Annotated in this window: 411 protein-coding genes, 5 tRNA genes, 1 other RNA gene, 9 pseudogenes and 2 riboswitches (2 of these 428 only partly in view); of the genes and pseudogenes, 169 read left to right on the forward strand and 257 right to left on the reverse strand. The window is 60.2% G+C overall.

The genetic code is table 11. The annotated features are described in order from the left end of the window. From folC to leuC, 11 genes are all read right to left on the reverse strand, one after another. Positions 1-159, reverse strand: partial view of a bifunctional tetrahydrofolate synthase/dihydrofolate synthase gene (gene folC, locus V8689_RS18720; protein ID WP_434520580.1) — the 5' end (the start) only. It extends 1,149 nt beyond the left edge of the window; only the first 159 of its 1,308 coding nucleotides appear in the window; its start codon is at positions 157-159; its stop codon lies beyond the left edge, outside the window. After that, positions 156-1,076: an acetyl-CoA carboxylase, carboxyltransferase subunit beta gene (gene accD / locus V8689_RS18725; RefSeq protein WP_003192545.1), complete on the reverse strand. Its 921-nt coding sequence runs from the start codon at positions 1,074-1,076 to the stop codon at positions 156-158. Before accD ends, folC begins: the two co-directional genes overlap by 4 nt. A gap of 245 nt (positions 1,077-1,321) precedes the next feature. Beyond that, positions 1,322-1,954, reverse strand: a complete 633-nt coding sequence (locus V8689_RS18730; protein ID WP_056785810.1) for a phosphoribosylanthranilate isomerase — start codon at positions 1,952-1,954, stop codon at positions 1,322-1,324. 63 nt (positions 1,955-2,017) lie between these two features. Further along, positions 2,018-2,842: a tRNA pseudouridine(38-40) synthase TruA gene (gene truA / locus V8689_RS18735; protein WP_003192549.1), complete on the reverse strand. Its 825-nt coding sequence runs from the start codon at positions 2,840-2,842 to the stop codon at positions 2,018-2,020. A 206-nt stretch (positions 2,843-3,048) separates the two neighbouring features. Then, entirely contained in the window at positions 3,049-5,583 is a 2,535-nt protein-coding gene (locus V8689_RS18740; protein ID WP_056785813.1) for a FimV/HubP family polar landmark protein, read from the reverse strand. Positions 5,584-5,744: 161 nt separating this feature from the next. Then, positions 5,745-6,755 (reverse strand): aspartate-semialdehyde dehydrogenase, encoded by a 1,011-nt coding sequence (locus V8689_RS18745; RefSeq protein WP_056785816.1) that lies wholly within the window; start codon positions 6,753-6,755, stop codon positions 5,745-5,747. A 249-nt stretch (positions 6,756-7,004) separates the two neighbouring features. Beyond that, on the reverse strand, positions 7,005-8,117 hold the full coding sequence (gene asd / locus V8689_RS18750; RefSeq protein ID WP_003192554.1) for an aspartate-semialdehyde dehydrogenase: 1,113 nt from the start codon (positions 8,115-8,117) through the stop codon (positions 7,005-7,007). Positions 8,118-8,181: 64 nt separating this feature from the next. Continuing rightward, positions 8,182-9,264, reverse strand: a complete 1,083-nt coding sequence (gene leuB / locus V8689_RS18755; RefSeq protein ID WP_003192555.1) for a 3-isopropylmalate dehydrogenase — start codon at positions 9,262-9,264, stop codon at positions 8,182-8,184. A 53-nt stretch (positions 9,265-9,317) separates the two neighbouring features. Further along, positions 9,318-10,082: a class I SAM-dependent methyltransferase gene (locus V8689_RS18760; RefSeq protein ID WP_056785819.1), complete on the reverse strand. Its 765-nt coding sequence runs from the start codon at positions 10,080-10,082 to the stop codon at positions 9,318-9,320. Between the two features lie 129 nt (positions 10,083-10,211). Further along, positions 10,212-10,856, reverse strand: a complete 645-nt coding sequence (gene leuD, locus V8689_RS18765) for a 3-isopropylmalate dehydratase small subunit (RefSeq protein WP_003192559.1) — start codon at positions 10,854-10,856, stop codon at positions 10,212-10,214. 10 nt (positions 10,857-10,866) lie between these two features. After that, entirely contained in the window at positions 10,867-12,285 is a 1,419-nt protein-coding gene (gene leuC / locus V8689_RS18770; RefSeq protein WP_003192562.1) for a 3-isopropylmalate dehydratase large subunit, read from the reverse strand. A gap of 140 nt (positions 12,286-12,425) precedes the next feature. Here leuC and V8689_RS18775 point away from each other — a divergent pair, with 140 nt between their 5' ends. Next, positions 12,426-13,316, forward strand: a complete 891-nt coding sequence (locus tag V8689_RS18775) for a LysR family transcriptional regulator (protein WP_034134164.1) — start codon at positions 12,426-12,428, stop codon at positions 13,314-13,316. A gap of 66 nt (positions 13,317-13,382) precedes the next feature. Next, positions 13,383-16,682, forward strand: coding sequence for an EAL domain-containing protein (locus tag V8689_RS18780; protein ID WP_060765726.1), 3,300 nt, complete (start codon positions 13,383-13,385; stop codon positions 16,680-16,682). Here the strand turns inward: V8689_RS18780 and V8689_RS18785 are convergent. The 10 genes from V8689_RS18785 to uvrB all read right to left on the reverse strand — a co-directional run bounded on the left by V8689_RS18785 (position 16,642) and on the right by uvrB (position 24,047). Beyond that, positions 16,642-17,601, reverse strand: coding sequence for a tRNA dihydrouridine synthase (locus tag V8689_RS18785; protein WP_032896135.1), 960 nt, complete (start codon positions 17,599-17,601; stop codon positions 16,642-16,644). The two genes, V8689_RS18780 and V8689_RS18785, sit on opposite strands and share 41 nt — an antisense overlap. Before the next feature lie 55 nt (positions 17,602-17,656). Continuing rightward, the gene (locus V8689_RS18790) at positions 17,657-18,091 is read right to left on the reverse strand and encodes an acyl-CoA thioesterase (protein ID WP_003192568.1); all 435 of its coding nucleotides are present in this window, start codon (positions 18,089-18,091) and stop codon (positions 17,657-17,659) included. A 38-nt stretch (positions 18,092-18,129) separates the two neighbouring features. Further along, a complete protein-coding gene (locus V8689_RS18795; RefSeq protein WP_056785824.1) occupies positions 18,130-18,963 on the reverse strand; it encodes an alpha/beta hydrolase in 834 nt (277 codons plus the stop codon). A 15-nt stretch (positions 18,964-18,978) separates the two neighbouring features. Then, positions 18,979-19,518 (reverse strand): TetR/AcrR family transcriptional regulator, encoded by a 540-nt coding sequence (locus tag V8689_RS18800; RefSeq protein WP_003192571.1) that lies wholly within the window; start codon positions 19,516-19,518, stop codon positions 18,979-18,981. Positions 19,519-19,702: 184 nt separating this feature from the next. Continuing rightward, positions 19,703-19,778 (reverse strand) — tRNA-Glu (locus V8689_RS18805). A gap of 81 nt (positions 19,779-19,859) precedes the next feature. Then, positions 19,860-19,935: transfer RNA gene (locus tag V8689_RS18810), tRNA-Ala, on the reverse strand. Positions 19,936-19,985: 50 nt separating this feature from the next. Continuing rightward, a tRNA-Glu gene (locus V8689_RS18815) sits at positions 19,986-20,061 on the reverse strand. 79 nt (positions 20,062-20,140) lie between these two features. Beyond that, positions 20,141-20,216 (reverse strand) — tRNA-Ala (locus V8689_RS18820). 147 nt (positions 20,217-20,363) lie between these two features. Beyond that, a complete protein-coding gene (gene gltX / locus V8689_RS18825) occupies positions 20,364-21,845 on the reverse strand; it encodes a glutamate--tRNA ligase (RefSeq protein WP_434520581.1) in 1,482 nt (493 codons plus the stop codon). A gap of 186 nt (positions 21,846-22,031) precedes the next feature. Beyond that, positions 22,032-24,047 carry an excinuclease ABC subunit UvrB gene (gene uvrB, locus V8689_RS18830; protein WP_003192575.1) on the reverse strand — a complete coding sequence of 672 codons (2,016 nt, stop codon included), beginning with the start codon at positions 24,045-24,047 and terminating at the stop codon, positions 22,032-22,034. A gap of 343 nt (positions 24,048-24,390) precedes the next feature. Between uvrB and V8689_RS18835 the strand changes: the two genes are divergently transcribed. Together V8689_RS18835 and V8689_RS18840 are read left to right on the forward strand one after the other, a co-directional pair. Then, entirely contained in the window at positions 24,391-25,587 is a 1,197-nt protein-coding gene (locus V8689_RS18835) for an amino acid aminotransferase (protein WP_056785826.1), read from the forward strand. Positions 25,588-25,687: 100 nt separating this feature from the next. Beyond that, positions 25,688-25,897: a hypothetical protein gene (locus V8689_RS18840; RefSeq protein WP_056785829.1), complete on the forward strand. Its 210-nt coding sequence runs from the start codon at positions 25,688-25,690 to the stop codon at positions 25,895-25,897. 19 nt (positions 25,898-25,916) lie between these two features. On the opposite strand, the gene ptrR (V8689_RS18845) is transcribed toward V8689_RS18840, so the two are convergent. Next, entirely contained in the window at positions 25,917-26,789 is an 873-nt protein-coding gene (gene ptrR / locus V8689_RS18845; RefSeq protein ID WP_056785830.1) for a putrescine utilization regulator PtrR, read from the reverse strand. Between the two features lie 197 nt (positions 26,790-26,986). Between ptrR (V8689_RS18845) and V8689_RS18850 the strand changes: the two genes are divergently transcribed. Further along, on the forward strand, positions 26,987-28,381 hold the full coding sequence (locus V8689_RS18850) for an aldehyde dehydrogenase family protein (protein ID WP_056785832.1): 1,395 nt from the start codon (positions 26,987-26,989) through the stop codon (positions 28,379-28,381). 51 nt (positions 28,382-28,432) lie between these two features. Here V8689_RS18850 and V8689_RS18855 read toward each other — a convergent pair whose 3' ends face one another. After that, the gene (locus tag V8689_RS18855; RefSeq protein WP_056785834.1) at positions 28,433-28,738 is read right to left on the reverse strand and encodes a protealysin inhibitor emfourin; all 306 of its coding nucleotides are present in this window, start codon (positions 28,736-28,738) and stop codon (positions 28,433-28,435) included. A gap of 29 nt (positions 28,739-28,767) precedes the next feature. After that, positions 28,768-29,829, reverse strand: a complete 1,062-nt coding sequence (locus V8689_RS18860; RefSeq protein WP_056785837.1) for a M4 family metallopeptidase — start codon at positions 29,827-29,829, stop codon at positions 28,768-28,770. 136 nt (positions 29,830-29,965) lie between these two features. Here V8689_RS18860 and V8689_RS18865 point away from each other — a divergent pair, with 136 nt between their 5' ends. From V8689_RS18865 to V8689_RS18880, 4 genes are all read left to right on the forward strand, one after another. Beyond that, positions 29,966-30,895, forward strand: a complete 930-nt coding sequence (locus V8689_RS18865; protein ID WP_056785841.1) for a DNA/RNA non-specific endonuclease — start codon at positions 29,966-29,968, stop codon at positions 30,893-30,895. Positions 30,896-31,017: 122 nt separating this feature from the next. Next, a riboswitch (cobalamin riboswitch) is annotated at positions 31,018-31,210 on the forward strand. 115 nt (positions 31,211-31,325) lie between these two features. Continuing rightward, positions 31,326-32,336, forward strand: coding sequence for an ABC transporter substrate-binding protein (locus V8689_RS18870; protein WP_047711417.1), 1,011 nt, complete (start codon positions 31,326-31,328; stop codon positions 32,334-32,336). Further along, positions 32,333-33,337, forward strand: a complete 1,005-nt coding sequence (locus V8689_RS18875) for a FecCD family ABC transporter permease (RefSeq protein ID WP_056785844.1) — start codon at positions 32,333-32,335, stop codon at positions 33,335-33,337. Before V8689_RS18870 ends, V8689_RS18875 begins: the two co-directional genes overlap by 4 nt. Then, positions 33,334-34,098, forward strand: a complete 765-nt coding sequence (locus V8689_RS18880) for an ABC transporter ATP-binding protein (protein ID WP_032896123.1) — start codon at positions 33,334-33,336, stop codon at positions 34,096-34,098. Before V8689_RS18875 ends, V8689_RS18880 begins: the two co-directional genes overlap by 4 nt. Before the next feature lie 128 nt (positions 34,099-34,226). On the opposite strand, the gene V8689_RS18885 is transcribed toward V8689_RS18880, so the two are convergent. From V8689_RS18885 to tspO, 3 genes are read right to left on the reverse strand one after another with little or no spacing between them, the layout of a single operon-like run. Beyond that, positions 34,227-34,718, reverse strand: a complete 492-nt coding sequence (locus V8689_RS18885; RefSeq protein WP_056785847.1) for a GNAT family N-acetyltransferase — start codon at positions 34,716-34,718, stop codon at positions 34,227-34,229. Beyond that, positions 34,708-35,637 (reverse strand): alpha/beta hydrolase, encoded by a 930-nt coding sequence (locus tag V8689_RS18890; protein ID WP_056785849.1) that lies wholly within the window; start codon positions 35,635-35,637, stop codon positions 34,708-34,710. The genes V8689_RS18885 and V8689_RS18890 overlap by 11 nt, the downstream gene beginning before the upstream one ends. Beyond that, positions 35,637-36,077, reverse strand: coding sequence for a tryptophan-rich sensory protein TspO (gene tspO, locus V8689_RS18895; RefSeq protein WP_032896119.1), 441 nt, complete (start codon positions 36,075-36,077; stop codon positions 35,637-35,639). Before tspO ends, V8689_RS18890 begins: the two co-directional genes overlap by 1 nt. A 191-nt stretch (positions 36,078-36,268) precedes the next feature. Here tspO and chrA point away from each other — a divergent pair, with 191 nt between their 5' ends. Next, entirely contained in the window at positions 36,269-37,465 is a 1,197-nt protein-coding gene (chrA, locus tag V8689_RS18900; protein ID WP_056785852.1) for a chromate efflux transporter, read from the forward strand. A 90-nt stretch (positions 37,466-37,555) separates the two neighbouring features. On the opposite strand, the gene V8689_RS18905 is transcribed toward chrA, so the two are convergent. Beyond that, positions 37,556-38,122, reverse strand: a complete 567-nt coding sequence (locus V8689_RS18905; protein WP_056785855.1) for a nucleotidyltransferase family protein — start codon at positions 38,120-38,122, stop codon at positions 37,556-37,558. A gap of 427 nt (positions 38,123-38,549) precedes the next feature. Here V8689_RS18905 and V8689_RS18910 point away from each other — a divergent pair, with 427 nt between their 5' ends. Further along, positions 38,550-38,783 (forward strand): DUF6124 family protein, encoded by a 234-nt coding sequence (locus V8689_RS18910; protein WP_056785858.1) that lies wholly within the window; start codon positions 38,550-38,552, stop codon positions 38,781-38,783. Between the two features lie 146 nt (positions 38,784-38,929). Next, positions 38,930-39,337: a GFA family protein gene (locus V8689_RS18915; protein ID WP_081089314.1), complete on the forward strand. Its 408-nt coding sequence runs from the start codon at positions 38,930-38,932 to the stop codon at positions 39,335-39,337. Here the strand turns inward: V8689_RS18915 and V8689_RS18920 are convergent. Beyond that, positions 39,310-39,756 (reverse strand): GNAT family N-acetyltransferase, encoded by a 447-nt coding sequence (locus V8689_RS18920; RefSeq protein WP_056785859.1) that lies wholly within the window; start codon positions 39,754-39,756, stop codon positions 39,310-39,312. The genes V8689_RS18915 and V8689_RS18920 overlap by 28 nt on opposite strands. Before the next feature lie 443 nt (positions 39,757-40,199). On the opposite strand from V8689_RS18920, the gene V8689_RS18925 reads away from it, so the two are divergent. Continuing rightward, complete coding sequence (locus V8689_RS18925; RefSeq protein ID WP_056785863.1) at positions 40,200-40,430, forward strand: DUF6124 family protein; 231 nt, start codon at positions 40,200-40,202, stop codon at positions 40,428-40,430. A gap of 490 nt (positions 40,431-40,920) precedes the next feature. On the opposite strand, the gene V8689_RS18930 is transcribed toward V8689_RS18925, so the two are convergent. From V8689_RS18930 to V8689_RS18945, 4 genes are all read right to left on the reverse strand, one after another. Beyond that, positions 40,921-41,838, reverse strand: coding sequence for a hypothetical protein (locus V8689_RS18930; protein ID WP_223816950.1), 918 nt, complete (start codon positions 41,836-41,838; stop codon positions 40,921-40,923). A 221-nt stretch (positions 41,839-42,059) separates the two neighbouring features. Then, positions 42,060-45,101: an SIR2 family NAD-dependent protein deacylase gene (locus tag V8689_RS18935; protein WP_056785865.1), complete on the reverse strand. Its 3,042-nt coding sequence runs from the start codon at positions 45,099-45,101 to the stop codon at positions 42,060-42,062. A 523-nt stretch (positions 45,102-45,624) separates the two neighbouring features. After that, positions 45,625-45,981 (reverse strand): DUF3892 domain-containing protein, encoded by a 357-nt coding sequence (locus V8689_RS18940; RefSeq protein ID WP_196492830.1) that lies wholly within the window; start codon positions 45,979-45,981, stop codon positions 45,625-45,627. Positions 45,982-46,262: 281 nt separating this feature from the next. Then, positions 46,263-46,778 carry a GNAT family N-acetyltransferase gene (locus V8689_RS18945; protein ID WP_434520582.1) on the reverse strand — a complete coding sequence of 172 codons (516 nt, stop codon included), beginning with the start codon at positions 46,776-46,778 and terminating at the stop codon, positions 46,263-46,265. A gap of 118 nt (positions 46,779-46,896) precedes the next feature. Here V8689_RS18945 and V8689_RS18950 point away from each other — a divergent pair, with 118 nt between their 5' ends. Beyond that, positions 46,897-47,391, forward strand: coding sequence for a GNAT family N-acetyltransferase (locus V8689_RS18950; RefSeq protein ID WP_056785871.1), 495 nt, complete (start codon positions 46,897-46,899; stop codon positions 47,389-47,391). Between the two features lie 6 nt (positions 47,392-47,397). On the opposite strand, the gene V8689_RS18955 is transcribed toward V8689_RS18950, so the two are convergent. Next, the gene (locus V8689_RS18955; protein ID WP_003192651.1) at positions 47,398-47,631 is read right to left on the reverse strand and encodes a hypothetical protein; all 234 of its coding nucleotides are present in this window, start codon (positions 47,629-47,631) and stop codon (positions 47,398-47,400) included. 160 nt (positions 47,632-47,791) lie between these two features. Between V8689_RS18955 and V8689_RS18960 the strand changes: the two genes are divergently transcribed. The 3 genes from V8689_RS18960 to V8689_RS18970 all read left to right on the forward strand — a co-directional run bounded on the left by V8689_RS18960 (position 47,792) and on the right by V8689_RS18970 (position 49,760). Further along, positions 47,792-48,334, forward strand: coding sequence for a GNAT family N-acetyltransferase (locus tag V8689_RS18960; protein ID WP_056785874.1), 543 nt, complete (start codon positions 47,792-47,794; stop codon positions 48,332-48,334). A 33-nt stretch (positions 48,335-48,367) separates the two neighbouring features. Continuing rightward, complete coding sequence (locus V8689_RS18965) at positions 48,368-48,610, forward strand: hypothetical protein (RefSeq protein ID WP_056785876.1); 243 nt, start codon at positions 48,368-48,370, stop codon at positions 48,608-48,610. Positions 48,611-49,394: 784 nt separating this feature from the next. After that, positions 49,395-49,760, forward strand: coding sequence for a hypothetical protein (locus V8689_RS18970; RefSeq protein WP_056785879.1), 366 nt, complete (start codon positions 49,395-49,397; stop codon positions 49,758-49,760). Between the two features lie 16 nt (positions 49,761-49,776). Here V8689_RS18970 and V8689_RS18975 read toward each other — a convergent pair. Next, a pseudogene (locus V8689_RS18975) lies at positions 49,777-50,214 on the reverse strand (SAM-dependent methyltransferase); the annotation flags it as partial. 113 nt (positions 50,215-50,327) lie between these two features. On the opposite strand from V8689_RS18975, the gene V8689_RS18980 reads away from it, so the two are divergent. Then, positions 50,328-50,708 carry a cupin domain-containing protein gene (locus tag V8689_RS18980; RefSeq protein ID WP_056785882.1) on the forward strand — a complete coding sequence of 127 codons (381 nt, stop codon included), beginning with the start codon at positions 50,328-50,330 and terminating at the stop codon, positions 50,706-50,708. 151 nt (positions 50,709-50,859) lie between these two features. Here the strand turns inward: V8689_RS18980 and V8689_RS18985 are convergent, their stop codons facing one another. From V8689_RS18985 to V8689_RS18995, 3 genes are all read right to left on the reverse strand, one after another. Then, positions 50,860-51,945, reverse strand: a complete 1,086-nt coding sequence (locus V8689_RS18985) for a GlxA family transcriptional regulator (protein WP_056785885.1) — start codon at positions 51,943-51,945, stop codon at positions 50,860-50,862. A gap of 22 nt (positions 51,946-51,967) precedes the next feature. Next, complete coding sequence (locus V8689_RS18990) at positions 51,968-53,374, reverse strand: amino acid permease (protein ID WP_056785888.1); 1,407 nt, start codon at positions 53,372-53,374, stop codon at positions 51,968-51,970. Positions 53,375-53,511: 137 nt separating this feature from the next. Next, positions 53,512-54,243, reverse strand: coding sequence for a BPL-N domain-containing protein (locus V8689_RS18995; protein ID WP_056785890.1), 732 nt, complete (start codon positions 54,241-54,243; stop codon positions 53,512-53,514). Positions 54,244-54,454: 211 nt separating this feature from the next. On the opposite strand from V8689_RS18995, the gene V8689_RS19000 reads away from it, so the two are divergent. Further along, positions 54,455-55,081 carry a glutathione S-transferase family protein gene (locus tag V8689_RS19000; RefSeq protein WP_056785892.1) on the forward strand — a complete coding sequence of 209 codons (627 nt, stop codon included), beginning with the start codon at positions 54,455-54,457 and terminating at the stop codon, positions 55,079-55,081. 43 nt (positions 55,082-55,124) lie between these two features. Here the strand turns inward: V8689_RS19000 and V8689_RS19005 are convergent, their stop codons facing one another. The 11 genes from V8689_RS19005 to V8689_RS19055 all read right to left on the reverse strand — a co-directional run bounded on the left by V8689_RS19005 (position 55,125) and on the right by V8689_RS19055 (position 70,289). Then, positions 55,125-56,861, reverse strand: a complete 1,737-nt coding sequence (locus V8689_RS19005; RefSeq protein WP_056785895.1) for an OPT family oligopeptide transporter — start codon at positions 56,859-56,861, stop codon at positions 55,125-55,127. Between the two features lie 105 nt (positions 56,862-56,966). Beyond that, positions 56,967-58,028, reverse strand: a complete 1,062-nt coding sequence (locus V8689_RS19010) for a fimbrial protein (RefSeq protein WP_056785897.1) — start codon at positions 58,026-58,028, stop codon at positions 56,967-56,969. Between the two features lie 188 nt (positions 58,029-58,216). Further along, on the reverse strand, positions 58,217-59,416 hold the full coding sequence (locus V8689_RS19015) for an EAL domain-containing response regulator (RefSeq protein WP_056785900.1): 1,200 nt from the start codon (positions 59,414-59,416) through the stop codon (positions 58,217-58,219). A 99-nt stretch (positions 59,417-59,515) separates the two neighbouring features. Then, positions 59,516-63,154 carry a transporter substrate-binding domain-containing protein gene (locus tag V8689_RS19020; protein ID WP_056785903.1) on the reverse strand — a complete coding sequence of 1,213 codons (3,639 nt, stop codon included), beginning with the start codon at positions 63,152-63,154 and terminating at the stop codon, positions 59,516-59,518. Beyond that, a complete protein-coding gene (locus V8689_RS19025; RefSeq protein WP_056785906.1) occupies positions 63,155-63,781 on the reverse strand; it encodes a response regulator transcription factor in 627 nt (208 codons plus the stop codon). A gap of 112 nt (positions 63,782-63,893) precedes the next feature. Next, a complete protein-coding gene (locus V8689_RS19030) occupies positions 63,894-64,718 on the reverse strand; it encodes an EAL domain-containing protein (protein ID WP_056785909.1) in 825 nt (274 codons plus the stop codon). Continuing rightward, complete coding sequence (locus V8689_RS19035; protein WP_056785911.1) at positions 64,715-67,228, reverse strand: fimbria/pilus outer membrane usher protein; 2,514 nt, start codon at positions 67,226-67,228, stop codon at positions 64,715-64,717. The genes V8689_RS19030 and V8689_RS19035 overlap by 4 nt, the downstream gene beginning before the upstream one ends. A gap of 77 nt (positions 67,229-67,305) precedes the next feature. Next, positions 67,306-68,055: a fimbrial biogenesis chaperone gene (locus tag V8689_RS19040; protein WP_056785913.1), complete on the reverse strand. Its 750-nt coding sequence runs from the start codon at positions 68,053-68,055 to the stop codon at positions 67,306-67,308. 80 nt (positions 68,056-68,135) lie between these two features. Further along, complete coding sequence (locus V8689_RS19045) at positions 68,136-68,684, reverse strand: fimbrial protein (protein ID WP_056785916.1); 549 nt, start codon at positions 68,682-68,684, stop codon at positions 68,136-68,138. 185 nt (positions 68,685-68,869) lie between these two features. After that, positions 68,870-69,565, reverse strand: coding sequence for a tRNA (adenine(22)-N(1))-methyltransferase (locus V8689_RS19050; RefSeq protein WP_056785918.1), 696 nt, complete (start codon positions 69,563-69,565; stop codon positions 68,870-68,872). A gap of 10 nt (positions 69,566-69,575) precedes the next feature. Next, complete coding sequence (locus V8689_RS19055) at positions 69,576-70,289, reverse strand: FadR/GntR family transcriptional regulator (protein ID WP_056785921.1); 714 nt, start codon at positions 70,287-70,289, stop codon at positions 69,576-69,578. Between the two features lie 336 nt (positions 70,290-70,625). Between V8689_RS19055 and V8689_RS19060 the strand changes: the two genes are divergently transcribed. Together V8689_RS19060 and gudD are read left to right on the forward strand one after the other, a co-directional pair. Then, positions 70,626-71,975 carry an MFS transporter gene (locus tag V8689_RS19060; protein ID WP_056786949.1) on the forward strand — a complete coding sequence of 450 codons (1,350 nt, stop codon included), beginning with the start codon at positions 70,626-70,628 and terminating at the stop codon, positions 71,973-71,975. Positions 71,976-71,994: 19 nt separating this feature from the next. Continuing rightward, positions 71,995-73,320 (forward strand): glucarate dehydratase, encoded by a 1,326-nt coding sequence (gene gudD, locus V8689_RS19065; RefSeq protein ID WP_056785924.1) that lies wholly within the window; start codon positions 71,995-71,997, stop codon positions 73,318-73,320. A 196-nt stretch (positions 73,321-73,516) separates the two neighbouring features. On the opposite strand, the pseudogene V8689_RS19070 reads toward gudD, so the two are convergent. The 4 genes and pseudogenes from V8689_RS19070 to V8689_RS19085 form a co-directional block, all read right to left on the reverse strand. Beyond that, positions 73,517-74,518 (reverse strand): annotated as a pseudogene (locus V8689_RS19070) (chitinase); the annotation flags it as partial. Between the two features lie 40 nt (positions 74,519-74,558). Further along, positions 74,559-75,194 carry a lytic polysaccharide monooxygenase auxiliary activity family 9 protein gene (locus V8689_RS19075; RefSeq protein WP_056785932.1) on the reverse strand — a complete coding sequence of 212 codons (636 nt, stop codon included), beginning with the start codon at positions 75,192-75,194 and terminating at the stop codon, positions 74,559-74,561. A 209-nt stretch (positions 75,195-75,403) separates the two neighbouring features. Beyond that, complete coding sequence (locus V8689_RS19080) at positions 75,404-75,787, reverse strand: addiction module antidote protein (RefSeq protein WP_056785934.1); 384 nt, start codon at positions 75,785-75,787, stop codon at positions 75,404-75,406. A 1-nt stretch (position 75,788) separates the two neighbouring features. Then, complete coding sequence (locus V8689_RS19085; protein ID WP_056785941.1) at positions 75,789-76,091, reverse strand: type II toxin-antitoxin system RelE/ParE family toxin; 303 nt, start codon at positions 76,089-76,091, stop codon at positions 75,789-75,791. A gap of 627 nt (positions 76,092-76,718) precedes the next feature. Between V8689_RS19085 and V8689_RS19090 the strand changes: the two genes are divergently transcribed. From V8689_RS19090 to V8689_RS19100, 3 genes are all read left to right on the forward strand, one after another. Continuing rightward, on the forward strand, positions 76,719-77,054 hold the full coding sequence (locus tag V8689_RS19090; protein WP_032896083.1) for a DUF6124 family protein: 336 nt from the start codon (positions 76,719-76,721) through the stop codon (positions 77,052-77,054). Between the two features lie 188 nt (positions 77,055-77,242). Next, on the forward strand, positions 77,243-77,983 hold the full coding sequence (locus V8689_RS19095; protein WP_056785945.1) for a type 1 glutamine amidotransferase domain-containing protein: 741 nt from the start codon (positions 77,243-77,245) through the stop codon (positions 77,981-77,983). Positions 77,984-78,088: 105 nt separating this feature from the next. Next, on the forward strand, positions 78,089-79,015 hold the full coding sequence (locus V8689_RS19100) for an acetoacetate decarboxylase family protein (RefSeq protein ID WP_056786952.1): 927 nt from the start codon (positions 78,089-78,091) through the stop codon (positions 79,013-79,015). A gap of 14 nt (positions 79,016-79,029) precedes the next feature. Here V8689_RS19100 and V8689_RS19105 read toward each other — a convergent pair whose 3' ends face one another. Then, positions 79,030-79,488 carry a MerR family transcriptional regulator gene (locus V8689_RS19105; protein ID WP_034126375.1) on the reverse strand — a complete coding sequence of 153 codons (459 nt, stop codon included), beginning with the start codon at positions 79,486-79,488 and terminating at the stop codon, positions 79,030-79,032. Between the two features lie 176 nt (positions 79,489-79,664). Between V8689_RS19105 and V8689_RS19110 the strand changes: the two genes are divergently transcribed. Beyond that, on the forward strand, positions 79,665-80,495 hold the full coding sequence (locus V8689_RS19110; RefSeq protein ID WP_056785948.1) for an alpha/beta fold hydrolase: 831 nt from the start codon (positions 79,665-79,667) through the stop codon (positions 80,493-80,495). Positions 80,496-80,524: 29 nt separating this feature from the next. Here the strand turns inward: V8689_RS19110 and V8689_RS19115 are convergent, their stop codons facing one another. Continuing rightward, positions 80,525-81,886: a hypothetical protein gene (locus V8689_RS19115; RefSeq protein ID WP_150073349.1), complete on the reverse strand. Its 1,362-nt coding sequence runs from the start codon at positions 81,884-81,886 to the stop codon at positions 80,525-80,527. Positions 81,887-82,201: 315 nt separating this feature from the next. On the opposite strand from V8689_RS19115, the gene V8689_RS19120 reads away from it, so the two are divergent. Beyond that, a complete protein-coding gene (locus V8689_RS19120; RefSeq protein WP_056785954.1) occupies positions 82,202-83,230 on the forward strand; it encodes an alpha/beta hydrolase family protein in 1,029 nt (342 codons plus the stop codon). Positions 83,231-83,273: 43 nt separating this feature from the next. Continuing rightward, positions 83,274-83,444, forward strand: coding sequence for a DUF2986 domain-containing protein (locus V8689_RS19125; protein ID WP_014719217.1), 171 nt, complete (start codon positions 83,274-83,276; stop codon positions 83,442-83,444). On the opposite strand, the gene V8689_RS19130 is transcribed toward V8689_RS19125, so the two are convergent. The 5 genes from V8689_RS19130 to V8689_RS19150 all read right to left on the reverse strand — a co-directional run bounded on the left by V8689_RS19130 (position 83,416) and on the right by V8689_RS19150 (position 87,740). Further along, entirely contained in the window at positions 83,416-84,411 is a 996-nt protein-coding gene (locus V8689_RS19130) for a GlxA family transcriptional regulator (RefSeq protein WP_056785956.1), read from the reverse strand. The genes V8689_RS19125 and V8689_RS19130 overlap by 29 nt on opposite strands. 4 nt (positions 84,412-84,415) lie before the next feature. Next, entirely contained in the window at positions 84,416-84,958 is a 543-nt protein-coding gene (locus tag V8689_RS19135) for a cysteine hydrolase family protein (RefSeq protein ID WP_056785957.1), read from the reverse strand. Positions 84,959-85,048: 90 nt separating this feature from the next. Next, positions 85,049-85,582, reverse strand: coding sequence for a GNAT family N-acetyltransferase (locus tag V8689_RS19140; RefSeq protein ID WP_056785959.1), 534 nt, complete (start codon positions 85,580-85,582; stop codon positions 85,049-85,051). Beyond that, a complete protein-coding gene (locus tag V8689_RS19145; protein ID WP_056785970.1) occupies positions 85,572-86,783 on the reverse strand; it encodes a YeeE/YedE family protein in 1,212 nt (403 codons plus the stop codon). Before V8689_RS19145 ends, V8689_RS19140 begins: the two co-directional genes overlap by 11 nt. 339 nt (positions 86,784-87,122) lie before the next feature. Further along, complete coding sequence (locus tag V8689_RS19150; protein ID WP_060765730.1) at positions 87,123-87,740, reverse strand: TetR/AcrR family transcriptional regulator; 618 nt, start codon at positions 87,738-87,740, stop codon at positions 87,123-87,125. Positions 87,741-87,874: 134 nt separating this feature from the next. Between V8689_RS19150 and V8689_RS19155 the strand changes: the two genes are divergently transcribed. Next, a complete protein-coding gene (locus V8689_RS19155) occupies positions 87,875-88,315 on the forward strand; it encodes a hotdog fold domain-containing protein (protein ID WP_056785978.1) in 441 nt (146 codons plus the stop codon). A 75-nt stretch (positions 88,316-88,390) separates the two neighbouring features. Here V8689_RS19155 and V8689_RS19160 read toward each other — a convergent pair whose 3' ends face one another. Together V8689_RS19160 and V8689_RS19165 are read right to left on the reverse strand one after the other, a co-directional pair. Continuing rightward, positions 88,391-89,701: a sensor histidine kinase gene (locus tag V8689_RS19160; RefSeq protein ID WP_056785981.1), complete on the reverse strand. Its 1,311-nt coding sequence runs from the start codon at positions 89,699-89,701 to the stop codon at positions 88,391-88,393. Beyond that, complete coding sequence (locus V8689_RS19165; RefSeq protein ID WP_034136049.1) at positions 89,694-90,368, reverse strand: response regulator transcription factor; 675 nt, start codon at positions 90,366-90,368, stop codon at positions 89,694-89,696. The genes V8689_RS19160 and V8689_RS19165 overlap by 8 nt, the downstream gene beginning before the upstream one ends. A 137-nt stretch (positions 90,369-90,505) precedes the next feature. On the opposite strand from V8689_RS19165, the gene V8689_RS19170 reads away from it, so the two are divergent. After that, a complete protein-coding gene (locus V8689_RS19170; RefSeq protein ID WP_164692209.1) occupies positions 90,506-90,679 on the forward strand; it encodes a hypothetical protein in 174 nt (57 codons plus the stop codon). A 404-nt stretch (positions 90,680-91,083) separates the two neighbouring features. Here the strand turns inward: V8689_RS19170 and V8689_RS19175 are convergent. After that, positions 91,084-91,299, reverse strand: a pseudogene (locus tag V8689_RS19175) (PLP-dependent aminotransferase family protein); the annotation flags it as partial. A gap of 266 nt (positions 91,300-91,565) precedes the next feature. Between V8689_RS19175 and V8689_RS19180 the strand changes: the two are divergent. The 4 genes and pseudogenes from V8689_RS19180 to V8689_RS19195 form a co-directional block, all read left to right on the forward strand. Beyond that, positions 91,566-91,688, forward strand: a pseudogene (locus V8689_RS19180) (BrnT family toxin); the annotation flags it as partial. A gap of 9 nt (positions 91,689-91,697) precedes the next feature. Next, complete coding sequence (locus V8689_RS19185) at positions 91,698-92,063, forward strand: BrnA antitoxin family protein (RefSeq protein WP_056786956.1); 366 nt, start codon at positions 91,698-91,700, stop codon at positions 92,061-92,063. A 211-nt stretch (positions 92,064-92,274) separates the two neighbouring features. Next, positions 92,275-92,826, forward strand: a complete 552-nt coding sequence (locus V8689_RS19190) for a hypothetical protein (RefSeq protein WP_056785984.1) — start codon at positions 92,275-92,277, stop codon at positions 92,824-92,826. 80 nt (positions 92,827-92,906) lie between these two features. Next, positions 92,907-93,422 (forward strand): annotated as a pseudogene (locus V8689_RS19195) (zinc-dependent alcohol dehydrogenase family protein); the annotation flags it as partial. On the opposite strand, the pseudogene V8689_RS19200 reads toward V8689_RS19195, so the two are convergent. Then, positions 93,353-93,511 (reverse strand): annotated as a pseudogene (locus V8689_RS19200) (transposase domain-containing protein); the annotation flags it as partial. The pseudogenes V8689_RS19195 and V8689_RS19200 overlap by 70 nt on opposite strands. 374 nt (positions 93,512-93,885) lie before the next feature. Between V8689_RS19200 and V8689_RS19205 the strand changes: the two are divergent. From V8689_RS19205 to kefC, 5 genes and pseudogenes are all read left to right on the forward strand, one after another. Continuing rightward, positions 93,886-94,218 carry a carboxymuconolactone decarboxylase family protein gene (locus tag V8689_RS19205; protein WP_056785986.1) on the forward strand — a complete coding sequence of 111 codons (333 nt, stop codon included), beginning with the start codon at positions 93,886-93,888 and terminating at the stop codon, positions 94,216-94,218. A gap of 45 nt (positions 94,219-94,263) precedes the next feature. After that, positions 94,264-95,370 (forward strand): alkene reductase, encoded by a 1,107-nt coding sequence (locus tag V8689_RS19210; RefSeq protein WP_056785989.1) that lies wholly within the window; start codon positions 94,264-94,266, stop codon positions 95,368-95,370. Between the two features lie 30 nt (positions 95,371-95,400). Then, positions 95,401-95,618, forward strand: a pseudogene (locus V8689_RS19215) (tautomerase family protein). Between the two features lie 107 nt (positions 95,619-95,725). Beyond that, positions 95,726-96,247 carry a glutathione-regulated potassium-efflux system oxidoreductase KefF gene (gene kefF, locus V8689_RS19220; RefSeq protein ID WP_056785991.1) on the forward strand — a complete coding sequence of 174 codons (522 nt, stop codon included), beginning with the start codon at positions 95,726-95,728 and terminating at the stop codon, positions 96,245-96,247. Next, positions 96,248-98,074 (forward strand): glutathione-regulated potassium-efflux system protein KefC, encoded by a 1,827-nt coding sequence (gene kefC / locus V8689_RS19225; RefSeq protein WP_056785993.1) that lies wholly within the window; start codon positions 96,248-96,250, stop codon positions 98,072-98,074. It begins immediately after the preceding gene. A 30-nt stretch (positions 98,075-98,104) separates the two neighbouring features. Here kefC and V8689_RS19230 read toward each other — a convergent pair whose 3' ends face one another. The 11 genes from V8689_RS19230 to V8689_RS19280 form a co-directional block, all read right to left on the reverse strand. Continuing rightward, the gene (locus tag V8689_RS19230; RefSeq protein ID WP_056785996.1) at positions 98,105-98,434 is read right to left on the reverse strand and encodes a thioredoxin family protein; all 330 of its coding nucleotides are present in this window, start codon (positions 98,432-98,434) and stop codon (positions 98,105-98,107) included. A gap of 66 nt (positions 98,435-98,500) precedes the next feature. Next, positions 98,501-99,199 carry a DsbA family oxidoreductase gene (locus V8689_RS19235; protein ID WP_056785998.1) on the reverse strand — a complete coding sequence of 233 codons (699 nt, stop codon included), beginning with the start codon at positions 99,197-99,199 and terminating at the stop codon, positions 98,501-98,503. A gap of 3 nt (positions 99,200-99,202) precedes the next feature. Next, entirely contained in the window at positions 99,203-99,793 is a 591-nt protein-coding gene (locus tag V8689_RS19240; protein ID WP_056786001.1) for a TetR/AcrR family transcriptional regulator, read from the reverse strand. Positions 99,794-99,886: 93 nt separating this feature from the next. Then, positions 99,887-100,660 carry an SDR family NAD(P)-dependent oxidoreductase gene (locus tag V8689_RS19245; protein ID WP_056786003.1) on the reverse strand — a complete coding sequence of 258 codons (774 nt, stop codon included), beginning with the start codon at positions 100,658-100,660 and terminating at the stop codon, positions 99,887-99,889. A 72-nt stretch (positions 100,661-100,732) separates the two neighbouring features. Further along, positions 100,733-101,287: an OsmC family protein gene (locus V8689_RS19250; protein ID WP_029290780.1), complete on the reverse strand. Its 555-nt coding sequence runs from the start codon at positions 101,285-101,287 to the stop codon at positions 100,733-100,735. A gap of 704 nt (positions 101,288-101,991) precedes the next feature. Next, positions 101,992-102,552, reverse strand: coding sequence for a TetR/AcrR family transcriptional regulator (locus V8689_RS19255; RefSeq protein WP_056786009.1), 561 nt, complete (start codon positions 102,550-102,552; stop codon positions 101,992-101,994). Between the two features lie 48 nt (positions 102,553-102,600). Next, on the reverse strand, positions 102,601-103,053 hold the full coding sequence (locus V8689_RS19260) for a ParA family protein (RefSeq protein ID WP_236710113.1): 453 nt from the start codon (positions 103,051-103,053) through the stop codon (positions 102,601-102,603). Positions 103,054-103,381: 328 nt separating this feature from the next. Next, positions 103,382-104,287, reverse strand: coding sequence for a DMT family transporter (locus V8689_RS19265; protein ID WP_032896059.1), 906 nt, complete (start codon positions 104,285-104,287; stop codon positions 103,382-103,384). Further along, a complete protein-coding gene (gene ectB, locus V8689_RS19270; RefSeq protein ID WP_236710114.1) occupies positions 104,277-105,614 on the reverse strand; it encodes a diaminobutyrate--2-oxoglutarate transaminase in 1,338 nt (445 codons plus the stop codon). Before ectB ends, V8689_RS19265 begins: the two co-directional genes overlap by 11 nt. A gap of 49 nt (positions 105,615-105,663) precedes the next feature. Next, positions 105,664-107,007 (reverse strand): SidA/IucD/PvdA family monooxygenase, encoded by a 1,344-nt coding sequence (locus V8689_RS19275; RefSeq protein ID WP_056786015.1) that lies wholly within the window; start codon positions 107,005-107,007, stop codon positions 105,664-105,666. A 126-nt stretch (positions 107,008-107,133) separates the two neighbouring features. Continuing rightward, complete coding sequence (locus V8689_RS19280) at positions 107,134-107,757, reverse strand: glutathione S-transferase family protein (protein WP_056786018.1); 624 nt, start codon at positions 107,755-107,757, stop codon at positions 107,134-107,136. A gap of 83 nt (positions 107,758-107,840) precedes the next feature. On the opposite strand from V8689_RS19280, the gene V8689_RS19285 reads away from it, so the two are divergent. Then, positions 107,841-108,686, forward strand: a complete 846-nt coding sequence (locus V8689_RS19285) for a helix-turn-helix domain-containing protein (RefSeq protein ID WP_056786021.1) — start codon at positions 107,841-107,843, stop codon at positions 108,684-108,686. Between the two features lie 470 nt (positions 108,687-109,156). Then, on the forward strand, positions 109,157-109,552 hold the full coding sequence (locus tag V8689_RS19290; protein WP_056786026.1) for a hypothetical protein: 396 nt from the start codon (positions 109,157-109,159) through the stop codon (positions 109,550-109,552). Between the two features lie 292 nt (positions 109,553-109,844). On the opposite strand, the gene V8689_RS19295 is transcribed toward V8689_RS19290, so the two are convergent. The 3 genes from V8689_RS19295 to V8689_RS19305 form a co-directional block, all read right to left on the reverse strand. Further along, positions 109,845-110,186: a ParA family protein gene (locus V8689_RS19295; RefSeq protein WP_056786028.1), complete on the reverse strand. Its 342-nt coding sequence runs from the start codon at positions 110,184-110,186 to the stop codon at positions 109,845-109,847. A 120-nt stretch (positions 110,187-110,306) separates the two neighbouring features. Next, positions 110,307-110,382 (reverse strand) — tRNA-Asn (locus V8689_RS19300). Between the two features lie 33 nt (positions 110,383-110,415). Beyond that, positions 110,416-111,339 carry a LysR family transcriptional regulator gene (locus tag V8689_RS19305; RefSeq protein WP_056786031.1) on the reverse strand — a complete coding sequence of 308 codons (924 nt, stop codon included), beginning with the start codon at positions 111,337-111,339 and terminating at the stop codon, positions 110,416-110,418. Between the two features lie 100 nt (positions 111,340-111,439). Here V8689_RS19305 and lldD point away from each other — a divergent pair, with 100 nt between their 5' ends. Together lldD and V8689_RS19315 are read left to right on the forward strand one after the other, a co-directional pair. Beyond that, on the forward strand, positions 111,440-112,570 hold the full coding sequence (lldD, locus tag V8689_RS19310) for an FMN-dependent L-lactate dehydrogenase LldD (RefSeq protein WP_003192725.1): 1,131 nt from the start codon (positions 111,440-111,442) through the stop codon (positions 112,568-112,570). Between the two features lie 412 nt (positions 112,571-112,982). Next, positions 112,983-113,909, forward strand: a complete 927-nt coding sequence (locus V8689_RS19315; protein WP_056786038.1) for a GGDEF domain-containing protein — start codon at positions 112,983-112,985, stop codon at positions 113,907-113,909. Between the two features lie 44 nt (positions 113,910-113,953). Here the strand turns inward: V8689_RS19315 and V8689_RS19320 are convergent, their stop codons facing one another. The 7 genes from V8689_RS19320 to V8689_RS19350 form a co-directional block, all read right to left on the reverse strand. Further along, positions 113,954-114,727, reverse strand: a complete 774-nt coding sequence (locus V8689_RS19320; RefSeq protein ID WP_153474739.1) for a TenA family transcriptional regulator — start codon at positions 114,725-114,727, stop codon at positions 113,954-113,956. A 78-nt stretch (positions 114,728-114,805) separates the two neighbouring features. After that, on the reverse strand, positions 114,806-117,268 hold the full coding sequence (locus V8689_RS19325; protein WP_056786041.1) for an EAL domain-containing protein: 2,463 nt from the start codon (positions 117,266-117,268) through the stop codon (positions 114,806-114,808). Between the two features lie 71 nt (positions 117,269-117,339). Continuing rightward, the gene (locus V8689_RS19330; protein ID WP_032896047.1) at positions 117,340-119,142 is read right to left on the reverse strand and encodes an ABC transporter ATP-binding protein; all 1,803 of its coding nucleotides are present in this window, start codon (positions 119,140-119,142) and stop codon (positions 117,340-117,342) included. Next, positions 119,135-119,770, reverse strand: coding sequence for a DsbA family protein (locus V8689_RS19335; protein ID WP_003192732.1), 636 nt, complete (start codon positions 119,768-119,770; stop codon positions 119,135-119,137). Before V8689_RS19335 ends, V8689_RS19330 begins: the two co-directional genes overlap by 8 nt. Before the next feature lie 3 nt (positions 119,771-119,773). After that, positions 119,774-120,715, reverse strand: a complete 942-nt coding sequence (locus V8689_RS19340) for a rhodanese-related sulfurtransferase (protein ID WP_014719256.1) — start codon at positions 120,713-120,715, stop codon at positions 119,774-119,776. 101 nt (positions 120,716-120,816) lie between these two features. After that, positions 120,817-121,110, reverse strand: coding sequence for a BolA family protein (locus V8689_RS19345; protein WP_056786044.1), 294 nt, complete (start codon positions 121,108-121,110; stop codon positions 120,817-120,819). A 6-nt stretch (positions 121,111-121,116) separates the two neighbouring features. Continuing rightward, a complete protein-coding gene (locus V8689_RS19350; RefSeq protein WP_014719258.1) occupies positions 121,117-121,635 on the reverse strand; it encodes a DUF2059 domain-containing protein in 519 nt (172 codons plus the stop codon). Positions 121,636-121,831: 196 nt separating this feature from the next. Between V8689_RS19350 and V8689_RS19355 the strand changes: the two genes are divergently transcribed. Next, a complete protein-coding gene (locus tag V8689_RS19355) occupies positions 121,832-123,214 on the forward strand; it encodes a class II fumarate hydratase (RefSeq protein WP_032896037.1) in 1,383 nt (460 codons plus the stop codon). Here V8689_RS19355 and V8689_RS19360 read toward each other — a convergent pair whose 3' ends face one another. From V8689_RS19360 to pap, 3 genes are all read right to left on the reverse strand, one after another. Next, entirely contained in the window at positions 123,215-124,171 is a 957-nt protein-coding gene (locus tag V8689_RS19360) for a DMT family transporter (protein WP_056786047.1), read from the reverse strand. Positions 124,172-125,021: 850 nt separating this feature from the next. Further along, positions 125,022-126,206, reverse strand: coding sequence for a thiolase family protein (locus tag V8689_RS19365; RefSeq protein ID WP_056786052.1), 1,185 nt, complete (start codon positions 126,204-126,206; stop codon positions 125,022-125,024). Positions 126,207-126,415: 209 nt separating this feature from the next. After that, positions 126,416-127,930: a polyphosphate:AMP phosphotransferase gene (pap, locus tag V8689_RS19370; protein WP_003192747.1), complete on the reverse strand. Its 1,515-nt coding sequence runs from the start codon at positions 127,928-127,930 to the stop codon at positions 126,416-126,418. A 154-nt stretch (positions 127,931-128,084) separates the two neighbouring features. Here pap and mnmC point away from each other — a divergent pair, with 154 nt between their 5' ends. Then, a complete protein-coding gene (mnmC, locus tag V8689_RS19375; protein ID WP_056786054.1) occupies positions 128,085-130,064 on the forward strand; it encodes a bifunctional tRNA (5-methylaminomethyl-2-thiouridine)(34)-methyltransferase MnmD/FAD-dependent 5-carboxymethylaminomethyl-2-thiouridine(34) oxidoreductase MnmC in 1,980 nt (659 codons plus the stop codon). 42 nt (positions 130,065-130,106) lie between these two features. Here the strand turns inward: mnmC and V8689_RS19380 are convergent, their stop codons facing one another. Further along, positions 130,107-134,921 carry an NEL-type E3 ubiquitin ligase domain-containing protein gene (locus V8689_RS19380; RefSeq protein ID WP_056786056.1) on the reverse strand — a complete coding sequence of 1,605 codons (4,815 nt, stop codon included), beginning with the start codon at positions 134,919-134,921 and terminating at the stop codon, positions 130,107-130,109. Between the two features lie 366 nt (positions 134,922-135,287). Between V8689_RS19380 and V8689_RS19385 the strand changes: the two genes are divergently transcribed. The 4 genes from V8689_RS19385 to V8689_RS19400 all read left to right on the forward strand — a co-directional run bounded on the left by V8689_RS19385 (position 135,288) and on the right by V8689_RS19400 (position 140,448). Then, positions 135,288-137,060 (forward strand): N-acetylglutaminylglutamine amidotransferase, encoded by a 1,773-nt coding sequence (locus V8689_RS19385; RefSeq protein WP_434520583.1) that lies wholly within the window; start codon positions 135,288-135,290, stop codon positions 137,058-137,060. Positions 137,061-137,063: 3 nt separating this feature from the next. Then, a complete protein-coding gene (gene ngg, locus V8689_RS19390) occupies positions 137,064-138,809 on the forward strand; it encodes an N-acetylglutaminylglutamine synthetase (RefSeq protein WP_056786261.1) in 1,746 nt (581 codons plus the stop codon). Between the two features lie 154 nt (positions 138,810-138,963). After that, positions 138,964-140,148: an osmoprotectant NAGGN system M42 family peptidase gene (locus tag V8689_RS19395; protein ID WP_032896028.1), complete on the forward strand. Its 1,185-nt coding sequence runs from the start codon at positions 138,964-138,966 to the stop codon at positions 140,146-140,148. Between the two features lie 72 nt (positions 140,149-140,220). After that, positions 140,221-140,448, forward strand: a complete 228-nt coding sequence (locus V8689_RS19400; protein ID WP_003192759.1) for a YheU family protein — start codon at positions 140,221-140,223, stop codon at positions 140,446-140,448. A 10-nt stretch (positions 140,449-140,458) separates the two neighbouring features. Here the strand turns inward: V8689_RS19400 and csrA are convergent, their stop codons facing one another. Together csrA and V8689_RS19410 are read right to left on the reverse strand one after the other, a co-directional pair. Further along, complete coding sequence (gene csrA, locus V8689_RS19405) at positions 140,459-140,656, reverse strand: carbon storage regulator CsrA (RefSeq protein ID WP_056786264.1); 198 nt, start codon at positions 140,654-140,656, stop codon at positions 140,459-140,461. 127 nt (positions 140,657-140,783) lie between these two features. Then, a complete protein-coding gene (locus V8689_RS19410) occupies positions 140,784-141,599 on the reverse strand; it encodes an SDR family oxidoreductase (protein ID WP_047711466.1) in 816 nt (271 codons plus the stop codon). A 328-nt stretch (positions 141,600-141,927) separates the two neighbouring features. On the opposite strand from V8689_RS19410, the gene V8689_RS19415 reads away from it, so the two are divergent. Then, positions 141,928-142,080 carry a DUF3309 family protein gene (locus V8689_RS19415; RefSeq protein WP_003192767.1) on the forward strand — a complete coding sequence of 51 codons (153 nt, stop codon included), beginning with the start codon at positions 141,928-141,930 and terminating at the stop codon, positions 142,078-142,080. A 167-nt stretch (positions 142,081-142,247) separates the two neighbouring features. Here V8689_RS19415 and V8689_RS19420 read toward each other — a convergent pair whose 3' ends face one another. The 5 genes from V8689_RS19420 to V8689_RS19440 all read right to left on the reverse strand — a co-directional run bounded on the left by V8689_RS19420 (position 142,248) and on the right by V8689_RS19440 (position 148,024). Further along, on the reverse strand, positions 142,248-144,335 hold the full coding sequence (locus V8689_RS19420) for an LTA synthase family protein (RefSeq protein ID WP_056786267.1): 2,088 nt from the start codon (positions 144,333-144,335) through the stop codon (positions 142,248-142,250). Between the two features lie 409 nt (positions 144,336-144,744). Continuing rightward, positions 144,745-144,936 carry a PLDc N-terminal domain-containing protein gene (locus V8689_RS19425; RefSeq protein ID WP_003192770.1) on the reverse strand — a complete coding sequence of 64 codons (192 nt, stop codon included), beginning with the start codon at positions 144,934-144,936 and terminating at the stop codon, positions 144,745-144,747. Positions 144,937-145,003: 67 nt separating this feature from the next. Beyond that, on the reverse strand, positions 145,004-145,534 hold the full coding sequence (locus tag V8689_RS19430; RefSeq protein ID WP_003192772.1) for a hypothetical protein: 531 nt from the start codon (positions 145,532-145,534) through the stop codon (positions 145,004-145,006). Positions 145,535-145,575: 41 nt separating this feature from the next. After that, a complete protein-coding gene (locus V8689_RS19435) occupies positions 145,576-146,091 on the reverse strand; it encodes an ankyrin repeat domain-containing protein (protein WP_056786268.1) in 516 nt (171 codons plus the stop codon). A gap of 106 nt (positions 146,092-146,197) precedes the next feature. Continuing rightward, the gene (locus tag V8689_RS19440; protein ID WP_434520584.1) at positions 146,198-148,024 is read right to left on the reverse strand and encodes a long-chain-acyl-CoA synthetase; all 1,827 of its coding nucleotides are present in this window, start codon (positions 148,022-148,024) and stop codon (positions 146,198-146,200) included. 887 nt (positions 148,025-148,911) lie between these two features. Between V8689_RS19440 and V8689_RS19445 the strand changes: the two genes are divergently transcribed. Then, positions 148,912-149,190, forward strand: a complete 279-nt coding sequence (locus V8689_RS19445) for a DUF3509 domain-containing protein (protein WP_003172952.1) — start codon at positions 148,912-148,914, stop codon at positions 149,188-149,190. A gap of 59 nt (positions 149,191-149,249) precedes the next feature. Here V8689_RS19445 and V8689_RS19450 read toward each other — a convergent pair whose 3' ends face one another. From V8689_RS19450 to aroC, 4 genes are all read right to left on the reverse strand, one after another. Further along, entirely contained in the window at positions 149,250-149,519 is a 270-nt protein-coding gene (locus V8689_RS19450) for a response regulator transcription factor (protein WP_003192780.1), read from the reverse strand. Positions 149,520-149,729: 210 nt separating this feature from the next. Next, on the reverse strand, positions 149,730-150,260 hold the full coding sequence (locus V8689_RS19455; protein WP_056786273.1) for a 1,2-dihydroxy-3-keto-5-methylthiopentene dioxygenase: 531 nt from the start codon (positions 150,258-150,260) through the stop codon (positions 149,730-149,732). Further along, positions 150,257-151,420: an MFS transporter gene (locus tag V8689_RS19460; RefSeq protein WP_056786276.1), complete on the reverse strand. Its 1,164-nt coding sequence runs from the start codon at positions 151,418-151,420 to the stop codon at positions 150,257-150,259. Before V8689_RS19460 ends, V8689_RS19455 begins: the two co-directional genes overlap by 4 nt. Before the next feature lie 75 nt (positions 151,421-151,495). Next, positions 151,496-152,587 (reverse strand): chorismate synthase, encoded by a 1,092-nt coding sequence (aroC, locus tag V8689_RS19465; RefSeq protein WP_056786278.1) that lies wholly within the window; start codon positions 152,585-152,587, stop codon positions 151,496-151,498. Between the two features lie 143 nt (positions 152,588-152,730). On the opposite strand from aroC, the gene V8689_RS19470 reads away from it, so the two are divergent. Beyond that, the gene (locus V8689_RS19470; protein WP_003192787.1) at positions 152,731-153,693 is read left to right on the forward strand and encodes an alpha/beta hydrolase; all 963 of its coding nucleotides are present in this window, start codon (positions 152,731-152,733) and stop codon (positions 153,691-153,693) included. Between the two features lie 99 nt (positions 153,694-153,792). Continuing rightward, positions 153,793-154,596, forward strand: a complete 804-nt coding sequence (locus V8689_RS19475; RefSeq protein WP_032896017.1) for a hypothetical protein — start codon at positions 153,793-153,795, stop codon at positions 154,594-154,596. A 512-nt stretch (positions 154,597-155,108) separates the two neighbouring features. On the opposite strand, the gene prmB is transcribed toward V8689_RS19475, so the two are convergent. Continuing rightward, on the reverse strand, positions 155,109-156,017 hold the full coding sequence (gene prmB / locus V8689_RS19480) for a 50S ribosomal protein L3 N(5)-glutamine methyltransferase (RefSeq protein WP_047711471.1): 909 nt from the start codon (positions 156,015-156,017) through the stop codon (positions 155,109-155,111). A 239-nt stretch (positions 156,018-156,256) separates the two neighbouring features. On the opposite strand from prmB, the gene V8689_RS19485 reads away from it, so the two are divergent. The 5 genes and pseudogenes from V8689_RS19485 to V8689_RS19505 all read left to right on the forward strand — a co-directional run bounded on the left by V8689_RS19485 (position 156,257) and on the right by V8689_RS19505 (position 159,033). Further along, the gene (locus tag V8689_RS19485) at positions 156,257-156,847 is read left to right on the forward strand and encodes a cysteine hydrolase family protein (RefSeq protein ID WP_056786281.1); all 591 of its coding nucleotides are present in this window, start codon (positions 156,257-156,259) and stop codon (positions 156,845-156,847) included. A 136-nt stretch (positions 156,848-156,983) separates the two neighbouring features. Beyond that, the gene (locus V8689_RS19490) at positions 156,984-157,304 is read left to right on the forward strand and encodes a hypothetical protein (protein ID WP_003192794.1); all 321 of its coding nucleotides are present in this window, start codon (positions 156,984-156,986) and stop codon (positions 157,302-157,304) included. Positions 157,305-157,379: 75 nt separating this feature from the next. Further along, positions 157,380-157,936: pseudogene (locus V8689_RS19495) on the forward strand (Smr/MutS family protein). A gap of 78 nt (positions 157,937-158,014) precedes the next feature. Continuing rightward, positions 158,015-158,560 carry a GTP cyclohydrolase I FolE gene (folE, locus tag V8689_RS19500; protein WP_003192797.1) on the forward strand — a complete coding sequence of 182 codons (546 nt, stop codon included), beginning with the start codon at positions 158,015-158,017 and terminating at the stop codon, positions 158,558-158,560. Between the two features lie 101 nt (positions 158,561-158,661). After that, entirely contained in the window at positions 158,662-159,033 is a 372-nt protein-coding gene (locus tag V8689_RS19505; RefSeq protein WP_056786283.1) for a glutathione S-transferase N-terminal domain-containing protein, read from the forward strand. Positions 159,034-159,636: 603 nt separating this feature from the next. Here the strand turns inward: V8689_RS19505 and V8689_RS19510 are convergent. From V8689_RS19510 to V8689_RS19520, 3 genes are read right to left on the reverse strand one after another with little or no spacing between them, the layout of a single operon-like run. Next, positions 159,637-159,957, reverse strand: coding sequence for an AtuA-related protein (locus tag V8689_RS19510; RefSeq protein WP_056786285.1), 321 nt, complete (start codon positions 159,955-159,957; stop codon positions 159,637-159,639). After that, positions 159,954-161,279 carry an acyclic terpene utilization AtuA family protein gene (locus V8689_RS19515; RefSeq protein ID WP_056786289.1) on the reverse strand — a complete coding sequence of 442 codons (1,326 nt, stop codon included), beginning with the start codon at positions 161,277-161,279 and terminating at the stop codon, positions 159,954-159,956. Before V8689_RS19515 ends, V8689_RS19510 begins: the two co-directional genes overlap by 4 nt. Before the next feature lies 1 nt (position 161,280). Continuing rightward, a complete protein-coding gene (locus tag V8689_RS19520) occupies positions 161,281-162,573 on the reverse strand; it encodes a CitMHS family transporter (RefSeq protein ID WP_056786292.1) in 1,293 nt (430 codons plus the stop codon). Between the two features lie 125 nt (positions 162,574-162,698). Here V8689_RS19520 and V8689_RS19525 point away from each other — a divergent pair, with 125 nt between their 5' ends. Then, the gene (locus V8689_RS19525) at positions 162,699-163,595 is read left to right on the forward strand and encodes a LysR family transcriptional regulator (RefSeq protein WP_056786295.1); all 897 of its coding nucleotides are present in this window, start codon (positions 162,699-162,701) and stop codon (positions 163,593-163,595) included. Between the two features lie 102 nt (positions 163,596-163,697). Here the strand turns inward: V8689_RS19525 and V8689_RS19530 are convergent, their stop codons facing one another. After that, positions 163,698-164,300 (reverse strand): glutathione S-transferase family protein, encoded by a 603-nt coding sequence (locus V8689_RS19530; RefSeq protein ID WP_056786297.1) that lies wholly within the window; start codon positions 164,298-164,300, stop codon positions 163,698-163,700. Positions 164,301-164,590: 290 nt separating this feature from the next. Between V8689_RS19530 and V8689_RS19535 the strand changes: the two genes are divergently transcribed. After that, entirely contained in the window at positions 164,591-165,937 is a 1,347-nt protein-coding gene (locus V8689_RS19535; RefSeq protein WP_003192809.1) for an NCS2 family permease, read from the forward strand. Positions 165,938-166,002: 65 nt separating this feature from the next. Further along, complete coding sequence (locus tag V8689_RS19540) at positions 166,003-166,641, forward strand: LysE family translocator (RefSeq protein ID WP_003192811.1); 639 nt, start codon at positions 166,003-166,005, stop codon at positions 166,639-166,641. Here V8689_RS19540 and V8689_RS19545 read toward each other — a convergent pair. Both V8689_RS19545 and uraH read right to left on the reverse strand, forming a co-directional pair. Then, positions 166,625-171,820, reverse strand: a complete 5,196-nt coding sequence (locus tag V8689_RS19545) for a dermonecrotic toxin domain-containing protein (RefSeq protein WP_056786300.1) — start codon at positions 171,818-171,820, stop codon at positions 166,625-166,627. The genes V8689_RS19540 and V8689_RS19545 overlap by 17 nt on opposite strands. A 155-nt stretch (positions 171,821-171,975) precedes the next feature. After that, complete coding sequence (gene uraH / locus V8689_RS19550) at positions 171,976-172,329, reverse strand: hydroxyisourate hydrolase (protein WP_032896006.1); 354 nt, start codon at positions 172,327-172,329, stop codon at positions 171,976-171,978. A 439-nt stretch (positions 172,330-172,768) separates the two neighbouring features. On the opposite strand from uraH, the gene puuE reads away from it, so the two are divergent. From puuE to V8689_RS19590, 8 genes are all read left to right on the forward strand, one after another. Next, positions 172,769-173,695, forward strand: coding sequence for an allantoinase PuuE (gene puuE, locus V8689_RS19555; protein ID WP_014719292.1), 927 nt, complete (start codon positions 172,769-172,771; stop codon positions 173,693-173,695). Continuing rightward, on the forward strand, positions 173,692-174,207 hold the full coding sequence (gene uraD, locus V8689_RS19560) for a 2-oxo-4-hydroxy-4-carboxy-5-ureidoimidazoline decarboxylase (RefSeq protein WP_047711477.1): 516 nt from the start codon (positions 173,692-173,694) through the stop codon (positions 174,205-174,207). The genes puuE and uraD overlap by 4 nt, the downstream gene beginning before the upstream one ends. A 41-nt stretch (positions 174,208-174,248) precedes the next feature. Continuing rightward, the gene (alc, locus tag V8689_RS19565) at positions 174,249-175,244 is read left to right on the forward strand and encodes an allantoicase (protein WP_056786303.1); all 996 of its coding nucleotides are present in this window, start codon (positions 174,249-174,251) and stop codon (positions 175,242-175,244) included. A 135-nt stretch (positions 175,245-175,379) separates the two neighbouring features. Then, positions 175,380-175,883, forward strand: a complete 504-nt coding sequence (locus V8689_RS19570; protein WP_003192823.1) for an ureidoglycolate lyase — start codon at positions 175,380-175,382, stop codon at positions 175,881-175,883. Between the two features lie 51 nt (positions 175,884-175,934). After that, positions 175,935-177,218, forward strand: coding sequence for a urate hydroxylase PuuD (locus tag V8689_RS19575; protein ID WP_003192825.1), 1,284 nt, complete (start codon positions 175,935-175,937; stop codon positions 177,216-177,218). A 195-nt stretch (positions 177,219-177,413) separates the two neighbouring features. After that, entirely contained in the window at positions 177,414-178,757 is a 1,344-nt protein-coding gene (locus tag V8689_RS19580; protein ID WP_032896003.1) for a nucleobase:cation symporter-2 family protein, read from the forward strand. A 44-nt stretch (positions 178,758-178,801) separates the two neighbouring features. Further along, the gene (locus V8689_RS19585) at positions 178,802-179,170 is read left to right on the forward strand and encodes a hypothetical protein (protein ID WP_125970471.1); all 369 of its coding nucleotides are present in this window, start codon (positions 178,802-178,804) and stop codon (positions 179,168-179,170) included. Between the two features lie 23 nt (positions 179,171-179,193). Continuing rightward, on the forward strand, positions 179,194-179,979 hold the full coding sequence (locus tag V8689_RS19590) for an outer membrane protein OmpK (RefSeq protein ID WP_056786306.1): 786 nt from the start codon (positions 179,194-179,196) through the stop codon (positions 179,977-179,979). Between the two features lie 112 nt (positions 179,980-180,091). Here the strand turns inward: V8689_RS19590 and V8689_RS19595 are convergent, their stop codons facing one another. After that, positions 180,092-181,234 (reverse strand): patatin-like phospholipase family protein, encoded by a 1,143-nt coding sequence (locus V8689_RS19595; RefSeq protein WP_056786309.1) that lies wholly within the window; start codon positions 181,232-181,234, stop codon positions 180,092-180,094. Positions 181,235-181,265: 31 nt separating this feature from the next. Further along, positions 181,266-182,201, reverse strand: a complete 936-nt coding sequence (locus tag V8689_RS19600; RefSeq protein ID WP_056786312.1) for a lipid A biosynthesis lauroyl acyltransferase — start codon at positions 182,199-182,201, stop codon at positions 181,266-181,268. Between the two features lie 119 nt (positions 182,202-182,320). On the opposite strand from V8689_RS19600, the gene minC reads away from it, so the two are divergent. From minC to V8689_RS19640, 8 genes are all read left to right on the forward strand, one after another. Then, entirely contained in the window at positions 182,321-183,058 is a 738-nt protein-coding gene (minC, locus tag V8689_RS19605) for a septum site-determining protein MinC (RefSeq protein ID WP_056786315.1), read from the forward strand. Between the two features lie 199 nt (positions 183,059-183,257). Beyond that, positions 183,258-184,070: a septum site-determining protein MinD gene (gene minD, locus V8689_RS19610; RefSeq protein ID WP_056786318.1), complete on the forward strand. Its 813-nt coding sequence runs from the start codon at positions 183,258-183,260 to the stop codon at positions 184,068-184,070. A 3-nt stretch (positions 184,071-184,073) separates the two neighbouring features. Continuing rightward, positions 184,074-184,328 (forward strand): cell division topological specificity factor MinE, encoded by a 255-nt coding sequence (gene minE, locus V8689_RS19615; protein WP_003175252.1) that lies wholly within the window; start codon positions 184,074-184,076, stop codon positions 184,326-184,328. Positions 184,329-184,533: 205 nt separating this feature from the next. After that, a complete protein-coding gene (locus V8689_RS19620) occupies positions 184,534-185,169 on the forward strand; it encodes an RluA family pseudouridine synthase (protein ID WP_003192838.1) in 636 nt (211 codons plus the stop codon). A gap of 195 nt (positions 185,170-185,364) precedes the next feature. Continuing rightward, positions 185,365-186,654, forward strand: coding sequence for a M18 family aminopeptidase (locus tag V8689_RS19625; RefSeq protein WP_003192841.1), 1,290 nt, complete (start codon positions 185,365-185,367; stop codon positions 186,652-186,654). 190 nt (positions 186,655-186,844) lie between these two features. Further along, positions 186,845-187,021: a hypothetical protein gene (locus V8689_RS19630; RefSeq protein WP_190311684.1), complete on the forward strand. Its 177-nt coding sequence runs from the start codon at positions 186,845-186,847 to the stop codon at positions 187,019-187,021. Between the two features lie 72 nt (positions 187,022-187,093). After that, a complete protein-coding gene (locus V8689_RS19635; protein ID WP_056786321.1) occupies positions 187,094-189,259 on the forward strand; it encodes a mechanosensitive ion channel family protein in 2,166 nt (721 codons plus the stop codon). A 16-nt stretch (positions 189,260-189,275) separates the two neighbouring features. Then, positions 189,276-190,622, forward strand: coding sequence for an amidohydrolase (locus V8689_RS19640; RefSeq protein WP_056786329.1), 1,347 nt, complete (start codon positions 189,276-189,278; stop codon positions 190,620-190,622). Positions 190,623-190,731: 109 nt separating this feature from the next. Here V8689_RS19640 and V8689_RS19645 read toward each other — a convergent pair whose 3' ends face one another. From V8689_RS19645 to V8689_RS19665, 5 genes are all read right to left on the reverse strand, one after another. Then, the gene (locus tag V8689_RS19645) at positions 190,732-190,956 is read right to left on the reverse strand and encodes an MbtH family protein (RefSeq protein ID WP_003192847.1); all 225 of its coding nucleotides are present in this window, start codon (positions 190,954-190,956) and stop codon (positions 190,732-190,734) included. An 82-nt stretch (positions 190,957-191,038) separates the two neighbouring features. After that, positions 191,039-192,439 carry an aspartate aminotransferase family protein gene (locus V8689_RS19650; protein ID WP_056786332.1) on the reverse strand — a complete coding sequence of 467 codons (1,401 nt, stop codon included), beginning with the start codon at positions 192,437-192,439 and terminating at the stop codon, positions 191,039-191,041. 702 nt (positions 192,440-193,141) lie between these two features. Beyond that, positions 193,142-193,909, reverse strand: a complete 768-nt coding sequence (locus V8689_RS19655; protein ID WP_056786335.1) for an N-acetylmuramoyl-L-alanine amidase — start codon at positions 193,907-193,909, stop codon at positions 193,142-193,144. Between the two features lie 123 nt (positions 193,910-194,032). Next, a complete protein-coding gene (locus V8689_RS19660) occupies positions 194,033-195,352 on the reverse strand; it encodes an ATP-binding protein (RefSeq protein ID WP_014719306.1) in 1,320 nt (439 codons plus the stop codon). After that, the gene (locus tag V8689_RS19665; RefSeq protein ID WP_032895992.1) at positions 195,352-196,032 is read right to left on the reverse strand and encodes a response regulator; all 681 of its coding nucleotides are present in this window, start codon (positions 196,030-196,032) and stop codon (positions 195,352-195,354) included. Before V8689_RS19665 ends, V8689_RS19660 begins: the two co-directional genes overlap by 1 nt. Positions 196,033-196,207: 175 nt before the next feature. Here V8689_RS19665 and dsbD point away from each other — a divergent pair, with 175 nt between their 5' ends. Genes dsbD through dsbG form a run of 3 tightly spaced genes read left to right on the forward strand, consistent with a single transcriptional unit; the run spans position 196,208 to position 199,517 of the window. Next, a complete protein-coding gene (gene dsbD, locus V8689_RS19670) occupies positions 196,208-197,935 on the forward strand; it encodes a protein-disulfide reductase DsbD (RefSeq protein ID WP_056786338.1) in 1,728 nt (575 codons plus the stop codon). After that, positions 197,935-198,780: a TlpA family protein disulfide reductase gene (locus tag V8689_RS19675; RefSeq protein ID WP_150073317.1), complete on the forward strand. Its 846-nt coding sequence runs from the start codon at positions 197,935-197,937 to the stop codon at positions 198,778-198,780. The genes dsbD and V8689_RS19675 overlap by 1 nt, the downstream gene beginning before the upstream one ends. Further along, positions 198,756-199,517, forward strand: a complete 762-nt coding sequence (gene dsbG / locus V8689_RS19680) for a thiol:disulfide interchange protein DsbG (protein ID WP_056786342.1) — start codon at positions 198,756-198,758, stop codon at positions 199,515-199,517. The genes V8689_RS19675 and dsbG overlap by 25 nt, the downstream gene beginning before the upstream one ends. A gap of 636 nt (positions 199,518-200,153) precedes the next feature. Here the strand turns inward: dsbG and V8689_RS19685 are convergent. Both V8689_RS19685 and V8689_RS19690 read right to left on the reverse strand, forming a co-directional pair. Further along, the gene (locus V8689_RS19685) at positions 200,154-213,050 is read right to left on the reverse strand and encodes a non-ribosomal peptide synthetase (RefSeq protein ID WP_056786347.1); all 12,897 of its coding nucleotides are present in this window, start codon (positions 213,048-213,050) and stop codon (positions 200,154-200,156) included. A 51-nt stretch (positions 213,051-213,101) separates the two neighbouring features. Next, complete coding sequence (locus V8689_RS19690) at positions 213,102-213,854, reverse strand: thioesterase II family protein (protein WP_056786350.1); 753 nt, start codon at positions 213,852-213,854, stop codon at positions 213,102-213,104. Positions 213,855-214,155: 301 nt separating this feature from the next. On the opposite strand from V8689_RS19690, the gene V8689_RS19695 reads away from it, so the two are divergent. Continuing rightward, positions 214,156-214,707 (forward strand): RNA polymerase factor sigma-70, encoded by a 552-nt coding sequence (locus tag V8689_RS19695; RefSeq protein WP_005789991.1) that lies wholly within the window; start codon positions 214,156-214,158, stop codon positions 214,705-214,707. A 113-nt stretch (positions 214,708-214,820) separates the two neighbouring features. On the opposite strand, the gene V8689_RS19700 is transcribed toward V8689_RS19695, so the two are convergent. The 3 genes from V8689_RS19700 to V8689_RS19710 all read right to left on the reverse strand — a co-directional run bounded on the left by V8689_RS19700 (position 214,821) and on the right by V8689_RS19710 (position 217,650). After that, on the reverse strand, positions 214,821-215,999 hold the full coding sequence (locus V8689_RS19700) for a hypothetical protein (RefSeq protein WP_056786353.1): 1,179 nt from the start codon (positions 215,997-215,999) through the stop codon (positions 214,821-214,823). A 140-nt stretch (positions 216,000-216,139) separates the two neighbouring features. After that, positions 216,140-216,934 (reverse strand): substrate-binding periplasmic protein, encoded by a 795-nt coding sequence (locus V8689_RS19705; RefSeq protein WP_056786357.1) that lies wholly within the window; start codon positions 216,932-216,934, stop codon positions 216,140-216,142. Between the two features lie 92 nt (positions 216,935-217,026). Beyond that, complete coding sequence (locus V8689_RS19710) at positions 217,027-217,650, reverse strand: TetR/AcrR family transcriptional regulator (RefSeq protein ID WP_056786360.1); 624 nt, start codon at positions 217,648-217,650, stop codon at positions 217,027-217,029. A gap of 153 nt (positions 217,651-217,803) precedes the next feature. Here V8689_RS19710 and V8689_RS19715 point away from each other — a divergent pair, with 153 nt between their 5' ends. The 8 genes from V8689_RS19715 (at position 217,804) to V8689_RS19750 (ending at position 227,155) form a co-directional block, all read left to right on the forward strand. Continuing rightward, positions 217,804-219,582 carry an acyclic terpene utilization AtuA family protein gene (locus V8689_RS19715; RefSeq protein WP_056786364.1) on the forward strand — a complete coding sequence of 593 codons (1,779 nt, stop codon included), beginning with the start codon at positions 217,804-217,806 and terminating at the stop codon, positions 219,580-219,582. Positions 219,583-219,594: 12 nt separating this feature from the next. Continuing rightward, complete coding sequence (locus tag V8689_RS19720; protein ID WP_056786367.1) at positions 219,595-220,467, forward strand: SDR family oxidoreductase; 873 nt, start codon at positions 219,595-219,597, stop codon at positions 220,465-220,467. Positions 220,468-220,471: 4 nt separating this feature from the next. Beyond that, positions 220,472-222,085 (forward strand): geranyl-CoA carboxylase subunit beta, encoded by a 1,614-nt coding sequence (gene atuC, locus V8689_RS19725; protein ID WP_056786370.1) that lies wholly within the window; start codon positions 220,472-220,474, stop codon positions 222,083-222,085. Positions 222,086-222,153: 68 nt separating this feature from the next. Continuing rightward, positions 222,154-223,311 (forward strand): citronellyl-CoA dehydrogenase, encoded by a 1,158-nt coding sequence (gene atuD / locus V8689_RS19730; RefSeq protein WP_056786373.1) that lies wholly within the window; start codon positions 222,154-222,156, stop codon positions 223,309-223,311. Continuing rightward, positions 223,308-224,069 (forward strand): enoyl-CoA hydratase/isomerase family protein, encoded by a 762-nt coding sequence (locus V8689_RS19735; protein ID WP_056786376.1) that lies wholly within the window; start codon positions 223,308-223,310, stop codon positions 224,067-224,069. The genes atuD and V8689_RS19735 overlap by 4 nt, the downstream gene beginning before the upstream one ends. Before the next feature lie 109 nt (positions 224,070-224,178). After that, complete coding sequence (locus V8689_RS19740; RefSeq protein ID WP_056786378.1) at positions 224,179-226,062, forward strand: acetyl-CoA carboxylase biotin carboxylase subunit; 1,884 nt, start codon at positions 224,179-224,181, stop codon at positions 226,060-226,062. Between the two features lie 75 nt (positions 226,063-226,137). Next, on the forward strand, positions 226,138-226,680 hold the full coding sequence (locus tag V8689_RS19745; protein WP_019818536.1) for an exonuclease domain-containing protein: 543 nt from the start codon (positions 226,138-226,140) through the stop codon (positions 226,678-226,680). A gap of 190 nt (positions 226,681-226,870) precedes the next feature. After that, a complete protein-coding gene (locus V8689_RS19750; RefSeq protein WP_003192883.1) occupies positions 226,871-227,155 on the forward strand; it encodes a pyrimidine/purine nucleoside phosphorylase in 285 nt (94 codons plus the stop codon). A gap of 49 nt (positions 227,156-227,204) precedes the next feature. Here V8689_RS19750 and V8689_RS19755 read toward each other — a convergent pair whose 3' ends face one another. Both V8689_RS19755 and V8689_RS19760 read right to left on the reverse strand, forming a co-directional pair. Then, positions 227,205-228,011: an MOSC domain-containing protein gene (locus V8689_RS19755; protein ID WP_056786382.1), complete on the reverse strand. Its 807-nt coding sequence runs from the start codon at positions 228,009-228,011 to the stop codon at positions 227,205-227,207. Between the two features lie 38 nt (positions 228,012-228,049). Then, positions 228,050-228,985, reverse strand: a complete 936-nt coding sequence (locus V8689_RS19760) for a chemotaxis protein CheV (protein ID WP_003192887.1) — start codon at positions 228,983-228,985, stop codon at positions 228,050-228,052. A gap of 546 nt (positions 228,986-229,531) precedes the next feature. Between V8689_RS19760 and V8689_RS19765 the strand changes: the two genes are divergently transcribed. The 3 genes from V8689_RS19765 to V8689_RS19775 all read left to right on the forward strand — a co-directional run bounded on the left by V8689_RS19765 (position 229,532) and on the right by V8689_RS19775 (position 231,882). Next, positions 229,532-229,975, forward strand: a complete 444-nt coding sequence (locus tag V8689_RS19765; protein ID WP_177343005.1) for a hypothetical protein — start codon at positions 229,532-229,534, stop codon at positions 229,973-229,975. 357 nt (positions 229,976-230,332) lie between these two features. Further along, entirely contained in the window at positions 230,333-231,226 is an 894-nt protein-coding gene (locus V8689_RS19770) for a sensor histidine kinase (RefSeq protein ID WP_056786386.1), read from the forward strand. After that, entirely contained in the window at positions 231,223-231,882 is a 660-nt protein-coding gene (locus tag V8689_RS19775) for a response regulator (RefSeq protein WP_056786389.1), read from the forward strand. The genes V8689_RS19770 and V8689_RS19775 overlap by 4 nt, the downstream gene beginning before the upstream one ends. Here V8689_RS19775 and yegS read toward each other — a convergent pair. The 15 genes from yegS to flhA all read right to left on the reverse strand — a co-directional run bounded on the left by yegS (position 231,841) and on the right by flhA (position 247,702). After that, the gene (gene yegS / locus V8689_RS19780) at positions 231,841-232,761 is read right to left on the reverse strand and encodes a lipid kinase YegS (protein ID WP_056786392.1); all 921 of its coding nucleotides are present in this window, start codon (positions 232,759-232,761) and stop codon (positions 231,841-231,843) included. The genes V8689_RS19775 and yegS overlap by 42 nt on opposite strands. A gap of 710 nt (positions 232,762-233,471) precedes the next feature. Continuing rightward, positions 233,472-233,864 carry a DUF2802 domain-containing protein gene (locus tag V8689_RS19785; RefSeq protein WP_056786395.1) on the reverse strand — a complete coding sequence of 131 codons (393 nt, stop codon included), beginning with the start codon at positions 233,862-233,864 and terminating at the stop codon, positions 233,472-233,474. Further along, positions 233,865-234,347: a chemotaxis protein CheW gene (locus V8689_RS19790; protein WP_003192896.1), complete on the reverse strand. Its 483-nt coding sequence runs from the start codon at positions 234,345-234,347 to the stop codon at positions 233,865-233,867. A gap of 79 nt (positions 234,348-234,426) precedes the next feature. Beyond that, positions 234,427-235,218 (reverse strand): CheW domain-containing protein, encoded by a 792-nt coding sequence (locus V8689_RS19795; RefSeq protein WP_056786398.1) that lies wholly within the window; start codon positions 235,216-235,218, stop codon positions 234,427-234,429. Next, a complete protein-coding gene (locus tag V8689_RS19800) occupies positions 235,218-236,006 on the reverse strand; it encodes a ParA family protein (protein ID WP_014719332.1) in 789 nt (262 codons plus the stop codon). The genes V8689_RS19795 and V8689_RS19800 overlap by 1 nt, the downstream gene beginning before the upstream one ends. A 51-nt stretch (positions 236,007-236,057) precedes the next feature. Continuing rightward, a complete protein-coding gene (gene motD / locus V8689_RS19805) occupies positions 236,058-236,945 on the reverse strand; it encodes a flagellar motor protein MotD (RefSeq protein ID WP_056786401.1) in 888 nt (295 codons plus the stop codon). Positions 236,946-237,096: 151 nt separating this feature from the next. Continuing rightward, positions 237,097-237,837 carry a flagellar motor protein gene (locus V8689_RS19810; protein ID WP_003192902.1) on the reverse strand — a complete coding sequence of 247 codons (741 nt, stop codon included), beginning with the start codon at positions 237,835-237,837 and terminating at the stop codon, positions 237,097-237,099. Next, a complete protein-coding gene (locus V8689_RS19815) occupies positions 237,837-238,967 on the reverse strand; it encodes a protein-glutamate methylesterase/protein-glutamine glutaminase (RefSeq protein WP_056786405.1) in 1,131 nt (376 codons plus the stop codon). The genes V8689_RS19810 and V8689_RS19815 overlap by 1 nt, the downstream gene beginning before the upstream one ends. A gap of 48 nt (positions 238,968-239,015) precedes the next feature. Continuing rightward, positions 239,016-241,223 carry a chemotaxis protein CheA gene (locus tag V8689_RS19820; protein ID WP_056786407.1) on the reverse strand — a complete coding sequence of 736 codons (2,208 nt, stop codon included), beginning with the start codon at positions 241,221-241,223 and terminating at the stop codon, positions 239,016-239,018. 11 nt (positions 241,224-241,234) lie between these two features. After that, positions 241,235-242,023, reverse strand: coding sequence for a protein phosphatase CheZ (locus tag V8689_RS19825; protein ID WP_003192906.1), 789 nt, complete (start codon positions 242,021-242,023; stop codon positions 241,235-241,237). Between the two features lie 18 nt (positions 242,024-242,041). Further along, the gene (locus V8689_RS19830) at positions 242,042-242,416 is read right to left on the reverse strand and encodes a chemotaxis response regulator CheY (RefSeq protein ID WP_003192908.1); all 375 of its coding nucleotides are present in this window, start codon (positions 242,414-242,416) and stop codon (positions 242,042-242,044) included. A gap of 167 nt (positions 242,417-242,583) precedes the next feature. Continuing rightward, positions 242,584-243,324, reverse strand: a complete 741-nt coding sequence (gene fliA, locus V8689_RS19835) for an RNA polymerase sigma factor FliA (protein ID WP_003192909.1) — start codon at positions 243,322-243,324, stop codon at positions 242,584-242,586. Continuing rightward, a complete protein-coding gene (fleN, locus tag V8689_RS19840) occupies positions 243,321-244,154 on the reverse strand; it encodes a flagellar synthesis regulator FleN (RefSeq protein WP_003192912.1) in 834 nt (277 codons plus the stop codon). The genes fliA and fleN overlap by 4 nt, the downstream gene beginning before the upstream one ends. Positions 244,155-244,259: 105 nt before the next feature. Next, positions 244,260-245,576, reverse strand: coding sequence for a flagellar biosynthesis protein FlhF (gene flhF / locus V8689_RS19845; RefSeq protein WP_019818351.1), 1,317 nt, complete (start codon positions 245,574-245,576; stop codon positions 244,260-244,262). 11 nt (positions 245,577-245,587) lie between these two features. After that, positions 245,588-247,702: a flagellar biosynthesis protein FlhA gene (gene flhA, locus V8689_RS19850; RefSeq protein ID WP_044274967.1), complete on the reverse strand. Its 2,115-nt coding sequence runs from the start codon at positions 247,700-247,702 to the stop codon at positions 245,588-245,590. Positions 247,703-248,106: 404 nt separating this feature from the next. On the opposite strand from flhA, the gene V8689_RS19855 reads away from it, so the two are divergent. Then, positions 248,107-248,358 carry a DUF6124 family protein gene (locus V8689_RS19855; RefSeq protein WP_056786409.1) on the forward strand — a complete coding sequence of 84 codons (252 nt, stop codon included), beginning with the start codon at positions 248,107-248,109 and terminating at the stop codon, positions 248,356-248,358. Positions 248,359-248,442: 84 nt separating this feature from the next. Here V8689_RS19855 and V8689_RS19860 read toward each other — a convergent pair whose 3' ends face one another. From V8689_RS19860 to V8689_RS20045, 38 genes are all read right to left on the reverse strand, one after another. Further along, positions 248,443-248,652 carry a cold-shock protein gene (locus V8689_RS19860; protein ID WP_056786412.1) on the reverse strand — a complete coding sequence of 70 codons (210 nt, stop codon included), beginning with the start codon at positions 248,650-248,652 and terminating at the stop codon, positions 248,443-248,445. A gap of 246 nt (positions 248,653-248,898) precedes the next feature. After that, a complete protein-coding gene (locus V8689_RS19865; protein ID WP_056786413.1) occupies positions 248,899-249,102 on the reverse strand; it encodes a cold-shock protein in 204 nt (67 codons plus the stop codon). Between the two features lie 242 nt (positions 249,103-249,344). Continuing rightward, the gene (locus V8689_RS19870) at positions 249,345-249,548 is read right to left on the reverse strand and encodes a cold-shock protein (protein ID WP_056786413.1); all 204 of its coding nucleotides are present in this window, start codon (positions 249,546-249,548) and stop codon (positions 249,345-249,347) included. 751 nt (positions 249,549-250,299) lie between these two features. After that, positions 250,300-251,436, reverse strand: coding sequence for a flagellar biosynthesis protein FlhB (gene flhB / locus V8689_RS19875; RefSeq protein ID WP_044274975.1), 1,137 nt, complete (start codon positions 251,434-251,436; stop codon positions 250,300-250,302). Between the two features lie 3 nt (positions 251,437-251,439). Beyond that, the gene (gene fliR / locus V8689_RS19880) at positions 251,440-252,225 is read right to left on the reverse strand and encodes a flagellar biosynthetic protein FliR (protein ID WP_003192935.1); all 786 of its coding nucleotides are present in this window, start codon (positions 252,223-252,225) and stop codon (positions 251,440-251,442) included. Positions 252,226-252,229: 4 nt separating this feature from the next. Beyond that, positions 252,230-252,499, reverse strand: a complete 270-nt coding sequence (fliQ, locus tag V8689_RS19885; protein WP_003192936.1) for a flagellar biosynthesis protein FliQ — start codon at positions 252,497-252,499, stop codon at positions 252,230-252,232. 4 nt (positions 252,500-252,503) lie between these two features. After that, a complete protein-coding gene (fliP, locus tag V8689_RS19890) occupies positions 252,504-253,247 on the reverse strand; it encodes a flagellar type III secretion system pore protein FliP (RefSeq protein WP_003192937.1) in 744 nt (247 codons plus the stop codon). Continuing rightward, positions 253,247-253,681 carry a flagellar biosynthetic protein FliO gene (fliO, locus tag V8689_RS19895; RefSeq protein ID WP_032895952.1) on the reverse strand — a complete coding sequence of 145 codons (435 nt, stop codon included), beginning with the start codon at positions 253,679-253,681 and terminating at the stop codon, positions 253,247-253,249. Before fliO ends, fliP begins: the two co-directional genes overlap by 1 nt. 1 nt (position 253,682) lies before the next feature. After that, positions 253,683-254,150 carry a flagellar motor switch protein FliN gene (gene fliN / locus V8689_RS19900; protein WP_003192941.1) on the reverse strand — a complete coding sequence of 156 codons (468 nt, stop codon included), beginning with the start codon at positions 254,148-254,150 and terminating at the stop codon, positions 253,683-253,685. A 43-nt stretch (positions 254,151-254,193) separates the two neighbouring features. After that, a complete protein-coding gene (gene fliM, locus V8689_RS19905) occupies positions 254,194-255,162 on the reverse strand; it encodes a flagellar motor switch protein FliM (protein WP_014719344.1) in 969 nt (322 codons plus the stop codon). 9 nt (positions 255,163-255,171) lie between these two features. After that, a complete protein-coding gene (fliL, locus tag V8689_RS19910) occupies positions 255,172-255,672 on the reverse strand; it encodes a flagellar basal body-associated protein FliL (protein WP_056786417.1) in 501 nt (166 codons plus the stop codon). Positions 255,673-255,882: 210 nt separating this feature from the next. Then, positions 255,883-257,166, reverse strand: coding sequence for a flagellar hook-length control protein FliK (locus V8689_RS19915; RefSeq protein WP_056786419.1), 1,284 nt, complete (start codon positions 257,164-257,166; stop codon positions 255,883-255,885). Between the two features lie 160 nt (positions 257,167-257,326). After that, positions 257,327-257,683, reverse strand: coding sequence for an Hpt domain-containing protein (locus V8689_RS19920; protein ID WP_056786422.1), 357 nt, complete (start codon positions 257,681-257,683; stop codon positions 257,327-257,329). A gap of 30 nt (positions 257,684-257,713) precedes the next feature. Further along, a complete protein-coding gene (locus V8689_RS19925) occupies positions 257,714-259,432 on the reverse strand; it encodes a fused response regulator/phosphatase (RefSeq protein WP_056786425.1) in 1,719 nt (572 codons plus the stop codon). Continuing rightward, positions 259,429-259,734, reverse strand: coding sequence for an STAS domain-containing protein (locus tag V8689_RS19930; protein ID WP_056786428.1), 306 nt, complete (start codon positions 259,732-259,734; stop codon positions 259,429-259,431). The genes V8689_RS19925 and V8689_RS19930 overlap by 4 nt, the downstream gene beginning before the upstream one ends. 674 nt (positions 259,735-260,408) lie before the next feature. Beyond that, complete coding sequence (gene fliJ / locus V8689_RS19935) at positions 260,409-260,858, reverse strand: flagellar export protein FliJ (protein WP_032895946.1); 450 nt, start codon at positions 260,856-260,858, stop codon at positions 260,409-260,411. 3 nt (positions 260,859-260,861) lie between these two features. Continuing rightward, positions 260,862-262,220, reverse strand: coding sequence for a flagellar protein export ATPase FliI (gene fliI, locus V8689_RS19940; protein WP_003192955.1), 1,359 nt, complete (start codon positions 262,218-262,220; stop codon positions 260,862-260,864). Continuing rightward, the gene (gene fliH / locus V8689_RS19945; protein ID WP_003192956.1) at positions 262,210-262,974 is read right to left on the reverse strand and encodes a flagellar assembly protein FliH; all 765 of its coding nucleotides are present in this window, start codon (positions 262,972-262,974) and stop codon (positions 262,210-262,212) included. Before fliH ends, fliI begins: the two co-directional genes overlap by 11 nt. Positions 262,975-262,984: 10 nt before the next feature. Next, positions 262,985-264,001 (reverse strand): flagellar motor switch protein FliG, encoded by a 1,017-nt coding sequence (fliG, locus tag V8689_RS19950; protein ID WP_003192957.1) that lies wholly within the window; start codon positions 263,999-264,001, stop codon positions 262,985-262,987. After that, a complete protein-coding gene (gene fliF, locus V8689_RS19955) occupies positions 263,994-265,769 on the reverse strand; it encodes a flagellar basal-body MS-ring/collar protein FliF (protein ID WP_056786431.1) in 1,776 nt (591 codons plus the stop codon). Before fliF ends, fliG begins: the two co-directional genes overlap by 8 nt. 16 nt (positions 265,770-265,785) lie before the next feature. After that, the gene (gene fliE, locus V8689_RS19960; RefSeq protein WP_003192959.1) at positions 265,786-266,115 is read right to left on the reverse strand and encodes a flagellar hook-basal body complex protein FliE; all 330 of its coding nucleotides are present in this window, start codon (positions 266,113-266,115) and stop codon (positions 265,786-265,788) included. A 282-nt stretch (positions 266,116-266,397) separates the two neighbouring features. Further along, positions 266,398-267,774, reverse strand: a complete 1,377-nt coding sequence (locus V8689_RS19965; RefSeq protein WP_032897832.1) for a sigma-54-dependent transcriptional regulator — start codon at positions 267,772-267,774, stop codon at positions 266,398-266,400. Positions 267,775-267,781: 7 nt separating this feature from the next. Next, positions 267,782-268,993 carry a sensor histidine kinase gene (locus V8689_RS19970; RefSeq protein ID WP_056786966.1) on the reverse strand — a complete coding sequence of 404 codons (1,212 nt, stop codon included), beginning with the start codon at positions 268,991-268,993 and terminating at the stop codon, positions 267,782-267,784. Between the two features lie 110 nt (positions 268,994-269,103). Then, positions 269,104-270,576 carry a sigma-54 dependent transcriptional regulator gene (locus V8689_RS19975; RefSeq protein WP_003192966.1) on the reverse strand — a complete coding sequence of 491 codons (1,473 nt, stop codon included), beginning with the start codon at positions 270,574-270,576 and terminating at the stop codon, positions 269,104-269,106. 169 nt (positions 270,577-270,745) lie between these two features. Next, on the reverse strand, positions 270,746-271,042 hold the full coding sequence (locus tag V8689_RS19980) for a hypothetical protein (protein ID WP_003192968.1): 297 nt from the start codon (positions 271,040-271,042) through the stop codon (positions 270,746-270,748). A 25-nt stretch (positions 271,043-271,067) separates the two neighbouring features. Next, the gene (gene fliS / locus V8689_RS19985) at positions 271,068-271,457 is read right to left on the reverse strand and encodes a flagellar export chaperone FliS (RefSeq protein ID WP_056786433.1); all 390 of its coding nucleotides are present in this window, start codon (positions 271,455-271,457) and stop codon (positions 271,068-271,070) included. A 127-nt stretch (positions 271,458-271,584) separates the two neighbouring features. Next, positions 271,585-272,949, reverse strand: coding sequence for a flagellar filament capping protein FliD (gene fliD / locus V8689_RS19990; RefSeq protein ID WP_003192971.1), 1,365 nt, complete (start codon positions 272,947-272,949; stop codon positions 271,585-271,587). 82 nt (positions 272,950-273,031) lie between these two features. Continuing rightward, positions 273,032-273,376: a flagellar protein FlaG gene (locus V8689_RS19995; protein WP_056786437.1), complete on the reverse strand. Its 345-nt coding sequence runs from the start codon at positions 273,374-273,376 to the stop codon at positions 273,032-273,034. Positions 273,377-273,450: 74 nt separating this feature from the next. Further along, positions 273,451-275,205 (reverse strand): flagellin, encoded by a 1,755-nt coding sequence (locus V8689_RS20000; RefSeq protein WP_056786441.1) that lies wholly within the window; start codon positions 275,203-275,205, stop codon positions 273,451-273,453. Positions 275,206-275,469: 264 nt separating this feature from the next. After that, a complete protein-coding gene (locus V8689_RS20005) occupies positions 275,470-276,399 on the reverse strand; it encodes a ketoacyl-ACP synthase III (RefSeq protein WP_056786444.1) in 930 nt (309 codons plus the stop codon). Positions 276,400-276,675: 276 nt separating this feature from the next. Further along, positions 276,676-278,286 carry a flagellar hook-associated protein 3 gene (locus V8689_RS20010; RefSeq protein WP_056786447.1) on the reverse strand — a complete coding sequence of 537 codons (1,611 nt, stop codon included), beginning with the start codon at positions 278,284-278,286 and terminating at the stop codon, positions 276,676-276,678. Positions 278,287-278,300: 14 nt separating this feature from the next. Beyond that, positions 278,301-280,346 (reverse strand): flagellar hook-associated protein FlgK, encoded by a 2,046-nt coding sequence (gene flgK / locus V8689_RS20015; protein ID WP_056786450.1) that lies wholly within the window; start codon positions 280,344-280,346, stop codon positions 278,301-278,303. A 10-nt stretch (positions 280,347-280,356) separates the two neighbouring features. Further along, positions 280,357-281,616 (reverse strand): flagellar assembly peptidoglycan hydrolase FlgJ, encoded by a 1,260-nt coding sequence (gene flgJ / locus V8689_RS20020; protein ID WP_056786453.1) that lies wholly within the window; start codon positions 281,614-281,616, stop codon positions 280,357-280,359. A gap of 4 nt (positions 281,617-281,620) precedes the next feature. Then, a complete protein-coding gene (locus tag V8689_RS20025; RefSeq protein ID WP_161794338.1) occupies positions 281,621-282,730 on the reverse strand; it encodes a flagellar basal body P-ring protein FlgI in 1,110 nt (369 codons plus the stop codon). Between the two features lie 6 nt (positions 282,731-282,736). Continuing rightward, positions 282,737-283,432 (reverse strand): flagellar basal body L-ring protein FlgH, encoded by a 696-nt coding sequence (flgH, locus tag V8689_RS20030; RefSeq protein ID WP_032895934.1) that lies wholly within the window; start codon positions 283,430-283,432, stop codon positions 282,737-282,739. 52 nt (positions 283,433-283,484) lie between these two features. Continuing rightward, entirely contained in the window at positions 283,485-284,270 is a 786-nt protein-coding gene (gene flgG, locus V8689_RS20035) for a flagellar basal-body rod protein FlgG (protein ID WP_003192986.1), read from the reverse strand. 62 nt (positions 284,271-284,332) lie between these two features. Further along, entirely contained in the window at positions 284,333-285,073 is a 741-nt protein-coding gene (locus V8689_RS20040; RefSeq protein WP_003192988.1) for a flagellar basal body rod protein FlgF, read from the reverse strand. A gap of 712 nt (positions 285,074-285,785) precedes the next feature. Further along, positions 285,786-287,351 carry a sigma-54-dependent transcriptional regulator gene (locus tag V8689_RS20045; protein WP_056786456.1) on the reverse strand — a complete coding sequence of 522 codons (1,566 nt, stop codon included), beginning with the start codon at positions 287,349-287,351 and terminating at the stop codon, positions 285,786-285,788. 257 nt (positions 287,352-287,608) lie between these two features. On the opposite strand from V8689_RS20045, the gene phhA reads away from it, so the two are divergent. The 3 genes from phhA (at position 287,609) to V8689_RS20060 (ending at position 290,048) form a co-directional block, all read left to right on the forward strand. Next, entirely contained in the window at positions 287,609-288,400 is a 792-nt protein-coding gene (gene phhA, locus V8689_RS20050) for a phenylalanine 4-monooxygenase (RefSeq protein ID WP_032895932.1), read from the forward strand. Positions 288,401-288,498: 98 nt separating this feature from the next. After that, positions 288,499-288,855 (forward strand): 4a-hydroxytetrahydrobiopterin dehydratase, encoded by a 357-nt coding sequence (locus V8689_RS20055; protein ID WP_003192995.1) that lies wholly within the window; start codon positions 288,499-288,501, stop codon positions 288,853-288,855. Next, positions 288,855-290,048 (forward strand): amino acid aminotransferase, encoded by a 1,194-nt coding sequence (locus V8689_RS20060; protein WP_056786459.1) that lies wholly within the window; start codon positions 288,855-288,857, stop codon positions 290,046-290,048. Before V8689_RS20055 ends, V8689_RS20060 begins: the two co-directional genes overlap by 1 nt. Positions 290,049-290,500: 452 nt before the next feature. Here V8689_RS20060 and V8689_RS20065 read toward each other — a convergent pair whose 3' ends face one another. Then, entirely contained in the window at positions 290,501-291,310 is an 810-nt protein-coding gene (locus V8689_RS20065) for a UDP-2,3-diacylglucosamine diphosphatase (RefSeq protein ID WP_003192999.1), read from the reverse strand. A gap of 137 nt (positions 291,311-291,447) precedes the next feature. On the opposite strand from V8689_RS20065, the gene V8689_RS20070 reads away from it, so the two are divergent. Beyond that, positions 291,448-292,197: a helix-turn-helix transcriptional regulator gene (locus V8689_RS20070; protein ID WP_056786461.1), complete on the forward strand. Its 750-nt coding sequence runs from the start codon at positions 291,448-291,450 to the stop codon at positions 292,195-292,197. A gap of 100 nt (positions 292,198-292,297) precedes the next feature. Next, positions 292,298-293,179 (forward strand): DMT family transporter, encoded by an 882-nt coding sequence (locus tag V8689_RS20075; RefSeq protein ID WP_056786464.1) that lies wholly within the window; start codon positions 292,298-292,300, stop codon positions 293,177-293,179. 2 nt (positions 293,180-293,181) lie between these two features. On the opposite strand, the gene V8689_RS20080 is transcribed toward V8689_RS20075, so the two are convergent. Beyond that, positions 293,182-293,469 (reverse strand): SelT/SelW/SelH family protein, encoded by a 288-nt coding sequence (locus V8689_RS20080; protein WP_056786969.1) that lies wholly within the window; start codon positions 293,467-293,469, stop codon positions 293,182-293,184. A gap of 83 nt (positions 293,470-293,552) precedes the next feature. Here V8689_RS20080 and V8689_RS20085 point away from each other — a divergent pair, with 83 nt between their 5' ends. Beyond that, positions 293,553-295,742: a patatin-like phospholipase family protein gene (locus V8689_RS20085; RefSeq protein ID WP_434520585.1), complete on the forward strand. Its 2,190-nt coding sequence runs from the start codon at positions 293,553-293,555 to the stop codon at positions 295,740-295,742. Between the two features lie 130 nt (positions 295,743-295,872). On the opposite strand, the gene V8689_RS20090 is transcribed toward V8689_RS20085, so the two are convergent. Further along, positions 295,873-296,307 (reverse strand): MarR family transcriptional regulator, encoded by a 435-nt coding sequence (locus V8689_RS20090; protein WP_003193007.1) that lies wholly within the window; start codon positions 296,305-296,307, stop codon positions 295,873-295,875. A gap of 121 nt (positions 296,308-296,428) precedes the next feature. Then, positions 296,429-298,558, reverse strand: a complete 2,130-nt coding sequence (gene recQ, locus V8689_RS20095; protein WP_056786469.1) for a DNA helicase RecQ — start codon at positions 298,556-298,558, stop codon at positions 296,429-296,431. 276 nt (positions 298,559-298,834) lie between these two features. Here recQ and V8689_RS20100 point away from each other — a divergent pair, with 276 nt between their 5' ends. The 3 genes from V8689_RS20100 (at position 298,835) to V8689_RS20110 (ending at position 303,416) form a co-directional block, all read left to right on the forward strand. Further along, on the forward strand, positions 298,835-299,422 hold the full coding sequence (locus V8689_RS20100; protein ID WP_044268462.1) for a YecA family protein: 588 nt from the start codon (positions 298,835-298,837) through the stop codon (positions 299,420-299,422). 20 nt (positions 299,423-299,442) lie between these two features. Continuing rightward, entirely contained in the window at positions 299,443-299,826 is a 384-nt protein-coding gene (locus V8689_RS20105; protein ID WP_019818414.1) for a YbaN family protein, read from the forward strand. Positions 299,827-299,945: 119 nt separating this feature from the next. Continuing rightward, a complete protein-coding gene (locus V8689_RS20110; RefSeq protein WP_056786471.1) occupies positions 299,946-303,416 on the forward strand; it encodes a hybrid sensor histidine kinase/response regulator in 3,471 nt (1,156 codons plus the stop codon). A 641-nt stretch (positions 303,417-304,057) separates the two neighbouring features. Here V8689_RS20110 and rmuC read toward each other — a convergent pair. Together rmuC and V8689_RS20120 are read right to left on the reverse strand one after the other, a co-directional pair. Next, the gene (gene rmuC, locus V8689_RS20115; protein WP_169918249.1) at positions 304,058-305,422 is read right to left on the reverse strand and encodes a DNA recombination protein RmuC; all 1,365 of its coding nucleotides are present in this window, start codon (positions 305,420-305,422) and stop codon (positions 304,058-304,060) included. A gap of 175 nt (positions 305,423-305,597) precedes the next feature. Then, entirely contained in the window at positions 305,598-305,921 is a 324-nt protein-coding gene (locus V8689_RS20120; RefSeq protein WP_034128342.1) for a hypothetical protein, read from the reverse strand. A gap of 457 nt (positions 305,922-306,378) precedes the next feature. Between V8689_RS20120 and V8689_RS20125 the strand changes: the two genes are divergently transcribed. From V8689_RS20125 to V8689_RS20140, 4 genes are all read left to right on the forward strand, one after another. Then, positions 306,379-306,684: a hypothetical protein gene (locus V8689_RS20125; RefSeq protein WP_056786475.1), complete on the forward strand. Its 306-nt coding sequence runs from the start codon at positions 306,379-306,381 to the stop codon at positions 306,682-306,684. Positions 306,685-307,125: 441 nt separating this feature from the next. Then, entirely contained in the window at positions 307,126-307,350 is a 225-nt protein-coding gene (locus V8689_RS20130) for a hypothetical protein (protein ID WP_003193022.1), read from the forward strand. A 278-nt stretch (positions 307,351-307,628) separates the two neighbouring features. After that, entirely contained in the window at positions 307,629-308,111 is a 483-nt protein-coding gene (locus tag V8689_RS20135; RefSeq protein WP_044268450.1) for a hypothetical protein, read from the forward strand. Between the two features lie 145 nt (positions 308,112-308,256). Next, positions 308,257-309,534 (forward strand): OmpP1/FadL family transporter, encoded by a 1,278-nt coding sequence (locus tag V8689_RS20140; protein WP_056786479.1) that lies wholly within the window; start codon positions 308,257-308,259, stop codon positions 309,532-309,534. 65 nt (positions 309,535-309,599) lie between these two features. Here V8689_RS20140 and V8689_RS20145 read toward each other — a convergent pair whose 3' ends face one another. The 13 genes from V8689_RS20145 to cobO all read right to left on the reverse strand — a co-directional run bounded on the left by V8689_RS20145 (position 309,600) and on the right by cobO (position 321,405). Further along, positions 309,600-310,151 (reverse strand): glutathione peroxidase, encoded by a 552-nt coding sequence (locus tag V8689_RS20145; protein WP_032895915.1) that lies wholly within the window; start codon positions 310,149-310,151, stop codon positions 309,600-309,602. Positions 310,152-310,301: 150 nt separating this feature from the next. Further along, positions 310,302-311,510, reverse strand: coding sequence for an MFS transporter (locus V8689_RS20150; RefSeq protein ID WP_056786483.1), 1,209 nt, complete (start codon positions 311,508-311,510; stop codon positions 310,302-310,304). Positions 311,511-311,564: 54 nt separating this feature from the next. Then, the gene (locus V8689_RS20155) at positions 311,565-311,969 is read right to left on the reverse strand and encodes a MarR family winged helix-turn-helix transcriptional regulator (RefSeq protein WP_003193031.1); all 405 of its coding nucleotides are present in this window, start codon (positions 311,967-311,969) and stop codon (positions 311,565-311,567) included. Positions 311,970-312,011: 42 nt separating this feature from the next. After that, entirely contained in the window at positions 312,012-312,740 is a 729-nt protein-coding gene (locus V8689_RS20160) for an adenosylcobinamide-GDP ribazoletransferase (RefSeq protein ID WP_056786972.1), read from the reverse strand. A 2-nt stretch (positions 312,741-312,742) separates the two neighbouring features. Then, positions 312,743-313,318 carry an alpha-ribazole phosphatase family protein gene (cobC, locus tag V8689_RS20165; protein WP_056786486.1) on the reverse strand — a complete coding sequence of 192 codons (576 nt, stop codon included), beginning with the start codon at positions 313,316-313,318 and terminating at the stop codon, positions 312,743-312,745. After that, positions 313,315-314,370 (reverse strand): nicotinate-nucleotide--dimethylbenzimidazole phosphoribosyltransferase, encoded by a 1,056-nt coding sequence (gene cobT / locus V8689_RS20170; RefSeq protein WP_056786489.1) that lies wholly within the window; start codon positions 314,368-314,370, stop codon positions 313,315-313,317. Before cobT ends, cobC begins: the two co-directional genes overlap by 4 nt. Continuing rightward, entirely contained in the window at positions 314,367-314,888 is a 522-nt protein-coding gene (gene cobU, locus V8689_RS20175) for a bifunctional adenosylcobinamide kinase/adenosylcobinamide-phosphate guanylyltransferase (protein ID WP_056786492.1), read from the reverse strand. Before cobU ends, cobT begins: the two co-directional genes overlap by 4 nt. A 544-nt stretch (positions 314,889-315,432) precedes the next feature. Next, entirely contained in the window at positions 315,433-316,884 is a 1,452-nt protein-coding gene (locus tag V8689_RS20180; RefSeq protein WP_056786497.1) for a cobyric acid synthase, read from the reverse strand. After that, complete coding sequence (gene cobD, locus V8689_RS20185; RefSeq protein WP_032903127.1) at positions 316,881-317,870, reverse strand: threonine-phosphate decarboxylase CobD; 990 nt, start codon at positions 317,868-317,870, stop codon at positions 316,881-316,883. Before cobD ends, V8689_RS20180 begins: the two co-directional genes overlap by 4 nt. After that, positions 317,863-318,771 (reverse strand): adenosylcobinamide-phosphate synthase CbiB, encoded by a 909-nt coding sequence (gene cbiB / locus V8689_RS20190; RefSeq protein WP_056786500.1) that lies wholly within the window; start codon positions 318,769-318,771, stop codon positions 317,863-317,865. Before cbiB ends, cobD begins: the two co-directional genes overlap by 8 nt. After that, complete coding sequence (bluB, locus tag V8689_RS20195; protein ID WP_056786503.1) at positions 318,768-319,418, reverse strand: 5,6-dimethylbenzimidazole synthase; 651 nt, start codon at positions 319,416-319,418, stop codon at positions 318,768-318,770. The genes cbiB and bluB overlap by 4 nt, the downstream gene beginning before the upstream one ends. Then, positions 319,415-320,797, reverse strand: coding sequence for a cobyrinate a,c-diamide synthase (locus tag V8689_RS20200; RefSeq protein WP_056786506.1), 1,383 nt, complete (start codon positions 320,795-320,797; stop codon positions 319,415-319,417). The genes bluB and V8689_RS20200 overlap by 4 nt, the downstream gene beginning before the upstream one ends. Next, positions 320,794-321,405, reverse strand: a complete 612-nt coding sequence (gene cobO / locus V8689_RS20205) for a cob(I)yrinic acid a,c-diamide adenosyltransferase (RefSeq protein WP_056786509.1) — start codon at positions 321,403-321,405, stop codon at positions 320,794-320,796. The genes V8689_RS20200 and cobO overlap by 4 nt, the downstream gene beginning before the upstream one ends. A gap of 80 nt (positions 321,406-321,485) precedes the next feature. Beyond that, positions 321,486-321,732: riboswitch (cobalamin riboswitch) on the reverse strand. A 99-nt stretch (positions 321,733-321,831) separates the two neighbouring features. Here cobO and V8689_RS20210 point away from each other — a divergent pair. After that, complete coding sequence (locus tag V8689_RS20210) at positions 321,832-323,145, forward strand: PQQ-dependent sugar dehydrogenase (RefSeq protein ID WP_060765923.1); 1,314 nt, start codon at positions 321,832-321,834, stop codon at positions 323,143-323,145. A 123-nt stretch (positions 323,146-323,268) separates the two neighbouring features. On the opposite strand, the gene V8689_RS20215 is transcribed toward V8689_RS20210, so the two are convergent. The 5 genes from V8689_RS20215 to V8689_RS20235 all read right to left on the reverse strand — a co-directional run bounded on the left by V8689_RS20215 (position 323,269) and on the right by V8689_RS20235 (position 327,869). Next, the gene (locus V8689_RS20215; RefSeq protein ID WP_003193049.1) at positions 323,269-323,808 is read right to left on the reverse strand and encodes a C40 family peptidase; all 540 of its coding nucleotides are present in this window, start codon (positions 323,806-323,808) and stop codon (positions 323,269-323,271) included. A gap of 144 nt (positions 323,809-323,952) precedes the next feature. After that, positions 323,953-324,582 (reverse strand): C40 family peptidase, encoded by a 630-nt coding sequence (locus V8689_RS20220; RefSeq protein WP_003193051.1) that lies wholly within the window; start codon positions 324,580-324,582, stop codon positions 323,953-323,955. A 209-nt stretch (positions 324,583-324,791) separates the two neighbouring features. Beyond that, the gene (gene hda, locus V8689_RS20225; RefSeq protein ID WP_003193052.1) at positions 324,792-325,496 is read right to left on the reverse strand and encodes a DnaA regulatory inactivator Hda; all 705 of its coding nucleotides are present in this window, start codon (positions 325,494-325,496) and stop codon (positions 324,792-324,794) included. A gap of 203 nt (positions 325,497-325,699) precedes the next feature. Further along, the gene (locus tag V8689_RS20230) at positions 325,700-326,773 is read right to left on the reverse strand and encodes an AI-2E family transporter (protein WP_056786516.1); all 1,074 of its coding nucleotides are present in this window, start codon (positions 326,771-326,773) and stop codon (positions 325,700-325,702) included. Between the two features lie 55 nt (positions 326,774-326,828). Then, a complete protein-coding gene (locus tag V8689_RS20235; protein ID WP_056786519.1) occupies positions 326,829-327,869 on the reverse strand; it encodes a DUF2066 domain-containing protein in 1,041 nt (346 codons plus the stop codon). 327 nt (positions 327,870-328,196) lie between these two features. On the opposite strand from V8689_RS20235, the gene purM reads away from it, so the two are divergent. From purM to V8689_RS20270, 7 genes are all read left to right on the forward strand, one after another. Next, positions 328,197-329,255, forward strand: a complete 1,059-nt coding sequence (gene purM / locus V8689_RS20240) for a phosphoribosylformylglycinamidine cyclo-ligase (protein ID WP_056786521.1) — start codon at positions 328,197-328,199, stop codon at positions 329,253-329,255. Next, positions 329,255-329,905 (forward strand): phosphoribosylglycinamide formyltransferase, encoded by a 651-nt coding sequence (gene purN / locus V8689_RS20245; RefSeq protein ID WP_056786524.1) that lies wholly within the window; start codon positions 329,255-329,257, stop codon positions 329,903-329,905. The genes purM and purN overlap by 1 nt, the downstream gene beginning before the upstream one ends. Before the next feature lie 8 nt (positions 329,906-329,913). Then, positions 329,914-330,627 (forward strand): DUF3108 domain-containing protein, encoded by a 714-nt coding sequence (locus tag V8689_RS20250; protein WP_003193062.1) that lies wholly within the window; start codon positions 329,914-329,916, stop codon positions 330,625-330,627. Positions 330,628-331,066: 439 nt separating this feature from the next. After that, entirely contained in the window at positions 331,067-331,255 is a 189-nt protein-coding gene (locus tag V8689_RS20255) for a hypothetical protein (protein WP_003193064.1), read from the forward strand. Positions 331,256-331,441: 186 nt separating this feature from the next. Then, positions 331,442-333,367: an IucA/IucC family protein gene (locus V8689_RS20260; protein WP_056786529.1), complete on the forward strand. Its 1,926-nt coding sequence runs from the start codon at positions 331,442-331,444 to the stop codon at positions 333,365-333,367. Then, on the forward strand, positions 333,357-334,577 hold the full coding sequence (locus V8689_RS20265) for an MFS transporter (RefSeq protein WP_056786531.1): 1,221 nt from the start codon (positions 333,357-333,359) through the stop codon (positions 334,575-334,577). The genes V8689_RS20260 and V8689_RS20265 overlap by 11 nt, the downstream gene beginning before the upstream one ends. 2 nt (positions 334,578-334,579) lie before the next feature. Next, positions 334,580-336,700 carry a TonB-dependent receptor gene (locus V8689_RS20270; protein WP_056786534.1) on the forward strand — a complete coding sequence of 707 codons (2,121 nt, stop codon included), beginning with the start codon at positions 334,580-334,582 and terminating at the stop codon, positions 336,698-336,700. A 65-nt stretch (positions 336,701-336,765) separates the two neighbouring features. Here the strand turns inward: V8689_RS20270 and V8689_RS20275 are convergent, their stop codons facing one another. From V8689_RS20275 to V8689_RS20305, 7 genes are all read right to left on the reverse strand, one after another. After that, positions 336,766-337,311, reverse strand: coding sequence for a DUF2058 domain-containing protein (locus V8689_RS20275; protein ID WP_003193073.1), 546 nt, complete (start codon positions 337,309-337,311; stop codon positions 336,766-336,768). A 25-nt stretch (positions 337,312-337,336) separates the two neighbouring features. Continuing rightward, on the reverse strand, positions 337,337-338,170 hold the full coding sequence (gene mazG, locus V8689_RS20280; RefSeq protein ID WP_056786536.1) for a nucleoside triphosphate pyrophosphohydrolase: 834 nt from the start codon (positions 338,168-338,170) through the stop codon (positions 337,337-337,339). A 153-nt stretch (positions 338,171-338,323) separates the two neighbouring features. Next, a complete protein-coding gene (gene relA / locus V8689_RS20285) occupies positions 338,324-340,567 on the reverse strand; it encodes a GTP diphosphokinase (RefSeq protein WP_003193076.1) in 2,244 nt (747 codons plus the stop codon). 121 nt (positions 340,568-340,688) lie between these two features. After that, entirely contained in the window at positions 340,689-342,041 is a 1,353-nt protein-coding gene (gene rlmD / locus V8689_RS20290; RefSeq protein WP_056786538.1) for a 23S rRNA (uracil(1939)-C(5))-methyltransferase RlmD, read from the reverse strand. Continuing rightward, positions 342,041-342,943 (reverse strand): cysteine synthase CysM, encoded by a 903-nt coding sequence (gene cysM, locus V8689_RS20295; protein WP_003193080.1) that lies wholly within the window; start codon positions 342,941-342,943, stop codon positions 342,041-342,043. Before cysM ends, rlmD begins: the two co-directional genes overlap by 1 nt. A 105-nt stretch (positions 342,944-343,048) precedes the next feature. Beyond that, on the reverse strand, positions 343,049-343,648 hold the full coding sequence (locus V8689_RS20300; RefSeq protein WP_056786542.1) for a tRNA-uridine aminocarboxypropyltransferase: 600 nt from the start codon (positions 343,646-343,648) through the stop codon (positions 343,049-343,051). A gap of 7 nt (positions 343,649-343,655) precedes the next feature. Beyond that, on the reverse strand, positions 343,656-344,549 hold the full coding sequence (locus V8689_RS20305; RefSeq protein ID WP_017845303.1) for a LysR family transcriptional regulator: 894 nt from the start codon (positions 344,547-344,549) through the stop codon (positions 343,656-343,658). Positions 344,550-344,851: 302 nt separating this feature from the next. Here V8689_RS20305 and speB point away from each other — a divergent pair, with 302 nt between their 5' ends. Further along, a complete protein-coding gene (speB, locus tag V8689_RS20310) occupies positions 344,852-345,802 on the forward strand; it encodes an agmatinase (RefSeq protein WP_003193086.1) in 951 nt (316 codons plus the stop codon). A 162-nt stretch (positions 345,803-345,964) separates the two neighbouring features. After that, positions 345,965-347,347: a sodium:solute symporter gene (locus V8689_RS20315; RefSeq protein WP_056786547.1), complete on the forward strand. Its 1,383-nt coding sequence runs from the start codon at positions 345,965-345,967 to the stop codon at positions 347,345-347,347. 190 nt (positions 347,348-347,537) lie between these two features. Here V8689_RS20315 and V8689_RS20320 read toward each other — a convergent pair whose 3' ends face one another. After that, positions 347,538-347,660 carry a PA1414 family protein gene (locus tag V8689_RS20320; RefSeq protein WP_003193089.1) on the reverse strand — a complete coding sequence of 41 codons (123 nt, stop codon included), beginning with the start codon at positions 347,658-347,660 and terminating at the stop codon, positions 347,538-347,540. Positions 347,661-347,802: 142 nt separating this feature from the next. Further along, on the reverse strand, positions 347,803-348,696 hold the full coding sequence (gene ptrR / locus V8689_RS20325; protein ID WP_056786549.1) for a putrescine utilization regulator PtrR: 894 nt from the start codon (positions 348,694-348,696) through the stop codon (positions 347,803-347,805). Between the two features lie 104 nt (positions 348,697-348,800). On the opposite strand from ptrR (V8689_RS20325), the gene V8689_RS20330 reads away from it, so the two are divergent. After that, positions 348,801-349,979 (forward strand): MFS transporter, encoded by a 1,179-nt coding sequence (locus V8689_RS20330; RefSeq protein ID WP_056786552.1) that lies wholly within the window; start codon positions 348,801-348,803, stop codon positions 349,977-349,979. Here the strand turns inward: V8689_RS20330 and V8689_RS20335 are convergent. Further along, positions 349,923-350,321 (reverse strand): DUF2177 family protein, encoded by a 399-nt coding sequence (locus V8689_RS20335; RefSeq protein WP_057709760.1) that lies wholly within the window; start codon positions 350,319-350,321, stop codon positions 349,923-349,925. The two genes, V8689_RS20330 and V8689_RS20335, sit on opposite strands and share 57 nt — an antisense overlap. Before the next feature lie 111 nt (positions 350,322-350,432). Then, positions 350,433-351,269, reverse strand: a complete 837-nt coding sequence (locus V8689_RS20340; RefSeq protein WP_044275017.1) for a CvfB family protein — start codon at positions 351,267-351,269, stop codon at positions 350,433-350,435. A gap of 323 nt (positions 351,270-351,592) precedes the next feature. Between V8689_RS20340 and V8689_RS20345 the strand changes: the two genes are divergently transcribed. The 3 genes from V8689_RS20345 to V8689_RS20355 all read left to right on the forward strand — a co-directional run bounded on the left by V8689_RS20345 (position 351,593) and on the right by V8689_RS20355 (position 353,640). Continuing rightward, entirely contained in the window at positions 351,593-351,772 is a 180-nt protein-coding gene (locus V8689_RS20345; RefSeq protein WP_003193095.1) for a hypothetical protein, read from the forward strand. Between the two features lie 212 nt (positions 351,773-351,984). After that, entirely contained in the window at positions 351,985-352,707 is a 723-nt protein-coding gene (locus V8689_RS20350; protein ID WP_056786557.1) for a TorF family putative porin, read from the forward strand. A 66-nt stretch (positions 352,708-352,773) separates the two neighbouring features. Next, positions 352,774-353,640 (forward strand): DUF6279 family lipoprotein, encoded by an 867-nt coding sequence (locus V8689_RS20355; RefSeq protein WP_056786559.1) that lies wholly within the window; start codon positions 352,774-352,776, stop codon positions 353,638-353,640. On the opposite strand, the gene copD is transcribed toward V8689_RS20355, so the two are convergent. From copD to V8689_RS20380, 5 genes are all read right to left on the reverse strand, one after another. Next, positions 353,637-354,518, reverse strand: a complete 882-nt coding sequence (gene copD, locus V8689_RS20360; RefSeq protein WP_056786562.1) for a copper homeostasis membrane protein CopD — start codon at positions 354,516-354,518, stop codon at positions 353,637-353,639. The genes V8689_RS20355 and copD overlap by 4 nt on opposite strands. Then, entirely contained in the window at positions 354,515-354,901 is a 387-nt protein-coding gene (copC, locus tag V8689_RS20365) for a copper homeostasis periplasmic binding protein CopC (RefSeq protein WP_056786565.1), read from the reverse strand. The genes copD and copC overlap by 4 nt, the downstream gene beginning before the upstream one ends. Positions 354,902-354,950: 49 nt before the next feature. Then, positions 354,951-355,778, reverse strand: coding sequence for a copper resistance protein B (locus V8689_RS20370; RefSeq protein ID WP_056786568.1), 828 nt, complete (start codon positions 355,776-355,778; stop codon positions 354,951-354,953). A gap of 10 nt (positions 355,779-355,788) precedes the next feature. After that, complete coding sequence (locus tag V8689_RS20375) at positions 355,789-357,504, reverse strand: copper resistance system multicopper oxidase (RefSeq protein WP_056786571.1); 1,716 nt, start codon at positions 357,502-357,504, stop codon at positions 355,789-355,791. Between the two features lie 126 nt (positions 357,505-357,630). Next, a complete protein-coding gene (locus V8689_RS20380) occupies positions 357,631-358,020 on the reverse strand; it encodes a hypothetical protein (protein ID WP_056786574.1) in 390 nt (129 codons plus the stop codon). A 153-nt stretch (positions 358,021-358,173) separates the two neighbouring features. Here V8689_RS20380 and V8689_RS20385 point away from each other — a divergent pair, with 153 nt between their 5' ends. Next, positions 358,174-358,443: a hypothetical protein gene (locus tag V8689_RS20385; protein ID WP_056786576.1), complete on the forward strand. Its 270-nt coding sequence runs from the start codon at positions 358,174-358,176 to the stop codon at positions 358,441-358,443. A 64-nt stretch (positions 358,444-358,507) separates the two neighbouring features. On the opposite strand, the gene V8689_RS20390 is transcribed toward V8689_RS20385, so the two are convergent. Next, complete coding sequence (locus tag V8689_RS20390) at positions 358,508-359,854, reverse strand: DEAD/DEAH box helicase (RefSeq protein ID WP_003193110.1); 1,347 nt, start codon at positions 359,852-359,854, stop codon at positions 358,508-358,510. 192 nt (positions 359,855-360,046) lie between these two features. On the opposite strand from V8689_RS20390, the gene V8689_RS20395 reads away from it, so the two are divergent. Continuing rightward, positions 360,047-361,339, forward strand: coding sequence for a mechanosensitive ion channel family protein (locus V8689_RS20395; RefSeq protein ID WP_056786579.1), 1,293 nt, complete (start codon positions 360,047-360,049; stop codon positions 361,337-361,339). A gap of 16 nt (positions 361,340-361,355) precedes the next feature. Here V8689_RS20395 and V8689_RS20400 read toward each other — a convergent pair whose 3' ends face one another. Further along, positions 361,356-361,922, reverse strand: a complete 567-nt coding sequence (locus tag V8689_RS20400) for a TetR/AcrR family transcriptional regulator (protein WP_056786582.1) — start codon at positions 361,920-361,922, stop codon at positions 361,356-361,358. 125 nt (positions 361,923-362,047) lie between these two features. Here V8689_RS20400 and V8689_RS20405 point away from each other — a divergent pair, with 125 nt between their 5' ends. Further along, entirely contained in the window at positions 362,048-362,836 is a 789-nt protein-coding gene (locus V8689_RS20405) for an SDR family NAD(P)-dependent oxidoreductase (RefSeq protein WP_056786585.1), read from the forward strand. A gap of 60 nt (positions 362,837-362,896) precedes the next feature. Then, a complete protein-coding gene (locus V8689_RS20410; protein WP_056786588.1) occupies positions 362,897-363,925 on the forward strand; it encodes an NADP-dependent oxidoreductase in 1,029 nt (342 codons plus the stop codon). On the opposite strand, the gene V8689_RS20415 is transcribed toward V8689_RS20410, so the two are convergent. The 3 genes from V8689_RS20415 to V8689_RS20425 all read right to left on the reverse strand — a co-directional run bounded on the left by V8689_RS20415 (position 363,882) and on the right by V8689_RS20425 (position 366,019). Next, positions 363,882-364,751 carry a carboxylate/amino acid/amine transporter gene (locus tag V8689_RS20415; RefSeq protein WP_034136149.1) on the reverse strand — a complete coding sequence of 290 codons (870 nt, stop codon included), beginning with the start codon at positions 364,749-364,751 and terminating at the stop codon, positions 363,882-363,884. The two genes, V8689_RS20410 and V8689_RS20415, sit on opposite strands and share 44 nt — an antisense overlap. 202 nt (positions 364,752-364,953) lie before the next feature. Beyond that, on the reverse strand, positions 364,954-365,553 hold the full coding sequence (locus V8689_RS20420) for an FMN-dependent NADH-azoreductase (protein WP_056786594.1): 600 nt from the start codon (positions 365,551-365,553) through the stop codon (positions 364,954-364,956). 151 nt (positions 365,554-365,704) lie between these two features. Next, positions 365,705-366,019 (reverse strand): hypothetical protein, encoded by a 315-nt coding sequence (locus V8689_RS20425; RefSeq protein ID WP_056786596.1) that lies wholly within the window; start codon positions 366,017-366,019, stop codon positions 365,705-365,707. Between the two features lie 49 nt (positions 366,020-366,068). On the opposite strand from V8689_RS20425, the gene V8689_RS20430 reads away from it, so the two are divergent. From V8689_RS20430 to aqpZ, 5 genes are all read left to right on the forward strand, one after another. Further along, positions 366,069-366,992 (forward strand): LysR family transcriptional regulator, encoded by a 924-nt coding sequence (locus V8689_RS20430; protein ID WP_003193120.1) that lies wholly within the window; start codon positions 366,069-366,071, stop codon positions 366,990-366,992. Between the two features lie 14 nt (positions 366,993-367,006). Then, positions 367,007-367,810 (forward strand): alpha/beta fold hydrolase, encoded by an 804-nt coding sequence (locus tag V8689_RS20435; RefSeq protein ID WP_056786598.1) that lies wholly within the window; start codon positions 367,007-367,009, stop codon positions 367,808-367,810. A 3-nt stretch (positions 367,811-367,813) separates the two neighbouring features. Continuing rightward, on the forward strand, positions 367,814-368,377 hold the full coding sequence (locus V8689_RS20440) for a peptidylprolyl isomerase A (protein WP_017527526.1): 564 nt from the start codon (positions 367,814-367,816) through the stop codon (positions 368,375-368,377). An 82-nt stretch (positions 368,378-368,459) separates the two neighbouring features. After that, complete coding sequence (locus tag V8689_RS20445) at positions 368,460-370,292, forward strand: ABC transporter ATP-binding protein (protein ID WP_056786602.1); 1,833 nt, start codon at positions 368,460-368,462, stop codon at positions 370,290-370,292. 175 nt (positions 370,293-370,467) lie between these two features. Then, the gene (gene aqpZ / locus V8689_RS20450; protein WP_032895853.1) at positions 370,468-371,169 is read left to right on the forward strand and encodes an aquaporin Z; all 702 of its coding nucleotides are present in this window, start codon (positions 370,468-370,470) and stop codon (positions 371,167-371,169) included. A gap of 148 nt (positions 371,170-371,317) precedes the next feature. Here the strand turns inward: aqpZ and V8689_RS20455 are convergent, their stop codons facing one another. From V8689_RS20455 to V8689_RS20465, 3 genes are all read right to left on the reverse strand, one after another. After that, on the reverse strand, positions 371,318-371,566 hold the full coding sequence (locus tag V8689_RS20455; protein WP_032895852.1) for a BrnA antitoxin family protein: 249 nt from the start codon (positions 371,564-371,566) through the stop codon (positions 371,318-371,320). Next, complete coding sequence (locus V8689_RS20460; RefSeq protein ID WP_003193132.1) at positions 371,544-371,822, reverse strand: BrnT family toxin; 279 nt, start codon at positions 371,820-371,822, stop codon at positions 371,544-371,546. Before V8689_RS20460 ends, V8689_RS20455 begins: the two co-directional genes overlap by 23 nt. A 77-nt stretch (positions 371,823-371,899) precedes the next feature. Next, positions 371,900-373,024 carry a GNAT family N-acetyltransferase gene (locus V8689_RS20465; protein WP_003193134.1) on the reverse strand — a complete coding sequence of 375 codons (1,125 nt, stop codon included), beginning with the start codon at positions 373,022-373,024 and terminating at the stop codon, positions 371,900-371,902. A 284-nt stretch (positions 373,025-373,308) separates the two neighbouring features. Between V8689_RS20465 and V8689_RS20470 the strand changes: the two genes are divergently transcribed. Next, positions 373,309-374,631: a putative porin gene (locus V8689_RS20470; RefSeq protein WP_003193136.1), complete on the forward strand. Its 1,323-nt coding sequence runs from the start codon at positions 373,309-373,311 to the stop codon at positions 374,629-374,631. Positions 374,632-374,735: 104 nt separating this feature from the next. Here the strand turns inward: V8689_RS20470 and V8689_RS20475 are convergent, their stop codons facing one another. From V8689_RS20475 to aceK, 5 genes are all read right to left on the reverse strand, one after another. Beyond that, complete coding sequence (locus tag V8689_RS20475) at positions 374,736-374,969, reverse strand: anti-sigma factor family protein (RefSeq protein WP_056786605.1); 234 nt, start codon at positions 374,967-374,969, stop codon at positions 374,736-374,738. After that, entirely contained in the window at positions 374,963-375,577 is a 615-nt protein-coding gene (locus tag V8689_RS20480) for an RNA polymerase sigma factor (protein WP_056786613.1), read from the reverse strand. The genes V8689_RS20475 and V8689_RS20480 overlap by 7 nt, the downstream gene beginning before the upstream one ends. Before the next feature lie 145 nt (positions 375,578-375,722). After that, the gene (locus V8689_RS20485; RefSeq protein WP_003193141.1) at positions 375,723-376,844 is read right to left on the reverse strand and encodes a beta-ketoacyl-ACP synthase III; all 1,122 of its coding nucleotides are present in this window, start codon (positions 376,842-376,844) and stop codon (positions 375,723-375,725) included. Positions 376,845-377,149: 305 nt separating this feature from the next. Then, entirely contained in the window at positions 377,150-381,061 is a 3,912-nt protein-coding gene (gene hrpA / locus V8689_RS20490; protein ID WP_056786615.1) for an ATP-dependent RNA helicase HrpA, read from the reverse strand. A 208-nt stretch (positions 381,062-381,269) separates the two neighbouring features. Then, positions 381,270-382,979, reverse strand: a complete 1,710-nt coding sequence (aceK, locus tag V8689_RS20495; RefSeq protein ID WP_056786617.1) for a bifunctional isocitrate dehydrogenase kinase/phosphatase — start codon at positions 382,977-382,979, stop codon at positions 381,270-381,272. 161 nt (positions 382,980-383,140) lie between these two features. On the opposite strand from aceK, the gene V8689_RS20500 reads away from it, so the two are divergent. Beyond that, positions 383,141-384,022 (forward strand): DMT family transporter, encoded by an 882-nt coding sequence (locus V8689_RS20500; RefSeq protein ID WP_056786620.1) that lies wholly within the window; start codon positions 383,141-383,143, stop codon positions 384,020-384,022. Between the two features lie 111 nt (positions 384,023-384,133). Here V8689_RS20500 and V8689_RS20505 read toward each other — a convergent pair whose 3' ends face one another. After that, positions 384,134-384,994, reverse strand: coding sequence for a DMT family transporter (locus V8689_RS20505; protein WP_056786624.1), 861 nt, complete (start codon positions 384,992-384,994; stop codon positions 384,134-384,136). Positions 384,995-385,413: 419 nt separating this feature from the next. Between V8689_RS20505 and V8689_RS20510 the strand changes: the two genes are divergently transcribed. Together V8689_RS20510 and V8689_RS20515 are read left to right on the forward strand one after the other, a co-directional pair. After that, positions 385,414-386,205: a CPBP family intramembrane glutamic endopeptidase gene (locus V8689_RS20510; protein WP_056786626.1), complete on the forward strand. Its 792-nt coding sequence runs from the start codon at positions 385,414-385,416 to the stop codon at positions 386,203-386,205. Between the two features lie 206 nt (positions 386,206-386,411). Then, positions 386,412-387,977 (forward strand): methyl-accepting chemotaxis protein, encoded by a 1,566-nt coding sequence (locus V8689_RS20515; protein WP_056786629.1) that lies wholly within the window; start codon positions 386,412-386,414, stop codon positions 387,975-387,977. Between the two features lie 115 nt (positions 387,978-388,092). Here the strand turns inward: V8689_RS20515 and V8689_RS20520 are convergent, their stop codons facing one another. Then, on the reverse strand, positions 388,093-388,785 hold the full coding sequence (locus V8689_RS20520) for an alpha/beta family hydrolase (protein ID WP_056786631.1): 693 nt from the start codon (positions 388,783-388,785) through the stop codon (positions 388,093-388,095). 79 nt (positions 388,786-388,864) lie between these two features. On the opposite strand from V8689_RS20520, the gene ccoN (V8689_RS20525) reads away from it, so the two are divergent. The 16 genes from ccoN (V8689_RS20525) to hemN all read left to right on the forward strand — a co-directional run bounded on the left by ccoN (V8689_RS20525) (position 388,865) and on the right by hemN (position 403,704). Further along, positions 388,865-390,289: a cytochrome-c oxidase, cbb3-type subunit I gene (gene ccoN, locus V8689_RS20525; RefSeq protein WP_056786634.1), complete on the forward strand. Its 1,425-nt coding sequence runs from the start codon at positions 388,865-388,867 to the stop codon at positions 390,287-390,289. Between the two features lie 10 nt (positions 390,290-390,299). Then, positions 390,300-390,908 (forward strand): cytochrome-c oxidase, cbb3-type subunit II, encoded by a 609-nt coding sequence (gene ccoO / locus V8689_RS20530; protein ID WP_003193159.1) that lies wholly within the window; start codon positions 390,300-390,302, stop codon positions 390,906-390,908. Positions 390,909-390,911: 3 nt separating this feature from the next. Continuing rightward, a complete protein-coding gene (locus V8689_RS20535) occupies positions 390,912-391,112 on the forward strand; it encodes a cbb3-type cytochrome oxidase subunit 3 (RefSeq protein ID WP_003193161.1) in 201 nt (66 codons plus the stop codon). After that, a complete protein-coding gene (gene ccoP, locus V8689_RS20540; RefSeq protein WP_003193162.1) occupies positions 391,109-392,056 on the forward strand; it encodes a cytochrome-c oxidase, cbb3-type subunit III in 948 nt (315 codons plus the stop codon). The genes V8689_RS20535 and ccoP (V8689_RS20540) overlap by 4 nt, the downstream gene beginning before the upstream one ends. Before the next feature lie 462 nt (positions 392,057-392,518). Further along, the gene (ccoN, locus tag V8689_RS20545) at positions 392,519-393,961 is read left to right on the forward strand and encodes a cytochrome-c oxidase, cbb3-type subunit I (protein WP_003193164.1); all 1,443 of its coding nucleotides are present in this window, start codon (positions 392,519-392,521) and stop codon (positions 393,959-393,961) included. Further along, the gene (gene ccoO, locus V8689_RS20550) at positions 393,961-394,569 is read left to right on the forward strand and encodes a cytochrome-c oxidase, cbb3-type subunit II (RefSeq protein ID WP_003193167.1); all 609 of its coding nucleotides are present in this window, start codon (positions 393,961-393,963) and stop codon (positions 394,567-394,569) included. Before ccoN (V8689_RS20545) ends, ccoO (V8689_RS20550) begins: the two co-directional genes overlap by 1 nt. A gap of 5 nt (positions 394,570-394,574) precedes the next feature. Further along, complete coding sequence (locus V8689_RS20555; protein WP_003193169.1) at positions 394,575-394,760, forward strand: CcoQ/FixQ family Cbb3-type cytochrome c oxidase assembly chaperone; 186 nt, start codon at positions 394,575-394,577, stop codon at positions 394,758-394,760. Beyond that, complete coding sequence (gene ccoP, locus V8689_RS20560) at positions 394,757-395,734, forward strand: cytochrome-c oxidase, cbb3-type subunit III (protein WP_003193173.1); 978 nt, start codon at positions 394,757-394,759, stop codon at positions 395,732-395,734. Before V8689_RS20555 ends, ccoP (V8689_RS20560) begins: the two co-directional genes overlap by 4 nt. Before the next feature lie 167 nt (positions 395,735-395,901). Next, complete coding sequence (locus V8689_RS20565) at positions 395,902-396,156, forward strand: type II toxin-antitoxin system Phd/YefM family antitoxin (protein WP_003193175.1); 255 nt, start codon at positions 395,902-395,904, stop codon at positions 396,154-396,156. After that, positions 396,156-396,566 carry a type II toxin-antitoxin system VapC family toxin gene (locus tag V8689_RS20570; protein ID WP_032895837.1) on the forward strand — a complete coding sequence of 137 codons (411 nt, stop codon included), beginning with the start codon at positions 396,156-396,158 and terminating at the stop codon, positions 396,564-396,566. Before V8689_RS20565 ends, V8689_RS20570 begins: the two co-directional genes overlap by 1 nt. A gap of 207 nt (positions 396,567-396,773) precedes the next feature. Beyond that, complete coding sequence (ccoG, locus tag V8689_RS20575; RefSeq protein ID WP_032900812.1) at positions 396,774-398,177, forward strand: cytochrome c oxidase accessory protein CcoG; 1,404 nt, start codon at positions 396,774-396,776, stop codon at positions 398,175-398,177. A 14-nt stretch (positions 398,178-398,191) separates the two neighbouring features. Further along, entirely contained in the window at positions 398,192-398,731 is a 540-nt protein-coding gene (locus tag V8689_RS20580) for a FixH family protein (RefSeq protein WP_014719446.1), read from the forward strand. 125 nt (positions 398,732-398,856) lie between these two features. Next, entirely contained in the window at positions 398,857-401,307 is a 2,451-nt protein-coding gene (locus tag V8689_RS20585) for a heavy metal translocating P-type ATPase (RefSeq protein WP_056786639.1), read from the forward strand. A gap of 22 nt (positions 401,308-401,329) precedes the next feature. Continuing rightward, complete coding sequence (gene ccoS / locus V8689_RS20590; RefSeq protein WP_003193184.1) at positions 401,330-401,542, forward strand: cbb3-type cytochrome oxidase assembly protein CcoS; 213 nt, start codon at positions 401,330-401,332, stop codon at positions 401,540-401,542. Further along, on the forward strand, positions 401,535-402,218 hold the full coding sequence (locus tag V8689_RS20595) for a sulfite exporter TauE/SafE family protein (protein ID WP_032895833.1): 684 nt from the start codon (positions 401,535-401,537) through the stop codon (positions 402,216-402,218). The genes ccoS and V8689_RS20595 overlap by 8 nt, the downstream gene beginning before the upstream one ends. Positions 402,219-402,321: 103 nt before the next feature. Continuing rightward, the gene (hemN, locus tag V8689_RS20600; RefSeq protein ID WP_056786641.1) at positions 402,322-403,704 is read left to right on the forward strand and encodes an oxygen-independent coproporphyrinogen III oxidase; all 1,383 of its coding nucleotides are present in this window, start codon (positions 402,322-402,324) and stop codon (positions 403,702-403,704) included. Between the two features lie 6 nt (positions 403,705-403,710). On the opposite strand, the gene V8689_RS20605 is transcribed toward hemN, so the two are convergent. Continuing rightward, positions 403,711-404,172 carry a hypothetical protein gene (locus V8689_RS20605; protein WP_003193188.1) on the reverse strand — a complete coding sequence of 154 codons (462 nt, stop codon included), beginning with the start codon at positions 404,170-404,172 and terminating at the stop codon, positions 403,711-403,713. A gap of 154 nt (positions 404,173-404,326) precedes the next feature. On the opposite strand from V8689_RS20605, the gene fnr reads away from it, so the two are divergent. Together fnr and V8689_RS20615 are read left to right on the forward strand one after the other, a co-directional pair. Next, a complete protein-coding gene (gene fnr, locus V8689_RS20610; RefSeq protein WP_005790290.1) occupies positions 404,327-405,061 on the forward strand; it encodes a fumarate/nitrate reduction transcriptional regulator Fnr in 735 nt (244 codons plus the stop codon). Positions 405,062-405,137: 76 nt separating this feature from the next. Continuing rightward, on the forward strand, positions 405,138-405,686 hold the full coding sequence (locus V8689_RS20615) for an adenine phosphoribosyltransferase (protein WP_003193191.1): 549 nt from the start codon (positions 405,138-405,140) through the stop codon (positions 405,684-405,686). A gap of 111 nt (positions 405,687-405,797) precedes the next feature. Here the strand turns inward: V8689_RS20615 and V8689_RS20620 are convergent, their stop codons facing one another. The 6 genes from V8689_RS20620 to V8689_RS20645 all read right to left on the reverse strand — a co-directional run bounded on the left by V8689_RS20620 (position 405,798) and on the right by V8689_RS20645 (position 412,459). Further along, on the reverse strand, positions 405,798-406,946 hold the full coding sequence (locus V8689_RS20620; protein WP_056786643.1) for an acyl-CoA dehydrogenase family protein: 1,149 nt from the start codon (positions 406,944-406,946) through the stop codon (positions 405,798-405,800). A 207-nt stretch (positions 406,947-407,153) separates the two neighbouring features. After that, positions 407,154-407,756, reverse strand: coding sequence for a recombination mediator RecR (recR, locus tag V8689_RS20625; protein WP_032895829.1), 603 nt, complete (start codon positions 407,754-407,756; stop codon positions 407,154-407,156). A 66-nt stretch (positions 407,757-407,822) separates the two neighbouring features. After that, positions 407,823-408,857: an NADP-dependent oxidoreductase gene (locus V8689_RS20630; protein WP_056786975.1), complete on the reverse strand. Its 1,035-nt coding sequence runs from the start codon at positions 408,855-408,857 to the stop codon at positions 407,823-407,825. A 140-nt stretch (positions 408,858-408,997) separates the two neighbouring features. After that, positions 408,998-409,336 (reverse strand): YbaB/EbfC family nucleoid-associated protein, encoded by a 339-nt coding sequence (locus V8689_RS20635; RefSeq protein WP_003193199.1) that lies wholly within the window; start codon positions 409,334-409,336, stop codon positions 408,998-409,000. 43 nt (positions 409,337-409,379) lie between these two features. Then, entirely contained in the window at positions 409,380-411,440 is a 2,061-nt protein-coding gene (gene dnaX, locus V8689_RS20640) for a DNA polymerase III subunit gamma/tau (protein WP_056786646.1), read from the reverse strand. A gap of 77 nt (positions 411,441-411,517) precedes the next feature. Then, positions 411,518-412,459 carry a DMT family transporter gene (locus tag V8689_RS20645; protein WP_434520586.1) on the reverse strand — a complete coding sequence of 314 codons (942 nt, stop codon included), beginning with the start codon at positions 412,457-412,459 and terminating at the stop codon, positions 411,518-411,520. 98 nt (positions 412,460-412,557) lie between these two features. Between V8689_RS20645 and V8689_RS20650 the strand changes: the two genes are divergently transcribed. Then, positions 412,558-413,421: a LysR family transcriptional regulator gene (locus tag V8689_RS20650; RefSeq protein WP_056786664.1), complete on the forward strand. Its 864-nt coding sequence runs from the start codon at positions 412,558-412,560 to the stop codon at positions 413,419-413,421. 121 nt (positions 413,422-413,542) lie between these two features. Here V8689_RS20650 and V8689_RS20655 read toward each other — a convergent pair whose 3' ends face one another. The 5 genes from V8689_RS20655 to V8689_RS20675 form a co-directional block, all read right to left on the reverse strand. Beyond that, positions 413,543-414,133, reverse strand: coding sequence for a hypothetical protein (locus V8689_RS20655; RefSeq protein ID WP_056786667.1), 591 nt, complete (start codon positions 414,131-414,133; stop codon positions 413,543-413,545). Position 414,134: 1 nt separating this feature from the next. Beyond that, complete coding sequence (locus tag V8689_RS20660; RefSeq protein ID WP_047711554.1) at positions 414,135-415,181, reverse strand: N-acetylmuramidase family protein; 1,047 nt, start codon at positions 415,179-415,181, stop codon at positions 414,135-414,137. Positions 415,182-415,339: 158 nt separating this feature from the next. Continuing rightward, on the reverse strand, positions 415,340-417,301 hold the full coding sequence (locus tag V8689_RS20665) for a hypothetical protein (RefSeq protein ID WP_056786670.1): 1,962 nt from the start codon (positions 417,299-417,301) through the stop codon (positions 415,340-415,342). 151 nt (positions 417,302-417,452) lie between these two features. Continuing rightward, positions 417,453-417,549, reverse strand: an RNA gene (gene ffs, locus V8689_RS20670) — signal recognition particle sRNA small type. A gap of 98 nt (positions 417,550-417,647) precedes the next feature. Further along, a complete protein-coding gene (locus V8689_RS20675; RefSeq protein ID WP_056786672.1) occupies positions 417,648-418,814 on the reverse strand; it encodes a zinc-binding metallopeptidase family protein in 1,167 nt (388 codons plus the stop codon). Positions 418,815-418,862: 48 nt separating this feature from the next. Between V8689_RS20675 and V8689_RS20680 the strand changes: the two are divergent. Continuing rightward, positions 418,863-418,982: pseudogene (locus V8689_RS20680) on the forward strand (outer membrane lipoprotein carrier protein LolA); the annotation flags it as partial. A gap of 66 nt (positions 418,983-419,048) precedes the next feature. On the opposite strand, the gene ligA reads toward V8689_RS20680, so the two are convergent. From ligA to V8689_RS20700, 4 genes are all read right to left on the reverse strand, one after another. Next, positions 419,049-421,415: an NAD-dependent DNA ligase LigA gene (ligA, locus tag V8689_RS20685; protein ID WP_056786675.1), complete on the reverse strand. Its 2,367-nt coding sequence runs from the start codon at positions 421,413-421,415 to the stop codon at positions 419,049-419,051. Positions 421,416-421,502: 87 nt separating this feature from the next. Continuing rightward, entirely contained in the window at positions 421,503-422,366 is an 864-nt protein-coding gene (zipA, locus tag V8689_RS20690; RefSeq protein WP_032895820.1) for a cell division protein ZipA, read from the reverse strand. A 258-nt stretch (positions 422,367-422,624) separates the two neighbouring features. Then, entirely contained in the window at positions 422,625-426,113 is a 3,489-nt protein-coding gene (gene smc, locus V8689_RS20695; RefSeq protein WP_056786678.1) for a chromosome segregation protein SMC, read from the reverse strand. A gap of 2 nt (positions 426,114-426,115) precedes the next feature. Further along, positions 426,116-426,775: a GntR family transcriptional regulator gene (locus tag V8689_RS20700; protein WP_044275079.1), complete on the reverse strand. Its 660-nt coding sequence runs from the start codon at positions 426,773-426,775 to the stop codon at positions 426,116-426,118. A 280-nt stretch (positions 426,776-427,055) separates the two neighbouring features. On the opposite strand from V8689_RS20700, the gene xdhA reads away from it, so the two are divergent. From xdhA to guaD, 4 genes are all read left to right on the forward strand, one after another. Next, complete coding sequence (gene xdhA / locus V8689_RS20705) at positions 427,056-428,504, forward strand: xanthine dehydrogenase small subunit (RefSeq protein WP_056786681.1); 1,449 nt, start codon at positions 427,056-427,058, stop codon at positions 428,502-428,504. Continuing rightward, entirely contained in the window at positions 428,497-430,923 is a 2,427-nt protein-coding gene (xdhB, locus tag V8689_RS20710; protein ID WP_056786683.1) for a xanthine dehydrogenase molybdopterin binding subunit, read from the forward strand. The genes xdhA and xdhB overlap by 8 nt, the downstream gene beginning before the upstream one ends. 65 nt (positions 430,924-430,988) lie before the next feature. Then, on the forward strand, positions 430,989-431,828 hold the full coding sequence (xdhC, locus tag V8689_RS20715) for a xanthine dehydrogenase accessory protein XdhC (protein ID WP_056786686.1): 840 nt from the start codon (positions 430,989-430,991) through the stop codon (positions 431,826-431,828). Between the two features lie 12 nt (positions 431,829-431,840). Then, the gene (guaD, locus tag V8689_RS20720) at positions 431,841-433,145 is read left to right on the forward strand and encodes a guanine deaminase (protein ID WP_056786689.1); all 1,305 of its coding nucleotides are present in this window, start codon (positions 431,841-431,843) and stop codon (positions 433,143-433,145) included. 156 nt (positions 433,146-433,301) lie between these two features. Here the strand turns inward: guaD and V8689_RS20725 are convergent, their stop codons facing one another. After that, entirely contained in the window at positions 433,302-434,066 is a 765-nt protein-coding gene (locus V8689_RS20725; RefSeq protein WP_014719469.1) for a GntR family transcriptional regulator, read from the reverse strand. Positions 434,067-434,394: 328 nt separating this feature from the next. Here V8689_RS20725 and V8689_RS20730 point away from each other — a divergent pair, with 328 nt between their 5' ends. After that, positions 434,395-435,585: a benzoate/H(+) symporter BenE family transporter gene (locus V8689_RS20730; RefSeq protein WP_019820510.1), complete on the forward strand. Its 1,191-nt coding sequence runs from the start codon at positions 434,395-434,397 to the stop codon at positions 435,583-435,585. Positions 435,586-435,622: 37 nt separating this feature from the next. On the opposite strand, the gene V8689_RS20735 is transcribed toward V8689_RS20730, so the two are convergent. Beyond that, the gene (locus V8689_RS20735; protein ID WP_434520587.1) at positions 435,623-435,916 is read right to left on the reverse strand and encodes a 50S ribosome-binding protein YggL; all 294 of its coding nucleotides are present in this window, start codon (positions 435,914-435,916) and stop codon (positions 435,623-435,625) included. A gap of 83 nt (positions 435,917-435,999) precedes the next feature. On the opposite strand from V8689_RS20735, the gene V8689_RS20740 reads away from it, so the two are divergent. From V8689_RS20740 to V8689_RS20755, 4 genes are all read left to right on the forward strand, one after another. Continuing rightward, positions 436,000-438,321: a hypothetical protein gene (locus V8689_RS20740; RefSeq protein WP_434520588.1), complete on the forward strand. Its 2,322-nt coding sequence runs from the start codon at positions 436,000-436,002 to the stop codon at positions 438,319-438,321. Beyond that, on the forward strand, positions 438,299-440,488 hold the full coding sequence (locus V8689_RS20745) for an integrase (RefSeq protein WP_434520589.1): 2,190 nt from the start codon (positions 438,299-438,301) through the stop codon (positions 440,486-440,488). Before V8689_RS20740 ends, V8689_RS20745 begins: the two co-directional genes overlap by 23 nt. Before the next feature lie 160 nt (positions 440,489-440,648). Then, the gene (locus tag V8689_RS20750) at positions 440,649-441,263 is read left to right on the forward strand and encodes a hypothetical protein (protein WP_434520590.1); all 615 of its coding nucleotides are present in this window, start codon (positions 440,649-440,651) and stop codon (positions 441,261-441,263) included. After that, entirely contained in the window at positions 441,244-442,662 is a 1,419-nt protein-coding gene (locus V8689_RS20755) for a tyrosine-type recombinase/integrase (protein ID WP_434520591.1), read from the forward strand. Before V8689_RS20750 ends, V8689_RS20755 begins: the two co-directional genes overlap by 20 nt. A 205-nt stretch (positions 442,663-442,867) precedes the next feature. Here V8689_RS20755 and V8689_RS20760 read toward each other — a convergent pair whose 3' ends face one another. Both V8689_RS20760 and V8689_RS20765 read right to left on the reverse strand, forming a co-directional pair. Beyond that, positions 442,868-445,090, reverse strand: a complete 2,223-nt coding sequence (locus tag V8689_RS20760; protein WP_434520592.1) for a hypothetical protein — start codon at positions 445,088-445,090, stop codon at positions 442,868-442,870. A gap of 1 nt (position 445,091) precedes the next feature. Beyond that, positions 445,092-446,249, reverse strand: coding sequence for an ATP-binding protein (locus tag V8689_RS20765; RefSeq protein ID WP_330525215.1), 1,158 nt, complete (start codon positions 446,247-446,249; stop codon positions 445,092-445,094). Positions 446,250-446,482: 233 nt separating this feature from the next. Here V8689_RS20765 and V8689_RS20770 point away from each other — a divergent pair, with 233 nt between their 5' ends. Continuing rightward, complete coding sequence (locus V8689_RS20770; protein WP_317146859.1) at positions 446,483-447,058, forward strand: hypothetical protein; 576 nt, start codon at positions 446,483-446,485, stop codon at positions 447,056-447,058. 522 nt (positions 447,059-447,580) lie between these two features. Here the strand turns inward: V8689_RS20770 and V8689_RS20775 are convergent. Next, positions 447,581-448,627: a DUF4238 domain-containing protein gene (locus tag V8689_RS20775; RefSeq protein WP_434520593.1), complete on the reverse strand. Its 1,047-nt coding sequence runs from the start codon at positions 448,625-448,627 to the stop codon at positions 447,581-447,583. Between the two features lie 362 nt (positions 448,628-448,989). On the opposite strand from V8689_RS20775, the gene V8689_RS20780 reads away from it, so the two are divergent. Further along, complete coding sequence (locus tag V8689_RS20780; RefSeq protein WP_434520594.1) at positions 448,990-449,364, forward strand: helix-turn-helix domain-containing protein; 375 nt, start codon at positions 448,990-448,992, stop codon at positions 449,362-449,364. A 116-nt stretch (positions 449,365-449,480) separates the two neighbouring features. Next, the gene (locus V8689_RS20785; RefSeq protein ID WP_434520595.1) at positions 449,481-449,819 is read left to right on the forward strand and encodes a GrlR family regulatory protein; all 339 of its coding nucleotides are present in this window, start codon (positions 449,481-449,483) and stop codon (positions 449,817-449,819) included. A 62-nt stretch (positions 449,820-449,881) separates the two neighbouring features. Here V8689_RS20785 and V8689_RS20790 read toward each other — a convergent pair whose 3' ends face one another. From V8689_RS20790 to V8689_RS20810, 5 genes are all read right to left on the reverse strand, one after another. Continuing rightward, positions 449,882-450,508, reverse strand: a complete 627-nt coding sequence (locus V8689_RS20790) for a pentapeptide repeat-containing protein (protein WP_434520596.1) — start codon at positions 450,506-450,508, stop codon at positions 449,882-449,884. Positions 450,509-450,562: 54 nt separating this feature from the next. Then, complete coding sequence (gene istB / locus V8689_RS20795; protein WP_029241171.1) at positions 450,563-451,366, reverse strand: IS21-like element ISPsy20 family helper ATPase IstB; 804 nt, start codon at positions 451,364-451,366, stop codon at positions 450,563-450,565. Further along, complete coding sequence (gene istA, locus V8689_RS20800; protein ID WP_102619021.1) at positions 451,359-452,858, reverse strand: IS21 family transposase; 1,500 nt, start codon at positions 452,856-452,858, stop codon at positions 451,359-451,361. Before istA ends, istB begins: the two co-directional genes overlap by 8 nt. Positions 452,859-453,020: 162 nt before the next feature. Further along, positions 453,021-453,749 carry a metallophosphoesterase gene (locus V8689_RS20805; protein ID WP_434520597.1) on the reverse strand — a complete coding sequence of 243 codons (729 nt, stop codon included), beginning with the start codon at positions 453,747-453,749 and terminating at the stop codon, positions 453,021-453,023. 235 nt (positions 453,750-453,984) lie between these two features. After that, positions 453,985-454,497: a hypothetical protein gene (locus V8689_RS20810; RefSeq protein WP_434520598.1), complete on the reverse strand. Its 513-nt coding sequence runs from the start codon at positions 454,495-454,497 to the stop codon at positions 453,985-453,987. A 230-nt stretch (positions 454,498-454,727) separates the two neighbouring features. Between V8689_RS20810 and V8689_RS20815 the strand changes: the two genes are divergently transcribed. The 5 genes from V8689_RS20815 to V8689_RS20835 all read left to right on the forward strand — a co-directional run bounded on the left by V8689_RS20815 (position 454,728) and on the right by V8689_RS20835 (position 459,137). Further along, positions 454,728-455,180, forward strand: a complete 453-nt coding sequence (locus tag V8689_RS20815; protein ID WP_434520599.1) for a helix-turn-helix domain-containing protein — start codon at positions 454,728-454,730, stop codon at positions 455,178-455,180. Positions 455,181-455,727: 547 nt separating this feature from the next. Next, positions 455,728-456,384: a hypothetical protein gene (locus V8689_RS20820; protein ID WP_434520600.1), complete on the forward strand. Its 657-nt coding sequence runs from the start codon at positions 455,728-455,730 to the stop codon at positions 456,382-456,384. Beyond that, positions 456,381-457,586 (forward strand): XRE family transcriptional regulator, encoded by a 1,206-nt coding sequence (locus tag V8689_RS20825; protein ID WP_434520601.1) that lies wholly within the window; start codon positions 456,381-456,383, stop codon positions 457,584-457,586. Before V8689_RS20820 ends, V8689_RS20825 begins: the two co-directional genes overlap by 4 nt. Positions 457,587-457,801: 215 nt before the next feature. Next, a complete protein-coding gene (locus V8689_RS20830; protein WP_330525167.1) occupies positions 457,802-458,572 on the forward strand; it encodes a hypothetical protein in 771 nt (256 codons plus the stop codon). Positions 458,573-458,819: 247 nt separating this feature from the next. Further along, positions 458,820-459,137, forward strand: a complete 318-nt coding sequence (locus V8689_RS20835; RefSeq protein WP_330525165.1) for a hypothetical protein — start codon at positions 458,820-458,822, stop codon at positions 459,135-459,137. A 321-nt stretch (positions 459,138-459,458) separates the two neighbouring features. Here the strand turns inward: V8689_RS20835 and V8689_RS20840 are convergent, their stop codons facing one another. Next, positions 459,459-460,508 carry a toll/interleukin-1 receptor domain-containing protein gene (locus V8689_RS20840; protein WP_434520602.1) on the reverse strand — a complete coding sequence of 350 codons (1,050 nt, stop codon included), beginning with the start codon at positions 460,506-460,508 and terminating at the stop codon, positions 459,459-459,461. Positions 460,509-460,784: 276 nt separating this feature from the next. Further along, a protein-coding gene (locus V8689_RS20845; protein WP_434520603.1) for a DUF6602 domain-containing protein crosses the window boundary here: on the reverse strand, positions 460,785-461,373 show its 3' portion. 179 nt of this gene lie beyond the right edge of the window; the window shows 589 of its 768 coding nt (coding positions 180-768); its start codon lies off the right edge, out of view; the stop codon is at positions 460,785-460,787.

Raw genomic sequence — 461,373 nt, forward strand, 5'->3', positions numbered from 1 at the left:
TTTGCCGTTGGTGCCGGTCACCGTGATCACACGCGGTGCCGGCCTGCCCAACCCGAGGCGGGCCGCTACCTGTTGCGAGCGCTCCAGGCCCATGTCGATGGCGGACGGATGCAACTGCTCAAGGTAGGCGAGCCATTCGCCCAGGGTTCGTTGGGTCATAGGTTTGCAGGCACCGGCGGCACGACGATCGGCTCGACCTTAGGCGCGATGTACACAGGCGTCGGCAGGCCCATCATTTGCGCGAGCAGGCTGCCCAGGCGCGGGCGCAGCTCGCCACGCGGGATGATCAGGTCGATTGCACCGTGTTCCAGCAGGAACTCGCTGCGCTGGAAGCCTTCCGGCAGTTTTTCCCGCACGGTCTGCTCGATCACGCGTGGGCCGGCAAAGCCGATCAGCGCTTTAGGCTCGCCAACGATCACATCGCCCAACATTGCCAGGCTGGCGGATACGCCGCCGTAGACCGGGTCGGTCAGCACGGAGATGAACGGGATGCCTTCTTCACGCAGACGCGCCAGTACCGCCGAGGTCTTGGCCATTTGCATCAGGGAAATCAGGGCTTCCTGCATACGCGCACCACCGGAGGCGGCGAAGCAGATCATCGGGCAACGGTTTTCCAGGGCATAGTTGGCAGCGCGAACAAAGCGCTCACCGACGATGGCGCCCATGGAGCCGCCCATGAAGGAGAATTCGAAGGCCGAGACCACCACTGGCATGCCCAGCAGCTTGCCGCTGACCGAAATCAGCGCGTCTTTCTCGCCGGTCTGCTTCTGCGCGCCAACCAGACGGTCCTTGTACTTCTTGCTGTCGCGGAACTTGAGACGGTCAACCGGCTCCAGGTCGGCGCCCAGTTCATTACGGCCGTCGGCATCCAGGAAGATGTCGATACGGGCGCGTGCGCCAATACGCATGTGGTGGTTGCACTTGGGGCAAACGTCCAGGGTCTTTTCCAGCTCCGGGCGATACAGCACCGCGTCGCAGGATGGGCATTTGTGCCACAGACCTTCAGGAACCGAGCTTTTCTTCACCTCGGAACGCATGATCGAAGGGATCAGTTTGTCTACTAACCAGTTGCTCATGCTTTCTTTTCTCCAGTACCGGTGGCTTGAACACAGCCCCGCGTATGCCCTTGAGCTAAATTCATATGTGGCGATGACACAGGCGGGACGGGGTCAGACGTTGGACCTGCCATTTCCCGCCCGTATCCTCAGCCTTCCAGACAACCTGCCAGCGCAGGGTTGCCACTTCGTTTCCGGGCCACCCACAGGCGGCGCCGGGCTGTTTTACACAGTGGTAGTTATGGACGGCGGCAGACTGCCAGCCGTCACATCCCACCCCTGCTGTTGCGCACGGCCTGCATGAACGCGCGAATCTTGCTCGGGTCCTTGATCCCCTTGCCCTGCTCCACCCCGCCGCTGACGTCCACGGCATACGGCCGGACCTGCTCGATGGCCGCCTGGACATTCCCAGGGGTGAGCCCACCCGCGAGAATAACTGGCTTGCTCAACCCCTCCGGAATCAGCGACCAGTCGAACGCCTCGCCGGTACCACCGGGTACGCCTTCGACGTAGGTGTCCAGCAGAACCCCGCGAGCGCCGGTATAGGCGGCGCAGGCTGCGGCGATATCGTCCCCAGCCTTGACCCGCAACGCCTTAATGTACGGGCGCTGATAGCTTTCGCATTCCTCGGGCGACTCGTCGCCGTGAAACTGCAGCATATCCAGCGGCACCGCATCCAGGGTTTCGTTGAGCTCACAGCGGCTGGCGTTGACGAACAACCCTACGGTGGTCACGAAGGGCGGCAACGCAGCGATAATCGCCCGCGCCTGCAGCACATTCACCGCCCGTGGGCTCTTGGCATAAAACACCAGGCCGATGGCATCCGCCCCCGCTTCGACTGCCGCCAGCGCGTCTTCTATGCGGGTAATCCCGCAAATCTTGCTGCGAACGGCTGACATGTCGTAGGAACCTCAGGGTTGGACCGAGAAAGTCCCGGATGGTAACAAAAGCTTTTCCGGGCGTCAGCCGCCAAGTTCGCTGAAACCAGTGAGGAAGTGCGGCCCGATAAAGCGTTCCGGCAGTTCGAACTCGTCGCGGTACTCCACATCCACCAGATACAGGCCGAACGGATGTGCCGTAACCCCGCCAGTGCGGCGGATGCGGCTTTCCAGCACTTCCTTGGCCCACTCCACCGGGCGCTCACCGGTGCCGATGGTCATCAGCACCCCAGCGATGTTGCGCACCATGTGATGCAGGAAGGCCCCGGCGCGGATATCCAGCACAATCATCTTGCCGTGGCGCGTCACCCGCAGGTGGTGGACTTCCTTGATCGGCGACTTGGCCTGGCACTGCCCGGCACGGAAGGCGCTGAAGTCATGCACCCCCACCAGATGCTGCGCGGCTTCGGCCATGCGTTCGGCATCCAGCGGGCGGTGGTTCCAGGTGATCTCTTCATTGAGGTGCGCCGGGCGGATCTGATCGTTATAGATCACGTAGCGGTAACGCCGGGCGATAGCCTTGAAACGCGCGTGAAAATGCGCCGGCATGACCTTGGCCCAGCTGACGCTGACGTCATGGGGCAAATTGATATTAGCCCCCATCACCCACGCCTTCATTGAACGCTCGGCCTGGGTGTCGAAGTGCACCACTTGGCCACATGCGTGTACGCCAGCGTCGGTACGCCCGGCACACATCAGCGACACCGGCGAGTTGGCGACTTTGGACAGGGCATTTTCCAGGGTTTCCTGCACCGTCAGCACCCCGGAGGCCTGACGCTGCCAGCCGCGATAGCGCGAGCCTTTGTATTCCACGCCCAGGGCGATGCGGTAAAAGCCTGCGGCCGCCATTTCGGCAGCCGCGTTATCTATATTTGCCAAGAACTGTGAGCCTGATGAGTTGCGCAAAGGCGGGCATTATAGGGCGTCAGGGTGCATGAGTGGACTTTAAATGTGGGAGCGGGCTTGCTCGCGAATGCGCCGTATCATCCAGCACATCAGCAACTGAACCAGCGCATTCGCGAGCAAGCCCGCTCCCACATTTTCTGCGTCGGCCGTTAGATTCGGCCGAGCATTTCCTTGGCTTCGCCACGCTGACCTTCGTCGCCTTCGGTCAGCACTTCGGACAGGATGTCTTTCGCGCCATCGGTATCACCCATGTCGATGTAGGCCTGGGCCAGGTCGAGCTTGGTGGCCACTTCATCGGTGCCGGAGAGGAAGTCGAACTCCGGCTCATCCTCAGCACCCAGCGCGGCATCTTCAGCCGTGAAGGAAGGCTCGATCGGCGGATGTTCCAGGCTCTGAGACAAACGATCCAGTTCAGCATTGACGTCGTCCAGCTCCGAAGCGAAGGCATCGGGCTTGGCCGCAGGCGCGCTCGGCTCATCCGCCAGCGACAGGTCAAAATCTTCCGGCAGGTCGAATTCGTCCAGCGCAGCCGGCGTCAGGGTCGGCGGCTCTACCGGCGGGACATCCTTGATCTGCCCTTCCAGGCCCGACAGGAAGTCGTCATCGGATTGCGACGCGGGCGGGTCCAACTGCAGGTCCAGGTCAAAGTCCGACAGGTCTGGCGCATCGGCCTTGGACTCGGTCTGTTGTTTGAGCAGCGACTCAAAGGTTTGCTGGTCTTGCGCGATTTCGGCCGGTGAGGCGGCTTCCAGGTCATCCAGGCTCAGGTCGAAATCGGTGTCAAAGGTATCTGCCTGCGGGGCGGGGGCCGGCTTGTCGTCGAGCAGGTCCTTGACGTATTGCGCATCCAGGGCCGCAGCAGCCACTGCAGCACTGACACCCGCCGCCAACACGGCCATGGCCGGGAAGCGCGCCTTGAGCTGCTCGACCTGGGCATGGTTCTCACCGTTGGCCACCAACTGGCGCTCCTGAGTGACGAACCCGTCCTTGTTGTTCTGCAGGCCATAGACTTCCATCAGCTTCAAACGCAGGTCACTGCGCTTGGGCTCGCGCTTGATGGCTTGTTCAAGCACATCCGCCGCCTGGTTCAGGTGGCCACGGTCGATATGGGACTGGGCCTGGGCCAGGGCGTCGCTGGAGTTTTCCTGAGCCACGGCAACCGCCAACGGCGCCAGCACGGAGGCGACCGTCGGTGCCACAACCGTCTCAACCACCGGTGCAGGCGCGGGAGCTGGCGGCGTTGCGGTGTCGAGCTTGACGCTCGGCGGCGGTACTTCAAGGCCCTCGAAGCTATCAGGCGGCAGGTCTTGATCGATATTGGAAACGAACTCAGGCTCTTCGGCCAACGCCCGCGCCATGCGCAGATGTTTCTCTTCTTCACGGCGAGCATTGCGATGGCGAGCCCACAGCAGCAGAAGCAGCAACACCACCAACAGGGCCGCACCGCCAAGGATGCCGAGCACAATCGGATTGGTCAGCAGGTCGTTGAACTTGCCTTCAGTGCTGGCCGGCGCGGCAGCTGGCTTAACCGGTTCAGGCGCTGGCGCGGGTGTTGCAGCGGGAGCCGCCGGCTCGGCTGCAGGTTCACCCGGCAACTGCGCGGGCATCGCGGCGGTCTGTGGTTCACCCGTTTGCGCCTGCAAACGAGCCAACTGGTCATTCTTCAGTTGGATCAGCTTTTGCAGCTTGTCCAACTGGCTTTGCAAGTCGGCGGCACGGCTTTTCAGTTCTTCGTTGTCGCGCCGCGTGGTGTCGAGCTCTTCCTGGGTCATCGCCAGCTTGTCGCTCAGGGCGCGGCTGTCACCGACGGTACCCTTAGCGCCTTTTTTGGCGGCCTCTGCCGACACCAGGCTCAAGTTGTCCTTGGCCTGGGTGCTCGACGGCGCATTGCCGGTCTGGGTGCGCTTGGTCGCGTCCAACTGTGGCTTGCCGGCCACTTGGCTCTGAGGGCCACGGCGGCCCTGGCGCCAGGCGGCGTTCTGCGCGCTCACTTCGGCAATCGCTTGCGGCTGCGCCAGGGCGGTACTTTGCGTAGCGTCCGGCAGGCGCAGGACCTGGCCGGTTTTCAGGCGGTTGATATTGCCGTCAAGAAAGGCATCCGGGTTAAGCGCCTGGATGGCCAGCATCGTTTGCTGGACCGAGGCGCCATTGCGGTTCTTTGCGGCAATTTCCCACAAGGTGTCGCGGGACGTGGTGGTGTGCTGGGCAGGCGTGCTGGCGGCAGGTGCGGTACTGGCTGGCGCGGTACTGGCCGGCGCGCTCGCCGTCGGGGCCGGCTGGTCGAACTTGGCCGGATCGAGCAGCACGCTGTAGTCACGCATCAAACGGCCATTGGGCCATTGCACCTGCATGAGGAAGCGCACGTAGGAATCGGGCAGCGGCTTGCTGGAGGTCACGCGCACCACGCTGCGACCTTCGGGGTTGATCACCGGGGTGAACGTCAGGTCATCGAGGAACGCCTGGCGGTCGACACCCGCATCCACAAAGGCCTGGGCAGACGCCAGGCTTGGGGTGATCTCGGACGCCGTGAGGCCGCCCACATCGCGCAACTCGATTTCCACCGACAGCGGCTGGTTCAACTTCGACTTGAGGGTCATCTCCCCAAGTTGCAGCGCCTGCGCCATACCGGAGGACAGCGCCGAGGCGGCCGCTATTGCTAACACCAGTTTGCGAACTTGAACCATAGCCTCATCCTTTGTTTGAACACTTCCCGCTCTGCGAGAAGGTTGGTAACCGCTGCCATTAGGCATGGCGAGCCGATAGGTCACCGACGCGCTTGTGTTTCACTTGGGACCAAGCATAGCGCCTGGCTAGAATCAATCTACAAATTGCCGCCAAGTATCTTTTACACAAGGCCTTTTATCAACAACTGCGCCAGCTCCACGGCGTTCAGGGCCGAGCCTTTGCGTACGTTATCTGACGTCAGCCAAAGATTTAGTTCCGCCGGGTCGTCGATACCGGCGCGAACTCGCCCTACGTACACCACGTCCTGGCCAACGGCATCGCCTACGGCCGTGGGGTAATCACCCTCCTCCACCAGCTCGATACCCGGCGCAGCGTCGAGGGCGCGGTTCACCGCGGCCAAGTCGACCGGCGCGGCCAGTTGCAGCGACACAGTCAGGCTATCGCCGAAAAACACCGGGGCTTGAACGCAGGTGGCGGAAATCTTTAGTAAAGGTGTTTCCAGCACAGCACGCAGTTCGTGTACGAGACGTTTCTCCAGGGCGGTATGACCTTGGGCGTCCGGCGTGCCGACTTGCGCCAGCAGGTTGAACGCCACTTGCCGATCGAAGAACGCGGGCTCCAACGGGCGCACGTTCAACAGTTCGGCGGTCTGGCGCGCCAACTCGCTGACGGCCTCGCGGCCCTGGGCAGAGATTGCCAGGTTGGCGGTGACGCTCACGCGCTGGATGTCCACCACACCGCGCAACGGCGCCAGCACCACCGCAAGGTAGGTGGCACAGGGGCTCGGGCTGCCGAGCTGGAAAGGCTTTTTCAACCCGTCCAGCACATGGGCGTTGGCCTGGGGTACCACTTGGGGGGCCTGCTCGGCGGGCAATGCGCCAGACAAGTCGATCACAGCGCAGCCAGCGGCGGTGGCACGCGGGGCGAAACTCAGGGTCACCGCTGGGCCTGCGGCGAAGAACGCCAACTGCACCTTGCTGAAGTCAAACGTGTCGACTTCTTTGACCCGCACATTCTTGCCCCGAAACGGCACCGAAGCCCCCGCCGAGTTGCTGCCCGCCAGCAGGTACAAGGTGCCCACCGGGAACTCCAGCTCTTCGAGAATCTGCACCAGGGTTTCGCCAACGGTACCGGTGGCGCCGATCACGGCGATTTCAAAGGTCTGGGTCATGGGATTGCCTCGGGCATTACGGGGGAGCGGCACTTTACCGGGTGGTAGAGGGTGAGGCAATTACAGCCCCCCTGATCGTTCCCACGCTCTGCGTGGGAACGCCTCCTGTGACGCTCCGCGTCACGCCTCTAAAGCAGACGCAGAGCGTCCAGAGCTGCATTCCCACGCAGAGCGTGGGAATGATCACAAAGGCAACAAAAAACCCGCGCCTGTCACCAGAACGCGGGTTTCTGTTATTGCCTCAAGCGATCAACGCTCCAGCAAAATCCGCAACATGCGACGCAACGGCTCAGCCGCGCCCCACAGCAGTTGGTCGCCGACGGTGAACGCGCCGAGGAACTGACTGCCCATGTTCAGCTTGCGCAGACGGCCCACCGGTACATTCAGGGTGCCGGTGACCTTGGTCGGGCTCAGCTCCTGCATGCTGATATCGCGGTTGTTCGGCACCAGCTTGACCCAAGGGTTGTGCTGGCTGATCAGCCCTTCGATATCGGCGATCGGCACGTCTTTGTTCAGCTTGATGGTCAGCGCCTGGCTGTGGCAACGCATGGCGCCAATGCGCACGCAGATACCATCCACCGGGATTGGGTTCTTGAAGCGACCCAGGATCTTGTTGGTTTCGGCCTGGGCCTTCCACTCTTCACGGCTCTGGCCGTTAGGCAGTTCCTTGTCGATCCAGGGGATCAAGCTACCGGCCAATGGAACGCCAAAGTTCTCGGTCGGGTAAGCGTCGCTGCGCATGGCCTCGGCCACACGGCGGTCGATGTCGAGGATCGCGCTGGCCGGGTCAGCCAGTTGATCGGCGACAGCGGCGTGGGTCGCGCCCATCTGCTTGATCAGTTCACGCATGTTCTGCGCGCCGGCGCCGGAGGCCGCCTGATAGGTCATGGCGCTCATCCACTCCACCAGGCCGGCTTCGAACAGACCGCCCAGGCCCATCAGCATCAGGCTGACGGTGCAGTTGCCGCCTACGTAGTTCTTGGTGCCAGCGTCCAGTTGCTGGTCGATGACCTTGCGGTTGACCGGGTCGAGGATGATCACTGCGTCGTCCTGCATGCGCAGGCTCGAGGCGGCGTCGATCCAGTAACCCTGCCAGCCGGCTTCGCGCAGCTTGGGGAAGACTTCGCTGGTGTAGTCGCCACCCTGGCAGGTCAGGATCACGTCGAGGCTCTTCAACTCTTCAATGCTGTAGGCATCCTTGAGCGGGGCAATATCCTTGCCCACGGACGGCCCTTGGCCACCTACGTTCGAAGTGGTGAAAAACACCGGCTCAATAAGATCGAAATCCTGCTCTTCCAGCATCCGCTGCATGAGCACGGAACCGACCATACCGCGCCAACCGATCAGACCTACACGTTTCATCGCAACTACACCTTGTTAAAAAGTGGGCCGCCTTGCAGCAACAACTGCAAGCGGGCCCGAGAGATTACAGATTCCGCAGCGCGGCGACTACTGCGTCGCCCATTTCTTGCGTCCCGACCTTGGTGCAACCCTGGGACCAGATATCGCCAGTACGCAGGCCCTGATCCAGCACCAGGCTGACGGCCTTCTCGATGGCGTCCGCCGCGTCGCCCAGATTGAAGCTGTAACGCAGCATCATCGACACCGACAAAATGGTCGCCAACGGGTTGGCAATGCCCTGCCCCGCGATGTCTGGCGCCGAACCATGGCACGGCTCGTACATGCCTTTGTTGTTGGTATCCAGGGACGCCGACGGCAGCATGCCGATGGAACCGGTGAGCATCGACGCTTGGTCGGACAGGATGTCGCCGAACAGGTTGTCGGTGACGATCACGTCGAACTGCTTGGGCGCGCGCACCAGTTGCATGGCGGCATTGTCGACGTACATGTGGCTCAGTTCGACGTCCGGGTAATCCTTGGCGACTTCTTCGACGATTTCACGCCACAGTTGGCTTGAAGCCAGCACGTTGGCTTTATCCACCGAGCAGACTTTTTTACCGCGCACGCGCGCCATGTCGAAACCGACACGGGCGATACGGCGGATTTCGCTCTCACTGTACGGCAGCGTGTCGTAGGCCTGGCGTTCGCCATTTTCCAACTCGCGCACGCCCCGTGGCGAGCCGAAGTAGATACCGCCGGTCAGCTCGCGCACGATGAGGATATCCAGGCCCGCTACCACTTCCGGCTTGAGGCTCGACGCGTCGGCCAGTTGCGGGTAGAGAATGGCCGGGCGCAGGTTGCCGAACAGGCCCAGTTGCGCACGAATTTTCAGCAGGCCGCGCTCAGGGCGGATGTCACGCTCGATCTTGTCCCATTTCGGCCCACCCACGGCGCCGAGCAGTACCGCATCGGCAGCCCGGGCGCGGTCGAGGGTCTCGTCAGCCAGCGGCACGCCGTGCTTGTCGATGGCAGCGCCGCCGATCACGTCGTGGCTCAGCTCGAAGCCCAGGCTGTACTTGCTGTTGGCAAGCTCAAGGACCTTGACCGCTTCGGCCATGATTTCCGGACCAATACCGTCGCCAGGGAGAATCAGAATCTGCTTGCTCATGCGTTCCTCATTTCATCAAGCGACCCGCCCGTGGGCAGGTCGGGAAAAATCAATCAGCGTTCGGCGAAGACCACCAGCACATCGGTGCTGAAGGTGCCGTCGGCTTGAACTTCGTAATAATCGCGTACTTCCTGGCCCATCGCCTTTTGCAGCTCAAGGATTGCTGCCCGCAGTACCTCTGGCGTGCGCATGCGCTCAACCCACGAGGTGTACTCCAGGCGCAAGCGCTGGCGGCTGCTGTTGCGTACGTGCAGGCCGGCCTCACTCAACTGGCGCATCCACTCGGCGCCGGAATAGTCACGTACATGGCTGGTGTCGCGCAGCACTTCGACGGTTTGCAGGTAAGTGTCCAACAGCGGGCTGCCCGGTGACAAGACATCCACAAATGCCGCCACGCCACCCGGCTTGAGCACACGGCGCACTTCACGCAGGGCCAGGCCGAGGTCGCTCCAGTGATGGGCCGAATAACGGCTGAACACGAAGTCGAATTCGCCATCGGCGAACGGCAGGCGCTCGGCGGCGCCGTGCACGGTGCGGATGTTGTCCAGGTTGCGGTCTTTGGCGGCGGCAGCCACCACGTCGAGCATAGGCTGGGACAGGTCGTAGGCCACCACCTCTTTGACCAGAGGCGCCACGTGGAAGCTGACATGACCGGCACCGCAGCCTAAGTCCAGCAGTCGCGCAGCGCCCTGCCCGGCCAGCTCGGCCTGCAGCACAGCGAATTCGGTGCCTTGGGCGTGTACGGCGCTGCTCAGGTAGGCCGAGGCTTGCTCGCCGAATTGTTTTTGCACGACTTGGGTGTGGGCGGGGGTGGTCATGGTGGCTTTCCTTGGGTTTGTGGTGGTTGCACTGGCGCTATCGCAGGCAAGCCAGCTCCCACAGTTGGAATGCACTCCAATGTGGGAGTCGGGCTTGCCCGCGATGGGGCCCGCACGGTTTACCGCAAATCAGGCATCGCGAAACAACCAGGGCTGGCTCGCCCGGTGCTTGGCTTCAAACGCAGCAATCGCATCACCGTCCTGCAACGTCAGGCCGATGTCGTCCAGGCCATTGATCAGGCAGTGCTTACGGAAGGCATCCACCTCAAAGTGGTACACCTTGCCATCCGGGCGGGTCACGGTTTGTGCGGCCAGGTCGACGGTCAACTGGTAGCCGACATTGGCTTCCACTTGCTGGAACAACTCGTCCACTTCTGCGTCGCTCAAGATGATCGGCAACAGGCCGTTCTTGAAGCTGTTGTTGAAGAAGATATCGGCGTAGCTCGGCGCGATGATGCTGCGAAAGCCGTACTCTTCCAGGGCCCACGGCGCGTGCTCGCGGCTGGAGCCGCAGCCGAAGTTTTCCCGGGCCAGCAACACGCTGGCGCCTTGGTAACGCTCGGCGTTGAGCACAAAGTCCTTGTTCAGAGGGCGCTTGGAGTTGTCCTGGTAGGCGTAGCCCACGTCCAGATAGCGCCACTCATCGAACAGGTTGGGGCCGAAACCGGTGCGCTTGATCGACTTCAAGAATTGCTTTGGGATGATCTGGTCGGTGTCTACGTTGGCACGGTCCAACGGCGCTACAAGGCCTGTGTGTTGGGTAAAAGCTCTCATCGGGTTTTCCTCAGATCAATTCGCGAACGTCGATGAAACGACCGTTGACGGCAGCAGCGGCGGCCATGGCCGGGCTCACCAGGTGAGTACGCCCACCCGCGCCTTGGCGCCCTTCGAAGTTACGGTTGGAGGTCGACGCGCAATGCTCGCCTGACTCCAGGCGGTCCGGGTTCATCGCCAGGCACATCGAGCAGCCCGGCTCACGCCATTCAAAACCGGCTTCGAGGAAGATCTTGTCCAGGCCTTCGGCTTCCGCCTGGGCTTTAACCAGGCCGGAACCTGGCACCACAATGGCTTGTTTGATGGTCGAGGCCACCTTGCGGCCCTTGGCGATCACTGCCGCGGCGCGCAGGTCTTCGATCCGCGAGTTGGTGCAGGAGCCGATAAACACCCGGTCCAACTGGATATCGGTGATCGCCTGATTAGCGGTCAACCCCATGTATTTCAAGGCGCGCTCGATGGAGCCGCGCTTGACCAGGTCGGCCTCTTTGGCCGGGTCCGGCACGTTCTGGTCAACGGCCAAGACCATTTCCGGCGAAGTGCCCCAGCTGACTTGTGGCTTGATCTGCGCAGCGTCGAGTTCGACCACGGTGTCGAACACCGCGTCGGCGTCGGAGACCAGATCTTTCCAGGCTTCGACCGCGGCATCCCAATCGGCGCCTTGCGGCGCGAACGGGCGACCCTTGACGTATTCGACGGTCTTTTCGTCCGCCGCCACCATGCCCACGCGGGCACCGGCTTCGATGGACATGTTGCAGATGGTCATGCGGCCTTCAATGGACAGGTCGCGGATTGCACTGCCGGCGAACTCGATGGCATGGCCGTTACCACCGGCAGTGCCGATCTTGCCGATTACGGCGAGCACGATGTCCTTGGCGGTCACGCCAAACGGCAATTGGCCTTCGACGCGTACCAGCATGTTCTTCATTTTCTTGGCCACCAGGCACTGGGTGGCAAACACGTGCTCCACCTCGGAAGTACCGATGCCGTGGGCCAAAGCCCCGAACGCACCATGGGTGGAGGTATGGGAGTCACCGCAGACCACGGTCATGCCCGGCAAGGTGGCGCCCTGCTCCGGGCCGATGACGTGGACGATGCCTTGGCGCACGTCGTTCATCTTGAATTCGGTGATGCCGTACTCGTCGCAATAGTCGTCAAGGGTCTGCACCTGCAACCGCGAGACCTGGTCAGCAATGGCTTCGATGCCGCCCTTGCGCTCAGGGGTGGTCGGCACGTTGTGGTCCGGCGTGGCGATGATGGAGTCGACGCGCCAAGGCTTGCGCCCGGCCAGTCGCAGGCCTTCGAACGCTTGGGGCGAGGTCACTTCATGGATGATGTGACGGTCGATATAGATCAGCGACGATCCATCATCGCGACGTTTCACTTCATGGGAATCCCAAAGCTTGTCGTAAAGCGTTTTGCCGGCCATCAGTCGGTCCTCATCAGCGGTGCTTCTATACGCCGGGCTTTTCAATAACCCTTTGGCTTGTGAGGCTGATGGTATGGCGCTACATTAAATAACTCAAATTCATATTTTTTATGCTTTGGATTACCAACTGGAATAGCACCATGGACCTGGCCAACCTCAACGCCTTTATCGCCATCGCCGAGACCGGCAGCTTCTCCGGCGCCGGCGAACGCCTGCACCTCACCCAGCCAGCCATCAGCAAACGCATCGCCGGCCTGGAGCAACAACTGAAGGTACGGCTGTTCGACCGCCTGGGCCGTGAAGTCGGCTTGACCGAGGCTGGGCGGGCCTTGCTGCCACGCGCTTATCAAATCCTCAACGTGCTGGACGACACCCGCCGCGCCCTCACCAACCTCACCGGCGAGGTCAGCGGGCGCCTCACCCTGGCCACCAGCCACCACATAGGCCTGCACCGCCTGCCGCCGATCCTGCGCACTTTCACGCGGCAATATCCGAATGTGGCGCTGGATATTCAGTTTCTGGATTCAGAAGTGGCCTACGAAGAAATCCTCCACGGCCGTGCGGAAGTCGCGGTGATCACCCTGGCGCCAGAGCCCCACAACCTGGTGCAAGCTACCCGTGTGTGGGACGACCCGCTGGATTTTGTGGTGGCGCCCGAACACAGCCTGATCAGCAACGGCTCCGTCAGCCTGGCCGATATCGCCGGGCATCCGGCGGTATTTCCCGGCGGCAACACCTTTACCCACCATATTGTCAGCCGCCTGTTCGAGGCCCAGGGCCTCGCGCCCAATATCGCGATGAGCACTAACTACCTGGAAACCATCAAGATGATGGTCTCCATCGGCCTGGCCTGGAGCGTGTTACCGCGCACCATGCTCGATGATCAGGTGGCAAGTATCGCTTTGCCGGGCATACAGCTCAGTCGCCAGCTAGGCTATATCGTGCACACCGAAAGGACGCTGTCGAACGCTGCGCGGGCTTTCATGAGCCTGTTGGATGCACAGGTCGATCTGCCAGGGTTACCGGCATGACACTGTGTGGGCCAGGGGTTTAGGTCAAACCGCGCGGTTTTCTCAATGAGCCAAGGCCCTTTGATAATGCGCAACCCCGTTGACCCGGTTCCACCCCTGCCCCGCATCTACGCCCTGGACCCTCAAGCGGCGGAACAAAGCTGGGACAGCGCCCCGCAACTGCTGACGGCCCTCAATGCCGCGCGGCTGGGTGCCTGGTCCTGGGAAATCGACACGGGAAGAATCAGCTGGTCGCGGGGTACCCAGGCGTTATTCGGCTTTGACCCGCGCCAGCCTCTGCCCAAGGACCTCGACTACCTCGACCTGCTGGCCCCGCAAGACAGTGCGCGGGTGGTGCGCGGCTTTCATGCGGTGCTCGCCGGAGAGCCGCTCGACCGCGCCATGCACCACCGCATCCAATGGCCCGATGGCAGCCAGCACTGGCTGGAAATCAGCGGCAGCCTGGTTCCCGACAAAGCCGGACGGCGGCGCATGATCGGGGTGATCCGCGAGATCACCCACCAACGCGACCGTGAACACGCCCTCAGCCATTCGGAAAAGCGCTTTGCCACCCTGTTCCACCTGTGCCCGAACATGGTACTGCTGACGCGCCAGGCTGACGGTTTGATCAGCGAAGCCAACCAGTATTTCGAGATGCTGTTCGGTTGGCCGGTGGCCGATGCCATCGGCCGCACCACCCTGGAACTGGGCTTGTGGTGCCACCCGGAACAGCGTGCGCTGCTGGTCAAGGCCACGCAGCGCAAGGGTGAACCCATCACCATGGAAGTGCAGTTCTGCGCCAGCAACGGCCAGATCCATGACGGCACCCTCAGCGCGCAAAAGGTCGAACTGGACGGCGAGGCGTACCTGATCAGCACGTTCCTGGACACCACCGAACGTAAAAACGCCGAGCAAGCACTCAAGGACAGCCAGGAGCGCCTGGACCTGGCTCTGGATTCCGCGCAACTGGGCACCTGGGATTGGCACATCCCCAGCGGCATGCTTTACGGCTCAGCGCGTGCCGCCCAGCTGCATGGGCTGGAGCCCGCGCCGTTCCATGAGTCTTTCGAGGCATTTTTTGAAGGCATGTCCGATGAGGACCGCGAGGGCATGCGCCATGCGTACCGCAGTTTGCGCGAAGGCCCGGGCGGCAACTATCAGCTGACCTATCGCGTGCAAATGGAAGACGGCAGCCCGCGCTACCTGGAGAGCCGCGCACGCCTGTATCGCGATGAGTCAGGCAAGCCCCTGCGCATGGCCGGCACCTTGCTGGACATCACCGACCAGGTCGAGCGCGAGCAGCGGCTGACCGCCTCGGAAGAGAAGTTCGCCAGCCTGTTCCAGGCCAGCCCCGACCCGATCTGCGTCACCTGTTTGGAGAGCGGCGCCTTTATCGAGATCAACCCGGCGTTTACCCAGACGTTTGGCTTTACCGCCGCCGAAGTGCTCGACAAAAGCGCCGAACAAATCGGCCTGTGGGACGACTCCAGCAAGCGCCTGCAGCGCATCGAGCAGGTGATACGCGAACAGGCCCTGAGCAATGTGGCGATCGTGGTGCATCACAAGGACGGCCAAAGCCTGACCTGCATGATTTCCAGCCGCTTGATCAAGGTCAGCGACCAGCCATGCATCGTCACTACGCTGCGCGATATCACCCAACAGCAACGCTCGGAAGCCGCACTCAAGGCCAGTGAAGAGAAGTTCGCCAAAGCGTTCCACTCCAGCCCCGATGCGATATCCATCACCGAACGCGACACCGGCCGTTATGTAGAGGTCAACGACGGCTTTTGCCGCCTGACCGGTTACCGCACCGAAGAGGCCATCGGCCTGACCCTGTACCAGATCGGCATCTGGGCCGATGAAAACCAACGCGCCGCACTGTTGGCCGAGTTACAGATCAAGGGGCGCATTCACCACCTGGAAATGCTCTGGCGCAACAAGCGTGGCGAGGTGCTGGCGGTGGAGGTCTCGGTAGAGCCGATCACCCTGAATGAAACCCCCTGCCTGCTGCTGACCGCGCGGGATGTAAGCCTATTGAAGAACGCCCAGGCGCAGATCCGTCACCTGGCCTATCACGACCCGCTGACCAACCTGCCGAACCGCGCACTGCTGATGGACCGCCTGAGCCAGCAGATCGCCCTGCTCAAGCGCCACAACCTGCGCGGCGCCCTGCTGTTTCTGGACCTGGACCACTTCAAGCACATCAACGACTCCCTCGGCCACCCCGTTGGCGACACCGTGCTGAAAATCGTCACCGCCCGCCTGGAAGCCAGCGTGCGCATGGAGGACACCGTGGCGCGCCTGGGCGGCGACGAGTTTGTGGTATTGCTCAGCGGCCTGGAGGGCACCCGCCAGACGGTCAGCAGCCAGGTGCAAGCGCTGGCCGATACCCTGCGCGAATTGCTTTCGGAACCGATGTTTCTCGACGGCCATCGGCTGCAGGTCACGCCCAGCATCGGCGTGGCGCTGATCCCCGACCATGGCACCACACCCGCCGATCTGCTCAAGCGCGCCGACATCGCCCTGTACCGCGCCAAGGACTCCGGGCGCAACACCACGCAGATGTTTCACAACAGCATGCAAAAAACCGCCAGCGAACGCCTGCGCATGGAGACCGACTTGCGCCTGGCCTTGTCACGCGGCGAATTCAGCGTGCACTACCAGCCCCAGGTGGATGCGCGCGGCAACAGGATAATCGGCGCCGAGGCCCTGGTGCGCTGGCAGCATCCACAATTGGGCGCGCAGTCGCCGACGGAATTTATCAAGGTATTGGAAGACAGCGGCCTGATCCTGGAGGTGGGTACCTGGATTCTCGATGAAGCCTGCGGCGCCTTTGCCCAGTTGATTGCCGACGGCTTGGTGGACCCGCTCAACTTCAGCCTGTGCGTGAACATCAGCCCCCGGCAGTTTCGCCAGAACGACTTTGTAGAGCGAGTGGAGCACAGCCTCAAGCAACACGGCTTGCCGTTCAGCCTGCTGAAACTGGAAATTACCGAAGGCATCGTGATCCAGAACCTGGACGATACCGTGGTGAAGATGCGTCGCCTGAAAAAACTCGGCGTGAGCTTTGCGATGGATGATTTCGGCACCGGCTACTCATCCCTGACTTACCTCAAGCGCCTGCCGGTGGATGCGTTGAAAATCGATCAGTCGTTCGTGCGCGATGCGACCCACGATCCCAATGATGCGGAAATCATCCGCGCCATTGTGGCCATGGCCCGCAGCCTGAACCTGGAAGTCATTGCCGAGGGCGTGGAAACCCTGGAGCAGTTGGCGTTCCTGCAAAAGCTGGGCTGCCATTTATTCCAGGGGTATTTGCACAGCCGACCGTTGCCAATCGAGGGGTTCAGGCGGCTGCTGGATGAGGCATACCCAGCAGGCGACTGACTTGGTTCAAGTCCGTCTCGCGGCGCAAGGCGGTGAACAACTCCACGGCCTCCGGGTAGTTACGCGTGAGCATCGCCAGCCACTGCTTCAAGCGGCCGGGCGCCTGCTTTTCCGTGAGTTGCGCCACCGACTGGCGCCAGAACTCCTGAAGCATGGGCTGCATCTGCGCCCAAGTCATCTCGACCACCTCTTCGCCGGCCTTGGCCGCCACAATCTGCCGTGCCAGATCGGGCCGCGCTACCAGGCCACGGCCTAGCATGATGTCTTCGGCGCCGCTGATTTCGCGGCAGCGCTTCCAGTCTTCGACGCTCCAGATATCGCCATTGGCAAACACCGGCACCTTGACCACGTCCTGCACCCGCGGGATCCATTCCCAATGGGCCGGCGGCTTATAGCCATCGGCCTTGGTGCGTGCATGCACCACGATATGCGCCGCGCCGCCCTCGGCCAGGGCCGTGGCGCACACCAATGCGCCATCCGGGCTGTCGAAGCCCAGGCGCATCTTGGCGGTCACGGGAATATGCGCAGGTACGGCGCGGCGCACATGCTCGACGATCTGGTTGAGCAGCTCAGGCTCCTTGAGCAGCACCGCGCCACCTCGGGACTTATTCACGGTCTTGGCCGGGCACCCGAAGTTCAGATCGATCACCTCTGAGCCCAATTCACAGGCCAGGGCGGCATTTTCCGCCAGGCACACTGGATCGGAACCGAGCAACTGCACCCGCAGCGGTACACCCGCCGCCGTGTGGGCACCGTGCAGCAGTTCAGGCGCGAGCTTGTGGAAATAGGCAGGCGTGAGCAGGCGGTCGTTGACACGGATAAATTCGGTCACGCACCAGTCGATACCGCCCACGTGGGTCAACACGTCCCGCAGGATGTTGTCGACCAACCCCTCCATGGGCGCCAAAGCAATTTGCATGGAAAACACTCAACAAAAATCGTGGCGCAGTTTACTGGGTTTCCAGCGACAACCGTTAACCCCCTGTCAGGGCGGGGCCGTAACCGTCGATAAACTCGGCGGGCATGCGCTTGGGCTTGCCGCTGGACAACTCAATGCATACGAAGGTTGTTTGCGCACGCAGCAGGGTCGCGCCGTCGCGGGGGCGTACCAGCTGGAAACGACGGGTCATTTTCAGGCGTTGGTCCCAATCGACGATCCAGGTGGCCAGTTGTAATTCGTCGCCCTCATAGCCTGCCGCCAGGTAGTCGATTTCATGGCGCACCACGGCCATGGCGCGGTCCAGGCGGCGGTATTCGGTGAGGTCCAGCCCCAGGCGCTGGGAATGGCGCCAGGCGCAACGCTCCAGCCACGAGACATACACCGCATTATTGGCGTGCCCCAGGCCGTCGATGTCCTCAGCCGCAACCTGCAGATCGATGATGAACGGCGTTGCCAAATCCCAGCCCATGCCTTGCTCCAGTCGATTGATGTCGGCGGGGCAGTGTATCAGGCGCTCTGGCGCTCCTGTAGACGGCAGCCGGCCAATAGCGCGAGTACAGCGTCGATCACCTGCGGGTCGGCGAGCACTTTCTGATGGCCGCCCTGCTCCAGGCGCAGCAGGCGGCTGTCGAACCAGGCTTGGTGAATGGCTTGAGCCGCCCTGACCGGAACGAAGGTGTCGTCCTCGGCGTGCACGATCAGACCGGGAATGTTCAATTGGTAGTGGGCCACGTCCAAATGCTTGAGCGGCATGCCCATGCTCAACTCTACCTCCTGGATAAAGGCTGAGCGCGCCCGTGGCGGCAAGCCGACCATGCGGGTGAACCCACGCAACACATCCAGAAAGCGCGACGGTGCGGCAATACTCACCAGTGCCTGCGTACGCAACCCCAACTGCACCGCCAGCATCGCACTGGCGCCGCCCATGGAATGGCCGACCACCGCGTACAGCGGCGGCAACTCGGCCGCCGCCTCAAGCATGGCGCGGGCAAACAGCAGCACATGGGCTTCACGCCCTGGCGACCGGCCGTGGGCGGGACCGTCCAGGGCAATCACCGAATAGCCGTTGTCGACCAACGCTGTGATCAAACTGGCGAACTGAGTGGGCCGGCCTTCCCAGCCATGCATCAGCAGCACCGCCGGGCCATGCCCCCATCTCAACGCCGACAGGCCGAAACGCAGGGTGATGCGCTCCGACTGGGCCAACAGCGGCAACTCCCAGTCACGCGGCGGCAGATCGCGCGGGGTCATGAAGGTGCGACGCATCTTGCTGGCGACCGCATGCGGCGCAAGGCGCCCCACCGTGCCATTGAAACCACGAACCCAGGTCAATGCGCCCATCGTGCTTACCCTCTTTCAGCGTACCGCCGACTTGGCCGCACGTATCACCCGATCTGATAACTCGCCCGGCCCCAGCGCCCGCGCCAGGGTCAGCCCGCCCACCATCAAGGCCATGTCGGCCAGGGCCTTGTCGATCTCTTCAGGGCTGCCGGCCAGTTGCGCGGCCATCAACTCGACGTGCTCGTTCAAGACCTCGCGAAATGCGTCCGGCAAGCGCCCCATCTCCCCCACTGTCGCGGGCAACGGGCAGGCCTGGGTCGTGGAGTCGCGGTGCTTGCGTGACAGATAAAACGCGGCGACCAGCGTGCGGCGCTCTTCGCCGGTCAGCTGTTCGTCCAAGTCATCGATGGACGCGCGGCGCTGCGCCAGTAACTGGTTGAACGCTTCCAGCATCAGCGCGTCCTTGCTTTCAAAATGCGCGTAGAAGCCTCCGACCGTCAGCCCCGCCGCCCCCATCACTTCGCCCACACTGGGCTCAGCCGGGCCACGCTGGATCAATGCCGCGCTGGCAGCCTGCAAAATACGTTCGCGGGTTTGCGCTTTTTTATCGCTCATCGAAGCCTCCGTCTTTCATGGGTTGAATATTATTACCATAATAATATTTGGCAAGCGACAAGCACGACCGCCGGTCAGAACAGAAAAATGGGTAATAAAGGAGGGAATTGGCCAAACGCCAGACAAACAAAAGGGCCATTCAATAATTGAATGACCCTTAAAAATCCCGCAGAGCGGGTAATCGTGGCGTCCCCTAGGGGACTCGAACCCCTGTTACCGCCGTGAAAGGGCGGTGTCCTAGGCCACTAGACGAAGGGGACACAAACCTTCTATACAACTGATCAGCGCTGAGAACTGATCGATTCAAGGACGGTGTGGCCGGAACCTTGAACCTGTAAAATTGGTGGAGCTAAACGGGATCGAACCGTTGACCTCTTGCATGCCATGCAAGCGCTCTCCCAGCTGAGCTATAGCCCCGGATTTTTCGTCTCACGACGCAGCAGACCTTTCGAGCTGCTTGTTGAAACTGGCGTCCCCTAGGGGACTCGAACCCCTGTTACCGCCGTGAAAGGGCGGTGTCCTAGGCCACTAGACGAAGGGGACAAAACCTTCTGTACATCTGATCAGAGCTGAGACCTGATCAATTCAAGGACGGTGTGGCCGGAACCTTGAACCTGTAAATTGGTGGAGCTAAACGGGATCGAACCGTTGACCTCTTGCATGCCATGCAAGCGCTCTCCCAGCTGAGCTATAGCCCCTCATCGGTGAGGACGGGGCGAATCTTAATGGCGGTTTGGAAACGTGTCAAATTTATTTTCAACAATTTCCAAAATTTTTTGCCGGGATAACAATCACTTACCGACGAAACCCCGGAAAACCGGGGTTTCGTGCCGCAAGCGGCCTGCTTAAGCGATAGCGCCCAGCAGCTTTTCCCATTCCTTGTTTTCTTTCTTCGACACACCACCAAGCAAATCAAGGGCTTGGCGCAGGCGGAAACGGGTCAGGTCCGGGCCGAGAATTTCCATCGCATCGAGCACCGACACCGAACTGGCCTGCCCGGTGATTGCGGCAAACATCAGCGGCATGGCGTCACGCAGCTTGAGCTCCAGGGATTCGACCACCGCCTGGATGGTCGCGGTGATTGCATCCTTCTCCCACTGACGCAGGCTTTCAAGCTTCCACAGGATCAACTGCATCAGTTGGCGAACCTGGTCACCGGAGAGCTTTTTGGACTCGAACAGCTTGGGATCGGGATTCACGCCACCAGCAAAGAAGAAACTGGCCAGGGGTGCGACCTGGCTGAAAGTCTCTACCCTGCCCTGCACCAGCGGCGCGATCTTCATCATGTACTCGGGGTTCAACGCCCACTGCTGCACACGGCTGGCGAACTCTTGCACCGGCAGGTCACGCAGCCACTGGCCGTTGAGCCACGACAGTTTCTCGATATCGAAGATCGGTCCGCCGAGGGAGACGCGGGACAGGTCGAAGTTGTCGACCATTTCCTGCAGCGAGAACTTCTCGCGCTCGTCCGGCATCGACCAGCCCATGCGGCCCAGGTAGTTGAGCATCGCCTCGGGCATGAAGCCCATGCGCTCGTAGAACGTCACCGACGTGGGGTTCTTGCGCTTGGACAGCTTGCTCTTGTCCGGGTTACGCAGCAGCGGCATATAGCACAGCTGCGGTTGCTCCCAGCCGAAGTATTCGTAGAGCAGGATCAGCTTGGGCGCCGATGGCAGCCACTCTTCGCCGCGCAGCACATGGGTGATGCCCATCAGGTGGTCATCGACCACGTTGGCCAGGAAGTACGTCGGCAAGCCGTCGGTCTTCATCAGCACCTGCATGTCCATGCGGTCCCACGGGATCTCGACGTCACCGCGCAGCATGTCCGGCACCACGCACACGCCTTCGCTTGGCACCTTCATACGGATGACGTGAGGCTCACCGGCGGCCAGGCGCGCAGCCACTTCTTCCTTGGACAACAGCAGAGCACGGCCATCGTAGCGCGGGGTCTCGCCACGGGCCTGTTGCTCGGCGCGCATCTGGTCCAGCTCTTCGGCGGTGCAGAAGCACGGGAAGGCATGGCCCATATCGACCAGTTGCTGGGTGTACTGCTTGTAGATGTCGCTGCGCTCGCTCTGGCGATACGGGCCGTGAGGGCCGCCCACGTCCGGGCCTTCAGCCCAGGTGATGCCCAACCAGAGCAGGGCATCGAAAATCTGCTGTTCGGACTCACGGGTGGAGCGCAGTTGATCGGTGTCTTCGATCCGCAGGATGAACTCACCGCCATGCTGCTTGGCAAAGCAGTAGTTGAACAGGGCGATGTAAGCAGTACCGACGTGGGGATCCCCAGTAGGCGATGGCGCAATGCGCGTGCGGACGGTGGTCATGGCAGGTCTCGAATGGGCGATATAACTGAAAATTGAAACAAGGGGCGAATGGTAACAGCCTGGGTGATTTCTGGAAAACCGAGGCGCGGCCATCGCAGGCAAGCCAGCTCCCACATTTTGACCGTGTTCACAGATCCATGTGGGAGCCGGGCTTGCCCGCGATGAGGCCAGCCCAATCAACACAAATCAAACAGCCAACAGGCGCTCACGCAACTTGCCAATCTCATCCCGCGTCTGCGCCGCCGCCTCAAACTCCAGATCCCGCGCCAACTGGTACATCTTCTCTTCCAGCTGTCGAATCCGCTTGGTGATCTCACTCGGTGAGCGCAGTTCGTTCTCGTACTTGGCGCTCTCCTCGGCGGCCTTGGCCATGCCCTTGCGCTTCTTGCTGCGCGAGCCGGGCACGGTGGCGCCTTCCATGATGTCGGCAACGTCCTTGAACACACCTTTGGGGGTAATGCCGTGTTCCAGGTTGAACGCGATCTGCTTGTCGCGACGGCGCTGGGTCTCGCCAATCGCCCGCTCCATGGAGCCGGTGATACGGTCGGCATAGAGAATTGCACGGCCATTGAGGTTACGCGCCGCTCGGCCGATAGTCTGGATCAATGACCGCTCGGAGCGCAGGAAGCCCTCCTTGTCTGCATCCAGGATCGCCACCAGTGACACTTCTGGCATATCCAACCCTTCGCGCAGCAGGTTGATCCCCACCAGCACATCGAAGGTGCCCAGGCGCAGGTCGCGGATGATCTCCACGCGCTCCACGGTGTCGATGTCCGAGTGCAGGTAACGCACGCGCACGCCGTGGTCGGCCAGGTAGTCGGTCAAGTCTTCGGACATGCGCTTGGTCAGGGTGGTAACCAGCACCCGCTCTTCCAGAGCCACGCGTTTGTTGATCTCCGAGAGCAAGTCATCGACCTGGGTCAGCGCCGGGCGGATTTCGATTTCCGGGTCCACCAGGCCTGTGGGTCGCACCAGTTGCTCGATAACGCGGCCCGCATGCTCGGCTTCATAGTTGCCGGGCGTAGCAGAGACGAAGATGGTCTGCGGGCTGATGGCTTCCCATTCGTCAAAGCGCATCGGCCGGTTGTCCAGCGCCGACGGCAGGCGGAAACCGTATTCCACCAGGGTTTCTTTACGTGAACGGTCGCCCTTATACATGGCGCCCACCTGCGGCACGCTGACGTGGGACTCGTCGATCACCAGCAAGGCGTCCGGCGGCAGGTAGTCATAGAGCGTCGGCGGCGGCGCCCCGGAGTCACGGCCCGAGAGGTAACGCGAGTAGTTTTCGATGCCGTTGCAGTAGCCCAGCTCCAGGATCATCTCCAGGTCGAAGCGGGTGCGCTGCTCCAGACGCTGGGCTTCCACCAGCTTATTGTTGGAGCGCAGGTATTCCAGGCGCTCGGCCAGCTCGACCTTGATGCCCTCGATGGCGCCCATCAGGGTTTCGCGCGGGGTTACGTAGTGGCTTTTGGGGTAGAAGGTGAAGCGTGGCAGCTTGCGGATCACTTCACCGGTCAACGGGTCGAAGGCTGACAGGCTTTCGACTTCATCATCGAACAGTTCGATGCGGATGGCTTCCAGGTCGGATTCGGCCGGGTAGATGTCGATCACATCGCCGCGCACCCGGAAGGTGGCGCGGGCAAAGTCCATGTCGTTACGGGTGTACTGCAGGCTCGCCAGGCGGCGCAACAGTTCGCGCTGGTCGAGTTTGTCGCCCCGGTCGACGTGCAGCACCATCTTCAAATAGGTTTCCGGGCTGCCCAAGCCGTAGATGCACGACACCGTGGTAACGATGATCGCGTCCTTGCGCTCAAGCAACGCCTTGGTGGCCGACAGCCGCATCTGCTCGATGTGGTCGTTGATCGACGCATCCTTCTCGATAAAGGTATCGGAGGACGGCACATAGGCTTCGGGCTGGTAGTAGTCGTAGTAGGAAACGAAGTACTCCACCGCGTTGTTCGGGAAGAACGCCTTGAACTCGCCATAGAGCTGCGCCGCCAGGGTCTTGTTCGGCGCCAGCACCAGGGTCGGGCGGTTGGTCTGGGCGATCACGTTGGCGATGCTGAAGGTCTTGCCGGAACCGGTCACCCCAAGCAGCGTCTGGTGCGCGAGGCCGGCTTCGATGCCTTCGACCATCTGACGAATGGCTTCCGGTTGGTCGCCGGCGGGTTCAAAACGGGTAACGAGCTGGAAATCCGACATAACGTACCTCGTGAAGTCACCCCAGACTCGACACCGCCAGGGACGAAATAGCTCAGCAACCCGCGAATAATCATCGCAGGTTGCAGGAAAAAACCATGATAGCTGTAGAAGTGGTGTCGAATGTGACGGGTTTCAAGGCCGTCGTCCTACACGACCTTTCTCGCCAATGTTGCAATAAGACTAACGGTCAGCAAATAAACCGAAAAACATGGCCGAAAAGCCGTTTCCGTTGTCGCTCTCAGCCGTGATGGCCTCTATACTAGCTCCCCGTTTGTGCACCGCTCTAGTGCATTCGGCTGGAGCGCGACACGTCCCTCCTACCCCCCATAGAGCTGCCGCAAAAATGAGCCTGTTCTCCGCTGTCGAAATGGCACCACGCGATCCAATCCTGGGCCTCAACGAAGCATTCAACGCCGATACACGAACCACCAAGGTGAACCTTGGCGTGGGCGTTTACTGCAACGAGGAGGGGAAGATTCCACTCTTGCGTGCCGTTGCCGAAGCGGAAGCCATTCGTGTGGCGCAACACGCCGCCCGTGGCTACTTGCCGATCGACGGCATCGTGGCGTACGACCAGGCCGTGCAAAAGCTGCTGTTTGGCGCTGAGTCGCCGCTGTTGAGCGAAGGCCGTGTGATTACTGCCCAGGCCGTGGGCGGCACGGGCGCGCTGAAAATCGGCGCCGACTTCCTCAAGCAACTGCTGCCCAACGCCGTCGTCGCCATCAGCGACCCGAGCTGGGAAAACCACCAGGCGCTGTTTGAAAAAGCCGGTTTCCCGGTGCAGACCTACCGCTACTACGACGCCGCCACCCACGACGTGAACCGTGCCGGCCTGCTCGAAGACCTCAACGCCCTGCCGCCCCAGTCCATCGTGGTGCTGCACGCTTGCTGCCATAACCCGACTGGCGTCGACCTCAGCCCGGCCGACTGGCAAAACGTGCTGGACGTGGTCAAGGCCAAGAACCTGGTGCCGTTCCTCGACATGGCCTACCAGGGCTTCGGCGATGGCATCCACGAAGACGCCGCCGCAGTGCGCCTGTTCGCGGAATCGGGCCTGACCTTCTTCGTGTCCAGCTCGTTCTCCAAGTCGTTCTCGCTGTACGGCGAACGCGTGGGCGCGCTGTCGATCGTCAGCGAGTCCAAGGAAGAAAGCGCACGCATCCTGTCCCAGGTCAAGCGTGTGATCCGCACCAACTACTCCAACCCGCCCACCCACGGCGCAGCCATCGTTGCCGCCGTGTTGAACAGCCCTGAACTGCGCGCCCAGTGGGAAGCCGAACTGGCCGAAATGCGCCTGCGCATCCGCGGCATGCGCGAGCAGATGGTGGCCGAACTGGCCAAGGCTGCGCCAGGCCATGACTTCAGTTTCGTCGGTCGTCAGCGCGGGATGTTCTCCTACTCCGGTTTGAGCGTTGAGCAAGTCACCCGCCTGCGTACCGAGTTCGGGATCTATGCGCTGGATACCGGTCGCATCTGCGTAGCGGCGCTGAACCAGTCGAACATTGGTGCGGTGACCAAGGCGATTGTCCAGGTGCTGTAAGCCGGCAAGCGTTATACGAAGGGGGAAGCCAATGGCTTCCCCCTTTTTATTGGCGAACACACTAGACTGAACACCGACTGCCCCTTGCTGTGAGAGCTTTATGAGAAACGACGACCTGGACCTGCGCGCCGACCGCGACGAACTGCATGACTACGCCCCACGCGCACCGCAATCCAAGCGACAGAAGAGCCTTGTGCTGCAGGTAGCACTGGGAGTATTCCTCGGTGGGTTGGCGTTATGGCTGGTACAACTGGGTGCGACGGCAATCATGGCCAAACTAGCCATGGGCACCCTGCAATTTGGCGGCTGATGCAAGATACCTGTGGGAGCTAGGGTGCTGGCAGAGTGCGTTCTTCCAGTAGTTTTACGAAGCTGTTTAAACTCTGTGACACCGTGCCCCGGCGCCAGATCAGCCAGGTATTCAAGATACGGAACGTGTCGGACAGCGGCCACACACTCACCGCCGCACACCCGGGCATGCTTTCCAGCATGCTGCGTGGCATCAGCGCCAGCCCGGCCCCGGCGCTGACACAGGCCAACATGCCGTGGTACGACTCGATCTCGAAGATCCTGCCCGGCACCGCGCCATCCTGTGAGAACCAGCGTTCGAAGTGATGCCGGTACGAACAGTTGGAGCGGAACGTATAGATGTTCTCGCCATTCACATCCTGGCCACGGGTGATCGGCGCGTGATGCAGTGGCGCAATCACCACCATCTCCTCCTCGAACACTGCCACACCCTCTAGCGTGGAATGCAGCACTGGCCCATCGACAAAGGCCGCTGTCAGCCGGCCCGACAGTACCCCTTCGATCATGGTGCCCGAGGGGCCGGTGCTCAGGTCCAGCTCGACCTTGGTGTATTGCTGGTTATACGCCGCCAGTAACGCAGGGATACGTACGGCCGCCGTGCTCTCCAGCGAGCCCAGGGCAAAGGCGCCCTGGGGCTCCTCCCCCGCCACCGTCGCACGGGCTTCTTGCACCAGATCAAGAATGCGCCGTGTATAGCCGAGGAAATTCCACCCGGCCGGCGACAGGCGCAGGCGGCTTTTCTCGCGGATAAACAGCTCCACGCCCAGGTCCTGCTCCAGTTGCTTGATGCGCGTGGTGAGGTTCGATGGCACGCGATGAATCAACTGCGCGGCGGCGCTGATGCTGCCTTGCTCGGCAACGGCCTTGAAGATTTCCAGCTGCACCAGATCCAAATCATTCTCCAATCATCAACGTGGCTCACAGCTCTCTGACGCGGAGCGTCAGGGGATGCATCCCCACGCAGAGCGTGGGGACGAGCTTAGGCCAAACATTCTCGTAATGAGAATATATCGCTTAATATTATTCAGTTTCCAGAAAACATACAGCCCCGTACGCTGGCCCCATTCCACTCATTCAGCCGGACGGTGCCATGAACAACGCTATCTCCCAGCAGACCCACGCCCTGTCGATCAACCCTGCCAACGGTGAAACAGTCGGTAGCTACCCCTATGAAAGCGCAGAACAACTGGATGCCGCCCTCACCCGCGCGACCGATGCCTTCCACTCCTGGCGCCGCACGCCGGTAAGCCAGCGCGCCGAATACCTGCTGGCCCTGGCTGCCGCCCTGCGTGAGCAAGCTGAAGACATGGCGCAAATGATCACCCTGGAAATGGGCAAACCCATCGCCCAGGCCCGCGCCGAAATCGAAAAGTGCGCCCAACTGAGCGAGTGGTACGCCGCCCACGGCCCGGCCATGCTCGCCCCGGAACCCACCCTGGTGGACAACGGCAGCGCCCGGATCGAATACCGCCCGCTGGGCCCTATCCTCGCGGTGATGCCGTGGAACTTCCCAGTGTGGCAAGTGCTGCGTGGCGCCGTGCCGACCCTGCTTGCCGGCAACACCTACGTGCTCAAACACGCGCCAAACGTAATGGGCAGCGCCTACCTGATCCAGCAAGCGCTGCGTAAAGCCGGTTTCGCTGAAGGCGTGTTCGAAGTGATCAACGTGACCCAGGAGGGCGTGTCCACCGCCATCGCCGACCCGCGCATCGCCGCCGTAACGCTCACCGGCAGCGTGCGCGCCGGTATCGCCATCGGCTCCCAGGCCGGGGCCGCGTTGAAGAAATGCGTGCTGGAGCTCGGCGGCTCCGACCCCTTTATCGTGCTCAACGACGCCGACCTCGACGCCGCCGTACAAGCCGCCGTCATCGGCCGCTTCCAGAACAGCGGCCAAGTCTGCGCCGCCGCCAAGCGCCTGATCATCGAGGCCGGCGTGGTGGACGCCTTCACCGCCAAATTCGTTGAAGCCACCCGCGCCCTGGTGATGGGCGACCCAGCGTCAGCCAACACCTATGTGGGCCCGATGGCCCGCTTCGACCTGCGCGACGAGCTGCATGGCCAGGTGCAGGCCACGCTGGAAGAAGGCGCTACCCTGTTGCTGGGCGGCAACAAAGTCGCTGGCGCCGGCAATTACTACGAGCCGACGGTGTTAGCGAACGTCACCGACCAGATGACCTCGTTCAAACAGGAACTGTTCGGCCCCGTGGCCTCGATCATCACCGCCCGCGATGCCGAGCACGCCGTGGCCTTGGCCAATGACAGCGAGTTTGGCCTGACTGCGAGCATCTTCACCAGCGACGCGGCAAAGGCGCGGGCTATCGCCGATCAGTTGGAGACCGGTGGGGTCTTCGTCAATTCGTTCAGCGTCTCAGACCCGCGGGTGGCGTTTGGCGGCGTGAAGAAGAGCGGGTTCGGTCGCGAGCTGTCGCACTTCGGCGTACGCGAATTTTGCAATGCGCAGACGGTATGGCTGGATCGTAAGTAGCTTGCCAAGAGCCACAACAAGCTCCCTGGGCAAAAAATCAGCCTTGGCGCTTCAACAATTAATATGTCGCCGTACGCACTGCACCAACCCCTCCAGTGCCGGAGAATTCACCGGCGCGAGCACACAGACCGTGTGCTCGCGCTTGCCCTCCGCCACTGTCAGGGTGTAATGCACCCGGCCTGGGTTACCAGGCTCGGGATCGGTACTTTGTGGCAACTTGAAAAAATCGGCAGCTTTGATCAGTTGCCGCAACTCCTGCTGGTCGGGTTCGGGCAGCGAGTCCAGTTCCACCGTACGCGGCTTGGCCAGCCCCGGAAAATACGCCGCCCCGCCGCTTTCCTTAATTGAAATTCGCATGGCTGTTCCTCGCCGCACAGGCGGCTTCGTCAAACGTTTATGCCCACCGCTTTCCAGCCTGCCTTGACCGCCTTCTGCTCATCCTTGTTCACGCCATAAAGCTGGCCGGCAATGTCGTGGGTGATGCGCGCAAAACGCAAAAACCCGGAATTGGGCCGCAACCGCGAATCACGCAGTGCGTCGTACCATATACGCCCGGCACGCTCCCAGGCGAACCCGCCTATATTGATCGCCACCTGATAGAACGCATGGTTGGGAATGCCGGAATTGATATGCACCCCACCATTGTCCTCGTAAGTCTGTACAAAATCATCCATGTGCCCCGGCTGCGGGTCTTTGCCCAGCAGCTTGTCATCAAAGGCGGTGCCAGGCGCTTTCATCGAACGCAGGGCAGTGCCTTTGATCTTTTTGGTAAACAGCCCCTTGCCGATCAACCAGTCGGCGTCTTCGGCCTTTTGCTTTAACGCGTACTGCTTGATCAACGAGCCGAACACGTCCGACAACGACTCGTTCAGCGCGCCGGACTGGTTGAAGTACATGAGTTTGGCCTCATCCTCGGTGACGCCATGCGCCAACTCGTGGCCGATGACATCGAGCGCCACCGTGAAGCGGTTGAATAACTGCTGGTCGCCGTCGCCGAACACCATCTGGGTCGAATTCCAGAACGCATTGTTGTAGTCCTGGCCAAAATGCACGGTGGCATCCAGGGCCATGCCCGCTTCGTCGATGGAATTGCGGTCGAACACTTGGTCGAAAAAGTCGAAGGTTGCGCCCAGGCCGTCATAGGCTTCATCCACCGCCGCATCGCCACTGGCGGGCTGCCCTTCGCCACGGATCAGTTTTCCGGGCAGGCTGTCGGTGTTGTTGGCGCTGTAGATCGAGCGCTGTTTTTCGCTGCCCGCCGCCAAAGCCATCCGCGCGGGGCTTTTGGCGGGTTCGGCGACCATGCGCAACGAGCGGAACGTGCTGTCCTTGGCACGCGTGCGTAACGCGACCTCCCGCTGGGCTTTGTCGCCGTGGCGTGCGATCTGGTCGAGCATGTACGGCGGGATGAGGCAGAAAATCGGATTGCGCGGTTGGCGAACACACATGAGCTGGCTCCTTTTTGGCGTGTGATGAACGTCCGGGTAACGCTTTTCAGGATAGCCCTGGGATCGCCACCCGGGCCAAATTGTCATGAGTTTGTGTTTCAGTGGTGTTTATCCGAGGCCCATAAGGAACATGCCCATGCCCGCCCGCACAGTCAAAATCGATCTGTCGCACCGCCCCAGGCTTGCCGACCTGCGACCGTTGATCGCGCCCAGCCCCACCCTGCTGGAAGCCAGAGCCACGACGCCGCGTGTCACAGCGGCCAAGGACCTCAAAAACCGCGTTGGCTACGCCGACGATTTCCTCAGCGACTTCGTGGTGCCATGGCCCACGGTTGGCGAGCCACTGGCGGGCGACGTGCAACCCAAGCGTCTGGACTACACGCATTTCTCCATCACCATGTCGCGCTCTCGACGACTGGCGCTGTACGTGGGGGTAAATATCGACGGCGCCAAGCATGTGGACATCGTGCGCAGCAACGACACCTGGGCCTACGATGGCCGCCTGCCCACCGACGCCCAGGTCGGTGAAGACCTGTACGCCGGCAACGGCCTGGACCGCGGCCACCTGGTGCGCCGCCAGGACCCCAACTGGGGCGACGACGCGAACACGGCCAACCTCGACACCTTCCACTTCACCAACTGCTCGCCGCAGATGAGCGGCTTCAACCAGAAGACCTGGCTGGAACTCGAGGACTATATCCTCGACAACACCCAGCGCTGGAAAGCCCGGGCCACGGTGTTCAGCGGCCCGGTGTTCAGCGACAACGACCGCGTGTATCGCGGGGTAAAAATCCCCCAGGCATTCTGGAAAGTGGTGGCCTACCTCAGCGATGACGGCAAACCGTCTGCCAGCGCCTACATGATTGACCAGCGCCGCGAGCTGGACCAATTGGACCTGGTGTTCGGCCAGCTCAGAACCTACCAGCGCAGTGTGATCGCGATCGAGCAATTGACCGGCATTCGCTTCGGCCAACTGGCTGACTACGACGGCTTCAGCAACGAAGAGCGCGCCACCGGCACGCGCATCGAGGCCCTGATCCGCGGCCCCCAAGACATTCGACTCTAACCAGTGCCCCCTGTAGGAGCGAGCTTGCTCGCGAAGACCGTCAACGATAACGCAGGGGCGCCTGATGCCCCGCGGTGTTCTCAAGTTCTTCGCGAGCAAGCTCGCTCCTACAGGGCTTGATCGCTTACCATACCGGCGCCGGTTCCCACGTGGGACTAATAGGGAATTCGAAACGCCGCCCAGGCGCCAATCGAAACTGCCCCCGCAACTGTAGGTGCTGAGCCTGCCCCTGAATGCCACTGGACCTCGTCCGGGAAGGCTGGGGCTTGGCGATGACGCATCAGTCAGGAGACCTGCCGGCCCAGCAACATCACTAACCGGCGGGGTGTCCGGGAAGGACATCCTGGCCCTGCGCACCTGTAGCGCCCCAGGGCGTATTTCCGAGCCGTAACTCCCCAGCTGCACCCATGGCTCACTCGGAGATCGCCCCATGCTGCCACGTGTTACCGCCCTGCTCGCAGGCCTGAGTGCCTGCGCCCTGGCACACGCCGCGCCAAGCCACTACCCACTGACCGTGGAAAACTGCGGTAGCAGCCTGACCTTCCAACAAGCGCCCGCTCGCAGCGTGAGCATCGGCCAGGCCGCCACCGAGATGCTTTATGCCTTGGGCGTGGGCGATAAAGTGGTAGGCACGTCGCTGTGGTTCAACAACGTGTTGCCACAGTACAAAGCACAGAACGACCGCATCGAGCGGCTGGCCAACAACGAGCCGAGCTTTGAAGCAGTGATCGCCAAGCGCCCGCAACTGGTGGCCGCCGAACTGGAATGGGTGGTGGGCCCGCAAGGCGTGGTCGGCACCCGTGAGCAATTCCATGAGTTGAAGATCCCCACCTACGTGCTGCCGTCCGATTGCGAGGCCAAGGACAACCTGGTCGGCGCCGACGGCACGCGGTTGCAGCCGTTTCGCATCGAGACGATTTACCAGAGCATCCACCAACTGGCGCAGATTTTTGACGTGCAGGCGCGCGGCCAACAATTGAACGATCAGCTCAAGGCGCGCCTGGCCGCATCCATCGCCACCGCCCAGGGCAAAGGCTTGAAGCAGGCCAGCGCACTGGTGTGGTTCTCCAGTGCCGAGATGGCCAGCGACCCTTATGTGGCCGGCCATAAAGGCGTGCCGCAATTCATGCTGCACACCCTGGGCCTGCACAACGTGGTGCAGTCCGATGAAGAATGGCCCGCCGTTGGCTGGGAAACCATCGCCAAGGCCAACCCCACCTTCCTGGTGATTGCACGCATGGACCGTCGCCGCTACCCCGCCGACGACCACGAGAAGAAACTCGCCTTCCTGCGCAGCGACCCCGTCACCCGCAACATGGACGCGGTGAAACACAACCGCATCATCATCCTCGACGCCCTGGCACTGCAGGCCAGCCTGCGCACGTTCGACGGCCTGGAACAACTCGCTACGGCCATCGACGGCTACGACCTGGGCCAATGATGCGCACCCTCCTTGCCCTCGCCCTGCTGTTGCTCGCCCTGCTCGCTGGCGTGGCCATCGGCGAAACCGCCATCGAACCGCAGGTGGTGTTGCAGGTGCTGGCCAATAAACTCTGGGCCGCCGGCTATGCGCTGGACCCGATCGATGAAGGCGTGGTGTGGAACTACCGCCTGACCCGCACCCTGGTGGCAGCAGCCTGCGGTGCCGGGCTGGCGACCTGCGGGGTGATCCTGCAATCGTTGCTGCGCAACCCGCTGGCAGACCCGTACCTGTTGGGTATCAGCGCCGGCGCCTCCACCGGGGCCGTGCTCGTCGTGCTGATCGGTGTGGGCGGCGGGCTGGTGTCGTTGTCGGCAGGGGCGTTTGTCGGCGCCATGGCCGCGTTTGCGCTGGTGATTCTGCTCGCCCGCGCCAGCGGATCGTCCAGCGGCACCGGGCAGATCATCCTCGCGGGCATCGCCGGCTCGCAATTGTTCAATGCCCTGACTGCGTTCCTCATCACCAAGTCGGCCAGCTCCGAGCAAGCCCGCGGCATTATGTTCTGGCTGCTGGGCAACCTCAGCGGCGTGCGCTGGCCGTCGGTGTGGTTGGCGGTGCCGGTGGCGGCGCTAGGGCTGGCGGTGTGCCTGTGGCATCGTCGCGCACTGGATGCGTTCACCTTTGGCAGCGACTCGGCGGCCTCCCTGGGCATCCCGGTGCGCCGCGTGCAATTTGTGCTGATGGCCTGTGCGGCGTTGGTCACGGCGGTGATGGTGTCCATCGTCGGCTCCATTGGTTTTGTCGGGCTGGTGATTCCCCACGCTGCGCGCCTGTTGCTCGGCACTGGGCACTCGCGCCTGCTGCCCGCCAGTGCCTTGGGCGGCGCGCTGTTTCTGATCGCTGCGGACGTGCTGTCACGCACCCTGATCAAGGGCCAAGTGATTCCCGTTGGGGTGGTCACGGCGCTGGTAGGCGCGCCGGTATTTGCGTTGATTTTGATTGGCCGGAGGAACGCCCGATGAGCGTGCTCAGTTGCAGCGGCCTGGGTTTCAAGGTGCGTGAGGCCCAGTTGCTGCACGGTATCGACCTGGACGTGCAGGCGGGCGAAACCTTGGGCATCGTAGGGCCGAACGGTTCGGGCAAGTCCACCCTGCTCAAACTGCTCGCCGGCTTGCGCCCGCCGGCCAGCGGCGAAGTTCGCCTGGGTGGCAAGCGGCTCGGTGAGTTGTCGCGCCGCACCATCGCGCAACAGCTGGCGGTGGTGGAACAACAGGCCGATACCGATGACGCCATCCGCGTGTTCGACGCCGTGGCGCTGGGCCGCACGCCGTGGCTGTCGGCGCTGAGCCCGTGGTCGCGTGAAGACGACGCCATCGTGCACCAGGCGCTGCACGACGTAGACGCCACCCACCTGAGCCAACGCGCCTGGCGCAGCCTCTCCGGCGGCGAACGCCAACGCGTACACATCGCTCGCGCCCTGGCGCAACGGCCCCAGATTCTATTGCTGGACGAGCCGACCAATCACCTGGATATCCAGCATCAACTGGCGATTTTAAAAGGCGTGCAAGGCTTGCCGGTGACCACTTTGATTGCGCTGCACGACCTGAACCAGGCACTCACCTGTGACCGCCTGGCCGTGCTGGATCGCGGGCGGCTGGTGGCGCTGGGTACGCCACTGGAGGTGCTGACGCCACAGCGTTTACAGGAGACATTCGGGGTGCAGGGGCATTACCTGACGGACCCGTTCGACGGCGCACACATCCTGCGCCTGCGCTCCAACTGAACCCCCGAAATCAACCACCTACCCTGGCTCTTTTGTAGGAGCGAGCTTGCTCGCGAAAAACCCACAGGCGCCGCGTTCATCCAGGAAATACGCGTTATCGTTGACGTTTTTCGCGAGCGAGCTCGCTCCTACAGAAGTCGGTGCATATGGGTTGTGTGCCAGACAGGGTCTGCCTCGACATCTACCACCTCGAAGCCCTGCCGCCGCCAGAAATCAATCGCACCCGGCAGAAACGGATGGGTGTGCAGGTAAACCACTGCCACACCCGCCTCCCGCGCCAGCGCCTCCAATGAGCGGTATAACCGGCCCGCCAGGCCCAAGCGACGGAACGCCGGGCGCACATACAGGCGCACCACTTCCACTGTCTTGCTACCCTGATAGTCCAACTGGGGAAAGCGACCGTCATAAGGCCGATACCCCACCGCGGCTACGATTTGGCCGTCGGCGCGGGCAATCAAAAACTGCCCGCCACCCTGAAGGTAAACGGCTTCGAACTGCGCCAGATCATGGGGGGTTCCGGTTGTGCTGAGCGTTGGAAACAGCTCATCGCGAGCCTGCAAAGCGAAGCTCAGCACCTCGGGAATATCAGCGGCTTTTACCGCCCGAATGCTAACGCCCATTGCCAAGGATTCGACCTGTTATCCACTGGCGGCTGTACACCAACACCCTGTCGGCCATCGCCACCGGAAAATGAATAAAGCCATGGGCCGCCTCCGGCAGCAGATGCGCCTCAACGCCCGCCCATCGCTCGGCGATCAGCAGGGTGTCATCCTTGAGCGGGTCCAACTCGCCCACAAACATCAGCGCAGGTGGCAACCCTTCAAAGTCCCCATACAAGGGCGACAACAGCGGCTGCTGGCGCGCTTCGTCGCTGAGCCCCGGCGTCAGCAGGCGCAGCGCGTCGACCATGCCTGGCCCGTCCAGCAGCAAGGTGTCCGGCCCAGCCGTGCGCACGCTCGGTGTGCCGGTCAAGTCGTAGACGCCGTAATACAGCACCGCCCCGCTCACCCGTTGCAGCAACTCGGGCCATTGCTTGAGCGCCAACAAAGTGGCCGCCGCCAAATGCCCGCCGGCCGACTCACCGACAAAAATCACCGGCAAGCCGGCAAACTCCGGGCAGTCGGCCAACAGCCAACGCGCCGCCACCAGGCAATCATCCAGCAGCCCCTCAATCGGTGTATCGACCGCCAGCCGGTAATCCACCGACACCACCGCGACGTCACAGGCGTTGACCATGCCGAGGTTCAGGTCGTCATCCATTTGCGCATTGCCGATCACCCAGCCACCGCCGTGGATATCCAACACCACGCCTTTGGGCTTGCCGCTGGGGCGCAGGATGCGCACGGGCACCGTGCCTACCTTTTTCAGCTCCACCACAGGCGCCTTTTTGAACGTCTGGCTGGCGCGCAGCAGTGCCTGGATCAGGCGCGGCGTGACGCGGTTGCGGATCTTGAACCGCGGCGTCCACGCCAGTTTCTGATTGAAGCGGCGCATCTGTGCCAGTTCGGGCTCGCTGGCGGGCCAATGCTGGTAGGCCATCAGCGGTTATTACGCAGGATCGAGAAGTTCAACGCCGCGGCCACGCACAGCCACACCAGGTACGGGAACAGGATCAGGCCGGTAATCAGGTCCAGGCGCACGGCCAGCAGCACCATCGCTGCTACGGTCAGCCACAGCAGCACGATAATCACCATCCCTGCGAGCAACCGATGGGCACCGAAAAATACCGGCGTCCACAGCGTGTTCAACGCAATCTGCGCTGCCCACAGGGCCAACACCATTTCGCTGCCAGGGATCAGGGTCAAGCGGTAACCGGCCCAGGCCAGCAGCAGGTAGATGATCGTCCAGGCCACTGGGAACAGCCAATTGGGTGGCGTGAAACTGGGCTTGACCAGGGATTCGTACCAGGCGCCCGGTTTGAAGATCACCCCGGTACTGGCGGCAGCGGCGCAGGCGAGCAGGAAGATGAAGAAAGTCATGGTCGGTCCTTGAGGTCGAGTGGGTGGAAAACAACGCTCTGCTTTCAGTGACTCAAACTACCGCCCATAAATTCAATGTGGGGCGCAAAAATGACATGCGGGCAGCCTCTTCTACGCGTCATAAAAAATGGTTAAGGTTCTGAAAACCTATCGATCTGCGCTGGATTGAACAGCTCGCCCCGAGGCATCCCTTGCCCCCTATCGCCGATCACCGTAGCAGCCCCTGGTCAGTATTTCTGATCTTCCTGCGCCTGGGCCTCACCTCCTTTGGCGGCCCGATCGCGCACCTGGGTTATTTTCGCGAAGCGTTCGTCATTCGGCGCCAGTGGCTGAGCGAGCGCAGCTACGCCGAACTGGTTGCCCTGTGCCAATTCCTGCCCGGCCCGGCCAGCAGCCAGGTCGGCATCGCGCTGGGCCTTTCACGGGCGGGTTATGGCGGCGCCGTGGCGGCCTGGGCCGGGTTCACCTTGCCGTCGGCCATCGCCCTGATCCTGTTTGCCCTGGGGCTGGCCCACTACGGCAGCGCCCTGCCCAACGGCGCGCTGCATGGCCTCAAAGTTGTCGCCGTGGCCGTGGTGGCCCAAGCCGTGTGGGGCATGGCGCGCAACCTGTGCCGAGGCGCCTTGCGGGTGGCGTTGATGTTGATTGCCGCAGGCGTGGTGCTGCTGGCCCCCTCCGCCTGGGCTCAAGTCGGGGTCATGATCGCCGCAGGCGTGGCCGGCCTGCTGTTGTTCAAGCCCGAGACCCGTGCCGAACCCGACGCCCTGCCCATCGCCATCAGCCGCCGTGCTGGCGCCTTGTGGTTGATGCTGTTTGTGCTGTTGCTGATGGGCTTGCCGATCCTCGCCGGCTGGGTGTCCAACCCCACGTTGGCACTGGTAGACGCCTTCTACCGCACCGGCTCACTGGTATTCGGCGGCGGCCACGTGGTGTTGCCATTGCTGCAAGCCGAAGTAGTGCCCAGCCAATGGGTGAGCAACGACGTGTTCCTGGCCGGCTACGGCGCCACCCAAGCCGTGCCCGGCCCGCTGTTCACCTTCGCCGCGTTCCTTGGCGCCTCCATGAGCCACGCCCCGAGCGGTTGGCTTGGCGGCGTGATCGCCCTGCTGGCGATCTTCGCACCGTCGTTTCTGCTGATCTTTGGCGCGCTGCCCTTCTGGGCCAGCCTGCGCAAAAGCCCACGCACCCAGGCGGCGCTGGCCGGCGTCAATGCGGCGGTGGTCGGCCTGCTGTTGGCAGCGCTGTATCGGCCGGTCTGGACCAGCGCGATCTTCAACGGCTACGACCTCGCACTGGCGTTGCTGGCACTGGTGGCGTTGATGGTGTGGAAACTGCCGCCATGGCTGGTAGTAATAAGTTGCGGCCTACTCGGCACGGCACTTCTGTAGGAGCGAGCTTGCTCGCGAAAAACTTACAGGCGCCGCGTTTAATCTGAAGGCACGCGTTATCGTTGACGTTTTTCGCGAGCAAGCTCGCTCCTACAGTATTGGGGCTACAATCTTGAGCCACGGCCAGCGCGCCTGATAACTCCTGGCCTTGTGCAAAAACAGCTCCGGCTCCGGATGCAAAGGGTTGATCCGCAACACCCCCTGCTCCACATCCTCCAAGCCATAAGGCGCATACACCTCGCCCGAGGCAATCTCCAGCGCAATGCACGTGCCCGCCACCAGGTACCGATCAACGCCCTGCCTGGCCGTATGCAACTGCGGATAGGGCCGGCCAAACCGCTGCCCATACCAAAGGTGTACCCGCGCCTGATTCCTGACCTCCACGTTCACGCCCAGGTCCTGGAATAACGCCTGCGCCCGACGAATCACCGCATCCTCCGCCTCGTAGGACACATCTTCATTAAAGTAGAAAACGTCGTAGTCCTTCACGCCCTGAGCCGCCGGCAGATTCGCCTGATGATTCCACACCGCCTGGAACAGGCAGCCCGCCGTGAGCATGCACTGCTGCACGCCAAGCTCCGGCAGGCGCGCGGTGATTTGCGCATTGATAGGGTTGTCCATGGCCAATTCAAGCAAGGTGTCGACCGTCAATGTCATGTTCAATCCTCCATCGTCAGCGCCAACCATAACACCGGAATATGGCACTTCTGTAGGAGCGAGCTTGCTCGCGAAAACCCCAAACGATCACGCAGCGCCTGAAGGCAAAATCCGATTCCCCCGCCGCACCTTGCTCCATTGCCTACGCCTGCGTCAGAATCCGCCGGCTTGTGCGCTGGGGTGGCCGTCTCTAAGGTGGCTCGGTCGCTGAATTGTTCAGTGATTCGGGTTTAGTAGCCTGAATTTGGGTATCTATAAGTGCATGAGCGTCACCAATCAGACAGTGCGTCTGTGCTTGATGGTGGCTGTGCGTAGGGCGTCTTCGGGCGCGCCGGCTTTAGATATCCACCGGTCTACTAACCTGCGTACAGCTGCCACCCACTGTTTAGTAGCGGAAAGGTGGTGGCATCACTCAGGATGTCTACTCATGTCGAAAGCAGATTCAAGTGCCCTCTTCAACGTTACCCCCAACGCCAGCAACGAAAGCCTCATCACCAACAGCTACGAAACCTTCACCAGCGTCAGCACCCTCCTGCTCGACCTGTCCGAAGACCTCAACGGCAAACACCGCGACATCGCCCTCGCCATCCACCAACTGAGCGAACTGGGCGTACTCCTCACCGCCAGACTCCTGGACCGCGAAGCGCCCTGCCCTGGCTAATGATTAGCCCTTCAACTTGCTACCCCGATAAACCGCCGCGTCGTCGTGACCCACCTACAGCGACTCGGCGGTTGGGTTTGATGGGTAGGTCGACTGACTAGAGCGGGACGGTTACGCTGACGTTTTTCGCATGACGGGAAAAGCGAATGACAACGGTGTATCAGGGAAGCTGCTTATGCGCAGCCGTCACTTACGAGCTATCCGCCACGCCCAAGTCGGTGAGCCACTGCCATTGCCGCCAGTGCCGCAAAAGTCACGGGGCAGCATTCGCTTCTTACGGCAGTGTTCCCCGCAACGCACTACGCCTACTTTCCGGCGCCAACAGCATCAAAACCTATGCATCCTCAGAGGCGGTGTTGCGCGAATTTTGCACACACTGTGGCTCGACATTGTTCTGGTCACGGTCTCAATGGGAATTCGCCGACTGGGTGTCGATAGCGCTGGGCACGCTCGATACGCCCTTCATAGCTGCAAAGCAAAAACACGTTCATCTCGACTCCGCAGTCCACTGGTGCAGCTACCCGCCTCAGAAACCGCCAAGCTGCATAATATGAGTCGCCTGAGCCTCATCTGTTCGCGTGAAGCCACAGCGCTCATAAAAGGCGCTTCCTTCAGCCGTATCCGTAAAAAGACGCACGACCTGAAACCTGAGAGCGGCACGTTCAACAAGCGCCTTTACCAGCGCCTGCCCGACGTGTTGCCCCCTTGCCGAAGCTGCGACGTACACCCGTCGCAGTCTGGCCACATTATTGTCAGCATAGGGATCAACTGAAAGACCGCCGATGCCTATCAGTTGCTGATTCAAATAGGCCGCCATCAGACACTCGCCGGGTGCATCAAAGCGGTTTGCTCCAGATTGCCATTCGTTAATCAGACGCGTGAGGAACCTGAAACCCTCCCCAACGGCTTCCTTTTCCAGCGCCTGTATCTGGCGCGGAAGGTGTGTGATCCGTTGAACCTCATATCGTGTCATCCATCCCAGCCCCCAATATGAAACGCGTTCAATGCTAACAATTTCGTTTGAGGTGATGAACACTCCTGTAGGAGCGAGCTTGCTCGCGAAAACCCCAAACGATCACGCAGCGCCTGAAGGCAAAATCCGATTCCCCTGCCACACCTTGCTCCATTGCCTACGCCTGCGTCAGAATCCGCCGGCTTGTGCGCTGGAGTGGCCGTCTCTAAGGTGGCTTGGTCGCTGAATTGTTCAGTGATCGGGTTTAGTAGCCCACCTTAGACCTAACAAGTGCACACGCTTCATCCATCAGACGCTCCCGTCTGTGCTTGATGGTGGCTGTGCGTAGGGCGTCCTCGGACGCGCCGGTTTTGTTAGGTTCCACCGGTCTACTAACCTGCGTACAGCTACCGCCCTTATTGTTTAGTAGCGATGGGGAAGTGGCCCAAGCAAGGAACTTAACCATGGTTAACGATTCAACCACCCTCTTCACCGTCGCACCCAACACCAGCAACGAAACCCTCATCACCAACAGCTACGAAACCTTCACCAGCGTCAGCACCCTACTGCTCGACCTGTCTGAAGACCTCAACGGCAAACACCGCGACATCGCCCTCGCCATCCACCAACTGAGCGAACTGGGTGTACTCCTCACCGCCAGACTGCTGGACCGCGAAGCGCCCTGCCCTGGCTGATGATTAGCTCTTCAGCTCGTTAGGTCGATAACCCGTCGCGTCGTTGTAAGCCACATACAACGACTCGGCGATTTGGCTTGATGGGCGTGTGATGGGTGGGTTGGATGACGACAGCAACGTCTGCTCTCGATCAGAAGCGGCCCTTAAAAAGGGCCGAAATAGGCTAGGTGTGGGCGTTGGAAAATTCGAGAAAACCGAAACCGTCCCCTAATACGTTCACCCTCAAATGCTGGCCCGGTTAACTACACCTACATCAACCTGGCGCACGCTGACCTCTACCTATTCAGCAGGTCTTGAACGCCCGACCTAGCAAGGGCAGCACGCTCGGCGAAGGTACTTGGCATTTCCACCGAGTTGCGGGTTCTCCAGATGTATAGAAGGAAAACTACCGCCGACGATCTGCTACCTAATAACGCAAGCATGTAGTCCACGCGCGGCATTTCCAGTAGTCAGATGCCCAGATTCGAGTAGTGAGCACTGCGTGCAGCCGTTAGCTCCACACGCTAGGTAGCGAGAGAGGCTCTTTGTGTGGCGCGCTATACCTAGGGTCAAACACACATACTTGGTCACCGCTAAAATCAGGGTAAGCAATCGTGATGAGGTCAGCGACATTAACCGCTTCAGAGAGGGACTCTGCTAGATCAGATAGGTATACAGTACGTCTCTCCCGAACTTCATGCCAATGGGTCATACCGCCGCCAATATAAAGGTAGACCCCAGCTTCAGCTGCAATGTTTCTGAGGTCTCGCAGAGCTTCAGCATGATTTCGTGTGTCAGTGATCAGGTGATAGTTCTCAACCACCACACTAGTGCCGGCGACCTGTGTGTTGATCAGCTTCAGCAGTTCTCCAAGACCGATAGGTCCGTTCCGCCATTTCAGCCTGGCTTCAGAATCAGGAAAAAACGGTGGCTCGCCATCGATGACCTCATCTGCGATTCCTTCGTGACCTTCCAGGAGATTCACGGCACTCGTCAATCTTGGCCAATCATCGTCCTCAAAAGCTACTTGATCGACAGTGCTGAACTCTATTTTCCCAACCAACGCTAGCAGTTGCCTCAGTAGTACAGCTGGATTGTGGTTGGCCACAACAAGGACCGACATTCTTTCTTGAGACTGACTGAGGGAACTATTGCTCATGACCGTCCGAGCAATCAGCCAAGCAAGGATTTCGCGCCTTAAAGCGACGGCGCGAGATGCCACAATTGCAAGCCCAGGAAATTCGATTTCCGGATATTCAACTCTGCATCTTTTATTAGTAGAGGGATCATTGAAAAGTGCATCAACCCTTTCAATCTCTAATACCATTAAACATTCAAACTGCTTGCTTGGCATAAACAACCTTATATACATAAATTCATAATATTGCATAGCCAGACGATTGAGACTTACCCAAATCGCGCCAACCAAGTATCTACTCCGATAGCGATAACCGCTTTTGGTCAGAAGCGATGACTCATAAATATTTGCTCACACACCTATGATTTCGCTTAACCATACAGCAAGACCTATATACTTCTTAAATTAAAGGAAAAGGGGACAGTTTTATTTTCCTAGAAATAAATCCGTCCCCTTTTCCCGAGTACCCGCGACTACAGAGAGAGTTCGGCATCGCTAACTTCAGCACATACTTAGCGCACGATAGTCGCGAGTCTTCCATAGTAATAAGATACCGCCGGATCACGCTCGGGAATAGTATCGGGCATATTAAGATCTTTAAATTTATTCATCGCTTCAAGCTCTGGTTTTTGCTCGTCACGCAAACGCCAGTAGAGTGAGCTGTATTTGAAAAGCTGAAGCAGATTGACGTAGTCATTGTTTACTTCAAAGGCTGCCCAAAGGATCCGATGGCATTTTGAATGAAGGTAAGGCGAATTGTCATGATGTAGATGGTGGTAAATGCTGATGAGCGCAGAAACGTCCTTAGCATGGAGCGAACCATGAACAGTCAGATGCGAATCGGCGTACCTAAGAGTCGCACGGATTTGGTTGTACAGGTCTTTGTTCTGGTGACAGTATTCAACAAGCTCTTTGAGCATGTCGACTTTTGAGGGAGTTTCATCTAACTTATCAGCGCGATCTATCTCGATGTTGGAGTACAGCGTGTGAGCTTTAGTCTTCGCCTTCACCTGGATCTTCGAAATATCAGATTCCTTGGTGGCGAGTTTACTGTGTTTGAGCGCGAGGTGGGCCGCATGCATCGCGTGACTGCCCTTGGTTAGCTTTTGTGCCTGAGTGGCATACTCAAGCGCTTTGGCATGATCCTTCCTCGCTGAATAAATCATCGCGATCTCCAGCTTAATCGAGCCTACCTGCTTGGGTTGATCAATATGATCCAGGCAGTCCAGCAGCATCTGCAGGGCTTCGTCCTTAGTAGTCTTATCCCCGACCATCCGGATCGACTGCGCGCATAGGTAAATGAAGAACCAATACTGCTGATCCTTATCACGGCTATCCAACATCGACCTCAGTGCACTATATATGTCATGTACAACTTTGTGATACGATTTTTTGCTCACGGTTGCGCAGAATTGCGACGCCAGTTCCATACCAACAGTGCGCCACCTTTCAATCGTTTTGCCTTCAGCGAAGATTTCAACGATAAAATATTTAGCATTGTTGATCTCAGACGACTTTTCTGTGATGTCATTTGCCTTGAAGATGAGATGCAGTTTGGGATCCTGAGTCTCCCAGTTGTCACCAAAATAGAGCTTGTAGGCTTGATTTTTTATTTTCGATATTTCTTGGACTTTTGTCTCTTGGGCGAGCCATTGCCTCACGGGGCGCGTGACGATGAGTCGTTTTTTTGATCCCCGAGTGCCCGTATGGCCGAAGCTGTCTTGATCCTCAACATAAATGAAGCCTTCACGTTGCAGGATGACCACATGATCAATCGAATACTTCTTCGATTTATCGACCCGCTTGATATTATCTAAGTATTCGCCGTAGGGAAATGCGGACAAGTTTTTGAGAAGTGAGAACGCATAGCGTTTTTCGATTTCTTGCGCAGTTGACAGTGCCTTGATGGAGTCACCTAATCGTCCCGTCAGATTTATGCGCGAACTGCCTCGCTCATTAATAATCTCTTCCAAAGAAGCAACGACAAGTTTTTCCAAGGTTTCCTGAATAATTCGCGGAACGCCGTTGGTATGTTCGTAAAGTTGCGTAAAGTCGTCGTGGCCTAAGCCGCCTTGGTACATAGGGTGTGATTCGATGTATGCCCTAGTATCTGCACCATCTAAAGCGGTCAGTTCTACCGCCTCATTCCTCCACGTAGGCAGATTTCTACTTGTCAAAATAACCCGGAGACTCGGGCAAAAGGAAGTTAAAATATCCGTTAGACTTAACAGATCAGCTTGGAGTTTTTCCTTATCGTCGCAGGTATCGAGCGGAACGTCTCTTAACAACAAGTACGCCTCGTCTACCAGCGATAAAGTGCTACAAAATGCCTCGAACGAAGCACCTAAAAGCTCTCCAATTTGACTGTAGAAAGATGCTTTGTCGGAATAGTTACAGATGTTTACCGAATAGACTTTATTAGTCTTCGTTGATAGCCGCTTGATCAGTGCGGAAATAAATTCATCTTCTCCCATTCCCCAATCAGCTGCCAACCACAAACGCTTGTGAGTAGTCAGGATTTGCTCTGCCTGAAACGACTGGGCGTGCCTGACACTACGAGCCTGTGGGGCAGGAGGTAGCGGGCTGTGAATTCCATCTAGAGCGGTAGTCTTTTGCCCTTGCTCCACGCTTTGGATGGCGGTATTGCCTCGGAGGTCAGGGTACGCTTCCGAGGTCTGACTAGTTACCTGGTGGAACAGTCCATCAAGAAATGGGCCGAGAAGCGAATGATCTTTACCGAAACTAATTGGTTCTACGATATTCTTCCACGCCACGTCAGCTTTACGTGCGCCGATTTCGCAGTCCCTGACAAGTGCGTAAGTTGAATGCTTAGTCGTTTTTAGCTCTTCTCTAAGCCAAGTCAGTGTTTTGTCGAAGTTGGGGTCTTCAAACGTACCGCCACAACCTACGAATACTAGATTTTCAAATACTGTCAGGTGCTGCTGGAAGAAATTTCGCGTACTGCTTTGTATCGTGGTTTGATAGTCCTGGCTGCTCAGAATGCATGTATCGGGCTTCTTCCAGTGGCCATGCAGATGAAGTATGCCTCTACGCTCGCCTTTGAACCACTCGATGACCTCGTCTGGATCAGTCATATAGACGGGAGATAGATTAGTGGCGCTCTCTAGCAGTGAGTCATAGTTGAGGGTGCAAATTTTTACGCCGGCCTCCGACAAAGACTTGACAGTGTTAGCGAGCGCTTGGTTATGAATGTTAACTTCACTAAATTCTTTTTTCAGCCAAGTTGTGTAATCGAAACCATCATCGTCACTCAGGCGACTTGATAAGAAGCCCGCCACATGCAGGATTTCGCTGGTAGTCGGCGAACCGTCCAAATGAGCGAGCCAGGTTGTGACCTTATCCTCTGAGATTTTTCCGATCTCGATAGCGTAGCGGAACCCGGCACGAATCAGACCAATCCAGGCTAACTGAGGGTATCTACCTTCGGTCAACCCAAGGCTCATCCCTGTTCCTACGACCAAAATAGTGTCTTTGCTAGGTTTGATACGTTTTGTTGCGTATTCCAGAACTGTAGCCGCGTCGTTCAGGTCCATTGTATTAAGCTTCCAATCGAAGATGCTGAGGTGTTTGCCAATATCACAAAAAATGGCTCGTTTGAAGTCCTGGTAGCGGACAGTAATTAGCCAAAAGCGATCGTTCTACTCAAAAAAATCGGCGAAGGGTTTTATCTAACTAGATCGTGCGCTTTTTGCGTTGTATTCGCAGTTGTATACGAAAAAAGGAAAAAAGGAAAAAAGGGGACAGATTTATTTTCCCTAGATGAAATCCGTCCCCTTTCCCGCTCTAGGTGGAGGCCTCTCACAGCGCCTAGCAGCGGACTTTCTACGAGTCCCGATGGCGGCCTCTCAACGGGCGCTGGCAATAACTGGCGCCCTGTGTCCACGGACTCTGATGACTAAGCAGTCCGTAATCGTTTTACGATGACGGCTTCTGGCCGTTTTCTGTCCGTCGCCACCGGCAGCTTCTGGCTGATCTGTGCCGTTGGCGATCGTTGGCTTTCGGCCAAAAGCTCTCAATCAAAAATATCAAAAAATCCAGTGGAAACTCAGTGTTTAATTAGATGGGGCACTGATTGAGCGACAACAAGTTATTATTCCACTGCCTATCTGCATAAGTACGTAAATAGGGAGCACGACCAGATTCGCGTACGACACCAATATCTGCACGGGCACCACTCACCGGATCTATCACATAGAAGGTATTTGTACCAGCATCAATACTGGCAATTACTTGCTCCCGAGTCCAGCGCCATTGATTTGCAGGATTGCCTAAATGAGTGATGTGTTCATGGGAACTATTTACATTAGGTTTGTTAATGCACGTTACTTGAGCGTCGGCCATTTTGATTTCCTTTTCACGGTTGAATTTATAAAAAGAGCTGACTGCCACGCCTTTGTACTGGCTCAATGACATCCTAGTCAATACTCCTTTTGATCGCCGCTCGTTTCACAGACAAACGGAGTGTCAGCTTTTAGCCGATTCTGTTGAAAAAGTCGGTTCTCCCGGATTGCCCGGAATCTGATCGTTGTAGGAGCCTGTTTTTCGCGCGGCTGGGTGAAATCTCTGTCCAGAATACCTGTGCGACCATTTAAGATTTCAATCTCACGCGCTTACTTTTCTGCCCTGAGAACCGCGTCCGACTTTTTCAACAGAATCAGCCGAAAGCAGGCCTCCGACCAACCTGATCCCCAGAGTTAAACTCCTGGTATCTGATATACAACCGACTCATATTTCTCCGCCATCCGCCTCTCAATGACAACTCCCCCCAAAGCTTCCGCAATACGCCGACTCGCACGATTCTGCGCCGCAACAGGGTAGATAAAGTGCTTTGCCACCACCCACTGGCTAGCCCACTGAACAACCGCCAGCAACGCTTCACCACCAAACCCCAGCCCGTGTTTATCTTCACGGATCCAGATCCCCAGCTCCGGCGATTCACTGCCGGTATGGTGCAGCCCGACCAAGCCGATAAAACGAGCACCTACCCGCTCCCTGACCGTAAACACAATGTCGCTGCCATCCGCTATCGCAGGCAGCCACCGCCCCCAGACTTGCGCGTACTCTTCCAGCGAGGCAGGCGGTTCCCAGGACATGTAGCGAGTCAAAGACGGTGTGATACAAGCGAAAGACTCAACAGCGTCTTGCTCGCAGAAGGGCTCGATGCTCAGGCGTTGCGAGAGAATGCGGATTGGGTGGGTGTCCACTGGCATGGCAATTTCCTTCCTGGGTCCGTTACTCCATGTATGCCGTGAACATACCATGCGGGTCGCTTCATCAGTATCAGGCTCTCTATACTGAGCTCCCAGGATGGTAGCTAGAGCACCCAATATGCCCGTCACCCCCAATCAAAATTCCCCCTTCATTTTGGTCCCAGTTCAACAAAGCGATTTGGATAATCTTGTAGCCATTCGAATTGAGGCCATGCGCGAAAGTCTGGAGCGTGTCGGGCGATTTGATCCGGTCCGTGCGCGCGAGCGGTTTCTTAGCGGCTTTGAAGCTGGCAGCACACGCTACATCGAGGCAGCTGGAGAGAGGGTGGGTTTCGTCGTGGTCAAACATCACCACAATGAACTCGCGCTCGATCACTTGTATGTAAGGCCGAGCGCGCAAGGGTCAGGGGTTGGGTCTGCTGTTCTTACCCAGATTTTCAAAGAGGCGGATGCGGCTACGCTTCCCATTAGAGTGGGGGCTCTCAAAGAAAGCGCTTCGAATCGCTTTTATACCCGCCACGGCTTTCAGTTCATCGAAAGCAGTGAATTCGACAATTATTATGTTCGTCAGCCTATTCCAGCGATTGGCGCTCATTCCGGAACCATGGGCTGACTGGCACTAGCCCTTCAGTTCACCAGCTCGATTGCTCGCCGCGTCGTCATACGCCACATACAGCGACTCTGCAATTTGGCTCTTGATCGCCTTGGTGGCCTCCAGCCCCAACACAAAACCCTCGGCTTTACCGCCAGCACGGTTGAGTTCTTCATGGGTGGAGGCGCCAGTAATGGCGTCAAGCAGCTTGGCGGCGTGAGGGCCGACGCCTTTGGGGAGGGAGATCTGGTCGATGGACATTATCGCTACCTTGAAAAATGGAGTTCGGGAGCGCGTGGAACCACTGCCGGGGCTGGCATGGTAGACCTGTTTGCCTTGAAAGGGGTCGCTTTACGCGCAGCGGCGCTATTCTTTGCGGCTACGCAGTCAGATGGGGCCATTGGTAAATCTGGAGGGGTTTATGGAGTATTGCGTTGAGGGTTATTGCCTTCGGCCATTGTGGGGCGACGATTTCGAGAGGGTCAGCCGTTACGAACGGGTCAATCGCAGGCATCTGCAACCTTGCGAGCCGCTCAGGGATGAGGAATATTTCACCACTGGCAACGCCAAGGCCAGGGTGGAGCAGCAGGTCAACAATATGCAAGCTGGCAACGCTCTGTGTTTCCTCTTGCTTGAACCTGAGAGCGGAGAGGTTCTAGCGCGGTGTAACTACACGAACATTGTGAGGGGCGTTTTTCAGGCCTGTCATCTCGGCTTCTCGCTGGCGGAATCTGCCCAAGGCCGTGGCCTGATGAAAAGAACACTTCAGGTCACTAACCGTCACTGCTTTGAGCAGTTGGGTCTTCATCGGATCATGGCCAATCATTTACCCCGCAACGTGCGAAGTGAACGCCTTCTGGAGTCGCTGGGGTTTGAGAAGGAAGGATATGCGCGAGCCTATCTGAAGATTGCTGGCGTGTGGGAGGACCATACGTTGAGATCATTGATCAACCCTGGAGAATAAGCGCGCCATCCACTCCACTGAGGAAAAAAGCTGATGCCCACCGAGCCCCTCTGCCTGGTTTTCGTACCCTCCTTGGCAGCCTTGCTGACAGCCGCCGAATCGAAAAAAGGCGCCCCTCTCAGCGAAGTCGAAGTGTGCGATATCCGTAACCAGGCTACTTGCATTGCGGTAACCTTCTCCACCGCGCTGGCAATGGAACAAGAGCGGGGTTACCCGGATATCGTTGCCGAGGATTGCTGGAATGAGTGGCAACGGTTGCGTCCCTCGCTTCAATAGCGCCCGCTCTGATCAGCATAGGTATCTACACAACTCTGTAGCGCTCAACGGTAACCACGATGCGAAGCGAGCCGCTGTTGATCTTGATCTGCTTTTGATCTTAGGCGCCCCGTTAAACCACGCTGGCCGAACGCAGGCTTGAATTCGTGGGTAACCCGGCAGGACGCCGGGTTAGCCGCCCCGCGCCATGGATGGCGCGTGGCGGCGGCCCACGGATTCAAGCCTGTGTTCGGGCACACCGAGCCTAGGCGAGGTGCCGAGTGGTGGGGCAAGAGCGCTTTGCTTACTTTCGCGCTTTTCGAAAGTGAGCCGCCGTCAGGGCGGAACCCTAGGTGGCCGTTACCGCAGGAATGGATATGTACGCAACCCAACTGTGTCGACTGTCAGGCCGCCTTCGCGAGCAAGCCCGCTCCCACAGTTTGATTGCGGGGTGTCAGGTAGATTGGCGTCGGCTGGCAGGCCGTCATCGCAGGCAAGCCAGCTCCCACAGCTGGATCGTGGGGTGTCAGGTAGATTGGCGTCGGCTGGCAGGCCGTCATCGCAGGCAAGCCAGCTCCCACAGTTGGATCGTGGGGTGTCAGGTAGATTGGTGTCGGCTGGCAGGCCGCCATCGCAGGCAAGCTCCCACATTTGGATTTCGAGCGTCAGATGGATATGCATCGGCTGTCAGGCCGTCACGGGAGCAAGCGCCCTCGCCACAGATTTAGCGTGGTGCCGAAGTTGTGTAGATAGCTATGCTCTGATCAGCGCCCCAACCCACTCCCAGGATTCACGGACTTCCTTTATGCCCCCGGCCTCACGCGACCACGCCCGTATCGAACGCCGTCTCATCGCAGCCCTGACCGACGCCTGCGAGATCGCAAAAGCTGAAATCGCGGGCTTCGAATGGCTGACCCACACCGTCGACTACCGCGCCTTCCCCCAAAGCCTGCGGGTGATCTGGGTGTTCGACAACGTCGCGAGCAAGGCTCACGCCCTCGCGAGCGGCGCGGACGCCCGTATGCGCGAGCTGACTACTGCCGCGCTGGATGACGCTGACGTGCACGTCCCGAACATCGCCCGCTGCGTCAGTTTCGACTCCGAAGAGGAATGCCACCTTCGGCATGGGGGCGATTGGCGTCGGCGGCTGGCTACTCTCTCGGCTCACTGAGCAAGGCGAGACCTTGCTACCCCACCTTGCACGTCAACCAAGCCCCCCAGAACAGGCTGCTGAAAAAACGGGTCGCATCGCCAAACCCTGCGTCGTGCAGCAGTTTCTGAACCGCCGCCTCGGAATGTGGCGGGTCAGCGCCTTGAAGGATTTTCCCAAGCTTGGCCTTTACTTCGTCCGAGCTGGCGCCATGCTGACGCCACCGTTGCCCCCAGGCCGCCAGCAGTAACGGCTGGCTGGCATAAGCGTATTGATTGCCCGCGACAATCAGCGGCGCGCCCGGTTTAAGGCGCGCCCGAATCGAACGCACTATCTCGCCCTTGGCTTCATCACCTTCCAGGTGATGGATCACGCCGATCAAGGTGGCGGCGTCGTATGACGCGTCTGCTGGCAGGTCTTCGAGCTGCCCGAGATGCAGGGTCGTTCTGTCCAGCAAGTGGTTGGCTTTCAGCTGTGTATTCCCATGGGGAATGCGGGGGCCCACGAGTGGAGGGGTTGCAGGATCGTACAAGCCTCTGACCTGTCGGCCCGGATAGTCTGGCCTTCTCACCGACAGGAAGGCTCAGCATGACTCACCTACAGCACCCCGCCCAACCGATAAACCTCGCGCAAAAAGCCTCGCTCATCGACCAGCAATGGAGCCCGAGGGTGGTTGCCGAAATGAACGACTACCAATTCAAGGTGGTGCGCATTGAGGGCGAATTCATCTGGCATTCGCATCCGGAAACCGATGAGGCTTTTTTGGTGCTTGAGGGCACGTTGCGTATCGACCTGCCGGGCGGCCCGGTGTATGTGAAGCCGGGTGAGTTGTATGTGGTACCGCGTGGCATTGAGCACAGGACGGCGGCCGAGGGCGAAGCCAGGCTGATGATGATCGAGCCGCAAGGCATCCTCAATACTGGGCATGAAGGCGGTGAGCGTACCGCGTTGAATGACCAGTGGATTTGAGTAGGCCGCTGAACCCTGTAGGAGCGAGCTTGCTCGCGAAAAACGTCAACGAAAACGCGTGCTTCCTGAATGAACGCGGCGCCTGTAAATTTTTCGCGAGCAAGCTCGCTCCTACAGGGGGCAAGCGGGCAAGGGGGCAAGCGGGCAAGCCCTATCGCCTTTGAATCTGCACCGTGGCAAACGTCGGCTCGTCACGCGCCTGCTCCAGTGCATTCCTGGGCTGTTGCGGGGCCCGGGATTGCCCCTCTGGCCGTAACGCAGGCGGCGGATGCAGGCGCATGTCCGAGCGCTCATCGCTGGGCGCCACGCCGAAGAAATCCCGATAGCACTTGGAAAAATGCGGCGTGGACACAAAGCCGCAAATCACCGCCAGCTCGACAATCGAAATGGGCGTCTGCATCAGCAACTGGCGAGCACGGGTCAGGCGCAGTTTGAGGTAATAGCGCGATGGCGTGCAGTACAGGTGCTTCTGGAACATGCGCTCCAACTGGCGGCGGGACACGTGCACATAGGCGGCCAGTTCGTCGAGGTCGATGGGTTCTTCCAGGTTGGACTCCATCAGGGCCACCACTTCTTGCAGCTTGGGCTGTTGCGTGCCGAGCAGGTGCTTGAGCGGCACGCGTTGGTGGTCGCGCTCGTTGCGAATGCGCTCGTACACGAACATCTGGGAAATAGCCGCCGACAGCGTATGCCCGTGATCGCGGCCGATCAGGTGCAGCATCATGTCCAGCGGCGCAGTGCCGCCGGAGCTGGTGAAGCGGTTGCCATCGAGCGTGAACACGCTGGAGCTGACTTTGACGCGGGTAAACGCTTCCTGCATCGACGCCATCAGCTCCCAATGCACGCTGCACTGGAAGCCATCAAGCAACCCCGCCTGAGCCAGTGCCCAACTGCCGGTGCACACCGCGCCGAGCCGTTTGCAGTACAAGCGCGCCTGGCTGCGTAACCAGGCGATGAGCGCAGGGTTGATAGCCTGTTGAATGCCCACGCCGCCGCACACGATCACCGCATCGAAGCCGCGCTGGTCCTGCGCGCACGCATCCGGGGTCACCGACACGCCATCGCTGGCCCACACCGGCTGGCCGTCCAGGCTCAGGGTTTGCCAACGGTAGAGTTCTTCGCCCGCTAATTGGTTGGCCATGCGCAGCGGCTCGACCGCACACGACAGCGATATCAGGGTGAACTGGTCCAGCAGCAAAAAGCCGATGGTCTGGCAAACAGGTGCCTCGGTTTCCATCACCGCTACCCCACAGGCGTGATCAGGACTGTTCCAGCGCCACCGGCTTGGGTGCCCGGTTGTGCTGACGCGCCGTGACCAGGCCGATAAAGGAAATCACCAACGCCAGGCCAATGGTCGAGGACACTTCGGTGCGATGTTCCGGCGTCACCATCATCACCCCAAGCGCCAGGCAGATGAACACGATCACCAGGTAAGTCAGCCAGGGAAACAGCCACATGCGAAAGGTCAGCTCAACCTTTTGCCGCACCAGCAACCGACGCATGCGCAGTTGCGAGATAGCGATCACCAGGTACACCAACAACGCGATGGCGCCGGAGCTGGCGAGCAGGAACTGGAACAACCCGGCAGGCATGAAGTAGCTCAGCAGCGTGACGCCCGCGCCGATGACGGTGCTGGCGATCACCGCCGCCCGTGGCACGCCCGCCTTCGAGGTGATTTTAAGCGCCGCTGGCGCATCGCCGCGTTTGCCCAGGGAAAACAACATGCGCGAAGAAATGTAGATCGAGGAGTTCATGCAACTGGCTACCGCGATCAACACCACCACATCGACCATGAATTTGGCGTTGGGGATGTTCATAATTTCCAGTGCGCGCTGATAGGAGCCCACGGACGCCAGCAGCGGGTCGTTCCAGGGCACCACGGAAATCACGACGGAGATCGACAGCAGGTAGAACACGCCAATGCGCCAGATCACCGAGCGGGTGGCCTTGGCGATGTTCTGCGCCGGGTTGCTTGATTCCGCTGCGGCGATGGTCACCGCTTCGGTGCCGATGAAACTGAACATGATGGTGATAAACGCCCCCACCACCGCCGACAATCCGTTGGGGGCAAAGCCGCCGTGTTCCTCCATCAAGCGGCTCAAGCCGCTGGCTTCGCGATCCGGGATCCAGCCCATGAGTACGCTGAAACCCAGGCCGATAAAACCGACGATGGCAATCACCTTGGCCATGGCAAACCAGAATTCGAATTCGCCGTACTTGGCCACGCTGAACAGATTGGTGATCACCAGCAAAACGATTGAGATCAACGCAAACAGCCACGCATCCACATGAGGGAACCACTGGTTGAGCACATGCCCGGCAGCCAATGCCTCGATGGGAATAACCAGCACCCAAAACCACCAGTACAACCAGCCGATGGTAAAACCCGCCCAAGGGCCGATGGCCTGGTCGGCGTAGGTGGAGAACGAACCGGTGTCCGGGCGCGCCACCGCCATTTCCCCCAGCATGCGCATGACCAGCACCACCAGCAGGCCGGAGAACAGATAGGCCAATAAAACCGCCGGTCCCGCTGCGGCGATGGCGTGTCCGGAGCCGACAAACAGTCCCGCGCCGATAATGCCGGCGATGGACAACATGGTCACGTGGCGGGGCTTGAAGCCCTGCGCCAGCTGACCGTTGGAATCGTTGGGAGTCAGGCTAATCATTGTTTTTGTTGTGCTCAGGCGGCCAATAACCCTCACCTTAAGTGCCCGAGGCCAGGCACAAGTAGCCTGGTTACGCCACCATCGAGTCTGATATCGACATGGGGATGGTGGCACTCTGAGGTAACGCGCGGCGCGCCCTACTCTTGCGCGCTGCGTATCAACGACCCGAACAGCTCGCCACGCGGCATCTTGCTCAGCTCGATATCGGCATTTTCAAACCACTCCCGCCCAGCTTCCGGGTGCGGCCCGCTCAGCACCACCACGCCACGTTCGTAGGTGTACCGCGCCGCCGCCACATCGCCATTGTGGTAGGTAGCGATGACCTTGTAGGGCGCCGCAGCGTTGGCTTTGGGGAAGTACGGGCCGTCCTGATAGAACACAGAGTCAGGCTGCCCGTCCCACGTTACCCGCACGGCGGCGTCGTCAATGCCGGCCACTTCAAAACCGGGCCGGCCGGCTTCGGTGTCCAGCGCCTGGGGGATCAGGCCGAGGTTGTTGTCGTCGGCCAGGTAGGCGCCCATGCACAGGCCTAGGTAGCGGCCGCCCTTGGCGACATAGCCGCGAATTGCCTCGGCACGCGCATCGCCCAGGCTGTCGAGCGCGGCTGGGATGTCCTGGCCACCACCGGGCTGTACGTAGAGGTCGTAGCGCGCCAAGGTGTGAGGGGTGATGTCGATGGGTTCGTCGGCGCCGACGAAGTCGATCTGGTAATTGGGGTTGAGACGCTGCAAGGCGGTTTTCACGTTTTCCGCGCAGTCTGGGCAACCTGCCGGGCCTCGGTAGATGGCCACCTGGGTGATCGCCGTGGCGGCATGTGCCTGAAAGACGAAGAACGCCAACAATGTGCCGGCGATACGGTATAGGTTCATGCACATACGCTCTTGCAACCCGAGGTTCGACGCTGCAGCCTAAATCCAAAGAGTGGTTGAAGTCGTTAATAGTTGTAAACAACGCACTGCCCTTCTGCCAGCCCGTATGCAAAGGGCTAGGTAGATTGATTGCCATTAATAGGCTGTTCAATGGCACTCTGCAGGCACCCCATAGTCTGTTGCTGTACCCCTTTGCTCAGCGGAGCCGCCCATGATCATCGTCCATCACCTCAATAACTCACGCTCGCAGCGCATTCTCTGGCTGCTCGAAGAACTCGGTCTGCCTTACGAAATCAAGCGTTACCAACGCGACCCGAAAACCAACCTCGCGCCGCCTGAGCTCAAGGCGATCAATGCGTTGGGCAAGTCGCCGGTGATTGAAGACGGTGCCAATGTGGTGATCGAGTCCGGCGCCATCGTCGATTATCTGATTCGCCGTCACGGCGCAGGCCGCCTGCAGCCAGACCCGTCAACAGCCACCTACGACCAGTACGTGCAATGGCTGCATTTCGCCGAAGGCTCGGCCATGTTGCCCCTGATGCTCAACCTCTATGTAGGGCGGCTGGGTGAAGCCGGTGCGCCCTTGCATCCACGTATCGACTCCGAAGTTGCCAATTATCTGGGTTACCTGAACAACGCGCTGGGGCAAACCCCGTATCTGTTGGGTGACGAACTCAGTGGTGCGGATATCCAGATGAGTTTTATCGGCGAAATTGCCAAGGCCCAGGGCAAGTTGCCGGCTTACCCTAATCTGGCCGCGTGGGTGCAGCGGTTCCAGGCCAGGCCCGCGTATCGCAAGGCGGTGGAGCAAGGCGGCGAGTATGCGTTTGCCAAGTAAATAGGCCGCTGACACAGCGGCGCTGCCAGGCTTTTCGGCCTGCCTAACTGATCATCTGCCACAACGAAGCGCCAACGCCGGTGATGCTCTCACCGGCAATCAAACCGGCCGCCGCGGTAATCGCGAAGCGCTCCGTCACGCTTGGCCAGCGGCAGCTCACGCACCAGGTGAGCACCGCGCCCAGCGCCATCATCATCGAAACCGAAGCGGGCAATACAAACGCCAACCCCAAGGCTGCCGCACTTGGCAGGTAGCGACTGCGGCGCGCAGGCAGTGTGCTGTCGAGCACGCCCAAGACCACGCCGATCAAGCCTGCGATGCCGATGGCCCAACGAATACTCGGCGACAGTGAGTGCAGGCCATGGGTCAGGGTTTGCGCCACGGCTTTCCAGGTGGCAACGGCCGGGGCCGGCCACTCTTCGGTAAGCAGCATGGTCTGTGGGTCAGGAATCAGCGCCAGGTAGGCGAATACGCCGACAATGCTGCCGACCAAAATCCCCAGGACCTGGGCTATAACCTGCTTGTGCGGCGTGGCGCCAATCGCCTTGCCCACCTTGAAGTCGTTCATCAGGTCTGTACATTGCCCGGCCGACCCGCCGGCAGTGTTGGCGCTCATCAGGTTGATCGGCACCTGCCCCGGCGCGACGACGCCAAAGCTCAGTTGAGACAATTGCCCGATGGCCCCAATCGGCGGAATGCCAGTGGCGCCGACCACGCGTGCGGCCACGGCGGCCAGGCAGATTGCCAGTGGGATGGTAAGAAACGCCATCCACAGGTTGATCCCGAATAGCATCGCCTGAAGGCTCACCACCAGCACCACCGCCAAGGCAAAACCGGCGGCGGGCACAGGCTTTGGCCTGGTCCAGGGTGTGCCGCCGTCGGCCTGGATAGAGCGGTGCAATGCCCATAAACGAATCGCCAGGGATGCCAAGGTGGAACACACCATCAAGCTCACCCCGGGCCAGAGCAGCCACGCCACCAGTACCGCAAACTGCGGGCCACTGCTGTCAGCCGCCAGGTTGACCAGCCCCTGCGCCAATAACCAAGGCCCTAACCCGCCCCATGCCAACAGGGCGCCGAGCAAGAGGGTCAGGCCCACGCGAATACCGATAATGCCACCAAACCCCAGCAACAACAGCGAAGGGTCGGCAGTAAACGTCAGACGCTCCAAATGAGCGGTCGGCGACCAGCGCGGCAAGGCCCACGCAAAGGTATCCACCCACTTCATCAGCCCCGACAGCAACGCGGCGCTGAGCAGCACTTTCAGGCGGGTCGCAGCCTCGCGACCATGGTTGTAGATATGCAGCAACGTTTCCAGGGTGGCCATGCCTTCGGGAAACGTCAGCGCCTTGTCATTGAGCAATGAGGGGCGCAAATACCAGGCTATCCAGATGCCCAGAAAACTCACGGAAAACACCCAGGCGATCATCGGGATCGCCTCCAACTGGTTGCCGGTGAGCAGGGTGTAAGCCGGGATGGGTGCCACCAGCCCGCCGGAAATGATCGAAGCGGCGGCCGAGGCGACAGTCTGGTTGATATTGCTTTCGTGCAGCGTCCACGGTAACTGCGTGGCAGAGCGTTTAGCCACACCCTGCCAGATCGCATAGCCGATCAGCAGGGCAATGATCGACATATTGAACGACCAGCCGATCTTCAAGCCTGCGTACACATTGGACGGTGTCAGCAGGATACCGAGCAGGATCCCAGTGATGACAGCGCGCAGGCTGAGTTCGCGCTCTATAGGGCTACCAGGCGCGATCATAAGCGAGGTGGCGGGCATACGAGTTCCTTTCGACAAAGCGACAGTGCGACCTGATAAGTGAGCGCTGTAGTTGCCGAAGGTTCAGCTCAGGGTGCGAAGCTCTGTGTCAAAGCCGGCACCTTTTCACCGATAAGTCACGGAAAAACTCGCATACCCGTTCGCCGACCCCGGCTGTGGCGTCGGCCCCTCACCGGTCTGGATGTAACGCGCCTGCAACGGCACAGTGGTTGTTCCATTCACCACCCGGGTCAGGCGTAGCGATTGGCCCAAGTTCATCGGGGTGCCGTTCTCACGCAATATCTGGATGGCCAAGCCCTGGGCTGTGGAATCACTCGACAGACTGAGGATGCCGTTAGCCGCATCGATGACCGTCGAGCTTTTGTTGGCGTCGATCTGAATAGCGGCATAGTTGTTGAAAAAATAGCCGTTTGTGTTTACTGGATAGTTATTACCGGCGATGCAGGCGTTGAGGGTGATGGCGAATGATTGCGCGGGGCTAGTGGAGCCCTTGCCATTGAACACGCGTTTTTCCCAGGTCCCCATGGGAACGTTGATCTGATTGCCGGGAGCGGCCGGCATGGAGCAGCCTGCCACCGTGACCGTGGCGGTGAAGTTCAGGTCGAAAATCGCGCCGCGGTCGGTCGATGCCCTGGCGACCAACTGGTTGATACTGTGGGTACCGGCCGGAATATCACCGGTTTTCACCAACAAATAACGCATCATGGCCGAAGGCATGCCCACCGCAAACGAACCGTTGTAGTTCATGCTGAAGGGAATAAAGCGCTCCGGGTTGCCCACAGGGCTCTCCCAGCCTGCCGCGAAACCCGTCATGTAAATGGCCAGGCCGATGCCCGGGACGTTGGTTTGCAACAACGCGTTGGCAGGTACCCGCATGGTGTCCACGGGTATGTTCGTTGCCAATGGCCCCATCAGAGTGGTGCTGTAGGACGCCGGTGCACCACAGGCCAGCGCGTCCCCAAAGCTCAGCTCGCGCAGCGTGAGCGCGGTATTGAGCGTACTGCCGACAGGTATGTCCCGGGGCGCGTAGACCACACCACCGGTCAGCGTCAGTTGTTTGGGAGTCCAGTCACTGCCCGCCCATGTACAGGCGGCCATGACGGGTGCCGAAAGCGACGCCAGCCCCAGTACGCCAAGGCATCCCAATAATCGTGAAATGAAATTCATGAACGAAGTCCCGCGAATGGATGGAGGCCCGTTGCAGGGGCCGGTTGCGTGGGAATTATCCGAACCTTCCACCGTTCGACCTGTAGCTTCCGTCCCGCGAACTTGTAGGAAATTTCCTAGTACTTTTTGCACAGGCCGTGTTCCGTCTTGCCCGGCCGAGGTCGACGGGCTACGGCCGGATGCCGGGACTAACGCAATCCCTGCGGATGTTTAAGCCAACGCAACAGATCCATCCCGCTCATCGGCCGGGCGTACCAGTAGCCTTGGCCCAGGGTGCAGCCCAGTTCGAGCAGTTTGCGGTGCTGCGCGGTGGTCTCGATCCCCTCGATCACCACCGACATGCCCAGGGTGTGTCCAAGCGCCAAGGTGCTGGCAATCACCGCCAGGCACCGCGGTTCTTCTTCAAGGGTGCGGACAAACTCTGCATCCAGCTTTATTTCGTTGAACGGCAATTGACACAACCGCTGCATCGAAGAAAACCCCGCGCCAAAGTCGTCGATAGACAAACGGCAGCCCATCATGCGCAGGTGCACCAGGCTGTCCAGGCTGACAGTGGAGGTTTCAAGCAGGCCACTCTCGGTGATTTCGAAGGTCACGCCGCAGCCCGCGGCGCTGTGGCGGGCCAATAGTTGCTTGACGTTGGCAACCAGCGTCAGGCTGCTCAATTGCCCGGCATGAAGATTGAACGCCATGTTGACTGAGACGCCCTGGCCCCGTGCCTGCGCTTGCACAGCCAGGGCCTGGGCCATTTTCGTATACAGCCATTCGTCCAGCAGGCCGCAACGCTCCAGCGTCGGCATGAATACCGAGGGCGACAGCGTGAGTCCAGACGGATGCTGCCAGCGAGCGAGCACCTCGACGCCCTCCACGTCCCCCGTCACCAAGTTGAACTTAGGCTGGTAAAACGGCTGTAGCTGCCCCTCGGCAAGCGCACGCCGAACCTGCGCCTCGCTGGCAACTTCATGCTCTGTGTATGCCAGCGGGCGTGTCTGAGGCCGTGGCTGAAGGCGCTTTTCAAGCAATTTGCGCAACGTGGGTGCTTGCAGCGGTTTTTCCATGTCCCCCAGAAACTCCAGGCCTAGTAACGACACCATCTGGCGCACGGCCCGCCGGAGATCCGCAGGCAGGGCGCTGCTGATAATGACCGCCCCGACTTGACCGCCCGCGCCCACACGCTGGATGAACTCCACCCCGTCCATACCCTCCATCTGCAAATCACACAGGGCCACATCGACCGGGCCGACCGCCTCCAGCAATGCCAACGCCTGGGCGCCGTCAGCGGCTTCAAAAACAGCGGAGCACCCCAACTGCTCCAGCAGCTTGACCGCATAGGAGCGCTGAAACGCGTGGTCTTCAAGTACCAGGATACGAAGCGGAAGGCTGGGCATGGCGGTCAACTCGGCGGAAGGAGTCCAGCCATTGTTCCGCGCCTGTAGGAACCGCTAATTAGGAAACGTCTCTGCGCACGTAGGAAATTTCCCAAGGCCCTAAGCCACGTACACGTCCAACTGAGCAGCCAGTTGTTCCATCGACTGCTGCAAGGTGTCGACTGCCGCGATCAGAACGGTTGAATCCAACCCCTCGGTCGCAATTTCCAGGGCCTCACAGGCGTCGATCAGCGCCGTGCAATTGATGATGCGAGCACCACCTTTGACCCGATGCGCCAGGTCAGCCAACCCTTGCATGTCATGCTGGGTAAACAACTGCAGTAGCCGCGCCATGTCGCTGGCGTTGCTGGCGGCCAGGTCGCCCAGCAGGCGCCTGGTTGATGCCGGGTCGCCACCTGCCAACTGCTCCAGAGCGCTGAGGTCGATCAACATCGCAAGGGGTGGGAGCGACATCACCTCAGTAACGGGTGAGGACGTGTGTGCGGCGGCCACGGCTAACCGTGCGCTCAGGTCCTTGAGGCTGATGGGTTTGAATACACAATCGTCCATGCCGGCATCGGCGCAGCGCAGCTTTTCTTCCGCCAGCGCATTGGCTGTGAAGCCCAGCACAAAGCAACGCGGTAGCCCGCGGGCGTCCTCTTCGTTGCGGATTGCGCGTGCCAGCTCGTAGCCGTTCATGATGGGCATATTGCAGTCGGTGATGACCACGTCGAACGTCTCGTTGCGCCAGGCCCGCAGGCCGTGGGCACCGTCCTCGGCATCGGTGACGTGGTGCCCCAGGTAGCTCAATTGCTGGGTCAGCAGCATGCGGTTAGCCGGGTAATCATCGACCACCAGGATATTCAAGGTTTCACCCGTCGCCTCCAGCTCGCCCTGCCCTTGCGGGTCGAAGGCCTGCGGCTCCAGGACAGGCAGGTCCAGTTGCACCGCCACCTGAGTACCCTGCCCCAGTGCGCTGTGCAAGGTCAGCGTTCCGTCCATCATTTCGCACAAGGTACGGCTGATCACCAACCCCAGCCCGGAACCGCCACGCGGCGATTGGCCGTGGTTTTCAGCCTGTGTGAAGGGGCTGAACAAGCGGTGCTGGTCGTGGGGCGAAATGCCCCGCCCGCTGTCTTCGACACGCACGCATAATTGCAGCCGCTGTTGCTCTGGCGAGTAGTCGGCCTGCGCGCTGAGGCGAACCTGGCCGGCATCGGTAAACTTGATTGCATTGCTTAATAGATTGGACAGCACCTGCTTGAAACGCAGAGGGTCAATCAGCACGTCGACGTTGTTCAGCGCCTGCATATCCAGAATCAAGGCCAGGTTTTTCTGTCGAGCCAGCCCGTCGAAGATCCGAGCGACGGACTCAATCAGTTCACGCACATTCGCACGCTCTGGCGCCAGCGACAAACGGCCCGACTCGATGCGGGCGATATCGAGGATGTCGCCGATCAGATCGAGCAAACCACGCGCAGCGCCCGACGCGACTTCAATAGACGGACGGTCCAGCACACCTTTGTCAGCCTTTTTCATGACCAGCTCGAGCATGCCGATGACCGCGTTCATCGGGGTGCGGATTTCATGGCTCATGGTCGCCAGGAATGTTGACTTTGCGCGGTTGGCATCGTCAGCGTCATCCTTGGCCAGTTGCAGCGCCTGGACCAGTTGCTGGCGTTCGCTGATGTCGATCCAGCCGGCGATCATACCGTTGACCCGTCCATCGTTGCCCCGATACGGCAGCATCCAGTGATAAATCGTCAGCGTCTGCCCGGAGGCCATGGTGAGCTTACGGTCCTGAATACTCGGCTCACCGCTGTCCATCACTTGCAGGTAGGCCTCGTGGTAGGCACGCGCCTGCACCACATCGCTTAGCACGCCCTCGGTGGCCAGCTTGCCGAGTACGGTTTGCATCTGCACGCCGAACGCCTGCAGGTAACCTGCGTTGCACGTCACCAACTTGCCTTCACGGTCACGCACATAGATCGGGTGCGGGGTACCGTTGATCAGCACCCGCATAAATTCCAGTTGGTCGCTGAGCGCCAGTTCAGCCTGGCGGCGCTTGCCAATGAGCCTGCGCAGATAGCCAATCCATCCGAGCGCCAGCAGCAGCAGGACGCCAGCAATGCCAAAGCCCTGGAGGATCGCGCTGCGATTGCGCAACCAATAGCTGTCGTCGATTACCACCTCGTTGCGCCAACGATTGGTCAACTCGTCCATTTCTTCCGGGGGAATACTCAGCAGCGCCTTGTCGAGGATCGAATACAGCTCCAGCGAGCCACGACTGGTGGCCAGGGCGATACGGGCCGGAACGGTGCCGACCGTACTGGTGACTTGCAGTCGATTACGGTACTGGCGCGAGATCATGTAGCGCGCGCTGATCAAGGAGTTCACAGCACCGTCAACCTCGCCGCGAGCCAGCATGGCCATGGCGTCCACCGCATTGCGGGCCGGGACCATCTGGACCTGGGGAAATTGCTCGGCCAGATACTCCTGCAGCACATTGCCGCGCACCAGGGCCAGACGCTTTCCCGCCATTTGGTCGAGGGTCTGGTAATCGGCCCCTGAGGCCGTTATCAAGACAAAGGGGTTGGTGAGGTACGGCCGCGTGAAGCGCAAGGTGTTTTCGCGCTCGATACTGGGGGTAAACGCCGCCAGCATATCGGCCTTGCCGCTGGTAACCAGGCCAATCAGGTCATGCACCGAATCAGCCCGTTGAAAATCGAATTTCAGGCCCGTGCGCTGGCTGATCTTGGTCAGCACATCCGCGCTGACGCCGCGGACCTTACCGTCGCTGTCGATAAACGTCAGCGGCAGGTAATTCTCGTTGATGGCGACGCTTACCCGCGGATGCTCATTCATCCAGCGCTGCTCGCGGATACTGAAATGCAGGGTCGGCCGGCCCGGCATGCTGGCGCCACCGACGCCCCAGCGGCGCAGGATCGTCATGCGTTCTGAGGTGGGAATCGCCTCGAGCGCGCTATTGAGCACGCGCAACAACTGCGTATTGTCACGGTTGACGGCGAACGCGAACGCCTGCACTTCCATGCGTGAAAAATCGCTGAGCTGGACGTTGTTGAGGTAGTTTTTCTTGATCAGGTAGTTGGAGCTGATCGAGTCGCCCAGGTAGACATCGGCCTGCCCGAACGCGACGGCACCGAGGGCGCTCAAGGTCGAGGGGTAAAGCTGCACGGACGCCTTTGGATAAAATTGCTCAACGACCGTTTGCGGCAAATAGTGATACAGCATTGCCACACGCTTGCCCGCCAGGTCGATGGGCAATGACTGGCCTTCACCGATGCGCGTGACCAACACCGGCTGATCATCGGCATAGCTCGAGGTCAGGGCCAGTTGCGGATCGTTGGCCTCATAGCCATTGGCAGTGCCCAACAGATCGACCTCACCGCTTTTGAGTGCCGTGATCAGTTGGGCGCGCGAATCATAACGGCGCACCTGCACATCAACGTGTAACAGTTGCGCGATCAGTTGTGCATAGTCGGCGGTGAGGCCTTCGTAGTCGCCGCTGTTGCCGGTGATAGCAAAAGGCGAATAGTCAGGTGCCGAGGTACCCAGCACGACACTGCGCTTTTGCCGCAACCAATGCCAATCAGGTTCGTCGAGGGCTACCGAATAGTCGTTCGCCGCCGAACGCCCGACGAGCCTGAACGCTTCAGCTTCGGCATGGGCGAGTGGCACAGTGCCCAACGCCACCGTCAGCATCAGGGCTACAAGGCCGTATCTAAGGAACAGGATCATCTAGATCAGGTTGTTGCGCTTGGCGAAATCGGCGAGGTAAACCACCGATTTGACGTTGAGTTTCTCGATCAGGCGCGTTTTGTAGGTACTGATGGTTTTGTTGCTCAGCAACATCGAATCGCCAATTTCCTTATTGCTCAAGCCCATGGCTAACTGTTGCAGGATCGTCAGCTCGCGATCGGACAGCGTTTGAATAAGCTCCAGGTCGGTGGTCTCGACATCGCTACGGCGCACCGAGCTGGTCGCCAGGTTGGGGAAGAACGTATAGCCATCCATGATGGCCTTGATCGCCTTAACCAGCTCCTCAAGCCCATTGGTCTTGGAGATGAATCCGGCGGCCCCGGCCTTCATGCAGCGCATCGAATAAAACTGCGCCGACTGCGAGGTCAGCACCAGCACCTTGCACGGCACACCCAGGTTGACGATCCGCGAGATGACTTCCAGGCCGTCCAGTTTTGGCATCGTGATATCCAGCACGACCAGGGCCGGGGTATGTTCGCGTACCAGTTGCAACGCATCGGCGCCGTTGTCGGCTTCGCCTACCACGTCAAAACCTTCCTGTTGTAACAGCACCTTGACTGAAGAGCGAATGAACGGATGATCGTCCACAACTATCGCTTTAAACATACAGACCTCTGTAGGAACATCGGCATACGAACGCCAAACTCACGCCGAAAATACACGAGCGTGAGCCAAGTGTAGGAAATTTCGCAATAATTGCTCCGCCCACGAGCGAGCTTCATTTTGCAGGCTGGGCTGTACCCAACCATTGCAGCAGGTCCCGCCCGTTCATTGGCCGAGCCAGGAAAAAACCCTGGCCGGTCACGCAGCCCAGTTGCAGCACACTGTTACGCACGCGTAGGCTGCTGATGCCTTCGATCACCAGGCTCATGCTTAATGACTGAACCAGCGCCTGGGTGGCCGCAACCATCGCACGGTGATTAGGCCGAGCGAGGCGGCGCACAAACCGGCCATCCAGTTTGACCTGAGTGAATGGCATCTCGCACAGCGACTTGAGGGAGGTAAACCCCACACCAAAGTCGTCGATTGCCAGGCCACAACCCAGCAGCCGCAGGCGCAACAGGCTATGACGCAGGCTGGGTGCACAGAGCAGCAGGCCGTTTTCCGCCAGCTCGAAAGTCAGCGTCGATCCCTTGAAACCATGGCCATCCAGGGCGTACCGGATGTGGTCGACCAACCGCCCATCCACCAGCTGCGACGCATGCAGGTTGAACGCCAATGTCAGGTTCACGCCCTGCTGACGCAGCACGCCCAGCAGGCTCAAGCCCTGCTCGAGTAATTGCTTGAACATTTGATCGATCAAGTCATACGCCAGCACTGCGCCTAGAAAATCTACCGGCAACAGCACGCCCCGCGCCGGATGTTCCCAACGCACCAACGCTTCTACAGCCACCACCGCGCCGCTGCGCAGGTGCAACTGCGGCTGATACCAGGCGCGGAACTCCCCCAGGGCCAGGCCATGACGGACTTCGTTTTCACTCGGCAATGGGCGTATCACCTGGCTAAGTGCTGGGTCGTGATTCTCCGGTCCGCGGCTTTTCATGGCGCGCTACACGTCGTGCTCATTACCCGATAGCCGTCAACCACCGGGGCCTTGCTGATATCCAACACTATCGAGCAGCGTTGCGACGCCTTTTCGCCCCACTTCATGCTGTAAACCTTGCCATCATTGACCGACAACAAAACCTGGCCGGCCTGCCCCACCACCCCGGCGCCAATGCCTTTTTCATCCACCACCGTGGTACCAAATGGCAATAGCGAACCGTCCGTGAGGCGCACATTGAGCAATACCTTCTCCGAGCGACTGGCAGCGAAGCTTGCTTTGACTACGGCACCTCGGCGCGGCACTACATTCGTCACGCCTTCGTCAATATCCACGCGGGTATCCAGTTCGCTGGTGTCGAGTGCCACACGGTTTTTGCGATAAGGCGTCACATAGGGCACCAGTGCGTAGCCCTTGCTGTTAGTAAGGGTGCCAGGCGCATTGAGTACGCCAACGTCCGGCGTGTCCTTGACCTCCACCAGCGCCACTGTTTCACCGAGGATTTGACCGAATTCCACGCCGTCGGCATGCGCCAACACCGAGCCTGCTGCACTCACCGACGTCTGGCGGTAGTTACTGCCGACACTGACACCGGCACCCAGTTGTGCAAACGGCGCGCGGTAGCCTAGCAAGGCCGACCCATTATTGCCGGCGCTCTCTGCGCGGTTGGCGTTGACGTTGTAGGTGACTGCGCCATTGCTGCCGCTCACACCGGCGCGCTGGTCCAGGCTACCGTCGTTGTTTCGGGTGACCGAATAGGTGCCGGTGCTGCGCGTCTGGCCCAGGGGCATCGACACCGTGAACACCAACTGGTTGTTTTGCCCATAGTTGTCGGTCAGCGTCTTGCTGGCGTACACCCCATAAGACACGCTTTTGTACTGGGTGTTGAAACCCACTTGCAGCTGTTTGTCCTGGCGTGAAGAGCCCCAATAATTTTGCTGGCTCATGTTGAGGTAGAACGAGCCGTAGCGGTCCAGTGCCTGGTTGACACTGGCTTCAAGTTTGCTGCGCTTGGAAAAGCGGTTGTAGTCGTTATTCGGCTCCTGCAGGCGCACGGCCTCGTCGAAATCACGATAGCCTTCGGTCGAATAACGATACCCGGCGAAACGCACCGATGTGCCGGTCTCGAACGCCTTGCCGTAACGCACGCCAACGCTCTGGCCATTTTGCTGGGAACGCTGAGCGCCGGCCGCCTTCGGCACTTCAGTGCTGGCTTGGGTCACATCGATGGACACCGCACCCAGGCTACCCAGGCTCTTGCCGACGCCAGCCACGCCGGCGCGGTAGAAATCGGCACCCAACACGCCGCCATACACCGTCAAGTCAAATGGCAACCCATAAGCCAACGAAGCTTGCGCAAAGGCGGGCCGCTGGCCGCCATCAACGGCGTTGTATTGCCCGGCGGTCAGGCTGTAGCGCCAGGTATTTTCCCGCAGCATGTTGCCCAGCGTCGCGTAGGGCTGGGTGAAACGCCGTTCGCGGCCGTCGGCCTCGGTGATGATGATCTCCAGATCGCCACTGCCCGAGGCGGCGTTGAGGTCGTCAATCTCGAAGGCGCCTGGGGCGACATAGGTGGTATAGAGCGAATAACCGTTCTGCCGCACCTCCACCTTGGCCTGGGTTTCGGCAATACCGCGGATCACAGGTGCATACCCCTGCATCGAATCCGGCAACATGCCCATGTCGGACGCCACCTGCACGCCGCGAAAAGGAATACTGTCGAAGACATCGCCCGGCGTAAAACTTTCACCCGCCGTCAGGGTACCCTTGATCGCGGTGAGATCACGTTGTGCGTAGGTGTTACTGCGCTGCCATTCACGCTTGCCTTCCTCGTCCTGGCGAAACGATGAGCTGCTGCGAAAGCGCCAGTCCCCCAGGTTGAAGCCACCACTGGTGTACAGGCTGTATTGGGTGCCATTGCCCCTAGCATCGGACTGGGTCTGCGCCGCCGAAAACTGGTAGTTGAGCATCGCGGCGTTGATCCCTCGATCCCAATCCTGCGGGGCGACATAACCGGCCGCATCACGGCGCAACGCGATCTGCGGCACGCTGATGTCCAGAGCCAATCGGTTGGCGTCGAAGCTGACCGAAGCGCCCTCTACCATGCCCGCCAGGTCAATGCATGGCGGCAGTGCTTCACCAGGCACCTGGAACGCATCCAGTTTGACCCCAAGCTCCTTGAGAAACGCTGCCGACAAACAGGCGCGTACTTCGCCGCTTTTTGCATCCGGCGCGAAGGTCATATCGCGTCGGTCGAAAAAACTCTGGTTCAGGCGAACCACGACCGGGTAAGTACCAGGGCCGATACTGGCGCTGTTGGCAACCGCATCGAGGTCCAGGTTCGGCCCGGCACTGGCGCCGCCGAATGACTGCATGAAACTGGCATCAAACTTCGGCGTTTCATCGGCGTGAGCAATGCTGCCCATCAACGCGGCCAAAATCGCAGCGGACAGGCGCAACGGCGTAAACGGCACGGACGGGCAGTCCAGGGTCGAGGCATCGATTCGCATGACAATACTCAATACGCTGGCGTCACGTTGCATCGGCAACGTTAGGGCGTGTTCGCAAGGGAAAGGGTTGAAAGCGCTTAAGGAGCGCTGTTCAGGGGCACGGTCGAGGGTGCGCTGTAACCGCCGAAATCGTTGATGGCAGAGAACGTCACTTGACCGCTGCGGCTGTTGAAACCTGGCAACGGGTATTGCTGGCTGCTCATCGGGGCGACCATCTTCGGCTCGCTGACTTCCAGCGATTGCGCGCCGGCAGCGACTTTCACGCCGATGAACGAAACGTGAAACGACGAAGGGTTGTTCACCACCAGCATCGTCTTGCCCTGTTGCTGCACGAGGCTCCAGCGCAACTGCTCAAGCGCGTCCAGAGCACTGCCCTTGAGGCCGGCAGGGCGATAGAACAACTTGATGCGCGTACGCATGGCGATCTTCAGGGTGTTCTCGTCCGCCTTGCCCGCCACCGGGATTTCCTGGGCGTTGAAATAGAACACCGACTCACGATCCTTGGGCAATTGGCCCGGTACTTTCTGGATACGCACCATTTGCTCTTTGTGCGGGTCCAGGCGAAACAGCGGTGGCGTCGCCACGAAGGGGGTCGCAGTGGTGTTGTCGTCAGCCTCGGTATTGATCCAGGTCTGCACCGCGTAAGGTTGCGCAGTGGTGTTGCCAACGGTGATGGACGCGTCACGCTTGCTGCCATCGAACACAATTCGTGTGCCACCGAGCATTACGCCGGCCTGGCTGACGCTGCCCAGCAGCGCGCTGCTCAACAACACTGCCAGCATCGCTGCGGTTTTCAATGAAGTTTTGGTACGTTGCATTTCGATCATCCTCTTGGCGCGACGGTCACAAGACCGCCGAGCGGGGAAGCACAGCCGGGAATGATCCCCCGGCTGCCCATCGACAGGCGTTACTGGTAGTCGACAGTGAACGCCGCTTTCGCGTTGGCAGGGCCAGCGGTCGCCGTACCGGTCGCGATGTAGTTGGCGGTGAAGCGCAGCGGTTGGGTCAGATCCAGGTAAGGCGAGGACTCCAGGCCGACTTGCACGTCTTTGCCAGTTGCGTCCTTGATTTGCACAGCAACGTTATTGGCCACGCCCGCTTCGGGCGTGAGACCGATCCACTGTCCGCTGGCACCGGCATTTCCGCTCAGCGACAGGAACTTGACCACGGCTTTCTTACCAGTGACGCTGCAACCTGGAGCAGTGGTATCGATAGTCAGCGTGAACGCACCGCCGCCAGCTATCTGCCCAGCCGAAGCCAGGGACGTCACAGGAACGCTGCCCAGGCCCACATCACCGGCGCCTGCCGAACCGTTCAAGTCATCGACCACAACCGGGCAGGTGTTATCGGTCACGCTGCCGATGAAGTTGATTTCACCGTCCGCAGCCATTGCAGCTTGCGAAGCGCCCGCCAGAACCAGAGCCAGGGTCAAACCTTTGAGAGCAAACTTTTTCATGATCACATCCACAATAATGAAGAGGTGTCTGCAAGCCTTTCTGCAGGCCTTCAGACGGATCGACGTGGCAACCCGACTGCGGGATAGCGCGTTTCGTCTGGGTCCATTATCGGAATGCGGGGGGTACGTCTATGTAGGAAGCGTCGCTATGCTTGTAGGAAATTTCCTAGCACTTTCAACAGTGCTCAGCCGAGCATTTGAGTGATCCATCCAATCTGCCGGGCAATCTCCTGGCGTTTATCTTCGGGCACCTTGTGCCGAGCTTGTTGGAAGCTGGTCAGCGTTTTCTGCTTCTTGCCTAACAGGCGTTGCCACTTCGCCAAAAATACCGGGCTACGCGCTTGCAGATGTCGCGGCCCGAAATACAGTTGCTCTTGGGTGTAGATCACCGGCCCGGCACATTCGGCAACGATGATTTCGTAGTAAAAACGGTTCTCCCGCAACACCTCTTCGTGCAGGATCTGGTAGCCGTTGTCCATCAACCATTGGCGCAGCGGCTGCTCGCCGCCGTTGGGTTGCAGGACCAGGCGCTCGCGGCCATTGAGGTGTGCCTTGCCGCTGTCGAGGATGTCGCGGATGGTCTCGCCGCCCATGCCGCACAGGCTGATGGCGGTAATGTCATCGCCCGCTTCAATCGCCGCCAAGCCATCGGCTAGGCGCACGCTGATGCACTGTTCCAGGCCGTTATCGCCCACGGTACGGTTGGCCCCGTGAAACGGCGTGGCGGCCACCTCTCCCGCCACCGCTGCTGTGATAACGCCACGGCGCATCAACGCCACCGGCAGGTAGGCGTGGTCCGAGCCGATATCGGCCAGGCGGGCACCGGCCGGCACATGTGCGGCCACGCGCTCCAGGCGCTGGGACAAAGTGTGTTCGTTCAACGGTGGTTCCTTAGGATTGCCCGGAAAATCGATCCCGGCTGTTGGTCAAGTGCAGCACCATGGCCGCCCGTGCGGCGTCCGGGTCCTGGCGCTTGATAGCGTTGTAGATGGCCTCGTGTTCCAGGTTCGCCAACTGCCCCAATTGAGCAAAGTCCGCGCCGCCGCGCTCGACGGCATTCACCTGGGTACGCGGAATCATCGCCGTGCCCAGGTGCTGCATGATGTCGGTGAAAAACGTATTGCCGGTGGCCTCGGCGATCAGTTGGTGAAAGCGCTTGTCCTCCTCCACGCAGCTGTCGTTGTTGGCCAGGGAGGCTTGGTAGTCGTCCAGCGCCTGGCGCATGTGGGCCAGTTGCACTTCGCTCCTGCGTAGCGCGGCCAAGGCCACCGCTTGCACTTCCAGGCCCAGGCGCAGTTCGAGCATGTTGCGCACGCTGGCGACTGTGTCCACGTGCAAGCGCAAGCCTGGCTGGGTGTGCTGCGCCAGCACAAAGGTGCCGATGCCGTGACGCGTCTCCACCAGCCCCGACGCCTGCAGCTTGGACAAGGCTTCACGCACCACGGTACGGCTCACCCCATGCTCAAGCACGATGGTGGATTCGGACGGCAGTTTTTCACCCGGCTTGAGTTGCCCCAGCTGGATGCGCTGGGTCAGCGCCTCGACCACACCCTGGGCCAGGTTGGCGGAACGTTTACGCACAGGCGGTGTGCTTTTAATCGGCATCGAGACGGGTCCACGGGGTTGGGCTGGGGGGAGCTTATCACTCTGAGCGCACGGGGCGTCGGGTGGCGGCGAAAAACACTTAGCTTGTATGACAACATACTCATCTCACCTCGCCCGACCATGTCTTCGCTTTGAGAGAAGCGTACATGCCGAGCCGCCTCAAGCGGGTCAAAACCCAATAAAATCTGGCAAATAACCAAAATAGCCAATCTCAATACCGGCTTATAAGAACAAAATCACCCCTCACAGGATTGCGGCTTTCAAAAAACAACTTGTATGATGTCTGTCAACAAAACACCAAACCCGCATAAAAATAATCAGGGGGAGTTTTCATTCGTGAAGCATTCAAGCCCAGCCTCAGCCGCACCCGAAAGTGATTCAGCACTCAGCCGCGCCGTGAGCAAAGTGAAGGGCCATGTGCTCCCACTGTTCGTGGTCATGTTCATCCTCAACTACATCGACCGGGTCAATATCGGCTTCGTGCGCACGCACATGGAGCATGATCTGGGCATCGGCGCAGCCGCCTACGGCTTCGGCGCCGGGCTGTTCTTCATTGGCTATGCGTTGTTCGAAGTGCCGTCCAACATGCTGCTGCAAAAGGTCGGTGCGCGTATCTGGCTGACCCGCATCATGTTCACCTGGGGCATCGTTGCCACGCTGATGGCGTTTATCCAAAACGAAACCCACTTCTACATCCTGCGTTTCCTGCTGGGTGTGGCAGAGGCCGGTTTCTTCCCCGGCGTGATCTATTACTTCACCCGCTGGTTGCCCGGCGTGGAGCGCGGCAAGGCCATCGCGATCTTCCTCAGTGGCTCGGCGGTCGCGTCATTGATCTCCGGGCCGTTGTCGGGCGCGTTGTTGCAGATCGAAGGCTTTGGTCTGCATGGCTGGCAATGGATGTTCGGCATCGAGGGCCTGGCCTCGGTGGCGCTGGGCTTCTTCGTGTGGTTCTGGCTCGACTCCAAACCCCATGACGCCAAATGGTTGAGCCGCGAAGAACAGGATGCGCTGGTAGGCGCCATCGATCAGGAACAGCGTGATCGCGAAGCCCTGACCACGGTCAAACCCACCCTCGGCAAGCTGCTCAAGGACCGCCAGATCCTGCTGTTTTGCGCCCTGTATTTTTGCATCCAATTGACGATCTATGCCGCCACCTTCTGGCTGCCGAGCATCATCAAAAAGATGGGGGACCTGAGCGACGTGCAAGTGGGCTTCTTCAACTCGATCCCTTGGCTGATCTCGATCATTGCCATGTACGCCTTCGCGTCGCTGTCGGGCAAGTTCAAGTTCCAGCAGGCCTGGGTCGCTGCGGCGCTGTTGATCGCCGCGGTGGGGATGTTCATGTCCACCACGGGCGGGCCGATCTTCGCCTTCGTTGCGATTTGCTTTGCGGCCATCGGTTTCAAATCCGCGTCTTCGCTGTTCTGGCCGATCCCCCAGGGCTACCTGGATGTACGGATCGCCGCCGCCGTGATCGCGCTGATCAACTCCATCGGCAACCTGGGCGGCTTTGTCGCGCCGACCACCTTTGGCTTTCTGGAGCAGACCACCGGCTCGATCCAGGGCGGGCTGTATGGCCTGGCCTGCACCTCGGTGCTCGCGGCCATCCTGGTGTTCTTTGCCAAGACTTCACCCTCTGCCGTAACGGGCGTGCCCAGCAGCGCCGCCATCAGCAAACCTCTTTGAACTCAGCCAGGAACGCGCCATGAATACCCCTGTAGTCACCCACTTCCAAGTCGTCCCCGTCGCCGGCCACGACAGCATGTTGCTCAACCTCAGCGGCGCCCACGGCCCTTTCTTCACGCGCAATATCGTTATCCTCAAGGACAGCAGCGGCAACACCGGCGTGGGCGAAGTGCCCGGCGGCGAGCGCATTCGCCAAACCCTGGAAGATGCTCGCAGCCTGGTGATTGGCCAGCCGATTGGCCAATACCAGCGCGTGCTCAACCAGATGCGCAGCACCTTTGCCTCGCGGGACGCCGGCGGTCGCGGCCTGCAAACCTTCGACCTGCGCATCACCATTCACGCCGTCACCGCCATGGAGGCCGCACTGCTCGATTTGCTGGGCCAGTTCCTCGAAGTGCCGGTGGCCGCCTTGCTGGGCGAAGGCCAGCAACGCGACGCAGTGAAGATGCTCGGCTACCTCTTCTATGTGGGTGATCGCAACGCGACCGACCTGGCCTACCGCAACGAGGCCGACGCCGATGATGACTGGTTCCGCCTGCGCCATGAAACAGCCCTGACCAGCGATGCCGTGGTGCGCCTGGCCGAAGCGGCCCAGGCCAAATACGGCTTTAACGACTTCAAGCTCAAGGGCGGCGTTTTGAGTGGCGACGCAGAAATCGAAGCCGTCACTGCGCTGGCCGAACGCTTTCCCGATGCGCGCATCACCCTTGACCCCAACGGCGCCTGGTCGCTCAAGGAAGCCATCCGCCTGTGCCGCGACCAGCATCAGGTACTCGCCTATGCCGAAGACCCCTGCGGCGCAGAAAACGGTTATTCAGGCCGCGAAGTCATGGCCGAATTCCGCCGCGCCACGGGCCTTAAAACCGCCACCAACATGATCGCCACCGACTGGCGGGAAATGGGCCACGCCATCCAGCTGCAATCGGTGGACATTCCCCTCGCCGACCCGCACTTCTGGACCATGCAAGGCTCGGTGCGCGTCGCGCAAATGTGCAACGACTGGGGCCTGACCTGGGGCTCGCATTCCAACAACCACTTCGATATTTCCTTGGCGATGTTTACCCAAGTGGCGGCGGCCGCCCCCGGCGAGATCACCGCCATCGATACCCACTGGATCTGGCAGGACGGCCAACGCCTGACGCGCGAACCGTTGAAGATTGAAGGGGGTTACGTAAAGGTGCCTGCCAAGCCGGGCCTGGGTGTGGATATCGATATGGACGCGGTAGCCAAGGCTCATGAACTGTACAAAGGCATGGGCCTTGGGGCGCGGGATGACAGTGTGGCGATGCAGTTCCTGATTCCGGGTTGGGGCTTTGATAACAAGCGGCCTTGCTTGGTGCGGTAAATCGGCTTTACGAACGCTCAGCGCAATTTGAGCGTGACGCAAAAAATCCGATGCCCAAACAGGCATCGGATTTTAGTCAGATCAGAAGCTTAGCGGTTTGACCTCTGGCACGTCTGCCAGAGACCTCTTTGCGCTACTGCTGATTGGCGGCCTCGAGCTCCGCCGCCTCATGCTCCAGGCCAGAGAGAGCAGTGCCATTGATCATCGGGCCATAACGGCGGCTGAATTCCCAGTTGTAGGGCACGTGGTCTTTGCTGATGCCGTTGTCCCAATTCACCGACCAGGTCATCAGGCCCTTGATCGACAATCCTTTGTCGTGCAAACGCTTGAAGGTATTGGTCACGGCTGTTGGGTCGATCACGTAACCGGTGGCAGCTGCGTCGACGTTCGCAGGCAGGCCAATCACCAACTTGTCTGCCGGGATTCTGGTAAACCCGCGCGTTCCGCTCACCAGACTTTCGGTGAGGTAAAACAGGAAGTCCTCTTTCATCGCATCGTTGTTCTGAGCAATCCAGGCGCCGTTGCCCTGGTTGACCTCCTGCACCCAGATGCCGTCGCCCCCCTGGTTGTAATACTGCGGGGCAATGAAGTCGTAATAGCCTTCCAGCGCCTGGATGTAACCGACGTATTTGCCGGCAGTGGTGAGGTACGGAAACTCCGGCGCCATGCTGATGATGAAGTGTTTGCCTTGACCTGCGTAGTGGTCCTTGACCAGTTTCAACGCGGCGGGCAGGACAGTCTTGTTGTCGGCGAAATCAATCGCGCTCTGTTCAAGATCGATATCCAGGCCGTCAAAGCCATAGGTTTCCACCAGGCGGATAATCTCATTGGCCAGTGGCTGTTCGTTGCCTTTATGCAGTTCGATATGTGCATCGGCGCCGCCAAGGGAAATCAGCACCGCCCTGCCCTGGCTGTTCAGCACGCCCACCTGACGACGAAACTCGGCGTCCGACAGGTTGTACGGCTTGAAGGTTGGGATACCGTTGCCCTTCATGAAGGCCACGGCCACCACGTTGTAATCCTTGGGTACATCCGCCAGGCTGATAGTGGCGAACTGGCCACGTTGGTAGCCATCGCTCGGGCCGGCAGGCCAGTTGTGCCAGAAGCCCATGAGGATCTTTTTGCCGGCAATGCTCGGCATCAGCGAAGCGGCATCGTTAAGCGGCGATTGCAGTGAGGTAAAGTCAATCTTTGACATGTTCTAATCCTTCAGAACGTGTGGGTTTAACGGTGCGGGCTTATTTGAAGTCCACATCGAAGGCTTGATAGAAGGCGTTGCCGGTGTTGGCGACGATCCACATCAACACAATCACATGCTGGCCCTTTTTATTGGCCGGCAGTTTCACTTCATGATTGACCTTGGCCTTCAGTTCGCCTGCATGGCTGTAGTAAGGCACCTGGGCATAGAAGTCTTCAGCGAACGGCTGGGTTTCCAGTTGTGCGCGGGTGATGCGCTGTTTCGGGTCCCAACCATCCTTGGTGATCAGCCAGCGATAGCCACGGGTGGTGTGCGGCGCGGTGTATGCCCAGGTGACCTTGAAGGTCTGGCCCGGCTCGACATTGAGCAACGGCCAGGTGAAGGCGCGGCCAAGTTTCTTGGCCATTTCCTCGTGGGTGAAGTTGACGCAGTCACGGGCATCCGTCTTGCCACCGCTGAGGATAAAGCCGTCGGCGGGAGGGGTGACGCTGTCACTGTCGGTTTGATAAGGCGCCGGGAACGGACCGGCCGTCAGTGCCGGGAAGTTCTTGCCGCCTTCCATTTCATTGACCTGCCAGGTCTCCAGCAGGCCGAGATCCACGGCGACTGCGCCACGGCTGGAAGGGGATGTGACACGACCATGGCGAAGAGGTGTCTGGGTTTGTGGTTTGTTCATTTTGTAACTCCATTGGTTTGATTAAGAACTCTCCTTTCTTGAAGGAGAGGACCTCAACCTAACGGAGTGGCTTTTTTTTGCCACAGGCCCTTTTTTCACTCATTTTCGGTTCATGAGCGCGCAGACCTGCAAACACTGGATATATAAACAGTACTATAGGAAAACCCTTACGCTTCCAGAGGTCGATTTCCTACAAGACCATGCGCATTTCAATACAGCTTCTCTGTACCGATGGCAGCCGTTTTTTTAGGGGGGGTCGCAGTAATCGGTCGCACCGTCAGTTCCACCCCCAATGCCAACATCAGCTTCTGGACCGTCTCATAACGTGTCTTTGAGCCGCCTTTCAGGGTTTTATACAGGCTCTCCCGATTCACCCCCGCCGCTTCGGCAACCTTGTTCACACCCTGGGCCTTGGCAACCTCGGCCAGCGCCTTCATAAGGACTTGCGGGTCATGGCACGCCATGCTTTGCGCAAGATAAGCACTGATGGTTTGCGGGCTATCAAGGAAGCGCGAAGCCTCATAGGCGCTTGTGCCGGATGTATCCAGCTCGAGGATCGGCATGTCCTCTGGTTTGAATGTTGACTGACTCATGTCATTGACCTCTCAGGGCATCAAGAATCTCTTTTGCCCGCTTGATTCCTCGTTTCTGGTCGGTTTTATCGCTTCCCCACAGCATCAGGTAAGCGGTGATGCCCGTGCGCACAAAGTAAATCCTGTAGCCGGGCCCGACAAACACACGCATTTCACTCATGCCATCGCCTACAGGCTGGCAATCGCCAAAATTGTTTTCTTCGGCTCGATCCAGGCGGATCAGTACAGCCGTCTTACCCCACACACCCTTCATACCGTCGAGCCATGTATCGAACTCGGGCGTCCTGCCGATCGTATTGGTCACAGATTCAAATGTAGCCTACTGGCTACTCCTTGTAGATGCCAGTGAATTTTTAATGTCGGTGTGCACCGCCAGAAAAAATCCTAGTCCAGCCGCCGCGCAGGCAGCCGAGCAATACTATTAGCGCTTGTGTCCTCAAGACCGAAACGTTGCGTCGCGACTGAGGCATCCTCTCTGTAGGAGCGAGCTTGCTCGCGAAGAACGTAAAGATAATGTGTTCATCCAGAATGAACGCGGCGCCTATGGTTTTTCGCGAGCAAGCTCGCTCCTACAGGGAGGGAGTGAGTGGGCCGGCGTTGATGTAGACCCGTCCTACAGCAAGCTGCACCACCTTGCTCCATTGCCTACAGTTGCGTCAGAATCCGCCGGCTTGTGCGCTTGGATGGGCGCCTCTAAGGTGGCCCGGTCGCTGACAACTCAGTGATCGGGTTTAGTAGCCCGAGGGTCAATTACACTTAGTGCATGAGCTTCATCTATCAGACGTTCCTGTCTGTGCCTGATGGTGGCTGTGCGTAGGGCGCCTTCGGGCGCGCCGGCTTTGTGTAATTCCCCGGTCTACTAACCTGCGTACAGCTGCCACCCTTTCGTTTAGTAGCGAAACGGTGTCGGCCCCATTCAGGAATTACGCATATGTACAAAGTCACCCCAAACCCTCCAAACGATCCAAACCTGAAGCTTGATCAGGCAGTCCGTCGTGCGATCGATCACGCCCTCAACCCCAACGCCGAACCCTCTCCTCCACCCTCGACACCGCTATTCAGCGTTGCCGACGATGCCAGCAATGAAATGCTCGTCGCCAATAGCTATGAAACCTTTTCCTCAGTAACCGCCCTGCTGCTCGACCTGTCGGATGAACTGACCGGTAAACAGCGCGACGTCGCGTTGGCGATTCATCAGTTAAGTGAGCTGGGAATGTTGTTGGTCGATAAGTTGATGGAGCGCGAGGCGGCTGTAGCAGCTGGCTAAACGTTCAACACGCCCAAAAAAAGCCGAGCCGTCGCGCCCCAAGACGACTCGGTTTTTTTTGCCAAAGCAGGGGTTGACCTTAAAGCGAGGTTTAAGGTGAGCATGCACCAACCGACAGGATTACTGGACCCTGGATCATGCTCAAAACCCTTATTTCTTTTGCGTTGGTAGCGATAGGTGGCGCGCTTATGACATTTGCACAGGCTGAACCCGGCCCTTCCACGGCCGCTGCAAACAATCGCCAGATATTGGTGATCATGACCAACCACGCCAGCTACCCCTCAAGGCCCGATACCACGGGCCTGTGGCTGACAGAGCTGACGCATTTCACCGAGGTCGTGGAAGCGGCTGGCTACACGACGGTATTTGCCAGCCCCAAAGGAGGTGTTGCGCCCCTGGACGAGCGCAGCCTCGGTTGGCTGTACATGGATAAGGCGGCGCGTGAACAGTTGCAGTCCCCGGCCTTTCGCGCCCGGCTGCAAAACACGCTGCCCATCGCCAATGTCGATCCGTCGCAATTTCGCGCGATCTACTTCACCGGCGGCCACGGTGTCATGTGGGACTTCCCAGGTAACCTCGACCTGCAACGTGTCGCCCAAACCATTTACAACCAGGGCGGCATCGTCTCGGCCGTGTGCCACGGTGTGGCGGGCCTGCTGGATCTGAAGGATGAACAGGGCAACGCGATCATCAAGGGCAAAAACATCACCGGCTTCTCCAATCGCGAAGAACTGCTATCGGGCATGAAGCGTGAGGTGCCGTTCTTGCTTGAAGACCGGCTGCTGAGCCAAGGGGCGCGTTACCGCAAGGGCTGGGTGCCGTTCACCTCATTTGTCATCACCGATGGCCGCCTGATCACGGGCCAGAACCCGCAATCGCCCAAGGCCGTCGCACTCGCCGTAATAACCGAGCTGTCCCACGAACGATAGCGCCTAGCCCTCTCTGGAGAAAACCGATTGAACATTCCAAGCGCCATTTTAACCGGATTGCTGCTCACCCCTTTTGCCAACCTTGCGTTGGCCGGAACGCCCGAGATGCCCAGCCCCAACGACACAACCCACATCGATATCGCCGGCCAGCAGGTGCCCGTCGTCAAGGGTGGCATGTACGACCGCTTTCGCTCCAACCCGCCGTTGTCGGTGGTTGCAGCAGAATTACCCGGGGTTGATTTAAGCTGGTTCAAAGGGTTGCAAAAGCACAAGGTCGACATCGGTTTTGAATCCTACTCGCCCAATTTTTACTACCAGAACAGTCGGGTAACAGCAGTCTATACAGCCGACATCGATAAGCTTCGGGCGTTGATGCCACCGCAGGTACTGGCCGCCGTGCAGCCCTTGCAAGTCTGGCCGGGTCGCGGGCTGATCGCGTTTACTGCGTACACCTATGAGCATTGCGATAACGACGCCTATAACGAAGTCGCCGTGTCGATCATCACGAACAAACCTGGCAAAGCCAACCTGGGCCCCTTTACGCTGGTGGGCCAGTCGATGTCGCAGGACTTTTGGGGCTATGTGCTCAAGCTGCCGGTGAATACCGAGCTGGCGCGGGTGCGCGGGGTGGTCGGTTACAACCTGCCGAAATGGCTGACCGGCATTGATCGCAAAGAGGATGGGCACTCGGTGGTGTATGACATTACCGATAGCAAGACCGGCAAACTGGACGTGTCGTTCAAGGCTAAAAAGCTTGAGAAGCTGTCCCGTGATATGGACCTGGTCACCAGCAGTTTCACCAATCTCGATCACCACGGCCAACTGGCCTATGGGTATGCGGTTTCCCGCCAGCTCAGCCATGGCTCCAGCCGTGACGCAGACTCAGCCACCCTCACGCTAGGCGATGGCAGCCTGTCCGATTACCTGCGCGACCTCAAGCTGGGGAAAATGGTGAAGTACGAATACGTACCCGAGTTCCAGAGCGCACTCTATGCGCCAGAGCCGCTCGTCAACCTGATTGGCGGACGCTGAACCTCGTGCGCCGGTCAGGCCCTCGGGGCCCGGCGGGCGCTTTTTTTTGTGGATGAGGCTGGAGCGCCCCCTTCCTCGCGCAGACGGTTAATCAGCATCTGCGCATTCTCGGCACAGGCCATGCCCTCGGGCTTGCCTTCGATGCCCTTGATGACGTTCAGCAACTGCGCCTTGTTCTGGGCCAGCCGTTGTTGCAGCACCTCGATTTCCTCGACCTTGTGCTTGAGCCCGCTGAGCAGCTCGTCATGCTGCCAACCACCGGCACTGCGGGGCATTAACTGCCGGATTTCTTCCAGAGAGAAACCGGCTGCCTGGGCACCCTTGATGATCTCCAACACCGCCTCGGTGCCGGGCGTATAGTCCCGATAGCCGTTGGATTTACGCTCAACCGATTGGATCAGACCGCTCGCCTCGTAGAAGCGGATGCGTGAGGCCGCCAACCCGCTGATTTTTGCCAACTCGCCTATTCTCATGTACCACCCACAAAAAACCATTGACCTTAAAGTTGACTTTAAACCTAAAGTCATTGGGCGGCCAAGGCGGCAATTGTGGACGGCACACTTGCCAGACACGCATAGGCTGCAGTGGGTCAATCCAGCGCCATGATCGCGATTCGATCAGGCCATCATTTCATTTGGGAGAGGCGAACATGGGCTACGTCACCACGCGAGACGGTGTTGAAATTTTCTACAAGGACTGGGGCCCACGCGATGCCCAGGTCATTTTCTTCCATCATGGCTGGCCACTGAGCGCAGATGATTGGGACGCGCAGATGCTGTTTTTCCTGGGCGAAGGTTACCGGGTCGTTGCCCACGACCGGCGTGGCCATGGGCGTTCCAGCCAGGTCTGGGATGGGCACGATATGGATCATTATGCCGACGACGTCGCGGCCGTGGTCGAGCACCTGGGCGTACAAACTGCGGTGCATGTCGGTCACTCCACCGGCGGCGGTGAAGTGGTTCATTACATCGCCCGCCACGGCGAAGACCGCGTCTCGAAGGCCGCCATCATCAGCGCCGTGCCACCGCTGATGGTCCAGACCCCGAACAACCCCGGCGGCCTGCCCAAGTCAGTGTTCGACGACTTGCAGGCGCAACTGAAAGCCAACCGCGCGCAGTTCTATCATGACGTTCCGGCGGGCCCTTTCTACGGCTATAACCGCCCAGGCGCCAAGCCGTCCGAGGGCATCATCCTGAACTGGTGGCGGCAAGGCATGATGGGCTGTGCAAAGGCGCACTATGACGGGATTGTGGCGTTTTCCCAGACCGATTTCACCGAAGACCTGAAGAGCATCCAGATTCCCGTATTGGTCATGCATGGCGACGATGATCAGATCGTCCCTCATGAGAATGCCGGGGTGCTATCCGCCAAACTGCTGAAAAACAGCACGCTGAAAATCTACCCAGGCTTCCCGCACGGCATGCCTACCACCCATGCCGATACGATTAATGCGGATTTGCTGGCGTTTATAAGGAGCTGATTGATTGGGGGCGGGTAACCGCCCCTTCTTCAGGTTTTTAGATTCTTCATCCATTTGAGTAAATGCCCAGGCCAGACCCATTGCGCACTGGACTGGTCTTGGCTAACTGCAAGGGTGTCTATAAGAGAGCGCGTCGTCAGGGCGTCTGCTACAGGACCCGCAACGCCACTGTGCGGCTGTCGTTCGTCGACCGTCGGCGCAACGGCCCGACGCGGCTTGCCGGTCGCCGAGTCCATCGTGTAGCCAGCAGCCTTGCCTTTTTCGGTAATCGTCCATAGGCCATCCGTGTTGATAAGCACGGGGTCATCGAATGTGAGCGTCACCTCTTCGGCCACTGTGACTACCATGTTGTCCTTGATACTTGTCGGCACGTAAGTGGTGAACTCGCGGCCCAACGAAGCTTGCGCGGCGCCCTCGCTGGAGTATCTCAGCACCATCTGTTCAAGGAAGGCAATGCTCCCCATGTTGCTCAATGCGCCGAAGTCCGGGTTCAGAACATGCCGCAAAAAACCCTGATCGAGCCGGGTTGAGCTAATCGCCGAACCGCTCAGAATGCGTGAGGCTGTCGCTACATCGTGCGCCTTGAAATTGAATGTCACCCGGCGCCCCTCTTGGTCGTAGCCTTCATTGCCACTCAACAGTTGGCGACCGTTATCATGATGACGATAGTTGCCGAGGTCGTAAGCCAACATATCGACATACGCCAAGTCAGCACCTTGTTCCTGCGCGTAAGCGTACATATCAGACAGCAGGGTACGATCATCGCGAGTGAGAAAGTCGTAATTGCTTTGGGCCATATTGCTGCGGTTCAGGGTGCCTTCGGCCACCGCAGGTTCATGCCCCAGAAAGAGGCGAGAAATCATCAGTTCACGACCTATGGTAGAACCTGAAGAAGCGCTGGCCCTCTGCTCATTCAAGCGAGCCTCTTGCCAGGCAGCCCGCCGTTCGTTGACGGTGAACGCACCGCTGTCGTCGCGGGCAATCAGAGTCAATTGATCGACCGTAAGGCCTGTGAATGGGTTACTGGCAGAACCGTTGGCGAAGGCAGTGGCTTGCTTGGCGCGCTCATGCAATTCCAAGAACGGCGTATCGGGGACTTCGGCATCATGCTGAGCCTTGTTGGCGAAATATCGCTCGTCACTTATCCCATCGAGCGGATTGAGGGCGTTGTGCCTTGGGTCCAGTTGGCGAAGGCGGACGTCACGGCTAGCAGCATCACTTAATTGCCCCGCCAGGATCGAAACGGTACTGACGGTACTGGCTTGAACGTTATCGCTGGAGGAGCCGGTCTTGTCTTGAATAGACGACACAGAAACCGGGCTAGGGCGGGTGGGAACAGCACTGCCCAAGTGGTTATTAGTTAACGATGTATAAACACTGACGTTCATCATGATTACACCCTCCATCGACTAAGAATGTTTCCTGATCGACAAGTAAGCCCCGCAGGCGGACCTTACGTGAGCCTCGCAACTCAAGTTAAAAAGCATAAAACTCAGATCATCATCGATACGGCAGTAGGACTCACGCTCCGACAGTGCACGATTCATAGCGTCAAGTAAGCCGGCCACTTCCTAAAAACATGAAGTCCCCATCTGTAATACCCGAAAGTAGGAATTCGTAGGCCACTTCCTAGTCCCGCCTGCCCTCTACCTAAACCGCCCATTTCAGTTCATGCTGCGCACCTCATTTCAAGGACGATAAAAACAATGAAAGCCCCCTTTGCCGCCCTGCTCCTGATAAGCCTCACCGCGCCTGCACTCGCCAACGACAACCCCATCGGTTTCCAAACCACCACCCTGCCCGACACTCACAACATTCGCCCGTTGGAAATGGCCGTGTGGTACCCCGCCACCAGCACCGCCCAACCCAAGCTGATCGCCGACAACCTGGTGTTCATCGGTGTGCTTGCGGTGCCTGATGCCGCACCGACACCCGGCAAACATCCGGTGGTGGTGCTCTCCCACGGCTATGGTGGCAACTGGGGCAAGCAGGCGTGGCTGGCCAGTGCGCTGGCCCGGCAGGGGTATATCGTGGCGGCAGTGAATCACCCTGGCACCACCAGCCAGGATCGCAGCGCGCAAGCCGCCGCGCAGTTGTGGCAACGGCCCAAGGATTTGAGCCGGGCCATTGATGCGCTGCTGGCGCAGGCCACGCCATTTGGCGCGGCGGATAGTGGCCGGATCGCGGTGATCGGCCATTCCCTGGGGGGCTGGACGGTCATGGAGAGCGCGGGGGCGCGTTTCGACCCGGAGTTGTTTGCCCGGGACTGCAACGCCCATCCGACGTTGGTGGCGTGCACGGCCTATCGCGAGATGAACTCTGAAGGTACGCCGAACGGGAAGGCTCAACTGGCTGCGGACTTGAGCGATAAACGCGTGACCGCTGTGGTGTCTCTGGACTTGGGCCTGTCACGCGGTTTTACCGATGCGAGCCTCGCGGCGCTGCCAGTGCCGGCCCTGGTGATCGCCGCCGGTGTGCCATCAGCGGATTTGCCCGCGCAGATGGAATCGGCTGACATGGCCAAGCGGCTGCCAAAAACGTCGACTCAGTACGTGGAGATCCAGGACGCCAACCACTTCAGCTTTATGTCCCAGTGCAAACCGGGCGCGGCAGCGGTGCTTGACGCTGATGTGCCCGGCGATAGCATCATTTGCCAGGACGGCGAAGGCGCGCGGCCACGGCCCGTGATCCAGCAGCAGGTGATCACACTGATCAGTGAGTTCCTGGCGCGCTGAACCGGTAGTATCATCCGCGCCTTTCCCCTTCAGGCAACGAAACATGAACCGCCAGAAAAAACTTCAGCAGCTCTTCAAAGCCAAAGCGAAAAAGGCCAGCGCCAAGCTGGCACCTAAAAGCAAAGACAAATACATCAGCAAGGCGGACCGTTTGAAGCTGGCGACCGAGGCCGGCCAAGAGCCGGTTACGGCTGGCGAGACGCCTGCTGAGTAAGGCGCATGGCTGAAGGGGTTGCCGCTTCGTATTTGCCCCAGATACGCCGCAGATGCCGCGCCGAGCCAAAGCCTGCGCGCTCGGCGATGGCTTCAATGTCCAGGGCCGACTCGGCCAGCAGTTCCCGCGCCACCGCCAGGCGCAGGCGATGCAGGTAATCCAGTGGGCTGATCTGCACATGTTCCTGGAACAGGCGCGCCAGGTGCCGACTGCTGGTGCACGCCAGGCTTGCCATTCGGGTAAGTGTCCAGGCTTCGCAGGGGGCGGCGGCGATGGCGTCCTGCACACGATGGAGCGCTGGGTGCAGGTGATTGCGCCCGGTCACCCAAGGCGATAGCTGCGGGTCGCTACCGCTGCGGCGCAGGTACACCACCATGTCTCGCGCCACCGCGCACGCCAAGCGTGGCCCGGCCAGTTCGGCGACCAGGTGCAGCATCAGGTCGATACCCGCCGTGATACCGGCGCTGCAACTGACCGGGCCATCGGTGACGTACAGGCGGTTTTCCAAAACCCGGGCCTTGGGGGCGATGGCCTGCAAGGTGGCGCACAGCGAATGGTGCGTGGTGCATTGGCGCCCATCGAGCAGCCCGGCCCTGGCGGCGCTCAACGCGCCGGCACACACGCACACCAGGCGTTCGGCCGAGGGCGCGAACACGTTTTGCAACCACTGGGTGAGCTGATGGCTGGCCGATTCGAAAGCCTTTTGGTGGGCCTTTGATACGTTCATCGTGGAGCCCACCAATACCACCAGCGTGCCGGGCGCCAAGGTCGATGGCAGTGGCGCCAGCCCGGTCAGTGGCAAGCCGATGGAACTGTGCAGCGACTCCACCGGGCTGACGTACTGCAGATCGAAATCCACCGCCGCCGGGTCCTCGGCTTGCGCGGCCAGGCGCAACACTTCAGCAGGCCCCGCCAGGTCGAGCATCAGCACATTGGGCAACAGCACGAACAGCACCGGTACGCTCACCGCTTCACTCCGCCAGTGCCTGGGCGACCGTCACGATGCGGGCGAAGCGGTCATCGAGGACCAACTCCGTGCGTTCGCGAATCTCAGCCGGCGTATAGACCCGGCCGCTACGCGCGTGGGTCATCGGGAAGGTCAGGGTCGCCTCGCTGACAAAATCCACCTTGAAGCCGCTGTCCGCAGCCTGCCGCGTGGTGGTCTCGCAGCATTGCTCAGTGCGGATGCCGCTGATGATCAGCGTGGTGACGCCCATTTCCACCAACCGAGCGGCCAGTGGCGTACCGGCCAAAGCACTGTGGTAGCGCTTATGGATCACCAGTTGCGGATTAATCGACAGCTCGCTCAAGGCCCTGACGTTGCCCGATTGCATGGAGAAATGCCCTTGGTCTTCAACATGGAAGACTTGTACCACCGGGATGCCTTGCTGAACACAGCCATCAATGAGGGCCTGCTGTTTTTCCAGGTACTCGGGCAGGTCATTTTCGGACCAGTAGGTTGAATGACGGAAGGAATGTTGGGCGTCGATCACGATCAGGGCTTTTTGGCTCACGGGTTGGCCTTTTGGCTTGTGTCTATGGGGAGACGGTAGAGCCATGGTAAGGACAACGCTCGGAGGACGACAGGCAAGAGGCGGACCACTTCAGGACGGATTCGGACATACCACTTGGTACGCCATGGCACAGCGGCTGCCCGGGGCGAAACCTTGGGCGTATTCATCCGCCAGGGTATTTTCCAGGCGCTGATCGGTATGGGGCTCAAAGCCCAGGCGCCGATAGAACGGCGCATTCCAGGGCACATGTTTGAAGGTGGTCAAGGTCACCGCACGCAGTTGCTGGGTGCGTGCGTGGTGGATCGCCGTTTCCACCAGCCTGCGTCCCCAGCCCTGGCCCTGCAGCGGTTGGGCAACCGAGACTTCATGGATATGCAGGTCGTCGCCAAAACGTTCCGCGCTGAGGAAGCCTTGGAGCTGGCCGTGGGTGTCGACCACCACCCAGCAGCTCGATAGCGCGATCCACTGGCGATGGCACTCGACACTGATCGACGCAGCCTCCGCCAGCCAACCCAGGTCCTCAATGCTCCGGAATGCCTGGGCAGCGCAATGCTCGATGGCGGGTAATAAGCCGGCATCCTGCGCTCGCGCCAGGCGAATGTGAGCGCACGGCTCAGCAGCCACTCAAGGCCACCTTGGGCCGCTCACCCGCGAAGAAAAAGGGCCGCAAGCGCACGCCCACGCCGTTACCGATAAAGGCCGCCACCAGCCATACCCAGCCATGCAGGCTGCCCGAGGCGATGCCGCTGAAGTAGGCGCCGATATTGCAGCCATAGGCCAGGCGCGAACCGTAGCCGAGCATCAGGCCGCCGATCACAGCCGCGATCAACGAGCGCAGCGGGATGTTCAGGCTGGGAGCAAAACGCCCAGCCAGGCCTGCGGCCAACAACGCACCAAGAACAATGCCGATGTCCATGACGCTGGTGATGTCTTCCCACACCGGTGCAGCCAGCGCCTTGGCATTGCCCGGCATTTGCCAGAATGCCCAACTGGCGACGTCCACACCCAGCCCGCTCGCCACCTTGGCGCCCCACAGCGCGAACGCCGAGGTAATGCCCCACGGACGCCCGGCCAGGGCCAATGTGGCGTAGTTGAGCAGCGCCAGGCCAATCGCGCCCCACACCAGCGGCCATGGCCCGCGCAGGAAGCGGCGCAGCCCTGGGTGCTCGCTTTGTACGCCTTGTTCAAGTTGGCCGTGACGGCGTTTTTCCAGGCGCACGGTGACCATTGCAATTAGCGCGAACACCGCCAGGCTCAGGACCAAGGCCGGCAGCACACCGAAGGTTTTGACGATGGAAACCGCCGGGAACGATGGCAGTGCAAACCACCAGTCGACGTGGTGGGTGGCGATCAACGAGCCACAGATAAAGAACAGCAGTGTCACCAACATCCGCGCATTACCGCCACCGACGGTGAACAAGGTGCCCGACGCACACCCGCCGCCCAACTGCATGCCGATCCCGAAAATAAACGCCCCGAACACCACCGACACACCGGCCGGCGCCACCAGCCCGGCCACCGGCTGGCCAAACAAGGTGCCCGCGCCCAGCGCCGGGAAAAACAGCACCACCGCCACCGCCAGCATCACCATCTGCGCGCGCAAGCCGGCGCCACGCCGATCATTGATAAACACGCGCCAGGCTGAAGTAAAACCGAAGGCGGCGTGGTACAGGGTCAGCCCGAGCGCGGCGCCGACCACCAGCAACAACACCTGGCGCGCGCCCACAGTGTTTTGCAGGAACAGAGCGCCGGCCACCAGGATGACAAAAGCGATCAGTGGCGCGACGGGCTTGCGCACTGGCGACAGGGAAAGAGAGGTGCTCATGGGGATCTCGATTGGTTGGAAGGAGGCAAGTATAGCCTCAGAGGGAATTTGATCAGGTGTGGGCATTGCCCAAAGGCTCATTGTTTGACCCACCGCTTTCGCAGCCTCGCTGAAGCTCGACAGCTCCCACAGGGGATCGGCGGTGCATGTGGAATATCGCTTTGCAGGACCATCGCGCCAAGCACAATGCTCAACAACAACACCGCCCAAATGTGGGAGCTGTCGAGCCCCAGCGAGGCTGCGATGGCGGCGGCACAGGCAACCTCTTCATCGCCTGGATCACTGCTTTCGCAGCCTCGCTAAAGCTCGACAGCTCCCCCAGGAGATGAGCAGGCCTGACTAACTCAGGCTGATCGACTTCCACGCCGCTTCAGCCAGCAGTTCGCGGTATTCAAATGGACTCTTTTTGACCTTGGCCGACAACCACGCACGCGAGTAACTTTCCGCCGCGCCGATAATCAACGAGGGAATCAGTTCTGGCGGCAAGTGACTGAAATGCTCCTTGCGCCCTTCCCCGCTCATCCATTCCTTCAACTGCTGGTTGCGCTGTTTGTTGCGTGCAAGCAACTCTTCCTTGAACGGGCCGCTGGACACGGCAAAGCGGCTTTGGAACACAAACCGCGCCCAATCCGGCTGTTCAGTCACCCATTCAACATAGCTGTACACCAGCCCGACGACGCCCGCATGGGCGGTATCCGCCGTTTGCAGATAGTGGTCACGCAGGCTGGCCTGGTCCTCCAGCGCCGCAAAGAACAGCGCAGCGACCAGGCCCTCTTTATTGCCGAAGTGGTGATAGATAGCGCCCACGCTGGTGTCGCAGCGCGCGCGAATGGTTTCGATAGAGGTCGCCTCGATGCCCACCTCGTTAAAACACGCCAGTGCTTCGCGCAGGATGATGCGCTTGAGGTCGCTGCGCCTGCCGGGGAAGGTGCGCTCGATAAGATCGGTGGAGTGCATGGAAGAGGGCCAAATCAAAACAGTTTATAGGCTGAGCGCCCGGCAGAGAAAGCTCAGGTTGACAGGTATCGAATTTACAGAATATTGTTCCGTTACAGAATATTATTCTGCAACTGACCCTTGAGGATATTCCGATGAGCCAAGCCCTGAGCATGTTCAATAGCGTAGGCCCCGCCGCATTCAGCAACCTGGCCTGCCAGATGGCCCCCTACTTCAGCACCATCACGCCCGAGATCGCGGAACTGAAGCCCAACCATGCGGTGGTCACTGTGCCGTTTCGCAAGGAAATCACCAATCACCTGGCCTCCGTGCACGCCATCGCGCTGTGCAACGCTGCCGAACTCGCAGGCGGTATGATGACCGACGCCTCCATTCCCGCAGGTGCGCGCTGGATTCCCAAGGGCATGACCGTGGAATACCTGGCCAAGGCGAAAACCGATATCCGCGCCGTGGCCGATGGCAGCGCGATCGACTGGCAAACCGCCGGCGACAAGATCGTCCCGGTAGAGGTGTTCGATGCGAGCGGCATCAAGGTATTCACTGCCCACATCACCATGAATGTGAAACTCGCTTAGGCACTCAGTCGTTCAGTACCCCGCCACCGCGCAGGCAGGCCAGCTCACTCACCCGGTGAAATGCACAGCCTGCCTTTACCCTACCGACTCCACAGCCCGCAACTTCACCACATCAAGCATGACCGTAAACCGCTGCTGCTCACGAATCACCTCAATCTGCCAGCCCAGCTTTGCGCATAACTCGCGCATCAACTGCAACCCCAGCCCATAGCCAAAATCATCGGACTCCTGCTGTGGCCCCGTCTCCCTGATGTGATTGGCGATCATCAGCCGCGGGTATTTGAAGCGGATTTCCACGGTGCCTTCTTCGGCGTATTGCAGCGCATTGCGCAGGAAATTGCCGATCACGATGCGGCAGGCGGTAGGAGGCAATCGGCAAGGGCCGTCGTGGATGTCGATGCTCAGCTCAATATCCCGGTTACCGATCAGGTAGCGGTGTTTTTCAATCAGCTCGCCCACCAGTTCGCTCAGGTCAACGTCTTCTTCCGGCAGGGGCTCGGGACGTTCGCGGCTCATCCACAGCAATGTCTCGGCGATCAGTTGCATGTTCATCACCGAGCGTTCTATGCGCTGCAATGAGGCCGGCAGGGCTCCGCCCGATTGCAGGGCCAACAATTCGATTGTGGCCTTGAGCACCGCCAGGGGCGTTCGCAGTTCATGGCTGGTGTAGCGCAACAAGCGGCCTTCTCGCTCGCTGGCGGCCTGAACCTGCTCAACACTTTTGGCCAGGGCATCGGCCAGCATATTGAACTCCTTAAAGCTGAAACCCGGCCGTGTGCCGGCCAGTGCCTCAGGATCTTTGAGTGTGCCGGACCATTGCACCAGGCGCCCCAGCGGCCGAACCAGCCACCAGACCAGCAAGGCGATGATGATCAGCGCCGGCACGAATACCGCCAGGCTGATGAACTTGACACTCTCTATGACCTGATCGAAATAGGCGTCAGACAACGGCGTCTCCACCTCCCCGCCTGCTTCCTTATCGTGGTCGATGTCGTACATGTAGAGGGTTTTGCCGTCACCCAGGGGCTGTTCGAGGATGATCTGGAACGGCTCATCGTCGTCATCGGAATAGAGATCGCCGAAGATATTCACCGCGCCGAAGGACAGGCTCGGCGATGTCGTGAGCAACTCGCGCACGTCCTGCGGCAACGCCTCCTTGCCGATGACGCTGGTATAGAAGTAATTGTGCGGCGTCGGCGTGGTCGGGTCCTGTTTGTAGTGCCGGAGAAAATACTGGGCTTCCTCCTCCATCATCGCGCTGGCGGTGTAGAACAGGCCGCGTACAGTGAATTCAGGCAGCAGCTTGCTGTAGATCACCAACACCACCGCAATCAAACACAGGAAACTGCCACTGATCACCCACTTCAAGCTCAGGCCGTTACGCATGGGGTTTTACCTGAATGCCGACACCCGCCAGGGTATGGATCAATGGCCGGCCAAACGGTTTGTCTACCGCCTTGCGCAGCCGGTGCATATGCACTTTGAGGGTATTGCTGTCGGGCGGCTCATCGCCCCAGATTTTGCTTTCCAACCGCTCCCTGGGAACAGGCTCGGGGCTGGCGCGCATCAAGTGCTCCAGCAAGGCCCAGCAGATAGGTGACAGGTGCAGCTCCTGCCCTGCCCGGCTGACTTTGCGGGTGGTCAGCTCCATGACCAGGTCGTCCACTTGCAGGCGGCTGGTCTGGCCGCTGCGCCGCAGGCTCAAGGCGCGAATCCGCGCCACCAGCTCGGCGAGTTCGAACGGCTTGACCAGATAGTCGTCGGCGCCGGCGGCAAAACTGGCGAGCTTGTCCGGCAACGCATCCAGCGAGGTCAGCATCAGGATGGGGGTCTGGATGCCTTGCTGGCGCAACCCTGTGCACACCTGCTGGCCGTCCAGGCGCGGCAGCATGATGTCCAGCAAAATGACGTCGTAATGCTGGTTGAGCGCCAGGTTGAGCCCGGCCTGGCCATTACTGGCGTGATCGCAGACGATGCCGCTGATCTCCAGGTACTCGATGACGGTGGTGGCCAGGTCCAGGTTGTCCTCGACCAGCAGCAGATGAATATGCACGGAAAAAACCCCTCGGGCAGGCAGTGCGCAGCGGTGTGAAGGATAGCGGAAGTCGGGCGCTTTCCCGTGATGTTTACCTGACGTTAACCCCGTGCTGCTTAGGCTAAGGCTCTTCTTATCCAGAGCTCGTCACCGTCATGAACCTGTATTCGATGATCAAAGGGGTGCTGTTAGCCGTGATTTTCCTCGCGCTGATGGTGGGCATCCTTCCACAGCAAACGCAGTTGGTACGCATGGGAGGCAATGGCTGGTTTCTAGTGGGCCAGAACGTTGAGCAGACAGGGTCGTGTGATGTCGCCCGTGCGTCGTGATGAGGTTGCCGCCAGCTATACCGGCCAGTTGGTCGCCTGCGTGGTGCTGATTATTGGCGTGGCGGTTTCGATGGGTATCTATATCGCGCGCTTGAATGCGCATGTGGATGAGCAACGCGACCTGTCCTCGGTATACCTGCCCGACTGCCCTGACGGCCGCGGTGGTTTTATGGTGTATCCCGATGAAAGGCGAAGCGGTGACCAATGCTATACCGCCGGTGAGGATGAATCGATGGATGTCGATGAGGCGCAGCGGCTATCCGGCTCGAACCTGGCGCAAGGGTTCGACTACCTCCTGCCTGCGACCTCTGTAGGAGCGAGCTTGCTCGCGAAAAACGTCAACGATAACGCGTGCTTCCTGAATGAACGCGGCGCCTGTGAGTTTTTCGCGAGCAAGCTCGCTCCTACGAGCCTATTGCTCTGGCCAGCCGCCGCATGGCTGTTTCGATTTCATGGGCGGTCAAGGATGAATACCCCAACAGCCAACCTTGTCTCTCCTCCTCGCCTGCGTACAACCGACTGAGGCCGGGTAACTGCACGCCTGCGCTGGCAGCTTGGCGGATGGTGTTTGCCTCCGACCAGCCATCGGCCAACAGGCAGGGCATCTGCAGCCCGCCATGGATTGGGTTGGTGGCGTACGTCGCGCTTAACGGGCGGTTGCCGCGTCGGGTGCTTGCTGCTCGTGAAAACGCTGCAAACTGAGGCTCCACGACCTGGGCTCAAACCCAGCCCGCCTACCACTCAAACGCTTCGATATGACATTCGGTCATGTCTATACACGCCTTCCGACAAAGAAAACAGAACCTGGCTACGTAAACAGACGCCCGTTGCGCACGGAAATCCCCAGGCAATCTCTGCAAGATTAAGCTCCAACTGATCGGAGGGGATCACGGGCACTGACGCATACGGACGCGTGCTGGTAATGGCCTACACCTACGGCGATCCCAATTTCGTGCGCATCATCAGCGCCCGGCTTGCATCCAAAAATGAACGGCGCCAGTACCTGGAGGTTTGCGCCATGAAAGACGAATACGACTTCAGTAACGCCAAGCGCGGCGCCATCGCCAGCAACAAAGGCAAAACCTGTATCACGATCATGCTGGACGATGCTGTGATCGAAGCCGCCCGTGAACGTGCCCAGAGTGCAGGCACCGGCTATCAGACCGTGATCAACAATCTACTGCGACAGGCATTGGTTTCACAGGACACCTATAACCTAGCGCCAGCCTCGAAGAAACAAGCCAAAACCTTGCAAGTCCTCAACAATGGCATCAGCGTCTCAGAGGTCGAAGCGTTGGAACAGCAGTTGATAGCGCTCGCTGGAGAATTGAACCGAATGCTTGTTAATCCACTGCCTGCCAAATCAAAAAGCAAACCTGTCTGAATCGAAGGGCTAGAGTTGGCTTCTTGCGAATCGCGCCATGCAGGCCAAATCCTAGGCAAAAAAAGCCTGCACCTCTGCAGCGCGCCTTCCGAGCAAGAGTCTCTCCCCGGTATCCTAGCTGAGCCAGACGCTACCAAGGCGGCCAGGAAAAAATTCGGTTTTGTGGAAGTTGTTTCTATCAGGTCGATGTAATTCATAGGAAATGAAAGCCATGTACTTCAAGTTCATCACTCTGCTCGCACTCGCATTGCTCACTGGCTGCACGACAATCCCCTACGAAAAACCGCAAGACCGGTTGAACATCCAGAAAGATCTGTCTTTAAAACCTGAGGAAATCGTCACAATGACCCAGGTAAATTGGTGCGCCTACGCCTATGGAGAAGTGACGCCTTGCCACCCTCAGGAAGCGCTGGGGGTTCAGACTCGCACGAAATTGATATTGGCCAGTTACGACAAGCCCCACTACAAAACAATGGTTGAAGTACAAGCCAGCGACGTCGTGTGCGCGCACTTACAAACGCCGGTAGATACCGCTCCAAATCTGTTTTTGTTCGCCCAAAACTATGCCGTACAGATTTGGCCAGTAGAGCCGAATTTTAAGCCGGATATCGCGAAGAAAAAACTCATCGTCGATACCATGCTCCAATCAGGAAAGCGAACTTTGGTGGGCACTGAAAAGGATTATGTGAGCGACACGGGGCGAGGGAGAGCGGGGATGACGATGACCTCTATCGTAAACCTGGTTAATCCTTGTTCGCTTTGAAACTGTAAGGTGACCGTCCGGCCCACTCACCGTAAGCGTCTGCCGAACACATCTTGCACTCGCCCGTCTTGGTGCGGAGGCAAACCGTCTTGGTTCAGGGATCTGGAGGTGTTTCTGTTTTTGCAGCACAAATTGCTACAGCTTTGGGAGCCAAGGTTATCGTTACCTCCAGCCGTGATGAAAATCTGGAGGCTGTAAAAAAACTGGGCGCTGTTGCGGGTATAAATTATCACACTACCCCTGAGTGGGCAGAGGACGTTCTGAAGCTCACTGACGGCAAGGGAGTGGATCTCCTGCTGGACGTGGCATGCGGTGACGGCATCAATCAATCGATTGCTGCAACAAAGGCAGGTGGACGTATCGCACAGATCGGCTTTCTGACAGGCCAAACCTCTACCTTGAACCTGATGCCTATGATTTTCCGGCAAACAACGATTCGCGGCATAGCCGTTGCTCCACGCTCGGCATTTGACCGAATGAACGAGCACAAGATTCGCCCGGTAATCGACCACGTGTATCCATTTGATCAAGCACGCGAAGCGTACGAACATTTGGCCAGAGGCGCCTTTGGTAAGGTAGTAATCAAAATTGCGTAGGACCCAGCCGCTTCAATCCCACTCGCCCGCTGCGACGGCAGGCGCGTGAGCACGTCCTTCAAATAAGCATGCGGATCATGCCCGTTGATGGCGTCATGCTAAGCGTCTGAATTGCTGGGTCAAATCCCAAGCAAAAAAAGCCTGTATCTCTACAGGCTTTTTTCTATCTGGCTCCACGACCTGGACTCGAACCAGAGACCCAATGATTAACAGTCATTTGCTACCTGTTAGTCACACCGGTGCCACGAAAAACGTGGTGGAGACATAGAAACGCTGTGTAGCGCGAGCGCATGAACGCATCACGCCATGAAAGTTAGTCTCCTTCCAAAACAGCGTAAAGCCGCCTATTAAATTACATTGATATTAAAAATCGACATGGACTCGTTGAAACCCTACCAACTGGATGGTAGCTTTGTTTCAGATTTTAAACCCCTGCAACCCACGACATCCCTGTGAGAATCCCATGCAAGACTGGAAGCAAACCCGAAAAGACATCAACACTCGTTTGGTAGAGCTGAACGGCTTGTCACCTGAAACCATGAAGGGTATGGCCGCCCTCGGTGCCGCCGCAAGCAAAACCAATCATCTGGACGCCAAGACTCGCGAACTCATCTCCCTCGCAGTGGCCGTGACGACTCGCTGCGATGGCTGCATTGCATTTCACGCCGCTGAAGCAAAGAAGCTCGGTGTAACCAGTGAAGAGGTCGCCGAAGCACTGGGTGTAGCTATCAACATGAATGCCGGTGCCGCGCTGGTCTACAGCACCCACGTACTCGACGCGTTCGATAAGTCTTAATTCAAACGCCGATTTTCTTTCCCTTCAACGACGTCGAGATTAATCATGAATAAGCTGTTCACCCCTTACGATCTGGCCGGTACTCCGCTGAAAAACCGTGTTGTCATGCCCCCCATGACTCGCACCCGAACCTTGAACAACATAACGAATAAATCCAACGCGCTTTACTACGCGCAACGAGCCTCTGCGGGCTTGCTGATCACCGAAGGCCTGCCTATTTCCGATGAGGCTCGCGGCTATCTGTACACCCCTGGCATTTACGAAGATGTGCACTTACCAGGCTGGCGCAAAGTGACTGACGCGGTGCACGCCAAAGGCGGGAAGATTTTCGCGCAGCTCTGGCACGTAGGCCGTATGTCCCACACCTCGGTACACGGCATGGCGCCAGTCTCATCGGGCACGGTGCCTGCGGTAGATACCACGGTGTATGCCTGGATTGAGCCTGGCAAATCCGGCCCGGTACAGCCCAGCATTCCACGTGCGTTGGAAACTGAAGAAGTGAAACGCGTCATCGCGGACTTCGTGAAGTCCGCACGGATGGCCATGGACGCCGGCTTTGACGGTATCGAAATCATGGCAGCCAACGGCTTCCTGTTCGACCAATTCCTGAGCAGCGCCCTGAACACTCGTACTGATCAGTACGGTGGCTCTATTACGAACCGTCAACGCTTCCTGCTGGAAACGATTGATGCGATTGCTGCTGAAATCGGCGGATCGAAGATTGGTGTGCGCTTCTCTCCGTTTGGTCGATTGTATGACTTCGGTGTGTACGAAGGCGAAGAAGAAACCTGGATGAGCATGGCGGCCGCCCTCAACGAAAGAGAGCTGGCATTTGTGCACCTGAACTACCAACCGACCATCCTCGCCGCGCAAACGCCACCAGGTTTCGGCGCTGCATTCCGTGAAGCGTACAAGGGCACCTTGATGGCTGCGGGCGGCTTCACCAAAGAGATTGCAGAGTCTGAGTTGGCCAAAGGCGAGCTAGATCTGATTGCCTTTGGCACCGCCTACATTGCCAACCCTGATCTGGTAGAGCGTATGCAGAACGATTGGCCATTGGCCGAGGGTGATCGCGCGACCTACTACGGTGTAAGCGGTTCGATTGATAAGGGCTACACCGACTATCCGGAATACGAAGCGGCCAAAGCCTGAGATTCCTTCACAAACATTTAGGAGAACACCATGCCAATCGTAACTATCAAAGGGATTGAAGGCGTTTTTTCCGATGAGCAAAAAGCTGAAGTGATTCGCAAAGTAACTGACGCTATGGTGTCGGTTGAAGGCAAAACATGCGCGCCCTTACGTGGGTCATCTTCGAAGAGGTAAAAAGTGGAGACTGGGGTATTGGTGGCAAACCTGTGACCGCCCAGGAAGTATTGAAGCTGCAAGCCGGCGAGTAAGGCTTCACCTTCAGGTCATTAGCTCCCTGTTCTTTGAGTCCGGCCATGCTCGACGAACAGGGAGCTTTTCCGTTCTTAAAGAACGCCAGGTTTGTGGGGACTACTCCGTGATTCTGATCATTTACGCCCATCCTTACCCTGATAAATCCAATGTCAACATGTTGATGCTCAAGCTGGCAGCCAATAATCCCGATGTCGCAATCCGTTCGCTGTACGACCTCTACCCCGATTTCAATATCGACGTTGAAGCTGAGCAGAGGGCGGTGGAACAGGCAGACCTTCTGGTTCTGCAACATCCTATGTATTGGTACAGCTATCCGCCCCTTTTAAAGCTGTGGATCGATAAGGTCTTCACTCAGGGCTGGGCCTATGGCGCCGACGCTGGTGCTTTAAAAAACAAAAAACTGCTGTGGGCCGTAACCACTGGCGGAGAGCATGATCATTTTGAAGGCGGCGACCACCCAGGTTTTGCGGTGCTGTCCCAGCCCATTCAGGCGACGGCGAATTACTGCGGGATGCATTGGTTGAGTCCAGTCGCAGTCCATGGTGCTTACAGAGCAGATCAAAGCGCATTGCTTAAACAGATCCGCAATTATGGCGAGCGCCTGACGTCATGGAGGGAAGATTGAATGGACACTCACAGCCTGATTGAAATGCTCATCTACCTGGGCTCCGCAGCCTTGATAGTCCCAATTGCCGTTCGCTTAGGGCTGGGCCCGGTTCTAGGCTACCTGATAGCTGGCTGCCTGATCGGCCCCTGGGGTTTAAAGCTTGTGACCGATGTCGAATCCATCCTGCACTTTGCTGAGATTGGCGTGGTGTTGATGCTGTTCATCATTGGTCTCGAACTCGACCCCAAGCGTCTTTGGGCTATGCGCCGCATGGTCTTCGGCGGCGGCGCGTTGCAGATGCTGGCATGCGGTGCGGCCATCGCAGTTTTCTGCGCTGCACTTGGCTTGAATTGGACGGCTGCGTTGTTGGTAGGGCTGACGTTGAGCCTGTCGTCGACTGCCATCGCCATGCAGGCCATGAGCGAGAGAAACATGAACGCCACCGCAGTGGGTCGCAGCAGCTTCGCCGTGTTGCTTTTCCAGGACATCGCGGCGATTCCTCTAGTGGCCATGATCCCACTGCTGGCCGCAAACGGTGGTACGCCCTCAAATGCAGAGCTGGCCCTGTCCTCTGCCAAAATCGTGGGTGCAATTGTCGCAGTGGTTCTCTTGGGTCAGTACGTCTCTCGGCCCGTCCTTCGCTTTGTAGCGCGCTCAGGCCTGAGAGAAATCTTTAGCGCCGTCGCACTGTTCCTGGTATTCGGTTTCGGCCTCTTATTGGAAGAGGCCGGTTTATCCATGGCCATGGGCGCTTTCTTAGCCGGCGTTCTCTTGGCCAGCTCGGAGTATCGCCATGCTCTGGAAAGCGATATCGAACCCTTCAAAGGACTGTTGCTAGGTCTGTTTTTTATCGGTGTAGGGATGTCGATTGACTTCGGCACGCTGATCGATTCGCCACTGAAAGTCATCACTCTGACCTTGGGCTTCATCCTGATCAAACTGCTCGTGATTAAGCTCCTGGGTCGCTTTCTGAATGTCCCTAGTGACCAGCGTTCATGGCAGGCGGTGTTCCTTGGCCAAGGCAGTGAGTTTGCCTTTGTAGTCTTTGGCGCAGCGACCGTCGCCGGCATCCTGGTCGACCCTTGGGGTAAGAGCCTGACGCTAGCGGTAGCGTTGTCGATGTGCGTGACGCCTTTGTTGATCCTTTTGCTCAATCACCTGGAGTCGTCGAGCAAACAGGGCAGTAATGAAGCTGACACCATTGATCAGAGCAATCCTCGGGTCATCATTGCTGGTTTCGGTCGATTCGGTCAGATCGCTGGGCGTCTGTTGATGTCCTGTGGTTTTGAGGTAGTGGTCTTGGATCATGATCCAGACCACATCGAGACGCTGCGTAAGTTCGGGGTCAAGGTGTTCTACGGGGATGCCACCCGCCTCGATTTACTGCACGCTGCGGGTGCTGCCCAAGCGGTGGTGCTGATCAACGCCATCGACAATCAAGACGATAACCTTGCACTGACCAAGTTGGCCCAGGAGCATTTTCCATCCCTAAAACTGGTGGTGCGCGCTCGAGATATGGGGCACATCATTACCCTACGCCAGATGGGTGTGGAAGAAGTCGAGCGTGAAACCTTTGAAAGCGCGTTGTCCCTCGGGCGCAGGGCTTTGGAGCAACTTGGGATAGGACGCTACGAGGCTCGTGAGCGTGCAGATCGATTCCGCCGCCTGAATATGGATATGCTGGAGGAGATGGCCGCTCAGCCCGAGGATGATTCCGAATTCAAGTACGACGCTTACAAACGAGCCAACGCTTTACTAACGGAAATATTCAATGAAGACCGCGCTCATCCAATTGATGCCGGCCCAGGAAAAGTGAGCCTTGCGCATAGGGAGACAGGTAGCTGATTTGACTTATAGGTCGCGCAGGATGCTTGGTTAGCTAGCATCTTCCAGCTCAGTGATGATTGCTTTTTTCAAGGCCGAAACCGATTTAGACCCAGCGAAGACTTTCAGCAGTCGGCCTTCGTGGAACACTGCCAAGGACGGCACAGATCGAATGCCATACATCTGCGCAATCGTCGGCGATACCGCAATATCAATCTTTCCAAAGACTGCGAGAGCATGGAGCTTTTCCTCCAAGTCGATGAAGACTGGCTTCATCTCTTTACAAGGTTTGCACCAGGATGCTGAGAACAGTACGACACTGCTGCCTTTGGCAACAAAACGGGAAAATTGGGGAGCGCTCAATTCAACGATACGGCTCATTTGGATCTCACATGTTGTGTTAAGGAAAAGGGGGGCACGTTCTGAGGCCCCCCGTTCCGTTGTCCATCAAATTTCGCAGCCATCGATGCCGCAGACTTGGCCCATCAATGAGCTATCCTCGGTTCTCTCTTTAGCAACCATTTGATTCAGCGCTTCAAGAAAGGCCGCTTCTGGCTGAGCGCCTGACACAGAGAACGTGTTGTTGAAGACAAAAAGTGGCACGCCGGAACCCAGTTGGGCTGCGAAATGCTCGTCCTCCTCCATCTCCACGCGCAGCTCCACGGATGACCACGCCAACTGAATTGATTCATCGGGCACACCTGTCTCCTTCGCGATCGACTCCAAATTGGCGCGATCAAAAAGCGACTTGCCGTGACTGGTACTTTGCTCGTACAACGCCTCAACAAGGCGCTTCTTCACTGTCGTGTCTTCAACTGCTTTCACCAGGACATGAGCATCCGCTGTGTCACCAAACATCATGGTGTCGAAACGGTAATCCAGCCCATCAGCCTGGCCATATTTACTGACCGTACTCATCATCGCTTCTGCGGAGCCTGGGTTGCCGAGCTTACGTTTCAGTGCCGCTATCATCGGTTCAGGGGTGTGATTTGCAGTCAGTCGATAGGCCCGAATGTTGACCTGTACATCGTCCTTCTGCGGGAAGTTTTCGAGCGCTTTTTCAAAACGACGCTTGGCAATCCAGCACCAGGGACACACGTAATCAGACCAGATATCGACTACATATTTTTTCGAAGGGATTTGCATATTTTATCCTGCACGGAGAAGTGAAGATTGCATTGCGGCCATTTCAAGCAAATGGTTAAAGCCAGCCAACGGGTCGGCTGAGCAACCCAGTGTCCAATCAATGAGGCTTGCTCCCTCCAACATGCTCAGCAGCATGAAGGCGAAGCTCTCAGCAGTGGTTCCAAGTAACCAGTTGTGCTGCCGGACTGCGTCATTTAGGGTGCTTTGGAGCCAGGCGAGCTGGGAATTAAAGAAGTCCCTGGTAAGTCCTTGTAGCGACAAAGGCAACGCAGCCATTTCCGCCGCCAAGGCACCGCATAACGGCAGCAGCCCCTCATTCGCGCTGATCACGAAAAGTCGGGAAAAAGCCTGCAAGCGCTGCAGTGGCTCGGGATGCATGATCTCGATTGACAGCAATGTCTCGTTGAAGCGAGCGATGTAGTCGTTGATCAGCTCCGCGCCCAAGCACTCCTTAGTAGGAAAGTGATGGTGAATGCTGGCTTTTCTAATGCCGACTTTCGCTGCGAGATCCGCGTAACTGAACGCTGAGTAACCCTTTGAGCGCATCTGGGTTTCCGCGTAGCTAAGCAGCGCGGCTTTTGTCGTGATAGACATTTGAAACTCCTACAGCCAGCACCCTTGTCACCGAAGCAGCCTGCTGGAAAGCGCCACGTTGAGAGGCGCTACACAGGGCGCTTGCCTCGGTGTTTAGGCACGCACCGCCATCACCCCTGCATCAACGTCCCAGACAGCACCAGTCACCCAGGAGGTTTTATCGGAGAGTAAGAAGAGGATGGTGTTGGCAACGTCTTCAGGAACACCGACTCGCCCCAGTGGGTGGAAGTCGTTCAGCGACTTCATCGCATCCGGGATCGCGTCCTTATCCATGAAACCTTCATAAATCGAGGTGTGAACGATACCCGGCGAAACGGCATTGACTCGGATACCTGAGTGAGCCAATTCAATTGCCAGATTTCGAGTGACTGCGTGCAGGCCCGCCTTAGCCATCGAATAAGCGGTTGCTGGAGAGCCGGCCAGCGCAGCTTGCGCGCCAATCGAACCAACGTTGACAATGGAGCCTTCGCGCTTGGCAGCAAGCATATTTTTGACCACTGCCTGCGTGATAAAGAATGTGGCGCGGTTCAGATCCAGATACATGTCGTAGTCAGCCTCATCGTGCTCGATGAAAGGCTTCGGAATGAATATGCCTGCAGAGTTCACCATGAAGCCGATGTCACTGTGGTTGGCATTGATTTCGCTGCGTACATGATTCATCCCTTCCTCGGTCATGAGGTTGGCAACGATCACTGATACGCTCCCCAGCGGACTCAGCTCGGCGCGCACAGCATCGGCTTTATCCTGTTTACTGCCGGTGAGAACCACGCTGCCACCCGCCTTTAAAAACTGGCGCGCTGTTTCCAGCCCCATGCCGCTCGTGCCGCCGACGACCAACAGCTTTTTGCCTTTAAAAAAATCGTTCATTACAGACTCCGGTATCAGATAAGTGAGAGGTGGTCAGCGGCCAGGTGCCGTGCTGACCTGTGACCAGGACAGTTAGCCTTCAATGACTTCGAGCTTAGGGAGCATGCGGATGGCTTTAGAGAAGTTGGCGTAGTTGACCGAAGTCTTGAGCACCACGTTGTGCAGCTCCTCAACACGCTCACGCGAAGCATCTGTGTGCAGGCGAATCACGACACTCACCTCGTCGTAGCCTGGGTTAACGCTTTCGTCGATCCCCAGGAAGCCACGCAGGTCGAGAGTGCCGTCGGTCTCAATTTCCAAGCTGTGAATCTTGATGCCCATCATTGCGGCATTGGCGGCATAGCCGACAGACATACAGGCGTTTAGAGCAGCCATCAGCAGCTCCTGAGGATTGGGCGCGGTGTTCTCGCCCAGCAATTCATTCGGCTCATCGGCTGCAATTTCAAAATCGCGGGAATAGGTCTCACCGGCCAAGCTGTAACGGCTGACTTTGGCTACAGAACGGGTCTGACCCTTCCAAGCGGTTTTAACGTTGAAGCTTGCGTGGCGCTTGGTCGCATCACCAGCAACGCCTTCGGCGAAATTCTGCAGTGCGGCGACATCGATACCATTCAGGTTGCTGCTCATGTGGACGTTCCTCTTCAGATAAGCCGGACGATTAGACCGGAAGAGAAACAAGCCTACCAAGTAGTAGGTTGGCTTACAAGAGAGATGACGATACCAATAGCTTTGTAAATTTAGGCTTCATAGAGGAATTGGGAATATTGATGGCAAAGCAATGGGTGGTGTGATCAGTAGAATCACCGAGAGCGGCGCCATGGCAAGACATCGCACGGCTCTATGCATCGGGGTAGGTTTTATGCAATCGTGCAGGAGTGACGGCATGGTGCCATCATCACATGGATAGAAATCAGGGAGGCTTTATGACTGTTTATGTAACCCCAGGCAACGTGCTGGGACGAGACGGGGGGTCGTTTCAAGAGGTCACTTTAAACGCAGCTAAGAGCGCGGTTGACGCTCGTCATGGGCGGTATTGTACGATCCGCGACCACGAAAAGGCGCCTCCTACAAGCAAGCCTTCACGTCATTGGTTGCAAATCTATCGCACACCAGATAATACCGAGTGATCTATCCGGTGGGTTTCAGTCCGCGCTAATTGAAACAATCGTAGATCGGCTCGCGACCTTGAAACAAATGATTCAAGGTCGCTTGCTCTTGGCAGGCGGCCAAATCGAGAAGCTACTGGAAGATGTACCAAAAATACATCGATGAAAGATGCCACCTAGAAAGGGAGTGAGAGGTAGAGTCGATAAACTCGCTTGCTAGAGCGTTCAGCGACGAAGGGTAGATAAAATCAAATCAAACCCCGACGAGTTCTCGTAATCATCGCTCATCGCCCAAGAAACAAAGCTCGCACCCTCCAGAGTATTCAGTATGAATCTTGAAACCCTGGATACATCCAGGTCGGCTTTAAGCTCTCCTCGATCTTGACCCTGCTTAATATTTGCTTGAAGCCAACTGAGATGGATCTCAAAGAAATCCTTTGTCATTTCTTTGAGGCTTTCAGGCAGGGCCAGAAGCTCTGCGGCCAGGGCTCCACAGAGTGGAAGCATCCCGTTCAGGCTGCTGTGAGCGAACATCAAGGCGAAGGCATTCAGCCGGTCGACAACACTGACGTGTTCATCATTGATAGCGTCCAGCTGCTTTTGAAACCGGAACAGGTAGCTCTCGACGATGGCAATTGCCAAGCCTTCCTTGGTGGGGAAGTGATGGTGAATACTCGCCTTTTTAATGCCGATGTCGTCCGCAAGGTCGGCATAGCTGAAGGCCGCGTAGCCCTTCGTGCGCAGCAGAACCTCGGCGCTGGTCAAAAGGTCTGAACGTGTACTCATGATTCTGAATCCAAATTTATCATCTGGGCATCATAAATTAGTCACACATCATAAGACAGCGTCCGAACTCTGAACTGAGCTAGCTATGCGATTTGCCGATTTCGAACACAATGGAGCGTGCGCCCTGGGTGTCGACAGGATCAGATCGAAATCCTGAGCGAACGTCGTTATCAAATTCTTGAGGCGAAAGCGTCCATCAGCAGCATGAAACAACAAACTTCCAAGCTGATTTAACGGATCATTCTGATGGATCACTGAGAGATTAGGGATGCAGGTCTTGGAAATGACCTGATTGGCACGCGTCTCGTCATTGGCGATCAGTTGGTAGTTCCCGCGCCGCGTCTCATACGTTAGCGTATAGAACGAGGACATTGACGGCTGGGTATCGAGGTCGATGAGTAAGGTCCGAAGACCCGCGTCGGCACAGAACACGCCTAGATTGGCGCCAGCCGCGGTTTTCCCCGGCCCGCCTTTGGTTGAAACGACTGCTGCGACTTTCATTGGCCTTACCTCTAAATCGAAGGATTAGAGATGGCGTCATGCTAAGCGCGCTAAGCGTCTGAATTGCTGGGTCAAATCCCAAGCAAAAAAACCTGCATTTCTGCAGGCTTTTCTCTATCTGGCACGACCCGGACTCGAATAGAAAACAAGTAAAAGTTTTACAAAGACATTGTACAAAATATATAAAATTATATCCCTGAGGTTATCCTAATTAATCCGATACTTTATGGAAACTCCTGGATCACCATGAACACCGCAGTTGCGTGCATTCCGCTTACCGATTGGGGGCACGCAACCAGGTTCACAGATGCCGTGCCCCCCTCATCCGTCAGATAGCCTCGGGTAAGTTCTGAGCCTTTTCTGGCGGTTTGATTGAGCCGATGTACACCGCGAAGATAGTCAGTAGCGCGCCGGCGATCTGTAGCGAGGAGCTTGCCTTGCCGAGAAAAGCGACGTCGATGAAGTAAGTGATCACCGGTTCGAGCAGCAGGATCAGTCCGGCCAGCCCCAGGCTGAGGGCGCCGATCGAACGATTGACCAGCAGCCAACCGACGAATTGCACCAGTACCCCGTAAATCACCAGCATCACCAAGGTTTGCCCGTCCACGATGGCCAGGCTTTCCCCCGTCGCCAGCGCGTATACCAGCAATACCAGGGCTGCCCACAGACTCAAGTTGAGCATCTGCGCAATCTTGTCACCGCCACCATCAGGCAGCTGAGTATTGAGCTTCAGGAAGTACACGCAAATGGCATACGCCAGCCCCGACAGCACCCCATACACCACGCCTTTGATCCCGACTCCGCTGGTCATTTCTGGCAACAGCAACAGGTACAGCCCAACGAAGGCCAGCGAGATGGAAATCAGGAAGTAGATAGAGGGCTTTTCCTTCAACAGGTACAGCCCCAGCAAGGTCATGAAGAACACCTGGCAGTTGGTCAGGATCGATCCGATGCCCGGGCCAACGATGTAGATGCTCTGATGCCACAGCACCAGGTCGATCGCCAGAAATACTCCGGCCAATGCGGTATAGAGCTGGGCCTTGGCGCTTTTGAGTCGCACCGGCGTCTTGCGCACCTTGAGGAGCAGGAAGAACAGGATCGAGGCGATCAGCATCCGATAGAATCCGGCACCACCGGCGCCGATATGGGCGAAAGCTACCGCCAGTGCTGACAGGCTGAGCATCAGCCCGCCGATGGTCAGCTCGATGATTGCCCGGTTGTTATTAGTCGACATGGGAGACCTCATTGGTAAAGCGCAACGTATCTGTATCCGTGTCCGATTCGCTGGACGAGGGGTATTCCAGCACCTGCTGCATGGCCTCGAAAATGCTCGCCAGTCCGCTCTGCAGGGTTTCTGCGTCGATGGTCAGGGCCGGCATCAACTTGAGCACCTGATCTTGCGGGCCGCAGCGCTCGATGATCAATCGGCGCGTAAAGCACGCGCGCGTGACCGCGGCGGTCAAGGACGCATCGTGGAACTCGATGCCATAAAACAGCCCGCGCCCACGCACCTGCTTGATATGCACAGCGAAGCGCTCGGTGACCTTGGCGAACCAGGACTTCAGGAGCGTTTCATTGGCCTGGATGTGCTTGACCAGACGGTCGTCGCTCCAGAATTCCTGCAAGGTTTTGGTCGCTGCGACGAAGGCCAGGGTGTTGCCACGGAAGGTGCCGTTGTCTTCGCCGGGCGACCATTGATCCAGCTCTGGACGATGCAGCAGCAGGGCGAACGGCAGTCCGTAACCACTGAGGGATTTCGACAGGCAGACCATGTCTGGGGTGATACCGGACGGCTCGAAACTGAAGAAGGTCCCGGTGCGGCCGCAACCGGCCTGGATATCATCGATGATCAGCAGGATGTCGTGCTCAGCCGTCAGTTTGCGCAAGCGCACCAGCCAGTCGGAAGACGCTACGTTGATCCCGCCTTCGCCCTGAATGGTTTCCAGAATCACCGCCGCCGGAAGATCCATGCCGGAGCTATTGTCGTTCAGCAAACGTTCGAAATACTCGACGGAATCCAGACCTTTTAGGTAACCGTCGTAGGGCATGCGGAACACATAGGGATCGACGCCAGGTTGGCGATTATCGCGGTTGCCGGTCAGCCCCAGCGAGGTGTTCGACATCCCGTGAAAGCCATTGGTGAACGCGACGATGTGCTGCCGCCCAGTGACCTTGCGCGCCAGTTTGATGGCCGACTCCACCACGCTGGTGCCCGTGGGCGAGGTGAACTGCATTTTGTAAGACAGCGCCCGCGGCTCAAGAATGATCTTGCGCAAGTTGAAGAGAAACTCCTGCTTGGCCCGGCTGTGCATGTCCAGCGCCGCCTGGATCCCGTCACGCTGCAAGTAATCGATTACCGCTGCCTTGACCGGTTTAGGGTTGTGACCGTAGTTGACCGAGCCGGCGCAACTTAGAAAGTCGATGTAGGCCTGCCCTTTGAGGTCGTACAGATAGCTGCCCTGAGCCTGGTCGAAGACCACCGGGAAACTGCGGCAATAACTTCGCGCCTGGGACTCGACCTCGGCAAATATACCCAACTCATCCATTCCTGAAATTTCCATTTACGGCCTACTCATATAAGGGGTCGAGGTGCATGCGATCAAAGGCGACTCAGGCGATTTTTTCTGCGGCGTCTTCCAGCCCCAGTTGTTCGCTCAACGACGTGAAAATTTCCCGGGCCCGCAGCGACAACAGGCTGAAGGAGCCTGCATCGCCGTAGCCGTGGGACGACTCGCACAAACCGTTGAGGTAAAGCGCCGGTAAGTTGCAGCCTGCGCGCGCGGACAGGCGATAATCACGTCCGATGCGAATCACGCCCTGGGCATCACAGTCCAGGCTTTCGGCCAGGTCGCGCAGAATGGCGGGGAAACGTTCGTCTTGGGCGCCGGTGCCCAGGTTGCGGAATCCGGTAGCCAGCACGACAGCGTCCAACTCAGGCAGTTGTTCGGTGGTCCCGGCCTGGGTGTCCAGTAGCATCAGCGAGTAGCTGTGGCCGGTGGCTGTGCAAGCCTGGATGTCACTGAAACTCTTGATGGTGGTTCTGTTTTTACCCTGCAACTTGTCCTCATACATGCCTACATACAACTCCGAGATCACGTCGGCGTCGGCGGCGGAGTAGTTGGTGTAATGCAAGTGGCGGTTGATGTTCTTCTTCGCTTCGGCGGAACTGTTGTAGTACTGGTCAACAAAGGACGGGAAGTACACATGCTCGCTGAACTGGCTGGTGTCCTTGAGGCGGAAACCGTAGCCGCGCTGGATGTTGATGATCTCGAGGTGCGGGTAGCTATGGCGCAGGTGCAGCATGATCTCGATCGCACTCTGGCTGCCGCCCACTACCGCGACCCGCTTCAACTCGCGCTGTTGCGCTAGTTGCGCCAACCGCCCGAGGTACTGGGTCAAATGGAAAACCTGGTCGGCGGCGCAGTCGGTGAATGCCTGCGGGATCACGGGTGTCCGCCCGGGTGCGACGACCAGCGAGCGGGCAAAAAACTTGCTCCCGGTTTGCGTAGTCACGCAATACAGGTTGCTGACAGGGTCTGCCTGAATCGATGTCACGGCCTGGTTGTAAACCACGTCTTTGGCAAAGAAACCCGCGACCCAGCGCACGTACTCGGCGAATTCGCTGCGCAGCGGAAACTCCAAACCAAGATTGAGGTGCTCGAAAAGCCGATCATTTTCGAACAGGAAGTTGGTGAAGGTGTAGCGGCTGCGCGGGTTGCGTGGCGTCACCAGATCGCGGCTCGGATGATTCTGGATATCGCTGCCCGACAGCATCATCTGCGGTTGCCATTTGGTACTGCCCTGGCGCTCCAGGAACAGGCGTGTTCCGGCAAAGCCTAATTCTTCCAAGGCAATGGCCAAGGCGATGTTCGCGGGCCCAAAACCTATACCGATGACATCGTAGACTTGCCCGTCACGCCCTGAATCACTGGTATTAACGTTATGAACGCTCACGGCTTTATCCCCATTTATTACAAAAGTCAGACTCGGCAAAGCAGAAAAGCCCCTGAGGTCTTTCCTGCATGCGGTCAACAAAAGTTGTTTATCGTTATCTTTAATCGATATCGGTAGTGCTGTTCTTTAAACTTCTTGTGCCGCCAGCTTCAACCATTGTTGTACCGGTGCATACGCCAGGATGTTGTCGACATATCCCTGCAGTTGTGCCGGTATGGCAATGCCATAACGACGGAAACGAAATACCACCGGAACAAACATGGCATCGACAATGCCGAAGTCGCCGCAGAGGAACTGCTTCGAACCGCTCAGCGCGCGCAGGTTGTTCCAGATATCGAACACGCGCATGACTTCTTCACGCGTCTGGGCGGTAAGCGTTTCAGGGGTATCACCGGTGCTCAGGCCGAACGACATCTGTGTGCGCAGGTGCGTGAAGCCGGAGTGCATCTCCGCCGCTGCGGCGCGCGCGAGTGCTTTGACCTGCGGGTCCTGGGGCCAGAGGTTGGCGCCAGGATAGGCGTCGGCAACGTATTCGCTGATGGCCAGGCTGTCGTTGATCACTATGCCATTGAGTAACAGTGCCGGGACTCGGCCAGAAGGCGAGTGTTCGAGGATTTGCTGGCGGGTGTCGCTCTGTTCCAGTTTCAGCTGAAGGGTTTCAAACGAAACGTCGGCTGTCACAAGAACCAGCCACGCACGAAATGACCATGACGACTTATTAAAATCCCCAATTACCAGTTTTGTAGACATCGCATCCCCTAGCTTGTTTTATGAAATAGGTGCTAAATTTAGCGACCTTTTTTTCATACGTATTGCACAAAACTGGACAATGGATGGACGGGATTCGCAGTGAAAAAGCCCCTCAAAAAGATAAGGATTTTGTTCAATTCTGGCGTATACCCGAAGGCGACTGCGAGTTGCTATCTGCGCGTTATAGCACCCAATCTTTCGGCCGACATTCACATGACAGATACGCTATCGGCGTTATAAGTAGCGGTGTTGAAAAGCTATTTTATCGCGGCAGTTACTACATGGGTATCGCTGGCAGTGTGGTCACCATTACCCCAGGGGAGATCCACGACGGCTTGCCAGGCCACGATGAGGGCTGGATGTATCGAATGCTCTATATCGACCCCGAATGGGTCAATCGCGTGGTGTTTCAAGGGCGCTTTTCAGAGGATCATATTCATCTTTTTCAAACAGCTCTGAGCCAGGCCCCCGACTTCGCCCGGATCTTTTTGCATCAACATCAACTCATTGAAAAATCCCCACCTAGCCTTGAGCGGGAAACTATCCTTCTGGATCTGGTGACAGCGCTTTTCGAGCGCAGCGGAGCGCCCATCGAACCCGTCAGTGCGGCTGAGCAGCACGCAGTGCAAAAGATCAAGAAGAAGCTCGAAGACGAGTTCGACAAACACCTGTCGCTGGAAGAACTGGCGCAACTGGTGAACCTCGACCCTCTTTACCTGATCCGGGTGTTCAAAAAAAGCGTTGGCATCTCCCCCCACAGCTATCAAATCCAGAAAAGAATCGCCCAGGTCCAAAAACTGCTGCGCACCGGGTCCAGTCTCGCAGAAGCGTCATTCACTTGCGGCTTCTTCGATCAAAGCCACATGACCCGGGCCTTTAAAAAAGTAGTCGGCATTACGCCGGGCAGTTTCCGTAACAGCAGTGCCTGAGCCTGTAAGTGCCATCTTGGATGTTGACCTTGCCGTAGTGCTCGGTCTCACGTTTTAAGCGCGTTAAGCCGGCCAAAAAATGGCCTCGCGCACCAGTCATAAATCTAAGGCGTAGCCACAGGCAAATCGGATCAATTTGGCTGTCATTAGCTCCCTCAAACGTGTCCAGAACGCGCAGTTCACTAGATGCCGCACGTTTCCTGCAAGATTCCAAGAAACGTCTGACTGGATCGCCATAACGTTTAAGTCGATTATCTGGACTGGTTCGCTGTCGTAGACAGCACTTGCCGAGGTGACATGGATCTTGAAGGTCACCACGCTATCCGTGTTGATCAGCTGCAGTTCGCAAAGCATTCGGTAGCGCGGATAGTCGTCGACATTCTCGCCGACCGAATGCACCAACCCTCACTGTGACGGGAACCTGCCGTCAGGTGGGGTCTTTACGTCACTTGCCAATCGCAGGAGACATGATGAAAATATCGCTTAATCTATACGACGCTCTGACATCCATCAGCGTGCCAAATGATAAAGCTAAAGCTGTGGTAGATGCTTGGGAGGCCGATGTGCAACAACTAGCATCCAAATCTGACCTAAAACGAACCGAGTCCCGTCTCGAGGGTTCGATTTCTGAGCTACGTACGGATCTCACTGCCTTGATTAAAGAACAAGGTGCTGCCATCAAAACTCAAGGAATCGAGCTACGTGCTTTGATTGAACGTCAAAGCAGCCAATTCGAAGGGGCTGTCACTAAGCTGGAGTCAAGCATGACGCTTCTGCGTTGGCAGTTTTGGCTCCTGGTTCTCTGTTTTGGCTTCCCCATTTTGAAGAGCCTTTACGAGGTTTACGGGAAAGTCGTCACTTCTTGATCCATCGCGACACCCTCAGACATCAGTAACCAACCGATGGCCTATTAGCTTTAAGACGCCGGCCTTGTCCGTGTCCTGATTCATACCTATTCAGCCCATGCGGGGAATACTCCCCGTACGGGCGACATGTCTCTCCGTTTTGGGCTTTTTTCGCAGAGACACATGAAAACTCGAAAACCTCACCTCGCTGCAAACTCAACTGTTCAAACTGCCAGTCGTCTTCACAGAGTGCTCTTGGCATGAAGCCGCCTACCTAGAGCAACCTGCGAGCTTCGGAGACTTGGGCAGCCGCTTAGGCGACACCCTCGAGGCTGCCTATACACGCGTCTTCCCCCCGGTGTCGACAAGGATAAAATCGAAATCTTGAGCGAACGCCGGTATCAAATTCTTGAGGCGGAAGGATGCAGGTCTTGAAAATAACCTGATCGGCACGCGTCTCGTTATTGGCGATCAGTTGGTAGGTCCCGCCCGGCGCCTCATGCGTTAGCGTATAGAACGAGGACAGTGACGGCTGGGTATCGAGATCGATGAGTAAGGTCCGAAGACCCGCGTCGGCGCAGAACGCGCCTAGATTGGCGCCAACCGTGGTTTTCCCCGGCCCGCCTTTGGTTGAAACGACTGCAGCGACTTTCATTGGCCTTACCTCTGAATCGAAGGATTAGAGATGGCGTCATGGGAAGCGCGCTAAGCGTTTGGATTGCAGGGTCAAATCCCAAGAAAAAAAAGCCTGTATCTCTACAGGCTTTTCTCTATCTGGCTCCACGACCTGGACTCGAACCAGGGACCCAATGATTAACAGTCATTTGCTCTACCAACTGAGCTATCGCGGAATGCGCCGTATGTTACTGATTAAAAAGAAGAAGTCAAGCATCCTCTGACGCTTTCCGTAAATCGCGCCCCTGCTCGCTTGAATACGACGGTTCCCTGGCCAGCTCCAACCAGGCCCGTGCCGCCGGTGGCAGGTGGGCGCTGGCGCGCCAGGCCAGGGCGATGTGCCAATCGGTGTGGGGTTCGTCCAGGGGGATCAAGGCGATGCCGGGGTGTTGGTGTTTGTGCGCCAGCATCCGGGGCAGGAAGGCGACGCCCAGCCCAGCGGCGACCAGGTCGACGATAAAGTCTATTTGCCCACTGCGAGCGGTGACTTTGGGGGTCACGCCTTTGCGTTCGCAGGCGCTGAGGATCTTGGCATTGAGGGCAAAGCCGGCTTCGAACAGAATGAACGGCGAGTCGGCCAGGTCAGTGAAGTCGATGCGCTCGCGCTGACCCAGTGGGTGGCCCATGGGCAACACGGCGATCAATGGCTCGTTGCGCACCGGTTGGTAGTCGAAGCCTTCATCAACCGGCAGCAGCAAGGCGGCGAGGTCAACCTCCCCCGCTTCCAGGCATTCGCGCAGTCTTTTACTGCCGTACTCGGTCAGTTCGATGTCGATGCCCGGGTAGCGGCTGCGGTAGGTGGCAAACATGGCCGCGAACAGCACGCCGCACCCTACCGGCGGCAGGCCGATGCGCAGCACGCCGCGCTTGAGGCCGCGCAGGTCGTTGATTTCAGCCATCAGGTCGGCGCGTTCGGCGAGCATTACCAAGGCGCGGCGGTAGGCAATTTCGCCGGCGGCGGTGAGTTCGTTCTTGTGGCCCAGACGATTGAGCAGTGGCATGCCCAATTCGTCCTCCAGGGTCTTGACCGCTTTGCTGACGGTGGACTGGGTGAGGGCAACCACTTCGGCCGCCTGGGAGAACCCGCCCTGGCGCACCACTTCGACAAACGCACGCAAGGTTCGCAGGTTCATCAGTATTCCTTTGGCGACTGGATGGCAGTGATAAAAGTTGTTTTCATCATGGCATAACTTTGCTTAGGGTGTAGCACTTTGCCCTGTGGAGACACCGTCGATGATCATCTCGTCCGCTTCCGACTACCGCGCTGCGGCCAAGCGCAAGTTGCCGCGCTTTCTGTTCGATTACATCGACGGCGGCGCCTACGCCGAGCACACGCTGCGCGCTAACAGTTCGGACCTGGCCGAGATCAGCCTGCGCCAGCGCATCCTGCGCAATGTCGACGACTTGAGCCTTACCACCCAACTGTTCGGCACCGAACTGGCGATGCCGGTGATCCTCAGCCCGGTCGGCCTGACCGGCATGTACGCACGCCGCGGTGAAGTGCAAGCAGCCAAGGCAGCGGCCAACAAACACATCCCCTTTTGCCTGTCGACGGTGTCGGTATGTTCGATTGAGGAAGTGGCTTCGCAGAGCCCGCAGTCGATCTGGTTCCAGCTGTATGTGCTCAAGGATCGCGGCTTCATGCGCAACGCCCTGGAGCGGGCGCAGGCCGCCGGGGTGACCACGCTGGTGTTCACCGTTGACATGCCGACACCCGGCGCACGCTACCGCGACGCCCACTCAGGCATGTCCGGCCCCTACGCGGCGCAGCGGCGCATGTTACAGGCGGTGACCAAGCCGCAATGGGCCTTCGATGTGGGCTTGATGGGCCGCCCTCACGACCTGGGCAATATCTCCAAATACCTGGGCAAACCCACCCACCTGGAAGACTACATTGGTTGGCTGGCCAACAACTTCGACCCGTCCATCAGCTGGAAAGACCTGGAGTGGATCCGCGAGTTCTGGAAAGGCCCAATGATCATCAAGGGCATCCTCGACCCGCAGGATGCCAAGGACGCGGTGAGTTTCGGTGCCGACGGCATCGTGGTCTCCAACCATGGCGGCCGCCAGCTCGACGGGGTGCTCTCCACGGCCAAGGCGTTGCCGCCGATTGCCGAAGCGGTGGGCGATGACCTGACCGTGCTGGTGGATTCGGGCATTCGCTCCGGGCTCGACGTGGTGCGCATGCTCGCCCTGGGTGCCAAGGCGTGCCTGCTGGGGCGTGCCACCGCCTATGCGCTGGCCGCCGAGGGCCAGCATGGGGTGGAGAACCTGCTGGACATCTTTGCCAAGGAAATGCGCGTGGCCATGACCCTGACCGGGGTCACCTCCATCGCGCAAATCGACCGTACCACCCTGGTCTAGTGGTGATGGGTGCGGTGTACTTTGTTCACGAATAACCGAAGCGTTGTTTATTTGCGACAAGCAACTCGCCCCACCCAAACAGTTACGTCAACCGGGCCGGCGGCAACGCTGGCCCAAATCAGCCAAATAACTGGCGCCATGCTTTAACGGACTTTTCTTACTTAAAAATTAGTTAATTGATTTATAAGGATTTTTGCCAAGTAAATACACTTGGCATGAATCTCGCTCTAGTACTGTTCAAGCAGGTTCGGCGATGACAAGACGTGCGGCAGTGCCCCGGGGTTATAACCCAAGGAAAAGCGGTTTAAACTGTTTCCAATGTTTTACGGAACTGACGGATCAGTAAGACGCTTGGCACTCGCCACTCTCATCCCGCCTGTAAGACAGCCCAGTGCTTAGAGGCCACGCGCTTATGAAAACCCCCACCCAGACCAACGCAATTGACTTTGACAGTGCCAAATTGCAACGCCTGGGATTTGGCCAGCCATCCTTACGCCCACGCCGCCCCGCCACCCTCGCCGAACTTCGCCAGCAACTGAACCAGCAGTTGCAGACCAGCCTGGAGCCGGAGCGCATTCTGGGCCTGTTCTTTCGCGAGGTACAGCGCCTGGTGCCGCTGGACGCGCTGCAATACCGTCACGCCGCCAGCGACCTGCGCCTGGAGTTTGGCCACCGGGGTCATCACTCCGTCAGCTACACCCTGAGCCATGAAGGCGAGCACCTGGGGGAACTGGTCTTTCGTCGCAACCAGCGGTTGCTTGAAGAGGAACTGAGCCAGCTTGAACTGCTGCTGGTGACCTTGCTTTATCCGATGCGCAACGCCCTGCTCTACCGCGCCGCCACCCGCAGCGCCCTGCGCGACCCGTTGACCGAAACCGGCAACCGTGTGGCCATGGACCAGACCCTTCAGCGAGAAATCGACATGGCACGCCGGCACTTGCACCCGCTGTCGTTGTTGATGCTGGACATCGACCACTTCAAGAAAATCAACGACACCCATGGGCATGCCGCGGGCGATAGCGTGCTGCGCGCCGTAGCCGGGGCGATCAAACGCCAGCTGCGCAACGTGGACATGGTGTTCCGGTTTGGCGGGGAAGAGTTTTTGATCCTGCTGTCCAACACCGGTCGCGATGCTGCGGGGATGGTGGGAGAGCGCCTGCGCCAGGCGGCACAAGCCCAGGACTACTGGGTGGAGGGCACGCGAATAGAACTGACCGTGAGCCTCGGTTGCTCGACGTTGCTGGCGGCCGAGTCGGCTGACAGCCTGCTGCGTCGGGCCGACAATGCGTTGTATGTGGCCAAGCGCGAAGGTCGTAACCGCCTGGCGATGGCGGGGTAGAGTCAGTTGTGGCGAGGGAGCTTGGTCCCTCGCCACAGTTACCGCTACGCCTCGCTGGCGATGCGCACAGGGCGCTCGCGCACGGCTGGCGCCTTGTCTTTCTCCGCATTCTCTAGACGCATGCAGCTTTCCAGGAACAAGTGCATGTAGTCGTAGCTCTTGCACACCGCCTGGCGCAACTCTTCCTGCAGGGCCTTGCTTGGGTTGGTCCCGGCCAGCGTGCAGATGATTTCCAGGGCTTCCCAAGGGTGGGCATCGTCGTACTGGGCATGCATCTTCAGCCACTTCATCGCCCGCTTGCGATCTTCCTCCGGGAATGCCGCAGCATACACACCGGTAGAGCAGACCACGGCGGACCACTCCCCCGTCGCCCCTTCGATGGCGTAGTTGGTGGCGGCAATCGCGACGATCAACGCATCCGCTGAGCTGGTGTGCCAACACCAATGGCTCAGGGCGTGCAACTCGGGCGGCACCTCCTGCGCTTGCAGTTCTTCAAGGCTGACGCCGTGAGCCCGTGCCCAATTGACCCAGTAGTCGGCGTGGTTGAGCTCCACACGAATGTTGCGCATCAGCCAACGGCGCGCCATGTCCTCCCCAGGATGACGGGCAAACTTGGTCTTGGTCAGGTTCTGCGCCATGTACAAGGCAAACTGTTCCACCACCGGCCAACCACCAATGAGGTAGTGGCGCATGGTCTTGGCGCTGAGGGCGTTGTCACGCATGCGCTGATACAGTTCGTGCTCGACAACCCGACGCTTGCTCTCGCTACAGTCCTGGATCAGCTGTTGCGCCCAGGCAGGGTAACTCGAGGCTTCCATAAGCGGGCCGGTTCTGTTGAAGGTGTCGATCACTGTGGGGCTCCTTTTCAAGTGTGATTGTACAGACCAGCAAATGTTTCAGCGGAAAGTGCCGGGCGCCTTGAATAACAGTGGCTGCGGCCGCTCAGGGCGGCACTGCAGGCTATCAAAGGTAAACAATTGCGGGCGTTCAATCAGGTAGCCCTGAGCGTAATCCACACCTATCTCAAGTAAAGCCTGTTCGATCTGCGGTGTTTCAACAAACTCGGCAATTGTGCGCTTACCCATGACGTGGCCGATGTGGTTGATCACTTCGACCATGGCGCGGTTAATCGGGTCGTCCAGCATATCCTTTACGAAACTTCCATCGATCTTCAGGAAGTCTACAGGTAAATGTTTCAAATATGCGAATGAGGACATTCCGGCGCAAAAGTCATCGAGGGAAAAATGGCAGCCTAACGCTTTGAGTTCATTAATAAATCGAATCGCGCTGCCCAAATTGGCTATAGCGCTGGTTTCAGTTATTTCAAAACAAATCATTTCCGGTGGAATGTTGTAAGTATCGAATTTCTGACGTAAAAATCCTAAAAAGTCATCGTCGCCAATGGTTATTCCTGACAGATTAATCGCACACATGGCCATGGGACGGCCCGGACGCTCATGCATGCAACGGGCGATAATCTTGAATACGTTTTCCACTACCCAACGGTCCAGGGACGTCATCAAACCGTAACGTTCGGCGGCCGGAATAAAACTGTTGGGCAAAATGATCCGCCCCGCTTCGTCATGCAGGCGCAAGAGAATTTCAATGTGCCCATTGCCGGCGTCGGTAGTGCCCAACGGCGCAATTTCCTGGGCATAGAGGCAAAAGCGGTCTTCCTCAAGGGCAATATGCAGCCGCTGTACCCAGGCCATCTCGCCAAACCGCAGAGACAATTCCGAGTCATCGACGTGGTAGACCTGCACGCGGTTGCGCCCTTTTTCCTTGGCCATGTAGCACGCCATGTCGGCGGCGCGCAGGGAGGTTTCCAGGGTGGTCGGGGTTTGCGAGATATGCACCAGGCCGATGCTGACGGTGGTCATGAAGGGCCGCCCCTTCCACACGAAGTGCAAGCTCTGCACGGTATGGCGCAGGCTCTCGGCGATTTTTTCCGCCACCGACGCCGGGCAGTTTTCCAGCAGGATGCCAAACTCGTCGCCGCCCAACCGAGCCAGGGTATCGCCCTCGCGCAGGTCCGACTGCAGCAGCGCGCAGATGTGGCGCAGCAATTCATCGCCCGCCGCGTGGCCACAGGTGTCATTGACCAGCTTGAATTGGTCGAGATCAAGGAACATCAAGGCATGTCGCCCATTTTGCTGGCGCGCGACCTGCTGCAGCACCTGTTCAAGGCGGAACTCGAACTCGCGACGGTTGGCCAGGCCGGTCAAGGCGTCGTGGGTGGCCTGCCAGGAAAGGTTGGCGATGTACTGGCGTTCCTGGGTCATGTCGTGCAACACCAGCACCGCACCGCTGATCTTGCCGGCGCTGCGGATCGGCGCGCCCACCAGGGTCACCGAGACGGTGCTGCCGTCCAGGCGCTGGATCAACTTGGAATGCTCGCTGCCGCCGCTGAACTGGCCCTTGACGATGTGTTCAATCAGGGTGAAGCCATCGGGCTCGGCGTTTTCATCCAACAGCTTGAACAGCGCCGCCAGCGGCAGGCCCTGGGCCTGCTCCGAGCGCCAGTGGGTCAAAGCTTCGGCTGCAGGGTTCATGTAAGCAATGGCCCCGTCGACATCGGTGGTAATCACCCCGTCGCCAATCGACTCCAACGTGATCTGCGCCCGCTCCTTCTCCGCTTGCAGTGCATCGGCAAAGGCATGACGCTGGGCCAGCAGCTTGTGGGTGCGCAGCAACGCCAACACGATCAGGCCCAGGGCGGTCGCCAGGTTGGTGATCAACAACAGCCGCAGGATCATCCGCGAACCTTCGCCCAGGGCATCGCTGACCGCCTTGGCGGCGGGCGTCACCCCTTCATTGATGGCCGTGATGCGCGCCTTCCAACTATGGACATCGTCATCGCTGACGTAGCCGGAAGTAATGGCGCCGTGCATCTCCTGGGCCAGCTCATCCAACTGCACCAGGTAGCCGTCGCCCACCGTCCACAGTTCAATGGCTTTTTCCAGGTAGCTGAAATGACGAAAGTTGAGGTACAGCCAGATCAGGCTGGAAACGTCGTCCGGATGGTTGCCGCCCTTGAGAATCCCCAGGCGCGCGGCCTCCATGTCGGGGTTGGGACGGTCCAGGGCAATGCGCAATTCATGCCCGCCCTGGGGCACGGCAATGGCCTGTTGGTATTTGAGGTAGGTGGCGTCGTTGCGGTTATCGGCGTAGAGGGTCAGGTAGTAAATGGCATCTTTCTGGCCCTTGGACCATAGGCTTTCGCCCGCCACATAGCCCCGCACTGCCGAAAGCACGTAGAGACTGACGCAGCCTAACAATGCCTGGAACAACACGACGGCGATAAAGGGCCAGACAATACCCAACAGGCGTGGCGTTCCGAGAGTCCGCTTTTGCTTCATGAAGTCCCTTGCACATGCACAGCTTGATACGCACGCGAAAATCCGCTCCCGATAGCACAGCCTAAGCTAAATCAACGTACTTGTTGCAAGTGTCCATACAGTTTGGCGTACAACCCGCCATCGGCAATCAACTGCTGATGGTCGCCGTCCTCGGCAATGTGCCCGCCATCGAACACCAGCACTCGGTCAGCCTGCTTCACCGCAGACAGCCGGTGAGCGATGATCAGTGTAGTACGCCCACTGAGAAACCGCGCCAGTGCCTGGTGCAGGTTGTACTCGGTGGCCGCATCCAATGCAGACGTGGCCTCGTCCAGAATCACCACTTTAGGCTCGGCAAGCACCATGCGGGCAATGGCCAGGCGTTGGCGCTGGCCCCCGGAAAACCGCACGCCCGAACGCCCGACCACGCTGTCCAGGCCCAAGGGCAGTGCCTTGACAGTAGCATCCAGTTGGGCGATTTCCAGCGCCTGCCAGCAGGCTTGATCGGTGCGGGTACGGCCCATGGTCAGGTTGGCGCGCACGGTGTCGTTGAACAGCGCCGGGTGTTGCAGCACCACCGCGACGTTCTCGCGGATGGTTTCCAGGCCGATCTCCTGCTGGGTGGCAGCACCAAAACGAATACTGCCGGCCTGGGGCGTATAGAGCCCCAGCAACAGTTGCACCAGGGTGCTTTTACCGCCGCCGCTGGCGCCGACAATTGCCACCTTTTCACCCGGTGCGATGGCGAGGTTCAACTGGTTGAGCACCAGGTCTTCGCCGTAGCCAAAGTCGAGGCCACGCACTTCGATGCCGACCGTCTCGCGCCCGCTGAACGGGTCTGCGCCGCCTGGGTATTGCGGTTCATCGGCACGCGCCAGCAGCTCGTTGATCCGCGACAACGCGCCCCCCGCCGCGTAATAGGCGTATTGCAGGTTCAGCAGTTGCTCCACCGGACCGATCATGAACCACAGGTAACTGAATACCGCGAGCATCTGGCCGATGGACAGGTCGGAAAACAGCACGGTGAGCATGGCCGCGGCGCGGAAGATGTCGATACCGAACTGGAACAGCAAGCCACTGGCGCGGCTCGACGCATCGGTTTTCCACTGGGAATGAATGGCGTAGTCACGCACTTCCTGGGCACGCTGGCCCAGGCGCCCGAGGAAAAAGCCTTGGCGGTTGCCGGCGCGTACTTCCTGGATGGCATCCAGGGTTTCGGTCAGCGCCTGGGTAAAGCGTGAAGTACTGTCGTTTTCCAGCTTCTTGAGGTGCTTGACGCGCTTGCCCAACTGCACCGTGGCGTAGATCACCAACGGGTTGAACAACAGGATCAGCAACGCCAGTTGCCAATGCATCCACACCAGGATCGCCGAGGTGCCGACCAGGGTCAGCATCGCCACCAGGAAACGGCTGAGGGTTTCGCCGACGAATTTGTCTAGGGTGTCCAGGTCGGTCACCAGGTGGGTGGTGACCGTACCGCTGCCCAGGCTTTCGTACTCACCCAGTGAGATACGCTTGAGACGCTCGATCAGGCGCACGCGGATGCGGTACACGATGTCCTTGGCCAAGCGCGCAAACAGCCGCGCCTGCACCACGTTGAACACCAGCGCGCCGCAGCGCAGGGCCAGGGTGACCAAGAGCATCAGGCCGATATAGCCAGCGGCTTTTTGCCAACCCAGGGGCAGCGCGTGGTTCATCACCTTGAGAGCCGCATCGCCATGGCCCAGCAGCACTTCGTCCACCAGCAACGGCAACAGCAGCGGGATAGGCACGCTGCACAGGGTGGCGAGCACGGCAACGCCGTTGGCGACCCACAGGGATTTCTTGTGACGCAGGGCCAGGCGGCGAATTTCCGCCCAGGTCAGCCGGTCGGTGCGTGGAGGCTGTTCATACACAGGCAGCCCGCTCCAGCCATCGACCCAGTAACGGCGACAGCTCGGACAGCGGCTGGTAACCATTGGTCAGCAAGGCCAACTGGCCGTTGCGCTCGGCCAGCAGGGTCGGGAACCCGGCAATGCCCAGGTCCTGCACCCAGGTAAAATCGGCCGCCGTGGCCGCGTGCTGATCGGCACGGTCGAACTCGCCGGCAAACTCGATGCGTGGAATACCGGCCTGCTCGGCCAGTTCCACCAGCACCGGGGCCAGGGTCACGTCCCGGCCTTCGACATAGAACGCGCGCTGGATCAGCCCCAGCAGCGTCCAGGCGCAATCCGGCGCCAGGCTGCGTGCGGTAACGATAGCGCGGCACGCCGGCTCCGTGTCGTACACGAACCCGTCGGGCAACGCGCCCTCACGCTTGAACGGCTGGCCGGTGGCGTCGGTGACGGCCTGCCAGTGTTCAAGGATATATCGCCGGGTAGTCGGCTCCAGCGCCGCGCCGCTGCCAGTGCGCAAGCCGCCCACCACCAGGTGCACGTCCACGCCGGCCGCCTGGGCCTGCTCTACCAGCGCTTGTGCCACCGGGGCAAAGCCCCAGCACCAGGAACACATCGGGTCCATTACATAGAGCAGGCGCGCAGACATGGCTCAGGCCTCGGAAGGGGTTTGCTTGTAGTTGTAACCAATCGGGTGCGGCATGTTGCGGGCCTTGGCCAGTTCGATCTGCTTCTGGCGGTCGATCGCGCTGCGACGGGTCTTCTCCGGCAGCTTATCCCAGCAATGGGGGCAACTGATGCCAGCCACATAATGCTCGGAGGCGCGGTCTTCTACGCTCACGGGTGTGCGGCAGGCATGACATTGATCGTAGTCGCCTTCGCTCAAGTCGTGGCGCACGGTCACGCGATTATCGAACACAAAGCAGTCGCCCTGCCATTTGGTTTCTTCCTGGGGCACCTCTTCGAGGTACTTCAGGATACCGCCCTTGAGGTGGTAGACCTCATCGAAGCCTTCGCTGAGCATGTAGCTCGACGCCTTTTCACAGCGAATGCCGCCGGTGCAGAACATGGCGACCTTCTTGTGCTTGGCCGGGTCGAAGTTGGCTTTGATATAGTCGGGAAATTCGCGAAAACTGGTGGTTTTCGGGTCGATTGCGCCTTCAAAGGTGCCAATGGACACTTCGTAATCGTTACGAGTGTCGATCAACAGCACTTCCGGGTCGCTGATCAGCGCGTTCCAATCCTGCGGGTCGACGTAGGTACCGACCTTTTTGTTCGGGTCGACGCCTTCGACGCCCAGGGTCACGATCTCTTTCTTGAGCTTGACCTTGGTGCGATAGAACGGCTGGTCGTCGCAGTAGGATTCCTTGTGGTCGATGTCGACCATGCGCGGGTCTTTTTTCAGCCAAGCCATCAGGCCGTCAATGCCTTCGCGGCTGCCGGAAACGGTGCCGTTGATGCCTTCTTCGGCGATCAGCAAGGTGCCTTTGATGCCGTTATCGACCATCGCCTGCAGCAGGGGCTCGCGCAGGGCGACGTAATCTTCGAGGGTGACGAACTTATACAGTGCCGCCACGACAATCGGTTGAGTCATGGGTGTTCTCTCCAGGTGGCTACCCTCGTAAGGGGTGAACCGGATGCAAAAAAAACGCGCCGGCTAAGCGGCGCGTTGCGGATTCTATCAGGGTTACCCCGTCAATGTCCGCCGGCGCAGGTCGGCGAGGCCGGGGCTGCGTCGATTGTCGCCCATTCTTCGGGCGTATAGGTATGCAGCGCCAGCGCATGAAATTCGCTCATCAGGCTACCCAGGGTGGCGTAGACCTTCTGGTGGCGCTTGACGCGGTTGAGCCCCTCGAACTGCTGGCTGACCAGCACGGCCTTGAAGTGGGTCTGCAACCCACGGCTGTGCATGTGGCTTTCATCCAGCACGCTCAAATGTTCCGGCTCCAGGGCGGCAAGGGCCGTTTCGATACGCTGTTGCATGGTCATTCCTGCTTACTTCTTCTTGGCCGGTGCGGCGGCTTTGGGCGCCAGCTCGTTGGTCATGTCTTCCAACAGCTTGTTCACCACCGGTACGGCGCTTTCCAGTTTGGCCTGGGTCATCTGGGCCGATTGCTGGGTCAGCTGGGGCATTTTTTCCAGGACTTTCTTACCCAGTGGCGACTGGTAGAACGCTACCAGGTCCTTGAGTTCGGATTCGCTGAAGTTGGTGGTGTAGAGCTTGACCATGTCTGGCTTGAGCTTCGGCCAGCCGATGGCCTGGTCCAGAGCGGCATTGGCCTTGGCCTGGTAGCTGTCCAGTACGGACTGCTTGGCGGCAGGCGCCTTGGTCTGTTCGAAACGCTGGGCGAACATTTGCTGCACTTGCATGTACACCGGGGTCCCCAGCTTGTCAGCATGGGCCAGGGTAAGGAAGGCTTCGGCACTGGCGTTGTGGCTGGCGGTATCGGCAAGAACCTGGCCGCTGGCGCAAACCAGAGCAACCGCGGTACAGATGGCACGAAGACGAGTCATCGAGTTTCCTTTTCTAGCAGGCGAGGTAAGACCCCAAGGGCGACCATTCTGCGCCTAAAAAACCTCGCGGCTCAACCCCACCCCATGGCAAGCCCTGGTTTCACGGGGCGCGGTGACACAAAAGCGCTTTTAGGGAACCCACGCTGGCAGCCAGGGCCTAAACTGACCAATCACGACTGGATAAGGAGGGTGACCGATGAGCCGTATCGAAACCGACAGCCTGGGGGAAGTACAGGTCCCTGATGACGCCTATTGGGGCGCGCAAACCCAACGTTCGCTGGTCAATTTCGCGATTGGCGAGCAGCGCATGCCGCTGGCGGTATTGCATGCCCTGGCCTTGATCAAAAAGGCTGCGGCACGGGTCAACGACCGCAACGGCGACCTGCCCGCCGACATCGCTCGCCTGATCGAACAGGCTGCCGACGAGGTCCTGGACGGCCAGCATGACGACCAGTTCCCGCTGGTGGTCTGGCAGACCGGCAGTGGCACCCAAAGCAACATGAACGCCAACGAAGTGATCGCCGGCCGCGCCAACGAGTTGGCCGGCAACAACCGAGGCGGCAAGAGCCCGGTGCACCCTAACGATCACGTCAACCGTTCCCAGAGCTCCAACGACTGCTTCCCCACCGCCATGAGCATTGCCGCGGTGCAAGCGGTGAACAAGCAACTGCTGCCGGCGATCGCCACCTTGTCCGGCGGCCTGGCGGAATTGGCCGCGCGGCATATGAAGCTGGTCAAGACCGGCCGTACCCACATGATGGACGCTACGCCGATCACCTTCGGCCAGGAGCTGTCGGCGTTTATCGCCCAGCTCGATTACGCCGAGCGGGCGATCCGCAGCGCCCTGCCCGCGGTGTGCGAGCTGGCCCAGGGTGGCACCGCCGTCGGCACCGGCCTCAATGCACCCCATGGCTTTGGTGAGGCGATTGCCTCCGAACTGGCCGCGTTGTCGGGCTTGCCTTTTGTGACCGCGCCGAACAAATTCGCCGCCCTCTCCGGCCATGAGCCGCTGGTGACCCTGCACGGCGCGCTGAAAACTCTGGCCGTGGCGCTGATGAAAATCGCCAACGACCTGCGCCTGCTGGGTTCCGGCCCTCGCGCCGGGCTGGCCGAAGTCAAGTTGCCGGCCAACGAACCGGGCAGTTCGATCATGCCGGGCAAGGTCAACCCCACCCAATGCGAAGCGCTGTCGATGCTGGCCTGCCAGGTGCTGGGCAACGACGTGACCATCGGCATGGCCGCCAGCCAAGGGCACTTGCAGTTGAACGTGTACAAACCGGTGATCATCCACAACCTGCTGGAGTCGATCCGCCTGCTGGCTGATGGCTGCAACAACTTCCAGGAGCATTGCATTGCCGGCCTCGAACCCGACGCCGAGCAAATGGCCCAACATCTGGAACGCGGGCTGATGCTGGTCACCGCGCTGAACCCGCATATCGGCTACGACAAGTCGGCCGAGATCGCCAAGAAGGCCTACGCCGAGGGCCTGACACTGCGCGAGGCCGCGCTGGAGCTGGGCTACCTCACGGATGCCGAGTTTGACCAGTGGGTGCGCCCGGAAAACATGCTGGGTAGCTGACTACACCGCCGTACGCAGCCGCCGGGCCTTGAGCCCGGCGAGCAGCGAAGGCGCCAGCGCCACGGTCGCCGAACCCAGCACCACCACAAAGGCGCCGAAATACCCCAGGGCATTGATCTGCTCAGCCTGCACATAGTCCGGCCACAACCACGCCGCCACGGCCACCGCCACAAAAGTCACCAAGGGCGTCAACGCCAGGGTCGCACTGACCCGCGAGGCCTCCCAATGCGCCAAGGCTTCGGCAAATGCGCCGTAGGCCACCAGGGTATTCATGCAGCACGCCAATAACAGCCAACCTTGCAGCGGGCTCAACTGCAACGCTTCCAGCGGGTGCGCCCAAGGCGTGAGCAACAGCGCACACGACAGGTAAATCACCATCATCACCTGCAATGAATTCCACACCGTCAGCAACTGCTTCTGCCCCAGTGCATAAAAAACCCAAATGGTAGTGGCGAGCAGGATCGTCAGCACACCGGCGGTGTAGGTACCCATGGAGGTCAACAACTCCACCAGGCGTTGGTTGAAGAACAAGCCAAAGCCTGCGATCAACACCACCAGCCCGATCACTTGCCCCAGGCTGAAGCGCTCCTTGAACACAAACACACTGGCAACCATCAAAAAGATCGGCCCCATCTGCACCACCAACTGCGCCGTGCCTGGGCTGAGCATCTTCAGGCCCACCAGGTACAGCACATAGTTGCCCACCAGGCCACACACCGCCATGCCCACCAGCCACCCACCCTTGGGGCCAAGCACTTTGCGGCTGGGCAGGCGTTTGGTAGCGGCCAGGTAAACGAACAGGCAAGTGCCCGCTACCATGAGGCGAAACCAAGTCACGGTGATCGGGTCCATCACCTGCAATACTTGCTTGAGCTTGATCGGAAGAATGCCCCACAGAAACGCGGTCAGCAGGGTCAGGAAAAAACCGTAGACCCAGCGGCCGGAAGAGATGTGCATGAGAGCCCCAGATGCCAGAGGAAGTGGAGCGGGCATTCTAGGGGCAAGTCACTGAATTGGGATACGTCACAGTTTTGAATGTGGGAGCTGGCTTGCCTGCGATGGCCATAAGTCTCTACACAACACTACAGGCTGTAGCAGCCAACGCTAACCACGATGCGAAGCGAGCCGCTCTTGATCTTGCTCTTGATCTGCTTGTGATCTTGATCTCAGGCGCCCCGTTAAACCACGCTGGCCGAACGCAGGCTTGAATTCGTGGGTAACCCGGCAGGACGCCGGGTTAGCCGCCCCGCGCCATGGATGGCGCGTGGCGGCGGCCCACGGATTCAAGCCTGTGTTCGGGCACACCGAGCCCAAGCGAGGTGCCGAGTGGTGGGGCAAGAGCCCTTTGGTTACTTTGGGGCTCTTTTCCAAAGTGACCCGCCGTCAGGCGGAACCCCAAGTAGCCGTTACCGCAGCAATGGATATGTACACAATCCAGCGGTGTCGCCTGTCAGGCCGCCTTCGCGAGCAAGCCCGCTCCCACAATTGGATTGTGGGGTGTCAGGTAGAGAAGTGTCGGCTGGTAGGCCGTCATCGCAGGCAAGCCAGCTCCCACAGTTGGATCGTGGGGTGTCAGGTAGAGAAGTATCGGTTGGCAGGCCGTCATCGCAGGCAAGCCAGCTCCCACAGTTGGATCGTGTGGTGTCAGGTAGAGAAGTATCGGTTGGCAGGCCGTCATCGCAGGCAAGCCAGCTCCCACAATTGGATCGTGGGGTGTCAGGTAGAGAAGTGGCGGCTGGCAGGCCGTTATCGCAGGCAAGCCAGCTCCCACATTAGCCCTCCCACACTGGCGCTGTTCCAACCGCAGTCAGCGCACGGCTTCGAAGAGCCCGGTGGCACCCATCCCGCCCCCCACGCACATGGTGACTATCCCATAACGCAGATTGCGCCGTTGCAACTCCCGCACCAAATGCCCAACCTGCCGCGAACCGGTCATGCCAAACGGATGCCCGATGGAAATGGAGCCACCGTTAACGTTGTACTTGGCGTTATCAATCTCCAGACGATTACGCGCGTAGAGGCACTGAGAAGCAAAGGCCTCATTGAGCTCCCACAGGTCGATATCCGCCACCTGCAAGCCCTTGGCCTTGAGCAACTTGGGCACCGAGAACACCGGGCCAATGCCCATTTCATCCGGCTCGCAACCAGCCACGGTAAAACCACGGAAGAACGCCTTAGGCTTGAGCCCCAGTTCCAAGGCTTTCTCCAGGCTCATCACCAGGCTCATCGACGCACCGTCGGAAAGCTGCGAGGAGTTACCTGCCGTCACCGAGCCATCCTCGGCAAATACCGGCTTCAAGCCGCTGAGGCTGGCCAGGGTAGTGTCCGGGCGGTTGCAGTCATCCCGGTCGACCACGCCATCCAGGATCTGCACCGCGCCAGTGTTCTTGTCCTCGACCTTGTACTTGACCGCCATCGGCACGATTTCATCGTTGAACAAGCCATCCGCCTGGGCCTGGGCGGTGCGTTGCTGGCTTTGCAGCGCATAAAGGTCCTGGTCTTCGCGGCTGACGTGATAGCGCCGCGCAACGATTTCGGCGGTCTGCCCCATGGGGAAGTAAATGCCCGGCACCTGTTCTTTAAGCAGCGGGTTGATCAGGTTATCGGTGTTGACGCTCTTCATGGTCAGGCTGATGGACTCCACGCCACCGGCAACAATGATGTCGCTGCAACCCGAAGCGATCTGGTTGGCGGCAATGGCAATCGCCTGCAAGCCCGAGGAACAGAAACGATTGAGGGTCATGCCCGCCGTACCGGTACCCAGTTGCGAAAGCACCGCCACGTTACGCCCGATGTTATAGCCCTGGGCGCCTTCGTTGGAGCCGGCACCGACAATGCAATCTTCCACCGTCGCCGGGTCGATACCATTGCGGGCCAGCAGCGCATTGACACAATGGGCCGCCATGTCATCGGGACGGGTCTGGTTGAACTTGCCGCGAAAGGATTTGGCCAGGCCGGTTCGCACGCTGTCGACGATCACTACTTCACGCATGGGCTACCTCGATCTTGTGGTTGTGGATCGAGGATAGAGCCGGGCCGGGCGGACCGCGATGATCATTCACTGCGTGGATGCAAAAGCATGGGCCCTCTATGGGCCTCTGTAGGAGCGAGCTTGCTCGCGAAAAACTAATAGGCGCCGCGTTCACTCAGGAAGCACGCGTTATCGTTGACGTTTTTCGCGAGCAAGCTCGCTCCTACAGGCTATTTCTTTTTCTTCTTGTCGTGCTTGTCGGTTTTATCAAACGCCTCTTCCAGCGCACGGTTGATGGTGCGCAGCACCTTGACCCGCGCCCAGCGCTTGTCATTGGCTTCTACCAGGGTCCAGGGCGCCACCTCGGTGCTGGTGCGGTCAACCATGTCGCCCACCGCCGCACGGTAGTCGTCCCACTTGTCGCGGTTGCGCCAGTCGTCTTCGGTGATCTTGAAGCGTTTGAAGGGGATCTCCTCTCGGGCCTGGAAGCGCTCCAGCTGCGTCTCCTTGTCGATGGCCAGCCAGAACTTGACCACAATCACCCCCGCATCGCGCAGTTGCTCTTCAAAGTCATTGATCTCGCCATAGGCACGCATCCAGTCCGCCGGGGTGCAAAAGCCTTCGATGCGCTCCACCAGCACGCGGCCGTACCAGGAGCGATCAAACACGGTGAACATGCCGCGCGCCGGGATTTTCTGCCAGAACCGCCAGAGATACGGCTGGGCACGTTCGTCTTCGCTGGGCGCGGCAATCGGCACGATGTGGTACTGGCGCGGATCCAGCGCGGCTGCCACACGACGGATCGCCCCGCCCTTGCCCGCCGCGTCGTTGCCCTCAAACACGCTTACCAGCGCGTGCTTGCGCATGCGTTTGTCGCGCATCAGCCCAGAGAAGCGCGCCTGCTCGGTAATCAGTTGTTCTTCGTAATCGTCCTTGTCCAGACGCAGGGTCATGTCGAGGCTGTCGAGCAGGCTCTTTTGGTCCACCGAAGCTAGCAACGGCGCCGGGTTCATGCCGCTGGCCTTGACCTTGGCCTGCTTCAAGGCACTTTGCAGCCCATCCAGCAGGATCTTGCCCACCGTCAGCCCACGGTAATGCGGGTCGACGCCTTCGATCACATGCCACGGCGCGTAATCGCGGCTGGTGCGGCGCAGCACGCGCTCACCGAAATGCACGAACTTGTCGTAGGTCTTGGACTGCTGCCAGTCCAGGGGGCTGATACGCCAGCTGTGCAGCGGGTCGTCGGCCAGGGCCTTGAGGCGCGCCTTCATCTGTTTTTTGGACAGGTGGAACCAGAACTTGAAAATCAGCGCACCTTCATCGCAGAGCATCTTTTCCAAGCGTTCGGCACCGGCAATGGCCTGATCCAACCGCGCATCCTTGATCTGCCCATGCACCCGACCTTGCAGCATCTGGCTGTACCAGTTGCCGAAGAAAATGCCCATGCGGCCCTTGGCCGGCAGTTGCCGCCAGTAGCGCCAGGCCGGCGGGCGCGCCAGTTCTTCGTCGGTCTGCTGGTCGAAGGTGCGCACTTCGATCAGGCGCGGGTCCATCCATTCATTGAGCAGCTTGACGGTTTCGCCCTTGCCCGCGCCCTCGATGCCGTTGATCAGGATGATCACCGGGAAGCGCTTCTGCTGTTGCAACTCATACTGAACCTCCAGCAAGGCTTCCCGCAGGGCCGGCACTTCGGCGTCGTAGGTGTCTTTGTCGATGGCGTGACCGATTTCGGCGGATTCGAACATGGGCAGCTCCGTTTCAAGATGGCTCAAGACTAGCGGATTGGGCCCCGACACGCGCAAGGAAATACACGCCACTCTTGCCATGGGTCAATTCAACGCCCGTTGATCGGCTAGAATGGCCGCCTTGTCTTTGCCCGCTTTCATTTTATGAGCCGCCATGAACCCCATCACCCACGCCCAGCTCGACTGGGATGACCAAGGCCGCCCGCATTCGCGGGTGTTCGACGATGTGTATTTCTCCGACCAGTCGGGCCTGGAAGAAACCCGCTACGTGTTCCTGGAGCAGAACCGCTTGCAGGACCGCTTCGCCGCCTTGCCGGCGGGTGGGCGCCTGGTGATTGGTGAGACCGGCTTCGGCACCGGCTTGAATTTCCTCTGCGCCTGGCAGTTGTTCGAGCAGCACGCGGTGGCCAGTGCGCGGCTGCATTTTGTCAGCGTGGAAAAATACCCGCTCAGCCATGCCGACCTGCAACGCGCCCTCGCCCTCTGGCCCGAGCTGCAACCCTTGGCCGAGCAACTGCTGGGGCAATACATTGCCATCCACCAGGGCTTCCAGCGCCTGGTACTGGACAACGGCCGAGTGACCCTGACCCTGTTGATCGGCGACGCGCTGGAACAGTTGCCGCAACTGGACGCCCAAATCGACGCGTGGTTTCTCGACGGGTTCGCCCCGGCGAAAAACCCCGACATGTGGACCGCCGAGCTGTTCGCCGAACTGGCACGCCTGGCGGCTCCAGGCTCGACCATCAGCACCTTCACCAGCACCGGCTGGGTAAGGCGGTTGATCAATGCCGCCGGGTTCAAGATGAAACGCACGCCGGGCATCGGGCATAAGTGGGAGATCCTGCGTGGGGAGTTTGTCGGTTGGCCCGAGGACACGCCCAGGCCCGCCGCCACCGCGCCTTGGTTCGCACGCCCGGCACCGCACGCTGGCGAACGCCGCGCCCTGGTGATCGGCGGTGGGCTGGCCGGGTGTGGTACGGCGGCCAGCCTGGCGGAGCGGGGCTGGCAGGTGTGTTTACTGGAACGTCACACCGCCCTGGCGCAGGAAGCGTCAGGCAACCCCCAAGGCGTGCTGTACCTGAAGCTGTCAGCCCACGGCACGACGCTGTCGCAGTTGATCGTCAGCGGCTTCGGCTACACCCGTCGGCTGCTGGAACATTTGCAACGCGGCGTCGATTGGGATGCCTGCGGCGTGCTGCAACTGGCCTTCAATGCCAAGGAAGCCGAACGCCAGGCGCAACTGGCCAACGCTTTTGCGCCCGATTTGTTGCACAGCGTGGACGCGGCCCAGGCCCAGGTACACGCCGGCATCCCGCTGGAGCTGGGCGGGCTGTTTTTCCCCGAGGGCGGCTGGGTGCATCCGCCGGCCTTGTGCGAGTGGCAAGCTCGACATCCGAATATCGAGGTGCGTTTGCATCAAGAGGCACTGACGTTGCAACGCATCGATGGGCAATGGCAAGCCTGGGACGGTGACACCCAGGTGGCGGCTGCGCCCGTGGTGATACTGGCCGGCGCCGCCGAGATCAAGCGCTTTCCCTTCAGCGCCGCGCTGCCGCTCAAGCGCATTCGTGGGCAAATCACGCGCTTGGCGCAAACCGCCCAAAGCCAGCCGCTGAGCACCGTGGTGTGCGCCCAAGGCTACGTCGCGCCAGCACGGTTGGGCGAACATACCCTGGGCGCCAGCTTTGACTTCAACAGCGACGACCTTACGCCCACCCTCGCCGAACACGCCGACAACCTGGAGATGCTGCGGGAAATCTCCCCGACGCTGCTGCACGCTCTGCACCCCGACACTGCGGCGCTGCACGCTTTGGAAGGCCGCGCCGCCTTCCGCTGCACCAGCCCCGACTACCTGCCGATTGTCGGCCCGCTGGCCGATGCCGAAGCGTTCGCCCAGGCCTACGCGATACTGGCACGGGATGCCCGACAAGTCCCCCAAACGCCCTGCCCCTGGCTGGACGGCGTGTACATCAACAGCGGCCACGGCTCGCGCGGCCTGATCACCGCGCCGTTGTCAGCACAACTGCTGGCGGCATGGCTGGACAACGAACCGTTGCCCTTGCCCGTCAGCGTGGCCCAGGCCTGCCACCCAAACCGATTTGCCTTGCGCGAGTTGATTCGGCGTAAGACGTGATGCCCGCCAATTAAGAAGGTGCATTTCAATCCAGTGTGGGTGCTAGCGGATCTCACACACCCCCAGCTCGTCTGCGCGCATGGCAGCCAGAGTCAGGCACTGTAACTCGGCGTCTTCGGCCACTGTCTGTTCAGTCAGGATGCTGTCCATGCGCGAACGGTAGAGCGCATCACTGAGCGTTTCACGCTGGTCGAACACCGCCTGTATGCGTGTTTCGAATGGCGCATAAAGCTGCGAAAAACGCGTGGCGTAGGCGCGCTTGAGGTAGTCCGTCCAGAACGGCAACTCATTCAGAAACCGCAAGAGCGCCGGCGACACCTCGGCTGCCTTGACCTGAAGTTCGGCCTCGCTCAAGGCCGCCGGCGTTACGCCGCTCAACCGGGCATAGCGCATATGCCGCGGTTGCCCCGGCAGGTAGAACCGGCTGGCCAAGCCGGTACGCAAGGCCAGGCTGACCTCCAGTGGATCGGTGCCGGGATGGTTGAGGCTGTGATTGAGAGCAATGCGCTCCAGGCGATCGAGCCGAAACAAGCCCCGCCCCAGTGCCAACAAGGGCCGTGCGGAGAGCTGCCCACCCTCGATCTGTTTTCGCGCATCACTGATTTCCACCAATATTTCCAAGGCACTGAAACTTACCGCCGCGCCATCATCACAGTTGAATGGCGTAGCGGCGCGCTCAAACACTTCCTCGGCCAGGTCAGCACGCTGGCTGCTCGCCTCCAGCACACGCCATACCCGCTGCGCCATATCTTCACGTACGTGCTCGCTGTCTGCCGTGCCTCGCAGTTCGGCCAACAGTTTGAACAGCCCGTCACTGCGCGGCTCGTCCTTGAGCATTTGCCAGATCGTCTCCTTGCGCGGGGAGTCCGCCAAGCGTGAGTCGGGCATCCACAGCGCGCGCGCGGCTTGCTCGTTCAGACGCGCGATATCGTCCTCATAGACCCCCATGCCCACACCGCGCTGGCGCCGGTAGTCGAGGACTTTGCGGCGGGTTGCCGCCGACAGCGGGTTTTGGCGCAAATTGATGACCTGGGTTCTTTCCCGGCTGGCGTCGAACAGCCAGGCCGGCAGTTCGGTTATATCGTTCTGGCGCAGGTCGACATTTTCCAGGTAAGGCAAGCGCCAGAGGTTTTCGGGAAAGGTCTTGAGCTTGCACTCGCGCAACACCAATTGGCGCAAATCGAGCATCCGCTCAACCAGCGGCGGATCGATCAATGGGTTGCCCGCCAAGTTGAGTAACTTGAGCTGTCGCAAATCCGCCAGCTTGGTGCGCGTATAGGCCGTCAGCACCAGTTTATTGCCATCCAGGTACAAGGATTCGAGTTGCGGCATGTGCGAGAGGATTTCCGGCAGGCGCGTCAAACGGTTGCCCGACAGGTCCAGGGATTTGAGCCCGGTGAAATGCTTGAGGAAGTAAGCGACCCCGTCACCGGCGCCCATGTTTTTCAGGCCCAGGTGGCGCACATGTTCGAAGTTGATCTGGGCCGGCAAGGTTGGCAGCGGCCCGCCGAGCATGTCGTCGAGTGTCAAGCGCGACGCTTCACCCACACCACTCATGCGTCGCCAACATTCCTCGATCCGTTGCGCGATGATCTTGCGGCTCAGGCGTGCATCCGCCAATGGGCCGGTGACCTTGGCCAGCGCCGCCTCATCGCTGCGCCAGGCAGCGAGCACAGAGCGCAAGGTTTCATAGCTCTGCTGCAACGCCTTGAGCGCTTGCGCGCGGGCCAGATGATCCGCCCCCAGCGCCTCGATAAAGGTCGACGCCTGGGCGTTATCAAACAAGGGAAAGAGTTTTTTCGCCTTGCGCAGCAAGGCCGGTGGCTGGGGCGCAACCTCGGGCGCGGCGGCTTGTACGCATCCTTCGCGCCACGCCGGCAAGGGTTCAGAGGACGGCTGGCGCAGGTAGCGGGCGATCCCTGTGCGCTCATCGGTGACCCGCCAACGCAACTTCAATTGCAGCTTCATGGCGCCCCGCTCGCCCGTGTCATAGATGCCCAAGCCGGTGCGTTGTGCAGGCGACAACGTACTGAGCAGTGCCTGGTAAAAGCCGGACGGGCCAGGTACCGGATCGTGCAAGGCAACACCCTGCTCATCAAAGGCCTGATAGCCTTGCGCAGACTTGACCACTTTGCGTAAAACGCTTGCCGACGCACTTTCCTGCTTGCCCAGCAAGGCGCCGTCCAGGGCCTGCGCGTGCAGCTGCACACGCAAGGCTGCCGGCCACCCCGGCAACTTGCCAAGCAAGGCAATCGCCAGGCGCTCGGTCGGTGCGGTGGCCAGTTGCGGTAAATAAAACCCCGCCACCGCACGGTCCTCTTGCAGCGTTTCCAGCGCCTGCTGCGCACGGTGTGCCAGGCCCAGGGGCACTCGGCGGGCGTTGTGCAGGTATAGACGTTCCAGTGAGGAGGACTGGGCCACCAAGTGCTCTGCCATTGGAGTCGGCAGTTGCGGGAAGTGACTCTTGAGCAGCGCCGCGCTGCCCCGAGGGAGTGGGTCTGCGGCGGTGCAAAGCTGCTCGAACAACGCCCCGTAGTGCGCTTTGACCACGTTCAACAGGCGGGCCGACAAAACCTTTTGTGCTTCATCCGGCTTGAGGTTAGCCCCGAGCAACGCCTCGCGCTCTTCATGACTCAGGGCGTCGAGCAAGGTAGGCATCAACTGCCCGTTGTGAATTTGCTGTTCACTGACGTGAATGCTCAAGTCTTCATAATCAAACGGCGCCGTGTCCGGGAACCGGCGAAGCAAGTTGCCGTGCTCATCCAGCAGCTCAAAGAATCGCCCCTGGGGCCAGCCCTTTAACAGGGGCAAGGCCAGCATTTGCAGGGGGGCGGTGGCTGGATCGGTGTGGCTCTGAAACTGTAACTGCCAGATCAGGTCGCGAATCAGTTGTTCCTGACGCCAGCGCACCACACTGTCATGCAGACGTTGCGGCAAGGCCTGGTTGTACTCCACCAATTGCCGCAACCAGGGCAGTTGGCTGTCGGTGGTGCTGATGATTTCATCCAGCCGCCCCTCCGGCAGTGATTTGAGGCCAGGCGCCAGGCGCTCCAGTACATAGGCCGGACTGTGCCATTGATCGACCTGCTCGGACTGATGGCGCCACCCGCCGAAACCGTTGTATTCGAGCAGCGGGCTGTAAGCGGTTTCACGTAGCGGGTGAGCCACACGCCAGCGACCGAGCGCGGCATCAAAAAAAATGCGGTATAGCGCGCCGTCAATCTGAGCATAAGAGCGGCCCTTGTGTTGATAGATGCCTCGGTAACTGGGGGTGGCAAGCACTTCATCATCGATGGTTTGTTGATAGGGGCGCAGGTCACGCCTCCAAAGCCTGGGCTTACCGCCCGGCATTCGCACCGCGTCAAACTGCTCGAAGAAGGCCGCGGAAGACGCCGGCGTGTGCCTGAACAACGAGCCGACGACCTTGCTTCCCGCCGCCAACAGCACCATTGAGCCCACGCCTTCGGCTACGTTGAACACGTGCTCCAACGCCTCGGTCTTGCGTTGATGTCGCCAGTCTTCAACGCCTTCATATACCTCCCCCAGCAACTGCCCGACCCCCACGCCGAGCATCATCTGGCCCAGGATGGGAATGAACAAACCGGCGACATTGGCCAAGGTCAAACCCAGCTCCACATAACGCTGCAGCAACGCCGTGCGCGCCTCTTCGTCCACATCCGCCACCGGCACCGCCAGTACCCTGGCGTCCAGTTGCGCCTTGCCCACATACACGTCGAAGAAAAACCGCGACAGGCTGACGGCAACCGACACCGGCTCCAGGCTCTCCACGGCATTACGCGTATCGAACCGCAGGAAGAAATCCAAGCGTTCGGACTCATCCAGATAGCCCTTGAAAAACTCACGATACGCAGGCACCTGCAACTTGGAGGACAGGTAACCCTTGAAATCCTCCAGCGCGTCGTATTCGAACCACGGTCGTTCCGGCTCGCTGGGCATGTACACCACGCAATGCCCAGTAGGCAGGCTGCTTGTGGCCCCGCCGGAGAACACCAGCACGCTCCAGATGCAGGCCTCATCCACATTCAGCCCCTGCCAGGTCAACGCCTGCCCATCCATCAGCACATGCTTGATCGGCGGAGTATCGCCATTGCTTCTGAGTACCTTGGTCAACAGCTCACCTGTGTCTTTGCTCACATGCCCTTTGCCCAAGGCCATGTGCAGATCCAGGCGCATGTCACACAGCTTGAGTTCACCAACGTCCCGCGCCACCGGGTTGTACAGGTCGGCACTCGATACCTCGGTGGGTGCCGGCAAATCAAACACCTCACGCAGATGGCGTTGGTAGGTGCTGCCCACATCCAACTCACGGCAGTAGCGCACAAATTCAAGGGCGCTGAGGGAGTCGACCTCCAGGCCGGTGGCTGCACTGCGAATCAATGCACCCACCGCCAGGCCATTGGCCTGCGCACGTGCGGCGCTGAAGTTCTGCATGGCGGCCTGCAGCAGGGTGTGCTTGACCACAGTAACGGTCACCACCATTGGCCCGATCAGGTCGGGGTTGAGGTTCGTCATTTCGCGGTGTGGCAGTTCCAGCACATCGTGCTGCACATCCAGCGCGTGCCCCTTGGACAGCAGAAAGGCTTCGAGACGCTCCATGCAAAACTGATCGAGAGGTTCCAGGGCCGCCAGCCGCGCACTGACGCTGTCCTGCAACGGCCCTCTGAGTACATGGCCGCGCCAAATGTGCACGAGTGTTTCGGGTTCGGCCTTTACCACCCAGCCGGGCAGGGTTTCGAGGAGCGCTTGGGCAATATCCAGGTCCTGGGTCATTTGAAGTAACTTGCCCGGCAATTGGGCCTTCACTTGCGGGCTGACTGATTCGCTTATCTGCGGCATGCGCGCTCCCTGGGCTGGAGCCCGCCGCACCGGCCTTGTCCTTGATTTAAATGCATCGATGACCTTCCTTGATTGCACTGACTGAGAGCGTTCCACCATAAGCCCGGCGCGAAGGTCGAAGGGTTTGAATAGTCGTTGGGTTCGCGCGGTTAACGACCCGTAATTTGCATCGAATTCGCATGTATGTACCGCGCGTTGCGCGCAAGCCGCGCCGGTTGGCAAATTGGAGACAGGCCATTAGCCACATACGCCTTATAACTTATCGTTCTAAAACTCCCTGGTTTTGCCTGGGTCAGTTTCTGGGTACGCGCCTTCTTGGCGTATTGAGTGTTGCCCCTCCCCAACGGAAAAACCGGTAAGGAATTTATGTGTGGATTAGCTGGCGAGTTACGCTTTGATCATCAACCTGCCGACCTGGCAGCCGTAGAACGCATCACCCATCACCTCGCCCCCCGAGGCCCCGACGCCTGGGGTTTTCATGCCCAAGGGCCGATTGCCCTGGGCCACCGCCGCCTGAAAATCATGGACCTGTCGGACGGCTCCGCCCAGCCGATGGTCGACGCCCACCTGGGGCTGTCCCTGGCCTTCAATGGCGCCATCTATAATTTCCCGGAGCTGCGCCAAGAGCTGGAAGCCTTGGGTTACGCCTTCTATTCCGGTGGCGACACCGAAGTGTTGCTCAAGGGTTATCACGCCTGGGGCGAAGCGTTGCTGCCCAAGCTCAACGGCATGTTCGCTTTCGCCATCTGGGAGCGTGATGCCCAGCGTCTGTTCATCGCTCGTGACCGTCTGGGGGTCAAACCTCTGTACCTGTCGCGCACCGGCCAGCGCCTGCGCTTTGCCTCAGCGCTGCCCGCGTTGCTCAAGGGCGGTGACATCAACCCGATCCTCGATCCGGTCGCCCTCAACCACTACCTGAATTTCCACGCCGTGGTGCCCGCACCGCGCACGCTGTTGGCCGGCATCGAAAAGCTGCCGCCTGCCAGTTGGATGCGCATCGACGCCAGCGGCAAGACTGAACAGAAAACCTGGTGGACTCTGCCCTACGGCCCCCATGAGGACGAAAAACACCTGACCCTGGAAGACTGGACCGATCGCTTGCTCGACAGCACCCGCGAAGCCGTGGCCATTCGCCAACGTGCGGCGGTGGATGTGGGTGTGTTGCTGTCCGGCGGCGTCGACTCGAGCCTGCTCGTCGGCCTGCTGCGCGAAGTGGGCGTGGAGGATTTGTCGACCTTCTCCATCGGCTTTGAAGACGCCGGCGGCGAACGTGGCGATGAGTTCCAGTACTCAGACCTGATCGCCAAACACTACGGCACCCAGCACCACCAACTGCGCATCGCCGAAAGCGAGATCATCGAGCAACTGCCGGCAGCCTTCCGCGCCATGAGCGAGCCCATGGTCAGCCATGACTGCATCGCCTTCTACCCGCTGTCGCGGGAAGTGGCCAAGCATTGCAAAGTGGTGCAGAGCGGCCAGGGCGCCGATGAACTGTTCGCCGGTTACCACTGGTACCCGCAAGTGGACGGCGCCAGCGACCCGTATGCGGCCTATCGTGAGGCGTTTTTCGACCGCAGCTACGACGACTACGCGGCCACCGTCGCGCCCAAATGGCTGACCGCCAACGACGCTGCCGGCGACTTCGTGCGCGAGCATTTCGCGATGCCCGGCGCCGACGCGGCCGTGGACAAGGCCCTGCGCCTGGACAGCACGGTGATGCTGGTAGATGACCCGGTCAAACGCGTGGACAACATGACCATGGCCTGGGGCCTGGAGGCGCGCACACCGTTCCTCGACTACCGCCTGGTAGAACTGTCAGCACGGGTGCCGGCCAAATTCAAGCTGCCCGACGGTGGCAAACAGGTGCTCAAGGAAGCGGCGCGCCGAGTCATCCCCAGCGAAGTCATCGACCGCAAGAAAGGCTACTTCCCCGTGCCCGGCCTCAAGCATCTGCAGGGCGATACCTTGAACTGGGTGCGCGAGTTGCTGCTGGACCCGAGCCAGGACCGTGGGTTGTTCAACCCGGCCATGCTCGACCGCTTGCTCACCGACCCGCAAGGCCAACTGACCCCGCTGCGCGGCTCCAAGCTGTGGCAGCTGGCGGCGCTGAACCTGTGGCTGAGCGAACAAGGAATCTGATCCATGAAACCGAATGCCGCGGCTTACAGCCAACGCTTACTCAAAGGCCAGGCGCCGACCTACGAGCGCCTGCAAGCGCGCCTGGCCGAAGATGGCAGCGCGCTGGCCGCCGACCCGATTGCCGTGCATTGCGGCTGGGGCCGGTTGTTGATCGGCCACACCTTTCCCGACCCGGCAAGCCTGGCCCAGGAACTGCTCAACGAGCAGCCCGGCGAGCGCGATATCGCGCTGTACGTGGCCGCGCCCCAGCAGATCCTGGGCATTGACCCGCAGCAACTGTTCCTCGACCCGTCCGACACCCTGCGCCTGTGGTTCACCGACTACCGCCCGGCCACCCGCGTGTTTCGCGGTTTTCGCATTCGCCGGGTGCAGAGCGAGGCCGACTGGCAAGCGGTCAACCACCTGTACCAGGGGCGCGGAATGCTGCCGGTTGACCCGGAACGCCTCACCCCACGTCATCAAGGCGGCCCGGTGTATTGGCTGGCCGAAGATGAAGACAGCGGCGCGGTGATTGGCAGTGTGATGGGCCTCAACCATCACAAGGCCTTCCACGACCCGGAGAACGGTTGCAGCCTCTGGTGCCTGGCCGTCGACCCGCAATGCACACGCCCTGGCGTCGGTGAAGTGTTGGTGCGCCACTTGGTGGAGCACTTCATGAGCCGAGGCTTGAGCTACCTGGACTTGTCGGTGCTGCACGACAACCGCCAGGCCAAGAGCCTTTACGCCAAGCTCGGCTTTCGGGCGTTGACCACCTTTGCGATCAAGCGCAAGAACGGTATCAATCAACCGCTGTTCCTGGGCCCAGGGCCCCAGGCGGAGTTCAACCCTTACGCGCGCATCATCGTCGAAGAAGCCCATCGGCGCGGCATTGATGTGCAGGTCGACGATGCCGATGCGGGCCTGTTCACCCTCAGCCACGGCGGGCGTCGCGTGCGTTGCCGTGAGTCCCTGAGCGACCTGACCAGCGCCATCAGCATGACCCTGTGCCAGGACAAGAGCCTGACCCACAAGGTACTCAAGGCGGCGGGCCTGCATGTGCCGGTGCAACAGTTGGCGGGCAGTGCCGACGACAACCTGGAGTTTCTCGACGAACACCAGCGCATCGTGGTCAAGCCGCTGGATGGCGAGCAAGGCCATGGCGTCGCCGTGGATTTGCAGAGCATCGAGGAGGTGCAGCAGGCGATCGAAGCCGCGCGCCAGTTCGACAGCCGCGTGTTGCTGGAAAGCTTCCACGAAGGCTTGGACCTGCGCATCCTGGTGATCGGTTTTGAAGTGGTCGCGGCTGCGATTCGTCGCCCTGCCGAAGTGATCGGCGACGGTCAACATTCGATTCGCGCGTTGATCCAGGCGCAAAGCCGTCGTCGCCAGGCAGCCACCGACGGCGAGAGCAAAATCCCGCTGGATGCAGAAACCGAGCGCACCCTCAAAGCCGCAGGTTACGACTACAACAGCATCCTGCCCCGTGGCGTGCAACTGGCCGTGCGACGCACCGCCAACCTGCACACCGGGGGTTGCCTGGAAGATGTCACGGCGATCCTGCACCCCACGCTGGTGGACGCGGCCGTGCGTGCGGCCCGTGCCCTGGATATTCCCATGGTCGGCCTGGACCTGATGGTGCCTGCGGCCGACCAGCCGGAGTATGTGTTTATCGAAGCCAACGAACGGGCCGGCTTGGCCAACCATGAACCGCAACCCACGGCAGAGAAGTTTGTGGATTTGTTGTTTCCACACAGTCAGCCGGCTACCTGACTACCGATCATTCCCACGCTCCGCGTGGGAATGCAGCCTGTGACGCTCTGCGTCACCACAGCGGACGCAGAGCGTCCCTGAGGCGTTCCCACGCAGAGCGTGGGAACGATCACAGAGCGTGGGAACGATCGCCCTCAACTCATCAGGAGTTTCCATGACCCGAACCATTCCCGAACCCGATCTGGCGTACCTGCAAAAAGTGCTGCTGGAAATGCTCGCCATTCCCAGCCCCACCGGCTTTACCGACACCATCGTGCGCTACGTCGCCGAACGCCTGGAAGAACTCGGCATCCCGTTTGAAATGACCCGGCGCGGCACCATTCGCGCCACCCTCAAGGGCCAGAAAAACAGCCCTGACCGCGCCGTCTCCGCGCACCTGGACACCATCGGTGCCGCCGTGCGTGCGATCAAGGACAACGGGCGCCTGACCCTGGCGCCGGTGGGCTGCTGGTCGAGCCGCTTTGCCGAAGGCAGCCGTGTCAGCCTGTTCACCGACAACGGCGTGATTCGCGGCAGCGTGTTGCCGCTGATGGCTTCCGGTCACGCGTTCAACACCGCCGTGGATGAAATGCCGGTGAGCTGGGACCATGTGGAACTGCGCCTGGACGCCTACTGCGCCACGCGTGCTGACTGCGACTCCCTGGGAATCAGCGTCGGCGACTATGTGGCCTTCGACCCGCTGCCCGAGTTCACCGAAAGCGGGCATATCAGCGCCCGCCACCTGGACGACAAGGCCGGCGTCGCCGCCCTGCTCGCCGCGCTCAAGGCCATCGTCGACAGTGGCCAGCCCCTGCTGATCGACTGCCACCCGCTGTTCACCATCACCGAAGAAACCGGCAGTGGCGCAGCGGCCGCCCTGCCCTGGGATGTGAGTGAGTTTGTCGGCATCGATATCGCCCCGGTTGCCCCCGGCCAGCAGTCCAGCGAACATGCGGTGAGCGTGGCCATGCAGGACTCCGGCGGCCCCTATGACTATCACCTGTCCCGCCACTTGCTGCGCCTGGCGTCGGACAACGACCTGCCGGTGCGCCGCGATCTGTTCCGCTATTACTTCAGCGATGCGCACTCGGCGGTCACTGCCGGCCATGATATTCGCACCGCGCTGCTGGCCTTCGGTTGTGACGCCACCCATGGCTACGAGCGTACCCATATCGACAGCCTGGCCGCCCTGAGCCGCTTGCTGGGCGCCTACATCCTCAGCCCGCCGGTGTTTGCCAGCGATGCGCAACCGGCCCAGGGTTCACTGGACCGGTTCAGTCATCAGATCGAGCATGAAACGCAAATGGAGAGCGACACCCGCGTGCCGTCGGTGGACAGCCTGGTCGGCCAGAAGTCCTGACGCGGTGAGTTGATACTGGCAACAAAGGTCCCGGCACAGTAGCATCGCCGGGACCTGACACCTGAGGCTTGTATGCTGATTCCCTACGACGCACTTGAAGTCGACACCCTCACCCGCCTCATCGAAGACTTCGTCACCCGCGACGGCACCGACAATGGCGACGACACGCCACTGGAAACCCGCGTGCTGCGCGTGCGCCAGGCGCTGACAAAAGGCCAGGCGCTGATCGTCTTCGACCCCGAGAGCGAGCAATGCCAGTTGATGCTCAAGCACGATGTGCCCAAGCACCTGTTCGACTGAACAGCGGCGCCTAAGGGTTGGGCGCCGGCACGGGAGTCGAGCCCTGGCGTTTGAGAATTTTGCGGTATACCTCGGCGCGGTGCACGTTGACGCCCACCGGCGCCTCGATGCCAAATTTCACATGAGTACCGTTCACTTCGAGGATATGCACGGTGATGTCATCGCCAATGGCGATGGCTTCGCCTGTGGCACGGCTTAAGACCAGCATGGCGGTTGTCCTTTTCCAGTAGCAGGACCTCGACCATGCCCCCTTGGCGCTGGGCCGACAATGGCTTGCGGGAAAATCAGGCACTGCCTACGCAGGTAGGTAATTTGTCTGACAGACCCCAGCCGAATCAGCCCTTCACGGCCTGCGCCTTAGCGCGCATCTTGTCGGCCATCAGTGTCATTTCGTCATACAGCAGTTGCGGATTTTTCTGTTTCAACGCCCAAGCCATGCGGCCTTGCTCGTGGGGCAGGATCATGAACTCGCCTGCGGCCACGCGCTGGTAAATGTAGTCGGCGATATCCGCCGCCGAGATGGGCGAACTCTCCAGCAGCTTGCCCACCTGGGCCTTCATGGCTGGGGTTGGCCCACGGAAGGAGTCGAGCAGGTTGGTCTGGAAAAACGACGGGCACACCACATGCACGCCCACTTCCTGTTGCTTGAGCTCCACCAGCAGGCTCTCCGACAACGCCACCACGCCTGCCTTGGCCACGTTGTAGTTGCTCATGGCCGGGCCCTGCATCAGCGCGGCCATTGAGGCGATGTTGATGATGCGCCCCTTACTCTTTTCCAGCAGCGGCAGGAACGCCTTGCAGCCTTTGACGACGCCCATCAGGTTGATTGCGATCTGCCAGTCCCAATCCTCCAGGGACAATTCAGCGAAGAACCCGCCCGAGGCCACACCGGCGTTGTTGACGATCACATCGATGCCGCCGAGCTTCACTTCACAGGCCTGGGCAAAGGCCGTGAGCTGGCTGTAGTCACGCACGTCACACCGCTGGGTAAAACCATCACCGCCCGCCTCGCGAACCTGCTTGAGGGTTTCCTGCAAACCGGGCTCGCTGACATCGGACAACGCCAACTGCCAGCCTTCACGGGCCCAGCGCAGAGCGATTTCGCGACCCAGGCCAGACCCGGCGCCAGTGATCATCATGCGGTTTTGCATAGGAGGTAGCCTTGTGGTTCACGAAGAAGTGACCGGCAGTGTAGCGAAGGTTTTTGCTCCACCCACGCACCATCAGGGTGATGAATGCCCCAGGCAAACCGCGGGCTCGGTCACAGCTGCGCGCATAGACTAAGTTCAATTTTTTTCAACTAATTAGTTCAAGTTGCGTACGCGTTAAAAGAAATAAGCAACCCATCAAAATGTTTTATAAAAACAATGAATTTTCTACGAAGCGGCAGAGTCGGAATGGGTAAGGCGTCCCACTGTACATGGACGAACCAACGGTTAAACAGCCGGTTTTTGCAAAGAACCTATAAGGAATAAAACCATGAGCCTCATTCTGATTATTATCCTGATCCTCCTGCTGGTCGGTGGCCTACCGGTGTTCCCGCACTCGCGTAACTGGGGTTATGGACCGTCGGGTATCCTGGGTGTGGTACTGGTTGTTCTGCTGGTGTTGTTGTTGCTCGGCAAGATATAACGCCGCGGTTTTGTAGGAGCGAGCTTGCTCGCGAAACACTGACAGGCGCCGCGTTTATTCAGGACGCGCGCGTTATCGTTGAGGTTCTTCGCGAGCAAGCTCGCTCCTACAATTGGGAAGCAAAAAAAAGAGGCCTTCTAGAAGGCCTCTTTTTTATTGCCGGTCAGTTAGTCCGGCTTACCGTCCACCACACCTGCGGTGTTATCCAGCAGGCTCTTGGTTGCGGTTTGCAGGAACGACTCGAGTTTCTGCTTGAGTGCGGCTTCGTCCGGCGACTCAGGAATCACCTTGCCAGTCGGCTCGGCGCCCAGTGTGTATTCCCACAACTTGGGTGGCATTTCCTTGGGCAATACCAGTACGCGGTCGCCGGTGAGCAAGGCCACGGTCTGGTCGCTGCCCGATGGCTTGATCACGCCGAAACCTTTATCACCTTCCGGCAGGTTCAGCAGGTCACGGCCCCAGCACTGGTGCAAGGTGTCGCCGCCCAGGCGGCCCATGATGGTAGGCACGATGTCGATCTGGGTGCCCACGGTGTGGTCACGCTCACCGAACTTCTCGCGCATGCCCGGCGCGATCATCAGCATCGGCACGTTGAAGCGGCCCAGGTCCATCTCGGTGATCTGCTGCTCGTTGCCGAAACCGTGGTCACCGACGATCACGAACAGGGTTTCCTTGAAGTACGGCTCCTTGCGGGCCTTTTCAAAGAACTGGCCCAAGGCCCAGTCGGAGTAGCGCATGGCCGTCAAATGCTCGTTGAGGCTGCCACGGTCGGTGACTTTCTCGACCGGCAATGGGGTCGGCAACGCGTACGGCGTGTGGTTGGACAGGGTTTGCAGCAGTGCGTAGAACGGCTTGCCACCTTCGCGTGCTTTCAGCTCTTCCAGGCCACGGTTGAACATGTCCTGGTCGGACACGCCCCACGTCGGGTCGGAGAACACCGGGTTGACGAAGTCATTGCGGCCGATGAAGTTGGTCATGCCCTGGTTGCTGAAAAAGCCCGACTGGTTGTCCCAGGCGAAATCGCCGTTGTAGACATACACGTCGTCGAAATCACGCGCGCTGAGCAACTGCGGCAGGCCCGACAGCTTGTGGCTGCCTTCCGGGGTCTGCATCAGGTATTCGAAACCCGGCAGGTTCGGGAAGCAGGCCATGGTGGCGAACATACCCTGGTGGGTGTGGGTGCCGTTGGAGAAGAAGCGGTCGAACAGCAGGCCCTCTTGGGTCAGCTTGTCGAAGTACGGGGTGATATTGCCCGGACGTCCCAATGCGCCCACCGAGTGACCGGCGAAGCTTTCCATCAGGATGACCACGACGTTCTTGATCGGCAGGGTTTTCTCGGCCGGTGGCGTGAAGTCACGGCGTACAGCGGCGGTGTCGGTGTCTACCAGCTTCTCTTGCGGCAGCACCAGCATGTCGCGCACGGTCTGGGTGGCCAGCGGCTGTTCCAGAGTCGCCTTCCAGATGTTGGCGCGGTCTTCACCGAAGCGCGCCTTGGCCGCCGCGATCAGCGACAAGGTGCCATTGAGGCCCAACTGGTTGGCGAAGTTCGAATCGGTGGTGTAGACGTCACCCCAACGCAGCGGTGGCCCCTGGCGCAGGGTGCCACGGATGGCGACCACGGCAACCAGCAGGCAGACCATGAATACTGCGATGCGGCTGTACCACGGCGCCACCTGGCGGGTGCTGATCGTGCCGCCGCTGAAGGGGCCGCGTGGGCGCGTTGCGCGGTCAGCGCCCTTGAAGGCCATGCTCAGGATCAGCGTGCCCACGGCCCAGGCCAGCAGGTAGCGCACCACCGGGAAACCGTACCAGAGCATGCTCATCACGGTTTTCGGGTCTTCCTTCACATACTGGAAGACCAGGCCGTTGAGGCGCTGGTGGAACTCGCGATAGAAGTCCATCTCCATCAGGCCCAGGAACAAGGCGATGCTGGACGCGACGGTCAGCCACAAACGGAAGAACCCGCGCGCCGCCATGGCGCGCACGCTGAACAGCGCCAGCAGCAGCGGAATCAGCAGGTACGTCACCAGGCGAATGTCCAGGCGCAGGCCGTTGGCGAACGCTTCGAGGAACGTCGAGGCCGGCGTGTCCAGGATCATCTCGCGGTTGTAGACCAGCAACGCCAGGCGCAGCAGGGAAAACATCACCATCATGACCAGTGCGCAGAGCAGCGTGTACGCCAGATGGGATTTGACGGTCGGTTGCAGCAGACGATTTGAAGCTCGCTGCTGATTCAGGGCGTCCGGGTTTGCCATGTCGTTTTAGGACCCATTGGAAGTTTAAGTTGCGAAATAATGCAGTGGCGTCCGTCCCTCGCCCAGGCTGGCTGGGGTAGGCGGTTAACGCGGTGGCACAAATGGTGCCCGATCAAGGCCGGCAAGGCTATTAATTACTGAACGTAAGGCACGGCCCTGCCTTTAAGGGCACTGGAGATAGAGCCCTGGCAGCCGGTTAAAGCCGGCGAATTGTCTTGGATGGGATGTGAAAATTTCGTGCGGCGAATAGTTTCGACACACAAAGTTGCTTAATACCGTGAGCCCCCCTGTGGGAGCTGGCTTGCCTGCGATAGCGGTGGGTCAGCTTGCATTGTCTTGGTTGACACACCGCAATCGCAGGCAGGCCAGCTCCCACATTGACGGTGCCCACCGCAAATCGAGCAGGTCGTCAGATCCGCACGTTACCGCGCGGCCCGGCGATAGCCCAGATGATCAGGCCCAGCACGGGCAACAGCAGGATCAACAGGATCCACAGCACTTTGGCGCCGGTGCTGGCGCCGCTTTTGAACACGTTGATGATCGCCCAGATGTCCAGCGCGAGGATGATCAGGCCAATGAGGCTATTAAACGTGGAACCCATGGTGTCGCTCCTAAGTGAGGGCATGCCCTTGTAGGATAGTCAGCCTTGGCGCGGGTTCCGTTTTATTTCAGACGTGTACGGCAATCTTCAAGGCTTCAAGCGAGGGCTCGGCCTTGATGCCGACTTCGGCACACAGTTCCAGCACTCGTGGCAGGTCGTTGCCGAACACCAGCACCGCCTGGATCTCGTCGTCCAGCAACTGGCTGAAATTCACCAGCACATAACCGCCGTCTTCCGGGCTCAGAGCGCTCATCTGGATCTGGATGCGGTTGAGCGCGGTCAAGTCTTCGGTCTTGGCCAGTTGCTTGGGCTTGAGGTTGAACGCCACACCCGGACCGAACGACGCGACGATCTGGGCAAACAGGTCGCCGTAGGTATCGGCCTGGAACAACACCGTGTCCGGCAAGCTACCCACCACCACCCACTCCCCCAGCGGGATCGGGAAACTGTCGTCGTAGTTGATATCCGGGTTGGCCGCCAGGAACGCCGCCGGGTCCGCATAGGCCTGGGCCGCTTCGTCGGCGATACGCGCTACTTCGTCCTCCCCCATGACGCCGGCGCTGATTTTGCTGATGAGTTCGACGAGGGCGGTTTTCATGGGGCGATCCTGTAGCGGGCAAGTTTTGAAGGGCGCGTAGCCTACACCAGTTTCTGCAACTTCGCCGCCGTATCCACCGCACCCATGGTCTGGGCCGCAGCCAGCGCCGTCGCGCCTTGTGCATCAGTGGCCTTGGGGTTTGCGCCTTTACCGAGCAGGTAATCAACCATCTCAACGCGGTTGAACATCGCCGCCATCATCAACGCCGTACGCCCGTCCGAGGAGGCCGCCTCAACCGGCGTGCCGCCTTCGATCAACGCCTGGACCACCGGCAGGTTGCCTTTGAACGCCGCGCCGGCAATCGGCAATTGGTTCTTGTCGTTGGCGATCAGGGGATCGGCCTTGAACTCCAGCAGCACTTTGACCGCCTCGGCATGGCCGTGATACGCCGCAAGCATCAACAGGGTGTCGCCATTGTGATTACGAAAATTGGCCGGCAGGCCTTTGGCCAACAGGGCGGCAAGCATGGCGGCGTCGCCGCGACGGGCGACGTCAAAGACTTGCTCGGCAAACTCGGCGGCTTCGTCTTCGGTCATTTGTTTAGGCTGATCTGACATGGGGGCTCCTTGCTGAGGCGACTGATATAACTGTTTAAGGCGCCCAGTGTCGCGAGGGAGTTCCCCCATGTCATGGCTTTTTTGTCAAAAGCCACCATAGCCAGAATCAATAACGGAAGTGGCCGCCCTGGATCTGCGCCAGCAATTGCCCGGTCACCGGCACATAGCTGTCCGAACCCGGCAACCAGGCGTAGACCGGATCATTGCCGGCCTTGTCCGGGTCGAACCCTTGCTCCTTGAGCGTCACTTTCTGGTACTTGAAGGTGCCGGTGGTTTCCATCTTCACCTTGATCCGCAAAAACAACGGCACCGCATAAGGGGGCAACTGGCCGTGGGCGAATTGCAGCAGTTCGCGCATGTCCAGGCTGGCCAGGGATTCGCTGGGGGTGATGGCGACCATGCCGGCGCGGCCGTTGGTGTTGTCGATCTCGACGCCATAGGCCACCACTTCAGCGATCTGCGGGTGTTGCAGCAGGACATTTTCCACTTCGGTGGTCGAGACGTTTTCGCCCTTCCAGCGATAGGTATCGCCCAGGCGATCGACAAATTGCGCATGGCCGAAACCGATACTGCGCACCAGGTCGCCGGTGTTGAAATAGCGATCGCCTTTTTCGAACACGTCGGTCAGCACCACCTTGCGGTTCTTTTCCGCGTCGGTGTAACCGTCGAAGGGCGACTTTTCATCAATGCGCGCCAATAACAGGCCCTGCCCGCCGGTGGGCACCTTGACTATGAACCCATTGCTGCCGCGCAGTGGCTCACCGACGTCATGGGCGTAGTCCACCAGCGCCCAATGCTGCAGGCAAAAGCCGATGGTGTTGTCAAAATTCAGTATGTTGGTAAAACCGATATTACCGTCGCTGGCGGCATACAGCTCGCAGATATGCTCCACGCCATAACGCTGCTTGAACTGCGCCCACACACCGGGGCGTAAGCCGTTGCCGACCATCTTGGTCACGTGGTTATCGCGGTCCTGCGCACTGGCGGGCTGGTCGAGCAGATAGCGGCACAGCTCACCGACATAGCCCAGGGTGGTCGCCTTGAACTTGCGCGCGTCATCCCAGAACTGGCTGGCGCTGAATTTGCGCCGGATGGCAAAGCCCGATGCGCCGACAATCGCCGCCCCCCAGCACACGCACAGACCGGTGGCGTGGTACAGCGGCAAGGTGCAATAAAGAACGTCCTGCGGGCCCATGTCCAGGGCGATACTGCCGAAGCTCACGGCGGTTTTGGTCCAGCGCCCGTGTTTCATGATGCCGGCCTTGGGCAAGCCGGTGGTGCCGGAGGTGTAGATATAGAAGCAGGGGTCATTGAAGAACACCTGCGCGGAACTCACCGGGTTGTCCCCCGGGCTTTCGGCGCTGGCGGCCATCAGGTCGATATAGCCATCGGGCACCGCACTGCCGGGCTGATCGGCCACGAACCAGGTGCGCTCGGCCGGAATCTGGATTTGATCGCGCACTGCTGCGTAAGGGCTCAGCAATTCGGCACCGACCACGATGGCAACCGGGTTGACCAGGTTCAGGCTGTGTACCAGTGCCCCTTGAGTTTGCGCCGTGTTGAGCATGGCGCAGATGCCGCCCAGCTTGGCCACGGCCAGTACGTTGAGCAGCAACTCGGGGCGATTTTCGATGAACAGTGCCACCACGTCACCCTTGCCGATGCCTTGGGCTTGCAGGTGGTGGGCAAGACGGTTGGCGCGCTGATTGGCGTCGCGGTAGCTGATCACGTTGTCCCCATAAAGCAGGGCAGCACCCTCAGGGTTGCGTAAAGCGGCTTGTTCGAAATGCCAGCCCAGGCCACAGGGTTGCCTGGGGTCGGTGACGTTGGCCGCGCGCATGCCGCGCACCACGCGTGGGAGGGCCCGAACGATGGCAGGCACCTTTCGCAGCATCATGCGCCAGGTGATCATGTCGTTTTGCTGGTGAGTCATGGCGGGACGTCCTTTTTCTTATTCTTTGTCGGATCCAGGTACATCGGCTGGTGTAGCGGAAAGTACGTCAGCGGTTCTTTGGCTGTACATGCGGGATTTGAAAAGTTTTGTATCCCGTGGCGGCCGAACAGCTGATGCTTATCTCTCTGCCGTCCCGCGCTCCACTTGTGGGATCTGGCTTGCCTGCGATGACGGCCCGCCAGCCGCCCCATATCTACCTGACATCCCACGATCCAATTGTGCGGGCTTGCTCGCGAAGGCGGCCTGACAGGCGACACAGTTGGATTGTGTACATATCCATTGCTGCGGTAACGGCCACCTAGGGTTCCGCTCTGACAGCGGCTCACTTTTGAAAAGCGCAAAAGTAAGCAAAACGCTCTTGCCCCACCACTCGGCACCTCGCTCAGGCTCGGTGTGCCCGTAATCCGCCAGTGATTTGGGGGGCCGCCGCCACGCGCCATCCATGGCGCGGGGCGGCTAAACCGGCATCCCTGCCGGTTTACCCCCCAAATCACTGTCGAATTCCGGCCAGCGTGGTTTAACGGGGCGCCTGAGATCAAAAGCAGATCAAGAGCAAGATCAAGAGCGGCTCGCTTCGCATCGTGGTTAGCGGGGGCGGATACCAGCAATAACGTGTAGATGGATTTTTCCGAGCAAAAGGCGGTCAGTATCATTACAGCCCTCCCCCTCCTCCCGGAAAAATCGCCGCGCAGATAGCGCAAAATGCAGGATGCACGATGGCCCTTCATGCAAATTGCACGAAAATGAAAATCTTATAAATTTGTAAGATACTGATTTATAACGATTTTTTAGAATACCCAATACTGGCACAATCACTGCACCTATCACTCCATGCTTGCCAACTTGAGCCAATGGAGCTGATAGACATGAGCCTGATCCAAGATAAATTCGCTTCGGTATTCTCCAACTACGACGTCACCACCCAGCCACGTCCGGACGGCGGCATCCTGTTGACCCTGCGCAACAGCGAAGGTAAGCAGGTCAAGCGCTCGATCTCTTATCAGCAGCTGCACACTGCCGACCAACTGACTTGGGTGATCAGCGCCATTCGTCGTGACTTGGCCGAACAAGCCAGCGAATTGCCGCAGATTTCGATGTTGCAAAGCCAGAACCGCTTTGCGCTGCCAACTTATCATTCGGCCTAAGCTACACATCTGAAAAAGGGCCGCGACGCACCTCAGCGTCGCGGCCCTTTTTTATGTCGTTAACATAAGCCCTGGCGGGCGGCCTCATTCTTTGCCTGTACACGGTTGGTGACATCCAACTTGCCGTAGATGTTGCGCAGATGAAATTTCACCGTAGCTTCAGAGGTGGCGCGAATCTGGCTGATTTCCCAGACCGTCTTGCCCTCGGAGGCCCATCGCAGGATTTCCAGCTCTGTGGCAGTCAGGGGCTTGCCGCACAAGCTCAGGCGTTTTCTGATAGCCGTCGGTACAATAACCAACGGGCGATACGTCTCCTCGGGGCCACTCATTGTTCTCTCCTTTATGTCTGCTGATGCGCTGCCACCTTTCGGATTCCTCCTATTGACAGATGGCATAAACATTGGCGCTGAACAGAGAGTTACATAACGAGTGGATTCAAAGCGCACAGCACAGAACAAACAGCTTTGCCCTACAAATAATTAAGTTTCTTCCCACAGCAACTTCCAACTTGCCTGGGTTGAACATTCAACTATCTGTGCTTAGTCATCCAGCCCTGGAAAGCGTGTGGCAATCTCATTGCCCGTAAATGAGGGCACACTGCCTTGGGCTGTGTTGAACAAGCGCAGTGTCACACAGTGTGGGTTTTCGCCCATGTCGAACCAGTGCGGTACACCGGCCGGGATGATCAGCAAGTCATTCTTCTCACAGCGCAAGCTGTACACATAGTCGCCTATGTGCAGCGTAAACAGCGCCTGGCCTGCGATGAAGAAACGCACCTCGTCTTCACTGTAGGTACGTTCGGCCAGGAACTGTGCGCGTAACTCGTCCTTCTGTGGATGGTCTTGGGTCACGCGCACCACTTCCACAGCGGCGTAGCCAAGGGCTTTGATCTGAGCCTGGCAGGCGGCAATCATTTGAGTATCCGTGGCGCCCTTTTCTAGTGGGCTGGGCTGCCAGCGTTCGAACCGCACACCGTGTTCGGCCAGGGTCGACTGGATGTCGTCGGCATGGGTCAACACTTTGTTTGGGGTGTCCGGGGTGGCGATGGAGTAGACGGCTACATAGCTCATTGCACGGTTCCTTGGTTCGGCTCTTGCAATCGAAGGCCAATGATAATGGCGGCGGCCAGGGCCGCGAGGCTGGCGATACTGAACGTGAAGGTTGGCCCCAGCAGGTTCCAGCTGTATCCGGAATACAGGGCGCCAAGCGCGCCGCCGGTGCCGGCCAGCGCGGCATAAAGGGCCTGGCCCTGGCCTTGCTGGCGGTCGCCGAAGCTGCGTTGCACAAAGGCAATCGCCGCCGCATGGAAGCTGCCAAACGTGGCGGCGTGCATCAGTTGCGCCACCAGCAGCAGCCAGAAAACCTCGGCAAATGAACCCAGCAGCCACCAGCGCAGCGCGGCCAGCAGGAAACTGGCGAGCAGCACCCGGCGCACCGAAAAGCGCGTAAGAATACGGCTCATGGCCAGGAACATCAGCACTTCCGCCACCACCCCCAGCGCCCACAGCAGGCCGATCACACCACGGCTGTAGCCCAAGTGCTCCAGGTGCAGGGTGAGGAAGGTGTAATACGGGCCATGGCTCATTTGCATCAGCGCCACGCAGGCATAAAACGCCAGCACGCCGGGGCTGCGCAATTGCTTGAGAAAGCCATCGCCGGCCAGGCGGTTGCCGTGGCTGGCGGGCTGCGCATTCGGTACCCAGAGGCTGGCGCCGATGATGCCAGCCATGATCACCACGACCACCACCGGGTAAATATCCAGGCTCAGCCAATCGAACAGGCGCCCCATGACCACCACGGTGAGGATGAAACCGATGGAGCCCCACAGACGGATCTGGCTGTAGCGCGAGGTTTGCTTGTGCAGGTGGGCCAGGGTGATGACTTCAAACTGCGGCAGCACCGCGTGCCAGAAGAACGCATGCAGGGCCATGACCAGCGCCAGCCAGGCGTAGGTCTTACTGACAAAAATCAGGCAGAAGCTAGCCAGGGTGCACACCGCGCCGAACCGAACGATGGCCAGGCGCCGACCGGTGTAGTCGCCGATCCAGCCCCACAGGTTGGGGGCCACGCAGCGCATCAACATGGGGATGGCCACCAGCTCGCCGATGCGTGCGCTGGAAAAGCCCAGGTGATCGAAGTACAGCGCCAGGAAGGGCGCGGTCGCCCCCAGCAGGGCGAAGTAGAAGAGGTAGAAGCTGGAGAGGCGCCAGTATGGCAGTGGTTGGGGCATGCTATTGGGGCTGCTTCGCAGCCCAGCGCGAGCAAGCTCGCTCGCCACAGCAAGCGCGCTCATTGTCGCAGGTGATCACAGCTGGCCCAGTATCGGGGTACTCACGCGCACATCGGCATTTTGCCCACGGTTACGCAACAGGTGATCCATCAGCACGATGGCCATCATGGCTTCGGCAATCGGTGTGGCGCGGATGCCGACGCAGGGGTCGTGGCGGCCCTTGGTGATCACGTCTACCGGGTTGCCGTGCACATCGATCGAGCGGCCGGGTGTGGTGATGCTCGACGTGGCCTTGAGCGCCAGGTGCGCCACGATCGGCTGGCCAGAAGAAATGCCGCCGAGGATGCCGCCCGCGTTGTTGCTGAGGAAACCTTCAGGGGTCATCTCATCGCGATGCTCGGTACCGCGCTGGGAGACGCAGGCGAAACCAGCGCCGATTTCCACGCCTTTCACCGCGTTGATGCTCATCAGCGCATGGGCCAGTTCGGCGTCGAGGCGGTCGAAGATCGGCTCGCCCAGGCCCGGCTTTACGCCCTCGGCCACTACGGTGATCTTCGCGCCGACCGAGTCCTGGTCGCGGCGCAACTGGTCCATGTAGGCTTCCAGTTCCGGCACCTTGTCCGGGTCGGGGCAGAAGAAGGCGTTGTCTTCGACGCTGTCCCAGGTCTTGAACGGGATTTCAATCGGGCCCAACTGGCTCATGTAGCCACGGATGATGATGCCCTGGGTGGCCAGGTATTTCTTGGCGATGGCACCGGCCGCCACGCGCATGGCGGTTTCACGCGCCGAGCTGCGGCCACCGCCACGGTAGTCGCGTTCGCCGTATTTGTGGTGGTAGGTGTAGTCGGCATGGGCCGGGCGGAACAGGTCCTTGATCGCCGAGTAGTCCTTGGATTTCTGGTCGGTGTTGCGAATCAGCAGGCCAATGGCGCAGCCCGTGGTGCGGCCTTCGAACACGCCGGAGAGGATTTCGACTTCGTCCGGTTCCTGGCGCTGGGTGGTGTGGCGGCTGGTGCCGGGCTTGCGGCGGTCGAGGTCGCGCTGCAGGTCGTCCAGGCTCAGCTCCAGGCCTGGCGGGCAGCCGTCGACAATGGCGACCAACGCCGGGCCATGGCTTTCGCCCGCGGTGGTGACAGTGAACAGCTTGCCGAAGGTATTGCCGGACATGCAGGGCGCTCCGTGAAATCAGTTGAATCAAGTCAACCGTAATAACTTAAGGCGGCCAGTATACGCAGGCTAACCGACTAGTTCATCCTCGAAACCTTACCGGTAGACGTTGGTCCAACCGGCACCTCTCCAATGATGGCGCTATGATGCTGCGAGTTCTGCTGTTCACCCTCACCCTATTCACCGCCGTGGCCCAGGCCGCCTCCCCTGTGGTGCTGCAACGCCCGATCAGCCTGGACACCGGCAGCGGCCAACTCTTTGGCTCGTTGCTGTTGCCGCAATCGGATAAACCGGTGCCGGTGGTGCTGATCATCGCCGGCTCCGGCCCCACCGACCGCAACGGCAACAGCGCCGACGGCGCGCGCAATGACAGCCTCAAGCGCCTGGCCTGGGTACTGGCCCGGCATAACATCGCCAGCGTGCGCTACGACAAGCGCGGCGTGGCCGCGAGCCTGGCGGCCACGCCGGACGAGCGCAACCTGACCCTGGAGGCCTATGTGGCCGATGCCGTGGCCTGGGGCAAGTTGCTCAAGGCCGACAAGCGCATGGGCCCGCTGATTGTGCTGGGCCACAGTGAGGGCGCGCTGGTCGCCGCCCTCGCCGCGCCGCAACTTGAACCGGCCGGAGTCATTTCCTTGTCTGGCAGCGCCCGCCCGGTGGACCAGGTGATCCGTCAGCAACTGGCCGATCACTTGCCCCCTGCCCTGTTGCTGCGCAGTAATGAAATCCTCGATCACCTCAAGGCCGGCCAGGTGGACGCCGATGTGCCGCGCCCGCTGGAGGGCATTTTCCGACCCAGCGTGCAGCCGTATCTGATCAGCCTGTTCCGCGCCGATCCGTCGGCCGCTTTTGCCCGCCTGGATATGCCGGCGCTGATTATCCAGGGCACCAACGATATCCAGGTTGGCGTAGGCGATGCCCAACAACTGAAGAAGGCCAAGCCCGACGCGCAGTTGACGGTAATCGAAGGTATGAACCACGTGATGCGCATCGTGCCCAATAACGTGAAGCAGCAACTGGCCTCCTACAACGACCCGAAACTACCGCTGGCGGCGGAGCTGGGCCAACGTATCGTCAGCTTTATCGAAGGACTTCAACCCCGTTAAGCGGCAATTGGCCTCCAGTCCTGGAAAAAACGGCCGATAAGTCCAGAGTCGACAGTAAAAAGACTGTCGGCTCGCAGGGCTTGGACAGGATCGCGCCGCATGACAACCACCGAAACAACACCCGAATCTACCGCCGAGACCCCGGCCGCAACCGAGGCTAGCGCAGCAGCGGCACTGCCGTGGGCCGACGTTCACGCCGAACATTTCAAGATGCTGCGCCTGGCCCCACTGGCCACCGACCGCGCCACCGGCGCACGGCCATTGCGCTTTGTGCAGTTCGGTTATGCCGAGCGTCATGACAAACACCACAGCCTGTTGCGCATGGTCATCCAGTTACCGGGCCAGCGGGTACGGCGCGAGCAGAACCACCTGGATATCTGGGTCGATCACGATAAACACCGCGTGCACTTCGGCCCCGGCAACAGCCTGGAAATCGAGCCGGCCAACCGCGGTATCGGGCGCTTCCTGGTGGCCCAAGGCGCTGCCTGGGCGAAGAAGAAGTGGTCACACTACCGCGTCGACGGCGTGGACCTGGCCAACAAAGACGCCCTCAACGAAGCCACCCGCCTGCGCCGCGATCACTTCCTGCGTATCCAGGGTTTCGATGTGGCCTACGCCGATGTGCAGCACCTCAAAGGCAATGTGCAACCGGGCAAGGTCAGCGACGTGCTGGACAGTTGGAACACCGAGAAAGTGCAGTTCGTGGAGATCCTGGAAGCTGCGCAGATGCTGCAACAGGCCGAGCAGAACCTGGCGGAGCAGGAAGTGAAGCTGCGCAAGGAAGAGGAGAAAGTCACCAAGTTCAAGCGTGAGGACAGCGGGCTGCGCTTTACCATCACCTGCCTGGTGGCGTTTACGGTGTTCCAGGCGGGGTTGTTGATCTGGATTGCCACGCACCGTTAACAGGCTGAAATACGATCCAATGTGGGAGCTGGCTTGCCTGCGATAGCGGCCGGTCAGCTTGCACCTCTACTACTGACCCACCGCTATCGCAGGCAAGCCAGCTCCCACAGTTAACCGCGCACCGCCACACACTCCACGATGCGAAGCGAGTCGCTCTTGATCTTGCTTTTGATCTTAGGCGCCCCGTTAAACCACGCTGGCCGGAATTCGACAGGGATTTGGGGGGTAAACCGGCAGGGATGCCGGTTTAGCCGCCCCGCGCCATGGATGGCGCGTGGCGGCGGCCCCCCAAATCACTGGCGGATTACGGGCACACCGAGCCTAGGCGAGGTGCCGAGTGGTGGGGCAAGAGCGTTTTGCTTACTTTGCCGCTTTTGCAAAGTGAGCCGCCGTCAGGGCGGAACCCTAAGTGGCCGTTACCTAAATAACGGATATGTACCCGGTCCAACTGTGTTGACTGTTAGGCCGCCTTCGCGAGCAAGCCCGCTCCCACATTGACCACGTTTGTGCAGTTAGACCCGCGCGGCAAATACTGCCTGATGCGCACGGCACTGTTCAGCCGTGAGCATAAACACCCCATGCCCACCGCGCTTGAAGTCCAGCCAGGCAAAGTCCACTTCCGGGTACAGCGCCTCGACATGCACCTGGCTGTTGCCCACTTCGACAATCAGCAAGCCCTTCTCGGTCAGATGGTCCGCCGCTTCAGCCAGCATCCGGCGTACCAGGTTCAGGCCGTCGTCACCGCAGGCCAGGCCCAGTTCCGGTTCGTGCTGGTATTCGTCGGGCATGTCGGCGAAATCTTCGGCATCCACGTAGGGCGGGTTAGACACAATGAGGTCGAAACGCTGGCCGGGTAACCCGTCAAAACCATCGCCCTGCACGGTGTAGACCCGCTCGTCGACGCCATGACGCTCGATGTTCTGGTTCGCCACTTCCAGGGCTTCGAAGGACAGGTCTCCCAGCACCACTTCAGCCTCCGGGAACTCGTAGGCACAGGCGATGCCGATGCAGCCGGAGCCGGTGCACAGGTCGAGGATGCGTGCCGGCGGCTGGGCCAGCCAGGGTTCAAAGCGGTCTTCAATCAGCTCGCCTATCGGTGAACGCGGGATCAACACGCGCTCATCGACGATAAACGACATGCCGCAAAACCAGGCTTCGTTCAACAGGTAAGCCGTTGGCACTCGCTCATGGATACGGCGATGCAGCAAACGCTGCACGTGGGAGATTTCCTCTTCTTCCAGGTTGCAATCCAAATAGCTGTCGGCGATTTCCCACGGCAGGTGCAAGGCGCCCAGCACCAATTGCCGGGCTTCGTCCCAGGCATTGTCGGTGCCATGGCCAAAAAACAGGTCTTCCCCATGGAAACGGCTGACAGCCCAACGGATATGGTCGCGCAAGGTGCGCAGGCGGGAAGTGATCACGGGGCAAGCTCCTGGAAAAAACGACTGGCGATTCTAACAGCCTTCACCTGTACCGACGATGTACGAAACACCTGGCACCGTACGTCGGATTTCATCCAATTTGCCCGCATTGTGTTAAACAGACCTGCCTCTTGACATGGCTGCACGCCAGCAACGGCGTACCTTACGATAGTAGCGATTCACAGAAGCGCTCAGCCAGTGGACAATGTCGCAAAAGCCCCACTCACAGGAGCCCCAGAATGTCCGTTCCAAAGACGATGTTTCAACTCAGCGGTCGCGGTTACGCAGCAGCCAACCTCAATCATGCGACCCTGGTGATCATCGACGCCCAGAAAGAATACCTCAGCGGCCCGCTCGCCCTCTCGGGCATGGACGCGGCGGTGCAGAACATCAAGCAACTGGTGACCGCAGCGCGCAATGCCGGGCGCCCGATTGTGCATGTGCGCCACCTGGGCACCGTGGGCGGCCTGTTTGACCCCCAGGGCGAGCGCGGCGAATTCATTCCGGGCCTTGAGCCTGAAGGTGACGAAACCATCATCGGCAAACTGCTGCCCAGCGCCTTCCATGGCACCGGCCTGGAGAAACACCTGCAGGACCTGGGCTCCCTGGACCTGATCGTCTGCGGTTTCATGAGCCACTCCAGCGTCAGCACCACCGTGCGCGCGGCCAAGAACCTGGGCTTTCGCTGCACCCTGGTGGAAGACGCCTGCGCTACCCGCGACCTGCCGTACAAAGGCGGCATCCTGAGCGCCGAGCACGTGCAGCAAACCGAAATGGCCATCATGGCCGACAACTTCGCCACCCTGGCGCTGGCCAAAGATCTGATCTGATCCTACTGGCGGTGAGCGGGGTGTTTATTGCTCCGCTCATCCGCAAAGCCCTTTCATTTGGCGCATTTACCTCTCCCCCCGGAACAACCTGTGTATCTTCCGGTCGAAGGGCCGATACCCTGGAGGAAAGGTCGGAATGAAGATATCCGATGGTTTTGATGCTCGTCGCTTGCGCCCCAAGGGCCCGAGCAATTGGCGTCTGCGCCTGGTAGCGTGCATTGCCGCGTTGCTGGCGATAGTAGGCTTGTTGTTGGCGGGCGCTGGTGGCGCCGGCCTGTTTGGGCATTCGCCGGCACTCGGCGAACTGAATGCCAGCCCGGGCGGCTCGGCACTCCTGCTGGGCGTCGGCTTGCTGGTGCTGTGGTTGGGTGTGTGGCTGTGGCGTCGCAGCCGTCGGAAAATGCGCCAACCGTTGTCGTTGAATATCGCCTCTCACCTGATGAAAAAGCACGACTGATGGCGCTTGGATAGCGTTTCCTGCGCCCTGGCCGCCGCGATTTAGGTAAACTGCCCGCCCTTCGCGGAGGCTGACATGCAAGACGACGATTTTTCCCTGTTCAAAAACGAGCTGCGCGGCGTCAAGCCGATCAAGCACGACCGCGCCGACACCGGCAAACCCAAGACTGACCGGGCGCAGATCGCCAAGCTGCGCCAGGCTGCGACCGTGCGCACCGATGCCACCACCGTGGATGGCCTGTCGGACCAGTTCGTGATCGACGTCGGCCCCGAAGATGAGCTGATGTGGGCCCGCGACGGCGTGCAGGAAAGCCAGATGCGCAAGCTCAAGGCCGGCCAGATCCCATTCGAAGGCAGCCTCGACCTGCACGGCATGACCGTGAAAAAGCCCGGAAAACTCTCTGGGCCTTCCTGGCCGAAGCGACCAAATTCGAAATTCGCTGCGTGCGCGTTACCCATGGCAAGGCTGTGCGGCTGGACGGCAAGCGGCCAATGATCAAGAGTCACGTCAATACCTGGCTGCGCCAGCATGCGCAAGTGCTCGGCTTTACCTCCTGCCAGGCCCGCCACGGCGGTGCCGGCGCGGTGTATGTGATGCTCAAGCGCACCATGATGGAAGGGCGCGACGAGTAACAAGTGCCATCGTCAGGCTTGCAGCGATGTGTCCGCCACCGTAACCTTGCGCTTTGCGAAAATCCCACAGGTAGTTTCATGTCCCTGGAACAGAATTACACAGAGATTCTCGGCCAACTCGGCGAGGACGTGTCCCGCGAGGGCCTGCTCGACACGCCAAAGCGTGCCGCCAAGGCAATGCAGTACCTCTGCCGCGGCTATGAACAGACACTCGAAGAAGTCACCAACGGTGCCTTGTTCAGCTCTGACAACAGCGAAATGGTGCTGGTCAAGGACATCGAGTTGTATTCGTTGTGCGAGCACCACCTGTTGCCGTTTATCGGCAAGGCCCATGTAGCGTATATCCCGAGCGGCAAAGTGCTGGGCCTGTCGAAGGTCGCACGCATTGTCGACATGTATGCGCGCCGCCTGCAGATCCAGGAAAACCTCAGCCGCCAGATCGCCGACGCCGTGTTGGAAGTGACAGGCGCCCTGGGCGTGGCCGTGGTGATCGAGGCCAAGCACATGTGCATGATGATGCGCGGTGTCGAGAAACAGAATTCGTCGATGATCACCTCGGTGATGCTGGGCGAGTTCCGCGAAAACGCGGCTACCCGCAGCGAATTTCTCAGCCTGATCAAGTAACCGGCCAGGCAGGAAAAAACCGGCGTTCATCGCCGGTTTTTTTTCGCCTGTAGAAATCAGGTAAGCTGCGCCCCCTCAGTCATGGGCAAGAGGTTTCAGCCATGTTCGTCAAAGCACTTCGAGTGGGCCTCGGCCACGTCATCATCGCGGGCGACTTTCTTACCCGCCCACGCAAAAAACAACGCCCTGCCGAGCAACAGGCCAAGGTCAATGCTGCCGCCCAGGACCTGACCCTGTATCAGTTCCACGCCTGCCCGTTCTGCGTGAAGACCCGCCGCACCCTGCACCGCCTGAATGTGCCGGTGGCCTTGAAGGACGCGAAGAACAACGAACAGGACCGCCAGACCCTGCTGGAGCAAGGCGGCAAGATCAAAGTGCCGTGCCTGCGCATCGAAGAGGACGGCCAGACCACCTGGATGTATGACTCCAAGGTGATCATCGAGTACCTGGACAAGCGCTTCGCTGCGATCTGAAGCACACGCCGATCAATGTGGGAACTGGCTTGCCTGCGATTGCATCACCTCGGTACATCTGCTGCACCGCGGTGCCCGCATCGCAGTATCGGTATCTACACATTTTCGGCAAGACGCTGGACCTGTGGCGAGGGAGCTTGCTCCCGTGACGACCGGATAGCCGACGCTGTTCTAACTGACGCGCCGCGATCCAAATGTGGGAGCTGGCTTGCCTGCGATGGCGGCCTGGCAGTCAACACAGTTGGATGGTGTATATATCCATTGCTGCGGTAACGGCCACTTAGGGTTCCGCTCTGACAGCGGCTCACTTTTGAAAAGCGCAAAAGTAAGCAAAACGCTCTTGCCCCACCACTCGGCACCTCGCTTAGGCTCGGTGTGCCCGTAATCCGCCAGTGATTTGGGGGGCCGCCGCCACGCGCCATCCATGGCGCGGGGCGGCTAAACCGGCATCCCTGCCGGTTTACCCCCCAAATCCCTGTCGAATTCCGGCCAGCGTGGTTTAACGGGGCGCCTAAGATCAAGATCAAAAGCAGATCAAGAGCGGCTCGCTTCGCATCGTGGTTACCATCGCAGGCAAGCCCACACATTTGCGGCGCGGTGTTCTTAAGTCGGTATTGCCAGGTCGAGATCCAGCAGTGCCGAGCCCAGGCACTTGCCGTGGGCATCCAGTGCCAGCGAGCGGGTCACGCCGCCACGCAGGATGCCCGGCAGCACGAAGTTCAGCGCCTGCACGTTCGGCAATTCATAACGCCGAACCGGCTCAGCACCGGGTTCCAGTAAATCCGCGAAGAACGCTGCCACGCGCTCCGCCGTCAGCTGTTCGCACAGCAACGGGTAGTCCTGCGCACGATAGGCAATGATCGAGATGTTCGACGTGTCGCCTTTATCCCCGGTGCGGGAATGGGCCAGCGTATGCAGTTTCATTCTTCAATCCTCGGCTTGACCGCTTCACGGGGCAACAGCAACGACGCCACAGCCACCACCTGGCGTACGCTCTTGCTCGCCCCACCGCCGCCGGCCGGGCCGTTGGTGTAGAGGGTCTCCACTTCATTGCCGACCCGTACGGCGTCGCTGCGCTCGTCACACCGGGCGGCGACCCGCAGGCGCACCTCCCAAGGCTCGACACTGCTGCGAGGGCCGTGCAGTGAGTCCATGCCGATCAACTCGGCGCGCAGGTCCTGCGTCTTTACACCGATCAACGCAAGGCGCTTGAGCACCACTTCCCGCGCCAACTCGGCCCGTGCGACAGCACCGGGACCGCCGTAGGACATCTGCCCCTCACCGATCCAACCGTCCAGATAACCGACGCTGACCTTCAGTTGATCAGGCCGGGCACGCCCACTGGCTCCCTGGGCACGCACCCGGTCCACGCCCTCCTCGACAAACCCCACCTGGGAAAAGTCGGCCGTCACATCCGGGGTCAAGTAGGCTGCCGGGTCGTGAACTTCGTAAATCAGTTGTTCGGCGCAGGTCGCGCGGCTGACCCGCCCACCGGAACCTGCCACCTTGGTGATCACTGCATTGCCCTCGGCGTCGACCTCGGCCAGGGGAAAACCCAGGCGTGCCAGATCCTCCACATCCTTGAAGCCGGGATCGGCGAAGTAACCCCCACTGACCTGCCCCGCGCACTCCAGCAAATGCCCGACCAACGTGCCCCGGCCCAACCGCTGCCAATCATCGAAGGCCCAGCCGAACTCAAACATCTGCGGCGCCAGGAACAGCGAAGGGTCGGCCACACGCCCGGTGATCACCACATCGGCGTCGGCGCGCAGCGCCTCAACAATGCCCTCCACGCCCAGGTAGGCATTCGCGGAAATCAGCCGCTCGTCCAGCGCCCCCACGGTCTGGCCGTTATCCAGCAACTGCTCGGCAGGCAAGGCGTGCAGCACGTCGTCGCCGACCACGGCCACAACCTTGAGGCCCAGGCCCAGCTCACCCGCAATACGCCGTACTTCAGTGGCCGCCGCCAACGGGTTGGCCGCGCCCATATTGGTGATCACCCGTAGGCGTCGACGCCCCGCCCGCTGCCCCACACAGGGCAAGACACGGCGCATGCGCTCAGCGAGCAGCGGGTCATAACCGCCCTGGGGGTCGCTGATGCGCGCCTGTTGCGCCAGGGCGATGGTGCGTTCGGCCAGGCATTCGAAGACCAGGTAATCCAGGTCGCCGTGTTCGGCCAGTTCTACGGCAGGTTCTATACGGTCGCCGGAGTAGCCGGCGCCGGAGCCGATGCGCAAGGTGTTCATCTCAAATCACTCCCAGGAGCAACGCCGTCAGGGTCATCAACACCGAAGCGGCAAACAGGAAAGGAATGGTGAAGCGCTGATGATCGGCCAGTTCGATCTTGCACAGGCCCACCAGCAGGAAGGTCGCAGGCGTCAGCGGGCTGACCGGGAAACCGGTGGTGTGCACGCCCAGCAGCGAAGCCTGAGCCACTTGCAGCGGGTCGACGCCCAGGGCCTTGCCGACTTCGGCGATCACCGGCATCACACCGAAATAGTAGGAATCGGGGTCAAACAACATGCTCAGGGGCATGGACAAAAAACCCACGACGGCCGGGATCAACTTGCCGTGGCCCGCCGGAATCTGCGCCACCGCCACTTCGGCGATGGCCTTGAGCATGCCGGTGCCTTGCATGATGCCGGTAAATACCCCGGCGGCGAGCAGGATACTGGCCATGGTCAGCGCGGTTTTCGCATGGGCGTCGATGCGTGCACGCTGGGCGTCCACGTTGGGGTAGTTGATGCACAGCGCCACCACGGTGCCGAGCATGAACATCACCACCGGATCGACCCAGCCGGCGATCATCACCACCATCACCAGCACGGTCAGTATCAGGTTGACCCAGAACAACCGCGGGCGACGCAGCTTGATGTCGGCATCGCTGAGCACTCGTTGCGGCACCGCCTCCACGCTGGAACCCGCGCCCAGGCCCAGGCGCTTTTCTTCGCGATGGCCCAGCCACCAGGCGCAGGCGAAGACAAAGACCAGCCCGACGATCTGCACCGGAATCAGTGGCTGGAACAGGTCGGCCACCGGCACATGCAGCGCCGCCGACGAACGCAGCACCGGGCCAGTCCAGGGCAGGAAGTTGACCCCGGCGGCCATCGCACACACGCAGGCGAGGATGCGTTTATCAATGCCGAGGCGCGTATACAGCGGCAGCATCGCAGGCACAGTCACCAGAAAGGTCACCGCGCCAGAGCCGTCCAGGTGTACCAGCAACGCCAAGGTCGCAGTACCGACGACAATCCGTGTAGGACGCGTCCCAACCGTGCGCAGGATGCGATCAATAATGGGATCGAGCATGCCCGCATCGGTCATGATCCCGAAAAACAGGATCGCGAACACAAACATGCCCACCACGGGGGCGACGTTCTTGATACCGGTAATGATGAACGCGCTGGTCTGCAGGCCGAAGCCACCGAGTAGCGCAGCGATGATCGGCAAGGCGATCAGGGCCACCAGTGGCGAGAGGCGTTTGCTCATGACGGCAGCGAGCAGGCACAGGATGGTGATGACACCCAGGGTTGCGAGCATGGGTTACTCCAGGGCGGCCTGGTTGGCCGGTTATTGTTTTCCCTGGAGTATTGGAATCGCGCTAGGCTTTGTAAATTGCAATATTCAGCCACCAGCGTTCGGAAAAACAAAATGAAGCGACGCTTATGAAAAACAGCATCCAGCACATTCAAGCCTTCCTCGCTGTCGCCCGTACGGGCAGTTTCACCAAGGCGGCCAACGAGTTGCATCTGTCGCCGTCGGCCCTCACCGTGCAGGTGCAGCAACTGGAAGACTGGCTCGGCGTCGCCCTGCTCGACCGCAGCCCGCGCCACGTGAGCATTACCGCCGCAGGCCAGGACGCGCGCGGGCCCATGGAAAAACTGCTGTTGGATCTGGACAACATCGTCACCGGCTCCCGCGACCTCGCCGCCTTGCGCCGTGGCGTGGTAACTATCGCCGCGCTGCCCTCAGTCTGCGCTGGCGCCCTGCCCCCGGCCTTGCGCCTGTTTCGCGAACGCTTCGCCGGTATCGAAGTGCGCCTGCATGACCTGGTGGCCCAGCGCATTCACGCAAAGGTTCGCAACGGCGATGTGGATTTCGGCATCGGCGTGCGTGCGCGCCTGAGCCACGGCCTGGACTTCGTGCCGGTGCTCAATGATCGGCTGTGCGCGTTTGTGCCGTCGGGTCATGCGCTCGCCCACCATCGCCAACTGACCCTGGAGCAGCTGGCGGACCAACCGATCATCCTGACCGGGCGCGACAGCAGTGTGCGCGAGCAAGTGGATACGCTGTTCGATGAGACACGGCTGACGTTGAACGCCGGCATGGAGGCCAACTACATGTCGACCGTATTGGCCCTGGTGCGCCAGGGGTTGGGCATCAGTGTGCTGCCGGAGTCGGCGGCGGACAGCCTGGAGGGTTTGCAACGGATCAGCATCGATCATCCTGGGGTGAATCGGGAGATCGGCTTGATCAGCCGCAGCGGCATGGGCTTGAGCCCGGCGGCGCAGCGCTGCTTTGAACTGCTCAACAACGCATTACCTGACACGCCGTCGCGCTGAATGTGGGAGCTGGCTTGCCTGCGATAGCATCACCCCGGTGCCACGGATAAACCGAGGCGCCTGCATCGCAGGCAAGCCAGCTCCCACATTGGACCGAGTAAGTCAGTCGAGCATCGGCACATACCGAGGATGGCTGGCCACGCGCTGCAACCATGCCTGCACACCCGGATAAGCATCCAGATCAAAGCCGCCCTCTTGGGCCACATGGGTATAGGCATATAACGCCACATCGGCGATGGAGAATTGGTCGCCTACCAGATACGGGGTCAACTGCAGTTGGCGCTCCATGACCTTAAGGGCCTTGTAGCCGCCTTTGTGCAGTTTCTTGTATTCCTCCAGGCGATCTTCCGGCAGCCCCAGGTAGAACTGAATAAACCGCGCCACCGCAATGTAAGGCTCATGGCTGTACTGCTCGAAAAACTGCCACTGCAATACCTGGGTGCGCAGGCGCGGTTCGGTGGGCAAGAATTCGCTGCCATCGGCGAGGAAGTTGAGGATCGCGTTGGATTCCCACAGGCAGGTGCCGTCTTCAAGCTCCAATACCGGGACCTTGCCATTGGGGTTCTTGGCCAGGAACTCAGGGGTCTGGGTATCGCCCTTGAGGATATCGATATCGATCCATTCATACGGGATGCCCAACAGAGTGAGCATCAATTTGACCTTGTAGCAATTGCCCGACTTGTAATCGCCATAAACCTTGTACATGGGGCTCCCCTTTTCGCCGCGCTGACCGAATGCTTGCGCCCACAAGGTGCGGGTATCGAGAGCTTGTTTCAAGGCGTCGCGCAGAATAAATCCCCTGGCGTGGGCCTTTCATCCCTTTTCGCCCAGATAATCGAAAACATTATTTGCTTTATTTGTATACAAAAGCATAATTCGCTTCGTGCGAGTTCCTGACCTTTTGGTCAACAAACCCGCCAGTACCTCAAAGCGCCGTTGCCCACTCATGTAACCGGCGCTGGAAATAACAATAAAACGATTGAGGAGTACTCGCTGTGGATAGCCGCAAAACCGAAGCCCCTACGTTGGACCTGGCCGCGCCCCGAGGCGGTTGGCTGGAACGCCTGTTCAAACTGCGCTTGCATGGCACCACAGTGAAGACCGAGCTGATCGCCGGCCTCACCACCTTTATCACCATGGCCTACATCATCTTCGTCAACCCCAATATCATGGCCGATGCCGGTATCGATCACGGCGCGGCCTTCGTCGCCACCTGCATCGCAGCGGCGCTGGGTTGCCTGCTGATGGGCCTGTACGCCAACTGGCCCGTGGGCCTGGCGCCGGGCATGGGCTTGAACGCATTCTTCACCTACACCGTGGTCGGCACCATGGGCTACACCTGGGAGACCGCCCTCGGCGCGGTGTTTATTTCCGGCGTGCTGTTCATGATCCTGACGTTGTCGCGCATCCGCGAGTGGCTGCTCAACAGCATTCCGGTCAGCCTGCGCCATGCCATGGGCGCAGGCGTGGGCTTGTTCCTGGGGGTGATCGGCCTGAAAACCGCCGGCATCATCGTCGACAGCCCCGCCACACTGATCAAGCTCGGTTCCCTGCACGAGCCGGCACCGCTGCTGGCGGCCGTGTGTTTCCTGCTGATTGCCATCCTCAGCTATCACCGCGTCTTCGGCGCCATCCTGATCAGCATCATCGCCGTAACCCTGGCCGGCTGGGGCCTGGGCCTGGTGCACTACAACGGCATTCTCGCCACCCCACCGAGCCTGGCACCGACCTGGATGGCAATGGACGTGATGGGTGTGTTCAATGTGAGCATGATCAGCGTGGTATTTGCCTTTCTTTTTGTACACATGTTCGACACTGCCGGTACACTGATGGGCGTTGCGCAACGCGCAGGCCTGGTGAATGCCGATGGCAAGATCGACAACCTGTCGCGCGCATTGAAGGCTGACAGTGCGTCCAGCGTGTTCGGCGCCATGGTTGGTGTGCCGCCGGTGACCAGTTATGTAGAAAGTGCCGCGGGTGTGGCTGCCGGTGGCCGTACGGGTTTGACCGCGGTGACCGTGGGCGTATTGTTCGTGGCGGCGATGTTTTTTGCGCCGCTGGCCGGCATGATCCCTGCCTACGCAACGGCCGGCGCGCTGATTTATGTTGCGATGCTGATGATGGCGAGCATGGCCCATATCAATTGGGATGAGGCCACCGACAGCATTCCGGCGATCGTCACCGCGATCATGATGCCACTGACGTTTTCGGTCGCCGACGGCATCGCCCTGGGCTTTATCACGTATGTGGCGTTGAAGGCCGGCACCGGCAAGTACCGCGAGATTTCCATCAGCCTGTGGGTGCTGTGCGCGATCTTTATCGCCAAGTTCATCTTCCTGTAGTTCGGGAACGGCTGAAAAACCGCCTCACCTTCGGGTGGGGCTTTTGCATGAAGGGAGGACTGTAAATGACCTTGGAAACCTGGCTACTGTTCAGTGGCGCTGCGCTGGTGGTGATCCTGATACCTGGCCCGCTGTCGCTGTTGATGATCAGCAACAGCCTCAACTACGGCCTGCGCCGCTCGTACCCGGCGTTTCTCGGCGGCGTGTTCGCCTCGATCTGCCTGTTGAGCGCCTCGGCCCTGGGCCTGGGCGCGCTGTTGCTGGCCTCCGAGCAGTTGTTCAGCGCATTGAAGATCGTCGGCGCGCTGTACCTGTTCTACCTCGCCTGGCAGAGCTGGCAACAGTCGCGCCAGCCCAGCCAAGGGGCGCAAGTACCGCAGACGCCAGCCGTGCCGCGCTTTCGCGCCTTGTTTGGCCGTGCCTTTGTCCTGGGCGCCAGCAACCCCAAAGACATTCTGTTTTTCGCCGCCTTCCTGCCGCAATTTCTCAGTGCCCAGCAGGCCTTTTTACCGCAACTGCTGATCATGATCGCCACCTGGACGGTACTCGACCTGCTGTGCAAGCTGGCTTATGGCCTCGGCGCCCATGGTGCAGCGCGTTATTTGCGCAGCGGCGCCGGCCAGAGCTGGTTCAACCGCGTCAGTGCGGCCCTGTTCGGCTGCGCCGGCCTGGCCTCGCTGATGAAGGTCAGGGGTTCAGTTTGATGAAGTACACCGTGGGCGAGACATCGCTCCCGGTCGGCCACTGAATACCCGCCAGGATCCGTACCAGGCGCTGCTCACGCATGGCATTCCTGACTTCGTCAGCCAAGGCCACGTTGGTATAGTTCCTGAGCCCGTTCATAAGCCAGGTGTCGCTCAACGTCGAGAAAAGCCGCAAAGACGGCTTTTCCGACCACAGGTATGACACGAAATACAGCCGGGATGGGGAGTTGGGGTGGGTGGCCAGCGTCTCACGCCGGAGGGTCCCGTGACGTCGCACATGGACATGCCTGAGGGTGAAGCCCTGCTCCTCAAGCAACGTACTGACCGCCTCATATTGCACGATGTTTCTTTCGCTCGCGACAGCCTTGCCACCGCGACGCAGCCGGCGTGGCGGCCTGACAGGCGGCAGGAAGTCAATGCGTGTCATGCCCGGCGCAGCCCCCTGGAAGCTGATGAAGGTGGTACTGAGCGCCCTGTCGGTGGGTCGCAACAGCCGCAATAAATCATCGGTCCGGCCAGGCCGTGCAGGGGCCGGTGGTAACCACTCGTCCAGCGTTGCACGCAATCTGAGCAGATGCGTGGCGCTTGCCGGACGCGCCGAACCCGACACTTCGATCAAGCGGTTGACCACGTGATCTCGGGTCTTATTGGTGAGGCCGGGAAAGGCGATGGCCACGGACTGCTCCAACGGCCTGTCGAAAATCGGCGCATGCAAATGCCAGGCGCCCGTTGCCGTGCGGGATGCAGGTAACGGCTGTTCGTGAAGGTCGGTGCTTGTCCAACGCAGGATGTCAACGCTGGCCAATGACACCAGCGGTTCATTCTGGGTGATGAACACGATGCCATGGAGCCCGGCATCCTCACCTGGGGGCAGCAACCGGTAAAAACGGCTGTTGGGATCAGTCAGGCTGGAGCGTTCAGGCGCAACACGCAGCACATGGTGGGGATAGCCTTGAGGGTCCGCGACGTGAAATATCCCTGGCGCGGGCGAGCTCGATAGCTGGCTTGGATGAACCGGTGCATGCCAATCCAACCAGTGCGTGGTTGTGATGGAGGATTGGCGGATCCTGTCTTCGCTCACCACACGCACCGGCGGTTGCCAGTCCGACACGTCAGGCCTGGGTGGTTGCCAAGGCTGATGGATTCCAGAACTCGGCCCCGGTGCGGGTGCGTCCGCGCCCAACAACCATTCCTGGGGCTGATGGATGAGCACAATCAGCTCATCCTCCTCCGGGACCTGTTTGTTTTTCAGGCGCAGCGATTGCTCGCTCTGGCGCCGGTACACCGGATAACGGTGCGTGGCATCGGCCACGAATGCCTCGCCATTCTTGACGTACACCCCCTCCTCACCCACGCCTTTAAGCGCAACGGCATCTTGAGGCACACCCTTGAGCCGAAAAGGCTCCAAGGCTTTGAGCTGGGTGGTGGGCCGTGACAGGCCAACCACCGGTGTTCTGGGTGCACTCATGCGCAGATGCCGGATCCGACCCAAACCGCTTGCCAGCGAGCGCCGCGTGACTGCCCCCACCGCGCCCGCTCGCGGCTTGGTGCCGGGGACCGCACTCAACAACAGCTCAACCATCAAAAAGGCGCTCATGAACCCCACGTCCACCGCGTCCGAAGCCTGGCCAAAACGGTGGTAGCGCCGCGCCGCCAGCAATAACTCGTAAGCCTCATTGAGCATGCCGTACGGCGGCACGAAAAACCCCACCAGCGCGCGCAGGCGCGTCTCACTCTGCTCCTTGAGGCGCTGGGTTCGATAGTGGTCCAGCGCCTTGGCGGAATGACTGGCCGCTTGGGTCTTGCGATGCAAATCGAGCACCCTGGCCTGGTACAGCAAGGCGCTGGCATCGCTGTGGGTGGTGGGCACGATCGCCAGCGCGTTCAGCGGGTCAGTGGCGACCTGTTCCTGGAACTGCTTTTCGATGTCTTCCAGCACCGGCGTCGGCTCCAAGTGCGTGACCGCAAAGGAGCGAATAAACTCCACGCCCCGCCACACGCCGGAGAAGTAGGTCACCTGCAGCAGATCATCCAGCACGGTATCGTCAGCCCTGCGCTCGACGGCATGGCTGATGGCCTCGAATGCCCAGCCGGGTGCAACTTGCCGCGACAGCTGCTTGGCAGGCTCGGCCTGGGCCGCGATGCGATTGAGCGCCACATGCGCCTCTTGCACGTTGGCGTACTCGGTGACGGCCAATGCATGATCGGCGTTCGGCCAGTACACCACGCAGCGCCCACTGGCCTGATCCTGCATGACCACAATGCCAGCGATGTAACGATCATGCTGCAGCGTGTGCCCCACCAGATGCACCACCGACAGGCTCAGTCGATGGCCGTTTTTCAGCAAGTCCTGAGGCGTTCGTGCAGCCATCGCCGTGTTGAACAGACTTTTTGCCGGCGCACTCAACCCCTGGCGGGTGGCCGAGTACAGCCGCACCTTGGCGCAGTCGCGCAGCAGGCGCTGCATCAGTTCGGGAATACGGCCTTCGCTCACCCCTTGGGCCGCCGGCTTAAAGGTGCGCTCGATCTTCGCTGCGTATTGGCCACCGATATCCAGCGCGGAGATTGTCTTGATCAGGTAGTCCGCATCCAGCCGTTTGCGCCAGTCCGGCTGCAGGTAGGTGGCGTGGTTCAAGCGCTTGCGCGTCCAGGGCGCTTGCGGGTCGAGGTTATGCAACGCCAACTGCAGCAGGCTGAAGGTGGTGCGCTCAAGGCTGGGGGTCTGGATTTCCTTGCGATCGCCCGGTGCGCAGCGGCTTTCATACCCGCAGAAAGTGCTGACGACATCGTCCGGCATGTTCAGTAAGGGTTGGTCGATATCCAGCCCCGGATAGAAACCGTCCTTGGTTAAACGGGCGATCAGGGTCGTGCGGGCGAAGGTCTCCAGGTCTTCCAGGCGCTGCTCAAGCCGGTTTTCAGCGGCTAGAGCGCTGGCCAAGTATCGGCCCTGTCGTTTCTTGAAGGCCTTGCGCTGGGCGATCGAAGCGCCCGCCAGCCATGCCGGCAGCTTTTTCGCGTCGGCGGTGGCTTTGCGCAGTACATCAAGATGGGCCTGGCTCTGGTCAAGAAGATCATTGGCCGGCACTTTCAGATGCTCGCTCAGTTCTATCAGCAGCAGATCGCGGCTGAACGCAGGGCTCTTGACCTCACCGAAAAGCTGCGTCGCGTGCGCCGAGCTTTTGTACAAAGTCCCATAGTGCTTCATCAGCTTTCTGAACAAAGACTCCAGAGGGCCTTTTTCGATCAGCTCGTAGCGCACTGCCAGGGTGCCACGTGCGGCATGCCTGCGTAGATCCTCGCGCACCTTTCGCTCGATGCATTGCCAGAGCGCTGACTCATCGCTGCTCTCGAAACTGGCTTGCAGGCTTTGCGTCAGGGCTTGCAGGCTGGAAAAAGACAACACCCCGCCCGTTTGCCCGAACCCGCACAACACGACCGGAACCGAGCGGCCGGGCTTCTCAACGGCCTTCGCCTTGGTCACCACCAGCAGGTTATGCACGTGGTAGAACGCATCCGGCGCGCTGCCCACCGAAACCGACAAGACGCGCGCTTCACCGTACTCACGCTTGGTGGCCTGGTGCTGGTCCACCACGTTGATCACCAGGTCTCGATGTGCCGTGGGTATCAGCTTGAGCCGATGTTGCAATTGGACTTCGCAGCGCAAGGCCTCACCTTGAGCGTGCAAAAACAGGGTTCCGCGCTTTTCGGTCTGGGTAGGGCGTTCGATCCAGAACTCATACTCATACAACCGTTGCTGCGCGCCGCGACTCAGTGAGTCCATGGTTTGCGCATGCGCCTGGAGCTCGCGTGCAAGGGTCAGAACCTCCTTGAATTTAGCGGTATCGACGTTGGGGTCAGCCACATCGAGTAGCGCGAGCAAGCCCTTTTCGTAGCGTTTGAGCCGACCATAGGTCGCCAGCATGGGCTGGCCGGACAGCTGCGTGGCAAAGCAGATTTCGCGTCGCCGACGCCGCGCATCCCATTCAAGCAACGACTTGCCTGATACGCCAAGCCGCGCCTCACCGACCAATTGCTTTCTGGCACGTTCGATGAACGTCAGAAAAGGCGCAGCCGTCAACGGCTGAGGCGGCGGCCAACGTTTGGAATACACGTGGCTCTGATTGATCGCCAAGGCACAGGCCAATTCATTTTCCCACTGCCCGTCCAACAGCGCCTGTGCGCTCAGCGCCAACGCATCCCCGTCCAGCACTGAACCACGGGCGACACTGCTCGCCGGGGTGTAGTGCGTGGGCCGGCAGAGTTCATGGCGGCGCTTGAGCGGCAGGCACTGCCACAGCTCGTCGAACAACGCCTGGCTGGTCAGCTTCAGCAGGCCACACTGCAGGAAGAAGAAGCTCGGATACTCATAAAAATTGCGCGCTACACCCGGCAGGTAGATCACATGCGGCACACTACCTGGGTCATCCACACGATAAATATGCAAGGCGCCGGAGATCGCTACCGCGGGTGAGCCGGGCCACATCAATTGGCTGGCGCGCACGCTGGCCCAGTCACCCCCGGCCCGCTGGCGCGCTTCGGGGCTCGGCGCATCGATCAGTGCCTGGACCAGGCTTGACGCGCCACTCGACAACTCGCCCAACTGCCCCGCAATAAACGCCCGATCAGCGAACAACTCGGCCTGCAATTGGCACCAGTGTTCCTGACGCGTCTGCCAGGAGCCGGCCGCCAGTGTTTCCCAGTAGCGACTGAACGCGGCGCCCAGACGTTCGAACAGCTTCATCGCGATCACTTGCTGCAACACCTGTAAGGGCGTCAACGGCCAGACACGGGCCGGTTCATCCTTGACGCTCAGCGTGGTGAACTGGTTGAGGTTGATCGGCACGGCAGGCTGCGCCAGCAAGAGCAGCGCCCGTTCTGTCAGGGTGTCGACCCTGTGCGGTGCTGGCGGCGGCATGGCTTGGGTGAACAGTAGTTTGTCCGGGTCGATGTCGAACGCTTTGCGCAGTGCTGCGCGAATCACTTTCAAGACCTTGGGCGCACGCACCGCAAGGTACACCAGGGCTTTGGTTGCGTTGGCGCATCGTTGATCGGCAAGGCCGAGCTGGTTGATCAGGCGGCTGGGCTGCGGATGGCTGTTGATCCGTCGTGACAGTTGGCTGCGCATTTGCTGCAAGGACGCTTGCGCAGCGGGGTCGGTCGTGTCGATGGGTGGGGCCATGATGTTTTCTTAACCTGAGGAAAACACCCAGCCTAGGCACGGCAATGGCGCAACAGGCGTTAGATAGTTGAACAAACGCCAGGCAAAAAAAAGCCCGCAGTGTGCGCGGGCGAAACCAACGAAGAGCATTTGGGGGTGTGAAGCGAGGTGACGACTCAGCTACCGCGATAAGTGGAGTAGCTGTAAGGCGAAATCAGCAAAGGCACATGGTAATGGTCCTGTTCGGCACTGATGCCAAAGCGCAGTACCACCACGTCCAGAAAAGCCGGCTCGGGCAATTGCACGCCACGGGCACGGTAGTAATCACCGGCGCTGAACTGCAGTTGGTACACGCCGCTGCGGTAGTCGTCGCCTTGCAGCAGCGGCGCGTCGCAACGGCCATCGCTGTTGGTGGTGGCGGTGGCAACCAGTTCCAGCTGCGCGCCTTCGACGCGGTACAGCTCAACCTTGATGGCGCTGCCGGGGCAGCCGTGCGCGGCGTCCAAAACGTGTGTGGTCAAACGTCCCATGGCTTGTATGCGCCTCCCGAAGTCAGTAATAGGAAAACCCGCACTCTTTCAGGGCAGTGAAAAAGCCGGCGATGGCTGATTAAGACACTTTCAAAGAAAATTGTACACAATAAATTTCACAGCGCTTCAACCCCCTGTAGGAGCGAGCTTGCTCGCGAAAAACGCCAACGATAACGCGGACTCTCAGGATGAAAAGTGGCGCCCTCAGGTTATTCGCGAGCAAGCTCGCTCCTACAGTGGGCTTTTTGATCTTAACCTGACCACTTAGGCAAGTTTCTTGCAGAGACCCGTAGAGAGCCCGTTCAGAAAAAATGCAGAAATGCAGGCTTACAAAGTTCGCGATAAGTTGTATACAATCACTCATCGCTGTGACGCCACTCAGTCATTCCACTGCCCGGCCGCCACACATTTGCTACCACGAACAAGAAGGAAGACTGCAGTGAGCGCTGACTACCCACGCGACCTGATCGGTTACGGCAGTAACCCTCCTCACCCCCACTGGCCGGGCAAGGCACGCATTGCGCTGTCGTTCGTACTCAACTACGAAGAAGGCGGCGAGCGCAACATTCTGCACGGTGACAAAGAGTCAGAAGCCTTCCTCTCGGAAATGGTCTCGGCCCAGCCGCTGCAAGGCGAGCGCAACATGAGCATGGAGTCGCTGTACGAGTACGGCAGCCGTGCCGGCGTGTGGCGCATCCTCAAGCTGTTCAAAGAATTCGATATCCCGCTGACCATCTTCGCCGTGGCCATGGCCGCCCAGCGTCATCCGGATGTGATCCGCGCCATGGTCGCCGCCGGCCATGAGATCTGCAGCCACGGCTACCGCTGGATCGACTACCAGTACATGGACGAGGCCCAGGAGCGCGAGCACATGCTCGAAGCCATCCGCATCCTCACCGAACTCACCGGCGAACGCCCGCTGGGCTGGTACACCGGGCGCACCGGCCCCAACACCCGCCGTTTGGTGATGGAGGAAGGTGGCTTCCTGTACGACTGCGACACCTACGACGACGACCTGCCCTACTGGGAACCCAACACCCCTAACGGCAAGCCGCATTTGGTGATCCCCTACACCCTGGACACCAACGACATGCGCTTCACCCAGGTGCAGGGTTTCAACAAGGGCGACGATTTTTTCGAATACCTCAAGGACGCCTTCGACGTGCTGTATGCCGAAGGTGCCGAGGCGCCGAAGATGCTGTCCATCGGCTTGCATTGCCGCCTGATCGGCCGCCCGGCACGCCTGGCCTCGCTCAAGCGCTTCATTGAATACGTCAAAGGCCATGACCAGGTGTGGTTCACCCGCCGCGTGGACATCGCCCGTCACTGGCACCAAACCCACCCTTTCCCGGGAGCGGCGAAATGACTGCGTTCCAAACCCTGAAACCTTCGACCTTGAGCCGCGACGCCTTCGTCCAGGCCTTCGCCGATATCTACGAACACTCGCCATGGGTGGCCGAAAAGGCCTTCGACCTGGGCCAGGACGCGTCGATCGACCAGATCGAAACCCTGCACCAGCGCATGAGCGATATCCTGTTGAGCGCTGATCACGCCTCGCAACTGGCGCTGATCAATGCTCACCCGGACCTGGCCGGCAAAGCTGCCGTCCAGGGCCAACTGACCCAAGCCAGCACCGATGAACAAGCGGGCGCGGGTATTCACCAATGCACGGCCGAAGAGTTTTCTCGCTTCACCGAGCTGAATGAGGCCTACAAAGCCAAGTTCAAGTTTCCCTTCATCATGGCGGTAAAAGGCAGCAACCGGCACCAGATCCTCGCCGCGTTCGAAACGCGCATCCACAACTCGGCAGACGCTGAGTTCAAGTGCGCGCTGGACGAGATCAACAAGATCGCGTTGTTCCGTTTACTGACCCTCTAGCAGTCCATCCCCAGCCACTCTATCTAAGGCAGACAAGAAGAATGAAAGCTTACGCCGTACCTTTCGAAAAGTTCGTCAACCTGGCCGACGCCCGCCTGGGCACCAAGATCATCTCGGTGACCGATGACTGGTTCGCTGACGCCAACCGCCTGTTCCAGCCGACCCCGGCCGTGTGGAAGGAGGGCGTTTTCGATGACAACGGCAAGTGGATGGACGGCTGGGAATCACGCCGCAAGCGCTTCGAAGGCTACGACAGCGCGGTGATCCGCCTGGGCGTGCCGGGTTCGATCAAAGGCGTGGACATCGACACTTCATTCTTCACCGGCAACTTCCCGCCGTCGGCCTCCCTGGAAGCCTGCTTCCTGGCCTCGGGCGAGCCGGATGCCAACACCCAGTGGGTGGAAGTGCTGTCGGCCGTCGAGCTGCAAGGCAACAGCCACCACTACCACGAGATCAACAACGACCAGGCGTTCAGCCACCTGCGCTTCAACATCTACCCGGATGGCGGCGTGGCCCGTCTGCGTGTGTACGGCGTGCCGTTCCGCGACTGGTCTTCGGTAGGCGACAACGAACAGGTCGACCTGGCTGCCGCGCTCAATGGCGGCCGTGCCCTGGCCTGTTCCGACGAACACTTCGGCCGCATGAGCAACATCCTCAACCCGGGCCGCGGCATCAACATGGGCGACGGCTGGGAAACCGCGCGTCGTCGCACGCCAGGCAATGACTGGGTGATCGTCGCCCTGGGCCACCCGGGCGAGATCGAGAAAATCATCGTTGACACCCTGCACTTCAAGGGCAACTACCCGGACACCTGCTCGATCCAGGGCGCCTTTGTGAAAGGCGGCACCGACAGCCAGATCGAAACCCAATCGCTGTTCTGGCGCGAACTGCTGCCGGCACAGAAGCTGGAAATGCACGCCGAACACACCTTCGCCGAGCAGATCAAGGCGCTGGGGCCGATTACCCACATCCGCTTGAATGTGTTCCCGGATGGTGGTGTGAGTCGCCTGCGTGTCCTGGGCAAGGTCGCCAAGTAACACCCGATCGTCCCCACGCTCTGCGTGGGGATGCATCCCGTGACGCTCCGCGTCACACAGCGGACGCAGAGCGTCCAGGGCAGCGTTCCCACGCAGAGCGTGGGAACGATCTATAGACAAGACAAGAAGACAGCCATGCGCACACTGATGATCGAACCTTTGACCAAAGAAGCCTTCGCCCCCTTCGGAGACGTTATCGAAACCGACGGCAGCGACCACTTCATGATCAACAACGGGTCGACCATGCGCTTTCACAAACTGGCCACGGTCGAAACCGCGAAGCCGGAAGACCACGCCATCATCAGCATCTTCCGCGCCGACGCGCAGGACATGCCGCTGACTGTGTGCATGCTGGAGAGACACCCGCTGGGCAGCCAGGCTTTCATCCCGCTGCTCGGCAACCCCTTTCTGATCGTGGTCGCGCCACTTGGCGATGAACCTGTATCAGGCTTGGTCCGCGCCTTCGTCACCAACGGCAGGCAGGGCATTAATTACCATCGCGGCGTCTGGCACCATCCGGTGCTGACGATCGAAAAGCGGGATGACTTCCTGGTGGTTGATCGCAGTGGCACAGGCAATAACTGCGATGAGCATTTTTTCAAAGAGGATGAGCGGTTGATCCTCGCCCCCCACCAATAAGAGAAGGTCTGATCACCCGACAACAAGGGTGACAGGCGAGAGGTAAAGACTGTGGAAGCACATCTGTTGGAATGGCTGAACCTGAGCGTGCGCTGGGTTCACATGATCACTGGCGTCGCCTGGATCGGCGCTTCTTTCTACTTCGTCTGGCTGGAAAACAACCTTAATCGCGTCAACCCCAAGAACGGCCTGGCCGGTGACTTGTGGGCGATCCACGGTGGCGGTATCTACCACCTGGAAAAATACAAACTGGCCCCGCCGACCATGCCGGACAACCTGCACTGGTTCAAATGGGAAGCCTATTTCACCTGGATGTCGGGCGTCGCGCTGCTGTGCGTGGTGTTCTACCTCAACCCGACGCTGTACCTGCTCGCCCCCGGCAGCAGCCTCAGCGGCACCGAAGGCGTGTTGCTGGGTATCGGCTCACTGTTCGCCGGCTGGTTCATCTACTCCTTCCTGTGCGACTCGGCCCTGGGCAAACGCCCTGCCCTGCTCGGCTTGATCCTGTTCGTGCTGTTGATTGCGGCGGCCTACGGCTTCAGCAAGGTGTTCAGCGGCCGCGGTGCGTACCTGCACGTGGGTGCGGTGATCGGCACGATCATGGTGGGTAACGTGTTCCGCATCATCATGCCGGCCCAGCGCGCGCTGGTGGCGGCCATCGCCGAAAACCGCACACCCGACCCGGCGCTGCCGGCCAAAGGTCTGCTGCGTTCACGCCACAACAACTACTTCACCTTGCCGGTGCTGTTCATCATGATCAGCAACCACTTCCCGAGCACCTATGGCAGCCAATACAACTGGCTGATCCTGGCCGGGATCGCGGTGGCGGCGGTGTTGGTGCGCCATTACTTCAACACCCGGCATGACAGCCAGAAGTACGCGTGGACCTTGCCCGTAGGCGCCTTGGCGATGATCAGCCTGGCCTACGTGACCGGGCCAAAACCGGCTGAACCGATTGCCAAGGCACCGGCTGCCATCGAGTACCAACCCCTGCCGGAAACCGCCTTGGGCGGTGGCTTGAAACCGGCCGCGCCTGCCGCACCCGCCGCTGAACCGGCACCGGCCCAGGCCACCACGGACTTCGGCCAGGTGCACCACGTGATCGAGCAACGCTGCACCGTGTGCCACTCGGCCAAGCCCACCAGCCCGCTGTTCAGCACCGCTCCGGCTGGGGTGATGTTCGACACACCGGCGCAGATCCAGCAGCAGGCGGCGCGCATTCAAGCGCAGGCCGTGGCCAGCCAGATCATGCCACTGGGCAACATTACCCAGATGACCCAGCAGGAGCGGGATTTGATTGGCACCTGGATCAACCAGGGGGCGCGCACCAACTGACTGTTTCACACCGTTCCCATGTGGGAGCTGGCTTGCCTGCGATAGCGGCAGATCACCAACGCTTTCGGTGACTGACACACCGCCATCGCAGGCAAGCCAGCTCCCACAAGGGAGATCAGTGATGGCTTGAAGATTAAGTTTCATCCGGCAATTGAATGCCAAACAACACAAAAATAAAAAGATTCGAGGTGTTGCATGTCCCAGTTAGAAACGCAGACTCCTGCCGCGCCCGCCATGGTGCGGCTGCCCCTCTTGCAATTGATTCTGGTAGGCCTGCAACACGTCTTGCTGATGTACGGCGGTGCCGTCGCCGTGCCCCTGATCATCGGCCAGGCCGCCGGCTTGAGCCGTGAAGAAATCGCCTTTCTGATCAACGCCGACCTCCTCGTAGCCGGTATTGCCACCATGGTGCAGTCGTTCGGCATCGGCCCGATGGGGATCCGCATGCCGGTGATGATGGGCGCCAGTTTCGCCGCCGTGGGCAGCATGGTCGCCATGGCTGGCATGCCCGGTATCGGTTTGCAGGGCATCTTCGGCGCGACCATCGCCGCCGGGTTCTTCGGCATGCTGATCGCGCCGTTCATGTCCAAGGTGGTGCGCTTTTTCCCACCGCTGGTGACCGGTACGGTGATCACCGCCATTGGCCTTTCGCTGTTTCCCGTCGCGGTGAACTGGGCCGGCGGCGGCAGCGCCGCCGCTACGTTTGGCTCACCGGTCTACCTGGCGATTGCCGCCCTGGTACTGGCCACGATTTTGCTGATCAACCGCTTCATGCGCGGCTTCTGGGTGAACATCTCGGTGCTGATCGGCATGGGCCTGGGTTACGCGCTATGTGGCGTGATCGGCATGGTCGACCTCAGCGGCCTGGCCCAGGCGCCCTGGGTGCAGGTGGTGACGCCATTGCACTTTGGCATGCCCAAGTTCGAGTTGGCACCGATCCTGTCGATGTGCCTGGTGGTGGTGATCATTTTTGTCGAGTCCACCGGCATGTTCCTGGCCCTGGGCAAGATCACCGGCCAGGAGGTCACACCGAAGATGCTGCGGCGCGGCCTGCTGTGCGATGCCGGCGCGTCGTTCTTTGCCGGCTTCTTCAATACCTTTACCCACTCCTCCTTCGCCCAGAATATCGGCCTGGTGCAGATGACCGGCGTGCGCTGCCGCTCGGTCACGCTCATGGCCGGGGCGTTCTTGATCGTGCTCAGCCTGCTGCCCAAGGCGGCTTATCTGGTGGCGTCGATTCCACCTGCGGTACTCGGCGGCGCGGCGATTGCGATGTTCGGCATGGTGGCGGCGACCGGGATCAAGATCCTGCAGGAAGCCGACATCGCCGACCGCCGTAACCAGTTGCTGGTGGCAGTGAGTATCGGCATGGGCCTGATCCCCGTGGTGCGCCCGGAGTTCTTCGCACAGCTGCCGTTGTGGATGAGCCCGATTACCCATAGCGGCATCGCCATGGCGACCCTCAGCGCGCTGTCGCTGAACATTCTGTTCAACATCCTCGGCGGCGCTGAGCGCCCCGAAGTCGCCCATACGCATTGATTCCTTTGTTAGTACAAAAATAACAACAAACAGGGAACACCCACATGCACAGCCTTGACGTGGGGCCGGCCACACGCCGCGCCCCATTCTTGCCCCTCGCGCTCTGTTACAGCGCACTTGAGCCCAGGCCTGGGAGCCAGTATTCTCCGCGCCCGCTCGAATCGACTCAAAAAAAAACAGCGAATGTAAAAGCTGACCTCAAGGCCAACTTATCCCGGCCTGATGTTTGCTGCCAAAGTGCGCAAAAATCCCCTTTATTCGACTGCATCCGCTGCAGCCGACGGGGATTTTTTGGCTTTTTGAACACCTTGGCGCAGCTCTTGCTAAAAGCATCAAAGCTGACCGAACAGACGATTTTTGCAGCGAACCAAAAGGCGCCACACCAGAGCGCCTGTGTAGAAGAAAAACCATAAAACTTTAACTCGGGAGCAACCGAATGAAACCTATGTTCAAAGGCCTGATGCTGGCAGGGTCGCTGTTGGCCGGTGGCCAAGCCGTGGCCGGTGACTTGTTGCAGTGGCAAAACAACAGCCTGACTTATCTGTGGGGCAAGAGCTTTACCGTCAACCCGCAGATCCAGCAAACCGTCACCTTCGAACATGCCGACGCGTGGAAGTATGGCGACAACTTCTTCTTCCTCGACCGCATCTTTTACAACGGCAAGGAAGACGGCAACGTCGGGCCCAACACTTACTACGGCGAGTTCAGCCCGCGCTTGTCATTCGGCAAGATTTTCAACCAGGACCTGTCATTCGGCCCGATCAAGGATGTGTTGCTGGCCTTCACCTATGAGTTCAGCGAAGGCGATAACGAGTCCTACTTGCTGGGCCCGGCATTCGATTTGAACATTCCCGGTTTCGACTACTTCCAGTTGAACTTCTACCAGCGCCAGACCGAAGGCAATCGCCCGGGTGACGGGGTATGGCAGATCACCCCGGTATGGTCGTACACGATTCCGGTGGGCAACTCCGACGTGCTGATCGACGGTTTTATGGACTGGGTAGTGGACAACGACAAAAACGCCCGTGGCACTTACCACGCCAACCTGCACTTCAACCCACAGGTCAAATACGACCTGGGCAAGGCGCTGCATTGGGGCGACAAGCAGTTGTATGTGGGTTTTGAGTACGACTACTGGAAGAACAAATACGGCATTGAAGACAGCGGCGCCTTCAAGACGACTCAGGACACGGCAAGCTTCCTGGTCAAGTACCACTTCTGACGGCCCTGTGTAGGAGCGAGCTTGCTCGCGAAAAACTCAAGTTCACCGCGCCCATGCTGAATAAACGCGGTGATCTCAGGTTCTTCGCGAGCAAGCTCGCTCCTACAGAGGTTCACGTCAGGCCAAGGAACCGGGTGATTTCTTCGCGCTTGGCCAGCGCATCCTTGCGCCCCAGTTCGATCAATTCACTGCAATACCCCGCCTCGAACAACAGATAACTCAACACCCCCGCCCCGCTGGTCTTGGTCGCCCCAGGCCCGCGCAAAAACACACGCAGTGCCGCCGGCAATTCCTGGCGATGTCGCGCGGCGATTTCATCGATGGGCTGGCTGGGGGCAATCACCAGCACCTCTACTGGCGCCAGGCCCTGCACCGCCGCATCCACAGGCACGACGCGGCTGAACTGGTTCAAGCGCTCCAGCAGCTCGATATCGCTTTCCAGGCTGTCAATGAACGTGCTGTTGAGCATGTGCCCGCCGATTTGCGCCAGGGTCGGTTGCTGGCCGGTGTAAGTGCGTTGCACCGACGGTTCATTGCCCCGTGGATTGCCACTCACCCCCACCACCAACACGCGACTGGCGCCCAAGTGCAAGGCCGGGCTGATGGGCGCGGACTGGCGCACCGCGCCATCGCCGAAGTACTCCTGGCCGAGCTTGACCGGGGCAAACAGCAGCGGAATCGCCGAACTGGCCAGCAGGTGTTCCACGGTCAATTGGGTGGGCACGCCGATACGCCGATGGCGCAGCCAGGCATCGATGGTGCCGCCGCCCTGATAGAAGGTCACCGCTTGCCCGGACTCATAGCCAAACGCGGTCACCGCCACCGCCTGCAAATGCTGGCGACGGATCGCCTCGTCGATGCCGTCCAGGTTCAAGCGCTCCTGCAACAGCTCGCGCAGCGGTGAGCTGTTGAGCAACGCCACCGGCACCTGGGCGCCCAGGCCCAGCAGGCTGTGGATCAGGAAACGACTGGCCTGGCGCATTACCCCCGGCCAATCGCTGCGCAGCACCTGATGGCTACGAAAGCCCTGCCAGAAGGCCGTCAGCCGTTGGATGGCCGCGGAAAAATCGCTGGCGCCACTGGCCAGGCTCACCGCATTGATCGCGCCGGCCGAGGTGCCGACGATCACCGGAAAAGGATTGGCTGCCCCCGCAGGCAGCAACTCGGCAATCGCCGCCAACACCCCCACCTGATACGCCGCCCGCGCCCCGCCGCCGGAAAGAATCAAGCCTGTGACCGGTTCCGCTGGGCGCATTGCGTCATTCCATATGGCAAAAGGGTTGGGGTTATCGACGGCGCTTTTCGTACAACTTGGGCTCACCCGGTGGCCGGCTCTTGAAGCGGCGGTGCGTCCACAGGTATTGCTCGGGGCATTCGCGCACCGAGGCTTCGACCCACTGGTTGATGCGCAGGCAGTCGATCTCGTCGGTTTCACCCGGAAAGTCGGTCAGCGGCGCATGGATCACCAGGCGGTACCCGCTGCCGTCAGCCAGACGCTCCTGGGTGAACGGCACCACCAGCGCCTTGCCCAGGCGAGCAAACTTGCTGGTAGCCGTAACGGTCGCGGCCTGGATGCCGAACAGCGGCACGAAGATACTTTGCTTGGCGCCATAGTCCTGGTCTGGCGCGTACCAGATGGCGCGGCCGGCGCGCAGCAGCTTGAGCATGCCGCGCACGTCGTCACGCTCCACGGCCAGGGAATCGAGGTTGTGGCGTTCGCGGCCACGGCGCTGGATAAAGTCGAACAACGGATTGCCGTGTTCGCGGTACATGCCGTCAATGGTGTGCTTTTGCCCCAGCAGCGCCGCGCCGATTTCCAGGGTGGTGAAGTGCAGCGCCATGAGGATCACGCCCTTGCCGTCCAACTGCGCCTGCGTGAGGTGCTCCAGCCCTTCGACATGGGCCAGGCGCGCCAGGCGCGGCTTGGGCCACCACCAGCTCATGGCCATTTCAAAGAAGGCGATGCCGGTGGAAGCGAAGTTTTCCTTGAGCAGGCGTTTGCGTTCTTTGGCGGATTTTTCCGGGAAGCACAGCTCAAGGTTGCGTGCCGCGATACGGCGACGATCGCCCGCCACGCGGTACATGCCCGCGCCGAGCAGGCGACCAATGGTCAACAGCGCCCGATACGGCAATTGAGTGACCAGCCACAGCAGGCCGAGCCCCAGCCATAGCAGCCAAAAACGCGGGTGAAGAAATACAGCTCGAAAACGCGGGCGATCCATTACAGATTCCGGTAAAGACAAGGGCCGCGCATTCTACAACGGTTCGACTCGGCTTGCGGCGGGTGAGTGTTCTCGTTATAAGTCTCGACACTTTTCGTGACAAGCCGCTTTCGCCGACCATGAGCCAAACCGAACCGCTAGACCAAGATCCCGTGTTCCAGCTAAAAGGCAGCATGCTCGCCATTACCGTGCTGGAACTGGCCCGCAATGACCTCGATGCCCTGGACCGCCAACTGGCCGCCAAGGTCGCCCTGGCGCCGAATTTCTTCAACAACGCCCCGCTGGTGCTGGCGCTGGACAAGCTGCCAGCCGGCCAGGGCGTGATTGATTTGCCCAGCCTGATGCGCGTATGCCGCTCCCATGGCCTGCGCACACTGGCCATCCGCGCCAGCCGCATCGAAGACATTGCCGCCGCCATCGCCATTGAACTGCCAGTACTGCCACCGTCCGGCGCCCGCGAGCGTGCGCTGGAACCATCGGTCGGCGAAGAAAAGAAAAAACCGGAAAAACCGCCCGAGCCTACGATCAGGCCCACCAAGATCATCACCTCGCCGGTGCGCGGCGGGCAGCAGATTTACGCCCAGGGCGGCGACCTTGTGGTGGTCTCCTCGGTCAGCCCGGGGGCGGAACTTCTTGCCGATGGCAACATCCATGTATACGGCCCGATGCGCGGACGCGCCCTGGCCGGCATCAAGGGTGATACCAAAGCGCGTATTTTTTGCCAGCAGTTGACCGCTGAGCTGGTTTCCATCGCGGGTCAGTACAAGGTTTCCGAAGATTTGCGTCGCGATCCACTGTGGGGCGCTTCGGTACAGGTCAACCTGTCGGGCGATGTGTTGAACATCATCCGTCTTTAACGGATACTGCCGCATTTTCCAAGCATCTCTAGACTCTGATAGCAAAGCGAAACCGGCAAGACTTGTGTAGGACTTTTTGGAAGTTGGTGTTTCCCCATGGAAACCCCGGCTTTTTCCTGCAAAGGCTGTCCGCCTGCGGCGAGATTCAAGAGATGTTTTTCAGGGACCGAAAGTCCTTTTTCCTTAGGGGTGAAACACCTTGGCCAAGATTCTCGTGGTTACATCCGGCAAGGGTGGTGTGGGTAAGACCACCACCAGCGCCGCTATCGGTACCGGCCTCGCTCTGCGCGGCCACAAGACAGTCATCGTCGACTTCGACGTCGGCCTGCGTAACCTTGACCTGATCATGGGCTGCGAGCGCCGCGTGGTGTACGACTTCGTCAACGTGGTGAACGGCGAAGCCAACCTGCAACAGGCCCTGATCAAGGACAAGCGCCTTGAGAACCTGTACGTGCTGGCCGCCAGCCAGACCCGTGACAAAGACGCGCTGACCAAAGAAGGCGTGGGCAAAGTCCTGGCCGAGCTCAAGGAAACCTTCGAATACGTGGTATGCGATTCGCCGGCCGGTATCGAAACCGGTGCTCACCTGGCGATGTACTTCGCCGACGAAGCCATCGTGGTGACCAACCCGGAAGTCTCCTCGGTACGTGACTCGGACCGCATGCTCGGCCTGTTGGCCAGCAAGTCCCAGCGCGCCGAGAAAAATGAAGACCCGATCAAGGAGCACCTGCTGCTCACCCGCTACAACCCGGAGCGCGTCAACAACGGCGAAATGCTCGGTGTTGAAGACGTGAAGGAAATCCTCGCCGTGACCCTACTGGGCGTGATTCCAGAATCCCAGGCCGTGCTCAAGGCATCCAACCAGGGCGTACCGGTGATTCTCGACGACCAGAGCGACGCCGGCCAGGCGTACAGCGATGCCGTGGATCGCTTGCTGGGCAAGACCGTGGAACACCGCTTCCTCGATGTCAAGAAGAAGGGATTCTTCGAGCGTATCTTTGGAGGCAACTAAACAATGAAATTTCTCGACTTCTTTCGCGCCAACAAAAAACCCAGTACCGCATCGGTCGCGAAAGAGCGTCTACAGATCATCGTGGCGCACGAACGCGGCCAACGCAGCACCCCGGACTACCTGCCAGCCTTGCAGAAGGAACTGGTCGAGGTGATCCGCAAGTACGTCAATATCGGTAACGATGACGTGCACGTCGCCCTGGAAAATGACGGCAGCTGCTCGATTCTGGAACTCAATATCACCCTGCCCGATCGTTGATCGAACGGGCGGTCGCCACGGCGGCTCTGCTACCTGGCCCCTGTACTGCTGTTGTAGGAGCGAGCTTGCTCGCGAAGAACTCAACGGCACCGCGTTCATTCAGGTGAAACGCGGTGCTCTCAGGTTCTTCGCGAGCAAGCTCGCTCCTACAGGGTGAGGGGGCAGTGAGTGGAGCCGCCGTTGGCGTTTGTTACGAGGCTGTTTAATGCCGCTGTCCAATATCCACATCCTGCATCAGGACGACGCTGTCCTGGTGGTGAACAAGCCAACCCTGCTGCTCTCGGTGCCTGGCCGCGCCGACGACAACAAGGACTGCCTGATCACCCGTCTGCAGGAAAACGGCTACCCCGAAGCCCGTATCGTCCATCGCCTGGACTGGGAAACCTCAGGGATCATCCTGTTGGCCCGGGACGCTGATACCCACCGCGAACTGTCCCGCCAGTTTCACGACCGCGAAACAGAAAAGGCCTACACCGCCCTGGCCTGGGGCCAACCGGCACTGGACAGCGGCAGCATCGACCTGCCCCTGCGCTACGACCCACCGACCAAGCCTCGCCATGTGGTCGACCATGAGTTCGGCAAACATGCGCTGACCTTCTGGAAAGTGCTGGAGCGTTGCGGCGACTGGTGCCGCGTGGAGCTGACACCGATCACCGGGCGTTCGCACCAGTTGCGCGTGCATATGTTGTCCATCGGGCATCCGCTGCTGGGTGATGGCCTCTATGCCCATGAGCAAGCCCTGGCGGCCTGGCCACGCCTGTGCCTGCATGCAAGCATGCTCAGCTTCACCCATCCGCAAAGCGGCGAGCGTCTGCGCTTCGAGTGCCCTGCGCCTTTTTGAAGGGCTAATGCGGTCAAATGTGGGAGCTGGCTTGCCTGCGATAACGGTGTGCCAGCCAATACATCTGGCACAGAAAGACCGCTATCGCAGGCAAGCCAGCTCCCACAGGGTTTTGTGTAACTCCCGGCCATGCAGGCTCACTCCAAATATCTGGCCAATACGGTAAACTCTCGCCACTGCTGTCTGGAGCTATTTATGCGCGAAGCGTTGAATCAAGGCCTGATCGACTTCCTCAAGGCCTCCCCTACTCCTTTTCATGCCACTGCCGCCCTGGCCCAACGCCTGGAAGCGGCCGGTTACCAGCGTCTCGACGAGCGCGACACCTGGGCCACCGAGGCCAATGGGCGCTACTACGTGACCCGCAACGATTCCTCGATCATCGCCTTCAAGCTCGGCCGCCAATCGCCGCTGCAAGACGGTATCCGCATGGTCGGCGCCCACACCGACAGCCCCTGCCTGCGGGTCAAGCCCCAGCCGGAGCTGCAACGCCAGGGCTTCTGGCAACTGGGCGTGGAAGTCTACGGCGGCGCGCTGCTGGCGCCCTGGTTCGACCGCGACCTGTCCCTGGCCGGGCGTGTCACCTTCCGCCGCGATGGCAAGGTCGAGAGCCAACTGATCGACTTCAAGCTGCCGATCGCCATCATTCCCAACCTGGCTATTCACCTCAACCGTGAAGCCAACCAGGGCTGGGCGATCAATGCCCAGACCGAGCTGCCGCCGATCCTTGCGCAGTTTGCCGGTGACGAGCGCGTGGACTTTCGCGCCGTGCTCACCGAACAGTTGGCCCGCGAGCACGGGTTGAATGCCGATGTGGTGCTCGACTACGAGCTGAGTTTCTACGACACCCAGAGTGCCGCCGTGATCGGCCTCAATGGCGACTTCATCGCCGGCGCGCGCCTGGACAACCTGCTGTCGTGCTACGCCGGTTTGCAAGCCTTGCTCACCAGCGACACCGATGAAACCTGCGTGCTCGTGTGCAACGACCACGAAGAAGTCGGCTCCTGCTCGGCCTGCGGCGCCGATGGCCCGATGCTGGAACAGACCCTGCGTCGCCTGTTGCCCGAAGGTGAAGAGTTCGTACGCACCATCCAGAAATCCCTGCTGGTGTCGGCAGACAACGCTCACGGCGTGCATCCCAACTACGCCGAGAAACACGACGCCAACCACGGCCCGAAACTCAACGCCGGCCCGGTGATCAAGGTCAACAGCAACCAGCGCTACGCCACCAACAGCGAAACCGCCGGGTTCTTCCGCCACCTGTGCATGGCCCAGGAAGTGCCAGTGCAAAGCTTCGTGGTGCGCAGCGACATGGGCTGCGGCTCGACCATCGGCCCCATCACTGCCAGCCACCTGGGCGTGCGCACGGTGGACATCGGTTTGCCGACCTTTGCCATGCACTCCATCCGCGAGCTGTGCGGCAGCCATGACCTGGCGCATCTGGTCAAGGTGCTGGGGGCGTTCTACGCCAGTCGCGATTTGCCCTGAGACCGAGGCGCGCCCATCGCGGGCAAGCCCGCTCCCACACTTGAATGCATTCACAGATCAAATGTGGGAGCGGGCTTGCCCGCGATGGGCTTCCAAACAGACATAAATCTATCTGACTCACATCAACTGCACTTCTGCCAATCCGGCCTAGACTTGTCAGAACTTCCAGTCCGACAAGGCCACCCCCGCCATGATCTCCATGTCCTCATTCCACGCCATGCTGGTCCCCATACTGATCGGCATGATCATGCTCGCGGTCGGCTTCAACTTTCGCGACAAGCCTCTGGGCGTGTTTGGCATGTGGATCGGCATGCTATTGATCCTCGGCACCGTGCTCTACAAGATCCTCGCCAAACTGGCGCAGTGACAAATGCGCTCGCATTGGGCATAGCGGCCTCGTACACTCGGTCAATTCGTCGTTTTCAAGGTTGACCGCCTCGTGTTCTCCCGTCTGTTTGCCCTGCCCTGCTACCTGCTGATCGCCCTGCTCACGCTGCTGCCGCTAACGTCCGCCCAAGCCGTAGGCTTGCCGGGGATGCTGGGCGGTTCCAGCAAGACCCAACCCCAGGCCGAAGTGCCCCTGGGGCAGTCGCTGGACGAAGTGATCAAGACCCTCGAAAACGACCAGCAACGCACCCAGTTGCTCAGCGACCTGAAGAAGCTGCGCGCCGCCACGCAAAAGGCCCAGCCCGCCGCCGAACTCGGGGTACTCGGGTTGATCGGCAGTACGCTGTCGGGCTTTGAACAGCAGTTTTCCGGCGCCGACAGCCCGCTGGGGCGCTGGTCCAATGAAGTCGACCTGGCCAAGGATGAACTGGCCGCGCTGATGTTGCCGGCCAGCGAATGGCTGCCGATCATCTTCGGCTTTGCTGTGATCCTGGCCGTTTGGAGCCTGCTGGCCGCTGCGCTGATCTGGCTCAGCCACCGGGTGCGCGAGCGCTTCGGCCTGCCCGAAGAGCTGCCGCAGCACCCACGCACCTGGGACATGCTGCGCTTCGCCTTGCGCAAGCTGGGCCCCTGGCTGATCGCCCTGGTGATCACGGTGTACCTGAGCTACGCCCTGCCTTCATCCCTGGGTAAATCGTTGGCCATGGTGCTGGCCTATGCCTTGGTGGTCGGCACCTGCTTCTCGGCCATCTGTGTGATTGCCTTCTCGCTGCTCGACGGCCCGCACCGCCACCGCGCCCTGTATATCCTGCGTCACCAGGCGTTTCGCCCGTTGTGGTGGATCGGCAGTTTTGCCGCCTTCGGTGAAGCCCTGAGCGATCCGCGCCTGGTTGCAGCCCTAGGCCAGCACTTGGCCCACACTGCCGCGACCGTGGCCAATGTAATGGCGGCGTTGTCCACCGGGGTGTTTATCCTGCGGTTCCGCCGCCCGATTGCGCACCTGATCCGCAACCAGCCGCTGTCGCGCCGCCTCAACCGTCGTGCGCTCACCGATACCCTGTCGATCATCGGCACCTTCTGGTATCTGCCGGCGCTGTTGCTGGTGGGCATTTCGCTGTTCGCCACCTTCCTCTCCGCCGGCGACACCAGCACCGCCCTGCGCCAGTCGCTGCTGTGCACGGTGTTGCTGGTGCTGTGCATGGTGATCAATGGCCTGGTGCGCCGCCACGCCCTCAAGCCGCAACGCGGGCACAAGCGCCATGCGCTGTATTCCGAGCGCCTCAAAGGCTTCGTCTACACCCTGGTGCACCTGGCGGTGTGGCTTGTATTCATTGAGCTGGGGTTGCGCGTGTGGGGCCTGTCGATGATTCGCTTTGCCGAAGGCGACGGCCATGAAATCGCCGTCAAGCTGATCGGCCTTGGCGGGACCTTGCTGTTTGCCTGGCTGATCTGGATCCTCAGCGACACGGCGATTCACCACGCCCTGACACGTTCGCGCAAAGGCTTGGCCAACGCCCGTGCGCAGACCATGATGCCGTTGATCCGCAACGTGCTGTTCGTGACCATTTTCATCATCGCCGCCATCGTCGCCCTGGCCAACATGGGCATGAACGTCACGCCGCTGCTGGCCGGTGCGGGTGTGATCGGTATCGCCATCGGTTTTGGTGCGCAGTCGCTGGTGGCGGATTTGATCACCGGCCTGTTCATCATCATCGAAGACTCCCTGGCCATCGACGACTACGTGGATGTGGGCGGCCACCTCGGCACGGTGGAAGGCCTGACCATCCGTACCGTGCGCCTGCGCGATATCGACGGCATCGTGCACACCATCCCGTTCAGCGAAATCAAGAGCATCAAGAACTACTCCCGCGAGTTCGGCTACGCGATCTTTCGCGTGGCGATCCCCTACAACATGGAAATCGACGACGCGATCAAGCTGATGCGCGACGTCGGCCATGCCATGCGCAACGACCCACTGCAACGCCGCAATATCTGGTCGCCGCTGGAGATTCAGGGCGTGGAAAGTTTCGAGTCCGGCAGCGCGATCCTGCGCGCACGCTTCAAGACTGCGCCTATCAAGCAGTGGGAAGTGTCGCGGGCATTCAACCTGTCGCTCAAGCGGCATCTGGATGAAGCCGGGCTTGACCTGGCAACGCCGCGCTTGAGCGTGCAAGTGCTGACCGCCGGCAGCGTGCAGGAGAAAGATCCACAACAATAAGCAAGGAGAGGTTGGTATGCGTAATAACGGTCTGACACACCAATGGGTTTTGGGGTTGCTCGGCGCGGTTGCGAGCAGTGCCGTGATTGCCGCCAGCAGCGGCCAGGATAGTGCCCGGGAGGAAATTGCCGCCCAGGCAAAAATTCTCGAACCCAGCCTGTTGGAAACCCGCCGCGATATCCACGCCCACCCCGAATTGGGCAATACCGAAACCCGCACCGCCGAGTTGGTCGCCAAACAGTTGCGCGAACTCGGCCTTGAGGTGAAGACCGGGGTGGCCCGCACCGGCGTCGTCGCCATCTTGAAAGGCGCGTTGCCCGGCCCGACTGTGGCCCTGCGCGCCGACATGGATGCGCTGCCGGTCAAGGAAGTCGCCGACCTGCCCTTCGCCTCCAAAGCCAAGGGCACCTACCTGGGCAAGGAAGTCGACGTGATGCACGCCTGCGGCCACGACGCCCATACCGCTATCCTGCTGAGCACTGCGAAGATTCTTACCGGGATGCGCGAACGCCTGCCCGGTACCGTGGTGTTTTATTTCCAACCGGCCGAAGAAGGCCCCAGCGATTTTATCCCCGACGGCAAGAACACCTGGGGCGCGAAGATGATGGTGCAGGAAGGCGTGATGAAAGCGCCCAAGCCTGATGCGGTGTTCGGCCTGCATGTGTGGGCCGGTGTGCCTGCCGGGCAAATCGCTTACCGCCCGGGCCCGACCCTGGCCAGTTCCGATGACCTGCGCATCAGAATCCTCGGCAAACAGACCCACGCCGGCCGCCCTTGGGACGGTATCGACCCGATCACCGTCGGCGCGCAAACCATTGTCGGCTTGCAAACCGTGGTCAGCCGCCGTACCGATATTTCGTCATTCCCCTCTGTGGTGAGCATCGGCACCATCAACGGCGGCACCCGCTACAACATCATCCCCGAGTCGGTGGACATGAGCGGCACGATTCGCTCCTACGACTACGGCATTCGCCAGAAGCTGCATGCAGACGTGCGCCAGACCGTAGAGAAAATCGCCGAAAGCGGTGGCGCCAAGGCCGAAGTGACGATCATCGAGAAGTACGACCCCACCATCAACAACCCGGCGCTGACCGAGAAAATGCTGCCCAGCCTGCGTTGGGCGGCTCAGGATGATGTGGTGCAAGGCCCATTGGTAGGTGGCGCCGAAGACTTCTCGTTCTATGCCAAGGAGGCGCCGGGGCTGTTTGTGTTCCTGGGGGTGACCCCAAGGGATCAGGACATGAGCAAGGCGGCACCGAATCACAACCCAGGGTTCTTTGTGGATGAGTCGGCGTTGGTGGTGGGCGTGAGGACGCTGGCGTCGTTGGCGACGGATTACCTCTACACCCACACCTCCTTGTAGGAGCGAGCTTGCTCGCGAAAAACTTCAGAACGCCGCGTTTATTCAGGGTAAACGCGGCGTTCTTGCGTTCTTCGCGAGCAAGCTCGCTCCTACAGGGTATTGGGGTGAATCAGTTGGCGAGGGCCGCGCCATCCATTTTCTGGCGCAGGCTCAGCGGGCGCATGTCGGTCCACACTTCCTCGATGTAGGCCAGGCATTCTTTCTTCATGCCGCTCTTGCCCACGGTGCGCCAGCCTTCCGGCACGGCCTTGTAGTCGGGCCAGATCGAATACTGTTCTTCATGGTTGACCACTACCTGAAAGAGGATGTCGTCGCGGTCAAATACTGAGGTCATTGCTGTTCTCCGTCGCTCAAAGGCTGGCTGCGCACCACGCGCAGCACTGATATCTGTAGAAACGTACCAAGGGCCTGGAAAATTAGACGCTGGCCACGGCCGCCGCCAAGGCGCGCCCGAAAATCTCGGCCACTTGGTCGACTTCGCCGGCGGTGATCACCAGCGGTGGCAAAAAGCGCACCACACTGCCATGGCGCCCGCCCAGTTCCAGGATCAGCCCGCGCTTGAGGCATTCGCGCTGCACCAGCGGTGCCAACTGGCGATGCACCGGTGGGTGGCCCTGACTGTCAGGCGCGCCAGCTGGGTCGACCAGCTCCACGCCCAGCATCAGCCCACGCCCGCGGATATCCCCCAGGTGCGGGAAGTCGCGCTGCAGGATGCGCAGGTGTTCACCGAGGCGCTCGCCCATGGCCGCCGCATGGCCTGCCAGGTCGTGATCCTTGAGGTAGCGCATCACCGCCGAGCCCGCCGCCATCGCCATCTGGTTGCCACGGAAGGTCCCGGCATGGGCGCCCGGCAGCCAGGTGTCGAGCCAGTCGCGATACACCACCACCGCCAGCGGCAGGCTGCCGCCAATGGCTTTGGACATCACCACCACATCCGGAATGATGCCGGCATGTTCGAAGGCAAACATTTTGCCGGTCCGCCCAAAACCACTCTGGATTTCGTCGACGATCAACGCCACCCCCGCTTGCGCGGTGATACGGCGCAGGCCACGCAGCCAGTCGAGGTCCGCCGGGATCACACCGCCCTCACCCTGGACCACCTCGACAATCACCGCCGCTGGCAGCAACACGCCGGCCTCCGGATCGTTGAGCAGGTTTTCCAGGTAATGCAGGTTGACCCGCACACCTTCGGCGCCCCCCAGCCCAAACGGGCAACGGTAGTCATACGGGAAGGGCAGAAACTGCACGCCATTGCCGAGCAAGGCGCCCAAGGGTTTCTTCGGCCCCAGGCTGCCCATCAAACTCAGCGCGCCCTGGCTCATGCCGTGATAACCGCCCTGGAACGACAGAACGGTGCTGCGCCCGGTGGCGGTGCGCACCAGCTTCAACGCAGCTTCCACCGCATCGGTGCCGGTGGGGCCGCAGAACTGGATTTTCGCTTCCCCCGCCAGCTCCGAAGGCAGCAAACCGAACAGATCCTGCACGAATTGATCCTTGACCGGCGTAGTCAGGTCCAGGGTGTGCAGGGGCAGTTCGTCGCTCAACACTTGCTGGATGGCCTGGATCACCACCGGGTGGTTATGCCCCAGCGCCAGGGTGCCGGCACCGGCCAGGCAGTCGATGAACTGCCGCCCCTCCACGTCCTCCACATAAATGCCCTTGGCGCGCTTGAGCGCCAAGGGAATGCGCCGTGGGTAACTGCGGGCGTTGGATTCCTGCTGGCGCTGACGGGCCAGCAGCGGGCTTTCGTCAAACTGATAGAGCGTTTCCGCGGCCTGCACCGGGGCGTCTTCGATACGGCTGGTAGCGACTGACATCTCTGGATCCCTCAATACGCTGATGATGGTGACCAAACTGCCGATCCGTTGGCGTCTGGCCCAAGGGCATGCGCACGGATTTCCTGTTGTGGAGACGCTTCAGATGCATGGGGATTTAGGAGGTTGGTCGGATATTTACCGACTGTGCAGTTCGCCCCAGCCACCGGTAACCACGATGCGAAGCGAGTCGCTGTTGACCTTGATCTGCTTTTGATCTTGATCTTAGGCGCCCCGTTAAACCACGCTGGCCGAACGCAGGCTTGAATTCGTGGGTAACCCGGCAGGACGCCGGGTTAGCCGCCCCGCGCCATGGATGGCGCGTGGCGGCGGCCCACGGATTCAAGACTGTGTTCGGGCACACCGAGCCTAGGCGAGGTGCCGAGTGGTGGGGCAAGAGCCTTTTGCTTACTTTTGGGCTCTTTTCAAAAGTGAGCCGCCGTCAGGGCGGAACCCTAAGTGGCCGTTACCGCAGGAATGGATATGTACACAATTCAACTGTGTTGACTGTCAGGCCGTCTTCGCGAGCAAGCCCGCTCCCACAGTTTGATTGCGGGGTGTCAGAGAGATAGGCGTCGGCTGGCAGACCGTCATCGCAGGCAAGCCAGCTCCCACAGTTGGGTTGCGGGGTGTCAGAGAGATAGGCGTCGGCTCGCAGGCAAGCCCTCTCCCACGTGGGGCCCCACATTTGAACAGTGCGCGGCATCAAATCCCGCGGTACTTTTCGTTCAGCGCATACAAGATCGCGCAAGTCTCTGCATCCAGAAACCCACAATAATCCCGAGGCCGAAAGTGCATCTGGAACGCTCGGGTACGCTGCTCAAAGGCCCGGCGATTCTGCGCGGGCTTGTAGCCATACCGCTGAAACGCCCGCTCCACTTCCACCTCCGGCGGCAAGCCAACACAAAAGCGGCGCTGGTACATCGCCCGGGTCGACTCATCAAACCAGGCCCCGATGCCGGCTTCATGCAGCACCCGCCACGGCAGCCGAGGCCCTGGGTCGCTCTTGCGCCAGTAGGCCACATCCGAATGCCCGAGCCAGTCAGTAGGGCCGACCTGCGGATACCGTTCCAGCAGGTCGCGAAGCAATTCAATCAATACATCAACCTGCACCGGTGCATATTCAGGAAAGGTAAAGATGCCCGCGTCATCCCGCGCCAGGTTGACGATCTCAATGCCCATCGAGCGGCTGTTGAGATCGGCCTTCCCCGCCCAATAACTCACGCCTGCATGCCAGGCGCGCTGGCCCTCGTCCACCAGGCGAAACACGCGCAGCTCTTCATAACCGGCAGCGCGGTAGCTGGATTCATCGGGGTCGGGCAGCAGATAGTGGGCGCTGACGCCATCTTGGGTGAGGGTGCGTAGCGATGAAGCAAAGGGCAAAGCGGTGTAGTGCAAAACCACCTGTTGCACGGTTTCGCCGCGGCGGTCGTTGAAATCCCTGGCAGGAAAACTGGTATCGATCACCAACATAAGAACGGTCCTTTTCAATTCAGGCCGAGTCATTCGGCCCGTTCAAGCGCAAAAAAATTACCGCCATCCTGAAGCGTTGAAACTCAGGCGGGCGGTAATTATTTGCCACGTGAAAAGGTCAGTTCAGCGCCGCAACGGCATGCCCAGGTCGACCCGCATACCGTCGGGCTGGCTGTCAAAATGCAACGAGCAGGAGCAACGTTGCACAATCGCCTGGACAATCGCCAGGCCCAGGCCACAGCCTTCGCTGCTGCCATTGCGCCAGAAACGTTGGGTGAGGTATTGCAGGTCTTCGCTGGAGATCTGCTGGCCATGGTCACGTACGCGGAACACCACGTTATCCGGGGTGGAAAACACCTGCAGTTCCACGCGGGTATCGGCCGGGGTATGGCGCAAGGCGTTGTCCAGCAGGTTACGCAAGGCCGCGACGGCCAAGCCCACGGGCATTGCCACTGGAACAGGGGAAAGATCCGGCGCCAGGATCAGATCGATGCGTGAATTGTCACCGGCGTTGGCATCCTGGATCGCCAACCTGGCGACTTCCTCGGCACTCGATTGCAGGCCATCATCAAACGACAGGCTACCCTCCACCCGCGCCAGCAACAGCAGTTGCTCCAGGGTGCGATGCAAGCGGTCGGCGCCCTCCTCGGCGTGCGCCAGGGACTGGTCGCGGGCCGCCCCCTCGGTCATGCGTGCGACTTGCAGGTGGGTCTTGATCGCGGTCAACGGGCTGCGCAGTTCATGGGCGGCATCACCGGTCAGGCGACGTTCGCGCTCGATGGTCTTGGCGATGCGCTGCAGCAGTTGGTTCTGGGTGTCGAGCAACGGCTTGAGTTCGCTGGGCAACGGGTGAATCTGCAAGGGTTCGAGGGAATCGGCACTGCGCCGCATCAGCGCGTCACGCATCCGGTTGAGCGGCACCAGGCTCTGGCCGATGCCCAGCCACAGCAGGCACAGGCAGCCCAGCAACGCCACGCCGACCGGCACCGATGCCGCCAGCAGGATCGACAGGTTGAGGGCTTCACGCTCCACCTGGCGGTCGGCGGTGGTGATCAGCAAGTCGCCACGGGACAGGGTAAAACTGCGCCAGCCCACGCCGTCGATGATCTGGTCGCGAAAGCCGCTGCGGCGCGACTCCAGCCCTTCCTCCGGCGTGGTATGGCTGCGCGCCAGGATCTCGCCGCGCAAGGAACTGACCTGGCAGGCCATGCCGCCCGGCACATTCAGTTGTTCGGTGCGCAAATGCGCGCCACCGCTGACGCTGGCCAGGCCCGGCATCTGCTCGGTGAGCCCGGCCACCATGCGCGCCGAAGCCACCAGGCGCTGGTCGAGGGAAAACATCATCTGGTTGCGCAAATCGTTGAGCATCCAGGCGGCCGCCAGCACCCAGATCAGCACAAAAGCGGCGCCCAGCTTGAACGTCAGGCGCAGACGCAAGCTCATCACGGGGTGTTTTCTCCCCCATCAGCCGTGCCCAGGCGATAGCCCAGCCCTCTGACGGTTTCGACGATGCCGTTACCCAACTTGCGGCGCAGGTGGTGGATATGCACGTTGAGGGCGTTGCTTTCCAGTTCGTCGCTGAAGCCATAGACGCTGTCTTTGAGCTGTTCGCTGGACAGTACGCGGCCCTTGTTGTGCAACAGCGCCTGCAACAACGCCTGTTCACGCCGGGACAGGTCCACCGGCTGGCCGCCGAGGAAGGTCTCGCGGCTGCTGGGGTCGTAGGCCAGGCGGCCATGTTCGATCAGGTTGACGCTGCGCCCCGCCACCCGGCGCAGCAGGGTTTGCAGGCGCGCGGCGAGTTCACGCAGGTCGAAGGGCTTGAGCAGGTAGTCGTCGGCGCCGGCTTGCAGGCCGTCGACGCGGTTGGTCACCGAGTCCCGGGCGGTGAGGATCAGCACCGGAATCTCCAACCCCTGGCTGCGCTGTTGTTGCAGCAGCTTGAGGCCGTCCTCGTCGGGCAAGCCAAGGTCGAGCACCATGATGTCGAAGGCGGCGGCCTTGAGCATCGCCCGCGCAGCCGAGGCCGTGGCCACGCGTTCCACGGTAAAGCCCTGGGCGGTCAGGCCGGCCACGATGCCACTGGCGATCAGTTCGTCGTCTTCACAGACCAGTACGTGCATGGTTAACCCTTCATGAGTGATGGCGCGATTAGAAAAGCCACGGATTAAGCGCGCATTATGCCGCTAAAGTTCGCAACACCGGATAATCCCTACACTCTAGAATAGCGGCGGTTAATCATCGGTTAATCAACGCCACACATTGTGTGCCTCACTTGCATCGAACTAAGGCTTGACCATGCGGCATCTGTTTACCTTTCTGCTGGTGTTGTTCGCGGGATTCGCCCAGGCAGCGCCGGGCAGCCCCTTCGAAACCAAACCCGACTTCCTTCCGGTGGGCAAAGCCTTCGCCTTTACCTCCGAACGTCTTGAAAGCGGCGAAACCCAGCTGTTCTGGCAAATTGCCGACGGTTACTACCTGTACCAGCAGCGCATGAAGTTCGACGGCCTGGCCGAAAAACCCGTGCTGCCTGAGGGTGAAGCCCATAGCGACGAGTTCTTTGGCGAGCAGCAAGTGTATCGCCAGGGCCTGGAAGTGAAGATCCCCGCCGGCACCACCGGCCAGGTCAAGCTCGGCTGGCAGGGCTGCGCCGATGCGGGCCTGTGCTATCCGCCGCAGTCGATCACCGTGGACCTGGGCGGCAACCCGGCCGTCGCCGCCACCGCGCAAGCCCAGGATCAAAGCCTGGCCAGCGGCCTGCAGCAACGCAGCCTGGGGTGGAGCCTGCTGGTGTTCTTCGGCCTGGGCCTGCTGTTGGCGTTTGCGCCCTGCTCGTTGCCGATGCTGCCGATCCTCGCCGGCCTGGTGGTGGGCAGTGGCGCCAGCCCGCGCCGTGGCTTTGCCCTGGCCGGCAGCTACGTGGTGTGTATGGCGCTGGTGTATGCCGCCCTGGGGGTGATGGCCGCGTTGCTCGGCGCCAACCTCGCCGCGCTTTTGCAAACACCGTGGATCCTCGGCAGCTTTGCGGCGTTGTTCGTGCTGCTCGCCCTGCCGATGTTCGGCTTCTTTGAACTGCAACTGCCCGCCTTCCTGCGCGACCGCCTCGATAACGTCAGCCGCCAGCAAAGCGGTGGCAGCCTGGTGGGTGCCGGTGTGCTCGGCGCGTTGTCCGGCCTGCTGGTGGGCCCGTGCATGACCGCGCCCCTGGCTGGCGCCCTGCTGTATATCGCCCAGAGCGGCAATGCGCTGCACGGTGGGCTGATCCTGTTCGCCATGGGCATCGGTATCGGCATTCCGCTGTTGCTGCTAGTCACCGTGGGCAATCGCTTCCTGCCCAAGCCGGGCACCTGGATGAACGTGCTCAAGGGCATCTTCGGCTTCCTGTTCCTGGGCACCGCGGTGCTGATGATTCGCCCGGTGGTCGGCGACAGCCTGTGGATCGGCCTGTGGGGCGCCTTGGCGCTGGTGATGGCGTACTGTGGCTGGGCGCTGGCCCGTGAGTCCGGCCTGGCGGCCAATGTATTTGGCGCCGGTTCCCTGGTGCTGGGCCTGTGGGGCGCGGTGCTGGTGGTGGGTGCGGCCGGTGGCAGCGATGAGCTGTGGCAACCGTTGAAGGTCTACAGCGGCTCGCGGCTCGCCGCTGCACCGAGCGCTCACGATGCGTTCACCACCGTAAGCGACCCGGCTGTATTACAAAGCCAACTCGACAGCGCCAAGGCCCAGGGCCAATGGGTGCTGTTGGACTACTACGCCGACTGGTGCGTGTCGTGCAAGATCATGGAAAAACAGGTGTTCGGCAAACCCGAGGTGATGGACGCGCTTAAAGACGTGCGCCTGTTACGCCTGGACGTCACCGCTGACAACGCCGCCAGCCGCGAGCTGCTGGGCCGCTACAAAGTGCCAGGGCCACCGAGCTTCGTGTGGATCGGCCCGGACGGTGAAGAACGCCGCGCCCAACGCATCACCGGTGAAGTAGATGCCGCCGCGTTCCTGCAACGCTGGACCCAGACGCGGGACGCTCTCTGATGCTGACCCTCACCATCGGCACCTTCGCCATAGCCCTGAATCACCTGCTGCTGATCAGCGCGCTGATTCTCGCCACCCTGGTGGGCTGGCGCGTGGCCAAGCGCGGCGGCGAGAACCCGGAGTCGGTGCTGTTCAGCCTGTTCCTGCTGGGCCTGCTCGCCGCCCGGGTCAGTTTTGTGCTGATGTACTGGAGTTACTACAGCAACGACTGGGTGGAGATGGTCGACCTGCGTGACGGCGGCTTTCTCGCCTGGCCCGGGATCAACGCGCTGATCCTTGGCGCGCTGGCGTACGGCTGGCGTCGCCCGGCCCTGCGCAAGCCCCTCAGCGCCGGGGTGATCACCGGCCTGTTGTTCTGGGGCATGACCAGCCTGTCCCTGAGCCTGTATGAAAAAGGCACGCGCCTGCCGGACATCACCCTGCGCAATGCCAATGGCGAGGTGGTGCAACTGGCGGATTATCAGGGCGGCCCGCTGGTGATCAATCTGTGGGCCACCTGGTGCCCGCCGTGCCGACGCGAAATGCCGGTGCTGGAAAACGCCCAGCGCATGCGCCCCGACGTGACCTTCCTGTTCGTCAACCAGGCCGAAAGCATGCAAAGCGTCAGCACCTACCTGGCCACCCAGGGCCTGAACCTGGACAACGTGCTGTTCGACGCCAGCGGCCGCCTCGGCCAGGCCGTGGGTTCCATGGCGCTGCCGACTACGCTGTTCTACCAAGCCGATGGGCGCCTGATCAACAGCCACCTGGGCGAACTCTCCGAAGCCAGCCTGGCCCGCGCCATGGAACCCTTCGACAACGCCACGATAAGGAAACCGACATGCCTCGCCTCCGCCACCTGCTGACCCTGCTGCCTTTGACGCTAGCCGCTGCGCTGGCCCAGGCCGAAGACCTGCCGGCCCCGATCAAACAGATCGAAGCCAAGGGCGCCAAGATCATCGGCAAATTCGATGCGCCCAGCGGCCTCACCGGCTACGCCGCCCAGTACCAGAACCGCGGCATGGCCCTGTACCTGACCGCCGACGGCAAGCACGTGATCGCCGGCAACCTGTACGACGCCCAAGGCAATGACCTGAGCACCGCGCCCCTGGAAAAACTGGTGTACGCGCCGATGGCCAAGGAAGTCTGGGCCAAGATGGAAAACAGCAGTTGGATCCAGGACGGCGATAAAAACGCCCCGCGCACCGTCTACCTGTTCAGCGACCCCAACTGCCCCTACTGCAACATGTTCTGGGAACAGGCCCGCCCGTGGGTGAAGGCCGGCAAGGTGCAGTTGCGCCACATCATGGTCGGCATCATCCGCGAAGACAGCCCAGGCAAATCCGCCGCCCTGCTCGCCGCCAAAGACCCGCAAAAAGCCCTGCAAGAACACGAAGCCGCCGGCAAAGGCAGCAAACTCAAGGCGCTGGAAAAGATCCCGGCCGAGGTCGAGGCCAAGCTTGATGCCAATATGAAGCTGATGGATGAACTGGAGCTGTCGGCGACGCCGGCGATTTTCTATCTGGATGACAAGGGCGGGTTGCAGCAGCAGCAAGGGGCGCCGTCGCCGGATAAGTTGGTGAAGATTCTCGGGCCAAAATAAGCAGCGCCCTCGCGGGCGCCATCGCAGGCAAGCCAGCTCCCACATTTGAATGCATTCGCAACTCAAAATGTGGGAGCTGGCTTGCCTGCGATGAGCATAGGTATCTACACAACTTCGGGATGACGGCGAACCCGTGGCGAGGGAGCTTGCTCCCGTGACGGCCTGGCAGCCGACACAGATATAACTGATGCCCCGCGATCCAAGGTGGGAGCTGGCTTGCCTGCGAAGACGGCCTGACAGTCAACACAGTTGGACCGTGTACATATCCATTCCTGCGGTAACGGCCACTTAGGGTTCCGCTCTGACAGCGGCTCACTTTTGAAAAGCGCAAAAGTAAGCAAAACGCTCTTGCCCCACCACTCGGCACCTCGCTTAGGCTCGGTGTGCCCGTAATCCGCCAGTGATTTGGGGGGCCGCCGCCACGCGCCATCCATGGCGCGGGGCGGCTAAACCGGCATCCCTGCCGGTTTACCCCCCAAATCCCTGTCGAATTCCGGCCAGCGTGGTTTAACGGGGCGCCTAAGATCAAAAGCAGATCAAGATCAAGAGCGGCTCGCTTCGCATCGTGGTTACCGTTGAGCTTACAGAGTTATGTAAATACCTATGCTGCAATGAGGCCCTGACAGACAACGAAGATCAAAGCCCTTCCAACTCCGCCATCAAATCACTCAACCGATCCACCTTCTCGGCACTGATCTCATTGCCCGCCAACCCCTCGATATACCCGGCCAACTCCGCCACCGTGCTGCACTCGAACATCGCCCGCAGCGGCACGTCGCGCTGTAGCGTCTTCTGCACCCGCGAAGCGATCTGCGTAGCCAGCAGCGAGTGCCCGCCCAGTTCGAAGAAGTTGTCCTGCACCCCGACCCGCTCCACCTTCAACACCTCGGCCCAGATAGCCGCCAACGTGGTTTCCAGTTCAGTGCGCGGCGCCACATAGTCCTGATTGTGCAACTGGCCAATCTCCAGGGCCGGCAGGGCCTTGCGGTCGAGTTTGCCGTTGGCATTCAGGGGCAGGCGGTCAAGCCATAGCCAATGCAGCGGCACCATGTACTCGGGCAGCTCGGCACGCAGGCGTTGCTTGATGCGCTCCAAGTGTTCGCTCGGTTCCAGCGTGGCATCGGCGGCCACCAGGTAGCCGACCAGGTGCTTGCCGTTGGCCCCCTCTTGCACACCCACCGCCGCGTCACGCACGTGCGGTTGTTCGTGCAGGCGCGCTTCGATTTCACCCAGTTCGATGCGGTAGCCGCGAATCTTCACCTGGTGGTCGATACGCCCGACATACTCCAGCACCCCATCGCTGCGACGCCGTGCCAGGTCGCCAGTACGGTAGAGCCGCTCGCCAGGCGCGCCAAAGGGGTTGGGTACAAACACCGGGGCAGTGCGCAGCGGATCGCTGACGTAGCCGCGACCAACACCGGTGCCGGCGACGCACAACTCGCCCACCGCCCCTTGGGGCACCAACTCCAAGGCGCCATCGAGCAGGTACAAGCGGTTGTTGTCGGTCGGCGTGCCAATTGGCAGGTAAGTGCCACGGGTGGAGGCCAGATCGACGCGAAAGAACGCCACATCATCGGAGCATTCCGCCGGGCCGTAGGCATTCACCAAGCCGATCTGCGGGTAACGCAGCAGCCACTGATGGGCCAACTCCGGCGGCATGGCCTCCCCGGTCGGCAACATCCAGCGCAGGCCGTCGAGGCTGATGCGCTCCTGGGCCAGCAAGCCCTGAATCAGCGATGGCACACTCTCCAGCACGGTGATGCCCTGTGTTTGAACGTGGGCCAAAAGCCCTTGCGGATCATGGGCAATGGCAGGCGGCACGATGTCCACCCGCGCACCAAACAGCGGCGCGGCGAGGAACTGCCAGACGGAAATATCAAAGCTTTGCGACGCGGTCTGGGCGATCACATCGGCATCGCTCAAGCTCAGGTACGGCACCTTGCTCAGCTGGTTATTGAGCATGCCACGCTGTTCGACCATCACGCCCTTGGGCAAGCCGGTAGAACCCGAGGTGTAGATCACGTAGGCAAGGTTGTCCGGGCCGCTGTAGACACCGGGGTTTTCGCCACGGGCGGGGATTTCCTCCCACACCAGCAACTGGCAGTCGAAGCCTTCAAGCAGTTCGATGGCCTGTTCCCGGCATGCTTCGGTGCACACCAGCAACGGCGTGCGGCTCATGCCGATGATACGGCTCAGGCGCGGCCCAGGCAGCCCTGGGTCCAGCGGCAGGTAACCGGCACCGGCCTTGAAGCTGCCGATGATCATGCCGAGCAAGTCCAACCCACGTTCAGCCAGCAACGCCACCGGTTGGTCCAGGCCCACACCGGCCGCAATCAAGGCGTGGCCGAGGCCGTTACTACGACGGTTCAGTTCGTCGTAGCTCCATTGCTGGTCCAGGCAACTGGCGGCGATACGCTGCGGATGCTGCGCGACCTGCTCCTCGAACAACTCGATGTAGCTGCGTTCCAGCGGGTAGGCATGTGCGCTCTGGTTGCAGCCTTCCACAAGGAATTCACGTTCCTGCTCGCCGATCAGCGCCAGCTCGGCCATGTCGCCATGGAAGCCCTGCACCAGCGCCAGCAACAGGCGTTTGAACTCAGCGAGCATGCCTTGCACGGTGCTTTCGTCGAAATAACGCTGGTCGTAGGACAGGTGCAAACCGAGGTCATCGCCCGGATAACACACCGCCGTCAGCGGGAAGTTGGTGTGGGTGCGGCCAGAATCCGAGGTAGCGTTGAGGCTTTGCGCTCGGTCCAGCACAGAGACTTCCACTGGCGCGTTCTCGAACACGAACAGGCTGTCGAACAGCGGCTGGCCCTTGGGCAATTCGCTGTGTTCCTGGATCGTCACCAAGGGCAGGTATTCGTACTCGCGCAGTTGCATATTGCTGTCGAGCAAGGCGCTCAACCACTCGCGCACGCTGCACGTCTGGCCGTCCTCGGGCAGTTTTACCCGCAACGCGATGCTGTTGATAAACAGGCCGACGGTGCGTTGCATCTCGGGCATGTCCACCGGGCGCCCGGCCACGGTGACGCCGAACAGCACGTCGCGATCGCCACTCAAACGCCGCAGCACCAGGGTCCACGCCGCTTGGGCGAAGGTGTTGACGGTAAGCTGATGCGCCTGGGCCAGTTCGCGCAGTTGCGCACCGTCGCGGGCATCCAGGCGGGTGTAGCAGTCGCCCACCACCATGCCGCCGCTGCCACCGGCGTGTTCGCGCAGGAACGGGCGGTCGCTCGGGATCGGCGTGGCGCGCTCGAAGCCTTGCAAGTTTTGCTGCCACCACTGGCGCGCTTCGTTGAGGTCCTGGCGTTGCAGCCACGCGATGTAGTCGCGGTAGCGCGACGGCGTCGCCAATTGCGCATCGCGGCCTTCGCCCAGGGCTGTATAGATATCGAAGAAATCATTCATCAGCAGCGAACGGCACCAGGCATCGATCAGGATGTGGTGGTTGCTCATCATGAACCAGTAGCGCGCCTCGCCCACGCGGATCAGGCGCAAGTGGAAAGGCGCCTGGTTGAGCAAGTCAAAACCGGCTTCGCGCTCGGCCTTGAGCAAGGCTTGCAGACGCGGCTCCTGCTCGTCCTGCGGGTCGGCGCTCCAGTCCAGGTACTCAATCGGCGTGCTGCCGGGCTTGTGGATCACTTGCAGCATGTTTTCGCCGACGTTCCAGCAGAACGAGGCGCGCAAGGCTTCGTGGCGGGCGATCACCGCTTGCCAGGCCTGGGCAAAACGCTCCGGGTCCAGGGCGCTGTTGATGCGGTAGCGGTCCTGCATGTAATACAGGCCGGTGCCGGGCTCCAGCAGGGTATGCAGCAGCAGGCCCTCCTGCATCGGGGTCAGCGGGTAGACGTCTTCGATGGCGCTGGCCGGAACCGGCAAGGCGTCCAGTTGCACCTGGGTCAGGTGCGCCAGGGGGAAGTCGGACGGCGTGAGGCCGCCGGCATCGTCCTGCAGGCAATGGGCGATCAGGCTGTGCAATTCGGCCAGGTAAGCCTCGGCCAGATCGCGAATCACTTGTTGATCATGACGCTCACGACTGAAGGTCCAGCGCAGCACCAGCTCGCCGCCGTAGACCTGGCTGTCGATGCTCAGTTCATTGGGCAACGGCGCATCCGGGTCATGGGCCAGGCCGGCGGATTCCTCCAGTGGATGGAACAGCGCCTCAGTGCCAAAGCTCTGATCGAACTGGCCCAGGTAGTTGAAGGTGATCTGCGCGCTCGGCAACGCGGCCATGCTCTGCTTGCACAGGTCATCGGCCAGGTAACGCAGCACGCCATAGCCCAAGCCTTTATGGGGCACACCACGCAGTTGTTCCTTGATCGCCTTGATTGAGTCGCCCTGCTCGGCCTGGGGCGTCAGGCGCAGCGGATAGGCACTGGTGAACCAGCCTACGCTGCGGGTCAGGTCGATGTCATCGAACAAGGTTTCGCGGCCATGGCCTTCCAGTTGAATCAGCGCCGAGGCGTGCCCGCTCCAGCGGCACAGCACGCGGGCCAGGGCGGTCAGCAGCAGGTCGTTGACCTGGGTGCGATAGGCACTCGGCGCCTGTTGCAGCAACTGCCGGGTGCGCTCGGTATCCAGGCGCACGCTGACCGTCTCGGCATCACCGTTTCGCAATGTTCCTTGTGGGCGCTGAACCGGCAAGGCCAGGGCCGGGCCAGCCAATTGCGCTTGCCACAGGCTCAGCTCTTCGCGCAGGGATTCACTGTGGGCATAGGCTTGCAAGCGCGCGGCCCAATCGCGCAGCGCGCTGGTTTTGGCCGGTAGGCTGACGGACTGGCCTTCACTCAGTTGGCGATAAACGTTTTGCAGGTCTTCCAGCAACACGCGCCACGACACGCCGTCCACCACCAGGTGATGGATGGCGATCAGCAAGCGTTGCTGGCCTTGCGGCCCATCCACCAGCAAGGCGCGCAACAGCGGCCCCTGTGCCAGGTCGAGGCTGCGCTGGGTGTCGGTGAACAACGCCGTGCATGCCTGCATGTCGCGCACCTGCGCCTGCAGCAGCACGCCGCCTTCCGGTACGCCCAGGTGTTCGGCATGCCATTGCGCGTCGCGCGGGGTGAAGCTCAAGCGCAGCGCGTCGTGGTGTTCCAGCACGGCCAGCAGCGCTTGCTCCAGGCGGTGGGCATCGAGCAGTTGCAGCGGCTTGAGCACCAATGCCTGGTTCCAGTGCTGACGCGCCGGGATATCGGTGTCGAAGAACCAGTGCTGAATCGGCGTGAGGCCAGAGGGGCCGGTCAGCAGCCCCTGCTCGGCGATGACTCGCTCCGAGCGGGTCGCCACGGCAGCCAGGCTCTGTACCGTCTGGTGCTGGAACAGGTCACGGGGGCTGAAATGAATCCCGGCCTGGCGCGCACGGCTGACCACCTGGATCGACAGGATCGAGTCGCCGCCCAGTTCAAAGAAGTTATCGTCGAGGCCGACTTGCTCCACGTTCAGCACCGCGCACCAGATGGCAGCCAGGCTGTGTTCCAGCTCACTGCGGGGCGCCACGTAGGCTTGGCGATTGGCCTCTGGGTCCGGCTCCGGCAAGGCGCGGCGGTCGAGCTTGCCGTTGGCGGTGAGTGGCATGCTCTGCAGCACGATCAAATGCGCGGGCACCATGTAGTCCGGCAGTTGGGCCTTGAGGTGCGCCTTCAACGCATCGCGCAAGGCGGCGGGCTCGGCATCGCTGACCAGATACGCCACCAGCTGTTTGCCGCTCGGCGCATCCAGGGCCAGTACCACCGCTTCGCGCACAGCTTCATGTTCGAGCAAGCGCGTTTCGATTTCGCCCAGTTCGATGCGGAAACCACGGATCTTCACCTGATGGTCGATGCGCCCCAGGTACTCCACCAGGCCATCGGCACGTTGGCGCACCAGGTCGCCGGTGCGGTACAGGCGCCCGCCCTTGGCGGCAAAGGGATCTGCGACAAAACGCTCGGCGGTCATTCCCGGCCGCTGGTGATAACCCTGGGCCAGGCCGGCGCCACCGATGTGCAGCTCACCGCTGGCGCCCTGGGGCACCAGCGCCAGGTCGGCGTCGAGAATGTAGGCCACGCGCTCGCCGACGATGCTGCCGATCGGCACGCTGCCGGCGCCCTCCTCCAACTGCTCGGGAGCCAGGCTGGCCAAGGGCATCACCACGGTTTCGGTGGGGCCGTAGGCGTTGAAGAACAGCTGGGGCGTAAACGCCGCACGGATGCGTTGCAGGTGTTCGCCGGTCAAGGCTTCGCCACCGGTGATGCACATACGCACCGGCAGCGTCTGTTGTTGGGTCGCCAGCCACTGCGCCAGCTGGCTGCCGTAGCTGGGGGTAAAACCGAGCACATTGATGCGATGGGTACGGATCAGCGCGCAGATTTCTTCGGCATCCCACTGGCCCTGGGCGCGCAATACCACCCGCGCCCCGCACAGCAGCGGCACCAGCAAACGCTCAGTGGCGGCGTCGAAGTTGATCGAATAAAAGTGCAGCTCGCAGTCATCCGGGCGCATGTCAAAGCGCTCGATCACCGCTTGGCAATGCATGGCGATCTCACCGTGGGACACCAGCACGCCTTTGGGCTTGCCCGTGGAGCCCGAGGTGTAAATGAGGTACGCCTGGTGTTGCGCCAGACTCACGAACGGCAGCGCCTCGGCGGGGTAGTTGGCCAGCACCGGCGAGTCATCCTCCAGGCACCAGCACGCCACCGTCGCCGGCAACTCACCCAGGGCTTCGAACAGGGCCGCATCACTGAGCAGCAGGCCGATGCCACTGTCTTCGATCATGTAATGCAAGCGGTCCAGCGGGTATTCCGGGTCCAGCGGCACGTAGGCGCCGCCGGCCTTGAGGATCGCCAGCAAACCGATGACCATTTCCAGCGAACGCGGCAGTGCCAGGCCCACGCGCACGTGCGGGCCCACGCCACGCTCGCGCAGCATCCAGGCCAGGCGGTTGGCCCGCTCATCCAGTTGCGCATACGAGAGGGTCACACCGGCAAAGGTCAGCGCCGGGGCATCCGGCCGCAGGCTCGCCTGCTGGCTGAACAGCTGATGGATGCACTGGTCGAGGCGATGCTCGCCCTTCTCCACGCCCAGGCTGCCTTGCAAGGCGCGTTGCTCATCGGCGCTCAGCAACGGCAATTCGCTGAGGCGCTGGCCGGGATCGGCGATCAGCGCTTCGAGCAGGTTGCACCAATGCGCGGCCATGCGAGCAATGCGCGGCTCGTCGAACAGGTCGGTGCTGTAGGTCAGACAGCAACCCAGGCGATGGTCGAGGTCGGTGACTTCCAGGTTGAGGTCGAACTTGGTCGCCCGCGCATCGTTGGCCAGGTACTCCACGGTCATGCCAGCCAGTTGGCGGCTTTGCTGAAATTCCCAGCGCTGCACGTTGCACATCACCTGGAACAACGGGTTGTACGCCGCGCTGCGCGGTGGTTGCAGAGCTTCCACCAGGTGGTCGAACGGCAGGTCCTGATGGGACTGGCCCTCGATCACGGTGTGACGCACCTGCTCGAACAACTCGCTGACCTGCATCTGCCCAGTGAGCTGGCAACGCAGCACCTGGGTATTGAGGAACGCGCCAATCAAGCCTTCGCTCTCCGGGCGGATACGGTTGGCCACTGGCGCGCCGATGCGCAGGTCGGTCTGGCCGCTGTAGCGGTAGAGCAACACCGCCAGGGTCGCGGTCATGGTCATGAACAGCGTGAGGCCGTGTTGCGCGTTGAAGGCACGCACGCGAGCGGCCAGCTCATCACTCAAGTCAAAGCGGTACAGCTCGCCCCGGTGGCTTTGCACCGGTGGCCGTGGACGGTCGCCGGGCAGTTCCAGCAACGGGTGTTCGTTGCCCAGTTGCGCGGTCCAGTAGTCCAGCTGGCGCTGGCGCTCACCGGCTTCCATCCACTGGCGTTGCCACACGCTGTAGTCCAGGTACTGCACCGGCAACGCTGGCAGCGGTGAATCGCGCTCGTCGATAAAGGCTTCATACAGGGCGCTGAGTTCACGGGCAAAGATGTCCATGGCCCAGCCTTCCGTAACGATATGGTGCAGGGTCAGCACCAGGTAATGTTCCTGCTCGCCGGCCTTGACCAAACAGGCGCGCAACAGCGGCCCGGCTTCCAGGTTGAACGGCGTGTGCGCCTCGACATCGGCCAGTTGCTGCAAACGCTGCTGGCGCTGCGGCTCATCCAGCGCGGAGAAATCCTGCCAGTCCATGCGCACGCCGGTTTGCGCCGAGACCTTCTGGCAGGCCACGCCGTCAACGCTTGGGAAAGTGGTGCGCAGGGTTTCATGACGCATGATCAACGCCTGCAAGGCCGCCTCGAAACGCCCCACATCCAGCACCCCGCGCAGGCGCGCCATGCCGCCGACGTTGTAGGCCGGGCTGTCCGGCTCCATCTGCCAGAGGAACCACATGCGCTGCTGGGAATAGGACAAGGGGACCGGCAGGCTGCGGTCGACTTTGGCGATGGCAGTCTGTTGGTTGCGCTGGCCCGCCGCCTGGATCAGCCCGACCTGCTCGGCAAAATCGCCCAGCTCGCTGGCTTCGAACAGGGTACGCAGCGGCAGCTCGACGTCACAGGCCTGGCGGGTGCGGGAGATGATTTGCGTGGCCAGCAACGAGTGCCCGCCCAGTGCGAAAAAGTCATCGCGCAGGCCGATGCGTGGCAGGCCCAGCACCTCACGCCAGATCGCGGCGATTTGCAGCTGCAAGGCTGTGTGCGGTTCGACGTGTTCGCGGGTTTGCCATACCGGCTCCGGCAAGGCGCGCCGGTCGAGCTTGCCGCTGGGGCTCAGGGGCATGGCGTCCAGGCGCATGAGCAGCGCAGGCACCATGTACTCCGGCAACTCGGCGGCCAAGGCGATTTTGACCGTTTGCTCATCCAGTTCGGTGTCGGCGGTGTAGTAGCCGATCAACTGGGCATCACGCACCAGCACCACGGCCTGGGCGATGCCTGCGAGGGCCAGCAGGCGCGCTTCGATTTCTTCCGGTTCCACACGGAAACCGCGCAGTTTGACCTGCTGATCAAGGCGCCCGAGGTATTCGAGGACGCCATCGGCGTTCCAGCGCGCACGGTCACCGGTGCGATACAACCGAGTGCCCGCCGCGCCCAACGGGTCGGCGACAAAACGTTCGGCCGTCAGCCCGGCACGGCCCAGGTAACCCCGCGCCAGGCCGATGCCGCCGATGCACAATTCGCCCGGCACACCGGCCGGTAGCGGGTTGAGCTGCTCGTCCAGCACGCGGCAGATGACATTGCCCAGTGGCCGGCCAATCGGCGAGCGCTCGCCATCGGAGGCTGCGCATTGCCAATGGGTGACGTTGATCGCGGTCTCGGTCGGGCCATAGCGGTTATGCAATTGCACCGCTGGCAAGCGCGCCAATACGCGGTTACGCAACTCGGCGGGCAAGGCTTCGCCACCGGAGAACAGGCGACGCAGACTGGTGCATTCGGCCACCAGCGGCTCGTCGATAAACAGCTGCAACAGCGGCGGTACGAAGTGCAGCGTGGTCACCCCATGTTCCTGCACAAGCTGCGCGATACGGTGCGGGTCGCGATGTTCGCCCGGCCCGGCCAGTACCAGGCGGCAGCCGGTAATCAATGGCCAGAAGCACTCCCACACCGACACGTCGAAACTGATCGGCGCCTTTTGCATCAGCACATCGGTGTCGTTCAGTTGATAGGTGGCCTGCATCCACTGCAACCGCTCGGCCAGGGCGCCGTGGGTGTTGCCCACGCCTTTGGGTTGGCCGGTGGAACCGGAGGTGTAGATCACGTAGGCGAGGTTATCGCCATGCAGGTGCAAGCCGGGCGCCTGGGTCGGCCAGCTGTCGAGGTGCAGGCTGTCCATGGCGATCACGCACACGCCTTCGGCACTGGGCAGTTGGGGGAGCAAGGCGGTCTGGGTGAGCAGCAGTTGCACGCCGCTGTCCTTGAGCATGTAGGCCAGACGCTCGGCCGGGTAATCCGGGTCCAGCGGCACGTAGGCGCCACCGGCCTTGATGATGGCGAGCAGGCCGATCAGCAGTTGCGGCGAACGCTCGGCGGCGATGGCCACGCACACGTCCGGGCCAACGCCCTTGTCGCGCAGGTAATGGGCCAGGCGGTTGGCCTGGGTGTGCAGTTGGGCGAAGGTCAGGCTGCCGTCCTGCCAGACCAGCGCGGTGGCGTCGGACGTTTGTTGGCTGAGCAGCTCGGGCAGCCAGTGCCGGGCCGGCTCGCAGGGGGCTTCGCTCCAGGATTGCTGTTCGTCGGCCTGCATCAATGGCAGATCGCCGATGGCGTGTTGCGGTTGCGAACACACAGCTTGAAGAAGATGAATGAACTGCTCGGTCAGACGCTGGATGGTCGCGCAATCGAACAACTCGTCGGCGTAGTCGAACGACAGGCTCAAGCGCCCATTACGGTCTTCTTCGCTGTGCAGTTGCAGGTCAAACTTGGCTTCGCGGCTGTGCCAGGGCAACTCATCGGCCAGCAAGCCCGGCAGGCGGCGCAAGGCACTGAGGTCACGTTGCTGGTGGTTGAACATGACCTGGAACAGGCCCTGTTCGCGGGCCTGGGGGAAGGCTTCCAGCAGTTGTTCAAAGGGCAGGTCCTGATGGGCCTGAGCGGCCAATGTGGTCTCGCGAGTGGCGGCCAGCAACTGGTTGAACGGCAGGCGCCCGTCCAGCTCGGCGCGCAGCACCAGGGTGTTGATAAAGAAGCCGATCAGGCCCTGGGTTTCCTGGCGTGGGCGGTTGGCATTGGGCACGCCGATACGGATATCGCGCTGGCCACTGTAGCGATAGAGCAAGGTCTGGAACGTCGCCAGCAGCAGCATGAACGGCGTCGAGTCATGGGCCTGGGCGGTCTGGCGGATCGCCGCACTGAGGCGTGCATCCAGGCGCTGGCGATGACGCGCGGCGCTGTGCCGATGCTGGGCGGCACGCGGGTGATCGGTGGCCAGGTTCAGGGCCGGATGCTCGTCACCCAACTGCGCTTTCCAGTACGCAAGCTGTCGCTGGCCCTCGCCTTCGGCCAGCCATTGGCGCTGCCAGCTGCCATAGTCGGCGTATTGCAAGGCCAACGGCGGCAGCTCCAGGGGTTGGCCTTGGGCGGCAGCGGCGTACAGGCGCGAGAACTCGTCGATCAGGATATTCAGCGACCAACCGTCGGCAATGATGTGGTGCAAGGTCACCAGCAATTGGTGCTCTTCATCGTCCAGGCGCACCAGGGTCACCCGCAGCAATGGGCCTTTTTCCAGGTCGAACGGGCTGCGCGCCTGCTCTTCGCCAATCTGTTGCGCACGGGCTTCGCGCTCGGCGTCGGACAGGTCGCTGAGGTCGATGACCGGCAGTTCGAAATCCGCCGAAGCCTCGACACGCTGGAACGCCTGGCCGTCGCGTTCGTAGAAGCGCGTGCGCAGGGCTTCGTGGCGCTGGATCAGTTGCTGAAAGCTGTGGCGCAGTGCGTTTTCATCCAGCTCGCCGCGCAGGTGCAAGGCGCCGGGAATGGTGTAGGCGCTGCTGTGAGGGTCCAATTGCCAGGTAATCCACAGGCGGTTCTGTGCCAGGGATTGGGGCAGGTCTTCTTGGCGCGACAGGGCATGGATCGCGCCTTGGGCCACGCCGCCGTCCTGTTGCAGTTGCGCCACGGCCGTGGCGAAGGCCGCGAGGGTCGGCGCTTCGAACAGCAGGCGCAGGTTCAACTCCAGCCCGAGGGTTTCGCGCAGGCGGGCGACCACTTGGGTCGCGGTGATGGAGTTGCCGCCCAGCAGGAAAAAGTGATCGTCGCCCGCCACCTGGGCCAGTTGCAGTTGTTCGCACCAGATCGCCGCGATCTGCTGTTGCATGTCCGATTCCAGCGCCACTTCGCTCGCCGGCCCTTGCTGCCCGGGGAACTGCGCGTAGCTGTCGAGGCTGCCATCGGCCTGCCGAAGCGCACAGGCCGCACGCTGCACTTTGCCGCTGGAGGTCTTCGGCAAGGCGCCGGGGTTGAGCAGCACCACCACGCTCGGGGCTTGCTGGCAGGCCTCGGCCACGGCTTGGCGGATCGCCTTGATCAGCGCTTCGGGCGGCAGGATTTTCTGCACGCTGCGGCTGATTTCCGCGGCAATGCCGATGCCCTCCAGGCCCTGGTCATCGACCGCAAATGCGGCGACCCGGCCCTTGCGCACCGCTTCCACTTCGCGCTCGATGGTCTGTTCGATGTCTTGGGGGTAGAGGTTATGACCGCGCACGATCAGCAGGTCTTTCAGGCGCCCGGTGATATACACCTCGCCGTCGCGGATGAAGCCCAGGTCACCAGTGCGCAACCAGGTGCGGCCGGCGTGCTGGACGAAGGTCTTGGCGCTGGCTTCAGGGTTGCGCCAGTAGCCGTGGGCGATGCTCGGGCCGGCGGCCCAGAGTTCGCCGACGCACTGGTCGGGCAGCTCGGTGAGGGTGTGCGGGTCGGCGATCAACACGGCGTGGTCCGGCTGGCCGGTGCCGCAACTCATGATCGCAGGGCCCTGCCCCGGTTCGGCACGGTTGGCGGCCAGCGCCTGCTCGTCCACGCGCAGGGCGGGAATGCCACGGCCACGGGTGCCGCCGGCGACAAACAGGGTGGCTTCGGCGAGGCCGTAGGACGCGAAGAAATTATTCGGGGTGAAGCCACAGGCGGCGAATTTTTCCGCGAAGCGTTCCAGGGTGTCGAGACGGATCGGTTCGGAACCCGAATAAGCCACGCGCCAGCGGCTCAAGTCGAGGCGCTCCAGGGCCGACTCACTGACCCGTTCGCTGCACAGACGGTAGGCGAAATCCGGGCCACCGCTGATAGTGCCGCCGTATTCGCTGATCGCCTCCAGCCAGCGCAAGGGCCGGCCGAGGAAGTAGGCCGGCGACATCAACACGCAGGGCACGCCGCTGAAAATCGGTTGCAGCAGGCCGCCGATCAGGCCCATGTCGTGGTACAGCGGCAACCAGCTGACGATCACGTCGTCAGGGTTGAGGTCGATCCCGAAGCCGCGACGAATCAGCAGTTCGTTGGCGACCAGGTTGCCGTGGCTGACTTGCACGCCCTTGGGCAACGCGGTGGAGCCGGAGGTGTATTGCAGGAAGGCGATGTCGTCGGCCTTGAGGTCGGGCGCGACCCACTGGTTGGCCTGCTGCGCCTCCAGGGTGTCGACGCTCAACACCGTGGGCGCATTTTCAATCTGCGCCAGGCCTTCGCTGAGGCTGGCAATGGTCAACAGCAGCCGCGGCTCGGCATCGCTGATGATCGACAGCAGACGCTCCTGGTGATGACGGCGCGTGGACTCCGGCGGATACGCCGGCACCGCGATCACCCCGGCGTACAGGCAACCAAAGAACGCCGCCACATAGTCCGGGCCACTGGGGAACAGCAACACTGCGCGCTCGCCCAAGCCAGCATTGGCTTGCAAGGCAGCGGCGATGGTGCGGGCGCGTTGGTCGAGGTCGCGATAACTGAGCACCACACTGTGCTCGGCGCTCTCGGCGAGGAAGCGCAACGCCACCTGGTCCGGCGTCTGTGCAGCACGCTGCTGAAGGGACTGGACCAGGGTGCGGGGGAGTTCGAAGGCGTCCATCATGGGGTTCCTGCCTGAAATCGGCTTACGGGAAATTCGGGAAGTCGGTGGGGTTCAGCCGGCGGCGAGCTGCCGCGCCGCGCCAATGCGCCAGCGCGTCAGGTGCTCGTCGGCATAGCGACGCACACAGCGCAGCACGGCGCTTTCGTGCTGCACGAGGAAGAAGTGGTGGCCGTCAAACATGTCCAGGGAAAACCCACTGGCGGCATCGAGTTGCCAGTCGAGCAACTGGTCGGCACGTACGCTGTCCTGCTTGCCACCGAACACGTGGATCGGCAGCGCCAGGGGCTGGCGCTCGCCATAGGTGAAACTGCCGCACAGCAGAAAATCGGCGCGCAGGATCGGCAACATCAGTTGCATCAACTCAGGGTTGGCCAGGGCTTCTTCGGCGGTGCCCTGCAATTCGCGCAGGCGGGCAACAAGTTGGGCATCGGTCTTTTCGACGGCGTACTCGCTCACATCACGACGCGCCGGGCCCGCCGTGCCAGACGCGAACAACGCCAGCGGCGCAGGCAGATTGCGTGCGTTTAAAGCGTGGGCCAATTCAAACGCCAACAGCCCGCCAAGGCTGTGGCCGAACAAGGCATAAGGGCCATCGAGATCACGGCTGATCTCGTCGGCAAGCTGCGCGGCCAAGGCCTTGATATCGCGCTGCAACGGCTCGTCCATGCGCATGCCGCGCCCCGGCAATTCCAGCGGGCACACCTGCAGCCAGTCCGGCAGCACCCGGCGCCAGCGCGCATAGACCGAGGCGCTGGCGCCTGAATGGGGCAGGCAAAACAGGCGCAGCCGCAGGGGCGTACTCATCCGGCGAGGACTCCAAACTGAAACACGCTGAATGCACGATAAAAACCCATCTGGTCCTCCTGCGGGTGCTGATCCTTGGCCGTTGTACTAACGAACCTGTCACCCATGAGAACGGACAAAGGCGGCAAATAATTAGTCGCCGGGGGCGAGCGAGACGTGGTTCACACCTTCGCGCAAGGCATAAGATTAGTTCGCCTTCTCATTTGACAATCATTATCATTCAGCATAATTTGTTGCCCGATGTGTAGGAGGCCTCAGCAGGGAAGCCCTCCCCTAACCTATTAGCAACAAGGTGATTTCCATGACGGAACAAGTATCCACAGGCAGGTGCGATTCACCCCTTCTCCAGGCGTTCGTCGACAATCGGCTGATTCTGGTGAAGATCGCGGCCCGCATCACCGGGTGCCGCTCCCGCGCCGAAGACGTGGTGCAAGACGCCTATTTTCGGTTGCAGTCGGCGCCGACCATCACCTCATCGTTCAAGGCTCAACTAAGTTATCTGTTCCAGATCGTGCGCAACCTGGCGATCGATCACTACCGCAAGCAGGCCCTGGAGCTCAAATACTCCGGGACTGAAGAGGAAGGCTTGAATGTGGTTATTCACGGCGCTTCACCGGAAACCTCGCACATCAATTTCAACACCCTGGAAAACATCGCCGACGCCCTGACGGAGTTGCCACAGCGCACCCGCTACGCGTTCGAGATGTATCGCCTGCATGGCGTGCCGCAGAAGGACATCGCCAAGGAACTCGGGGTGTCGCCGACGCTGGTGAACTTCATGATTCGTGACGCGCTGGTGCATTGCCGCAAGGTGTCGGGTAGCCATAGCGATACGTTTGCGCGGCGGGTTTGAATCACGCCGCCGCACTTCCGGACAAGCGAACGATTCCTTGACGTGCTTTCAATAGGAACAGGCAGCACTGCACATACATGGCAGGCTGCCTGTTTTTTACCGACCGCGATATATCAAACCGACATCACCTCTATGTTCCGGAGGTTGAAATCATTTCCCCGTCCCGTCGCTACATGACTATGAATCTTAAGTGTCATGTCCCGCGACGAAGCCGTGAACGGAAACTTGAAATCTACTTGCGTTCTGTCAGGAAACGCTGTGACCGCAGACGTGAACTCGCCAGCACTCAGGGACAACTCTGGAACCGCATAAGAGCTATTGGCTCGCTGAACGGACACTTTGAATTCATACCGCTGCCCCACCACCAGTCGCGAAAAAGCTTTCTCAAGCAATACACCATCTGAGTTGTTGGTATAAGTGTAAAAGTGAGCATACCAATCATCGCCATGACGCTGGATGATCAAGTCTTCGGGCACTTTAATGGCCGAACCTTTTTTCCAACCATTCAAATTTTCAAATGCAAAATCAGTTCCATCAAAGAAAGCACAACACGTCGACTGCCTGATACCTTTCGTGACTACCCGCAACTCTTGAACCGGCTCAACGTTGAGCGAGGGGAACTTATCGTATTTAACCAGAACATGCATATCAAGGGATGACCAGTTGGCCAATTGATTTAAAAAATAACGTGAGATCTGGAATTGGAAGCCATTCGTGACTTCGTACGGTTTCACCTCATAAAGGTTCATCACCTCAAGTGAAACAGATTCTCTATTTTCGTCCGTACCCTCTGCCCGACAGGACACGCGCTGACCGGCTGCAATAAAGGGGTAAGGATCCAGCGTCGCATTTGCATTTCGCGAGAATGTCGCCAAATCCAGATTCTCTCCCATTCCTGCTTCAATCAGATAGACGCCCGGCACATCCACATCACTGGGGGACAACGGCATGATGGTCAAGTCAAGCTCCCTCGATTGACCTAAAAACACCCCACCCCGCTGTACGGTATAAAAAATGTGCACCGTATAACCAATACATAGGCCGATAACTTCCGGGGGAATGAAGAACTCCAAACGCCCCGAATGATTACCCTGTTGAGGAGCAATCACCGGATTGGCCTCCGCCAGGGGCCCCTTGAAATAAACCGTATACGTCTCACTCGGGAACATATCGTCCAATTCAATGACAGCTTTTGCTCCACCTCTTACCAGCAACGGATTCAAGGTCGGTCCTTGAGCATGCTCAACGGAGGGCACTGGATATTCGATTTGCGCGTTAGATGTATTGGCCATGGTAAAAATTCCTATATTGAAACTCGCGAGGTACGAACTTCAAGTCAAAGAGTGGACAACACATACAACCAGACGACCACTGTCAGAACTGACAGTTTTATTGATTAGTCGACAAATGGTATTCAAGCTAAAAACCGACTTTATTGTCCGGGCACCGCCGTCACATCAATTCGATACGGCTCGAAAATCTTCAACATCTGGCCATTATCACGCAGCCCCTTGAGCAACCCGGCAAACGCCGGCCCGGTGATCGGGGCCTTGGGCCGTAGAAGCGCGTAATGGTGATACACCTGGTCAATACGCTCCGACACCAAAAACTGCCCCGCCATGTCCGCGTTGCGCACCATGAAATCACTCAGGTACGAACGGGTAACCAATGCAATATCCGCACGCCCACGAGCAACCATCAGCAGATTACTGTCATGGGAATACGTCAACGTCGCATTGAAACGCTCGGCCATGTTCTTGGGATCAGGATTGAAGTCAGCAAAGGCATAGTGATACCCACTGAACACCGCCAGACGTTTACCGGTAAGGTCGGAAAAATAACTCTGGTCGCGCCCGGGCTGACGCTGAGCAACAAAAATCTCCGCATCTTCCAGCCCCATATCAACGCTGGTATGCGCAATATTCTGCCAACCCCAGGACGGGTTTTCGAAGATCGCCATGTCAACCCGGCCTTGCTCGAAGTCCCGAAAACGCCGGGGGATCGAGGTAGGCACCACCACAAACTGGTAGTCGGTTTGCGCAGCGTTCAACGCCTCGACCAACTGCGGCAGCAACCCGGTGTCGGCCCCTTGTTCGGGGCGTACGGTGTAGGGCGGAAAATGCGCCGCGCCGATTCTCACCAACTGCGCGGCACCGGCCTGCGTCCACGCGGCGGTGCCCAGTGCCCATAAAGTAAGTCCTGCAGCCAGCCGCCATGGCGAAAACATCGAGGCACACACCGTTGAAGAGTTCAATGCCGATAAGCTAGGCGTTTTTACCAGGGGAGACAACTTTCGCCAGAAAATTAATGGCTTGCGCCTCAGTCCGCCTTCAGCACCATCAACAGGGCCTCTTCGGCCAACTCCTCAAGGGTCATGCTGCCTTGGGCGCGAAACCAGGTGGTGGTCCAGGACAAGGCGCCGGTGAGGAAGCGCCGAGTGATAAACACATCGCCCCGGATGTAGCCAGCGGCCTTGGCCTCGCCCAGCACCTGCAACCAGATCTGCTCATACACGTCACGCAGGGCCAGCACATGCGCCTGGCCTTCGGCCGACAGCGAGCGCCATTCGTAGACCAGCACCGCCATGGCCTCGCCACTGCCGCCCATGATCGACTGCAACTCGCAGCGGATCAGCGCCAGCACGCGTTCGCGCACCGTGTTCGCCTCCTCCAGTGAAGCGCGCATCATCGCGGTGTTGTAGAGGATGGTTTCCTCCATCACAGCGCGCAAGATCTCATCCTTGCTCTTGAAGTGATGGAAGATGCTGCCGGACTGAATGCCCACGGCGCTGGCCAGATCTCGCACGGTGGTGCGCTCGAAACCCTTGTTACGAAAAAGATGAGCCGCGGTTTGCAGCAATTTGCCGCGGGCGCTCTCGGGGTCGGTCAATTGGCCACCATCGACCATGGTGCGCATCACCCCCAGGGCTTTGTGCTCATCCATGTTGCTCTCCTTCAGGTCTACTGTGGTCTTGGCCGGCAATTTAGGCCGTGACTGCCACCCAAGCAAGCGCTTGGGTAAAACTTGTGACTAGAGTTTACAAACCAAGCGCTTGCTTGGTAGTCTCGACGCCAGCCCTTGGAGGAAGGATTTCTCATGAGCAAGACGGTACGTATCGGCTGCGCCAGCGCCTTCTGGGGCGACACCTGCACCGCCGCCGCCCAATTGGTGCAGGGCGGCGCCTTGGATTATCTGGTGTTCGATTACCTGGCGGAGGTCACCATGTCGATCCTCGCCGGTGCCCGCCTGAAAGACCCCAAGGCCGGTTACGCCACGGATTTTGTCGAGGTGCTGACCCCCCTGCTGGCGGATATCCAGCGCCAAGGCATCCGGGTGATCAGCAATGCCGGCGGTATCAACCCCCAGGCCTGCGCCGCCGCCCTGCAAGCGGCCTGCGATAACGCGCACATCCCGCTGAAAATCGCCGTGTTGCTCGGCGACGACCTGCACCCTCAACTCAAACACCTGCCGCCTGTCACCGACATGTTCAACGGCGCCCCTCTGCCGCCGCTGTGCGTGTCCGCCAATGCCTACCTCGGCGCACCGGGCATTGCCCAGGCGTTGGAGCTCGGCGCCGACATTGTCATCACCGGCCGGGTGGTCGACAGCGCAGTGGTCAGCGCGGCACTGGTGCATGAGTTCAACTGGTCGTGGCAGGACTACGATCACCTCGCCCAAGCCGCCCTGGCCGGGCATATCATCGAGTGCGGCGCCCAGTGCACCGGCGGTAACTTCACCGACTGGCGTGACGTGCCCGACTACGAACACATCGGTTTCCCTATCGTCGAAGTCAGCGCCGACGGCCAGTTCACCGTCAACAAGGTCGAAGGCAGCGGCGGCCTGATCAGCGAACTCAGCGTGGCCGAACAACTGCTATATGAAATCGGTGACCCGCGCGCCTATGTGCTGCCGGACGTGATCTGCGATTTCAGCCAGGTCAAACTGCAGCAACAAGGCAAACATGCGGTGCGCCTGCACGGCGCCAAGGGCCTGCCACCCACCGATCAGTACAAGGTCAGCGCCACCTACCCCGATGGTTTTCGCTGCACTGCCAGCTGCCTGATCGCCGGCATCGACGCGGTGGCCAAGGCCGAGCGGGTCAGCCAGGCGCTTATCAACAAAACCTCGGAGCTGTTCAGCCAGCGCGGCTGGGCGCCCTACACCGACGTCAACATCGAACTGCTCGGCAGCGAAGCCACCTACGGCGCCCATGCCCGGCGTGCGGATTGCCGTGAAGTGGTGGTGAAGCTGGCGGTGCGGCACCCGAGCAAGCAGGCGCTGGTGCTGTTCGCCCGCGAGATCGCCCAGGCGGCCACCGGCATGGCCCCGGGGTTGACCGGCATTGTTGGCGGACGGCCGACGGTGTATCCGCTGATCCGGCTGTTTTCGTTCCTGGTCGACAAATCATTGTGTAGCGTCGCCATCGAGTACCAAGGCCAACGCCATGCCGTTGAGCTGCCCGCCTGCGCGCCCCTGCTCACGCCCGCTGCGCCCATCGAGCCGACCAAGCCTCAGGGCCGTGCCGACGCCAGCGTGCCGCTGGTCAAACTCGCCGTGGCGCGCTCCGGTGACAAGGGCAACCACAGCAATATCGGCGTGATCGCCCGCCACCCGGACTACCTGCCGTGGATCGCCGAAGCCCTGACGCCGGAGGTGATCGTCGACTGGATGGACCACGTGCTCGACCCGATCCATGGCCGCGTCGAACGCTGGTACTTGCCCGGCAGCCACAGCCTCAACTTCCTGCTGGAGAACGCCCTGGGCGGTGGCGGCATCGCCAGTCTGCGCATCGACCCTCAAGGCAAGGCCTTCGCCCAGCAACTGCTGGAAATCCCCATCGCCGTACCGCAGCACATTGCCGATCAACTCAGCTAAAGGACCGTCGCCGTGGCCTTCGATTCGATCTTCAAAGCCGACCTGTTCCAGGGGCACACCCTGATTGTCACCGGTGGCGGCAGTGGCATTGGCCGCTGCACCGCCCATGAACTGGCGGCCCTTGGCGCCCGCGTGATCCTGGTGGGGCGCAAGCCGGACAAGTTGCAGCAGGTAGCCCAGGAAATTACCGAAGACGGCGGCGTCGCCCATTGGCAGGCCTGTGATATCCGCGATGAAGAGGCGGTGAAGGCACTGGTCACGCACGTTCTGCACGACCACGGCCCCATCCATGGCCTGGTGAATAACGCCGGTGGCCAATACCCGTCGCCACTGGCCGCGATCAACCAGAAGGGCTTTGAAACCGTGCTGCGCACCAACCTGGTGGGCGGTTTCCTGATGGCGCGGGAAGTGTTCAACCAGTCGATGAGCAAGCACGGCGGCGCAATCGTCAACATGCTCGCCGACATGTGGGGCGGCATGCCCGGCATGGGCCACTCCGGCGCGGCGCGCTCCGGCATGGACAACTTCACCAAGACCGCCGCGTTTGAGTGGGGCTATGCCGGGGTGCGCGTCAACGCCGTGGCGCCTGGCTGGATCGCCTCCAGCGGCATGGACACCTACGAAGGCGCGTTCAAGGCGGTGATTCCCACCCTGCGTGAGCATGTACCGCTCAAGCGCATCGGCACCGAGTCGGAAGTCAGCGCGGCCATCGTCTTCCTGCTCAGCCCGGCTGCGGCCTTTATCAGCGGCAGCACCCTGCGCATCGACGGCGCCGCGAGCCTGGGCAGCCGCGCATGGCCGCTGCACAAGGCGCAGGCGCCGAGCGAGCCGTTCAATGGGTTCCACCGCGCCTACCTGCCTGATGTGCTCAAGGCGGAGCAATAACGCCATGCCAGTCATTGAAACCCTGATCGACCCCAACAGCCCAGCGTTCGCGCAAAACCGCGAAGCCATGCTGGCGTCCATCGCCCAGTTGCGCCAGCTGGAACACACCCTGCTGGCCAAAGCCCAGGAAGCCAAGCCCAAGTTCGACAAGCGCGGGCAATTGCTGCCCCGTGAGCGCCTCAACCTGCTGCTGGACCCCGGCGCGCCGTTCCTGGAGCTGGCCAGCCTGGCTGGCTACAAACTCCACGACGACAAAGACGGCAGCGCCGCCGGTGGCGGGCTGATCGCCGGCATCGGCTATGTCAGCGGCGTGCGCATGCTGGTGGTGGCCAATAACAGCGCGATCAAAGGCGGCACCATTTCCCCCTCCGGGCTGAAGAAATCCCTGCGCCTGCAACAGATCGCCATGGAGAACAAACTGCCGGTGGTGACCCTCGCCGAAAGCGGCGGCGCCAACCTCAACTACGCCGCCGAAATTTTCGTCGAAGGCGCGCGCAGCTTTGCCAACCAGGCGCGCATGTCGGCCATGGGCTTGCCGCAGATCACCGTGGTACACGGCTCGGCCACAGCCGGCGGTGCGTATCAGCCGGGCTTGTCGGATTACGTGGTGGTGGTGCGCGGCAAGGCCAAGCTGTTTCTCGCCGGACCACCGTTGCTCAAGGCCGCCACCGGCGAAATCGCCACCGATGAAGAACTGGGTGGCGCGCAGATGCACGCGCAAACCGCCGGCACCGCTGAGTACCTGGCACAAGACGATGCCGATGGCGTGCGCATTGTGCGTGAAATTGTAGGCCTGCTGCCCTGGAATGACCGCTTGCCGCACGCGCCACAACGCGCCTATCGCGAACCGCTGTACCCGATTGAAGAGCTGTTGGGGCTGATCCCCGAAGACCCGAAAAAACCCTACGACGTGCGCGAGATCCTGGCGCGCCTGGCCGACGGTTCCAACCTGCTGGAATTCAAGGGCGAGTTCGACCCCCACACCGTCTGCGCCCATCTGCATATCCAGGGGCGCGCCGTGGGAGTGATCGGCAATAACGGCCCCATCACCCCAAAGGGCGCGAGCAAGGCCGCGCAGTTTATCCAGCTGTGCGACCAAAGCCGCACGCCGCTGCTGTTTTTGCACAACACCACCGGTTTCATGGTGGGCACCGAGTCGGAACAGCAAGGGGTGATCAAGCACGGCGCGAAGATGATCCAGGCGGTGGCCAATGCCCGCGTGCCTAAACTCACCATCGTGGTCGGGGGTTCCTACGGTGCCGGCAACTACGCGATGTGCGGCCGCGGCCTGGACCCGCGCTTTATCTTCGCCTGGCCCAACAGCCGTACTGCGGTGATGGGCGGCGCACAGGCCGGCAAAGTGCTGCGGATTGTCACCGAGGCCAAGCAACTCAAGGACGGCCTGGTGCCCGACCCCAAGGTGCTCGACATGCTTGAACAGGTCACCGCGCAGAAACTCGACAGCCAGTCCACCGCCCTCTACGGCAGCGCCAACCTGTGGGACGACGGGCTGATTGATCCACGGGACACCCGCACCTTGCTCGGGTTTTTGCTGGATATCTGTCACGAAGCCGAACTGCGGCAACTGCAACCGAACACCTTCGGCGTAGCGCGCTGATCGTTCCCACGCTCCGCGTGGTAACGCCAACCAGGACGCTCCGCGTCCCAACCGGGAGAACAACAAAAATGATCTTCACCCAGGAACACCAGGAACTGCGCCGCACCGTGCGCGCCTTCGTCGACCGCGAGATCAACCCGCACGTGGATGAATGGGAAAAAGCCGGGCGCTTTCCCATTCACGAGATCTTCCGCAAGGCCGGCGACCTCGGCCTGCTGGGTATTTCCAAACCAGAAAAATTCGGCGGCATGGGCCTGGACTACAGCTATTCCATCGTCGCCGCCGAAGAGTTCGGCACCATCCGCTGCGGCGGCATCCCCATGTCCATCGGCGTACAGACCGACATGTGCACCCCGGCCCTGGCGCGCTTCGGCTCCGATGAGCTGCGCGAGGAGTTCCTGCGCCCAGCCATCAGCGGCGAACAGGTCGGCTGCATCGGCGTCTCGGAAACCGGTGCCGGCTCCGACGTGGCCGGGCTCAAGACACATGCGCGCAAGGATGGCGACGACTATGTGATCAACGGCAGCAAGATGTGGATCACCAATTCGCCCAGCGCCGACTTCATCTGCCTGCTGGCCAACACCTCGGACGACAAGCCGCATATCAACAAGTCGCTGATCATGGTGCCGATGAACAGCCCCGGCATCAGCATCAGCCCGCCCCTGGAAAAACTCGGCATGCACAGCTCCGAGACCGCCCAGGTGTTTTTCGACGGCGTGCGCGTGCCGCAACGCAACCGCATCGGCCACGAAGGCGCTGGCTTCATGATGCAGATGTTGCAGTTCCAGGAAGAACGCCTGTTCGGCGCGGCGAATATGATCAAGGGCCTGGAGTACTGCATCGACAGCACCATCGAGTACTGCAAGGAGCGCCAGACCTTCGGCAAGGCGCTGATCGACAACCAAGTGATCCACTTTCGCCTGGCGGAACTGGCCACCGAAATCGAATGCCTGCGCGCCTTGGTCTACCAGGCCACCGAGCAGTACATCAAGGGCCAGGACGTCACGCGGCTGGCCTCCATGGCCAAGCTCAAGGCCGGGCGGCTGGGCCGTGAGGTCAGCGACAGTTGCCTGCAATATTGGGGCGGCATGGGTTTCATGTGGGACAACCCAGTGGCCCGCGCCTATCGCGACGTGCGCCTGGTGTCGATTGGCGGCGGTGCCGACGAAATCATGCTGGGCATCATCTGCAAACTGATGGGCACCCTGCCCGGTAAAAAGCCATGAATACCTTGCTACTCGAAGCCCATAACGGCGTGCTGCACATCACCCTCAACCGCCCCGAATGCCGCAATGCGATGAGCCTTGAAATGGTCAATGAACTGCGTGCGGTACTGGCGCAGTTGGACAGCCAAGTGCGTGCCGTGGTGATCAGCGGCGCGGGCGGGCATTTTTGCGCGGGGGCCGATGTGAAGGATCTGGTTGGCGCCGGGGGTCAGTTGCAAGCATTGAACCGTGCGTTTGGCACCTTGTTACAAGAGGTGGAGGGGCTGGCGCAGGTGGTGATCGTGGTGCTGCAAGGCGCAGTGCTGGGCGGTGGGTTCGGGCTGGCGTGCGTGAGTGATATTGCGATTGCAGCGGGCCAGGCGCAGTTCGGCTTGCCCGAGACCCGCCTGGGGTTGCTGCCGGCGCAGATTGCGCCGTTTGTGGTCAAGCGTATTGGCCTTACCCACACGCGGCGCTTGGCGCTGACGGCGGCGCGGTTTGATGGGGTGGAGGCTGGGCGGCTGGGCGTGGTGCATTTTGTCGAGCACGACTCGCAGGCATTGGCGCAGCGGGTGGATGAGGTGTTGGGACAGGTGTTGCAGTGTGCGCCGGGGGCGAATGCGCGGACCAAGGCCTTGTTGTTGGCCAGTGTGGATGAGCCGCTTGAGACCGTGCTGGATCGCGGGGCGCAGTGGTTTGCCGAGGCGGTGAGAAGTGAGGAAGGGGTTGAGGGGACGCAGGCGTTTGTGCAGAAGCGAAAGCCGAGTTGGTCTGGATGACGCCATCGCAGGCAAGCCAGCTCCCACAGGGGAACACATTTCAAATGTGGGAGCTGGCTTGCCTGCGAAGAGGCCCCAACACACGCCACATTCATCAAGGGATAACCCAATGCCCGCATTCACCAAGATCCTGATCGCCAACCGCGGCGAAATCGCCTGCCGCATCCAGCGCACCGCCCAGGCCCTGGGCTACCGCACCGTGGCCGTCTACAGCGACGCGGATAGCGATGCCCTGCACGTGCAGATGGCCGACGAAGCCGTACATATCGGCCCGGCGCCCGTCCACCAGTCCTACCTGAACACACAGGCCATCCTCGCCGCCGCCCAACTGACCGGCGCCGACGCCATTCACCCCGGCTACGGCTTCCTCTCGGAAAACCCTGACTTCGCCCGCGCCTGCCAACAGGCCACTCTCACCTTCATCGGCCCCAGCGTCGAGGCGATCGAACTGATGGGCAGCAAACGCCTGTCCAAACTCGCCATGCTCGACGCCGGCGTACCTTGCATCGCCGGCTACCAAGGCAGTGCCCAGGACGATGCCACCCTGCAACAGGAAGCCGAACGCATCGGCTTCCCCCTGATGATCAAGGCCAGCGCCGGTGGCGGCGGGCGTGGCATGCGCCTGGTGCACCAGCGCGAACAGTTGCTGGAGCAATTGCGCACCGCACGCTCGGAAGCCATGAATGCGTTCGGCAGCGACGAACTGATCCTCGAACAGGCGCTGATCGACCCGCGCCACGTGGAAGTGCAACTGTTCGGCGACCGCCATGGCAACCTCATCTACCTCGGCGAGCGCGACTGTTCTATCCAGCGCCGTCATCAGAAAGTCATCGAAGAAGCGCCCTGCCCCGTGATGACGCCCGAACTGCGCCAGGCCATGGGCGAGGCCGCGCTCAAGGCCGGGCGGGCAGTGAATTATGTGGGCGCCGGCACCGTGGAGTTTCTGCTCGACCGCAACGGCCAGTTCTATTTCCTGGAAATGAACACGCGCCTGCAAGTGGAGCACCCCGTCACCGAGATGATCACCGGCCTCGACCTGGTGGACTGGCAGTTGCAGATCGCCGCCGGGCAAGCGCTGCCACTCACCCAATCACAGGTGACCCTGACCGGCCACGCCATGGAAGTGCGCCTGTACGCCGAAGACCCGGCCCAGGGCTTCCTGCCGCAAACCGGTGACGTGTTGCGCTGGGAACCCGCCCCCGGCGTGCGCATCGACCATGGCTTGCGTGAAGGCCAAACCATCAGCCCGTTCTACGATCCGATGCTGGGCAAGATCATCGCCCACGGCACCAGCCGCGAAGAAGCCCGGCGGAAATTGCTGCGAGCCGTAGAAGACACAGTGTTACTCGGCGTAGCGACCAACCAGCGCTTGCTCGTCGACCTGCTCAAGCACCCAGACTTTATCGCCGGCGACTTCAGCACGGGCTTGATCGCCGAACACTTCAGCGTCATCCCACAGCACACGGCGAGCGCTGAACAACTCTCGCTGGCCGCCGCGCTGTTTTATCAACACAGCGCCAACCAGCACTCACACGTCCTCGCGCGCTGGCGCAACACGGCGAGTGCCCCGGTGACGTACCGCCTGGAGATCAACGGCCAACTCCATAGCGTGACCATTGACGACCTTCCACTCACCACCGACGGTCGCCACGCCACCTTTGTCATCAAGGGGGTTCGCCGCCGCATCGCCTATCACCTGGACGGCAACCGGCTATGGCTACCAGGGCTGACCGTCACCGACCGCACCCAGCAAGTCGCCAGCCGCCCGGCCGACGCCAGCAGTGGCACGGTCCAGGCGCCCATGGACGGCGCCATCGTGGATTTACGGGTGTGCGTCGGTGAGAGCGTCAGCAAAGGCCAGCTTTTGCTGGTGCTCGAAGCGATGAAAATGGAGCACCCGTTGAAGGCCGGTATCGATGGCACGGTCAAGGAACTGCGCGTCGTGACGGGCGATCAGGTGCGCAACCGCCAGGTTTTGCTGGAGATCGAATAACGCCCCTAGGCGGAACTACAGGGCCGGGCTACGCTCTATCCCCATCAGGAAGGGACGAGTACGGGAACCTGCACCATGCCTCATTGGCTGATTATTGACCTTGAAGCCACAACGGATGACGGCGGCTGGCCCGTGACGGAGATGGAAGTCATCGAGATCGGCGCGAGCCTGGTCAACCGCCAGGGCCGTGAACTGGACCACTTCCAGCGCTTTGTGCGGCCACTGCGGCGGCCCTTGCTGACGCCCTTTTGCCGCAAACTCACCCATATCACCCAGGCCAATATCGACATGGCCGCGCCGATCACCGAGGTGTGGCCGCTGTTCGAGCGCTGGCTGGGCCAACATCAGCCACGCCTGGAAGGCTGGGCCAGCTGGGGGGATTATGACCGCGTGCAGCTTGAGCTGGAGTGGCAGCGCCACGGCCTCGCCAGCGCCCTGGGCGACACCCCGCATGTGAACCTCAAGCAACGCTTTGCCAAGGCCCGGCGCCTGGACAAACCGCTGGGGCTCAATGGGGCGCTGCAACTGGCCGGGATGCAGTTCAATGGCCAGCAGCATCGCGCCCTGGAGGATGCACGCAATACTGCGCGCCTGCTGCCCTTGATTTTGCCGGTCTAGGCAGCGCTTGCAGCCTTGGGCATACTGGCCAACCATTTTCCTGCTGCCCTGCAGGAGCGAGCTTGCTCGCGAAGATCGCCAACGATAACGCAGCGCTTCTGGTTAAACGCGGTGTTCTCAGGTTTTTCGCGAGCAAGCTCGCTCCTACAGTGGTTGGCGTAAGCCTTGATCTTTTTCCGAGGATTCACCCATGTTCAAAGTCAACGAGTACTTCGACGGCACCGTCAAGTCGATCGCTTTCGGCACCGCAGAAGGGCCGGCGACCATCGGCGTGATGGCTCCGGGTGAATACGAATTCGGCACCGCCCAACGCGAAATCATGCACGTGGTCTCCGGCGCCCTGACCGTGAAGCTGCCTGAGAGCAGCGACTGGGAAACCTTCGCCGCCGGCAGCCAGTTCCACGTCCCGGCCAACAGCAAGTTCCAGTTGAAGGTCGCGGTGGACACCGCTTACCTGTGCGAATACCGCGGCTAAGCGGTACCCGCCCCACAAAAAAGCCCGTCTCCCACGAGACGGGCTTTTTTTATTCCAGCACCGTTACCGGCATGCCGACTTCCAGGCGCCCAATGCCATCGTTGACCAGGTTCTGGCCGAACATCGCGCCCTTTTCGGTCTTGCGGTAAGTTTCCAGCGTGGCGAAGGGCTCGCGGTCGGGGCTGCGTTCGCCGGTCTGGGGGTCGATGGTGGTGAGGATGCACCGCGAGCACGGCTTGACCACCCGAAATTCCACGTCGCCGATGCGCACGCGCTTCCAGCCATCTTCGGCGAAGGCCTCGGCGCCTTCGATGACGAGGTTGGGACGAAAACGCAGCATCTCCATCGGGCGGCCGATCTTCGTACACAGGTCGTCGAGGGAGCCCTGGCCGATCAACAGCAAGGGGTAGCCGTCAGCGAAGCCGACCTTGTCGTCATCCTTGCCATACCCGGCTTCGGTGGTGCGCGCTCGTTCCAGGGGCAGTTGCACCAGGCGCGTCGGCTTGCCGATGAACTCGCTGACCCAGGCCGCAGCCTCATCGCCAGCATCCGGCACGCGCAGGGTGTCACGCCAGATGGTCACACCGCGCAGTTCGCTGGCGCTGCCCGGCAATGCCACGTCTAACGGCGCGTAGCCCGGCGAACTCAGGGTCAAGCCCCCGCTGCTGTTCCACAACGCGATGAGCTGGCTCATCTTCGCCACCGCCCGTTGCGTCAGAAACCGCCCGCTGGCTTCATCCACCAGCATCCAGCGTCGATCCCCGTTCAACCCGAGTTTATCCAGGCCAATCTGCTGCAAGGCTTCGGCCTTGCCGGACTTCAAGGGGTAACGGTACAACGCGCTGAGACGCAGCATGGGCCTGCCTTCCTAGGAAACAAAGTGTCATCCTAAAGTCAGGCGGGCATTTCGTCCAACATCAGACGCTGACGCACCACGTCCACCAGCTTGTCCGGCTGGAATTTGGAGAGGAAATTGTCGCAGCCGACCTTCTTGACCATCGAGTCGTTGAAGCTGCCCGACAACGAGGTGTGCATCACCACATAGAGGCCACGCAGGCGCGGGTCGTTGCGGATCTCGGTGGTGAGACGGTAGCCATCCATTTCGGGCATTTCGGCGTCGGTGAAGATCATCAATAGTTTGTCGGTCATCACCTGGCCGCTGTCGGCCCAGGCCTTGAGCATGTTCAGCGCCTTAAGGCCGTCGCTGGCAATGTGCATCTTCACGCCCAACTGGCCCAGGGTGTCACGCAACTGCGACAAGGCCACGTTGGAATCATCCACCAGCAGCACTTCGCGGCCACGGGCACGCTCCAGCACCGGGTCTTCAAGTTTGTCCCGGGAGACCTTGGCGTTGTAGGGCACGATCTCGGCGAGGACTTTTTCCACGTCGATGATTTCCACCAGTTGCTCATCGACCTTGCTGATGGCCGTGAGGTAGTGCTGGCGACCGGCGCTGGTCGGCGGCGGCAGGATGGCTTCCCAGTTCATGTTGACGATGCGGTCCACGCCACCCACCAGGAACGCCTGCACCGAGCGGTTGTACTCGGTGACGATAATGGTGCTGTTAGGGCCCGGCACCAAAGGCCGCATGCCGATGGCCTGGGACAGGTCGATCACCGGCAGGGTCTGGCCACGCAGGTTGACCACGCCGCACACAAAGGGATGGCGCTGGGGCATCAGGGTCAGCTTGGGCAGTTGCAGCACTTCCTGCACCTTGAACACGTTAATCGCGAACAACTGCCGCCCGAAGAGGCGGAACATGAGAATTTCCAGGCGATTCTCACCCACCAATTGCGTGCGTTGATCTACCGTGTCGAGAATGCCGGCCATTGAAAGCTCCTGGTGTACACGCAGGTGTGCGCTGAGGGGTGTGCGGTTCGTATAGGCGGTTATCGGCGGCAAGCGCCAAACCTTGACCCTGTTAAAATGCCACGCAAACACATTGATGTCACACTGACATCATGCTTTACTGCATTCACCCTTCAGAACGCTTACAACGACCCCGCACGACACTCGAATCGGCGCGCGGTTCCCCCTTGTAAGGGATTCCCCTATGCGCAATCGGGTCCAACCTGATATTCGCGATATCTAATAGCCATTAATGTGACGCCATTCTCATTGCATGAATGGAGTCAGGCTTTTGTTTGCCAACCCAAGCCCTTGGTCTACGGGCCTTTCAGGCACTCACGTATCGGCAACTGAAGTTGCGTCATCTCGCATAACAGCGGCTAAAGGCGGCATTCGTGAGCTTTTCAATAAACGTCCTACTGGATTATCGGAAGCAGCCTACACGCCCCAGTCGTATTTCAGCGCTAGTTTTAAGCCATTCACCCGGTGCGACATCTCATCACCCGACCTTAAGTTGTGGAGACTTGCATGATGAATAGCGCGAACGAATGGCAAACCGCACTTCCCGAGTTTTTGCTGGAAGCCGAAATGCTGCTGGCCAAGTCCGAGGAATGCCTGAACCACCTGCATTTGATCCGCAATGACAGCGACGCCATCGACTGCATGAAAACCAGCCTGGCCAAACTGGCTGAAAAGGCCGACGGCCTGGCCCTGCAGGCGATCAGCGAATTCTCCCGGCATATTCAATACCTGATCGCCAATGCCGTGAGCCCGGTGCAACTGCATGACCAAGCCCTGGATGCGTTGCACGACTGCCTGACATTGCTGGCCTGGCAACTGGAGCTGATTGATATCCGTACTGGGGAACTGGGCCTGGATGACAGCGAGCAAACTTCGCTGATTGCCACGGTGACCTCGCAGATTCCGCAGAAAGACTACGGCCACCAGCCGCGTTTACAGCAGAGGTCTTAAAGCAAAAAAGGTCGTATTTAATATCAGGGTTATCTAAAAACGACCGTTGACGTCAACTATGAAAGCTCTTTCAGAGCCTGAAGAATATCAATTAGCCAGCACCTTAAAAGTTGTACAAATCAGGCTAACTAATACAACTCAATAGCGCTGGCCGGGCTGCCAGGGCATTTACGTGGTTAATATATCGACCGAGGAATATGCCAGGCGACCAACGGTAACAGGGGTGGTACCATGCCCCGCTCGAAATGAAGCAACTTCATTATGGATAACCACGATCCGGCACCGCACGCTCGACAGAGCCCAGTCAACCGCCGTGACCGGTCTTCGCGCAGTGAACCCTCATTGGCTCCATCCGCTATGTACGTCAGCCTCAAGTCACTCATCGCAAGGTTCGTGTCCCGCCACCCTGCGCGCAGCCTCATCCTTGCCCTGTGCCTGTGCTCACTGCTGGTCAGCCTATGGGTTTACCTGCAAGGCGCGCCGTTGCCGTTAGTGATTGTGTTGCTCAACCTGGCCACGTTGGCGGTGGTAGCCCGGCACCAGTGGCGCTCGCGCAACGCCATCAAGTTTCAGCCCCAGGAACTGGCCGACCGCTTGCTGCAAGTCCAGGAAAACGAACGCCACCGCCTCAGCCGCGAACTGCACGATGACATCGGCCAACTGCTGACCGCCGCCAAGCTGCAAAGCGAATGGCTGCAGCGTCGCCTGCCCCAAGACCTGCAAAGCCATTGCTCGGTGCTGTGCAACACCCTCAATGAAACCCTGGCCAAGGTGCGCGACGTGTCCGCCATCCTCAACCCTCGCCAATTGGCAAGCCTGGGGCTGGAAGCGAGCCTGCGCGCGCACCTGCTCAAGACCCTGGAAAATACCCAGGTGTGCTGGAGCCTGGAGTGCCAGCAACGGCTCACCGGCATTCCCGAAGAAATGGCCGTGGCGGCCTTTCGCATCACCCAGGAAGCGGTCACCAACATGCTGCGCCATGCCAACGCGCACAACCTGCTGGTGCGCCTGCAACGCTTGCCTGAAGGGCTGTCGCTGATGATCTGCGATGACGGCCAAGGCTTCGAACCTGCCGCCGACCCCGCCAAGGTAGGCCAACGGGGCATGGCCGGCATGTGCGAACGGGCCCTTCAGTTGGGTGGCACCTTGTCCGTCAGCAGCCAGCCGGGCAAGGGCGCACGCATCCACGCACTTTTCCCCTGGGCACCCCGCGCCCTCGAACGGGCCAGTGCCCATAAGGTTCTGCAGTGATCTGCAATTTGCTTCTGGTCGATGACCATGCCTTGATTCGCGCCGGCGTGCGCGCACTGATCCTGGATATCCCCGGCTACGCCGTGGTGGGCGAGGCCAGCGATGGCGCGCAACTGCTTGAGGCATTCAGCGCCCTGCAGCCCGACATTGTGCTGCTGGACCTGTCGATGAAACACACCGGCGGCCTGGATGCCTTGCAGCAACTCAAGCGCGCCTACCCCAAGTGCAAGGTGCTGATCCTGTCGATGCACACCGACCCCGAGATGATCATGCGCGCCCTGGAGTCTGGCGCCCACGGCTACCTGCTCAAGGACACCACCGCCAACGAACTGGAACACGCCCTGCAAGCGCTGCGTAACAACGAACGCTACCTGAGCCCCGCCATTGCCCACACGGTGATCAATCAGGCGCTGGTCCGCAGCCAGGGCCCGAGCACGCCAGTCGCCCACAGCCACAACCTGACGGCGCGGCAACTGGAGATCCTGCGCTTGATCGTGCGCGGCAAATCCACCCGGGAAATTGCCCACGGCCTGGGCCTGAGCATCAAGACCGTCGAAGCCCACCGCTCGCAGATCATGAAGCGCTTGCAGATTTTTGACGTGGCGGGCCTGGTGTTATTTGCCGTGCGTGAGCAGATCATCAGCCTGGACGACTAACGGCGAACCCAGCGGCAAGTGCACGCGCAGGGCCTTGGGCAGCACCTCGAAATGCAAGTCGTCGCCCTCCAGCGGCTCACCGTCGAGGTTGATGTACAAGCCTTGCGCCACCTTGATCTTCACCCACGGCAGGCGTGCGCGCACAAACATGGTGTCCAGGCCCCAGCCGTTGTTCATCAACTCACGCAACGTGCCAACCACTTCCTGCGGCGCCGGCAGAATGCTGACATCCAGCAGCCCGTCATCAGCCAATGCACCAGGGCACAACACATGCCCACCACCGGCCTGGCGACCGTTGCCGATGCCCAGCGCGAGCAACTCGCCTTTCCAGTGGAAATCCGGACCTTCCAACTCACCGTAAGCGGCTTTCAATTCACTGAAGCGGGTTAAACCAGTAAACAGATAGGCGGCGCCGCCCAGGACCTTCTTCAGGTCTTCGGAGGTGTTGGCCGTGACCTGGCTGCCAAAACCACCGGTGGCCATGTTCAGAAAGATTTGCCCACCCACCTGGCCAAGGTCGATGGCCCTGGGCGGTACGTCCAGCAAGGCCAAGGCACCAGCCGGTTCCAACGGCACGCCGGCCGCCTTGGCGAAATCATTGGCGGTGCCCAAGGGCATCAGCACCAGGCTGGCATCAGTGTTGGCATGGGCCATGGCTTCAGCCACATCGCGCAGGGTGCCGTCGCCACCGCCGGCAATGATATGGGTGTAGCCCGCGGCCAAGGCTTCATTGACCAGGCGCTGAGCATCGCCGCCCTCCCACGTCACCCGCACGGCCAACTCCCCACCCTGCTCCCGCCGCGCCAGCACGGCAGCGCGCACATCCTCGTTGAGGGCTTGTTTGCCGTGGAGGATCAACAGGGCTTTGGGGGCGGTCATTTGAGGGAATCTCCTGGGTCAAGGTGCATGAAGGATGTTGACCCTTGGGGAACAGGAAAAGTCTGTGGGCTGAAGAAAATTGATTGAAGCACACAGATCAAACTGTGGGAGCTGGCTTGCCTGCGATGGCGGCGGCTCAATCGACAAACATCTCAAACCTGCCACCCAAAGGTAACCACGATGCGAAGCGAGCCGCTCTTGATCTGCTTTTGATCTTGATCTTAAGCGCCCCGTCAAACCACGCTGGCCGGAATTCGACAGGGATTTGGGGGGTAAACCGGCAGGGATGCCGGTTTAGCCGCCCCGCGCCATGGATGGCGCGTGGCGGCGCCCCCCCAAATCACTGGCGGATTACGGGCACACCGAGCCTGGGCGAGGTGCCGAGTGGTGGGGCAAGAGCCCTTTTGGTTACTTTTGGGGCTCTTTTCCAAAAGTGACCCGCTGTCAGAGCGGAACCCTAAGTGGCCGTTACCGCAGCAATGGATATGTACACAATCCAACTGTGTTGACTGTCAGGCCGCCTTCGCGAGCAAGCCCGCACAGTTGGATCGTGGGGTGTCAGGTAGAGAAGTGTCGGCTGGTAGGTCGTCATCGCAGGCAAGCCAGCTCCCACAGTTGGATTGTGGGGTGTCAGGTAGATATGGGGCGGCTGGCGGGCCGTCATCGCAGGCAAGCCAGCTCCCACATGAACCAAGCAAGCCCAGCCCCAATCAGCTCTTGTGCAACTTGCTCATCAACTGCGCCTCAGCCTGAGTCAACCCACACGACTGGGTCAACTCATCCACCGTCGCCCCCATGCCAACCAGCTTGGCCGCCTGGGCAAACGACAGGTTCGACGGATCACGCTGCTCCAACTGCACCAACCTGTCCGGCAACGGCGCAAGAATCGCACGCAGTTCATGCACCTCATCCCCCACCCGCACCGCACTTTGCTGGAAATGATCAACGCGCTTGACCAGTTCCAGAATGCGCCGGTCACGCACCGCATCGCGCTCGGCCTGTTGCAAGGCCAACTCCCGCTGCTGGCGCACATAGCGCAGCACAAACGCCAAGGTCCCGGCCCACAACAGGGCCAGGACAATCACCGCTGCCTCAAGGAACAATCAGATGCTCTCCAGTTCCGACCACTCTTCTTCGCTCATCATCTTGTCCAGCTCAACCAGAATCAGCAGTTCGCCGTTCTTGTTGCACACGCCCTGGATGAACTTGGCCGACTCTTCGTTACCGACGTTCGGTGCGGTTTCCACTTCCGATTGGCGCAGGTAAACCACCTCGGCCACGCTGTCGACCAGGATGCCGACCACTTGCTTGTCGGCCTCGATGATCACGATACGGGTGTTGTCGCTGACTTCAACCGTGTCCAGGCCGAACCGCTGACGGGTGTCGATCACCGTCACCACGTTGCCGCGCAGGTTGATGATGCCCAGCACATAGCTTGGCGCACCTGGAACCGGCGCGATCTCGGTGTAGCGCAGCACTTCCTGCACGCGCATCACGTTAATGCCGTAGGTTTCGTTGTCCAGCTTGAAGGTCACCCATTGCAGGATCGGATCATCCAAACCTTGTGCGGACGCTGACTTGTTCATTCATCTGACCCCTTCAAATGCCGCTATCGACGGCGTGTGTGCAAGTGGGCCGCGCAACCGCACGGCCCTTATTGTTCAATCAACTGCGTTTGTTCTGCGGCATTGCCTTCACCGCACCGCTGGCGATCAACTCGGCCAGCTCGGCGACATCCAGCAACGCGCACATGTGTTCGATCACAGTGCCCGCCAACCACGGCCGCTGGCCACGGTGGCTGCGCCATTTGATTTCATTGGGGTCCAGGCGCAACGAGCGGCTGACTTGATGCACTGCCAGCCCCCACTCGTAGCCCTGCACCGAGATCACGTATTGCAGGCCCTGGCGAAAATCATCGCGGTAGCGGTCGGGCATCACCCAGCGCGCCGTGTCCAGCACCTTGAGGTTGCCGGCCTGGCTGGGAAGGATGCCGAGGAACCACTCTGGCTGCCCGAACAACGGCGTCAGCTCCTGGCCTTCCAGGGAATAGATCGAGCCCAGGCACACCAGCGGCACCGCCAGGGTCAACCCGGCTACGTCGAACAGCAGGCACTCGAACGGCTCGGCAGCCCACGAAGGGCGACCGTCGCCCGTCACCGGCGGCGGCGTGATGCTGGGCGGCAGGTGCACATCCACCAGCGGTTCGACCACCGGCGGCGCCACCACGGCCGGGGCGCTCGGCACTACGACGGGCGCCTCCACCACCTGCGCGTCACGCGCCTGCTCTTCCATCACCGCCTGCTGGAATTCATCCAGCGGGCTGTCGGGCTCGACAGCAGGCTCAAGTACCAGAATCGGTTCTGGCATCTCTTCGGCCGTCGCATCCTGCAGCAAGGCATCCAGGTAGGATTCCAGTGCCAGTTGCGGCCGGGTCTTGAATTGGACAGGACGGTTCATCACGCCACCTGCGCCACAAGCTGTTGCGACAGCAGGTGCTTGAGCAACGCACGGTAGGCCAGCACGCCACGGCTCTTGCCGTCGAACTGCGACGGTGTGAGCCCGGCACGGCTGGCGTCACGCAGGCGCGTGTCCACCGGGATGTAGCCATTCCAGATGGTGTCCGGGTAGGCATCGCGCAACACGCGCAAGGTACCGAGGGACGCCTGGGTGCGACGGTCGAACAAGGTGGGCACGATGCTGAACGGCAGCGCTTGCTTGCGCGAGCGGTTGATCATCGCCAGGGTGCTGACCATGCGCTCAAGGCCCTTGACCGCCAGGTGCTCGGTCTGCACCGGGATCACCAATTGCTGGCTGGCCGCCAACGCGTTGACCATCAGCACGCCGAGCAACGGCGGGCTGTCGATGATCGCGTAGTCGAAGTCCTGCCACAGTTGCGCCAGGGTCTTGGCGATCACCAGGCCCAGGCCGCTCTGGCCCGGCGACTGGCGCTCCAGGGTGGCCAGGGCGGTGCTCGACGGCAGCAGGGAAATACTCTCGTTGCTGGTGGGCAACAGCAGTTGCCCAGGCAGATCCGCCGGCACACTGCCCTTGTGCAAAAACAAGTCATAGCAGCTGTGTTCCAGCGCATCCGGGTCGTAGCCGAAATAGCTGGTCATGGAACCGTGGGGGTCCAGGTCCACCACGACCACACGCTTGCCCGCTTCGGCCAGCAAGCCGGCCAAGGCGATGGAAGTGGTGGTCTTGCCGACTCCACCCTTTTGATTGGCAACTGCCCAGACTCTCATTCGGTTGGTTCCTCCCGGCGGGCACAGGCGCGACCGAGACATTGCATACGGTTATTGAGCCGGCGACGGAGAATTGACGTTACTCGGTCGGACCGGCGGCTTGACAACGGGCGGTGCAGTTTGTGTGCCAGCACGCTTCAACGCCGCATCCGGGGTGGCATTGGCGGTGCCGGTTCCGGTCAGGCTGCGACGCACATCCAGGTTGCGCGAGACCACCAGCACCACCCGGCGGTTACGGGCGCGGCCTTCCACCGTGGCGTTATTGGCCACCGGCTGGAATTCACCATAGCCCACCGATGCCAGGCGCTGGGGGTTCACACCCTGCATGGCCAACATGCGCACGATGCTCGACGCGCGGGCCGAGGACAGTTCCCAGTTGGTCGGGTACTGCGCAGTGCTGATGGGGAAATTGTCGGTGAAGCCTTCCACGTGGATCGGGTTTTCAAACGGCTTGAGGATCGCCGCCACCTTGTCGATGATCGTGAACGCCTGGTCACTGGGCAACGCATCGGCACTGGCGAACAACAGACTGGAGTTCAGCTCAATCTCCACCCACAACTCATTGCCGCGCACGGTCATCTGGTTGGAGCTGATCAGGTCGCCAAAGGCGGCACTGATATCGTCGGCGATGCTTTTGAGCGGGTCGCTGGTGCCGCCGATACCGGCGGCGGTTTCATCACTGTCGTTGACCAGGGGCTTGGCCGGGGTCACGGTCTTGGGCCGCTCTTCGCCGATGGGGATCGGCTTGAGCGCCCGCTCGGAATCGTTGAATACACCCACCAGCGCCTGGGAAATGATCTTGTACTTGCCTTCGTTGATCGACGAGATCGAGTACATCACCACGAAAAACGCGAACAGCAAGGTGATGAAGTCCGCGTAGGACACCAGCCAGCGCTCATGATTGACGTGTTCTTCAGGCTCGCGACGGCGACGGCTCACAGGCACTCCCCTCCACACACCCACCCCACTGTAGGAGCGAGCTTGCTCGCGAAAAACGTCAATACAGACGCGGGCATTCTGGATGCACGCGGCGCTCTCAGGTTCTTCGCGAGCAAGCTCGCTCCTACGGGGGGGCGGGTGCTCATGTGCATCAATCCATGAAGCCCTGAAGCTTCAATTCGATGGAGCGCGGGTTTTCGCCTTCGGCAATCGACAGAATGCCTTCAAGCAGCATTTCGCGATAACGCGACTGACGCATGGCAATCGACTTGAGCTTGCTGGCCACCGGCAGCAACACCAGGTTGGCACTGGCCACGCCGTAGATGGTGGCGACAAACGCCACGGCAATGCCGCTGCCCAGTTGCGAAGGGTCGGCCAGGTTGCCCATCACATGGATCAGGCCCATCACCGCACCGATAATGCCGATGGTCGGCGCGTAGCCGCCCATGCTTTCAAAGACTTTGGCCGCATTGATGTCACGGCTTTCCTGGGTGTAGAAATCCACTTCGAGGATGCTGCGGATCGCTTCCGGCTCGGCGCCATCGACCAACAGTTGCAGGCCCTTGCGCGCGTAGCTGTCAGGCTCGGCATCGGCCACGCCTTCCAGGCCCAGCAGGCCTTCCTTGCGGGCGGTGAGGCTCCAATTGACCACGCGGTCGATGCCGCCGGCCAGGTCGACCCGTGGCGGAAAAATGATCCACACCAGAATCTGCATGGCACGCTTGAACGAGCTCAGGGGCGACTGCAACAACGCCGCGCCCACGGTGCCGCCGATCACGATCAGCGCTGCCGGGCCGTTGGCCAAGGCGCCGAGGTGGCCGCCTTCCAGGTAGTTGCCACCAATGATGGCGACAAACGCCATGGTGATGCCGATCAGGCTCAACACATCCATCAGAGGCAGGCCTCCACCAAGTGCTTGCCGATGTCGTCCAGGCTGTAGACCGCATCGGCCAGGTCAGCCTTGACGATCGCCATGGGCATGCCATAGATCACGCAACTGGCTTCATCCTGGGCCCAGATGGCGCTGCCGCCCTGCTTGAGCAGGCGCGCACCTTCACGGCCATCGGCGCCCATGCCGGTGAGCACCACCGCCAGAACTTTGTCGCCGTAGGACTTGGCTGCAGAACCGAAGGTGATGTCCACGCACGGCTTGTAGTTCAGGCGCTCATCGCCCGGCAGGATTTTGATCGCGCCACGCCCATCCACCATCATCTGCTTGCCACCCGGCGCCAGCAGTGCCAGGCCAGGGCGCAGGATGTCGCCATCCTCGGCTTCCTTGACGGTGATGCGGCACAGCTTGTCCAGGCGCTCGGCGAACGCCTTGGTGAACGCAGCCGGCATGTGTTGCACCAGCACAATCGGCGCCGGGAAGTTGGCCGGCAGTTGGGTCAACACCCGCTGCAAGGCCACCGGGCCGCCAGTGGAGGTGCCGATGGCGACCAGCTTGTAAGCCTTGCGCTTGGGCGCCGGCGAATGGGCACTCGGCGTTGCGGCGGCACGTACCGGCGCTGCCGCAGGCCGGGCCACGGGCGCAGGCGCCGGGCGCGCAAACGAGGAGGTCGGCGCCGCTGCTACGGGCGCAGGCGTGGGGGCTGGCGCGGGTGTGCTGAACAGGCTGCGACGGTTACTGCGGGAAATGCTGTGCACCTTCTCGCACAGCATCTGCTTGACCTTGTCGGGGTTGCGCGAGATGTCTTCGAAATTCTTCGGCAAAAAATCCACCGCGCCGGCATCCAAGGCGTCGAGGGTCACCCGCGCGCCTTCGTGAGTCAGCGAGGAAAACATCAATACCGGTGTGGGGCAGCGTTGCATGATGTGGCGCACGGCCGTGATGCCATCCATCATCGGCATCTCGTAGTCCATGGTGATCACGTCTGGCTTCAAGGCAATGGCTTGATCGATCGCCTCTTTGCCGTTAGTGGCCGTACCGACCACCTGGATCGTTGGATCAGCGGAAAGAATTTCCGAGACGCGGCGGCGGAAGAAACCCGAATCGTCCACCACCAGGACCTTGACTGCCATAAACACTCCGTTAGGCGGGGCGGGCATGACCGCCCTGCCCCACCAGAATCAAATACGCCGTGCGGCGTAACGCTTGAGCATGCTCGGAACATCGAGAATCAGTGCGATGCGACCGTCACCGGTAATGGTTGCGCCCGACATGCCTGGGGTGCCCTGCAGCATCTTGCCCAAAGGCTTGATCACCACTTCTTCCTGGCCCACCAGTTGGTCAACCACAAAGCCGATGCGCTGGGTGCCCACGGACAGAATCACCACATGGCCTTCGCGCTGTTCTTCATGGGCAGCCGAGGCCACCAGCCAACGCTTGAGGTAGAACAGCGGCAACGCCTTGTCGCGCACGATCACCACTTCCTGGCCGTCCACCACGTTGGTGCGCGACAGGTCGAGGTGGAAGATCTCGTTGACGTTGACCAGCGGGAAGGCGAACGCCTGGTTGCCCAGCATCACCATCAGGGTCGGCATGATCGCCAGGGTCAACGGCACCTTGATGACGATCTTGGAGCCCTGGCCCTTGGTCGAGTAGATATTGATCGAGCCGTTGAGCTGGCTGATCTTGGTCTTCACCACGTCCATGCCCACGCCACGCCCGGACACGTCGGATATCTCGGTCTTGGTCGAAAAGCCCGGGGCGAAGATCAGGTTGTAGCACTCGGTGTCGGTCAGGCGGTCGGCGGCGTCCTTGTCCATCACGCCGCGCTTGACCGCGATATTGCGCAAGATGGTCGGGTCCATGCCTTTGCCGTCATCGGTGATCGACAGCAGGATGTGGTCGCCCTCTTGCTCCGCCGCCAAAATCACTTTGCCGTTGCGGGACTTACCGGCGGCTTCGCGTTCTTCCGGGGTTTCTACGCCGTGGTCGACCGCGTTGCGCACCAAGTGGACCAGCGGGTCGGCCAGGGCCTCGACAAGGTTTTTGTCGAGGTCGGTTTCTTCGCCCACCAGTTCCAGGTTGATTTCTTTCTTGAGCTGGCGTGCCAGGTCGCGAACCAGACGCGGGAAACGACCGAAGACTTTCTTGATCGGCTGCATCCGCGTTTTCATCACCGCGGTTTGCAGGTCGGCGGTGACCACGTCGAGGTTCGACACGGCCTTCTGCATGGCTTCGTCGCCGCTGTTCAGGCCCAGGCGCACCAGGCGGTTACGCACCAGCACCAGTTCGCCCACCATGTTCATGATGTCGTCCAGGCGCGCGGTATCTACGCGCACGGTGGTTTCGGCTTCGCTGGCGGGCTTTTCCGCTGCTGCCGGCGCCGCTGCACGCGCAGGGGCCGGGGCGGCGGCAGGTGCAGGCTTGGCAGCCGGCGCAGGTTTGGCAGCAACCGGTGCCGCAGTGGCAGCGGCTGGCGCTGCAACCGGGGCGGCAGCGGCCGGGGCCACTTCGCTGAACTTGCCTTTGCCGTGCAACTCGTCGAGCAGGGCTTCGAATTCGTGATCAGAGATCAGCCCGTCGCCGGCCGGTGCGGCACTGGCCGCTGGCGCAGCGGCGGCCGTGGCAGCAACCTCGGGCAGGGCTTCGGCCACAAAGGTGCCTTTGCCATGCAATTGGTCGAGCAGTGCCTCGAATTCGTCGTCGGTAATGTCGGTGCTGGCGTTGGCAGCGGGCGCTTCTGGCGCTGCGGCAGGCGGTGCCACGGCATCTGCTGCGAACTGGCCTTTGCCGTGCAACTGGTCGAGCAACGACTCGAACTCGGCGTCGGTAATGTCTTCACTGCTCGGCGTCGCGACAGGCTGCACCGGCGATTCCGCTTGGGCCTTGACCGCGCTGAGGGAGTTGAGCAGTTGTTCGAACTCGCTGTCGGTCACGTCCGGCTCGGCTTGCGCCACCGGCTCCGGCGCGGCCTCGACCACCGGCGCAGCCGCGGTGTCGGCAGGTTCGGCCAGGCGCGCCAGGGCGGCCAGCAGTTCCGGCGTGGCGGCAGTGATCGGTGCACGTTCACGCACCTGGCTGAACATGCCGTTGACCGCATCCAGTGCTTCGAGAATTACGTCCATCAGTTCCGAGTCGACGTGACGCTCACCCTTGCGCAGGATGTCGAAAACGTTCTCGGCGATGTGACAGCACTCCACCAGCTCATGGAGCTGGAGGAAGCCGGCGCCCCCTTTTACAGTGTGAAAACCGCGAAAAATTGCATTGAGCAGGTTCGCATCATCCGGTCGGCTTTCCAGCTCGACCAGTTGTTCGGACAGTTGCTCTAGAATTTCGCCGGCCTCTACAAGGAAATCCTGAAGGATTTCTTCATCGGCGCCGAAGCTCATGTGGGTGCTCCTTAGAAGCCTAAACTGGATAACAGGTCATCTACGTCATCCTGACCTGACACAACGTCTTCACGTTTATCGGCATGAATCTGCGGACCTTCACCCTTGGCGAGATGTTTTTGTGGATCTTTTTCCGAGAGGATCGCTTCGCGGTCATGTTCGATGCCGGCAAAACGATCGACCTGGCCGGCCATCAGCACCAATTTGAGCAAGTTGCTTTCCACTTCGGTGACCAACTGGGTCACGCGCTTGATCACCTGACCGGTAAGGTCCTGGTAATCCTGGGCCAGCAGAATGTCGTTGAGGTTGCTGGCCACCGTGCGGTTTTCCTGTTCGCTGCGCGACAGGAACCCGTCGACGCGACGCGCCAATTCACGAAACTCTTCAGCACCGACTTCGCGGCGCATGAAGCGGCCCCAGTCCTGGCTCAAGGCCTGGGCTTCGGTGGCCATGCCATTAACCAGAGGCGTGGCGTTTTCCACCAGGTCCATGGTGCGGTTGGCCGCCGCCTCGGTCAGCCTGACCACATAGGACAAGCGCTCGGTGGCATCGGTGATCTGGGAAATTTCTTCGGCCTGGGGCATGCGCGGGTCAATCTGGAAATTGACGATTGCGCTGTGCAGTTCGCGTGTGAGCTTGCCCACTTCCTGGTACAGGCCGCGGTCACGGGTCTGGTTAAGCTCATGGATCAACTGCACCGCATCGGCGAACTGGCCTTTTTCCAGGCTGTCGACCAACTGGTGAGCATGTTTTTTCAGGGTCGACTCAAAGTCGCCCTGTGACGTTTCGTTATGCTCCATAGCTCCCCCGCGATGGCATTAGCCGTGGATGCGTTCGAAGATTTTCTCGATCTTCTCTTTCAAGGCCAGTGCCGTGAATGGCTTGACCACGTAACCGTTGACCCCGGCTTGGGCGGCTTCGATGATCTGTTCACGCTTGGCTTCGGCGGTCACCATCAGCACAGGCAGGCTGCGCAGTTTTTCATCGGCGCGCACGTGGCGCAGCAGGTCGATACCAGTCATGCCCGGCATGTTCCAGTCGGTCACCAGAAAGTCGATGCTCCCGCTGTTGAGAATCGGAATGGCCGTCAGGCCGTCATCCGCCTCGACCGTGTTGGTGAACCCAAGGTCACGCAACAGGTTTTTAATGATCCGCCGCATCGTTGAGAAGTCATCAACGATGAGGATTTTCATGTTCTTGTCCAATTCGACCTCCAAGCAGTCTTAAACGCGCCCAGCACCTGGACGCGCCATTTCAATCAACAGGCGTTACACAAAAAGGACTGCCCAGGGCACCACGGTACTCACCCGCAAAACCCTGCGGTTTCACGGTAGCGTCTGCAGTGTCCCCACACTGCCTGTCAGCGCGCGCGCCACTCGGCCAATCGCCCCCGCAAGCGGGCTGCGCACTGGCTATGCAACTGGCTGACACGCGATTCGCTGACCCCCAGGACCTCACCGATTTCCTTGAGGTTCAGCTCTTCGTCGTAGTACAGCGCCAGCACCAGCCGCTCACGCTCCGGCAAGTTGGCGATTGCATCGGCCAACGCGCCCTGGAAACGTTCGTCTTCCAGGTCGCGTGACGGCTCCGTATGCGCGCTCGCGCCGTCCTCGTGCAGCCCTTCGTGTTCGCCGTCCTGTAAAAGGTCGTCGAAACTGAACAGGCGGCTGCCCAAGGTATCGTTCAAAATCCCGTAGTAATCGTCGAGACTCAATTGGAGTTCGGCCGCAACTTCATGATCTTTAGCGTCACGACCGGTTTTTGCTTCAATTGCACGAATTGCATCACTGACCATGCGCGTATTGCGGTGTACCGAACGCGGCGCCCAATCGCCTTTACGCACTTCATCGAGCATCGCGCCACGGATACGGATACCCGCATACGTTTCGAAACTGGCACCCTTGCTGGCGTCGTATTTGGTCGAGACTTCGAGCAGGCCGATCATGCCGGCCTGGATCAAGTCTTCAACCTGCACACTCGCGGGCAGGCGCGCCAACAGGTGATAGGCAATGCGTTTGACCAGCGGCGCGTAGCGCTCGATCAATTCGCCCTGGCTGTCACGTGCCGACTTTTTGTAAAGGTTGTAGCCGCTGGATGTCATAGCACCGGTCCTGCGCTCGTCTGATGCACCAAACGCTCGACGAAAAACTCCAGATGCCCCCGCGGGTTGGCGGGCAACGGCCAGGTATCGACCTTCTGGGCAATGGCCTTGAACGCCAGTGCGCATTTCGAACGAGGGAACGCTTCATAGACCGCACGCTGCTTTTGCACGGCCTTGCGCACACACTCGTCATAGGGAACTGCGCCGACGTATTGTAAAGCCACATCGAGGAAGCGATCCGTGACCTTGGTCAACTTGGCGAACAGGTTGCGCCCTTCCTGCGGGCTCTGGGCCATGTTGGCCAGCACGCGAAAGCGGTTCATGCCGTAGTCACGGTTAAGCAGTTTGATCAGTGCGTAGGCATCGGTGATCGAGGTGGGCTCGTCGCACACCACCAGCAGCACTTCTTGCGCGGCGCGCACAAAGCTGACCACGGATTCGCCGATGCCGGCGGCGGTGTCGATCACCAGCACGTCGAGGTTGTCGCCGATGTCGCTGAACGCCTGGATCAACCCGGCATGCTGCGCGGGGCTCAGGTGCACCATGCTCTGGGTGCCCGAGGCCGCCGGCACGATGCGAATGCCTCCGGGGCCCTGGAGCAGCACATCGCGCAGCTCACAGCGGCCCTCGATCACATCGGCCAGGGTATGTTTGGGTGTCAGCCCCAGCAGAACGTCCACGTTCGCCAAGCCCAGGTCAGCATCCAGCAGCATGACGCGACGGCCAAGCTCTGCCAGGGCCAGGGACAAATTCACTGACACGTTAGTTTTCCCGACGCCACCTTTGCCGCCGGTCACCGCGATCACCTGTACGGGATGCATGCTGCCCATTTTATTTCTTTACCTTGTCTTGCTTAGACGCAGGCTACATGGCTTGGCCGCGTGAATCGCTTGCAGACCATCGATGTAGGTACATTTCACGGTGTTCATCCTGCCTCAACCCACCCGTTTAGCCGGGTGGTGGTAAAGGTCGGCGAACATATCGGCCATCGCTTCCTCGCTAGGCTCGTCTTGCATTTGCACACTCACGGCACGGCTGACCAACTGATGACGGCGCGGCAGATGCAGATCATCCGGGATCCGCGGCCCGTCGGTGAGGTAGGCAACCGGTAATTCATGGCTGATGGCCAGGCTCAATACCTCGCCCAGGCTCGCGGTTTCGTCGAGCTTGGTGAGGATGCAGCCGGCCAGGCCGCAACGCTTGTAGCTGTGATAGGCAGCGGTAAGAACCTGTTTCTGGCTGGTGGTTGCAAGCACCAGGTAATTTTTCGACTTGATGCCACGCCCGGCCAGGCTTTCGAGCTGCATGCGCAGCGCCGGGTCGCTGGCTTGCAGGCCGGCGGTGTCGATCAGCACCACGCGCTTGCGCAGCAACGGCTCGAGGGCATTGGCCAGGGACTGGCCCGGGTCGACATGGGTCACCGGCACGTTGAGGATGCGGCCCAGGGTCTTGAGCTGCTCCTGGGCGCCGATGCGGTAGCTGTCCATGCTCACCAGCGCGATATTCTGCGCGCCATACTTCAGCACATAACGGGCGGCCAGCTTGGCCAGGGTGGTGGTCTTGCCCATGCCGGCGGGGCCGACCATGGCGATCACACCGCCCTCTTCCAGAGGTTCGATTTCCGGCGTGGCGATCATGCGCGCCAGATGCGCCAGCAACATGCGCCAGGCCTGGCGGGGCTCTTCGACTTCAGCGGTCAAGGCCAGCAGGTCGCGGGACAACGGGCCGGACAGGCCGATGCGTTGCAGGCGACGCCACAGGTTGGCTTGCTGCGGCTTGCTGCCTTGCAGTTGGGTCCAGGCCAGCGAGCCGAGCTGCACTTCGAGCAATTCACGCAGGCCGTTGAGTTCAAAACGCATCGAGTCGATCACGCGCTGGTCAACTGCGGCCGCCGGGGCAGGCGCTGCAGGACGCGGCGGTTCGACGAACGTGGGCTCAACCAGCGGCTCGGCGGCGGTCAGCGGCAGGCCGGCAAACAACTGGCGATTGGTGCTGGCATCGCTGTCGCCACGCATGCTCAGTTCAGCCTGGGCCGACACAATGCGCGAGGCGGTCTTGCGCAGCTCGTCTTCGAGTTCCATGTTCGGCACGCGCGGGGCCAGCGCCTGAGGCGTGTAATCCAGGGCAGCCGTCAGCTCAACACCGCCGGCAATCCGACGGTTACCGATAATCGCGGCATCGGCGCCCAGCTCATCGCGGACCAATTTCATGGCCTGACGCATATCGGCGGCGAAAAAACGCTTAACTTGCATAACCCACTACCTCAGCCATTGGGCCCAACTGTCGCGACGATAGTCACTTGCTTATTGTCAGGAATTTCCTGGTAAGCCAACACGTGCAAATTCGGTACAGCCAGGCGTCCAAACCGCGACAACATCGCGCGAACCGGGCCGGCCACCAGCAGGATCACCGGGTTGCCTTGCATTTCCTGGCGCTGTGCGGCGTCGATCAACGAACGCTGCAGCTTTTCAGCCATGCTTGGCTCCAGTAAAACGCCCTCTTCCTGGCCTTGCCCTGCCTTCTGAATACTATTGAGCAATATTTGTTCCAACCTGGGTTCCAGGGTGATCACAGGCAGCTCGGACTCAGTGCCTACAATGCTTTGCACGATTGCACGGGACACGCCGACACGCACCGCCGCCACCAGAGCGGCAGTATCTTGACTCTTGGCGGCATTGTTGGCGATGGCCTCGGCAATGCTGCGAATGTCGCGCACAGGCACCTGTTCGGCCAACAGCGCTTGCAACACCTTGAGCAACTGCGACAACGACAGCACACCCGGCACCAGTTCTTCGGCCAGCTTTGGCGACGATTTGGCCAGCAAGCCCATCAATTGCTGGACTTCCTCATGGCCGATCAGCTCGTGGGAGTGCTTGTAGAGAATCTGGTTGAGGTGCGTGGCGACCACGGTGCTGGCATCCACCACGGTGTAACCCAGGGACTGCGCCTGGCTGCGCTGGCTCACTTCGATCCACACCGCTTCCAGGCCGAAAGCCGGATCTTTGGCGGTAATGCCGTTGAGCGTACCGAACACTTGGCCCGGGTTGATCGCCAGTTCGCGATCCGGGTAGATCTCGGCTTCGGCCAGGATCACCCCCATCAGCGTCAGGCGATAGGCGCTGGGGGCCAGGTCGAGGTTGTCGCGAATATGCACGGTGGGCATCAGGAAGCCCAAGTCCTGGGACAGCTTCTTGCGCACGCCCTTGATCCGCGCCAGCAGTTGCCCACCCTGGTTGCGGTCGACCAGTGGGATCAGGCGGTAGCCGACTTCCAGGCCGATCATGTCGATGGGCGTGACGTCGTCCCAGCCCAGCTCCTTGGTTTCCTGGGCGCGGGCCGGGGATGGCAGCAGATCCTGCTGACGGGCAATCTCCTGCTCGGCCTGGACCTTGACCTGGTTCTGTTTTTTCCAGAACAGGTAGGCCGCGCCACCCGCCAGGGCCGCCATGCTCAAGAACGAGAAGTGCGGCATGCCCGGCACGATGCCCATGATCGCCATGATGCCCGCCGCCACGGCCAGTGCCTTGGGCGAAGCGAACATCTGCCGGCTGATCTGCTTGCCCATGTCTTCGGAGCCCGAAGCACGGGTGACCATGATGGCCGCCGCTGTAGATAACAACAGTGATGGCAATTGCGCCACTAAACCGTCACCGATGGTCAGCAAGGCGTACACCTTGCCGGCGTCGCCGAACGTCATGCCGTGCTGGAACATACCGACGGCCACGCCGCCGATCAGGTTGATGAACAGGATCAACAGGCCGGCGATGGCGTCGCCGCGCACAAACTTACTGGCACCGTCCATGGAACCGTAGAACTCGGCTTCCTGGGCGACTTCGGCCCGGCGGGCCTTGGCCTGGCCCTGGTCGATCAGGCCGGCGTTGAGGTCGGCGTCGATGGCCATCTGCTTGCCGGGCATGGCGTCGAGGGTAAACCGCGCGCTCACCTCGGAAATCCGCCCGGCGCCCTTGGTCACCACCACGAAGTTGATGATCATCAAGATCGCGAACACCACGATACCGACCACGTAGTTACCGCCGATCACCACCTCACCGAACGCCTGGATCACCTTACCGGCGGCGGCGTGGCCATCCTGGCCGTGGAGCATCACCACCCGCGTGGAGGCCACGTTAAGCGCCAGGCGCAATAGGGTTGCCACCAGCAGAATCGTCGGGAATACCGCAAAATCCAGCGGCCGCAGGGCGTACACGCACACCAGCAGCACGACGACGGACAGGGCAATGTTGAAGGTAAAGAACACGTCGAGCAGGAACGGCGGCATCGGCAACATCATCATTGCCAGCATCACTAGCAACAACAACGGCACACCCAGATTGCCCCGCGACAAGTCAGTCAGGGTGCCACGGGCCGTGTTGAGCATTTGAGAGCGATCTACCACCGGTATTCCTCGGGTCCTTGAAGCAAAGTTTTGACGCTGGAGGGCGACTTGGAGGCGGGGTTGCAAGAAGCCTTCCAACTTTGGTTTTGGGGTGATCGTCGGGTGGTAACCGATTCGAGTGTGGGAGCTGGCTTGCCTGCGATAGCTGACTCACAGCCAATATCCCGGTGACTGACACACCGCAATCGCAGGCAAGCCAGCTCCCACAGTTGGATTTGTGTGCAACCGGTATTACTGAGGAAATTTCTGACAAGGATTTGGGGTTGCCCCTAGGAAATCTGATCTCTAGTCTCCGTACACCGCTGCAAATGCAGCGGTCGGGCGTCGCGGCCCGGATTACCTAGGAGCAAAAGCACCCTCTCCCTTTCAGTAAAAGGAGCTTCACAGTGATCAAACTCGCCCCAAATGCCCCCATCCGGCTGTTTACCGTAGCCGACGGCATCAGCAGCGAAGACCTGCTGATCAACCTCAGTGAAACACTTGCTTCGGCCAACGCGCTGAGCTGCGACATGGCCTTTGACCTGGAAGGTTCCAAACGAGAGGAATTGCTCGGCGTTGCACAGTTGATCGAACTGGCGCAGTTACTGGCTGATCGCTTGCACGGCGGCGGAATGACGGACACCGCAAGCAGCGAATAACGCGGCCCAACTGCATCGATCATCCCCGCGCGCGAGCGTGGGAACGATCTGAATACCGATTGATTTTTTATTGGCAGATAATATTTACGTCAAGCTTTGAAGATTTTCCGCAGTGACCTTTCCATCCCTCCCAACTACGAGGTCGTATTGCACCTTTTGCCCTTCTGAAAGCTCTCGCAAACCCGAACGTTCAACTACTAAAACATGAACAAAAACGTCATTTCCACCGTCGTCCGGAGTAATAAATCCAAACCCTTTGGGTTTGTTGTAGAACTTGACCGTACCCGTTGCCATTGCCGCTCTCCTTACCCTCACTCAGAACCCAACCCACCTCGATGATGCCCTCTGACGGGCAACACATAGATGCCCTTGGGCCGATGGACCATCGATCGTTCCCACGCTCCGCGTGGGAATGCCGCCTGGGACGCTCCGCGTCCCGAGCCAGGCGCACGACTTAAGCACTGCGCCAGGGTGATGCAGAGCGTCACGCAATGCATTCCCACGCGGGAGCGTGGGAACGATCAAGCGGTTATTCCGTTTCTAAATTGGCCGTATATTCTCAGCCTGTGGGCCTTTTGGACCTTGTGTAAGGTCATACTCTACTTTTTGGTTTTCTTCCAAAGATCGAAACCCACTCGACGCAATTGCCGAGTGATGGGCGAACACGTCCGCCCCTCCACCCTCCGGGGTAATAAAACCAAACCCCTTCTCCGCGTTAAACCACTTCACAGTACCCGTTGGCATTGCCGCTCTCCTTACCCTTATTCAGAACCCAACCCACCTCGATGATGCACCCTGACGGGCAACGCATAGACGCCCTTGGGCCGACCATCGATCGTTCCCACGCTCCGCGTGGGAATGCCGCCTGGGACGCTCCGCGTCCCGAGCCAGGCGCACGACTTAAGCACTGCGCCAGGGTGATGCAGAGCGTCACGCAATGCATTCCCACGCGGGAGCGTGGGAACGATCAAGCGGTTATTCCGTTTCTAAATTGGCCGTATATTCTCAGCCTGTGGGCCTTTTGGACCTTGTGTAAGGTCATACTCTACTTTTTGGTTTTCTTCCAAAGATCGAAACCCACTCGACGCAATTGCCGAGTGATGGGCGAACACGTCCGCCCCTCCACCCTCCGGGGTAATAAAACCAAACCCCTTCTCCGCGTTAAACCACTTCACAGTACCCGTTGGCATTTCCGCTCTCCTTACCCTTATTCAGAACCCAACCCACCTCGATGATGCACCCTGACGGGCAACGCATAGACGCCCTTGGGCCGATGGACCATTTGAAACGTCATGCGCCTGCCCCGCCAAAGCGCCGTCCAACGCCAATCCTTGCGATTGATGAATACCTCTTCCGTCCCCTCATCCAATTCGACCAGCCAATCGTCCCTGATCCAGTCATAGGATTTGACAGTTCCTGTAGCCACCTTCAATCCCGCTCTCCCTGCCTCTCGTTGACTACATGCGTGCAGTGTTTGGTTCAGTCATAGAACAACGGGAAAGATCCTTTGGCTACTGTCAGAGTTGACAGGTAGACGCGAGCTGTCGATGGGTGCTAGCGATGGCGCAGCAGGCCAGTCATGCAGCGGGTGGCTTTTTGCGCTTGCGGGGTTTTCGCGGCTTGGGAGGGTCGGGTGGGGCTTCACTGCATTGAGTGCCCTGCGACTGAACGGCAACCGGGTTGCCATCGCGATCCCGGGCAATAAAGCCGATGCCTTTGACCGCATCAAACCACTTGACCGTACCCCTATCCATCACCGCCTCCCGAGCCGCGCACGGTTGCGCGCCTCATCGCTGTATCAAACAGTGAAGGCGGCGTAATGGCTACTGTCAAAGTTGACAGGTTGTAGGAGCGAGCTTGCTCGCGAAGGTGGTAAAGATAACGCGGGGAGTCAGGATGAACGCGGCGACGGTGAGTTTTTCGCGAGCAAGCTCGCTCCTACTAGGAATCGCGGCGCAGGTCTGGCGGGATCGGCAGGTCTTTGAGCGGATCAGGCCGCTTGCCCTTGCCGGCGCGGTATTGGCGGATCTGGTAAACGTAGGCCAACACCTGCGCAACGGCCAGGTACAAGCCGGCCGGGATTTCCTGGTCCAGGTCGGTGGAGTAGAAAATCGAACGCGCCAGCGCCGGCGACTCCAGCAGCAGGATGTCATTGGCCACCGCGATTTCGCGGATTTTCAACGCGGTAAAGTCGCTGCCCTTGGCCAGCAGCATCGGCGCGCCGCCCTTTTCGGGGTCGTACTTGAGGGCCACGGCGTAGTGGGTCGGGTTGGTGATGATCACGTCGGCGTCGGGCACCGAGGCCATCATCTTGCGCTGGGACATTTCCCGCTGCAGTTGGCGGATGCGTTGCTTGACCTCGGGGCGGCCTTCCTGGTCCTTGTGCTCGTCGCGCACTTCCTGCTTGGTCATCAGCAGTTTCTTGTGGCTTTCCCACAGTTGAATCGGCGCATCCACGGCGGCGATGAGGATCAGCCCGGCCGCCATCCACAACGCACTCCAGCCCACCACCTGCACGCTGTGGATAATCGCCGACTCCAGCGGCTCATGGGCGATGCGCAGCAAATCGTCGATGTCGGACGACAACACCGCCAAGGCCACGAACAGAATCAGGAAAAACTTGGCCAGGGCCTTGAGCAATTCCACCAGGGCCTTGACCGAAAACATGCGCTTGAGCCCTGCCCCGGGGTTCATGCGGCTGAACTTGGGCGCCATGCTGCCCGCAGCAAACAGCCAGCCGCCCAGGGCCACCGGGCCGATCAGCGCGGCGAGCAACAAGGTGATCAGGATCGGCTGCACCGCCAGCAGCGCGATTTTGCCCGAGTGCAGCAGGTACTGGGCCATGGCATCGGGGTTGAGCAACACTTCGCGCGGCAGGCTGAAGTTGTGTTTCATCATCTCCAGCAGGTCCAGCGCCAGGCCACCGCCGTAGATCAGCAAAGCGCCTGCGCCGGCGATCATGGTGGCGAAGGTGTTGAGCTCTTTGGAGCGCGCGATCTCGCCCTTTTCCCTGGAGTCCTTTTTACGTTTCTCCGTGGGGTCTTCTGTTTTGTCCTGACCACTCTCGCTCTCGGCCATGGCTCAGCGCGCCCGTGCCAGATCACGTAAGAACTGCAAGGCTTCGCTCGCCAGCGGTTGATACTGATTGAGAATGTCAGCCAGGCCGACCCAGAAAATCCCCATGCCCAGCACCAGGGTCAAGGGGAAACCAATCGAGAAGATGTTCAGTTGCGGCGCCGCACGGGTCATCACGCCAAACGCGATATTGACCACCAGCAGCGCCGTGATCGCCGGCAGCACCAGCAACAGCGCTGCGCCCAACACCCAACCGAGGCGCCCCACCAGTTCCCAGAAATGGTTGACCACCAACCCCGAGCCCACCGGCAAGGTGGTGAAGCTTTCGGTCAACACTTCAAACGCCACCAAGTGACCGTTCATGGCCAGAAACAGCAAGGTCACCAGCATGGTCAGAAACTGCCCGATCACCGCCGCCGACACCCCGTTGGTAGGGTCGACCATGGACGCAAAGCCCATGCCCATCTGGATCGAGATGATTTGCCCGGCGATCACAAACGCCTGGAAGAACAACGTGAGGGAAAACCCCAGCATGGCGCCGATCAGGATCTGCTCGGCGATCAGCAGCAACGCGCTCAGGTCGAGAGCATTCACCGGCGGCATCGGCGGTAGGCCCGGCACGATCACCACGGTGATCGCCACCGCAAAGTACAGGCGCACACGACGCGGTACCAGGGTGGTGCCGAACACCGGCATGGCCATCAGCATGGCCGTGACGCGAAACAGCGGCAGGATGAACGAGGCCACCCAGGTACTGATCTGGGTGTCGGTCAAGGCCAGCAAGGATTGCATCGGCTCAGCCGATCAACTGCGGAATACTGCCGTACAACTGCAGGATGTATTCCATGAAGGTTTGCACCAGCCACGGGCCGGCGACAATCAGGGTCACCAGCATTACCAGCAGGCGCGGCAGGAAGCTCAAGGTCTGTTCGTTGATCTGGGTGGCGGCCTGGAACATCGCCACCAGCAGGCCGACCAACAGGCTCGGCACCACCAGCACGGCGACCATCAGGGTGGTCAGCCACAGCGCTTCACGGAACAGGTCGACGGCGACTTCTGGGGTCATGGCGCTATACCCCTCCGAAACTGCCGGCCAGGGTGCCGATAATCAGCGCCCAGCCGTCCACCAGCACAAACAGCATGATCTTGAACGGCAACGAGATGATCAAAGGCGACAGCATCATCATACCCATGGCCATCAGCACGCTCGCCACCACCAGGTCGATGATCAGGAACGGGATGAAGATCATGAAGCCGATCTGGAACGCGGTCTTCAATTCAGAAGTGACGAACGCCGGCACCAGGATGGTCAGCGGTGCCTGGTCTGGGGTGGCGATGTCGGTGCGTTTGGACAGGCGCATGAACAGTTCAAGATCGCTGGAGCGGGTTTGCGACAGCATGAAGTCCTTGATCGGGCCCTGGGCCTTGTCGATCGCATCCTGGGCCGTGAGCTTTTCCGCCAGGTAAGGTTGCAGGGCTTGCTGGTTCACCTTGTCGAACACCGGCGCCATGATGAACAGCGTCAAAAACAACGCCATGCCGGTGAGGATCTGGTTCGACGGCGTCTGCTGCAGGCCCAGGGCCTGGCGCAGGATCGAGAAGACGATGATGATCCGCGTAAAGCTGGTCATCAGCATGACGAACGCCGGGATAAAACTCAGCGCCGTCATGATCAGCAGGATCTGCAGGCTGACCGAATATTCCTGCGCGCCGGCCGCGTTGGTGCCCAGGGTAATCGCCGGGATCGACAACGGGTCGGCGCCCAGGGCCATCGGCGCGGCCAACAACAGCATGAGCGTCAACAAAACGCGCATTACTTCTTATCCTTCTGATCCTTGCCCAGCAATTCCATCAGGCGCTGGGCGAATTCTGGCGTGGCGGCTTCGGTCTTGACCGCATCCACCGGGGTCTTGAGTACATGCAGCGGGGTGATGCGGCCAGGGGTAATGCCGAGCAGGATCTGTTCCTCGCCCACCTGCACCAACACCAGCCGATCACGCGGGCCGAGGGCGCGCGAGCCCACCAGTTCGATCACCTGGCCGTTGCCCGGGCCGATGCGCTGCACGCGGCGCATCAGCCAGGCCAGCACAAAGATCAGGCCGATCACCAGCAACAGGCCCAGCACCAGTTGCGTCAACTGCCCGCCGACGCTGCCGACCGCTGGCGCCGCAGCCACCTGCGCCACCGGCTCCGCCGCCAGGGCGCTCAATGGCAGCGCCAGCAGCAGTCCCGCCATCGCGTACTTCATCTCAGCGCAACTTCTTGATGCGTTCGCTCGGGCTGATCACGTCGGTCAGGCGGATGCCGAACTTCTCGTTGACCACCACCACCTCGCCATGGGCAATCAGGGTGCCGTTGACCAGCACGTCCAACGGCTCGCCGGCCAGGCGGTCCAGTTCGATCACCGAACCCTGGTTAAGCTGCAACAGGTTGCGGATGTTGATTTCGGTGCTGCCCACTTCCATGGAAATCGACACCGGGATGTCGAGGATCACATCCAGGTTCGGGCCGTCGAGGCTCACCGGGTCGTTGTTCTTCGGCACGCTGCCGAACTCTTCCATGGCCAGGCGGTTGCCGGCCGGCGCGGTGGCGGCGTCGGCGGCCAGCAGCGCGTCGATGTCGTCCTGGCCAACATCGCCGGTTTCTTCCAGGGCCGCAGCCCATTCGTCAGCCAGGGCCTGGTCTTCGGCGGAAGTGTTTTCGTGTTCGGTAGCCATTACATGTCCTCGGCGCAGCAAACAATCATGAATTAGGGTTGAATCAGCGGCGGTTGATCGGCTCAACCACTTGCAGCGCCAGGTTGCCCTTGTGGGAACCGAGCTTGACCTTGAATGACGGCACGCCGTTGGCGCGCATGATCAACTCTTCCGGCAAGTCGACGGGGATGATGTCCCCAGGCGCCATGTGCAAAATGTCCCGCAGGCGCAACTGGCGACGGGCCACGGTGGCGCTCAGCGGCACGTCGACGTCCAGCAGGTCTTCGCGCAGGGCCTTGACCCAGCGTTCGTCCTGGTCGTCGAGGTCGGACTGGAAACCGGCATCGAGCATCTCGCGCACCGGCTCGATCATCGAATACGGCATGGTCACGTGCAGGTCGCCGCCACCGCCATCGAGTTCGATGTGGAAGGTCGACACCACAATGGCTTCGCTGGGGCCGACGATGTTGGCCATGGCCGGGTTCACTTCCGAGTTGATGTACTCGAAATTGACTTCCATGATCGCCTGCCAGGCTTCCTTCAAGTCGATGAAGGCCTGCTCCAGCACCATGCGCACCACGCGCAGTTCGGTGGGGGTGAATTCACGCCCTTCGATCTTGGCGTGACGGCCGTCGCCACCGAAGAAATTGTCCACCAGCTTGAACACCAGTTTGGCGTCGAGGATGAACAGCGCAGTGCCGCGCAACGGCTTGATCTTGACCAGGTTGAGGCTGGTGGGCACGTACAGCGAGTGTACGTATTCACCGAACTTCATCACCTGCACACCGCCCACGGCCACGTCCGCCGAGCGGCGCAGCATGTTGAACATGCTGATGCGGGTGTAGCGGGCAAAACGTTCGTTGATCATCTCCAGGGTCGGCATGCGTCCCCGCACGATGCGATCCTGGCTGGTCAGGTCATAACTTTTGACGCTGCCGGGTTCGGCAGCCATTTCGGTCTGTACCAGACCATCGTCCACGCCATGCAACAGCGCGTCGATTTCATCCTGGGACAGCAGGTCTTGCACGGCCATGTCGTGATCCTACTGCAATACGAAGTTAGTGAAGAGCGCCTGCTCGACCACGACTTTGCCGAGTTCTTTCTGGGCCACCTCCTGCACGCTGGCAGTGACCTTCTGGCGCAGCATTTCCTGGCCGACCGGGGTGGCCAGGCTGTCGAAGCTCTGCCCGGAGAACAGCATCACCAGGTTGTTACGGATCACCGGCATATGCACCTTGAGGGCATCGAGGTCCGCCTGGTTGCGCGCCAGCAAGGTGATGCTCACCTGCAGGTAGCGTTGACGACCATTCTGGTTGTAGTTGGCGACAAAGGCCGGAAGCATCTGCTCGAAGATTGCCGGTTGCTTGACGTTAGTGGCGGTTTCGGCAACGGGCGCCGGTTTGCTCGCACTGCTGTGCATGATGTACCAGGTGCCGCCCACCGAGGCGCCGATGGCCAGGAGCAGGCCCAGCACAATCAACAGGATCAGCTTGAGCTTGCCTTTGCCTGCGGGGGGAGTTGCTGCGTCGTCGCTCTTCGCCATGCCAATAATCCGTCACTATTCGGGGATTCGTAGATCTATGGCAAGGCAAGAGCAAGTGTTATGCCAGAGTTGGCTGAGGCGAAGACAACCTAAATCAAATGTGGGAGCTGGCTTGCCTGCGATGACGGTGGGTCAGTGCACATCTGTGTCACTGATACACCGTCATCGCAGGCAAGCCAGCTCCCACACTGACCGGGTTTGGACAGGAGGTCAGGCGTAGTAGTCGACCGCGCTGGAGCCGATCACGCTCTGACTCACGGGCGTCGCTACTTCGGCCACATCCACAGGGCCACCGGCGTCGCCGCTGTCAGCACGCCTGCCGCTGCTACCGACGCCCCGCGCCTGGCCCTGCTGTTGCTGCTGGTCCTGCCCCCGTGATTGGTCGGAGACATTCACATCCACCTGCCCCATGCCCTGCTGGGCAAACATCTCTCGCAAACGGCCAGACTGGCTCTCCAGCGCTTCACGCACCACCGCATGGCCGCTCATGAAGTTGACCTGGGCTTGCTGGTCCGCCGTCATGTTGACCTTGATATCCAAACGCCCCAGCTCAGCGGGCTGCAACTGGATCTCGGCCGACTTGAGGTTGGCGCTGGACAGGTACATCACGCGGTTGACCACTTCTTCGGTCCAGCCGCTCTGGTGCATGGCCAGGGGCGCATTGGTGACGGGCGGCAAGGCATTCGCGGTTTTCGGCGTGGCCGCCTGGGTCAGCGCGGCCAGGCGGTTGGCGAAGTCATCCACACGGGTGTCGCTGCTGGCGCTCTTGAGGTCCTTGAGGCCGTCATCGATCAGCGCGCCGAAGGCCTTGTCGCCGCCTTCGTCGGTGCTGTCCTTGGTCGCTTGCTGGTCAACCATATTGGCCAGGCCAGCGGCAAAGTTCTGCGCGGCGGTCGGTTGGTCCTGGGTGGTGGGCGCGGCTTTCTGCGGCGCCTGGCTGCTGGCCGAGACGTGACCGCCCTGCTCCATCGCCAGGCGCACGGCCGGCATCGAATCCAGCGGGTCGGCTTCGGGATCGAAGGCCGGCTGCTTGGGCTCCTCGGTCACCGCGATGAGGGGCAGGGCCTGGTCATCTTCGGCAACGACGGCAGGCGCTTGTGCGGGCACAGGGACCGCCACCGGCGTCACGGCTGCGACCAGCGCCGGGTCGGCCACTGGTTGCTGCGCCAGGGACGGGTCGGCCGGTGGCTCGCCTTCACTGTCTGCGCTGTCGTCGCTCTTGGCCGGCTTGGCAGGCAAGGGATTGCCGCTATCGGCAACCGCTGGCGCGCTGGCGGCAGGTTTATCGCTGGCGTCAGCCGCTTTGTCGCGCACGGGTTTGGCTGGCGCGTCGTCGCTCTTGGCCTGCGGCTTGGCAGCTTGCTTGGCAAACACTTGAGCGAAGCCAGGGCCCTTTTCCCGCGGGGCCGCAGGCGCTACCGCAGGCGTGGCGGCCGGCGCTTGAGGCTTGGCCGCGGTGGCAGCCTGAAGGAGCGAATTGGGGGCGACTGGCATAAGTAAAGGTCTCCACTGCATGGGGTCGGGGATGCAGTCTGTGGAGGTAGAGCAAGAGTCGGGCCAGGTTTACAAAATGCCTGGACATATCCGATTCAATGTAGGAGCGAGCCTGCTCGCGAAAAACTCACAGGCGCCGCATTCATCCAGGAAGCACGCGTTATCGTTGACGTTTTTCGCGAGCAAGCTCGCTCCTACATTTATACAGTGGCTTGACCAGCGCGAACTCATGATCAATCTGATCAACCAGCGCGCCTAGATCCGAGGCCGCCTCGACGGCCTCGGCCTCCAGCAGCTCACACAATTGGGCCAAACGCACCGCCCCTAGATTGCCGCTGCTGCCTTTGAAACTGTGGGCAATCCGTCCCAACGTTTTGGCGTCGCCCCCAGCCTTGCGCAGTGCTGCGACGCGCTCTTGCGAGTCCTCGATAAAGGTGTCGAGCAACGTCGGGTACTCGCTCTCCATCACTTCCTGCAAGTCCGACAACACCTCGGGGTCCAAATGAATCTCAGCCACTTGCTCGCTCCTTGATCAAGAATCGGCGGATTATGCCAGAGCCTCCCAACAAAACTCCACGCAGACGCAGCGCCCGCCATCGGACCAGCCTACAGCGCTGCTCAGTTGACGCACCAGGCTAAGACCCCGACCAGACAGACGGTCGATGTCCACGGGGCGTGCCAGCTCCTGCTCTACATCAAAACCCTGCCCGCTGTCTTCGAGGCGCAAGGTCAGTTTGCCGCCCTTGTCGGTGGGTACCACCTGCACATGCACGCGCACGTAACCGCTGTCCAACTGTGCCAGCCGCTCATGGCGCTGGTGATAATACTGCGCAAACCCCTGGGCATCGCGCTTGAGCCGTGAGTCCAGGCCCAGCACGCCATGTTCCAGCGCGTTCGAATACAACTCGGCCATCACGCTGTAAAGCGCCCCGCTCTGCTCACGCAGGCCGTGGATCTCCAACAGCAGTTGCAGCAGGTACGGCAGCGGGTTGTAGGTTCTAAGGGTCTGGGCGCGAAATTCGAAACTCACCGACCAATCCAGTGGGCACGACTGGCCGCTGTCGGCATACATCGGTTCGGCCGCCCGCAAGGGCTGGCCCGCCTGCAAAGTGATCTCGACCATGCTAACGTCATCGCGCGCCTGGCCGCGAAAGGCCGCCAGGGCCTGCTCGATGTCCTCGAACAGGCGGTCGGGCTCGCGGTTGGCGGCGAACACCTGCTGCAAGCGCTCGGCGCCGAACAGTTGATCATTGGCGTCAGCAGTGTCCAGCACGCCGTCGGAGAGCAAAAATACCCGGTCGCCCAACGCCATGGGCCAGACCTCGGTGCTGTCATCGAACGCCTCTGCCGACAACACCCCCAGGGGCAGGTGCCGCGACATCAACGGCGTGCGCCTGCCGGTGGCGACTTCATGCACATAGCCTTCGGGCATGCCGCCGTTCCACACCTCCACCGCCCGCCGCTGGGCGCTCAGGCACAGCAAGGTGGCGCAGCAGAACATGTCCACCGGCAGGATGCGCTTGAGCTTGGCGTTCATCTCCCGCAGGGTCTGCGTGAGGCCGTAGCCCTTGGCGGTCATGCCGTAGAACACTTCGGCCAGGGGCATGGCACCGATGGCGGCCGGCAGGCCATGGCCAGTGAAATCCCCGAGCAGCACGTGCATATCGCCGGATGGCGTGTAGGCCGCCAGCAACAAGTCGCCGTTGAACAGCGCATAAGGCGATTGCAGGTAGCGAATATTTGGCGCGGCGTTGATACAACCGGAATGGGCGACCTTATCGAACACCGCCTTGGCCGCCCGCTGTTCATGCATCAGGTGTTCGTGGTGTTTGGCGATCAGGTCACGCTGTTGCAAAACCGTGGCCTGCAGGCGGCGCAGGCGGTCCATGGCGTTGATCTTCGCCGCCAGGATCAGGGGGTTATAGGGCTTGGGCAAAAAGTCATCGCCGCCGGCGTCCAGGCACTGGGCCAGGGCTTCGCTTTCGCGCAGCGAGGTGAGGAAGATGATCGGCACCAGCGCCTCGCCCGCCAGTTGCTTGATCTGCCGCGCGGCTTCAAAGCCATCCATCACCGGCATCAGCGCGTCCATCAACACCAGTTGCGGGCGCTCGCGGGCAAACACCTCAATCGCTTCGGCGCCATTGCTCACCGTCAGCACCTGATGGCCTTGGCGACGGATGATGCTCGCCAGCAACAGGCGGTCGGCGGCGCTGTCTTCGGCGATCAGGATGGTCAGCGCCTCCAGGACCGGGGCCAGGGCGCTCAACTGATGTCGAACAGCTTGTCGAAGTTGGAGATGGCGAGGATCTTGCGCACGTCGGTGCTGCTGTTGATCACACTGACTTCGGCACCATCACCGCCAGCATGATCACGTAGCAACAGCAGCATGCCGAGGGCTGAACTGTCCATGTAGGTGGCCTCCTTGAGATCGACGATATAGATCTCGGGGACCTTGTAGAAACGCTCGTACGCATCCCGAAACGCCTGGTGGCTGCCGAAATCGAACCGGCCCCTGATTGCGATCGTCAACTTCTTCCCATCCAGGGATACTTCTGACTCGACTGACATGTGACTGCTTCCTTGTCATTGCACTAGACACAAGGTGTAGCAGCTGAACAGCATCTGAGCAACACGGTGGATCAACTGTGGGAGCTGGCTTGCCTGCGATAGCGGTGGGTCTGCCGGCCTATAAGTGACTGATGCACCGCAATCAACTTCGGTACGACGCTGATCCTGTGGCGAGGGAGCTTGCTCCCGTGACGACCGGATAGCCGACGCCTATCTACCTGACACCCCCACGATCCAATTGTGGGAGCTGGCTTGCCTGCGAAGACGGCCTAACAGTCAACACAGTTGGACCGGGTACATATCCGTTATTTAGGTAACGGCCACTTAGGGTTCCGCCCTGACGGCGGCTCACTTTCGAAAAGCGCGAAAGTAAGCAAAGCGCTCTTGCCCCACCACTCGGCACCTCGCCTAGGCTCGGTGTGCCCGAACACAGGCTTGAATCCGTGGGCCGCCGCCACGCGCCATCCATGGCGCGGGGCGGCTAACCCGGCGTCCTGCCGGGTTACCCACGAATTCAAGCCTGCGTTCGGCCAGCGTGGTTTAACGGGGCGCCTGAGATCAAGATCAAAAGCAGATCAAGATCAAGAGCGGCTCGCTTCGCATCGTGGTTACCGTTGAGCGCTACAGAGTCGTGTAGATACCTATGCCCATCGCAGGCAAGCCAGCTCCCACACTTAGAACTGTTCTGGGCGGGGAAGGCGCTGGGAGAGTTCATCGAGCAGTTTTTGCTCGCGCTTGTCTTCGATGGCTCGCGCTTCGTCGATGTAGCGCTGCACCAGTTTGCGCAACCCCTCGACACGGGCAAACGCCGCCTGCCAGGCTTCGCGGGCTTTGTCGAGGTTGGCCTCGTGCCAGGCCAGGCTCTGGCGTTGTTGGCCGACGGCGGTTTCAAGCTGGTTGAGAAAGCCCTGGTACCCCATCAGCCACTGGCCGGACACACCCTGGCTGCCGCGCTCGATCCACTGTTGCTGATACTCACCACGAAAACGCTCCAGGTCGCCCAGCTTGCTTTGGGCCAAGCGCACCTGGCCCTGGAAGTAACCCAGGCGCTGCACGGCGGCTTTCTCGGCCTTTTCGGCCATGTCCACCACTGGGGCCAGGCGTGCGGCGCGACTGTTGGCCATGGCTTAGCCGCCCGGCGCCGGGGCGAAGATGGACTGCAAGTGCGACTGGCTTTCGCCCATGGTGATCTTGTCGTTGAGGCCCTGGCGCAGGTAGGTCACCAGTTGCGGCTGCAAGGCGATGGCCAGGTCGGTGTCGCGGTCGCCACCGGCCACATAGGCGCCGACGCTGATCAGGTCACGGCTTTGCTGGTAGCGCGACCACAGCTGCTTGAACTGCTGCGCACGGGCCATATGCTCCGGCGTGACCACCGCCGGCATCACCCGGCTGATGGACGCTTCGATATCGATGGCCGGGTAATGCCCCTCTTCGGCCAAACGCCGCGACAGCACGATGTGGCCGTCGAGCACGCCCCGCGCCGAGTCGGCAATCGGGTCCTGTTGGTCGTCGCCTTCGGACAACACGGTGTAGAACGCGGTGATCGAGCCACCGCCGGCTTCGGCATTACCGGCACGTTCCACCAGCTTGGGCAACTTGGCGAACACCGATGGCGGGTAACCCTTGGTCGCGGGCGGTTCACCGATGGCCAGGGCGATCTCGCGCTGGGCCTGGGCGAAACGCGTGAGCGAGTCCATCAGCAACAGGACGTTCTTGCCCTTGTCGCGAAAATATTCGGCGATGCGCGTGCAGTACATCGCCGCACGCAAGCGCATCAGCGGTGCATCGTCTGCCGGAGAAGCGACGACAACGGAACGCTTGAGCCCTTCCTCACCGAGGCTGTGCTCGATGAACTCCTTCACTTCGCGGCCCCGCTCGCCGATCAGCCCCACCACGATGATGTCGGCCTCGGTAAAGCGCGTCATCATGCCCAGCAACACCGACTTACCCACGCCGGTACCGGCGAACAGGCCCAGGCGCTGGCCGCGACCGACCGTCAATAAACCGTTGATGCTGCGAATGCCCACGTCCAGCGGCACGCTGATCGGGTTGCGCTTGAGTGGGTTGATGGTGGGGCCGTCCATCGGCACCCAGTCTTCGGCTTTCATGCCGCCCTTGCCGTCCAGCGCACGGCCGGCACCGTCGAGTACGCGGCCCAGCATGCTCATGCCCATAGGCAGGCGGCCAGTGTCGGCCAATGGCACCACGCGGGCGCCGGGGGCAATGCCGGCGAGGCTGCCCACCGGCATCAGGAAGATTTTGCTGCCCGAAAAGCCCATCACCTCAGCTTCGACCTGCACCGGGTGGTAGCTGTCATCGTTGATCACCAGGCAGCGGCTGCCCATGGCGGCGCGCAGGCCCTCGGCTTCGAGGGTCAGGCCGACCATGCGCAACAGGCGCCCTTCGAGGATCGGCTGGCCGGGCAACTCGGTGGCCTCGGCGTAGCTGCCCAGGCGCTTGGCGAAGCTGGTGCGATCAAGGCGCATCGGTGGCGTCCAGGTCAACGCTCAGGTCCGGCTCGGCGGGGTGCAGGGCTTGTTCATGCAGTTGATCGAACAACTTGGCCATGATCTGGCTGATGCGGGTTTCCACCGTTGCATCGATGCGGCTGTGCTCGGTTTCGACACGGCAACCACCGGGCTGCAACGAAGCGTCTTCGACGATGCGCCAGGTTTCTTCATGGCGCTCGCGCAGGGCTTTGACCTGTTCGAAATCCTGGGGGTTGATGTACAGCCGCACATTGCCGACGCCCAGGGGCAGCAGCTTGAGGGCTTCGCGCATCACCGCTTCGATCTGGCTGGAGTCGAGCACCAGTTCGCGCTGGATCACCTGGCGCGCAATGTGCTGCACCAGGCCGACCATGGATTTTTCCAGCTGCGAGTCCTGTTCGGCGATAGGGTCGAACAGGTTACCCATCAGGCGCTCCAGGCTACCCAGCTTGGTGGCCAGCGCCGCTTCGGCCTCCTGGCGAACCTTGAGGGTGGTGCTGCGAAAACCGTCTTTTTCCCCCGCCGCAAAGCCTTCGTTGTAGGCCTCCTGGCGGATGGTTTCCAACTCTTCGAGGGTCAGTGGCTGGACTTCATCCAGCGGCACTTCTTCCATTTCCGCCGGCGGCTCCTCCACCGGTTCAGGCTCGGGTTCCGGCACATGGGGGTCGAAGCTGGGCAGCGACCAGATGTCGAAGCCGCCGACATCCCGCGCGCGAATCAGATCGCTGGGCGCCTCATCTTTATTCGACATGCAAGGCGCCTTAGATCATTTCTTCGCCGCCCTTCCCGCCGAGAACGATTTCTCCGGCTTCGGCCATACGGCGGGCAATGGTGAGGATTTCCTTCTGGGCGGTTTCCACGTCGCTGACGCGCACCGGGCCCTTGGCTTCCAGGTCGTCGCGCAACAGTTCCGAGGCGCGCTTGGACATGTTCTTGAAGATCTTTTCTTTGACGTTTTCGTCCGAGCCCTTGAGCGCCAGCACCAGCACGTCCGAGGACACTTCGCGCAGCAACGCCTGGATGCCACGGTCGTCGACATCGGCCAGGTTGTTGAACACGAACATCAGGTCTTCGATCTGGCCGGACAGCGTGTCGTCGATCTCGCGGATCGAGTCCATCAACTGGCCTTCGACCGAGCTGTCGAGGAAGTTCATGATGTCGGCCGCGCGCTTGATGCCACCCAGGGTGGTGCGCGAAGCATTGGAATTGCCGGAGAACTGCTTCTCCAGAATGGTGTTGAGTTCTTTGAGCGCCGCCGGTTGCACAGTGTTGAGCGACGACACGCGCAGGATGATGTCCAGGCGCACTTTATGGTCAAAGTGGCCAAGCACTTCGCCGGCCTGGTCCGGGTCGAGGTAGGCCACCACGATCGCCTGGATCTGTGGGTGCTCGTAGCGGATCACGTCGGCCACCGCGCGCGGCTCCATCCACTTGAGGCTGTCCAGGCCGCTGGTGTTGCCACCCAGCAGGATGCGGTCGATCAGGCCGTTGGCCTTGTCTTCGCCCAGGGCCGAGGTGAGCATCTTGCGAATGTAGCTGTCGGAACCGACGCCCAGGCTGGTCTGGTCGCCGACGATCTCGACGAACTCGCTCATCACCTGCTCGACTTGCTCGCGGTGCACATTGCGCATCTGCGCCATGGCCACGCCCACTCGCTGGACCTCTTTAGGGCCCATGTGGCGCAGCACTTGGGCAGCGTCGGTTTCACCCAGGGACAGCAGCAGCACGGCGGCTTTGTCGACCCGGGACAGCTTGGCCACAGCGGCTCGATCATTCATCTGCGTTAATCCACTCTTTCACGACCTGGGCCACACGGCCCGGGTCTTCTGCCACCAGACTCTTGATTGCGTTCAACTGAGCGTCATAGCCTTCGCTCGGGCTTGGCAACAGAATACTTTGCGGGCCGCCGAGGCTGACGCGGTCGTTGGCCAGTTCGCCGTCCAGGCCGCCCATGCCACCCAACTCGACGTCGCCACCGGCCAGCGCCAGTTGCTTCTTGCTGCCACCGGTGATGTTGTTGAGCACCGGGCGCAATACACCAAACACCAGCACCAGGATGAACAACACCCCCAGCACTTGCTTGACGATGTCCCAGAACCACGGCTGGGTGTAGAACGCAGGGTCGCTGATCACTTCACCGCGCTCGGCGGAGAACGGCATGTTGATCACGCTGACACTGTCGCCACGGCTGGCGTCGAAGCCAACGGCGTCCTGTACCAGGCGGGTGAAACGGGCCAGTTCGTCAGCCGTCCACGGCGCACGGGTCACAGCGCCGTCCGCAGGGTTGACCTTGACTTGGTCATCGACCACCACCGACACCGACAGGCGATTGATCTTGCCCTGTTGCTGCTTGGTGTGGCTGATGGAACGGTCGAGCTCGAAGTTCTTGGTGGACTGGTTACGCTTGTCCGCAGGGTACGGCGCAAGCATCGGCTGGCCGGTGGCCGGGTCCATGATCTGTTGGCCGTTGGCGTCCAACAGCGGCTGGCCAGGCTGGATCGCCCCAGCGGTAGCGGCGGCGCCCCCGGTGGTTTGCGGTGCCGAGGCCGGCGCGGGTGGCTGGTTGCTCAGGGCGCCCGGCACACCTTGGGGGCCATTGCTGGCGGTGCGTTGTTCACTGGTGGACTGCTCGCTGCGCAAGGCCGGCTGGTCGGGGTTGAACTGCTCGGAGGTGGATTCGACGGCGCTGAAATCCACATCGGCGGAGACTTCAGCCTTGTAGCGGTCGTTGCCCAGTACCGGTTGCAGGATGTTATGCACGCGCTGGGTGAGCATGCTCTCCATGCGGCGGCTGTAGTCGAACTGCTTGCCGGCCTGGGTCAGCGCGGAGTTTTCGGCCATGTCGGACAGCAGGTTGCCCTTCTGGTCCACCACGGTGATTTGCGACTTGCTCAACTCGGGAACACTGGTGGCCACCAGGTTGACGATCGCCAGTACCTGGCCAGGCTCCAGGGAGCGACCAGCAAACAGCTCGACCAACACCGAGGCGCTAGGCTTGCGTTCGTCACGCACGAACACCGAGCTTTTCGGAATCGCCAGGTGCACACGGGCGGCCTTGACGTTATTCAGGCTGGAGATGGTGCGCGCCAGTTCGCCTTCCAGGCCACGACGGTAGCGGGTGGCTTCCATGAACTGGCTGGTGCCCAGGCCCTGGTCTTTGTCGAGGATTTCAAAACCGATATTGCTGTCGGACGGCGCCACGCCAGCGGCGGCCAGTTTCATCCGTGCGCGGGCCACGTCATCGGCCTTGACCAGCAAGGCGCCGGAGTTGGGCTCCACGGTATAGGCGATGTCGGCGGCGGCGAGGGTTTCCATGATCTGCTTGGAATCCATGCCCGACAGGCTGCCGTACAGGGGGCGGTAATCGGGTTGCTGCGACCACAGCACCACGGCAAAACCAATCGCCACGCTGGCTGCCAGGCCCACCATCAGGCCCACCTGACGCAGCATGGTCATTTCCGAGAGGTTTTCCAGGAACGACAGGCCAAACAACGGCGGTTTGCCGTCGGCCTTGGCGGGGAGATTGTCGGAGAGTGCTTCAGCCATGACTTAAATCTCGTCCTTAAACCGGCATCTGCATGATGTCTTGATACGCCTGAACCAGCTTGTTACGCACTTGGGTCAAGGCTTGGAAGGACACGCTGGCCTTTTGCGAGGCGACCATCACATCGGTGAGGTCCACGCCGCTTTTACCGATCTCGAAAGCCGTCGCCAACTGGCTGGACGCCTGCTGGGTATCGCTGACTTTATTGATTGCCTGACCGAGCATGTCGGCAAAATTGCTTTGGCCCAATTCCGGCGCTGGCGCGACGGATTTCGGTTGAGCCATGGCATCCATTTGCATGGCGCGCATATCCAACATCAACCGATTGAACTCAATACCCTGGCTCATGACCTTCTCTCTCCGACGACCCGCAATTTTTTGACACTACGCAGCGGTTACCAGGGGTGGTAGCAACAAGGGTGCCATCTCTGGAGCAACTCGTAAGAAAAGGCGACAAAGCTTGTCGAACTTGTTACCGCAGATTTTTTGGCCCTTCTTACCGCGCGTTTTTGTGTAGGAGCGAGCTTGCTCGCGAAAAACGTCAACGATAACGCGTGCTTCCAGGATGCCCGCGGCGCCTATGGGTTCTTCGCGAGCAAGCTCGCTCCTACACACCGGATTGGCGCGAGGTCAGGTGGCGAAAAGATAGGCTTCCACGTCCATCCCGGCGTCGCGCATCTGCGCCAGCTTGTAGCGCAAGGTGCGCGGGCTGATGCCCAGGCGCTCGGCCGCTTCTTTGCGGCGGCCGCGTTCGGCGCGCAGGGTGTCGATGATCATCTGGAATTCGCGGCGGCGCAGGTCATCGCCCAGGGCGCCGGCCGATTCCGCCTCGGCGACCACGGGAGCCGGGGCCAGGCTCGGCAGCGGCGCAGCGCCATTGCCCATGGCCAGGCAAAAGTCTTGCGGCTGGATCAAACCGCCCTGCTGCAAAATCAACGCACGCTGGATCGCGTTGTCCAGCTCGCGCACGTTGCCCGGCCATGGGTAACTGACCAGGCACGCTTGAGCCTCGGGCGATAAACGCGCCTGGGCATGCTTCATTTTTTTGACGTGGTTGTTCAGCAGGCGCTCGGCCAACGGAATGATGTCCGCCGGGCGCTCACGCAATGGGCGCCAGGCCAGGGGGAACACCGACAGCCGGTAGAACAGGTCTTCACGGAAGCGCCCCGCTGCCACTTCGCCCGCCAGGTCGCGGTTGGTGGTGGCGACCACGCGGATATCCAACTGGATCGGCTTGCGTGCGCCCACGCGCTCCACTTCCCGCTCCTGCAAAACGCGCAGCAACTTGGCTTGCAGGCCCAGGGGCATTTCCGAAATTTCGTCGAGCAGGATGGTGCCGCCGTCGGCCTGTTCGAACTTGCCGGCCTGGGCCGCGATGGCGCCGGTGAACGAGCCCTTTTCATGGCCGAACAAGGTGGCTTCAAGCATGTTGTCAGGGATCGCCGCGCAGTTGATCGCAATGAACGGCTGCTTGGCACGGCCCGATTGCTGGTGGATATACCGCGCCAACACTTCTTTACCGGTGCCGGACTCGCCGGAAATCAGCACGGTGGAATCACTGCGCGCTACCCGCGCCGCCAGCTCCAACAATTGCGCGCTGGCCGGCTCAAAGGCAATCGGGCCATCGCCGTCGGCTGCGGGCATCACGCCGAGGGCATGCCGGGCCACCAGCTCGATCAACGCCTTGGGTTCGAACGGCTTGACCAGGTAATCCGCCGCGCCTTGACGCATGGCATCCACCGCCCGCTCCACCGCGCCATGGGCGGTCATCAGCAGCACCGGCAGTTGCGGCTGGCGTACGCGCAGCAGTCCGAGCAACTGGTGGCCGTCCATGCCGGGCATGTTGACGTCGCTGACCACCAAGCTGAAGGTTTCCTGTTCGACCGCCTCCAAGGCTTCCTCGGCAGAGCCGACCGCACGGTAGTCATGGCCCGCCAACAACAGCGTGTCTGCCAATGCTTCACGCAGGGCGCGATCGTCTTCCACCAATAAAACCTTGATAGCCATCATCCTCTTACTCCGCGCTTGCCGCGCTGGAAAACAGCGGCAAGGTCATCAATGCACAGGTGCCACGCCCCACGCGGGAACGCAGCTGCAATTGTCCCTGATGGGCACGGGCCACTGCCTTGACCACGGTCAGGCCCAGGCCAGTGCCGTTGGTCTTGGTGGTAAAAAACGGTTCACCCAGGCGTTGCAGCACTTGCGGAGCGATACCGCTGCCGCTATCGCTGACACACAAGCGCAGGGTTTGCTCGCGGGTGTACAAGTGCACCTTCAATCGCGCACCTGGGCCACTGGCCTGGGTGGCGTTTTCGATCAGGTTGAGCAGCGCGCCCACCAGGGTGTCGCGGTTGCACAGCAATTCGCCCTGATGACTGTCGCACTGCCAGCGCAGGTTGGCCTCCTGCACATGGGTTGCCGCTGCCGCTTGCAGAGACTGCATCAAGCCGGCAGGGGTAACGCGATCGGTCAGCGGCAGTTCGCCGCGGGCAAACACCAGCATGTCGCGCACCTGGTGTTCCAACTCATGCAAGCGCTCCTTGAGGCGCCCGGCAAAGCGTTGGTGGGTGGCCGCCGGTAATTGCTCGTCAGTCAAATGGCTGGCGTAGATCAATGCCGCCGACAACGGCGTACGAATCTGATGCGCCAAGGAAGCGACCATCCGCCCCAACGACGACAGCCGCTCATGGCGAGCCAGTTGATCTTGCAGGTGCCGGGTTTCTGTCAGGTCATTGAGCAGCACAAGCTGGCCAGGCTCGGCGTCCAGGGAACGGGTGGCGATGGACAGCCGGCGCCCGTCCTTGAGGGAGACTTCGTGGCCGTCGTCTTCACGGGGGGCAAAACAGCGGGTGATGACTTCACGCCACAGCTCGCCTTCCAGCGGCAGGCCGAGCAGGTCGCAGGCTGCCGGGTTGGCTTCGCGCACGCGGCCCTGGTCGTCGATGACGATTACGCCACCGGGCAACAGGTCCAGCAGGTTTTGCAGGCGGTTGGCCAGGCGCTCTTTCTCGGCCAGCTCTTGCATTCGCTGGGCGCTGACCACCGCCAGCTCGCCTTTAAGCTCGGAAACCCGGGCCTCAAGCAGACTGTAGGAGTCGGTCAGCTGGCTCGACATCTGGTTGAACTGCGAGAACGCGTGCTCCAGGCCCTGGCGGGTCGGCGGTTCTACAGGCGAAACCAGCCCCTGGATGGCAGGGGCCGAAGATAGTTGGGCGGCGTGGGGCATCATGCTCTCTCGCTTGGCTGACCGTCAGTTAAACGGAACGTTGCGAGGGTTGTAGCAATACCCGTGCCGAAAAAAATCTACCTATAAATCAGGTAGTTGAAAAACAGGCGTCAATCATCCGCCTGTTCATCACCTTCTTTTCGGCTCATACCGTACTTGCGCATCTTCTCCACCAGGGTGGTGCGACGGATACGCAGGCGCTCGGCGGCGCGGGCCACGATGCCATGGGCATCGTCCAGGGCCTGCTGGATCAACCCTTGTTCCAGGTTGCCGAGGTAGTCCTTCAGATCCAGGCCTTCGGGCGGCAACATCGCAGTGGCACCGAAGTCCGGGGTATGACCGTTGATCGCTACGCGCTCTTCCATGTCGCTGCGCAGGCTGTCCATCTGCTCGTCTTCGTCGTCGACGTAGCGGAATTTCTTCGGCAACTCGACCACGCCGATCACCCCGTACGGATGCATGATCGCCATGCGCTCCACCAGGTTGGCCAGCTCGCGAACATTACCCGGCCAGCCGTGGCGGCACAGGGACATGATCGCCGCGGAGTTGAAGCGAATGGAGCCACGCTTTTCGTGCTCCATGCGCGAGATCAGTTCGTTCATCAGCAACGGGATGTCTTCGACGCGCTCGCGCAGCGGGGCCATCTCGATAGGGAATACGTTGAGGCGGTAGTACAGGTCTTCGCGGAAGCTGCCGACCTCGATCATGCTTTCGAGGTTCTTGTGGGTGGCGGCAATGATGCGCACGTCCACGCTCTGGGTCTTGTTGCTGCCCACGCGCTCGAAGGTGCGCTCCTGCAACACGCGCAGCAATTTGACCTGCATCGGTAGCGGCATGTCGCCGATTTCGTCGAGGAACAGGGTGCCGCCATTGGCCAGTTCAAAGCGCCCGGCACGGCTGGTGATCGCCCCGGTAAAGGCGCCCTTCTCGTGGCCGAACAATTCGCTTTCCAGCAGCTCTGCCGGGATCGCCCCGCAGTTGACCGGCACAAAGGGCCCGTCGCGGCGCTTGGAGTGATAGTGCAGGTTGCGCGCGACCACTTCCTTGCCGGTGCCCGACTCGCCGAGGATCAGCACGCTGGCGTCGGTGTCGGCCACTTGCTGCATCATCTGGCGCACGTGCTGGATGGCACGGCTGGTGCCGACGAGGCTGCGAAACAGGTTGGGTTCACGGTGACGGCCGCGCTCGCGGGCCTGGTCGTACATCTCGCGATAGACCTGGGCACGGTGCAGGGAATCGAGCAATTTGCTGTAGCTGGGCGGCATTTCCAGGTTGGACAGCACGCGGCGGCGCTGGTCTTCCGGCAGGTCCACGGAAGAAATATCGCCCATCAGCAACACCGGAAGGAACTCATCCCAGGTAGACAGTGTCTTTAACAAGCCCAGAACTGCGCCAGGAGCGTTTACCGTCCCGATCAATACGCAAATGACTTCACGGCTCGACGACAACGAGCTGACCGCCTGCTGCCAATCGTGGCTGCCGCAGGGTAAATTTTCTTCACCGAGAAAATTTAAAATCACCGCTAAATCGCGGCGGCGGACGCTATCGTCATCGATCAGCAGAATTTTGGTTTCACGCCACATGCAATAGCAACTTCCCTAGTAAAACTTCCTGCCCCGGAATGAGGGCAATCTAGACGTCTGTAAGATTTCTTACCTTCTAGACGTCTGAAATCTGAAAACAGCACTAGTTAAGTCAAAAATGCTGGCACAGTCAAATATATGACGCGCCGTTCGGATTAACTGCGCCCGTTCAACCGAACAGATGGTAAACCTTTGACGCATTTTTCGCTTGGTTGATCTGCGACATCTCTTCGAAAATCGCCTGGCGCTCGCCGGTCGTCACCTCAAGCAGTTGCCGATACACCACCAGCAGGCTTTCCAGCTTTTCGCGCAATGCATCCTCATCTACCGGCGCCTCGCTGAGCACCTCATCAATCACCGCCCGGCACCCCAGGTCCAACTCGCCGACAGCTTCCCAGTTGCGCTCGGCCAGCGCGCCGATCAGGGCTTCGCGGGTTTCGTCGATGCGTTGCAGTGCATGGCTCATGATGTGTACCTCAAGGCAATCGGCCTTATTGTGGAGCGATGGCATCCCAGCCGGTCTTGACGGTGATCAGCAGACGGGCGACTTCGTCGATAGCGTCTGCGTCATTTCTCGCATTGGCTTGCACCAGGCGCGTATTCATATATTCGTAAAGGCTGTCCAATTGCTGGATAGCCGCTGGATCTTCCGCCTTCTCTTCGTCCAGGCCTTGGCGCAACCCAGTGATGATGTCGATTGCCTTGGTAATCAGCACACACTTTTGCGCGGTGTCACCACGAGACATGGCACCCTTAGCCTGCGCCAAGCGATCAAGGCCACCCTCAAGCAGCATCTGGATCAGGCGATGAGGGCTGGCCTCAGATATCTGAGCATGGGAATTGACCTTCTGGTACTGACGAAGGGCTTTCATCGGATTCATGTTGCTACCTCGTTAAACGCCAGGAGCGAATAGGCTTTCTCTAACCAGCTTTTCGACCATGACGCCAAAAACTTTAATGACACGCCGACTATCGCAGATCGTTGTAGGGCGCGCGCGCCCCTCACGATCAGTTCGACTTCGGGTTGTTCAGCGAATTAAGGGTTGTCATGATGCTGGAGCTGCTGGCGTTGATCTTGGCGATCAGAGTGTCCATGGCCGTGTACTTGGCGCTAAGAGACAACTGCAGAGCTTCCATGCGCCGATCCAGGTCAGCTTGTTGGGTAGTTAGATCGGTGAACTTGGTATTGAGATCCTTGACCCGCGAGGCGAGCGTACCCGTCGTACCTACATAGCTGTCGGTAGCCTTGTTCATGCGCGCAATCAAGCCATCGGAACTGGTAAAAAGCTTGGCAATATCGGTCGGGTTCTTCGCCACCGCCGCGTCCCACTGCTTGTCATCCAGCGAAAGCAAGCCGGTTTTTTGGTCGGTGGTGATCCCCATTTGCGAGAGGCTGCTGATCGAGCCATTGCCCGAGCCATTGACCAACTCTCCGCGCAGACTGGAAACAAGGTCACGCATCGATGCGTCACCGGTCAGCGCACCGGCAGTGGTCGTCGCTTGGTCCCCTGTGGCCGTGACCTTGGTCTGAGCATTGATGGCAGTCATCAAGGCGTTATAGGAGGTGACGAACGACTGCACGGAGGTTTTCAAGGTGGCAGTATTGCTAGCCACGTTGATGGTAGTCGTCTTGTCTTTGTCGGTCGGCGCAACAAGCTCCAGGGTCACACCGCTGATCGCAGACTTCACCGTATTACTGGTGGACTCCATGGCAATGCCGTCAATGGAGTATTTGGCGTTTACTGCGGCCGGGCCTTTGTCGTAACCGACCGCCAGATCTGAGTCGCCGCTTAGAGTAATATCCGTGCCCACACCACTGTTGGTGGAACCGATGACTAGCCGTGCGCCGTTGGCGTCGCTCAGCACGTTGGCGCTTATGCCTTGGGCAGAAAGCTGGGTATTGATGGACTCACGCACTTGTTGCAGCGTCGAACCGCCAGTAATGACGACGTTGTAGCTCTTGCCTGACTGATTAATGGTCAGGGTCTGGTTTTCTTCACCTGGGTTAGCCACCGCAGCCGCGCCAGTGAACGCTTTACTGGTCACTTTTGAAGAGGTCGCCAAGTTGTCCACTTTCAAGACGTACTTACCACTCGAGGCGCCATCACCGAGGGTGGCCTTGACGGTCTTGTCATCGGAGGTGGTTGCAGCCAGACCGTTAAACGAAGCGGCGCTATTCAACTTGGTGATTGCCGCCCGGTAAGCTTCCAGAGCACTTTTAACCGAGCCCACAGCCGACAACTGAGTCGTCGTGACCGTTTGTTGCTTGGTGATCTGGGACTGCTTGGGTGCCTTTTCAGCGCCGACCAGTGCTTTCACGATACCTTGAGTATCGTAGCCCGAGCCCGGCCCGGTAATCGTTGAACTTGCCATGTCTGCTTCTCCTGTCCTGTGGCTGCCGCTTTCTTGGCGCACTATGGCCTAAGCAGCAATCAGAAACATGTTTCGTGCCAACTCAAGCCTTGCTATCGAACAACAGGCTGCTGGCATCGCTCAGATTCTGCGCCAGCTTCAACGCAGTCTCGGATGGAATTTGTCGGATCACTTCACCGCTGTCAGTGGCAATCACTTTGACAACTAGGCGACCGGTAGTGTCGTCGATGGAAAAGTCCAGATTTCGCTGGGAAGCCTGCACAAATTCACGAATATCAGTTACCGCTTTTTCCAGCGCTACGCGCTGCGGCTCAACGCCGGATGCCGAATCAGTCTCGGTTACAGGACGAGGCTGGGCCGCAATGGCGGCATTGGCCTGGGTCGTGCCAGCAGGGTAAGACGCGCTCAGCTTAATGCTCATGTCCATGTCATCACCTCAAAACTGAAAAAACGGAAGGGCACGTTAGACGCACCCTTCCGTTATCTAACCGCTAACCGATGTTACTGAAGCAGCTTCAGTACAGCGGAGCCCAGCTGGTTAGCCTGGGACAGGATCGCGGTGGATGCTTGTTGCAGAGTTTGCTGCTTGGTCAGTTCAGCGGCTTCGGAAGCGAAGTCGGCGTCCTGTACGCGGCTACGAGCTGCGGTGGAGTTTTCCGAGATGCTTTGCAGGTTGGCCACGGTGCTGTCGAAACGGTTCTGAACCGCACCGAGCTGGGAACGCTGGCTGTCTACCTGTTGGATCGCACCTTCCAGAGCCTGGATGGTTTGCTGAGCGCTGGCGGCATTCAGGATGCTCAGGTCAGCAACGGTGGTGTCCATTTTGACTGCAGCAGTAGGCGCTGCGGCGGCAGCAGTCAGACCCAGGGTCGACAGGCCAGTACCTGCGCTGCCGTCGGCAACGGTGATGTCTTTGGTGGAGAACAGGCTCAGGGTATTGTCAGCGTTTTTGCTGGCAGTCACACCGGTGCTGGCGCTGTTGATGGACGATACGATGTCGGCCATGGTCGAACCAGCAGTGAACTTCACTTCGGTACCGTTCAGGCTAACGGAGGTTGCAGCACCCAGCTTGGCTTCGGTAGTACCAGCAGACAGACCCAGCTTGGCCAGCGCGCCCGCACCGCCGTTGGCAGCGGCACCAGTGCCGTTACCCAGCTTGATGGCTTTGCCGTCAGCCGAAGTCAGCTCCAGGCGGCCCTCAGCCGATACAGCAGCCTTGACGCCAGTACCTGGAACAACAGGTGGACCTGCTACGTCTGCGGTTGCAGCGTTGATCTTAGTAGCAATCGCAGCCAGATCATCGCCAACAGCCAGAGCAATGTTCTTGCCGTTTACGTTGATTTCCGCTGCAGCGTCAAGCTTACCGCCTACAGCAGGAGTGATAGAGGTAACGCCACCAGAAGCGGTAGCCGTGTCCAAACCACCGACTGCGCCTGCACCAATGGTAATTGCAGAGCTGGATGTCAATACCAGCGCACCACCGGTAACGGTCGCCGAAACACCGGAAACAGCACTCAACTTAGTGGCGGCGGTAGCAGCTGTATCAGCAGTGGTAAATGTTACGTCTTGACCATTAACCTTGAAGGTAGTGTCGGCAGCGGGAGCTGCGAAAGCAGCACCTGTCTGCACGAATGGAGAAGTAGTGCTTTTCGCTGGAGTACCGCCAGGCAGATCAACAGCATTGGCAGTTACAGAAGCCGACAAAGTAGTAGTCAGGCCATCAACCTTGGCTTCGCTGAAAGTACCTTTCAGGCCGGCGGCGCTCAGGTCGCTCATACCAAACGAAATAGTCTGGTTGGCGTCAGAACCGATCTGGAAAGCAACGTTCTGGAACGAACCGTCCAGCAGGTTGCGACCACCGAAAGTGGTGGTTTGGGCGATACGGGTCAGTTCACCGGATTTGGCGGTGAATTCTTGCTGCAGGGAAGCACGGTCAGCGTCGCTTTTATCACCGTTCGCGGACTGCAGGGCCAGTTCACGCAGTCGTTGTAGAATGTTTGTCGATTCTTGCATCGCGCCTTCAGCAGTCTGGGCGATGGAAGTGCCGTTGTTGGCGTTGGCGATTGCGACGGTCATACCCTTGACCTGAGAGGTCAGACGGTTGGCGATCTGCATGCCGGCGGCGTCGTCTTTAGCGCTGTTGATTTTCAGGCCGGAAGACAGGCGGGTCATCGAGGTGCTCAGAGCATCACCGGCTTTGTTCAGGTTTTTCTGAACGGACAGGGAAGTGATGTTGGTGTTTACTGTTAAAGCCATGACGAAATCCTCGTGGGGTTGTTTACTGCGGCTTCCGGCCCTGGCAACCGCCGGGTTTGGCCTAGAGAACCTTCGTAATAGTTATCGTCGTGTGAGCCGGTTGCTTGAGGATTTTTTTGAGTTTTTTTAGTAGCCCTATGCCAGCCCTTTCATTTCAAGGACTTACACAAGTGAAAAATCCCGGTTTCATTGGCTTTTCTGGCGCCAATAAAAAACGCCGATGATCATTCGATCATCGGCGTTTTTTGTGCAGCCGCTAAAGCATCACGGGCGATAAAGAATCGCCGAGCCCCACGACAGGCCCACGCCAAAGCCGCTGATGGCCACGCGCTTCCAGGTCGCGTCCATCACGTGCTTCTCCAGCAGCAGCGGGATGCTCGACGACACGGTGTTACCGGTCTCGACCATGTCCTTGATGAACTTGTCCACCGGCGCTTCTTCAAAGCGGCGCGCCACGGCGTCGACGATGGCGGCGCTGCCCTGGTGAATGCAGAACGCGTCGATATCATCAGCCTTGAGGTCCGACTCATTGAGCAGCTCGTGCAAGTGCGCCGGCACCTTGAGCAAGGCAAAGTTGAACACTTGGCGGCCGTTCATGAAGAACACGCCGTCGCTGACCTTCAAGTGCGGCGCGCCGGAGCCGTCGGTGCCGAACTTGGATTTGCCCAGCAGCCACGGTGCGTCTTCGCCCATCCAGGTGGCGGTGGCGGCATCACCGAACAGCATGGTGGTGTTGCGGTCTTCCGGGTCGACGATCTTGGAATACGGGTCGGCGGTGATCAGCAGGCCGTTTTTCAGACCGGCGGCTTCCATGAAGCCTTTCATGGCGTAGATGCCGTAGACGTAGCCGGAGCAGCCCAGGGAAATATCGAAGGCGGCCACGTAAGTCGGCAGGCCCAGTTTGTCCTGCACGATGGCGGCGGTGTGGGGCAAGCCCTCTTCATCGCCATTCTGGGTGACGACGATCAGCGCGTCGATGGACTCGCGCTTCAAATCCGGGTTGTTGGCGAACAATGCGTTGACGGCTTCGACGCACAGGTCGGACGTCTCCTGTGCAGCTTCCTTGCGCGGCAGAAACGCCGAACCGATCTTGCCGATGATGAACTCTTCATCCTTGGCGAATTTGGCACCCTGGGCGTAGTTATCGATCCCGTCTGCCGGCACGTAACTGGCGATGCTTTTTATGCCAATCATTGTGGCTTCCCAATACTAAATAGCTGGAGAACACCCCTCGGGCTACGCCGGGAGTGCTGACAATAAAGGGGATAACCCCATGAAAAACTCGCTGAAAGCCGCCCGATGAAGGCCCTGTGACGACTTATCCTTTTCACACGATACAGTGAAGATGCGCTTTATGACTCACAGGTCACTCAATTTTGCGTGGTTTATGCAAAACGTTTCAACAATTACGCCCCAGAAACGACAACGGCCCGCCCTGTTTCCAGAGTGGGCCGCTTGACGAAACGCCGCTTACATCTTGTTGAACAGGCTCAACTGCGAGATTTTCACAAAAGCCAGTTGTGAAGCCTGCAACATGGTTTGCTGCAACGTCAGATTGATCGCTGCTTCCGCCATATCAACGTTGCCAAGGGAGCTCATGGTCGACGTGTTAGCGATGCCCAGGCTGGTGTTCTCCTGCGTCTGGATTTCCAGCGCATTTAAACGGGCAGCTCCAGCACCACGCACCTGCGCAATCTGACCTTTGGCGTTAGTCAAGTTACCGATGGACCTGGCCACAACATCCTTGAGTTCTTTTTGTGCTATCAGATTACCATCAGAAGGCGTTTCAAGCACTTTGCGCAGATGACTGAGGGTATCGAGGACGTTTTCGTTCTTGTTGCTGGTAGATCCAATCGAAAACTGATCGCCGCTTGCCGGTGCAGGCGCAGCAGTGACGTCGAACGTCACACCTGCGGCAGTGATCGAAGTTGCACCGGGAGCCAGCGTACCGTTGGCAATGGACTTACTCTCTGCCGTGTAAGGCTGCGCATAAACATCATAAGCACCGGCTACACCAAATTTAACGATAACGCCCGAGTTAGGAAACGTGCTGGCGTAAGCCGCCGAGTCACTTACTGTGCCGCCGCTCAGTTGCGCCGTGGTCGGGTTGCTCGGGGTACGCGAAACACTGAAAGTGTCCGGTTTGACCGATAGGCTGAACTCGCGGTCTTTGACGATAGCGTCCGACGGCGCGCCGGGCAGCACATCTTGGCCCAGCGTGTCTTTGCCCAGATTCAAGCTGATGTCGAACTTGACCCCGCGCAGGCTAATGCTTGAAGCGCCCTCTTTGGACGCGTCAAATACGCCGTTGCCTGGAATCTCCGAGGTGATGTCCTTGCCGGTGTTGTCGCTCACACTGTACTGGGTACTGCTGATAAACGTCAGCTTGTAAGGCTGTCCGTCTGAGAAACTACTGCTATAACTGGCTCCAGAAGCGATCAAGCCCGCTGAGACAGCGACTTTGCCATCATCCACCTCAGGCGGTACGAGGACACGTGTTGTCTGGGTACGCCCGGTGTTCGCCGACCCTTCAAGCATGGTCTTCGCAGTATCCCCCATCGATATCGACAGGTCCTGCGCCACTTTAAGGCTCAATGGCGTGTCATCACCCTGGTAGCTATAGGTCCCATCGTTGTTACGCGAGTAAGGCGCAGTATCGGCCTTGCTTCCCGAAAACAAATAGTTGCCACTAGCGTCTTTCGAGTTGAGCAGGCCCAGCACCTGATCTTGAATCGAACCGATGGAATCAGCAATCGCCTTGCGGTCAGCATCACTGATACCGACGTTGCCTGCTTTCAGCGCCAACTCACTGGCCGTCTGCAGAGCGACACCAATATTCTCCAACACGCTTTCCTGATTGTTCAGCGAGCTTTTCAACGTATCGATGTTGCCATTGAACTGCGCCAGCATGTCTTTCTGCTGCTGCAGCATCAACAACCGCGCCGCCGCCACCGGATCATCCGCTGCGGTTTGCACGCGCACGCCGGAGCTGGCCTGGTCCTGGGCCTTGACCACGCTGGAATAGTTGCTCTGGTACTTGGCAGAGCTGGTCTCAAAATACTGCTGTGTAGAAATACGCATCGTCCCAGCCTCCCTTAAAGAGCATTCATCAGTGTGGTGAAGGTTTCCTGCGCAGCCTTGATGATCTGCGACGACGCGGTGTAGTACTGCTGGAACTTGATCATGTCGCCCGCTTCATCATCCAGGTTGACCCCGGATACCGAGTTGCGTGCTTCCTTGTTGGCGCTGAGCAACGCGCCGGTGGCAGCGGTGTCGACCCCGGCCTGGCTGGCCTTGGCACCCACGGTCGAGACCAGCTTGCTGTTGGCACCCACCAGGCTGGTGCCCGCGTTGCCATCGCCCATGCCGACGGTGGCCTTGGTTTGCAGGTTCAGCAGTTCCTGGGCATTGCGGCCGTCGGACTTGCCGCCACTGTTGAAGGCAAAGGTGGTGCTGTCGCCGTCTGCCGGCGAGCCGTTGACGGTGGTGTCGAACTTGAAGCTCTTGCCAGGGATGGCGGCACCGCTGGCGTCGCGCATCGGTACGTCCACGGTGATCTTGTTGCCCTGCCCCGGAATGATCGAGCCAGTGCCAATCGGGTTGCCCTTGGAATCGTTGATGGTATAGGACTGCGTGCCGTCGGCGGCAGGCTTGCCGAACACCATCTTCACCGGCATCGAGTTTTCAATACCGGCGCGCAGCTGCGCGGTGTCGGTGCCGCCATGGATATCCAGAGGCACCGTCAAGGCCGGCTGGGTGAAGGTGCCCGTGCCGCTGTTGGTCGTGCTGCTGGTACCTGCCAACGGGCCGGCGAACGCCAGTTTGTTCGCATCGGTGAGCGCCACGCCAATACCGCTGGCGCCCGTGGCGGTGGGGCTGACTTTGAAGCTGTCGCCAAACGCCATGGAGCCCTTGCCGTCCAGCGCCAGGGTGAAGCCATCCAGGGTCGGCGGCGGTGTAGCGCTCATGTCGAAGGTGCCCATGGCCTTGCCATCCGAACGTAGCACCGTGATCTTGTTAGGATCGGTCTTGTCGCTGAAGGTCACGGTGTAGTCAAACGTGGACAACTGACTGCTGTCCTTGATCGTCACGTTCAGGTTGCCCGCGCCGGCGCTGTTGCCCGAGGCACCCTGGCTGCGCGAGGCAATGGCGGCGGCGCTGTTGATGTCTTTGAACAGCGAAACACCAAAGTCACCGTTGAGGTCCAGACCCTGGCCCAGTTGGTTGTTGAGCGTGTCTGCCGTGGCGATGGCGATACGGCCCAGCTCATTGATGGCCGGCATCAAGGCATCGCTGCGATAGCGCAACAGGCCGCCGATGCTGCCGCCGCTGATCACCGAGCCCAGGTCCAGGGTGGTGCCGTTCATGTCCAGCTGGATGGTGTATTGGCTGTTATCGGTTTTGCTTGGCGCGGCGGAAATCTTATTGGAGATCCCGCCCTCCACCAGGGACTGGCCGCTGCCGGTGGTCACGCTGAACTGGCCGTTTTTCTCGGTGGCCGTCACGCCAATCAACTCATTGAGCGAGCGTACTGCCTCGTTACGCGAGTCCAGCAGGTTGGCCGGGGCGCTGTTGGAGCTGCCCTGAGCCTGGGAGATCTGCTGGTTAAGCGAGGCAATCGAGGCGGTCAATTGATTGACCTGATCACTCATGCTGCTCAGTTGGTTGTTGATCGTCTCTTTCTGCTGGGTCAACTGCGTGGAGATCGCGTTGAAACGGCTGCTCAGGGTCTGGGCGTTGGTCACCAGCAGTTGGCGGGCCGACAGGTCGCTGGGGTTGGACGCGGCGGTTTGCAGGGTGGCAAAGAACGAACTGAGCACCGAGGACAGACCGGTGGTTTTGTCCGACAGCACTTTGTCGACGGCACCGACCTGATCCAGGTATGCCTTGGCATCGTTATTGAGCGCCGTGCTGTTCTGGTAAGCGGTGTCCAGGTACTCGTTGTACACCCGGCGCACATCGGCCAGGGTGGTGCCGCTGCCGATGTATACGCCGCCGAACGGGTTCGACGCGTTGGTATTTTGCGTGGTCTGCTGACGCGAGTACCCCGGGGTATTCACGTTGGCGATGTTATTACTCAAGACCGACAACGATCCTTGAGCGGCATTGAGCCCTGACATCCCGATACTGAGCAAACTCATGGTTCAGACCTTATAAATGTGTGGTTGCGCCAGCGGCAGCGTAGCTCTGGTAACTGTTCATGTTTTTTGCGATCTGCGAAATCTTGCTGGCGTAATCCGGGTCGGTTGCATAACCGGCTTTTTGCAACTCGCGTACAAACTGTTCCGGGTTGTCGGCTGATTTCACAACTTCTTTATAGCGATCATGGCTTTGCAGCAGGGTCACGAGGTCGTGGAAGCTGTCCTGGTAGGAGCTGTAGGAACGGAACTGCGCCGTTTCCTTGACCATCGCACCATCGCGAAACTCGCTGGTGATCGCCCGGGCCTGACCGCCCTGCCAGCTCTGGCCAGCCTTGATGCCGAACAGGTTGTGGCTGCTGCTGCCGTCCTCGGCGCGCATCACCGATTTGCCCCAGCCGGTTTCCAGTGCCGCCTGGGCCACCAGGTACTTGGGGTCGATACCAATACGCGCGGCGGCGGCCTTGGCCATCGGCAGCATGGTGGCGACAAATTCATCCTGGGAGCTGAAGGCTTTCTTGGCCGGCGCCAGCGGTGGCTGGGCAATGGCACGGCCATACACCTGCATGCGCCCGCTCGGCACGGCAAAGCTCCGCGCGCTGCTGTTGATGACCGTGTCGTCGGCAGCGCTGTTACGCAGGGGCGCGGCTTTGGCTTCGACCGGAGCGTTCGGCACGATGCCCGCCAGCAGGCGGTCGGCCAACTTGCTGGGCAAGGCGATACGGCGCTGGTTCATCAGCTCCATGTCGTTGGCATGGGTACTGGCCCCCTCAGGCACCGCCACGCGATATGCCCACAAAGGCCGCTGGCCATTGGAGCGGCCCAACGGGCCTTCAGCCTGGGTACCGGCGGCAATCTCGGTCGGCACATCGACTTTCTTCACCGGCCCATCCGCCGCCGGGCCTTGCAAGGTGGCGGCCTGGGCCTCCACCGGTTTGTTCTTCTGCATCTGGCGCATCAACACATCGGCCAGGCCGATACCGCCGCCTTCGCGGGACATCGATACCGCCAGTTGCTGGTCATACATTTCCTGGTACTGCTTGGCGGCCGGGGTGTTCAGCGGGTTGTCCTTGCCCAGGGCCTCGGTGGCCGAACGCATGGATTTGAGCATCTCGTTCAAAAACAGCGACTCGAATTCCTGCGCCACTTTGCGCAGGTTGCCTTCGCTGTTTTTATCGTCGCCCACCTTGAGCTGGTTAAGCCGGTTCAGGTCGGAGTAAGACCCCGAGTCCGCCGTGCTGCTGATGCCGCTCTTGCGCATATCCATGGCCATGGCCTCAGATCACGATCAGGTCGGCTTGCAACGCGCCGGCCTGCTTCAAAGCTTCGAGGATCGCCATCAAGTCGCCGGGCGCGGCGCCCACCTGGTTCACCGCACGGACAATCTCGTCCAGGGTGGTACCGGGGCCGAACTTGAACATCGGCTTGGCTTCTTGCTGGGCATTGACGCGCGAACGCGGGACCACGGCAGTCTGGCCACCGGACAACGGCCCAGGCTGGCTGACGATCGGGTCTTCGGTGATGGTCACCGTCAGGCTGCCGTGGGTCACCGCCGCCGGCGAGACCTTGACGTTCTGGCCGATTACGATGGTGCCGGTGCGCGAGTTGATGATGACTTTGGCCACGGCCTGGCCGGGGTCGACCTCAAGGTTTTCCAGGATCGACAGGTAGTCCACACGCTGGCTTGGGTCCAGCGGCGCAGTGACACGAATCGAGCCGCCATCGATGGCCTGGGCCACGCCAGGGCCGAGCATGTCGTTGATCTTGTCGACCACGCGCTTGGCGGTGGTGAAGTCGGAGCGGTTGAGGTTCAGCGTCAGGCTGTTGCCCTGGTTGAAGCCACTCGGTACGGTGCGCTCAACCGTGGCGCCACCAGGGATACGCCCGGCCGACGGTACATTGACAGTGATCTTCGAACCGTCGCGGCCTTCGGCATCAAAACCGCCGACCACCAAGTTGCCCTGGGCGATGGCGTAGACGTTGCCGTCGATACCTTTGAGCGGCGTCATCAGCAAGGTGCCGCCGCGCAGGCTCTTGGAGTTACCCATGGACGAAACAGTGATGTCCACCACCTGCCCCGGCTTGGCGAACGCAGGCAGATCGGCGCTGATCGACACTGCCGCGACGTTCTTCAACTGCACGTTGCCCGAGCCAGGCGGTACCTTGATGCCGAACTGCGAGAGCATGTTGTTGAAGGTTTGCAGGGTAAACGGCGTCTGGGTGGTCTGGTCACCCGTGCCGTTGAGCCCCACCACCAGGCCATAGCCGATCAACTGGTTGGAGCGCACGCCGGAAATACTGGCGATGTCCTTCAGGCGCTCGGCCTGGGCCACAGCGCTCAAGGCTAACAAGAGCGCCATCGCCATCAGCTGTTTGAACTTCAAAATGGCCACCTAGAAAGGGAACAGCGGGCTGAGGAAGAAGCGGTCGAACCAGCCGGGCTGGCTCGCATCGGCGAACGAACCGGTGCCCGAGTAGGTAATGCGGGCATCGGCAATGCGCGTCGACGGCACGGTGTTGTCGGTGGAGATGTCATCGGCGCGGACCATGCCGGCGATACGCACCAGCTCGTCGCCGGTGTTGAGGGTCATCCACTTTTCACCGCGCACGGCAATGATGCCGTTGGGTAATACATCGGCGACGGTCACGGTGATCGAACCGGTCAGGCTGTTGCCCTGCCCTGCCGCGCTTTTGCCGTTGGTGGCACGGTCGCCGCTGTAGCCGGCGTCCAGGCTCAGGTCACCACTGCCCAGCGGGTTATTGGTGTTCAGGCCGCCGCCGAACAGCGAGGTCAGGCCGATGCTGGTCTTGCTGTTTTTGCCGATCTGCGAGTTGGCGTTCTTGCTGGCCTGGGTCTTCTCGTTCAGGGTGATGGTGATGATGTCACCGACCCGGAACGCCTTGCGGTCGCTGTACAGGTTCTGCTCGAACCCGGCCTGGTAGATCGAGCCATTGTTGGCCGCCGCCGGCAGCGGCGTGCGTGGCAACACCGGCGCGTAGTACGGGTCATTAGGCTTTGGCGAGGGGGCGACACAGCCCGCAAGCACGGCGATCCCACTCAATGCCAACACACAAACATAGCGATTCATGACCCTAACCTCACGGTGTTGCAGGCACCCTCAAGGGCGCCCCATAGACTGATTACAGATTCTGCGTAACGAACGAAAGCATCTGGTCGGCGGTGGAAATCACCTTGGAGTTCATCTCGTAGGCGCGCTGGGTGGTGATCATGTTGACCATCTCCTCAACGGTGCTGACGTTGGAGGTTTCCAGGGTGCTTTGCAGCGTGGTGCCGAAACCGTTCAAGCCAGGGGTGCCGATTTGCGGCGCGCCACTGGAGGCGGTTTCCAGGAACAGGTTGTTGCCCATCGCCTGCAGGCCGGCCGGGTTGATGAAGTCGGCGGTTTGCAGGTTGCCGATCACTTGGGAGGCCGGGTTGCCAGCGACGGTGATGGACACGGTGCCGTCGTTGCCGACGGTGAAGGTCTTGGCGTCGGGCGGCACCACGACGGCAGGCTCCAGGGCGAAACCGTTGGCGGTCACGATCTGGCCGTTGGAATCCAGGTGGAAGGTGCCGTCACGGGTGTAAGAGGTGGTGCCATCTGGCTGCAGCACCTGGAAAAAGCCGCGGCCATTGATTGCCATGTCCAGGGGCTGGCCGGTTTGCTGCAGGTTACCGGCGCTGAAGTTTTTCTGGGTGCCGACGATCTGCACACCGGTACCCAGTTGCAGGCCCGACGGCAGTTCGCTGTCCTGGGTCGATTGGGCGCCCGGTTGCTTCTTGATCTGATAGAGCAAGTCCTGGAACTCCGCGCGGTCACGTTTGAAACCCGTGGTCGACACGTTTGCCAGGTTGTTGGAAATGGTCGTCAGGTTGGTGTCCTGGGCGGACAGGCCTGTCTTGGCAACCCATAGAGCCGGAAGCATGCTGTTCTCCTTCGTGCGCCGGATGGTTGGCGCTGCGTTGCAAATTAATTAGTGGGCTTGAATCAGCTCATCTGCATGACGCGCGTCATGGCCTGGTCGTCTTCTTTAGCGCTGTTCATCATCTTGATGTGCAGCTCGAACTGCTTGGCCAGCGCCAGCACCGCGGTCATTTCTTCCACGGCATTGACGTTGCTTGCCTGCAGGAAACCCGAGGTCAGCCGCACGTTCGCGTCGGCCTGGGCCGGCTGGCCATCCTTGGTGTGGATGGTGCCGTCCAGGCCTTTGGTCATGTTCTTGAGGTCAGGCTGGACCATTTTGATACGGTCCACTTCCGCCATCACCCGCGGGCCTTCGCCCATGGCACGGATGCTGATGGTGCCGTCCGAACCCACTTCGATTTTCTGCTGGGGCGGCACGGCAATCGGGCCACCGTTGCCCATGATCGGCATACCGTTGCCGGCACGCAGCACGCCCAGGGCATCCACGTTCATGCTGGCGCTGCGCACGTAGGCTTCGCCGCCATCGGGGGTTTGCACGGCCATCCAGCCGTCGCCGCTGACGGCTACGTCGAGGTCGCGACCGGTTTCGATCATCGCGCCCGGAGAAAAGTCAGTGGCCGGCCGCTCGGTCATGGCAAACGCCCGCGCCGGAAAGCTGTCACCGAACACCGGCATCGAACGCGCCTGCTCCAGGTCGCGCTGGAAACCGTTGGTGGAAATGTTCGCCAGATTGTTGGCATGGGCCTTCTGCGCCAGTGCATTCTGGCTGGCGCCGGTCATTGCCACATAAAGGTACTTGTCCACGCTCTATCCTCTTTCTGACGGACGCTTGCCGCCCACCGCTGTACTGAGGAGGCTTAAGCAATTTGCGAACCAACTTTTTAAAAGAGGCGCAAGTCCAGGCGGGGCGGGGGTTTGGTGGAGGTAGGTGAAAGCGGCGATGGGAGAAACAGTCGAAAAAACGGCGGACTACTGCCGCCTGCGGCAAACACCGGCCTTCAAACCTGTAGAGATCAAAGGTGGAGCTTGCCTGCGATAGCGGTGGTTCAGTTGCAGATTAATTGACTGACCCTCCGCCATCGCGGGCAAGCCCGCTCCCACAGGGGATTGATGCCGGGCGCTGATTCCGTGGGCAATACCAACCAATGTGGGAGCTGGCTTGCCTGCGATAGCGGTGGAACAGGCACCGATATGCCAGCTGACAGTCCGCTATCGCAGCATAGGTATCTACACAACTTTGTGGGCTGTAGCAGAAGACGGTACCCACGATGCGAAGCGAGCCGCTCTTGATCTGCTTTTGATCTTAGGCGCCCCGTTAAACCACGCTGGCCGGAATGACTGTCAGACCGCCATCGCAGGCAAGCCAGCTCCCACAGTTGGATCGCGGAGTTTCAGGTAAACATGTGTCGGCTGGCAGTCCGTCATTGCAGGCAGCCAGCCCCCACATTTGGATCGCGGTGCGTCAGGGAGATCAGCGCCAGCTGTCAGTCCGTCACGGGAGCAAGCTCCCACCGTTTTAACTGCGATCAGCCTTGAGCACTTCGTAATCACGCAGTTTGTTGGCAATGGTGGTGTGCGACACCCCCAGGCGCTTGCCCAACTGGCGACTGCTCGGGTGTTCGGCATACAGGCTTTCCAACACCGCCTTCTCAAAGCGCCCGACGATATCCTCCAGGCTGCCCTCCAGGGAAAAATCACCCAGCGGCTGACGCACGCCATAATCCGGCAAGCGAATATGCTCAACCTTGACCGTACCGCCCTCACACAACGACACCGCCTGGAACAGGACGTTTTCCAGCTGCCGCACATTGCCCGGCCAGTGGTAGTGGTTGAGCTTGTCCATGGCGGCGGGTGCCAACTTGGGCAGTGGGCAACCGATCTGCCGGCTGGCCTGGTCGAGAAAGTGCTCGACCAACGGCGCAAGGCCATCCAGGCATTCGCGCAACGGCGGGATATGCAGCGACAGCACATTCAGCCGGTGATAAAGGTCCTGGCGAAACTCACCCCGGGCGCAGAGTTCCGACAAATCCACCTGGGTCGCGCAGATCACCCGCACATCCAGGTACACCTCTTCATCACTGCCTACCCGGCGAAAACACCCGTCCTGCAGAAAGCGCAGCAGCTTGACCTGCAAGCGCGCGCTCATTTCTCCCACGCCATCCAGAAACAAGGTACCGCCCGCCGTCAGCTCAAGCAGGCCCAATTTACCTTCGGCCCGCGCCCCTTCAAATGCGCCGGGGCCGTAGCCAAACAGTTCGGTCTCGGCCATCGACTCGGGCAACCCCGCGCAGTTGAGCGCCATCAACGGCGACTGCCCGCGCGGGCTGGCCAAGTGGCAGGCCCGGGCCAACAGCTCCTTGCCGGTGCCGGTTTCGCCTTCTATTAATAGCGGCGCATCCAGCGGTGCCATGCGCCGCGCTTCGCGCACCACTGCGGCCATGACCTTGGAGCTTTGGAAGATGCTGTCGAAACCGCGCAGCTCTTGCTTGCGCACGTTATAGATACGCTCACCAACACGGTCGGCGCGGTGCAGGGTGAGCACGGCGCCGGCCATGGCTTCGCTGTCATCGTGCTCGGAGGATTGCAAGGGCGCGATGTCCGCCAGAAATACGTCGCCCTTGACCTTAACCCGCAGGCCATTGATTCGCGATTTGCTGGCGCGCACCAGTTCCGGCAGGTCGAAGTCCTCGGCGTAACGCGACAAGGGAATCCCCGGCACTTCATCCACCCGTACGCCCAGCAACTGCGCCGCCGCACGGTTGGCGGCCACGATGGAGCCGCCCATATCAATGGACAGCACCGGAAATTCCAGGGCGCCGAGCAATGCATTGAGTTCCATATGCCGACGCTCACTGGGCATCAGCCCTACCCGCTTGACGCCAAACACCCCGGCAATCGCCTCGAACTGCGGGCGCAACGCCTGGAATTGCATGTTCACCAGGTTAGGACAGAACAGGTAGATGGCGTTGCCATGCTCACCGCCGACTTCGCCCTTGGCGACGTTGACCCCGTACTCCACCAGCAGGTTGAGGATGTCCCGCAGGATGCCGATGCGGTTCTGGCAGTGCACTTTGATACGCATGGAAAAACTCGAAAAGGGAGTAGGCGCCGCGTCTTTTTGCCGCTGGGCGCAGATAGTCGTCAAGATTATGTGACAGTACGGCCGCTATTCCCAGCCCATAGCTGCGACAGGCGGGCCTATCGTAACGAATACTTTACGATTATCGGTAATTTTTCCTACACGCATCCTCTAATGGCTGATGGAATCCTGCGCCTATCCGGTTATCAATAGAGGCATCCCAGGACATAACAAGAACGAATGCCTAGCAGGAGAGCCGTATGAAGCAGACGCACTACGTGGCCCGCGAGCCCGATGCGCAAGGTTTTATCCACTACCCGCCCGAAGAACACGCGGTGTGGAATACCCTGATCACTCGCCAGTTGAAAGTGATCGAGGGCCGCGCCTGCCAGGAATACCTGGACGGTATCGACAAGCTCGGCCTGCCCCTGGACCGCATTCCCCAGTTGGGCGAAATCAACAAGGTGCTGGCCGACACCACCGGCTGGCAAGTCGCCCGCGTGCCGGCGCTGATTCCCTTCCAAACCTTTTTTGAATTGCTGGCCAGCAAGCAGTTTCCGGTGGCGACCTTTATTCGTACCCGTGAAGAACTGGACTACCTGCAAGAGCCAGATATTTTCCACGAGATCTTTGGCCACTGCCCGCTGCTGACCAACCCCTGGTTCGCTGAATTTACCCACACCTATGGCAAGCTCGGCCTGGCGGCCACCAAGGAGCAACGGGTGTACCTGGCGCGCCTGTACTGGATGACCATCGAGTTCGGCCTGGTGGACACGCCACAAGGGCGGCGCATCTACGGTGGCGGCATTCTGTCGTCGCCTAAAGAAAGTGTGTATTGCCTGTCGGACGAGCCCGAGCACCAGGCCTTCGACCCGCTGGAAGCGATGCGCACCCCCTATCGCATCGACATCCTGCAACCGTTGTACTTCGTCTTGCCCGAGCTCAAGCGCCTGTTCGACGTGGCGCAGGAAGACATCATGGGCATGGTCGAGCGCGGTATGGAGCTGGGTCTGCACGCGCCGAAATTTCCACCCAAGCCCAAAGCCGCGTGAACCTCACGTTTTAAGGCCAGGTGAGTCTGTTCCCTGGCCCCGCGTTGCTTTAGGGTAACGCCACTGACCTTCAATCATTCGAATTCAGGACACCTTCCATGACCACCTTGAACCAAGCCCACTGCGAAGCCTGCCGCGCCGATGCCCCGCAAGTCAGCGATGAAGAACTGCCGGTGCTGATCAAGCAGATCCCTGACTGGAACATCGAAGTGCGCGACGGCGTGATGCAGCTGGAAAAGGTTTTCCTGTTCAAGAACTTCAAATTCGCCCTGGCCTTCACCAACGCGATGGGTGAAATTTCCGAGGCCGAAGGCCACCACCCAGGCCTGCTCACCGAGTGGGGCAAAGTCACCGTGACCTGGTGGAGCCACTCCATCAAGGGCCTGCACCGCAACGACTTCATCATGGCCGCGCGCACCGACGAAGTGGCCAAGACTGCCGAGGGCCGCAAGTAATGCATTTCGATGCCATCGACCGCGTGCCCGGCGACCCGATCCTCGGGCTGATGGACCTGTATGCCCAGGACGCCAACCCGAACAAGTTTGACCTGGGCGTAGGTGTCTATAAGGACGACCAGGGCCGGACGCCAATTCCCCACTCGGTGAAGCTGGCGGAACAGCGCCTGGTCGAGACCCAAGTGACCAAGACCTATATCGGTGGCCACGGCGATGCAGCCTTCGGCAGCCTGATCAGCGAACTGGTACTCGGCGCCGACTCGGCCTTGCTGCGTGACCGCCGCGCTGGCGCCACGCAAACCCCCGGCGGCACCGGCGCCCTGCGCCTGAGTGCCGACTTTATCGCCCACAGCCTGCCGGGCCGTGGCGTGTGGCTGAGCAACCCGACCTGGCCGATCCACGAAACCATTTTTGCCAAGGCCGGGCTCAAGGTCAGTCATTACCCTTATGTGGGCAGCGACAACCGCCTGGATGTGGCGGCGATGCTGGCAACCCTGTCCAGCGTGCCCAAGGGCGACGTGGTGCTGCTGCACGCGTGCTGCCATAACCCGACCGGCTTTGACCTGTCCCAGGATGACTGGCGCCAGGTGTTGCAGATCGTGCGGGAACGCCAGTTGCTGCCGCTGATCGACTTTGCCTACCAGGGCTTTGGCGATGGCCTGGAGCAGGACGCCTGGGCGGTGCGCCTGTTTGCCGCCGAGCTGCCGGAAGTGTTGATTACCAGTTCCTGCTCGAAGAACTTCGGCCTGTACCGCGACCGCGTGGGTGCATTGATTGTATGTGCGGCGGATGCTGAAAAGCTCACCGATGTACGTAGCCAACTGGCGAATATCGCGCGCAACCTGTGGTCGACGCCGCCGGATCATGGCGCCGCCGTGGTGGCGACCATCCTCGGTGATGCACAGCTGAAAAAGCAGTGGAGCGAGGAAGTCGAGGCCATGCGTTCGCGGATCGCCCAGTTGCGTTCCGGGTTGGTGGAAGCGCTTGCGCCCCACGGCCTGGCCGAGCGCTTTGCGCATATCGGCGTGCAGCGGGGGATGTTTTCCTATACTGGCTTGAGTGCCGAGCAGGTCAAGCAACTGCGCGAGAAGCACAGTGTGTATATGGTCAGTTCGGGGCGGGCTAACGTGGCTGGGGTTGATGCGACGCGCTTGACGTTGCTGGCTCAAGCCATTGCTGACGTCTCCAACTGAAGAAACGCGGTGAAGTGTGGGAGCGGGCTTGCTCGCGAAGACGGCCTAACAGTCAACACAGTTGGACCGGGTACATATCCGTTATTTAGGTAACGGCCACCTAGGGTTCCGCCCTGACGGCGGCTCACTTTTGAAAAGCGCAAAAGTAAGCAAAACGCTCTTGCCCCACCACTCGGCACCTCGCCTAGGCTCGGTGTGCCCGTAATTCGCCAGTGATTTGGGGGGCCGCCGCCACGCGCCATCCATGGCGCGGGGCGGCTAAACCGGCATCCCTGCCGGTTTACCCCCCAAATCACTGGCGAATTCCGGCCAGCGTGGTTTAACGGGGCGCCTGAGATCAAAAGCAGATCAAGATCAAGAGCGGCTCGCTTCGCATCGTGGTTACCGTTGGCTGCTACGACCTACAAAGTTGTGTAGACCTATAGCCATCGCAGGCAAGCCAGCTCCCACCTTTAGCCAGCAACCATTTCAGCCTTGAGCAGTGCCTCTTTAGCCTGCGCATCCGCCAACCGATACAGCTCGATATGCCCATCCCAGTGCTCGATCAAGGCCGTGCACGACTCCACCCAATCCCCGCAGTTGAGGTAATCCACCTCGCCCACCTTGCGAATCTCGGCATGGTGAATATGCCCGCACACCACCCCGTGCAATTCGCGCTTGGTCACTTCGTGGGCAATCGCCTCTTCGAAATCACTGATAAAACTCACCGCTGTCTTGACCTTGTGCTTCAGGTACGCCGACAGCGACCAGTAACCGTAGCCGTACCGCGCGCGCCAGTGGTTCAGCCAGCGGTTCAGCGTCAGGGTGAATTCGTAGGCCGAATCGCCGAGGAAGGCGAGCCAGCGGTGATAGCGCGTGATCACATCAAACTGGTCGCCATGAATCACCAACAAGTGGCGGCCATCGGCGGTGACGTGCACAGCCTCATCCACCAACTGGATATTGCCCAGGATCAGCTTGGAATAGCGGCGCAGGAACTCGTCATGGTTTCCGGTGACGTAGATGACCTCGGTGCCACGCTTGGCCATGGTCAGCAGGCGGCGGATCACGTTGGTATGGGCTTGAGGCCAATACATGCCGCCGCGCATTTTCCAACCGTCGATGATGTCACCTACCAGGTAGACCTTGTCGGCGTGGTAGCCCTTGAGAAAGTGCGACAGGTGTTCGGCCTGGCAATCCCGGGTGCCCAGGTGCACGTCGGAAATCCACAGGGTTCGCACCCGTTGCTTGCGGCTGGGCTTGGTGAACTCGGCACGGGTCATGGGCATCCCTCGACGCTGTTTTGGCGAGCTTGCGCCTTGGCGATTAATAGCCCATGACAAGCGTGCGTCAGTCTGATGACAGCGCCCGTTGCCCGCCAAGCGTTGTAGACTGACGGCTTGCCGCCCTGGAGACCGCGATGAGCCCGACCCTCACGCTACGCCACTACCTCGAAGCGCCCATTGCCCACAGCCATGACCATGCGCAGTTGGTGTTCGGCCTGTCCGGGCACCTGGACCTGGAAGTCGATGGCCGTGGCAGCCAGGTGCGCGAAAGCAGCGTGATGGTGCTGCCCTTCTCCACCCACCACGCCTGCATCAGCCGCGACGGCAGCCGCTGCCTGGTGCTGGATGTGCCGACTGAGCACTGGATGGTGCAATCCTTGGGCGAACATGCCGACGCCAGCCGCCGCTTGCTCGACCAACCCGCGCGCCTGGCGCTGGATGCCCGGCAACACCAGTTGGTGCAGTGGCTGGCACAGAGCCCGGTGCAAGACCCACTGATCGTCCAGCAAGGCGCCGTGTTGTTATTGGCCAGCCTCAACCATCCCCTGGCCCAACCGCTGCCGGGCCGGCGCCTGCCTTACGCGGCGTTCAATGCCCATATCGAGCGCCATGCGGCGCGCCCGCTGCAGGTGGCCGATTTGGCGCGGATTGCCGATTTGTCCGTGCCGCGCCTGCATGCGCGGTTTATGGCTGAATGCGGGCAGACGCCGATGGACTATCTACGCAGTCGTCGCCTGCACATGGCCCTCACGCTTTTACGCGAAACATCCCTGCCCATCGGCGAGATTGCCGAGCGCGTCGGCTACGCTTCGCAAAGTGCATTTTGCGCGGCCATGCTACGGGCGTTTGGCGCCTCGCCCGGGGCGTTGCGTCGGGCGGGCTAGCAAGAGTCTTGCGCTAAAAATCACCCGGCCCGCGACAGACGCCCACCCGTCAACCCTCTAGACTGCGAGGCTGTCACCCCCTGTTGGATCAAGGATCGCAATGACTCCCCGCTCAGCCCTTGGCGCCCTGCATATCGGCGCATTGATGTTTGGCCTCACCGGTGTATTCGGCAAGCTGGCGGCGGCCTCCCCCGCCATCATCGTATTTGGCCGGGCGGCGTTTGCCGTGCTGGCGCTGGCGGTGTTTGCGCGCTTTGCCAGCAATGCTCCGTGGAAGCGGCTGGAGATGCGTGACTGGCGCCGGTTGCTGGTCAGCGGTGTGTTGTTGGCCGCCCATTGGGTGACGTTCTTTATTGCCGTCAAGGTCGCGGGCGTGGCTGTGGCGACCTTGGGGTTCACGGCCTTTCCGGCTTTTACCGTGATCCTTGAAGGATTGATCTTCCGCGAGCGTATTCGGGCCAACGAAGTGCTGCTGGTGGTGCTGGTCACCGTTGGCCTGGTGCTTGTGACCCCGGACTTCAATCTCGCCAGCGAGGCTACGGGCGGGCTGCTGTGGGGTATCGCCTCGGGCTTGTTGTTCTCGTTGTTGTCGCTGAACAATCGCGCGAGTTCCGGGCGCATTCCTGCGGTACAGGCCGCGCTGTGCCAGAACGTCGTGGTCGCCGCGCTCCTGCTGCCCGTGGCCGCGCCGGGGCTGGCGCAGGTGCGTGGGATAGATTGGCTGTGGATCGGGCTGCTGGGGGTGTTCTGTACCGGCCTGGCCCATAGCCTGTTTGTCGCCAGCCTCGCGGTGATCAAGGCGCGCACCGCGTCGGTGGTGTTTGCCATGGAGCCGGTCTACGGCATCACCGTGGCCTGGCTGCTGTTTGCCGAAACCCCGACCCTGCGCATGCTGCTGGGCGGCGCGTTGATCATCGTCGCCATCGTGCTTTCGGGCCTGATGGGCAGCGCTAGCCAGGCCAAGCAACCGGCGCCGGCCTGACTTCAGACGGTACGGTCGTTATGCCCGAGGTCGCGCTGCGGGTCGATCTGGTCGCGCACTCGCTGCTTGAGCACCTTGGCCTCGGGAAAACCGCCATCGGCCTTGCGCTCCCAAATCTGCACGTCATCACAGGTGATGCGAAACGCGCCGCCAGTGGCCGGTTCCAGCGCCACGCGCCCCAGGTCATCGGCAAAGGTGCTGAGTAGCTCCTGGGCCAGCCACGCGGCGCGCAGCAACCACTGGCACTGGGTGCAATAGGTGATAACGATCTCGGGTTTGCATGCAGACATCATTAAGCGGCTCCTGGCGTAACAGGCTCAGCGAATCGGGTGGCTATAATAGCGGCCTTTGTCGCCCAGCCACGAGATTGATGATGCGCCGCCTGCTGTCTTGCCTGTTCCTGTGCCTTGTCCCCCTACTTCCCGACTCTGTAGAAGCCCCCCGCCCAAAAATCGGCCTGGTGCTGTCTGGCGGTGCCGCCCGTGGCCTGGCGCATATCGGCGTGCTCAAAGCGCTTGAGGAGCAAGGTATTCATATCGACGCGATTGCCGGCACCAGCATGGGCGCGGTGATTGGCGGGTTGTACGCATCGGGCTACAAGATCGACGAACTGGAGAAGTTGGCGCTGGGGATCGACTGGCAGCAGGCCCTCTCCGACGCGCCCCCGCGTGAAGACGTACCGTTTCGGCGCAAGCAGGATGACCGGGATTTCCTGGTCAAACAAAAACTCAGTTTCCGCGACGATGGCAGCCTCGGCCTGCCGCTGGGTGTGATCCAGGGCCAGAACCTGGCGTTGCTGCTGGAAAGCATGTTCGCCCACAGCAGCAACACGCGTAACTTCGACAAGCTGCCGATCCCCTTCCGCGCCGTGGCCACCGACATCACCACCGGCGAAAAAGTGGTGTTCAGCAAAGGCCACCTGCCCCAGGTGATCCGCGCCAGCATGTCGATCCCCGCGGTGTTCGCCCCGGTAGAGCTGGATGGCCGCCTGCTGGTGGACGGAGGCATGACCGACAATATCCCGCTGGACGTGGCGCGGGAGATGGGCGTCGATATCGCTATCGTGGTCGACATCGGCACCCCGCTGCGCTCACGCAAACAACTGGCCACCGTGGTGGACGTGCTCAACCAGTCCATCACCCTGATGACTCGGCGCAACTCCGAGGAACAACTCAAGGCCCTGGCCCCCAAGGACGTGTTGATCCAACCGCCGCTGGCCGCTTATGGCGTCACCGATTTCGGCCGCGCCAAGGACATGATCGATGCCGGTTACCGCGCCACCCGCGCCCTCGACGTACGCCTGGCACACCTGCGCCCTGCCGAACCCATCGACGCCGACCTGATAGCCGCGCGCACGCCGGGGGAGCGCACCCCGGTGATCACCGCGATCCAGGTGGAGAACGACTCCAAGGTCAGCGACGACGTTATCCGCTACTACATCCGCCAGGGGCTGGGAGAACCGCTGAACCTGGGCCGGCTGCAATCGGACATGGGCACCCTGTACGGCTTGGATTACTTCGAGCAGGTGCAATACCGCGTGGTAAAAAAAGGCCAGGACAACACCCTGGTGATCAGTGCACGCGGCAAGCGCAGCGGCACCGACTACCTGCGCCTGGGCTTGAACCTCTCGGACGACATGCGCGGCGACAGCGCCTTCAACCTCGGCGCCAGTTACCGCGTGAACGGCATCAACCGCCTCGGCGCCGAATGGCTCACACGGGTGCAGATTGGCGATCGGCAGGAACTCTACAGCGAGTTCTACCAACCCATGGACACCGGCTCACGCTACTTTGTGGCCCCCTACATCAGGGCCGAGGCGCAGAACGTCGAGCTGATCCTGGACAACGACCCCATCTCCGAATACCGCCTGGAACGCTACGGCTTTGGTTTGAACGTGGGCCGGCAGATCGGCAACAGCGGCGAGATCCGCTTTGGCGTGGGCGAAGCCTGGGGCAAGGCGGACGTGCGCATTGGCGACCGCGACCTGCCGAGCGTGAGCTTCAGCGAAGGCTTCTATGAACTCAAATACTCCTTCGATTCCCTGGACAACGTGTACTTCCCCCACAGCGGCGAAGACATCGGCCTGGCCTTTCGCGAGTTCGAACCCGGCCTGGGCTCGGACCAGCGCTACCGCCAATGGGAGTTCAAACTGGACAAGGCCATGAGCCACGGCCCGGACACCCTGATACTGGGCGGCCGCTATGGGCGCACCCTGGATGATTCGGATGTGGTGATTTCCAGCTTCCTGCTGGGGGGCGCACGGCAATTATCGGGCTTTCGCCAGGATGCGATTTCGGGCCAGAACATCAGCCTGATGCGCGCGGTGTATTTCCGCAGGCTCACCCCGCGCTCTTACCTGCCACTGGACTTCCCGTTGTACCTGGGTGCATCCCTGGAACGAGGCCGGGCGTGGAACAACGATAACGAGTTCGACAGCGGTTATATCAACGCCGCGAGTATTTTCCTGGGGTTTGATACGCCCTTGGGGCCGCTGAATTTCAGCTATGGGTTCAATGATGATAATCAGAAGGCGGTGTACTTGAACCTGGGCCAGACGTTCTAGGAAAGGATTGCCAAGGACTTTTGTAGGAGCGAGCTTGCTCGCGAAAAATCCACAGACGCCGCGTTTATTCAGGAAGTCCGCGTTATCGTTGACGTTTTTCGCGAGCAAGCTCGCTCCTACATGCTGCAGATCAGGACTTTTCCAGGTTCGCCAGGATGTGTTCATGCACCCGCATGCACACCCGCAGGTCTTCCTCATTCACCCCCACGAACAACTCATGGCGCAACGCCGTGGCGATGGTTTCGATCTGGTCGATCAGCGGTTGGGCGGTGTCGCACAGCAGGATGCGTTTGGCACGACGGTCTTCCACCACGGCTTGGCGTTGCACCAGGCCCTGGCCTTCCAGGCTGTCGAGCAGGCGCGCCAGGGTGGGCCCTTCTACGCCGACACTTTGGGCCAATTCACGCTGGGTGGGCGCTTCGACAAAACGGGCCAGGTGCAGCAGCACCAACCAGCGCGCCTGGGACAAGCCCAGCCCCGCCAGGCGGCGGTCCAGTTCGGCGCGCCAACCTCGCGACATTTGCGCCAACTGCATGCCAAAACGGTGTTGATCGGTTAACGGCATAAAAAACTCGTGTTTAAGACTGAAAATAAAGTATGGCTAATTATTAGTCAGCTAAGCATGAGCCCTGCCCGTAGGCAAGGCCCGCTATGTACTGATTCGTTACATTGTCGTAATTGGCACACTAAATTTCGAATTCAGACTGCAAAGCGGCACGCACGCAGTACAAAACGCCTTCCGGAACACGCCCGGTAAACAACGACGCAATCTCCGTGACAGCTGGCAATTCGCCTTCTCCATCGAGAAAGGCGTCCTGGATTTCACCGAGCAAATCCTCAGGCAAATCAAGGGCCTGCTCCAGGGACAATTGCTGCTTGCCGATGGCTTCGGCGAGCAAGGTGTACACGTTTTTTTCCGAGCATTGCAGCTGGCCGGCGATCTGGATCGGGGTCATGCCGGCACGGGCCAGGCTGATCAGTTCGTGGCGAATATCGGCGATTTCCTTCGGCGCTTCGGCATGGCCGCCGAGCACTTCCAGGAAGGCCTGGCCGTAGCGCTCCAGTTTGCGCGCGCCCACACCGCTGACCCGGGCCATCTCGGCCATGGTGGTGGGCTGCTCGCGCAGCATCTCCAGCAAGGTGGAGTCGGGGAAGATGACGTAGGGTGGCACGCTGTGCTCCTGCGCCAGTTTGCGCCGCAGGGTGCGCAAGGCTTCCCATTGCTCGCGCTCCTCGCCCCGCACCAGTTGGCTGGCCTGGCTGGTGCTGCTGCTTTTGGCAGTGGTCTGCGGCTTGAGGTCACGGCGCAGTTCCAGGCTCACTTCGCCCTTGAGCAACGGCCGGCAACTGTCATTCAGGCGCAGCCCGCCGTAGCCTTCGATATCGATGTCGACCAGACCACGGGCAACCATCTGGCGAAACAGCGAACGCCACTCACCTTCGGCGCGGGCTTTGCCGACACCGTAGACCGAGAGTTTTTCATGGCCAAAGCTGCGGATTTTTTCGTTGTCCTTGCCCAGCAGAACATCCACCAGATGGCCCACGCCATAGCGCTGGCCGGTGCGATAGATCGTCGACAACGCCTGGCGCGCCGGTTCGGTGGCGTCCCAGGTTTGCACGCCATCGATGCAGTTATCGCAGTGGCCGCAGGGTTCAGGCATGTCTTCGTCGAAATACGCCAGCAGGGTCTGGCGGCGGCAGCGCGTCTCTTCGCACAACGAGAGCATGGCGTCGAGCTTGTGCTGTTCCAGGCGCTTGTGGCGCTCGTCGCCCTCGGAGTTCTGCAGCATCTGCTTGAGCATCACCACGTCTTGCAGGCCGTAGACCATCCAGGCATCCGCCGGCAGGCCATCGCGGCCGGCACGCCCGGTTTCCTGGTAATAAGCCTCAAGGGACTTGGGCAGGTCCATGTGCGCCACGAAACGCACGTTGGATTTGTCGATGCCCATGCCAAAGGCAATGGTCGCCACCATGATCAAGCCTTCCTCGTTGAGGAAGCGTTTTTGGTGCGCTGATCGCGTTTCATTGGGCAGGCCGGCGTGGTAAGGCAGCGCCGGGTAGCCTTGCTCACAGAGGAACGCGGCGACTTCGTCGACTTTCTTGCGCGACAGGCAGTACACGATGCCCGCATCACTGCGCCGCTCGGACAGGAACGCCAGCAACTGCTTGCGCGGCTGCTCCTTGGGCACAATGCGGTAGAAAATATTGGGCCGGTCAAAACTCGACAGGAAGCGCTCGGCGTTCTGCAAATGCAGGCGCTCGACGATCTCTTCGCGGGTCCGCTTGTCGGCGGTGGCGGTCAGGGCAATGCGCGGCACATCGGGAAACAGTTCGGCCAATTGGCCAAGCTGCAGGTATTCGCGACGGAAATCGTGACCCCATTGCGACACACAGTGGGCTTCATCGATAGCGAACAGGGCGATCTCAAGGCTCTGCAAAAAGGCCAGCATGCGTGGCTGCACCAGGCGCTCCGGCGCCAAGTAAAGCATTTTCACCTCGCCACGCTTGATACGGGCGGCCAGGTCGCGCTGCTGCTCGGCGCTGAGGGTGGAGTTCAACGACGCGGCGGCGACCCCGAGTTCTTCAAGGGTGGCGACCTGATCGTCCATCAGTGCAATCAGCGGCGACACCACCACGGCCAGGCCATTGCGCAACAGCGCCGGCACCTGGAAGCACAGCGACTTGCCACCACCGGTAGGCATCAGTACCAGGGCATCGCCGCCACTGGCCACGCGCTCAATGATCGCACCCTGGCGGCCACGAAAACTGTCGTAGCCGAAGATGTCCTTGAGGACGCGTTGAGCCTGCTCGAGCATGTAAAACTCCAAAATGGTGCCGAAATCCCTCTATACAGGCTGGCCGAAAAAATCCGCGTTCACGAAAAATAATCCGTAAGCGAAGTTTTCCCGGATTGGCGCTGGGCCTGCAGGGGCATCACAAAACGCGGCAGTATACCCGAGCGTTATCCACCAAAGGGCGCGACTGACGAATAGACGCACCAGGCTAAAACCGGGCAAATATGCCGTGCGGCTGGCCTGGGCGCTCAAGAAAGCCTAGAATTCAGCATCGTTTATTCCCAAGGTAGCCCTTCAATGTCCTTCGCTGAGCAACTAACCCGCCTGCAAGCCTTCCTCGACGCCGATGAGCTGCATGACGAGGCGCTGGACTACGTGGCCGCCCACGGCTACCTGACCGCCCTGTCGATCTGCTCCGACCCCGTCCCGGACCGTGAATGGATCGACGCGCTGTTCGCTGAAGAGCCTCACTACAGCGACGACGCCCAGCGCGAAGAAATCGAATCCACCCTGCTCGCCCTCAAAGCGCACATCGCCCGCCAACTGGCCTCCGACGAAGAGTTCGAGCTGCCGTGCGAGCTGGACCTGGGCGACGATCCGGATGACTCCGACCTGCGCGGCTGGTGCATCGGTTTCATGGAAGGCGTGTTCCTACGCGAAGCCGCCTGGTTCGAAACCGCCGAAGAAGAAGTCAGCGAAATGCTGCTGCCGATCATGGTCGGTTCGGGCCTGTTCGAAGAGGAAGCAGAATTCTCCGACATCGCCGCCGACGCCAACCTGATGGACGACATGATCGTGCAGATCCCGGAAGCCCTCACCGCGCTGTACCTGCTGTGCAACGCGCCTGACGAAAAACCGGCGATCCTCAAGCCACGTCACCACTGAGTCGCTTGCCCGTGGCACCCATGGGCAACCGTCCACTGCTCCTGCGCTACGCGCTGCTGGCCATCGGCTGGCTAAGCGTAGCGCTGGGCGTCATCGGCATTTTCCTACCTGTGCTGCCGACCACGCCCTTCCTGCTACTCGCCGCCGCCTGCTTCGCTCGCAGCTCCCCGCGCTTCTACCACTGGCTGGTGGAACACCCGCGCCTGGGGCCGTGGGTGCGCGACTACCTGGACGGCAATGGCATCCCGCTCAAAGGCAAGGTCTACGCCATTGGCTTGATGTGGTTAAGCATCTCGATCTCCTGCTACCTGGTGCCACTGCCGTGGGCACGGGGCTTTATGCTGACCAGTGCGGTGCTGGTGACGATCTACATCCTGCGCCAGAAAACCCTGCCGCCACGCTGAGCACCGCCTGCGACATTCGATCCCACACGACCTTGGTCGACACTGACTAACACCAGGCATCATGCGAGACTGTCCAACCGGGCCTGGAATGCCCGGGTGTTCTTATGCTCGGAGTTACCATGACGCTGTCCAGCGGGCTGATCGCCGCCGTTGCCCTGGCCTATATGGCCACTATGTTTGCCATCGCCTTTTACGGTGACCGCCGCCATGCGCCGCTGCCACCGCGCGTGCGTGCGTGGGTGTATAGCCTGTCGCTGGCGGTGTACTGCACCAGCTGGACCTTCTTCGGCGCCGTAGGCCAAGCGGCCGAACAACTCTGGGCATTCTTGCCGATCTACCTGGGCCCCGTGCTGTTGCTGGTGCTGGCACCCTGGGTGCTGCAGAAGATGATCCTGATCAGCAAACAGGAAAACATCACCTCCATCGCCGACTTTATCGCCGCCCGCTACGGCAAGTCCCAGTCCCTGGCGGTGGTGGTGGCGCTGATTTGCCTGGTCGGCGTGCTGCCCTATATCGCGCTGCAGCTCAAAGGCATTGTGCTGGGCGTGAACCTGCTGATCGGCGCCGGCCCCGACACCACCGGCACCCGCGCCCAGGACACGGCCTTGATCGTGTCGCTGGTGCTGGCGCTGTTTACCATCGTGTTCGGCACACGCAACCTCGACGCCACTGAACACCACCGCGGCATGGTGCTGGCGATTGCCTTTGAGTCGCTGGTCAAGCTGTTCGCTTTTCTCGCCGTCGGTGCGTTTGTCACCTACGGCTTGTACGACGGTTTCGGCGACCTGTTCAGCCAGGCCATGCTCGCCCCGCGCCTGGAGGAATACTGGAAAGAGACCATCAACTGGCCATCGATGGTGGTACAGACCGGCGTCGCCATGATGGCAATCATCTGCCTGCCACGACAATTTCATGTGACGGTGGTGGAGAACATCGACCCCCAGGATTTGCGCCTGGCCAAGTGGGTATTCCCGGCCTATTTGATCCTCGCGGCACTGTTCGTAGTGCCCATCGCCCTGGGCGGCAAGATGCTGTTGCCCAGCTCAGTGCTGCCGGACTCCTATGTGATCAGCCTGCCGATGGCCGAGGCCCACCCGGCCCTCGCGGTGCTGGCGTTTATTGGCGGTGCGTCGGCGGCCACTGGCATGGTGATCGTGGCGAGCATCGCCTTGTCGACCATGGTCTCCAACGACATGCTGCTGCCGTGGCTGTTGCGGCGTTCCAGCGCCGAGCGGCCATTCGAAGTCTTCCGCCACTGGATGCTGTCGGTACGCCGGGTGAGCATTGTGATCATCCTGCTGCTGGCGTACGTGAGCTACCGCCTGCTGGGTTCTACCGCCAGTCTGGCGACCATCGGCCAGATCGCCTTTGCCGCCGTGACTCAACTGGCCCCGGCGATGCTCGGCGCACTCTATTGGAAGCAGGCCAACCGGCGTGGTGTGTTTGCCGGTTTGGCCGCCGGTACCTTCCTGTGGTTCTACACCTTGGTGCTGCCGGTGACGGCGAAAAGTCTGGGCTGGTCGCTCAACCTTTTCCCCGGCCTGACCTGGATGCATTCCCACCCGTTCGGGCTGTCGGTGACGTCGCTGACCCTGGGCACCGTGTTCTCCCTGGCAGGTAACTTCACCCTCTTCGTGTGGGTGTCGATGCTGTCGCGCACACGGGTTTCCGAGCACTGGCAGGCAGGCCGTTTTATCGGCCAGGAAATCAGCCAGCGTGCGAGTGCGCGCTCCATGCTGTCGGTACAGATCAGCGACCTGCTCAGCCTGGCGGCACGCTTCGTCGGGGAAGAACGGGCCCAGCAGAGTTTTATTCGTTTCGCCTATCGCCAGGGCAAAGGCTTCAACCCCAACCAAAATGCCGATAACGATTGGATCGCCCACACCGAGCGCTTGTTGGCCGGCGTACTCGGCGCCTCCTCGACGCGGGCGGTGGTGAAAGCGGCGATTGAAGGGCGGGAAATGCAACTGGAGGACGTGGTCCGTATCGCCGACGAAGCCTCGGAAGTGCTGCAGTTCAACCGCGCTCTGTTGCAAGGTGCCATTGAGAACATCACCCAGGGCATCAGCGTGGTGGACCAGTCGCTCAAGCTGGTGGCCTGGAACCGGCGTTACTTGGAACTGTTCAACTACCCGGACGGCTTGATCAGCGTTGGCCGACCCATTGCAGACATCATTCGCTACAACGCCGAGCGCGGCCTGTGTGGCCCCGGTGAAGCGCAAGTGCACGTGGCGCGTCGCCTGCACTGGATGCGCCAGGGACGTGCGCACACCTCCGAGCGCCTGTTCCCCAATGGCCGGGTGATCGAGTTGATCGGCAACCCGATGCCCGGCGGCGGGTTTGTCATGAGCTTCACCGACATCACCGCGTTCCGCGAAGCCGAACAAGCGTTGACCGAGGCCAACGAGGGCCTGGAGCAGCGGGTGACCGAGCGCACCCATGAACTGTCACAACTGAACGTGGCCCTCACCGACGCCAAAGGCGTGGCCGAATCCGCCAGCCAGTCGAAGACGCGGTTCCTGGCGGCCGTGAGCCATGACCTGATGCAACCGCTGAACGCTGCGCGACTGTTTTCTGCCGCCCTCTCCCACCAGACCGATGGCCTGTCCGGCGAAGCACGGCAGCTGGTGCAACACCTGGACAGCTCGCTGCGCTCGGCTGAAGACTTGATCAGTGATTTGCTGGATATTTCGCGCCTGGAAAACGGCAAGATCAATCCACAACGCCAGCCCTTTGTCCTCAACGAGCTGTTCGACACCCTGGGCGCAGAATTCAAGGCGCTGGCCCAGGAGCAACACTTGCGCTTCCGCTGGCGCGGCAGCCGTTTGCGGGTGGACAGCGACATCAAGCTGTTGCGGCGGATTTTGCAGAACTTTCTGACCAATGCCTTCCGTTATGCCGACGGCCCGGTGCTGCTGGGCGTACGTCGTCGCAAGGGCGAACTCTGCCTGGAAGTCTGGGATCGCGGCCCTGGCATTGCGCCGGATAAACAAAAGGTGATCTTCGAAGAGTTCAAGCGCCTGGACAGCCACCAGACCCGTGCCGAAAAGGGCCTGGGCCTGGGCCTGGCGATCGCCGACGGCCTGTGCCGCGTACTGGGTCATCGCCTGAGCGTGCGCTCCTGGCCGGGCAAAGGCAGCGTCTTCAGCGTGTGCGTGCCGCTGGCCCGCAACCAGGCCAGCGTGCAACCCAAGCCGCCGGCAGAAACCGGCCTGCCCTTGAGTGGCGCACGGGTGCTGTGCGTGGATAACGAAGACAGCATCCTGATCGGCATGCGCAGCCTGCTCACGCGTTGGGGCTGTGAAGTCTGGACGGCCGCCAACCAGGCCGAATGCGCGGCGTTGCTGGCCGAGGGTATCCGCCCGCAACTGGCGTTGGTGGATTACCACCTGGACCACGGCGAAACCGGTACCGAGTTGATGGGCTGGCTGCGTGCGCAACTGGCCGAGCCGATTCCCGGTGTGGTGATCAGTGCCGATGGGCGACCGGAGATGGTGGCCGAGGTGCATGGGGCGGGGTTGGATTACTTGGCCAAACCGGTGAAGCCGGCGGCGTTGCGGGCGCTGTTGAGCAGGCATTTGCCCCTGTAACGGCATAAGCATCCGCACAACTTCGGTATGACGCCGAAACCGTGGCGAGGGAGCTTGCTCCCGCGACGACCTGTCAGCCGGTGCCTATCTCCCTGAGGCACTGCGATCCAAATGTGGGAGCTGGCTTGCCTGCGATGGCGGCCTAACAGTCAACACAGTTGGACCGGGTACATATCCGTTATTTAGGTAATGGCCACTTAGGGTTCCGCCCTGACGGCGGCTCACTTTGCAAGAGCGGCAAAGTAAGCAAAGCGCTCTTGCCCCACCACTCGGCACCTCGCTTAGGCTCGGTGTGCCCGTAATCCGCCAGTGATTTGGGGGGCCGCCGCCACGCGCCATCCATGGCGCGGGGCGGCTAAACCGGCATCCCTGCCGGTTTACCCCCCAAATCCCTGTCGAATTCCGGCCAGCGTGGTTTGACGGGGCGCCTAAGATCAAAAGCAGATCAAGAGCGGCTCGCTTCGCATCGTGGTTACCTTTGAGCGCTACAGAGTTGTGTAGATAGCTATGCTTATGACGGGGCTGAACTCGATCTATGCGTGGGAGCGGGCTTGCTCGCGAAAGCGTGATGTCAGTCAGCACATCTAATACTGAAACACCGCTTTCGCGAGCAAGCCCGCTCCCACAATTTCGACCCGTGTTTATTCTGGGAGATGCGCCACGCCATCCGAATCGGTCATTGCCCGCTCCAGCAGATCCGCCGGCAAGCTCTTACTTGCACGGGCGCCGAGCAACCTTAATTGCTCGGTACGGCTGACCAGGTTCCCACGCCCATCCGTCAGCTTGTTGCGCGCCGCGCTGTAGGCCTTGTCCAACTGTTGCAGTCGGTTGCCCACTTCGTCCAGGTCCTGGATAAACAGCACGAACTTGTCATACAGCCAACCGGCACGCTCGGCAATTTCCCGGGCGTTCTGGCTCTGGCGTTCCTGCTTCCAGAGGCTGTCGATCACGCGCAGGGTGGCGAGCAAGGTGGTGGGGCTGACAATCACGATATGGCGGTCGAAGGCTTCCTGGAACAGGTTGGGCTCGGCCTGCAATGCGGCAGAAAAGGCAGCCTCGATCGGTACGAACAGCAGCACGAAATCCAGGCTGTGCAAACCTTCAAGGCGCTTGTAATCCTTGCCGGCCAAGCCTTTGACATGATTGCGCAGGGACAGCACATGCTGCTTCAAGGCGGCCTGGCCAATCACCTCGTCATCCGCCGCGACGTACTGTTGATAGGCGGTCAAGCTGACTTTGGAGTCGACCACCACCTGCTTGTCGCCCGGCAACATGATCAGCACGTCAGGCTGGAAACGCTCGCCATCCGGGCCTTTGAGGCTGACCTGGGTCTGGTACTCACGGCCCTTCTCCAGGCCCGCGTGCTCCAGCACCCGCTCAAGAATCAGCTCACCCCAGTTGCCCTGGGTTTTCTGGCCCTTGAGGGCGCGAGTCAGGTTGGTGGCTTCGTCCGACAAACGCAGGTTCAATTGCTGCAGGCGCTCAAGCTCTTTGGCCAGGGAAAAGCGCTCACGGGCTTCGTTCTGATAGCTTTCTTCGACGCGCTTCTCGAAGGACTGGATACGTTCCTTGAGCGGGTCGAGCAGTTGACCGAGGCGTTCCTGGCTGGTCTCGGCAAAGCGTTGCTCACGTTCGTCGAAGATCTTGCCGGCCAGTTCGGCAAATTGCGCACGCAGCTCGTCTCGTGAGCCTTGCAGGTCTGTGAGGCGCTGCTGATGACTCTCTTGCTGCTCGCGCAATTCGGCGCTCAGGGCTGCGGCCAAGGCGTCGAGGCGCCGCAGTTCGGTCTCCTTGGCGCTGCGGTCGAGGTTCCAGGCGTGCGCGGCGTCGCGGGCGTTATCGCGGTCGATCTGCAACAGCTCGACTTCACGGCGCAGCGCCGCCAGGTCGGCTTGCTTGGCGGCATTGGCCTGGCTCAGGTCACTGATCTCATCGCGGCTGGCGTCCAGTTGGGCGGCGAGCCCTTCCTGGGCCAGTTGTGCGGTCGCCAGGCGTTCCTCCAGCAGCTCCCAGCCGGTGGTGCGTGCGGTCAGGCGCCGCTGGAGTTGCCAGCACAGCGCCAGTAGCGGCACGGCTGCGCCCACAAGACCCAAGGCGATACTGGTCCAGTCAAACACCATAGCCATTTCTGCCATCACCGAAAAAGATCAAGGGTAACCAAGCCTAAGGCCGGAGGACAGCTCAGTCTTCGACCTGGCCCAGTTCGCGCTGGGCGCGACGGTCGCCGGCGCGAGCAGCCGAACGCAACAAATCGTGGCCGATGCGCCGGTCACGGGCGTTTCCGCACTCGCGGCACATCAGTTGGCCGAGACGGCTCTGGGCAGCCACCACGCCTTCGCGGGCAGGCTGCTTGAGCAAGCGGCCGGCGAGATGCTTGATATTGGTACTCTGCCCCAGGCGCGGGCTGTCGAGCAGCCACAAAGCAACCTTCAAGGAAAAACGCTTGGGCGCGGTAACAGTTTGGGGCGTGTCGGTAACAGAAGGTGATACTGAGCGAAACTTCATAAAGCACTGTGGGGCAGAACGGAAGGCGCGCCACTCTACTCTTTTTTTCGTACAGGTAAAGCTGAAAAAACCGTGCACGCCCGTCCTAGAGCAAGCGCTCGGGACAATCCACAGAAGCTGTGGATAACTCAGTGGACAACCCCCCGTGAACAGGCGCAAAGCCCCATGGAACGGGGGCCGCGGTCAAACTGACGATTTTTTCACCAATAAAAAAAAGCGAGATTTTTCATTGACTTAAATTTTGATTACAGGCAAATGGGCGCACTTGCACACCAGTGACAGCTGGGTTACACCCTTGGCCACGAATGTGCACAAGTCCCGATCTGCTGGTTATATCGTCGGCGTTTTTTGATTCAACACCGGTTAAACATGTTACTGAGCGGGCAAACCCTAGGCCTTTTCAAATCTGCCTCGGCTCGCCACACTGCGCCACCGACAATACAAACCAGTAGGGCCGATGAAAGGAATTCTGTTATTCGCCGGGCTGCTGCTGGCCATCTGCGCGACCTCGCTTGGGATCAATGCCGCGCTCCCCTCGCCGGACGGCGCACTGTTTGCTATTGCTATCCTGCTATCGGCCGCCTTTACCGCCGTGATCCTGTGCATCGAACTCAGTGATGGCAGAATCAACGACATGGGCGATGTGATCCGCATGATCGAGACCGGTCAGTCCTTGCGACTGACACTCGCCGCCTACGGGCTGGGATGCGCCCTGGCTGCGGCCATCACCGTGCTGGTGTATCGCGAGTTGCTCGGCGGCTGAACAATTTTTTTGCAGTCGGCCTTCCCTTCCCCGTTTCAATCCGTTACTATCCGCGGCGTTAGTACCAAGCTGAAAGTCAATTCTGGTCGAACACGTCCCCTGAACCACATGGGATCGACCACCTCGATGGTTTCCAGGTATTCCTTGCGACGACACTGCCTTTGAACAAGCAAAGGGTGGCGCGAAGTTCCAATACTCTGACCGAACCAACCTGCAAATTGATCAGGATCTTCACCCCGGGCCCAGAACCTTTGCCCCTGTTGTGTTGCCTGCCCTCCTAAGTACCTACCTGCCAGCCCAAGCGCGCCTAATTTAATAGCGCTTCAAACTGGCTGCTTTGTTCCAGTCGGGTTCTTCGTTTGATCAATGGTGATCAGCGTTACTGGAACGTTTTAACGTTGCACGGTTCTTATCCGTGTCATTTGTAGGAACACCAATAATATGAACGCTCAAATCCACACTCAGGATGCCATTCGCACCCTCACCAACGCTTTTGCCCCAATGAACTGCCTGATCATGGCCGCTCGCAAAGGCTGCTTCAGCTTCACCCTGGTCAACGAACACGGCATCGCTCGTCACAGCGAACGCCTGTATCCCGATCAATACTCCAGCGCAGAACCGCTGCAGGCCGTGATCGATCGTACCCGTCAGGCACTGACTGCCTGATCGACCCGCGTCGCTGAAACTCAAAAAACCCTGTTTGAATAACAGGGTTTTTTATTGCCTGGAATTTGGCCTTGAGCCCGTGGCGCTAAGTACAGAACGATATAAACCTTATAACCGATTGCAGAAGATGTTTTAAAAACAGTCCTTTACATCGTGAATATGACACTACACTTCAACTCAAGCGGCATGATCCGCTTACGACGGGCCTGAGATCCGATTCACCGCTGCCAAGCTCCCCTTCTCAGGCTCGTCCACTCTTTGCAAGGACTGAGGCTCGTATGGGTATTGCCGCCAGTGAATTGTGTCGTTATGTGATCAGGCCGACGCTAATGTACCTCGGCCGTCACAGCCCAACAGCCGAATCCTTGCTGCTGGGCATTGCCGCCAGCCAGTCCGAACTGGGCTCGGCACTGCATGACCGGCGCGGCCATGGCCTCTACAGCATCACCGAACCACGCCACCGCGCCCTCTGGGATGGCTACCTGGCGCTGGACCCGGAACGCGCCAGCCTGGTGCGCGGGCTGGCCAGCCAACATGCGTTCCTCAGCGCGCCCCAGTTGGAGTTGACGGTAAACCTGCGCTACGCCACGGCGATCGCCTGGCTGCTGGTGGAACAACATCGTCCTGCCCTGCCCGCGCCCGGCGATGTATTGGCCATGGCGCGTATCTGGAAAGAAATATTCCACCCCCAGGGCCGCCTGCGAGATTTCACCCAAGCCTGGCAAACCTGTGTAAGCCCAATGAAACAGGCAACTTGTTGACCGGGCAAATTGCAAGATTCGCCAAAAAACAGCAATTTTGGTCGGATTGTCCTACAAAACCGCTCTATCTCCAGCATTACAGCCTATGGCGCGATCTGAAATTTATTGATACTTTCCGCAGCGGTGATCACACGGAGTTCTAATAATGAAAAAAGTAATGCTCAAGACCACACTTAGCCTCGCCGTTGCCATGGCATCCTCCCAACTGTTCGCTAGCGGCTTTGCCCTCAACGAACAGAGCGTGAGCGGGATGGGTACCGGTTTCGCAGGTCGCTCTTCTTCTGCCGATGATGCGAGCACTGTGTTCGGTAACCCTGCCGGTATGGCACGCCTGGAAGGTCAGCAGGTCACCGGCGGCGTTGCAGCCATTGATGCCTCCACCGATATCAGCAATGTCAGCGGCCGCTCCGCTGGCAGCAACAAAGGCGATATGGTGCCTTTTACTGCCGTGCCTTTCGGTTTCTACACCAATAAACTCAACGACCAGTGGGCTGTCGGCTTCGGCGTCTATGCGCCGTTCGGCCTGGTGACCGACTACGAAAGCGGCTTCCAGGGCCGTGGTTTTGGCAGCAAGAGCGAAGTGAAAGTCATCACTTTGCAACCGACCGTCAGCTACGCCTTCAACGATCGCGTTTCCGTGGGTTTTGGCCCGACGATCAACCGCATCGCCGGCACCCTGGAATCGGACCTGACGCTGAACCCTCGCGCGCCAGACACCAATATCAAGATCAAGGGTGACGACACCGCACTGGGCTTCAACATCGGCGTGCTGGTTCAAGCCACCGATACCACCCGTGTCGGCCTGACCTACCACTCCAAGGTGAGCTATAAGCTGGACGGCCACACCGAAGTCACCGCACCGACCGCGACCTCGCCGTTCCTGCGCAGCAACCGCTACGACGCCTCGCTGAAAATCGACACGCCTGAGTCCTACGACCTGTCCGTCACTCAAGACCTGACCGACGCGTGGAAACTCTACGCCGGTGCAACCTGGACGCGCTGGAGCCGCCTGAAAGACATCACCGTCAAGAACGAAGGCGTCAGCGGCGCTACTGGCGGCGCGCTTGCCCCAGGCCTGGTCAGCACGATCAAGGAAGACCAGAACTGGCACGACACCTGGGCTTACGCCGTGGGTACCTCGTACCAGCTCACCAAGCAGGTGGTGCTGCGTACCGGCCTGACGTTCGACCAGTCGCCTACCAACAACACGGATCGCTCGCCGCGCATCCCGACCGGCGACCGCACTATCTTCAGCCTGGGCCTGGGCTACCAGGTCATGGATAACATGACCATCGACCTGGCCTATTCCTACCTGAAGGAAGAGGACGTCAAGATTTCGCGCTCCAACCAATTGGCCAGCTACAACGCCAAGTATGAAAACAGCGCCAACGGTTTCGGCTTGGGCATGACCTACAAGTTCTAACCTGCAGCCGTATAAAAAAGCCCCGCTCTCCTGTGAAGGAGGCGGGGCTTTTCAGTGCTCGCCCATCAGGGTTTGGACGCTATCGCCTGCTCCACCGCCTTGATCAGCTCCGGACTGTCCGGCTTGGTCAGGCTGGAAAAACTGGCAACCACATTGCCTTGGCGATCCACCACATACTTGTAAAAGTTCCACTTGGGCGCCGCGTCGGCCTGCTGTGCAAGCACCTTGAACAGGTGCACTGCATCCGGCCCCTTGACCTTCTGCGGCTCGGTCATGGTGAAGGTCACGCCATAATTCACGTAGCAGACTTTGGCGGTTTCCTCACCGGTCTTGGCTTCCTGCTTGAAGTCATCGGACGGCACGCCAATCACTTCCAGGCCTTCGCCCTTGTAGCGCTGATACAACGCTTCCAGGCCTTTGAACTGCGGGGCAAAGCCGCAGAAGCTCGCCGTGTTGACGATCACCAAGGGCTTGCCAGCGAATTGCTGGCACAGGTCGATGGATTCCTTGGCCCGCAGCTTGGGCAATTGGCCCTCCAGCAACGGTGGGCAACTGGCGGCCATCGCCACGCTGCCAATAGCCATCAGGACGGGTACAGCGAGCCAGCGCATCTGCATGTCAAAAGTCCTTGAGTCGGTTCAGACCCACAACTTAACAGATCGCCATGCCCAGTTGCATCAACGCCAGGCCGCCCCGCTGCCAGCCCCACCAGGCCAGCAGCAACAACACCATCCCCACCGCCAACAGCATAAGACGCGCTGTCATGCTCATGCCGCCTCCATCTGCGCCTGTATACGAGCCACCGGCCGCTCCCGCACCGGCCAATTCAGCGCGGCGGCGAGCAGGCTGAGCAAAATTGCCACCTGCCAGATCAAATCGTAGCTGCCGGTTCGATCATAGACCACCCCGCCCAACCACCCGCCGAGGAACGAGCCAAGCTGGTGGAACAGAAACACAATCCCGCCGAGCATCGAGAGGTTGCGCACACCAAACAGGGTCGCGACGGTGCCGTTGGTCAGCGGCACCGTGGACAGCCACAAAAAGCCCATCGCCATGCCGAACAGATACGCTGTGACTTCAGTGACCGGTACCCAAAGGAACAACACAATCACCACCGCCCTTAACAGGTACAAGCCGGTGAGCAGGCGCGGCTTGGACATGCGCCCACCAAGCCAACCTGCCGTATAGGTGCCGAACACATTAAACAGGCCAATCAACGCCAGCACGGTGGTGCCCACCGTGGCCGGCAGGTGCTGGTCGACCAAGTACGCCGGCAAGTGCACACCGATGAACACCACTTGGAAACCGCAGACAAAAAAGCCGAAGGACAGCAGCCAGAAGCCGGAGTGAGAACAGGCTTCTTTGAGCGCCTCACCCAGGGTTTGCTGGGCCACTGTGACCGCCAGCGGCCGGTCCTTGAGCATGGCGACCAGCGGCAGGATCAGCGCCACCATCAAGCCCAGCGCGAGCAGCGCTGCCGACCAGCCGAGCCAGCCAATCAAACCGAGGGTGCCGGGCACCATGGCGAACTGGCCGAACGACCCTGCGGCACTGGCAATGCCCATGGCCATGCTGCGTTTTTCGGGCGCTACGGCGCGGCCGACCACGCCGAGAATCACCGAAAACGAGGTGCCGGACAGGCCAATGCCAATCAGCAAGCCTGCGCTCAACGACAATGACCAGGCAGAGTCGGACATGCCCATCAGCACCAGGCCGACGGCGTACAACACCCCGCCGACAAACACCGCCTTGGTCGCGCCGAAACGGTCGGCCAAGGCCCCGGTAAATGGCTGCGCCAAGCCCCAGATCAGGTTCTGCAAGGCGATGGCAAAGGCAAAGGTTTCACGCCCCCAACCGAATTCGCTGCTCATCGGCGCCAGAAACAGGCCAAAGCCATGCCGTACGCCCAAGGACAACGCCAGGATCAGCGCACTCCCTAAAAGGACCCAACCACTGGTGCGCCACATCGAGGTCATTTCTTATTCTCCGCTCGCGGGTATATACCCGCTTGTAGTCGAACAAACCGCCGTTCAGGCGAGTTCATCCAACAAGGCCAACAACATTTCGCGCTTTTCGGCGCCAAGCTTATCAATCAGTTTCTGTTGCGCTGCTTCCCACGCCGGCAATGCAGCGGCCAGCCGTTCATGGCCGGCGTCAGTCAACACCACCAGGCGGTTGCGCAAATCGTCGCCCTCCACCAACTGCACCAGCCCCTCGCCTTCCAGGACCCGCAGATTGCGCCCCAGGGTGCTGCGATCCAGGCCCATGGCGTCCGCCAGGCTGGAAATGCTCGGCTGGTCGAGACGCTGCAGGTTACACAGCAGAGAATACTGGGCAACATTGATCCCGAAGCCGTCGAGAGCGCCGTCGTAGTGCCTGCTGACGCCACGGGCGGCGCGTCGCAGGTTGGTGCATAAACATTGGGAGGCAAGCATAGAGCGTGTATATACCCGGAGTTAACCAATTGCAAGAAAGCGTTACAACGCCAGCCCGACCAACACCGCGACTTCAAGCAGCTCCAGCAGTGCACCAGCGGTGTCGCCCGTGGTACCGCCCAGACGCTTGACCATCAACTGGCGCAACCACACGAAACACAATGCCGCCAGCAACACCGCGATGCCGCCGCTGAAACCGCCGATCAGAATGCACGCCAACCCGCTGAGGATCAGCACCTGTTGGCCGACAATTCGCGGCAGATGGTCTGACAGTGCCTGGCCCAATCCGCCCGCACGCACGTAGCGCGTGGTGAGAAACAGCGCCAGCATTGAGGCGCGTCCGATCAGGGGCGCCAGGATCAACGCGGCGCCATTGTGTTGTTCGATCAACGCCACCAAGGCGCTGAACTTGAGCAGCAGCACCAGACCCAGGGTGACCACCGCAATCGGGCCGCTGCGCGGATCTTTCATGATGCTGAGGGTGCGCTCGCGGTCGCCAAAGCCACCCAGCCAGGCATCGGCGCTGTCGGCCAGGCCGTCCAGGTGCAAGCCACCGCTGAGCAACACCCAAGCCGTGAGAAGCAACGCGGCGTGCAACAGCAACGGCGCGCCCTGCAACATCTGGTTGAGGCCCCATAACAGCACGCCGAACAGCAACCCTACCAACGGATAAAATAGTAACGAACGGCCCAGCTCTTGAGGCTGCGGCATACCCGGCAAGCGAATGGGCAGGCTGCTGAGAAATTGCAGGGCGATCCAGAACGGCAGCATCATCAGCGCCCTTCCTTCAACACGCCATCGGCCTCAACCTGCAGGCCGAACAGGGCACCGTGACCCACTTCGACATTCAGCAGTTGCTCACGGGGCAACCCTCGCGCCTGGGCCAGCAGCAGGCGCATTACACCGCCATGGCTGATCAACAGCACGCGCTGGCCAGCATAGGCCTGATGCAGCCGCGTGACAGCGCCAAGCACGCGCGCGGAAAACTGGATGACCGGCTCGCCTTGCGGCGGCGTGAAGGCATAGGGGTTGGCCCAGAACAAGCCCAGCCCTTGGGCATCGGTGTCCATCAACGCGGCCGAACTCTGCCCTTCCCAGGCGCCGAAGTGCAGCTCCTGCAAGTCAGGCTCCAGACTCACCGGCACATCGAGCTGTGCGCCCAACTCCTGGGCGAACAGAGCGCAGCGTTGCAGCGGTGAGCTGATCAGCCGATCCCATGGCCCCTGCCCCACTACTGCGTCGCGCATCTGCTGCCAGCCGTTGGCGGTCAGCGCATCGTCCAGGCTGCCACGCAGGCCGCCGCCCAGTTCGGTTTCGCCGTGGCGCAGCAGGTCCAGGCGCAAGGTCATGCGGGGCGGTCCGCCACGGCGGCTTCGGCGAAGGTCGCCATCTGCCCGTGCAGCGCACACGCCAGGCGCAACAAGGGCACCGCCAACGCGGCGCCGCTGCCTTCGCCCAGGCGCAGGCCCAGTTCCAGCAACGGCTGCGCCTCGAGGCTGTGCAGCACATGGCGATGGCCCGGCTCGGCGCCGCGATGGCCGAACACCAGCCATTCGCGGCACGCCGGGTTCAAGCGCACCGCTACCAGCGCGGCCACGCTGCAGATGAACCCATCCACCAGCACCACGATGCCTTCCTGGGCGCAGGCCAGGTAGGCGCCGACCAGCGCGGCTATTTCAAAACCGCCGAGATTGAACAGGGTTTGCAGCGCATCACTGCGCTGGCCCGCGTGCAACGCCAAGGCCCGCTCGATGACCGCGACCTTATGGCTGACCCCTGCGGCGTTCAAACCGGTGCCAGGGCCTGTAAGGTCAGTGACCTGGCAATCCAGCAATGCGCAGGCCAATGCACTGGCCGCGGTGGTGTTGCCGATGCCCATCTCACCGCCGATAAACAGTTGCGCGCCGCTTTCCAGGGCGCGGCGTGCACTGTCTCGCCCGGCGTTCAGGGCCAGTTGCCCCTGGGCCTGGGTCATCGCCGGGCCATGGACGAAATTGGCCGTGCCGGCGCCGATATTCAGGTGACGAACGCCAGGCAAGTCCAGGGACGGCGTGACGGTGCCGAGGTCGACCACTTCCAATTGCGCTTGCAGTTGCCGCGCCAGCACGCTGATTGCCGCACCACCGCTGACGAAGTTTTGCAGCATCTGGCCAGTGACCGCCTGGGGAAACGCCGATACACCTTCAGCGACCACGCCGTGATCGCCGGCAAAAATCGCGATCCACAGGTGATCTACCGAGGGTTTGACCTGGCCCTGCAAACCTGCCAACTGTACCGCCAGCGCTTCCAACTGGCCGAGGGAGCCGGCGGGCTTGGTCAACTGCTGCTGGCGTGCCAGCGCCTGTTCGTGGGCCGTGGCATCAATGGTCTTGCAGGGGTTGAGCCACCAGGAATCGGTCATAACGCAGTACCTTTCAAAGTCAGGGGCAGGCCGGCAACCGTCAGCACAACGCGCTGACAGTGCTCGGCCAGGGCTTGATGCAGCCAACCGGCTTCATCCACATAACGGCGAGTCAATTCGCCCAGCGGCACGACACCCAGACCGGTTTCGTTGCTGACAAAAATGATTTCCCCCGGCAGCGCGGCCAGGGTTTGCAACAGTTGATCGCGCTCGAAGGCAAGACGCGCCGGGTCTTCGAGCATTAGAAGGTTGGTGAGCCATAAGGTCAGGCAATCCACCAGCAGGCAACGATCAGTGGCGGCGTTTTCGCGCAGCACGCGCGCGAGGTCGATGGGTTCTTCAATCAGGCCCCAATGGTCGGGGCGGCGCTGGCGGTGCAGCGCGACGCGCTCGTTCATCTCACCGTCGAGGGGTTGGCTGGTGGCGATATAAATGACGGCAAGCCCGCTCTGTGCGGCAAGCTTTTCGGCCAGGCGGCTCTTGCCCGAACGGGCGCCGCCGAGGATCAATTGATACATGCAAAGGCCTCTGGCGAACAATGTGGGAGTGGGTTTGCTCGCGAATAGGGTGTGTCAGTGAATGCACCTTTGGCTGGCCCACCGCGTTCGCGAGCAAGCCCGCTCCCACAGTTAGATTGTGGTGCGTCAGGTGGACATGAGGCGGCCGCCAGGACGCTATCGCAGGCAAGCCAGCTCCCACAGGGAACCTGATCGGCTTTGGCGCAGGCTTTTGATTTTGATCTCAGGCGCCCCGTTAAACCACGCTGGCCGAACGCAGGCTTGAATCCGTGGGTAACCCGGCAGGACGCCGGGTTAGCCGCACTGGGCCAGGGATGGCCCATTGCGGCGGCCCACGGATTCAAGCCGGAGAGAGGGCACACCGAGCCTAGGCGAGGTGCCGAGTGGTGGGGCGAGGGCCTTTTGGTTACTTTTGGGTCCTTCCAAAAGTGACCCGCTGTAAGAGCGGAACCATAAGTGGTCGTTGCCGCAGCAATGGATATGTACACCGCTCCACCGCTATCGCAGGCAAGCCAGCTCCCGCGATCGGGTCGTGTGATCACCGTCAGATCCCACATAGCTTGCGCAATAAATCGGTATCCAGGTGATGCTCCACCAAGTCCGCCAAGCGCTCGATATCGCGCTCGCGCAGGCCGTGATAATCCACCTCTTGCACATCCTGCAACCCGGCCCAACGCAGCAACGCACTGCACGCCGCCGGGGTCTCGAACACGCCGTGCAGGTAGGTGCCGAGAACCTGCCCATCGGCGCTCTGCGCGCCATCGCTGCGGCCATCGTCCAGCAGCACCGCAGCGCTTGCCAAGGCAGCGCCGCAGGTTACCCCCGCATGGATTTCATAACCGCTGACTTCGGCATCTTCCAATACCAGGCGTCCACGCACGTTGCGCAACTGCTTCTCTTGTTCCAGGGTGGTGCTGAACGCCAGTAACCCGAGGCCGTCGCTGGAGCCCGCAAGCCCTTCCAGGCCCAACGGGTCATGGACTTGCTCGCCGAGCATCTGCAAGCCGCCGCAGATCCCCAGCACCTTGCCGCCATAACGCAGGTGTCGCGCCACGGCGGTGTCCCAGCCATTGGCACGCAGGTAGGCCAGGTCACTGCGCACACTTTTCGAGCCCGGCAGGATGATCAGGTCAGCAGCCGGTATCGACTGGCCCGGCCCGACGAACTGCAAGTCCACCTGGGGATGCAAGCGCAGCGGGTCGAAGTCGGTATGGTTGCTGATGCGCGGCAGCACCGGCACCACCACCTTGAGCACTTGGGCGGCCTTGTCGATCTGGCGTTGGTCGATGCCGTCTTCTGCCTCCAGGTGCAGGTCCATCACGTAGGGCAGCACGCCGACCACCGGCTTGCCGGTGCGCGCTTCGAGCCAATCCAGCCCGGGTTGCAGCAACGCGATATCACCGCGAAAACGGTTGATGATGAAGCCCTTGACCCGCGCCTGCTCACTGGGTGACAGCAGTTCCAGGGTGCCGACCAGATGGGCGAACACGCCGCCACGATTGATGTCTGCGATCAACAGCACCGGGCAGTCCACCGCCTCGGCGAAGCCCATGTTGGCGATGTCATTGGCGCGCAGGTTGATCTCGGCCGGGGAGCCCGCGCCTTCGACCATTACCACCGGGTAGGCCTCACTCAAGCGCGTGTGGGAGGCCAGCACAGCTTGCATCGCAATGGCTTTGTAGTCGTGGTACGCCACGGCATTCATGCTGGTAACGGCACGGCCATGGATGATCACCTGGGAACCGGTGTCGCTGTTGGGTTTGAGCAACACCGGGTTCATGTCGGTGTGGGGCGCCAGGTTGGCAGCCTGGGCCTGCACCGCCTGGGCGCGGCCGATCTCGCCGCCTTCGGCGGTCACTGCGCTGTTGAGCGCCATGTTCTGCGGTTTGAACGGTGCCACTGCGATGCCCTGGCGTACCAGCCAGCGACACAGCGCGGTCACCAGGGTGCTTTTGCCGGCGTCAGAGGTGGTGCCCTGCACCATCAACGTGCTCATGTGGCGTCCTTGTAGGCGGCCAGGGCTTCGTCAAGGCGCAGCCAGTCGGCGTCGGTGTCGGGCAGGCCCAACCGCACGCTGCTGTTGTGCACAAACAGGCGCAGCAGGATGCCGCGCTGGGCCATGAATTCGTACAGCCGTTCAGCGTGGGGGGTAATCAACCACTGGAACAAGGCGCAGCCGCCGTGAGGTTGAAGGCCGCGGCGCTCAAGCAACTCGAACAGACGCTGACCGGCTGCGATGCAGCGACTGCGCTGGCGCGCATGCCCGTCGGTGTCGCGCAGGCACACTTGGCCCAGCACCCGCGTCGGCCCGCTGACGGCCCAGGGCCCGACCTGTTCGGCCAACAGCTTGAGCAACTTGCGCTCGGCCAACACGAAGCCCAAGCGTACGCCGGCCAGGCCGAAGAACTTGCCGAATGAGCGCAGCACGATCAAGCCGACCTGATCGGCATGGCTGGCCAGGCTCAAGTCCGGGGTTACGTCAATGAACGCCTCGTCCACCACCAGCCAGCCACCACGTTGGGCCAACCGCGCATGCCAATCCAGCAGGCGCTGCGGGCTCAGGCTCAAGCCCGTGGGGTTGTTGGGGTTGACCACGACTAGCACGTCGAGGCTGTCGAGAAAGAAGTCGACTTCCTGCTCCTGCACTTCGCGCACCACATAACCGGCGCGGCGCCAGGCTTCGGCGTGCTCGGCGTAACAGGGCGAAAGCACGCCGACCTTGCCAGAACGACGCAGGCGCGGCAGCAGTTGGATCGCCGCCTGGGAGCCCGGCACCGGCAGCAACGGGCCGGCGCCGTAATACTCGCTGGCGGCCTTCTCCAAGCCGTCATCGGTTTCCGGCAAACGCGCCCAGGCGCGCAAGGGAATCTCGGGAATCGGCCACGGCCAGGGCGCCAGGCCGCTGGACAGGTCAAGCCAATCCGCTTCGGCAATGCCGTACTCAATCGCGGCCTTACGCAGCCGACCACCATGTTCAAGCATAAATTTGCGCCCCCACGCACAGGACCAGCAGCCACAACCATACGCCGCGCTGCACCAGTTGCCAGCCGCGATCAATGGAATTGGCGTCGGCCGGCGGGCCTTCGCCCAATGGCGGGCGCTGATGCACCTCGCCGTGATAAATCGCCGCGCCGCCGAGCTCGACACCCAAGGCACCGGCCCCCGCCGCCATCACCGGGCCGGCGTTGGGGCTGTCCCAGGTCGGGCCCTGGGTGCGCCAGCATTTGAGCGCCAGGCGGGTTTTACCCAATAGCGCGTAGGTTAAGGCCACCAAACGCGCAGGAATATAGTTGAGCACATCATCGATCCTGGCGGCTGCCCAGCCGAAACGCTCAAAGCGCTCATTGCGATAGCCCCACATGGCGTCCAGGGTGTTGCTGAGGCGATAGAGCACCACGCCTGGCACACCGGCCACCACGAACCAGAACAACGCAGCGAAGATCGCATCGCTGCCGTTCTCCAGCACCGATTCGGTGGCAGCACGGGCGACTTCAGTGCGGTCCAGTTCGCTGGTCTGGCGGCTGACCAGGTAACTCACACGCGTGCGCGCTTCATCCAGGTCATCGCGGCGCAGGGCCTGGGCCACTGGGGTTACGTGCTCACCCAGGCTGCGCATGCCCAGGGCGCAGTACAACGCCATAATCTCCAGCAGCCAGCCGATATAGGGCGCCCACGACAACGCGGTGGCCAGTAGGGTCAGCGGCACCACTGCGATAAACCACGCGGTCACGCCATGGCTGCGCCAGCCACGCCCACCGCTATTGAAACGTTGCTCGATGCGCCCGGCGAAATTGCCGAACGCCACCAGCGGATGCCAGCGCCTGGGCTCACCCAGCAGCGCATCCAGCGCCACCGCAGCCACACACAGCAAGGCCACACTCATTGACTCACTCCCCACGTGTTTTCATACAGCATGTCACTTAGCGGTCGCGGCTCGGCCCAGCCTTCTAGCTGCAACATCGGTGCCGGGTAAAACTCGGCCACCGGCCCCAGGCACAACACGGCCAGGGGTTTTGCGCCGGGTGGCAAGCCCAGCAGCTCGGCCAGGGCTTGGGGGTCGAACAGCGAAACCCAGCCCATGCCCAACCCTTCCACGCGCGCCGCCAGCCACAAGTTCTGGATCGCGCAGGAGAGCGAGGCCATGTCCATTTCCGGCAAGGTGCGGCGCCCGAAAATGTGGCGCTCGCGATCGTCCATCAAGGCGGCGACCAATACCTCGGCGCAGTCGTTGATACCTTCGACCTTGAGCTTCATGAACGCATCGGAGCGTTCACCCAATGCTTCGGCGGTGCGCACGCGCTCTTCTTCCACCAACTGTTGAATCTGGCTGCGCAACGGGCGGTCGCTGATGCGGATAAAACGCCACGGCTGCATCAGGCCGACGCTGGGCGCCTGGTGCGCGGCGTGGAGCAGGCGTTGCAGCAGTTCAGGCGCGATGTTGCCGCCGCTGAAGTGGCGCATGTCGCGGCGTTCGGCGATGGCGCGGTAGACGGCTTCGCGGTCGGCTTGGGGGAATGCGTTGTCAGTCATGGCCTCTTCGCGAGCAAGCCCGCTCCCACATTTGAAATGCATTCCCCTGTGGGAGCTGGCTTGCCTGCGATAACGGTCTCAAGGTCTGGCGCAAACAACGCGGCCACCGCGCCAGGATTCGACGGAAAATAAAAGTGTACGTAGGAGGCGGTCAATCGACCTTGGCGATAGACCGCTTCAGCCCCGCGCCCACCGTTAGGGCTCAGGCCACGGGCAATCGGCGCCCATTCGGTACTGGTCAGGGAATGGTGATAGGTATGCCCACGCAACGTGCCCTCCGGCAGCTCAACGCTTTGCAACGCCAGGGCCGCGAGTTTCTTCTGCATCACCGCATCGCCTTGTAACAAGCCAACCAGTTCGGCGCGTGTACCCTCCACATCGGTCAACGAGTCGAGCAGATAGAGCATGCCACCACATTCGGCGAGCAGCGGCTTGCCAGCGGCGTGATGAGCACGAATAGCGTCCAGCATCGCGGTATTGGCCGACAATGCCTGGTGGTGCAGTTCTGGATACCCGCCGGGCAGATAGAGGCTGTCAGCTTCGGGCAGTTGGCGATCATGGATCGGTGAGAAGAACTTCAGCTCGGCGCCCATCGCCCGCAGCAAATCCAAACTGGCGCCGTAAGTAAAAGCGAAGGCTTCGTCACGGGCCACGGCAATACGCACACCGGCCAGCAAGGGTTCAGCTTCGATCACCTCGGGCGCGGCAAAGGTCACCGGCGGCGGCAAGGCCACTTCGCAACTGCTGCCCAACGCCTGGGCCGCGGCATCCAGGCGCACGTCAAGGTCATTCAGTTCGCTGGCTTGCACCAGGCCCAGATGGCGGCTAGGCAGTTCGATGCCGGTCTCGCGGGACAATGCACCGTACCAACGCACGCCCTCGGTGAGGCTGCCTTCGAGCAATTGCGCATGACGCAACGTGCCGACGCGGTTGGCCAGCACGCCGGCGAACGGCAGGTCGGGTTGATAGCGCGCCAACCCCAAAGCCAGGGCGCCGAATGTCTGGGCCATGGCGGTGCCATCGATCACACCCAGCACAGGTACACCGAAGTGCCGCGCCAGGTCAGCGCTGGAAGGCGTGCCGTCGAACAGGCCCATCACGCCTTCGATGAGAATCAGGTCAGCCTCCCCCGCTGCTTCCCAGAGCAGACGACGGCTTTCCTGCTCGCCCACCATCCACATGTCCAACTGGTAAACCGGCGCGCCACTGGCACGTTCGTGGATCATCGGGTCGAGAAAGTCCGGCCCGCATTTGAACACGCGCACCTTGCGTCCCAGGTTGCGGTGCAAACGCGCCAGCGCGGCGGTGACCGTGGTTTTGCCCTGGCCGGACGCCGGAGCGGCGATCAATACGGCCGGGCAATGACGGGGCTGATTCAAAGTTCGACGCCTTTTTGTGCCTTGATACCGGCCTGGAACGCGTGCTTGAGCATGCCCATTTCGGTGACGGTGTCGCCCATTTCGATCAGTTCAGGCTTGGCGCCACGGCCGGTGACTACCACATGCTGCATGGGCGGGCGCGCTTGCAGGTCGCTGAGTACCTGGTCCAAATCAAGATACCCGTGCTTGAGGGCGATGTTCAGTTCGTCCAGCACCACCAAGCCGATGGAGGGGTCATTCAACATGGCCCGAGATACCGCCCAAGCCGCTTCGGCGGCGGCGATATCGCGCTGGCGGTCCTGGGTTTCCCAGGTGAAGCCTTCGCCCATCACGTGAAAGCGCACCTGCTCGGGGAAGCGGCGGAAGAACGATTCTTCGCCGGTGCTGTTACGCCCCTTGATGAACTGCACCACACCGCATTGCATGCCATGGCCCATGGCGCGGGCCAACATGCCGAACGCCGAACTGCTCTTGCCTTTGCCGTTGCCGGTCAGCACCAGCAGCAGGCCGCACTCGTTGGGGGAATTGGCGATGCGCTCGTCAATCACGGCTTTTTTGCGCAGCATGCGCGCCAGGTGGCGTTCGTCGCGGTCGGGGGAATCAGTCATGGCAGCTCTCCGTTGGGGCTGGACAAAAACGGCGGGCAGGAAAAAGAAAAAATCAGACAGCCAAGCATCGCCCACCGTGATGCTGTTGGATGATCCAGGCCGGTCTCCGGGCTCATGAGTGGCGCTTTTTATAGAAAGCAGCCGAGGGTGCGCCTTCCCATATCGCACGCGATACAGTGGCAAACAGCACCGTCTTGACTCATTTACCGTTGCGGGGGCAGCGCCGGAATCGCGGCAGCACTGTGTACAAGTGCGCTCACTCACCGGCTTCCCTGTTTCACTCCGTCGACGCGTACGCCACAGAGCACCTGGAACAAGCCGCGAAGGTTAGTGGGTTGGGGGTGGAGCGTCAATTAAAGCTGGCCTTGTACTTGAACCATCCGCCGTTCGTGCTTCTCTACCCCTACAGGTATCAAGGAGAAAACCATGCCTAAAACCCGACTCGCCCTACTGATCATGTGCGCCGGCAGCCTCGCTGCGTGCGGCGAAAGCTCGACCCTGCAGGTCGCCGATGGCACCGGGCCCTCGCCCCGGCTGCCGGAGCCGAACAAGACGCTGATCCCCACCGTCAATATCGCCCCGGCCATCGGCTGGCCCGAAGGCGCCAAGCCCGTCGCCGCCGCCGGCACCCAAGTGGCCGCATTCGCCGAAGGGCTGGATCACCCGCGCTGGCTCTATGTGCTACCCAACGGCGACGTGCTGGTGGCCGAGACCAATGCACCGCCCAAGCCGGACGACGCCAAAGGCGTACGTGGCTGGGTGATGGAAAAAGTCATGGACCGCGCTGGCGCCGGCGTACCGAGCCCGAACCGCATTACCTTGCTGCGCGATGCCGACCATGACGGTGTGGCAGAAACACGCACGGTGTTCCTGGAGAATCTCAATTCCCCGTTTGGCATGGCCCTGGTGGGCAACGACCTCTATGTGGCCGATTCGGATAAATTGCTGCGCTTCCCCTATCAGCCGGGTGAAACCGCGATCACCTCCCCAGGCACCAAGGTGGTGGATTTACCCGGTGGCCCCTTGAACCACCACTGGACCAAAAACGTCGTGGCCAGCCAGGACGGCAGCAAGCTGTACGTAAGCGTCGGCTCCAACAGCAACGTCGGCGAAAACGGCCTGGAAGCCGAACAGGGCCGCGCCGCCATTTGGGAAGTCGACCGCGCCAGCGGCCAGCACCGCATTTTTGCTTCTGGCCTGCGCAACCCCAACGGCATGGCGTGGGAGCCACAGAGCGGCAAGTTGTGGGCGGCGGTCAACGAGCGCGATGAGATTGGCAGTGACCTGGTGCCCGACTACATCACCTCGGTCAAGGATGGCGGGTTCTACGGCTGGCCGTTCAGCTATTACGGCCAGCATGTGGATGTGCGTGTGACCCCGCAGAACCTGGACATGGTCGCCAAGGCCATCGCTCCCGACTATGCGGTAGGCCCTCACACTGCGTCGCTGGGGCTGACCTTCGCCGAAGGCAGCAAACTCCCCGCCCCCTTCGTAAACGGCGCATTTATCGGCCAGCATGGCTCCTGGAACCGCAAGCCGCACAGTGGCTACAAGGTGATTTTCGTGCCGTTCGAAGGGGGCCAGCCGAAAGGGCAACCGGTGGATGTGCTGACGGGGTTTCTTGATAGCGATGAGAAAGCCATGGGCCGGCCGGTTGGCGTGGTGATTGATCAGCAGGGGGATTTGCTGGTGGCCGATGATGTGGGCAATAAGGTTTGGCGGGTGTCGGCTGTTAAGTAAATCGCCACACACCAATGTGGGAGCGGGCTTGCCCGCGATTACGGTGGCCCAGCCAACTAATCCGTTGACTGACACACTGCATTCGCGGGCAAGCCCGCTCCCACATTTTGGAGTTTTATTGATTCAGGGATTACGCGCCAGATTCCCCGGCAACACGCGTTTGGCACTCAGGTAGGCATTCTGCCAATACGCTTTGGATAGCGTATCCAGCTTCACCGTACCGCCGGTTTGCGGCGCGTGTACGAAGCGACCCTCCCCCACATAAATGCCCGCATGACTGACCCGCGAACCACCACCGGTGGCGAAGAACAGCAGGTCGCCAGTTTGCAGGTTTTGTTCGCTGACGTCCTGGGCACGCATCACGATCAATTCACGGGTGGTGCGCGGCAATGAGATGCCGGCGGCATCGCGGAATACAAAGCCGATCAGGCCGCTGCAATCAAACCCCGAGTCCGGCGTGTTGCCACCCCAGCGATAAGGCGTGCCGACCAGGCCCAGCGCACGAAAGAGCACGTCTTCGGCAGCCGGCGAGAAATTCTGGGTGGCATAGTTGAACACCGGCTTAGGCTTGACCGCGACGGGCGCGGGCGGCGGTGTACGACTGGCGCAGGCGCTGAGCAGCGCGGCGCAAACAATAAGCATCAGGCGGGCCGAGGTCGACATGTGCAGAACAATCCTGGTCTGGATGCGGCTTTCGCTGCCGAACGTTGAAAACCAGAACGCGCAAGCAAAGCTCGCGCGAACGGATGACAACAATGTCCAGGGATTCTAGCGCTTACACGTCAAACTTCAAGTATCACTTTAACTTTACTTACTAGCGGTAACCGTCGTCGGGGCCATGGCGAGTGCGCGCTTGGCTTCGATGAAGGTTTTGCTCCAGTAGCTGTCACCCAGGTTATCGACCCGAACACCACCACTGCGGCGGCTGCTGGAGTGAATAAACTGGTTATCGCCCAGGTAGATACCGGCGTGGCTGACACGACCGCGGCCACTGGTACTAAAGAAAAGCAGATCACCGGGCTTGAGGTTGTTTCGTGCGACCAACGGTGCATTCACGTTGATCATTTCGCGCGTGGAGCGCGGCAGGTTCATACCGGCCTCTTCACGAAACAGGTAGCCAATGAAACCGCTGCAATCAAAACCGGCTTCCGAGGTGCCGCCGAAACGGTAACGGGTACCGATCAAGGACATGCCGCGCTCAAGGATGCTGTCGGCCAGAAGTGGCAGTTGGTAAGGCTTGCTGTCGGAGAACTCGGCGAGTTCTTTTTCGGTTGCCACCTCTTCTTCATAAACAGAAGCAGACTGTGCAGCAACGAACTTTGCCTGATTTTGAACCTGTGGTTTTTGCTGTTCTGCCACCTGCTGAGGGTGGGAGGCGCAACCAAACAACAGGGTAACGAGTGCGAGAGGCACGAGGGGTGCGAAGCGATTTAGCATGGGCACGACCGTGGCTGATGTGTAAAGAAGCCGAGACTATGCCCTCTATCACATCGATTTGCAAATTCAATCGTGATCTATGTGACTTCCCGTTTCGACCATGACATCTAAGCCGTGATTCCATTTTTTGCTTCAGTTGCGTAGCCCTTAAGGCTCAAACGCAGGTTTTCTGACGCCTTGAAAATGCCGACATATGGAAAATCAAGGCCTTACCAACCCAAGGTCTCTTTCAGAAAAGGGATCGTCAATTTTCTTTGCGCCTGCAAAGAAGCCTGGTCGAGCTGTTCAAGCAAATCGAACAGCGCACTCATGCTGCGGGTACCACGGGTGAGAATAAAGTGCCCGACTTCGTCGGTCAGGTGCAGGCCACGGCGGGAAGCACGCAGTTGCAGCGCACGCAGCTTGTCCTCGTCGGACAACGGGCGCATCTGGAAGATCAGCGCCAGGGTCAGGCGCGACTTGAGGTCGGCCAGCTTCACCGGCAGCTCGCGGGGCGAGGTAGAAGCTGCAATCAGCAGGCGTCGGCCGCTGTCGCGCAGGCGGTTGAACAAATGAAACAGCGCCTCTTCCCACTCCGCCTTGCCGGCCACTGCCTGCAAGTCGTCGAGACATACCAGCTCGTACTGCTCAAGGTTATCGAAGATGCCGATGCCGCGGTCCATCAACTCAGCCAGGGGCAGGTACACCGCCGGCTCGCCCATCTGCTCGAAACGCAGGCACGCGGCCTGCAGCAGGTGGGTGCGCCCCACACCATGCTTGCCCCACAGATAGATCAGGCTTTCCGTCCACCCGGCGTCGGCTTCGCAGAGCCGCTCGACATAGCCGAGTGCAGCGGCATTGGCGCCTGGGTAGTAGTTGATAAAGGTAGCGTCATCACGCAGACGCACACCTAGGGGCAGCTGAATCGGTTTCATGCTGACTGAACGGCTCCCATCGAACCGTTAGTGGCCTCTGTGTAAAGTTTGCAAAGTTTATACCCGTGACGCCGGGCGCACAATGCAGCAGACCACAAGCAAAATCAAAGGTTTGCGTTAACTCGCAGGTTTACGCGAATTGTTTGACGCACCCGGCGCCAATAACAACAAACCCGGCCAGGGCCGGGTTTGTGACATTGCGATTACAACTCGGGCTCATCCACCCCTGTGTACACGTCCGAATCCTTGTACAGGTCGTGCACATGGCGCACCAGCACCATGATCACCGCCGCCACTGGCAGCGCCAACAGGATGCCGGTAAAGCCGAACAGCTCACCACCCGCAAGGATCGCAAAGATCACCGCCACCGGGTGCAGCCCAATTCGATCGCCCACCAGCAGCGGCGTCAGCACCATACCTTCCAACGCCTGGCCTACCATGAATACCGCGACAATCCCGAGCATCGGGTACAGGTCGCCGCCAAACTGGAACAGCCCGGCCACCAGCGCCGCGCCGATGCCGATCACAAAGCCCATATACGGCACGATGGCCGCCAGGCCCGCGATCAAACCGATCAACAGCCCCAGCTCCAGGCCGATCGCCATCAGGCCGGCAGCGTAAATCACGCCCAGGGCCAGCATCACCAGCAACTGCCCGCGCACGAACGCGCCCAGCACCTCATGACACTCCGCCGCCAGGGAAACCACGCGCTCTTCGCGGTCACGGGGCAGCAGGCTGCGGATCTTGGCCATCATGATGTCCCAGTCCCGCAGCAGGTAGAACGCCACCACCGGGATCAGCACCAGGTTGGTCAACCAGCCGATCAGCGCCAGGCTCGACGCGGTTGCCTGGCTGAGCACCACCGTGACGATATCGGTGGTCTTGTCCATATGCTCGCTGATGGCCGCCTTGACCTTGTCGAACTTCCAGAAGCCATCCGCCAGCCCGAACTTGGACTGGGCCCACGGCATTGCCGTGTGCTGCAACCAGTCGAGCATCTGCGGCGCCAGTTCATAGAGGCGAAACAGCTGCTTGGCCAACATCGGCACCAATATCAACACCAGCGCCGTGATGATCAACGTGAACAGCGCAAACACCGTGATCACGCCGCAGGTGCGCGACATGCCGACTTTTTCCAGGCGATCCACCACCGGATCGAACAGATAGGCGAGCAGCAGCGCCACCAGGAACGGCGTCAGGATCGAATGCAGCAAGAACACAAAAACGCACAGCAGGACAATCCCGCCAAGCCACACCCAACGACGCGTATCCGCCATAAACCACTCCATCTGTTATCTACGCCCTTCTTCTATATAGAAGGAGGAACACCGTTTACCAACGAAAACGCAGTTGCGCCTGAGGCTCAGGTGCAGCAGCCGGTTGCATGCCTTCGACCACGGCAGGCTGTACCGGGGCTTCGCCAGCAGGAATTTCCTGCAGCTTGGCCAGGCTCAATTGGGTGCGCAGTTGTTCGGCGCTGCCATTGACGCGATACACGATCCGGTTGCCATCCACTAACTGCGGCTGGCCGCCAAAAGGCTCGAGCAAGCGACCCAGGGCGGCGTAGCGCTCCAGGTTCATGCCTTGCACTTCAAGCAGTTGCTCACTGCTCACCCCAGGTTTGACCGCAAAACGTGGCGCCAGCTTTTGGCTGACCGCCAGCAAGACAGCGTCGGCGAGCGCGGCAGTGTCAGCACCTTGGGCGGTGCCCTCCTCAGCCTTGTCGCCCAGCCACAGGCGCCACTTGGCCTGCCATTGACTGCCTTCCTGGCGCGCATGCACCGCGAGCAACGCATCGGCACCGTAGCGCTCGGACGCTGCTCGCAAAGGCGTGGCGTCCGGGCTTTCAAGATTCGGCGCGGTGGCGACTACCTGTTCGTCCAAATCACCCAGCGGCAAGCGCAGCGGCAGCCCCCGGTGTTGCGCGGCCCGGCGCAGGGCCTGGGCAACGGCCTGGCCATCGCCGACCAGGCTGCTGCCTTCGGTTGAATCGTTGAGCCACCAACCCAGGATCGACGGCCGGTTGCTGCCCCAGATCGACAGCCCCGCATCACGCAAGGCGCGGTCGGTGCTGACCGGGTCGAAGTCCACTTGCAGGCTTTCCGGCGGGCCGGCGTCGTAGCCGTACTGGCTGATGATTTGTTGCGGGTCTTTGCGGATCGCCGCCAGGCCCGGGCCATCGGCGGCCTTGGCGTCGCCGGTCAGGCGGATCACCAGGGTCTGCACAGCACGATGGGTGGCTTGGTCGCGCTCTTGGGGCGACTGGCTGCTGACCGGTTCGAGCACTTGATAGAGGCCATTGAGGGTTTCGGCATGACTCGCCAGGCTGACCAACGACAAGCAGCCTACAAAGAAGAATTTACACAGACGCATGGAAGATTCCCGAACGACAAATTTAGCGGTTGGAACAGACCGCGTGAGGCTGTGACACAGCGACCGGTAAAACATTCACAGGGTCCCGGTAAGTTTTCATACTGTCATAACGCTAGCGAGCTCAAGGCTATACCTTAATACGCACGATTACCGGCCCGATTTGCATTTTTTTGAGCTCATATGCCCTGCCCGTCGGCCCGAGGATGGCCGCTGCCCCTCAAGCCTGATAAAATCGCGCGCCTTCGCAGACCGTCAACGGCAGGGCCCTTTCCAAAAGCCCCCGCCCGCCCGGTCGTTACCCAGAAATCCCCCCTAAAGGCCTGGATCATGAGCAAGCAACCCTCCCTGAGCTACAAGGACGCCGGTGTAGACATCGACGCCGGTGAAGCATTGGTCGAACGCATCAAGAGCGTCGCCAAGCGCACTGCGCGCCCTGAAGTCATGGGTGGCCTGGGCGGTTTTGGCGCCCTCTGCGAAATCCCGGCCGGCTACAAGCAGCCTGTACTGGTGTCCGGCACCGACGGCGTGGGCACCAAGCTGCGCCTGGCGCTGAACCTGAACAAGCACGACAGCATCGGCATCGACCTGGTCGCCATGTGCGTCAACGACCTGGTGGTGTGCGGCGCCGAGCCGCTGTTCTTCCTCGACTACTACGCCACCGGCAAGCTCAATGTCGAGACCGCCACCCAGGTCGTGACCGGCATCGGCGCTGGCTGCGAACTGTCGGGTTGCTCCCTGGTAGGCGGTGAAACCGCTGAAATGCCAGGCATGTACGAAGGCGAAGACTACGACCTGGCTGGCTTCTGTGTTGGCGTGGTGGAAAAAGCCGAAATCATCGACGGCTCCAAAGTCACTGCTGGTGACGCCCTGCTCGCCTTGCCATCGTCCGGCCCGCACTCCAACGGTTACTCGCTGATCCGCAAGATCATCGAAGTGTCCGGCGCCGACATCAAGAACATCCAGCTCGACGGCAAGCCACTGACCGACCTGCTGATGGCGCCGACCCGCATCTACGTCAAGCCACTGCTCAAGCTGATCAAGGACACCGGTGCCGTCAAGGCCATGGCCCACATCACCGGTGGCGGCCTGCTGGACAACATCCCGCGCGTCCTGCCAAAAGGCGCCCAGGCGATTGTCGACGTGGCCAGCTGGCAGCGCCCGGCAGTCTTCGATTGGCTGCAAGAGAAAGGCAACGTCAACGAAACCGAAATGCACCGCGTGCTCAACTGCGGCGTGGGCATGGTGATCTGCGTTGCGCAGGAACACGTTGAAACCGCGCTGAACGTGCTGCGTGAAGCCGGCGAGCAGCCTTGGGTCATTGGCCAGATCGCCACTGCCGCCGAAGGCGCAGCCCAGGTTGAACTGAAGAACCTCAAGGCTCACTGATGCCCCAGACCTGTGATGTCGTGGTGCTGCTTTCCGGCACCGGCAGTAACTTGCAGGCCCTGATCGACAGCACGCGCACCGGCGACAGCCCGGTGCGCATCGCTGCGGTGATTTCCAACCGCAGCGACGCCTACGGTCTGCAACGCGCCCGTGACGCGGGTATCGATACTCGCTCTCTGGATCACAAGGCGTTCGACGGTCGCGAGGCCTTCGACAGCGCCTTGATCGAACTGATCGACGCCTTCAACCCCAAACTCGTGGTCCTTGCCGGTTTCATGCGCATCCTCAGCGCAGATTTCGTCCGGCACTACGAAGGGCGCCTGCTCAATATTCACCCTTCCCTGCTGCCCAAGTACAAAGGCATGCACACCCATCAGCGCGCCCTCGACGCCGACGACAGTGAGCATGGCTGCAGCGTGCACTTTGTGACCGAGGAACTCGATGGCGGGCCTCTGGTCGTACAGGCAGTGGTTCCGGTAGAGTCAGGCGACTCGGCGCAGACGCTTGCGCAACGGGTTCATACCCAGGAACACAGGATTTACCCGCTGGCTGTTCGCTGGTTTGCCGAAGGACGGTTGATTCTTGGCGATCAGGGTGCATTATTGGACGGCCAGTTACTCGCGGCCAGCGGCCACTTGATTCGAACCTAGGAGATTTTATGCGTCGCGCCCTGCTTTTCGCTTTTGCGCTGTTCGCTTTGCCTGCCGTACAAGCGGCAGACCTTCACCCCTTCTCCGTCAGCTACACCGCCGACTGGAAACAACTGCCCATGAGCGGTTCGGCTGAACGCAGCCTGGCCAAGAATGGCGACGGTACCTGGACCTTGAATTTCAAGGCCTCGATGATGATTGCCAGCCTGACCGAAACCAGTGTGATCCTGTTCGACAAGGACACCCTGCAACCCAAGAGCTACAGCTTCGAACGCGGCGGCCTGGGCAAGGCGAAGAAGATCAACCTGGACTTCGACCAGAGCGCCAAGAAAGTCACCGGCTTTGAAAACAAAGACCCGGTCAATGTCACTCTCGAAAGCGGCATGCTCGACAAGTCCACCTATCAGCTCGCCTTGCAACGCGATGTGGCTGCGGGCAAAAAGAGCATGAGCTACCGCGTGGTTGAGGGTACCGATACCGATACCTACGACTTCCGCGTGATCGGCTCGGAAAAGGTCCAGACCAAGGTCGGTTCGATCGACGCGATCAAGGTCGAGCGCGTGCGTGATCCGTCGCAGAGCAAGCGCATCACCCAGATGTGGTTTGCCAAGGACCAGGGCGGCATCCTGGTTGCCCTGCGTCAGGTTGAGACCGATGGCAAGGAATACAACATCATGCTGCAGGATGGCACCGTTGACGGTAAGGCCGTCAAAGGCAGCTGATTGCTGATGCACCGGAAAGGAGCCTCGCTGAATGCGGGGCTTTTTTTCGCCTGGCATTTTTAGGGGGAGCCACTACCGCTATCGCAGCATAGGTATCTACACAACTTCGGTACGACGCTAAACCTGTGGCGAGGGAGCTTGCTTCCGTGACGACCGGACACCCGACGCCCATCCACCTGGCACCCCGCGATCTAATTGTGGGAGCTGGCTTGCCTGCGATGGCGGTGCCGAGGTCAATCTGGCCTCCCTGAACATGAAACTTTTGTCATAAAGCCTCTGCCATGGCGACGCAATGCCCGGTTTACGCGGCCTCCAGCATTGTTGCGCTTCCTGCAACGAATTATTGCGCGCAAAATCAGTTTACTTAGCAAGCTAACAAATCATATAACAGAGGCCTGCGACGACTTGCCGCAGATCAACCAGAGATTGGAGCAAGCAGATGACTGTAAAAGTAACTGAACGCGACGATGAACATATGTCCCATGAAGCAGTAGGCCACGGGATTCACATCTGGGATGTCCATCAGCAAGACGTATTGGTCGGCATGTTTCACAACGAGAGCGACGCCCACAATTATAAAAACGAGCTCGAAACTCTCGAACTGCAACGCCAGGCAAAAAGCTCCTGAAGCTCTGAAATCATGTGGACGCCCGGCCCACGCAGCCGGGCCGTTTACGAGAAACCGCGCCTTTTGAGCGCGGTTTTTTTGTCAATAATCGCCATAAATTAATGTAACAAAAACACACACAAATAATGATTCTCGATATCATTCGTTCGCTTTTCATTCAGGCTCACGAATCAGGGAATCAATTAGATGCATGGAAATAGCAGCAAGCCAGAAAACGCGTTACTGGAACGCTGGAGCGAAGCACTTGCCACTGCGCAATTTCAGGCCAGCCACATCAGCCTCCAAACCCTGATCAATACGCTGGCACCCGCCGCCGAACGTAGCTTCCAACGCCTGATCCAAGCTTTGTTTCGTGAAAGCCTGCTGGACCCCAGCACCCTCATTTATGACGAACATGGGCATTGCTCACTGACACTGCCTTGCCAGGCCCGACTGCGTTTCGAACATTTGCGTCCTGGCCGCATGGCAAGCTGGGACCTGCGCGGCGAAGTCATCCTATTGCGTGAAGGCCAGCCCGAACAGAAAATCCAGTTCCCCTCACAGTTATTGACGTTGCTTAACGCCAGCCTTGAGTCGCCTGCCGACCAGGAAGTGCTCAACCGCCTCAACGTCGAGATCGACGACAGCTTCATCAACGACACCTTGTGCCTGGCCTTCCATGAGCAATGGACGCTCAAGCTGCATGCGTCCATGGGCCCGGAGCACCAAGACAATCTGCTGAATCATCTCAAAAACAGCCAGAGCGTTATCAACCCAACCTCCGTGCTTGAACAATGGGGAACACTGGGTCACCCATGGCACCCCAACTACAAGACCAAGCTGGGCCTGAATACCGAGCAAGTCATCGACTATTCGCCAGAGTTCGAAGCACGCTTCCCGGTGCTGCTGTGCGCGCTACATCGCCAATTTGCCCATGTCGAAAAGTTGGCCGGTACCGCCGATTACTGGCAGTGGTGGAGCGAGCACTTCCCGCGAGCGGCACAGCAATTGACCGAAGTCCTGCAAGCACAGGGCCTTCAGGCAGGCGATTATCTGCCATTGCCCGCCCACCCTTGGCAGGCACGCCAGGAACTGCCCCAACTGTTCGCCAACGAAATCGGCGACAAGCTGCTGGTGCTGACCGATATCGTCGCGTTCACCGCCCACCCCACCATGTCGTTCCGGACCGTCTTGCCTGAAGGCCGTTGCGATGCGCCCATGGTCAAACTCCCAGTGTCACTGCGACTGACCAGCGTACAGCGCACCGTATCGCCGCGCTCAGCGCGCATGGGCCCACGGATCAGCCATTTGCTACTGAGCATCCTGGAACGTGAGCCTGCGATCCAGAACATCCTCAGCATCATTCCCGAGCGGATCGGTGTGCATTTCCAGCCACAACCGACCAATGACGAGCACTCCCGCCACTTGGCAGTGCTCTATCGCGACAATCCCCATAGCCAGCTCCAGCCAGGGGAAATGGCCGTGCCAGTGGGCAGCCTGTTTGCCATTGATCAACACGGCCAGCCGCTGCTGAGGCAATGGGTGCGCCTGAGCCAAGGCAAGGATAACGCGGCGGCCATGCTCGCGTTCTTCCATGACTACGCAGCGATCACCGTGCCAGCACTGCTGGGCATGTACTTGCGTTATGGCATCGCTTTTGAGGCCCATCAGCAAAACTCCTTCATGGTGATGGCCGCAGACGGACAATTGAGCCGCCTGCTGTTGCGCGACTTCGGCGATATCCGAATCGACCGCAAGACCTTGCACGCCCACGGCCTGGACATTGAACTGCACGACCCGAAGATGACGCTGTACGACGACGCCGGTTTCGTACGGGACAAACTCCTGCACACCGTATTCATGTGCCATTTGGGCGAGCTCATCCTGCTTGCCGCGCGCCACTTCGACGTCCCCCAGGCGCTGCTCTGGAATGAACTGTCGGCTCAGGTCAGCCAGGGTTTTGACGACCTGCGCGCGCAGGTTGACCCGCAGCGCTGGGCCACCGAGCGTGAAGCACTGCTGGAGCACGCGTGGCCGGCCAAGTCGTTCATGCGCATGCGCCTGCTGGAGAGTCATGCCGATATCGTCGGGCGATTGCCTAACCCGTTGAGCGCGGCCGCCAATGCCGACTAACAACACAGCGCTGCGGCTGCTGGTGGTGATTCAGTTGGTGTCCATGGGGGCGATGGAAATGAGCGGCCCGTTCTGGCCGCTGCAAATCCAGAAGCTGCTGGGCGTTGCCAATGCCCAGTACACCGGTCTGCTGTCTTCGCTGGTGTATGCAGGGCCGATGATGGCGGCGATGATCCTCACGCCTATGTGGGGAAGACTGGGCGACCGCACCGGTCATAAGCTCATGATTATCCGCGCGCTGCTGGCGTTAGCGGTGTGCCAGGCCCTGGCTGCAATTACACCTGATCCATGGTGGCTGGTGGCTATCCGTGTAGTACAAGGCGCATTGGCTGGTTTCATCGCCGCTGCCCAAGCTTACGCGCTGGCCAGCTGCGGCGACGGCGGACGGGGGCACATTCTTGCCCGACTGCAATCAGCCACCGCCGTAGGCTCCCTGGCCGGGCCAGTGCTGGGCGGCTGGCTGATGGACATATCCGGTTTCGCATTGCTGTGCTACAGCGCCACCGCCGTCTGCCTGTTGTGCGCGATAATCAGCGCGTTTTTACCCAGCGACTCACCACGATCGAGACCTGCCCGTACACCCAAGCCTGCCGCACTCCCCAAAGGCTGGATTGGCGCGATGCTGGGGATCATCGTATTGATCCAGGCAGCCAGGATGATGCCGCAACCGTTTTACGCCCTGTACGTCGCCCAGGTTTTGCACGCACCCGCGTGGCTGATCGGCGCCAGCTATGGCGCCAGCGCCTTGACCCTGGCACTGTCCGCGCCGTTGTGGGGCCGCCTGTTCGATCGGCATCAGCCAGCCCATACGCTGCGCATCATCGAGTGGGTCACGTGGGCCTGCGCCTTCACGCTGGCCTGCACGGCACTGGCCAGTGAATGGTCGGGTTTTATCGCCAGCCGGCTGCTGTGGGGCGTGTGGCAGGGTGCTTTGTTGCCCGTGGCCTACACACTGATCGCCACTACCGTAGCGCACAACCAGCAGGGTTTTGCCCTGGGCATGGGCAATAGCGCCGCCAAAGCCGGTGCGCTGTGCGGCGCCTTGTTGGGCGGTATCGGCATGGGGTGGGTGGGCCTGGCGCACAGCTTCTGGCTGGTCGCACTCACCTATGCCCTGGCCGCCGTAAGTATCCGCGCCATCCGTGCATTCGCGCGAGCGCCTGAGACATCCGATTTTTCTGTCAATACTTCTAATAACTCTGAGACATGATCATGAACACATCGCAATGGGCAGTACTGCTGCCACTTCTTGGGTCGATAAGCGCCCCTGCATGGGCCGATCAGACCGAGCAGACACCGGCAACGCCGACCAGCTTGCAACTGCAGGCGACCGTGGTATCGGCCACGCGCAGCGAAACCAGCATTGCGCAGATTCCAGGCTCGGTGCAGGTGATCAATGAAGCGCAAATCCGCCAACAGACGGGTGCAGGACGTCGGGTCGCCGATATCCTCGGCCAACTGGTGCCTGGCATTGCGCCTTCCAGCGGCGGCATGAGCAACTTCGGCCAGACGCTTCGCGGGCGTAATACCCTGATCCTGATCGACGGGGTTTCGCAAAACGCCACGCGCGATAACTTCCGCCAGCTCAACAGCGTGGCACCAGAAAGCATCGAGCGTATCGAAGTGATCTCCGGCGCCAGCAGTGTCTACGGCGCAGGCGCATCGGGCGGCATCATCAACATCATCACCAAACGCAACCAAGGTGAAGACCTGGCGTTCAGCAGCAAGATCGGCATGACCGCCGGCAACAACTTCAGCCACAAGGGGTTCGCTTATCAGGCGTTCCAAAGCGCCACGGGCCGCAAGGGCCCGGTGGACTGGTATCTCTCAGGCAATACCGTACAGCGCAACGATCAGTTCGACGGTAATGGCAAGCGCATTCCCCAGGACACGTCCCAGGGCAGCAACATGGACACCGATACCTACGACCTGCAAGGTCGCTTCGGCTATGAGCTTGATGATGACAAGAAGATCAGCCTGTCGCTGCAAGACTATAAAGACGAACAAGACACTCGCTACACCAAGAACCCCCGCATCACCAGCGACGCAGTCGCGGTAAAAGGCCTGGACCTGGGCGACCAACCCTACACCCATAACCAGGCGGTCAACCTCAACTACGCCGACAAGGATTTTTACGGCCAGGGCTTGCAGGTGGAAAGTTACTGGCGGCGGGCGGATGCACTGTTCTTTCCAGACCTGTCCCGGGGCCGGGCAGGCGTGTCAGACAACAACAGCGTGCAGGACGTCTACGGTCTGCGGGCGGCAATCGACACACAAATGCCGGACATCGGCCCGGCAACGGGCAATCTGGTATGGGGCGCGGACTACGACCATGAAACCTCACGCCAGCGTGGCGACCAGTACCGGGTCAATGGCCTGACCTACACCAAAACCGGTACCACGTTCGAACTGGGCCCAGATATCGAGACCACCACCAAAGCCATCTTTGGCCAACTGTCCTACGACATCGACAACTGGACCTTGCGCGGTGGCGTACGTCGCGAGTGGATTGAGAGCAAGGTCTCCGACAGCATCGCATACGGCGAAATCGTCCAGACCGGCAACCGCGCGACACTGCCCGGTGGCACGCTCAAATATGATGACACGCTGTATAACCTCGGGGCGGTGTACCACCTGACCGACAACCAGGATGTGTTCGTCAACTTCAGCCAGGGCTTTTCCCTGCCGGATATCCAGCGCTTCCTGCGTGATGTGAACAGCAAATACGATATCCAGGACCTCAATGCCCAGGCCCTTAAAGTCGACAGCTACGAGCTGGGCTGGCGTGGCGATTGGGACAAGTGGCAGGCCAGTGTCACCGCGTATGAAAACACCTCGGATGTCACGCAGTTCTATGATGCCAATGATCGTGTGCTGCGCCTGATCAATCAGAAAGAGCGCGTACGTGGCGTCGAAACCGGCCTGACCTATAACATCACCGACCAATGGTCCGTCGGCGGTACTTACGCGTACGCCAAAGGCGAGACCCAGCAGAACGGCAAGTGGATCGACTTGCCTGCCACCCGTATCTCTCCCGCCAAGACCACAGCCTTTGTCGGCTATGAGCGTGACGACTACAGCCTGCGCTTGCAGGGTATGCGCCTGGCCAATTACGACGCGGCGGCCAAGGACAACAACGGTCGCGATATCCAGGGCTACACCCTGGTCGACCTGCTCGGCTCGGTAAGGTTGCCGGTAGGTCGCCTCGAAGGTGCGGTGTACAACCTCACCAATCGCAACTACCAGAACATGTTCGCCCAGGCCAACGCCCGCGCACCGTACCCGAATGCCGAGGGTCGTACCTTCAGCCTGAGTTACGCCGTGGATTGGTAACAGGCTGGTGCTGCACGTTTAAATACAAACCCCGCCTTTTGACGGGGTTTGTCATTTCTAGATGCTTACCACATCAGATCATCAGGGATCTGGTAAGCGGCGTACGGATCATCCTCATCCGGCACCTGGCTTTCGGTGAGGATGTTGAGCTGCACGATACGCTCCGGAGCACGCTCCTGGATCTTCAGCGCTGCCTCGCGCGGGATCACCTCGTAGCCGCCACCGTGGTGCACGATTGCCAGGGAGCCGTTGCTCAGCTTGTTGCGCATCAGCGTGTTGACCGACAGGCGCTTGACCTTCTTGTCATCCACGAAGTTGTAGTAGTCCTCGGTGGTCAGCTTGGGCAGGCGCGAGGTCTCGATCAGTTGCTTGACCTGGGCGGTACGCGCCTTGGCCTCGGCTTTTTCCTGCTGCTGACGGTTCAGCTCCTGGTCACGCTTGACCTTCTCGGCCTGGGCCTCGGCGGCCAGGCGGGCCTGGGTATCATCGACTTCGGCCTGGCCTTTGTGGACCAGGCGCTGCTGTTTCTGTTTCTCTTTGCCGACCTGCTTGGCCTGCTTTTGGTTGACCAGACCTGCTTTGAGCAACTGGTCGCGAAGGGAAAGGCTCATGGTGCTTACTCACTTAGGCAACTGCTCAACCGCAGCTGGACACATTCTTTTCCTGACGTTTGGCTTCACCCCAGAGGGCGTCCAACACTTCGAGGGTGCAATCTTCTATGGGTTGGTGTGTATCGCGCAATGCCTGTTCGATAAATCGGAAACGTCGTTCGAACTTGGCATTGGCGCCGCGCAAGGCGGTTTCCGGGTCGACCTTGAGGTGACGCGCCAGGTTGACCGCGGCAAACAGCAGGTCGCCGACTTCATCGGCGATGGCTGCCGAGTCGTTATCGGCCATGGCTTCGAGCACTTCGTCCAACTCTTCGCGCACGTTGTCCACCACCGGCAACGCGGACGGCCAGTCGAAACCGACCTGGCTGGCGCGCTTTTGCAATTTGGCCGCACGGGACAACGACGGTAAGGCGGTGGGCACATCGTCGAGCAGGGAGAGTTGCTCGGGAGCGTCGGACTTTTCTGCGCGCTCCTCAGCCTTGATCTGCTCCCAGCGCTGCTTGACCTGCTCTTCGCTCAACTGCGGGATATCCAGCGGCGCGTACAGGTCGCCGGTTGGGAACACGTGAGGATGCCGGCGAATCAACTTACGGGTAATGCTGTCGATCACGCCGGCAAATTCGAAGCGCCCTTCTTCCCGTGCCAGTTGGCTGTAATACACCACCTGAAACAGCAGGTCGCCCAACTCGCCTTGCAGGTGATCGAAATCGCCGCGCTCGATGGCGTCGGCCACTTCATAGGCTTCTTCCAGCGTGTGCGGGACGATGGTGGCGTAGGTTTGCTTGATGTCCCACGGGCAGCCGTATTGCGGGTCGCGCAGGCGGTTCATCAGGTGCAGCAGGTCTTCGAGTGAATACATCGTATCTCTTTCCGCTGAATATCTAATGTGGGAGCTGGCTTGCCTGCGATGCCGGCGACTCGGTGCTTCAATTGAACCGAGGTGATGCTATCGCAGGCAAGCCAGCTCCCACAGAAAACAGCTCCACATGTCAGTCAGCAATCATCCAGCTATTCATGGAGTGCGGTTGCGCCGGGTTTCGATGATGTTCGGCAACTGGGAAATCCGCCCCAGCAGCCGCCCGAGTGCGTCCAACCCCGGAATCTCGATGGTCAGCGACATCAACGCAGTGTTGTCTTCCTTGTTCGAGCGGGTGTTGACCGCCAGCACGTTGATCCGCTCGTTGAGCAGCACTTGCGAGACGTCACGCAGCAAGCCGGAACGGTCGTAGGCACGGATGATGATGTCCACCGGATACGTGAGCACCGGCACCGGACCCCAGCTGACCTGGATGATTCGCTCGGGTTCGCGCCCGCCCAGTTGCAGCACCGAGGCGCAGTCCTGGCGGTGAATGCTCACGCCACGGCCCTGGGTGATATAGCCGACAATCGCGTCGCCCGGCAGTGGCTGGCAGCAGCCGGCCATTTGCGTCATCAGGTTGCCCACGCCCTGGATCTGGATATCGCCACGCTTGCCCGGCTTGTAGCCAGTGGCTTTGCGCGGGATCAGCTCCAGCTGTTCGTTGCCGCGCTCCGGCTCGACCAGTTGCTGGGCCAGGTTGACCAGTTGCGCCAGGCGCAGGTCGCCCGCGCCGAGGGCGGCGAACATGTCTTCGGCGATCTTCATGTTGGCCTTTTCGGCCAGCTTGTCGAAGTCCACCTGAGGCAGGCCAAGGCGCGCCAGTTCGCGTTCAAGCAAGGTCTTGCCGGCGGCGACGTTCTGGTCACGCGCCTGCAGTTTGAACCAGTGGACGATCTTCGCCCGCGCCCGCGAGGTGGTGATGTAGCCCAGGTTCGGGTTCAGCCAGTCGCGGCTCGGCGTGCCGTGCTTGCTGGTGATGATCTCGACCTGTTCACCGGTTTGCAGGCTGTAGTTGAGCGGCACGATGCGCCCGTTGATCTTGGCGCCGCGGCAGTTATGGCCGATTTCGGTGTGCACGCGGTAGGCGAAGTCCAGCGGTGTGGCGCCCTTGGGCAAGTCGATGGCGTGGCCGTCAGGCGTGAAGATATAGACCCGGTCCGGCTCGATATCCACCCGCAGCTGTTCGGCCAGGCCGCCGATGTCGCCGAGTTCTTCGTGCCATTCCAGCACTTGACGCAGCCAGGAAATCTTCTCTTCGTACTGGTTGGACCCGGCCTTGACATCGGTGCCCTTGTAGCGCCAGTGCGCGCACACCCCCAGCTCGGCCTCTTCGTGCATGGCGTGGGTGCGGATCTGCACTTCCAGCACCTTGCCTTCAGGGCCGATTACCGCCGTGTGCAGCGAGCGGTAGCCGTTTTCCTTGGGGTTGGCGATATAGTCGTCGAATTCCTTGGGGATGTGCCGCCACAGCGTGTGGACGATACCCAGCGCGGTGTAGCAGTCGCGCATTTCCGGCACCAGCACGCGCACCGCACGCACGTCGTAGATCTGGCTGAAGGCCAGGCCCTTGCGCTGCATTTTGCGCCAGATGGAATAGATGTGCTTGGCGCGGCCGCTGATGTCGGCGTCCACGCCGGTAGCTTGCAACTCCGAACGCAACTGGCCCATCACGTCGCTGATAAAGCGCTCGCGGTCCAGGCGCCGCTCATGCAGCAGCGTGGCGATCTGTTTGTATTGGTCGGGTTCCAGGTAGCGGAAGGACAAATCCTCCAGCTCCCACTTGATATGGCCGATGCCCAGGCGATGAGCCAGCGGCGCGTAGATGTCGAAGACTTCGCGGGCCACGCGGTTGCGCTTTTCGTCATCGGCGGTCTTCACCGCCCGGATCGCGCAGGTGCGTTCGGCCAGCTTGATCAGGGCGACGCGTACGTCGTCGACCATCGCCACCAGCATTTTGCGCAGGTTCTCTACCTGGCCCTGGGTGCCCAGCACCATCGACTGGCGCGGGCTGAGGCTGGCGCTGATGGCCGCCATGCGCAGCACGCCGTCGATCAGCTTGGCCACCACCGCGCCGAAACGCTGGCTGACCAGCGGCAACGCAATATGCCCTTCGCGCACGCCGCGATAGAGCACGGCGGCGATCAGCGAATCCTGGTCCAGCTTGAGATCGGCGAGGATCTCGGCGATTTCCAGGCCGGTGCGAAAACTTGAAGTGCCTTCGGCCCACAGGTTCTTGGCCGCATTGTCTTGCTGTTCAGACTCACGAGCGAACTCGCAGGCTGCTTTCAAGGCTTCACGGTCCAGTGCCGGGTCGACACTGACGGCATGATCCAGCCATGCCTCGAGATTGATACTGCCGTCGGTGTTGATCGGCTGGTGTGCTCTCACCTGTACCATCTTGCTTACCTTCCCTACGACGCACCTTCGATGCGCCAAAATCATCGCCGACTTTTACTGCGAGCTCCGTGGCAGTGTTCAGGCCCTGGAGAACGCAGGCCAGTCGGATTAAACGGGCATCCTAGCCCGCTTCAAATAACGCCATGGCCTCGACATGCGCGGTCTGCGGAAACATGTCGAGGATCCCGGCACGCTTTAGCCGGTAGCCTTGCTTGACCAACTCAACCGTGTCCCGCGCCAGCGTGGCTGGGTTGCAGGACACATACACCAGGCGCTTGGCCCCCAAGGCTGCAAGTTTGCGCACAACCTCCAGGGCACCATCGCGGGGTGGGTCCAAGAGTACCGCAGAAAAGCCCTGTTTGGCCCATTCTGCGTCGGTCAAAGGCTGAGACAAATCGGCCTGAAAAAACTGTGCGTTATGCAAATGGTTGCTGACGGCATTGAGCGACGCACGCTCCACCATTGCCTGTACGCCCTCCACCGCCACCACTTCGCGCACATTGCGAGCCAGTGGCAGGGCAAAGTTGCCCAGGCCGCAAAACAGGTCCAGTACCCGTTCGTCGGCTTGTGGCGCCAGCCATTGCAGCGCTTGGGCGACCATCGCCTGGTTGACCCCGGCGTTGACCTGCACAAAGTCGCCCGGCCGGTACGCCAGCTCCAAGTCCCAGGCATCCAAACGAAAGCCCAGGGCCTGACCCGGCTCAACGGGCTCCGGCTGCCCTTCCCCGTGCAGCCACAATTGGGCGTCATGGAAGGCGCAGAATTCCTTGAGGATCTGCAGGTCAGTCTCGGACAACGGCGCCATATGCCGCAGCAACACGGCGATGGACGAACCGCTGAACAACTCCACATGCCCCAACGCCTGCGGTTTGCTCAGGCGACGCAGCATCGTTGGCAAACGCTGCATGATCGGTTGCAAGGCCTGTACCAGTACCGGGCAATCATTGATAGCAACGATGTCCTGGCTGGCCACGGCGCGAAAACCCACTTCAAGCTGTTTGGCCTTTGCATCCCAACGTACGGCCACGCGGGCGCGGCGCCGATAACCGAACTCCGGCCCGCTCAACGGCGCTGCCCACTCCTGCGGCTCGACGCCGGCCACCCGAGACAATTGCTCGGCGAGCATGCGCTGTTTCAGGGCAAGTTGTTCTTCATGGGGCAGGTGCTGCACGCTGCAACCGCCGCAGCGGCCAACATGGGCGCAGGGTGCCGGGCGACGCAACTCACTGGCCTGAAATACCCGCTCGGTGCGCGCCTCGACCACTTTGCCATGGGCGCCCAACACCCGTGCTTCCACCTCTTCACCGGCCAACGCACCATTCACAAACCAGGTGCGGCCTTCAAAGAACACGATGCCCCGGCCGTCATTGGCCAGGCGCTCGATGGTCAGGCGCTGTTTCTTGCCCACGGGTATCTGTGGGGCCCGGCTGCCGCCCGTCGGTTGGAAGCGCAGGCCTCTCTCGTGCTTGGCCATCAGTTGGGTTCGTCGAAAATGCCGGTCGACAGGTAACGGTCGCCTCGGTCACAGATGATCGCGACGATCACCGCGTTTTCCACTTCTTTGGACAAGCGCAACATACCGGCCACGGCGCCACCGGAGGACACGCCGCAGAAGATGCCTTCTTCACGGGCCAGGCGGCGCGTGGTGTCTTCGGCTTCGCGCTGGGCCATGTCGATGATGCGGTCTACTCGCGTGGCGTTGTAGATCTTCGGCAAATACTCTTCGGGCCAACGGCGAATACCGGGGATGGCCGCGCCTTCCATCGGTTGCAGGCCGACGATCTGGATCGCCGGGTTCTGCTCCTTGAGGTAGCGCGAGTTGCCCATGATGGTACCGGTGGTGCCCATGGAGCTGACGAAATGGGTGATGGTGCCCTGGGTCTGGCGCCAGATCTCCGGGCCGGTGCTGGTGTAGTGCGCCTCGGGGTTGTCGCCGTTGGCGAACTGATCGAGCACCACGCCACGGCCTTCGGCGGCCATGCGCTCGGCAAGATCGCGAGCGCCTTCCATGCCTTCTTCCTGGGTCACCAGGATGAGCTGGGCGCCATAGGCGGTCATCGCCGCCTTGCGCTCGGCGCTGCCGTTGTCGGGCATGATCAGCACCATCTTGTAGCCTTTGATCGCTGCGGCCATGGCCAGGGCGATCCCGGTGTTACCGGAGGTGGCTTCGATCAGGGTGTCGCCGGGCTTGATCTGCCCACGCAACTCGGCGCGGGCGATCATCGACAGCGCAGGGCGATCTTTGACCGAGCCGGCCGGGTTGTTGCCCTCGAGTTTGAGCAACAGGGTATTGCTGGTTTCACCCGCCATGCGTTGCAAGCGGACCAGGGGCGTGTTGCCGACGCAATCGGCGATTGTTGGGTACTGCAAGGTCATGGCGTATTCGCAATCCAGACTGCGGGGCGCACATCATACCGGGAAAGGCCGGCGGGCCATATCACGCAAAGTGTGGTGCTTATGGCTTAAAGGCATAAGCAGGGTTTATGTCGGGTCGCCATGGTTACGCTGGAAAACTTCCTCGCCCATCGCAGCAATCTGCCCTTCGATCAGCGCTTCAAAAGGTTTGAGCAATGGCTCGAACGACGTCGGCGCTTCCAGCACCTGCAAGGCTTGCGTGATCGCTTCGACCGTCGACAAGGCGCCAGGCCCCGGCGCCTTGCGCAAGCGATAGCGGGAAACGCCGCCGTCGGCCAATGTCACCCGGGGCAGCGCCGCCAGCAAAGGGTTGAGGTGCAACAGCTTGCGTGCCTTGCGCCAGGTGCCATCGGGAACCACCAACAGCAGTGGCTGATCGTCAGGGGCATAGGCGTGCAGCGGCTCGGCGTCATCCGCCGGGAACAACAGCCGTGCCCGATAGCCAGGCGGGTTCAATAGCGTCGCCAAGTCATCAAACACCTCCCCCACCACCAACTGCGCATTGTTCAGGCCCAACGCCGCCAACCGCGCCGTATTGAGCGCATGGCCGACCTCGCTCGGGTGCTGCAACAGCAACACGCGGGTGCGGCTGTCGAGGTGGGGGATCAGCGCACAGAGGCAGTGCGTGGTCGGGCGCAGGCAGCGCGGGCAGTGGGGTCGGGACATGGTGTTTTCAGGCCTGGTTGAGCTGGGTCTTGAGCAAATCGCGGAAGGTCTGGATCAGTGGCTCGCGGCTGCGGCCACGGCGCATGATCATCGAAAACGGCGCCTGGTAACCGAAGGTGGCCGGCAGCAATACGCGCAGGTCGCCCTTGTCTGCCCAGGCCTGGGCGTAATGCTCCGGCAGGTAGCCAATGTAAGCGCCCGACAGCACCAGAATCAGCTGCGCTTCCATACTTTCCACCGTCGCAGCGCTGTGCTTGAAGCCGTGGCGCGCCAGCTCGGCCTGGCTCCAGTAACCTCTCCCGACCATACGTTGCTGGGTGATCACTTGTTCCGGGATGCGCCGCTCGTTGAACAATGGGTGCCGGGTGCTGCAATACAACCAGTGCTGTTCGCGGTACAGCGGCATGTAGATCAGCCCGCTCATGCGGTTGGAAAACGCGCCGATGGCCAAGTCCAGGCGGTTGTCCTGCACCCCCAGTTGCAATTCGTAGGGGCTCAGCACCGACAGGTGCAAATGCACTGCCGGGTGCTCCAGGCTGTAGGCGCCAATCACTTCAGCGAACGGCAAGGCCTTGTCGCTGACGGTGGAGTCGAGCACCCCGAGTTTGAGGGTGCCGCGCAATTCGCCTTTCAACGCAGCGGCGTATTGCTCGAACCCTTCAAGTTCGCCCAACAGGCGCAGGGTTTCCTGATGAAACAGCTCGCCCTTGCTGGTCAGGCTGAAGCCGCCACGGCCACGATGGCACAGCACCAGGCCCAAGGCAGATTCGAGTTGGCTCATGTAGGTGCTGATGGCCGACGTCGACAGGTTGAGTTCGTGCTGGGCATTGGCGAACCCTTGATGGCGCACAACGCTGACGAAGATGCGCAGGAGTTTCAGGTCGGGCAAGGCGTTGGCCATGGGGGCTCCAGTGAAGCGTGACGCAGAGCATCACAGGATGCATCCCCACGCAGAGCGTGGGAATGATCAACTGTGGAGCGAGCTTGCTCGCGAAAAACCTGAGGCCGCCGCGTACATTCTGGACGTGCGCATCATCGTTGACGTTTTTCGCGAGCAAGCTCGCTCCTACAGGGATCAGGGAGTTTAACCCAGGCTTTAGTTTAGAAAAATCTGAACTAAGTATTTGCCTCTGCCGATTCTTCCCGCGCCAGGCTTTTCGCAGAATCGGCCCCTGACAACCAAAACAACGATGAGGCAATCCCGTGGACAAGATTCTCCACCAACCACTGGGCGGCAACGAAATGCCGCGCTTCGCCGGCATCGCCACCATGATGCGTCTTCCCCACCTGCAAACGGCCAAGGGCCTGGATGCTGCCTTTATCGGCGTACCCCTGGATATCGGCACCTCGCTGCGCGCCGGTACGCGCTTCGGCCCTCGGGAAATCCGCGCCGAGTCGGTGATGATCCGGCCCTATAACATGGCCACCGGCGCCGCCCCTTTCGACTCACTGTCGGTGGCCGATATCGGCGACGTGGCGATCAATACCTTCAACCTGCTCGACGCGGTGCGCATCATCGAAGAGGCCTACGATGAGATCCTCGAACACGACGTCATCCCCCTGACCCTGGGTGGCGACCACACCATCACCCTGCCGATCCTGCGGGCGATCCACAAGAAACATGGCAAGGTCGGGCTGGTGCACATCGATGCCCACGCCGACGTCAACGACCATATGTTCGGCGAGAAAATTGCCCACGGCACCACCTTCCGCCGCGCCGTGGAAGAAGGCTTGCTCGATTGCGACCGCGTGGTGCAGATCGGCTTGCGTGCCCAGGGGTATACCGCCGAAGACTTCAACTGGAGCCGCAAGCAAGGCTTTCGCGTGGTCCAGGCTGAAGAATGCTGGCATCACTCCCTGGCGCCGCTGATGGCCGAAGTGCGAGAAAAAGTCGGCGGCGGCCCGGTGTACCTGAGCTTCGACATCGACGGCATCGACCCCGCCTGGGCACCCGGCACCGGCACCCCGGAAATCGGCGGGCTGACCACCATCCAGGCCATCGAAATCATCCGTGGCTGCCAGGGCCTCGATCTGATTGGTTGCGACCTGGTAGAAGTGTCGCCGCCCTACGACACCACCGGCAACACCTCGCTGCTGGGCGCCAACTTGCTGTACGAGATGCTCTGCGTATTGCCTGGCGTCGCGCATCGCTGATAAGGCGAACGCGCTGAGAACAATAAAAACCGCGTCTTCACACTCACAACCAAGGGGGTCGCACAGATCCCCGACAACGATGTACCTGACTTTCGCTCGCGTGTTTACCGAGCCAGCTGCCGCCTGATCGCCCATAAAAAATATAATCGGAGAACCGCCGTCATGGCTTTGGATTTATTCGTCGTACTCATCTACGCCGCCGGCATGCTGGTGCTCGGCTACTACGGCATGCGTCGCGCCAAGACCCACGAAGACTACCTGGTCGCCGGCCGCAACCTCGGCCCATCGCTGTATATGGGCACCATGGCCGCCACGGTGCTGGGCGGTGCCTCCACCGTCGGCACCGTGCGCCTGGGGTATGTGCATGGCATTTCTGGTTTCTGGCTGTGCGCCGCGCTCGGCGCAGGCATCATTGCCCTGAACCTGTTCCTGGCCAAGCCTTTGTTGAAGCTGAAAATCTTCACCGTCACCCAGGTCCTGGAAAAACGCTACAACCCCATGGCCCGCCAGGCCAGCGCGGTGATCATGCTGGCCTACGCGCTGATGATCGGCGTGACCTCGATCCTGGCCATCGGCACGGTGCTGCAAGTACTGTTCGACCTGCCGTTCTGGATGTCAGTACTGGTGGGCGGCGGCGTGGTGGTGGTGTATTCGACCATCGGTGGCATGTGGTCGCTGACCCTCACCGACATCGTGCAATTCGTGATCAAGACCGTCGGCCTGATGTTCATCCTGCTGCCGATCTGCCTCTACCGCGTCGGAGGCTGGGATGAACTGGTGGCCAAGCTGCCAGCGTCGAACTTCAGCTTCACCACAATCGGCTGGGACACGATCATCACCTACTTCATGATCTACTTTTTCGGCATCCTGATCGGCCAGGATATCTGGCAACGGGTGTTCACTGCCCGTGACGAAAAGGTCGCCCAGTACGCAGGTACTTTCGCCGGCTTCTATTGCATCCTGTACGGCCTGGCCTGTGCGCTGATTGGCATGGCCGCCCATGTGCTGATCCCGGACCTGGACAACGTCAACAATGCCTTCGCCGCGATCGTCAAAGCTTCGCTGCCGGACGGCATTCGCGGCCTGGTCATCGCCGCCGCGCTGGCCGCCATGATGTCCACCGCCAGCGCCGGCCTGCTCGCCGCCTCCACCGTGTTGACCGAAGACCTGCTGCCCCGCCTGCGCGGGGGCAAGGCGTCGAGCCTGCGTATCAACCGCCTGTTCACCCTGTTGACTGGCATTGCCGTGCTGGGTATCGCCTTGGTGGTGAACGATGTGATCAGCGCCCTGACCCTGGCCTATAACCTGTTGGTGGGCGGTATGTTGGTGCCCTTGATCGGCGCGATCTTCTGGAAGCGCGCGACAACCTCGGGCGCAATCACGTCCATGAGCCTGGGCTTTGTGACCGCGCTGGTATTCATGTTCAAGGATGGGTTGGATGCAAACACGCCGATCTACTACAGCCTGGCGGTGGCGCTGGTGAGCTTTGTGCTGGTGAGCTTGCTGTCGCGTCGACCCGAGAAAGTGGCGGCTGCGGTGGTTTGAGCTATAACAAGGACGGGAATATTTTCTTCAGCGGGCGCGACGTCGGAGGTCGCGCCCGTTTTTTTCGCCTGGTGAAAGACAACTGTGGGAGCGGGCTTGCTCGCGAAAGTGGTGTGTCATTCAACCTTATTTTGGCTGATACACCCTATTCGCGAGCAAGACCGCTCCCACATTTTTTTAGACTGCGTAATTAGCGGCGACGTGGCCGACGCTGCTCGTCATCCGTGCGGATCGGCACCGGTTGCAGCGGAGGCTCGATCAAGCCCAATGCAACGCCAAGATCGTGGAGCCAGTTTTGGATTTTCTCTTTCATGATTGCCCCCTTTGAGGGTAGTGCTGGCCGGCGTGAGTTCTGTCGCCGTTTCCTACAGTGATAGTAGCCCTAAGTCCTAGGTAATGCTTGAAGGAAACCACAACGAACTATTACTGAATTGATCCGAATCCTGACGGTTCGTTCAAGCAATGGCACGTGTGTCCTGCACGCATCGCGGGTTGCCATCGTGCTGCAGGTCGATCCATGCATTGAGGTTAGCGCCGAGCATACCCTTTCGCCACATCAGCCAGGTGGTCGCAGTGGCAAAAGGCCCAGTCAGCGGATGAACGGACACGCTGTCTTTGCCGGGCAGGCTGTCGAGCATGGACTCAGACATCAACGCCACGCCGGAACCTGCGATCACGCAGGCGAGCATGCCTTGGTAGGACTCGATCTCGATCGCTCGCCCCATCGCCACACGCTCGTGGGAAAACCAGGTTTCCAGGCGCGTGCGGTAGGCGCAACTGCGCCGGAACGTGAACACCGCACGGCCCGCCACATCCTGGGGGCCGCGTACCGGCGGGTGATCGGCCTCGCAAATCAGCACCAGGCGCTCTTCGCACAGCGGTACACCATCCAGGGTGGCGATGGTCAGCGGGCCGTCGACAAAGGCTGCGTCCAGGCGCCCGGTAATCAGCCCTTCCAGCAACTCCCCACTGGGCGCGGACTGCACCTGCAGGTTCACCATGGGGTAAGTCTTGTGATAGCGCGCCAGCAGCTTGGGCAAATGCACCGCGGCGGTGCTGTACATGCTGCCCAAGACGAAATCCCCGGCCGGTTGCCCGCCTTGTACAGCGCCGTGGGCCTCGTCGTGCAACGCCAGCAGGCGGGTGCTGTAGTCCAGCAGTACCTTGCCCGCCGGAGAAAGCTGTAAACGCTGGCGCTCGCGCACGAACAGATCGACGCCCAGTTGCTCTTCCATTTGTTTAAGCCGGGTCGACAGATTTGAGGGCACGCGGTGCAGGCGCTCGGCGGCGCGGGTGATGGAGCCCTCTTCCGCCACGGCCTGGAAAATGCGTAATTGACTGAACTCCATTACTTTCTCCAAAACTGAACAAGTTACTCACTATTATTCAATTTTACAGAAAGTCAATCCGTCTTAGCCTGCAAGGCATTCGCTTCTTTGCAGGAAACCTGAATATGTCCCCGCTGATTCGTTTACTCGCCAGCTTCGTCGCCCTGATGATGGCTATGGGCATTGGCCGCTTCGCCCTGACCCCGCAAATGCCGCATTTGCTCAGTGAAGGCCAGATCGACCTGACCGGCGCCGGCCTGCTCGCTGCCGCCAATTACCTGGGTTATTTCGTCGGAGCGGTGGACTCGATCTTTGCCCGTAGCCATCAGCATGTGCGCGGGCGCCTCTACGGCGGGTTGTGGCTGTGCGTATTGCTGACCCTGGCGTCTTACTGGGCCCACGGCTTCTGGCCGCATTTTTTGCTGCGCTTCGGCACCGGGGTCGCCAGTGCCTGGGCCCTGGTGATGATTACCAGCCTGAGCCAGCCACTGGCGATTGCCGCCGGGCGCCCGCGCCTGGGTGCGTTGGTATTTGCAGGGCCGGGGTTGGGGATTGTGCTGACGGGGCTGCTGGCGCTGGCGTCGAACCTGTTGGGGCAAAGTTCTGCCACGCTGTGGTTGCTCTACGGGACGGTAGCGCTGGTGATGCTGCTGGCTATCCTGCCGTTTTTACCCAAGCCGGCCGTCACGGTTACGCAGGTCGCCAGCGCGGGGAGCAACGGCAGCATCGCGCACCTGTGCTGGATTTATTTCCTGTACGGCCTGGGCTACATCATCCCGGCGACCTTTCTGTCGCAGATGGCCAGCGCACAATTCCACGGGGCCTGGCAGGCCGATCTGTTCTGGCCCTGCTTTGGCCTGGCGGCCGCACTGGGAGTGGGGGTGGCAAGCCTGCGCCGCAAGCATCCGAACACTACTCGTCGCTGGTTGATGGCGACTTTATGGCTGCAAGCGGCCGGGGTGTTCGCCTGCCTGCTTGGCAATGGCTGGGGCTTGGCGTTGGGCGTGTTGCTGTGCGGTGCGCCATTTCTGGCGTGCATGCAACTGGTGATGGCGCGGCTCAGAGAAGTCGCGCCCCACGGCTACCAACGCAGCACGGGGTTGCTGACCGCCAGCTTCGCCATGGGCCAATTGAGCGGGCCCCTGTTGGCGTCGGTCAGCAGCCACCTCAGTGGCGGCCTGCAACCGGCGCTGGTCGTCGCCGCTACCGGCTTGCTATTAGCCGGTTCAGTGCTGATCAACCGTCCGCTACCGGCGCAGCCGGTTTGCACACAAGTGGCCAACGGTGCAGCAAATGGCGGTTAGGCACGTGCCCCACGCCATGTCCATCAGCGCCAACCCGGCAGACCAGCCTTGAAGCGTGGCCCAGTTGCTCAGGTCATAGGTGCCATAGGCCACCAGGCCAAGCAAGGCACCCAAACGCGCAGCGCGCTGCCAACTGGCGCTGGGCAAGACCACCAACACTACACAGCCGAGGACATACAGGAGATAGAACAATACCGCAGGCAACAGGCGTGGCTGATCAAGCATCAGCGCGCCGAGCAGGGATTTGTAGGTGGAACCCATGAGCACGCCGAGCCAGAGGCCGTCGAGGACCAGGAAGGCGAGCAAGGTGCCGAGGTAGGCAAAAACCGTTCTTTTCGACATGACACAACCCTGTAGGAGCGAGCATGCTCGCGAAAAACGTACATCCGACGCTACGCTGCGCCTGGAATATTTTCGCGAGCAAGCTCGCTCCTACAGGAGAGCGAAGCGTACTCAGCTTAGTTCAATGCGATCGGCGTGAATCACGATCTGGCCCTGCTTGTAGAGCGCGCCAATGGCCTTCTTGAAGTTGCCCTTGCTCACGCCGAACAAGTTGCTGATCACCGCCGGGTCGCTTTTGTCGCTGACCGGCAGGGTGCCGTTGTTGTCGCGCAACTTGGCGAGGATCTTCGAGTTCAGGCTGGAGGCCGCTTCCTGGCCCACCGGTTGCAGGCTCAGGCTGATGTTGCCATCGGCGCGGATCTCTTTGATGAAACCCTTCTCTTCCTTGCCCGGGCGCAGGAACTTGAACACTTCGTTCTTGTGGATCAGGCCCCAGTGCTTGTTGTTGATGATCGCCTTGAAGCCCATGTCGGTGGCTTCGGCCACCAGCAAGTCGACTTCCTGGCCCACCTGGTAGTTGGCCGGCGTCTTGTCCAGGTAACGGTCAAGGCGAGCGGTGGCGGTGATGCGCTTGGTGTGCTTGTCGAGGTAGACGTGCACCACGCAATATTCGCCTGCGGTCATCTGGCGTTTTTCTTCCGAGTACGGCAGCAGCAGGTCCTTGGGCAAACCCCAATCAAGGAACACGCCAATGCTGTTGACTTCCACAACTTTCAAACTGGCGAATTCACCGACTTGAACTTTGGGTTTTTCGGTGGTGGCGATAAGTTTGTCATCGCTGTCCAGATAAATGAAAACGTTGAGCCAGTCTTCATCTTCACTGGGAATATCTTTAGGGATATACCGATTAGGCAAGAGGATTTCCCCATCTTGCGCACCATCGAGGTACAAACCAAAGTTAGTGTGCTTGACCACTTGCAAGCTGTTGTAGCGCCCGACTAAAGCCATTTCCAATACCCTCATTGCGTGGGCGGCATTCTACCCGAGTTGGGCCCTGCACGCGCGCGCGCCTGAAAAATCGCGGGCTGGCATAGCGTTCCAATGGCAGCGTCCCACTCGTCTGATCGTTCGGTTCACTTTGAGCAGGCCACCAGCGGTCCACCCCGCCTGTGGTTTCCAGCTAAAACAGTAAGTTAGCGCGTTATTTCGGCGCTGAACTTCGGCTATTTCCAGCGCTGCGTATTAATTCTGAGGGATATTTGCCAAGCAATTGTCAAGTATTTCCTGTACGATGCCTGGCCAAGTTAATTTTCTACAGGTTAGTGGCCGCCATGCGTGTAAAAGCATCCAACAGCAAAGCAAAGCCAGCTCCCGCCGTTGAAACCAGCGAATCGATCAACAGCCAGATCGCTGCGTTCCTCAAGTCCGGCGGCGAAATCCAGCAAATTGCCAAGGGCGTGAGCGGCCAGACTTTCGGCCCGTCCAAGCAGATCAGCCTGGGCAAGAAGTAATAGTCTTACCCGCGCACTGCATCTGGTCCCTAAGCGTCTTGCCTTCAAGGCGCTAGGACTAGAGTTTCACCCCCCTCCCAACACCTTCAATACGCAGCTAATCGACGAACGGGCCTCAACGTCTGGCATTCGCCGGTATCCTTGCACACGTCTAGCACGGGCATCCGCCTGAACCTTTCCGTTACTGCTCCTCGCTTTTCATGGAGTGAAGCATGCTTAAACGCTGTATTTTCGTGGTCAGCATTCTGGTCGCCAGCCCTTTGACCCAAGCGCATATCTTCCAGCGCGAATTGGGTGACTTCGACCTGAAGTTAGGTACAACCCCCAGCCGTACCATGGCCCAGGGCCTGGTCAAGCCGACCACCCCTGGCAGCGACTCGTTCCACGGTGGCCTGGACCTTACCCACGATAGCGGCCTGTATTTCGGCCAGTTTTCCCCAAACATGGGCCTGTCGTCGGCCAATAACCTTGAAGTCGACTCCTACATGGGCTTCAAGCGTCCGTTCGACCAGACCCTGGGCTACGAAGTCGGCTTGATCCACTACAGCTACCCCAAGGTCAGCCCCCTCGACAGCCAGGAGTTCTACGGTGGGCTGAACCTGCTGGGCAACCGCTTTGGCGTGTCTTTCAGCAATGACCCCGACCGCCAGGACAGCACCCTGTTCGCCGACCTGGGCGGTACCCAGCCTTTTGGCATCGGCGTCAGCATGAAGTACACCACCCATCAACTGGGCACGCCGGTCTCGGTAGAGAACGGCGCCATCAGCAGTTTCAGCGATTGGTCGGTGCAATTTTCCCGGGCCTGGAAAGGCATTGACCTGGACCTGATCTACAGCGGCTCCAGCCTCAGCGGCAGTGACTGCTCGGCCTACTCCGGACACAATTCGCAATGTGATGGGCTGTTGACCTTGAAGGCTGCACGGTCGTTTTATTGATGGGCTGAACTGTCGCACCCCGCGCAGGTTCACATGCATTAACGCCCTCCATGCAAGGACCTGCCCATGTTGCGCCGGCTCAAACTCCTGATGGTACTGCTGACCCTGAGCCTGGTGCTTGCCGGCTGTAATCGCGTGGGCCTGGCCTACCGAAACCTCGACGTGATCATCCCCTGGACCCTCAACGACTACCTGGACATGAATGCCGGGCAAAAGAGCTGGTTCAACGACACCCTCAAGGACCACCTGGCCTGGCACTGCACCACGCAATTGCCTGGCTACCTGGACTGGCTCGACCGCCTGCAGCAGATGGTCGACAGCAACCAGGTCACCGACGCCGCATTGCAAACCCGTACTGTCGAAGCCAAACAGGCAATTGCCGAGATTGCGCGGGAAATCACGCCCTCAGCTGTGCAATTGCTGCAAGGCCTGGATGATCAGCAGGTCAAGGACATGAGCGACGCCCTGGCCAAGGACCTGCGCAAACGCCAGGACGAATACCTCAAGCCACCACTGGCTCAACAAATCAAGGAACGCGCCGAACGCATGAGCAAGCGCCTGGACGCCTGGATTGGCCCGTTGAACCCAGGCCAGCAAAACCGCGTGACGGCCTGGTCTGCCGAGTTGGGCGCACAAAACCAGGCATGGATCGGTAACCGCGCCCATTGGCAGGCGCAATTCATCGACGCACTGCAACAACGTCACAGTGCCGATTTCCCGCAGAAAATCCAGCAATTGCTGGTGGACCGCGAAAGCCTGTGGACCCCGCAATACCGCGCCGCCTATGCCCAGACCGAAGCCGCCGCGCGCAGCTTGCTCGTCGACGTGATGGCCCAAAGCTCTCCAGCGCAGCGCCTGAAACTCACCCAGAAAATCGATAAGGTCCGCAGCGACTTCCAGGCACTCAAATGCCTGAAAAGCGCACAGTCTTAGCCAGGCGCCAAGGTGCCCAGCCAGGCCACCAGGCCAAGGATGAGCACCACAGCGCCAAACTCCAGGGCTATGCTGCGCCGTAACGCACGGATCGCCACGTTATAGTCGCCCGCCGCGATGGATCGTTGCAGAAGCGGCGTCAGGTGAAAGCGATTGAGCGCCGCCAACGCCAGCATCAGGCCAAACAACCCCAGCTTCAGGCACAACAGCACCGCGTAGTCTCCACCGGTGATGCCCCCCAGATTCGGCCCGACAACAAACAGATAATTGGCAACGCCAGTGCCGATCAGCACCAGGACAAATCCCGCGCCAATGCGCTCAAAGCCTGCCAATGCTCTGGCCAGAACCTGGACCCGATCACCCTGTGGCAACGGCGCAGCCATCAACAACAAACCGAATGCCGCCAACGCCCCTACCCAACCCGCCGCCGCCAACAGGTGTGCACTGTCGCTGACGATATGCCACACACCTTGCGCACCTTCGTGCATCACGCCGTGCCCTGTCCACACCAGGGTGACCAACGCCACGCCAGCCGACAGCGTGGCCAGCGCCAGGTGCGGACTCAGTGCCGCAACGATCAACGCCGCGATACGCACCCACCACGTCAACCCCAGGTCGGTCTGCCACAGCATCATTTGCAGGTGCGGCCACAGCGCCTGCCAATCCGTGGCGCCGCTCATGGTCTGGGTCATGACCAGCAGCGACGCTACCGAAAACACCAGCCCCAAGCCGCCCGTCAATCTCATCAACGCCTTTAGATTGAGCAACCTGCGTTGCTCAGCGTAGAGGCCGTAAAGGCCAAACAGCCCCAGTCCAAATAGCACCATAAGGTCGAGATAGAGCGCGAAGCGCAATGCGATGGGGATCAGCTCACTCATGGCTGCACGCGGAACACCACATTACCCGTGATCGGATGCGTATCGGACGACACCGCACGCCAATCCACCCGATAGCTGCCGGCGGTGAGTGCGGAGGCCGGCTTGATCAACATCACCTTGGGGTCGCTGCTCGCCGACACGCTGGCTTTCACCGGCATCGGCGAATTGGGCATGCCCGGCATGTCGGTCATGATCAGCTTGGCCCCGGAAAACTGGGTCAGCAGGTTTTCTGAGAAATGCAATTCAATCACTGCGGGAGCGACGCCCTGTGCGCCTGCCGCCGGGATGGATGACAGCAGCTTGGGGTGCGCCGAAGCGGGCAAACCAAGAGTTAAACCTACCCACAACGCAGCACCCAGCAGCGTGGTTTTCAACATAGACATGCAAGACTCCAGGCCGCGCCAGGCGGCGAATAATAAAAAGGGAAACCCGTCAGAACCACAGGCGCACGCCGACGACCCAGCGCAGTTGATTGATGTCTTCGTCTTCGTCCCGTGCGTATTGCGCGGTCTGGCCATAAGCCCGGTTCCAGCTGACCCCAACGTAGGGCGCAAACTCCCGGCGAATTTCGTAGCGCAAGCGCAGGCCCAGTTCACTTTCTGACAAGCCCGAACCCATACCGCGTTGCGGATCGTTCTGCGCATAGAAATTGAGTTCTGCGGTGGGCTGCAGGATCAGACGGTTGGTGAGCAGAATGTCGTAGTCGCCTTCCAGGCGTGCGGCGGTATTCCCCGATTCGCCGACAAACAACGTGGCTTCGGCCTCGAAGTTGTAGAGCGCCATGCCTTGTACGCCAAGGGCCGCCCAGGTCTGGCTGTCACCGGGTTTGAAGTCCTGGCGCACGCCGCCGACCACGTCCCACCACGGACTGATGGCATGCCCCCACAAGGCTTGGGCTTCTGCGCTTTCAGTGCGGCCGGCGCTGCGTTCGCCTTCACTACGCAGCCAAAGGCGGTCGATGTCACCGCCGACCCAACCCTTGATGTCCCAACTCTGCGCGTTACCGTCGCCGCCCTGCCATTCCAACTGGTTGATCAGCAGCATCGAGTTGACGCCGCTGTCGTGCACTTGATGCCCTCCCGGCGCGTTGTAGACCGCCGCGCGGTCTGCGTCGGTCAGCGCCGGAATCGGCGTACGGCTTTCGGTCAGTGCTGGCGTTGCCGGGCTCATGCCCTGAAATTCATCCTCGGCCGCCAACGCCCATGGGGCGAAACCCAGCGTCGCGAAGGCGATGCACAGGGACGAGACGCAACGGTTCATGCTCGCTTCCTTATTCATGCACGCGCACCTCACGGAACATGCCCATTTCCATGTGGTACAGCAGGTGGCAGTGATAGGCCCAGCGCCCCAGGGCATCGGCGGTGACGCGGTAACTGCGACGGGAGCCCGGTGGCATGTCGATGGTGTGTTTGCGCACCTGGAACTGGCCGTTTTCGTCCTCCAGGTCGCTCCATAAACCATGCAGGTGAATCGGGTGGGCCATCATGGTGTCGTTGACCAACACCACCCGCACGCGCTCGCCGTAGGTCAGTTGCAGGGGTTCGGCATCGGAAAACTTCACGCCATTGAACGACCAGGCGAACTTCTCCATATGCCCGGTGAGGTGCAATTCGACGGTGCGCGAGGGGTCGCGGCCATCGGGGTCCGCGAAGGTACTGCGCAGGTCGGCATAGGTGAGCACACGACGGCCGTTGTTGCGCAGGCCAATCCCCGGGTCGTCCAGCTTGGGCACCGGGTTCATCGCCTGCATGTCCACTAGCGGGTTGTTCTGCTCGCTGGCGGGGTGCTTCTGCATCGCCATCGCGCCCATGGCGCTGTGATCCATCCCTTCCATGCCCGGCATATCGGCCATGGCACCGTGGTCCATGCCGCCCATGCCCATATCATCCATGGTCAGCCACGGGCGCGGATCAAGCGACGGTACCGGCGCAGTCGCGCCTGGCTGTCGGGCGAGGGTGCCACGGGCATAGCCGGTGCGGTCCATGGACTGGGCAAACAGCGTGTAGGCGTCTGCCAAGGGTTCGACCAGCACATCGTAGGTTTCAGCCACGGCAATACGGAACTCATCGACGCTCACCGGCTTCACCGGCTGCCCATCCGCGGCGATCACGGTCATCTTCAACCCGGGAATACGCACATCGAAATAGGTCATCGCCGAGCCATTGATAAAGCGCAGGCGAATCTTTTCTCCCGGTTTGAACACCCCGGTCCAGTTCTGCCCAGGCGACTGGCCGTTGAGCAAGTAGGTGTAGGTCTCGCCGCTGACGTCCGCAAGGTCGGTGGGGTTCATCTTCATTTGCGCCCACATCAGCCGGTCGGCAGCCGTGGCCGACCAGCCCTGCTCGCCCACATCCCGGATGAAATCGCCCAGGGTGGGTTTGTGCAGGTTGTAGTAATCGGACTGCTTTTTGAGGGTCTTCATCAGGGCGACGGGGTCTTCGTCGGTCCAGTCCGACAGCATCACCACGTAGTCGCGCTGGTAGGTATACGGCTCGGGCTCCTTGGGGTCGATGACCAGCGGGCCGTACACGCCCTGCTGTTCCTGAAGCCCGGAATGGCTGTGATACCAGTAAGTGCCGTGCTGTTTGACCTTGAACTGGTAGACGTAAAGGCCGCCCGGTTCGATGCCCTTGAAGCTCAGGCCGGGCACGCCGTCCATGGTCGATGGCAGCAGGATGCCGTGCCAGTGGATCGAGGTGGGCTCCCCGAGGCGGTTTTTCACGCGCAGGGTCACGGTGTCGCCCTCCCGCCAGCGTAACAGCGGGCCGGGCAGGCTACCGTTGACGGTCAACGCGGTGCGCGGTTGGCCTGTCAGGTTGACGGGGGTCTGGTCAATAAACAGGTCAAATTCGCTGCCGGCGGGTACCGTGGGCTGGCCGGGGCTGGTCAGCGCCCACACCGGCGGGCGCCAAAGCCCGAGCCCGCCGAGCAGGCCGCCTGCGGCCAGGCCTTTGACGAATGTGCGTCTGGAGGTTGTGGAGTGCATGCCGATTCAAGTCCGTGAGTTGAATGGCAGCAGATTAAGATTCGCCGGCTGTCAGCAACCTTAGCGGCAGATTACCGATTCGACAGGTTCACCCGGCACCCTCGGGGGCACCGGGGTATAAGAGGATCAGGCGATCTGGGCTTTGGAGGCCACCTCCGCGAACGTAGCCGGATCGAGCGCATCTGCCTGCTCATCCAACACTTGCCGCGGATGATCATTGCCCGGAATCGAGCTGTCGATCAGTGCCAGCAATTGCGCACCCAGGCCCGTGAGGATGAAGTTCTCGCCATTGCCGCCCTCTTCCTCCGGCCGCGACTCGATAAAGCCACGCTTGAACAGCAGCGCCTCGTAATCGGCAGCGGTCTTCTTCAGTGCGTCCAGGTTGCCAGTGTCCTCACCGGCCGTCGCCTTTTCGGCGGCTTCCTGTTCGGCGTATTTGCGCGGGGCAAAGCTGCCCTCGCCGTTCTGCACCTCATGCAGCAGACGTTCGATCAGATCCCAATTGTAAGTCGTCATCCTGATTCCTCCTGCAGGCCGATGGAGTTAGCCCGTCTAAGGGAGTGACACGTCCTGGCACTGGCCGTTCAACCGAACGGACGGGCGTCATTTCTCTGAACTTTCCAGAGGTTCGCCGCCTCAACTGCACATCACTGCCAAGGAAGTCCGACCATGAAAACCTTGCTGAAGCTGACCCTCGCCGCCACGCTGTTGAGCGCCCTGCCCGCCTGGGCCTGCACGCCCGAGGAGGCCACCGCCAAGCGCGAAGAACTCGCCCAGGAAGTGAGCAAACTCACAGAGCAGAACCCGAACAAGGCCAAGGAGATGAATGACGAGTTGCAGAAGATGGACCTGGATACCGAAAGCGCCGAGTTTCCCGACAAGTGCCAGTTGATCGATGCGCGGCTCAAGGAACTCAGAGAAGCTGCGGGGAAGCGTTGAGCACAGCGGGACGCTGATGGCGAAAAAAAACCGGACATCGTCCGGTTTTTTTAGGCCCGCCTGCTTATTCGGCAGCCGGAGCTTCTGGCTTGCGGCGCTTGAGCGGGGCCATGCCATCCTTGCTGACGAGCGACAGGTTGTCGGTCTTCGGCCGGTTGGCGATCTTGCGCTTGGTCGGCGACTTGGCGCCGGTTTTCTTCTTGTCGCCCTTGGCGTCGGTCTTTTTCTTCTTCACGCCAACAGCCTTGCCCGACGCCTTGACCTTCTTCGGCCCGGTGTACGTGCCTTTGACTTCCTTGATGGTGCGGCGCTCGAACGACTGCTTCAGGTAGCGTTCGATGCTCGACATCAGGTTCCAGTCGCCGTGGCAGATCAGCGAGATGGCCAGGCCATCGTTGCCGGCCCGCCCGGTACGGCCGATGCGGTGCACATATTCGTCGCCGCTGCGGGGCATGTCGAAGTTGATCACCAGGTCCAGGCCGTCCACGTCGAGGCCGCGTGCGGCAACGTCGGTGGCCACCAGGATCTTCACGCCGCCCGCCTTGAGACGGTCGATGGCCAGCTTGCGGTCCTTCTGGTCTTTCTCGCCGTGTAGCACGAACGCCTTGTATTCCTGCGCAACCAGGCGCCCGTAGATACGGTCGGCGGCGGCACGGGTGTTGGTGAACACGATGGCCTTCTGGTAGGTCTCGTTGGCCAGCAACCAGTTCAGGATCTGTTCTTTGTGCACGTTATGGTCAGCGGTAACGATCTGCTGGCGCGTGGTGGCGTTCAGGTCGCTGACGTTGTTGACCTGCAAGTGCTCAGGGTTGTTCAGCACCTTGGCGACCATGTCACGCAGGGTCGAACCACCGGTGGTGGCGGAGAACAACATGGTCTGCTGGCGGTTGACGCACTCGCCGACCAGACGCTGCACATCATCGGCAAAGCCCATGTCGAGCATGCGGTCGGCTTCGTCGAGCACCAGCACTTCGACTTCCTTGAGGTCAAGGTTGCCAGCGTTGAGCTGCTCGATCATGCGCCCTGGGGTGCCGATCAGAATATCCGGCACCTTGCGCAGCATCGCGGCCTGGACCTTGAAGTCTTCGCCACCGGTAATGATGCCGGACTTGATGAAGGTGAACTGCGAGAAACGCTCGACTTCCTTCAGGGTTTGCTGGGCCAGCTCGCGGGTCGGCAGCAGGATCAGGGTCTTGATGCTGACGCGCACCTTGGCCGGGCCGATCAGGCGGTTAAGCACCGGCAGGACAAAAGCGGCGGTCTTGCCGCTGCCGGTTTGCGCCGTCACCCGCAGGTCACGCCCTTGCAGCGCGAGCGGGATGGCCGCTGCTTGCACAGGCGTAGGCTCGACAAATTTAAGCTCGGCCACGGCTTTGAGCAGGCGTTCGTGCAGGGCGAATTGGGAAAACACGGGTGCTACCTCGAAGAAATACAAAATATCAGCTGCATAGGTTACCGGTTTCGCGCGCCCAAACCGAGTTTCTTTACGCGAACGGGGCTAATCAGCTGCTTTTTTGTCAGCGATTTTGTCCAGAGCGTCAACTTTGTTGCACTTAAATGCTCTAATCGCCCCGTGTTGTCTTACAGAAGAATCGGTTCACTCATGGATATCAAACAGCTCTGGCTCAACGTCCAAGACCTCTGGGGCGCCCTCGATGAACACCCGGTCCTGCATTCCAGCCTCGGCTTGCTGGTGTTGCTGGTGGTGGCATTGGTGGTGGGACGAGTCGCCCGTTACCTCATCCTGCACGCGGTCAAATTGCTCGGCCGGCAACCGGCGCTGCACTGGCTGAACGACCTGCGGCATAACAAAGTCTTCCATCGCCTGGCGCAAATGACGCCGTCGCTGGTGGTCCAGTTCGGCCTGTACCTGGTGCCAGACCTGAGCAAGACCGCCATCCTGTTCATCGGCAACGTGGCCCTGGCGATCAGCATTCTGTTCATGGTGCTGGCGATTAGCGCCCTGCTCAACGCGCTGCTGGATATCTACGCACGCACCGAACACGCACGCACCCGCTCGATCAAGGGCTATGTGCAACTGGCGAAAATGGTGCTGTTCGTGTTTGGCGCGATCATCATCGTCGCCACCCTGATCGACCGCTCGCCGCTGTTGCTGCTGTCAGGCCTGGGTGCGATGTCGGCGGTGATTCTGTTGGTGTACAAGGACACGTTGCTGTCGTTCGTCGCCAGTGTGCAATTGACCAGCAACGACATGCTGCGCGTGGGTGACTGGATCGAAATGCCCCAGGTCGGCGCCGATGGTGACGTGGTGGATATCACCCTGCACACGGTGAAGGTGCAGAACTTCGACAAGACCATCGTTTCCATCCCCACCTGGCGCTTGATGTCCGAGTCGTTCAAGAACTGGCGTGGCATGCAGGCCTCCGGTGGGCGTCGCATCAAGCGCAGCCTGTACATCGACGCCAGCGGCGTGCGTTTCCTGAACGATGAGGAGGAAGTGCGCATGACCCAGGTGCACTTGCTCAGCGGCTATATCAGCCGCAAGCAGGCCGAACTCAAGGCCTGGAACGAGGCCCAGGGCCACAGCGCGCAACTGTCGGCCAACCGTCGGCGCATGACCAACCTCGGCACCTTCCGCGCCTATGCCCTGGCGTACCTGCAAAGCCACCCGGACATCCAGCCGAACATGACCTGCATGGTGCGCCAGATGCAAACCACCGCCCAGGGCGTGCCGCTGGAGATCTACTGCTTTACCCGCACCACGGCATGGGGCGATTACGAGCGGATCCAGGGCGATATCTTCGATTACCTATTGGCCGTGTTGCCGGAGTTCGGGCTGAGTCTGTATCAGCAACCGAGCGGCAACGACCTGCGCGCCGGCGTGCTGCCGGCATTGGCAGGGGCCATGCCGGTGCCCGTCGCCGAAACGGCATGAGGTGATGCGAACGGGATTACGGCAGTGATGCCGTAATCTCCTTGCGGCACACCTCAAGCACTTCATCGGCCAGGGCGGAATCATCCGGGCACGCCCGCGACAGCATGATTGCGCCGATGGCATGGGCCATGCTGTCGAGCATTTTCGCGCGCACGCCTTCTTGTGGCGTCTCATGAGCCGCGTTGTATTTTGCTTCCAGGGCCTGCAGGGTGTTTTCCAAGCCGTTGGCAAAGGTCGCCTTCAGCGTGTCCGATTGACGGGCAGCATCGGCGCACAACGCCGCCAAGGTGCATCCGCCGCCGCGATGGTCGCGGTGCTGTCTGGACAGGTAAACCTCAAAAAACTGCTCCACCTCCATCTCTGCGCTGTCGGCCAATGACTGCGCCAGGCTGTTGGCGGCGGCTTCCGCCATCAGGTCCGCCTTGGAACCGAAGTGCTTGTAGAAGCCGCCCTGGGTAAACCCGGCCGCGGCCATCAGCTCGGCCACGCCTACGCCATCGAAACCCCGCTCGCGGAACAGCTCGGAAGCTGTCGCGACGATATGGGCCCGATTGTTCTGTGACTGCGCCTTGGTGATCTTCATGTGTGTGGTCCTGCCCGCTTGCGAGATAGGCATATTACTATGATGTCGATCATAATCAAAACCGTTGACAGCTTTGATTATGATCGACATCATAAAACCTCCTCGCACTCACAGAGCATCACACCATGAGCACTTCCAACACCGTTCTGATCACTGGCGCTTCGACCGGCATTGGCGCCGCCTACGCCGAACGCTTTGCCGCACGCGGCCACGACCTCGTACTGGTCGCCCGTGACGTCACGCGCCTGGAAGCGCTCGCCGCCCGACTGCGTGAACAGCATGCCGTCAGCATTGATATCCTCCCGGCCGACCTGACCCAGAGCGCGGACTTGGCAGTGGTTGAAGCGCGCCTGCGTGATGACGCCAGCATCGGCACCCTGGTCAACAATGCCGGCGCCGCGCAGTCCGGCGGTTTTATCGAACAGTCCACCGACAGCGTCGCGCAGTTGGTCGCCCTCAACACCACCGCGCTGGTACGCCTGGCCAGTGCCATCACCCCGCGCCTGGCGGCAGCGGGCAACGGCGCTATCATCAACATTGGCTCGGTAGTGGGCCTGGCCCCGGAATTCGGCATGACGGTCTACGGCGCGACCAAGGCGTTCGTGCTGTTCCTGTCCCAGGGCATGAGCCTGGAGCTGGCGCCCAAAGGCGTGTACGTGCAAGCCGTGCTGCCAGCCGCCACGCGTACCGAGATCTGGGAGCGTGCGGGCATTGACATCAACACCCTCACGGACGTGATGGAAGTGGGCGATTTGGTGGATGCGGCGCTGGTAGGTTTCGATCGTCGCGAGCCGGTGACCATTCCGCCGTTGCAGGACGGTGCACGTTGGGACGCGTTGCAGGCTGCGCGGCAGGGCTTGCTGGCGCAGATCAAGCAGTCCCAGGTTGCCGAGCGTTATCTGGTCAACGCCTGATCACCGGTAGCAGGCGTGCTTTGCGCCTGCCCTTCTCAGCCAAGTAACGAGCGTTGAACCATGAAGGCATTTTCCATCGAACGGTACGGCAAACAGCCCGGCCGCCTCATCGAGGCCCCCGCGCCTGTCGTAGGTGAGCACGACGTGCTGGTTCAGGTGCGGGCCAGCAGCGTCAATGTGCTGGATGCAAAGATCGCCAAGGGCGAATTCAAACTGATCCTGCCGTATGCGTTGCCGTTGACACTGGGCAACGACCTGGCCGGCGTGGTGCTCAGCGTCGGCGCTGCGGTGCGACGCTTCAAGCCGGGGGACGAAGTCTACGCTCGCCCGCCCCAGCAGCGTATCGGCACCTTCGCCGAGTTAATTGCCGTGCACGAAGACGCACTGGCGCGCAAACCCGCGAATATCAGCATGGAGCAAGCTGCCTCCCTGCCCCTGGTCGCGCTGACGGCGTGGCAGGTGCTGGTGGAAACCGCGAAGCTGAAGAAAGGCCAGAAGGTGTTCATTCATGCGGGCTCAGGGGGGGTGGGCAGTATCGCCATCCAGCTGGCCAAGCATTTGGGCGCCTTCGTTGCGACCACCACCAGCACCGCCAATGTGGAGTGGGTCAAGGCGTTGGGGGCGGATGTGGTGATCGACTATAAACAGCAAGCCTTCGAGGCCGTGCTGCGGGATTACGATGTGGTGCTGAACAGCCTGGGCGCGGATGCGCTGGCCAAGTCACTGAAGATTCTCAAGCCCGGCGGTCAGCTCATCTCCATCTCCGGGCCGCCGACGCCCGCCTTCGCTCGCGCACAGAAGCTGCCGTGGGTATTAGGCCTGGTCATGGGCCTGTTGAGCAGCGGTATCCGCAGGAAAGCGCGCAAGCAAGGCGTGAGCTATGACTTTGTGTTCATGCGTGCCAGTGGCGCACAACTGGATGAAATCACCGCGCTGGTCGAGTCCGGGATTATCCGGCCGGTCATCGACCGTACCTTTCCTTTCGAATCCACAGCTGCGGCCCTGAACTATGTCGAACAAGGCCGCGCCAAAGGCAAGGTGGTGATCACGATGGCGACGGCACCGCCCGACGCACACCCAGCCGGCTGATCCACACCGCCCCCAGAATCACCAGACCGCCCAGGGCCAAGCGGCCCAGCGGTTCGTGCTGGTTCCAGATCAGCAGGTTCAGCAGCAACCCGACCGGCACATGCAGGTTGTTCATCACCGCCAGGGTGCCGCCATTGACCAGGCAGGCGCCCTTGTTCCACCAGTACATGCCCAGCGCGGTGCTGACCAACCCGAGGAACACCAGCACACCCCATTGCAGCGGCGCTTGCGGCAGGAAGTCAGCTTTGCCGAACAGCAGGAACGCCGGCAACACCACCAACAAGGCGCCCAGGTAGAAATAACCGAAACGCCGAAAGTGCGGCTGGTCACTGGGATAACGCGCCACCAGGTGCTTGTACATGACTTGCCCGGCGGCGTAGGTGAAGTTGGCCAATTGCAGGAGCAAGAACCCCATCAAAAAGTGCGGGGTGATCTGATCGAAACGAATCACCGCCGCACCACCCACCGCCACCAGGGCCGCCACCAGTGCCCAGGGATTGAAGCGGCGATTAAGCGCGTCCTCGATCAGCGTCACATGCAGCGGTGTGAGGATGGTGAACAGCAGCACTTCCGGCACCGTGAGCACGCGAAAGCTCAGGTACAGGCAGACGTAGGTCACGCCAAACTGCAATGCGCCGATCACCAACATGCCGCGCATGAACGCGGGCTCCACCGAGCGCCAGCGCGTCAGCGGAATAAAGATCAGCCCGGCCAGCACCACCCGCACCAGCACGGCAAAGTAGCTGTCGACGTGACCGGCGAGGTATTCGCCGATCAAGCTGAAGGAAAATGCCTGAATCAGGGTGACAACCAGTAGATAGCCCATGCGCGCCTCGTTTCGAATGGGCGCGACATTAAAGCTTTTTGGGGTTTGAAGAAACTCGGCGCAAAAAAAACCCGACCTCGCTAAAGCGGCAGTCGGGCAGGAGCACTCAGGAGCAAAAAGTGCAAAGGGAGGTTCGATACGCGTACTTGAAGGGTTTGCGTGGGGCTATATAAGCAGCACGGGATTATCTGACGATTAACGCTTAGGCCACCTGGGCCAGCAGTGCCTTGGCGTGATTGACGCCCTTCTCCTGGAAGTCGCCGCCCAGGTTGACGCCTTCGGCGTGAATGAAGGTGACGTCATGAATGCCGATAAATGCCATGACCTGGCGCAGGTACGGTTCCTGATGATCCGAGGTAGCACCGGTGTGAATACCACCGCGTGCGGTGAGCACGATAGCGCGCTTGCCGGTCAACAAGCCCTGGGGCCCAGTGGCGGTGTACTTGAAGGTCACACCGGCCCGCAACACGTGATCCAGCCAGGCTTTGAGGGTGCTGGGAACGGCGAAGTTGTACATCGGCGCGGCCATCACCAACACGTCGGCGGCCAGCAGTTCGTCAGTCAACTCGTTGGAGCGGTCCAGGGACACCTGTTCGTCGTCGTTGCGCTGCTCCGCCGGCTTCATCCAGCCGCCCAGCAGGTTGGCATCCAGGTGGGGGACCGGATTGAGCGCAACGTCGCGCACGGTGATGGTGTCTGCCGGATGGGCGACTTGCCATTGGCTGATGAACTGTTGGGTGAGCTGGCGGGAAATCGAATCCTGCTGGCGCGCACTGCTTTCGATGATCAGAACATTGGACATGGCTTCGTAGGCTCCATCGGTAATTGCTGTAAGTCGATGGAGAGAAGGTTAACCAGGGCCCATTCGATAAAAAAGCGCAAAAAACTGCTACAACCCATCTAGAAATTTGTTTATATGCGGAGTATTCCTGTGGGCATGCTCCGCTGCTGCTTTATTTTGGCGCGCAGTCCAGGGTAATACGCATCTTGATGATGGCGCGGTTGAACTTGACCGTGGTGTTGGTGCTTTTGCCGGCTGGCACGGTCACGGTGCGGCGGCGTGGCGATTCCGGGCCGTTGGTGAAGATTACCGAACACACAGCATCCTGGGTGCCGTAGTTGCTTAGCTGGATGGAACTGATGTCTGCGTCCACGTCGGACGCGGTGTAATCAATGCTGACGCCATCGATCTTTTTCGTCACGTCGATAGGATAGGCAAACGCGCTCATCGGCAGCAGCGCCAGCAACACACAACACAATTTTCTCATTCGGCAGTCTCCAATAAGGACCGCCAGCTTAGGACAAGAGGAGCTCATCTTGAAAGCGCCCCGCGTTACCCTCGATCAATGGCGCACCTTGCAAGCCGTGGTCGACCATGGTGGCTTCGCCCAGGCCGCCGAAGCGCTGCACCGTTCGCAATCTTCGGTGAGCTACACCGTGGCGCGCATGCAGGACCAACTCGGTGTCCCCTTGCTGCGCATTGATGGACGCAAGGCGGTGCTGACCGAGGCCGGTGAGGTGCTGCTGCGCCGATCTCGCCAGTTGGTGAAAAACGCCAGCCAGTTGGAAGACCTCGCCCACCATATGGAACAGGGCTGGGAAGCCGAAGTGCGCCTGGTGGTGGATGCCGCTTACCCCAGCGCACGTCTGGTTCGCGCGTTAACTGCCTTTATGCCGCAAAGCCGTGGCTGCCGGGTGCGCCTGCGCGAGGAAGTGCTGTCCGGCGTCGAAGAGTTGCTGCTCGACGGCATGGCGGACCTGGCCATTTGCGGGTTTATTATCCCGGGCTACCTGGGCACGGAAATGAGCGATGTGGAGTTTGTCGCCGTGGCCCACCCCGATCACTCGCTGCATCGCCTCAACCGTGAGCTGAGTTTCCACGACCTGGAGAGCCAGATGCAGGTGGTGATCCGTGACTCAGGCCGCCAGCAACCGCGCGACGTCGGCTGGCTCGGCGCCGAACAGCGCTGGACCGTTGGCAGCCTGGCTACTGCGGCCACCTTCGTCGGCAGCGGCCTGGGCTTTGCCTGGCTGCCCCGGCACATGATCGAGCGCGAACTCAAGGAAGGCGTGCTCAAGCAGTTGCCCCTGGAAAAAGGCGGCAGTCGCAACCCGACGTTTTACCTGTACTCCAACAAAGACAAACCCCTGGGGCCCGCCACGCAGATCCTCGTGGAATTGCTGCGCACCTTTGACACCGCTCCCCTGGACGCGCCCTTTGCCGCCCCCCAACAAGCCTGAAACGGAGTTCATCCATGGCCTGGTTCGACCATGAAGGCTGCAGCCTGCATTACGAAGAGTATGGCCATGGCAACCCGCTGATCCTGATCCACGGCCTGGGCTCCAGCAGCCAGGATTGGGAACTGCAAGTGCCGGTACTCGCCCGGCACTACCGCCTGATCGTGGTTGACGTGCGCGGCCATGGTCGCTCGGACAAACCCCGTGAGCGCTACAGCATCAAGGGGTTTACCTTCGACCTGGTCGCGCTGATCGAGCACCTCAACCTGCCTGCGGCCCACGTGGTGGGTTTATCCATGGGCGGCATGATCGCCTTCCAACTGGCGGTGGATGAACCCCTACGGGTCAAGAGCCTGTGCATCGTCAACAGCGCGCCTGAGGTCAAGGTGCGCAGCGCCGATGACTATTGGCAGTGGGCCAAACGCTGGACCCTGGCCCGCGTGCTCAGCCTGGGCACCATCGGCAAGGCCTTGGGCGATCGGCTGTTCCCCAAACCTGAGCAGGCCGACCTGCGCCGCAAGATGGCCGAGCGCTGGGCAAGAAACGACAAACGTGCGTATCTCGCCAGCTTCGACGCCATTGTGGGCTGGGGCGTGCAGGAACAACTGTCGAGAATTGCCTGTCCAACCCTGGTCATCAGCGCCGACCATGACTACACCCCCGTGGCGCAGAAAGAAATCTATGTAAAACTGCTGCCCGATGCGCGACTGGTGGTCATCGAAGATTCCCGCCATGCCACGCCCTTGGACCAACCCGAGGTCTTTAACGCGACCTTGCTCGATTTTCTAAAGACCGTCGAAACCACTACCCAGGATCACTGACCCATGCTGAAAAAAATCGCCTTCTTTGCCGGTTCCGCCTTGTTCGCTGCCAACCTGATGGCGGCTGAGCCGGCCAAGGCGCCACACGTGTTGCTCGACACCACCAACGGCCAGATTGAAATCGAACTGGACCCGGTCAAGGCGCCGATCAGCACCAAGAACTTCCTGGCCTATGTCGACAAAGGCTTTTACACCAACACGATCTTTCACCGCGTGATCCCGGGCTTCATGGTCCAGGGCGGCGGGTTCACCCAGCAGATGTCGCAAAAGCCGACTGAAGCCCCGATCAAGAACGAAGCCAGCAATGGCCTGCATAACGTGCGTGGCACGCTGTCGATGGCTCGCACTTCGAACCCGGATTCGGCCACCAGCCAATTCTTCATCAACGTGGCTGACAATGCCTTCCTCGACCCGGGCCGCGATGCCGGTTATGCCGTGTTCGCCAAAGTGGTCAAGGGCATGGACGTGGTCGACATCATCGTCAACTCCCAGACCACCACCAAGCAAGGCATGCAGAACGTGCCTATCGATCCTGTGATCATCAAGTCGGCCAAGCGCATCGACTGAGGTCTGCAGGCAGCTTTGCGCGGTGCCCACACGGCACCGCGCACCTTTGAAAGGAGAGCCCGCCCGGCGGGCGTCAAACCTAATGCTCTATCGTCGTTTTGAACAGCTGATCGATATTTTCCGCGACGCCCCCAGCGCGGCACCTCCCGAAAAAGTCCTGCCCTTCTATCTCTATTACCTGCGCCAGGTGTGGCCGTGCTTCGCCGCGCTCTTGGTAGTGGGACTGGTCGGCGCCCTGATCGAAGTGGCGTTGTTCAGCTACTTGAGCCGCATCATCGACCTGGCCCAGGGCACGCCACCGGCGAACTTCTTCCAGATCCACAGCGCCGAGCTGATCTGGATGGCCGTGGTCGCCCTGTTGTTGCGCCCGCTCTTCAACGGCCTGCATGACTTGCTGGTGCACCAGACCATCAACCCTGGGATGACCAGCCTGATCCGCTGGCAGAACCACAGCTACGTGCTCAAGCAGAGCCTGAATTTCTTCCAGAACGATTTCGCCGGGCGCATCGCCCAGCGGATCATGCAAACCGGCAACTCTTTGCGTGACTCGGCGGTGGCGACCGCGGAGGCTATCTGGCACGTGTCGATCTACGCCATCAGTGCCCTGGTGTTGTTTGCCGAGGCCGACTGGCGGCTGATGATTCCGCTGATCACCTGGATCGTTTGCTACAGCCTGGCCCTGCGTTACTTCGTACCTCGTGTGAAAGAACGCTCGGTGGTCTCCTCGGAGGCGCGCTCCAAGTTGATGGGCCGAATTGTCGACGGCTATACCAACATCACCACCTTGAAGCTGTTCGCCCATACCCAAAATGAACAGGAATACGCCAAGCAAGCGATCATCGAGCAGACCGAAAAAACCCAACTGGCCGCCCGCGTGCTCACCAGCATGGACACCGTGATCTGTATTTTGAACGGCCTGCTGATCGTCACCACCACTGGCCTGGCCCTGTGGCTGTGGACACAATCGCTGATTTCCGTGGGCGCGATTGCCCTCGCCACCGGCCTGGTGATCCGCATCGTCAACATGTCCGGCTGGATCATGTGGGTGGTCAACGGCATCTTCGAAAACATCGGCATCGTGCAGGACGGCCTGAAGACCATCGCCCAGCCACTGGCCGTGGTCGACCGTGAAAACGCCCCGCGCCTGACGGTGCCCCACGGCCAGGTGCGCTTTGAGCAGGTGGACTTCCACTACGGCAAGACGAGCGGAATCATTGGCGGCCTCAACCTTGAGATCAAGGCCGGGGAAAAGATCGGTTTGATCGGCCCATCCGGCGCGGGCAAATCGACGCTGGTCAACCTGCTGCTGCGCCTTTACGACCTGCAGGGCGGGCGCATCCTCATCGACGGCCAGGACATCGCCGAGGTCGCCCAGGAAAGCCTGCGCGCACAGATCGGCATGATCACCCAAGACACCTCGTTGCTGCACCGCTCGATCCGCGACAACCTGTTGTATGGCAAGCCCGACGCGACTGACGAAGAACTCTGGGCGGCGGTGCACAAGGCCCGCGCCGATGAGTTCATCCCGCTGCTGTCGGACTCCGAGGGCCGCACCGGGCTGGATGCCCACGTGGGTGAACGCGGGGTGAAACTCTCCGGCGGGCAACGTCAGCGTATCGCTATCGCTCGCGTGCTGCTCAAGGACGCGCCGATCCTGATCATGGACGAAGCCACCTCTGCGCTGGACTCGGAAGTGGAAGCGGCGATCCAGGAGAGCCTGGAAACCTTAATGCAGGGCAAGACGGTGATTGCGATTGCACACCGCTTGTCGACCATCGCACGCATGGACCGCCTGGTGGTGCTGGAAAAAGGCCAGATCGCCGAAAGCGGCAGCCATTCCGAGTTGCTGGCATACGGCGGGCTTTATTCGCGGTTATGGCAGCATCAAACCGGAGGGTTTGTCGGTATAGACTGATTTTGTTGGGTAAAGCCCCGCTCAATTCCGAACAATTCTGACAGCTTTCTCTATCTGGCTGGTCTTGCGGCACAATCCTGCTGTACTGCAATCAGGCCCCAGGAGGGCCCTGATTTAAGGCGGCAGGGAAGCCACACAGACCGTTAATCAGATAGAGCAATCTAAGGAAGTGTTCATGTCACTGTTCAAACGTTCCGTAACGGAAGGACTGGGTACGTTTTGGCTGGTGTTGGGCGGCTGCGGGAGTGCAGTGTTGGCCGCAGCGTTCCCCAACGTGGGCATCGGCCTGCTCGGTGTGTCACTGGCTTTCGGGCTCACGGTACTGACCATGGCGTTTGCCATCGGGCATATCAGCGGCTGCCACCTAAACCCGGCCGTCTCGGTGGGGCTGGTGGTCGGGGGCAGATTCCCGGCCAGGGAGTTGCCGGCCTACGTCGTGTCGCAAGTGATCGGAGGCGCCATCGCCGCCGCACTGCTGTACTTCATCGCCAGCGGCAAGCCTGGGTTCGAACTGGCCTCCGGGCTGGCAAGCAATGGCTATGGCGAGCATTCACCCGGTGGTTATTCCATGGCGGCAGGCTTTGTCTGTGAGCTGGTGATGACAGCGATGTTCGTGCTGATCATCCTTGGCGCCACCGACCGTCGAGCCCCGGCAGGCTTCGCGCCCATCGCCATTGGCCTGGGATTGACGCTGATCCACCTGATCTCCATCCCGGTGACCAACACCTCAGTCAACCCGGCCCGCAGCACAGGGCCTGCGTTGATTGTCGGCGGCTGGGCGCTGCAGCAGTTGTGGCTGTTCTGGCTCGCGCCGATCCTCGGCGCGGTGATCGGCGGCATCACCTACCGATGGTTAGGTGCAGAGAAAACAGCTTGACCCAATCCCTGTAGGAGCGAGCTTGCTCGCGAAAAACGCCAACGATGACGCAGTGCTTACAGCTGTAAACCCGCGTCGTCTGTACGTTCTTCGCGAGCAAGCTCGCTCCTACAAGGTGTTTTACGGCTTGACCTCTATTGAATGCGCTTCAACCCTGGTGGGCTTGCATGTACTGACGCAACAATTGATTAATACGTGTCTGATATCCGGTGCCTTGACCTTTGAACCACTCCAGAACATCGGCATCCAGTCGAATGGTCACCGCCTGCTTCACAGGAACACGTAACTCGGCGCGTCGGAAAAATTCGGCGTCCAGCTCAGGAATATCGCTGGTGTCGATTTCTTTATCATTCATGTTGGCCAGGCGCTCCCAATCAGTTTTCGATGTTTGCGTCATAGTATTTGGCCTCCTTCTTGGTTGCTTTTCGCGCAGAGATGATACGGATCACATCACCACACCGCTCGGTATATACGACCACACCCATTAACAATTTGATCCAGCCAATACTGATCCAACGCTCTTCGCCATAATCTGCCCGATCATCGCGTAAGGCCAGCATTGGATGCCGAAAAATATCTGGGACGTCGTTAAAGTCGATGCCGTGCTTAGAAATATTGGCTTTGTTCTTAGATTCATCCCACTCAAAATGCATGGCACATCCTGTGTGTACGTTTGTACATACAGATTAGCGATTTTATTGTTAGTCAGCACGGTTGCCAGACCGATGGTTCAGACCTGCCGATAAGGTAGGGCCGCCCTCGCCTCTTCGGCATACGCCAGAACCCCAACGCGTTCTCGCTCAAGAAAATCCTCCACAGCGTTCTTCAACCCCGGGTGGCGCAAATAGTGCCATGAGCGCGTAATCACCGGTTCAAATCCGCGAATCAATTTGTGCTCCCCCTGGGCACCGGCATCGAAGCGTTGCAGGCCGTGGGCGATGGCGTAGTCCATGCCTTGGTAGAAGCAGGTTTCGAAATGCAGGCGGTCGAATTCCGCCAGGCAGCCCCAGTAGCGGCCATAGAAGCTGTCGCCACCGAGCAGGCTGAAGGCCATGGCCACCGGGCGCGTGCCTTGTTTGGCCAAGACTACGCGGATGGCTGCGGGCATGCGCTCAGCCAGCAGGCTGAAAAACGCACGGGTCAGGTAGGGCGATTGCCGGCGCACCGCGTAGGTGTTGGCGTAACAGGCGTAGACAAAATCCCATTGGGCTTCGCTTAGTTCGTGGCCTTGCAACCACTCGAACTCGATACCCTGCCCCGCCACTTGTTCGCGCTCTTTGCGCATCTGTTTGCGCTTGCGTGAACTCAGGGCGTCGAGGAAATCCTGGAAGTCGCGGTAGCCTCGGTTCTGCCAATGAAACTGACAACCCAGGCGTTGCAACCAGCCGGGGTGTTGGGCCATGGCTTCATCGGCGAGGGCATCGGTAAAGTTGATATGGGCGCTCGACAGGCCTTCGATCTCCAGATACCCCGGCAGGCTATTGAGCAACTCAAAAGCGTCTGCGGCACTGGCAGCCAACACGCGCGGCCCACCGACCGGGCTGAACGGCACGGCTGTCAGCAACTTAGGGTAATAGTCGATGCCGGCGCGCTCGCAGGCGTCGGCCCAGCCGTGATCGAACACGTACTCGCCATACGAATGCCATTTGCGATAACCCGGCAATGCCGCCATCAGCCGGTCGCCTTCCCAGTGCAGCAAGTGCTCCGTCTGCCAGCCCGAATGCGGGCCGACGCTGGCGCTGTCTTCCAGCGCACTCAGAAACCCATGCTGCATGAACGGCTGGGCCTGTGGCATCAGGGCATCCCACGTGTGCGCAGCGATATCGGACAGGCTGTCCAGGCGTTGCAGCGGCATCGGCATCCTCATTGTTTCTTGGCATGAAAACCTGGCGAGTATCGCTGATCACAGCCGCGCACACACCCAGAAAACACGCGGACAGACGTCAAAACCCTTAGTTCCGTCGCGTAACGATTTGTCATCTAGATGAAATCACTTAGCCACTACTCCGTCATAAACGGTCGCGATACTGACGCCAGTTTTTAGAGCGCCCGGGTCTACCGGGCGACATTTTTCCGTCCGTCATGGGTCGGTTGTGTCCTGGAGGGTGTTGCCCTCCCTCCTCACTTTCGGAGATTGATATGCGTCTTGCTTCCACTAAAACTGCGGCGGTCCTGTGTGGCGGCCTGTTGCTGGCACTGAGCGTTCCGGCCAGCGCTGCAGTCGACGCTAAATTGCTCGACATGCTCAAGGCCAACGGCCAGATCACCGCAGCGCAGTACACCGAACTGCAAATGGAACTGGCCAGGGATCAGAAAGAACAACAGATCGCCCGCCAGGCTCAACAAGAGACCAACGAGCAGATCGCGGCCACTGCGAAAAAAACCAACGAGCTGAGCAGCTTCGACCAGAAATTGGCTTGGGCAGCCAAGACCCAGTTCAAGGGTGATGTGCGCTTCCGTCAGGAAACCATCAAGATCGACGGCGAGCCCAACAACGGTGGGCGTGACAAGGACCGTCAACGTATCCGTGCACGCCTGGGTGCCTACACCGAAATCAACCCGCAAGTGGACACCGGTATCCGTATCGCCACCGGCGGCGGCGACGATGCGCGTTCCACCAACCAGGACCAGGATGGCTACTTCGATAAGAAGTCGATCTGGCTGGACCTCGGCTACATCGACTACCACCCGGACCAGATCAAGAACCTGCACGTGATCGGCGGCAAGATGCTGCAACCGTGGGTGAACATGGGCGACGTGATCTGGGATAGCGACATCAACCCCGAAGGCCTGGCCGTCACCTACAAATACCCACTGGGTAGCAGCGCTGAGCTGTTCGGTAGCCTCGGCAACTACAACCTCAAGGACAACGTAGACGGTGACGGCGTGCAATTTCGCCATGACCTGCGCCTGACGTCCGGCCAGTTGGGTACGCGTTTCTCGGTCACCGACAACCTGAAAATGACCTTGGGCGGCAGCATCTACGCCTACAAGAATGACGAAGACAGCCGCTGCACAACCACCACCACACCTTGCGCATTGGCGGTCAACGGCAACTCGGCCAACAACGAATTCCGCTTGTACGAAGGCTTTGCACAAGCAGACATCGGCGGCCTGGCTGTGCCGCTGTCGTTCTACGGCCAGTACGTGAAAAACAACGATGCGGTGACCGACCAGGACACCGCCTGGTTGCTGGGTGCCAAGTCCAAGGTGTTCGGTTTGAACCTGGACTACAACTACCGCGACGTTCAACGTAATGCCGTCGTAGGCGCCTTCACCGATTCGGACTTCGCCAACGGCACCACCGGCTCGCGCGGTCACAAGATGAAAGTCAGCTACGACATCGACAAGAACTTCGCCATCGGCGCCACCTACTTCCTGACCAAGGCTGACTTTGCCAGCCGGACCCAGCGGGATGCCGACACCAACACCTTGCAGCTGGATGCTGAAGCCAAGTTCTAACGTTTAACATGTAGGAGCGAGCTTGCTCGCGAAGAACGTCAACGATAACGCGGGTATCCTGGATAATCGCGTTGCCTGTGGGCTCTTCGCGAGCAAGCTCGCTCCTACATGTCTTTATGCCGTTCGGCGGCCAGTTGTTCGGCCAGCGCATCCACACCCTCCACCGGCTCCTGCGGCATACGCTTGAGCGTCGCCTGCATCAGGCGCATCTGACGGATAAAGCGCCGGCAGTTCGGGCAAAACATCAAGTGATGACGCACCATCAGACGCTCCCGAAAGGTCAATTGCCCATCGAGATAGTCACTGGAACGCGCTACTTGCTCTTTACAGGTCAACATTCGCCCGTTTCCTCAAAATGCTCCACCGTGGCGAAGACTTTAAGCCGTGCTCGATGCAACAGCACACGGACGTTGGAGAGTGAAAGGGTGAGAAGATTACAGATCTCTTCCAGCTCCAGGCCTTGGCGTTCACGCAACACCAGCACGCTGCTTTGTAATTCGGACAAACTCAGAATCGTATGCTCCAGGCATTGGCGCAATTCATCTTCGGTCAGCAGCGCTTCCGGGGTGTCCTGGTGCCAGGCATACGGGGCGACAGCCCAATGACCATCATCCGGGCTGAAGCGGTCATCACCGATAGTGCCGTGGGGTGAGGGCAAATCGTCGAGCAGCACTTCCCGACGATTTTGTTTGTAACGACTCTTTGCGGAGTTGGCAGTAATGGTCAATAACCACGTCTTGAGGCTGGATCGCCCTTCGAACTTGGCCAGGTTGCGCACCACGGAAAGCCAGGCGTCTTGCACGACTTCGTCGGCGTGGCGCTGGCCGACGATGGCATAGGCCACTGCCCGCATTGCACTCTGGTAGGTGTTGACCAAATCCTTATAAGCCCGCTGCTCACCCTTGAGCAGGCGTTGAAGCAGGTGCGTGTCGTCCGCTGCTGCCATCGTTTACCTCAATCTTGCCGTGGAAATACGGTCAATGTGGGAGCTGGCTTGCCTGCGATCCAGACAACTCGGTGAATCAGGCACACCGAGCCGATGCTTTCGCAGGCAAGCCAGCTCCCACAGTTGACCGTGTCCGGCCACACACTCAGCGTTTGCGCAGGATCACACTGCCAATCGAATACCCGGCGCCAAAGGAGCTGAGCACCGCAACCGCGCCCTTGGGCAGGTCATCTTGATAAGTGTGGAACGCAATCACCGAGCCGGCCGAGCTGGTATTGGCGTAAGTATCGAGGATCACCGGCGCTTCTTCCACCGACGCGTCGCGCCCCAGCAGCTTCTTCACGATCAGGTGGTTCATGCTCAGGTTGGCCTGGTGCAGCCAAAAACGCTTCACATCGGTGACACTCAACTGGTTTTCTGCCAAGTGCTCGCCGATCAATTCGGCCACCATCGGGCAGACATCACGGAATACCTTGCGGCCTTCCTGCACGAATAGCTTGTCGGGGGCGCCGATGCCCTCTTCCGCCGTGCGGTTGAGGAAGCCGAAGTTGTTACGGATGTTGTTGGAGAACTTGGTCAGCAGCTTGGTGCTCACCACGTCGAACTGATGCTCGGATGTCGCCAGGTCAGCACGCTCCAGGATCACCGCCGTGGCGGCATCGCCGAAGATGAAGTGGCTGTCACGGTCACGGAAGTTCAGGTGGCCGGTGCAGACTTCCGGGTTGACCATCAGGATCGCCCGGGCCTGGCCCAACTGGATGCTGTTGGCCGCGTTCTGAATGCCGAAGGTGGCCGAGGAACACGCCACGTTCATGTCGAAACCGAAACCCTGGATACCCAAGGCTTCCTGGACTTCGATGGCGATCGCCGGGTAGGCGCGTTGCAGGTTGGAGCAGGCGACGATCACGCCGTCGATGTCGGCGGCGGTCTTGCCGGCGCGCTGCAAGGCTTGTTCGGCGGCACCGATGGCCATCTGGCAAAGCACCGACCATTCGTCGTTGCTGCGCTCGGGCAGGCGCGGAGCCATGCGCTGCGGATCGAGGATGCCGTCCTTGTCCATCACAAAACGGCTCTTGATGCCGGATGCTTTTTCGATGAATGCCGCGCTCGACTCAGTCAGCGCCTGCACATCGCCACGTTCGATAGCAGCGGCGTTGTCGGCATTGAACTGTTGTACGTAGGCATTGAAAGACTGCACCAGCTCTTCGTTGGAAATGCTGTTGGCCGGGGTGTACAGGCCAGTGCCGCTGATGACGACGTTATGCACGGTCGTTCCTCTAAATCTGTCAGGCAGAAGATATTGGTACCGTCGTACCAAACTTAAAGTGGTTTGATGTCATCCAGCGGGCATCAAACTGGCAATGCTTTTATTCACTCTTGTAACCGCGAAGTTTGCCACAACCCTGGGGATTTGGCGCTATAGGCCAAACAAACATCCCATTGTGGGATGGGGCTTGCCCTGATGCCTGTAGGAGCGAGCTTGCTCGCGAAGAACCCACAGGCAACGCGTTTATCCAGGATACCCGCGTTATCGTTGAGGTTTTTCGCGAGCAAGCTCGCTCCTACTGGGGTTCAGGGCTCCACCTGGCTCCATTGCTTGCTCAAACGCTTGTCGGAAATCGGTACCTTGGTGCCCAACTGCTGGGCAAACAGCGACACCCGGTATTCCTCCAGCCACCAGCGGTACAGCTCCAACTGCGGGTCGCGCTTGCCTTCCTGGGTGTGTTTGTTCAGGCGGTTCTGGTACTGCGCCCACAAACCGCCCAGTTCGCTGCTCCACACCCGGTCCTTTTGCACCTGGCTCGGCAGTTTTTCCAGGCGCAGTTCGATGGCCTTGAGAAAACGCGGCAGCTCCTTGAACCACTGGGCCGGGGTTTCCCGCACAAAGCCTGGGTACACCAGGTTACTCAGTTGCTGCTTGATATCGTTCAAGGCCACGGCCTGGGCCAGGTCGATCTTGCCCTTGAAGCGTTTTTGCAGGCCGTGCCAGAGCTTCAGCACTTCCAGGGTCAGGCGCGCCAAGCGTTCGGCGTGCTCAGTCCAACTGCCGCGCTTGCGTTCAGCCAAGGCTGCCAGGCCAGCGCCGTCGCGTGGCAGGCTATCTTCGCCTTCAAGTACACAGGTATCGAGGCTGGCCAACAGGATGTCTTCCACCAGCGCGTCGATACGCCCCAGTTCACGGTACATCAGGCCCAGCTCGGTCAAGCCCGGCAATTTGCCACGCAGGAATTTCGCCGGTTCCGCCAATTGCTGCATCAGCAGGCGCTGCAAGGCGCGACGGTGTTGAAACTCGGCTTCGGCAGCGGTAGAGAAACGCCCCTCCTTGACCGTGCCGTTCTCTTCCACCAGGGCCGGGTACACCGTCATCGACAAGCCAGCGATGTTCTGCTGGGTTTTTTCCGCCACCGCCGCAAACACCTTGGCCTCCACCGGCTGCTGGCTTTTCGCGGTTTGCGGTACGGCCAAGGCAGCCTGGCTGGCTTGCGCGAACCGTGCGGTGAGCTCGGCCAGGTCGCGGCCTTCGCCAAGGAACTTGCCCTGGCCGTCGACCACTTCCAGGTTCATCTTCAGGTGGTTTTCCACCTGTTGCGCCGCCTCGGCCCACGCCTCATCGCTGACCCGCGCACCGGTCATGCGCAGTAATTCGCGCCCCAGCGCCTGGGGCAGCGAGCCCTGGCCGAATTCGATGCGTTGCAGCGCGGCCTTGACGAAGTCCGGCACCGGCACAAAGTTTTTGCGCAGCGCCTTGGGCAAGTTGCGCACCAGGGCGATGCACTTGGCCTCGATCAAGCCCGGCACCAGCCACTCCAGGCGCTCGGCTGGCAACGCTGGCAACAACGGCGCCGGTACCCGCAGGGTCACGCCATCGCGAGGGTGGTTGGGTTCGAAGTGGTAACTCAGGGCCAGGGCGAGGTCGCCCAGGTGCAAGGTGTCCGGGTAATGCGCGGCGGTGACTTCACTGGCCTCGCGGGCCAGTACGTCTTCTTCGCGCATGATCAGCAGTTGCGGGTCTTTCTGGCTGTTGACCTTGTACCAACTGTCAAAGGTGGCGGTCTGGTGAATCTCTGCGGGCAGGCGTGCATCATAGAAGGCGTAGAGGGTTTCTTCGTCGGCCAGGATGTCGCGACGGCGAGCCTTGGCTTCCAGCTCGTCGAGTTGCTCCAGCAGTTTCTGGTTGGCCGTCAGGCATTTGGCCCGGGACTGAATCTCGCCGCGCACCAGGCCTTCACGAATAAACAACTCACGGGACACCACCGGGTCAATCGGCCCGTAATGCACCGGCCGGCGCCCGACCACGATCAGCCCGAACAGAGTGATCTGCTCAAACGCCACCACCTGGCCGCGCTTCTTCTCCCAATGGGGTTCGAAGTGGTTTTTCTTGATCAAGTGCCCGGCCAGCGGTTCGATCCAATCCGCGTCGATTTTCGCCACCATGCGTGCATAGAGCTTGGTGGTTTCCACCAGCTCGGCGGTCATCAGCCATTGCGGGCGCTTCTTGCCGATGCCCGAAGACGGGTGAATCCAGAAGCGTCGCTGCCGCGCCCCGAGGTAGTCGCCGTCTTCGGTCTTCTGGCCGATCTGGCTAAGCAGGCCGGACAACACGGCTTTATGCAGCTTCGGATAATCGGCGGGCTCTTTGTTGAGGCTCAGCTGCATGTCGCGGCAGATCAGGCTCAATTGGCGATGGGAGTCGCGCCACTCGCGCAGGCGCAAGTAGTTGAGGAAGTTTTTGCGGCACCAGTTGCGCAACGGGCTGGCGGTCAGTTCCTGGCGCTGCTCCTCGAAACCGCGCCACAGGTTGACCAACCCGGCGAAGTCCGAATCCGGGTCTTTCCACTGTGCGTGGGCCTGGTCGGCCGCTTGTTGACGCTCTGGCGGCCGCTCGCGCGGGTCCTGGATCGACATGGCGCTGGCGACGATCAACACTTCCTGCAAACTGCCCAGCTTGGCCGCTTCCAGCAACATGCGGCCCATGCGCGGGTCCACCGGCAAGCGGGCAAGCTGGCGGCCCAACGGCGTGAGCTGGCTGTTGCGGTCTACCGCCGAGAGTTCTTGCAGCAGGTTGAAACCGTCGCTGATGGCCTTGCCATCCGGCGGTTCGATAAACGGGAAATCGGTGATCTCGCCCAGGCGCAGGTGCAGCATCTGCAGGATCACGGCAGCGAGGTTGGTGCGCAGGATCTCCGGGTCGGTAAATTCCGGGCGCCCGATAAAATCTTCTTCGCTGTACAAGCGCACGCAAATGCCCGGCTCAACCCGGCCGCAACGGCCTTTACGCTGGTTGGCGCTGGCCTGGGAAATCGCCTCGATGGGCAAACGCTGCACCTTGGCGCGGTAGCTGTAGCGGCTGATGCGCGCCGTGCCGCTGTCGATCACGTAACGAATGCCCGGCACGGTCAGCGAGGTTTCCGCGACGTTGGTCGCCAGTACCACGCGCCGGCCCGGATGGGACTGGAAAATGCGCTGCTGCTCGGCCGGCGACAACCGTGCGTACAACGGCAAAATCTCGGTGTGCTTGAGCTGGGCCTTGCGCAGCATGTCGGCCGCGTCACGAATCTCGCGCTCGCCGGGTAAAAACACCAACACGTCGCCAGGGCTGCGCCGCTCGCTGCGTTCATAAGCGGCGATTTCATCGAGGGTAGCGAGGATCGCCTGGTCAACGGTCAGGTCGTCCTCGACGCGGTTGCCCTCCTCGTCCTGTTCCAGGGTGAGTGGGCGGTACCAGGTATCCACCGGGAAGGTGCGGCCCGACACCTCGACAATCGGCGCATCGTCAAAATGCTTGGAAAAGCGCTCCAGGTCGATGGTGGCCGAGGTGATGATGACCTTCAGGTCGGGACGACGCGGCAACAGGGTCTTGAGGTAGCCGAGCAGGAAGTCGATGTTCAGACTGCGTTCGTGGGCTTCGTCGACGATGATCGTGTCGTAGCGTTCCAGGTAACGGTCGTTCTGGGTTTCGGCCAGCAGGATGCCGTCGGTCATCAGTTTGATCAGGGTGTTGGCATTGCTCTGGTCTTCAAAGCGCACTTGATAACCGACCAGAGCGCCCAGTGGCGTGGCCAGTTCTTCAGCGACGCGGCTGGCGACACTGCGCGCTGCGATTCGACGCGGCTGGGTATGGCCGATCAGGCCGAACTGGCCGCGGCCGATTTCCAGGCAGATTTTCGGCAACTGCGTGGTTTTACCCGAGCCGGTCTCACCGGCGATGATCAGCACCTGGTGCTTGTTCAGCGCGTCTTTGATCTCATCGCGCTTGGCGGCAATCGGCAGGCTGTCGTCGTAGCGAATCACCGGCAAGCTGGCGCGCCGCGCCGTAACCTGCGCGCAGGATGCCTGCATGCGCGCCACCCACTGCGCCATTTTGTCCTCGTCGGGCTTCTTGCGCAGCTCAAGCAACTGGCGCCGCAAGCGGTGGCGGTCGGCGAGCATGGCGTGATCGAGGGTTTTGAGCAGTTGGTCGAGGGTGGGTGCTTGGTCTGTCATCAGCTATTTCGACGGTCATCTATTTATGCACGGCCGGCAAGTGTGGCAGAAAAGCAGCCGAGCTGGCAGACGGTTGAGCTTCAACGGGAGTAAACCGAACCAGAATGTGGGAGCGGGCTTGCTCGCGAATGCGGTGTGTCAGTCACAGATGGATCAACTGAACCACCGCATTCGCGAGCAAGCCCGCTCCCACAAGGGGGGGAATGCGTTACAGGGGGTCTTTTCGGCGGTAGGGGAATACGTCGATCACCTTGCCGGCCCGAATCGCGTCCTGCAGGCCCTTCCAGTAGTCAGCGTTGTACAACTCGCCATGCAGTTCATCGAACAACCGGCGTTGCCCGGCGTCGGCAAACAGGAACGGCGGGAACTCTTCGGGGAACACGTCCAGCGGGCCGATGGAGTACCAAGGCTCGGAGGCCATTTCATCCTCGGGGGTGCGCGGCGCGGGGATATGGCGGAAGCTGGCCTCGGTGAGAAAGCAGATTTCGTCGTAGTCGTAGAACACCACGCGGCCGTGGCGGGTGACGCCAAAGTTTTTCAGCAGCATGTCGCCGGGGAAGATATTCGCCGCCGCCAGTTGCTTGATCGCCAGGCCGTAATCCTCCAGGGCTTCGCGCACCTGGGCGGGGTTGGCGTTGTCGAGGTAGAGGTTGAGCGGGGTCATGCGTCGCTCGGTCCAGCAGTGGCGGATAAGCACGGTATCGCCCTCCACTTCGACAGTACCGGCGGCGACTTCCAGCAGCTCGGCCAGGCACTCGGGCTCGAACTTGCTCAAGGGGAAGCGGAAGTCGGCGAACTCCTGGGTATCGGCCATGCGCCCTACCCGGTCGACGCTTTTCACCAGGCGGTACTTTTCAATCACCGTGGCGCGGTTGACGTTTTTCGACGGCGAGAAGCGGTCCTTGATGATCTTGAACACCGTATTGAAACCCGGCAGCGTGAACACGCTCATGACCATGCCGCGCACACCGGGGGCCATGATGAACTGGTCATCGGTGGTGGCCAGGTGGTTGATCAGCGCGCGGTAGAACTCGGATTTGCCGTGCTTGTAGAAACCGATGGAGGTGTACAGCTCGGCAATGTGCTTGCCCGGCAGGATGCGCTTGAGAAAGCCGATGAACTCGGCGGGCACCGGTACATCGACCATGAAGTAGGAGCGGGTGAACGAGAAGATGATCGACACGTCGGCTTCGTCGGTGATCAACGCGTCGATCTGGATGCCACGCCCTTCGCGGTGCAGCAGCGGGATCACCAGCGGCCATTGTTCGTCGCGGGTGTAAATGCGCCCCACGAGGTAGGCGCCTTTGTTGCGGTAGAGCACCGAGGAAAACAACTCGACCTTGAGGTCTGGGTCCTTGCACACCCAATCCGGCAGGTTTTCCCGCAACTGGGCTTCGAGGCGGCGCAGGTCGGCGGGCAGGTCGGCGTAGGGCTCACTGAAGCTGTAGTCAGAGAACACCTGCGCGAGCATGTCCGAAATTTTACCGGCCGGCGTATAGATGCGGGTTTGCGCCGCCCGAGCCCGGCGCAGGCTAGGCCGAGTGGTGTGGATGAACATGCAGCCGTCGCTGATCAGGTCATGGCTGAACAGGCCGCAGAAGATCGAGTTGTACCAGGTCTCGGACAACTCATCGTCAAAGCGCAGGTCGATCAAGCCGATATAGGCGCTTTTTACCAAGGGCCACTGGCCGATGTCCTGCAACGCCGCAGGGTCAAAACTGGCGCGCAGGCGGGTCGTCACCTCAGCGACTTTCTCCTCATAGAGGTTGATGCGCGCCGCCGACGCGGCCTGCCCCTGCTGCCACTGGGCCTTCTCGAAACGCTCACGGGCACCGTCGGTGATCTGGCGGAAGTGCTCACGGTAATCGTCGAAACCGTCGAGGATCATCCGGGCGATAGCGAGGGCGGACTGCGACATGCGGGAAACCTCGAACGGGTATCTGGAAGCCCAGAGCTTAGCCAGTGAACCAGTGCAGGAGAAGAATGATTTTGCACGGCGGTGAACGGACTGCAATTAGCCATTGTGCCGACCTGCCCGCTGGGCAACACTTCTGCGCCCGATTGGCGTAGGAGTTTTCCGTGAGACCTGTTGACACCCTGTATCTGCTGGGGCTGGCTGCCATTTGGGGCGCGAGTTTCCTGTTCATGCGCATGATCGCGCCGGAAATCGGCACGGTGCCCACCGCGTTCTTCCGCGTGTCGATTGCCGCCGCGGGTTTATTGGTGATCCTGGCGATGCTGCGCGTGAGCTGGGATTTCCAGGGCAAGTTCAAGACGGTCCTGCTGCTGGGGGTGATCAACTCGGGGATTCCCGCGACTATGTACTCGGTGGCGGCGCAGGTACTGCCGGCGGGTTATTCGGCGATTTTCAACGCCACCACACCACTGATGGGCGTGCTGATTGGCGGATTGTTTTTCAGCGAACGCCTGACGCCGTCGAAAATCGCGGGTGTCGCCTTGGGGCTGTTTGGCGTTGCCGTGCTCACACGTGCGGGGCCGGTGGCCTTTGATCTGGAATTATTGATGGGCGCCCTGGCGTGCCTGCTGGCAACCACCTGCTATGGCTTTGCTGGTTTCCTGGCGCGGCGTTGGCTGGACCAGCGCGGCGGGTTGGACAGCCGTCTCTCGGCCTTGGGCAGCATGTTGGGGGCGACGTTGTTTCTGTTGCCGTTCTTTGCCTACAGCGCCATCAGCCATCCACCGGCGAGCTGGGGCGGCTGGCAGGTGTGGTCGTCGCTGCTGGGATTGGGGCTGGTGTGTACGGCGTTTGCCTACATCCTGTATTTCCGCCTGTTGTCATCCATTGGCCCGGTCAAATCGATGACCGTGACCTTTATGATTCCGCCGTTCGGCGTGTTGTGGGGGGCGTTGCTGTTGGATGAGCCATTGTCCATGGCTCATCTGTATGGCGGGGTGTTGATCGCCGGGGCGTTGTGGTTGGTGCTGCGCCGGTCCAAGTAACTGTAGGAGCGAGCTTGCTCGCGAAAAACCCGAGAGCACCCTGTTCATTCAGGATGCCCTCGTTATCGTTGACGTTCTTCGCGAGCAAGCTCGCTCCTACAGGGGTGGGTTTCAATGCTTACGGAATACAAACACCAAGCCGACGATGATCAACGTCATCCCCAGCACGCTCAGCAGGGCCAGGCGATTGCCGAAGATCAGGTAGTCCATCACCGCCGTCACCGCTGGCACCAGATAAAACAAGCTGGTGACATTCACCAGGTTGCCCCGGGCGATCAGGCGGTACAGCAACAGCGTCGCCAGCACGGACACCACCAGCCCCATCCACAGCACCGGCAGGTAAAAGCGCGCACTGTGTTCAAAATGGAACGGCTGGAACGGCACGAACACCGCGCACAGCAGCAACCCGGCCAGGTATTGCAGTGGCAGCGTGCCCAAGGGGTTGTCAGTGATGCGCTTTTGCATGATCGAGCCAAACGTCATGCTCGCCAGCGCCAGCAGCCCGAACAGCATCCCCGCCAGGGACATGCCCGCCAGCCCGATGCCCTGGTACACCACCATGATCAGGCCCGCCAACCCCAACCCCAGGCCGAACAGCCGGCGCCAGGAGCGTTGACGCTCCATCAGCACCACAGTGAGGATCGGCTGCACGCCCATGATGGTCGCCATCACCCCGGGGGTGACGTTGAGGTCCAAGGCCAGCAGATAGAAAATCTGATAGGCCCCCAGCAATACCAGGCCGGTCGCCGCCGCATACAGCAGGGGCTTGCCGGGACGTGGCAGCTTCAACTTGAGGATCGGTACCAGCACTACCAACCCCATCAGGGCGATGGCAAACCGGATCAACAGAAAGGCAAAGGGTGAAGCATGGGCCAGGCCCAACTTGGAGAAGATTGCCCCGCTGCTCCACAGCAGGACAAACACGCTCGTCGAGGCCGCCGCGGCCACGGATTGTTTCGAAAGCACAGACATGGTTACCACCTGTTATCAGGCCAAAAAGCCGACTCAGTAGAAACTGAATTTCAGTAGTTTTTTTCAGGCAGGCACGGGGCAACAGCGGATTGCTGATCAGCCCGAAATGCCAACACCCGGCGGTGATACGACTGCGTACACCGGCGTGCTACTGACAGGTGGGGGGTAGTGACTGATCTGCGCAGGCTGCTTGCCACGGCACGGCACGACCACAGCGTTGACCGCTGAATCGACTACCGCTATGCACTGGGAAGCTGGCATGTGCTGATCTTTTTGAAGGGATAAAGACGCGACGACTATAACCAGCCGCAAACATACTTTGCAATCCTTTCCCCCTTGCCTTGTACGTGGAGGCGTTTTCATGCCCTAGAACCTGGCCACTCGCTATAATGCCGCCCGGATTTTTCGAAGGATTTCACATGATTGCTTTGCCCTGGCTGTACCTCACCCTACTTTCCATTGGCTATGTCGTGGCCTTGATCTACGGCCAACTGGGCGTACTGGCGGCGGTCTCCATCGCACTGCTGCTGGTGGCCGGGTATGCCGTACGCCAACAACGCAACCCTTGGGCACGCTACCTGGGCCACGGTTTGTTTATCGTCCTGGCCCTGGGCCTGGCGATGCACTGGCTGCCGGGGTTCTATAACGGTCGCGGTATTGCGCCCCAGCGTTTTACTCCGGACTCAGTGCCCTTCTCGATGTACCTGAACCAGGACAAACCGCTGATCGGCTTCTGGCTGTTACTGGCCTGCCCGTGGATTGTGGCGCGACGCTCATTGCGCCTGTCGATCTGCGTCACGGCCGTGGCCCTGACCCTGGCCGCCATCGCCGCCCTGGGTGGCGCAGCGCTGCTAGGGATGATCAGTTGGGCGCCCAAGTGGCCGGACGAAGCGTGGCTGTGGGTATTGAATAACCTGCTGCTGGTGACACTGGTCGAAGAAGCGCTGTTTCGCGGGTATATCCAGGGCGGCCTGAGCCGACGCTTCAAACACCTGCCCTATGGTGAGAACCTCGCGCTGCTGCTGGCCTCACTGTTATTCGGCCTGGTGCATTTTGCTGCGGGTTGGCAGTGGATGCTGCTGGCGGGTATTGCCGGCGTGGGTTACGGCCTGGCCTATCGCTTTGGTGGTTTGGGCGCGGCGATTGCCACGCATTTTGGCTTGAATCTGCTGCACTTCGGCCTTTTCACCTACCCGATGCTCGCCGGCTAAGCCTTCCTCACTGTAGGAGCGAGCTTGCTCGCGAAGGACTTCAACGCTAACGCGGGCATCCTGAATGAACGCGTTGCCCTTGAGTGCTTCGCGAGCAAGCTCGCTCCTACAGGGGGCAACGCCGTTCCCAGGATTGTTGCAAAAATAAGTTAAATAAATGCCCCGCATGGCCGATACCCCCTGAAAGCCTTGCGGATTGAACAATCATGCGTAATAACCAACCCGTTACCCAGCGCGAACGTACCTTCCCCGCTCAGCAACGGTTGATCTCCACCACAGATGCCAAGGGTGTGATTACCTACTGCAACGACGCCTTTGTCGAAATCAGTGGGTTCACCCGTGAAGAACTGATCCGCGCCCCACACAACCTGGTGCGTCACCCGGATGTGCCGCCGGCCGTGTTCGCGCATATGTGGTCCACGCTCAAACAAGGCTTGCCATGGATGGGCATTGTCAAGAATCGCTGCAAGACTGGTGACCACTATTGGGTGAACGCCTATGTGACGCCGGTCTTCGATGGCAACCAGGTGATCGGCTACGAATCGGTGCGTATCAAGCCCACCGCCGAGCAGATCCGCCGGGCCGAAGCGCTCTATCAACGCATCAACCAGGGCAAGTCGGCCGTTCCCCAGCGGGACAAGTGGCTGCCGGTGCTGCAGGACTGGCTGCCGTTTATCCTGGTCAGCCAGCTGAGCTTCATGATCGGCGCCACCCTCACCTCCCAATGGGGTTTTGCCCTGGCAGCGGCGCTGTCGGTGCCGCTGGGCCTGCTGGGCCTGAGCTGGCAGCAGCGCGGCCTCAAGCGTTTGCTGCGCCTGGCCGAACAGACCACGTCCGACCCGTTGATCGCGCAGATGTACACCGACAGCCGTGGCGCACAAGCGCGCCTGGAAATGTCGATCCTCAGCCAGGAAGCGCGTCTGAAGACCTGTCTTACCCGCCTGCAAGACACCGCCGAGCACCTCAACGACCAGGCCGCGCAGTCCAACACCCTGGCGCACAACAGCTCCAGCGGCCTGGAACGCCAGCGCGTGGAAACCGAACAGGTGGCCACTGCGGTGAACCAGATGGCGGCGACCACCCAGGAAGTGGCCAGCCACGTGCAACGCACCGCCGATGCCACCCAGGAAGCCAACCGCCTGACCGGGCGCGGCCGCGATATCGCCGGGGAAACCCGCGAGGCGATTCAGCGTCTTTCGGCAGCCGTTGGGGAGACTGGCGTGACCGTCACGCAACTGGCCAAGGACAGCGACGAAATCGGCGGCGTGGTTGATGTGATCAAAGGCATCGCTGACCAGACCAACCTGCTGGCACTCAACGCCGCCATCGAAGCCGCGCGGGCCGGTGAAATGGGCCGTGGTTTTGCGGTGGTCGCCGATGAAGTGCGCCAACTGGCACAGCGTACGGCCGAATCCACCGGGCAGATCCATACCCTGATCGCCAAGCTGCAACACACCGCGGCTGCGGCCGTGCAAACCATGGACGCCGGGCACCGCCAGGCTGAAGAAGGTGTCGCGCGGGTGATGGAAGCGGACCAGGCCTTGGTGGGCATCAGTGAGGCGGTGGCCAATATCACCGACATGACCACCCAGATTGCTGCTGCTACCGAAGAGCAAAGCGCGGTGGCCGAGGAGATCAGCCGCAACATCAGCACCATTGCGCTGTTGGCGGACCAGACCTCGGAGCAGGCGATGAACTCGGCGCAGTTGAGTGAAGAGCTGACGCATACCGCCAATACCCAGTATTCGCTGGTAGAGCGCTTCAACCGCTGAACGGGCTCGTTCCCACGCTCTGCGTGGGAATGCCTCCTGTGACGCTCTGCGTCACAACTTTAGAGGGGGACGCAGAGCGTCCTGGGCTGCATTCCCACGCGGAGCGCGGGAACGATCAACAGGTCCTGAGAAACTCAGCCACCTGCACCGCCGCCGCCTCCAAGTGCTGCTCATGACTGAACCCCGAAGCCTTCAACGGCTTCAGGTCATGATCCCCCGCCACGAGCCACATCACCTCGATACTCTCTGACAAGTCATAACCTTCTACCGCCGCCCGATTGCCCAAGGCATCGCGCTCGCCCTGCACTATCAACGTCGGCGTCTTCAGCGCAGCCAAATGCTCCACCCGGGGTTTCTCTGGCTTGCCCACCGCATAAAACGGATAGCCCAGGCACACCAACCCATCGGCGCCCAATTCATCGGCCAACAAACTGGCCATGCGCCCGCCCATGGACTTGCCGCTAATCGCCAGTTTCCCAGCGACATGACGTCGCACCTGGGCATACACCTCACGCCACGCCTCGAGCAGTTTCGGCGCCGGATTCGGTGGGCGCTTACCGCCGTCCACACGGCGCTGGGCCATGTACGGGAACTCGAAGCGCAACACGTTCACGCCATGCGCGGCAAGGCGTGCAGCCATGTCGTTCATGAACGCCGAGTCCATCGGAGCGCCAGCGCCGTGGGCCAGGATCAGCGTGACCGGCTCACCCGACGTCGTGCCCGTGGCGACATCCCACAACCAGCCATGTTCCCGTACACACTGCGCCCATTGATCCCCGTCAATACTGGCCTTGTGCTCTTTGCCCATGCTTGCCTCGCTTTTTAGTCTGCCTATAACTCCAGCCCAAGTGCCGCACTTGCTTGGGTTGAACCGTGGATGGGGAACCATGAACACTACTTTAAGTACCGCCTATAACTACAAGGTGGTCCGCCAATTCGCCATTATGACGGTGGTGTGGGGCATCGTCGGCATGGGGCTCGGGGTTTTTCTCGCCGCCCAATTGGTTTGGCCTGCGCTCAACTTCGATTTGCCTTGGACCAGCTTCGGCCGCCTGCGCCCTTTGCACACCAACGCGGTGATCTTCGCGTTCGGTGGCTGTGCGCTGTTCGCCAGCTCCTTTTACTCGGTGCAACGCACCTGCCAGACGCAGCTGTTCGCGCCGAAAGTCGCCGCGTTCTGCTTCTGGGGCTGGCAGCTTGTGATCCTGCTGGCCGCGATCAGCCTGCCACTGGGCTACACCAGCTCCAAGGAATACGCCGAACTGGAATGGCCGATCGACATCCTGATCACCATCGTCTGGGTCGCCTACGCCATTGTGTTCTTCGGCACGATCATGAAACGCAAGACCAAGCACATCTATGTGGGCAACTGGTTCTTCGGTGCGTTCATCATCACCGTGGCCATTTTGCATATCGTCAATAACCTGGAAATCCCGGTCAGCCTGACCAAGTCCTACTCGCTGTACGGCGGTGCGACGGATGCCATGGTGCAGTGGTGGTATGGGCATAACGCAGTAGGCTTTTTCCTCACTGCAGGCTTCCTCGGCATGATGTACTACTTCGTGCCCAAGCAGGCCGAACGCCCGGTGTATTCGTATCGCTTGTCGATCGTGCACTTCTGGGCGCTGATCACCCTGTACATCTGGGCCGGCCCGCACCACTTGCACTACACCGCCCTGCCGGACTGGGCACAGTCCCTGGGCATGGTGATGTCGCTGGTGCTGCTGGCACCGAGTTGGGGCGGCATGATCAACGGCATGATGACCCTCTCGGGCGCCTGGCATAAGCTGCGCAGCGACCCGATCCTGCGCTTTTTGGTGGTCTCCCTGGCGTTCTACGGCATGTCGACCTTCGAAGGCCCGATGATGGCGATCAAGACCGTCAACGCCCTCTCCCACTACACCGACTGGACCATCGGCCACGTACACGCCGGCGCGTTGGGCTGGGTGGCGATGATCTCCATCGGCGCGCTGTACCACATGATCCCGAAAATCTTCGGTCGCGAGCAGATGTACAGCCTCGGCCTGATCAATGCGCACTTCTGGCTGGCTACCATCGGCACCGTGCTCTACATCGCCTCGATGTGGGTCAACGGCATCGCCCAGGGCCTGATGTGGCGTGCGGTCAACGAAGACGGCACCCTCACCTACTCCTTCGTCGAAACCCTGGTGGCCAGCCACCCAGGCTTCATCGTGCGTCTGGTGGGCGGTGCGATCTTCCTCAGCGGCATGTTCCTGATGGCTTACAACACATGGCGCACCGTGCGTTCGGCGCAACCTGCCGACGTCACCGCTGCCGCGCAGATGGCCTGAGGAGTCGATGATGAAACACGAAACGATTGAAAAGAACGTCGGCCTGTTGATGCTGCTGATGGTGCTCGCCGTGAGCATCGGTGGCCTGACCCAGATCGTCCCGCTGTTCTTCCAGGACGTGACCAACAAGCCGGTCGAAGGCATGAAGCCCTACACCGCGCTGCAACTGGAAGGCCGCGACATCTACATCCGCGAAGGCTGCGTACAGTGCCACTCGCAGATGATCCGCCCGTTCCGCGCCGAGACCGAGCGCTACGGCCACTATTCGGTGGCTGGCGAAAGCGTGTGGGACCACCCGTTCCTGTGGGGCTCCAAACGTACCGGCCCGGACCTGGCCCGCGTCGGCGCACGCTACTCGGACGACTGGCACCGCGCGCACTTGTACAACCCGCGCAACGTGGTGCCGGAGTCGAAAATGCCAGCCTACCCCTGGCTGGTCACCGCCGCCGTCGACAGCAGCCACACCGAGACCAAGCTGAAGGTGATGCGCACCCTCGGCGTGCCATACACCGACGACGACATCAATGGCGCGGTCGCCAGCCTCAAGGGCAAGACCGAGATGGACGCGCTGGTTTCCTACCTGCAAGTGCTCGGCACTGCCATCAAGAGCAAGAGGTGAGCCATGGGATTTGAATTCGATGCGGGCACCATCCGCGGCCTGGGCACGCTGGTGGTCGCCATCGCCTTTATCGGCCTGTCGCTGTGGGTATTCAACAACCGCCGCAACGCGGAATTCGAGCAGGCGCGCCTGCTGCCGTTTGCCGATGAACCTTCCCCACCCGACGCTCAAGCAGAGCCAGCCACAAGGAGCACTCGGCCATGACTACGTTCTGGAGTACATGGATCTGCGTATTGACCCTGGGCAGCCTCATCGGCCTGACCTGGCTGTTGGTCGGCACCCGCAAGGGCGAGACCAAGGGCAGCGTCGACCAGACCATGGGCCACGCCTTCGACGGTATCGAGGAATACGACAACCCGCTGCCCCAGTGGTGGTTCATGCTGTTCGCCGGCACCCTGGTGTTTGCCGTCGGCTATCTGATCCTCTACCCGGGCCTGGGCAACTGGAAAGGCGTATTGCCGGGCTATGAAGACGGCTGGACCCAGACCAAGGAATGGGACAAGGAAATGGCCAAGGCCGACGCCAGGTTCGGGCCGATCTTCGCCAAGTTCGCGGCCATGCCGGTGGAAGAAGTCGCCAAGGACCCGCAAGCACTGAAGATGGGCGGTCGCCTGTTCGCCTCCAACTGTGCGGTGTGCCACGGCTCGGACGCCAAGGGCGCCTATGGTTTCCCCAACCTGGCGGACAACAACTGGCGCTGGGGCGGTTCGGCTGAGGCCATCAAAGCCACCATCCTGAACGGTCGCCACGCGGCGATGCCGGCCTGGGGTGAAGTGCTGGGAGAAGACGGGGTGAAAAACGTCGCCGCTTACGTGCGCCACGACCTGGCCAAGCTGCCATTGCCTGCTGACAACAGCGCAGACCTGGCAGCCGGGCAAGCCGCGTTCAACACCACCTGCGTGGCCTGCCACGGCCCGCAAGGCCACGGTGTGGAAGCCATGGGCGCGCCCAACCTGACCGAGCCAGCAGGCTTTATCTACGGCACCAGCCTGGCGCAGTTGCAGCAGACCATCCGCCATGGCCGCCAGGGCCAGATGCCGGCCCAGGACGTGCTGCAAGGCAATGACAAGGTGCACCTGCTGGCGGCTTACGTGTACAGCTTGTCCCATAACGCTGAAGGTGCAACGCCAGACAGCGCGACCGAGTAACCGCTGCCCCGGCCCGGGGCGGCAACCCGTCTCACTGTAGGAGCGAGCTTGCTCGCGAAGAACTTCAGAGCGCCGCGTTTATGCTGGATAAGCGTGGTGCCCTCAGGTTCTTCGCGAGCAAGCTCGCTCCTACAGGGATCGGGTGTTGTTTTCATTTGCGCGACCAAGTGTCGCACCTCTTCCAAGCCTACCTTTCCCCTCCTCCTATTCGGGTCTACGCTTGTTCCCACAGTGGACCATTTCTGGCCTACGCGACGGTAGCCGTTGCGCCCCTGAAATTTCCTGTCCACTCGATCAGCTTTCTATTTTTGATTTTGTCCCTACGCCAAACATGGAAAGGGCGCAGAATCTGGCGTGGAACGCATTGATCCAGGTCAGCCATTGCGTTGCAATGGCCCCTCGCTTTCTACATACTTGCGGCCGATTTTACCTATAAAAAAACCTAAACCGTGGAACCTTAGAATGAGCACAGCAATCAGTCCGACTGCTTATAACTATAAGGTAGTCCGCCAGTTCGCCATCATGACGGTGGTCTGGGGGATCCTTGGCATGGGGCTCGGGGTGTTCATCGCCTCGCAACTGGTTTGGCCGCAATTGAATTTCGACCTACCCTGGACGACTTTCGGCCGCCTGCGCCCGCTGCACACCAACCTGGTGATCTTCGCCTTCGGCGGATGTGCACTGTTTGCCACCTCCTACTATGTCGTGCAGCGCACCTGCCAGACGCGACTGATCTCCGATGGCCTTGCCGCCTTCACCTTCTGGGGCTGGCAGGCGGTCATCGTCGGCGCCATCATCAGCCTGCCCCTGGGCTACACCACCACCAAGGAATACGCCGAGCTGGAATGGCCGATCGCCATTTTGCTTGCCATCGTGTGGGTGACCTACGGCCTGGTGTTCTTCGGCACCATCGTCAAGCGCAAGACCAAGCACATCTACGTGGGCAACTGGTTCTACGGCGCCTTTATCGTGGTCACGGCGATGCTGCACATCGTCAACCACGCCTCCCTGCCGGTGAACCTGTTCAAGTCCTATTCGGCCTATTCCGGCGCAACGGACGCGATGATCCAGTGGTGGTACGGCCACAACGCCGTAGGCTTCTTCCTCACCACCGGTTTCCTGGGGATGATGTACTACTTCGTGCCCAAGCAGGCCGAGCGTCCGATCTACTCGTATCGCCTGTCCATCGTGCACTTCTGGGCGCTGATCACCTTGTACATCTGGGCCGGCCCTCACCACTTGCACTACACCGCCCTGCCGGATTGGGCACAGTCCCTGGGCATGGCGATGTCGATCATCCTGCTGGCGCCAAGCTGGGGCGGCATGATCAACGGCATGATGACCCTCTCGGGCGCCTGGCATAAGCTGCGCACCGATCCGATCCTGCGGTTTTTGGTGGTCTCCCTGGCGTTCTACGGCATGTCGACCTTCGAAGGGCCGATGATGGCGATCAAGACCGTCAACTCGCTGTCCCACTACACCGACTGGACCATCGGCCACGTACACGCCGGGGCGCTGGGCTGGGTAGCGATGATCTCCATTGGCGCGCTGTACCACATGATCCCCAAACTGTTCGGCCGCGCGCAGATGCACAGCGTCGGGCTGATCAACGCGCACTTCTGGCTGGCCACTATCGGCACCGTGCTCTACATCGCCTCGATGTGGGTCAACGGCATCACCCAGGGCCTGATGTGGCGTGCGATCAACGATGACGGCACCCTTACCTACTCCTTCGTCGAAGCGCTGCAAGCCAGCCACCCGGGCTTTATCGTACGTGCCCTGGGCGGTGCGTTCTTTGCCAGCGGCATGCTGTTGATGGCCTACAACGTCTGGCGCACCGTGCGTGCCAGTGACCCTGTTGAAGCCGAAGCCGCCACCAAGATCGCCGTTGTGGGAGCTCACTGATGAAGCATGAAGTAGTCGAGAAGAACATCGGCCTGCTGGCCTTCTTCATGGTCATCGCCGTGAGCATCGGCGGCCTGACCCAAATCGTCCCGCTGTTTTTCCAGGACGTGACCAACAAGCCGGTCGAAGGCATGAAGCCACGCACCGCCCTTGAACTGGAGGGCCGCGACGTCTACATCGCCAACGGTTGCGTGGGCTGCCACTCGCAGATGATCCGCCCCTTCCGCGCCGAAACCGAACGCTACGGCCACTACTCGGTTGCCGGTGAAAGCGTGTGGGACCACCCGTTCCTGTGGGGTTCCAAGCGTACCGGCCCGGACCTGGCCCGTGTGGGTGGGCGTTACTCCGATGACTGGCAGCGTGCGCACCTGTACAACCCGCGCAACGTGGTGCCGGAGTCGAAAATGCCGGCGTACCCGTTCCTCGTGGAAAACAAGCTCGACGGCAAGGACACCGCCAAGAAGATGGAAGTCTTGCGCACCCTGGGCGTGCCCTACACCGACGAAGACATCGCCGGTGCGGCCGCCGCCGTGAAGGGCAAGACCGAAATGGACGCATTGGTGGCCTACCTGCAAGGCCTTGGCACCATCATCAAAAGCAAACGGTGACCTTCATGGATATCGGGATGATTCGTGGCCTGGGCACCGTTGTGGTGATGGTGGCCTTTATCGGCCTGGCGTTGTGGGTGTTCAGCCCACGGCGCAAGTCGGAGTTTGACGACGCGACCATGCTGCCCTTCGCAGATGACCCCGAAGCCATCAAGCACGTCGAGCAAGCTTCTAGGAGTAACAAAGAATGACTACGTTCTGGAGTCTGTACGTCACAGTCCTCAGTCTGGGTACCATCTTCGCCCTGACCTGGCTGCTGCTGTCGACCCGCAAGGGCCAGCGCACCGAGCAGACGGACGAGACCGTCGGCCACTCGTTCGACGGCATTGAGGAGTACGACAACCCGCTGCCCAAGTGGTGGTTCATGCTGTTTGTCGGCACCATCGTCTTCGCCCTTGGCTACCTGGTGCTCTACCCTGGCCTGGGCAACTGGAAGGGCCTGCTGCCGGGCTACAACTACCTCGACAACGACAAGCAAACCCCTTTCGCCAACGGCCAGACCGGCTGGACCGGCGTGCACGAATGGGAAAAGGAAATGGCCAGGTCGGAGGCCAAGTTCGGGCCGATCTTCGCCAAGTTCGCGTCGATGCCGATTGAAGAAGTCGCCAAGGACCCGCAAGCCTTGAAGATGGGCGGCCGCTTGTTTGCCTCCAACTGCTCGGTGTGCCACGGCTCCGACGCCAAGGGCGCCTACGGCTTCCCCAACCTGACCGACGCCGACTGGCGCTGGGGTGGCGAACCCAACACCATCAAGGAAACCATCATGAAGGGCCGCCACGCGGTGATGCCAGGCTGGGCCGAAGTCATCGGCGAGCAGGGCGTGGCCGACGTAGCAGCCTTTGTGGTGACCAACCTCGACGGCCGCAAACTGCCGGAAGGCGCCAAGGCCGATGTGGCCAACGGTGAGAAACTCTTCGCCGCCAACTGCGTGGCCTGCCACGGCCCGGCCGGTAAAGGCACCCCAGCCATGGGCGCGCCCGACCTGACGCATCCGGGTGCGTTCATCTACGGTTCAAGCTTCGCGCAACTGCAGCAGACCATCCGCTATGGCCGCCAGGGCCAGATGCCGGCGCAAGAGCAGTTGCAAGGGAATGACAAGGTGCACCTGCTTGCGGCGTATGTGTATAGCTTGTCTCATGGGGATAAGAAGGCTGAGGAGCAGTAAGACCTCTGAAACAATGGAGCCCCGCGCAGCGAATGCTGGCGGGGCTTTTTTGTTCTGGCGCCGAACCTTTCAAAGCCAACTCTACCGTTCGTAACCTCAACCTTGCCGCGCGCACTCGTCAAGTAGTAACGTAACTACATTCAATCCAGCGAAGGGGGACCTACCCCATGACCATCACTACCATTTCCAGCCGCGAATTCAATCAAGACACAAGTGGTGCCAAAAAAGCCGCCCGCAAAGGGCCGGTTTTTATCACTGATCGCGGCAAGCCTGCCCATGTACTGCTAAGCATTGAGGAGTACCAGAAGCTGACAGGTCTGAACGCCGACATTGTCGACCTGTTGGTGATGCCGGAAGCGGCCGATATCGACTTCGAAACCGAACGTGCCGTGATCATTCATCGACCCGTGGACTTTTCTTGATGTATCTACTCGACACAAATGTGATCTCTGAACTGCGTAAACCTCAGGCTGATGCAAATGTCGTGGCTTGGGCAAAAAGCGTAGTAGCGCCGCGCATGTTTATTTCGGCGATCACGCTGAAGGAACTGGAAACCGGAGTCCTGCGAATTGAACGGCGAGACCCGGTTCAGGGGAAGGTGTTGAGAACCTGGCTCAAGCGTCATGTAATGCCCGCCTTCGATGCCAGAATCCTGCCCGTCGATGCAGCAGTCGCGTTGCGTTGCGCGCACTTGCATGTACCCGACCGGGCCAACGAAAGCGATGCATTGATTGCCGCAACCGCGCTGGTTCACGGACTCACCGTAGTCACGCGCAACGTCAGCGACTTCAAATCGAGTGGCGTGCCACTGCTCAATCCATGGGACGAATGACCGGCTTACCGGCAAAAACCGTCCATACTTGCCAAGTCAATTGATCCAGATCATGTACACCATCAATTGACTTCCCCCAACGCGACCAAAGGTCGCACCCTTTGCACACCATCGGGGGCGTATCATTAGGCCACTGCAACACCCTTAATTTGACCCCGGCTGGCACGTACTGGCCGAGGCAAATCTCCACCGCCGTGGGATGCAATGATGAGCGACCAGATACCGGTACATAACGTTACCCCGCCTGCCAAAACCGTCGACCTCTACGCTTCGAGAGAGAAGATCTACACCCGCGCCTTCACTGGCTTGTTCCGCAATTTGCGCATGGTCGGCGGTGCCGCTCTGTTCCTGTTGTACTTCGGCACCGTGTGGCTGAACTGGGGCGGTCACCAGGCGGTATGGTGGAATCTGCCGGAGCGTAAATTCTTTATTTTTGGTGCAACGTTCTGGCCCCAGGATTTCATCCTGCTGTCGGGCATTCTCATTGTGGCGGCATTTGGCCTGTTCTTTATCACCGTGTACGCCGGGCGCGTGTGGTGCGGCTATACCTGCCCGCAAAGCGTGTGGACGTGGATCTTTATGTGGTGTGAAAAGGTCACCGAAGGCGACCGCAACCAGCGCATCAAGCTCGACAAGGCGCCGATGAGCGCCAACAAGTTCCTGCGCAAGTTCAGCAAGCACAGCCTGTGGCTGCTGATTGGCTTTGCCACCGGCATTACCTTTGTCGGCTACTTCTCGCCGATCCGCGAACTGGTATTCGATTTCTTCACTGGCCAGGCCGATGGCTGGTCGTATTTCTGGGTGGGTTTCTTCACCCTCGCCACCTATGGGAACGCCGGCTGGCTGCGCGAACAGGTGTGCATCTACATGTGCCCCTACGCGCGCTTCCAGAGCGTGATGTTCGACAAGGACACCTTGATCGTGTCCTACGACCCGCGCCGTGGCGAAGTGCGTGGGCCGCGTAAAAAGGGTACCGACTACAAGGCCCAGGGCCTGGGCGACTGCATCGATTGCACGATGTGTGTGCAGGTGTGCCCTACCGGTATCGACATCCGCGACGGGCTGCAAATCGAATGCATCGGTTGCGCCGCCTGTATCGATGCCTGCGACAACATCATGGACAAGATGGAGTACCCACGCGGACTGATCAGCTACACCACCGAACACAACCTGTCGGGGCAGAAAACCCATAAGCTGCGCCCGCGCCTGATCGGTTACGCCCTAGTGTTGCTGGCGATGATCAGCCTGTTGGTGGCCGCCTTCTTCATGCGCTCGCTGGTGGGTTTCGACGTCAGCAAGGACCGCGTGCTGTACCGTGAAAACGCCGAAGGACGCATCGAAAACGTCTACAGCCTGAAGATCATGAACAAAGACCAGCGCGACCACACCTACGTGCTCGACGCCGCTGGCCTGCCAGACCTCAAGCTGCAAGGCCGTCGCGAAATCAAAGTGGCCGCGGGCGATATCGTCAGCATGCCAGTGGAGTTGTCGAGTGCGCCGGAGCAGTTGCCGTCGAGCACCAACGAGGTGACCTTCATCCTCGAAGACGCCGATGACACCAGCGTCCATATTGAAGCCAAGAGCCGATTCATCGGCCCACAAGTCCGTTAACAGGGAACACACGCATGCCTGCAACTACTGCCGCCAGCCCTTGGTACAAGCACCTCTGGCCCTGGATCATCATCGCGATTCTGGCCTGCTCGGTGACCCTGACCTTGTCCATGGTGACCATCGCGGTGAATAACCCGGACAACCTGGTCAACGACAACTACTACGAGGCCGGCAAAGGCATCAACCGGTCCCTGGACCGCGAACGCTTGGCCCAGACCCTGCAACTGCGCGGCAAGCTGCACCTGGACGAACTGACCGGCGAGGTCGAGCTGCAACTGACTGGCTACAGCAATCCAAACACCCTGGAGCTGAACCTGATCTCCCCGACCCAGCCAGAGAAGGATCGCAAGATCAACCTCACCCGCAGCGACAGCGAGCCCGGCCGCTATATCGGGCAGGTCACCGACAAGGTCGAAGGTCGCCGCTTCGTGGAATTGCTCGGGGTGGAAGGCGGCAACACCTGGCGCCTGTTCGAAGAAGAAGAGGTCAGCCACGACAAGGACCTGCTGCTGGGTGACGAACCGTTGCAGGGCGCCGAGGACCTGAAGAAGTAGACGATGATCGTTCCCACGCTCTGCGTGGTAACGCCTTGCTGGACGCTCTGCGTCTGCTTTGTGACGCAGAGCGTCACGGGCAACATTCCCACGCAAAGCGTGGGAACGATCTACGGAACTGAGCAATGACCCAACCCACCCCCTGCTACCACTGCGCCCTACCCGTCCCCTCCGGCAGCCGGTTCACCGCCCAGATCCTCGGCGAACGCCGCGAACTCTGCTGCCCGGGCTGCCAGGCCGTGGCCGAGGCGATAGTGGCCGGCGGGCTGGAAAGCTATTACCAACACCGCAGCGAAGCCTCGGCCAACCCCGAGGCGCTGCCCGTGCAGTTGGTGGACGAACTGGCGCTGTACGACCGCGCCGATGTGCAAAAACCCTTTGTGCGCCATCAAGGCGACCTGGCCGAAACCACCCTGCTGATGGAAGGCATCAGTTGCGCCGCCTGCGGCTGGTTGATCGAGAAACACCTGCGCAGCCTGCCCGCCGTGGCCGAAGCGCGACTGAACCTCTCCAACCACCGCCTGCACGTGCGCTGGGCCGATGGGCAATTGCCGTTGAGCCAACTGCTCAGCGAGCTGCGCCATATCGGTTACGCCGCCCACCCTTACCAGGCCGACCGCGCTGCCGAACAATTGGCCAGCGAGAATCGCCTGGCCCTGCGACAGCTGGGGGTCGCCGGCTTGCTGTGGTTCCAGGCCATGATGGCAACCATGGCCACCTGGCCGGAATTCAATATCGACCTGAGCCCGGAGCTGCACATCATCCTGCGCTGGGTGGCGATGTTTCTGACCACGCCCATCGTGTTCTACAGCTGCGCACCCTTCTTCAAAGGCGCCCTGCGTGACTTGCGCACGCGCCACTTGACCATGGACGTCTCGGTGTCCCTGGCGATTGGCGGCGCGTACCTGGCCGGCATCTGGACCGCGATCACGGGTGTAGGCGAGTTGTATTTCGATGCCGTGGGCATGTTTGCCCTGTTCCTGCTGGCCGGGCGCTACCTTGAGCGCCGCGCCCGGGAACGCACCGCCGCAGCCACCGCCCAACTGGTCAACCTGTTGCCTGCCTCCTGCCTGCGCCTCAAGGACGATGGCCAGAGCGAGCGCATCCTGCTTAGCGAATTGGCGCTGGGTGATCGGGTGCTGGTGCATCCCGGTGCGGTGCTGCCGGCGGATGGGGTGATTCTCGACGGCCAATCCAGCATTGATGAATCCCTGCTGACCGGCGAGTACCTGCCGCAACCTCGGCGCACGGGTGACAGCGTCACGGCCGGCACGCTGAATGTCGAGGGCGCGCTGACCGTCGAAGTGCGCGCATTGGGCCATGACACCCGCTTGTCCGCCATCGTACGCCTGCTGGAGCGCGCCCAGGCCGAGAAGCCGCGCCTGGCGCAAATCGCCGACCGCGCTGCGCAGTGGTTCTTGTTGTGCTCGCTGATCGCCGCCGCGCTGATCGGCCTGCTGTGGTGGGAGTTGGACCCATCCCGAGCGTTCTGGATTGTACTGGCGATGCTGGTGGCGACCTGCCCGTGCGCGCTGTCTCTGGCCACGCCCACCGCGCTCACCGCCGCCACCGGCACCTTGCACAGTCTTGGATTGCTGCTGACCCGCGGCCATGTGCTCGAGGGCTTGAACCAGATTGATACAGTGATTTTCGACAAGACCGGCACCCTCACCGAAGGGCGCCTGGCGTTGCGCGCCATCCGGCCCCTGGGCGCACTGGACAGCGACCAATGCCTGGGCCTGGCCGCCGCCCTGGAGAATCGCTCCGAACACCCGATTGCCCGTGCCTTCGGCCGTGCGCCGCTGGCCGCCGATGAGGTGCTGAGCACTCCAGGCCTGGGCCTGGAAGGTCGTGTGGGCGAACGTCTGCTGCGCATCGGCCAGCCGGGTTTTGTCTGTGAACTCAGTGGCAGCGCGATTCCCGCCTCACCGGACGAAGCCGGGCAATGGCTGCTGCTGGGCGACCGCAGCGGGGCGCTGGCCTGGTTTGTACTGGATGACCGCCTGCGCAGCGACGCACCCGCCTTGCTCGCCGCCTGCAAGGCGCGGGGCTGGCGCACGCTGCTGCTCTCCGGCGACAGTTCGCCGATGGTGGCCAGTGTCGCCTCTGAGCTGGGTATCGACGAAGCCCACGGCAGCCTGCGCCCTGACGACAAGCTGCAGGTGCTGCAAACCCTGCACAAGGAAGGTCGCAAAGTGCTGATGCTGGGCGATGGGGTCAATGATGTGCCGGTGCTGGCCGCCGCTGATATCAGCGTGGCGATGGGCTCGGCCACGGACCTGGCGAAAACCAGCGCCGATGCGGTGCTGTTGTCCAACCGCCTGGATGCGCTGGTGCAGGCCTTCAGCCTGGCGCGGCGTACTCGCCGAGTGATCATCGAGAACCTGTTGTGGGCCGGGTTGTACAATGGGCTTATGCTGCCGTTTGCCGCCCTGGGTTGGATCACTCCGATCTGGGCGGCGATCGGCATGTCCCTCAGTTCGTTGACCGTGGTGCTCAACGCGTTGCGCCTCACTCGCCTGCCGAGCGCGCAAGCCCCGGGCACCGCCCCAGTAACCCGCCCGCTGCCGGCCTGAGCCGCGCGGGCATGGAGTACAGATGCCAGCTCTCTATGTGATGATTCCGGCGGCACTGCTGTTAGTGGGCGTGGCCATCTACATCTTCTTCTGGGCCGTGGACAGCGGCCAATACGAAGACCTCGATGGCCCGGCCCACAGCGTGCTGTTCGACGACCAGGACCCGAACCACCTGGCCGCCATTGACGAAGCCAACAGCCCCGAGCAACCGCCCAAAGAGCCCCCCCATGCTTGAGCTGGCGCCTTTGCTGGTCTCGGCGCTGATCCTCGGCCTGCTCGGCGGCGGCCATTGCCTGGGCATGTGCGGCGGACTGATGGGCGCGCTGACCCTGGCGATCCCCAAGGAACAACGCAGCCGCCGCTTTCGCCTACTGCTGGCGTACAACCTGGGGCGCATCCTCAGCTATGCCACCGCCGGTTTGTTGATCGGCCTGGCCGGCTGGGCGGTGGCCAACAGCCCGGCGGCGATGTTCATGCGTGTGCTCGCCGGCTTGCTGCTGATCTGCATGGGCCTGTACCTGGCCGGCTGGTGGAGCGGCCTCACCCGTATCGAGAGCCTGGGGCGTGGCCTGTGGCGGCATCTGCAGCCGGTGGCCAACCGTTTGCTGCCGGTGTCCAGCCTGCCGCGAGCCTTGCTGCTGGGCGCGCTGTGGGGCTGGTTGCCGTGCGGGCTCGTCTACAGCACCCTGCTATGGGCCGCGAGCCAGGGCAATGCGCTGGACAGTGCCTTGCTGATGCTGGCGTTCGGGCTGGGCACCTGGCCGGTGCTGCTGGCCACCGGGCTGGCCGCCGAACGCGTGACCGCGTTGTTGCGCAAGCGCAGCGTGCGGGTGGCCGGCGGCGTGCTGGTGATGATCTTCGGTCTCTGGACCTTGCCCGGCCCCCATCAGCACTGGCTAATGGGGCATTAACAGGCCCTGTGGCATAGCGCCGCTCCCCGTTGATGCAAATCAAGATGCCCGCACCACCCTGCCCCTAGACTCGGCCCACTAGCCAATCCGGGGGACCGCCCGCATGCTCGACGCCATTCGTTGGGACACAGATCTGATTCACCGCTACGACTTGGCGGGGCCGCGCTACACGTCCTACCCCACCGCCGTACAATTTGACAGCCAGGTCGGCACCTTCGACCTGCTCCACGCCCTGCGTGACAGCCGCAAGGCCGTAAGGCCACTGTCGCTGTATGTGCATGTGCCGTTCTGCGCCAACATTTGTTACTACTGCGCCTGCAACAAGGTGATCACCAAGGATCGTGGCCGCGCCCAGGCCTACCTGCAGCGCCTGGAGCAGGAAATCCAATTGGTGGCCTGCCACCTCGACCCGCAGCAGCCCGTGGAGCAACTGCATTTCGGCGGCGGTACGCCAACCTTTCTCAGCCACGATGAACTGCGCCAGGTGATGAAATGCCTGCGCCAGCATTTCAATTTGCTGGAGGACGATTCGGGCGACTACGGCATCGAAATCGACCCGCGTGAAGCCGACTGGGCCACCATGGGCCTGCTGCGCGAACTGGGCTTCAACCGCGTGAGCATCGGCCTGCAAGACCTCGACCCCGAGGTGCAACGGGCGGTCAATCGCCTGCAAAGCCTGGAAGAAACCCGCGCCGTGATCGATGCAGCGCGCACCTTGCAATTTCGCTCGATCAATATCGACCTGATCTACGGCCTGCCCAAGCAGTCGCCGTTGAACTTTGCGCGCACCGTGGAAGAAGTCATCCGCTTGCAGCCTGACCGCCTGTCGGTGTTCAACTACGCGCACCTGCCGGAACGCTTCATGCCCCAACGGCGGATCAACACTGACGAGCTGCCCTCGCCGGCAGAAAAACTGCTGATGCTGCAAACCACCATCGAACAACTGACCCAGGCCGGTTACCGCTACATCGGCATGGACCACTTTGCCCTGCCGGACGACGAACTGGCGGTGGCCCAGGAAGAAGGCAAGCTGCAGCGCAATTTCCAGGGCTACACCACCCACGGGCACTGCGACCTGATTGGGCTGGGGGTGTCGGCGATCAGCCAGATCGGCGACCTGTATTGCCAGAACAGCAGTGACCTGAACCAGTATCAGAATGCCTTGGCGGGCGCGCAATTGGCGACCAGCCGCGGCCTGGTCTGCACCACGGATGATCGGTTGCGCCGGGACGTGATCCAGCAATTGATCTGCAATTTCAGCCTGGCATTCGAGGGGATCGAACAGACGTACAACATCGATTTTCGCGGCTACTTTGCCGAGTTATGGCCGCAGTTGCAGACCATGGCGGACGATGGCTTGATCGAACTGAACGCCCAAGGCATTCGCGTACTGCCAGCAGGGCGCTTGCTGGTGCGCTCGGTGTGCATGGTGTTCGATGTCTACCTGGAGCACCAGAACAGGCAGCGGTTTTCGCGGGTTATCTAAAAGCGTTTACTTCATGGCCAGGCTGGCGGCCTTGACTGCATCACCCGCACTCATGTCTTTCATCGCCTTGGTCAGGGACGCCTGGGCGCTGGTCAAGCTGGCTTGCAGTGCGCTCAACGCTGACTGCAGCCCGGAGAGTCGAGCACGGGCTTGTTCAGGGCTGAGATTTCTGTCGGCCATTACCGCAGCCATCTCGGCCTGTTTCTCGGCGATCTGTTTTTTGATCTCACGGATCATCTTCAGCAGGTTCTTGACGTTGTCCGCCAAGCCACTGTCGTCGATATCACTGTTTGAGGTTTTCTCAGCCGCCGCCGCTTTCATCGCAGCGCCGGAAATGGTCACTGACACCGCAGGCTTGGCTTCATCCGTCGGCGCAACCGCAGCAGCATCGGTCGCGGCAGCCTTCTTGGTTTCGGGCAGTGCCTGGATCTGGGTGCGTGAAGCCAGTTGTGTACTGAGGGATAACATGGTCTGAGCCACCGTGTTGGTATTCGATGGCAGTGCTATCGGCCGTTTCGGGCAAATCTTTACTTCGCGACAGGTTTTTGTACAGGCTGGCCTCCGTGCCCCCCAGTGCGTTACCCTTACGTCTTATGTGTGTTTTCCCACAAGGATTTAAGAAATGTCCGAGCCAGTCAAACTGCGCGCTCACAGCCAGGCCCATTGCAAGGATTGCAGCCTGGCCCCCCTCTGCCTGCCACTTTCATTGAATCTGGAAGACATGGATGCGCTGGACGACATCGTCAAACGCGGCCGCCCACTGAAAAAAGGCGAGTTTCTGTTTCGCCAGGGCGACAAGTTTGATTCCGTCTATGCAGTACGCTCGGGCGCATTGAAGACCTTCAGCCTCAGCGATGGCGGCGAAGAACAAATCACCGGTTTCCACCTGCCCAGCGAGTTGGTCGGGCTGTCGGGGATGGACACCGAGATTCACCCGGTGTCGGCCCAGGCCCTGGAGACGACGTCGGTGTGCGAAATTCCATTCGAGCGTCTGGATGAGTTGGCCCTGCAACTACCGCAATTGCGCCGCCAGTTGATGCGCGTGATGAGTCGCGAGATTCGTGACGACCAGCAAATGATGCTGCTGCTGTCGAAGAAAACCGCCGACGAGCGCATCGCCACGTTCCTGGTCAACCTGTCGGCGCGCTTCCGTGCCCGTGGGTTCTCGGCCAACCAGTTCCGCCTGAGCATGTCGCGCAATGAGATCGGTAATTACCTGGGCCTGGCAGTGGAGACCGTGTCCCGCGTGTTTACCCGTTTCCAGCAGAACCAGTTGATTGCCGCAGAAGGTAAAGAGGTGCATATCCTCGACCCGATCCAGCTGTGTGCATTGGCTGGCGGTTCCCTGGAGGTCTGATCCAGACTGCGGCCGCGCCAATCGGCGAGGCCGCAGGTATACTTCGAGTCCGTTTTCCGCTCTGGACTCCTCGACGATGACCTTTGATTCGTTCGACATCAAATCCCTGATTCGCCCCGTCATCGACTTCCCCAAGCCTGGGGTGATCTTCCGTGACATCACGCCGCTGTTCCAATCGCCCCGCGCCTTGCGCCTGGTAGCCGACAGCTTTGCCCAACGCTATGTCGAAGCCGACTTCACCCATATTGGTGCGATGGATGCCCGTGGCTTCCTGATCGGCTCGATCATCGCTTACCAGCTCAACAAGCCGCTGATCCTGTTTCGCAAGCAAGGCAAGCTGCCGGCGGACGTGCTGGCCGAGGGTTACCAGACCGAGTACGGTGAAGCCTTCCTGGAAGTGCACGCCGACAGCCTGTGCGAAGGCGATTCTGTGTTGATGTTCGATGACCTGATCGCCACCGGCGGCACCCTGATTGCGGCGGCGAACCTGGTGCGGCGCATGGGGGCAAAGATCTTTGAAGCGGCGGCGATTATCGATTTGCCGGAGCTGGGTGGCTCGCAGCGGTTGGCAGACATGGGGATTCCGACGTTTTGCCTGACGCAGTTTGGGCTGACCGAAAGGTAAGGGTCGTCAATACTGCCGCCATCGCGGGCAAGCCCGGCTCCCACCTAGGACTGCATTCCCCTGTGGGAGCCGGGCTTGCCCGCGATGAGGCCCGAAAGAACGCCCTGAACGTCAAAGCCCCATCTGCTTACTGATGATTTCATTCATCACTTCACGCGTCCCGCCACCAATCGACAGAATCCGGTTATCGCGATACAGCCGCTCCACCAGGCTGCCACGCATATACCCCTGCCCACCCAGGATCTGCACCGCGTCATACGTCACCCGATCAGCGGTATCGGTAGCCAGGTTCTTGGCCATGGAAATCTCTTTGATCACGCTCTTGCCGGCGGCCATCTTCGCGGCCTGGCGATAGGTGAACTCGCGGGAAACTTCCACGGCGGTAGCCATTTCCGCCAGGCGATGCTTGAGCACCTGGAATTTGCCGATGGGTTTGCCGAATGCTTCACGCTGGGCGGCCCACTGGAGGCTTTCTTCCAGGGCCAGTTGCGCGGTCATGTTGGCCATCAAGGCCAAGGCTAGACGCTCGCTCTGGAAGTTGCCCATGATGCAGGCAAAGCCCATGTTCTCGACGCCGATAAGGTTGCCCACCGGCACGCGGCAATCGTCGAAGAACAACTCGGCGGTGTCCGACGCCCACCAGCCCATCTTCTTCAGCGGCTGGCCGACGGTGAAACCCGGGGTGTCTTTTTCGATCAGCAGTAAGCTGATGCCGCTAAATCCTGGCCCGCCCGTGCGCACGGCCACGGTGTAGAAGTCCGCGCGAATGCCGCTGGTGATAAAGGTCTTGGCGCCGCTCACGCGGTAATGCTCGCCCTCACGTACGGCACGGGTTTGCAAGTTGGCCACATCAGAGCCGCCGCTGGGTTCGGTGACCGCCAGGGCGATGATCTTTTCGCCAGCCAGCACCAGAGGCGCTATGCGCTCACGCACGTCGGGCCGGGCCCATTTGACGATGGGCGGCAGGCCGATATCCAGCGAGCCGAGCCCTGCCACTACGCCACCAGAGCCGCAGCGCATCAGTTCTTCGCTGGCGGCGACCTTGGCGAACAGATCGCCTTCGTGGCTGCCACCCAGGGTTTCGGGGTAGCCAATGCCCAGAATGCCCGCCGCACCGGCCTTGAGATAGAGCTCGCGAGGAAAGCTCTCCGCTTCCTCCCACTGCTCGATGCCGGGCAACATCTCGCGCTCGACGAAGCGGCGCACGCTGTCGCGGACCAATTGGTGGCTGGGATCGAAGTATTCCTGATAGGCAGACATCGGCAAGCTCCATGGCGGGATGGAGAGAACTTACCAAGCGCTTGCTTGGTTATCAAGCCATGCGTCTGCGCTAACCCTGTAGGAGCGAGCTTGCTCGCGAAAAACGTCAACGATAACGCGTGCTTCCTGAGTGAACGCGGCGCCTATTGGTTTTTCGCGAGCAAGCTCGCTCCTACAGGGTTAGGAAGTCCCAGATTGCAGTGGGTTTTAGAGGGCGATGGGTTTGCGGCCTGCGAACGAGTGCGCCAAGGTACCGCCATCCACCAACTCCAACTCCCCTCCCAACGGCACGCCATGGGCGATCCGCGAAGTGATCAAGCCTTTGTTGGTCAGCAGTTGGGCGATGTAGTGCGCCGTGGCTTCACCTTCCACCGTCGGGTTGGTCGCCAGGATCACTTCAGTGAAGGTGCCCTGCTCTTGGATCCGCGCCACCAATTGTGGAATACCGATGGCTTCCGGCCCCAGGCCATCGAGCGGCGACAGGTGGCCCTTGAGCACAAAGTAACGCCCGCGATAACCGGTCTGCTCAACGGCGTATACATCCATCGGCCCTTCCACCACGCACAGCAACGTGTCGTCGCGACGCGGGTCGGCGCATTGTGGGCAGAGTTCTTCTTCGGTAAGGGTGCGGCACTGGCGGCAGTGGCCCACGCCTTCCATGGCCTGGCTCAGAGCCTGGGCAAGGCGAGTGCCGCCGCTGCGATCACGCTCCAGCAGTTGCAGCGCCATGCGCTGGGCAGTTTTCTGGCCGACACCGGGCAAAGTGCGCAAGGCGTCGATCAGTTGGCGAATCAGGGGGCTGAAGCTCATGGGCGAAGGGTCCGACAAAACAACGAGACGCGGTTTATACCCGCGCCCCGGATTAGCGTCAAATACTCAATCCTGCGCGACGCGCACCACCAACTTGCCGAAGTTGCGCCCTTCGAGCAGGCCGATAAAGGCTTCGGGCGCCTGCTCCAGGCCATCGACCACGTCCTCGCGGAACTTGATCTTGCCCTCGCGCACCCAAGGCGCCATGGCGCTGAGGAACTCCGGCTGGCGGTCGCCATAGTCGTCGAACACGATAAAGCCCTGGATGCGCACCCGCTTGGTCAGCAAGGTGCGTTGCAGCGCCGGCAAACGGTCAGGGCCGCTGGGCGCTTCATGGGCGTTATAGCCGGCGATCAACCCGCACAGCGGCACGCGCGCCTTGGGGTTGAGCAAAGGCAGCACGGCATCGAAGACTTTACCGCCGACGTTTTCGAAGTAGATGTCCACACCTTTGAAGCAGGCCAGGGCCAGCTCATGGGCGAAATCTTCGCGCTTGTGGTCGATACAGGCGTCAAAGCCCAACTCATCCACCACATAGCGGCACTTGTCTGCGCCACCGGCAATGCCCACCACGCGCAAGCCCTTGAGCTTGGCCACCTGGCCCACCACCGACCCCACCGCGCCAGACGCCGCTGCCACCACCAGGGTTTCCCCGGCCTTGGGCTGGCCGATATCCATCAAGCCCATATAGGCCGTCATGCCCGGCATACCCAGTACGCCCAAGGCCATCGACGGGCTCGGCAGGCCCTTGGGCAGCGGGATCAGGTTATGGCCTTCGCAAATGCAGTGGCTTTGCCAGCCAGTGGCGCCGACCACCAGGTCGCCCACTTCGAATTTCGGGTTACGCGATTGCTCGACACGGCTGACAGCGCCACCGGTCATCACCTCGCCGATTTCCACGGGTGCTGCGTAGGACGGCGCGTCACTCATGCGTCCACGCATGTAGGGGTCCAAAGACAGGTACAGGGTCTTGAGCAGCACCTGGCCGTCTGCCAGGTCCGGCAGGCTTACACGTTCCAGGCGAAAGTTTTCCGGCGTGGGGGCGCCTTGAGGCCGTGAGACCAGAACGATGCGTTGGTTGAGCGTCATTTCTTGAGGCATCAGCGGGGCTCCTTTATCGGTGAGGGGTTTCAACGGTATAGGGTGCAGACCATCGATGAAGGCTTGGGGTTCGATGTTTCGGCCGCGCAAAAAAATGCCAGGCGCGATGCCTGGCATTTGAGTCTAGCTAAAAGCGTGTGTCAGAACGGCAGTTTCATGCCCGGTGGCAGTTGCATGCCAGCGGTCACGCCGGACATTTTGTCCTGGCTGTTGGCTTCGATCTTGCGCACAGCGTCATTGACGGCTGCGGCGAACAGCGCTTCGAGCATTTCCAGGTCATCTTCACCCACGCCCGGCAATACGCTTGGGTCGATGCTGACACGCTTGATGTCGTGACGACCGGTCATCACCACGCTGACCATATCGCCACCGGCTTTACCGGTGACTTCGGCGTTGGCCAGTTCTTCCTGCATCTTGGCCATTTTTTCCTGCATCTGCTGCGCCTGCTTCATCAGGCCGGCCATGCCACCTTTCATCATGGGAATCACCTCAAAAGTACGTGGATCAATGAGTAGCCCGGTGTCATGACGCTTGGGACACCGGGGCTTCGACAGGTTCAATAGTATCGTGGCGGACGACCGCACCGAACTGTTGCATCATTTGTTGGATAAGCGGATCTGCGTGGATCGAATCCTCGGCCTCGCGCTGGCGGTTAAGGCGCCGACGGGTCGCTGCCTGGGCCGGTGTTTCCTGCTCGGGCTTGATCAGTTCGATGGCGATGGTCAGTGTGCGCCCATGGTACTGGTTGAGCGCATCGTTGAGCCGGCGCTGCTGGGTGGCGTTGAACAAGGCGCTATGGGCCGGGTCCAGGTGCAGCAGCCAGTGGTCGCCTTCGATGGAAATCAAGGTGCAGTTGGCGGCGATACTGCCGGTCATGCCGGAGATCGGCAATTTCGGAAACAATTCCAGCCATTGCAGGGCCAGGCCGGTAGCCGGGGCCGCGGCAGGTTCTGCCTCGGGCTCGGGCGCAGGTTCGGCGGTGTGCTCGCTGGCCAAGTCGTCCAGGTAGCTGTAGGCCGAATCCATATCCGGCTCGATGTAGTCTTCGTCCAGCGGCGGTTCGTCGTCCAAGTCAATGCCTGGGGTGGCCGCATCAACCTGGGCGACCGTCGGCTCAGGAACCGGGGCCGACACCCACTCAGGGGCATCCGGCACCACGCTGTCCGGAGTCGGCGCAGGCATCGGCGTCAGCTCGGGTTGCTCGCTGGTGGTTTCCAGCACGGGCTCCACTGCGGGCTGTTGCTCGGGCTCTACTTGCGCTTCGACCGGGTCATTCCAGGGCAGGTCGACCACGGGCGCGGGCTCGATGACCGGCTCGGGCTCGACCACCGGTGCGACGGCAACCGGCGCAGGTTCGGGCTCAGGTGCCGGCGCAACCGGCTCAGGCACAGCAACTACTGGCGCAACAACGGCCGCGCCAGCCACGGGTTTGGCGGAATCAACTGTGGCCTGGCTGATCCCCACTGGCTTTAGCGGCTGTCTCGGCGCGTCTGCCGAATCTGCTGGCCGGAACGCCAGCATGCGCAGCAGCACCATTTCAAAGCCACCCCGCGGGTCGGGTGCCAGGGGCAGGTCGCGGCGGCCGATCAGGCCCATCTGGTAGTAGAACTGCACGTCTTCGGCCGGCAAAGCCTGGGCCAGGGCCAATACGCGATCACGGTCGCCATGGCCGTTGTCCACGCCTTCCGGCAGGGCCTGGGCGATGGCAACGCGGTGCAATACGTTGAGGATTTCGGAGAGCACACCGTTCCAGTCCGGGCCTTGCTCCGACAGGTGGCGCACCGCTTCGAGCAACGCTTTGGCGTCACCCTCGATCAGCGCGTGCAGCACGTCGAACACCTGGCCGTGGTCCAGGGTACCGAGCATGGCGCGCACGTCGGCGGCCATGACCTTGCCTTCACCGAAGGCGATGGCCTGGTCGGTGAGGCTCATGGCATCGCGCATCGAACCATCGGCGGCGCGGCCCAGCAACCACAGTGCGTCGTCTTCGAACGGTACGTTCTCGACGCCCAGCACATGGGTCAAATGCTCGACCACACGCTCGGGGGTCATGTTTTTCAGGGAGAACTGCAGGCACCGCGACAAAATCGTTGCCGGAAGTTTCTGCGGGTCGGTGGTGGCCAGGATGAACTTGACGTAGGGCGGCGGCTCTTCCAGGGTTTTCAACAAGGCGTTGAAGGAGTGGCTGGACAGCATGTGCACTTCGTCGATCAGGTAGACCTTGAAGCGGCCACGGCTCGGCGCGTACTGCACGTTGTCCAGCAGCTCGCGGGTGTCTTCGACCTTGGTGCGGCTCGCGGCGTCGATCTCGATCAGGTCGACGAAACGCCCCTCGTCGATCTCACGGCACACCGAACAGGTGCCACAAGGCGTCGAGGTGATACCGGTTTCACAATTCAGGCACTTGGCGATGATGCGCGCAATCGTGGTCTTGCCCACCCCGCGTGTACCGGTGAACAGGTAGGCGTGGTGCAGCCGTTGGCTGTCCAAGGCATTGATCAGAGCCTTGAGCACATGGGTCTGGCCGACCATTTCGCGGAACGAGCGCGGGCGCCATTTACGTGCAAGAACCTGATAACTCATCGAAAACCGTCGCAACTGGGAAGCGGAAGCCGGTAATGCTAGCGGAGCAAGGGGGAAATTGCATCCGGCACGCTCGTCTAATCTGACGAAGCCTGTTCAATAGGCCTCCTAGAGGGCGTCTGCGGGCGCTCTGTGGGCACGCTTGAACACCAGCGCCTTTCCAGGCTGATAGCGGCGACGCTGGCCAGCATGATCACCGCGCCCAGCATCACCTGCAGGGTGACGTGTTCGCCAAGCAGCGTGGCGGCCATCAGCATGGCAACCGGGGGAATCAGGTACATCGCCACCGACGCGCGACTGACCTCGACGTGCTTCAACACGTAACCCCAGGCCAGATAGGCCAAGGCGCTGGGGAAAATGCCCAGCACCAGCACGGCAAGATTTTCCGCCATCGGCGCCTGCACGATGGCGGCGGGCAGGCCCGGCAGGTGCACGCACAGCATCAGGGTGCCGGACCACACCATGTAGCACGCCATGGTCAACGGGCTGTAGCGCTGGGCATGATGCCGCTGGATGGCGAAGTACACACTCCATGAGCAGGCCGCCAGCAAGATCAGCAAACCTCGCGGGTTGAGATCGCCCATGCCCTGGTCGCCCCAGATCACCACCAGTACGCCAGCCAACCCCAACAGCACGCAGCCCCAACGCCAGGCGCTGACCCGCTCCTTCAAGCAGAAAAACGCGATCAACACACTGAACAGCGGCGCCGACTGCGCCAACACACTCGACGCTGCCGCCGTCACCCATTGCTGACCATAATTGAGACTGGTGTGGTGCAGGAACACCCCGAAAAAGCCCAGCACCAGCAGCCACGGCACGTCGCGCAACGGTGGCCGTCTAATGCCCACCACCCAGGCCACGCCGCCCATGAACACCGAGGCGATCAAAAACCGCAGCAATGCCAATTGGCCGGGGCTGTAACTGTGCAGCCCCATGTGCACGCCGATGGGTGAATACGCCCAACAGAGGATGACGCTGGCAATGACTAGCGTAAGCTTTAGAGGTGACGGAGTATTCATCGACAGCATCCACGCAAAAGGAATGCTGCCAGTCTTGGCCCAGGCCAGGCATAGGACAATTAAGCGTTTCTGACTTCTGAAATCATTGGAACTGAGCAATGGAACTGGCCCAACTGAAAATGGTGCGAGCCGTGGCGCAAACCGGCAGCGTGTCCCAGGCTGCGCTGCAATTGCACTGCGTGCCGTCCAACATCACCACGCGCATCAAGCAGCTGGAAAGCGAGTTGGGCACGCCGTTGTTTATCCGTGCTGGCCGAGGGCTGGCGATCAGCGCTGCGGGAGAGATCTTCCTGGATTACTGCGAACGTATCCTGGCCTTGGTGGAAGAATCCAAACGCGCCGTGGATGCCAACGCCATTCCCCGTGGCACCTTGCGCATCGGCGCGGTGGAATCCAGTGCCAGCGGGCGCCTGCCGCCATTACTGGCGGAATACCACCGGCGTTATCCCGATGTCAGCCTGGAACTGGTCACCGGTGCCTGGGCGCAACTGCTGGACGACTTGCAGCACCACCGCCTGGATGTGGCGCTGGTGGCTGCCGGCGGCAAACGCACGAAGCTGGAACAGAGCGTGGTCTACAGCGAACGCCTGGTGCTGATCGCCAGCGCGTGCAGCGCACCTATCAACAGCGCCGAGGACTTGGCCGGCCGTACATTGCTGGTATGGCCGCCGGGCTGCCCTTATCGCGCCGCCCTGGAAAACTGGCTCAAGCCCCATGACGTCAAGCCAGCGATTGCCAGCTATGCCAGTTGGGGCACGATCATCGGATGCGTCAGCGCGGGGATAGGCGTGGCGTTGGCACCCGAGGGGATCCTGGCGCGCTATGAGCAGGCCAATCAGTTGGCGTCGTATCGCTTTGAAGCGCTGGCTCCGGTGGATAACCTGCTGTTCTGGCACACGGACACCCAGCGGCACCTGGCGCGAGATGCGTTTGCCGGGCTACTGCGCGAGACCTTCGGCTGACTCGCCCTAATAACCCTGATGTAGGAGCGAGCTTGCTCGCGAAAAACTCACAGGCGCCGCGTCTATTCAGAAAGCACGCGTTATCGTTGACGTTTTTCGCGAGCAAGCTCGCTCCTACAATTCAGGGCTTCGGGGCAGCCAACCGTGCGTACTGGGCCTGGCTGATCCAGCCTGTGAACGAACGGTCATCAGCGTTGATGAATTCCACCTGCGCCCAGCCGTCCTTGAACGCCAGTACGCCCACCACGTCATGCTTGACGATGTAGGGCCGCTTTGCCGCTTTGGCGCCCGGCGTTTTCAGCAGGTAAGCCTTGTCGGCAGACACCGTCACCAAACCGATCCATTGTTTGCTGGCGGTCTGGCTCAGCTCCAGGCCGGTGGCGATCTCCGGCATCAGCACATTGATGCAGCCAGGGTGTTGGCGGCCCTGCTCCACCGTCAGGGTCACCCCGTCGGGTGCCGCGGCCACACTGCCTGGGTAGGCAGCGTCCCGCCAGGTGGTGAGCGCCTCTGGCTTGCCTTGGAGGTAGAACGTGCAGCCACGGGCCACACCCTCGCCCATCGATTCCTGATAGAACCCCTCGACCTGATGCCCAGGCGTCACCGCCAGCATCAGCCCTTCATATTGACCTGAATGCAACGCCGCCGAGCCGGCCAACGCGGGCGCCACGGCGCACCACGACAACACTCCCATCGCCAGATAACGAATCATCTTATTTCTTCCCTTCAAAGGCTTCGTAGGCTTGTTTCATCAGGACGTCATAGTTGCCGTAATCATCGCCGTTATAGTTACGCGCCATGGCGGTAAAGTCCTTGTTTTTCATCGCGCTCAACAATGCCGAGTTGTGGCTGCAGAGGCTGAGATAGGCCTTGAGTTGGTTACCGGCATTGATCTTCAATGACGCCACGAACTCAAACACCGTCTTGAACCCGCACGCCGCAAAATTGAACCCCATGATCTGAAACATGCCCCAGGAGGCTGACATCAAGGCCGCTTCCTGGTCCAGCGCAAAGGCCGTGGCCATGGTCTCCCAGGCCTTGACCTGATCCTTGTTGTTCGTCTGCCATTGCGGGCCGGCTTTTTTCTTGTAGACATACGACAGCAGCGGCTGCGACTGGTCGTAGATGTGCTTGGTGTACTTGCGAAAGTGGTGCCCTTCAAAGGCGATGATCGGCAGCTTGGCCGGCCCAAACCCCACCTTCCCGCCCGACTCCACCGTGGCGAACGCCTTGACCACATTCACCGAAATACCGTTGCCCAATAGCTTGGCGGCATTCTGGAAATCCGTATCGCTCAAGGTTGTCCCGCCGTCGCAGGTGGACTGCATCATCAACTGCCGGTTACGCCGCTCAGCCTCGATCACCGCACGCACACGGTCCAGGTACACATTGACCGTGGCCTGCACCGCATCGACGTTGTTATTGCCGAAGATGTTGAGAAACGTCGGAATGCGCGTAGTGGGAAAAGCCCGCACCGGCACCTTCAGCGCCTCTTCGATCAGACTGTTGAACGTGCGCCCGGTGGGGTCGATCACGCCATCGGGATGGGCGTACTTGAGATGGCGAAACTGGTACTGGCTGATGCACTGCACCAACTGGCCGTCGCACTTGCCGTTTTCGAGCAAGGCAAAGCCCATCTTGGGAATGATCAAATTGAATAAATACTGGATGCACTGAACATCGGCGGGCAAGTTGCGGGCTTTGCCGGGCGTCCCTACCGGAGCACTGATAAGACGAGGCAACCCTTGCAGGCTTTTCATGACAGACATCCTTGTGAGTGAAAGAAGCGATAGCACTTCAATATCAAATCCATGCCCTTGTCATACTCTGAAACAAGTGGCCGGCGCAAGCTAACAAGGCGGTCTGCGGGTTGTCCAGAGGGCTTTATAAAAGTTGTGAAACAGCCGGATTAAATCCATCAGTAACCGTGGGATTCACGGGTCTTTTGATACTTGTGGTAGTCGAGCCACTCGACCACATCGTAGGGCAGATACAACTGCACCCTGGCCCGTGAAATCGCGATATACACCGCGCAGAGTCGTTGATCGAAGGCGTAGGCGTCCTGGAACTTCACATTGGTCAACAGTTCCGGGGTGAGCAGTACTCGGTCGAACTCCATGCCGCCCGCGTCCTGCGCCAGCATCAGCAGGACGCGCTCGTCCGGATGGCCGCTCAGCCGGTTCAACCGCGTGACATCCGCCACGTTGAAGCCTTTCTCCAGCTCGGCCTCGACCCACACAAACGCCTCATCGAACTGGCAGGCTTCGCGCACCTGCTGCCAATCGGCCATGTCGCTGAAAAACGGATGGGGGCCGAGGTCATTGAACTCATTGCTATAGAAATCGGGTTTGAACAACGCGATGACCGTGTCCATGAAGTGCTTGAGCGACTGCTGGGCCTCTTTGCTCGCCAGGCCGAACGCACAACGGGCGTGGCTCAGTTGGATCGCCCACTGCATGGTGTCCCAAGGGGATGCGGTCAACACCACGCAACCTTGCGGGGGCACAAAACCCTGGGGGTAAAACTCAATACCCACGTCGGCATCGCGGGCGCCTTCGAAAAGCGATTTGGTTTTTTCCGAGTGCAAGCTGATCAATGGGTTGACCAGGCGCTCGACATTGCGCCCGGAACGCACGGAGTAGCACACGTCGGTATGGCGAACCTCACGGGCGCGCTTGACCACGCCGCCGCTGGCCTGCTGATATTCATCCCCCAAGGTGATCAGCACCTGGCGGCCGCGCTCGATGATCTGCAGCAGCGGCGCCGGGATGTCCTGGCTCTCATCGATGAGCACGTGGGTATAGCGCTCGGGCACCACGCAGCCTGCCAGGCTGGCGCGCTTGATCATCAACAAGGCTTCAAACCCGGTATGGCGGCCCCAGGCCGGGTTCGCCTCAAGGTAGCCCCACAACCGGCTGGCATATTCGAGCAGCACCCTGGCATCGACGCCGGCGAGCGGTTGCTTGAAATGCGGCAAATGCTGGGCCGACAGGCTGTACTCCCAGGAGCGGCAGTAAGCCTCAAGCACCTTGAGGCACACCTCCACCACCGCTTGCCCTTCCAGGCGGCGGAAACCAAAGATATTCAGTTCTTGAGCGAGCGCCTGCTTGGTCGGCACCCTCACCGGCGTATTCAGCGGCTTTGGCCTCGGGCCATGCAATAGAGCATGGGCGAAGTCTTGGAAGGTATGCCCGGCCTTACGCTCCCGCGCTCCCACCATGCGGGCACGCAGGGTTTCGAGTTTTGCCGGGGTACGCGCCAGCAACAAGGTCTTTTCCGGGCGCAGGTGCTCCAGCAAGGCCACCAGCAGGTGGCTCTTGCCAATGCCGGCGTAACCTTGCACATGCAGGTCTTCGTTCAGGTTGGCGCGGAAGGTCCTGAGCAGCTTGTCCTGCTCGGCGCTCAACCAGCGCTCGCGGTGCCTGGGCGTGATCACCTGCTGGCTGAACGGGTCATTGGCCTTGAGGTGGCGGACTTTATACTCGACGTCCCATTTGCCACTGGGCAACAGATAGTCCCGCGCCTGTACTTCCTCCTCCAGCAGAAAGCGCAGTTTCAGGCTTTTGACCACATTGAGGCCGAAGTACAGCTTCCTCTGATCGAACAGCCGCTGCGCTTCAGAGAGCAGGGACACACTGGCCGAATGGCTGGCATCGACTGCCCAGTCAATCAGCTTGGCCAACACTTTTTCCGCACCGCTGGCGCTCAGGTCGCTTTCCGGCACCTGCGCCAGGTTCTGGATCACCAGCACCGCCGCCAACTCCGGCTCACTCAAGGCTACAAGCGCATCGCAACCCTTGCTGCCCAACAAACCCGCACAGGTGTGCTCCGTGATCGGCAAGAAAACAGGGCTGGATAAGTCGAAATGTTCCGAGTGCATAGAGCCTCGTAGCCAGGGGGAAGAGACGCTTGGGAGTATGCCACTAGATGCGAAATGACCGTCATGCACTGTGCAATAAGCATCACAGATGACTGGCTGAAAATAATGTGGGTTTTAGGAGGGACTGCAGAAGGGAGCGTTATGGAGGCAACCCCACCAGCCACACCCCGGCACACAATGTTCCCGCTGTGGCTGCTGCCTTCCGGCTCTGACCAGGTTCACGGGTAATCGTTGCGGGGGGACCGATGGGGTCACCATAACGACGCTGCCTCTCGGCAAGCCGCGCCATTGTACCCATCTCATCGGAAGTTACAACCGTTGGTTCCGGATTAAAAAATGAGAAGGCTCAAGCACTTGCCATAACCCCATCGGCCCTGCCGCCTTCTTCCTGGATGACCAGGTGAATAAAGTGCAGCTTGGCAATCACCGCGGGCGGCAGCACGAAGGGGTAGAAATCCGGCTGGCCCATGGCGCGGGACAGTTCGTTGAGCATGCCGGCCAGTTCGATCCAGGCATTGACGAAGGACAGGAATGCCGGGCCGCCAGGGTGTTGGGGGTCGTAGAGCGTGGTCAGGGGGAATGGCTGGTAATCCAGGTCCATCTCGCGGGCGCTCATGCCAAAGCCCAGGGCTGTGTCCACGGCGTCCATCATGTGCAGGTAGTGGGCCCAGGTTTCGGCCCAGTCTTCCCAGGGGTGCATGGTGGCGTAGGCGCTCACGCAGGTGAGTTGCCAGTCCGAGCGCGGGCCGTTCTGGTAGTGCTGGTCGAGTGCCTCGGCATAACTGGCGCGTTCGTCGCCGAACAGGTTGCGAAAAGGTGTGAGCCAGTGGCTGTTGGCGATCAGGCGGTCCCAGTAGTAATGACCGACTTCATGGCGGAAATGGCCGAGCAAGGTGCGGTAGGGCTCGCGCATCTGTACGCGGACTTTTTCGCGGTGGGCGTCGTCGGCTTCCTTGATGTCCAGGGTGATCAGCCCATTGGCGTGGCCGGTGGTGGGCGCGTTGCCTTCCAAGTCGATTCCGATGAAGTCGAAGGCCAGGCCAGTCTCTTCGTCAACGCTCTTGGGCACCACTTGCAGGCCCAGGCTGATCAGTTGCGCCACCAAGCGGCGCTTGGCGGTTTCGACTTTGCGCCAGCGTTCGGGGTTTTCCGCAATCGATAAATCAGGGATGGTGCGGTTCAGGCTACAGGCCACGCACAACGGCGCGGTGCTGTGGGCAGGTATCAGCCAGTTGCACGCGGCCGGTGAGTCGAGGTTGGCGCAGCGCCGGAAAGCGCCGGCATCGAGATTGTCGTCGGCCAGCCACGTACCGACCACCGGCCCAGGTTGGAGGGACGACAGGCGGCTTTGCTGCGGCTGGTAACCCAACGCCGCCTGGCAGGCTAGGCATTGGCTGTTGCGAAAGAACAGCGACTGGCCACACCGGCATTGCCACACCTTGCTGTTGCGCGAGGTTTCGGCCATGAACGGAGCGGCGATGCGCGTGCTGAGTTGCTCGAAGTAGCGGAACATGGCGATCTCTCCCTGGGGTGACAGAGACTAGATCATTTCTGGTGAGAGATCGTTCAACTGCTCCCTGTAGGAGCGAGCTTGCTCGCGAAGATCGTCAACGATAACGCGGGCTGCCTGGTTCACAGCGGCGCCCTCCGGATCTTTGCGAGCAAGCTCGCTCCTACAGTGTTGAGAGAAGGCCGTGACGCGGAGCGTCACAGGATGCGTTCCCACGCGGAGCGTGGGGACGATCAATCAGACGGTGATGTTGTGCTTGGCCAGGAAGGCGACGAAGGCCTCCTCGTCCAGTACTTTCAGGCCCAGCTCATTGGCCTTGGCCAATTTCGAACCGGCGCCCGGCCCGGCCACCACGCAGTGGGTTTTCGCCGAAACAGAACCGGCCACCTTGGCCCCCAGGCTTTCGAGCTTGTCCTTGGCCACATCGCGGCTCATCAGCTCCAGGGAGCCGGTGAGTACCCAGGTGCGCCCGGCTTCAGGCAAACCTTCGACGAGCTTTTTCTCGCTCTGCCAATGCATACCGAAGTCCTTGAGCTGTTGCTCGATAGCCAGGGCATGGTTGGCGTTGTCGGCATTGTCGAAAAACTCCCGTACAGCCTTGGCTTGCTTCTCGGGCAGCGCCTGGCGCATATCGAGCCAGTCAGCCTTGATGACGCCTTCCAGCGAGCCGAACTTGTCCGCGAGCTTCTGCGCCGCGCCTGGCCCCACCGAGGGTACGTGCAGCTTGTCGAGCAAACCGCCCAAGGTGGTGCTGGCGGCGAATTCCGCGCTGAGCTCGCCCTGCTCCTGCAATTGCAGGCCGCATTCGTCCGGCGACAACAGCGCGCCAATCACCTGCTGGTTGTGGCCGTCTTCAAAGAAGCTATGGATCTCATGGGCCACTTCCAGCCCGACATCCGGCAAGTACGTCAGCACCTCTGGCAATGCCTTTTGAACACGCTCCAGGGACGCCAGCGAGCGCGCCAGGACCTTGGCCGTCTCCTCGCCCACATCGGGAATGCCCAAGGCGTAGATGAAGCGTGCCAGGGTTGGGGTCTTGCTGTTTTCGATGGCGCTGATCAGCTTCTTGCTGGAGATATCGGCAAAGCCTTCCAGGTCGATGATCTGTTCGTACTTGAGCTTGTAGAGATCAGCCGGCGAGCCGATGAGTTTTTCATCCACCAGTTGCTCGATGGTCTTGTCGCCCAGGCCATCGATGTCCATGGCCCGGCGCGAGACAAAATGAATGATCGCCTGCTTGAGCTGCGCACCGCAGGCCAGGCGCCCGACGCAACGATACACCGCGCCTTCGCTGACGGTTTCCTTGCCCTTGCTGCGCTTGACCAGTTGCGTGCGCTCCACATGAGAACCGCACACCGGGCAATTTTGCGGGATCTGCACGGCGCGGGCGTTTTCCGGGCGGCGTTCGGTGACCACCGAGACCACCTGCGGAATCACATCACCGGCGCGGCGGATGATCACGGTGTCGCCGATCATCAGCCCCAGGCGTGCCACTTCGTCCATGTTGTGCAGGGTGGCATTGGACACGGTCACGCCGGCCACCTTGACCGGTTTGAGGCGCGCCACCGGCGTCACCGCACCGGTACGGCCGACCTGGAATTCCACGTCGAGCAGTTCGGTGAGTTCTTCCATGGCCGGGAATTTGTGCGCAATCGCCCAGCGCGGCTCGCGGGCACGGAAGCCCAGTTCACGCTGGTAGGCAATGCTGTTGACCTTGAACACCACGCCGTCGATTTCATAGCCCAGCGCATTGCGGCGCTCACCGATGTCGCGGTAGTAGTCCAGGCATTCCTGGATACCCTTGGCCAGCTTCAGTTCGTGGCTGATCGGCATGCCCCACTTCTGCAACTGCTTGAGGTTGCCGATATGGGTGTCGCTGATATCCGCAGTCACTTGGCCGATGCCATAGCAGCAGAATTCCAGCGGGCGACTGGCGGTGATCTTCGAATCCAGTTGGCGCAGGCTGCCCGCCGCGGCGTTACGCGGGTTGGCGAAGGTCTTGCCGCCCACTTCCAGTTGCGAGGCGTTCAATCGCTCGAAACCGGCCTTGGACATGAACACTTCACCGCGTACTTCCAGAGTGGCCGGCCAGCCCGTGCCGTGCAGTTTCAGAGGGATATTGCGCACGGTGCGCACATTGACGCTGATGTCCTCGCCGGTGGTGCCATCACCCCGGGTAGCACCGCGCACCAACTCGCCATCTTGGTACAGCAGGCTGACCGCCAGGCCGTCCAGCTTCGGCTCGCAGCTGTATTCCACCGCCGCGCCAGCGCCAAACAGATCGCCCACCGGCAGGTCAAGGCCCTCGGTGACCCGGCGATCAAACTCCAGCATGGTGGTTTCATCAAAGGCGTTGCCCAGGCTGAGCATCGGGATCTCGTGCTTGACCTGGGTGAACGCCGACAACGCCGCACTGCCGACCCGCTGCGTCGGCGAATCACGCGTCACCAGTTCCGGGTGCTCGGCCTCCAGGGCCTTGAGCTCGTGGAACAGGCGGTCGTACTCGGCGTCCGGAATGCTCGGCTCGTCGAGGACGTGGTAGCGGTAGTTGTGCTGATCCAGTTCAGCGCGCAGTTCGAGGATGCGGGTATGGGCGGCGGTCATGGGTGTTCTCTCATAAAGCAAAAGAGCAGCCGAAGCTGCTCAATATGTTAGTGCACGGATTCTACAGACAACGCTTAAGATCGATCCTCAGCGTTTCTGTGTCAGGGCGCGACGCTCGAACTCGACGATGCGCTGACGGTAGTGTTCGATGGTCTGGGCGGTAAGCACGCTGCGTTGGTCGTCCTTGAGCTCGCCGTTGAGTTCCTGGGACAGCTTGCGGGCGGCGGCCACCATCACGTCGAACGCTTGTTTGGGGTGACGCGGGCCTGGCAGGCCAAGGAAGAAACTCACTGCCGGGGTGCTGAACAGGTCGATATCGTCCAGATCGAAGGTGCCCGGCTTGACCGCGTTGGCCATGGAGAACAGCACTTCGCCGTTACCAGCCATGCTTTCGTGACGATGGAAGATATCCATCTCGCCGAAACGCAGGCCGCTTTCGAGGATGTTCTGCAAGAGTGCCGGGCCCTTGAAACCGCCGGCGTCGCGGCAGATCACGCTGATGACCAGGACTTCTTCGGCCGCCGGCTGATCGTTCACCGATTGGCGTGCCGCGCTCTTGCTGGACGTCTCGTCCGGGAAATCGTCATCGCGGCTGCTGAAGCTCGGGCCATCATCGACGTCGAGGTTCAAGTCGCCCTGATGCGGCTCGGCAACCGCCGCGCTACCGCGTTTGCCGCGCTTGGACGACGGCTCACGGGCTTCACGCAGCGGCGCGCTCATCGACGGCAGGTCGTGCTCGTCCAGTTGCGGCTCTTTATGGGTATCCAGCACACGGGGTGGCCCCAGCAGCTCGGCGGCGCCGTCGTCGTCAGGCAAGTTGGACAGGTTTCGGTCCAGACGGAACTTGAGCTTGCCCTTGCCACCGCGCATGCGGCGCCAGCCATCAAAAAGAATACCGGCAATGACAATAATGCCGATGACGATCAGCCACTCGCGCAGACCGATTTCCATGTAATCCCGTGCCTCTAATAAAAAATGCTGAAAAATAAGGGGTTTAGCACCGTGCAAACCGCTTTAAAACGTGGCGCCAACTCTATGTTCTGACTGACGTTTTGCCCACGCACACGAAAAATTGACATTAAACTAGCACGACCAAAGCTAACTTTACACCGTCTGTCAAAATGCCTTGAACAAATATGTCCATTTGCCACCTTCTCCAGACCGGTAAATCGCCCTACATCGTGCTGTAAATTCTCTCTCCGACGTGGCTCAGGATTCCACCATCGCCATCGCCTCTTCCACATCCACTGCTACCAATCGCGAACAGCCCGGCTCATGCATCGTCACGCCCATCAACTGGTCGGCCATTTCCATGGCGATCTTGTTGTGGGTGATATAGATGAACTGCACGGTCTGGGACATCTCTTTAACCAACCGAGCGTAGCGTCCAACGTTAGCGTCATCCAGCGGTGCGTCAACTTCGTCGAGCATGCAGAACGGCGCCGGGTTCAACTTGAAGATGGCAAATACCAGGGCCAGTGCGGTCAGGGCTTTTTCGCCGCCGGACAACAAATGGATGGTGCTGTTCTTCTTGCCCGGAGGCCGCGCCATGATCGTTACCCCTGTATCGAGTAGATCTTCGCCCGTCAGTTCCAAGTAGGCGCTGCCACCACCGAAAACTTTTGGGAATAACGCCTGTAAACCGCCATTAATCTGATCAAAGGTATCTTTGAAGCGGTTACGGGTTTCCTTGTCGATCTTGCGGATCACGTTTTCCAACGTGTCCAGGGCTTCAACCAGATCGGCGTCCTGGGCATCCAGATAACGTTTACGCTCGGACTGCTGCTGATACTCATCGATAGCGGCGAGGTTGATCGCGCCCAGGCGCTGAATACGCGCGGCAATCCGTTCAAGTTCTTCTTCGGCGTCTTTCTCGTTGGCCTGTGCGGTCAGGGTGTTGAGCACGCCGTGCAGGTCATAGCCGTCTTCCAGCAATTGGTCTTGCAAGGTCTTGCGGCGCACGCTGAGGGCTTGCCATTCCATGCGCTGCTGTTCGAGCTGGCCGCGGATCAACTGCGATTGCTGCTCGGCCATGGTGCGGCGCTTTTCGGCGTCGCGCAGCTCGCGGTCGGCGTCTTCCAGGGCGATCTGTGCGGTCTTGAGTTCGACGTCGACGGTCATGCGCTTGTCGAGCAATTCCTCAAGCTTGAGGCGCAGCTCTTCCAGTGGCGCCTCGCCCTCCTCCAGGTTGAGGCTCAGTTGCTCGCGCTTTTCGGTCAGGCGTTCGGACTGCATCTCCAGGCGCTCAAGGGCCTGGCGCGTGGAATCATGCTGGGCGCGTAACGAGCCCAGGCGTACGGCCAACTGGTGGGCGTGATCCTTGTGCTGCCGGGCTTCCTGACGCACGCGGTCAAGGCGCTCGCGCAGGCTGTCGCGCTGGGCCAACAGCAATTCGCGCTGTTCGGTGTCCAGGGCCATGCTGTCGAGGGCTTCCTGCAAGTGCAGGCGCGCTTCACCGATCTGTTCGTGTTCCAGGGCGCGCTGTTCGCCCATCTCGGCCACTTCTTCGTCAAGACGGGTGCGGCGCAGGGTCAGTTGTTCGACCTTGGCCCTGCTCGCAGACAGTTGGGCTTTCAACTCGCCTTGCTGGCGCGCTTCGTCCTGCAACAGCCGGCGCAGGTGTTCGCGGCCGGTTTCCTGCTGACGCTGGGTGGCGCGCAGGGTTTGCAGTTCGGTTTCCAGGCTTTCCAGGGTGGCTTCGCGTTCTTCACGCTCGGCGCTCAGGTTGACGATTTCCTGGCCGCGGGCCAATACGCCACTTTCCGCTTCACTGGCGCGGCGCACCCGCAGGAAGTGGCGGCCGACCCAATAGCCATCGCGGCTGATCAGGCTTTCACCGGCCGCCAACTGCCCGCGCTGGGCCAGGGCTTGCTCAAGGGACTCCACCGGCCTGACCTGGCCCAGCCAGGGCGACAGATCTATCGCCGCCTCGACCTTGTCCAGCAAGCTGCCCGGCACCCGCGTGCCGTCGGCCGCAGGGCTGAGCAGGCGCAAATCACCCTGGGCAAAACCGGCCAGGTCGAAACCGCCGAAATCATCCACCAGCACCGCTTGCAGATCGGCGCCCAGCACGGTTTCCACCGCCAGTTCCCAGCCGGCTTCGACTTTCAAGCCTTCGGCCAGGCGCGGGCGCTCGGCCAAATGCTGGTCGCGCAGCCATTCAGCGGTGCCGGTACCGGGGTCGAGCGCGGCTTGCTGCAAGGCCTCCAGCGAAGCCAACCGACCATTGAGGCGCTGCAAATCGCCTTGGGCCTGCTGCTGCGCCTGGGTCGCGGTGTGCAATTGCTGGCGCAGTTGCTCCAGGCGCTCCACTTGCTGTTCTTCGCTGGCCTCCAGCTCTTCCAGGGTCATTTCGCTTTCGGCCAGTTGCTCGCTCAACTGCATGATTGCCGCGTCTTCCGGGTCGGCGGCGAGCAGTACGCGCTCTTCCTGCAGCCGGCGCTGGCGTTCGGCCAGGCGTTCCATGCTGGTTTCCAACTGCTGGATGCGCGACTGCTGCACCTCGGCCTGGCGGCGTGGCTCGGCGGATCGCAGGTTGAAGGCGTCCCACTGTTCCTGCCAACCGTGCATGGTGGTTTCGGATTCTTCCAGGGCCGCGGCGGCTTCTTCGGCGGCGGCGCTGGTAATTTCCTGCTCGGGGGTGAGCATGTCCAGCTCTTCGCCCAGAGTCAGCAGCAAGGTGCGGTCATGACCCAGGTGCGATTCGGTTTCCAGGCGTGCGCGCTCGGCTTCCTTCAAGTCGTCCTGCAACTGGCGCAAACGCTGCTGGCCGTGCTGGATGCTCTGCTCGACCCGGGCAATATCACCGCCCACCGAATAGAAGCGGCCTTGCACCAGATTGAAGCGCTCGGACAACTCATGGTGGCCGTCACGCAGGCGTTCAATGCTGGCGTCGGCGTTACGCTGCTCGGCCACCAACGCTTCAAAGCTGACTTCCTGGGTGCCAATAATCGCTTCGCGCTGGCCCACCTGATCATTCAATGCCTGCCAGCGCAAAGCCGACAGTTGCGCCTTGAGCTGGCGCTCCTCGCCCTTGTATTCCTGATACTTCTCGGCGGCCTGGGCCTGGCGGTGCAGGCGTTCGAGCTGGCGCTCAAGCTCTTCGCGCAGGTCGGTGAGGCGGGCGAGGTTTTCATGGGTACGGCGGATACGGTTTTCGGTCTCGCGGCGGCGCTCTTTGTACTTGGAGATACCGGCCGCTTCTTCGATAAAGTTACGCAGGTCTTCGGGCTTGGCTTCGATCAGCTTGGAGATCATGCCCTGCTCGATGATCGAGTAGCTGCGCGGGCCCAGGCCAGTGCCAAGGAAGATATCGGTGATATCGCGACGGCGACACTTGGTGCCGTTGAGGAAGTAACTGTTCTGGCTGTCGCGGGTGACTTTACGACGGATGGAAATTTCCGCGTAGGCTGCGTATTCGCCAATCAGGGTGCCATCGGAATTATCGAATACCAGCTCGATACTGGCCTGGCTCACCGGCTTGCGGCTGGTGGAGCCATTGAAGATGACGTCGGTCATCGACTCGCCGCGCAGGTTTTTCGCCGAGCTCTCGCCCATCACCCAACGCACGGCGTCGATGATGTTCGACTTGCCGCAGCCATTGGGCCCCACCACCGCCGCCATGTTGCTGGGGAAGTTCACAGTGGTGGGGTCGACGAAGGATTTGAACCCCGCCAACTTGATGCACTTGAGCCGCACGCTTAGGCATCCGCCAAGGCTGCGATGACCAGCGAACTGCTGCGCTGGCAATAGGCTGTGAGCACCAGGCGAATCTGCACCAGGTCACGGGCCAGTACCGCGGCGAGCAATTGCGCGAACAGCGCCTGGAACTCGCTCATGGACGCCTTGCGCTGATCCAGGGCCAGATAATAAGCGCGGTTCATCGCCGGTTGCAGGTTTTCCACAGTTTCCTGCAAATACGGGTTGTTGGCGAAGGGGTACGCGGCGCGCATCACATTAAAGCTTTCTTCGACGAACGCGCGGATGTCCTCGCGCTCCAGGCTCAATTGAAGGCGTTGCTGGATCTGCAGAAACGGCGCCATGTCGGCCTGGGTCTGCCAGCCTTCGGCAACCGCATTGCCAAGCAGGATGTACATCTCGCCCATCAACGTACACAGGCTCTGCACCTTGTGCGCGGTGAGTTCGGTGACGTGGGCGCCACGGCGCGGCAGGATCGCGATCAGATGGCGGCGCTCAAGGATCAGCAAAGCTTCGCGCACGGAACCACGGCTGACGTTGAGCGCCAGCGTGACCTTCTGTTCCTGGATCCGCTCCCCAGGCTTGAGATCGCCGCGAATGATACGTTCGGCGAGGTGGTGAGCAATTTGCTCGGCGAGACTGTCCGGCGCCTTGAACGTCATGTTTTCCCTTCAAAATCTGCTATCGGTACAAGCGCGGCAGTGTAGCGCATTGGCCCGCTGATGGCGCTACGCCCACCGTGGCGAATTTGGCATGAAATAAGCAGCGTTGAAAGCCTGTACGCCGCCAAAAACGCCGGTTCCAGAAGACTGAACCATAATTGAACGTGTTGCGACCGCATTTTCTTGACCCTTAAGTCAGAAAACCATTGACCGAAAAGTCAGACATGACTAGATTCGGCGCAAAGCGGTTAACAACAATAATGAGTCTGCGAGGCCTTCCGTGATCCAGTTTTTACTTAACCAGGAACTCCGTAGCGAGCACGCCCTGGACCCCAACCTGACCGTGCTCAACTATCTGCGCGAGCATGTGGGCAAACCCGGTACCAAGGAAGGCTGCGCCAGCGGCGACTGTGGCGCGTGCACCGTGGTGGTCGGCGAGTTGCACACCGACGAGCAAGGCGCCGAGCAGATTCGTTATCGCAGCCTCAATTCCTGCCTGACGTTCGTGTCGTCGCTGCACGGCAAACAACTGATCAGCGTTGAAGACCTCAAGCACCAGGGCCAACTGCACAGCGTGCAACAGGCCATGGTCGAGTGCCACGGTTCGCAGTGCGGCTTTTGCACCCCAGGTTTTGTGATGTCGTTGTTTGCCCTGCAAAAAAACAGCGACGCCCCCGACAGCCAGAAAGCCCATGAAGCCCTGGCCGGCAACCTGTGTCGCTGCACCGGTTATCGCCCGATCCTCGCGGCTGCCGAACAGGCCTGCTGCAACAAACCCCAGGATCAATTCGACAGCCGCCAGGCTGAAACCATCGCACGCCTTAAAGCCATCGCGCCAACCCAGACCGGTGAACTCAACAGCGGTGACAAGCGCTGCCTGGTGCCGCTGACCGTCGCCGACCTGGCCGACCTCTACGACGCCTACCCGCAAGCCCGCCTGCTGGCCGGTGGCACTGACCTGGCGCTGGAAGTCACCCAGTTCCACCGCACCTTGCCGGTGATGATCTACGTGGGCAACATTGAAGCCATGAAGCGCATCGAGCAGTTCGACGACCGCCTGGAAATCGGCGCGGCCACCGCCCTCTCCGACTGCTACGCCGCGCTGCACCACGAATACCCGGACTTCGGCGAACTGCTGCACCGCTTCGCCTCCCTGCAAATTCGCAACCAGGGCACCCTGGGCGGCAATATCGGCAACGCTTCGCCCATTGGGGATTCGCCGCCGTTGCTGATAGCCCTGGGCGCGCAGATCGTCCTGTGCAAGGGCAACACCCGCCGTACCCTGGCATTGGAAGACTACTTCATCGATTACCGCGTCACCGCGCGCCAGGACAGCGAGTTCATCGAGACCATCATCGTGCCCAAGGGCCACACGCTGTTTCGGGCCTACAAGGTGTCCAAGCGTCTGGACGACGATATTTCCGCCGTGTGCGCGGCGTTCAACCTGAAGATCGACAACGGCGTGGTCAGCGAAGCGCGCATTGCATTCGGCGGCATGGCCGCTACGCCAAAACGCGCGTCACGCTGCGAGGCTGCATTGGTAGGTGCCACGTGGAATGCGGCCACGGTGGAAAAAGCCTGTACCGCCCTGGCCGGTGACTTCACCCCACTGTCGGACTTTCGCGCCAGCAAGGAATACCGCCTGCTCAGTGCGCAAAACCTGCTGCGCAAATACTTCATCGAACTGCAAACGCCGCACATCGAGACTCGGGTGACCGCTTATGTCTAACCATCACGCCGTGGTAAAAACCCAGGCCGAACTTGCCGCACTGTTTGCCCAGGACCTCACCACTGGGGTGGGTCGCAGCGTCAAGCACGACAGCGCCGCCAAGCACGTCAGCGGTGAAGCGCAGTACATCGATGACCGCCTGGAATTTCCCAACCAGTTGCACCTGTATGCGCGCATGTCCGACCGCGCCCACGCCCGCATCATCAGCATCGACACCGCGCCCTGCTATGCCTTCGACGGCGTACGCATCGTCATCACCCATGAAGACGTACCGGGCCTGAAAGACATCGGCCCGCTGATGCCCGGCGACCCGCTGCTGGCCATCGACACCGTGCAGTTCGTCGGCCAGGGGGTGCTGGCCGTGGCCGCCCGCGACCTGGAAACCGCACGCAAAGCGGCGATGGCAGCGGTGATTGAATATGAAGACCTGGAGCCGGTGCTGGACGTAGTCGAGGCGTTTCGCAACAAGCACTTCGTGCTCGACAGCCACACTCACCAGCGCGGCGATTCGGCCGCTGCGCTGGCAAGTGCCAAGCACCGCATCCAGGGCACATTGCATATCGGCGGCCAGGAACACTTTTACCTGGAAACCCAGATCTCTTCGGTGATGCCCACCGAAGACGGCGGCATGATCGTCTACTGCTCTACGCAAAACCCCACCGAAGTGCAGAAGCTGGTGGCCGAAGTGCTGGATGTGTCGATGAACAAGATTGTGGTGGACATGCGCCGCATGGGCGGTGGCTTTGGCGGCAAGGAAACCCAGGCCGCCAGCCCGGCGTGCCTGTGCGCCGTGGTGGCGCGCCTCACCGGCCAGCCGACCAAGATGCGCCTGCCACGGGTCGAAGACATGCTGATGACCGGCAAGCGCCACCCCTTCTATATCGAATACGACGTGGGGTTTGACGACAACGGCCGACTGCATGGCATCAACCTGGAACTGGCGGGTAACTGCGGTTGTTCGCCGGACCTGTCCAACTCGATTGTCGACCGCGCCATGTTCCACGCCGACAACTCGTATTACCTGGGCGACGCCACGGTCAACGGCCATCGCTGCAAGACCAATACCGCCTCCAACACCGCCTATCGCGGCTTTGGCGGCCCCCAGGGCATGGTTGCCATCGAAGAGGTGATGGACGCCATCGCACGCCATCTGGGCCAAGACCCGCTGGCCGTGCGCAAGGCAAACTACTACGGCAAGACCGAGCGCAACGTTACCCACTACTACCAGACCGTCGAGCACAACATGCTCGAAGAAATGACCGCCGAGCTGGAAGCCAGCAGCCAATATGCCGAGCGCCGCGAAGCAATCCGGCTGTACAACGCCCACAGCCCGATCCTGAAAAAGGGCTTGGCGCTGACCCCGGTGAAATTCGGTATTTCATTCACCGCCAGCTTCCTCAACCAAGCTGGCGCACTGATCCATATCTACACCGACGGCAGCATCCACCTGAACCACGGTGGCACCGAGATGGGCCAGGGCTTGAATACCAAGGTGGCGCAAGTCGTGGCCGAAGTGTTCCAGGTCGAGATCGACCGCGTACAGATCACCGCCACCAACACCGACAAGGTGCCCAACACCTCGCCCACGGCCGCCTCCAGCGGCGCCGACCTGAACGGCAAGGCCGCCCAGAATGCGGCCGAAACCATCAAGCAGCGCCTGGTGGAATTTGCAGCGCGCAAGTACGACGTGAGCGAGGCGGACGTGGAATTTCGCAACGGCCATGTGCGCGTGCGCGAGCAAATCCTCAGCTTCGAAGCGTTGATCCAGCAGGCGTATTTCGCCCAGGTGTCGCTCTCCAGCACGGGCTTCTACAAGACCCCGAAAATTTTCTACGACCGCAGCCAGTCACGCGGGCGGCCGTTCTACTACTACGCGTTCGGCGCGGCCTGCTGCGAAGTGATCGTCGACACCCTGACCGGCGAATACAAAATGCTGCGCACCGACATCCTGCATGACGTCGGCGCCTCGCTGAACCCAGCCATCGACATCGGCCAGGTGGAAGGCGGCTTCATCCAGGGCATGGGCTGGTTGACCATGGAAGAGCTGGTGTGGAACAACAAGGGCAAGCTGATGACCAACGGCCCGGCCAGCTACAAGATCCCGGCGGTGGCCGACATGCCGCTGGACCTGCGGGTGAAGCTGGTAGAGAACCGCAAGAACCCGGAAGACACGGTGTTCCATTCCAAGGCCGTGGGCGAGCCGCCGTTCATGCTGGGGATTGCGTCGTGGTGTGCGATCAAGGATGCGGTGGCGAGTTTGGCTGACTATCGCCAGCAGCCCAGGATCGATGCGCCGGCCACGCCCGAGCGGGTGTTGTGGGGGTGTGAACAGATGCGGCAGTTGCGGGAGCTAAAGGCTGTTGATCGTTCCCACGCTCCGCGTGGGAATGCCGCCCTGGACGCTGTGCGTCCGCTCTAGTGACGCTGAGCGTCACGGTATGCATTCCCACGCGGAGCGTGGGAACGATCTGACTGGAGGTAGACATGGACAACTGGATCAGCGCCCTCGCCACCCTGCAAAACCAGGGCGAACCTTGCGTGCTCGTCACCATCATCGAAGAACTCGGCTCCACCCCGCGCAACGCCGGTTCCAAAATGGTCATCAGCGCCGCGCACACCTTCGACACCATCGGCGGCGGGCACCTGGAATACAAGGCGATGCAGATCGCCCGGGACATGCTGGTGCGCGGCCAGCAGAACACCCACCTGGAGCGCTTCAGCCTCGGCGCCAGCCTGGGCCAGTGCTGCGGCGGCGTCACCGTGCTGCTGTTTGAGCCCATGGGCCAGGCGCAAGCGCACATCGCCGTATTTGGCGCCGGCCATGTCGGCCGTGCGTTGGTGCCATTGCTGGCAAGCCTGCCCTGCCGGGTGCGCTGGATCGATTCCCGCGAGCAGGAATTCCCGCAGCACATTCCCCAAGGCGTGCGTAAAATCGTCAGCGAAGAGCCGGTCGACGAAATTGCCGACTTGCCGGCAGGCAGTTACTGCATCGTCATGACCCACAACCACGCGCTGGACCTGGAACTGACCGCCGCCCTGCTCAAGCGTAACGACTTCGCCTACTTCGGCCTGATCGGCTCGAAAACCAAGCGAGTCAAATTTGAACACCGCCTGCGTGACCGTGGCTTTGATGCCACGCAGTTACAGCGCATGCGCTGCCCCATGGGCCTCCCCGAGGTCAAGGGCAAGCTACCGGTGGAGATCGCCATCTCCATAGCCGGCGAAATCATCGCCACCTATAACGCCAATTTCGGCCAGCAGCTTGCCGGCGCCGAACCTATTGCCAAACTGCTGCCGGCTTCGCGCCGCAGCCACGCTATCTAAATCGAGACGATCATGCCTTTGACTCGCAAAGCCTACCGTGCCGCCATCCTGCACAGCATTGCCGACCCTGCCATCGTGGGGATCGAAGCCTCCTACGAATATTTCGAGGACGGCCTGCTGGTGATCGACAACGGCCAGATCAGCGCCCTTGGTCACGCCAGCGACCTGCTGCCGAGCCTGCCCGCCGATATCGACATCACCCATTACCAGGACGCGCTGATCACCCCCGGCTTGATCGACACCCATATCCACCTGCCGCAAACCGGCATGGTCGGCGCCTATGGCGAACAGTTGCTGGACTGGCTCAACACCTACACCTTCCCCTGTGAAAGCCAGTTTGCCGACAAGGCTCACGCCGAAGAAGTCGCCGATATCTTCATCAAGGAACTGCTGCGCAACGGCACCACCACCGCGCTGGTATTCGGCAGCGTGCACCCACAATCGGTGAATGCATTCTTTGAAACGGCCGAGAAACTCGACCTGCGCATGATCGCCGGCAAGGTGATGATGGACCGCAACGCACCGGACTACCTGACCGACACCGCCGAATCCGGCTACCAGGAAAGCAAGGCGCTGATCGAGCGCTGGCACGGTAAGGGCCGCCTGCATTACGCGGTGACGCCACGCTTCGCCCCTACCAGCACGCCGGAGCAACTGACGCTGGCCGGGCAGTTGCTGGGCGAATACCCGGATTTGTACATGCAGACTCACATCAGCGAGAACAAGCAGGAAATCGAGTGGGTCAATGAGCTGTTCCCGGAGCGCAACGGCTACCTGGATGTCTACGACCACTATAAGTTGCTCGGCGAGCGCTCGGTGTTTGCCCACGGCGTACACCTGTGTGACGACGAATGTGCACGGCTGGCAGAGACCGGCTCGGCGGTCGCGTTCTGCCCGACGTCGAACCTCTTCCTCGGCAGTGGCCTGTTCAACCTGCCGATGGCCGAAAAACACCACCTAAACGTGGGCCTGGGCACCGACGTGGGCGGCGGCACCAGTTTCTCGCTGCTGCAAACCCTGAACGAAGCCTACAAGGTCATGCAACTGCAAGGTGCGCGGTTGAGCCCGTTCAAGTCGCTGTACCTGGCGACCCTGGGCGGCGCGCGGGCGTTGCGCCTGGAAGACAAGATCGGCACCTTGCAGCCGGGCACCGATGCAGACTTTCTGGTATTGGATTACAACGCCACGCCGCTGCTGAGCTATCGCCTGAAACAGGCCAATAACATTGCCGAGACGTTGTTTGTACTGATGACGCTGGGGGATGATCGGACGGTGTTGCAGACCTATGCAGCCGGGCAGCTCGTGCACCAGCGCTGATTTCGGGATACACCATCGAAACAAATGTGGGAGCGGGCTTGTGTGGGAGCTGGCTTGCCTGCGATAGCATCACCGCGGTGTAACTGATACACCGCGGCGCCTGCATCGCGGGCAAGCCCGGCTCCCACACAAACCAGCTCCCACATTTGATTAGGTTTACAACTTTACAGACGAGCGCCCAGGTTTTTTAGTCTGTAAAAGATGCGAAAACACCGCATGCAAATCATCCGACGCGCTCTCTTCATCGAGGTTGAGCTTGCTGTCGATGTGATCCATGTGATGCATCATCAAGTTCACCGCCAACGTCGCATCCCGTGCTTCGATCGCGTCGATCAACTGGGTGTGTTCATCGTAGGAGCAGTGCGAGCGGTTGCCGCTTTCGTACTGGGCGATGATCAATGACGTCTGGGACACCAGGCTGCGCTGGAAGCTGATCAGCGGCGCGTTCTTCGCAGCTTCCGCCAGCTTCAAGTGGAATTCGCCGGAGAGGCGGATACCGGCGCCACGGTCACCACGGGAGAAGCTGTCGCGCTCGTCGTTGACCATCTGGCGCAACTCGGCCAACTGCTCGGCCGTGGCGTGCTGCACCGCCAACTCCGTAATCGCCCGCTCCACCAGGCGCCGGGCCATGAACACCTGGCGCGCTTCCTCTACGCTTGGGCTGGCAACCACCGCACCGCGATTGGGCCGCAGCAGTACCACGCTTTCATGGGCCAGGCGCGACAGCGCGCGGCGAATGATGGTGCGGCTCACGCCGAAGATCTCGCCCAGTGCCTCTTCACTCAATTTGGTTCCGGGCGCCAGGCGTTGTTCAAGGATCGCCTCGAAGATATGCGCATAGACGATATCGTCCTGGGTTCCGCTGCGACCGGCCTTGCCGGCTCGCGGTTGTTTCTTGAGAGGTTGCAACTGTTCGTTCATGGGCACTCGGGTTTGAGAACGGCGAATTAACGGTAATACGGCAACAGCGTGTCGCTGGCAAGTATCACCTAAAAACAGCGCACATTGTACACAACCCATTGCGCCAACACACTGTACGGCTGTTTGCGGGCTCGGCTGTATTGCAATGACTAGTTACGTTTGAGTTTAGGCTTGATTCCACGATTTCCCACGCCCTCTTTGTAGGAGCGAGCTTGCTCGCGAAAAACTCACAGGCGCCGCGTTTATTCAGGAAGCACGCGTTATCGTTGACGTTTTTCGCGAGCAAGCTCGCTCCTACAAGAAAGCCTGACACAAGGATCATCGCTCCATGACCGACGCCACCCAAGCGCCCTTGCGCCCACTGGCCGACACTTCTGCGTCGGCCGTCGTCGCCGGCTTTATCGCCATGATGACCGGCTATACCAGCTCCCTGGTGCTGATGTTCCAGGCCGGCCAGGCCGCCGGCTTGACCACCGCGCAGATTTCTTCGTGGATCTGGGCGATTTCCATCGGCATGGCGGTGTGCAGCATCGGCCTGTCCCTGCGCTATCGCACCCCCATCACCATCGCCTGGTCCACCCCTGGCGCGGCGCTGTTGATCACAAGCCTGGGCGGCGTGAGTTATGGCGAGGCCATCGGTGCCTACATCACCTGCGCGGTACTGGTGACGCTCTGCGGGTTGACCGGCAGCTTTGAGAAACTGGTCAAGCGGATTCCGGCCTCACTGGCGGCGGCGCTGCTGGCGGGGATTCTGTTCAAGATCGGCAGCGAAATTTTCGTCGCCGCCCAGCACCGTACCGGGCTGGTGCTGGGGATGTTCTTCACCTACCTGATCATCAAGCGTCTGTCGCCGCGCTATGCCGTGCTGGCGGCCCTGCTCATCGGCACCGCCTTGTCAGGGCTGATGGGGCTGCTGGACTTCAGCGGCTTTCATCTGGAGGTAGCGACGCCCGTGTGGACCACGCCGCACTTCTCGCTGGCGGCGACCATCAGCATCGGCATCCCGCTGTTCGTGGTGGCCATGACCTCGCAGAACATGCCCGGCGTTGCGGTGCTGCGGGCCGACGGCTATACGGTACCGGCGTCACCATTGATCACCACCACCGGCCTGGCGTCGTTGGTGCTGGCACCGTTCGGCTCCCACGGCATCAACCTGGCGGCGATCAGCGCGGCGATCTGCACCGGCCCCCACGCCCACGAGGACCGCAACAAACGCTACACCGCGGCGGTGTGGTGCGGGGTGTTCTACGGCATTGCCGGGGTGTTCGGCGCCACGCTGGCGGCACTCTTTGCGGCGTTGCCCAAGGAGTTGGTGCTGTCGATTGCGGCGTTGGCGTTGTTTGGCTCGATCATCAATGGCTTGAGCATCGCCATGAATGAGCCGAAGGAACGGGAGGCGGCGCTGATCACCTTTATGGTCACCGCGTCAGGCTTGACGTTGTTTTCCATCGGGTCGGCGTTCTGGGGGATTGTGGCGGGGGTGTTGACGCTGCTGATTCTGAATTGGCGCAAGGCATAAAAAAACGGCGACCCTCAGGTCGCCGTTTTTTTCAGTATCACTTAGCCGCGTTGATCGGCTTTTCCGGATACCACACGTCCAGCAACGGGCTGACTTCAGCCTTGGTCAGCTCGGAACGGGTTTTCAGCCAGGCTTCGACCGCAGCACGCTGCTCTTCGGAGACCGAGCCACGCTTCTGCAGGCAAACCAGACCGAAGTCATCGCCGCCAACATAGCCCAGGCCGTTGGCTTCCATGGCTTCTTTGATGAATGCTTCGAGGAAAGCGTCGATAGCTTCTTCACTCAGGCCTTCGTTGAAGTCCAGGTTCAGTTCGAAACCCAGCTCCTTCATTTGACTACTTAGCCAGACATGTCATTATTGTCTTAACCGCTCTGCCATGGGCATTGAAAGCAGCTTTAGACTAATAATGCAAAATGACAATTATCAAAAATATCCTCGCCATCCGCCATCACCCTTTCAACGCCATCGATGCTGCCGTAGTCGAGGTAATCCTCGAAGGCCAAGAAATGGTACGCAGCACGGTGAAGAACCCTAAGAAGAGCTACACGATCTCCCTCGATCTGACCTTGCTGGAAGGCTACTGCGACCTGACTGACCAGCGGATTACGATGGAGACACTACGAAGCCCAGCGATCGAGACAATCATGCAGGGCTTCGCGAAAGCTGTTGCGGGGAAGGAGCTGATCGACCTGTCAATAAAAGCTGGGCGCAAGCCCTGCCGGAAAATCTACTACGCACTGAATGCTGCGAGAAAGAAGTACCCCGACTTTTATCCTGTCGAATGGGACTTCACTCAATACCATCCAGATCCTGCAATCTGTCATGCGATTGCAACAGCCAGTGATGATAAACGTTGGTACTGGGAGGGCTGGTACCTCAAAGGTAAACTAGACGGTAGGGACAACGTATACCCGCGCCTGGCTCCGCTAGTGATTCCATACGGCCACGAATTTATTAGATCGGTTGATGCCGAACTCCAGAATCACTATCTCGATCGCGCCAACTCATTCAGCGTCGAATGGAATCATATGTTTGACTATTTGAGCAAACATCATTCCAGCTGGCCGCTACATAAATTCCAGAATGAATCAGGCGTAAGAAGCTTTATGGCTGTGTTCACTCACGCTTATTTTACCGCTGCAAAAAAGGCAGCTAAAGACGGCAAGGCTCAAATTAAAAATTGGGGGAAATTCCTAAATTCGGTCGAAGAATGTCTCTGCAAGACTAATATTTGGAGCACTTTGACAGCACCAATCAAACGTCCGCCGCCGCTAAAAAAACATCCGTCAGAGACTAAAACCAAGCAACATGACAATGGAATGATCGTACAAGAAAAACTTCTTACAGACATCCCGCTACATGTTACTGATGCGGAAGCTGTAGAGATTTTGTTTTTCCACATCAAACGAGACGTAGCCACAGTCCGTGGGTGGGCAACTGCACAATATGAAGATTTGAAAGCCCGGTACACACGTCGAATCTCGCTTGCTCAGGAAGGCCAGCCTATTTTGCAGCCACACGCTAATTACGCCTATAAAAATTATAGCCTAGCCGATATTTGCACCACGCTGGAAGATACTGCCTCCACGGTACGTCAAGAATACCTTTGCAAAATTTACAACTACCAAACCGGCGAAAACTTCGGCGCTATTGAACTTGCCCATACTTTCGGTTTTCCCACCGCTCACAGCCTCCTTCCGCTACAGTGCTTACTTGTGCTTGAGCACCCGGAAATCACAACCGAGTTCCTGAAGAGCTTTGAGCTTTACAACGCTCACGGCCAGCTAACTGGTTTCGATAAGGAAAATCGCTTACTGATTGGCTATAAAGATCGAAAACAACCTGAAGTTCGAGAGCAAATCATTGAGCTCAGTGATTACACGTATACCATCGTGATGGATATCATTGACTTCACCGCCCTGCCTCGTCGCGGCCTCCGCGCAGATAACGACGACGCTTGGAGGTACCTGTTCCTCACAACCGGGAGAGCCTTCAAACCCTATAAGATTGCGGGCATTCCGGGCTGGAATGAGAGCGAGTTCGAGGGTGTTAGCGGGCTCCGAGAACGGTTGATCAAGGACTTTAGTCCTCACAGCGACCTACCAGAGGGGGAGTTGGTCGAATTCATCAAGAGGATTCGCCTCAAAAGTATCAGGGCGTCGCGAGCTGTGGAGGTGTTCCTTCAGACAAAGAGCACCGATAAAATGTCCAAAGCTCTGGGGCATGAGCGCTACTATCCAGACTTGCTGAGCCACTATCTTCCTGATGCCCTGCTCGCGTTTATCAAGGCGCGCTGGATCAGGGTCTTCCAGAAAGCGCTCGTATGCGAGGCGATGAAGGATAGCCCTTACTTATTCCGTGTTACTCAATTCGCGACGATGGACGAGCTCGACACCTTCCTGGAAAACCACCGAATCAAAGAAATCCCCTCCCAGGCCGCAGATCCGGAGCGCAAAGCACAGGTTGAACAGGTAGAGAAGAGCGAGGCCATACTCTCGATTGGGGTTCCGTTTCTCGCATCGCTGCTATCCCTGGAGGCCGCCGTCTCGGCGTCCCTTGATCGCGCCCGCGTGTGTGGTAAGGCCGAGTACTGGGCGTCCCTGGCAGACAAGATCAAAACTGAAATTCTCGGTGGCCGGAGAGCAGAACTCAAGAAATACCTGGAAGCAGCAATGAAGCTCGTTGACCCAAGAAAGATGGAGGCTTTGATCTATGTCCCTGCGCACTGGTCGTAAGACCTCCAACCAAGCTCAAATCTCTAAAGACCTGCAAATCTCCAAAGACCATCAACCGCCCAACCAGCATGCCAGTGCAGCAATCATGCTGCAAAGGACGGGATACGAATTTCTGGACGATTTGGATCATGAACACGATCCGGAAGGGACTGTCGCTCCTCATACCACCGCGCCCTGGCTGCACAGCGATTTCGATGAGCCTGTATGGAAGATTCAGGCCGCTTCTGAAAAGGCGATGGAGCTCGATTGGTCAGTCGTGCTGTGGAACGACAGTGTACTGACCGATCCTGAGAATGACGTGCTGCTACGGTCACTCAAGCATCTGTTGATTATCGGTGCCAATGGTGTCAACCAGGAGTTCTCCTCGTTGGCCCCGCAGAGTATGGCGGTGAAGATCTCGTACACCCTGAAGCTGATCGACTACCTGTTGATCAACGCGAAGGGTCTAGGTTTAGTGGATTTCGGCTTGGGCGACCTTGATCGCGATAGCCTCAAGGGCATCCTGAACAACCTATCCAAGTCTCCGTGGTCTGAGGAGTCCATCTACGCATGGCGCGAGCGCGCATCGGCGTATTGCGTGGCTGAGCTCAGCAAGCTCACCAAGTCGGTGGAGCATGCGCTGTATGCGAAGTATCCGAGCATGCTGGTGGCGAGCGACGACAGCTTGGAAGACATGCGAATCGGTGTTGCTGCGTCTGACATCCCACGCCTGCGTGCGGCGCTCATGCACCAGGGAATGTATTACGGCAACTCGAATCAAGGGTACAGGGTAAGTTCCAAAGCGATTTCGGGTCGTATCTATACGGATACGCTTCGAGGCCGCCAGACCCCGAAATCTGCGCTGGAGGTATTGGCCTTCTATCCCCACGAACAAGCGTATAAGCGTGAATTTCCGGGCGTTCGGGTGACGACCGGGGAGGCTGTATCGCTTAGCACCACCACTTACAACAACTACCGCTACACCTTGGTTGGCAGTGCCGTCCTCAGCACGTTGGGCCTGCCCTCCCCGACCGATATCGATCAAATCGCCGATTACGTGCCACAGCTGAGTACCCCCGCACGCTTCAGAAGTGTTCCCTCAGCAAACCTGCTGAAGCTTTTCCGCAAGAGCATGGAATTTCACGTGGAGCACGGCGGGAAGATCCTGAACGGCTTCATTCGCGTGGCGGCTCACTGCCAGCGAGAGAACAAGCCCATGTCGCATCTAACTGATGCGGAGCTACAGCAGATCGTCGGCCCGGAGCTCGTTGACCTAGGCGTGAGACGACTGGGCCTTTCGAGCAATCGTCTTTCCAAGTCAAGCCTGATACGCAAATCCAGCCGAGAGAAGTACTTCCAGAGCTTGCGGGCGAATCGAGGATTGCTTGAGCTGGTATACGTATACCTAGGCAGTATTCAGCTGACTGTAGGGACAATCATGGCTCGGCGTGTCGACGAACTGCTGACACTGGATGCCTCGAAATGCCTCGACGCGAGCAAATCCTGGCTCATGTTCAACCTTGCTAAATCGTCACGTCGTGCCCTGGGCATCCGGCAACGGGAGTCACGGCCCATCGATGCCATTGCGGTGGAGATGATCGAAGAGCTGCGTCGCTTCCAAAGACTCCTCAAGCGCTTTGGCGTTATCGATGACATGACTGATCTGTTCGCTACCCCTTCCTCGATGGGATTCTCGGGTCTGCAGGACTGCACGATTCACCTTTACAACCGCCATCTTGATTTTGCTTGCGATTACTTCGAAAGCGACCTCAACGCAGAGGGGCAACGCTACTACGTGCGCCAGCATCAACTGCGACGCTTTTTCGCGATCATGTTTTTCTACACGAACAGCTTCGGCGAGCTGGATACGCTGCGTTGGATGCTAGGCCATCGAGACATCGAGCATGTCTGGCACTATTTGACCGAATGCTTGGAGCCAGGCGACATACGGGCAGCGGGCGCACGTTATTTCACGGATTTGGCGAAAAACGACCGCCTGGAGAACTACCAAACGCTGCAGGAACTGCTGGCTGCCGAGTTTGGCACAACGTCGTTTAAGCTCGTGGATGAAAAGAGGATTGAGGACTATCTGCAGGCCATGCTCGAAGAGGGAAAAGCCCGAATCGAGCCTCACTTCTTCAACGACGAGAGCGGCCAGGCCATGAAGGTTCTTTTCATTGTCAGCTAAGTGGAGGGTCAGGAGTTGGGCGGATCACTTATTGAGACAATCAGTTATCCGCCCCACTGTTGACATAAACCAGCTAGCCAGCCAGCCAGCCAGAGACAAGACTGGCAGATAAGCAGATAACGGCACCGCTGTACCTAGTAGATGTGTCGGAGAGAAAGAAATGACCACATTGAGCAAACGCGAGCTGATCGACCGATCCATCGAAGGTATTTTTGCCCTTCTTTACGAAATAGCCCGCACGCCCGCCAGCTACGTTGGCAACGAGCAGATTATTGAAGCGCTCAAAAGCCAGGGCAACCTGTGCACCCTGAACATGGAGTCGGAGATTCAGGGTAAGCCGTTGCGTATCCAGCCTATCAGTTTGAATACCCTCAAAAAGAGGCTTTCCGACAATGGGCCTGATCGGGATTTTGCACTTTTGGACAAGCTGAGGGTGCATGCTCAACAGGCTATCCTCGGGATCAATGATAAACAGGCAGAACCAAAGAAGCGATCACTCAACGGCTTGGAGGATCAGATTGCTGATCTCGAAGCGTCTGTCGCTTCTCTTCACGCTGTCAATATGGTGTTGGTACAGGCGTTGGAGGTTAATCGCAGAGACCTGATTAGCCTCTTAAGTATGACCAACGCGGGCTTGCGCCAGTCTAAAACTCAGAAAGCCATCGATCGAATAATAAAGATTTTGAGCATTAATCCTGCCCCATTCGACGATGTGACAATTCTATCCATGCAGAAGCATTTGCAGGTGGTGCCTAATGGCAAACCGAATCGTTAACTATCCGGAATCGTCTCAGCTGTTCACGCCCATCCCTAAGCTGAGGCTTTATGACTATATGTCGAAGGACACGCTACAGACCGTGAACGGCAACATGATTCCGTTCATGTCCTGGCCCGACGGTTCGCCTTGCCTACAAGCCAATGCCTATATGATCCAGTTACGCATGCAGTCTGGCCGTGGGGGGCATGGCCCGTCGAGGTCAGGTACCAAAGGAGGCACGTTTGGACAGTACGCTGGCCAGCTGAGTCATTTAATCCGATTCTGCTACTACAATCGCTTGAATTTCATCGCGCTATCTGACGACGATTTTTGCCATTTCATATACGGCCTTCGCAAGGAAACTTGGAAAAACAATCCCGCCAAGCGCAAGCGGAATGAGCGAACTATCACAGATATCGGACGTAGGTGTTTGAGCTTCCTGGCCCATGCAGGAGAAATGCACGGCATTCACAATTTTGTGGGCATCGGAGGAACCATTGCGGTTGAAATGGTGGACTCGACAAGTTATCGAAATGGAAAAAGTTATAAACACTCAAGCGTTCACCATAGGTCATTCAGGACGCCGGGTGCGAGAAAGAGTCGTAGCCCCATCGGTGAAGCCACGGTCGAAAAGCTCAGAAACGCTATTGACGACATGTCCACATCAGAATTTCTCTGCCGCCGCCGACATCTGATGATCTCATTGTTTGAAGAGATGGGCGCCCGTCGGGCCGAAGTCCAGCCGATTACAGTGTCTCAGGTGATTGCAGCCAGCAAGACCAAGATGCCGACGGTTCATGTCCAGACCCTGAAGAAGGGAGGAACAGGTGTCACGCGGGAGCTTGAGCTCAGCCCGCTATTGATCGACGAGCTGATGGATTACATTCGTATCGATCGGCGCTCGATCATGAAACGCTTCAAAGGAATCCCGGATCACGACTTCCTGTTTGTCACTGAGCGAGGTGGTCGGCCTCTTGGGATCGACACCATCACGACGGAGTTCTCGAATATTCGCCGTGCAGCGGGTATTGAGGAGCAGGCATGCGCGCACCTCTTCAGACACGCCTATTGTACGCACATCGTCGCCCAGCTAATTGCCGAGACCGAGGCACTCAGCCCCAATTCGTTTAGGCAAACGCTGATGACCAACAAGATGTTGGCAGAACGTGCCATGGCCAAAACCGGACACGCGACATTGGAAAGCTTGCTGGATTACGTTGACGCAGCCTTCAGAAAGAAATCCAAATACGAGCAGATCATTCGAAATGTCGATATGGCAAGGGCATACGAGAGCTTCGAAAAGCGTAGGAAACGGCTTTTGGAGGACTTCAAGAAAGGGAAGCTCACCAAAGAGGACTACATTGAGCGTGAGGAGGCTTTGTCGAGCGCTATGGATCGCGCATTGGAGGCTGCATGACCGACCGCTAACCTGGGGCACAATGCTGTGGCCAATCCCGACTGGCTTTCAGGTGGACTTTTCATCTGTTGCAATCGCGGATCCACCTGCGTGTGAGCGCATGTGCCTCCTAAGCGAATGCTCAACACACCTTATGAAATCCATTGTTAAGGGCAATAGTGTCCGCCCATTTTTAGCGGACGCGATCACACTTACCTCAAGTTGATCACAACGGCGGTTCGTAATTTGGATCGAGCAGATACGGGATCTCTGGAAGGTGCGGCAAGAGAGTTTCGATCAAGCTAGCCCGCAGTCGGCCATCAATGTCTTTGTGCAGACGGATCTTTCCTATCGCCAACGCGATCACGAACTCCAATGCGGCTTCACCTCGCTCATGGCCATACCCTGCAGCGACACGCTTGATGATATCCCCCATCGACAAGCTGTGAGTTTCCTGAGCTCGGTAATCGAGCTCGGCAGGTAGCGCTGCGCGCAAGAACGCTGCCTGGATGACGCCATCATCAAACCGCGAGAACACATCTGGCGAGAGGAGCACTTGCTGAAGCTCGCCGGACTCCAGTCGCTTGGCGTTCTGCACCTTATCGCTATGCCGGGCATTCTGCAGAATCCAGAGGATAGTAAGGTAGATGTCAGTCGACGTCGCGATCCTCACATCTTCCGTACCGTCGACAAATGCAAAACCTCGGCTCAGAGTCATCGGTTCACTGGTGTGACTACTGGGCCAGAAAGGGTGCTGGCCAAGCCCACCTGTGCCTGCGTTATCAAACACCTCCATGCGCTGCGTTATTGGTGCTGAGAACGTGTCGACGACTGAGTGCAAAGAGTCGAGCAGACGCTGCTCTTCGGCCCAGTGATTCGTGCAGGCCAGCTCCGCCGCAGGGATTTCCATGAAGGTCTTGAAAACGTACCTGCTGTGATCCTTGGCGGGCTGGGTCAGGTTGCTCTGCAGATCCTTCATCAGCGCATAGCTGCGCCCGAAAAGTGCTCCAGTGATGTACAGCCGGGTGCCGGACTGCTGCGCGGTGCGCAGGCGACGGCTTACGCTCTGTAGGCGCGACCCACGCTCAGCAGCAGCTGCAATGACAATGACAGACCCGTCAAAATCCACACTGGCATCAAAGTTATCGAAGGACACCTTGCTCTCGACCGTCACACCACAGGACGCAAGGTACGCGATTGCCCGGTTGGCCAGAGCCTCGCTGGCCCTGTCGTCATCGTGAATGATCCAGCGGGTTGATGCGACCGCTTCCTCCAACAAGACGCGCTCAAACCACTCTACGAAGTCGTCGGCAGCTGCCAGATTGTCTTTATCGACGCACACCGTCCGAGGCCTCAGCCCTGGCCGATCATGGGCGTAGCAACTGAAAAGGTTCGCCCCCATGAAGGAGTGAAATAGTTTTTGCAGCAAAGCCGGTGCATGATCGGTTCCGATGTTCAGCGCCTTGGTTTCGCTGTGCTCTGCAACGAATCGCTCACCATGAATCCGAATCAGACGGGTACCGCCCGCTTCGCCCTCCCCCAGGATTTCGAAGTCGTCTGGCTGCTTGAGCGTGTACAGGACAGAACAGGAATCCGATGACCGCTCAAAGGAAAGGATGGTCGCTACACGCTCTGGAGGAGCGCTGTTCACTTTTACCCACTGTTGCGCGAGGCCGCACTGGGTCGAGGCAGAGATGAGGCACAAGGCGGATACCGCTTTGGGCAAAGGCCCGTCTTTGATCAGTCCCTCGTGCGAGTGGAAAGAACGAATGTTGGCGAAGCCTGGGAGCCCGAATTTCATGAGGTACATCTGCATGCACATCGCCAGGGGCAGCAAGGCAATCGTGTCCAGGTAGAGGGTATCAGGGCGAGCCGCGCCCTCGTCCGTGGCCTTCTCGATCAAGGGCAGGCATGCGAATGCCAGGTAATAAGCGTGCAACGTCTCGGACAGGAGGTCTTCAGCGCGGATGAAATAATTCGAGGCCCGAGAGGAAGGCTTTGAATAGAAGAAGCCCGCAGGCGCCTTCTTTAGGACGCTGGAGCGCTCGACGAGGTTCGTCAGACCGGCTTTGACGATGGCCCTGGACTTGTCCTTGATGAGCGTTGCCAAGCCCTCCTCGGGCCCTGAGATGTGGACATACTCAGTTATGGCGCCCTTTACGTCGTAGAACGCACACGCATAGGTGCGAGGCGACCCCGGGCCTTTGCGGCTTAGCTCCGCCATGAGCGGGGATGTTGTGTCTGCTTGCTGAGCGCGAAATTCCGCCAAGATGTAGCCTGGCATGAGAAACACCAGGAGATCGGGCATGACATAGCCGGCGAGCTGGTGCTGGAGGGCGTGCGCTGCTTGCGTCTCGGTCAGGAGATCTGGGCCGGTGAAAAACACCACCGCATGAACCGGCTTCCCGGCGTGACTTAGCTCGACTTCAAAATCCACGAGATCGAACATGTCAATTCACCGGAATGCAGATCGTGAAGACAGTGCCTTCGACAGCAGCCAGTACTCGGCCACCGAATCGAGTCGACGGTTCGAATTCCATAACCTCATCTCTTCCATGAAAGGCCTGGTGCAATGAAAGCCGCCCCGTCCGGACACGTACAAAGGCTTTCAGTTTGTTGAGTGCCTGAACAGCGTTGTGCAGGCCCATTCCCGAATTCGGAGACTGCGTCTTGGAAGTGACGTGCTTCTTGAAGCAGTCAAGCGTGGCCTCAAGTTCAGCCTCTAAGCTCAGTCCATCCAGCGATTCGACTGGTCGTTCCTCCTTGACCGTTAGCCATCGCCGGGCCAGGCCAGGCCCGCTGTCGATGACCGAGATCTCCAGGAATTCCAGTACTTCAGCTTTGACAAAACGCTTCAGAATGAATCGAGCAAGTTCTGGCTCAACGTCGGAGTACTCCAGCGCATCCTGACGACTCATCCTGTTGAGTTTGATCGAGGTGCCGCGCAACGCCTTCTTGTACTTGTTCCCATCAACGTCTGTGACCGCATGCTGGTCAGCGTTCGAGATGAGCTCCCAGAGTACGCTGCCCAGTGCAGGGAGGCCTGATCTGAGCAATGCACCTTGGTCACTGCGAGTAGTCATCAGCTTCGACGACGTCTCTACGAGCGTTGAGAACCACGTCCTGGGCTGGACTTTTGGGACGGAGTGATCGAAGTAGAACGGCTTGATGAATTCACGCTTTGCGTTGTTCACGCAGAAAAGGTTGATGGCAGTTGGTCGCGCGCCTCTCAGGTTCGAGGTGTTGCGCAGATCACCTGCAAACATTGCATCGACCAGGGGCCTGATCGCCATGAGGGCTTCTCGCCGATCAATCAGTTGATGATCCCGAGCGTGCACTTCACTGCACATGATCAAGGCAAAAAATCCAGCGGCGCTGTGAGCCAACTGCGTGATTTGGGCGATCGCTTCATCAGCAGGCGAGTACAGGTGAAGGACGGTCTTTTCGTAGGCACGGGCCCAAGTCACGATGAACTGAGCCAATGCTGCATCAACACCCAGCCCACCGCCGTGGCTCATGCTGCGGGGAAGCCTGAGGTTGGGATCAGTGCCTAGCGACTGATAAAGATCTTCAATCTCGTAAAGGTTGAGCTTTCGGCTGATTTGCATTCACGCCCTCACATTCCATCGATGACTTGGCTGCCTGGCATTTCCAGCTGCCAGCGTCGTGACCTGCCTTAGCCGCCTCAGGCCTCGCATCGGAAAGGGCGCAGGCGGAACATGCGCCGAACTCTACGCGAAGCAGCACATTTAGGCGATGATCTCAATAGCTTGCGCGCAAGGCAGCTTGTCCAGCCTGGCAAGCGTGCAACCTTACCAACGACTCAGCAAGGAGATGACAGATGACCAGTATCGAGAAAGATTTTGCAGATATCAGGCGGTTGACACCAATCGCGCTACCCGAGAGTGACCGCTATGTGTTTCGCCTGGGGGCAGCCGTCTATGGGTTCGCTTCGGTCAGCAGTTTTATGGCAGAGGTGATCTGCTATATGGATCCAGAGGCATCCCGCACCGAGCTTGAAGCCAAAATGGGCGGTCGCCTTGCAGACGCGTTTAACCAAGCGGTGACAAAGATCGAACAGTCAGCACCGGAGGCCTTCGCCGCCGGACAAGAGGCCTATGAGCTGTTCAGGACGCTCAACGATGAAAGATCGGACATCATCCATTCCTACCCGATCACCAGCTCGACCGGTAACCAAATTCTGCACCGACGCCAGAACGCTACTACACCCAAGGGGCAGGGTGAAACGCTAACACAGGCCAAACCAGCGAAGTACTTCGAGGTCACCGATGAGTTCATGGACACCTTCCTGGCTCGGCTGCACCAAGTGGACAACCACTTGTATCGCATACGCGACATCTTGTGCCCCACCGTTGAAGCCAATGCCTCGGTACCTGAGGAAAATCCAGTCTTCTGACCGGTCTGAGTCGCCTCTACGGTGACAGCGCCGATACGCATGAGCTTGGTGTTGGCTGCCAAAAGGCATGGCTTTTGTTTGGTTGATTCTTGAGCCTGATCCATCGCGACCCACACTTAATATCTGGGTGCTAGCGGCCTGAGATCGGCGCCGTTCTGCGGCAGCAAGTTCGGAGCTGACCTCGGGGTTGAGCCTGTTACCCCTAATGCAAGCGGGCTGGGCTGGGCTGCTGAAACTGCTGCGCACTGGACTGGATTGGTGCCGATGGGTATGACTAATGAGCTCAACCAGATGACCTTTGAAAGGCTTCGAAAAGGGTTCACTAGAGTGTTATGAATACCCTCCCTGCCAGTGGGGTTCACACTAGTTTGGCAATTGTTATCTGAACTCGATATCGTTGGGGCATCATAGTTGCTCTTCCCCTTTTGAGTCATTCAAGGCCCTAGGCCGCGCATGCCCCAGGGGCGCCAGCTCGGAGGATTACTGGCAGGACTCTTCCTGTCGCCCCAGGACGTACCGTTTTTAGCTCTCTCCTTGCATGAGTTTTTGAATGACCTCCTCCATGATGCCATCCACCTCGGCTTCAGAGACCCATTGAGAGTTCGAACCAATTTGATGTGTCAATTCGGTGAAGAGCGGCTTGTTTTCACTAGCGATGAAATAGTCCATGCAGCACCGAGCAATCTCTCTTGGCATGTCATAGGTGGGGGGGCCACGATAAACGCCAGTGGTACCCATGAGGAACAAGCTGGATGTCAGAGGAAGAACGACGTGTATCAAATCATCCTCCTTGTCGAGAAACGGACTGAATGCCCTCTCCCCCTTCACATGGAAGAGCACGATGGAATCACCCAGAGTTAGATCACCTGGGGCATAGCTCTCCAAGCTGTAGCTCAATGACCTGAAGCGATCAGCTCGCTTTTCGGGTGAAATTGATTCAGACATGACTCGAATATGGCTGTGTTTCACCGCGCGGGCGATCATTTGTTTATTGCTTGGCCCCAGTGCGGCAATCTGTGCTGCAGCCATTTGGATAAGCGGTTCGAAGAACTCACCCGTCAGTAGATCTGGCCGTTGTGCCAGTAGTTGCTTGAGCTGATCAGCATTTGCCACCTCTCCGATGGCTTGAGCGAAAGCTGGGGACTCCAAGTTAAGGTGGGGCCTGAGCAATTGAGAAAGAGCTTTCGGGTCAGCCATGCGCTGGAGGATGTAGCTGATGCACGCATCACCAGTAGACTCCATATTCTGTCGTACATGGCGGCTTCGAATTTCGAAGTGGGCTAGCAGATCTGCTATCTCGCTAACACCCTGCCCGTCCAACTCCCCTCGTCGAAGCCCGTCGATCAACGGGGTGAAAACCTTCTCTTCGGCCATCGTGATTTTGTCATCAAGGTCTGGCTCGGCCCCTACTGCATAGAAATGCCCTTCCATCCCGATCGCCTTGAGATTCGTTTTCCTAACCTCCCGGCGCCGGTCATACAACCAGCTGCGCACCTCACTACCGTTGCCTGGAATTCGAAATCCCTTTTGCAAAAAACGCGGTATGAAATGCTGGTAGACACCTGCCATGACCACTCCTTCGATCAATTTCGCGAAGCTACATAGGGGACAGCGTTGAAATCATGTGGCCCGTGCGGCTCATCTCGGGCGCTGAGAACAGTCTGCCAATATTACTCTTGCGGTCATCTCAATGGGGCTAAAGGGTGCTTGGCGCCAAGGAGTACAAATGTTCTCCTCCCAGCCATGGCAGGATATACTGGATGTATCGCCAGTAAATCAGCATGTCGCAAGGTACCGGAAGGCTGAAGCCACAGACGAGATTCAGCGAGAAAATGCAGTAGTAGAGCCTTTGGCCAACAAAGATCGCGCTCCTAAGCAGGAGGTTCAAGGCGCTGGTCACTGGCGGCAGGCAAAAACAAAGGAAGCTGCTCATGACACTGAAGACGTCGTTCGCCCAAGTGCTCAGGTCAATCAGGGCCGAGCGGAACATTTCGCAGCGAGATTTTATTGATACCAGTCGCACCTTTTTGTCGAAACTCGAAAGCGCGAAATCAAGCCCCACATTGGACAAACTTGAACGGATTAGCCAACGCCTGGAATTGAGCCCACTCACCTTGCTGACGCTCGCACTGAGCCTTGAACGCGGCCAGTCGGCAGCTGAGCTCATCGACCACCTTCGTGGCGAGATAGAAACGTTGGCTCGTGATGGCGTTGTACCGGGACTGAAATCCACGACCTGTGGGCATCCGACCCCATCTCAGAATTGCCAGGCTGCGCTGAGTGCGCCCGACCGAGAAGCCTTTTAGACGCTCAGGGAAGCGCTCCATGTGGCTAGAAACGCCTTGCAACAATAAGTCATTAGCCCATTTCGCATTGGATCCCATTATGCTGGGCGCTTAATTTCGCATCCGTGGAGACGCCCATGTCGCAAGGTGTGTTTGAGGTTCACTTCCGCTCCAACATCCAGGACTTCGGATCTGGTCTCGTGTTCATCAAAGATGGCAGCGTGAATGGCAGCGATGCCAATTTCCTGTATCAGGGAAAAATTCCCGCTGAATCAGGCGATTTCGAAACCCAGATTAACGTGCAGCAATGGCAAGCCGGCAACACCCATGTTTTCGGTGGTACTGGCGGATTCGTACTCGAAGCCAAGGGCACCGTCGATTACGAGAAAGGTGTCTTCTCCCTGCAGGGCTCCCCACAGGGCAATGGGCAGCTGACACTTCAGGCAAATGGTAAGCGCATCGGTGACGTAGCTTAAAGGGCATGGCGCAGCTGGTATCACGCCGGCTGCGCATGCTTCACGGTCTAAACGCTGCCCCCTCAGACCTCTTCTAGCAACCAGTGCGTCGAATCCACCTCACCAGCCATAAGGGTGCCCGTTACCTTTTGCATGCAGCTTTCGTAAAGGTTGGCATTGCGCAAATCTGTGCCTTCCAAATTCGCACCGCTGAAATCGGCCCCACGAAGGTAGGCCCACCTCAAGTCAGCGCCGGAAAGATTGGCCGCCATGAACTTGCCTTCATGCATCATCATGCCCGCCCTGCAATGACTCTCGTCGAAATAGCGAACGAATTTCGCATTGCTTAGATCAGCACCGGCGAACGACGTGCTGATCGATACCCAGGAGTCTGCGAGGACACTGCCGGCGGCAGAAACCCCCTCGAAACTCAAGAGCGAGACGCCTTTACGCTGAACCAGAAAATCGAGCAGCGGAGGGCTGAAGTCGAAATGCTCGAAAGAGACACGGTGCTTTTTGGCTGCCTCTGCCAGACCGAGATTCCCTTCCGCAGCTTCCAGCAGCGCCTGCAACTGCCGCTCGAAAACATCTGGCTTGTTGGCGCTGATTGAAAACTGACCCACCCTGCCGATTGAAAATTGACCCAGGACGGATTGCTGATTTCTGTCCCAGCAATTGTGGATAAGCTTAGCAGCAGTGGGCCGATTCAAGACGCATCAACCCCCACCGCATGTAGGCATGCAGCAGGGTATTTATGGTGCGGATCAAAATGGCTCATCGTCCTCGACATCATCTCCGTCCTTGCGCTTTCGTTCCCGTGACTTGATCTTTGTCTGGGCGGCCAAGGTGCTGTGTTGTAGGCGGTAGGACTCGTTGCCCGTTTCGACGATGTGGCAGTGATGTGTCAGCCGATCCAACAACGCGGTGGTCATCTTGGCGTCGCCAAACACACTCGACCATTCCGAGAAGCTGAGGTTGGTGGTGATGACCACGCTGGTGTGTTCGTACAGTTTGGACAGCAGGTGAAATAACAGGGCACCGCCGCTTTGGCTAAAGGGCAAATATCCCAGCTCATCCAGTATCACCAGGTCTGTGCGAAGCAGTCCCTGGGCGATTCGCCCTGCCTTGCCATCGTACTTCTCACGCTCCAGCAGATTCACCAGATCCACCGTGGAAAAGAAGCGCACGCGTTTGTTGTGGGCCGTGATTCCGGATACAGCCAAGGCACTGGCCAGGTGTGTTTTCCCGGTTCCAGGGCCGCCGATGAACACGACATTCTGCGCCGTTTCAGTGAACGCTAAGCTGGATAGATCGCTGACCAGCCGGGCATCAGCGCTGGAAGCGCTGAAGTCAAAGCCAGCTAAGTCACGGTGCATGGGGAGTTTTGCCATGTTCATCTGATGATTCACCGAGCGCACCGCGCGATCCGCATGTTCCTGCTGAAGCAGATGTTCCAGCAGCCATTTCGATGAAGCCGTCGACGCTGTTCCTTGAGAGACCAGTTCTTCCCAAGCACTGGCCATGCCGTGCAGGCGAAGTTCTTTGAGTTCAGTCATTAGGTCACGCATTGCGATTCTCCTCATCGGTCGCACGGAGCCGGTCGTAGCGTGCTGTATTGGCAACAGGCGCGACCTTGAGTTGCAGGCTGGTTTCTACACTGGGAGGTAGTGCGGTGGAGGTCAGGCGGGCAAGGACATTGAGGATGTGATCGGCGCTCAGACTTCCCGATTCAAGTACCAGCTCCACCGCCACCAGCACAGGTTCGAGCCCCGCAATTGGCACAGCAGCCAGTACCTGCATCATGATTCGATCACCGTTGGTGTGACGCCTCAGTCCTCGTTTGAGAAGCCGTAACGGTTTTGGCAGATCAGCAAATGGCGCACCGTTGCGCAATGCACCAGGCTTGCGTTCGATGAGTGGGATGTAGTGCTGCCAGTCAAAACTGACCTGATCTCGATCAAAGAGGCGCTCGTGACTGGCGATCACCGTTTCGTCGGCAATGACCACGATCCGCGAAGGGTACAAACGGCTACTGACCCACTGGCCGACGCGCTCACATGGCACTGAATAGCGATTTCGCGCCACGCTGATCAGGCAGGTGCTGGAGACCCGCACGGTACGCTCGACGTAGCCATCAAATGCCGTCGGCATTGGCATCATTTCGACCTGCTCCAGCTCTAAGACCTCGGCCACCGTCAGCCCGTTGTACTGCGGATGCACCAGTTCGCTCCAGAGCGACCGGCAACGTTGGCCGAGCCAGACATTCAGTTCCTCGAAGGTGTGAAACATGCAGTTTTGAGCATCGAGCCAGATTCGCCTCCGGCTGTCCTGAACGTTCTTTTCGACGATGCCTTTTTCCCAGCCAGAGGCCACGTTGCAGAAGTCCGGATCGAACAGATAGTGCGCGCACATCACGGAAAACCGGGCGTTGACCGTGCGCCCTTTGCCTTTGTTGACCTTGTCGACAGCCGTTTTCATGTTGTCGTAGATGCCGCGACGCGGCACACCACCCAACGCTCCAAACGAACGGGTGTGGGCATCAAACAGCATCTCGTGGCCTTGGCTGGGGTACGCAACCAACCAGAATGCGCGGCTGGCACACAGCTTCATGTGGGAGACCTGGATACGTCGAAAAAGACCACCGATCAGCAGGCCTTCTTCGCTCCAGTCAAATTGAAAGGCCTCACCGAGCGCAAACGTCAGCGGTACAAAAGCGCGTAAAGACTTGCCTTGCTCGCCTCGCCAAGAGCGCACAAACGCCGTGAGCTGGCTGTAACCGCCGTCATAACCCTCGGCTTTGATCTGCTCAAAAAGTGCTTTGGCGCTCCTGCGGTTGTGTTTTGGCCGGAACGAATCGGCCTTGAGCGCCTGCTCCAGGGTCTCGTGAAAAGGGCTGAGCTTATTGAAGGTTGCGCACCGTTGGTACGCTGGCTGAATGGCTTCGGGCGCTCTGACCCATTTTCGGATGGTGTTTCTCGACAGCCCGGTACGCTTGGCTATCTGATGCAGCGAGAGCTTGTCGCGGAAGTACATCCGCCGGATTTTCCCCAACATTTCCATGCTGATCACCCTGTGTTCTCCTGCTCGAAAAGTGAGCAGAAGCAGTTGAACACCTGGGTCAGTTTTCAGTCGGCAGAAGAGCCTCTACTGGGTCAGTTTTCGGTCAGCGGCAACAGTATTGGGGGCACATCACTCCTAAAGCACCTGGCTACTTTCGACACTTCAAATCTCCAAAATCTTGCATGAGTCAAAGCCGGTCTTTTCAGACGGGTATCCACGCGGGTTTGAGATTAGCCGGCATCGCCCGAAAGACCGATCAATCGTATGGTGGGTATGCCCGAAAATCCAGAAATCCGCCTGGTCAACCAATTGATGCCAACGATTGAAATAGGCAGCACTCAAATGCCCAGAATGCTCTGACCCAGATGCTTCAGGGATCGGGCAGTGATGGGTTACGACGACAGTCTGGCCGGCGAAGGGAATGGCGAGGTGGTCGCGGAGAAACTCGTACGACGCACGATTCAGCTCGATGAGATCTGCAGGCCGGATACGTCGGTACTCACTGCCTGTACGGATCATTCGAAAATCATTCATTTCCCGCACACACGCACTGGAGGCTGCCACCACATCCCCTGTGCCACTGAAATCTGTCCAACTCGTCGCGACAAGAAATCTGACGTTGTTCGACATCCAGACTTGGTTATCCAGGACGTGGACATGCGAGGCCGCTGCCGCCTCCATTTTCTCGCGAGTACGGATGAGATGGCCCCGGTAAAATTCGTGATTGCCACTGCAATAAATCACATCACTGCTGAACGTCTCATTTGACCACTTCACCCCTCGGTTCAGGAGGTCAATATCCCCTGCCAAAATCACGAGGTCGGTGTCGATGGCCGGAGGGATGAAGCGATCGAATTCATTATGCAAATCCGAATAAATCAGGATCTTCATTGGGAAACTCTTGCCTCCTAAGGAACGGGCCGGGGGGCATGCCTGGCACACCAAAGCACTTGCAGCGCGGCAACTATGCATGGCCTTCCTATTGACGGTTTATCGCTATATTGAATTCAGTGAAAGACCGACAGTCAGCGTTTAGCATCGGTGGCAATGGCCGCCCTGCATGGAGCAATTCCCCTGAGCGATGCTCGCTTCAGGGGTCTGTCGGCAGAAAAACCACACCAAACGTCTAGCGCGACCACCCCTCACTCACACTAATTCCTAACTGGGAAAAGTCCTCCAGCAGCCGCTTTCGACTCAAAATGGCCGGAATTTTGAAAACTTGTTTGTAAGCCTGATACAGACCAAATGGGATTAATAAAAGCCCCGCACCGAAAGTGGCAAACGAAATGACAATGCCAGCTGGGATCGAAGCGACACCGATCAAGACGCCGGCCCATAAACCGGAACGTGACAGCTCACGAACTTCATCAAGATCATATTCTACCGTGCCATTTTTGCTTTCAAACGCGACCAGCACTACGGCAGATTTATGAATGTTTTTAACAAACCATGTTCTCGGGGCATCCTGAACAAACGCACCTTTGCGCTCAAGGTATTTTGGAACGATCAGGTTTTTATAATAAAAAATCTTGCCCGACTCATCCAATAAGCGAATTTTTTTATAAAGTCGCGCGCAGTCTTGAGAAGAGTGAAAGTCATAATTTTTTACAGTAACGGTTACTTTCCTCAGCTCTGACATCCTAGCTTTCCTTAGTGCCTATCCTGTAGAGAAATAATGTACTCAGCCATAGCGCTCGCAGCACGATGGATGGAAGCACTGCCGGCACCAGGCTCCGTTGACCATTGACCCCAGACTGACAAGCTGGGAACGGAGCACTCGCAATAGCGGCGAAAACCCATACGACTCAATATATAGATTTGTCTGGTATCAGGCAAACGCGGCATACCGTCAGCTTTTGGGATGCCGCAATGTCGATCCAGGAAGGCTTCGCCGCAGCGCTGCGACTGATTCGAATGACCAAAGGGTTAAACCAGAAGGACTTAAGCGGCGCAGTCGCTGGATCGCATGTCAGTCAGCTAGAAAGCGGCAAGACATCTCCGACCGTCAAAGCAGCGGGCGACCTGGCCCTAGCCCTTGGCCTATCACCCTCAGCATTACTCGCCGTTGCTATGGCTGCTGATTCGCGAGCTACGCCAAGGGATGTGCTGCTCCAGGCCATCAGCGAACTGGAAACGCTCGGATTGGTTGATGAAATTCCCCCGGAGTCAGCGGATGCCATGGACAGCACCCACCCGACCAGCGTCCGTGCAGCAGCTATTCGCGCGCAAGTCCAAGAGCTGAAAAGCCAAGGGCTTAAGCAGATCGAGGTGGCCAAGCAGCTGGGGCTGCCTAGGACGACTGTTCAGCGGCACTGGCACTGAGCTCCGAATGGCTGATCATCTGCTTTAAGCTTGAGATGACCCACTGGTTACCTTGAGTTAGCTGCTTTGCGCTTAATCCCCTCCGAACGTGTTGCCGTTCGATGGCCTACGCCCCTCCGAACGGTCATCCGCGACGATATGACGCCTCGCTTTCTCAATCGTCGGTACTTCCTCATCCCTTGTGATGTTCCACTGGCAATATGTTGCTTTCCCGGGTGATCGCTCCAGACACCATGCGCAGTGCCTCGTGCTGCCAGCCTCCTTTCTGTGGCTCGCTTGCGGAAAAGCGCAAGGACGGAACGGCTCACATCGGAGTGCGGCTCAACAATCTCACAAGGTGCCCCCTTCAGAGCGCTCCTGATCTCCATCCAGAGCCGAGCTGGTCGTGCCTAAGTCTGTAAAAAACCTCGTTGATGCGTCCTCGATTTGCCTCGCTGGCCTAACCGACTCACCCAGGCGTCCGAAATCCGGAGAACGCCGAAAACCACTACCAACACGAAATTTTTTAGCGGTATAATCTCGCCAACCGAAACTTGAGCAACCTCATATGATCAAACCCCGCCAGTCCGCCATTCCCGAGTTGTTGATCCAGAATGTCCCTCGAAACGTCGTCATGGGTGTCGAGGATGCCTTTGAAGCGGGCGCGCTCCGCGCCTATTTGGCTACAAAAGACATGGATAAAAGTCATCGGAAGAATGCGCTCGGACAGATGCGGGCATTCCATATGAACGAGGCATTCGAGGAGACGCTGCGGGCCGCAGACGCTGTCCATACACCCCTTAAGGGAAATGGAGTCGTGCTGGGCCACGCAGGCATCTTCAAGTTCGGTCGAGTGAATATGTCTTCCACGCTCTGGAATAACATCCGGCGAGGTGCCATCCGCCGTCAGCTTGCAGAAGCGAACCTGGCCATGACTCAGCTGGTTCAACCATCGCTTTTTGCTCCGGAAGCTATCACCTCCGGTACGTTCTTTTTCGTTGCATGCTTCACCGGATCGCTCACCAATCAGCCGGAGCGCCCTGTGGAAATTCACATCGCGGTGCCGGACGCGGAAATGAAGGGTTGGCTTTTCCGCGAACCGTTGAGTAAGTTCCTGGCTCGCTACGACGAAGCGCCTAAGCAAGTCGACAAGGCGAAGCCGAAGCTCAAAACAGGTGTGCTCGAAACGGGCCTACTCGAAACAGGACAAGATACAAAATCATGAGTCGTGGAATTACAGGGTTTGAGTCGGGGCGTCTTGTACAGGCGCTTGCAGCTCGCGGCCTTTCTCAAGTCGCACTGGCAAGCATGGTAGGGGTGTCCCCCGCTACGATCAGCAAGTGGAAGAGCGGCCAGCAGTCGCCTGAGGCCGAAGCATTGGGTAAGCTCTCTCAAGTCATCAATGTGGCTCCAGAGTGGTTTACCCGCGCCATACCCGAGAAGTGCTCTCTTCCCTTGTTCCGAAGCAATGCTTCGGCGCATGCCAGCGCCCGTACGATGCTCGAAGCACGTCTCGAATGGGCTCAAGACATCGCGTTAGCCCTGGGTGAGTTCGTGGACTTCCCCGACGTAAACCTACCCACGCGCGCGTTCACGGATCCGGAGCAAATCACCAGTTCCGATATCGAGGACGCTGCGGATGAATGCCGCGAACTTTGGGGACTCGGTCGACGCGCGATACCTGATCTGGCCATGGCGGTTGAAGGCGCTGGCGTGATTTTGGTACGCGAAGAAACAGGCGTGGCGACCATTGAGGGACTATCTGCCTGGAGTCAGGTTTTGAATCGTCCGCTCGTGCTGCTTTCCGCTGATAAGCAAAACGGCTTTCGCAGCCGCTTCGACTTGGCTCACGAGCTTGGCCATTTGATCCTTCACAAGGGCATCGAGCGGTCGACTGACCCCGTTCGCCACAAAATGATGGAAGACCAAGCCCACCGTTTCGCAGGGGCCTTCTTGCTCCCAGCAGAAACGTTTGCCGCCGAAGTCAGGAGCCCAGTCACCCTGGATAGTCTCTTGCTGCTCAAGCAGCGCTGGGGCGTTTCTGTGGCTGCAATGGTCATGCGCCTTTGGGCTTTGAAGGTGATCGATGATGATGCAAAGGGCCTGCTGTTTAAACGTCGCTCAGCTCGCTGGGGAGTAAAAGCAGAGCCGGGCGATGAAGGGCGCACTCCTGAGCAACCTCGTCTTCTAAAGCGCACTATCGAGCTGCTAGCCTCTTCGGGCGTTTTGCCTGTGGACGGTGTCGCTGCCTACATCGGCCTTGCCGCAACGGATATCGAGATGCTGACGGGTTTGCCCAATGGATACCTAAGTGGCAATGCTGAAGTTGTGCATCTGGCCAAGCTTAAGGGTAACAGTGGCCCCGTCACTATTGAGCATAAGGCCCCAGAGTCAGGAGTGGTGCTCGCGTTCACTCGTCGCAGATGACTTGTCGGGAGGCCGCATGGTTTGGCCTCCACCGACAACTATATCCTCAGGGGCTGATCGAGAGGCAAGACTGTCGCCCTTCCGCTCCGGCAACTCCAATCCGAGCTTATACCTGCAGAGCCAGTGCTCTTCCGCTTCGTTTGAATCTTCAGAATAGGTTCGGATCGATCGAATTGAAGAAGGCTCAAGACCACCCCTTTCCCAAGGATGAATGCATGTCCACCGTACAGCGAATACTCCTACCCGACACCAGCCTCACTCATAGTCACATTCTGAACGCAGTAGGCGTTGCAGATCGTCTGTGTGAGGCGTCAGGAACGCGAGACGTCATTTTCCTTGTACCAGCCAAACCATCACTAACTTCTGGCTCTCTTCATCAAGCTCTAGGCGCGACCATCCACAATGCATTGGTCAAAGACAAGCCCGTGACGCTGCCCAGCGGCGCTCAGATGCGTTGCGAAACCATCAAGACGTTGCAATGGGTAACCAAGCCATCCGTGCTCATTGCCGTATTTGCCAACCAGGCCATGATGGATAAAGTCGATTCGCTGCAGGGACTGCTGGCCGTTTTGGCTGTTCCTTGGACACCGGATGCGATCGAAAACTGGGTAAAGACTTGGTCACCCAAAATGCTAGGAAAGGGTGCCAAGTCCGCCAAGCCAGTCGCAACGCTCATTGCTGACCCTATTGTTGAGCAAGCAATGAAGTCCCTGACCTCTGTGATCAATCGGGGCACCGCCGTCCTAAACGGCTCCGATGAAGATCATGCCAAACGCATCCTCAGAATTTTGCGTGCGCATGGCCATCAAGAGCCTGCAGAGAACATCAAGCTTTGGGCGATCAAGAATGGCTGGCTGCCCAAGGCAGCTGAGAGACTAGAGGTATTGGCTGAGAAGGCGTTCGCACTGCGATCGAAGCCGAAAATCGATAACCCAGATCATGCAGGGCAGAGCTATAAGCGTTGGGCTGAGGCCGCCAGATCATAACCACGAGAGATACTGATATGTGGCCTGGCTCAGCCACTCCGCCACAGAGCTTACGAGTGCCTTTACCACATCCCCGCTGGCCCGAATCTCAACGTGTTTATGAGGAAAGCTTGGCAAATTATTGTTCTATATGAAAAGGAATGAAAGTCCATAAGCTGCTGATAGTTTTCAATATTTGCTTAATCCTCAATCTGTGCTTGGCTTAAAAACGCAACATGTCCTAACCCGATTCGAGGTGCTACATCTGATGAAAAAACCACCACTGCGTCAAGGTATGGTTAACGGGCTGGTGCACGAGGTGGTTCAAACCCTTGTGGCAGTACAGACACATGCCGAAATCATCGCTGAGGTTACGCAGAGCGATCCCGCAAAGGCGTACGAAGCAGCCTTCAAAATTGCTATTGAAGGTGGCGGAGCGGAAGACCACATCCGCAGCCGGTACGAGGGCTTGAACTGCGCGGAGATTGCGGAAACGCTGGCCAGTCAGCCTTCTCGTCCAGAAACTCCAGCACCGGCATCACAGCCTAGTGCGCCGAAGCCGACTGAGTCTGTAGAAAAGGCTTAGAGATCGATTAAACACAGTAATGAGTTGCCCTCCTCCCGTCACGCCAGCCAGACTGCCAATGGGCAGTCTGGCTTCTCCATTGCATGGGTTGAGGTAAGCCTATGGAGCTCTGTACGCTTAGTGCTTACAGCCATTGGAACATAGCTGTGATCGATGCACAGGCACAAAGCTCACAGACAGGGCAGGAGCGCTGCCTCGTGTTTTTGACATGCGGGCAGATCTCCAGGTTTAGCGAGGGGATACAATTCAGCAGATAGCGCCTCCGGCGCTAGACTTCATGCCGACTTGTACCTCGGAAGGTCATTCCTTGAAGGTCATTCCTTAAAGACGGCCATCCAACTGCATCTGCCAATATTCGATGTTCCGCACCGAAAGGGTAATCTGGTGCTCTTGCTCGAAATCATGAATGAGCTCGCTGGAAGCAGACTCGATGAGTCCTCTTAATTCATGGAACGCCTGTACTACCGGTCTAATCTTCGGATGCCGCTCGTTTAGTGAGTAAACGCCAAAATCATCGCTTGTGATGAGTTCTTTGCCAGCAGCTGCAAGCAATTCTTCAGCCAAATCCCGATCATTAAAAAAATCCGCTTTAACGGGTTGTTCCAGACCTAGCTCTTTGCACACCACAAGCGAGACGCACTTAGGCAGTTTTTTGAGTAACGAGCCAACTGCCAACTCGAACTCTTCGAGCTGCTCTAACTCGCCCATTCGAGCATGCTTGATGGCAGCGACATCGCTTTTATCTTTAGCTTTTTCAAGTTGTTTAACCAACTCTTTCAGATGAGTCAGTTCACCTTCTTGATCCCGTATATAGGTTTTTGCATCAGCCAGCTCTTCCACTACCTTGGCATGAGTTGCTGGCAAAACCTGACCGGGTGCAGGCAGCTGTTCAAGGATCTGGGGCAAATTGTCCAGGAACACATCGCGCTTTACCTCCCAACGGGCAGTTCTGCCTGCTTGGAGCGTAAGCCTTGAGATAAGCTGATCTCTGAGCTCGCTTAGGCGCCCAGCATCGTCAATTGCTGTTAGCTGCGTCCCCACAAGCACACCTTTGACGTCTTCATACGTCAGTGGCTTTACCAGCAAGGGAAACAATTTGTGCGACATCGCCCAGGTGGCACCCAGCTCACAAAGACAAAACTGTGAGGCCAAGTAATTCGGAGTAATGAGCGCGATCACTGCCTGAGGGGACTGGATCTCCTGCTTGATATGATCGACAAAGTCGACACCGCTGGGAATGCCCATGCTCTCCAATGATGAGCAAAAGATAGTACTTGCGGACACGTCCAAACCTAATTGCAGCAGATCCACCACAGCATCTGCGAGCGCCTTGTCCTTGACGGCATGGCTAATGAAGATTTCGTGCGACAAAACGCTTCTCCCTAAGCTTGATGATGTAGCTATTCGGCCTGATGCTGAAGCCTCAGTCGCAAATCTATCAGAGTCGCTGCGGCGGATGAAACCAAAACAATGCCTGGCGTGAGCATCCCTGCAATGTGGTACACATACGGATCAATCCGCCACCTCACGCCGCATCCTGCGTGGTGATTCGGCAGACTAGCAACAACCCCAGTGCACTTGTTTCGCGCCACAATTTGACACCTACGGCCATGCAATCCTTTCTTAAAAACCGAAGGTTTCACATGGTCACATGGGAAACAGGTCTATGGCCGAGATGGTGGTCATAGCACGATGTGGGTGGTATCCGGCTCGTGGCACGATCGTCCCCGCACTGTGCGCTTTGAGATGTGCCTCTACGACTTCATTGACTGAGAGGAAAAATAACTCCAGGGCGCTGATCGCACTCCCCTCCTGATCCTTGAAAAAATATGACAGGTACCCCACGCCGTCCCGATCATGGACAACATAGTCTTTACGTAGCTGATAGGAGGAATCGAGGCCAATTATTTCATCTGGTAACCGTTGGTACGTGTCATGGTCAAACTCCTTGTGTCGGCCAGGATGCGGGTAACTATGGAACCAGGCATTTACTGCCTCCAACTTTGGCGCGTTAAACATGAAGAGATATGTGCGAAACTTCCAGCTGACACTTTTGAAAGATTCAAAATACTTTATCACATCATTAAACCTAGTCTTATTGATTGAGGTTTTTACTTCAATCACTGCAAGTATGGCGTCAGCAGGAACGACCACCATTCTTCCAGCTCGATAAAGGGGCGCATACCGGTGTGAATCATAAATAATTATGTCGCACTGCTTGGATAGCCAACCATCG

The organism is Pseudomonas sp. AK181 (genome assembly GCF_051122975.1).
GTDB lineage: Bacteria > Pseudomonadota > Gammaproteobacteria > Pseudomonadales > Pseudomonadaceae > Aquipseudomonas > Aquipseudomonas lactis.

Bases quoted from the DNA above. Each gene is read 5' to 3' on its own strand.
- bluB (WP_056786503.1), bottom strand. From the start codon at position 319,418: ATGACTGACAACGCATTCCCCCAAGCCGACCGCGAAGCCGTCTACCGC.
- V8689_RS20815 (WP_434520599.1), top strand. From the start codon at position 454,728: ATGTCGATCCAGGAAGGCTTCGCCGCAGCGCTGCGACTGATTCGAATG.
- purM (WP_056786521.1), top strand. From the start codon at position 328,197: ATGAGCAAGCAACCCTCCCTGAGCTACAAGGACGCCGGTGTAGACATC.
- V8689_RS20120 (WP_034128342.1), bottom strand. From the start codon at position 305,921: ATGAAGTTTCGCTCAGTATCACCTTCTGTTACCGACACGCCCCAAACT.
- V8689_RS19455 (WP_056786273.1), bottom strand. From the start codon at position 150,260: ATGAGCTATGTAGCCGTCTACTCCATCGCCACCCCGGACACCCCAAAC.
- V8689_RS20735 (WP_434520587.1), bottom strand. From the start codon at position 435,916: ATGAAGGAGCTGGGTTTCGAACTGAACCTGGACTTCAACGAAGGCCTG.
- V8689_RS20665 (WP_056786670.1), bottom strand. From the start codon at position 417,301: ATGCACTCGGAACATTTCGACTTATCCAGCCCTGTTTTCTTGCCGATC.
- V8689_RS20355 (WP_056786559.1), top strand. From the start codon at position 352,774: ATGTTGCGCCGGCTCAAACTCCTGATGGTACTGCTGACCCTGAGCCTG.
- mnmC (WP_056786054.1), top strand. From the start codon at position 128,085: ATGAACCCCATCACCCACGCCCAGCTCGACTGGGATGACCAAGGCCGC.
- V8689_RS19625 (WP_003192841.1), top strand. From the start codon at position 185,365: ATGCGCGAAGCGTTGAATCAAGGCCTGATCGACTTCCTCAAGGCCTCC.
- V8689_RS20315 (WP_056786547.1), top strand. From the start codon at position 345,965: ATGGCTTTGGATTTATTCGTCGTACTCATCTACGCCGCCGGCATGCTG.
- V8689_RS19965 (WP_032897832.1), bottom strand. From the start codon at position 267,774: ATGGCTATCAAGGTTTTATTGGTGGAAGACGATCGCGCCCTGCGTGAA.
- V8689_RS18965 (WP_056785876.1), top strand. From the start codon at position 48,368: ATGCCCACCGAGCCCCTCTGCCTGGTTTTCGTACCCTCCTTGGCAGCC.
- V8689_RS20055 (WP_003192995.1), top strand. From the start codon at position 288,499: ATGACCACCTTGAACCAAGCCCACTGCGAAGCCTGCCGCGCCGATGCC.
- fliE (WP_003192959.1), bottom strand. From the start codon at position 266,115: ATGAGCCAGGGTATTGAGTTCAATCGGTTGATGTTGGATATGCGCGCC.
- V8689_RS19530 (WP_056786297.1), bottom strand. From the start codon at position 164,300: ATGTACAAGGTTTATGGCGATTACAAGTCGGGCAATTGCTACAAGGTC.
- aceK (WP_056786617.1), bottom strand. From the start codon at position 382,979: ATGTCGCAGTCCGCCCTCGCTATCGCCCGGATGATCCTCGACGGTTTC.
- V8689_RS18740 (WP_056785813.1), bottom strand. From the start codon at position 5,583: ATGGTTCAAGTTCGCAAACTGGTGTTAGCAATAGCGGCCGCCTCGGCG.
- V8689_RS20770 (WP_317146859.1), top strand. From the start codon at position 446,483: ATGACCAGTATCGAGAAAGATTTTGCAGATATCAGGCGGTTGACACCA.
- V8689_RS19650 (WP_056786332.1), bottom strand. From the start codon at position 192,439: ATGTCAGTCGCTACCAGCCGTATCGAAGACGCCCCGGTGCAGGCCGCG.
- V8689_RS20580 (WP_014719446.1), top strand. From the start codon at position 398,192: ATGCCTGCAACTACTGCCGCCAGCCCTTGGTACAAGCACCTCTGGCCC.
- V8689_RS18915 (WP_081089314.1), top strand. From the start codon at position 38,930: ATGACAACGGTGTATCAGGGAAGCTGCTTATGCGCAGCCGTCACTTAC.
- V8689_RS19470 (WP_003192787.1), top strand. From the start codon at position 152,731: ATGATGCTGCGAGTTCTGCTGTTCACCCTCACCCTATTCACCGCCGTG.
- V8689_RS18950 (WP_056785871.1), top strand. From the start codon at position 46,897: ATGCCCGTCACCCCCAATCAAAATTCCCCCTTCATTTTGGTCCCAGTT.
- V8689_RS19540 (WP_003192811.1), top strand. From the start codon at position 166,003: ATGACCTTGGAAACCTGGCTACTGTTCAGTGGCGCTGCGCTGGTGGTG.
- V8689_RS20410 (WP_056786588.1), top strand. From the start codon at position 362,897: ATGAAGGCATTTTCCATCGAACGGTACGGCAAACAGCCCGGCCGCCTC.
- V8689_RS20385 (WP_056786576.1), top strand. From the start codon at position 358,174: ATGAAAACCTTGCTGAAGCTGACCCTCGCCGCCACGCTGTTGAGCGCC.
- V8689_RS19210 (WP_056785989.1), top strand. From the start codon at position 94,264: ATGAATAAGCTGTTCACCCCTTACGATCTGGCCGGTACTCCGCTGAAA.
- dsbG (WP_056786342.1), top strand. From the start codon at position 198,756: ATGCCTCGCCTCCGCCACCTGCTGACCCTGCTGCCTTTGACGCTAGCC.
- V8689_RS19800 (WP_014719332.1), bottom strand. From the start codon at position 236,006: ATGAGAGTCTGGGCAGTTGCCAATCAAAAGGGTGGAGTCGGCAAGACC.
- V8689_RS19285 (WP_056786021.1), top strand. From the start codon at position 107,841: ATGGACGGGATTCGCAGTGAAAAAGCCCCTCAAAAAGATAAGGATTTT.
- V8689_RS19335 (WP_003192732.1), bottom strand. From the start codon at position 119,770: ATGTCTGCGCGCCTGCTCTATGTAATGGACCCGATGTGTTCCTGGTGC.
- fliN (WP_003192941.1), bottom strand. From the start codon at position 254,150: ATGGCTACCGAACACGAAAACACTTCCGCCGAAGACCAGGCCCTGGCT.
- V8689_RS18885 (WP_056785847.1), bottom strand. From the start codon at position 34,718: ATGGGCGTTAGCATTCGGGCGGTAAAAGCCGCTGATATTCCCGAGGTG.
- V8689_RS19030 (WP_056785909.1), bottom strand. From the start codon at position 64,718: ATGAAAAGCCGCGGACCGGAGAATCACGACCCAGCACTTAGCCAGGTG.
- V8689_RS20230 (WP_056786516.1), bottom strand. From the start codon at position 326,773: ATGGCGGATACGCGTCGTTGGGTGTGGCTTGGCGGGATTGTCCTGCTG.
- V8689_RS20745 (WP_434520589.1), top strand. From the start codon at position 438,299: ATGTCCCTGCGCACTGGTCGTAAGACCTCCAACCAAGCTCAAATCTCT.
- gudD (WP_056785924.1), top strand. From the start codon at position 71,995: ATGAATACCCCTGTAGTCACCCACTTCCAAGTCGTCCCCGTCGCCGGC.
- ccoN (WP_056786634.1), top strand. From the start codon at position 388,865: ATGAACACTACTTTAAGTACCGCCTATAACTACAAGGTGGTCCGCCAA.
- V8689_RS18875 (WP_056785844.1), top strand. From the start codon at position 32,333: ATGATGCGCACCCTCCTTGCCCTCGCCCTGCTGTTGCTCGCCCTGCTC.
- V8689_RS19770 (WP_056786386.1), top strand. From the start codon at position 230,333: ATGTACGTCAGCCTCAAGTCACTCATCGCAAGGTTCGTGTCCCGCCAC.
- recQ (WP_056786469.1), bottom strand. From the start codon at position 298,558: ATGCTCGAGCAGGCTCAACGCGTCCTCAAGGACATCTTCGGCTACGAC.
- V8689_RS18780 (WP_060765726.1), top strand. From the start codon at position 13,383: ATGCGCAACCCCGTTGACCCGGTTCCACCCCTGCCCCGCATCTACGCC.
- flhB (WP_044274975.1), bottom strand. From the start codon at position 251,436: ATGGCCGAGAGCGAGAGTGGTCAGGACAAAACAGAAGACCCCACGGAG.
- V8689_RS20415 (WP_034136149.1), bottom strand. From the start codon at position 364,751: ATGGGCTATCTACTGGTTGTCACCCTGATTCAGGCATTTTCCTTCAGC.
- V8689_RS19995 (WP_056786437.1), bottom strand. From the start codon at position 273,376: ATGGACATGAGCATTAAGCTGAGCGCGTCTTACCCTGCTGGCACGACC.
- flhF (WP_019818351.1), bottom strand. From the start codon at position 245,576: ATGCAAGTTAAGCGTTTTTTCGCCGCCGATATGCGTCAGGCCATGAAA.
- V8689_RS20395 (WP_056786579.1), top strand. From the start codon at position 360,047: ATGGATATCAAACAGCTCTGGCTCAACGTCCAAGACCTCTGGGGCGCC.
- V8689_RS19705 (WP_056786357.1), bottom strand. From the start codon at position 216,934: ATGTTTTCGCCATGGCGGCTGGCTGCAGGACTTACTTTATGGGCACTG.
- V8689_RS19010 (WP_056785897.1), bottom strand. From the start codon at position 58,028: ATGAATTTCATTTCACGATTATTGGGATGCCTTGGCGTACTGGGGCTG.
- ptrR (WP_056786549.1), bottom strand. From the start codon at position 348,696: ATGGAGTTCAGTCAATTACGCATTTTCCAGGCCGTGGCGGAAGAGGGC.
- V8689_RS19265 (WP_032896059.1), bottom strand. From the start codon at position 104,287: ATGTCGACTAATAACAACCGGGCAATCATCGAGCTGACCATCGGCGGG.
- V8689_RS20555 (WP_003193169.1), top strand. From the start codon at position 394,575: ATGGATATCGGGATGATTCGTGGCCTGGGCACCGTTGTGGTGATGGTG.
- V8689_RS20565 (WP_003193175.1), top strand. From the start codon at position 395,902: ATGACCATCACTACCATTTCCAGCCGCGAATTCAATCAAGACACAAGT.
- V8689_RS19475 (WP_032896017.1), top strand. From the start codon at position 153,793: ATGACAACCACCGAAACAACACCCGAATCTACCGCCGAGACCCCGGCC.
- V8689_RS19865 (WP_056786413.1), bottom strand. From the start codon at position 249,102: ATGCCAACGGGTACTGTGAAGTGGTTTAACGCGGAGAAGGGGTTTGGT.
- uraD (WP_047711477.1), top strand. From the start codon at position 173,692: ATGACTGCGTTCCAAACCCTGAAACCTTCGACCTTGAGCCGCGACGCC.
- V8689_RS19105 (WP_034126375.1), bottom strand. From the start codon at position 79,488: ATGAGAATAGGCGAGTTGGCAAAAATCAGCGGGTTGGCGGCCTCACGC.
- V8689_RS19110 (WP_056785948.1), top strand. From the start codon at position 79,665: ATGGGCTACGTCACCACGCGAGACGGTGTTGAAATTTTCTACAAGGAC.
- V8689_RS19365 (WP_056786052.1), bottom strand. From the start codon at position 126,206: ATGCGTGAAGTAGTGATCGTCGACAGCGTGCGAACCGGCCTGGCCAAA.
- istB (WP_029241171.1), bottom strand. From the start codon at position 451,366: ATGCGTGACCTAATGACTGAACTCAAAGAACTTCGCCTGCACGGCATG.
- V8689_RS20645 (WP_434520586.1), bottom strand. From the start codon at position 412,459: ATGAATACTCCGTCACCTCTAAAGCTTACGCTAGTCATTGCCAGCGTC.
- V8689_RS19740 (WP_056786378.1), top strand. From the start codon at position 224,179: ATGCCCGCATTCACCAAGATCCTGATCGCCAACCGCGGCGAAATCGCC.
- V8689_RS20605 (WP_003193188.1), bottom strand. From the start codon at position 404,172: ATGTTATCCCTCAGTACACAACTGGCTTCACGCACCCAGATCCAGGCA.
- phhA (WP_032895932.1), top strand. From the start codon at position 287,609: ATGAAGCAGACGCACTACGTGGCCCGCGAGCCCGATGCGCAAGGTTTT.
- V8689_RS20520 (WP_056786631.1), bottom strand. From the start codon at position 388,785: ATGGGCAAAGAGCACAAGGCCAGTATTGACGGGGATCAATGGGCGCAG.
- V8689_RS20510 (WP_056786626.1), top strand. From the start codon at position 385,414: ATGATTGCTTTGCCCTGGCTGTACCTCACCCTACTTTCCATTGGCTAT.
- V8689_RS20110 (WP_056786471.1), top strand. From the start codon at position 299,946: ATGACGCTGTCCAGCGGGCTGATCGCCGCCGTTGCCCTGGCCTATATG.
- V8689_RS19240 (WP_056786001.1), bottom strand. From the start codon at position 99,793: ATGTCTATCACGACAAAAGCCGCGCTGCTTAGCTACGCGGAAACCCAG.
- V8689_RS19750 (WP_003192883.1), top strand. From the start codon at position 226,871: ATGTTCAAAGTCAACGAGTACTTCGACGGCACCGTCAAGTCGATCGCT.
- V8689_RS20270 (WP_056786534.1), top strand. From the start codon at position 334,580: ATGAACACATCGCAATGGGCAGTACTGCTGCCACTTCTTGGGTCGATA.
- V8689_RS18760 (WP_056785819.1), bottom strand. From the start codon at position 10,082: ATGACCACCCCCGCCCACACCCAAGTCGTGCAAAAACAATTCGGCGAG.
- folE (WP_003192797.1), top strand. From the start codon at position 158,015: ATGTCCCTGGAACAGAATTACACAGAGATTCTCGGCCAACTCGGCGAG.
- V8689_RS19315 (WP_056786038.1), top strand. From the start codon at position 112,983: ATGAAAACCCCCACCCAGACCAACGCAATTGACTTTGACAGTGCCAAA.
- V8689_RS19760 (WP_003192887.1), bottom strand. From the start codon at position 228,985: ATGGCCGGCATTCTCGACACGGTAGATCAACGCACGCAATTGGTGGGT.
- V8689_RS20100 (WP_044268462.1), top strand. From the start codon at position 298,835: ATGTCCTTCGCTGAGCAACTAACCCGCCTGCAAGCCTTCCTCGACGCC.
- V8689_RS20825 (WP_434520601.1), top strand. From the start codon at position 456,381: ATGAGTCGTGGAATTACAGGGTTTGAGTCGGGGCGTCTTGTACAGGCG.
- V8689_RS19435 (WP_056786268.1), bottom strand. From the start codon at position 146,091: ATGTCAGATCAGCCTAAACAAATGACCGAAGACGAAGCCGCCGAGTTT.
- V8689_RS19645 (WP_003192847.1), bottom strand. From the start codon at position 190,956: ATGACCTCAGTATTTGACCGCGACGACATCCTCTTTCAGGTAGTGGTC.
- V8689_RS19305 (WP_056786031.1), bottom strand. From the start codon at position 111,339: ATGAACCTGCGAACCTTGCGTGCGTTTGTCGAAGTGGTGCGCCAGGGC.
- V8689_RS19345 (WP_056786044.1), bottom strand. From the start codon at position 121,110: ATGACCATGCAACAGCGTATCGAAACGGCCCTTGCCGCCCTGGAGCCG.
- V8689_RS19235 (WP_056785998.1), bottom strand. From the start codon at position 99,199: ATGCAAATCCCTTCGAAAAAATATGTAGTCGATATCTGGTCTGATTAC.
- ngg (WP_056786261.1), top strand. From the start codon at position 137,064: ATGAAACCGAATGCCGCGGCTTACAGCCAACGCTTACTCAAAGGCCAG.
- V8689_RS20700 (WP_044275079.1), bottom strand. From the start codon at position 426,775: ATGACGTTCAAGGCGCCGGACAGTCTCGCCGAGCAAATTGCTCACCAC.
- fliS (WP_056786433.1), bottom strand. From the start codon at position 271,457: ATGAATCCGATGAAAGCCCTTCGTCAGTACCAGAAGGTCAATTCCCAT.
- V8689_RS20475 (WP_056786605.1), bottom strand. From the start codon at position 374,969: ATGTTGACCTGTAAAGAGCAAGTAGCGCGTTCCAGTGACTATCTCGAT.
- V8689_RS19710 (WP_056786360.1), bottom strand. From the start codon at position 217,650: ATGGATGAGCACAAAGCCCTGGGGGTGATGCGCACCATGGTCGATGGT.
- V8689_RS19620 (WP_003192838.1), top strand. From the start codon at position 184,534: ATGCCGCTGTCCAATATCCACATCCTGCATCAGGACGACGCTGTCCTG.
- V8689_RS20125 (WP_056786475.1), top strand. From the start codon at position 306,379: ATGAAAGGAATTCTGTTATTCGCCGGGCTGCTGCTGGCCATCTGCGCG.
- V8689_RS20780 (WP_434520594.1), top strand. From the start codon at position 448,990: ATGACACTGAAGACGTCGTTCGCCCAAGTGCTCAGGTCAATCAGGGCC.
- uraH (WP_032896006.1), bottom strand. From the start codon at position 172,329: ATGGGACGTTTGACCACACACGTTTTGGACGCCGCGCACGGCTGCCCC.
- V8689_RS18775 (WP_034134164.1), top strand. From the start codon at position 12,426: ATGGACCTGGCCAACCTCAACGCCTTTATCGCCATCGCCGAGACCGGC.
- V8689_RS20615 (WP_003193191.1), top strand. From the start codon at position 405,138: ATGACCTTTGATTCGTTCGACATCAAATCCCTGATTCGCCCCGTCATC.
- V8689_RS19000 (WP_056785892.1), top strand. From the start codon at position 54,455: ATGATCATCGTCCATCACCTCAATAACTCACGCTCGCAGCGCATTCTC.
- asd (WP_003192554.1), bottom strand. From the start codon at position 8,117: ATGAAACGTGTAGGTCTGATCGGTTGGCGCGGTATGGTCGGTTCCGTG.
- V8689_RS20445 (WP_056786602.1), top strand. From the start codon at position 368,460: ATGCTCTATCGTCGTTTTGAACAGCTGATCGATATTTTCCGCGACGCC.
- zipA (WP_032895820.1), bottom strand. From the start codon at position 422,366: ATGGAAATCGGTCTGCGCGAGTGGCTGATCGTCATCGGCATTATTGTC.
- V8689_RS20570 (WP_032895837.1), top strand. From the start codon at position 396,156: ATGTATCTACTCGACACAAATGTGATCTCTGAACTGCGTAAACCTCAG.
- aroC (WP_056786278.1), bottom strand. From the start codon at position 152,587: ATGTCCGGCAATACCTTCGGCAAGCTGTTCACTGTCACCACCGCGGGC.
- ccoG (WP_032900812.1), top strand. From the start codon at position 396,774: ATGAGCGACCAGATACCGGTACATAACGTTACCCCGCCTGCCAAAACC.
- uvrB (WP_003192575.1), bottom strand. From the start codon at position 24,047: ATGTCGGATTTCCAGCTCGTTACCCGTTTTGAACCCGCCGGCGACCAA.
- recR (WP_032895829.1), bottom strand. From the start codon at position 407,756: ATGAGCTTCAGCCCCCTGATTCGCCAACTGATCGACGCCTTGCGCACT.
- V8689_RS19260 (WP_236710113.1), bottom strand. From the start codon at position 103,053: ATGAAAGTCGCAGCAGTCGTTTCAACCAAAGGCGGGCCGGGGAAAACC.
- flhA (WP_044274967.1), bottom strand. From the start codon at position 247,702: ATGCTCAACACGGCCCGTGGCACCCTGACTGACTTGTCGCGGGGCAAT.
- copC (WP_056786565.1), bottom strand. From the start codon at position 354,901: ATGTCTATGTTGAAAACCACGCTGCTGGGTGCTGCGTTGTGGGTAGGT.
- V8689_RS19745 (WP_019818536.1), top strand. From the start codon at position 226,138: ATGCCTCATTGGCTGATTATTGACCTTGAAGCCACAACGGATGACGGC.
- leuD (WP_003192559.1), bottom strand. From the start codon at position 10,856: ATGAGAGCTTTTACCCAACACACAGGCCTTGTAGCGCCGTTGGACCGT.
- V8689_RS19400 (WP_003192759.1), top strand. From the start codon at position 140,221: ATGCTGATTCCCTACGACGCACTTGAAGTCGACACCCTCACCCGCCTC.
- V8689_RS19755 (WP_056786382.1), bottom strand. From the start codon at position 228,011: ATGCTGCGTCTCAGCGCGTTGTACCGTTACCCCTTGAAGTCCGGCAAG.
- V8689_RS19815 (WP_056786405.1), bottom strand. From the start codon at position 238,967: ATGGCAGTCAAGGTCCTGGTGGTGGACGATTCGGGTTTCTTCCGCCGC.
- V8689_RS20135 (WP_044268450.1), top strand. From the start codon at position 307,629: ATGGGTATTGCCGCCAGTGAATTGTGTCGTTATGTGATCAGGCCGACG.
- V8689_RS20375 (WP_056786571.1), bottom strand. From the start codon at position 357,504: ATGCACTCCACAACCTCCAGACGCACATTCGTCAAAGGCCTGGCCGCA.
- V8689_RS19460 (WP_056786276.1), bottom strand. From the start codon at position 151,420: ATGCCCCAACCACTGCCATACTGGCGCCTCTCCAGCTTCTACCTCTTC.
- cobC (WP_056786486.1), bottom strand. From the start codon at position 313,318: ATGACCTTGCGCCTGGACCTGCTGCGCCACGGCGAAACCGAACTGGGC.
- V8689_RS18935 (WP_056785865.1), bottom strand. From the start codon at position 45,101: ATGGACCTGAACGACGCGGCTACAGTTCTGGAATACGCAACAAAACGT.
- V8689_RS19675 (WP_150073317.1), top strand. From the start codon at position 197,935: ATGCTGACCCTCACCATCGGCACCTTCGCCATAGCCCTGAATCACCTG.
- V8689_RS19585 (WP_125970471.1), top strand. From the start codon at position 178,802: ATGCACAGCCTTGACGTGGGGCCGGCCACACGCCGCGCCCCATTCTTG.
- V8689_RS19860 (WP_056786412.1), bottom strand. From the start codon at position 248,652: ATGGCAACGGGTACGGTCAAGTTCTACAACAAACCCAAAGGGTTTGGA.
- flgK (WP_056786450.1), bottom strand. From the start codon at position 280,346: ATGAGTTTGCTCAGTATCGGGATGTCAGGGCTCAATGCCGCTCAAGGA.
- istA (WP_102619021.1), bottom strand. From the start codon at position 452,858: ATGGAAATGTTGGGGAAAATCCGGCGGATGTACTTCCGCGACAAGCTC.
- V8689_RS20585 (WP_056786639.1), top strand. From the start codon at position 398,857: ATGACCCAACCCACCCCCTGCTACCACTGCGCCCTACCCGTCCCCTCC.
- V8689_RS18730 (WP_056785810.1), bottom strand. From the start codon at position 1,954: ATGTCAGCCGTTCGCAGCAAGATTTGCGGGATTACCCGCATAGAAGAC.
- V8689_RS19790 (WP_003192896.1), bottom strand. From the start codon at position 234,347: ATGAACAAGTCAGCGTCCGCACAAGGTTTGGATGATCCGATCCTGCAA.
- V8689_RS20755 (WP_434520591.1), top strand. From the start codon at position 441,244: ATGGCAAACCGAATCGTTAACTATCCGGAATCGTCTCAGCTGTTCACG.
- V8689_RS19245 (WP_056786003.1), bottom strand. From the start codon at position 100,660: ATGAACGATTTTTTTAAAGGCAAAAAGCTGTTGGTCGTCGGCGGCACG.
- V8689_RS18835 (WP_056785826.1), top strand. From the start codon at position 24,391: ATGAGCCTGTTCTCCGCTGTCGAAATGGCACCACGCGATCCAATCCTG.
- V8689_RS19660 (WP_014719306.1), bottom strand. From the start codon at position 195,352: ATGAGCTTGCGTCTGCGCCTGACGTTCAAGCTGGGCGCCGCTTTTGTG.
- V8689_RS19205 (WP_056785986.1), top strand. From the start codon at position 93,886: ATGCAAGACTGGAAGCAAACCCGAAAAGACATCAACACTCGTTTGGTA.
- V8689_RS20830 (WP_330525167.1), top strand. From the start codon at position 457,802: ATGTCCACCGTACAGCGAATACTCCTACCCGACACCAGCCTCACTCAT.
- V8689_RS20765 (WP_330525215.1), bottom strand. From the start codon at position 446,249: ATGCAAATCAGCCGAAAGCTCAACCTTTACGAGATTGAAGATCTTTAT.
- V8689_RS20060 (WP_056786459.1), top strand. From the start codon at position 288,855: ATGCATTTCGATGCCATCGACCGCGTGCCCGGCGACCCGATCCTCGGG.
- V8689_RS19975 (WP_003192966.1), bottom strand. From the start codon at position 270,576: ATGTGGCGTGAAACCAAAATTCTGCTGATCGATGACGATAGCGTCCGC.
- V8689_RS19320 (WP_153474739.1), bottom strand. From the start codon at position 114,727: ATGGAAGCCTCGAGTTACCCTGCCTGGGCGCAACAGCTGATCCAGGAC.
- V8689_RS20730 (WP_019820510.1), top strand. From the start codon at position 434,395: ATGACCGACGCCACCCAAGCGCCCTTGCGCCCACTGGCCGACACTTCT.
- V8689_RS19090 (WP_032896083.1), top strand. From the start codon at position 76,719: ATGTACAAAGTCACCCCAAACCCTCCAAACGATCCAAACCTGAAGCTT.
- V8689_RS19525 (WP_056786295.1), top strand. From the start codon at position 162,699: ATGAAAAACAGCATCCAGCACATTCAAGCCTTCCTCGCTGTCGCCCGT.
- V8689_RS19820 (WP_056786407.1), bottom strand. From the start codon at position 241,223: ATGAGCTTCGGCGCCGATGAAGAAATCCTTCAGGATTTCCTTGTAGAG.
- V8689_RS19590 (WP_056786306.1), top strand. From the start codon at position 179,194: ATGAAACCTATGTTCAAAGGCCTGATGCTGGCAGGGTCGCTGTTGGCC.
- V8689_RS19005 (WP_056785895.1), bottom strand. From the start codon at position 56,861: ATGCCCGCCACCTCGCTTATGATCGCGCCTGGTAGCCCTATAGAGCGC.
- V8689_RS20725 (WP_014719469.1), bottom strand. From the start codon at position 434,066: ATGAACGAACAGTTGCAACCTCTCAAGAAACAACCGCGAGCCGGCAAG.
- V8689_RS20630 (WP_056786975.1), bottom strand. From the start codon at position 408,857: ATGCCTCAAGAAATGACGCTCAACCAACGCATCGTTCTGGTCTCACGG.
- relA (WP_003193076.1), bottom strand. From the start codon at position 340,567: ATGGTACAGGTGAGAGCACACCAGCCGATCAACACCGACGGCAGTATC.
- V8689_RS20775 (WP_434520593.1), bottom strand. From the start codon at position 448,627: ATGGCAGGTGTCTACCAGCATTTCATACCGCGTTTTTTGCAAAAGGGA.
- V8689_RS20460 (WP_003193132.1), bottom strand. From the start codon at position 371,822: ATGCATTTTGAGTGGGATGAATCTAAGAACAAAGCCAATATTTCTAAG.
- V8689_RS18910 (WP_056785858.1), top strand. From the start codon at position 38,550: ATGTCGAAAGCAGATTCAAGTGCCCTCTTCAACGTTACCCCCAACGCC.
- cobO (WP_056786509.1), bottom strand. From the start codon at position 321,405: ATGACTGATTCCCCCGACCGCGACGAACGCCACCTGGCGCGCATGCTG.
- V8689_RS19145 (WP_056785970.1), bottom strand. From the start codon at position 86,783: ATGAGCACCTCTCTTTCCCTGTCGCCAGTGCGCAAGCCCGTCGCGCCA.
- V8689_RS18960 (WP_056785874.1), top strand. From the start codon at position 47,792: ATGGAGTATTGCGTTGAGGGTTATTGCCTTCGGCCATTGTGGGGCGAC.
- V8689_RS19290 (WP_056786026.1), top strand. From the start codon at position 109,157: ATGAAAATATCGCTTAATCTATACGACGCTCTGACATCCATCAGCGTG.
- V8689_RS20480 (WP_056786613.1), bottom strand. From the start codon at position 375,577: ATGGCAGCAGCGGACGACACGCACCTGCTTCAACGCCTGCTCAAGGGT.
- V8689_RS18855 (WP_056785834.1), bottom strand. From the start codon at position 28,738: ATGCGAATTTCAATTAAGGAAAGCGGCGGGGCGGCGTATTTTCCGGGG.
- V8689_RS19580 (WP_032896003.1), top strand. From the start codon at position 177,414: ATGTCCCAGTTAGAAACGCAGACTCCTGCCGCGCCCGCCATGGTGCGG.
- fliP (WP_003192937.1), bottom strand. From the start codon at position 253,247: ATGCGCGTTTTGTTGACGCTCATGCTGTTGTTGGCCGCGCCGATGGCC.
- pap (WP_003192747.1), bottom strand. From the start codon at position 127,930: ATGTTCGAATCCGCCGAAATCGGTCACGCCATCGACAAAGACACCTAC.
- V8689_RS19230 (WP_056785996.1), bottom strand. From the start codon at position 98,434: ATGAGCCGTATCGTTGAATTGAGCGCTCCCCAATTTTCCCGTTTTGTT.
- V8689_RS18800 (WP_003192571.1), bottom strand. From the start codon at position 19,518: ATGAGCGATAAAAAAGCGCAAACCCGCGAACGTATTTTGCAGGCTGCC.
- aqpZ (WP_032895853.1), top strand. From the start codon at position 370,468: ATGTCACTGTTCAAACGTTCCGTAACGGAAGGACTGGGTACGTTTTGG.
- kefC (WP_056785993.1), top strand. From the start codon at position 96,248: ATGGACACTCACAGCCTGATTGAAATGCTCATCTACCTGGGCTCCGCA.
- V8689_RS20145 (WP_032895915.1), bottom strand. From the start codon at position 310,151: ATGCAGATGCGCTGGCTCGCTGTACCCGTCCTGATGGCTATTGGCAGC.
- V8689_RS19125 (WP_014719217.1), top strand. From the start codon at position 83,274: ATGAACCGCCAGAAAAAACTTCAGCAGCTCTTCAAAGCCAAAGCGAAA.
- V8689_RS19255 (WP_056786009.1), bottom strand. From the start codon at position 102,552: ATGAGTACACGTTCAGACCTTTTGACCAGCGCCGAGGTTCTGCTGCGC.
- V8689_RS20425 (WP_056786596.1), bottom strand. From the start codon at position 366,019: ATGAGAAAATTGTGTTGTGTGTTGCTGGCGCTGCTGCCGATGAGCGCG.
- ligA (WP_056786675.1), bottom strand. From the start codon at position 421,415: ATGACCGCCGCCCATACCCGCATCCTCGAACTGCGCGCTGAACTGGAT.
- ccoS (WP_003193184.1), top strand. From the start codon at position 401,330: ATGCCAGCTCTCTATGTGATGATTCCGGCGGCACTGCTGTTAGTGGGC.
- V8689_RS18860 (WP_056785837.1), bottom strand. From the start codon at position 29,829: ATGTGTGTTCGCCAACCGCGCAATCCGATTTTCTGCCTCATCCCGCCG.
- V8689_RS19035 (WP_056785911.1), bottom strand. From the start codon at position 67,228: ATGCGAATCGATGCCTCGACCCTGGACTGCCCGTCCGTGCCGTTTACG.
- V8689_RS20470 (WP_003193136.1), top strand. From the start codon at position 373,309: ATGCGTCTTGCTTCCACTAAAACTGCGGCGGTCCTGTGTGGCGGCCTG.
- V8689_RS19075 (WP_056785932.1), bottom strand. From the start codon at position 75,194: ATGAACAAACCACAAACCCAGACACCTCTTCGCCATGGTCGTGTCACA.
- V8689_RS20275 (WP_003193073.1), bottom strand. From the start codon at position 337,311: ATGAGCCTTTCCCTTCGCGACCAGTTGCTCAAAGCAGGTCTGGTCAAC.
- hda (WP_003193052.1), bottom strand. From the start codon at position 325,496: ATGAAACCGATTCAGCTGCCCCTAGGTGTGCGTCTGCGTGATGACGCT.
- V8689_RS20750 (WP_434520590.1), top strand. From the start codon at position 440,649: ATGACCACATTGAGCAAACGCGAGCTGATCGACCGATCCATCGAAGGT.
- minE (WP_003175252.1), top strand. From the start codon at position 184,074: ATGAAATTTCTCGACTTCTTTCGCGCCAACAAAAAACCCAGTACCGCA.
- V8689_RS19095 (WP_056785945.1), top strand. From the start codon at position 77,243: ATGACATTTGCACAGGCTGAACCCGGCCCTTCCACGGCCGCTGCAAAC.
- V8689_RS19700 (WP_056786353.1), bottom strand. From the start codon at position 215,999: ATGGCCAATACATCTAACGCGCAAATCGAATATCCAGTGCCCTCCGTT.
- V8689_RS19350 (WP_014719258.1), bottom strand. From the start codon at position 121,635: ATGACTCGTCTTCGTGCCATCTGTACCGCGGTTGCTCTGGTTTGCGCC.
- V8689_RS20005 (WP_056786444.1), bottom strand. From the start codon at position 276,399: ATGATTGGCATAAAAAGCATCGCCAGTTACGTGCCGGCAGACGGGATC.
- V8689_RS19160 (WP_056785981.1), bottom strand. From the start codon at position 89,701: ATGCGTAACGGCCTGAGCTTGAAGTGGGTGATCAGTGGCAGTTTCCTG.
- V8689_RS19655 (WP_056786335.1), bottom strand. From the start codon at position 193,909: ATGTTGGTGATCGATACCAGTTTTCCTGCCAGGGATTTCAACGACCGC.
- V8689_RS20440 (WP_017527526.1), top strand. From the start codon at position 367,814: ATGCTGAAAAAAATCGCCTTCTTTGCCGGTTCCGCCTTGTTCGCTGCC.
- leuC (WP_003192562.1), bottom strand. From the start codon at position 12,285: ATGGCCGGCAAAACGCTTTACGACAAGCTTTGGGATTCCCATGAAGTG.
- fliJ (WP_032895946.1), bottom strand. From the start codon at position 260,858: ATGGCCAACAGTCGCGCCGCACGCCTGGCCCCAGTGGTGGACATGGCC.
- V8689_RS19490 (WP_003192794.1), top strand. From the start codon at position 156,984: ATGAAGATATCCGATGGTTTTGATGCTCGTCGCTTGCGCCCCAAGGGC.
- fliQ (WP_003192936.1), bottom strand. From the start codon at position 252,499: ATGACCCCAGAAGTCGCCGTCGACCTGTTCCGTGAAGCGCTGTGGCTG.
- lldD (WP_003192725.1), top strand. From the start codon at position 111,440: ATGATCATCTCGTCCGCTTCCGACTACCGCGCTGCGGCCAAGCGCAAG.
- V8689_RS19415 (WP_003192767.1), top strand. From the start codon at position 141,928: ATGAGCCTCATTCTGATTATTATCCTGATCCTCCTGCTGGTCGGTGGC.
- minC (WP_056786315.1), top strand. From the start codon at position 182,321: ATGAGCCAAACCGAACCGCTAGACCAAGATCCCGTGTTCCAGCTAAAA.
- V8689_RS18870 (WP_047711417.1), top strand. From the start codon at position 31,326: ATGCTGCCACGTGTTACCGCCCTGCTCGCAGGCCTGAGTGCCTGCGCC.
- V8689_RS19250 (WP_029290780.1), bottom strand. From the start codon at position 101,287: ATGAGCAGCAACCTGAATGGTATCGATGTCGCCGCACTGCAGAATTTC.
- fliM (WP_014719344.1), bottom strand. From the start codon at position 255,162: ATGGCCGTGCAAGACCTGCTGTCCCAGGATGAAATCGACGCGCTGTTG.
- V8689_RS20350 (WP_056786557.1), top strand. From the start codon at position 351,985: ATGCTTAAACGCTGTATTTTCGTGGTCAGCATTCTGGTCGCCAGCCCT.
- V8689_RS20160 (WP_056786972.1), bottom strand. From the start codon at position 312,740: ATGCTGCCGTTCTGGATCGCCCTGCAATTTCTCAGCAGCCTGCCCATT.
- V8689_RS19870 (WP_056786413.1), bottom strand. From the start codon at position 249,548: ATGCCAACGGGTACTGTGAAGTGGTTTAACGCGGAGAAGGGGTTTGGT.
- V8689_RS20130 (WP_003193022.1), top strand. From the start codon at position 307,126: ATGAACGCTCAAATCCACACTCAGGATGCCATTCGCACCCTCACCAAC.
- truA (WP_003192549.1), bottom strand. From the start codon at position 2,842: ATGGCGGCCGCAGGCTTTTACCGCATCGCCCTGGGCGTGGAATACAAA.
- V8689_RS19810 (WP_003192902.1), bottom strand. From the start codon at position 237,837: ATGGATGTGTTGAGCCTGATCGGCATCACCATGGCGTTTGTCGCCATC.
- V8689_RS20805 (WP_434520597.1), bottom strand. From the start codon at position 453,749: ATGAAGATCCTGATTTATTCGGATTTGCATAATGAATTCGATCGCTTC.
- cobT (WP_056786489.1), bottom strand. From the start codon at position 314,370: ATGACCGATTCCTGGTGGCTCAACCCCTGCAAGACCATTGATGCCACG.
- V8689_RS18905 (WP_056785855.1), bottom strand. From the start codon at position 38,122: ATGACATTGACGGTCGACACCTTGCTTGAATTGGCCATGGACAACCCT.
- V8689_RS19340 (WP_014719256.1), bottom strand. From the start codon at position 120,715: ATGACTCAACCGATTGTCGTGGCGGCACTGTATAAGTTCGTCACCCTC.
- V8689_RS19545 (WP_056786300.1), bottom strand. From the start codon at position 171,820: ATGGCCCCACCCATCGACACGACCGACCCCGCTGCGCAAGCGTCCTTG.
- V8689_RS20740 (WP_434520588.1), top strand. From the start codon at position 436,000: ATGACAATTATCAAAAATATCCTCGCCATCCGCCATCACCCTTTCAAC.
- V8689_RS19980 (WP_003192968.1), bottom strand. From the start codon at position 271,042: ATGAGCCATGCACTGCAACGCATCGACGAAACCCGCGAAGCCCTGATC.
- V8689_RS18940 (WP_196492830.1), bottom strand. From the start codon at position 45,981: ATGTCATTGAGCCAGTACAAAGGCGTGGCAGTCAGCTCTTTTTATAAA.
- fliO (WP_032895952.1), bottom strand. From the start codon at position 253,681: ATGAAGTACGCGATGGCGGGACTGCTGCTGGCGCTGCCATTGAGCGCC.
- V8689_RS20065 (WP_003192999.1), bottom strand. From the start codon at position 291,310: ATGACCCGTGCCGAGTTCACCAAGCCCAGCCGCAAGCAACGGGTGCGA.
- fliR (WP_003192935.1), bottom strand. From the start codon at position 252,225: ATGCAATCCTTGCTGGCCTTGACCGACACCCAGATCAGTACCTGGGTG.
- V8689_RS19640 (WP_056786329.1), top strand. From the start codon at position 189,276: ATGCGTAATAACGGTCTGACACACCAATGGGTTTTGGGGTTGCTCGGC.
- V8689_RS20070 (WP_056786461.1), top strand. From the start codon at position 291,448: ATGAGCCCGACCCTCACGCTACGCCACTACCTCGAAGCGCCCATTGCC.
- V8689_RS19080 (WP_056785934.1), bottom strand. From the start codon at position 75,787: ATGAGTCAGTCAACATTCAAACCAGAGGACATGCCGATCCTCGAGCTG.
- V8689_RS19515 (WP_056786289.1), bottom strand. From the start codon at position 161,279: ATGAACACCTTGCGCATCGGCTCCGGCGCCGGCTACTCCGGCGACCGT.
- hemN (WP_056786641.1), top strand. From the start codon at position 402,322: ATGCTCGACGCCATTCGTTGGGACACAGATCTGATTCACCGCTACGAC.
- V8689_RS18990 (WP_056785888.1), bottom strand. From the start codon at position 53,374: ATGATTAGCCTGACTCCCAACGATTCCAACGGTCAGCTGGCGCAGGGC.
- V8689_RS20265 (WP_056786531.1), top strand. From the start codon at position 333,357: ATGCCGACTAACAACACAGCGCTGCGGCTGCTGGTGGTGATTCAGTTG.
- V8689_RS20810 (WP_434520598.1), bottom strand. From the start codon at position 454,497: ATGTCAGAGCTGAGGAAAGTAACCGTTACTGTAAAAAATTATGACTTT.
- V8689_RS20305 (WP_017845303.1), bottom strand. From the start codon at position 344,549: ATGGCCAACGCCTTGCCCGACCTGAAACTCCTGCGCATCTTCGTCAGC.
- V8689_RS20260 (WP_056786529.1), top strand. From the start codon at position 331,442: ATGCATGGAAATAGCAGCAAGCCAGAAAACGCGTTACTGGAACGCTGG.
- flgH (WP_032895934.1), bottom strand. From the start codon at position 283,432: ATGAATCGCTATGTTTGTGTGTTGGCATTGAGTGGGATCGCCGTGCTT.
- fliL (WP_056786417.1), bottom strand. From the start codon at position 255,672: ATGGCGAAGAGCGACGACGCAGCAACTCCCCCCGCAGGCAAAGGCAAG.
- V8689_RS18955 (WP_003192651.1), bottom strand. From the start codon at position 47,631: ATGTCCATCGACCAGATCTCCCTCCCCAAAGGCGTCGGCCCTCACGCC.
- xdhB (WP_056786683.1), top strand. From the start codon at position 428,497: ATGTCTAACCATCACGCCGTGGTAAAAACCCAGGCCGAACTTGCCGCA.
- V8689_RS20320 (WP_003193089.1), bottom strand. From the start codon at position 347,660: ATGAAAGAGAAAATCCAAAACTGGCTCCACGATCTTGGCGTTGCATTG.
- V8689_RS19395 (WP_032896028.1), top strand. From the start codon at position 138,964: ATGACCCGAACCATTCCCGAACCCGATCTGGCGTACCTGCAAAAAGTG.
- ccoO (WP_003193167.1), top strand. From the start codon at position 393,961: ATGAAGCATGAAGTAGTCGAGAAGAACATCGGCCTGCTGGCCTTCTTC.
- atuC (WP_056786370.1), top strand. From the start codon at position 220,472: ATGCCAGTCATTGAAACCCTGATCGACCCCAACAGCCCAGCGTTCGCG.
- V8689_RS20515 (WP_056786629.1), top strand. From the start codon at position 386,412: ATGCGTAATAACCAACCCGTTACCCAGCGCGAACGTACCTTCCCCGCT.
- ccoO (WP_003193159.1), top strand. From the start codon at position 390,300: ATGAAACACGAAACGATTGAAAAGAACGTCGGCCTGTTGATGCTGCTG.
- V8689_RS19420 (WP_056786267.1), bottom strand. From the start codon at position 144,335: ATGGCAAACCCGGACGCCCTGAATCAGCAGCGAGCTTCAAATCGTCTG.
- V8689_RS19115 (WP_150073349.1), bottom strand. From the start codon at position 81,886: ATGATGAACGTCAGTGTTTATACATCGTTAACTAATAACCACTTGGGC.
- V8689_RS18970 (WP_056785879.1), top strand. From the start codon at position 49,395: ATGCCCCCGGCCTCACGCGACCACGCCCGTATCGAACGCCGTCTCATC.
- V8689_RS20405 (WP_056786585.1), top strand. From the start codon at position 362,048: ATGAGCACTTCCAACACCGTTCTGATCACTGGCGCTTCGACCGGCATT.
- V8689_RS19735 (WP_056786376.1), top strand. From the start codon at position 223,308: ATGAATACCTTGCTACTCGAAGCCCATAACGGCGTGCTGCACATCACC.
- V8689_RS19830 (WP_003192908.1), bottom strand. From the start codon at position 242,416: ATGAAAATCCTCATCGTTGATGACTTCTCAACGATGCGGCGGATCATT.
- V8689_RS19695 (WP_005789991.1), top strand. From the start codon at position 214,156: ATGACGGAACAAGTATCCACAGGCAGGTGCGATTCACCCCTTCTCCAG.
- V8689_RS19280 (WP_056786018.1), bottom strand. From the start codon at position 107,757: ATGTCTACAAAACTGGTAATTGGGGATTTTAATAAGTCGTCATGGTCA.
- V8689_RS20140 (WP_056786479.1), top strand. From the start codon at position 308,257: ATGAAAAAAGTAATGCTCAAGACCACACTTAGCCTCGCCGTTGCCATG.
- V8689_RS20675 (WP_056786672.1), bottom strand. From the start codon at position 418,814: ATGTTCCGCTACTTCGAGCAACTCAGCACGCGCATCGCCGCTCCGTTC.
- V8689_RS19450 (WP_003192780.1), bottom strand. From the start codon at position 149,519: ATGAGTGGCCCCGAGGAGACGTATCGCCCGTTGGTTATTGTACCGACG.
- V8689_RS20535 (WP_003193161.1), top strand. From the start codon at position 390,912: ATGGGATTTGAATTCGATGCGGGCACCATCCGCGGCCTGGGCACGCTG.
- V8689_RS18980 (WP_056785882.1), top strand. From the start codon at position 50,328: ATGACTCACCTACAGCACCCCGCCCAACCGATAAACCTCGCGCAAAAA.
- V8689_RS19150 (WP_060765730.1), bottom strand. From the start codon at position 87,740: ATGCACTCCACCGATCTTATCGAGCGCACCTTCCCCGGCAGGCGCAGC.
- V8689_RS18985 (WP_056785885.1), bottom strand. From the start codon at position 51,945: ATGGAAACCGAGGCACCTGTTTGCCAGACCATCGGCTTTTTGCTGCTG.
- fliH (WP_003192956.1), bottom strand. From the start codon at position 262,974: ATGTCGAATAAAGATGAGGCGCCCAGCGATCTGATTCGCGCGCGGGAT.
- V8689_RS19190 (WP_056785984.1), top strand. From the start codon at position 92,275: ATGTACTTCAAGTTCATCACTCTGCTCGCACTCGCATTGCTCACTGGC.
- V8689_RS20455 (WP_032895852.1), bottom strand. From the start codon at position 371,566: ATGACGCAAACATCGAAAACTGATTGGGAGCGCCTGGCCAACATGAAT.
- V8689_RS19040 (WP_056785913.1), bottom strand. From the start codon at position 68,055: ATGATCGAAATGCAACGTACCAAAACTTCATTGAAAACCGCAGCGATG.
- V8689_RS20420 (WP_056786594.1), bottom strand. From the start codon at position 365,553: ATGTCCAATGTTCTGATCATCGAAAGCAGTGCGCGCCAGCAGGATTCG.
- V8689_RS20155 (WP_003193031.1), bottom strand. From the start codon at position 311,969: ATGCTTGCCTCCCAATGTTTATGCACCAACCTGCGACGCGCCGCCCGT.
- V8689_RS20090 (WP_003193007.1), bottom strand. From the start codon at position 296,307: ATGCCGTTAACCGATCAACACCGTTTTGGCATGCAGTTGGCGCAAATG.
- V8689_RS19295 (WP_056786028.1), bottom strand. From the start codon at position 110,186: ATGAAAGTCGCTGCAGTCGTTTCAACCAAAGGCGGGCCGGGGAAAACC.
- flgJ (WP_056786453.1), bottom strand. From the start codon at position 281,616: ATGGCCATGGATATGCGCAAGAGCGGCATCAGCAGCACGGCGGACTCG.
- V8689_RS18850 (WP_056785832.1), top strand. From the start codon at position 26,987: ATGAACAACGCTATCTCCCAGCAGACCCACGCCCTGTCGATCAACCCT.
- V8689_RS19430 (WP_003192772.1), bottom strand. From the start codon at position 145,534: ATGAAAACCGCCCTCGTCGAACTCATCAGCAAAATCAGCGCCGGCGTC.
- V8689_RS20045 (WP_056786456.1), bottom strand. From the start codon at position 287,351: ATGCGTATCAAAGTGCACTGCCAGAACCGCATCGGCATCCTGCGGGAC.
- V8689_RS19355 (WP_032896037.1), top strand. From the start codon at position 121,832: ATGAGCCGTATCGAAACCGACAGCCTGGGGGAAGTACAGGTCCCTGAT.
- V8689_RS18890 (WP_056785849.1), bottom strand. From the start codon at position 35,637: ATGGCCTACCAGCATTGGCCCGCCAGCGAGCCCGAACTGGCACAGATG.
- V8689_RS19665 (WP_032895992.1), bottom strand. From the start codon at position 196,032: ATGCACGTACTGGTCTGTGAAGACGACGAACTGATCGCCAGTGGCATC.
- V8689_RS19930 (WP_056786428.1), bottom strand. From the start codon at position 259,734: ATGTCAGTCGAGTCAGAAGTATCCCTGGATGGGAAGAAGTTGACGATC.
- V8689_RS19630 (WP_190311684.1), top strand. From the start codon at position 186,845: ATGATCTCCATGTCCTCATTCCACGCCATGCTGGTCCCCATACTGATC.
- V8689_RS20220 (WP_003193051.1), bottom strand. From the start codon at position 324,582: ATGCTAAATCGCTTCGCACCCCTCGTGCCTCTCGCACTCGTTACCCTG.
- ccoP (WP_003193173.1), top strand. From the start codon at position 394,757: ATGACTACGTTCTGGAGTCTGTACGTCACAGTCCTCAGTCTGGGTACC.
- V8689_RS19765 (WP_177343005.1), top strand. From the start codon at position 229,532: ATGATGAATAGCGCGAACGAATGGCAAACCGCACTTCCCGAGTTTTTG.
- V8689_RS20505 (WP_056786624.1), bottom strand. From the start codon at position 384,994: ATGTCTGTGCTTTCGAAACAATCCGTGGCCGCGGCGGCCTCGACGAGC.
- V8689_RS18790 (WP_003192568.1), bottom strand. From the start codon at position 18,091: ATGGGCTGGGATTTGGCAACGCCGTTCATCATCGATCTGCAGGTTGCG.
- csrA (WP_056786264.1), bottom strand. From the start codon at position 140,656: ATGCTGGTCTTAAGCCGTGCCACAGGCGAAGCCATCGCCATTGGCGAT.
- V8689_RS18865 (WP_056785841.1), top strand. From the start codon at position 29,966: ATGCCCGCCCGCACAGTCAAAATCGATCTGTCGCACCGCCCCAGGCTT.
- V8689_RS19825 (WP_003192906.1), bottom strand. From the start codon at position 242,023: ATGGAGCATAACGAAACGTCACAGGGCGACTTTGAGTCGACCCTGAAA.
- V8689_RS18840 (WP_056785829.1), top strand. From the start codon at position 25,688: ATGAGAAACGACGACCTGGACCTGCGCGCCGACCGCGACGAACTGCAT.
- V8689_RS20820 (WP_434520600.1), top strand. From the start codon at position 455,728: ATGATCAAACCCCGCCAGTCCGCCATTCCCGAGTTGTTGATCCAGAAT.
- V8689_RS18925 (WP_056785863.1), top strand. From the start codon at position 40,200: ATGGTTAACGATTCAACCACCCTCTTCACCGTCGCACCCAACACCAGC.
- accD (WP_003192545.1), bottom strand. From the start codon at position 1,076: ATGAGCAACTGGTTAGTAGACAAACTGATCCCTTCGATCATGCGTTCC.
- V8689_RS19170 (WP_164692209.1), top strand. From the start codon at position 90,506: ATGAACCTGTATTCGATGATCAAAGGGGTGCTGTTAGCCGTGATTTTC.
- cobD (WP_032903127.1), bottom strand. From the start codon at position 317,870: ATGCTTGAACATGGTGGTCGGCTGCGTAAGGCCGCGATTGAGTACGGC.
- V8689_RS18745 (WP_056785816.1), bottom strand. From the start codon at position 6,755: ATGACCCAGACCTTTGAAATCGCCGTGATCGGCGCCACCGGTACCGTT.
- cbiB (WP_056786500.1), bottom strand. From the start codon at position 318,771: ATGAGTGTGGCCTTGCTGTGTGTGGCTGCGGTGGCGCTGGATGCGCTG.
- V8689_RS20650 (WP_056786664.1), top strand. From the start codon at position 412,558: ATGGAACTGGCCCAACTGAAAATGGTGCGAGCCGTGGCGCAAACCGGC.
- cysM (WP_003193080.1), bottom strand. From the start codon at position 342,943: ATGACCTTGCAGTACCCAACAATCGCCGATTGCGTCGGCAACACGCCC.
- V8689_RS20785 (WP_434520595.1), top strand. From the start codon at position 449,481: ATGTCGCAAGGTGTGTTTGAGGTTCACTTCCGCTCCAACATCCAGGAC.
- V8689_RS20345 (WP_003193095.1), top strand. From the start codon at position 351,593: ATGCGTGTAAAAGCATCCAACAGCAAAGCAAAGCCAGCTCCCGCCGTT.
- V8689_RS20150 (WP_056786483.1), bottom strand. From the start codon at position 311,510: ATGACCTCGATGTGGCGCACCAGTGGTTGGGTCCTTTTAGGGAGTGCG.
- V8689_RS19600 (WP_056786312.1), bottom strand. From the start codon at position 182,201: ATGGATCGCCCGCGTTTTCGAGCTGTATTTCTTCACCCGCGTTTTTGG.
- V8689_RS19385 (WP_434520583.1), top strand. From the start codon at position 135,288: ATGTGTGGATTAGCTGGCGAGTTACGCTTTGATCATCAACCTGCCGAC.
- hrpA (WP_056786615.1), bottom strand. From the start codon at position 381,061: ATGACAGACCAAGCACCCACCCTCGACCAACTGCTCAAAACCCTCGAT.
- cobU (WP_056786492.1), bottom strand. From the start codon at position 314,888: ATGTATCAATTGATCCTCGGCGGCGCCCGTTCGGGCAAGAGCCGCCTG.
- fliA (WP_003192909.1), bottom strand. From the start codon at position 243,324: ATGACATCCAGCGGCTACAACCTTTACAAAAAGTCGGCACGTGACAGC.
- V8689_RS18920 (WP_056785859.1), bottom strand. From the start codon at position 39,756: ATGACACGATATGAGGTTCAACGGATCACACACCTTCCGCGCCAGATA.
- fliF (WP_056786431.1), bottom strand. From the start codon at position 265,769: ATGGCTGAAGCACTCTCCGACAATCTCCCCGCCAAGGCCGACGGCAAA.
- yegS (WP_056786392.1), bottom strand. From the start codon at position 232,761: ATGACCGCCCCCAAAGCCCTGTTGATCCTCCACGGCAAACAAGCCCTC.
- leuB (WP_003192555.1), bottom strand. From the start codon at position 9,264: ATGAGCAAGCAGATTCTGATTCTCCCTGGCGACGGTATTGGTCCGGAA.
- purN (WP_056786524.1), top strand. From the start codon at position 329,255: ATGCCCCAGACCTGTGATGTCGTGGTGCTGCTTTCCGGCACCGGCAGT.
- V8689_RS19445 (WP_003172952.1), top strand. From the start codon at position 148,912: ATGAGCCTGATCCAAGATAAATTCGCTTCGGTATTCTCCAACTACGAC.
- V8689_RS19915 (WP_056786419.1), bottom strand. From the start codon at position 257,166: ATGCCAGTCGCCCCCAATTCGCTCCTTCAGGCTGCCACCGCGGCCAAG.
- V8689_RS19425 (WP_003192770.1), bottom strand. From the start codon at position 144,936: ATGGGTTCCACGTTTAATAGCCTCATTGGCCTGATCATCCTCGCGCTG.
- V8689_RS20085 (WP_434520585.1), top strand. From the start codon at position 293,553: ATGCGCCGCCTGCTGTCTTGCCTGTTCCTGTGCCTTGTCCCCCTACTT.
- flgG (WP_003192986.1), bottom strand. From the start codon at position 284,270: ATGCTTCCGGCTCTATGGGTTGCCAAGACAGGCCTGTCCGCCCAGGAC.
- fliG (WP_003192957.1), bottom strand. From the start codon at position 264,001: ATGAATGATCGAGCCGCTGTGGCCAAGCTGTCCCGGGTCGACAAAGCC.
- V8689_RS20400 (WP_056786582.1), bottom strand. From the start codon at position 361,922: ATGAAGATCACCAAGGCGCAGTCACAGAACAATCGGGCCCATATCGTC.
- V8689_RS20660 (WP_047711554.1), bottom strand. From the start codon at position 415,181: ATGAAAAGCCTGCAAGGGTTGCCTCGTCTTATCAGTGCTCCGGTAGGG.
- fliD (WP_003192971.1), bottom strand. From the start codon at position 272,949: ATGGCAAGTTCAACGATTACCGGGCCGGGCTCGGGCTACGATACTCAA.
- V8689_RS19570 (WP_003192823.1), top strand. From the start codon at position 175,380: ATGCGCACACTGATGATCGAACCTTTGACCAAAGAAGCCTTCGCCCCC.
- V8689_RS20335 (WP_057709760.1), bottom strand. From the start codon at position 350,321: ATGTCGAAAAGAACGGTTTTTGCCTACCTCGGCACCTTGCTCGCCTTC.
- V8689_RS19690 (WP_056786350.1), bottom strand. From the start codon at position 213,854: ATGAGTACGCCCCTGCGGCTGCGCCTGTTTTGCCTGCCCCATTCAGGC.
- V8689_RS20180 (WP_056786497.1), bottom strand. From the start codon at position 316,884: ATGAGCACGTTGATGGTGCAGGGCACCACCTCTGACGCCGGCAAAAGC.
- fnr (WP_005790290.1), top strand. From the start codon at position 404,327: ATGTCCGAGCCAGTCAAACTGCGCGCTCACAGCCAGGCCCATTGCAAG.
- gltX (WP_434520581.1), bottom strand. From the start codon at position 21,845: ATGACCACCGTCCGCACGCGCATTGCGCCATCGCCTACTGGGGATCCC.
- V8689_RS20210 (WP_060765923.1), top strand. From the start codon at position 321,832: ATGCCTAAAACCCGACTCGCCCTACTGATCATGTGCGCCGGCAGCCTC.
- V8689_RS20080 (WP_056786969.1), bottom strand. From the start codon at position 293,469: ATGTCTGCATGCAAACCCGAGATCGTTATCACCTATTGCACCCAGTGC.
- ectB (WP_236710114.1), bottom strand. From the start codon at position 105,614: ATGGAAATTTCAGGAATGGATGAGTTGGGTATATTTGCCGAGGTCGAG.
- V8689_RS20255 (WP_003193064.1), top strand. From the start codon at position 331,067: ATGACTGTAAAAGTAACTGAACGCGACGATGAACATATGTCCCATGAA.
- V8689_RS19485 (WP_056786281.1), top strand. From the start codon at position 156,257: ATGTCCGTTCCAAAGACGATGTTTCAACTCAGCGGTCGCGGTTACGCA.
- V8689_RS19715 (WP_056786364.1), top strand. From the start codon at position 217,804: ATGAGCAAGACGGTACGTATCGGCTGCGCCAGCGCCTTCTGGGGCGAC.
- V8689_RS19795 (WP_056786398.1), bottom strand. From the start codon at position 235,218: ATGAACCGTCCTGTCCAATTCAAGACCCGGCCGCAACTGGCACTGGAA.
- mazG (WP_056786536.1), bottom strand. From the start codon at position 338,170: ATGTATTCACTCGAAGACCTGCTGCACCTGATGAACCGCCTGCGCGAC.
- V8689_RS19100 (WP_056786952.1), top strand. From the start codon at position 78,089: ATGCCCAGCCCCAACGACACAACCCACATCGATATCGCCGGCCAGCAG.
- V8689_RS20235 (WP_056786519.1), bottom strand. From the start codon at position 327,869: ATGCGTCTGTGTAAATTCTTCTTTGTAGGCTGCTTGTCGTTGGTCAGC.
- V8689_RS20075 (WP_056786464.1), top strand. From the start codon at position 292,298: ATGACTCCCCGCTCAGCCCTTGGCGCCCTGCATATCGGCGCATTGATG.
- alc (WP_056786303.1), top strand. From the start codon at position 174,249: ATGAAAGCTTACGCCGTACCTTTCGAAAAGTTCGTCAACCTGGCCGAC.
- V8689_RS20635 (WP_003193199.1), bottom strand. From the start codon at position 409,336: ATGATGAAAGGTGGCATGGCCGGCCTGATGAAGCAGGCGCAGCAGATG.
- V8689_RS19380 (WP_056786056.1), bottom strand. From the start codon at position 134,921: ATGCCGCAGATAAGCGAATCAGTCAGCCCGCAAGTGAAGGCCCAATTG.
- V8689_RS19595 (WP_056786309.1), bottom strand. From the start codon at position 181,234: ATGCGCCCAGCGGAACCGGTCACAGGCTTGATTCTTTCCGGCGGCGGG.
- V8689_RS19055 (WP_056785921.1), bottom strand. From the start codon at position 70,289: ATGCCGATTAAAAGCACACCGCCTGTGCGTAAACGTTCCGCCAACCTG.
- V8689_RS19510 (WP_056786285.1), bottom strand. From the start codon at position 159,957: ATGAAACTGCATACGCTGGCCCATTCCCGCACCGGGGATAAAGGCGAC.
- V8689_RS20465 (WP_003193134.1), bottom strand. From the start codon at position 373,024: ATGCCGCTGCAACGCCTGGACAGCCTGTCCGATATCGCTGCGCACACG.
- V8689_RS20655 (WP_056786667.1), bottom strand. From the start codon at position 414,133: ATGATTCGTTATCTGGCGATGGGAGTGTTGTCGTGGTGCGCCGTGGCG.
- V8689_RS19120 (WP_056785954.1), top strand. From the start codon at position 82,202: ATGAAAGCCCCCTTTGCCGCCCTGCTCCTGATAAGCCTCACCGCGCCT.
- V8689_RS20380 (WP_056786574.1), bottom strand. From the start codon at position 358,020: ATGACGACTTACAATTGGGATCTGATCGAACGTCTGCTGCATGAGGTG.
- V8689_RS18785 (WP_032896135.1), bottom strand. From the start codon at position 17,601: ATGCAAATTGCTTTGGCGCCCATGGAGGGGTTGGTCGACAACATCCTG.
- V8689_RS20435 (WP_056786598.1), top strand. From the start codon at position 367,007: ATGGCCTGGTTCGACCATGAAGGCTGCAGCCTGCATTACGAAGAGTAT.
- V8689_RS20760 (WP_434520592.1), bottom strand. From the start codon at position 445,090: ATGTTCGATCTCGTGGATTTTGAAGTCGAGCTAAGTCACGCCGGGAAG.
- V8689_RS20595 (WP_032895833.1), top strand. From the start codon at position 401,535: ATGCTTGAGCTGGCGCCTTTGCTGGTCTCGGCGCTGATCCTCGGCCTG.
- V8689_RS19155 (WP_056785978.1), top strand. From the start codon at position 87,875: ATGAGCCAAGCCCTGAGCATGTTCAATAGCGTAGGCCCCGCCGCATTC.
- V8689_RS19185 (WP_056786956.1), top strand. From the start codon at position 91,698: ATGAAAGACGAATACGACTTCAGTAACGCCAAGCGCGGCGCCATCGCC.
- V8689_RS18945 (WP_434520582.1), bottom strand. From the start codon at position 46,778: ATGCCAGTGGACACCCACCCAATCCGCATTCTCTCGCAACGCCTGAGC.
- V8689_RS20250 (WP_003193062.1), top strand. From the start codon at position 329,914: ATGCGTCGCGCCCTGCTTTTCGCTTTTGCGCTGTTCGCTTTGCCTGCC.
- V8689_RS20370 (WP_056786568.1), bottom strand. From the start codon at position 355,778: ATGAACCGTTGCGTCTCGTCCCTGTGCATCGCCTTCGCGACGCTGGGT.
- dnaX (WP_056786646.1), bottom strand. From the start codon at position 411,440: ATGAGTTATCAGGTTCTTGCACGTAAATGGCGCCCGCGCTCGTTCCGC.
- V8689_RS19025 (WP_056785906.1), bottom strand. From the start codon at position 63,781: ATGTTTAAAGCGATAGTTGTGGACGATCATCCGTTCATTCGCTCTTCA.
- V8689_RS19410 (WP_047711466.1), bottom strand. From the start codon at position 141,599: ATGCAAAACCGCATGATGATCACTGGCGCCGGGTCTGGCCTGGGTCGC.
- xdhC (WP_056786686.1), top strand. From the start codon at position 430,989: ATGGACAACTGGATCAGCGCCCTCGCCACCCTGCAAAACCAGGGCGAA.
- V8689_RS20620 (WP_056786643.1), bottom strand. From the start codon at position 406,946: ATGTCTGCCTATCAGGAATACTTCGATCCCAGCCACCAATTGGTCCGC.
- V8689_RS19045 (WP_056785916.1), bottom strand. From the start codon at position 68,684: ATGAAAAAGTTTGCTCTCAAAGGTTTGACCCTGGCTCTGGTTCTGGCG.
- V8689_RS20835 (WP_330525165.1), top strand. From the start codon at position 458,820: ATGAAAAAACCACCACTGCGTCAAGGTATGGTTAACGGGCTGGTGCAC.
- V8689_RS19440 (WP_434520584.1), bottom strand. From the start codon at position 148,024: ATGACTCACCAGCAAAACGACATGATCACCTGGCGCATGATGCTGCGA.
- V8689_RS20000 (WP_056786441.1), bottom strand. From the start codon at position 275,205: ATGGCTTTAACAGTAAACACCAACATCACTTCCCTGTCCGTTCAGAAA.
- V8689_RS19685 (WP_056786347.1), bottom strand. From the start codon at position 213,050: ATGATGGACGCCTTCGAACTCCCCCGCACCCTGGTCCAGTCCCTTCAG.
- V8689_RS18880 (WP_032896123.1), top strand. From the start codon at position 33,334: ATGAGCGTGCTCAGTTGCAGCGGCCTGGGTTTCAAGGTGCGTGAGGCC.
- V8689_RS20340 (WP_044275017.1), bottom strand. From the start codon at position 351,269: ATGGCTTTAGTCGGGCGCTACAACAGCTTGCAAGTGGTCAAGCACACT.
- V8689_RS20010 (WP_056786447.1), bottom strand. From the start codon at position 278,286: ATGCGTATTTCTACACAGCAGTATTTTGAGACCAGCTCTGCCAAGTAC.
- guaD (WP_056786689.1), top strand. From the start codon at position 431,841: ATGCCTTTGACTCGCAAAGCCTACCGTGCCGCCATCCTGCACAGCATT.
- fleN (WP_003192912.1), bottom strand. From the start codon at position 244,154: ATGGGCAGCATGCATCCCGTACAGGTGATCGCGGTGACCGGCGGCAAA.
- ccoN (WP_003193164.1), top strand. From the start codon at position 392,519: ATGAGCACAGCAATCAGTCCGACTGCTTATAACTATAAGGTAGTCCGC.
- fliI (WP_003192955.1), bottom strand. From the start codon at position 262,220: ATGCGCCTTGATCGCACCAGCTTCGCCAAGCGCCTGGGCAGCTACGCC.
- V8689_RS19325 (WP_056786041.1), bottom strand. From the start codon at position 117,268: ATGAAGCAAAAGCGGACTCTCGGAACGCCACGCCTGTTGGGTATTGTC.
- V8689_RS19520 (WP_056786292.1), bottom strand. From the start codon at position 162,573: ATGCTCGCAACCCTGGGTGTCATCACCATCCTGTGCCTGCTCGCTGCC.
- V8689_RS19970 (WP_056786966.1), bottom strand. From the start codon at position 268,993: ATGCCCCACGCCGCCCAACTATCTTCGGCCCCTGCCATCCAGGGGCTG.
- atuD (WP_056786373.1), top strand. From the start codon at position 222,154: ATGATCTTCACCCAGGAACACCAGGAACTGCGCCGCACCGTGCGCGCC.
- V8689_RS19505 (WP_056786283.1), top strand. From the start codon at position 158,662: ATGTTCGTCAAAGCACTTCGAGTGGGCCTCGGCCACGTCATCATCGCG.
- tspO (WP_032896119.1), bottom strand. From the start codon at position 36,077: ATGACTTTCTTCATCTTCCTGCTCGCCTGCGCCGCTGCCGCCAGTACC.
- V8689_RS19360 (WP_056786047.1), bottom strand. From the start codon at position 124,171: ATGCACATCTCTTCCGGCCGCTGGGTCTACGGTTTTTTCCTGACCCTG.
- V8689_RS18995 (WP_056785890.1), bottom strand. From the start codon at position 54,243: ATGAACCTATACCGTATCGCCGGCACATTGTTGGCGTTCTTCGTCTTT.
- V8689_RS19015 (WP_056785900.1), bottom strand. From the start codon at position 59,416: ATGCCCAGCCTTCCGCTTCGTATCCTGGTACTTGAAGACCACGCGTTT.
- V8689_RS20300 (WP_056786542.1), bottom strand. From the start codon at position 343,648: ATGTCCCGACCCCACTGCCCGCGCTGCCTGCGCCCGACCACGCACTGC.
- V8689_RS18795 (WP_056785824.1), bottom strand. From the start codon at position 18,963: ATGGGCGCATTGACCTGGGTTCGTGGTTTCAATGGCACGGTGGGGCGC.
- ccoP (WP_003193162.1), top strand. From the start codon at position 391,109: ATGACTACGTTCTGGAGTACATGGATCTGCGTATTGACCCTGGGCAGC.
- dsbD (WP_056786338.1), top strand. From the start codon at position 196,208: ATGCGGCATCTGTTTACCTTTCTGCTGGTGTTGTTCGCGGGATTCGCC.
- V8689_RS20215 (WP_003193049.1), bottom strand. From the start codon at position 323,808: ATGTCGACCTCGGCCCGCCTGATGCTTATTGTTTGCGCCGCGCTGCTC.
- V8689_RS19020 (WP_056785903.1), bottom strand. From the start codon at position 63,154: ATGATCCTGTTCCTTAGATACGGCCTTGTAGCCCTGATGCTGACGGTG.
- V8689_RS20105 (WP_019818414.1), top strand. From the start codon at position 299,443: ATGGGCAACCGTCCACTGCTCCTGCGCTACGCGCTGCTGGCCATCGGC.
- V8689_RS20330 (WP_056786552.1), top strand. From the start codon at position 348,801: ATGTCCCCGCTGATTCGTTTACTCGCCAGCTTCGTCGCCCTGATGATG.
- copD (WP_056786562.1), bottom strand. From the start codon at position 354,518: ATGAGTGAGCTGATCCCCATCGCATTGCGCTTCGCGCTCTATCTCGAC.
- rlmD (WP_056786538.1), bottom strand. From the start codon at position 342,041: ATGGCCAAGCACGAGAGAGGCCTGCGCTTCCAACCGACGGGCGGCAGC.